Source organism: Haloprofundus salilacus (assembly GCF_020150815.1).
Classification (GTDB): domain Archaea; phylum Halobacteriota; class Halobacteria; order Halobacteriales; family Haloferacaceae; genus Haloprofundus; species Haloprofundus salilacus.
This window is the reverse complement of the sequence record NZ_CP083723.1, coordinates 1,666,964-2,113,592: the sequence shown is the minus strand read 5'-3', so window position 1 is coordinate 2,113,592 and position 446,629 is coordinate 1,666,964. Positions and strand designations below refer to the sequence as shown.

The window sequence follows — 446,629 nt, the reverse complement described above, 5'->3', positions numbered from 1 at the left end:
AGGGAAAACGGTTTTATTACTTCCCTACATGTCGGCGGATATGTCGCTCTGGACGTGTGGTGTCGCAGGCTGTGACGCGCGGTTCGAGGACGCCGAGACCGCCGTCGTCCACCAGACCAACGAACACGAACGCACCGAGTGCAAAGTCTGCGGCGCGATCGTCCCGGAAGGCTACTTCGCCATCCGCCACGCGTTCGACGAACACTCCCGCGCGGAGTACATCCGCGCGTACAACGCCGACTCCGCAGCGGTCCGCATGCGCGAAGGGATTCAGGAGGCCATCGAGCAGGAGGCGGACCTCCAGCGCATCATCGAACAGGTCGACAGCGGCGGGCAGGCTGAATCGGAGTAACTCGTCTCGACGGTGAGTCTTATCTGGTGGAGTCGCTACTGTATCGGGGGCGTGCCCTGAAAATAGAACAGCAGTCGGAGACGGGTCGCGTCAGTGCTCTTCTCGGCCTCGCGGCTACACTGCTCGGCTTTTCGAGGAACGGTTCGTTTCGCTCACCGTTCCTCGCTATCGAGCACGCGGATCTGGTCGCCGCGCACCGTCACGGGGATCGGGACCGTCGCCTCGTACAGTTCGACGGTCACCTGGTCTTTGGCCTCGTCGATTCGCTGGACGCGGGCCTTCTCGCCCTTGAACGGGCCGGCGATGAGTTCGACGATGTCGCCTTCGGCGATACCTTCGACGTCCGGCGTCGGCGAGAGGAAGTGCTCGACCTCGGCGAGGCTGGAGTTACCCGGGACGATGCTTCGAGCGTGCGGAATCTCGTCCATCAGGCGTTCGAGCACCGCCGTGTTGTCGGCTTCGACCATCACGTAACTCGTCAGCGAGTCCGGCGCGATGACGGCGTGAATCTCGGACTCCTCCTTCGAGGCGAGCATGTCGGCGACCGTCCGCTCCTGTCTCGCCGTCGTCTTCACGGCGAAGATACCCATCTCACATGCCCCCGGGGATGAAGCTCATCACTGCGAAGATGACGAAGCCGAGGAAGCCGACGAGGAAGATGCCAGCACCAGCGATTTTGGCGATCTGGCTGAACTCTTCCCACTCGGGCGTACTCGCCATCTTCAGTACCCGCACGTAACTCGCGATATCGTACTTTACGTCCATGTTGTCACCGATAGAGCGTGATGCCTTTTCTATCTATTGAATAGCCGACGCGGCCGGTAGACGGTTGGGCCGTTCGGCTACCCGCGACCCGGCATTCAGTTGCTCGGTTCGCCTACTAATCGGCTACTCGACGCTCGACTACTCGACGAAGTCGATGTCCTCGGCCTGCTGCGGCGATTGGGGCTGCTGGGCCTGCGGTTCGTCCGAGCGGCCGTAGATCTGCGGCGAGTCGACGCCGGTGACGACGATCATCGTCCGCATCTGGCCCTCGAGTTCCTCGTCGATGGAGGTCCCCCAGATGATGCGCGCGTCGGGGTCGATACGGTCGTAGATCTCCTCGACGACGCCCTCGGCCTCCTCGATGCTCATGTCCGAGCCGCCGGTGACGTTGACGAGCGCGGAGTTCGCCCCCGATATGTCTACGTCGAGAAGCGGCGAGCGTAGCGCCGACTTCACGGAGTCCTGCGCTTTCTGCTCGGAGTCGGACTCGCCGAGACCGATCATCGCGACGCCGCCTTTCTCCATGACGGTGCGAACGTCGGCGAAGTCGAGGTTGACGAGGCCGGGTTTCGTAATGAGTTCCGTGATACCCTTCACCGAGCGCATCAGCACTTCGTCAGAGACTTTGAACGCCTGCCGCACGGGCAGTTTGCCGACGGCGTCGAGCAGGCGGTCGTTCGGGACGACGATGACCGTGTCGGCGACGTCGCGGAGCCGTTCGAGACCCGCCTCGGCGTTCGTCCGTCGGACCTCGCCCTCGGCGGTGAACGGCGTGGTGACGATGGCGATGGTGAGCGCGCCGGACTCGCGGGCGGCCTTCGCGACGACGGGCGCGGAACCGGTGCCGGTGCCGCCGCCGAGACCGGCGGTGACGAACACCATGTCCGAGCCCTCGATGGCGTCGTGAATTTCCTGCTGGCTCTCGATAGCGGCCTCCTCGCCGACCTGCGGGAGCGACCCGGCACCGCGTCCTTTGGTCTTCTCCTGGCCCATCAGAATCTTCGTGTCGGCGGAGGTGTCGACGAGATGCTGCACGTCGGTGTTCGCGGCGACGAGACTCGCGCCGTGAATCCCTTCTTCTGCCATGCGGTTGACCGTGTTCCCACCGGCCCCGCCGCAGCCGACGACGGTGATGTTCGTCTGGAGGTCTTTGAGGATGTCCTGCAGTTCGTCGTCAGTCATCGTTCCCGAACGCTTCGGTTCGGCGTCGAACTGCTCGCCGCCGGTCCCACCCGACTGTTCGGCCTCGTCAATTGCGTCGTCGACGATCGAGTCCATATTTATGCGCAATGCTTGCTGAGCGGGCTTAATTATCTTTTCCCCCTCGTGTCGGACAGTCGTCTGACGATTTTTCCGAGCGGGTAACCGGCGATTTATCCGGACAGATAGCCGACCAGTAACCTCGCCGGAAACCCGTCCGGCGGTTCAGTAGGGGAACGCGACCGTCCGGTCGACGTGTACTACCTCGGGGTCGATTCGTTCGCCGTCGAGTTCGACTGCTCGTCCCGCCGCGAGTTTGCCGAACGCCGGTCCCTCCGAGATGCCGAGCGTCCTCGCGCGCTCGGGGTCGAACGCCCGTTCGCGAGCGCGGACGACCCCGTCGTCCTCGTCCCGTTCGACGTCGTCGTACTTCCGTTCGAGAACCGAAGTCAACGCATCGACTAGCGCGTGGTAGCCGGAGTCGTCCGCGACCGCCATTCTTCCGACCGCCCGCGTCCCGCTTTCCTGCGTCTCGAAGGCGACGGCAGCGTCGACGACCGCCTCTCGAACTGCCTCGGCGTCGATACCTTGCGCCTCGGCGAGCAACTGGGCGGGGAACTCGACGACCGAGAACCCGTCGGGGTCGTCGACGCGCCGGTTTCCGAACCGGAGACCGTCATCGACGGTCGACAACCGGCTTTCGAGCGCCGAGACGACCGGGAGCGGGCGGTCGCCGACCTCCCGGAGCCATGTTTCGCCGACGAGTTCGTAGCCGAGGTCCGAGAGCGCGGCTTCGAGGTCCGGTTTCTCGCCATCGACGAGTGCGAACTCGGCGACGCTCCGTTCGAACGCCCGTTCGAGCACGTCGCGGTTCGTCTCGGGTGCACCCATCGCGTCGAGTTGCCAGTCCGCGCCGACGTGGCCGATGGCCCACGCCGTCTCTCGGACGATTCGGCCGAACCGCGGCGCGTAGTGGCCGCCGCCGAAGCCGACGACGTGGCGTTTGGGTTCGCCTCCGAGGTCCGCCGAGACGCCGCGAAGGTCGAGAATCGCCCGGGCGACGGCGCGGGCGGCCGTCGCGTCCTCCCACTGCGGGTCGTCGCTGCCGAGTTCGACGAACATCGACGGCAGCGAGAGGTTGGTCGGCCCGTGGTGGGTCGCCTCGATGCCGACCTCGTAGCCGTCGGGCGCGTGCTCGGCGAGCGCGTTCACGACGGCTTTCTGAGCGCCCGGGCAGGTTCTGGCGAGTTCCCTGTCGCCGCCGCCGTACTTCTCGGGACCGAAGTTCCCGGTGAAGTGGGCGGTGAGAAGCGGTCCCGTCTCGCCGGAGTGCCGGGAGGCGAAGACGAGCAGGTCGGCGTCGTCGAACGCCTCGGCCGGGTCGTCGAGGTAGATGTGGAGGTCCTCGAACGTCCGGAGTTCGAAGCCCTCGGTCCGGTAGACGGCGCCCCCACCGTCGGCGTCCGGGCGACTCTCGTCCTCGCGTTCCTCCCAGTCGGCGAGTTCGAGCAGGTACTCGCCGATGTGTTCCGATGCGTAGTCGGCCCGACTGACGACGATGGCGATCACTGACGGGTCGTAGGCGAGGCGGTTGTAAAACGAGTCGGGATTCGACTCGGTCCGCGGTAGTCGAAGCGGAGACCGGTCAGTCGGCGCGCTCGGCCTGTGTCTGACCGCTCCCGAACGCGTCCTGAGCCGTGTGTGCGGTCCGGTCGAGGAGTTCTCGAAGCCCGTCGCGGCGCACGGCGAACAGCACTGTCCCGAGGACCAGGTAGACGACGGTGTACGTGAGAAGCACGTCGATAGCCCCGATGCCGAACGGGAGCGAGACGAGGTCGCGGACGAGGAGGAACTCGATTGCGACCTGCGAGACGAACAACACGAGCAGCGCGACGGCCTCGCGGCCGCTGATGTTGAAGTTCACGAGTATCGCGAGCGCGAAGAAGCTCTGCGCGGCCGTGATCCAGATTTCGGCCGACTGTTTGAAGTCGAACGGGAGGGTGCCGACCACGCCCGCCGCGATGCTGTAGACGACCGCGAGCGTCCCGATGAGCAGCGTCCACTGGTTGAGCTTCGAGGAGATGAGCGCGTTGAACCCGGCCGTCGACCGCGCCTTGTTGACGAGGTAGGCGACGACGATGAGTTCCGGACTCTCGCTTGCCAGCGGCGCAATCCACTGGATCATGAAGAACGGCGGGATGCCGAGCTGCGTCCCCAGCGTTTCGAGTCCGTGCGCGAACGGGTGGACGGCGGTGTAAATCATCGCGCCGGAGTACGCGAAAAGCGTGATGACGACGGCGACCCGTCCGATTCTCGGATAGCCATGGAAGTACGCGGGCACGCCGACCTGTTCCTCGTGTTCCTCCACGTCGCCGCGGATGATGACAGCGATGTAGAGCACGTAGAGACCGACGAGCACGAGGGTGTCGACGATGCCGATACCGCCGCTGAGCGGGACGAAGAAGGCGTATGCCGTCGCGGCGAGCAGGAACGCGATCTCGGTCGAGATGTCGCGGTCGAGGTTGACGACGTCCGCGAGAGGACCGGGACGAGACTCGACTGCGGGGTCCGAGGAACGTCCGACTCGGTAGAGGGTGAACAGCGCGATGCCGGACCACCCCAGACCGATGAGGATGCGGTTCGCGCCGGTCATGTTCGCGACGGCGAGGTTCGCTGCCTCAGCACCACGGTCGGTGCCGACGTTCGCCCCGGCGGTCCACGCGTAGAGGGCGTCGACGGCGTACTCGGGAGCGACGGCCAGCACTGCGAGGACCGCGATGGCGAACGCGCGGGGAACGTCCTTCTCGGCCGTCTCGGCCCCCCACGCGAGGAGAAACGACGCGCCGAGGACGGCGACGCCACTGACGGTGACGACCCACAGTGTCGGCAGCGACTCCGCCGACCTGGTCGCCCAGATGTAGACCCACGGAAGGGTGAGACCCGTTGCGGCCACGACGGCCCCGAGCGGGTGTCGAAGAACTGAACTCATCGTCGTAAATTTCCGAGGTAATGAACCTATTTCTTCTGCTTCGAAGTGCTCGACCGGAGATAACGCTCTCGAATCAGAAGCAGCGTTTCGGAGACGCCGGTCTCAACGCCCGAATCCCGATTCGCGTCGCTGCCAGTTCCGCCGCTGTCGGGGCGCTTATGCCGGTTCCGCGACCACCGCGAGGTATGCAGGTGTTCGGACTCGTCGGCAACCCCATCGGTCACTCGTTGTCGCCGCCGATGCACGAGGCAGCGTACGACTCGCTCGGAATGGACGCCCGGTACGTCACGTTCGAACCGTCTCCCGACCGGTTCGAGGCCGCCGTCACCGGCGCCGAAGCGCTCGGAATCGCCGGTCTGAACGTCACGATTCCGTTCAAACGGGACGTGCTCGAACTCGTCGACGCCGACCCGCTCGCCGAGCGAATCGGCGCGGTCAACACTATCGACTTCGCCGGCGACGCGCCGCGCGGCTACAACACCGACGCCGCCGGCGTCAGTCGGTCGTTCGCCCGCCACGACGTGTCGCTCGACGGAGCGGACGCTGTCGTCGTCGGCGCCGGCGGGGCGGGTCGCGCGGCGGCGTTCGCGCTCGCCGACGACGGCGCGGCGGTCCACGTCGCCAACCGGACGGCCTCGCGCGCGGCGGAGCTCGCTGACGAACTGAACGAAGATGGGGAAAGCAGCCGAGTCGCCACTGCAGGCGGACTCGACTCGCTCTCAACCGCGGTTCCGGAGGCGGACGTCCTCGTCAACGCGACGAGCGTCGGGATGGAGTCCGACGAGACGCCCGTCCTGGCCTCGTTGCTCCACGGCGACCTCGCAGTGTTGGACGCGGTGTACGCCCCGCCGGACACGCGGCTGCTCCGCGAGGCTCGCGACGCGGGCGCGACGACCATCGACGGGGCGTGGATGCTGCTGTATCAAGGCGTCGTCGCGTTCGAGCGGTGGACCGGCCGGGACGCGCCGGTCGACGAGATGGACGCCGCGCTCCGGTCGCGGCTGTGACCTGTCGGGGGCTTTTAAATATGGAGCCATCATACTACCGGCCAATGGCACTCTTGGACAAGCTCAAGTCGTTGCTCGGCCTTAACGGGTCGACCGACGAGCACGAGCGCGACCCGTCCGTGACGGTCGAACGCGACACTCGAACGGAGGCGAGCACGGAGACCGAAGCCGCAGTCAAAGGAACCGACGAAGCCGACGAAACTGACGACTCCACCGAAGCCGCCGCCGACAGTGCCGCCGCGGCGTCGACGGAGACGTTAGTCGCCGAAGACGAGACGGCGGCGGAACCGGCGGAGGCCGCCGGTCCCGAGAGCGAGGAGCCGGACACTGACCTCGACGCGGACCTCGACGGAGCGGACGAGGCCGACGTAACCGAGGCCGAGGCGGACGACGAAGCCGTCGTCGAGGAGGCTGAACCGGTTCCCGAGGCGGAACCGGACGAGGACGCCGGCGAACCGGTCGCCGAAAACACCGACGCGACGGCGTCGACGGAGTCAATGGTCGACGAGGACGCTGAAGAGGAGGCCGCAGCGGAACCGGCGGAGGCCGCCGGTCCCGAGAGCGAAGAGATGGACACCGACCTCGACGCCGAGAGCGAGAGCGGAGACCAACTGAACACCGAAGACCAATCGGACGCAGAAGCCGACGAAGCTGCCGCCGAAACCGACGAAGCGGAACCGTCGTCCGGCTCGGCCGATCCAGTCGACACCATCAAAGGCATCGGTCCCGCCTACGCGCAGCGCCTCGCCGACGTGGGCGTGGAGACCGTCGCCGACCTCGCCGACGCCGACGCCGCGAAACTCGGCGACCAGATAGACGTCTCCGAGAAGCGCGTCGACACGTGGATTGCGCGCGCTCGGGAGCAGTGAAGTTCGCAGAGAGCGTAGGCCGCTCGTGGCCGCCCCGACACCGATGACCGGCCGTACTGTGGCGACTTCCCGACGCGCTTTCCGAGCGACGGCGGCGGACGCACCAGCGGGCGCTCGCGTCCCCGTCGAACTCCGACTCACCGTCTCTGGCCCGTTCGAGGCGTACCGTCGGGCGCGAGACGGTCCCGGCGGATTCTTTCTGGAGACGAGCGGCGGACAGTCGGGGTGGGGCTACTTCGGCGTCGACCCGATCGAACGACTGCAGGTGAGCGACGACGCCGTCGTACGCGACGGCTTCGAGACCCATGACGACGACGCGGGTCCGGCCGCCGGGTCGCCGTCGCTGTCGGCGCTGTCGGCGCTACTCGACGGCGAGACGCTCGTCCGCGGCGACTGCGAGGTGCCGTACCCCTGCGGCGCGTTCGGGTGGATCTCGTACGACCTCGCCCGCGAACTCGAACGGCTCCCCGACTCCGCCGTCGACGACCGGCGGTTGCCGCACCTCCAACTCGGCGTCTACGACTGCGTGGCGGCGTGGCGCGAACCGCGAGGCGAGGAGACGACGCTGCGAATCACGGCCTGTCCGCGCCTCGACGACGTCGACAGCAGCGACGACTCCGTCCTCGACGCGCAGTACGACGCCGCCGTCGAGATGGCGAAGTCGCTCGCCGAGCGCGCGACGAACGGCGACCTCGACGTCGAACCACTCCCTGCCGACGTCGACCGAGGGGAGTTCGAGAGCGACTGCGGACGCGAGGCGTTCGCCGACCGCGTGCGAGCCATCAAGCGCTACATCCGCGACGGCGACACGTTTCAGGCGAACGTCTCACAGCGCCTCGTCTCCCCCGCCGCGGTCCACCCGGTGGCGGCGTACGCGGCGGTCCGGCGGGTGAACCCCGCGCCGTACTCGGGTCTGGTGGAGTTCTCCGGCGCTCGCGGTCCGAACGCCGTCGACCTCGTGAGCGCGAGTCCGGAACTGCTCGTCGAGCGCGTCGGCGACCGACTCGTCACCGAACCCATCGCCGGGACCCGAAAACGGGGGGCCACGGAAGCGGAGGACGCGGAACTGGAAGCCGACCTCAGAAGCGACGAGAAGGAGCGCGCGGAACACGCGATGCTCGTCGACTTGGAGCGCAACGACCTCGGGAAGGTCTGCGCGTACGGCAGCGTCGACGTGACCGAGTACCGCCGAGTCGACCGCTACGCGGCGGTGATGCATCTCGTCTCCGTCGTCGAGGGACGGATGCGCGAGGGGGCGACGCTCGCCGACGCCGTCGCCGCGGTGTTCCCCGGCGGCACCATTACTGGCGCGCCAAAACCGCGGACGATGGAACTCATCGACGAGGTGGAGGCGACCCGACGCGGGCCGTACACCGGCAGCATCGCCGCGTTCGGCTTCGACGACCGGGCGACCCTGAACATCGTCATCCGGACGCTGGTCCGCTACCGCGACGAGTATCACCTCCGCGTCGGCGCGGGTATCGTCCACGACTCTGACCCTGACCGCGAGTACGAGGAGACGCTGGCGAAGGGGCAGGCGCTCGTCGAGGCGATGGATGACGCCCTCGAGGAGGCGACGCTCGGCGTCGCCGACGCGGAAGGCGATGTCGAGCGACGGGATGCCGGGGGACGGAGATGAGTTCCGATACCCGACCGACCGTGCTCGTCGTCGACAACTACGACTCGTTCGTCTACAACCTCGTGCAGTACGTCGGCGAACTCGCGGACGTCGTCGTCCGCCGAAACGACGCCGTCACCGTCGAGGAGATTCGAGCGCTCGATCCCGACGCCATCGTCGTCTCACCGGGCCCCGGGACGCCCGAGGACGCGGGCGTCTCGACGGCGGTGTTCCGCGAACTCGACTATCCGACGCTCGGCGTCTGTCTCGGCCACCAGGCGCTCTGCGCGGCCGCCGGCGCGCCGGTCGGCCACGCGCCGGACGTTGTCCACGGCAAACCCTCGGCCATCGTCCACGACAGCGTTGGGCTCTTCTCGGGTCTCCCCGACCGACTCTCTGTCGGGCGGTACCACTCGCTGGCGGTCGAACGCGACGACCTCCCGGACGAACTCGTCGAGACGGCGTGGACCGACGACGAACGACGGGTTGTGATGGCGGTTCGCCACCGAACGCGCCCGCACGTCGGCGTCCAGTTCCACCCCGAGAGCATCCTCACCGAGAACGGTAAGCAGATGGTCGCGAACTTTCTTCGGGAGTACGTGGACGATGAGTGAGCGAGATTCCCTCGACGGCGGCGGCGAACGCCACGAAGACTATGGCGATCACCGCGAAGACGATAGCGAGTACATCGTGAGCGGTGACGACGACTCCGGTGGGAGAAGCGGTGACGACGGGAGGGAAATCGTCTACCACGTCGACGGCGAACTCGTCCCGGCGTCGTCGGCGACGGTGAACGTCCGCGACAGAGGGTTCATGTACGGTGACGCCGCCTTCGAGACGCTCCGCGTCTACGGTGGCCACCTGTTCGAGTGGGAGGCACACGCCGACCGACTCGCCGAGAGCTGCGAGATTCTCCGACTCGACCACGGCCTCTCCGACGAAAACCTCCGGGAACGAATCGAAGCCACCCTCGAAGCGAACGACCTCAAAGACGCGTCGGTGAAGCTCTCGATCACCCGCGGGGTCCAACCCGGAAAACTGACGCCGTCGCCCGAGATCGACCCGACGGTCGTCGTCACGCTCTCGCCGCTGGCCCGCGGCGGCGTCGACGGCGAGAAACCGTGGGACGGTCCGGCGACGCTGCAGACGGTGAAGACGCGCCGCCCGTCGGACCGGGCGCTCCCATCGAAGGCGAAGACGCACAACTACCTCAACGGCATCTTGGCGCTACTCGAACTCCGCGTCACGGGCGCTGACGAGGCGCTCGTCCTCGACGACGAGGGGTACGTCGCCGAGGGCGCGACGAGCAACGTGTTCTTCGTCAACGACGATCGCCTCTGTACGCCGAGTCTCGACGGACCGGTGCTCGCGGGCGTCACGCGAGACATAATCCTCGAACTGGCTGAGTCGGAGAAAATCCCCGTCCGGGAGGGATTCTTCACCCCCAACGACGTGCGCAGCGCCGACGAGGCGTTCGTCACTAGTTCGACCCGCGAGATTCGACCGGTCGGCACCGTCGACGGCATCAGTATCGAGACGGGACCGGTGACGCGGCTGCTTTCGCGACTGTACGAACGTCGAGTCGAGGAACTGTACCAGTTGCCGTAGCGGTTCGGTCGCGTCGCGCGGTTCCCGCCGTCGGACCCGGACGGAAAGACGTTCAAGTGCGGCGCGACGAGGATAGGTATGGACGACGACCGCCGAATCGCCGCGCTGTCGGAGGTCCCGACGGACGGCACGCTGCTGTTCACGTTCCGCGACGGGTTCGACCTCGGCGAGGCGATTCTGACGAAACTCGACGATGGGAGCGTCGTCGCCTTCCGCAACTACTGCCAGCACTGGACCGACGTGCGCCTCGACAAGGGGTCGGGCGCGCTCGTCAGAAACGGTGACATCGTCTGTCAGAAACACGGCGCGACGTTCGGCCAGGAGACCGGCTACTGCGACTTCGGCCCGTGCGAGGGAGCGACGCTCGACGAGGTCGACGTGGAAGTCGAGGACGAGGCGGTGTACCTCGCCGACGACTCGCTCGATTTCGAGCAGCTTGGACCATCCGGAGAGCACGACCTCTCGTCGGGCAGTCGCATCGACTTCACGGGGACGTAGCGTCGGAGCGGATCGTCCGTTTTCGACGGTCGTGCGACCCTCTATCGGGCGAGGAGTCTTCTTCGAGTTACTCACACGGCGTAACTGTTATCAGACTGACTCCTGATCTGTCTGTCACTGATTCTGATGGAAAACACGTCTGAGACTACCGACGTAGGACCGATTGCCGACATCGAATCACTTCACGGCCGCGACGACGTTCCGTTTCACGAGCAGACGGACCTCGTAGACGACGAGACGTTCGACGTCGTCGCGGACCTCGACGATATGGCCCCAATCGGCGTCACGACCGACGATGGTTCGATCTTGGTGATGCGAGTGACTGATACGTGTCGGTGGAAGATACCGGCCCCGTCCGTCGCACCCGGTGAGGGTTACGCGAAGGCCGCCCAACGGTGGGTCGCAGAGCAGACCGGACTCGGCGTGACACTCGACGCCGTCGAAGGTGTGTGGTCCTACACCGTCCGTTTGGAGAACGACGACCGGAAAGCGACACGCAACTTCGTCGTTTTCAGTGCGACACCCGAGACGAGTTCGACTACTCCGAACGTCGAAGCAGGTGACGCAGTCGACGCCGGGTGGTTCGACGCCCTACCGGAGAACGCAGAGCGACCTCCGGGAACGGACCTGTTCTTCGACTGAGAGTCAGAAAGCTGAGTCGTCGCTGCTGGTGTTGACGACTTCTGTTATGGGTTCGGCAGAAGGTGGCGGGAGGTAGATTCGAACCTCGCCCGCTTCGCTCTCTCCGGTCGCTCGCGGTCTGGTTCAAATCTTCTCGACGAACGGTCGCCAACTCACTCACTCACTCGGAGCCGAGACTCCTCGTTGCGTGGGTTGCGTCGGCAGAAAGTAGCGGGAGGTAGATTTGAACTACCGATCTCCGGGTTATGAGCCCGGCGGAATCTCCTGGCTATCCCATCCCGCTGTTTCTGAAAACAGGGTGCCCCCGGTTAAGGGTTATGATTCCGACGCCGTATGTCAGTTTCCGCCGTGGTATCGTCAGCCTCGACTCACTCGCTGGCCACGCGCCACGTGAGCAGACTCTCGGCCACGTAGTTGAGCAGCATCGACGCGAGAATGGCGATGGGCAGCGGTATCACCTGCCACAGGTCGAACCCGCCGACGACGACGGTCACGTTCTGCTGCCTGAGAACGCGGACGATGGCGAACTGGAGCGCGAGGCCGCCGCTGCGGACGAGATTCGACTTCAACAGCCGTCTGACCGCCGCGAACGTCCCCGACGCACCTTCGTCGGCGAACGTCCAGCGGTCGTTGACGAGAAACATGACGACGATGGCGACTTCCGCCCCGACGAGCTTTGCCACCTCCGCGAGCACGCCGAACCAGACGGTGAGGGCGGTGCTGACGGTTAAATCGAAGACTGCGCCGACCGCACCGACGGAGACGAACTGGCCGAACCGCCTGCCCGAGAGAAGCTCGTTCGCGGCGTTCGCCATCGGTTACTCCTCTACCGGGTCCGGACCGAGGCGTTCGATGAGCGACGGGGTCGGCGACCGACGGGCGTCGAGCAGCGCGTGCAGTCGGTCCTCGCGGATAAGTTTCGCGCGGTGGCGCGCCGACAGCAGACTCCGCGCGAGGTCGAAACTCGTCCGAACCGGCGAGACGGTCGATCCCGGGCGGTCCTCCCACTCGACGGGCACTTCGACGAGGGAGTGGTTCGACGCGGCGGCGACGGCGACGAGTTCGACGTCCCACGCGAACCCCGGTTCGTAGAGGTGGCCGCGGATGCCGGCCCACGTCTCGGCCGTCATCGCCTTCGCGCCGCACTGGTAGTCGTACAGTTCAGTGGCGAGCAGCCGCTTCGCGAGCCACGCGAAGCCGTCGCCGAGGCGGCGGCGAGCGAACGTCTGATGGGACGTGACCGTCGCGTCAGGGTGGCGTCGCGATCCGACGGCGAGGTCCGTCTCGTCGGCGAGCACCGGCGCGAGCACGTCCGCCAGCGACCCGACCGGCGTGCTGCCGTCCGCGTCGGCGAACGCGAGTACGTCCGTCGAGAGCGCCTCGAAGCCGGCGGTGATGGCCGCGCCCTTCCCCCGACGGACCGGCGAGACGTTCACGGTAGCGGGGAGCGACGACACCGAGTCGACGACTTCGGAGGTCGGTGCGTCGAGTTCGACCCGAATCGTCTCCGGGTCAAGTCGCTCCGTCAGGGCGTCGACGTACGCCGAGAGGCGGTCGACGTCCGGCCGATACGCGGGGACGACGACACCGACGGAGCGTGACATGGGTCGCGGTTTCTTTCAAACAATAAAAAAGTGTTTGACTCGGGATGGACGTATCGGGCTCCGAACGAGAGTCGACCGACGACCGGACTGTCGGCTGTCCCAACCGGAAACGGTTTACTCCCGCGCTCGCGTCACCTCGGTAGATGGAGTATCTGTACGTCGTCGGCTGGGTCGTCGTCTACGCCGTACTCGGCGTTCTAGGTCTCCCGCTCGCCGCGCGTCTCTTTCGATACGTCCCCGGCCGCGGGCCCGGCTTCGCGCTCCCGCTTTCGCTTCTCGTGCTGACGCTCGTCGCCCACTGGGCCGGGCAACTATACTTCGGCCGAGCGACGCTCGCCGTCGCCGTCGGCGTCCTCCTTTTACTGTCGGCGCTCGCAGCGTTCGACCGCGAGGCGCTCCGCGAACGCTGTCTCGTCCTCGCGTCCGACCTTCGCGTCGACAAGCGCGTCGTCGCCGACACGGCGGCCGTCTTCCTCGCGGCGTTCGCGTTCATGATAGCGATTCGTGCCGCCGACCCAGCCGTCCACGCCGTCGGCGGCGAGAAGTTCCTCGACTTCGGCCTGCTGAAGGCACTGTTGCGCGCCGACGCGCTCCCGCCGGAAGACTTCTGGTTCGCGGGCGAACCCGTGCAGTACTACTACGGCGGCCACCTGATGACCGTCCTCCTGGCGATGCTCACCGACACGCCCGCGAAATTCGCGTACAACCTCTCGCTGGCGGGGTTCTACGCAATGCTCGTCGCGGCGGCGTTCGACCTCGCGGGGTCGATTGCGGACAGTCGCGGCGGTGCGCGTCGTCCAGCGGGTTTGCTGGCCGCGTTCTTCGTCGGCCTCGCGAGCAACCTCGTCACCGCGGGACGACTCTCGCTGTTTCTGCTCCCCGAATCGGTGCAGCGCCCGGCGGCGGCGTACGTCGCCTCGCAGTCGACGCAGTACACCACCGAGGAGGTGTTAGCGGGCACCGATTCCTTCAGCTACTGGTCGGCCAGCCGAGTCATCGAGGGGACGATAAACGAGTTCCCCTTCTTCTCGTGGCTCAACGGCGACCTGCACGGTCACATGATGGGGACGCCGTTTCTGCTTCTCGGTGCGGCGTTCGCATTCGCGTACTTCCGGACGCCTCAGGACGACCTAAGACTCCGGCGGACGCTACTGTTCGTCGCGCTCCCGGCGCTCGGCGGCCTCCAACTCGTCCTCGACACGTGGAGTTTCCCGTCGCTGTTCGGCGTCGCGGCGCTCGCGCTCGTCTTCGCGCCCGCACACCCCGCGACACTCCTTCCCGACGGCGTCGCGACGCGTTTTCGACCCGCCGAAGACGCCTCGTTGCTCTCGGCGCAGGCGGGTCGCCTCGTCGTCACCGTCGGCGTCGTCGCCGTTGCCGGCGCACTTGGCGCTGCGCTCGGCGCCCCGTTCCTCCTCGCGGGCGCGTCCGGCCGCGAGATCGCGTTCCTCGGTCCGGCGAACCGCAGCCCCCTCGGACCGCTCCTGCTGGTCCACGGCGCGTTCGTCGCCGGGTTCGCCGCGTACCTCCTCTCGCGACTCCACGAGGGTGACACGTGGCTGCTCGGCGCGTCGGTAGCCGCCGCCGTCGTCGTCGCCTTCGGCCACGGAACGGCCGCCCTCGCGGTGATACTCCCCATCCTGGTCTTCGGGTGGGCCGCGCTCGCGTTCGACCGCGATGTGGGGTTTGAGACGGTGCTCGTCGTCGCCGGGACCGGACTCGTGCTGCTCGTGGAGTTCGTCTACGTCAACGAGCAGGCGGGGCCGCTCCGGATGAACACGGTGTTCAAGACGTACATCCAGGTGTGGGTGCTGTGGGCGACGGCGCTCGGCGCGTCGCTGACGCTGCTGCTCGCGCGGCCGCTTCCCGCCGCCGTTCGGCGCGCCGCCTCGGCGACCGACGGCGGCACCGACGCCAGTGCCGGAACCGGAGCCGACTCGAACTCCGGTGCGTCGTCGCTCGTCCGGGAGACGACGACGGCGACGGCACGGACGCTCGCGCTTGGCCTCACGCTCTGTCTGGTGGTCTCGACGAGTTTCTACGCGCCGCTGGCGCTCGGCAACCACTTCGAGGGAGCGGGCGAACCGACGCTGGACGCGACGCGGTTCGCCGAGACGCACCACCCCGTGGAGGCGAAAGCCATCGCGTGGCTCGACGAAAAACCCGGTCGTCCGACGCTGCTGTCGGCGCCGGGGACGTACTACTACCCGAACGCCGAGGAAGGAGAGTACCCGCACGCGCCGGGTCGGTACAGTTGGAACTCCAACCCGGCGTCGACGCTGACCGGTATCCCGACCGTCGCCGGGTGGGGCCACGAGATCGGCTACCGCGGCTACGACACGTACATCGAACGCGTCGAACAGGTCGACGCCGCGTTCACCGACGACGCGGCGTTAGTGGACGTACTCCGCGAATACGACGTACGCTACGTCTGGGTCGGCCCGGCCGAGCGCGACCGGTACGGCGAGACGTCGGTCGGCGACGTGCCGGGCGTCTCCGTCGCGTATCGGACCGAGACGGTGACTATCTACGAGGTGAACCACGACGAACTGCCGGGCGAGAGCGACGAGTCGTTGGCGGCGGAAAAGAGGTTCTAGAACTCAGACCGAGAGTTTATTGCGCGCCTTCACGACGTCGAGCGCCTCCGCGTCGATGGAGTCGACTTTGAGCCAGTGGGGGACGTACTCGCGTTTCTCGTAGTCCTCGCGCTCCTCCTTGGTGCCGATGGTGCACCACAACTGCACCTCGTCGGGACCATGCCAGTCACCCTGTCGCTGGATGGAGAAGCAGATCTGCTCCTTTCCGTCGTAGTTGATGATGGCGTCCTTGCGGATGCCGGGGTCTCCGTGGACGATGAGCTGTTGCATACGCGTGAGTTTGGAATGTCCGGGCTTAACGACTTCGGTAATCGAGCAGTCGCGGCGGCGAAATCGCGAAGCGAGAGTCGACGAAGGGAGGAGTGGAGAAACGAGGGGGTGGGGACGAGAACCGGCGAAACAACAAGTTCCTCGCTCCCGTACGACTGCTGTGCGACGGGTCTCTCAGCGGGAAGTTCTCGACCACTGGCTCGCCTGCGAGGGTGTCGCCCCGAGCGACCGGTCGGAAGAGCTTCGCCACCCGCGCGACTCGGACGCGCTCGACCGACTGCTCCGACTGAACCCGGGAGCTGCGGCCTTCCTCTGGCGAGACGCGCCGATACGGTGGTACCACACCGTCCTCTCGCCGGAACAGCTCTCGCGTCTCCGCGTCGTCGAAGGTCCCGAGGGAATGCTGTGGAGCGCGCTCTCGCCCGACGGCACCGTCGGCGGAGCGGCGAGACGCGTCGTCGCCGAGGGCGCGCCACGCCTCGGAGACGAGACCGGCGTCGACGTAGTTCGCATCCGACGGCTCGCGGCGCAAATCGCGGCGGCGGTGGAGGGTGAGAACGGCCTCGAGGGGTCGACAGTGGACGAGAAAATCGACGACGAGACGGCTGCCGCCCGAACCGAGAGTACGCTCGACGGGTTTCCGGACCTCGTCTGCGTGCGGCGTCGGCCGTGGCAGCGGCCGTTCGTCGCCGACGGAAACCACCGCGCAGTCGCCGCCGCCGTCGCCGGAGCGCGAGGGGCGGCGCCGCGGGTCGGCGCGTATCTCGGCGTCGGTCGAAACCGACCGGTCGAGGACGTTCGCCGCGCCGCGTCGGCGGTCCGGTGGGCGGTTCGGCGGCGACTGCTCGGCGAGTCGGAACCAAACGGGTTTTAACGGGCGACGGCAAAGAGTCGGCAAGGTAGATAGCTATGCAGATGCCACGCCGTTTCAACACGTACTGTCCGCACTGCAACGGCCACCACGAAGTGGAGGTCGAGAAGGTACGCAGCGGACGCAGCACCGGGATGAAGAAGGTCCAGCACCGACAGCGCCGACGCCAGACGTCGCACATCGGTAACGCCGGGAAGTTCTCGAAGGTGCCCGGCGGCGACAAGCCGACGAAGAAGACGAACCTCAAGTACCGCTGCTCGAACTGCGGGAAGGCGCACATGCGCAAGGGCTGGCGCGCCGGCCGACTGGAGTTCCAGGAGTAGACGATGGCTGGAAGTTTCTACCGCGTCGTCTGCCCGGACTGCGAGAACGAACAGATCGTCTTCGACCGCGCCGCGACGCCCGTCAACTGCGTCGTCTGCGGCAGCACGCTCGCGCACCCGGCGGGCGGCAAAGCGGTCTTCGAAGGCGAAGTGACCGAAACCGTCGAGGCGCGGTAAACGCCTCACTCTTCCCATGAAATTTCGCGGCTGGCCAGACAACGGCGAACTCGTCGTCGGCAAGGTGGACGAAATCGCCAACTTTGGCGTGTTCGTCGACCTCGAAGAGTACGAGGATAGACGCGGTCTCGTCCACATAAGCGAGGTCGCCAGCGGGTGGATCAAGAACGTCCGCGACCACGTCCGGGAGGGACAGACGGTCGTCGCGAAGGTACTCGACGTCAACCAGTCCTCCCAGCAGATCGACCTCTCGCTGAAGGACGTCAACGAGCACCAGCGCAAAGAGAAGATACAGGAGTGGAAGAACGAGCAGAAGGCCGACAAGTGGATGGCGCTGGCCTTCGGCGACGACGTCGACGACGAGCAGTACGAGACTGTCGCGAACGTCCTGTACAGCGAGTTCGGGAGCCTCTACGACGGCTTCGAACAGGCGGCCATTCACGGGACCGAAGCGCTCGAAGACGTCGACCTCTCCGGCGAGGAGAAGACGGCCGTCGTCGAAACGGCCCGCGAGAACGTCTCGGTCCCCTACGTCAACGTCACCGGCTACGTCGACCTCCGCTGTCCGACCGGCGACGGTGTCGACGACATCAAGGAGGCGCTGCGCGCCGCCGAGGGCGACGGCGAGCGCGGCGACGAAATCGAACTGTCGGTCTCCTACGTCGGGTCGCCGGAGTACCGCATCAAGGTGCGCGCACCCGACTACAAGACCGCCGAATCCGAACTGGAGGCGAGCGCCGAGCGCGCTCGAAACTCCATCGAAACCGCCGGTGGTACCGCGGTGTACCACCGCGAACGCGACGAAGAAACCGAATGAAGTCCGACATCCGGGTCTGTTCGGCGTGGCGCGAGCGCCACTCCCGCCCGGTGTACACCCTCTCCGAGGAGTGTCCCGACTGCGGAGCGACCGCCGAGAACAGCGCCCCCGCGCCGTTCAACCCCGAGGACCCCCACGGCGAGTACCGACGCGCTCTTAAGCGGCGAAATCAGCAATAACGCCATGGACGACATCGACATCGAGGCCGTCGCCGACCCCGAGCTCGACGACCCGGTACTCATCGAAGGGCTGCCGGGCGTCGGCCACGTCGGAAAACTCGCCGCCGAACACCTCCGCGACGAGTTCGACGGCGAACTCGTGCGCCGCGTCTACACCTCCGACTTCCCGCCGCAGGTGAGCGTCGACGACGAGGGCGTCGCCGACCTGACGTGCGCGGAACTGCACGCCGTCACCGTCGACGGGACGGACCTCCTGCTTCTGACTGGCGACCACCAGGCGCAGAGCAACGCCGGCCACTACCGACTTACCGACGCGTTTCTCGACGTCGCCGAAGAATTCGGCGTTTCCCGCGCGTTCGCGCTCGGCGGCGTGCCGACCGGCGAACTCGTCGAGGAGTACACCGTCCTCGGCGCGGTAAGCGACGCCGACGGGAAGGAGGAACTCGAAGACGCGGGCGTCGAGTTCCGCCCCGACGAACCAGCAGGCGGCATCGTCGGCGTCTCCGGGCTCATCCTCGGTCTCGGCAAGCGCCGCGGTCTCGACGCCGCCTGTTTGATGGGCGAGACGAGCGGCTACCTCGTCGACCCCAAGAGCGCGCGCGCGGTCATCGAAGTGCTCCAGCACGTCCTCGAGTTTGAGGTTGATTTCGCCTCGCTAGAGGAGCGCGCCGAGGAGATGGAGGAAGTCGTCGGCAAAATTCAGGAGATGCAGCAGCAACAGAGCCTGCCCACCGACGACGACCTGCGCTACATCGGCTGAGAACGGACGAACGAGTAGTTCGCCGGCAACGAGGCTGTCGGAACGTCCGAACCGCCAACGGATCGCGTTACGTACGTGCAGAATTGTTCACAATATATCACACATAGTGGGTACTATAACGATGGACGTTGCCCATCTGGTATGGCGACACATTACCAACAAACGGCTTACTGTCCTCGCTGCGACGAGACGCGTCGCGTCGTTGAAAACAAGCCGTGGCTCCCGGACGCCTGTTACGACTGCGGTTGCTCCGTCACGTCCGCTCGAATCTGACAGGCCTCAGGAGCCGTCGATCCGTTTTTCGATGCGTTTCACGAGCGCCCGAGCGGCGGCCACGTGCGCGTCGGCGTCGGCGCTCTCGGTCCCGTCGACGTTCTCGAGCAGTCGCTCGACGTGACCGATTCGACGGGCGACTACCTCGTCGTCTGCGTCGCCCGCCGCGAGGTCGGCGGCGACGGCTTCCGCCTCGCCGAGCCACGCGTTCGCGCGCGGCGCAATCGGCAGCGTCGCCGTCGCTTCGAGTTCGGCGTGCAGGTCGGAAAGCAGCGCGTCAAGGTCGTCGCACATCGGAATCAGCGCCCCCTTACCACAGCGGAACGGCGATCGATGCGGCGACGAACTCCCAGTCGTAGACGTGGTTTAACAGCAGGTACGTGACGACGCCGAGCGACAGCGAGAGAATCCACGACCCGGCGGCAATGCGACCGATGCGTCTGTGCGGCGTCTGCGTCCGGAGTTCAGCGGGCGTGTGGGTGAGCCCCAGTACCAGCGCGTACAGCACGACCGGCACCGAGACGATAGAGAGCACGATGTGAATCGCCAGCATCGCGAGGTACGCGTAGTACACCAGTTGCGGGCCGACGAACTCCTTGGTGCCGCCGCCGCCGATCTTCGTCAGGTAGAGGACGAGAAACAGGAGGATGAGCACAAACGAGGTGACCATCGCCGTCGCGTGCTTTCTCACCTCGTCGTTACGAATCCAGTACCACCCGGCGACGAGGACGCCCGTGTTGACGGTGTTGACGAGCGCGATGGCGTCGGCGAGGCGGTTCACTTGCTGCAGCGTGAGTTCGGGAAACACCCTCGACGGGACGAACCCGAGAAACGTCCCGACGACGAGAGCGTAGCCGACGACGCTGAGAACCACAGTGATGGCCGCGGGGTGTTCCTTCACGACCCCGCCGGCGCTGGCTGTTGCCATACCGGACGGTTAGTGTGGACCGACTATTTGCGTTCGGGTTCGGTCGTCAAACCGTCGCGGCGACGCTATCGGTCGAGACGCGTCGAACGACGTGTGTCGAGAATCAGATGACGCCGGTGACGGCGGCGACTTCCTCGGCGGCTCTCTCGTCCACACCGTTGCCAAGGATGGTGTACCGGTCGCGAATCTCGTGGGCAGTCGTCAACGCTTCGAGCACCTCGTCGGCGGTGACTCCGAGGTCCGCCGCCGTCGTCGGCGCGTCGATGCTCTCCAGCGCGTCGCGGATGTTGCGCCACTCCCCTTTCGGCCCGCTGTGGAGGTATGCGGTCATGATCGAGCCGACGCCGACCTGGTGACCGTGGAGCGCCTTGCCGGGCGCGATACGGTCGAGCTGATGCGAGAACAAGTGTTCCGCGCCCGAGGCGGGCCGCGACGACCCGGCGATGGACATCGCGACGCCCGAAGAGACGAGCGCCTTCACGACGATCCAGCAGGACTCCTCCAGTCCTGGTTTGATGGAGTCGGCGCTGTCGACGAGCATCTCGGCGGTCATCTGCGAGAGCGCCCCGGCGTACTCGGAGTACTCGACGTTCTTCAAACGATTTGCGAGCTGCCAGTCCTGCACCGCGGTGTAGTTCGAGATGATGTCCGCACAGCCCGCGGTGGTCAGTTCCCACGGAGCCTCTGCTAACAGTTCCGTGTCGGCGACGACGGCCAGCGGCGGGTCGGCGGCGACGCTGTGGCGGGTGTCGCCCTCGGGGACCGACCCCCGACCGGAGACGATGCCGTCGTGGCTCGCCGCCGTCGGAACCGAGACGAACCCTCGGCCGAGGTGGTCGCTGGCCATCTTGGCGATGTCGACGGGTTTCCCCCCGCCGAGACCGACGAGGAAGCCCGCCTCCGTCTCGCGAGCGGCGTCGATGACGCGCTCGACGGCCGCGAAGTTCGCCTCCGAGACGGTGACTGTCGCAGGGTCGTCGAACTGCGCGCAGACCCGGTCGCCGACGAGTCGCTTCGGCGTCGGACTCGTGACGACGAGCGGACTGCCCGAAAAGGGTAGTTCCGCGACCGCGTCGGCCAACTGGTCGACGACGCCGTGCCCGACGAGGACGTTGCGCGGGAGTTTAATCCACGTCGTTTTGTCGAACATACCCGAACGTCACCCTCCGCGTAGAAACCGTTTGTGCCACGCGGGCTTCGGACACACGGCCACTTTCGCCGTCTGTTTCCGGGATACGAACCACGTTCGACTCTGCATGAGTGACAACTACAACACGTTCCGCAAGAGATCACACGGTTCAAAAGTAACAGCAAAGTCGAGTCGGCAGCGACCACCCGGGGTACCGCTCGAACGGAGGGGCGCTGATGGCTCGCACGTGGTCTGAGGTGCGCCGACGCGGAGCGTTTCAGAGCAACTGCGTCGCCGCGTCGTACAGAAACGCGACGCCGAAGCCGCCGAGGACGAGGCCGCTGGCACCGGCGACGACGGGCGCGAGCGACTCGACACGGCGTTCGGCGGTGACGAGCGCCGCCGGAAAACCGGAAACCCAGAGCAAGATGCCGCCGAAGAAGCCGATTAGCAGCGCCGGACTCCCCGTCTCGACGACGAGTCGCCCGACGAGTTCGTCGCCCACGTACGGCGTCTGCGAGAGCACGTCGACGGTGCCAGGTTCGAGCAGTCCGACGCCGATGGTGAGCCAGAACAGTATCTGGTACGGATTCGTCAGCGCGAGCGCGAACGCCTTTCGGAAGCCCGCGCTGTCGTCTGCGAGCGACCCGTCGCGGAACGACTCCGAGGCGGAGCGAACCGCTCCGACGGCGAAGTAGAGCATTAGCACGCCGCCGATACCGACCATCACCGCGCGAACCGTCGGGAACCGCTCGACGAACGCGACGACGCCGACCAGCGCGAGGACGAAGAAGACGAAGTCGGCGGTGAACGCGCCGAGTCCTGCTCGAAATCCCGAGGACCACCCGTAGACGACACTCTCCTCGGCGATAACGGCGTTCATCGGTCCTGGCGGCGCAGCCAGCGCCAGTCCGAAGATGACGCCCGCGAGCGCGGTGGTCAGCGCGTCAAACACGTTGGACGGTGGGAGACAGGTCCCGAAAAACGTCGCGGTCCCGTTACGTCGTTCACGCCTCCCGTCTCCGCTCAGACGAGCGCTATCACGGCGTCGGCGACGGCGGCGACGAGCGCTTCCCACGCCGAGAAGCCGGTGGCGACCGAGAGAAGGACGTCGAGACCGAACAGCAGGAACAGCGCCGCGCCGGCGAAGTGCGCCTTCCGCATGTCGACCGCGTGCGCGAACTTGTGGAAGATGTAGGCGTTCGCGAGGCTCACGGGGACGATTGCGAGCATCTCACCGGCCCAGATAGCGCTGCTCGCGCCGTACTGTGCGGCCAGACCGATGGTCACGAGTTGGGTCTTGTCGCCGAACTCACCGGCGACCATCATCGCGAAGATGGGGAGGAAGCCGCCGAACCGACCGCTCAGGTCGTAGCCGAACAGTTTCGTGTCGAGGTCCGGCGCGAGTGAGGCGACGCTGCCGCCCACACGTTCGGTTCCCCCGTCGCTGCGCGCCGTCCGCGTCGGGTCGTCATCGCTCGCTCCCAGAGCCGACCGGAACAGAAGGACGGCGAAGGCGAGAAACAGGACGGCGGTGAACGCGTCGAGGGCGACGCCCGGCAGCGCCGCTTGCAGCGCGCTCCCGAACAGAATCTCCAGCGCGGTCCACCCGGCGAAGGCGGCGCTGGCGGCCCCGACGACCACCGCCGGTCGGTAGCGCGTCGAGAGGCCGGCAATGATGAACTGCACTTTCTCGCCGGGGAGGACGGCGAGTTGGGTAACGAAGGCGACGATCAGAATCTCCGACCAGTTCACGCACCACCCACCCCTGCGGGGGCGGACTCGGGTTCACCGACCGGTTCGACGCGGATCGAGCGGGCAACCGACTCGGGGAGGCTCTGCTCGTGGTCGTCGACGCGGACGGTGACCATTCCGAACGGTGCGATATCGACGATCTCGACCTCCACACCGGGGACGAGACCGGCCTCGGCGAGATACTCCAGTTCGTCTTCGTCACGGTCGGAGACGCGGGCGACGACGACGCGGTCACCCTCGTCGTGTTCGCTCAGGCGGGTCGTCTGGTCTTCGACCGGGTCGAGGTCGACGTTCGGAATCGGATCGCCGTGGGGGTCAAACTCCGGGTTGCCGAGCGCCTCGGCGACGCGCTGCTCGAACGCTTCGCTGATGTGGTGTTCGAGCGCATCGGCCTCGTCGTGGACCTCGCTCCACGAGTAGTCGAGGTGCTCGGTCAGGTACGCCTCCAGCAGTCGGTGGTGTCTAAGAACCTCCAGTGCCACTGTCTGGCCCTCGTCGGTCAGCTCGACGCCCTTGTACTTCTCGCGGTCGACCAACCCTCGCTCTTCGAGTTTGCCGAGCATGCTCGTCACCGTCGGCGCGGTCTTGTCAAGATGCTCGGCGATGGCGGAGGTCGAAACCGGCGGCCCATGTTCGGTCTGGAGGGTGTAGATAGCCTTCAAGTAATCCTCCATCACGTCGCTCAACATGGGCGGGATTAGACGTGGCGAACTATTATATCTGGCGTGGCGAACGAACCGGTTAACTTGTCGTCATCGATTGCTCGTCGGAAACGAAGAGCGTACTGTCGACCCGCGGTGGGTCCGGGCCGAACGCGAGTAGCCGCCGCTGTCGACGACCGAGCGACGACGTTCCGACCGTCGAGAGAGCGCCGAACGCCGCGCGCAACGCCGGAATCCGAATCGGTTCGGGAACGCGGTAGCCGTACAGCAGCAGTCCGGTGACGAGTCGTTCGATCCGGCGCTGCATCCGAACCACTCGCTCGACGGCCGGGTACCGACGCTGCTCGAACCGCCGGAGTCGATCGACGGGGAGCACGCCGTCGCTTCGGTACGTCTTCGAGAGCGCCGCCACGATGGTCCCGTGGGCGACGACGGCGTCCTGGACGGCGAGGCTGTTCCCCTGCCCGCCGAACGGCGAGGCGACGTGCGCGGCGTCGCCGAGGAGGAGCAGGCCGTCGTCGACCCACTGGTCGCAGAGTCCCGGTTCGACGCGGAGCAGGGAACAGTCACCGAACTCTGTGAGTTGCGTCTCGACTGTTCCTTCGAGGTCGGGGTCGACGGAGACGAGTTGCCGGCGGAACGCCTCGATTCCTCGCGCCCTGAGGTCGCCGTAGCTTCCCTTCGGGATGGGCCACCCGCACTGCGCGACGGAGTCGCTGAGCGGCGCGTAGACCAGCACGCCGGCTTCGCCGACGCGCAGTTGCGTCGTCACGTCGATGGCGGCGTCTTCGAGCTTGAACCAGACGATCTCTAACTCCGAGTCGAACAGCCCTGCGTCGATTCCGGCGGCCTCTCGAACCGTCGAGTAACGGCCGTCCGCGCCGACGACGAGGCGACTCTCGATTTCGAGTTCGGCGTTCGCCTCCCGGTCGCGTGCGTCGACGCCGACGACTCGCCCGTCCTCCTCTCGAACGTCGGTCACCGCCGTCGCGGACCGAAACGAGAACTTCTCGAACTCGCCGGCCCGCTCGACGAGCAGTTCCAGAAGCGCCGGCTGGTCCATCAGCAGGAGGAAGTTCTCCCGCGGCGAGACGTCCGTGAAGTCTAGCAGTTCGTAGCGCCGACCGTACACCGAGGCGTACGCCTTCTGCACGCGCTCGTGCGGTAGGTCGAGCACGTCGTCGAGGAGGCCGAGTTGGTCGAACGCTCGGGCGACGTACGGCTGGAAACCGAACCCGCGAAACTCCCGGTCGAGCGTCGCGTTGCGTTCGAGCAGCAGCGTCTCGACGCCGCTGCGGGCGAGCATGTAACTCAGGACGCATCCGGCGGGACCGGCACCGACGACGACCACGTCGGGGGTCAGTCGCCGCATCTCAGTTTCGGGAGTCACGTTCGCGGTCATACTCGCAGGCATCGTTCCGCCGTCGCGCGTCACATCCGCGATGGCCGAACTGATTCGGGCGAGGATACGGCGCTCAGCCAAATAAACGCCGGGGAGTCGGTCTCGGCCGTCGTCAAGGCGCTTCGCCGCTCAGATACCCTGTCCCATCAGGTGGCTCCGGAGCACGTCAGGGGTCTTCAGCCCCGACTCCGTGTTGACGAGGACGACAGTGTCGTCGGCGTCGAATCTTCCTTCCTCCGCGAGCGCCCACGCACCCGCCGGGGCCGCCCCACCCGCCACGCCGACCTCTATTGACTCGTGCTGCGCGGCGGCGACCGCCGAGGCCAGAATGTCGTCGTCGGAGACGGCGACGGCGTCGCCGCCGGTTTCGCGGAGCGCCGCGAGCGCGAGTTCGCCACCTGCCGGGGTCGGCACTTCGAGTTCGCCACAGATGGTGTCCGGCACCTCCCACGGTTCGATAGTCTCCGCGCCGCGCTCGAAGGCGGCGACGACGGGCGCGCAGTTCCCCGGTTGCACCGCGTACAGCGGCGGTACGTCGTCGGCGAGGCCGACCTCGACGAGTTCGCGGAACCCTTTCTCCAACCCGACGACGAGTTCGCCCGTCGATGCGGGGACGACGACGGCGTCCGGCAACTGGCCATCCAACTCGGCGACCAACTCGAAGGCGAGCGTCTTCGCGCCCTCGTGGCGGTACGGCGTTGTGAACTCCTGCAGCGAGTAGTACTCCGTCGCGAGTTGCTCGTTGACGGCGTCGAGCGCCTGCGGGTAGCGTCCGCCGACGACGCGCATCTCGCCGCCGTGGACGTTTATCATCGCCTTGTTCGAGAACGCCGACCGCGACGGGACGAACGAGTACGAGCGGAGTCCGGCACGCCCGGCGTACGCCGCCGCCGACTGCCCGGCGTTGCCCGGCGTCGCCAGCGCGAGCGGTTCCACATCCTCTGTCTCGGCGTGCTGATCAGCGGCCGTCAGCGTGAGGCTCATCCCCCGGTCGAGAAACGTCCCGGTCGGGTTTCGACCCTCGTCTTTCACGGCGACGCGTTCGACGCCGAGTTCGTCGGCGAGTCGCAGCGCGTCGACGAGCGGCGTTCTCCCTTCGGCGGCGGTCACCGCGTCGGCGGCTCGGAAGGGTAACAGCGCCTCGAACGCCCACATTCCGGACGCCTCGCCCGCGAACGACTCCCAATCGCCGTCGGCGACGACGTCGCGGTAATCGTACTGTGCGTCGAGGAATCCGCCGCAGTCGGGACAACGGCCGGAAACGTCCGCGCCGTAGACTGTCCCGCAGTCGACGCACGCCAGTCCGGAGAACGCCTCGCTAGTCTGCATACCGGCCGTTGCGACGGAACCGACTAAGCGCTTCCCGTTGGGCGGAACCGTCGACCGGGACGGGTGGTCGAAGGGCCATCCTGTTGAACCGTCAGGAGACACTTTGTATCGCGCGCCCAAACGAACGCGTATGCCAGACGATACAGCCGTAGCCGTGGTCGGTGCGGGCCTCGCGGGCCTCATCGCCGCCCGCCGTCTCGCCGACTCGGGGTTTGACGTGACGGTGTACGAGGAGCGCGAGGAAGTCGGCGGCCGCGTCCGAACCGAGCGGGAGGACGGGTACACGTTCGACCGCGGGTTCCAGGTGCTGTTCACCGCCTACCCCGCGGTTCGGCGCGAACTGGACCTCGGCGCGTTGAACCTGCGGACGTTCTCACCCGGCGCGGTCATCGCCCGCCCCGGCAAGCGCTCGGTGCTGTCGGACCCGTTCAGAGAACCCAGCGCGCTCGCCGACTCGCTCCGCAACGACGAGGTGACGCTCTGGGACAAAGCACGGACGCTCGCGCTCCGCCAGCACGTCGGGAGTCGCCGGGAATCTGACTTTTTCACCGGCCCCGAGCCGTCGATTCGCGAGTATCTCGACGAGTGGGGGTTCTCTGACGACTACGTCGAGAACTTCGTCGCGCCGTTCTACGGCGGTATCACGCTCGACCGGTCGCTCGGAACCTCGAAATCGGTGTTCGAGTACACGTTTCGGTCGCTCTCGCGGGGGAAGATTGCGGTTCCTGCGGCGGGGATGCAGGCAATCCCCGAGCAGTTGGCGGCGAAGGCGAGGGAGGCGGGCGCGGAGATTCGACTCGGCGCGTCGGTGAGCGTCGTCGACGCCGCCGACGAGGACGACAGTGCTTCAGTCACCGTCGACGGCGAGCACGTCGAAGCCGAGGCCGTCGTCGTGGCGACGGATCCGAGGACGGCGCGCGACCTCACAGGCGTTGAGTCGATTCCGACCGAGGGGACGGGTTGCGTCACCCAGTACTACGCGATTCGCGGCGGCGCGTCGCTCGGAACCGGCCGAAAGCTGCTGCTCAACGCGGGCGACGCCACTCCCAACACGGTCGTCCCCCTCTCGGAGGTTGCCCCCGAGTACGCGCCGGAGAACGCCGTCTTCCTCAACGCGACGTTCCTCGGGGAAAACGCCCAAAACGCCGACGAGGAGGCACTGTTCGAGCGGACGCTCGAGGAACTGGCTGCGTGGTACCCCGACCGGACGTTCGACGGACTTCGACTGCTGAAGACGACGCGCGTCCCGTTCGCGCAGTTCGCCCAACCGCCGGGAATCCACGAGCGCCTGCCGGACGCGGACGACCCCGACGGCTGGGTGTACCTCGCCGGCGACTACACCGAGTGGTCGTCGATTCAGGGCGCGATGGAGAGCGGGAGAAAAGCGGCGCGAGCGGTCGTCGAGGACTTGCGGTAACGAGGCGAGTCGAGCGACGAGAGCGAGGGGAGGCGAGAGAAGAGGGCGCTTACGGCGTGATGACTGCGCGGCCCTCGATCTCGCCGTGTTCGAGTTTCTCGGCGACGGTGTTCACGTCGTCGAGGTCGTAGCGCGACGTGTGGAGTTCGACGTCGCCGCGGTCGACCAGCGAGACGAGTTCCTGCAGTTCGGTGTACTTGCCGACGATGTTACCGCGGAAACTGAACTCGCCGTTTACGAGCGCCTGCGTCGGTTCGTGGATGTGCCCGCCGTAGCCGATGATGTGGTGGTCACCGCCCGCCGAGACGATGTCCGGGGCGAGTTCGGTCGTCTGGTCGGCGCCGACGAAGTCGAGTACCTGTCGCGCGCCCGCGCCGTCGGTGACGTCGTCGATCGCGTCGGCGGCGTCGACGTTCGTCGGATTCACCGTCTCGTGGGCGCCGAGGTCGGCCGCAAGGTCCAGCGCCTCGTCTTTCAGGTCGACGGCGACGATGTTCGCCGCGCTCATCGCGTTCAGACACTGCAGGCCGATGTGGCCGAGACCGCCGATGCCGATGACGACGGCGTGGTCGCCGGGGTTCAGTTCGCGGACAGCCTTCTTGGCGGCGTGGTACGCCGTGATACCGGCGTCGGCGTGCGGCGCGATGTCGGTCGTGTCGGTGCCCTCTGGAAGCGGGATGACCGACCGCTGAGAGGTGAGCAGATACTCGGCGAACCCGCCGTCGGTCGTGAGTCCGGGGAACGAGAGGTTCTCGCAGTACATGTCTTCGCCCATCCGACAGGCGCGACAGACACCACAGGTCATCACTGGGTGGCAGATGACCGAGTCGCCCTCCGAGACGGTCTCAACGCCGTCGCCGATTTCGACGACGGTTCCGGCGTTCTCGTGGCCGAGCGTCATCGGAAGCTCCTGTTCGACGTAGTCGGTCCACATCCCCTCGATGATGTGGTTGTCCGTCTGGCACCACCCCGCGCCCTCGACTTCGACGACGACTTCGCCGTGACCCGGCTCCGGTCGGTCGACCTCGTCTATCGACAGCGCATTTTCCATGTCGTCGGTGTACTCGTGTAATCTCGCGGCTTGCATCATGATACAAACTGACACGCACGACGTGATAGCTGTTTAGCAAATTAACACGGAAAATATATGATCACACAATAAATTGTCAATGAGTGATAACATCACGAACAATAATGTAGAATGTGTCCTGATATCAACCCACAATGTACCGCCAACGCGGGGAGGACGTGTTCGTCGTCGACGCACACGTCCACCACTGGGACGCGAGCGAGGAGAACATCAAGACCGACGGCGGTGAGCAGTTCATCCGCTGTTTCTACGACTATCACACCGGGTTCACGCCCGAGGACCGGCAGTGGAGCCTCGACGAGTATCGAAAGTACAGCGCCGACCGGATGGTCGAGGACCTGTTCGGCAACGGCGCGGTCGACATGGCCATCTTCCAGCCGACGCACCTCCACGAGTTCTACAAGAACGGGTTCAACACCGTCGACGACAACGCCGAACTCGTCGACCGGTATCCGGAACGGTTCATCGTCAACGGTCGGTTCGACCCGCGCGACGGCGAGGCTGGCAAGCGCGAACTGGAGCGCCAGAAGGAGGAGTACGACGTCGACGGTGTGAAGCTCTACACGGCGGAGTGGAAGGGCGACTCGAAGGGGTGGCGACTCGACGACCCCGAGACGTTCGAGTTCCTCGAAAAGTGCAGCGAGTTAGGAATCAAAAACATCCACCCCCACAAGGGACCGACGATCCGGCCGCTGAACCGCGACGCCTTCGACGTGGCCGACGTCGACGACGCCGCCACCTCCTTCCCCGAACTGAACTTCGTCGTCGAGCACGTCGGTCTCCCCCGACTCGACGACTTCTGCTGGATCGGCGCGCAAGAGCCAAACGTCTACGGCGGCCTCGCCGTCGCCGCGCCGATGGTGCAGAACCGACCCCGGAAGTTCGGCGAGATAATGGGCGAACTGCTCTACTGGCTCGGCGAGGACCGACTCCTCTTCGGCAGCGACTATGCGCTGTGGAACCCCGACTGGCTCGTCGAACTGGTAATGGAGGCCGAACTCACCCCCGAGCAGCGCGACGAGTACGGCGTCGAACTCTCGACAGAGGTGATGAGGAAGGTGATGGGCGAGAACGCTGCCCGCCTCTACGACATCGACATCGAGAAGAAGAAGAAGGAACTGCAGTCCGACGAGATATCCGAACAGTTCGGACTGGGCGACGACTACGCCGCGGACGCGGCCGCGGACTGATGGCGGGCGAATTTCCGTCGGGCGAACCTCTCACGAGCGCGGTCACGCCGCGACGCAGCGCGGTCCGAAACGCGCTCGACGGAGTCACTGACCCGGAACTCGACCGCTCTATCGTCGAACTCGACTACATAACCGGCATCGAACTCGGCGGCGGCGAGACTCCCAGTGACTGCGGCAGCGACGCCACCGACGGCGACCGCGGCAGCGGAACAGTGACGGTCCGCCTCTCGCTGCCGACGGCGTGGTGCTCGCCCGCGTTCGCGTGGCTCATGCTGGTCGACGCGTGCGCGGCGGTCGAGTCGCTCCCCGGCGTCGGCCGTGCTCGCGTCGTCCTCGAAGATCACGTCCACGAGACCGAACTCACCGAGGGGGTGAACGGAGACCGCGTGTTCGCAGAGGCGTTCGACGACGCCGACGGTGACCTCCAGGCGGTCCGACGTGAACTCAACGAGAAGGCGCGCATCGTCCGTCAGCACCGAGCGCTCGACGCCTTGCTCGACGCCGGCGCGACCCCGGAACAACTCGTCTCGCTGACGACCGACGACGTGGCGTTCGACCCCGACGGCCCCGACAGCGAGCGGGTGGTCGTCTCGGTCGCCGACGGAGCCATACGTCTCTGCGTGCCGCGCGATTCGATGGTCGACTACGTGGAAAAAGCCGAGTCAGTCGGTCTCGACCTCGACTCGGGACCGCTGTTCCGCACGCCCGAGAGAGAGCCGATTTCGGTCGACGAGTTCGAACTCGTCCGCCGCCGCGGTCGCCTGGCGTCGGTGAACATGCGGGGGCAGGGCGGCGTCTGCGCGCAACTGCACGAGGCCCGGCAGCGCTCGCGCGAAGCGGAAGGCGCCGACTGACGCCGTCACCTTCCGTTCCGTATTCAGTCCTCTCGAACCTGCCGACCCAGCGCGTCCGCCGTCGAGAGCGCGTCGCGGACCATCGACGGTTCGACCGGGAACGGTTCGTTGTGGATAGTCTCGTCCTCGACGCAGGCAGCCTCGGCCACGCGGTCGAGGTCGTCACGGCTCGGATCCTCAAGTCCGATATCTCCGAGCGTTACCGGGAGACCGACTGTCGCGGAGAACTCGAAAACATCCTGGACGAACGCATCGTTTTTCCCCTCCAAGACGAGTTGCGTCAGCGTTCCGACGTTCACCTTCTCGCCGTGCGTCGCGTCGTGCGTCGCCTCCAGTTGCGTCAACCCGTTGTGTATCGAGTGCGCCGCCGCGAGGCCGCCGCTCTCGAAGCCGAGGCCGCTTAGGAGCGTGTTCGCCTCGGTCACGGCCTCGACGCTCTCGGTGACTGCGTCGCGTTCGACGGCCTGAACCGCCGAGAGCGCGTGCTCGCGGAGCGTCTCGTAGCAGAGTTCGGCGAGGGCGTGGCCGCTCCGCGTCGGTTGCTCCCCGAAGATGGTCGTTCCGGTCGAGCGGTAGGTCGCGTCGGCTTCGAACCAGGTCGCGAGCGCGTCGCCGACGCCGGAGACGAAGAATCGCGTCGGGGCCGCTGCGACGAGCGCGGTGTCGACGAGCACGAGTTCCGGGTGCGACGAGTAGAAGCGGTATCTCTCGAACTCGCCGTGCTCGCTGTAGATTACGGAGAGGCTGCTCGTCGGCGCGTCGGTCGACGCGACGGTCGGCATCGAGACGACCGGGATGTTCGCGTCCTCCTTGACGGCCTTCGCGGTGTCGAGCGTTTTCCCGCCGCCCGCGCCGACGACGAAGTCTACCCCCTGCTCCTCGGCGGCGTCGGTGACGCGATTTATCTCCGTCTCGGAGGCCTCGCCCTCGAACGTGACGGTCGACAGGTCGATGTCGGCGTCGTCGAGGCTCGACCGAACCGTCTCTTCGGCGATGTCGAGGACGATTTCGTCGGCGAGAAGGAGCGCCGACTCTCCGAACCGCGCGGCGTGTTCGCCGAGTTGGTCGGCGACGCCCGCTCCCTGTACGTAGCTGGCCGGCGATTTGAACACTCGTGCCATGAGCGAGGGGCCAACGCAGAGTCGTAAACCAGTTCGCTCCGTCCGAAGGAACAGTCCGGTTCGAGCACCCATTCCGCCTACAACAGCCGTCGAAGCTTTCCGAGCGGCGGGAATCTGAGGGCTTCGTCGCCCGGTTCGTCGTAGACGAGCGGCCGAAGCGCGTCGGCGTCGGTGACCAGCGGCGACTGAAAGTCGCGGGTCCGCATCCCGTTGATCTCGACGCCCGGCGCTAGGCAACTGAACGCCGGGAGCATCAGCACGTCGCTGTCGCGATACGTCTTCGGACCGTAGAGGAAGCAGGGTCGGCGCTGGCCTTCGATGGTGATCGTCGGGTGGTCGTGGCCGACGACGTAGCAGTCGGCGTCGCCGTCGGGTTCCGCGTGGCCGTGACAGACGAGTATCCGGTCGCTGTCGTCGCCGTCACCTCCCGCTTTTCGGCCGAGTAGATATTCGTCGTACAGCGTTCCGTCCCATACCGAGTCGAGCATCGTGTCGTGGTTGCCGACGACGAGAACGGGCCGAACACCGCGGTCACGGCAGGCGGTAACCAACTCGTCAAGGCTCTCCGTCGTCGCCGCCGACGCGCGCGAGAACGAGTGGAGCACGTCGCCCGCGAAGACGGCTTCGGCGGGCGAAAAACGGTCGAGCAACGCGGCGAATCTCTCGCGGAGGTCTGCGCGCTCGCCGAGCGGGAACTCCACCTCGGAGGCTTCGTCGCGGCCGACGTGGAGGTCGGCGACGACGAGCGTCTTGCTCGCTGGGAGGAAGACGGCTCGGTCGGCGAGGACGAAATCGGGCACGCGTCGTGAGAAGAGCGCCGCGAGCAAATCGGTACTGCTCTCCGGTCGACGAGGCGCCGGCGCGACGGTGACTTTTTCAACCCGCCGGTCCACCCTCGCGACATGAGCGACGCCCTGCAGGACAAGCGTACGGCCACGCGGTTTCGCATCCTCGTCGAAATCGCGGACCGACAACCAGCAGTGAGTCAGGGCGAGATCGCCTCGGCGGTCGGCGTTACCAGCCAGGCCGTCTCCGAGTACATCCGCGAACTCGTCGACGAAGGGTTCGTCGACAAGGAAGGTCGCTCGCGCTACCGAGTCACCAAGGAGGGCGTCGACTGGCTCTTCCGCGAGGCGAAATCGCTGCGGCGCTACGCCGAACACGTTACCGAAGACGTCCTCGAAAGCGTCCAAGAGGACGCCGCCATTGCCACCGACGACGTCGAGGTCGGCGACCCGGTCTCGCTTTCGATTCGCGGCGGCCTCCTGCACGCGACGCCGGGTGACGCCGGGCCGGCGACGGGCGTCGCGACGACGAGCGCCGACGCGGGAACCGACGTGGGCGTCACCGGGTTCGAGGGTGTCATCGAGATGGACGCCGGGCGCGTCACCGTCGTCCAGGTCCCGGCGGTTCGGACGGGCGGCAGTCGCGCCGTCGACGCGGATGTGCTCGCGGAACTCTGCGACGACGTCGACATCGTCGTCGCCTCGGGTGTCGAAGCGACCGTCGCGCTCCGGTCGTCGGGCGTTCACCCCGAGGTCACCGTCGCCGCGGGCGACGTAGCCGCCGCCGCCGCGGCGCGCGGGCAGTCAGTTCTCGTCGTCGCGACGATGGACGCCGTCGGTCGCGTCACCGACGCGCTCCGCGACGAGGATATCTCTCACGAGGTCAGGGAACTCGACGGTCGCTGATGCGGGTTCTGGTGCCGAGTTTACGCCTCGGCGTGGTCTTTCGCCATCGTGTACGCCTCGCGGACGCGTTTGAACTCGGCCTCGTTACCGCCGTGGTCGGGGTGGGCGTGTTTTACCTCCGAGCGATACGCCGCTTTCACGTCGTCGGCACTGGCGGTCGACGGAAGGCCGAGGCGTTCGAACGCTCCGGCGATTGGGTCGTCGAGGTCGGCTAGTTCGGGTTCGAGTTCCGGCACCTCGAACGGAAGTCGCCGCCCGAGTTGCGCGCCGGGCATCTCGTGTTCGCAGAGGACAGCGTACGTGCCGGCGCGTTCGATACGGAAGTACGCCTGCGCGTCGAACGTGATGGCGACATCCCGGGAAGGGAGGTAGAACGCGACCGTCTGGCCGTGAACCGGATGGTCCTCCGCGAACGGTTCGCCGATGGCGTCGAGATACTCGCGAATCTCGGTTCGGCGTCGGTTCGTTCCGTCGATTTTCGCGGCCTCGTCGAGAGGGGCCGTCGGGAACAAGCGACCGCCGACGACGAACACGCCAGCGGCGAAAACCGAAGCTACTGCTCCGAAGAGGAGGCCGACGAGCAGCCACGGGGGGAACAGAGCGAGCCACTCCGAAAGCACGGTTGTGGTTGGGCGCGAGCCATTAAGAATCGCTCGCCGTGGGAGCTACTTCGCCCGCGGTACTACTCGACGTGTGCCTATCATCCGATTCGAGGCCGCGGATACTCCGGAGCGCACGCAGATCGGCGAAGGACTCACCCGCCCGGCCGTCGAGGCGGGGCGTCTCGAAACCGGTCGAGCCGAAGGGAAGTACTTCCTCCGTCACGACGACGGCTGTGCGGTCTGCGGACGCGCCATCGAGACCGGTGACGCGTTCTATCTCGGCTCCGAGGCGGGCGACGTGCTCTGCGAGGAACACGGCCGGGAGCGACGCGGCGACTGAGTGCGTCGCTCGAGGGAGAGAGAACGCGTAACGACGTTTCGGTATCTTAGAGCATCCCTTCGGCGCGCAGGCCTTCCATCACGTCGTCGACGAGGCTGTCGGCGTCGTCGTACGGGAAGTCCTGGTGGCTGCCGAGTTTCGCGGCTATCTCCATCGCAGTGAAGCTCACGTCACCCGCCTCGAAGCGCGTGCCCGGACCGTTCGGGAGCGCGGGTACGAGGTCCATCTGGTTGCTGACGGGGTAGTCTGCGCCCTCGAAGGCTTCCTGTAGCTGCGCGCGGAGTTCCGCTTCGACGGATTCGTCTGCCATAGCTATGCATGGTCGTATCCGGCGCAAAAACGTTCCGGAACCATGAAGAACGCGTTGTGAGTTGTTTTCCGGCGTCGACCGCCGGGAACCGTGCGCTTTTGACCCGGGTCGGTCACCACCGAGCATGGATTTCGACTTCGAACTGCTTCGGGAACTGACGGAGACGAGCGGCGTCCCCGGCTACGAGGACCGGATTCGAGAGATCGTTCGGCGCGAACTCGAAACGAGCACCGACCGCGTCAGTTCGGACGCGATGGGCAACGTCGTCGGCAGTATCGACGGCGAGAGCGACTACAGCGTCGCAATCGCGGCGCACATGGACGAGATCGGCTTCATGGTCCGCCATGTCACCGACGAGGGCTTTCTCCAACTCGACCCGCTCGGCGGATTCGACGCGCGCGTTCTCCGCGCACAGCGGGTCACCGTCCACACCGAAGACGGCGATCTCCCGGGCGTGATCGGCTCCGTCCCGCCGCACACGCTCTCAGACGAACAGCGAGAGAAGAAAGAGAAAGTCGAGGATGTGCACGTGGATCTCGGACTCGACGGCAACGCGGTCCGCGAGCGCGTCTCCCGCGGCGACCTGGTGACGATGGACCAGACGACAGTCGAACTCGGCGACCACGTGACGGGGAAGGCGCTCGACGACCGCATCTGCCTGTTCGCGATGCTGGAGGCGGCCCGACGCATCGAGAATCCTGACGTGACGATCCACTTCGCCGCGACGGTGCAGGAGGAGGTCGGCATCCGCGGCGCGACAGCGCTCGGCGGCGACGTCGACCCCGACCTGGCCGTCGCGCTCGACGTGACCGTCGCCAACGACGTTCCCGGCTTCGACGAGGGCGACTACGTCACCGAACTCGGCGAGGGGACAGCCATCAAGCTGAAGGATTCGAGCGTCATCACGAACCCGAAGGTCCACCGTCGACTCCGCTCGGTGGCCGAGGACGAGGAGATTCCGTACCAACTCGAGATTCTCCCGGCTGGCGGCACCGACACCGCCGGGTTCCAGAACACGCACGGCGCGAAGCCGGTCGGCGCGCTGTCGATTCCGACGCGGTACCTCCACACCGTCACCGAGAGCGCCCACGTCGACGACGTGTCGGCGACTATCGACCTGCTGACGGCGTTCTTGGAGACGGAGACGGGCGAGCACGACTACACGCTGTGAGAGCGTCGCTCGTCGTCAGTCCGCGAATGGTGGCTAACAGGCGGCCGCGATGGTCACGTCTTCGTATATGAATCTCCGTACGTCGGGCGGGTACGAACCAAAGTATTCACTACCGCCCGATTCTAACTCGACTTCATGAGCAAGGACGCTATCTCGCGGCGCACGTTCCTCCGGGCGACGGCCGGTGCGACCGCGACAGTGGCGGGGGCGACGACCGCAGCCGCCCAAGAGGACGGAAACGGCACGTCCGGCAACGAATCGTCGGGGAACGAAACAGCCGGAAATGAGACGGCGGGCAACGAGTCCTCCGGTAACGAGTCCTCCGGTAACGAGTCAGCCGGCGGGTCGGGCGGCGGTGGCGGCGGCACCGAAACCGTCACGGTCGGCGCCGGGAGCGACGGACTCTCGTTCGACCCCGAGGAACTCTCCATCCAACCGGGGACGACGGTCGTCTTCGAGTGGGCGTCCGACGGCCACAACGTCGTCCCCAACGAGGGCGACTGGGGCGAAGAGCAGATTCACGACGAAGGATTCTCCTTCGAGCACACCTTCGAGGAGGAGGCGACATACGAGTACGTCTGCGAACCACACGAGGACGCCGGGATGGTCGGGACGATAGAGGTCAGCGAAGACGCCGGAAGCGGCGGCGGTGGTGAAGGTGGCGGCGGATCCAGCGTGCCGTCGGTCCCCGACAGCGCCAAATCCATCGGCGTCGCGACGACGTTCTCGATGGTCGCGACGCTCGGTCTCGGCTACTTCTTCATCAAGTACGGCGGCGACTACGAGTCGTAGGCGGACGCGTCGCCGGCGGCGGTTTTTTTGTCCTCGATTTCCGACGTTCAGAACAGCCCGTAACTGTCGACGGCTCGCTCGTAGCAGTCGACGTAGCGGCCGAGCACGTCGTCGCAGTCGTACCCGTCGAACGCCTCGTCGTGTGCCCAGTGGTCGAACGCGCCTGCGGCGACGATTCGCTCGGCTATCTCCTGCGGACTGGTCGCCAGCGACCCCCGCTCGCGGCCTTCGACGAGTTCGTGGGCGCTGGACCCGACCTGGTACTCCACGACGCTGACGCAGCCGCAGGCGAGCGCCCACAGGAGGTTCCGCGCGAACGGTTCGCGCTCGGCGGTCTGGACAAACACGTGCGCGCCCTTCAGCACGGATACGAGTTCTGCGTCCGACAGCGCCCCGAGAAACGTCACGCGGTCGTCGATGCGGAGGTCGCGGGCGGTTCGCTCGACCCGTTCCCGCTCGGGACCGTCGCCGACGACGGCGGCCGACCAGTCCCTGTCGCGCAACTCAGCGAGCGAGAGCAGAAACGACTCGACGTTCGCGTGCTCGTCGAGGTGCCGCGCGTAGACGAGCTGCGCCCGTTCGTCGGTCTCCCTCTTGCGGACGAGCGCAGTGTCGATACAGCCGGGAACGACTTCGATGCGCTCTTCGGGTGCGCCGTACTCTCTGACCCACGTTTTCACCGTCTCCGACGGTGCGACGACCAAGTCGGCTCGCTTGGCGGCGCGGCGGTAGCCCGAACGGGCGTTCTCGGGGTCGTCCCACCAGTCGACGACGACGGGCGTCCGGAGAAATCGTCCGGCCGTCTTCGCGGCGGCGACGTGCTTCGGCGGACTGTTCACCGCGTGAATCACGTCCGCACCGACTTTTCGGAGCGCGAACGGGAGTTTCGAGGCGAATCCGCGCGTCGAGGGCTCGTCCGACACCCGTCGGTAGGTAATTCCCTCGTGTTCGAACTCAACGACCTCGCCGCCCCACCACTTCGCGCAGAGGACGACCGGCTCGTGGCCGCGGTCCAACAGGTATCGTACGGTTCGTCGCGTTCGCCGAGTCACCGGCGTCTCTTCGTGATGCGTCGTGAGCATCGAGACGAACGCGACACGCATACGCACCGGAATGTCGGGCGGTGATAAAAATCCATGCCATTCGAGAGATATGACGACGCTGGAGGGCGAGAAATCGCCTCAGCGGCGGTGGTAGCGCCGTAGAACCAACAGCGGAAGCGCGACCAGCATCGCCCACGGCAAGGCACTTGCAGACCATGCGACCGTCCCGACGAGTAACTCGGTAGTCGTCGCGGTGTCGTCGGAGTCCGTCTCGGTCGGAGTTTCGGTTGATGACTCAGTCGGCGTCTCGGTTTCCGTCTCAGTCTCGGTTTCCGTTGCCGTCTCGGTCGGTGTCACGGGCTCGGTCGTCGTAGTCGTCTCTGTGGGCGTCTCGGTCGGCGTTTCAGTTGGTGTTTCGGTCGGCGTTTCCGTCGGGGTTTGTGTCGGCGTTCCTGTCGGTGTCTCGGTCGTCGTCTCCGGGCACTCTTCTACCGCTATCTGGGCCGTTCTCTCACCGTTGACCTGCACCCGAGCGCTGTCCTCGCGGAACGCCGAGAAGATGACAGTCTCGCCCCCGAAGTTCGAATCCTCGATAGTTCTCGTCTCTCCCGGTTCGAGTTCGACGGAGAACACGACTTCCGAGGTACTGAGTCGGTAGTTGACGGTCGTGTTCAACTCGTTGGGATTCGTCACGGTCACCGCTTCGCAGTCGGCCGACTCGACGACGATGTCCTGTGGTTCCGGACACGGCGCGATTTCAATGTCAGCCGTCTCCCCACCGTTGACCGGAACGCGGACGCCGACTTCGTCGGAAAACGCGCTGAATCGCGTATCGGCACCTTCGGCCGCCTCGACCGTCACGGTCTCACCTGGTCCGACGATGACGGATTCGTCCGGTGGACCGTCGAGGTTGTAGACAGCAGAGACGTTGACGCTGAAGTTGTTCGGGTTCGTGATGGTGTACTGCTGACACTGCTCGGACGAGATGGTGAGCGACTGCATTTCGGGTTCCGGGCACGGCTCGGACTCGACAACCCACGACCGTCTCTCGCCGACGACGAGTCGTCGCTCTCCGCCGCTTATCGGCACTTCGGCGTCTACCTCCTCTGAGTAGGCGGAGAATCGGTACGCCTCGCCGAACTGCGAACCGTTGAGCGTCATCGTCTCACCGGGACCGACCGTCACTGACTGCGACGCCGCACCGCTGCGGTTCGGCGAGTACGTGACGTCGACGCTGAACTCGTTCGGGTTCGTGATGATGAACTCCTCGCACTGTTCTGAGGTGACGTGGACCGGTTCGAACTCGGTATCCGGGCAATCCGCGATCTCCACTGGTTCGGGACCGATTCCCCCGTTCCTTGGAACGTTTCTATCTGTCCCGTCCGCAGATCGGACCGAGAACAGCAACGTTTCGCCTCCGAACGCCGACTTTTTGACCGTAATGGTCTCACCCGGTTCGACTAACAGCGGCGGGAACGGCGGATTGTCTATCGCACCGGGGAACGACCTGAAGTCGTACGGGAATCGAGCGTACGTGTACCTGACCTCGATGGCGAAGGCGTTCGGGTTCGTGATGGTGAACTGCTCGCAGCCGGTCGAATTGATGCTTACCGACCGCACGATGTCGACGCACGCCGTGATTCGAGTCGAGTAGCTCTCGCGACCGAGTTCGCCAGTCGGGTCGTTGATGAACACAACTGCACCGTTATCGGCGCGTTGGGCGGTGACGTTGATCTCGACGAGCGTGTCGTTCTCGGTCGAGAGTTCCGCGTCAGAGACGTTTCGGGTCTCATTCGGTGCCAGCGTGACGTTCCGCGTCACGACCTCCGTGCCGTTACGACTGATGTCGTAGGTGACGTTCACCCTGTACGGGTTCGGGTTTTCGAGGGTGAACTGGTTGCAGTCGTCCTTCGTCACGTTGATGTTCGGAACGCCGCCACAGCGGACGCCGTCGAGACGCACTTCACGGTCGTCGTTCACCGGCACTTGGTCGCCGGATGAGTCTTCGCGCTCAGCGGTGACTCGTATCGTCGATTGACTGAACGAATCGGCACCGATAGCCGAGTCATTCACGACTCTGGTTCCCCCGGGCGAGAGTACGATGTTTCTCGTCGTGTTCGGGACGCTTTCTGTCTCGTAGAGAACGGTGTAGCTCACGTTCACTGCGAAATCGTTCGGGTTCTCGAATCTGAGTTGCTCGCAGTCGACCGACTCAGCAGTCACCGACTGCACTGCCGGGCCCGGAGGAGGCGTTTCAGTGGGCGTCTCTGTCGGCGGCCGTTCAGTCGGCGTGTCCTGTGGTTCTTCGGTCGGTGTTCCCGATTCGCCCGGCGTCTCAGGCGCTCCGGGTGTCTCGGGCCCACTCGGTGTGCTAGGCGTCCCCGGTTCTCCCGGCTCAGCTTGTTCTCGCGGCGGTTCCGGCACCTCACAGCGACCCTGAATCAGGTACGCCGCGCCCGCACCCGGTTCGTTGCTGTCGGCGTACGGCGCACCTACGAGGATATCCTCCCTCTCGTCGCCGCTGAGGTCGCCGGCACCGGAGACGAAGAAGCCCGCCCGGTCGTTCGGGCCCGCGCCGCTGAACGTCGCGTTCGCGTCGGCGAGGCTCTGCGGGCCGTCGAGCGTGTCACCGCCGTAGACGAGATACGCCGCACCCGCGTTGGAGCCGTTCGTGCCGTTGCGTGGCGCGCCGACAAGTACGTCGTCGAACTCGTCACAGTTCACGTCGCCCGAACCCGCACTTGAGACGGACCACCCGGCCTGGTCACCGTCGCCGACGCCGTAGAGCGTCGCGTTCGCGTCACGCAACGACTGTGTCGCTGGCGGCGAGTCGCTGCCGAAGACGACGTACCCGGCACCGGCGTTGGGTCCGTTCGTGTCGTTGCCCGGCGCGCCGACGAGGATGTCACCGAACCCGTCGGCGTTCACGTCGCCCGCCTCGGAGACGGCGAACCCGGCGTTGTCGTCCGCGCCGACTCCGGCGAGTCTCACCGACGCGTCCGAAAGCGAGCGGTCGCCGGTCTCGTTGGCGTCCAGTATCACGTACGACGCACCGACGTTCGGCGCGCTGCTGTCGTTGCCGCGAGCGCCGACGAGGAAGTCGACTCGACTGTCGTTGTCGAAGTCTCCTGCGGTTGAGACCGCCCAGCCGGCCCGGTCGTTTTCGGCCTCGCCGAGGTAGGTTGCGTTTGCGGTCGTCGCGTTTTCGAACGCGTCGCCTCCGAGCGCGACCGGGTCGAAGAGATACGCCGCACCCGAATCGTTACCGGCGGTATCGTTGTACGGTGCGCCGACGAGAACCGCCGTCGCGTTCGTCGCGTTGGCGAACTCGTCGCTGCCGTTGCCGAGAACCGCCAGCGAGTGTCCGAACTCGTCGCCGCCTCCGGTGCCCGCGACGGTAGCGTTCGCGTCGACCAACGAGACGATACCGGAGCGGTTCTCGGAGCCACGCAGGAGGTAGACGGCTCCCGTGCTTCCGTTGACGCCGGGTGCGCCGACGAGTACGTCGCTCAGACCGTCGCCGTCGACGTCACCCGCGGCGACGCTCGTCCCGGCGAGGTCGCCGGCTTCGACGCCGACGAAGGTGACGTTCGCCTCCGAGACGTTCAGACGCTCGGTGTCGACGGGGCCGTAGAAGAGGTAGACTGCACCTGCGTCGACGCCGACGTTCGGCGTTCCGTTCGTCGCGTTACCGCGGTCAGCCCGCGGCGCGCTGACGAGGACGTCACCTGCGCCATCGCCGTTCACGTCGCCGGCGGGAACGACTCGCCACCCGGCGCGGTCGGTCACGTTCTGTCCGGCGAACGTCGTGTTCGCCGTCGAGAGGTTTCGGTCGCCGTCGACGGTTCCACCAAGTGGGTCGTCGGTCTGCTGTGCGGCTGTCGGCCCTGTTACCGTCGTCTCGTGGGACTGCGACCCGAGTGCGGCGAGCGGTCCGACGCCCGCGAAAACCGTCCCGACGAGAAGAACGAGGACGACCGTTCCGACGGTGTACCCCGACACCCGTTGTTGTCGGGTTGTGCTCATTCGAAGTCGGAAGACAGACCATTGCTTTGTTATGTGCTAACAACCTCCAAGAAATTCGGTCGTGTTTCGGACAGTCCGCGCGACAGTTTGGAATCGACACCTCCCCGAACGGCGGTGTTTCTCGCACAGATTTTCGCCGCAGTCGTCGGAAACGGCCAAACTGCGACGTCTCGTACGGAAACATTCCGTTACTCCTCTCCGCGAAGCGAACCGTTTTGGTCGGAGCGGGACACACCGAGCTATATGGAGACGTACGACATCGAGCGGTACCTCAACGTTCGGAGCGCGGGCGGGGGGTCGTTCGGTCCCGACGGCGAGCGCATCGCCTTCCTGATGGATACAACCGGTACGTCGCAGGTGTGGAGCGTCGGCGCGCCCGGTGAGTGGCCCGAACAGCACACGTTCTTCGAAGAGCGCGTCACGTTCGTCTCGTGGTCGCCGGAGCGCCCCGAACTCGTCTTCGGCATGGACGAGGGGGGCAACGAGCGCCAACAACTCTACCTGCTCGACGTGACTAACGGACAGATTACGGACCTCACCGCGATGCCGGAGGCCAAGCACCGCTGGGGCGGGTGGAGCCACGACGGCGAGCGTTTCGCGTTCACCTCGAACCGCCGCGACGAGTCCGTCTTCGACGTGTACGTCCAAGGACGCGAGGAAGTCGGCGACGACGCAACGCTCGTCCACGAGGGTAGCGGCTGGCTCAACGTCGGTGGCTGGTCGCCCGACGACGACCGACTCGTCGTCCACGAGGCGTACTCGAACTTCGACATGGACGTCTCCGTACTCGACCTCGAAACCGGCGAACTGGAGCACGTCACGCCCCACGAGGGCAACGTCCGCTACCAGAGCGTCGAGTGGTCGCCCGACGGCGAGAGCCTCTATCTCACCACCGACCGCGGCACCGACACGCTCCACCTCGCTCGTCTGGACCTCGAAACGCTCGAGTTCACCGTTGTCGAGGACGGCGGCGAGTGGAACCTCGACGGCGTCGCCGTCGACGAGGACACCGGCCGAATCGTCTACTCGCGCAACGTCGACGGCTACACCGAACTCTCCGTCGGCACTCTCGACGGTCCCGACACCATCGACCCGCTCCCCGACCCCGAGCTGCCGAAGGGCGTCGCCGGCGGCGTCAGCTTCGGTCCCGACGCCGAGCGGTTCGCTATCACAGCCACGCGCAGCACCGACAACACGAACGTCCACGTCGTCGACGCGGAGACGGGCGAGACCGAGCGCTGGACCCGCGCGTCGACGGCGGGTATCCCCCGCGACACGTTCGTCGAACCCGAACTCGTCCACTACCCGACGTTCGACGGCCGCGAGATTCCGGCGTTCTTCTCGCTGCCCGAGCGCGCCGGCGAGGCGTCGAAGACGCCCGTCGTCGTCGACATCCACGGCGGTCCCGAGTCCCAACGCCGCCCCTCGTTCAACGGCGTCAAGCAGTTCCTGCTCAACCACGGCTACGCCGTCTTCGAGCCGAACGTCCGCGGGTCGGCGGGCTACGGGAAGGCCTACGGCCACCTCGACGACGTGGAGAAGCGGATGGATTCGGTGAAAGATATCGAGGCGGCCGTCGAGCGGCTCCACGACCACCCCTCCGTCGACCCGGACCGAATCGTCGCCATGGGCGGCTCCTACGGCGGGTTCATGGTACTCGCGTCGGTGACGGAGTACTCCGATCTGTGGGCCGCCGCTGTCGACATCGTCGGCATCGCGAACTTTGTCACGTTCCTCGAAAACACCGGCGAGTGGCGGCGCGAACTCCGCGAAGCCGAGTACGGCAGCCTCGAAGACGACCGGGAGTTCCTCGAATCAATCTCGCCCATCAACCAGATCGAGCGCATCGAAGCGCCGCTGTTCGTCCTCCACGGCGAGAACGATCCGCGCGTCCCCGTCGGCGAAGCCCACCAGATAGTCGAGCAGGCGCGCGAGCAGGGCGTGCCGGTGCGTGAACTCATCTTCGAGGACGAGGGGCACGGCTTCTCGAAGCTTGAAAACCGAAAGACGGCGTACGCCGCAATCGTGGAGTTCCTCGACGAACACGTCGGGTCGGGTGCCTGAGCGACTTCGGTGAAGCCGTACCCTCGGCGTCGACACCCGAATTTATCCGCCGCCGCACCGTCTCCCCGCGTGAGACGATTCGAGATGGTCGCAGTCGAAGAACTATTCGTCCGGATAGTCGGAACGAACCCTGTCGTGCAGGGTCTCGCCGGCGGCGTCGTCATCGCGGTGCTCAACACGCTCGGGGCGCTCGCCGTGCTCGTCTGGAGAAATCCGACGGAGCGGGCGCTCGACGGCGCGCTCGGTTTCGCCGCGGGCGTGATGCTGTCGGCGAGTTTCACGAGTCTCATCCTCCCCGGCATCGCCATCGGCGGCATCGTTCCGGTCGTCGTCGGCATCCTCCTCGGCGTCGCCGTTCTCGACAGAGCCGACAGTTGGGTGCCGCACGTCCACCTCGTCATCACCGGCCGCGTCCGCGAGGACCCGGGGCGGGGGAACCCGCGGACGGCCTCCGTACTCCTGTTCATAGTCGCCATCACGCTGCACAACATGCCCGAAGGCCTCGCGGTTGGCGTCTCGTTCGGCTCGGGGAACATCGGCAACGCGCTGGCGCTGACGCTCGCCATCGGCATCCAGAACATCCCCGAGGGCCTCGCCGTCTCCGTCGCGGCGCTAAACGCGGGACTCAGTCGTTACTTCTACGCGGCGCTGACGGGCATCCGCGCCGGACTGGTCGAGATTCCGCTCGCCGTCTTCGGCGCGTGGGCCGTCGGCATCGCCGAACCCATACTTCCCTACGCGATGGGCTTTGCCGCCGGCGGGATGCTGTTCGTCATCAGCGACGAAATCGTCCCGGAGACGCACGCCCGTGGTCACGAGCGAATAGCGACGCTCGGGACAATGTTGGGGGTCGTGGTGATGCTGTATCTGGACGTAACGCTCGGGTGAGTCGGCGCGCGGACGCGAACGTCCGGAGATGCTAACCTCCACGAAATGTCGAAAAGCGGCTATCGGCGGTTCCGCCTCGTCACTCCGTCTCCACGACGACTGTCTTCGCGACCATGTCGCCGACGCGCTGGGCGTCGTCGGTGAAGTAGATGAGCGCGATGCCCAGCAGGTAGAAGAACGGGAGGCTGTCGACGACCCGGAGCAGATTTCTGGCGAACGAACCGACGAAGCCAACGTCGCTGCCGTCTTTGTTGACAACGACGATGTTCGAGTACTTCTTCCCGTACGTCTGTCCGTAGGCGGCCTCCATGTAGACGAAGTAGAACGGTGGGAGGAGCAACGCGCCGACCACCACCAGAACGAGGACGTTCGTGCTGATCGCCGCGCCGACGCCGGCGAACGCGCCGGCGATAACCGCCAGCAGAACGGCGTCGATGACGAACGCTTCCAGCCGCGGTCCGAACGCTTTCTTCTGTGTTCCGAGTTGTGCTATCGGCCTTTTCATTTGCGAACAAGACTGTGTCTATACTTTATATAAATGTGGTGATGCCCTTATCGAGGGAACGCGGCGTAGTTTGTCCGGATTATCCGTTAGAGTCAAAGCGACGGATAGCGAATTCTCCCTCATGAGCGCAGACGCAGACCAGAGAGCGATTCGGTGTCTCGTGGCGAAGGTCGGTCTCGACGGCCACGACCGCGGGGCGCACGTCATCGCGCGCGCCTTCCGCGACGCCGGATTCGAGGTCATCTACTCGGGACTCCACCGCGCCCCAGACGAAATCGTCCAGGCCGCCGTGCAGGAGGACGTCGACGTACTCGGCATCTCCATCCTCTCGGGCGCGCACAACACGCTCGTCCCGAAGGTCGTCGACGGCTTGAAGGAGTACGGCGCGTTCGAGGACACGCTCATCCTCGTCGGCGGCATCGTCCCCGACGACGACAAGCAGAAACTGAAGGAGATGGGCGTCGCCGAGGTGTTCGGGCCGGGGACGCCGATGGCCGACACCATCGAGTTCGTCCGGAACAACGCCCCCGACCGCGCATGAGTCGGGCCGAACAGTCAGACCTCGTCGACCGCCTCCTCGACGGCGACCACCGTGCGCTCGCGCGGACCATCTCGAAGATAGAGAACCGTTCGCCGGGCTACAGGGAGTTGGTCTCGTCGTTACACGAGCACACCGGCGACGCGGAGGTCATCGGCGTCACGGGCAGTCCGGGCGCAGGCAAGTCGACGCTCGTCGACAAACTCGCGAAGACGTATCGTGACAGAGACGAGACCGTCGGCGTCATCGCCGTTGACCCCTCCTCGCCGTACACCGGCGGCTCCGTCCTCGGCGACCGCATCCGGATGGCGTCGAACGTCGGCGACATGGACGTGTTCTTTCGGTCGATGAGCGCCCGCGGCACGCTCGGCGGCCTCTCGACCGCCACCGGCGACGCCGTCAAAGCGCTCGACGCGTTCGGTAAGGACAAAATCATCGTCGAGACGGTCGGCGCGGGCCAGAACGAAATCGACGTGGTGCGGACCGCCGACACCGTCGTCGTCCTCGTCCAGCCAGGCAGCGGCGACGACGTGCAGATGCTCAAAGCGGGGATTTTAGAGATCGGCGACGTGTTCGTCGTCAACAAAGCGGACATGAGCGGCGCGTCGAAAACCGTCGCGGACCTCGAAGAGATGATTCACCTCCAAGGCGACCCGACGGCGAACCTCGATCTGGGTCACCACGGGGCCGGCGGCGGGTTCGAGAAACCGGAGGTCGCCGACAGCCCCGAAACGAGCGGGAAGAACGGCGAGGGTAGCGACGGCGACGGGGAGGAGGCGTGGACTGCGGACGTGGTCGAGACGGTCGCCACCTCCGGCGACGGCGTCGACGAACTCATCGAAACGCTCGCGGAACACCGCGCGTATCTAGAACGGTCGGGGCGTCTCACCGAGAAGGCGCGGACGCGCTACGCCGAAGAGATTCGGACGCTCCTGCGCGAGGACACCGGCACGCTGCTAGAGGACGAAATCGCCCGTCGCGGCGGGATGGAGTCGTTCGTCGACGCCGTGGTCGAGCGGGAGACCGACCCGTACACCGTCGCCGACGAGTTGGTCGAGCCGCTCCGCGACTGTCTGGACGGCGGCGACTGAGTCGGCGACGACTTTCCCGCCGACGACGACGTGCCGCTCGTCGACCGGCCTCTCTCGCCCACGGAGCCTCCGTCGCGATACTCGGCTTTTTGCGTCTCTTCGATGCAGGTTCAGGTGATGGCGAGTGTTATTCTCCCGACGACGACGTGGACCGACTCCTGCGAGTCGCTCGCTGCCCAACTCGGCCCCGAGGACGAACTACTCGTCGTCTGCGACCGGTCGACAGACCCGGTGGCGAGCCACGACGCGCCCGCGGGCGTCCGCATTCTCGTCGCGGGTGAACCGGTCCGCTGCTCGGCGAAAGCCAACGCGCTGGCGTACGCGCTCGAACGCATCGGGCGAGAGCAGGAGCGAATCGTCCTCACTGACGACGACGTGCCGCGCGACGACGAGTGGCTAGAGCGAATGAAGTCGCTGGGCGAGGAGCACGGCGCGGCGTCGGCGCTTCCGGCGTTCGTCGGCGACGGCTTCTGGCGACTGGTCGAGCCGTTTCTCCTGTTCGTCGTCACGCTCGCGATGTGGGTGGCGAACGCGCCCTGGGGCGGCGGCGTCACCTTCCGGCGCGACCAACTGGACATCGACGCCTATATCTCCGATTTGCGCCGCACAGTCAGCGACGACGACCTGCTCTGGGAGTACCTCGGCGACGAACTGACGACGCCCCGCTCGGAACTGACGCTCGTGCCGGTCGAAGGAGACGCGAGGGCGGTTCACGACCGGTTCGTCCGGTTCGTCAAAATCGTCACTGTCCCGAACCCGGTGGAGAGCGTCGTCCCGCTCGTATCCCTCGCACTGGTCACGCTGGGCTGCCTCCTCGCACCGTTCGTCGCCGCTTCGGCGTTGACGGCGGCGTCGTACCTCACCTACCGATTCTTCGGTATCGACCGCTCGACGTGGCTGCTGGCGTATCCGTCGGCGCTGTTCGTCCCGCTGGCGTTCTGCTACGCGGTCGTCGTGCCGACGTTCCGGTGGAACGGCCGCCGCTATCGGTGGCGCTCGACGTTCGACGTGACCGTCGTCGACTGAGTTTTCGACCGGTGACGGGCGTAGCTATCAAGTCTCTCGCGGCCGACGTTCCCATATGAAACTCCGACGAGCCGTCGGCGGTGCCGCGCTCGGTATCGGCGCAGTCGCGGTCGCGAACCGGATGCTCACGCAGGGCGCGGGCGAACTCGAACCGGCGCTCATCGGCGAGCAGCGGACGTATCGCTGGCGCGGGATGAACGTCGCCTATACCGAAGCGGGCGACCCCGACGACCCGGATCTCGTGCTGCTGCACGGCATCAACGCCGCCGGCTCCAGCGGCGAGTTTCGCGAAATCTTCTCGGAACTCGCGTCGGAGTACCACGTCGTCGCGCCCGACCTGCCCGGATTCGGCCGCTCGGACCGCCCACCGCTCCGCTACTCGGCGGCGCTGTACGAGGATTTCGCGACGGAGTTCCTTGACGAGTTCGACGAACCCGCGGTGCTCGCGTCGTCGCTCACGGCGTCGTACGTCGCCGCCGCGGCCCGCGACGCCAAGGCTTCGCAGTTGATTCTCGTCTGTCCCACGACGAAGGCCGGGCCGGAACCGAAGCAGGCGATTCGGGAACTGTTCCGTGCGCCGCTTGTCGGCACCGCGGCGTACAACGCCATCACCTCCCGGCGCTCGCTGCGGTACTTCAGCGCCGACCACGGCTACTACGACGCCTCGAACCTCTCCGACGAGTGGCTCAGCTACCAGTGGCGGACGACCCACCAGAAGAACGCCCGCTTCGCGCCCGCGTCGTTCGTCAGCGGCTACCTCAACTCGGAGATCGACCTCGGCGGGACGCTCGCGGACCTCGACGTTCCCGTGACGCTCGTCTGGGGCCGCGAGGCCGACGTGACGCCGCTTTCCGACGGGCGGGCGCTCGCCGACGAGGCCGACGCCCGACTCGTCGTCTTCGACGACGCAATGTTGCTGCCGCACGTCGAACACCCCGACTCGTTCCTCCGGACGGTGCGCGAAGAGCTCGCGGAGACGGCGTAACCGTCCGCGAACGCGCTTCGCTCCGCCTCGTTTCCGGTCACCCCGTCGTTTTTGCGCTCAGTTCCTGAGCCGGGTGGGAGCGACGGCTTACGGCCGAAACGATTTTTGTGTGGCCCACAGCCGTTCTACTGTCCGATTAGACTGACAGTGACCGCAGTTACTTGTATCTCAGAAATCATTATTCCCCCTCGATGAATCGAAACACCCGGTCGGTGGCGCTCGTCGTCCTCGCGGTTGTGGTCGCACTGGCGGCGGTTCCCGGCGTCGCCACGGCGATCACTCGGTCCGGCGACACGGTGGTCGTCGCCGAGGACGAGACGGTCGACGAACTCAACGCGTTCGGGGGCTCGGTCGTTGTGCGCGGGACAGTGAACGGGAACGTATCCGCACTCGCCGGTGACGTGTACGTCGCCGACACCGGTCGCGTCGGCGGAAACGTCGCCGGAGCGGCCGGTGCCGTCCGCATCGCCGGCAGTGTCGAGGGGGACGTCGCGGGCGCCTCCGGCAGTCTCACGCTCGAAGAGGGATCGACCGTCGGCGGCGACGTCGCCGCGGGGACCGGGAGTCTCACCGTCGCCGAGGGCGCGACCGTCCGCGGCGACCTCAGCGCCGGGGCGCAGACCGCCAGTATCAACGGCACTGTCGAGGGTGACGCCGAAATCGACGCAGACGAAATTCTCCTCGGGTCGGCAGCCGTGATCGAAGGCGACCTCACGTACGACGGGACGCTCCAACGCGCGGACGGTGCCGTCGTGAACGGCACGGTCGAACGCGAAGACGACCTCGCGACCGCCGCGCCGGTCGGCACCGACGGCCCGCTGATTCCGGGGTGGACGTTCGCCGTCTACGGTCTGCTGTTGAACCTGCTGCTGGGCGCTATCCTCCTTTTCGTCTTCCCGTCGTTCTCCCAGCGCGTGGTACTGGAGGCCGCGCGGAGCCCCGGCCTGTCGGGCGGCGTCGGTCTCCTCTCTGTCGTCGTCGTGCCGCTCGTGCTGCTACTACTCGTACTGACGCTCGTCGGCATCCCGTTGGCCCTCGTCGGGTCGGTGCTGTTCGGACTGCTCGTCTGGGTCGGCGGCGTGTACGGCCGGTTCGCCGTCGGCGCTGTGATTCTTGCCTACACCGACAGGGAAGGCGAGTGGGTCGCACTCCTGGTCGGCGTGCTCGTCGTCGGACTCGTCGTGCAGATTCCGGTCCTCGGGTGGGTAGTGAACCTCGCGGTCGGACTCGTCGGTCTCGGGGCACTCGTCTTGGCGCTCTCCTCGGGCTATCGCCGCCGTCGGGCCGAACGCACACCGACACCGGACGTCGGAGCCGTGTCGTGAAAACAAGTCTCGAAATATCGAACGTTCGACCGGTGTCGACCTACCGAGGTCGGAAGACGACCACCGGTTCGCCGGTCGTTTCGCTCTCCTCGACGCCGACGCCCACGGAAGTGCCGACTTCGAGGTCGTCGAACTCGATCCCTCGAATGACGCCGGTGAGGCGCACCGGACCGAAGTCGACGACGCCCGTCGCGTAGGGCGTGTCGTCGGCGAACGACGGGGAGGCGACGTGGACGACGCTGAACGTTTCTACCGTTCCTGACTCGGGGAGCGGTCTCTCCGCTAACTCCAGCGCGCCACAGTGCGGACAGGTGCGCCGCGGCGGCAACGATCCGTGGTCCTCGGGACAGTCGAGGTAGTAGCCCTCGCCCGCGCCGATAGCCTCGATCCATTCGTCGTAGCCGGTGTCGACCATCAGTTCACCACCTCCAGCAGGTGGACGACGGCGCTGGCGACGGTGCCGCCCGCGTTGTGCGTCAGGCCCACTTCCGCGTCGGCGACGACGTCGCTGTTCGGGTGATCGCCGCGAAGCAGTCGCGTCATCTCGACGAGTTGGCTGCCGCCCGTCGCGCCGACGGGGTGGCCTTTCGCCTTCAACCCACCAGAGAGGTTGACGGGTCTGTCGCCGTCTCGGGTGGTCTCACCGCGGCGGGCCGCGCCGATGGCCTCGCCGGGTTCGTAGAAGCCGAGCGATTCGAGCGCGAGCACCTCGGCGATGGTGAAGCAGTCGTGGACCTCCGCGACGTCGACGTCGTCGGACGTGCGGCCCGCGTCGGCGTACGCCTCGTCGGCCGCTTTCGTCGCCGCCGGGGTCTGCGCGAGGTGCTCGCGGTCCTGAAGCGCCATCTTGTCGCCGCCCTGTCCGCTGCCGGTGATGGCGACGGGGGCGTCGAGGTCGTGTTCCTCGGCGTACTCGTCGCTGACGAGGACGAGCGCGCTCGCGCCGTCGGTGATGGGGCAGGCGTCGAACAGGTGCAGCGGTTCGGCGACGGGAGGACTGTCGAGCGCCTCGTCGACCGTCACCTCGCGCTGGTACTGCGCGTACTCGTTGTTCACGGCGTTGTGGTGGTTCTTCGAGGCGATGTGCGCGAGGTCCTCGCGACTGCCGCCGAACTGCGAGAGGTACGCCCGCGCCATCAGCGCGTACGCGCCGGGGAAGGTGATGCCCGCCCGGACCTCGTACAGTTCGTCAGCGGCGATGGCGAGCGACTCCGTCACGCCTGCCGTCTCCAGATTCGTCATCCGCTCCATCCCGCCGACGAGCACCACGTCGTTCTCGCCGTTTCGGATGTCCTTGATGCCTTGCCGCGCCGCGACGCCCGCGGAGGCACACGCCTGCTCGTAGCGGGTCGCCGGACAGGAGAGTCCGGCCGCCTCGGCGACGAGCGGACCTTGGTGGGCTTGCCGCTCCGCGAGCGCGCCCATGAAGTTCCCGTAGTGGAGGGCTTCGATATCCTCGCGGGGGACGCCTGCGTCCTCCCTCGCGGCGAGTGCGGCCTCCGCGAACAGGTCCCGGCCGGTTCGGTCGGGGTGTCGGCCGAAGTGGGTGAGTCCGACTCCGGCGACTCGTACGGCAGTCATACACGAACGTAGATGATGTTCGGGTAAAGACCTGCCGAATTCCGGAGCCTGCTTCCGGTTTTGCGTACGATAGTAGTGAACGACGAAGCGACAGAACGACGAACCGGAGAGCGACCACGGGGACCACAACGGTTACCGCGCCGCCGGGTCACGCGGAAGCATGGTAGACCACCGCTGGGTCGGCGAGACGTTCATGAGCGACATCGGGTGGAACCACCTCGAAACCCTCGTCGACATCGGGAACCGGATGGCTGGGAGTCCGGGCGAACGCGAGGCGATGGAGCGCACCCGCGACGCGCTGAACGAGGTCGGCGCGCGCGACGCCCGAATCGACGAATTCGAGATGCAAGGCTGGGTACGTGGCGACAGCGCCGTCGAGGCGAGCGAAACCACCCAAGACTGCATCGCGCTGCCGCGCAGCCCGGCCGCCAGCGCGGAGGGCGAGCTTGTCGACCTCGGTTACGGCCTCCCGGAGGATTTCGAGGCTGACCTCGAAGGGAAAGTCGTGATGGTCTCCTCGACGGTGCCGGACCACTATGACCGGTTCATCCATCGCCGCGAGAAGTACTACTACGCCGTCGAAGCGGGCGCGGCCGCGTTCGTCTTCAGAAACCACGTCGAGGGCTGCCTCCCGCCGACCGGCAGCGTCGGAACGCCCGACTCACCCATCGGCGAGATCCCAGCCGTCGGCGTGAGCGCCGAAGTCGGCGCGCGACTCGCGCGTCGGTTCGAGGGCGAGAGCGTCTCGGTCAGCGTCGACTGCGAGACACCGGACGCGACGAGCGGCAACGTCCACGCCGTCGTCGGCCCAGAGACGGAGGAGGAGATACTCGTCACCAGCCACCTCGACGCCCACGACATCGCCGAGGGGGCCGCCGACAACGGGACGGGTACCGCGATGGTAGTCGAACTCGCGCGCATCCTCGCCGACCGAGAGGACGAACTCGACACCCGAATCCGGTTCGTCCCCTTCGGCGCGGAGGAGGTCGGACTCGTCGGCTCCGCCCACGAGGCCGACCAAACCGAGTTCGACGACGTGAAGGCGATAGTGAACTTCGACGGCGTTGCTAATGGGCGAACGCTCAGCTTCTACACGCACGACTTCGACGAACTCGAAGCGGCAGCCGAGGGTGTCGGCGAGAGGTTCGGCCACCCGGTGAGCGTCGTCCCCGAGCAACTACCGCACTCGGACCACTGGCCGTTCGTCCAGTGGGGCGTCCCAGGTTACATGGTCGGCAGCGAGACGCAGGGCCGCGGCCGCGGGTGGGGACACACGTACGCCGACACGCTCGACAAACTCGAGGTGCGGACGTTCCGCGAACAGGCGGTTCTCCTCGCCGAACTCGTCGTCGGCCTCGCGGACGCCGACACCGAAGTCGGGCGCAAATCACCCGAAGAGATCGCCGACCGACTCGAAGCCGAGGGTCACGCCCCCGGAATGAAGATAACTGGCGACTGGCCGTACTGAGCGGGCCCGCGCCGCCGGACGACGGTGGAGACGGCGGTGTGCACCGCGACTCGAAGCGGTCGACTCGACCGGATCCACCGCCGCCACCGACCCCACCGCTGCCACCGAACCGCGCAGACTTTTAGCCGTTGGCGAGCAACAGTCGATCAATGAGTGAAGCGCGCGAGGACTCGGCGACAGCAGTTTCGCTCCGCGGCGACGACGACGGCCGGGTCGAGCGGGCACTTCACACCAATGGCTTCTCGCTCGCCGACGAGGCGGAGGCGGCGTTCGTCGTCGCTGTCGGCGAGCGCGCACTCGTCGAAACCGCTCGCGAGCGACCGGAGCGCCCGATTCTGCCCGTCGACGTCGACGGACGGCACGCCGTTTCGCGGGCGAACGTCGACGCCGCCTTCGGCGGGCTCGTCGAGAGCGACCGACGGACCGTCGAGCACCCGCTTCTGTCGGTCACCGTCGACGGCGACCGCGTCGCCGACGCCGTCTTCGACGTGATGCTGGTCACGAGCGAACCGGCGCGCATCTCCGAGTACGCCGTCCGCGTCGGCGGCGACCCGCTCGACGCGTTCCGCGCCGACGGCGTCGTCGTCGCGACGCCGCTGGGGAGTTCCGGCTACGCGCGCGCGGCGGGCGGACCGATCGTCACCCCCGGCGCGGGCGTCGGCGTCGTCCCCGTCTCGCCGTTTTCGACGCACTCGGACGCGTGGGTCGTCGACGACCCCGTCTCGCTGTCGGTCGAACGCGACGAAGGGGCTGTCTCGCTCGTCGTCGACGGCGACCGCACGACCGCCGTCGACCCGCACGTGCCGGTGACTATAGAGCCGACTGACAGCGTGCGCCTACTCTCTCCGCCGGCGCGCGAGTGAGCGCGTCGCCTATCGCCGCACGCAAGAGGCGCTTCGGCGTCGGTTCGACAGGATTGGAGCGTCGATCCGACGAGATTTCGGCGGCGTTTTTATACTACTTCCGCTCGCGCGCCCCGAATCGGGCTGGCGGCGCGCGGGATTGGAAAAACTCTAATGAGTTACCTTCCGATATTCGGGTATGCTACCGCTGCAGTTCATCGTGCCCCTCGACGTGCTCGATGCTATCGCCCCGGCGCTACCGGCCGTGATCTTGGTGCTCGTGCTCGCGAACATGGCGACGCGCTTCCTCGGCCACCGCGCGCACGAACGCCAAGCCCGCGACGACGACGCGGAACTCAGCCGATACACGCCGCACACGCTGACGAGCGGCGCGCTCGTCGTCGCGTCGTTCCTCTTTCTCGTCGTCGAACCGCACGGCGGGATGGTGATGTCGGTGCTCGTCGTCGGCATGTTCGTCACCGACTTCTTCGAGTTCGAGGCTCGGCAGGTCGAAGCGCGCAACAAGATGACCCTCGAGCGGCCGAAAGGCGGCCTCGCGGCGTCGGTGCTGGTGCTCCTGTACGCGGCGTTCCAGAGCCTCTTCTTCCTCATCGCTGACATCTGGACGCAGATAATCTGAGACGGGCTGACCGCCCGTTGGTCGTCGGACACGGTCGAGTCGGCGGCGCGTCGGGTTCTCCTCCGTCGGCTGAATGCTCGTCGAGCGCCGGCGAGCCTGCGGAACGTCGCGGGTCGGACAGCGGACCAGAGCATGTGGTCGAAGCGAGTGCGTTCACGACGCAGTACGACTACGGGCGAAACGGACGACGAACGTTTCTGTAGAACGTGAGTACGATACCGGTGGTCTAACGTGCGCGCAGCGCGCCGATGCCACGGTCAGCGATGGAAGCGACAGCGACGAGAGAAACGATGGCGACGACGGAAGCAGCGGTGACGAGAAATCCTGCGTGAACTATCGCTCTCAGGAGCGGTCTGGATAGAAAGAGAGCTCCGGCGGGCGATGCCGGGAGAAAAGGGCGTTACTGCGACCGACGCTCGCTGTACGCCGTGCGCAGTTCGCGGCCCACCGGGATGAGCACCCAGAACGTGAGCGTGCCGAGAATCGCGAACCAGAACAGCACGTCCATCAGTGCGATGGCGAGACCGTTGAGCAGGTCCGGTCCGTCGACGGTCACTGGTTCGACCAGCTGTGCGGCGCTCTCGAAACTGCTCGTGCGGTACCATCCCGCCAGAACCATCCAGCCGAGTCCGGCGGCGGTGGCGATGGTCAGCCCCTTGATGAACTCGTCAGCCATTATCCGAAAATTCGTCGGAGTCCTCTTGAGAGTTTCCCATTCCGCGGGCACGGAACCGGGTGCCGAGGACGTACACTCCCGCGCCGAAGCCGATGATTGCGATGCCGACGAGCGCGAGCAGCGCACCGAGCAACCCCTGGTCAACGGGGACGCCGACGGCGGTCAGCGCGCCCGTAATCGCCTGCCGGAGGAAACTGAACTGGATCGTCGCCGCGTCGATCAGGACGAAGCCCAAAACCACCGAGACGACGGCAATGAGCGTCGAAAACACCGTTATCGTCTTGTACAACCGCATCGGGACGACGATGTCGCGGCGACCCGAGGCGGTCTCGTCGCTCGCCCGTTCGTCGCGGGGTTGTCCGCTGCCCGCCCGCTCGTCGCGAGACCGTCCGTCGGTCGGTTGCTCGTCGCGGGGCTGCCCGTCGGTCGTTTCGTCCCCGGTCGTCCCCTCGTCGGCCGTATCACTGTGCGAATCTGAACTCATGGAAAATAGTGCGGCGAGAGTCCGCTAGCGCGGTGGCCGAAGCCGGTAGTACCGGCGGTTGAGGTCGTACATGTACCCCTCACGCATCGTCTTGAGCACCGCGTAGGTGACGATGCCCGCGACGATGGGTAGCAGGAACGTCAGGTCGAACAGCAGGTCGATGTTCATCGGAACCAGGTTCTGGACCGCGAGCACGCTGATGGTGAACGCGAAGACGACGCCGCCGACGCCGACGGCCGCCCAGAACGGCTGTTCGACGGGACGGCGGGCGCTCCCCTTGTTGAGGAACGGTACCATGGCGATGAAGCCGACGACGACGACGTTCGCGAGCACGCCGTACGTCCGGTCGGCCATCAGCTTCTGGCCGCCGAGGATCGACAGTTCGGGGTTCACCGGGCTGAGTTTCAGCAGGCCGAACGACCAGTACAGATACCAGTCGGGCAGGATGATCGCCGGGGTAGAACTCGGGTTCGCGGGCGACCCGATGTGCGGCGGCAGCGTCGCCGAGAGGAAGAAGATCATCCCGACGAAGAAGCTCGCGATGGAGAGGTTTCGTATGGTCTCGTGGGGCCACGTCGGGAAGCCGAGCACGTCGCGTTCGACGTAGTCGGACTCCGTCCGGAGGTCTTGGTCTTCGCGGCGCGAGCGCTCGAAGTACTCGTAAGTGAGCCGAGAGAGACCGGTCTTGCGAGCCTTACGCTCGCTCCACGTCGGCGTCTCGTCGTCCGGCGCGACGATGCCGGTGCCGCCGTCCGTTTCTGCGGTCGTGTTGTCGTTATTTGTCATTGTGATTCCTCGATTAGTGCGGTTCCGCGATGCCCTGCACCCAGACGATGCCGATGTGGATGGCGATGAGCGTCGTCACGATGAACGGAAGCAGGAACACGTGGATGATGTACATGCGTTGCAGGGTCGCCTGGCTCAGCGTGAACCCGCCGAACACCAGTTGGGCGGCCCACTCGCCTATGAGCGGGACCGACAGCGCCATTTCGACGCCGATCTGACCCGCCCAGAAGGCGAGCTGGTCCCACGGGAGCAGGTAGCCGGTGTAACCGAACCCCATCGTCAGGCTGATGAGGATGATCCCGAGTATCCAGTTGAGTTCGCGCGGTTCCTTGTACGCGCCGGTGAAGTACACCCGGAGCATGTGCAGGAACACCGCCGCGACCATCACCTGTGCGGACCACCGGTGGAGACTGCGGAGGAAGAACCCGAACTGGAGTTCGGTCATGATGAACTCGATCTGGGTGTACGCCGTCGTCGGGTCGCCGCTCGTCGCTGGCGAGTAGTAGAAGCCGAGTAAGGCTCCGCTCACCGCGGCGACGATGTACGATAGCGTCGAAAACAGTCCCAGCGTGTACAGCGGGTACCAGTACCAGAACTTGTTGTCGAGGTTGTACTGTTCGGTGTGGCTCTTCGGCATCTGGAGGTTGACTCGGTAGTAGAGCGTCTCCAGAATCTCTAGATAGTCCACGATGCGGAGTCGCTTGTCCATCCAGATGAGCGCGGTGAGGAACGTCGTCTCAACGGGCGAGAGGTCTTTCTCCTTCAGCCACGCGTCGTGGTCGTAGTCGTCTTTTCGTTCTAAGCTCATTCGTTACCTCTTGTAGTAGGGGTAGACCGCGCGTTTGAGCGTGTCCCACGCGTCGGTCCCGATTGTCTCACCGTCGACTTGCTCCTCTCTAACGTAGAGGTCCTCCCACTTGCGACGGCGCTTCTTTACGATCATCACGTCCGGGAGGAACTCCTTGCGGTACAGCGCGAGGATGAACGCGAGGTCGACGAATATCACGGTGAGCACGCCGCCGAGGAACATGTTCCCGTCGTCGGTCAGTCCCCACCCGGAGACGAGACCGTACGTGAACAGGAACACGAACAGCACTTCGATGATCGTCAGGAGGACGATCGCGATGGCCGCGGCGGTGCTCTCGCGGGCCGGTTCGTACCGGTGGATGTCGCCGTAGGTGCTGCCGGAGGAGGACATCTACCGACCCCTCCCGGTGTTGGCGGACTCGCCGTACTTCAGGATGTAGAACGTGTAGATGACGGTGACGATGATGCCGAGCAGCGTCGCCGACCCGACCCAGTGCGCCTGCACCGGAACGCCGAGTTCGTGGAGTTCCTTCTCGCCGCCGCCCGCCGCGACCGTCGGAACGTCGTCGCCGACGGCGACGGCGCCCTTCATGCCGAGGCCGGCGTGCGGGTCGCAGTGGTACTCGCTGATGCCGCCCTCCTCGAAGGTGTACTCGAACGTGAAGCCCGACTCGGACGACGTCTCGGATGTGTACTCGCCGGGTCCACCCTGGTGGGAGACGTTGTGTCCACCGCCCTCACCGGTCCACTCCCACGTAACCGTCGTGCCGGAGTCGACCCAGATGCCGGCGGGTTGGAAGGCGTACGCCCCGCCGTTACCCTGTGCACCGACCTGTACGGTCACTTCGCTCTGTCCTCGCATGTCCTGCGTGCCGCCCTCGACGCCGGAGAGCCAACTCCCGAAGTCGGGTTGCTGTCCGCCCCCACCGCCTTCTTCCTGCGCGGCGGCGGCGGTTCCGGATGCGGCGGCTGCGGCGGCAGCCGAGCCACCGGCCGCTCTCAGAAAGTCCCGCCTTTTCATACACCTTGGAGTCAGGAAGGGACGCGCTTAAAGCCTCCGACTGGCCGTCGTACCGCGATACGAGGCGGTCTGCCTACTCACTCTGGGCGGGGTCGTTGGGCCGCTCGCTCCGGCCGTCGCTGCCGTCGACTTCCGGCGGGTTCGACTCGTCGCCACCCGGAAGAAACTCCGGCCGTTCGACCTGCTCGGGATCGAGCGCTCTCAATCGGTTTCGGTACTCCTCGGCGCGGAACCGGTCGGAGAGTCGCGCGTTCGCGACTGTCAGGAAGAGGAACAGCCCGATTAACAGGAAGAAGAACGCGGCAGCGGGCGGGGCGAAGTTCACGTTCCCGCCGGATTCGAACGGGAGGAGCGGGACCCACGGCGACCAGAGAACGAGCAGGGCGAGCGCGGCGACGATCTGGACGCCGGCGACGACCTGTAGCATGTTGTTGCCAAGTTGGCCCGTCCCCTCGGGAACGTCTTCGGGTTTCGGGAGCGAGGCGTCGAGGGGCGGCTCTTCAACCTCGTAGTCGTCCATCGAGCAGAGCGCGACGGTCGGTTTCACGTCTCTGAGCACCGTTCCGCGGCCTTCGACGCTACCGTCGGCGTAGATGACGGCGAACCCCTCGTCGGAGTAGGCGACGATCTGCTCCTCGCCGTCCTCGCGGACGCGTTCGACCACGGCGAACACCTCCCGGTTGGCGACGCGCGTCCGGAGTTCCATCTCGACTCTGTCGAGCAGCTCCGGTCCGGTTATCCACGAGTCGCTGTCAAAGGCGGCTTCCCACTCCTCGAGCGACATCTCCGCCATCTCCTTCGGGCCGAAGTTATCGAAATCGTACTTCGACTCGACGTCGCGGCGGAGGGCGTCCAACTCGTCGGCGTCGGTCCCGTCGGCAGTCCGGGGATCGCTCGGGTCGTCGTCGGGACCGTCGGCCGACGCTGATGACGGGTCGGACATCACTCACAGTAGTCGACACAACCGTATACGCTTTCCGACAGCGTCGTCGGAGATGGTAACGGTCACTCCGTCGTCGTCGGAGGGGGCCATCCAGCCGTTGACGGTCGACCGTTCCGTCGTCGACCGCGACGGTGACCTCCGCCGCCGGTCGCCGGGGACGAAAGTCGGGTCATTTAGGACGACGCCGAACCTAGCCGAACTAATGGTAAGCGAGACCGCCATCGCGACGCTCGCCGCGCTGATGGTGACCGCGAGTTTCCCCTTCTACCTCTACGGCGCGTGGATCATGATAGACGCTGAGACGGTGACGTGGGGCGTGCTCGTCTACCACCTGAAGTTCATCGTCACCGGGTTGGCGCTGAACACGGTTCCCGTTCTCTTCTGGATGCTGCCGCGCCTGCTCGAACAGCTCGGCGGTCTCTCGGCGCTGCACGCCATCTTGGGACTCCAGGCGTACGCGATGCTCGTCTTCGCGCTGACGGGTATCGTCCGCATCTTCCAAGCCAAGCGCAACGCCGACCTGTATCACAACCCCGACCAGGAGATAGACCTGAACGACCTCCACGAGAACATGAGCGCGTGGCGCGGTCGGCTCCGACTCGGCGTGCTCGGCTACGTGCTGTTCTGGATCGCCGCCTACCTCGTCGGCGTTGTGCGCTACGTGACGATGTACTTCTGACCAAAAGAGTACCGCAGGGTCGACCGACGCCCCGGGGACCGCCGATTAGCTGTTGAACGGCTCTTCGTCGCGGTGGTTGTCGATGTTCTCCTGCTCTTGAGCGTCGGTCTCTCGGTCGACCGACTTCTGCTCGACGTCCTTCTCCCGGTCGGCCTCTTCGGCGGCTTCCTCGGCTTCCTGCTGTTCGGCCTCCGCCTTAGCTTGCTCCTCGTCGTCGGCGTCGTCGCTCTGGACGTCGAGTTCGGTGTCCTCCTCGAGGTCGATGCCGTGTTCGTCTTTGCCCATGTTCCCCCGTACGGCAGTCAGTCAAATAGTGGTGTTGGCCGTCGCAATCGCTGACACGTCACGGAGAACGTCAGAATCGGGTCGGCTCACCACGCGTCGCCGCTGGCGAGGTCGACGTCGTGGTCGAGTTTCGAGGAGGGACAGATCTCTTCGAGTACGCAATCCGAACAGGTCGGATTGCGCGCCGTGCAGACAGCCCGACCGTGGCTGATGAGCAGGTGAGTGTACTGCTGCCAGTCCTCCTCGGGGATGACGGGCATTAGGTCATCCTCGATTCGCTCGGGGTACTCCTCCTCGGTGAGTCCGAGACGGCGACTGATGCGTCTGACGTGGGTGTCGACGACGATTCCTTCGACCACGTCATGGCCGTGCTGGAGGACGACGTTCGCCGTCTTCCGGCCAACACCCGCGAGATCGGTCAGTTCGTCCATCGTGTCCGGCACCTCACCGCCGTGCTTTTCCACGATATCGGCGGTGGCCGAACGGATGTACTTTGCCTTGTTGTTGTAATACGTGATAGACGAGAGGGCTTCGGCCATCTCCTCCTGCGGCGCGTTCGCGTACTCCTCGGGCGTGCGGTACGTCTCGAACAGGTCGGCGGTCACCTTGTTCACCCGCTCGTCGGTGCACTGCGCCGACAACATCACCGCGATGAGCAGTTCGAGGCGATTCGAGAAGTTCAGCGAAATCGTGGTGTCGGGGTACTCGTCGTACAGACGGTCGAGAACTTCCAACGCCTGCTCTTCGCGCGACGGCAGTGACTCTCCCATATCCCCTCGTGCGGGCGGGTGAAATTGAGTACTGTGGTTCGGTGTCGGCTGTGGTTTGGCGTCGACGGTTGCGGGCGGCCGCATCCCCGTGCGCGGGGTCCGAACCGTCCGACGGCCACGTTTATGTCGTCGCCCTTCCGAAGGATGCGTATGAGCTTCGATTTCGACCAATTCGACCATCCGTCGTGGCTGACCGTTGCGGGCGTCGGCGCGGGCTACGGCGTGATTCTCCTGGTGATGTTCGTCGTCCTGTTTCTCGTCCCGCTGGCCGTGTTCGGGATGTTCATCTCGCCGTAGCGTCGGCCGGTAGCGCCTCGATTCGGCATCGCCCGTGCTCGACTGATCGGCGAGTGGCGCGGCGGTTTTCTTCCGGAGCTCGAACGAGAGACGGTCGTCTGTCGCCCCGAGTAGAAGTGGAAAACCTGAGGCCGTCGTCTGTCGACCGGAGTAGATGAGCAAAAAAAGTGAGGCGGTCGGTTCAGGCGAACGCGCGCGACACGTCGGCGTCGATGTCGGCGTCTTCGGCCTGTATCTTCTCCCACGCGTCGAGGAAGTCCTGCATGAATATCTCGGTTCGGTCGTCGCGGATGGCGAACATCCCCGCCTCGGTGCAGACGGCTTTGATGTCGGCGCCGGAGGAGTCGTCGGCCAACTCGGCGAGTTTGGCGAAGTCCACGTCGTCGGAGACGTTCATGTTGCGCGTGTGGATCCGGAAGATGATCTCGCGACCCTCGTCGTTCGGTTTGGGCACTTCGATGAGTCGGTCAAAGCGACCCGGCCGGAGAATGGCGGGGTCGAGCATGTCGAAGCGGTTCGTCGCCGCGATGATGCGGACCTCGCCGCGGTCGGCGAAGCCGTCCATCTCGCTGAGCAACTGCATCATCGTCCGCTGGACCTCGGCGTCGCCTGACGTCTTCGAGTCGGTCCGCTTGGAGGCGATGGCGTCTATCTCGTCGATGAACAGCACCGCCGGTTCGTTCTCGCGAGCCACCTCGAAGAGGTCGCGAACGAGTTTCGCACCCTCGCCGATGAACTTGTGGACCAACTCGGAGCCGGCCATCTTGATGAACGTCGCGTCGGTCTGGTTGGCGACGGCCTTCGCGAGCATCGTCTTGCCGGTGCCCGGCGGGCCGTACAGCAGGACGCCCGACGGCGGGTCGATGCCGACCTCGGTGAACATCTCCGGGCGGTCGAGCGGCATCTCGACGGTCTCGCGCACCTCGTTCATCTGCTCTTCGAGGCCACCGATGTCCTCGTAGGTGACGTCGGGGCTGTGCTCAACCTGCATGACGCGCGCGCGTACGTCAGTCTCCTTTTCGAGCTTCTTGACGATGGACAGCGAGTTGTTGACGGCGACGCGGGCGTCTGGTTCCAGGTCGTCCCGCATCTCGTCGGTCACTTCGGTGAGGGCCTCTTGGTTGTTGCCGTGCTGTTTGATCACGACGCCGTCCTCGTTTATCTCTTGGACGGTGGCGACGAACAGCGGCGACTGCTTGAGCTTCTTGTTCTCGTGGGTCAGTCGCTCCAACTTCTGTTGGTACTTGTTGTTCTCGGCGTTCGCGTCGAGGAGCTTGTCACGCATCTCCTCGTTTTGAGCTTCGAGGACCTCGAGGCGTTCTTCCATCGCCTCGATTTTCTCCTGCTGTGACGCCGCCTCCTCGTCGTAGGGTAAGTCGACGTCGTCCACAGTATCGGTCATCGGACGGATTAGGACATTAGTTCATAAGAGGCTTCGGGTCGCGGGGCCACTCGCCGCCGCAAATTTCTGACAGTAATATCCTGACATAGCAAATATTATCTGGCTGTATGCCACAGCAACAGATATCATGAGTTGCACCGAGGCAGCCGCCACCGATTCGACCGACCGCTGGGAGTCAGTCCGTGATCTTCCCCCGAGTGCGAAACTCGTCGCGAAAGTCCTCGACTACAACGAGACGATGACGCAGAGCCAACTCGCCGAGGAGACGCTGTTGCCGCCGCGGACGGTCCGCTACGCGCTCACGAGGCTCGAAGAACAGAACGTCGTCGACTCCCGCTTTTCCTTCTCGGACGCGCGAAAGCGACTGTACACGCTCACCGTCTAACACTCACCGTCTAACGCTCACCGTCCGAGTTCTCTGCTGTCGGCCCATCTCTCACGGACTCTCACGAACGTTTATCACCGAGAGCGCGTCCACTCTCGCCCGTGGCATCCCCGAGAGCGGTCAAGCGCGCGCTCCGAGCGCTGGTGACGGAGAGACGGCTCGCCGAAGACAGCCCTGCGGTCGGAGACAGCACGGCCGTGAGTGACGCGCGAGAGAGTATCGAGACCGCGGGAGACGCGCTCGACGACGTCGAGTCGGCGGCGGGGTCCGCGACAAACGGCGGGTTCGAGCGCGTTCGAGACGCCGCGCCGGGGAGGCGGTACTGACGACCGTCGGGACGTACCGTCGTGCGGCCGCCGGCGACACCGAGACTGATTCCGATGCCGACGCCGACGCGGAGTCCAACTCCGAGCGAGACGCCGAAGCGGCGACGGCGCGCGTCGGTACGCATTTAGGAGCCGACGGCCAACGGGCGGACAGATGACACGGGTGATACACACCGGCGACACCCACATCGGGTATCAGCAGTACCACTCGCCGGAGCGACGACGGGACTTTCTGGCGGCGTTCGAGCAGGTGCTCGCCGACGCCGTCGACGGCGACGTGGACGCAGTCGTTCACGCGGGAGACCTCTTTCACGACCGTCGCCCCGAACTGCGGGACCTCCTCGGAACACTCTCGGCGCTCAGAACCCTCCAAGACGCCGACGTTCCGTTCTTGGCGGTCGTCGGCAACCACGAGTCGACGCGCGGCGGGCAGTGGCTCGACCTGTTCGAGCGCCTCGGTCTCGCGACGCGCCTCGGTCCCGACCCGCACGTCGTCGGCGACACGGCCTTCTACGGCTTGGACCACGTCCCCAAATCGCGACGTGACGAACTCGACTACCGGTTCGAACCGCACGACGCCGAACACGCGGCGCTCGTGAGCCACGGTCTCTTTACACCGTTCGCGCACGCCGACTGGGAGACCGAGACGGTGCTCGAACAGTCGAACGTGGCGTTCGACGCGGTGCTCCTCGGCGACAATCACGAGGCGGGAACCGCCGACGTCGGCGGAACGCCCGTCACCTACTGCGGGTCTACAGAGCGCGCAAGCACGAGCGAGCAGGAGGGTCGCGGCTACAACATCGTCAGTTTCGACGGCGACGAAATCGACATCCGCCAGCGCGCGCTCGAAACCCGCCCGTTCGTCTTCGTCTCCGTCGAACTCGCCGAAGGCGAAGGCGAGTCCCGCGTCCGCGAGCGGGTCCGCCAGCACGAACTCGAAGACGCCGTCGTCGTCGTCGAAGTGACCGGCGACGGCGAACCCGTCACGCCCGCGAGCGTCGAAGAATTCGCCGCCGAACGCGGCGCGCTCGTCGCGCGCGTCACCGACCGCCGCGAAATCGAGGTCGAATCAGACCTCTCGGTGAGTTTCGCCGACCCCGACGACGCGGTGCGCGAACGTATTTCCGAACTCGGTCTGTCGACCGCCGCCATCGACGTCGACGAGACGGTCCGCGCCAGCAAGACCGCGGACTCGAATGTCCGCCAGGAAGTGAAACAGCGCGTCGAAGCGCTCGTCGACGACGGACTCGACAACTTCGCGCGCGCAGAGGCGCGCGAAGACGACGGAAGAGAGGAGAGAGATGCCGAAACGGCGGTCGGATCGGAACGAGACACCGAGGCCGAAGCGGACGAACCGGACGACGCTGCTGACGCCGCCGAGGCCGCCGACGAGCCGGAGTCGGCGACGAACGGTGAACAGTCGCCCGGCGGCGCGGCGACCGACCCCGTCTCAGCCTCCGCGTCCGAAGCCGACGATTCGTCCGAAACGGCCGAGTCGGCGGCCACGGAGGAGTCAACGTCGACGACCGACGGACAGCTCTCCATGGAGGATTACTCGTGAGATTCGACCGTATCCGCCTCAAGAATTTCAAACCGTACGCCGACACCGACCTCGAACTCGGCGACGGCGTGACCGTCATCCACGGTCTCAACGGCAGCGGGAAGTCCTCGCTGCTGGAGGCGTGTTTCTTCGCACTCTACGGGGCGACGGCGCTCGACGGCACGCTCGAAGACGTGGTGACCAACGGCGAGGAGGAGTCCGAAATCGAACTCTGGTTCACCCACGCGGGCGAGGAGTACCGCGTCGAGCGCCGGATTCGACTCTCGGGTGACCGGGCGACGACGGCCAAGTGCGTCCTCGAAGGGTCCGCGGTGCCCGACGGCAGCGTCGACGGCGCTCGCGACGTTCGGCGGTTCGTCGTCGACCTGCTGCGGATGGACGCCGACGCGTTCGTCAACTGCGCGTACGTCCGGCAGGGCGAGGTGAACAAACTCATCAACGCGACGCCGACGGAGCGACAGGACATGATAGACGACTTGCTCCAGTTGGGCAAACTGGAGCAGTACCGCGAGCGGGCGCGAAACGCCCGCCTCGGCGTCGAGGACGTGCTCGGTGACAAGCGAGGCGGCCTCCGCGAACTCGACTCGCAGGTCGAAGAGAAGCAGGCGGCGAACCCCTACGAGCGGCTGAACGCGCTGCGGACGGAACTCAACGAAGTGACCTCGAAGATAGAGAACTACGAGGCCCAGCGCGAAAAAGCCGAGGAGAGCCGGAAAGCGGCGGTCGAGACGCTCGAAAACTACGAGGAAAAGCAGGAGGAGCTCGCCGAACTCGCCGAAGACGTCGAGTCGCTGAAGGCCGACATCGAGACGACGGAGAACGAGCGCGAGACGCTGCGCGAGAAGGCTCGGGAGACCCACGAGCGCGTCGACGAACTCGAAGCGACCGTCGAGGACGCGGTGGCCGAGAGCGATGTCGAAACCGTCGACGACAGCGCCACGTCTCCGACGCGACAAGCGGACGGCAAAGCCGTCGACGACGCCATCTCCGCCCGACTGGAGGAACTCGCCGACCGGCGCGAGGAACTCTCCGAGTCGATACAGGAGCTGAGCGTGAAATCCGAGGGGTTCGAGAACCAGTCGTCGAACCTCGCCGACAAAGCGGCAGACCTCGAATCCCGGGCCGAACAGAAGCGCACGCGCGCCGACGAACTGGAGAATGATCGCGAGAACGGCGAGTCGGAACTCGACGACCGACGCGAGAAACTGACCGAACTCGACGACCAAATCGAGGAACTCGAAGCGACGTTCGACGCTGCGCCGGTTGACCGGGGCGAGGCGTCCGCCCACCTCGCCGACCTCCGCGAGCGGAGATCCGAGTTGCGCGACGAACTCGAAACCGTCCGCACGAACCTCCGGTCGACGCGTCAGCGCGTCGAGGACGCCGAGCGACTATTGGAGGAGGGGAAATGCCCCGAGTGCGGCCAACCGGTCGACGAGTCGCCGCACGTCGACACCGTCGACGAGGACAGAAAGCGGGTCGAGGAACTGGACGCCGAGCGCGAGGAACTCGAAGCGGAGATCGCGGCGCTCGACGACGACATCGACCGCGCCGAGTCGCTCGTCGAGACGGGGAACAAACTCTCCCAGTTGCGGGAGCGGCGCGACAGCGTAACGACGCTCGTCGAGCAACGCGAGGAGACGCTCGCCGAGAAAGCCGACCAGGCGAAAGCGGCGCGGGAGGACGCGGCGGAACACGCCGAAGAGGCCGAACAACTCCGAGACGCCGTCGAGCAGACGGCGACGAGAGCCGAGGAGACCCGCGAGCGCATCGCGGAGCTGAGAGCCGAACGCGAACAGGTCGACACAAGCAGAGGACGTCTCGAACGCGTCCAGTCGCTCCGCGAGGAGATCACGGACGCCGAGGAGCGACTCGACCGTATCTCCGAGAAACGGTCGGACCTCGCGGACCGAAACGACGAGCGCCGGGAGTGGTTAGCCGAGAAGCGAAGCCGACAGCAGGCGCTCCGCGAGGAGGTCGACGAGTCCCAGATTCAGCAGGCCGAAGAGAAGAAGTCCAATGCCGAGGCGTATCTGGAGAAGGTCGACCCCGCCCTCGAATCGCTGCGAGAGCAACGGACGAAACTCGACAACGACATCGGCGGCGCGAAAAGCGACATCGAACGCCTCGAATCGTTGAAAGAGAAACGCGACCACGTCGCCGAACGGGTCGACGCGCTCGAATCGCTCCACGAGGAGACCGAGGAGTTGGAGGCGATGTACGGCGACCTGCGCGCGGAACTCCGCCAGCGCAACGTCGAGACGCTCGAACGGATGCTCAACGAGACGTTCGACCTCGTCTACGCCAACGACGCGTACGCGCGCATCCGCCTCGACGGCGACTACGAACTCACCGTCTATCAGAAGGACGGACAGGCGCTCGACCCCGAACAGCTATCCGGCGGCGAGCGCGCGCTGTTCAACCTCTCGCTGCGCTGCGCCATCTATCGTCTTCTCGCAGAGGGTATCGAGGGCGCGGCCCCGACGCCGCCGCTCATCCTCGACGAACCGACCGTCTTCCTCGATTCGGGGCACGTCGGTCGCCTCGTCGACCTGGTCGAGGAGATGCGCGGCTTCGGCGTCCGCCAGATAATAATCGTTAGCCACGACGACGAATTGGTCGGCGCGGCCGACGACCTCGTGACGGTGGAGAAAGACCCGACAAGCAACCGCTCGACGGTCCGTCACGAGGAGGTCGCCGGGCTGTCGGCCGTCGAGTCGGTGGCCGACGACTGAGTCGTTTTACGCTACTCGCCTCGAAGTTTCGCGACGCCGTCCCGAGCCAACTCCGTGGCGTCGTAGCCGCGTTCGCCGTAACTTTGGGCTTCTTCGACGAGACCGGCCGTGCGGAACTCCGTTATCTGCCCGTGGAGATCGCTCTCGCAGAGGTCGTACGAATCCAGTAGTTCGATAATCGACAGCGGGCCGCCGTCGGCGAGTTCGACGAGTAACCCGAGCGACCGGTCGCCGTGTGTTGCCGAGAGCACTCGACGAACCGACTCGGGCACGCCCGAGGCGGCGGCGACGAGCGGTGATTCGCCGTCGACGACTTCGAACGCGTCGTTTGGGAGATACCGCTCGTTGCCGGTTTCGGGGTCGCGTACGCGACTCGACTCGCTTGAACGTTTCAGTAAGAGATACTGTCGTCCTTCGTCGTCGCGGACGATCTGCATGTGTGGACCGTGGTTGTAGAATCGGTTAGCCGTTCCGGTCAGACGCTACCGCGCGTCCGCCTCGCTTCCTTCGGACGTCTCGGAGCGGTCGGGGCCGCGTTCGGATTCGTCGACGTCAACAGGTTTCTCTGATTCGCTCACCTCGTCGTCGAGTTCGTCCGACTCGCTCGACTCCTCGTCGCCGTCGTCTCGCTCGTCGCGGAACCGTCGATAGCGCTGGTACGTGCGGAGCGACACGAAGAGACCGACGACGACGAGTCCGCCGCCGAGCAACCACTGCCCGCGGAAGTAGATGAGCATCGGCCCGAGTGCGAGCGCACCGACGGCGACGTTGACGAACAGGACGCTGACCCAAAACGCCGTGGCGACTTCGGGATCGGCCTCGGTCTCGGGAACCGACGGTTCGGGAACCTCCGGGACGGTCGGCAACTCATTCTCGGGGTTTCCCCACCGGTCCCACTCGTCCTCGGGGTCGGGCTCGTCCGGTTCCTCGGGCCACACATCGAAGGGCACAGAACAGCCGAAGCGGGGGTCGAGAATAAGGGTTCGGGGTTTGAAGTTCCGTAGGGCTATGCCTGCTCTCGCAGCGTGACGGCCATCGTCGTCTCCATCCACGCGAGGGGGTTCTGCGCGTCGTAGAAGACGACACCGTCGTCTACCTCGTACGCCTCGACGTTCTCGACGCCGTCGGGGGCTTGCAGCGACTGCTGCGTAGTATCTGCGCTGTCCCACCACTCGTCTTCTATCCGGTCGGACATGCCAACCCTTGGTATGACATAACATGGTATAGGTCTTTCCGTCGTGACCGAATTTGTCGGAGCGCGGGCGACGTTCGTGTGACTGACGTGGAGATAGCGTGCCCACGAGAGCGCTCCGGCTCGCCCGCGAACGCGGCTCCCGGGGAAAAGCCGAACTTTTTAGCCGGGTGTGACCAAGCAGTCGGCATGACTCAGGCTGGGCTCTCCGACTACGGTGGCGGGGGTGGCGACGGCGACGCGACCGACGACGGCGACGGCCGACCGACGACAGAGGCGGCCGCCGTCGCGGGCGACGTGAGCCAGCGGGTGAACGAGATCGTCGACCGACACGAACTGCGCTACCCGGACGCCGACGGGACGCTCGAACTGATGGTGTCGCAGGTGAACTACACCGTCGAGGGACGGGGCCGCGACGAGTACCCAGTCGTCCACGTGTTCGGGCGTACGACCGACAACGAGCCGATGCACGTCCGCGTGCTCGGCTTCGAGCCGTACTTCTACGCGCCGACGGAGACGCTCACCGACGAACTGCTCGACCGTGACACTATCCTCCGGACCGAAGATGGCTACGAGAGTATCCGCGGGGAGGAACTGACGAAAATCGTCGGACGCACGCCCCGAGACGTGGGGCAGATGCGTGACGAGTTCGACCATTTCGAGGCGGACATCCTCTTTCCGAATCGGTTTCTCATCGACAAGGACATCAACGGCGGGATTCGCGTCCCCGACCGCCGCCTCGACGACAACGTCGTTCAGGTCGCCCACGACGAAGTCGTCCCCGCCGACGTCGACGCCGACCTCCGCGTCAACACGTTCGACATCGAGGTCGACGACAGAAACGGCTTCCCCGAGGAGGGCGAGGAGCCCATCATCTGCCTGACGAGCCACGACAACTACCGCGACGAGTACGTCGCGTGGCTGTACGACGCGCCCGTGGGCGACGGCGAGGCTCCGGACGCCCTCGGGGAGTACACGCCGTACCGCGACGACACCGAGGTTGACGTGCGCACGTTCGACGAGGAGGAAGCGATGCTCGAGGCGTTCATTTCCTACGTCGAGGAGACAGACCCCGACGTGCTCACCGGCTGGAACTTCGAGGACTTCGACGCACCGTACTTCCTCGACCGGTTGGAGAAACTCGACGCCTTCACCGACTACGACCTCCGAATCGAGCGCCTCTCGCGCGTCGACGAGGTGTGGCGGAGCGGATGGGGCGGTCCCAACGTCAAGGGCCGCGTCGTTTTCGACCTGCTGTACGCCTACAAGAAGACGCAGTTCAGCGAGTTGGAGTCGTACCGACTTGACGCCGTCGGCGAACTCGAACTCGACGTGGGTAAAGAGCGCTACGCGGGCAGCATTGGCGACCTCTGGGAGACCAACCCGACGCGACTGCTCGAGTACAACGTTCGCGACGTCGAACTCTGCGTCGAAATCGACCGCAAACAGGAGGTCATCCCCTTCTGGGACGAGGTGCGGACGTTCGTCGGCTGTCTGCTCGAAGACGCACCGACGGCGGGCGACGCGGTGGACGTGTACGTGCTCCACAAAGCTCACGGCGATTTCGTCCTCCCGACGAAGGGTCAACAGGAGTCCGAAGACTTCGAGGGCGGCGCGGTGTTCGACCCGATCACGGGTGTCAGAGAGAACGTCACTGTGCTCGACCTGAAGTCGCTGTACCCGATGTGCATGGTGACCATCAACGCTTCGCCGGAGACGAAGGTCGATCCCGACTACGACGGCGAGACGTACCGCGCGCCCAACGGGACGCGCTTCCGCCGCGAACCCGACGGGATGATGCGCGAGATGATCGACGACCTGCTGACCGAGCGCGAGGAGAAGAAGGCGCTCCGAAACGAGCACAAACCCGGCTCTCCGGCGTACGAGCAGTACGACCGCCAGCAAGCGGCCGTCAAAGTCATCATGAACTCGCTGTACGGCGTGTCGGGGTGGGACCGCTTCCGCCTCTACGACAAGGAGAACGCGGCGGCCATCACCGCGACGGGTCGAGAGGTCATCGACTTCACGCAGACGGCGGCGAACGAGATCGACTACGAAGTCGCCTACGGCGACACTGACTCCGTCATGCTCGAACTCGGCCCCGAGGTGACGAAGGAGGAGGCCATCGAGCAGTCGTTCGAGATTGAAGAGCACATCAACGGGCGCTACGACGACTTCGCGCGCGAGGAACTCGACGCGGACGAGCACCGGTTCCAGATCGAGTTCGAGAAACTCTACCGGCGGTTCTTCCAGGCGGGTCGAAAGAAGCGCTACGCCGGGCACATTGTCTGGAAGGAGGGCAAAGACGTCGACGACATCGACATCACCGGCTTCGAGTACAAGCGCTCCGACATCGCGCCCATCACGAAGCGGGTCCAGAAGCAGGTCATCGAGATGATCGTCACCGGGAGCGACACCGACGACATCAAGGAGTACGTTCGCGGCGTGATTCGCGACTTCCAGGACGAGGACGCGAACCTCGAACAGATCGGCATCCCGGGTGGCATCGGCAAGCGACTGGAGAGCTACGACACCGACACCGCGCAGGTCCGCGGCGCGAAGTACGCGAACCTCCTCTTGGGAACGAACTTCCAGCGCGGGTCGAAGCCCAAGCGCCTGTACCTGAAGAAAGTCCACCCGTCGTTCTTCCGGCGGATGGAGGAGGAGCGCGGCTTCGACGCTCGGACGGACCCGCTGTACGGTGAGTTCAAGCGCAACCCGGACGTCATCTGCTTCGAGTACGCCGACCAGGTGCCCGACGAGTTCGAGGTGGACTGGGACACGATGCTGGAGAAGACGCTCGAAGGACCAATCGCGCGCATCATCGAAGCGCTCGGTCTCTCGTGGGACGAGGTCAAGAGCGGCCAACAGCAGACCGGTCTCGGACAGTTCGGCTGAGACGGTTTCGACGGCGTTTCGGCGCGTCTCCGTCCACCGAGCGCCACCGGAACGGCCCGCCGTCGGCGGATTACTGCGGCCGAGTTTTCCGATACCGAAAACAAATTTTTCTCAGAGCGGAAGCCGTAGGGGGTGAATGCGTAAGCATTAATGGGCGGAAGCCCCCACTCCCGAACACGAGGAACACACAGCAATGGCAACACTCGAAATCAAGAACCTCCACGCAGAGGTCGCAGTCGAGGACGGAGAGAAAATTCTTCGGGGCGTCGATTTGGAAGTCAAATCGGGCGAGATTCACGCTCTCATGGGACCGAACGGGTCCGGGAAGTCGACGACGGCGAAGATCATCGCCGGCCACCCCGCCTACGAGGTCACCGACGGTGAGATTCTGCTCCACCTCGACGAGAACGAGTTCGGCGACGACTTCGAGATTCCCGACGACAAGCGCACGTGGAATCTGCTCGAACTGGAACCAAACGAACGCGCGGCGCTCGGTATCTTCCTCGGCTTCCAGTATCCCGCCGAAATCGAAGGCGTCACGATGACGAACTTCCTCCGACAGGCGCTCAACGCGAAGCTCGAAGAGCGCGAGGAGCTGTTCGAAGAAGACGAGGGCGACGACGAGGCCGAGGAGGAGGAGTCGGGTTACGACACCTCGCCGATGGAGGGCCCCGCAGACGAGGGCGAAGTCGGGGTCGCTGAGTTCCAACAGCTCCTGAAGGAGAAGATGGAACTGCTCGACATGGACGAGAAGTTCGCCCAGCGCTACCTCAACGCCGGTTTCTCCGGCGGCGAGAAGAAGCAGAACGAGGTGCTGCAAGCGGCGATTCTCGAGCCCTCTCTCGCCGTACTCGACGAGATCGACTCCGGTCTCGACATCGACCGCCTGCAGGACGTCTCCGAGGGCATCAACGCGCTCCGCGACGAGCAGGGAACTGGCATCCTGCAGATTACGCACTACCAGCGCATCCTCGACTACGTCGAACCCGACGTCGTCCACATCATGCTCGACGGCCAGGTCGTCATGGAAGGCGGCCCGGAGCTCGCCGTCAAACTCGAGGAGAAGGGGTACGACTGGGTCCGCGAGCAGACGTACGAGACAGCCTGATAAGGCTGCGCCAGCTACACCAACCTAACTAACCATGAGTTCAGAACAAGACCATCTAAAAGAGACAGACACCGAGGCCCGCTTCGAGTTCAAGAAGGAGCAGAAGTCCTCCTTCCAAGCTGACAAGGGTCTCACGGAGGAGACCATCCGGGTCATCTCCGAAGACAAAGACGAACCCGAGTGGATGCTGCAGCGCCGTCTCCGCGCGTTGAAGCATTTCCAGAAGATGCCGATGCCGACCGACTGGCCTGGCCAGCCGGACCTCTCGGAGGTCGACGTCAACCAGATCATCCCGTACATCCGCCCCGACGTGGAGACGCGCGGGAGCGTCGACGACTGGACCGATCTCCCGGACGAGATAAAGGACACGTTCGACAAACTCGGCATCCCGGAAGCCGAGAAGAACGCCCTCTCGGGCGTCGGCGCACAGTACGAGTCCGAGGTCGTCTACCAGAACATGCAGGAGCAGTGGGAGGAGAAGGGCGTCGTCTTCATGAACATGGACCAGGCGGTCCAGGAGCACGAGGACCTCGTCAAGGAGTACTTCATGACGAAGTGCGTCCCCCCGAGCGACAACAAGTTCGCGGCGCTCCACGGCGCCATCTGGTCCGGCGGGTCGTTCGTCTACGTCCCCGAGGACACGACGGTCGACATGCCCGTGCAGGCGTACTTCCGCATGAACTCCGAGGGGATGGGCCAGTTCGAGCACACGCTCATCATCGCCGAGAAGGGCTCGGAGGTCCACTACATCGAAGGCTGTTCCGCGCCGAAGTACTCGGCGTTCAACCTCCACTCCGGCGGCGTCGAAGTGTTCGTCGGCGAGGACGCTCACGTCCAGTACTCGACGGTGCAGAACTGGTCGAAGAACACGTACAACCTCAACACCAAGCGCGCCATCGTCGAGAAGGGCGGCCGCATGGAGTGGATTTCCGGCTCCATGGGCTCGAAGGCGACGATGCTCTACCCGGCGTCCATCCTGAAGGGCCGCGGCGCGTCGGACAACCACATCACCATCGCGTTCGCGGGCGAAGGGCAGAACATCGACACCGGCGCGAAGGTGTACCACAACGCTCCCGAGACGAAGTCGACCATTGAGTCCAAGAGTATCTCGAAGGACGGCGGTCGGACGAACTACCGCGGTCTCGTCCACATCGCCGACGGCGCGTACGACTCCTCGACGGCCGTCGAGTGTGACGCGCTGATGTTCGACAACGAGTCCACCTCGGACACAATGCCGTACATGGAGATCAACGAGTCGCGCGTCGACGTCGCCCACGAGGCGACCGTCGGCAAGATCGGCGACGAGGACATCTTCTACCTCCAGTCGCGCGGTCTCGACGACGACGACGCAAAACAGATGATCGTCTCGGGCTTCATCGAGCCGATCACGGAGGAACTGCCCATCGAGTACGCGGTCGAACTCAACCGCCTCGTCGAACTCGAGATGGAGGGGAGCCTCGGATAGATGAGCGTGCAGCTGCCATCCAGCCTCTCGAAGGAGACCGTCCGCGAGATCTCCGAGGAGCGAGACGAACCCGACTGGCTGCTCCAGCGCCGCCTCGACGCGTTCGAGGCGCTCGACGAGCTGCCGCTGCCGGACGTCATCCAGACGCCCGGCCGCCGGTGGACGAACCTCGAAGCGCTCGACTTCGAGACGCTCGTCGACCCGCTGAACCAGTCCGACGAGACCGAGCGCGTCGCCGAGGGTGACGCGGTCGTTCTCTCCTTTACGGAGGCCCTCGACGAGCACGAGGAACTCGTTCGCGAGCACTTCGGTACGGTACTCGACCCGCAGAAGAACTACCTCACGGCGCTCTCCGCAGCGCTCTTCACGACCGGCACGTTCGTCTACGTCCCCGAGGACGTCGACGCGGGTGACGTGAAGATCCGCGCCGAGATGAACTCCCGCTCGCTGTTCAGCCAGACGCTTGTCGTCACCGAGGAGTCGGCGTCGACGACGATTCTGGAGGGAACCGAGACGGGAACCGGAAGCGACGAGATCGAGGGCGAGCGCTACTTCAGCAACCTCGTCGAAGTCGCCGCCGGCGAGAACAGCTACGTCCAGTACGGCTCGCTGCAGAACCTCGACGAGGAGACGTACCACTTCACGCTGAAGCGCGGTCACGCCGACACGTACGCGACGATCAACTGGATCGAGGGGAACCTCGGCTCCCGACTGACGCGCTCGGACGTGGAGACGAACCTCGTCGGCGACTCCTCCGAAACGAAGATCGTCGGCGCGTTCTTCGGCCACAACGACCAGCACTTCGACGTGAACGCCCGCGTCTGGCACGAGGCCGAGCACACGACGGCCGACCTCGTCACCCGCGGCGTGCTCGACGACGAGGCGCGCTCGGTGTACGAGGGCGTCCAGGACGTCGGCGAGGACGCGTGGGACACGAGTTCCTACCAGCGCGAGAACACGCTGATGCTCTCCGACGAGTCCGAGGCCGACGCCTCGCCGAAGCTCATCATCCACAACCACGACACCGAAGCAAGTCACTCGGCGACAGTCGGCCAGGTCGACCGGGAGGATCTCTTCTACATGATGTCGCGCTCCATCGACCCGAGGACCGCGCGAAACATGCTCGTGGAGGGCTTCTTCGTGCCCGTCCTCGAGGAGATTGCGGTCGACGAGTTCCGCGAGGACCTCGACGACCTCATCGTCCAGCGGCTGCGGTAAGCCGCAGACGACAACTCGATTCGCTTTTTATTTGCTCGTCGGAGACACGGCGAATTCTATCTCGAAGACAGCCGCAGCGACCGTCTCACGCGGAGACCCGTCGCCCAGCCGACGGCTGCGAAGAGCCATGCCAACACGTATCGCACGACCGAAACATGGGCGACATCGACATCGCAATCGGCGTCGACGCGGACTGCGTGGCAGGATGGCTCGGTTCCTACGGCGGCGAAGACTCCCCCGCGGACCTCTCCCGGGGCCTCCTCGCGGGGGAGGAGGGTATCCCGCGCCTCCTCCAGGTGTTCGAGGACGAGGGCATCGACACGACGTGGTTCATCCCGGGCCACACCATCGAGACGTTCCCCGAGGAGTGCGGCGCAGTCGCCGACGCCGGCCACGAGATCGGCACGCACGGCTACAGCCACGAGAACCCAACGGACCTCTCCCGCGAGCAGGAGGAAACGATTCTGACGAAGTCGATGGATCTCATCGAGGACCTGACCGGATCGCCGCCGGTCGGCCACCGCGCGAGCTGGTGGGAGTTCAGCGAGAACACGCCCGAACTCGTGGAAAAACACGGCTTTCTCTACGACAGCAGCCTGATGCTCCGGGACTTCGAGCCGCTGCCGATGCGGACGGGAGACGCGTGGCACCGCATCGACTACGACGAGAGCGCCGACACGTGGATGAAACCGTACGAGCGCGGCGAGGAAACCGACATCGTAGAGATACCCATCAGCTGGTACCGCGACGACGTGCCACCGATGATGTTCATCAAGCAGCCGAACTACAACTACGGCTACACCAGCCCTGAGATGGTGTACGAGGAGTTGTATCTGTCACACTTCGACTACCTCTACGACCGGCGCGGGGCGGGCGTTTACACGCTCACGATCCACCCCGACGTCCACGGCCGGCCCCAGTTGATTCCCCTGTTGGAGGAGTTCATAGATTACGTCGGAACGCAAGACGGCGTCGAGTTTACGACGCTCTCGACGGTCGCCGAGAAGTACAACGAAGACCCTACCGTGTACGAGAGCGATGGCGAGTTCGTCTGAAGTCTGACAGACGGTCTCGGCCGGATACAGCGTCGTCGTCGCTGCTCTCGTCGTCGCCACCGGAGTCGGAATCGGACCCCAACTGTCCGTCGGTGAGAGGGAACCGCTTAAGTCCGTCACACGCAGACGAAGAGGTATGACCGACAGGGTATCGAACAGCAACGGAGGGTCGACCCCGTGAGCGTCGGCCACCGCGTGGGCTCGGACCACCAACTCGCACGCCTCCTGCAGATCGGAATCGTGCTCGAAGAGGTAGTCGAGGCCCGAGCGTACCACCACTACCAGTCCCTGTCCGCCGACGAGCGCGAACTCGACGCGGAGATAGAGCAACTGCTCGAACACGCCGCCGACGAGTCCGCCGACCACCGCCAGCGACTGGAAGCGATTATCGACGAACTCGACGCCGAGAGCATCCCGTTCGAGGACATCGAGACACTCGTCGAAGCGCGCTACGGGAAGACGAAACCCGACGACTTCGACGGCGTCCTCTACGACCAGCTCTGCAACGAGGAGACTGCGTACAAGTTCTACGACGACCTCATCGAGGGCATCGAGGCGAGCGACGCGTTGTTCTCCGTCAAGCGCGACCGCTTGCTCTCGGTCCTCCGCGACATCCGCGCCGAGGAGGCCCAGGGCGTCGAAGAGGTGACGAAGATCATGGAGACACGAGAATGAGCGGAGTCAACCGATGAACACGGCAGACCAGTATCTGAAAGCCATCTACCTCATCCAGGAGATGGAGGACGGGCCGGCGGCGACGGGCGCTCTCGCGAAGATGCTCGACGTGAGTCCCGCGAGCGCCAACGAGATGATCGGGAAACTCGAAGACCGCGGACTCGCCGAGCACGAGAAGTACAAAGGCGTCCGCCTCTCCGACGAGGGAATCGTCCGCGCCCGCGACGCGCTGCAGACGTACTGCATCATCGAACGCTTCCTCACGAACGTCCTCGAAGTCGAGGATTTCCGGGGCGAGGCCCGCGAACTCGAGAGCGTCATCGACGACACCGTCGCCGAGCGACTCGACACTATCATCGACCGGAGCTCGGAGTGCCCCGACTGTTTCGACCCTGAGACCGACGCGTGTCGGTATCTCGAAGTCGAGTCGGAGAATCTGGCCGATTGAACGGTTCTGTCGTCAAGCGTGAACGAGCATAGAACTAAGAACGTTCAGTGAAAGGCCGACTCATGAGTGGGACCGACAGCACACTAAGTAGACTCAAGCAGTTGGCTGGCCTCACCTCAGAGGAGAGACTTCCGTACGTCTGCTTGTCCTGCGAGACGGGGTACAACGTGCAGTATCACGTGTGCCCCAACTGCGGCAGTTACGCGGTGGAGAGGCGACGCGAGTGAGCGACCGACGGGCCGAGAGCGGAAATCACTAATAGCCGGAGGACGACCGATTTCACGTAGTCGGAATCGACCGACTCGGCCCAGTCCCGTGGTGTAGCGGCCAATCATAATGGCCTTTGGAGCCATTGACGGCGGTTCGAATCCGCCCGGGACTATGTCCATTTTGGTATGAGTCCTCTTTTTCGAGACGAGAGTCACTGATGATTGCCGCGCCGAGCGAGGGAGTCTGTACAAGATGTGGCGCGTGTTGCGTCGGGAGAGCGTGCCGTTTGAATTACCTGAATTGAGGCGCTAAGGCCCCTTCCTCACCGAGCGACCGAAGCGAGCGAGTAGGGAGGGGATACAGCGCCGCACGGTTCTCAACACGTTCGACGCTCGGCCCACAGGCCCACCGCCACCTTCATGTTGAAACACAGTGTAAACATAGATGATGGATAGACACGAAATCGAAGGCCACGAAGTCATCAACGGGACGGTCAAAGCCACCGGCAACGGCGCTCATGTTCTCGTCCCGAAGGATTGGCGTGGCGCGGACGTGAAAGTCGTCCGAACCACCGAACCCGACGAGTAGCACCAATCCATGAACTACAACTACAGGTATCGACTCCGACCGTCCGACGCTCTCGAAGAACAGTTAGCGTGGACCGTCGATACCTGTAGACAGGTCTACAACCACTTCCTCCACCGACTCAACCGCACCGACGACACATCGGCATACAGCGAACAGAAACGCTTGCCAAGCCTCAAGAAGTGGTGGAACGACCTGAAAAGCGTTCACTCGAAGGTTCTTCAGAAAGTCATACAACGGCTGTACGACAACCTCTCGACGCTTCGCGGGCGCAAAGAGAACGGCTACCGCGTGGGGACGCTCAAGTGGAAGGCACCGGACGAGTACCGCAGTTTCACCTATAGTCAATCCGGCTTCAAGCTCAAAAACACGAGCGGTCGAACGCGACTATGGTTCTCAAAACTCGGAGAAATCCCCATCACCTTCCACCGCGACATTCCCGACGACGCCGAAATCAAGACCATCACGGTTAAACGCGAACCCACCGGCAAGTGGTACGCCATCCTCGGCGTCGAAACCCCGGACGACCCGCCCGCGAAACCCGAGAATCCCGAGAAGTGCGTTGGAATCGACGTTGGCATACTCAAGTACGCCCACGACACCGACGGAACTGCGGTCGAATCGCTCGACCTGTCCGACGAGCGCGAGCGGTTGGAACGCGCACAGCGCGACCTCTCGCGGAAACAACACGGGTCGACCAACTGGGAGAAACAGCGCCGTGTCGTGGCTGAACGCCACGGCGACCTGAAGAACAAGCGTCGTGACTTCCTCCACAAGCTCTCGAACTACTACGCCCGAGAATACGACTTCGTGGCGGTCGAGGACTTGGATGCGAAGGGCTTGGTCGAACTACCGGGCAACTCGCGGAACCGAGCAGGTGCAGCGTGGGGAACGTTCCTCTCGTTGCTCGAATACAAGTGCGAACGTGAAGGAACGCACTTCGTCGCCGTGAATCCGCACGGAACGACGAAAGAGTGTGCGTCCTGCGGCGTTTCGACGGACAAGCCGCTGTGGGTGCGCGAACACTCGTATCCGGCGTGTGGGTTTGAGGCGGATAGAGATGCGAACGCGGCGTGGAACATTCTTTCTCGCGGTATCAAAAAGCGGTTAGGAGCGGGACGCTCCGAATCAACGTCCTCAGAATCGCCTTGCGATTCTGATGTGCGAACGAGAGCTTTGCTCTCGTTAACGCCTGTGGAGACTGCGCTCGCTGTGGACACCTCGGTGTCTGCAAAGCGCGTTCGCCAGATTCCGTGGAAACAGGAAGCCCCACCCTCAAGCGTGAGCCAAAAGGCGAGCGGTAGGGTGGGGTAGTTCACAATTGCACCAACGAGGGTAGATACGAGACAAGTATATCTTGGCTCCTCTGATGACTGTTAGAATGGCCGAGTTCTATCCGCAGAAAGATCCGTATGATCAAGGGGCGGTAGATGTGGGAGACGAAAATCGTGTATACTGGGAAGTTCACGGTAATCCAGATGGAAAACCTGCCCTCGTCGTTCATGGAGGCCCAGGAGCGGGATCGAGACCTCAATCGTGTCAGTACTTCGATCCAGGCCGTTACAAGATAGTTCTCTTTGATCAGCGAGGATGCGGACGAAGTACACCACCTGCGAGCGATCCAGCTACGGATATGAGGTACAATACGACCGAACATTTGCTTGCCGACATGGAACAAATTCGTCAGCATCTGGATATTGATAGTTGGTTGCTCTTCGGGGGATCGTGGGGTTCTACGTTGCTCTTAGCGTACGCTGAACGACATCCGGATCGTGTTTCCGAAATTGTCATCTCGCCAGTAACGACCACCCGGCAGTCCGAGATTAACTGGCTTTATCAGGGACTGTCTCGCTTCCTGCCGGAAGCATGGGAGCAGTTCCGAGCAGGCGTTCCCGATGCTGACAGCGATGACGATATCGTCGCCGCCTATGCGCGCCTCATGGACCATCCTGAGTCGGAGGTGCGGATTCAAGCTGCGAATAATTGGTGTGCATGGGAAGACGCGGTCGTCGCTCACGAGACGGAAGAAGATGTACGACCCTTCAGCAGCAGCTCACTGGATTGGAGATTGTCTTTCGTTCGTATCGTTTCGCACTATTTTTCGCATGCAGCATGGCTCGATGAGGAGCAACTGTTACGCGACGCCGACCGCTTGACTGGTATCCCAGGCGTCATGGTCCATGGTCGGCTCGATCTCGCTGGGCCACTCGAAACTGCATGGGAACTCGGTCGTGCGTGGTCCGATGCAGAATTGATTATCGTTGACAGCTCAGGACACACTGGCGGTGAGACGATGAGGACGCATGTTCGCGACGCGCTCGATTCGTTCGCCGAGCGATAGCTTGTTTCGAATCGAAAATCCGCCTGGAACTACTTTCTGTACGAACGAAGTGAGCACTGACATTCACGACGCGGATTCGAACCGCGGTCGCTCCGACGCCAATCCCGAGCAGTCCGGTACCGTAGGTGCTGGCTGCCAACGTTCCCTTGGCTGTTTCCGTGTGTAGAGGTACGTGCCTAGCCCTGCGGCGACGACGAGTGGCAGATATCCTAAATTCGCAATTAACTCAACTACTAGCCAGACCAGGAACGGGATGCTGACGTCCACGATTACGCGGCGGCGCTCGGTACCACGTACGTACTTGATGACGCGACCTATGGCGGCCCGGAACGGGCTCTCTCCTTGAAAATCCGTTCGTGAGGCACTGGTCACGGCCACCGCCCTCTAGTTCCCTTCTCACTACGGTCAGAGTCGAGTTTCGTCTCCATCGCGAATTTGTGCCTTGTCTTGATCTTCTCACGTTGACTACGAATAGGCTGTCGTGACACTACCTATATGCGGAAACACCGGATAAACAACTGGTTGTTCGTGCCACTTCCAAACCTGCTTAACGTGACAACCTGCGTTTCACTTCTTTTGGGGAAGACGTACAAGAGTACACCAATACTCGTCGAACGTAGCTGACAGTGAGAGGAACTCGTCCGGGTTCACCGGTTTAGTGAGATACGAATTCGTGCCGAGTTCGTAGCTCTTCAGAATGTCCTCGTCGGCTTCTGAACTCGTGAGGACAACTACTGGAATCGTTTTCAGATCCGAATCCTCTTTCATCGTCGCGAGCACCTCTTGACCGTTCAGTTTGGGTAAGTTTAGATCCAAGAGAACGATATCCGGGCGCGGCGCCGATTCGTGCTGCTTTCGCTGATAAACGAAATCAAGCGCTTCTTCACCATCCATGACGACGTGAAGGGTGTTGTTGATTTTCCCCTGTTTGAAAGCCTCTTGCGTGAGTCGAATGTCTCCGGGGTTATCTTCGACGAGTAGAATCTCGAGTGGCGCTCCTGCTCGGTGATCGATCACGAAGCCTCCTCTCGTGTACCAGTGTGACTTTCGTTACGTATTTTGCCGGTGTGATACACTGGCTGCCGGGCTTCCATGGGTCTCCTTGGCTACGGGAAGAGAAAAGGAGAAGGTTGCACCTTCACCACGTGCAGACTCGACCCAGATTTCACCGTCGTGGCGCTCAACGATCCGTTTACAGAGCGCAAGACCGATACCGGTCCCTGGATACTCTCCGGAGTTGTGCAGGCGCTGAAACACCTCGAATATATTTTCGCTATACTTTGGCTCGATCCCGATACCCTCGTCACGGACTGTAACGACCCACTTCGAATCGGCTCGATCAGCTGTGATAGACACACGAGGCGGTCCGTCGCCGCTGTATTCGATCGCGTTTTGCAAGAGGTTCTGGAAGACCTGGCGCAACTGGTTGTCGTCGCCAGTCACCGTTGGAAGCGACTCTTTCGTGATTTCAGCGTTGCTTTCCTCGATTTGGACGCGGATATCTTCGAGCACATCCTCGAGCACTGTATCGAGATCGACCTGTTCGAACGGATCGGCTTGGGTCTCGACTCGCGAATACTGGAGGAGCCCTTTCACCATCTCACGCATTCGATTCGCCCCATCGAGAGCGAACTCGATAAACTCTCGACCATCGCTATCGAGCTCGTCACCGTATCGCGACTCGATGAGTTGCAGGTATGACGAAACCATTCGCAAGGGTTCTTGAAGGTCGTGCGATGCCGCATAGGCGAACTGTTCGAGACGCTCGTTAGACGTTTCGAGGCGTTCGTTTACCGTCTGCAGTTGTTCGACCAGTTCCTCGAGTTCACGCGCTCGCGTTTTCGCCTGAGCGTTGTGAGTTCCCGCGACGAGACCGGCAACGCTCGCAAGCCCCGTCAGGATGAAGATGACTGATGGATCGTCGACGACCTCACCAGGCTGAAGACTGTAAAACGTGAGAATAGCGACCATCATCACGATTCCACCGAGACACCACCGTACGACAGTCGGATAAAACTCCTCGCGAATCTCCGACTGCGGTAACCGATACCCGACAAAGAAGAGGACCGCTCCTGGACCGGCGATCAAGCTGAACACGATCAATTCACCCACTGACGTGCTTCCCACCATCTGAGTGAGTGTCCAGCCAAAAGCAACTGCGATGTACATCCCTCCAAGAACGACGATTACGCGATGCCCGGCATTAATCGGGGAAACCCGGGAGAGAGATCCCATTACATACTCCACTACAACGGCAGGTAATTATCGTTCGCATTGCTCCCGTGGCACACTGTAAGCGTTCCGATAGGATAGAAAACACGGGTTCGCATTCAAATCGGATACTGAAAATATCTTTTCCCGCCTCAAAACTCATCAGAACTCCACGGAGATGCGTGTAAGTTGCTACTCCTTGCTGCAATCTCTATTCCGATAACGACTGGTTTGGTTGAAAACAGCCGTAAAAGATAGAAAGCCTGCATTTAGCAAGATAGCGAATCTCTATTCGTGTGGATTCTGGACGAAAGCGAGCCAGAAGTCCTCTATCGAACGAACGAACTCGACGAACTCGTCGGGTTCGACCGGTTTCTGCAGATAGTGATCTGCTTCAAGACCGTGCGATCTTACAAGATCCTCACCGAGTTCCGAACTCGTCAAGGCAGCGACTGCAATCTCGCTGACTTTCGGATCGTTATTCAACTCCGATAGCACTTCCATACCGGGTTTTCCGGGGAGTTGGAGTTCGAGTAGGATTAGATCTGGGCGTGGTACATCAGTGTACTCACCCCGTTGATAGACAAAATCGAGGGCTGCGTCACCATCTTCGACGCTGTGGAGAGTGTTCGCGAGTTTGCCTTCTTTTAATTTCTCGGTGAAAAGCCGAGTATCGCCCGGATTGGGCTCGACAAGTAGTATATCGAGAGTTTCTAGTTTCGAGTCTGTAGCCATAGTAGCAACTATCGATGACGAAATATAACGATGTTCTCACTCGTATTGGTAGATGTATTTGCGTACTACCGTTACTGTGGGGAGAGTGCTGAAATACGCTCATCCTCCCTCACTACGTGTTCGACGGACCAGCGAGGGAGGATATGGTAACTTCTCCCTCCGAGTAACGTTAGTAGCACCACTTTTAACCGTACTGCGCAAATAATTCGCTCAATGAGTCAACCGGTCAAAGAGGGTACTCAAAGCGACGCGTCGGGTGCTAAGCACGGCCTCGAAGCGTTGCGTCAGAGCCTCGCGTTCACCGGGCCGGTCGAAACCCTCGGCGACCACGAACAGACGAACGACCATCTCGCTCTCATCTACGAGAGCCGAGACGAACAGTTCACGGCGGTCGTCCCCTACATCCGCCAGGGGCTCGAGCGAGGCGAGCGATGCGTGTACATCACGAACGAAAACTCCCGAGAAACTGTCATAGAGGCGATGCAGTCCCGGGGTATCGACGTGGACGGCGCCCTCGAATCAGGAGCGTTGTCGATTCACGACGAGCAGGAGGCCTATCTCCGAAACGGATCCTTCGACCCGGAAGATACGCTCGCCTTCCTCGACGACGCCATCACCGAAGCCGCTGAAGAGTACGAAGCGCTCCGAGTGACCGGCGAGATGACATTTATCCTCGACGACGACGCTCCCGTCGGCGACCTCGTGAGATGCGAGAGCAAAGCCAATCATCTATTTCGGGACGTGGACGGGATGGCGCTTTGCCAGTACAACCGGAACCGGTTCCCGCCGGAAGTCATCCGCGACGTCATCAACACCCACCCTCACCTGATTCACGGCAACAGGGTGAGCCACAACTCCTACTACTCGCCACCGTCAGAGTTCCTCGGTCCGGATCGGCCCGCTCGCGAGGTCGAGCGAATGTTGGGAACGCTCCGTGAACAGACCGACGCGAAAGCGGAACTAGAGGGGCGCCAGCGGCTCGCACACGAGCTAAACGAGGTTATCGCCAGTTCGGACCAGACGTTCGGGGAGAAACTTCAGGCCTTGTTTGAGTTGGGCTGTGATCGATTCGATCTCGAACTCGGCGCCCTGGCTCGGGTCGATACGGACGACGACTGGTTCGAAGTCGAATACCTCAGCGGCAAACACGAACACTTTGAGCCCGGCGTTGAACTTCCGTTGTCGCAAACCTACTGTACCGCTGCCACCGAAATCAAGGCCGCCGGGAGCGTTTCGGATCCTCACGAGGAAGGGTACGACGATATCACCGTCTATCAGGAGTTCGGTATTCGGGCGTATCTCGGGACCTACGTCGAGGTTTCCGGCGATGCCGATCGAACGTTCTTCTTCGTCACTTCCGAACCGAGAGAGCACGGATTCTCGGACGACGAACACGCGTTCATCGAGTCGATGGGTCAGTGGGTGAAGTACGAACTCGAACGCCGACTGCGAGAGCAGGAGTTACGCGAGCGCACTGAGCATCTGAGTGCGCTCGTCGAAACCACGCCCGAATGCATCAAGACCGTCGCTCCCGATGGTACCCTTCTCCAGATGAATCCTGCCGGACTGGAGATGGTAGAAGCCGACTCGGAATCGGACGTAACCGGAAAGTGCGTCTACAATCTGATTGCCCCCGAACACCGTGAGAAGTTCCGCGAGTTCAACGAGGAAATCTGTCGGGGCGAGCACGGGACCTTGGAGTTCGACATCATCGGGCTGGATGGTACACGTCGCCACATGGAAACGCACGCGGCGCCGCTTCGTCGTACCGACGGTACGAACGCTCACGTTGCGCTCACGCGCGATATCACCGATCAAGTCGAGCGCGAAGCGGAACTCGAGAGGACGATCTGCCAGCTTCAACAGTCGAACAACCGGCTCCAACAGTTCGCGTACGCTGCCTCCCACGACCTTCAGGAGCCGTTGCGGATGATCTCCAGCTACCTGCAGCTGCTCGATAACAGATACGGAGACGAACTCGATGAGGATGCGAAAGACTACATCGACTTCGCGGTTGGCGGGGCCGATCGCATGCGGTTGATGGTCGACGATCTCCTCGCGTTTTCACGGATCGAACAGGCCGACGGGGCGTTCGAGTCAGTCGAGGGAGACGCGGTTATCGAACGAGTCACGACCGATCTTCAGATGCGGATCGAAGAAAACGGCGCAGAGATCGTGAGCCACTCACTCCCGACGGTGATGGGGGATCGGAAGCAACTCGATCAGTTGTTCAACAATCTCATCTCGAACGCCATCAAGTACAACGACTCCGATCCCCCGTATATCGAAATCACCGCCGAAGAAGGGACCGATCACTGGGTGTTCTCGGTCGCCGACAATGGCATTGGTATCGACCCGGATAGCACCGAGCGGATTTTCGAGGTCTTCAAGCGACTTCACCGCGACGACGAGTATCCCGGAACCGGGATTGGTCTCTCGCTGTGCCAGGAGATCGTCGAGAATCACGGCGGTAAGATCTGGGTTGATTCTACCCCCGGGGAGGGTTCGACGTTCTTCTTTACGCTTTCGAAACAACCAACGGACTGATCGGCAGAGAGAGCGCTATCGTCTATGGCGAGATTTCGGTGTGTGTCGACCTCGACAGTGTCGACGGAGTTCTAAACGCGGGGTGATCGCGTCAGGCAACAGCAATGGCGGTTTATTCCTCACTCTCGAAACAACTTACAGATGGTTACGAAGGACCGACTCCAGCAGAATCAAATCGCCCTCTACGGAGTCGCGGTCACACTTGCAATCGTCGCTGGTCTCGGAAAATCGAGCGTGAGCTCGCTTCTCGAACCGCTCATCAACCCCGTTTTGGCGGTGCTGTTGTACGTGACGTTTCTCGAAATTCCGTTCACCAGACTTCGCCACGCGTTCACCAATAGACGGTTCATGGCGGCCGCCCTCGGGATGAACTTCCTCGTCGTCCCCGCCGTCGCCTTCGGTCTCACGCGGTTCCTGCCGCAGGAGCCGGTGATTCTCGTCGGCGCGTTCATGGTACTGCTGACGCCGTGTATCGACTACGTCATCACGTTCACGGCGCTCGCAGGGGGAGACTCCGAGCAGATCACCGCCGCGACGCCGGTACTGATGCTCGTCCAACTGCTGTTGCTCCCGGCGTACCTGTGGCTGTTCGTGGGACAGCAAGTGGCGGAGTTCGTCGAGGCTGGACCGTTCATCGAGGCGTTCGTCTCGATTATTGCGGTTCCACTGGCGCTCGCGTGGCTCACGGAGTTCTGGGCCGACCGCTCCGAAACGGGCGACCGCTGGGAGGGGGCTATGGGGTGGTTACCGGTTCCGATGATGGGTGCGACACTGTTCGTTGTAATCGTATCCCAGCTTCCTCGCGTGCAGGACTCGATCGGACAGATTGCGGCCGTCGTTCCGGTGTACGTTGCGTTCCTGATCGTGATGCCACTACTCGGTCGGCTCGCGGCGGGTCTCTTCGAGATGGACATCGGCGAGAGTCGAGCGCTCGTGTTCACGTCGGTAACACGGAACTCGCTCGTCATCCTTCCGTTGGCGCTTGCGTTACCCTCGGGATACGCGCTCGCACCGGCTGTCGTCGTGACCCAGACGCTCGTCGAACTCACGGGGATGGTCGTTCTGACGAGAGTGGTTCCCGGGTGGCTCCTTCCGACCGCTCCGTCGATATCGGTCCTCGGTGAGTCGTAGACGTTCGCGCTCTTCACCCGGTCGGTGGATGCATAGAGCGGCGACTCACCAGCTACTGATCGGTGAAGCGTTCGTCGAAAAGAGAGACAACTCGCCGCTCGATTTCGTCGCGAATATCGCGGACGCGTTCGATTTCCTGCCCATGGGGGTCGTCTAGGTCCCAGTCTCGAACTTCGATGTCGGCGTCGAGTTCGAGCGCCGAACAGCCCATCGTCGCGACGACGTCGCACGCGTTGAGTTGTTCGTCGCTGACCTCCCGCGGCGCGCGGTCCGACAGGTCGATATCCAGTTCACGCATCGCTTCGACGACTTCGGGGTGAACCTCGTCGGCGGGCATCGTCCCGCCCGTGAGAATCTCGACGCGGTCTTCGAGGCCGCGTCGCTCGCGTTCTCGCTCCGCGAAGGCAGCGGACATCTGACTTCGTCCGGCGTTCTGGACACAGACGAACCCGAACGTCACGCCGTTTTGGCTCATACCACCGATTGAAAATATGCGACAATAACGCTTGCTAAGAACGCTATTGGTGAGTGGTCGGTGTAGACCCTTCAGTCCCCGATGTTACTGCTATCGTCGTTTTAGCCACCGCCTTGACCGCCACCGCTCTGGTTGCCGCCCTGACCGCCACCGCCGGTCGATGCGAGCGTAACCGAGATGACACCCTGGTCGTTGTCCTGAAAGAGTGAAAAGTCCGGCTGAAGCGTGAAGCTCTGTCCCGACTGAATCTGCGCATCCTGCGGCGTGAAGACGAGCACACGCTCGTTCGTATTATGGTACATCCCTATCCGGGTGTTGAAGTTGTTGAAAGGGGTGAAGCCGAGATTCTGTGGGGTGTAATTGATCGGATTGGAGACTATCTGCAGCCGCGCCCCCGGGCGATAGTTCTGAACGAACATCCGCGCGTCGTACTGCTGTTGCTGACCGCCGCCCTGCTGGGCGGCGGCGGTATTGGTCCCCCCGAGACCCAGCGCGAGTCCGCCCGCCGAGAGCGCGCTGGCTTTGAGGACGGTTCGACGCGTCGAGTCACTCTGCTCCGTGTCGGAAGTGTTCTGGTTGTTTGTCATAGTGTCGGAGTCTGCGATCCGCTTGGTCGGTCGTCGTCGCGTTCGGTCTCGACCACCGATCGTCGGTCCGCGGCGGCGGGTCGGCACACTACACCGTCGGCATGTCAAGTAACTGGGAGTATGTGCTAAAGCGTTGGCCTTGATATCCGAACCGCACTATTTAATGAAAAATACGCAGACAGCGACCGTCTCGTCCGTGCGGAAGTACGGATGCGCGTCACGCCGGAAAGCCAAAGTGTCGACCGCAAGACAGAGACAGTATGAGAAGCGACGTTCGGTACTTTCTCCGCCATCCGTTCTACGCCCTCCGATACGCGCTCTTCTCAGCGTACTACTTTGTCTCCCGGTTCAATCACCGCCACGAACTGTACGCGTCCCGGAAGCACGCCGGGCCGGCGAGCTTTCGCAGCTACGAACTCACCGACAAACACGTCGGCGACGTGTTGCTCGGACGGCTCCTCCGCGCCTGCGAACCCGGAGATGTCCTCTACGACGTGGGCGCGAACACCGGCGTCTACTCGCTGGCGGTCGCCGCCGCCGAACCCGCTGCGCGGGTCGTCGCTTTCGAACCGAACCCCGACGTGGCCGCGCAACTCCGGACGAACGTCGAGCGAAACGAGTTCGGAGACAGAATCGCTGTCCGCGAGGAGGGCGTCGGGGCAGCGACCGAGACCCGCCGGTTCCACCGCTCCTCGTACGACGAACTCGGGTCGTTCGACCCTCGAAACGCCGGGGCGTGGGAGGCGAGCGTCCGCGACGGGATCGACGTGTCGGTGGTCGCCCTCGACGACGTCGTCGAAGGCGTCGGCGACGACAGCGAAAACGGCGGGGGCGAACTCCCGCCGCCCGACCACGTCAAAATCGACGTGGAGGGCTACGGGTTGGAGGTGCTTCGGGGCGCGCGAGAGACGTTCGTCTCGGCGCGTCCGACGGTCTATTTCGAACCGCACGTCGAGGGCGGCGAGGATCGAACCGACGAGATCGCGTCGCTACTGCGGTCGCTCGACTACCGAATCCGGGTACGACCCGGCGCGTGGATCTGCGTTCCGGAGTCGACCTCGGATACCTCCCGAAGGGAGCGCTAGACGAGTCGGAACTTCACGCGCTCTTTCTCGCCGCCTTTCGTCTCTCGGCCCGTCATCTCGACGGTGCCGAGTTCGTCCGTGTTATCGACGTGGGTGCCCGCGCAGGCGGTCCGGTCGTACGGGTCGTCCTCGGGACCGATTTCGACCAACCGAATCTCGGTGATGGAGTCCGGGAGTAAACTGAGACGGGTCCGCTCGGGGTCGAGCGACGCTTCGGCCTCCTCGCGGTCCATCACGTACCACCGAACGTCCATCGCGTCGTCGACGAGGTCGTTCATCCTCGTTTCGATGTCGGCGAGATCCGTCTCGTCGAATCGTTCGTACGCGCAGTCGAGATACGCGCGGTTGGCGTACAGTTGGTTCCCCGTCGTCTCGGCGTCGTACTCCGAGAGGAGCAGCGCCGAGAGGAGATGTTGGGCGGTGTGGTATCGCATGTGCGAGTACCGACGCTCCCAGTCGAGTCGGCCGGTGACCGTCGCGCCTTCTTCGGGCGGCGTCCCCGATAGCGTGTGGTACACCGTATCCTTCTTCGAGACGTCGGTGACGGTCCACGTTTCGGACGCCGCGCCCGCGTCGTCCTGCGCGTCGTTACCCGCATCGACGCCGGCGAGACGGAGCGTTCCGGTGTCGTTCGGCTGCCCGCCGCCGGTCGGATAGAACGCGGTGCGGTCGAGGACGGCTCTGTCGTCGAGGACGCGTTCGACCGTCGCCTCGAACTCGCGGACGTCGGTGTCGTCGAGGTAGAGCAACTCGGTCATACGCGTTCGGAACCGTCGAGTCCACTTACGGGTTCGCTTTGCGGCGGATTCGCACGCGGGGCTCCGGTCGAGAGCGACCCGTCGGCCGCGACGGCGGTCGTCGACGCCGGAGTTTCGGAGCCGTCGGCCCTGTCGTAACGCCTAAGAGCGAAACGACCCTCTCTTTGGGCAACAATGACTGAAAGCCCTTCCCATCGGAGGTGGACTCCGTGGGGGTCGAGATAAAAGAGACGGAAGTCACGGAGGAACAGTTCGAGGAGATGAAGCGGTTCGTCTACGACTATCTCGCCGCCAGCGTGGAGAACGAGGACGACGGCGGACGGATGCGGTGGTACCCGTGGCACAGCGCCGACTACCGGTTCAACCACATCATCAACGTGGTCGCGCTCGCGACCCACATCGCCGAGCGCGAGAACGCCGACGTCGACGTCGTCGCCGTCGCGGCGCTGTTTCACGACATCGCGAAACTCGACGCCGACCAGGACGTCCACGCCGAAGAAGGCGCGCGCGTCGCCCGCGAGTATCTCACCTCGCACGGCGACTTCCCGCAGTCGTTCGTCGACGAAGTCAGCCACGCCATCGAAGACCACTCGTATCAGGGTCCGCTCTCGGACGTGTCGCTGGAGACGCAGTGTCTCATCGAGGCCGACATCCTCGACAAAGTCGGCGCGAACGGCACGGCGCTCATGCTGCTCCGGATGGGCTACGAGGCCCGCACACACATGGACGCCGCCGAGATGGTCGAACGCGTGCTCCAGCGCGGCGTCGACGCCTCCCGTCGCATCGAGAGCGACACTGCAGAGAGCGTCGCCCACCGCCGCCTGAAGCGCGTCAAGTGGTTCCGCGAGTGGCTCGAAGAGGAAGTACCCGAGATGAACCACGAGCGGTTCGGGTTCTGAGTCGGGCAGAAAACGAAACGGAGCGGTCGAACGGTTCGTTTTTATATCGTATCCAATACGCCCAGCACCCGCTCTTCGGCCTCGCGGCCGGGGTCGTGTTCGGAGCCGTCGCGGTCGCTCTCGCGGTGTTCCTCGACCGTGCGGCGCATCGCCTCGTCGACGGACGTCGACTCCCAGCCCAACCCGCTCAGCTTGTTCGTGTCGAGGACGTGCGGGTATGGTCGGTAGAGGACGAAATCCGTCGGTTCGAGCTCCGCGGCGGCGAGTTCGCGCTCGCCCGCGTGGACGACTTCTATCTCCGTGTCCGCGGTGTCGGCGATGACCTCCACCATCTCTGCGAGCGTGACGAGCCGCTGGTCGCCGACGTTGTACGCCTCGCCCGGTTCGCCCGATTCGGCGACGATTCTGAGGGCACTGGCCACGTCCTCGACGTAGGCGCGGTGCCAGATGTTGGTGCCGTCGCCCGGCACCAGCACGCGGTCGTAGTTGTCGACGCGGTCCAGCCAGTAGTCGAGTCGCTCGGTGTAGTCGTGCGGCCCGTAGACGATACACGGGCGGACGGAGGTTGCGTTGACTCCGCGCTCGGCGGCCTCGAAGATGACGCGGTCCCCCTCGGCCTTTCGCGGACCGTAGCTCTCGGCGGAGTCGTCGGTGGCTTGCTCGGGCGTGCAGTCGCAGAGTTCGGTGACGCCCTCGCGCTTCGGTATCTCCTCCGATCCGTAGGCGCCACCGCTGGAGATGTAGACGTAGCCGTCGACGTCGGCGAACACGTCGACCGCCTCCTCGACCTCGGCGGGTTTGTACGCGACGCAGTCGACGACGATGTTCGGCTCCGCTTCGTCGCGGGCGCGTTCGAGGTCCGCTCGGTTCGTCCGGTCGCCCTCGACTCGACTGACCCGGTCGTCGTCGGCGAAGGGGTTCTCGTGGTTGCCGCGGTTGAAGATGGTGACCTCGTAGCCGTTTTCGAGGAGGTCGTCGACGACGTGGCGGCCGATGAAGCGCGTCCCGCCGACGACGAGTGCTGAGTCGCTCATGTCGCTTCTCGCTCGGTGCGGCGGGATGAAAAGTGTACGAGTGTCGGTTCGATTGGCCGTCATTCGATTCGGAACGTGAGCCGTTCACACGCCACGACAACGCTCATCTATCAAGCTGCTAACCGAACCGTATGTTCCCGAGCGAAATCGAGACCGACCACCTCCGACTCGTTCAACTCTGCCGCGATAATCTCTCCGCGAGAGAACTCTATCGACACGTGGGCCGCAACGCCTCAAACGTAGACGAACTAAGTCGGTATACGATGTGGGACCCCCACCGAACGTTCAAGGAGACGCACGACTATCTGGTCGACGTCGAATACCAGTGGGACGAGAGAGAGCAAGCGACCTACGTCGTCTATTCGAGAGAAGCCGACGTCGACGACTTCGCAGGCGTCACGAACCTCCACCTCGGCTGGAAACGCCGCTCGGCAGAACTCGGTATCTGGCTGCGGAAACCGTTCTGGGGCCGCGGTTACTCCGGCGAGCGCGCGGCGGCGCTGTTCGAGTTGGCTTTCGAGCGACTGGACCTCGAACTCGTCGGTGCGGCACACCAAGATGGCAACGAGAAGTCGAAGCGAGCCATCGAACGCTACGTCGAGGAACACGGCGGCCAGTACGACGGCATCCTCCGCAACTGGATTCCGAAGGGCGACGAGGTGCGTGACCTCCACCGGTACACCGTCTCTCGCAAACAGTATCTGGAGTCGTGCCGATCGACCTGACTACGCAGACGTTTCCTCCATAGCCTCCAACACCTTCTCCTCGTCTTTCCTCGCTGGACCATTCTCCGCCCCGTCGCGGCCGTTTTCGACGTGCGCAGTCGCCGTCGCGGCGACGGCGTCGGCTTTCGGCGTCGACTCCCAGCCCAGTGAAGCGAGTTTCTCGGTCGACACGAGCATCGGTCGCGGCGTGTACAGCGGGAAATCCGCCGGTTCGAGGCCCACAGCGGCCAACTCGCGCTCGCTCGCGCCGACGACATCGACCTCTGTGTCGAGCGCGTCGGCGACCAACTCAAGCGACTCGGAAAGCGAGAACGCGTTTCTGTCGGCGACGTTGTACGCCTCGCCGGGTTCGCCCTCCTCGGCGACAATTCTGAGGGCGCGCGCCACGTCCTCGACGTACGAACGGTGGAGGAGACTGCCCCCGTCTCCGGGAACGAGGACGCGGTCGTACTCGGCGACGCGGCCGACCCAGTATGCGAAGCGTTCGGTGTAGTCGTGTGGGCCGTAGACGAGCATCGGGCGGACCGCCATCGCCTCGACGCCCTCGACCGCGGCGACGGCGACCGCCCTGTCTCCCTCGGCTTTTCTGGGGCCGTAGCTCTCGGCGGAGTCGTCGGTGGCCTGCTCGGGCGTACAGTCGTGTATCGGCGTCCCGTTCTCGCGCATCGGCACGTCGGGACGAGCGTAGGCGCTGCCGCTGGAGACGTACACGTAGCGAGCATCGACGAAAACCTCGGTCGCGGTCTTCACCTCTCGGGGGTGGTACGCGCAGAAGTCGATGACCACGCTGGGAGCGACTTCGGCCGCCGCCGACTCCAACGCGTCGCGATCGGTCCGGTCGCCGGGGATGTGCGAGACGCCCGCGCGGTCGGCGAAGGGGTCGTCGTGGATGCCGCGGGTGAACGTCGTCACGTCGTAGTCGTGTGCGAGCAGCTCCTCGACGGTGTGGCGGCCGACGAAGCGCGTTCCGCCGATACAGAGAGCGGTTTTCATATGTTCCGCTGGACGGCGAACGCGAAAAGCGTACGTCAAGCGGAACACGGCGCGGCGTCGGACTCGGCGCAGAGAGACGGAGCGCTTCGGCTGGTAGTATCGTGGCGCGGAGGAAAATGGAGAAGACGTGGCCCCCATCAGGCCGTCTCGGTGGGCGGGTGCTACCGACTCGTGAACGCCCGCCGCCCGCGAGCGTCAGTGTTTCTCGTCGTCAGCCCTCGAACGGGTCCTCGTAGTCGTTGCGGATGAAGTAGCGGATCCAGTTGCCGTACGTCCGGTCGGCGGGGTGGTCTGCGACCTGTCCGTACTGGACGACACCGTCCTCGTCGACGACGTACGCCGCCGCGATACCGGTCAGTCCGTGACTCGTCTGCTCGGTGCCGCTGTACTTCTCGGCTGCCTCGCCGTCGGGGTCGGCCAGCAGTTGCACGTCGAGGTCGTAGCGGTCGCGCATCTCGGTGACCGGTCCGATGGAGTCGACGACTATTGGGAGGATGTCGACATCCTCGTTGAACTAGAGGTCGTAGGAAACCTCGCTGAACGTCTGGAGCTGTTCGGCGCAGAAGCTACACCAGTGACCGCGGTTGACGAGCACGACCGTCGGGCCGGAGTCGAGCGTCTCCGAGAGCGAAATCGATTCGCCGGCGGTGCTCTGCAGCTCGAAATCGGGCGCGTCGTCACCTAGCTCTGGCATGGTTGGTCGAATGGACGCCACCGTTAAAACCGTGAGTCGGGCGGGCGCACTGCGTACACGCCTCCGGTAGCTTTTACTCCTCTTCCGTCTCCGCGAGCAATGAGCGAAGGCTCACCGCTTGCGCTTCGAACTCGGTGATGTCCAACTCGTCGGTGGTGATGATGACGCCGTGGCCGCCGCCGAGCACGCGGCAGAGAATTCCCTCCGAGAAGACGCGTATCGTGTACTCGTACTCGCCGATATTCGGCTGAGGGGCGGCTTCCTCGGCCAGTCTGTTATACGTCTCGTGCAAGGTGAATCCGAGGCGTTCGTTCTCGACCAGCGGTTCCTTCACTGTACGAGCGCGCGACTTGTCGCCGGCATAGAGCTCCGGGCGCAGATACAGCACCTCGAACTCGTCGGGCGTGAAGTAGATGACGCTCCGGAGCGCGTCGCCGAGCGCGGTCCGCGCGATATACACGATGCTGTCTGTGAGGTCGTCGTTGGGTCGCGGTGCCATAGGTACGGTAGGGTCGGCGTCGTATCAGTTGTTTCCCGCCCGAGCGGTTGTTGACTCGCTATCGACTCCCCGCGGTGGAGTTGTTCGACCCGTTCGACCCGCTCGACCCGTTCGAACCACCCGATCCGCTCGACGAGGCTTTCGCGAGCGAGTCGTAGAACGCGCTCCCGCCGGAGGCGAGGTAGGCGTAGAAGCCGACGCCGCCGCTGTCGTACTGCGAGTCCATCCCCGAGAATCGGGTGATCGGCGTTCCGGCGCCGTCGACAACGATGACGGTGTGCCTCCCCGACTCCTGCCACTGGACCAGCACCCGATACCAGTTGTTCTGGCCGAGCGTGAACCCCATATTCGACTGCGCGACTACCGACTTCGCTCCGTTGACTTCCTTGTAGAGGAAGGCGCTGTTCTGGGGGAGTTGCAGTTTGACGTAGTACTGGTTGTTCGGGTCGTCGACGGCGTACCCGAAGTTGAGGGTGTCCGCACCGCCCGTCGCGCGAACCCAGTACGAGAACGTGTCGCCCCGCGTCGGCGCCTCCGGCAGCGACGACGCGTACACGCCGGAGTCCACGCCGTTTATCCGCAGAGACTGCGACCCCGATTTCGAGACGCTCTGTGCCGTCGAAACGCCTTGCTGCCCGTCCAGGAACTGGTATCGGTTCCCGAGTTGCTGCGTTCCGTACTCGAACTCTTCGACCACCACGCGCTCCTGCTGCGCGGAGGCGTCGGAACTGCCGACGAAGGGGAGTCCGACGGAGAGTCCGGCGGCCGCTCCGAGCGTCTTGAGCGCGGTGCGGCGTCCAACTGTGCGTCCGGTCGAATCGGCCGAGAAGTCGTTTTTTTCCATCTCTATGGGTTCCGACAGTACGACATAGTATAAATCCAATTCAGAGTGAGCGTACATTCGTGTATAGATGTCGCTACGTATTTTGCGAAGTTCAACAAATACATCCGAAAAAGTGAGACTTACGCAACTGATAATCTATCACGAGGGAACAACGGTAATCCACCGCGTCGAAAGAAGCGACGGTACTCGACAGCGTCGAACGGAACGGTGCGTTCATCTCGCATTCGGCGCCGGAGTACGCTCGGAGGTGAGCGACGAGGTGACGCTCGGCGCCGACGCTCAGTCGTCGCTCCGCGCTATCTCCTGGTCGGCGCGGGCGTCTTCGACGGACCCCGCCGGGGCGGGCAGTTCGTCGCGCACGTCGGCGCGGCCCTCCTCGGCGATGACCTTCGCGTACGCGTCCGGCATCACCTTCGTGAAGTTGCCCACCTCGTTCGCCCACTCCGCCAAAAGCGAGGCCGCACGTTCGCTGTCGGCGTAGTCGGCGTGGTTCTCGACGAGGCGGCGCAACATCGCCTCGTCGCCCGTTTCGAGTTCCCGCGAGAGCGATACCATCTCGGTGTTGGCCCGCGCTTCGAGCGTCTCGTCGGGATCGTAGACGTAGGCGACGCCTCCGGACATCCCCGCGGCGAAGTTCCGCCCTGTCCCGCCGAGCACAGCGACGACGCCGCCGGTCATGTACTCGCAGCCGTGGTCGCCGACGCCTTCGACGACGGCTTTCACGCCCGAGTTGCGGACGGCGAAGCGTTCGCCCGCGACGCCGTTGACGTACAGCTCGCCCTGCGTCGCGCCGTACAGCGCGACGTTGCCGATGAGGACGTTCTCGTCGGGAGCGTAGTTGGCCTCCGCGGGCGTCTCGACGACCACTTTTCCGCCCGAGAGCCCCTTGCCGACGTAGTCGTTGGCTGCGCCGGTGAGGCGCATCGTCACGCCCGGGGCGAGGAACGCGCCGAAGCTCTGTCCGGCGACGCCGTCGAACTCGCAGGTGACGGTGTCGTCCGATAGGCCTTCACCGCCGTATCGCTGTGAGATGCGGTCCGAGAGCATCGCGCCGACCGCGCGGTCGACGTTCGATATCTCGTGGCGCAGTTGGACTGGGTCGCCGTCTTCGAGCACGGGTGCGGCCTCCTCGATGAGCTGGCGGTCGAGTTGCGTCTCGAGGTCCGAATGCGACTGCTCCTGCGTCTTCCGGCGCTGGTCGCCCGCCGGTTGCGCGAGGACCGCCGAGAGGTCGAGATGTTTGGCCTTCTCGTGGTCGGTCTCGCGCTGGCGGAGGTACTCGGGGCGGCCAATCATCTCGTCGACCGTCTCGAAGCCGAGTTCGGCCATCAGTTCGCGCAACTCCTGCGCGATGAACGTCATGTAGTTGATGACGTGGTCGGGTTGGCCGGGGAAGCGGTTGCGGAGGTTCTCGTTCTGGGTGGCGACGCCGACCGGACAGGTGTTCTCGTGGCACTGCCGCGCCATCACGCAGCCTGCGGTAACGAGCGACGCCGTCCCGAAGATGTACTCCTCGGCGCCCAACAACGCGGCGATGGCCACGTCGCGGCCCGTCTTCATCCCGCCGTCGGTGGAGACGTGGATGCGGTCGCGCAGCCCTGTTGCGCAGAGCATCTGGTTCGCCTCCGCGAGGCCAAGCTCCCACGGCAACCCCGCATTTTTGATGCTCGTCTTCGGCGACGCGCCGGTGCCACCGGAGTCGCCGGAGATGTGTACTACATCAGCATTGGCCTTCGCCACACCCGCCGCGATGGTGCCGATGCCCGCCTCCGAGACGAGTTTCACGTTGATGTCGGCGTCCTCGTTGGCGACCTTCAGGTCGTGGATGAGCTGTTTGAGGTCTTCGATGGAGTAGATGTCGTGCAGCGGCGGCGGCGAGATGAGGCCGACCCCCGGCGTTGAGTAGCGGACGTGCGCGATCATCTCGTTGACCTTCTTGCCGGGGAGGTGGCCGCCTTCGCCGGGTTTCGACCCCTGAGCCATCTTGATCTGTAGCTCGTCGGCCGACGAGAGGTAGTGGCTGGTGACGCCGAAGCGACCCGACGCGACCTGCTTGACGTTGCACTCTTTCTCCGTGCCGAAGCGTTCGGGCGGTTCACCGCCCTCGCCGGAGTTGGATTTGCCGCCGATGCGGTTCATCGCGATGGAGTTGTTCTCGTGGGCTTCCGGCGAGAGCGACCCGAGGCTCATCGCCGCCGTCGAGAAGCGTTTCACGATCTCCTCGACGGGTTCGACGTCTTCGATGGGGACGGAGTCGCGGTCGGAGTCGAACTCCAGCAGCCCGCGGAGGGTTTGCAGTTCCTCGCTCTGGTCGTTAACCAACTCGGCGAACTCCTGGTACGTCTCGTAGCTACCGGAGCGAACCGCGCGCTGGAGCGCGCCGACCGACTTCGGGTTCCACTGGTGGTGGATGCCTGCCGAGCGGTTCTCGTACTCGCCTTGGACTTCGAGCTTCGGGTCCTCGCCGTAGGCGACGGCGTGACGCGTGAGCAGGTCGGCCTCTATCTGCGGCAGTCCGATACCCTCCGTGCGAATCTCGGTGCCCTCGAAGTACTCGCGGACGAACGACGAGGAGAGACCGACGGCCTCGAAAATCTGGGCGCCGCGGTAGCTTTCGACCGTCGAGATGCCCATCTTCGCCATCGTCTTCAGCAGACCGTCTTCGAGCGCTTTCGTGTACGCCGCGATGGCCGCCTCCGGTTCGGCCCCGTCGGGACCGGCGACGATGTCCTCGATGGTCTGGTAGGCGAGGTACGGGTTCACCGCGCCCGCGCCGTAGCCGACGAGCGTCGCGACGTGGTGCACTTCGCGTGGGTCGCCCGACTCGATGACCAACCCGGCGCGGTTGCGCAGGCCGTTGCGGACGAGGCTGTGGTGGACTGCGCCCGTCGCAAGCAGACTCGGAATCGGTACTCTGTCGGGTCCGGCCGCGCGGTCCGAGAGGACTACGATGTCCGCGCCGCCCTCAATAGCCTCGCGGGCGTCGTCACGGAGTCGTTCGACGGCCGCCTCCAGTTCCGCTTCGCCGCGCTCGTACGTCATATCGAGCGTCTCGCTTCGCAGGCCGTCGCTGCCGTCGAGGTTCTTGATGCCTGCCGTCTGCTCGTCGGTGACGATGGGCGAGTCGAGCACGAGTTGGCGGGCGTGCTCCGGCGACTCCGCGAGCATGTTCTGCTGGTTGCCGAGGCGCGATTCGAGACTCGTCACCAGCTTCTCGCGGATGTAGTCGATGGGCGGGTTCGACACCTGCGCGAACAGCTGTTTGAAGTAGGTGAAAAGCGGCCGGTTGAAGTCGGAGAGCACCGACAGCGGCGTGTCGTCGCCCATCGACCCGACGGGGTCTTTCCCCTGTCTGGCCATCGGCTCGATGAGGTGGTTCAGCTGGTCCTGCGTGTAGCCGAACGCCACCTGTTGGGCGCGCAGCGAGTCGACCGGGTCGTGGGTGCCGAACGCCTCGGGGTCGGCGAACGCCGAGAGGTGACGCTGCTCGTCGCGAACCCACTCGCCGTACTTCTCGTCGACGAGCGAGTCGAACACCTCCTCGTCGGGGATGACGCGGCCCTCCTCGGGGTCGGCCATGAACAGTTGGCCGGGTTGGAGCCGACCCCGAGATTCGATTTCGCTCGGGTCGTGGTCGAGCGCGCCGACTTCGCTCGCCATCACGAGGCGGTTGTCGGTCGTCACGTCGTAGCGACACGGGCGCAGGCCGTTGCGGTCGAGCACCGCCGCGATTCGCTCGCCGTCGGTGGCGGCGACGAGCGCCGGGCCGTCCCACGGTTCGACGAGGCTGGCGTGGAAGTCGTACCAGTCGCGGCGGCCCTCGTCCATCGCTGGGTCGTTGCGGTACGCCTCCGGAATCAACATACGGAGGACGTGCGGCAGGTCGCGACCGCCCTGCAAGAGGAGTTCGACGACGTTGTCGACGCTGGCGGTGTCGCTCTGGTCGGCGTGCGTGACGGGTTTGATGGTCTCGATGTCGCTTCCGAACTCGGGGTGTTCGAGTTCCGTCTCGCGGGCGCGCATCCAGTTGACGTTGCCGCGGATGGTGTTTATCTCGCCGTTGTGGACGACGTTGCGGTATGGGTGCGCGAGATGCCACGCGCCGAGGGTGTTCGTCGAGAATCGGGCGTGAACCATCGCCAGCGCCGACTTCATCCGCCCGTCGCGGAGGTCCGGGTAGTACGTCGGAAGCTGTTCGGCTTTCAGCAGTCCCTTGTAGACGAGCGTCTTCCGCGAGAGCGAGCAGACGTAGAAGCGCCCGCTGCCCTCGATACCCGAGTCGTCGACGGCGTTCTCGGCGGCGCGGCGGCCGACGTACAGCGAGCGGTCGAACGCCTCGGTGTCCGTCGAATCGTCGGACGGCCGGACAAACAGTTGCCAGACGTCCGGTTCCGACTCCAGCGCCGTCGCGCCGAGGTCCGCGTTGTCGGTCGGTACGTCGCGCCAGTGGAACGCATCGAGCCCGTGTTCGGCGAGCGCCTCCTCAACGACGTCGACGACGCGTTCGCGCTGGTCGTCGTCCTGCGGGAAGAAGATCGAGCCGACCGCCCACAGGTCGGGGAGGTCGTAGTCGAGTTCTTCCTCGAAGAACTCGTCGGGGCGCTGAATCATGACGCCCGCGCCGTCGCCGGTGTTCTCCTCAGCACCGGTGGTGCCGCGGTGTTCGAGGTTTACGAGTAGTTCTAGCCCGTCGGCGAGTACGTCGTGCGACGCACCGCCGTCGAGATCCATGACGGCGCCGACGCCGCAGTTCGAGCGCTCGTCGGCCGGGTCCGCGAGGCCAACCCTGCGGGTGTCTGTGTGTGGCTTGGTCATACCCGAATCTGGCGCCAACCACTTATGAACGTACTCCTGAAAGAATAAGGGTGTATTAATCCCATATAAGGTAATTTATTCTGATTTATTGTCCGAACTACTATGACAGATACTGGACCTCCTCGCGACGGAGAGACATCTTGGACGGGGTGTCGGATGGAGTGATTCGGTCCTACGCTTATTGGGATGGACCCGGCACTAGCGCCGGATGGCATACATCTCGTACGAGACGCCGGACGGCGTGGCCGAAGAAGAGGTAGACGCCGACAACATCTCGGACTCCGGGAAGGTCGCTGGCGTCCGGGTCAAGGTCGAAGACGGAAGCTACCTGCACATCCCGTACGCTCGCGTCTACCGAATACGGATGAGCGAGGAGGAAGGGAAAGTAAGCTACAGTTCGCCGTAACCACCGACGGTGTCGACGAGGATCGCGTCGGTCTCGTAACGGCGCGGGGTTCGTATCTCGCCGACGCCACCGGGTTCGAGGAGCCGTCTCGTTCAGTACGACTTCGCGAAGTACGCCGTCTCCTCGGACGACTCGCCGCAGACCGCGCAGTCGCCGTGTTTGTCGAGGTCCAACTGCTTCTCCTCGTCGTCGGGGAAGGGGACCATCACGATTTCGGCCGAGATCTGCTCCTTTATCTCCTCCTCGCAGGCCTCCTCGCCGCACCACGGCGCGCGGACGTAGCCGCCGTGCTGGCCGATAGTGCCGAGAATCTCGTTCCGGGCGAACGCGTCGCGGACGTTCTCGTCGAGGTTCTCCTCGGCGGTGGCGTACAGTTTCGCGTACACCTCGTCGAAGTGGTCTTCGACGGTTTCGACGATTCCCTTGCGCGCTTCGACCGTCGACTCGCCGTCGGGACGGTGGACGACCGTAATTTCGTCGTCGTCGACCTCGTTGGGGCCGATTTCGAGTCGTACGGGGACGCCGTTCAGTTCGTGTTCGTTGAACTTGAAGCCGGGATTGCGCTCGTCGCGGTCGTCGAGTTCGACGCGGACTCCGGCGGCTTCGAGGTCGTCGGCGACGCTTCCGGCGTAGTCGAGCACCGCCTCCTGGTTCTCCTCCTGCCAGATTGGGACGACGACGACCTGTGTGGGCGCGACTGTCGGGGGGAGCACGAGTCCCTGGTCGTCGGAGTGGGTCATGATGAGCGCGCCGATGGAGCGCCACGAGAAGCCCCACGAGGTGGTGTGGGCGTTTCGGTCCGCCTCGTCTTCGTCGGAGTAGGTGATGTCGAACGCCTCGGCGAAACTCGTGCCGAGGTAGTGGCTCGTCGCGCCCTGCACCGACTTACCGTCGGGCATCAGCGCCTCGACGGTCGTCGTCGTGTCGGCGCCGGGGAACTTGTCATGGTCGGGTTTCTGGCCACGGAGCACGGGGATTGCCAACAGGTCCTCGTACGCCGACTCGTACTGGTCGAGGCGGAGCAGCGTCTCCTCCCACGCGTCGTCCTCGCTGGCGTGGGCCGTGTGGCCCTCCTGCCAGAGGAACTCCTTCGTGCGGAAGAACGGTTTCGTGTCGGTCGCCTCCCAGCGGACGACGGAGGCCCACTGGTTGACGCGCAGGGGGAGGTCGCGGTGGCTGCGCACCCATTGGCTCATGTAGGGAGCGATGATGCTCTCGCTGGTGGGGCGGACGGCAAGGCGTTCCTCCAGTTCCTCGTGGCCGCCGTGGGTCACCCACGCCACCTCGGGGTCGAACCCTTCGACGATTTCCTTCTCCCGTTCGAGGTAGCTCTCGGGGATGAAAAGCGGGAAGTAGGCGTTCTGAACCTCGGTCGCTTTGAACTTCTCGTCGAGATAGCTCTGGGCGGCCTCCCAGAGCGCGTACCCGCGGGGTCGAGTGATGATGAACCCGCTCATCCCCTCGGGGGCGTAGTTGGCCAGTCCGGCCTTCTGGACGACTTCGGCGTACCACTCGCCGGTGTTGTACTCCTTGGACTCGGTGATACCGAGGTCCTGTGTGTCGGTCATTGTCGGGAGGTGGCGGCACCGCGGCTTAAAACGTGCGAAGCTGTGAGACGGTGTGACAGTGGGTAACGGGGAGTCGACCACTCACACGACGAGTCGGAGCGTCACCTCGCCCCGTTCGGGAGCCGAGACGACGGATCGGTCGGTGACGGGGATGACATCGCCGGCCTCACTCGGAGCGGACCGCGAACGGACTCTCCGTCTCGGTCCACTCCCACCCTGGAAGGCGGGTCTGAAAACCCGCCGCCAGCGCGGCGTCCAAGTCGTCCACTCCGGCGACGCCGTCGGTGTGGGTCATCGTATCCGCGACGTGGAACGTCGCCTGCGCGAGCAGCGCGAGCGGTTGCCCGCCCGCGATGGTCGACGCCAGTTCTCGGCCGAGTATCTCGTCGACGACGAAGCCCGGATAGTCGCCCTGCACGTCCAGTTCCCTGAGAATCCCGGCGTACGCCGCGACGTTTACCGCCACGTCGCCGTCGGCGAAGACGGCGTCCACCTCCGCGCGGTACTGGGCTTCGGTCACCGGCGCGACGTCGACACCGAACCGATCGCCGAGCGCCTCTCGAACCTCGTTGATGAGCGAGACAGTGGTCGAGGCGCGCGTTTTCAGCGCCTCGCGTTCGGCGGCGACGGCGTCGGGCGTGAGTTCCATAGCGTCACCGAGAGCCCGTACCGTCTTTCCTTTTGCGAAGGCTTTTATAACACGAAGGTAATACTGCCGGACAAGCGGGTTTTCACTGCCTCTTCCCGCACGTAGCATACAGAGTTACTCCGTTGAGTATGTCTCTCGGGACCACCGGTCACGACGAGCGTTCGACTATCCGCGTTCGCGGCGACTCGGCGGCACCGAGGCGGCAGTACGAGGCCCGACCGGAGTGGACCGACGGGCAACACACACATGAGCTCAGTAGATAAGCAACTTGAGGAACTGAAAGCAGAGATCGACAGCGAACTTCCGGGCGACATCGTCGTCTCCGACGTGAAGTACGAGGGACCCGAACTCGTCGTCTACACGCGCAATCCCAAGGAGTTCGCGCAGAACGGCGACCTCATCCGAAAGCTCGCCAGCAAACTCCGGAAACGGATCACGGTCCGACCGGACCCCGACGTGCTCACCGACCCGGAGAAAGCGCGCGAGCAGGTCCTCGACGTGATTCCGGAGGAGGCGAGCGTGACCGACCTCGACTTCCACGCCGACACCGGCGAAGTCGTCATCGAAGCTGCCAAACCCGGGATGGTCATCGGCCGACACGGGTCGACGCTGCGCGAGATAACCCAACAGGTCGGCTGGACACCCGAGGTCGTCCGGACGCCACCCATCGAATCTTCTACCGTCTCGAACGTCCGAAACTTCCTGAAGCAGGAGCGAGAGGAGCGACGCGACATCTTGGAGAGGGTCGGCCGACAGATACACCGCGAACAGCTCAGCCGTGAGCAGTGGGTTCGTATCTCGACGCTCGGCTGCTGCCGCGAGGTCGGTCGCGCGTCATTCATCCTCTCCACAGCCGACACCCGCATCCTCATCGACTGCGGCGACAAACCCGGCGCCGAGGGCGAAGTGCCGTACCTCCAGGTGCCCGAAGCGCTCGGCTCCGGGGCGAACTCCATCGACGCGGTGGTTCTCACGCACGCTCACCTCGACCACTCGGCGCTGCTCCCCCTCCTGTTCAAATACGGCTACGACGGCCCGATTTACTGCACCGAACCGACGCGCGACCTGATGGGCCTGCTCACACTCGACTACCTCGACGTGGCGGTCAAGGAGGGCCGGACGCCGCCGTACGAGTCCGAGATGGTCCGCGAAGCCATCAAGCACTGCATCCCCCTCGAATACGGCGACGTCACCGACATCGCCCCCGACGTGAAGCTCACCTTCCACAACGCGGGCCACATCCTCGGGTCGGCGGTGACGCACTTCCACATCGGCGACGGTCTCTACAACGTCGCGTTCTCCGGCGACATCCACTACAAGGACACCCGCCTGTTCAACGGCGCCGTCAACGACTTCCCGCGCGTGGAGACGCTCGTACTGGAGTCGACGTACGGTGGGCGAAACGACTACCAGACCGATCAGGAGGACTCCGAGCAGAAACTCGTCGACGTCATCAACGAGACGGCCGACCAGGGTGGAAAAGTTCTCATCCCGGCGTTCGCCGTCGGTCGGTCACAGGAAATCATGCTCGTCCTCGAAGAGGCGATGCGAAGCGGCAAGATTCCGGAGATGCCCGTCCACCTTGACGGGATGATCTGGGAGGCGACGGCCATCCATACGACCTACCCCGAGTATCTCCGCGACGAACTCCGCGACCGCATCTTCCACGAGGACGAGAACCCGTTCCTCGCGCCGCAGTTCAACCACATCGACGGCGGCGAAGAAGAGAGACAGGAGGTCGCCGACGACGACCCCTGCATCATCCTCTCGACCTCCGGGATGGTCACCGGCGGCCCAATCATGTCGTGGCTCCGCCACATTGGGCCGGACCCGGACTCGAACCTCGTCTTCGTCGGCTACCAGGCGCAGGGGACTCTCGGTCGCCGCATCCAGAACGGCTGGGACGAGATACCGATCAACAACCGCGACAGCCGCAACTCTGGGCGGTCAGGCACGCTCTCGCTGAAGATGGGCGTCGAAACCGTCGACGGGTTCTCCGGCCACGCCGACCGCAACGGTCTGATGAACTTCGTCCGCACGATGAACCCCCGGCCGGAGAAAGTGCTCTGCGTCCACGGCGACGAGCGCTCCGTGCAGGACCTCTCGTCAGCGCTGTACCACGAGTTCAACATGCGGACGTTCGCGCCGAAGAATCTCGAAACGTTCCGGTTCAAATAGCGAATCGACAGCGTCGTCGCTCCACACTCGCGTTCTACTTCTCGTCGCGTTCGAGTTCCCAGTCGTCGTCGGTCACCGACTCGCGCGCCAGCTCCTCGCCGTCGCCGAGCAGACGGAACTCGAACCGGCCGTCGATTCGCTCGACCTGTACGTCGAGCGAGAGGGCGTCGGCGGTGACCTTCTCTGTCGCAGCCTCCGGGTTTCGGTCGTCTCCGGTCACCGCGAGACCGTAGTCGTCGTAGGCGACGTGCGTCGACGTCGCGATGACGTCGTCTCCGTCGTACACGTCGGCGGAGATGCCGCCGTGCGTTTCGGTCTCCTCGACTCGCAGCGTGTAAGTCTCCATCGACATACACGGACGTGGCACGCCGACGGCCTTGAGTCTCGGGGTCGCTGTCAGCGACGACACATGTCACAGAGTAGACCGTCGCAGGTGGATTCAACTGGCTACGGCACGGCAGAGAGAGTATGCGTCTCGCGCTCATCGCCCACGACGAGAAGAAGCCGGCACTCATCGAGTTCGCGAAGAACCGAAGCGATATCCTCTCGAAAATCGATCTCATCGCCACGGGGACGACGGGCCAACGCCTCATCGACGAGGCGGGGCTCGAGATCGAGCGAAAGCAGTCGGGACCGCTCGGCGGCGACATGCAGATCGGCGCCGAAATCGCCAACGAGACCTGCGACGGGGTCATCTTCCTACGCGACCCGCTGACCGCCCAACCGCACGAACCCGACATCACCGCGCTGCTCCGCCTCTGCGACGTCCACGAGACGCCGGTGGCGACGAACCTCGCAACCGCCGACGCAGTGGTCGACGAACTCGTCCGCGAGAAGGAAGGCGACGGGTTCGAGGACTACGAGTAGTCTCGATTTCTGCGCGGTCTTCAGTCGTCGGCGACGACTTCGGCGGGGTCGACAACCGACTCATCGACCTCGTCGACCCCGACCTTGTCACAGTAGTCGTACAGCGGACACGCCTCCGGGCCGTCGAGGCACGCCGGTTTCAACGCCTTGCAGTACTCGCGGCCGAACTGAATCATCGCGGTGTGGCCGAAGCCGCACTTCTCGGCCGGGACGTCGCGTTCGAGGTGTTCGCGCACCACCTCGTGGTCGGCGTCCGGCGGCGCGAGTCCCATACGGCGAGCGATCCGGTGGACGTGCGTGTCCACCGGGAAGACGCCGCCGCGCCCGCCCGAGAACAGCAGCACGCAGTCGGCGGTCTTCGGTCCGACGCCGCGAATCTCCAGCAGTCGGTCTCTCACGGTTTCGGGCTCCTCCTCGCGGACGCACGCGTCGAACGCCGTCTCTCCGCTGAACTCGTCGACGATCTCGGCGGCGGCGTCTATCATCATCTCCGACTTCTGGTTGTACAGACCCGCGGCGTGGATAGTTTCGGCGAGTTCTGACCGTTCGGCGTCGGCGAGCGCCTTCGCGAGGTCGCCGCCTCCGTATCTGGCCATCAACTCGTCGTGCGCCGGTTGACTCGCCACGTCGCTCGTATTCTGGCTCAGGATAGTTCGGACGAGACACTCGAAGGCGTCCTGCCCGCCGTAGGCTTTCCGCCAGTACAGCTCGCCGAGTTCATCGACGACGGCCTCGGCGCGGGTGTCGGCCTCGCCGGGCGCGAACGTCGCCTCGACGCCCCCGCCACCGACTCCGCCGCTGATGTTCTCCGCGGGTTCGTCTGCCATACCGGAACGTGGAGTCGGTCCGGCAAAAGCGGTGGGGCGGAGGGTCGGTCCGACGGCCCGCCGGCGCTCAGTCGTCGGCGCCGCCGCCGACGCGGAGCGTAAGGGTCAACTCGGCGCCGTCGGCGAGTGCGTCGACCAACTCGCGGTCGAAGCCCTCGGCGGCGAACGCCGCGCCGAGCATGATGGTTCGGTCGTCGGTGTGGTCGCTCGTCCGGCCGACCATGCTCCGGTCGCCCTCGAACGTCAAGTCCGGGTGACCGTGGCCCTCGACGCGTTCGGTGACGCCGTCGACCTCGAACGTGGCGACGATGCGCGCGTTCTCGTTCCGGCAGGCGTCGACGAACGCCGGGTCGAAATCGGCGGGCGTCCGGTCGGCATCGACGGCGAGAATGCAGTCCCCGGCCGGGGTCAGCCAGTCGTCGCTCGTCACCTCGAACGTGCTCGCGTGGCGCGCCGAGACGTTCTCGTGTCCGCGCGCGCGAACGACTTCCTCCTTCATACTGGAGATGCGAAGGGGCGACGGAAATCCGTGGCGTTTTGGCCGAACGAAGCGAAGGCGTACCACCCGAGCGAAGCGAGCGACACGACGGGGGTTTCGTTGCCTCGAAACTACTTTCTTCGTAATATGTTCTACACGAATTTCGGTCGGTCGTTTAAGTGCGTCAACGGTTGTCAACGTACGGTCGATTTGGTGCCGAATCGTGCCACAGTGCCACGCATGGTAGCCGTTTTCACTCGCGAACTCACCGAAGTATTTATATGTTCGACGCCAGTAAGTGAGAGTACCAGAACGCCTCCGGCATCTGGCGGAATCGCACGGGGAATGATCAGGAATTTCTTATCCACGGTCGGACGCACATCATCGAGCGACCGCCACTCCGCCCGGAGCGGTGATGGTATCGAGGATTGATCAAGTATGGCAGCGGAACAATTCGGAATCAAAGCATTGGACGAATCGAACAACGTAGAACTGACCGACGAGAAACTGGAGAGCGGCTCGAAAGGCCAACTCATCAAGCTCGCCGGTCAGCTTCGTGACCGACGGAACGAACTCAACCAGATGGCCTCCGAGCGCGCATCCAAGCGCGACGACCTCAACGCGAAGACGCGCGAGAAGGTCGACGAGGCTCAGGAACACCGCGAAAAGCGCGACTCGCTCAACGAGCAAGTACAGGAGCACAAGAAGTCGCGCAATGAGCTGAACGCAGAGGCCAACGAGCTGTTCGACAAGGTCGAGGAGATGAAGAGCGACCTCGAACTCGACGACGGCAAGGACCTCGAGGAGCTCGAAGACGAGATCAAACAGCTCGAATTCCGCCAGCAGACCGAGGTGCTCTCGACGGAGGACGAGCGCGAACTCATCGAGAAGATCGAGAAGAAGCGCGAGGAGTACCAGAACCGCAAGGAGAAGGTCGAAGACAGCGGTGAACTCGAAGAACTAATCGAGGAAGCCGAGGAGGTCCGCTCGGAGGCGTCGAAACACCACCAGAAGGTGACGGAGCTCGCCGACGAGGCCCAGGAACACCACAACCAGATGATCGAGGCCTACCGCGAGGCCGACGACATCCGTGACCGTGCAGACGAGATGCACGAACTGTTCGTCGAGGCCCAGGAAGCCGCGGACCGCCACCACGAGGACTTCGTCCGCGTCCAGAAGCGCCTACGCGAACTCGACAAGAAGGAGGAGCGCCAGCGCAAGGACTCCCGCGCCGAGGAACGCGAGGCTGCCAAGGAGGAAGCCGAGGAGATCTACCAGGCGTTCCAGGAGGGCGAGACCCTCGACACCGAGGACCTGATGAAGCTCCAGCGCGCTGGTCTTCTCTAAGCGCGTTTCGTTCTTTTCTCAGTTTTAAGCCGACGCGACCCTCAGCTACTGGTATGGCTGGTGAATCTCTGTGAAGTCGCGGAAAGTAACGGCTGAACGCGTCGTCATCGTCCTCCTCGGGGTCCTCGTCGCTGCCGTCGTCGGTTGGATACTGTTTCTGTCCGTACCGGAGTCGCTCGAAGACCTCCTCGGGGTGGTGCTCGTGCTCGTCACCGTTGCCCTCGGCGCGCGGTTCGCGTCGCGAATCGCCGCCTCCCGCGTCTCGGCGTACAACGTCGCCGAAGTCGCCGTCCAGGGACCCATCTCTCGGGATCGTGGCCGTGGTCCGCTCCCGACCGGGAGCGTGGGAACCCCCGCCGACGACGTCGTCGAGCAAATAGAGCGGGCGGACGACGACGGCGACGCCGAGGCGCTCCTCCTCAGGCTGAACACGCCGGGCGGCGAAGTCGTCCCGAGCGACGACATCCGAAACGCCGCCGTCGAGTTCGACGGCCCCACCGTCGCCTACGCCACTGACACCTGTGCCAGCGGCGGCTACTGGATAGCCAGCGGCTGCGACGAACTCTGGGCGCGCGAGGCGAGCATCGTCGGGAGCATCGGCGTCATCGGCTCGTCGGTGAACGTCCACGAACTCGCCGAGCAGTTGGGCATCTCCTACGAGCGCTTCGCCGCCGGGAAGTACAAGGACGCGGGGTTGGCGCTGAAGGAACCCTCCGACGACGACAGGGCGTATCTGCAAGGGATCGTCGACCGACTCTACGACCACTTCGTCGAGCGCGTCGCCGACGGGCGCGGCATGGACCCCGAGACGATTCGCGAGACGGAAGCCCGCGTCTACATCGGCACCGACGCCCACGAACTGGGACTCGTCGACGAACTCGGCGCACGCGACGACGTGGAAGCGAGACTCTCGGAACTGCTTGGCGCCGACGCGGTGGTCCAGAAGTTCGAGCCGCAGCAAGGGCTCACCGTCCGACTCCGTCGGGGTGCCGAAGGCGTCGCGTACGCGCTCGGAGCGGGACTGTCGAGTCGATTCGACGCCGAGGGCGTCGAGTTCAAGTTCTGACCCGGGAACGGCGACGGAACTCCGACGACTGGGAGGATTTTTAGCCCACCGGGTGCTCCGCTGACGTGTGACAACGCTGGTCCTCTGTGTCGACCGGGCGAACGACATCGGGCGCAAGACCGGCTTGCAGACCCCCGTCTCCGGGTGGGAAGCAGTGCAGTCGCTCGTCGTCGACGTCGGGCTCGCCGACCCCGAGGACACGAGCGTGAACTGCCTCCTCGAAGCGCTCCGCGTCGCCCGCGACCTGCGCGACGAACGCGAGGAGGCGGTCGTCGCCGTCGTCTCGGGGGCGAGCGAGTCGATAGTCGGGGCCGACCGGTCGGTCGCCGCGCAACTCGACGAACTCGTGGCGGAGTACGACCCCGAGAGCGTCGTCGTCGTCGTCGACAGCGCCGAGGACGAGCGACTCGTCCCCGTCGTCGAGAGCCGTCTCCGCGTCGACGCCGTCGACCGAATCGTCGTCCGGCAGGCCCGCGACATCGAGTCGACGTACTACCTCCTCAAGCAGTTTCTCGCCGACGAGGAACTCCGCCAGACGGTGCTCGTTCCGATGGGTATCGGTTTGCTGCTGCTGCCGCTTCTGCTGTTCCGATTCGAGTCGCCCGCGCTGGCGGTGGCGTTTCTCGCGTCGCTTCTCGGTGCAGTGTTGCTGTACAAGGGACTCGCCATCGACGAACGCCTCGCGAACGTTCCCGAGCGGGTGCGCGACGCGCTCTACTCCGGGCAGGTGTCCGTCGTCACCTACGTCGTCGCCGCGGGACTGACGCTCGTTGGCGTCTTTCTGGGCGGGTTGGAGGCCTCGGCGTTGGCGAGAGGCGACGCCGTTGTCGTCCCCGCGATTCAGTTCCTCTACAGCAGCGTCCCGTGGCTCGCGCTGGCGGCGCTGACGGCGAGTACCGGCCGCCTCGTCGACGAACTCATCCAGACCGACGAGGTGCGCTCGCCGTACTGGAACCTCCCCTTCGGCGTCGTCGCGCTCGGCCTCGTGGTTCGGGGGTTCACCGGGTGGTATCTCGAGCGCGAAGGCATCCTTCCACACGCCTTCGTGCCGGGGATAGGCAGCGAACTTCCGCCGACGTACCGACTCGCGGCGTTCATCGTCGCGGGACTCGTCGTCAGCATCGTCGGCGTCGCCGTGGCCTCGAACGTGACCGACGAGTCGCTCGACGTGCGATAGGTGAGAAACGGCAGTTTCAGCGCGCCGCGCGGTACTCGCCGTGTTTGATGCCGACGACGAGCGCGAGGACACCGAACAGCGCGATACCGACGCTGACGCCGACGCTGATTGTCGTCGGCATCGGACTCGTCACCGTTCCGCCGATAATTACCAGCAACGGGACGACGAACAGTGCAACGGTCGTCGTGAGATCGAACTGCATGTGAGAGCGTTGGACGGAGCGCGATTAAGAGTTTCTCCGAGACAGTCCCCGGAATCTGACTGTCACCGCCGCCGCGGGCGCACGATATCCGCGAGGGCGACGACGATACCGAGTAGCCAGCCGAGCGGAACCGCGACGCCGAACCACATCAGCACGTACGCGAACCCTTCGAGGGTGAACCGCTCGCGGAGGAACTGATCGAGACCGCCGATGGCGAGAACGTTGTCGAGGAGCCAGATGGCGACCGTCTGGCTGCCGGGGAAGACGATCTCCGAGAGCGTCGGCGAGTAAAGCGCCGCGACGACCGGCGGGAGGAACAGCGCGGTCATCACCGAAGGGTACGCGAAGAGGACGCTCGTCCCGCGCCCGCCGACGCGCGAGAAGACCACGGCGAGCGCCGCCGAGAGCGTCGCGACGAGGCTGGCGGCGAGCACCGCCAGAAAGCCGTTCGTCGAGAACTGGTACCGCGCGAACGCGGTAAGCGCTCCCCAGACGACCACCGAGAGGAGCACGACGCCGACGAGACCGAGACGCGCCCCGGCGCTGTCGAGTCGCTTCGCGTAGAACCGCGTCGCGAAGCCGAGTAGCAGAAGCGGATACGCGAGCGCGACGAGCGGAACGCCGAGCGCGCTCCAGACGGAGTAGGCTGCGCGCTGCGGTCCGGTCTGCGGTTTCCACTTCCCGATGACCGAGCGTCCGGCGTCTAGCTGGCGCGGGAAGACGAGCTCCATCCACGTCTCGTGTAAGCGGACGAGGTCGATGCGTATCGCGCCGACCAACCCCGGTTGCGTGGCTGATTCCATTGGAACACAGTGTCGTAGCAGGTGATGTGAATTTTGTGGGTTCGACACCGGGGCGAACCGGCGGCGTCACCCTCCCAATTCGGACGGACGAGGAGTATGGAGCGAAAACTTGGGGGCGAAAATGGAGGATAAAAAAAAACGGAGGACAAAAAACCGCGGAACGAAACGCGCTGGAGACGGAAACGAAGTCGCCGACGCGTCGGGTTTCGGCGGCGTCTACCAGGGGGCGAAACTCGGGTCGACGCGGCGGTCGGTCCGGTCAATGGCGTCGATTTCGGTGACGTCGTCGTCGTCAAGGTCAACCCCAAGCGACTCCCAGTTGTCGCGGATGTGCTCCTCGCTCGTCGCCTTGGGGATGGCGGTGACACCTTTCTCGCGAATCCAGGCGAGGCTCACCTGGAACGGGCTGGCGTCGTGTTTTTCGGCGATGGCGGCGATGGTGTCGTTCCCGGCAATTTCCCCGCGGGCAAGCGGCGAGTACGCGACGAGTTCCACGTCGCGGTCGGCGCAGTGCTCGCGCAGTTCCTCCTGCGGGAGCAGCGGATGCAGTTCGACCTGGTTCGCGAAGATGGGGGCGTCGGAGTGTTCGATGGCTTCGTCGACGTGCTCGGGTTCGAAGTTGCTGACGCCGATGCGCTCTATCAGCCCTTCGTCGTACAGTTCGTTGAACGCCGAGAGCGTCTCCTCGGGATCGTACTCGCGGGCTGGCCAGTGGACGTAGAGGAGGTCGACGTAGTCGACGCCGAGCTCATCGAGACTCCGCTTCGTCGTCTCGACGACGTCGTCGCGGGCGAGGTTGTCTATCCACACCTTCGTCGCGAGAAACACGTCCTCGCGCGGAACGTCGGCGGCGGCGATTCCCTCGCCGACTTCGGCTTCGTTGCCGTACGCCTGCGCGGTGTCGATGTGGCGGTAGCCCATCTCCAACGCCGTCTGGACCGCGTTTCGACACTCGTCGGCGTTCGTGTTCTCCCACGTGCCGAGACCGAGCATCGGCATTCCGTTCGCGGGCGGAACGTCGTCGCTGCCGAGTTCGTCTCCTTGGGTCATGTATCGAAACGAAAGGTCCTCACGCCAAAAGCGGTTGCGGCTGTCGTAGGTGCTGCCGTCAGTTTCGACGCCGCGTTCAGGGCCACGCGCCGGGCAGATGCTCGGCGTGGCCGTCGAGAACCCGAAGCAACGGCACGAGTTCGTCGAACGCCGGACCGCGCGTTATCTCGCCGGTCGATTCGTTCCATTCGACGTAACCTGTGACGACCAGTTTCGGCAAATGGACGTGGCGAAGTTGCGCCCGGACTCGATTCCGTTCGACGTCCCGCCCGGCCGCGAGTTCCTCACTCAGCGTTCGCTCTTCGCGGGGACTGCGTTCGAGAACGCCGAGCAGCACTCGCCGCCGCATACTGCTGGCCAGCGCCACGAACGCGTTGTTGAGTTCGACTGCTGGGCGAATCCGATCGGCCGTTTGCGGGTCGTCGTCCGTCAAGTGCCTCTCCCCAGTTCCTATTCATGCCAAGTAGGAATTCGTGATGTGCTTGTTCAGTACGGACGCTTAAGTGGAGTCCCGTACTCCCCTCAGACGTATGGTCGTCGTCGCCGAACTCGAAATTCCTGCGAACGCGTTCGATCTCGGCCGTCTCTCGCAGGTCACCGAGGGAATCCACATCGAACTGGAGCGCGTGGTCCCTATCGGGACCGACGGCGTGATGCCGTTTTTCTGGGCGACCGGACCTGACACCGAGTCGTTCGACGCCTTCGAGCAAGCGGTTCGAGGCGACGACGTGGTGGAGGAACTGACCGCTGTCGCGCGGGTCGACCATCGGGTGCTCTACCACGTCGTCTGGAGCGACACCGCCGCGAACCTCACGGCGGTTCTCGTCGCGAGCGAGGCGACGATTCTCGAGGCGTACGGCGACGACCCGTGGCGGTTCCGACTTCGGTTCGCCGACCACCGGGGACTCCGGGAGTTTCACAACTACTGTCTCGACCACGACGTCGCCTTCCGGGTGGAGCGCATCTACACGCTCGACGAGGAGCAGGACGCGAAGTACAACTTCGATCTCACGCCCGAACAGCGGAGCGCGCTGACGCTCGCCGTCGAACACGGCTACTTCGGCGTCCCCCGAGAGGTCTCGCTGCAGGAGATCGCCGACGAACTCGGTATCAGCCAGCAGGCCGCTTCCGAGCGGGTCCGTCGAGGCGCGGAGACGGTTTTGCAGAGCGTATTGCTCTCGCAGTCAGCGTCGGACCTCGACTAACTCGGTGACACGACTGTATTTGTCGCTGGAAAACCGACTGCGTCCATGGTCATCGTCGCACTCGGCGACCGCCTCCGGTCGGATTCGATTCACCGCCACCTCCGGCGACGCGTCGACGTCGCGGTCGACGCCTTCGAAGGAACCGGCGCCCCGTACCTGCTGTTCACCGGCGCGGCGACGAACCCGGACGTCCCGCGGGCGGAGTGCGAGGTGATGGCCGACTACGCTGTCTCGCGAGGGGTCGACCCCGGACGCATTCTGCTCGAAGACGAGGCCCACGACACCCGCGGAAACGGCTACTTCAGCAGAGTCCTCGTCGACGAGCACGCACCCGACGTTGAGACGGTGTCCGTCGTCAGTTCGCGGCTCCACCTCGAGCGAGCAGCATACATCTTCGAGCGGTGTTTCGGCGACGCGTACGAGATAGACACCGGCAACGCCGTCGACCCGGAGCCGAGTCACGACGGTTTCTCGGCGGCGGAGATCCGTCGACTCCGCCGAGCGGATCGGGCGTTCTTCGACGGCGTGACGCCCGGCGACCTTGAGGCAATTCGGCTGCGGCTCGCCGACTCCAACCCGGCGTACGCGTGGCTGGCCGAAGACGAGGGGTAAGAAGTTCAATGCTTCGCGAGACGACTCCATCGGAGTGTGGTTACCCGCCCTCTGCGGTGGCGATACGGAGCGTCGAGAGTCTCGGATCCTGACCGAGACCGAAAGGCCGAGCGAGCCGCTTTTTGGTCGAGCGTTTTACAGGCGAGAGTGCGCGGAGCGCACCCCCCGCAGTGAAAGGGTCGGTGTTAGTACTTGGGGTCCGCGCCGGTGATAGCGTACACGTCGTCCATGATCTCGTCGCGCACGTCACGCCACGTCTCGAAGCCGCCCGGTCGGGACGGGTAGCGGTCGTAGTGTTCCTTCAACTCATTCGCTTTGCTCCGTACGCGGGCCAACTCGAACAGCGTGTCCCAGTGGCCGAACGTCCGCACGAGGGTTTTCAGTTTCAACCCGAGATGCATCGAGTCGGTGCCGCCGCGGCCGACGGCGTCGGCCAACTGCTGACCGGGGACCGAAGTGACGATGCCGACGAGTTCGTCCACGTCGTGGACGCCGCCCCAGATGTTGTAGAGGTCGATAGCCGCGAATCGCTTGCCGAAGTCCGTCATCACGTCGTGGTTGTACATCCACAGCGCCTCCTCGCTCACGTCGCCGTCGCCGACGGCCGCAATGGCGCGGTTGGCCGCGCGGTGTGCGGATTTCGCCGCGCCGGGGATGCCACCACCCGTCGTCGGGTTGACGTGGCCTGCGGCGTCGCCGACGGCGACGAAGCCGTTCGCGACCGCCGAGTCGTACGGTCGTCGAGTGGGGAGCGCCGCGCCGAGTTTGTCTTTCACCGTCGCGCCCGCGAACTCCGCGCGCCCGCGAAGGTCGCGTTTGAGCGCCTCGACGAGTTTCATCGGTTCTCTGTTCATCTGGAAGCCGAGGCCGACGTTGATTTCGGTCGACGTGCGCGGGAAGTACCAGAGATATCCTAACTCCTCGGTCGGTTTGAAGACGATAGCGTCGTCCCAGTCAACGGGGTTCTTCACGTCGATGACTTCGCGGTAGGCAGAGCAGAACTGCGAGTAGTTGACGTTCGTGTCGAAGGTCGTCCCGGAGAAATCGGCCTTGTCCTGAAGAAGCGAGAGCGCGCCAGCGGCGTCGATAGTGACGTCGGCCTCGTAGTCGACGACCTCGCCGTTTCGCTTGGCGCGGACGCCGGTGACGGTGCCGTCGTCGGCTTGGGTCACGTCCTGGACGACGGTGTCGTAGTGGATGTCGACACCGGTTCGCTCGGCCTCCTCGAGGATAATCTCGCCGTATCGCTTGCGGTCGATGACCGCACCCGGTTCCGAGAGCGGGATATCGAGCGTCTCCCCGTTCGGACTCTCGAACACCGCGCGCCGGATGTTCCGGTTAGTGAACGACTCCTCCTTCAGATAGTCGAGGTCGATAACGTCCGGAAACGAACTCTTTCCTTTGATAGCGTCACCGCAGGCGATGTGACCCGCCTCCTCCGACGACTTCCGCTCGACGATGACGGTATCGAGACCCGCAGAGGCCGTCGTTGCAGCGGCGAAGGCCCCGGCAGTGCCTCCCCCGACCACGACGATATCGTACATGTCCGCTGGCATAGACATGTAGTTACCCGCCGGCTCATAAAAAACGCGTGCATCCGTCACGTAGACCGACGAGTTCGGGCGCGTCGACGCTCGAACTAGAGTAAGTGATTTCGTCACACACGTTCTTCTGACTGTATGGACCGCACACTGTTTCTCCTTCCAGCGCTCGCACTCCTCATCGTCGTCTCGGGGTGCGTCGGTTCCGACGCACTGACCCTCGAATCGAATCCGGCGTCGATATCCGACGGAGCGCTGGCGGACGCGAGCTACGAACCTGGCGAAAGCCGGTCTATCGTCGTCGAACGTCGACTCAGCATCGGCGGAACCGACACGAACGTGACTCTCGTCGGGTGGCTCTCGTCGTACGCGCGCACCGACGGCGCCGCCTCGGTCGTTCTACTCTCGACGCCGAACCCCAGCGTCGCGGGTGTCTCCGCCAATCCGCTCGCCGGGGAGACGAACGACGAACTCGTCGAACGGCTGCTCGACCTCTCGAACGGCGTCACCGGCGATTCTGTCGGTGACCTCGAACGCGTCGGCGAGACCGAGCGGACGATTCTCGGCGAGCGGGCGACGGTCGTCACCTACGAGGGTGACGTGAGAGCCGACAACGTCTCCGTCGAGGGGTCGGCGTCGCAGTCGAACGAGTCGATGTCCGTACGGTTCCACGTCGCGACGGTTACCCACGGCGACGACGTCATCGTTGCGCTGGCGATGCACCCCGCCGACGTCGACGAGCGCGACACGGTGCTGTCGCTGTTCGAGCGAGTCGAACACGAGGAGTGAGATACGGCGGAAAGTCTACAACTCCCCGCTGCGCACGGCGGGCATGGTCTCCGTCTTCATCTCCGAGACGGTGCTCTGTACGCCGGGTACAGGCCTTCCTCAGACAGCGGTCGGTGTTTTTCTGCTCGGGTTCGCTTTCGTCTGGAGCCTCGGCAATCGAGATGGCCCGTGGCTCGGGAAACCGTCCCTCTCACTCGCCGTGAGCACAGTCGTGTCGCTGTGCTGCTTTGCGGCGTTCCTCTTCGGACTACTACTGGTCGGCGCCTTCGACGACCTGCTCGGCTACGGCGGCTTCGGCTGTGGCACTCAGTGGCCGTACGTTCCTGCGACTGCCATGTCCTTGGCCGCTGGCGTACTCCTCCTCCGAACCGGACGACGAATTCAGCAGTGAACTTGCGAAGAGCGGAAGACGACGCTTGGGTGAAGAACGCACTGACAAATTTTGGCGAACAGACGGCACAGCGAATTTCGCGACTCGCGGAGCGGCGTGCCGTACACCCGCCTCAACCGACCCCGCGCGATTCGTCAACGCACGGGAGGTCTGGTCCCCTCTTCGCTGATAAACGTTCGTCGCAGTGCAGTCGCTGAGGGGGCTGCGGTCGGCGGTCAAGTAATTGTACCGCGAGCGAGGCCGTCAGGCCGAGCGAGCGGGCCGACGACTGAACAGAGCGAACGAAGTGAGCAAAGTGAAGGAGGAGTGCTTTTGACGAACCTTTTACCGAGCGAGGCCGCGGAGCGGCCGAGCGCAGCGTAAAAGGTTCTAGTAGAACTCTCGAACGAGGTCCATCGCGTCGTCGGGCGCGCCCTCGGGGATGTCGGCCATGTTCGAGTCGAGACCGTGCTGCTCCTCGTACGGCACCGAGTTCTCGTTCTGGTAGATGACGCCCTGGTACTCCTTGGAGGCGTCGAGAATCTTGTCCTTGGCCGCGTCGAAGTCGTATCGGTCGTGGTCGTCGTCGTCGCCGAGATCCACGAGGTTGTCGCGGAAGTAGTCGTACGTGTCGACGTCGTTGAACGTGACGCACGGGCTGAACACGTTAACGAAGCCGAAGCCGTCGTGTTCGATGGCCTCTTGGACAATTTCGGCGTGTCGCATCGCGTCTGAGGAGAACGACTGCGCGATGAACGTCGCGCCCGCCGCGAGTGCCAGCGCCATCGGGTTGACCGGCGGCTGTTTCGGTCCTTCCGGCGTCGTCGACGTCTGGAAGTCCTCACGCGAGGTCGGCGAGGCCTGACCTTTGGTGAGGCCGTAGATGCGGTTGTCCATCACGACGTACGTCATGTCGACGTTCCGGCGGACGGCGTGGACGAAGTGGCCCGCGCCGATGGAGTAGCCGTCGCCGTCGCCGCCGGCGACCATCACTTCGAGGTCGGGGTTCGCCATCTTCACGCCCGCGCCGACCGGGAGCGCGCGGCCGTGGACGCCGTGCATGGCGTAGCTGTGCATGTAGGTGCCGATCTTGCCGGAACAGCCGATGCCGGCGACGACGAACGTGTTGTCGGGGTCGTTGCCCGTGTTCGCCAGCGCCTTCATCATGCCGTTCATCGTGCCGAAGTCGCCGCACCCGGGGCACCACGTCGGCTGTTTGTCGGACTTGAAGTCGGTGAATCGAACGTCTGAGCTCATGCGGTAATCTCCTGTGAGAGCGTCTCTTTGATCTCTTCGGCCAGTTCGTCGGCTTTGAATCGGACGCCGTTGTACTTGTTCACGCGCTTGACACGGGTAAGGGCGTCGTGTTCGAGGATGTCAGCGAACTGTCCGGTGTTGTTACACTCGACGACGATGACATCGTCGGCGTCGTTGATGACCTCCGAGAGGTCCGGACGTGGGAAAATGTACGGCACCGAGATGAAGCGGACGTCGACGCCGTCCTCCTCGAGGAACTCGATGGCTTCGACCATCGCACCTTCGTTCGAACCCCACGAGATGACGAGGTTCCCCGAATCCGTGTCGCCGAACTCGCGGTAGGCCCACGGTTCGCGCTCCTTGGCCGTCTCGACCTTCCGGTTGCGCTTGTCGACCTGTTCGACGCGCATGTCGGTGTCCTCGGTTCGGCGCCCGAGTTCGTCGTGTTCGAGACCCGTCGACATGTGCGCGCCGCCGGTCGTACCGGGGAACGAGCGCGGACTCACGCCGTCGTCGGTGAGCGCGTGGGGTTTGAACTGTCCCTTCTCGTTCTGCCACTCGCTGATGGTGTCGTCGTCGACGACCTTGCCGCGGTCGATCTCGACGGCGTCCATGTCGAACTCTTCGGGCGCGAACGTCTGCTCGGTTACCGCCATCGCGAGGTCGGCGGCGAGGTACACCGGCGTCTGGTACTTCTCGGCGAGGTTGAACGCCTCGACGGTCTTGTGGAAGCACTCTGCGACGGTGGTCGGCGCGAGCGTGAAGCGTGGAATCTCGCCGTGACCGCCGTACACCATCTGGTTCAGGTCGCCTTGCTCCTGCTTGGTCGGCATCCCCGTCGAGGGACCCGAACGCATCACGTCGACGATGACCAGCGGCGTCTCGGAGGTGGCGATGAGACCGAACGTCTCGGTCATCAGGTCGATACCCGGGCCGGACGTCGCGGTCATCGCGCGGGCACCGGCGCGCGCGCCGCCGAGCGCGAGGTTGATAGCCGCGAGTTCGTCCTCCGCCTGTACGACGTGACCGCCGTACTGCTCAATTCGACCGGTGAGATACTCCATCACGTCCGTCGCGGGCGTGATGGGGTAGCCGGCGTAGAAGCGGCATCCGGCGGCGATGGCGCCCATACCGATTGCCTCGTCGCCGTTGAGGAGCACGTAGTCGTTGTCGGTGGTCTCGAGATCGTAGTCGAACTCGTGGTCGAAGTTCTCGTTGACGTAGTCGCGTCCGGCGCGGGCGGCCTTGCGGTTGTTGTCGACGATGGCCTGTCCCTTGCCGCCGAAGCGCTTCTCGAGCGAACTGTCGAGGTGTTCGATGGGGAAGTTGGCAACGGCGCACGCCGCACCGAGCGCGACGACGTTGCGCATGATGGCCCCGCCTTTCTCCTCGGCGATGCTCTGGAGGGGAACGTTCAGCCCGACCATTCCCTCCGGGATCTCGACGCCCTGCATCGTGGTGCGCTCACCGTCGTAGACGATGACGCTGCCCTCGCGCAGTTCGTCGAGGTTTTCGTCGATGGTTCGCGGTGTGAGCGCGATGAGTACGTCGAGTCGGTCCACGACACTCTGCACCTGGTCGACCGAGGTTCGGACCTTATACGCCGTGTATCCGCCGCGGATACGCGAGGCGAAGTCCTTCGAGGTGAACACGTGCCGGCCAGCCCGTGAGAGTGCCTGGGCGAAAATCTTCCCCGTGGAGTCGATGCCATCGCCAGCCTCTCCGCCGATGGCCCAGTTGAAGTCCGCAGGCATGCTAACCAGTGCTACCTTGGGCCGAATCAAAAGCCTTCTGAAAGGAGCGGTCCGGTATCATCTCGCGTTCGGGCGTTTTTTCGGCTCGCCGTTATCGAAACGACCGACTTTCGCCCCGACTCCGTGACGGTTTTACACCCCGACTCGGCTCGAAGTACAATCCGTCTTATCTTCCCATCTCGCAACGACTGACGCGAGTGGGAAGCGACTTTGTGGTCGCCTCCGAAACGACCGAACATGGACGCAACCGTCGCCGTCACCGACGTCACCTCGGTCGGCCCGAACACGGTCGCTATCGTGCTCGAATCGCCCGACGGGTTCGAAGCCCGTCCCGGGCAGTTCGTCAAAATCTCCGCCGCCGTCGACGGCGAGGAGTACGCGCGCTTCTACACGCTGTCCTCGCCCGACGCCCACGAGACGTTCGAGATAACCGTCGGCGTCGACCCCGAGGAGGCAGGGCCGTTCAGCCGTCACCTCCTCGACCTCGAAGCGGGCGACGAACTCGACATCTCCGGCCCGTTCGGCAACGAGTACTACGAGGACGAGTCGCACGTCGTCGTCCTCGCCGGGGGACCGGGCGTCGGCGCGGCCGTCGGTCTGGGTGAACGCGCGCTCCGCGACGGCGCGTCGGTCGCCGTCATCTACAAGGACGACGCGCCCGCGCACGAGGAGCGACTCGCGGATCTCCGCGAACGCGGCGCGACGGTCGTCGTCACCGGCGGCGACCTCGCCGACCACGTCGCCGACGTCCACGACGGCGACGCGCAGGTGTTCGTCTACGGCTTCGCCGACTTCGTCCAGGAGGCTGCCGACGCCGTCGAGAGCGCGGGCGGCGACCCGGCGGACGCGAAGGTCGAAAACTTCGGCTGAGCGCGCGCGAATCTGACGGTCGTCCAAGGTTAGATACGACCGACGCGCCCACAACGAAAAAATACCCACAGCGAGTATTATGGACGATGGAAGAGGTCAACCACGAGTCCGCCGGACGAGAAACGCCCAACGGAGGGCGCGTATCGAGCGGCATCGACGGACTCGACGACGTACTCTGCGGCGGCTTCGTCCCGAACCGAACGTACATGGTTAGGGGCGAACCCGGAGCGGGCAAGAGTATCCTCGGGATGCACTTTCTGCGCGCCGGACTCGACGCGGGCGAGTCGGTACTCTATATCAACCTCGAAGAATCGACCAAGAACGTCAAAGAGAACGCGGCGTCGCTCGGCTTGAATCTGGACGGCGTCGACTTTCTCGACCTGAGCCCCGATTCGGACTACTTCGCGCGGAACCTCTCGTACGACATCTTCAGCCCCGATGAAGTCGAAGGCGACTCCGTCACCGGGGAGATAACGACGCGCGTCGAGGAACTCAACCCCGACCGATTGTTCATCGACCCGTTAACCCAACTGCGGTATCTTGCACCCGACGACTACCAGTTTCGCAAGCAGATTCTCTCGCTGATGCGGTTTTTCAACGTGCAAGGGTCGACAGTCCTATTCACCGCGCAGGCGACGGAGACGCGCCCGGACGACGACCTGCAGTTCATCTGCGACGGGACGCTCAACCTCGAACGGACCGACGAACGGCGGACGGTGACGGCGACGAAGTTCCGCGGGTCGGATTTCCGCAGCGGTCCGCACACGCTCACCATCGACCACGGCGGAATCCGCGTTTTCCTGAACCAACTTCCGCAGACGGCCGGTCGGAAGTTCGAATCCGAGACCATCTCCTCGGGCGTCCCCGAACTCGACCAGTTGCTCAACGGCGGCATCGAGCGGGGGACCGTGACCATCATCACCGGTCCGACCGGTGTCGGGAAGACGACGACAGGCATCCAGTTCATGAAGGAGGCCGCTGGACGCGGCGAGCGGTCGGTCGTCTACCTGTTCGAGGAGAACGAGCGGACGCTCATGGAGCGAAGCGGTTCGGTCAACATCCCCGTCAAGCAGATGCTCGATCAGGAGGTGCTCTCGATCAACGAGACGAAGTCGCTCGAACTCAGCGTCGACGAGTTCAACGAGCGGGTCCGCGCGGAGGTCGAGGAGAGAGGCGCCGAAATCGTGATGATAGACGGTATCGTCGGTTACAAGTTCGCCCTGCTCGGCGAGAACGACGAACTCACGCACAACCTCCACGCGCTCTGTAAGTACCTCAAGAACATGGGGATCTCCGTCATCCTCATCAACGAGGTACAGGACATCACCGGCGAGTTTCAGGTGACAGACGATGGAGGTTTGAGCTACTTGGCTGACAATATTTTATTCCTCCAGCATCTCGAATTGAATGGAGAGATGCGAAAAGCCGTCGGCGTACTGAAGAAGCGCACGAGCGATTTCGAACGCCAGCTACGGGAGTTCCGCATCACTGAGTACGGCGTCCAGATCGGCGAACCGCTGACGAATCTCCGCGGCATCCTCAGTGGCCGACCGGAGCAACCGGACGACGACTTCGAACAATGAAACGAGAGTCAACACGGGGACGGACGAGGCGGAGTCGGTTATGACCGACCGTCTTCTCGCGGGGCGGGCCGCAAGCGATGCGTCCCGACCCGAAGGGGGACGGATTCTGCTCGCAGTCAGTCACGATGAGAACCGGTCGTTGCTCGCCGACGCGCTCGAAGTCGACCACCAGGTCGTCGAGAACAAGCCCGAAGCTATCGATTCGGACGACGTCGACCTCTGTGTGCTCGACCCGCCGACGCTCGCGAAACACGGCGACGTGTTCGAGGCGCTCAAAGACCGCGCCGAACCGCTACACTTGCCGTTCCTGCTCGTCGTTCCCGAACGAAACTTGACGGACGGCGACGTGTGGCGGCAGGTCCGCGCGCAGTTTCCGCCCGGCGTCGACGACCTGATTCGGACGCCGGTCTCGAAAGCCGAACTGCGCGGCCGCCTCCAGTCGCTCTTGCGCGCACGTCGGCAGTCTATCTCGCTCGGCGAACAGCGGGAGCGACTCGACCGACTCAACCGCGTCAACTCCGTCATCAGGGAGGTCAACGCGGCGCTGGTCGGGGCGAAGAGTCGCGACGAGGCCGAAGAACGCGTCTGCACGCGGTTGTCGGAGGCGGGACCGTACTGCTACGTCCGCATCTGCGAACCGCGGGCGACGCACGAGACGCTCACCGTCAGCACGGAGGTCGGGAGCGTGGTCGACCCGCCAGAACCCGAGACGGCGACGAACGGCGAGCGGACCTACGGGACCGCCGCGTGGCGATCGTACCGCGACCGAAGCACGGTCACCACTGCGTTAGACCCCAGCGAACTCGCCGTCCTCGACGACGAGTCGGCCTCGGCGTGGCTGCGGTGGGCCGACCGCGGCGGCGTCCGAGCGTTCGCGTGTGTGCCGATTCGCTACCGCGACACGGTGTACGGCGTTCTGGAGGCGTACACGGCCGAAGATGACGCGTTCGACGAAGAGGAGCAGTCGGTGCTCGACGAACTCGGCCAGACCATCGGCCACACTATCAACGCCGTCGAGAGCAAGCGCCTCCTGTTGACGAAGGGGGCGACGGAGGTCGAACTCCGCCTCGAAGACGGCGACGACGCGCTGCTCGAACTGGTCGCCGACGCGGGCGCGGAACTCGCGCTCGAAGGCGTCGCGGGAACCGACCCGCCAATTGAGTTCTTCACCGTCGCCGACGGCGACGCCGAGAGACTTCTCAAACGCGCCGCCGACTCGCCGGCGATTCGCCGACAGCGACTTGTCCGGGAGACGGCCGACGGCGCGCTCGTCCAGATCGTGTTCGAGGAGGAGTCTTTCGCCGAGACGCTGACAGACCTCGGCGTCACCGTCGACACGCTCGTCGTCGACGGCGGCGGGGCATCGGTCGTCGCGTTGCTCCCGCAGGACGGCGACGTGGGTGCGTGTATGCGCGGACTGCGGAGCGCGTACGACGACGTCAAACTCCGGTCACGCAGACAGGTCGAACGCCGGCCGCTGACCGACGGCGACTTCGTCTCCGCCGTCGATTCCGACCTGACGGAACGCCAGCGCAACGTACTGCAGGCGGCGTATCTCGCCGGCTACTTCGACCAACCCCGCGAGAGTTCGGGAAAGGAGGTAGCGACCTCGCTGGACATCTCTTCGGCGACGTTCCACCAACACATCCGAACCGGCGAGAAGAAACTCGTCTCGAAACTGTTCGATAAAATTACACTCGGTGGCGGGACCTGATTCTTTAGGTACTGGTGATTTATATATCCCATCCTTCGGTATGGGTATGAGTTCGCAAGAAGTCGCAGTCGATGTCGGAATTCAACAGACTGACGCGACGAAAGAGTTGCTCGAGGCGCTGTCGAGCCCTCGCCGCCGCCACCTGATTCACGCGCTCTCGGACCAACCGGGCCCGGTCACGGTCGAGGAACTGGCCGAGGAGATCTATCGCCGCGAGTCCGAGGCGGGCGAGTCGACGCACCCTCAGCAGATCGCTACCTCGCTGCACCACCTCCATCTGCCGAAGCTCGCGACGCGCGAATTCCTCGAGTACGACAGCGCGCGCAAGGAAGTGACGCCGACCCGCGAAACCGACGACGCGAGCCGTGTACTCGTCTCCGCCGGATTCCACGACTGAGCCGATACGACCGCCGTTTCTGTACAGGGAGCACGACCGACGAGCGACGCGTATCGGGCGCGCCCGCCGTCTCGGTACAAGCGAAGCGACGACGTAGCGGTGGAGCACGACGACGAGACCGTACGACGACGAGACCGTACGACGACGAAGAGACGGTGTAGTGACGAAAAGACGGGGTGGCAGTACCGACGAGAGGCGCAGAAGGGAAATGAGAGACGCAGACGGAAGAACCCAGAGACGCTAACTGGAGAACGCGGCCTCGAACGGCTAGCGGTCGTTCACTGCCCGACGGTTAACGCCATCAGCGCGAACGCGCCGCCGACGCTCGCGACGGTCACGCCGACGGCTTTCACGAGCGCGGCGTCGGACGCGAGCGACGGTCCCTCGAGGGCGGTGTGACGGTCCGGAAACAGGAGCGCGCGAAGCGAGGCGATTCGAGTCGGTGCGACACTGGCCACAGTCCCCAGACAGAGGAGCGTGAGGCCGAGCGAGATATCCATCGTGACGGGTGACATCGTCGTCTGCCGACGGGCGGGTATCGATTATAGGTCTTCTCGATTCGGTTCCCCGGGACCCGAATCCTTAATGAACAGTCCGGCAAATTCTCCTTCATGTACGACGAGGACGACCTCTCCGAGATCCGGGAAGCACACGAGGAGTGGGCCGAGGAGACCCGCGACCCCGTAGTCGACCGCTTCGGCGAGCGCAAAGACCGGTTCGCGACCGTCTCGAACCTCGAGATCGACGACATCTACACGCCCGAGGACGTCGCGGACCTCGACTACACCGAGGATTTGGGTTTCCCCGGCGAGAAACCCTACACTCGGGGCGTCTACCCGACGATGTACCGCGGGCGGACGTGGACAATGCGGCAGTTCGCCGGCTTCGGCACCGCCGAGGAGACCAACGAGCGCTTCCACTACCTCATCGAGAACGGCCAGACGGGGCTGTCGACGGCGTTCGACATGCCGTCGTTGATGGGCAAGGACTCGGACGACCCGCTGTCGGACGGCGAGGTCGGCAAGGAGGGTGTCGCCGTCGACACGCTGCGCGACATGGAGATTCTGTTCGACGGCATCGACATCGGCGAGGTCACCACCTCTTTCACCATTAACCCCTCTGCGCCCGTCGTCTACGCGATGTACGTCGCGCTGGCGGACGAGCGCGGCGTCCCCCGCGACCAGATCGGGGGAACGTTCCAGAACGACATGCTCAAGGAGTTCATCGCGCAGAAGGAGTGGGTCATCCCACCGAAGCCCTCGCTGGACCTCGTCACCGACACCGTCGAGTTCGCCGCCGAGGAGACGCCCCGAATCCGCCCCATCTCCATCTCAGGCTACCACATCCGAGAGGCCGGCTCCACGGCCGTTCAGGAACTCGCGTTCACGCTCGCCGACGGCTTCGCCTACGTCGAAGCGGCGACCGAGCGCGGTCTCGACGTGGACGAGTTCGCGCCGCAACTGTCGTTCTTCTTCAACTCGCACAACTCCATCTTCGAGGAAGTTGCGAAGTTCCGCGCCGCGCGCCGCATCTACGCCCACGTGATGGAGGAGTGGTACGACGCCGAAGACGAGAAATCCAAACAGCTGAAGTTCCACACCCAGACCGCCGGACAGTCGCTGACGGCTCAACAGCCGCTGAACAACATCGTCCGCGTGACGATTCAGGCGCTGGCGGGCGTGATGGGCGGTACCCAGAGCCTTCACACGAACAGCTTCGACGAAGCGCTGGCGCTGCCCTCCGAGGAAGCCGTCAGGGTCGCACTGCGCACCCAGCAGATAATCGCCGAGGAGTCCGGCGCCGCTGATAGTATTGACCCCCTCGCCGGGAGTTTCATGGTCGAATCGCTCACCGACGAAGTCGAAGAGAAGGCGATGGCGTACATCGAGGAGATTCGGGAGATGGGCGACGGCTCCGTCCGCGACGGCGTGCTCCGCGGCATCGACGAGGGCTACTTCCACCGCGAGATTCAGGACGCCTCCTACGAGTACCAATCACGCGTCGAGGAGGAGGAGGAGATCGTCGTCGGCGTCAACAAGTACGAGATGGACGAGGACACGACGCTCGAACTGCTGCACGTCTCCGACGAGGTCCAGGAGCGACAGCTCAGTCGACTCGAAGAAGTGAAAGCCGAACGCGACGACGACGCCGTCGAGGCGGCGCTGGCCGACCTCGAAGCCGCCGTCGAGGAAGGCGAGAACGTGATGCCCGTCCTCGTCGACGCCGTGAAGGCGTACGCGACGATGGGCGAGATAATGCAGTTGTTCGAGTCGAAGTACGGGAGCTATCAGGAGAAAGTCGGGCTAGCGTAACGACGCTCCGACGACGGCGAACGACGCCCGAGCGCCCCTCGATTCGGAGTTCGCTCCGGACCCTTCTTTTTATGCTGTAACGTCCTGCCCGAAACGAGGAAAACCGCCAGCGGTCGGCACCTTCAGCGACTGAATTCGGTGGTAAATCTTATCACGGTGCTGTGGGATGGTGACAGTGGACTATGACAGAAGACAATGTAGAACTCGAAGCGCGCCTCGCAGAGCAGGAGGAGTTCGAGCCGCCGGAGTCGTTCGTTGAGCAGGCGAACGTCTCGGACCCGGGAATCTACGAGGAGTTCGAGGAGAACTGGCCGGAGTGCTGGGAGGGCGCCGCCGACCTGCTGGAGTGGTACGAGAGCTACGACCAGGTGCTCGACGACTCGGACGGCCCGTTCTACGAGTGGTTCACCGACGGGAAGCTGAACGCCTCCTACAACTGTGTGGACCGACACGTCGAGGACGGCCGCGGCGACGAGGTCGCGCTCGAATGGGTGGGCGAACCGACCGACGAGGAGAACCGCAGCTACACGTACGAGGAACTCCAGAAAGAGGTGAACGAGTTCGCCGCGGCGCTACGCGAGCAGGGCGTCGGCGAGGACGACGTGGTCACCATCTACATGCCGATGATTCCAGAGGCGCCCATCGCGATGCTGGCGTGCGCGCGCATCGGCGCGCCGCACTCGGTCGTCTTCGCCGGGTTCTCCGCGGACGCGCTGGCAACGCGAATGAACGCCGCCGACTCGGAGTATCTCGTCACCTGCGACGGCTACTACCGCCGCGGCGACCCCCTCGACCACCTCGACAAGGCCAACGAGGGCCTCTCGGGCGTCGACCACGACACCACGACGGTCGTCGTCGAGCGCCTCCGCGACGGCGACGGCTTCGACCACGACTTCGACGAGAACCAGCACTCCTACGCCGACCTCGTAAGCGAGCAGGAGGGCGCAGAGGTCGACCCCGTCCAGCGCGATGCCGAGGACATGCTGTTCCTGATGTACACCTCCGGCACCACGGGTCAGCCGAAGGGCGTCAAGCACACCACCGGCGGTTATCTCGCGTGGGCTGCGTGGACCTCCCAGGCCGTCCTCGACATCAAGCCTGAGGACACCTACTTCTGCTCGGCGGACATCGGCTGGATTACGGGCCACTCCTACATCGTCTACGGGCCGCTCACACTCGGTACGACGTCCATGATGTACGAGGGGACGCCCGACTACCCCGAGCGGGACCGCCTCTGGGAAATTATCGAGGAGTACGAGTGCGACCAACTGTACACCGCGCCGACGGCGATTCGGGCGTTCATGAAGTGGGGCAAGCAGTTCCCCGAGAGACACGACCTCTCGTCGCTCCGCCTGCTCGGCACGGTGGGTGAACCCATCAACCCGCGCGCGTGGAAGTGGTACTACAAACACATCGGCGGCGAGGAGTGCCCCGTCGTCGACACGTGGTGGCAGACCGAGACGGGCGGCATGATGGTGACGACGCTGCCCGGCGTCAACAAGATGAAACCCGGCTCCGCGGGACCGGCGCTGCCGGGCGTCGACGTGCGCATCGTCGACGCCGAGGGCGACGAGATCGACGCCGGTAATGCGGGCTACCTCACGGTACAGAAGCCGTGGCCGGGGATGCTCCGGACGCTGTACAACAACGACGAGCGGTTCGTCAGCGAGTACTGGGAGGCGTACTCCGACCCCGACGCCGACGAGTGGGTCTACTTCCCCGAGGACGGCGCGAAGATTGACGACGACGGCTACATCACGGTTCTCGGTCGCGTCGACGACGTCATCAACGTCTCCGGCCACCGCCTCGGCACGATGGAGATCGAGTCGGCCATCGTCGGCGTCGAGGGCGTCGCCGAGGCTGCCGTCGTCGGCGGTAGCCACGACGTGAAAGGCGAGGCGGTGTACGCCTACGTCATCATCGAGGACGGCTACGAGGAGAACGACGAACTCAGAGGCCGAATCATCGAAGGCGTCGAAGACGCTATCGGCCCCATCGCGCGGCCCGAACAGGTCATCTTCACGCCGGAACTGCCGAAGACCCGCTCGGGCAAGATCATGCGTCGCCTGCTCGAAAACATCGCCAACGGCGAGGACCTCGGCGACACGTCGACGCTTCGGAACCCCGAAATCGTCGGCGACATCGAAGCGAAAGTCAGCGACGACTGACCGACGGCCGAGCGACGATTCCAGTACTCGACTGAGGAACGTCACCGGTACGCCGGCAGCACGATGGCACCACGCTGCGCGGGGTTGCGCCGTCGTTACGTCTTGCCGTCATTACGCCGAGGACGACGCAAACGAGCGCCGTAACGGGCGGTACCACCGTCGTCGCGCATCGCACAACCCGAGAAAATCACCGCCCTCCGGTCGGTCTCCTCCTCGCTACCGGTCCGTCCGCGGACAGTTTGTGGCAACGACTTCGGAAGACAAAGCAACTTTAACGAACGATAACGACAGAGTAGCCGATGGTAGAGAAAAACTCACAGGACTCGCCCGTCGAGACGGACGGTGGTGCGCTCACGCAAGCGGCGCAGAGCCACCGAGAGACGAACTATCTCGACCGGGAAGTCAACCTCTTGAGGCCGAGTACGCCGTTCATGCGCGAACACTTGCGTATCGTGTGGACCGGTTTCATCCTCTGGGCGCTCATCGTGTTCGGCCCGGTGACGCTGACTTACCTCGCACCCGGAGTCATGACCGCGGAGATGCCGGTGCTCGGCTTCCCGCTGCACTACTTCCTCGTCGCCATCGGCGCGCCGACCGGGGCGTTGCTGCTGTCGTTCTGGTACGCGCGCAAGCGTGACGCGCTGGACGAGAAGTACGGTATCGACCACGCGACGACGCAGAGTAACGCTGACGGCGACGTCGCCGTCGCCGCCGACGGAGGAACGAACGAATGACGCTCGGAGCGGTGCTCCAGAGCGGACTGCTCCCGGAGGGGCTGAACGTCTCGTTCAAACTCGCCCCGGCGATCCTCGTCGCGGCGATGCTCGCGCTGTTCTTGGGTATCGGGTACGCGTTCCGCGTCGCCGACACTGAGGGGATGTGGGTCGCCGGTCGCTCCATCGGTAACGTCGAGAACGGGATGGCCATCGGCGCGAACTGGATGTCGGCGGCGTCGTATCTCGGGATGGCCGCGCTCATCGCGCTGTCGGGCTTCTACGGGCTCGCGTTCGTCGTCGGCTGGTCGACCGGCTACTTCATCCTGCTCATCTTCCTGGCCGCGCAGATGCGGCGGTTCGGGAAGTACACGGCCCCCGACTTCGTCGGCGACCGGTTCAACTCCGACACCGCCCGCGCTATCGCGGCGGTGACGACGTTCCTCATCGGCTTCGTCTACGCCATCGGGCAGGCCCGCGGGATGGGGCTGGTCGGTCTCTACATCTTCGGCGACATCGGCATCCCCGGGATGAGCGGCTACCAGTCGATGGTTATCTTGATGATGGCAATCACCGTCGGCTACCTGACGCTGTCGGGGATGCTGGGCGCGACGAAGAACATGGCCGTCCAGTACGTCATCCTCATCGTCGCGTTCCTCGCGGGACTGTACGCCGTCGGCTTCACGCAAGGCTACTCGACGGTACTGCCGCAGATTGAGTACGGCGCGATGGTCGCCGAACTCGGCTCCGAGTTCAGCGAGCCGTTCGTCAACGAGAGCTACTACCTCTGGATCGCGACGGCGTTCTCGCTAGTCGTCGGGACCTGCGGACTGCCGCACGTGCTCGTGCGATTCTACACCGTCGAGAACGAGCGGACCGCCCGCTGGTCGACGGTGTGGGGGCTGTTTTTCATCTGCCTGCTTTACCTCTCAGCCCCGGCGTTCGCGGCGTTCGGCACCGACCTCTACTCGGAGAACATCGGAGCCGTCTACGGCGACCCCGGCATGACGAGCGCCGCCGGTGACGTCATCGTCGTGCTCGCGGCCCAGTTAGCGGAGCTACCCCAGTGGTTCGTCGGCTTCGTCGCCGCGGGCGGCATCGCCGCCGCGATCGCGACCACCGCCGGCCTGTTCATCGCGGGGTCGTCGGCCATCTCCCACGACATCTACGCGAACATCATCAACGAGGACGCGAGTCAGCGCCAGCAGGTGCTCGTCGGTCGACTGAGCATCGTCGCGCTCGGCGTCATCACGACGCTCGCCGCGCTGGACCCCGCGGCGCCCATCGCCGCGCTGGTCTCGTACGCGTTTTCGCTCGCCGGCGCGGTGCTGTTCCCGATGTTCTTCCTCGGACTCTGGTGGGAGAACACGAACCGGCAGGGCGCGCTGGCGGGGATGACGACCGGCCTCGTCATTTGGCTCATTCCGATGATAAACGAGGTGCTGCCGACGTACATCGGTACGGGCGAACCGTACTCGGCGACGCTGGCGGCAGCGGTGCCCGCCATCGGGTCGGCGCTCGTGGCCGTTCCCATCGTGTTCGTCGTCACCATCGGCGTCTCGCTCGCGACCGACGAACCCGACATGGCGACTAAAAGGCTGGTCCGGCAGTGTCACAGCCCTGAACCGATGTCGCGGATGCAGTCCGCCGAAGAGGTCGCGACGACCGACGGCGGTGAACCCGTCTCCGACGACTGAGCATGTACGAGCGAACACTCCTACCGACCGACGGAAGCGCCGTCGCTCAGGGGGTGGTGAGCCACGCGGTCGGCCTCGCCGAGCGCTACGGCGCTGGGTTACACGCGCTGTACGTCGTCGACGAACAGGGTGAGGCGTAGGCCGTGACGCGTGACTCCCCGCCGGAGCGACCGACGAACGCCGATGCCGGCGACCGAGGTCGCCGATGAGCCGACTCGAAGCCATCGGCAAACATGTCCGGGAGCATCGCCGCGGCATGTTCGTCGACCTCGTGTTTGCGATGGCGTGGGTGACCGTCGTCACCATCGTCTTCGACCTGCTGAAAGCGCCGCAGTGGGCGTACTACCTCGCCATGCTCGGCGGCGTCGTCGCGTACTACGGCTTCTTCTGGTCGCTGGAAGCTGCGAAAAACGAGCCGTAAATTCCCGGGCGACGCCCGGAGCGCTCCGCTTCTCGCGTCTCTAACTCTTGCCTACCCACTCGCGGAGACAGGATTCGTCGCAAAGATACCGGCGAGCGGCGTCGCCGAAGTCGTCTTCGACCAACGTGACGAGAACGTGTCGCTCGTGTAGCGAGAGGTCGATGCCGCAGTTGGCACACGGTTCGGAGGGTTCGCCGTCCGGTTGCCATCGGTGGTGTTTGACGGCGCGACTGATGCGGACGCTCCGGTTCGCGCCGCGCGGCCGTCGGCCGGTGTACTCTGACAGTGGCATTGTCGACAGCAAGGTCCGTACCGATAAACCACTTTTGTGGGTAGCACTACGGAGTGATATTTACTCACCCGAGACCGACCGTGCGGTCCCGAAAACACTCTCGGGCGGCCGGACGACGCAACGAGATTCGGCGACGAACCGACGGCGCTGACGGCATACCGACGCCGTTGTCGACACACCGACTATATTGGCGAGGAACCGACGAACCGCCCGACTGCGCGGGCGGCGAACGTTTCCGCGCCCGCAATGTATATCATGAATGTTCACTAACGTCGAGGCACATGGAGAAACCACTGCTGGCGACGGACTTTCTGGACCGCGCCCGGCGACACTACGGCGACAAGGAGGCTGTGGTGGCGACGACGGGCGAGCGATACACGTACGCCGAGCTGGGCGAGCGCGCGGACGGGTGGGCGGCGGCGCTGCAGTCCAGAGGCGTCGAGAAGGGCGACCGGGTAGCGGTGTTGGACCCGAACACTCACTACCACCTCGAAGCGGCCTACGGGTCGATGCAACTCGGCGCGATTCACACGCCGCTGAATTACCGCCTCGTCCCGGCGGACTTCGAGTACATCCTGAACGACGCGGGTGTGAAAGCCGTCTTCGCCGACCACGATTACGCGGAGAAGATAGAAGCGATTCGAGAGTCGGTGCCAACTGAACTGTTCGTCACCGACGACCCCGACGCCGTTGAGGGGGAGTGGGAGTCGTTCGACGACCTCGTCGCCGAATCGACGGCGTACGACCGCCCTGAGATGGACGAGAGCGATATCATCACCATCAACTACACCTCGGGGACGACGGGCGACCCGAAGGGCGTCTGCCGCACCCACCGGACCGAGACGCTGCACGCCTACCTCGTCGCGACCCACCAGGAGATTCGCGACGACGACGTGTATCTGTGGACGCTCCCGATGTTCCACGTCAACGGCTGGGGCCACATCTTCTCGGTGACCGGGATGGGCGCGAAGCACGTCTGCACGCGCGGCGTCGACGCAGCCGGAATCTTCGATGCCGTCCGCGAGGAGGGCGTCTCGTACTTCTGCGCTGCGCCGACGGTGCTGAACATGCTCCAAGAGCACTACGCGGAACACGAACCGGAGACGACCGCCGGGCGACCGGTCCGCGTGGCGACGGCGGGGGCCGCGCCGCCGGAGGCGACGATTCGGACGGTCGAAGACGAGTTCGGCTGGTACCTCAAGCACGTCTACGGCGCGACGGAGACCGGACCGCTCATCACGACCTCAGACGCCCGGCGTTTCTTCGACCAAGACGACCCCGACCGCTTCGCCGTGAAGAAGACGCAGGGAATCGGCTATCTGGGCACCGAGATCCGCGTCGTCGACGAGGACGGCGAGGACGTGCCGCAAGACGGCCAGAGCATCGGCGAGATCGTCGTCCGCGGCAACCAGGTGATGGACGGCTACTGGGAGAAACCCGAGGCGACGGAGGAGGCGTTCAACGACCGCGTGGAGGGCTACTACCATATGGGCGACCTCGCGACCGTCGACGAGAACGGCTTCGTCAGTATCCAGGATCGGAAGAAGGACATCATCATCTCCGGCGGCGAGAACATCTCCAGCATCGAGTTGGAGGACGCGCTGTTCGACCACGACGCCGTCGGCGACGTGGCCGTTATCCCCGCGCCGAGCGAGAAGTGGGGCGAGACGCCGAAAGCGTTCGTCGTCCCGGCCAACGGCGACCCTCAAAACCCCGGAACGACGAGCGACAACGTGATCTCGTTCCTCCGCGAGCGCATCGCGACGTACAAAGTGCCGAGCGAAATCGAGTTCGTCGCCGAGTTACCGACGACGGCGACCGGGAAGATCCAGAAGTACGAACTCCGCGAGCGCGAGTGGGAGGACGAAGACCGGATGGTCGGCGAGGGGTAGTCGCCCGGCACCTTAGTCCCCGCGGCGTCGGTAACGTCGCACCGATTTGCCACTACGCCGAAATACTACTTACTGGAAACTGTAGCTCTCGTATGGGAGACACGGAACCAGAATCCGTCGTACGGGAGTACTACGACCTCGTCGACGCCGGCCAGTACGACGACCTCGTCGCGCTCTTCAACGAGGACGTTCGCTACGAACGACCCGGACAGGACGCCATCGAGGGACGCGACGCACTGCTGACGTTCTACGAGGACGGTCGACCGCTGGAGAACGGGAGTCACGACGTCCACGACGTGGTCGTCGACGGCGACACCGTCGCGGTTCGGGGGACGTTCGCCGGAGAGCAGAACGGCGACGCCGTCGAGTTCGGCTTCGCCGATTTCCACGTCTTCGAGGGCGACGAAATCGCGCGACGGTACACGTTCACCGACCGCGACGAGGTGTGAACACTCCGGATTCACCCGAAAAGAGGTCGAAGGCGGCGAGCGCTCTGCCGAGAAATCGAAATACCGATCCGAGGATGTCGGCCAACCGCCTGTGAGCGTGTTCGCGGCCGAGAAACGCAAGGTCGAACGCGCGGGGGTGTCGACTCCACCAGTCGTAGACGATCGTGTCGTCGCTCTCGTTCCTCGAACCCATCGGATACTGCGTACTCGGCCGTCAACCCACCTGTCTGTTGTGGACGGACGCGGAGCGCCGACTCGAAAGACGGTTTCCGTTCCTCATTCCGGTCTTTCGGGAGCCAGACCGCTAGAAGTCAGGCATGTGGTCAAATAATCGGTTGAACTGATATTCCTTGCACTATATCACCCCCGTACGAAAAAGTCGTCAGAGGATGACGAGGGTACCGATTCGGAATCAGTCAACAATCAGCCGAAAATAAGGAACGCAGAACAGTGCCGCCGCTCAGGAGTCAGCGGACACAGAGCGGCTTAGCGTTAGTCGGGCGGGTCGAGACCGTAGTATTTCTTCGCCACCGTCAGGAACTGGTTGGCGTCCACACGCGGCGCGTACGTCGAGTTCTCCCCCTCGATAGCGAATTTCACCAACAAATCCACGAGCCGCCAGACGTTGTACAGCACGCACGCGAACACGAAATTAAAGAACCGATACGTGTGGCGTTTGCTCGTCGTGCGGACGCGAAACGTCTTGAGTTGCTTGTAGCCGTTCTCGATGCCCCAGCGGTGGCGATAGCGGCGAACCATCCGCTCAACCATGTGAATGCGCTCTACCTCGCTATCGCCCTCGTTCAGCGTCACACTCGGGTGGTTGGTCTCGAACAACGCGTACGCCTGCGTATCCGCCTCACTCCCGACAGTCGGCTCGTTTGCTTCCTCTTTTCGCAGTTCCTTCGTGAGGGCGCTGAACCCGTGCGAGGCCTCCTCCTCGCTCAATTCGATACCGAGGTCAGCGAGTTCTTCGCGCATCTCCTCGCGGATGTCTGGCCTCTCCTCATTTTCGTCTTCCTCCTCGTCCTCGGCCTCGAAGTCGCCGTCAGCACTGGACGGGAGGTACATCCGCTTGCGGGTCGGGCCATCTGCAACCGTCTCCTCCTCGATGTGAACCGTCTTCCCGGCACGGCGAAGCCGTGTACACGTCGCCTTCTCTGATTCGCGCTTCCGTGCGCCGTTCAAATAGGAGACACCGTGCTTGTCGCACGCGTCCTTCACACCCTCGCTATCGAACTCTCTGTCCATCATCACGAGTTCGATGTCGTCTACGAGGTCGAGCGCATTCTCCAGCAGGCTGTCCACGATGTCGGCTCGCTTCATCCCTCGCTTGACCGGAATCGCGTCCAGCACGAGTGGGATGTCGTAGCCGACAATTTGGATGGTGGCCCACTGATAGTACACTTCACCGTCCTTGTAGCCGAGAATCCAGTCCTCGGTGATGTTGTTATCCTCATCGCGCTCGATTTTGCCAGTCCACGGGTTGCCTTTCGTGATGTCGATGGCGGCCACGAGGTTGCCGACGAGTTCGGCGTTGTGGCGAGCGCGGGCGATGAGCATCCGATTGGTCTCGTGGAGCATCGAGCGCGTCTCCTCAGCGGAGAGTTTGCCAATCTGGTAGCGGTGATTCGATGCGCTCGGCGTGCGGTCGCGCCGAGAGTCGATATAGAAGGAGTGCTGACCGCTCTGAGCGTACATGTTCTCGCGCATTCCCATGTAGGTGTGCTGTTCCCAGAACGCGTTCTCGTGAACCACGGTGTTCTCGGCCCGCTTCAGGTAGAACGTGTCCGTGACGAACGGCTTGGCCTGTTGCCAGACCTCCTTGGTCTTCTCCGCGACGAGCCGCTGTTCGCTCCGTTTCGAGGAGATGTCGCGCTCCTCGGGACGGAACACAGGGTCGGGTGCAGGGATGCCTTGCTCGCGGGCGAAGGCAAGTGCTTCCTCGGTGGCCGTCCGCACGAACTCGCGCTGTACGTCGGTGAACTCCTTGTTCCACATCTCCCAGAGACGGGACTGGCTCGGCGCTCCACTCGCGTCACGGTCGTGCGCGACTTGGAATCCGAAATCACGGCAGATATTGGGGAACGAGTGGAGAAAGTAACGGAGGAACTCTTCGCGGCAGTCCCACGCAAGTCGGAGCATGTGGGCTTTTATCCACGCGTAAAATGACGTGGTGTTCCGATGCCAGTCGGCGCGACTGTCGCCGTAGGTCTCATCTCGGAAGAAGGTACTCCGTAGTACTTCGACGAAATCGGGTTTTCCGTCGTACTGGGTGAGGAAGTGGATGCTCCCGTTATAGGTCTCGTCGTTGACGGTGAACTCGAAGTACCTATCGTGGTCGAACGGGGATTCAGTAGGCTGAACGACTGACACTACTCAACCGCACGAGAAAGCCTATGTAAAAAGTATGCATCCTGATTGAGACCGGGCTTGAGTTGCGAAGTAAAGCGTGTGTATATAACAAAGCGGCGTTTGAGCCTACAGAAAGCGTTTATCCCCGGACTTCTTAGCGAATTGTATGAATGTTGAATCGCGCAAGATGATTCTGCTCATCGGAGGCACGATTTCAATTGCGGTCGGAGCGTACCTCCCTTGGCTGAGAACGAATCCAAACCTCCCTCCTGATGCCAAGATACCGACAGTCTACTACACCGGAATGGGTGCAGGATTTGAAGGGTTCGACTTCGCGCTACTCGGTGCAATCGGGCTTGTTCTCTTAGTCCGTGTCGTTAGCACACGAACGATGGCACGAACCGCAACAACGCTCGCTGTGGGCCTTGGAACGATTGTATTCCCGGCATACTATCTATCTATGTCTACGCTGATTGGGTTCTCAGCCACATTCGTTCCCGCACTCGGCTGGTACCTCACCGTCCTTGGCGGCGTTCTGTTCACCGTCGTCGGGGGACTTGAACTGCCGTCCATAGTTCGTCGGCCAGAGGCAATCACAAGCCGGGGAGAATAATTCTCTGTATTGAATGGCCAGTCCGCGAGAAGCGGTTGTGAAGTAAAATCCGCTGAATGAGAAATCCAAGCGATTATTTTTGACATGCCTGCCTTCTGGACCGCGGTTTCATATCGCGCATATCCGTTTACAACAGAGATCGACACGCTCCTCGTCGGTTCGAGAGACGAACCGGGAAAATGGGGAACGGCCTCCGCTGCACGACGAGAGCGCGGACGTCGGCGGCGAGGGGCGAGGAACGCCGCCGGTGCAGACGTCGATTACAGGTACGCGGCGTCCCAGCGTGCCGACTTGCTCTGATTACCGCACTCGTTGCACTCGATGCGTTCCATCGAGTCCATCGCCGTCGCAAGACTCTCACAGTTGCCGCAGAGGTAGCCGTAGCGCTCCGTCCTCTCCTCGTCGGTGTACGTGACGTAGAACGGCGCTTTCCGCGCGCGCTGGCTCTCGTCGTAGGCGACGTACAGCGTCTGGCCGTCGGGCCCGCTACGCTCTTCGACCGGGGTGAACTCCTCGGTGGACTCCGAGGCGGACTTGACGAAGGCGCGCTCGGTGAACTCCTCGTCGGCGATCTCGACCTGTCGCGTCTCTCCGGCGTCGTAACCCGCGTTCTCGTAGAAGCGCGCGCCGCCCTCGTTGACCGTGAGCACTTTACCTTCGAGGCGTGAGGCGCCGCGGTCCATCAGTTCGGTCTCGACGCGCTTGAGCAACTGTCTGCCCAGTCCCCCGCCCCGCGAGTCGGGGGCGACGTGGAGCCAGTCTATCTGGCCGACCGTCTCGTCGGCCTCGACGAGGTAGCTCTGGACGACGGCGACGACGTCGTCACCGTCGACGGCGACGGTCCACACCGCCTGCGGGTCTTCGAGGTTCGACCCGACTTCGTCGTCGGCGTACCAGCTCTTCACCGCGGTGTCGATGACGTCTTCGGAGAGGTCGGGGCTGTACGAGGCCAGAAGCGACTCGCGGGCGACGGCTCGAATCCCCTCCGCGTCTGTGGGTTCGGCGTCTCGAAGGTCCATACACTGTGCTACGCAGTACCAGCACTAAACAGTCCCGGCTACTTGCACCCGCAGAAACACTTCCCGGCGATCGAACCGGGCGCGTCGCTCGACTGCGCCGTCCGAGAGTCGGGCGGCTCTACCGGTTCGACGAAACACTCGTCGTCTCCGAGAGCTATTCGTCGACTCGCTCGCCGACATCACACCTACTGTCGGGTGAGATAATCTTATTTTCGCTGTACACCATCGGATACCTATTCCGCGCCGAGTCCTATGTTTGGTAAATATTACCATATAGAATGATTGTACGGCTTATTACAATTATTAGCATAGTCATAGGGGATACATACGTAACGATTATTAACTACCTCCCCTCGGTAACTCCATGGCACGGGATAGCACTTCCCTGAGTCGGCGTGACGTGATGAAAACAGCCGGGGCAGCGGGCGTCGCCGGTATCGTGGGATTGGCAGGATGTACGCAGGGCGGAGGCGGGGGAGGCGGGGGGAACGGGGACGGAGAGTATCCCTCGCTCGGGAACTACCCGATAGAGGGCGACAAAGCGATGTTCGGATTCAACGTCCCGCAGTCGGGACCGTACTCCTCGGAGGGCGAAGATGAGCTCCGAGCGTACGAACTGGCGGTGAAGCATCTAAACAACGGCGGCGGCTGGGTCGACGACTTCTCCGACCTCTCGGGCGACGGTGTCCTCGACTACGAGATCGACTACGTGAAAGGCGACACCGCGACGGACGCCGACACCGCCCGCGAGTCGGCTTCGCGGATGATCGAACGCGACGGCGTCGTGATGTTCTCCGGGGGGTCGTCGAGCGCGACCGCCATCGCCCAGCAGGGGCTCGCACAGGAGAAGAACGTCCTGTTCATGGCCTGTCTGACCCACTCGAACGACACGACCGGAAAAGACTGCGTACGGTACAGCTTCCGTGAGATGTTCAACGCCTACATGACCGGCCAGGCGTTGGCGCCCGTCGTGACTACCGAGTATGGCGACGACCTGAGCTTCTATCAGCTGTACGCCGACTACTCGTGGGGACAGACCCAGCAGGCATCGATGAAGCAGTTCTTCGAGGAGGCCGGCTGGTCGGAAATTGACTCCGTGGCGACGCCGCTCGGCGAAAGCGACTACTCGTCGTATCTCTCGGAGGCGCAGTCGTCGGGCGCGGATGCCCTGTTTTTGAACCACTACGGACTCGACGGCGGGAACTCGCTGAAACAGGCCGTCGAAGCCGGCATCGACCAGGAGATGGAGATCGTGATGCCGCTGTACAACCGGCCGATGGCGCAGGCCGCCGGTGGCGCTATCGAAGGCATCTACGGAACGATCGCGTGGGACTCCCAGATAGACAACGCCCCGTCGAAGAAGTTCACCGAGGTGTTCGGCGAGGAGTACAACGGGCGCGTCCCATCCGGACCGGCGCAACTTGCGTACGCGCAGACCCTGCAGTACGCGGCGGCGGTCGAGCGCGCGGGGACGTTCTACCCGCCGGAGGTCATCAGACAGCTCGAAGACTACAGCTACAGCAACATCGGGATGGGCGAGGAGACGATGCGCAAGTGCGACCACCAAGCCCAGCGAGACATCCCCGTCGTCAAGGGGCTGCCGGGGTCCGAACAGGGCGACGGACAGTTCTTCGAGATCGTCGAGATCACGCCGCAGAGCGAGGTCGGTTACGACTGCGGGTCCGGACCTGCTGCCGAGTGCGAACTCGGCGAGTACGGCGACGAGTAATCCGCAAAACCGCACTTCCCAGCATATCAATATTCGTGAAACATCCAGTACTACCCAATAGGTATATGATACCAAACAACAACGTCGACGGCATCCCGCAGGTCGATTCACGCGGAGGTGAGACACGGTGAGTCTAGCCGCGGATCTCCTCCGCGTCTTCCTCAACGGTCTGCAGACCGGCGCGATCTACATCCTCGTCGCTATCGGTCTCTCCATCATCCTCGGAACGCTCCGCTTCGTGAACTTCGCGCACGGCGCGCTGTATCTCATCGGCGCGTACGCGGGGTTACTCATCACACTTGAAGTGAACTTATCCAACGGGTTGCTCCGCGAGTGGGGGTTCGAGACTATCGGCCTCGGATGGGGATTCCTGCCGGCGCTCATCATCGTTCCGCTGTTCGTGTTCGTCATCGGACTCGCGATGGAGCGGTTCGTCGCCCGGCCGTTTTACGATCGGCCGGACACCGACCAGATTCTCGTGACGTTCGGTCTGGCGATCATCGCCCAGGAACTGTTCCGCGTGCTGTTCGGCGGACAGAGCATCAACTTCGCCCGACCCGGCTGGGCGTCGGGTCCGGTCTCGCTTCCGATTATCGGTAACTTCCCGAAGTGGCGGCTGTACGTCATTATCATCACGGGCATCCTCGTCGCCATCGTCTGGCTGCTCGTCGAGTACACCGACTTCGGCCTCATCGTCCGCGCGGGGACGCGCGACCCCGAGATGGTCGAACTGCTCGGCATCAAACTCACCCGCCCCTACATCGTGATGTTCGGTATCGGCGCGGCGCTCGCCGGCGTCGCCGGCGTCGTCGGCGCACCGCTCGAAAACGTCAACCCGAACATCGGGACCGGCGTGTTGGTTCCGGCGTTCCTCGTCGTCGTCATCGGCGGCGTCGGGAGCATCCGCGGGGCCGTCGTCGGCGGCGTCCTCCTCGGGATGGTGTTCTCGGTGCTCGTCGGCGCGCCGTTGCCGAGCATCGACATACTCGGGACGCAGATCACGTGGTCGGCGTGGGCGCAGGTCGGTATCTACGCTCTCGCGGCGGTGGTACTGCTAGTTCGTCCGGAGGGACTCTTCGGTGAGGAGGTGACGGGATGAGCGACGAAGTTCAGAACCCCGACGCGAACGACGGTGGCGACGCTCCCGAGGGAACCGCCGGCTACGTCGAGCGCTATCGACGGAGGGGAACGACGGCGAACAACGAACTCCTTGTCGCCGTTACCGCCGTCGTCGCCGTCTCGATATTCCCGTGGCTGTTCGCCGACGCCCCCGTCATCTCCGACGTGCTCGGCGGCTACCGCGGTCTGGCGACGCTGATGCTCATCTGGGCCATCTTCGCCATCGGTTTCGACCTGCTGCTGGGGTACACCGGTTTGCTGTCGTTCGGTCACGCCGCGTTCTGGGGCGGTGCCGCGTACGCCGCCGGCATCTTCAGCGCGGAGGTGTCGAGCGAGCCGCTTCTCATCGTCCTCGCCGGGACAACGTTCGCCGTATTGTTCGCGTGGGTGCTCGGGTTCCTCTCGCTGCGTCGCGGCGGGATCTACTTCTCCATCCTCACGCTCGCGTTCGCGCAGATGCTGTTCTACATGGCGTCGTCGCCGTTGGCGTTCCTGACCAACGGTGAGAACGGATTCACGAGCGTCGAAGTCGGTCCGCTGCTCGGGGTGATCCACCTCGACGAGTTGCTCGTCTACCCGTTGGACATCCTCTACGGGGAGATGCTCTACGTCTTCGTCGCCACGTTCGCCGTGCTGGCGCTGTTGACGGCGTACCGCGTCCTCAACTCGCCGTACGGGACCGTGTTCCGCGCCATCCGCGAAAACGAACAGCGCGCGGAGTTCGTCGGTCTCAACGTCTGGCGCTACAAACTGATGTCGTTCGTCCTCTCCGGCGCGTTCGCGGGCGTCGCCGGAAGTTTGTTCACCATCCACGGCCAGTACGTCCCGCTGGAGTCGCTGTTTTGGACCGAGAGCGGTGAGATCGTCATCATGACCGTCCTCGGCGGCGTCGGGTCGCTGTTCGGTCCGGTGCTCGGCGTCGTCGTCTACCTCTACGTCGAGAACGTCGTCTCCGGGTTCGAGACCATCGGTCCGTTCTGGCATCTCATCCTCGGCGTCGTGTTCGTCGTCGTCGTCGCGGTGTTCCCCCGCGGTATCTGGGGAATCATCGAGGACGGCTACGCCCGCGTGGCCGGCGGAGAGACTGCTGCGGACGACGGGGGTGAGCGCTGATGGCGTCGCTTCTCGAAACCGACGGCCTCGTCAAGAAGTTCGGCGGCCTCGTCGCCACCGACCACGTCGACATCGACATCCGAGAAGACGAGCGCGTCTCGCTCATCGGTCCCAACGGGGCCGGCAAGTCGACACTCATCAACCTCATCACGCGGCGTCTCGACCCGACGGAGGGCGATATCCGCTTCAAAGGCGAGTCTATCGTCGGCCTCAAACCTCACCAGGTGGTGCAGCGAGGCATCAGCAAGTCGTTCCAGACGGCCTCTATCTTCCCTGAGATGACCGTCGAGGAAAACGCCCAGATAGCAGCGTTCGCCGCCGAGCACGGTTCGTTCCGGTTCAACTTCCTGCGTCGACGCGACGCCTACCCCGAGATCGGCCGGCGGACGAGCCAGATGCTGTCGGCGGTCGGCCTCCACGAACAGAACGAGGTAGTCGCCCAAGACCTCCCGTACGGTGACAAGCGGCGACTCGAAATCGCCATCGCGCTGGCGAGCGAACCCGACTTGCTGCTCATGGACGAACCGACCGCGGGGATGTCGCCCGAGGAGACGCAGGCGACGGTCGACCTCATCGAAGAGGTCAAAGAGCGTCTCGGACTGACGTTCCTGCTCGTCGAACACGACATGGAGATCGTCTTCAGCGTTTCCGACCGCATCATCGTGCTCAACCGAGGGCGGGTCATCGCCGAAGGGACACCCGACGAGATTCGAGGGAACCCGGACGTTCAAGAGGCGTACCTGGGAGGTGTCGAGATATGAGCCTCTTGGAGGTTTCCGACATCGACGCCTACTACAACGAGAGTCACATCCTCAGAGGGCTCTCGCTGTCGGTCAACGAGGGCGAGATTGTCGCGCTGCTCGGACGCAACGGCGCGGGGAAGACGACGACGCTTCGGTGTATCGCCGGAGCGACGCCGCCCGACGTGCGCGCCGGCAGTATCCGGTTCAAAGGCGACGAGATTACCGGGACGGCGGCCGAAGACGTGTCGATTCGAGGCATCTCGCTCGTCCCCGAAGAGCGGCGCATCTTCCCGAACCTCACGGTGGCCGAGAACCTCCACCTCGCGGAGGTGGTCAACAACCGCTCGAACACCATCGGTCGCTCCGTCCCAATTCGGGAGGGCGGCGTGCCGACCGACGAGGTGTACGCCGACTTCCCGCGCCTCGACGAGCGCCGCGAGCAGAAAGCGGGGACGCTCTCCGGCGGCGAACAACAGATGCTCGCCATCGCGCGGGCGTTGAAGCAGAACACGGATCTGCTTCTCTTGGACGAACCGTACGAGGGACTCGCGCCGAAGATCATCGAAAACGTCGAAGCGGCCATCAAACGCATCCGCGCGGACGGAACGACGGTGCTTCTGGTCGAACAGAACGCCGCTGCGGCAATCAAAATCGCGGACAGAGCGTACGTCGTCGACCAGGGGGGCATCGTCTTCGATGGAACCGCCGATGAGCTTCGCGACGACGAGGCGACGCGTGAGCGGTATCTGGGGGTCTGACGGTGGCCGAAATGCCCGACATTGGCGACGTGATAGACCGCCTCGTCGAGGGCGACGTCATCCGCGAGAACGACGACGGATCGCTCACGACGACCGCGGCGTTCGAGGAGACTCGGTCGGTGTACGCCGACACGTACCTCAACGTCGGAGAGGAGACGTTCGTCGAGACGGTCGCGGAGCTGTTCGACCTAGAATCGGCGGCCGCCGAGACGCAGATCGAAGCCAACGGCGTGACGCGCGAGCAACTCGTCGCGTACCTCGCGGTACAGTCGTTTCTCGACGAAGCGGTAGATTCGGAGACGAAGGCGGTGATGGCGCACGTCGTCTGCGAGGTGACGCCACCGTCGCCGATACCCGAGGCGGTGACGCGGCTCGACGACGAGTCGTATACGGCGTTTCTCGACGAGCACCCGAACGCAGTGCTCACGGTCTGGAAACGACACTGTGAGCCGTGTGAGCGGCTCAAAGACGACCTCGACGAGTTACTCGACGCACTCCCCGACGACGTGGCCGTCGGCGGACTCGACGGCGAGACCGCCTCGGGGTTCCGCCTCGCGCACGCGGTGAACAGCGCGCCCGCCGTCCTGTGGTTCAGAGACGGCGAAAAGGTGGACGCACGGACCGGCTACGTCTCGCCGAGCGAGTTCGGCGACGTCGTCGCCGATACGTACTGAGATCAGGCCCGCGTCACGACGCCGGTGACCATCACGGGTCGACTCGAACTGAGAATCACCGACTGGGTGACGCTGCCGAATATCGCTTTTCCCGCCGGCGAGCGTTTTCGTCCCCCGACGACGACGAGGTCGGCGTTTAGCTCGTCGGCGGCGTCGAGAATCGATTCGGCCGGGTCGCCGCTGGACTCCAGTACTTCGTAGTCGATGCCGTGTTCGTCGAGGAAGTCGCTTGCCCGTCGAACCGACGCGATCTGCGTTGCCGACGCGCCGCCGGGGTTGTCGGTGAAACTGTGCAACAGCGTGACCGTCTTCTCGTCGGTGTCTCCGGGAAGGTTGAGCACTTCTTGGGCGCACGCGCGAGCGCGCTCTTCGTCTTCGTCGACGCCGACAAGTACGTGATACATACTCACAGGTGTCGCGGGGGGTGCTTATCTGTTCTGGGCGGCGTCGTCAAGATTTCTCGAAACGTACACGACGAGCAGCAGCGGGATGCCGAGCACCAACGCGACGGTCAACGCGCCGTAGGCGGCGAAGCCGAGCTGCGTCGGCGGGAAGGGAACGAGGAAGAGAAACTTCGGCGCGCGGAGGCCGGAGACGAACGTCGCGATCAGAAACCCGGCGAGACCCGAGATAGCGACGAGCAGTGCGTACAGAATGAGGACGAACTGCGGTCCCCGGAGACGTGTCGCGCTCACGGCCGCGGGTTCGGACGCGAGGCGATTAGCGCTTTCGACAGCGCTGCGTCCGCCGGACGCTCAGATGACGAGGATGATTCCAGTGGCGAACATCATCAGGGCGACGGCCCCGAGGATGAGTCCGAGAATGTCTTTGTCCGACATGGTTACCGCTCGGGGGGCGAGCGACAAAGGTACGTCGGTGTCGCGGCGGTAGTGCGGTAACGGTGCAGCGAAGCGGTGGCGGTTCGGCGTCGCGGTGACGGGTCAGCGTCGCGGCAGTCGTAGCCGGGACTGAAGCGGCGCGATACCCATACTTCGGGCCGTCGCACTCACCGTAGACGCGGGAGCAACGCTGTCGCTCGTCGAATCGAGAAAGCGAAAGAGAAGACCGGTTACTCGTCGGCGTTACGCTCAACCGTCGAGTCGCCGGCGACTCCACCGTCCGTCATCGCTTCTTCCTCGCCGCCGTCGGCGATCTTCGTCTGCAGTTTGCGGTCGAACCAGTCCCACTCGACGGTGCGGAGGTTCGACTCCTCGAGGTTCCACGGGTCGCCGTCTTCGACGACCGGTCCCTCGAAGTACGACTGCACCATGTTCCACACGAAGATGATGCCGCCGAGCAGCAGCAGGTACGCGCCGAGCGTCGCGATCTGGTGTAGCGACGCGAACTGCGGAAGGTACGTCGCGTAGCGTCGCGGCATGCCGCCGTAACCGAGCAGAATCATCGCGAGGAACGTGATGTTCGTTCCGATCATCCAGAGCCAGAAGTGCCACTTCGCGAGGCTCCGCTGGTACATCCGACCGGTCACGAGCGGGAACCAGTAGTAGATGCCCGCCATCCCCGCGAACGTGATGGCGCCCATCACGATGTAGTGGAAGTGACCGACGACGTAGTAGGTGTCGTGCAGCACGAGGTCGACGGGGATCGAGGCGAGGAACACGCCCGTCACGCCGCCGATGATGAAGTTCGACACGAAGCCGATGCAGTACAACATCGGGGCGGTGAGCCTGATGTTGCCGTTCCACATCGTCGTGATCCAGTTGAACGTCTTGACTGCACTGGGGATGGCGATAGCCATCGAGACGGCCATGAACGAGGCTCGAAGGCGCGGGTCCATACCGGTCGCGAACATGTGGTGCGCCCAGACGCCGAACGAGAGCACGCCAATCGCCAGCGTCGAGTAGACGACGAACTTGAAGCCGAACAGCCGACGACCCGCAAAGCGCGGGAGGATGTAGCTGACCAGTCCCATCGGCGGGAGCACGAGGATGTACACCTCGGGGTGGCCGAAGAACCAGAAGAGGTGCTGCCAGAGCATCGACCCGCCGCCCTCGCCGACGGCGAAGAACGTCGTGCCGAGGTTGCGGTCGGCGATGAGCATCAGGAGTGCGCTGCCGAGAAGCGGGAACGCGAAGAGGATGAGCCCCGACTGCGTGATGATCGTCCACGAGAAGATGTCGAGGTTCGCCCACGTCACGTCATCGCCGCGCTCTGTGAAGATGGTCGCGATGAAGTTTATCGCACCCATCGTCGCGGAGACGCCCGAGAGGTGGAGACCCAACAGCATCAGGTCGACGCCGGCGTTCGCCTGATTACCCTGTCCGACGCCCGCCGACAGCGGGGTGTACATCGTCCATCCCGTCTGCGCGGGGATGAGGTTCGGAATCGGGAAGAAGCCGGCCCAGATGAGTAGCGCCGCGGGCGGAAGGAGCCAGAAGGCGATGGCGTTGATGCGCGGGAACGCCATGTCGTCGGCGCCGATGATGAGCGGGATGAAGTAGTTCGAGAAGGCCGCGATGATGGGCGTCCCGAAGAGGAACAGCATCGTGATGCCGTGGCTCGTCAGAAGCGAGTTGTAGAACCCCGGTTCGACGAGTACCGTCTCCGGCGTCGCGAGTTCGGTTCGCATCAACACGACCATAAGGCCGCCGACGACGAACGCAAAGATGCCGTACGCGCCGTACATCAGGCCGATGTCTTTGTGGTCGACCGTCGTCAACCACCGGACGATTCCTGCGGGTTTCTCCTCGGAGGCGTACCCGGATTCTTGGCCGACTGCGCCGCCGCCGCTGCTGAGTGGGGTGTACGTGCGCCAGTTTTCCACCCGTGTCAGCCAGACGAAGACGCCCACGAGGAAGACCCCCATGAGGACCGTCAGCGCTAACTGTCCGTTCAACTGCATAGGGAGTGCTCAGAATCGCAGGGTAAAGAAAGATTCGGGTGCCGTCCGTCAGTCCGTCTGCTGGCGATCTGTCGTGTCTGTTTCGACGGTTTCTGACTCGTCGGCTTCGGTCCCTTCGGCCGCCGTCTCCTCGTCCGTCTCGAGGGTCGTTTCGGCGTCCACGTCGGCGTCCGCGTCGCCGTCCGACGCTGCATTGTCGGTCAGTTCGCCGTCGGGTTCGGTCCCCGACTCCAGCGCCTGCGCGTCTTCGTGGTCGTCTCCGTCCGCTTCGGACTCGCCATGCGTCATCTCCGCGCCCGACATCCCGGCCTGACCGGGGTAGTACACCGTCGAGGACTTCTCGGCGCCGGCGATAGCCTTCCCGGAGACGTACGTCAGTATCGCCAGGCCGACGAACGGCACGACGTGGAGTCCGACCATGATGGCGGTGGGGAACAGGTCTCCGCCCCACGGCTGGTAGAGCAGGAAGAGCACGACGAAGAACAGAATGATGAATAGCGGGATCATGTTCACCGTCAGGTCGAGCAGTGTCTCCCTGTCGAAGATTTTGTTCGTGTTCGTGTTCGCCATAGTGGACCGTAACGGACGGCGGTCAAATAGATTGTTGGTTCAGCCCGGTCAGACGGCGAACTCCTGGTCGTCGACGAACACCTCGCCGAAGAGGCCGACGAGCAGGAGGATGACGCCCGCGACGAGGACCGCGTAGCCGCGCTCTGCGAGCTGTACGGCCTCGTTTGCGACCTGTGCGTCGGCGTAGAGCAGAAATCCGCCGAGAGCGAAGACGAGCAGCGCCGAGACGACGAGCGCTCTCCACGGTCGGTCGACGTAGCCCGCCTCTTGGAGCATCCCGGCGCTACAGCCGAAGAACAGCAGCAGTCCGCCGACGGCGACCGAAAAGAGGTTGAACAGGATACCAGCCTCCGCGAGTGGGATGCTGAGTGCGATAAAGAACGGCCACGGGCTAGCCGTCCGATACTGTTCGGAGAGTCCCGGATTCTCGTCCATGTCGGCTCTTGCGGCCCGACGATAAGAAGCGCTTCGGTGGGCGCTCGGCCCCTATCGCAGTCTGATGCCGTGGCGACCAAGGAACTCGCTGGCGGCTTTGATCTCGACCGGACTCCCGATGATGCGACAGCGCGCGTTCTCCCGCGAGAAAACCGTCACCGTGAACTGCGACTCCAACTCCTCTCGGAGGCCATCGAGCGACGTACAGGGGAGGACTATTTGCGTGCTGTCTCGAAGTTTCTCCGGGTTGGGCATCGAAATCAGGCTCGTCGAACCAGTCAACTTTGCGACGTATAACGATACCGAATCGGGATTACGTGGTGAGTTGGTGCTCTCGCGTGCGCTACGCACGCGCAAGAAAAATTTGAGGACTGGAAGGACAACGGGGGGAGAGAGCAGTTCGAGGGCTAGAAGGACAACGAGGGGTGAGGGCAGAAGGAAGAACGAACTTCGAGAGCCGATGGAACGGCGGAGGGGAGACGAGAGCGTCGGCGCGGAAGGAAAGGGTTTTTCGACACACGCGGCGGAACCTACGACGATGGGACTGGAGGAGGAGATCGAAGAGATCCAAGAGGAGATCGCCACCACTCCGTACAACAAGTCGACTGAGGCGCACATCGGTCGACTGAAGGCGAAGCTCTCGGAGAAAAAGGAGAAACTCGAAAACCAGTCCTCCGCGGGCGGCGGACAGGGGTACGCCGTCGAGAAAACCGGCGACGCGACCATCGCGCTGGTCGGCTTTCCGAGCGTCGGAAAGTCGACGCTCATCAACGCGCTGACCAACGCCGACAGCGAGACGGGCGCCTACGAGTTCACGACGCTGAACGTCAACCCCGGGATGCTCCAGTACCGGGGGGCGAACATCCAGATACTCGACGTGCCGGGGCTCATCGAGGGCGCCGCCGACGGGCGCGGGGGCGGTCGGGAGGTGCTCTCGGTCGTCCGGACGGCAGATCTCGTCGTGTTCATGCTCTCGGTGTTCGAGGTCGAACAGTACGAGCGACTCCGCGAGGAGCTGTACTACAACAAGATTCGACTCGACACCGAACCGCCGAGTCTCACTATCTCCAAGCAAATCAAAGGCGGCATCAACGTCACGAGAAGCGACTCCGTCGAACTCGACGAACAGACCATCAAGGACGTGCTCCGCGAGTATGGCTACGTCAACGCCGAGGTCACCGTCCGAGGAAACCCCTCCATCGACGAACTCATCGACGGCATCATGGACAACCGGGTGTATCTGCCCTCCATCGTCTCGGTGAACAAAGCCGACCTCATCGACCGCGACTACCTGCCGACGGTGTACGAGAACCTCCGCGAGGTGGGACTCGACCCCGAGGAGGTGACGTTCATCAGTGCCGAGAAGGAGAAGGGACTCGACGGGCTGAAAGAGGAGATGTGGGAAGCGCTCGGCCTCATCCGCGTCTACATGAACAAGCCGGGCCGCGGAACCGACTACGAGGAACCGCTCGTCATCCGCCGCGGGATGACCGTCGGCGACGCCTGCCGAAAACTCGGCGCGAACCTCGAAGAGCGGTTCAAGTTCGCCCGCGTCTCCGGGCCGAGTGCCAAACACGACGAACAGCAGGTCGGCAAGGACCACGTCCTCGAAGACGAGGACGTGCTCCGCATCGTCGCTCGAAAGTAACGCCGGATGGCGTCCGCTTCCCGCGAACGCGAGTCCGGTCGGACGCCGACGACGCCGCGGACTCTCCTCGTTCTTCTGTCGCTGTGGCTGCTCCCGTGGAGCGTCCTCCTCGTCGGCGGTCGCCCCGCGACGCTCGTCTTTCCGTGGGGACTCGTCGACCCGAGTTCCGGAAGTGTCGTCTCGATCTCTTCGTATCTGTTCGAGTTCACGGGCGGGTTCGGGTCGCTCCCGGCGTACCTCCGGGCGTGGCCCGCGAGCGTCGTCGCCTTCCTGCTCGCGACGACGAGCGCGGCCGTCGGCGTGCTGTTCGACCGCGAGGACCCGCGCGTGACCGGCGGGTTGCTAGTCATCGCCGGAGTCGGCCAACTCTCTCTCGCGCTCGGCTTCGCGCAGGCGGGTGGCCGCCTCGCGCTCCCCGTCGGCACTGCCGCGCTGTGGGCGGTCGGGTGGTGGTTCTACCGCTGAGGTGGCGCGCAACGGTCGTTTCTCTCGCGAGAGAGCAGAACAGCTTTAATTGAGTGCAAAGATGTGACATAGCATGGTATCCGAATTTGGAGCAGTATCACTCATTCCACCGTTGCTGGCTATCGTACTCGCCATCATCACGCGGAAGCCGATACTGGCGCTCTTTCTGGGCGTCTGGTCGGGCGGCGTCATCTACTCCGGCGGGTTGGGAATCGTCCAGACGTTCACGTGGGTGGCCCAGTCCATCGCGCCTCCCGACGGCAGCGTCTTCCACGCTCAGATCCTGATATTCACGCTGCTGCTCGGCGCGGGCGTGACGTTCATCTGGCGGACCGGCGGCTCGCTCGCCATCACGCGGTTCGCGACGAAGCGCCTCGACAGTCAGCGAAAAGCAGGGCTCATGGCGTGGCTGCTCGGCCTCGTCTGGTTCTTCGACGACTACGCCAACACGGCCGTCGTCGGCAGTTCGATGCGCGACATCACCGACGAACTGCGCATCTCCCGGGAGAAACTCTCCTACATCGTCGACTCGACGGCCGCGCCCGTCGCGACGTTCGGTATCTCCAGTTGGGTCGCCTACCAGATTAGCATGGTGCAGGAAGGCTACCAGCAGGCGGGTATCACCGGCGGCGAAGGGGGAGTGCCGACGGCGTTCGTCGCCTTCCTCCAGAGCATCCCGTTCAACATGTACTGTCTGTTCGCCATCGCGATGGTGTTCATCATCGTCGTCACCGGGCGTGACTTCGGCGAGATGCTCGACGCCGAGCACCGCTCGTGGCAGACCGGCAACGTACTCCGCGAGGGCGCAGTTCCGCTCCAGAGCATCGAGGAGAACCTGGGCGAACCGAACGGCGACAACCCGCAGCTACGGATGTTTATCGTGCCGGTACTCGTGTTGGTTGCCGTCGCCATCACCGGTGCGGTGTGGACGGGGTACGCACCCGACCGGACGCTCATCCAGATTGCCGGAAACGCCGACTTCGCCTCGGCGCTCGTCTGGGGGTCGTTCGCCATGGTCGTCGCCGCAATGGCATTGGCGCGTATCTCGGACGTGCTCTCGCTCGATGAGTGCATGGACTCGCTCGTCGACGGCTTCTCCATCATGCTGACTGCCGTCACCATTTTGGTGCTCGCGTGGTCCATCAGCCTCACGACGAGCGCACTCGGCACCGGCGAGTTCGTCACCGGCATCGCACAAGGTATCGTGACACCGACGCTACTGCCGCTGGTCATCCTCTTTGCATCCGCGTTCATCGCCTTCTCCACCGGCACCTCGTGGGGAACGATGGCCATCGTCACGCCCGTAGCGATTCCGCTGGCGTGGGGTATCGGCGGGCAGTCGCCCGAACTCATCCCCGTCGCCGTCGGCACGGTGTTCAGCGGCGCCATCTTCGGCGACCACACCTCGCCCATCTCCGACACGACCATCCTCTCGTCGACGTTCACGGGCGCGGATCACATTGACCACGTGCGCACGCAACTATACTACGCAGTCACCGTGGTGTTCGTCGCGTCGGTGCTGCTTCTCGCCTACGGCATGACCGGTATCACGCCGCTCGCCCTGCTACCCGTCGGACTCGTGCTGTTGGTCGCGCTGGTCTACGGACTCTCGGAACTCGACGCACAACGGAAGGGTCTCTCTCCGCAGGCGGCGCGCCGGACGCGGCAGGAAAGCGACGTCGCCGACGACTGAGCGGCATTCGAGTTTCGCATCCGAGTAGCCCCTCTCGGCCGTCTCCGTCGAGTATGATCCTCGGAGGATATCGGAAGGGACCGGCCGTTTGAGGCGACTAAACCACGTCGAATCGTCAACAGATCCCCCGACCACACGTTCGGAGTGCTCGACCAGACGAGTCGACTATACGGTGAGACGACTATACGGTGAACTGACTGTATGGGGCGTCGACCATGGAGAGGATCGACTATATGGGGAGTGCCGACCGAGTCGCGAAGACGGGACGGTCATTCGAATTGCACCGGCGAGGCGGTTCCGCCTCCGGTATTCTTTTCGACGTTCCGACCCTTCCCCCAGATATGTCCGGAGTACTCGATCATACGATGATCCGCGTCGGCGACTTGGAGGAGTCGCTCGAGTGGTACAAGACGAACCTGAACTACGAGGAGAAGGACCGCTGGGAGGCCGACACGTTCACCAACGTCTACATCGGTCCCGAGGAGATGCACGAAGAGGGCGCGATGCTCGAACTGACCGAGAACCACAACACCGACGAGTACGACGTTGGCGACGCGTGGGGACACATCGCCGTGCGCGTGCCCGAGGGCGAACTCGAAGACGCCTATCAGGAACTGATGGACAACGGCGTCGAGGACTACCGCGACCCCGAGTCCTGCGGCGGACGGTACGCGTTCGTCAAAGACCCCGACGGCCACGAGATAGAGATCGTCAAGCGCGACCCGGAGCTCGGCGCGCGCTGGAGCCTCGACCACACGATGATCCGCGTCGAGGACGCCGACGAGGCGCTCGGCTTCTGGACGCGGAAGTTCGAGTACCAGCACACTGGGCGCTGGGAGTCCGACACCTTCGCGAACTACTTCGTGAAGCCCGAGGGAAGCGCGGAAGAAGCGATGGCCGTCGAACTGACGTACAACTACGACGGCCGCAGCTACGAGATGGGCGACGCGTGGGGCCACCTCGCTGTCCGCGCCGACGAACTCTCCGAGTACTGGGAGACGCTGATAGAGCGCGAGGCCGACGACTACCGCGACCCCGCCTCGTGCGACAACAAGTACGCGTTCACGACGGATCCCGACGGCCACGAGATAGAGGTACTGGAGCGCGACTTCGACGCCGACTCGCTGTTCCCAGCATAATTAACTCGCCGTTCTCGACGTGGTCGCGACCTGGCGTAGTTTCGCTCCGCCCTCTCGCAGGCGGAATCCCGATTCTTCGTGGTGCGGACCAAGTATGGTCGTCCACGCGTACACGTAGACATATACACGCAGCCGAACGCGGACCTCGATGTACACGATAATTGAGACGAACGTCCACCGAACCACACAGTTTGGTTTAGAAATTAATCCGGCACCCGCCTCGACGACCCACTTTTCGCATATTCCGGTAAACCTCCGGTTTTTCGGGTGTCAGGCGGTAAAACCTCGGATTGGAGCTATCAACAATTGAAGAAGTCAGACACAAAATACTTAACCCTGTATCTGCAGCAGAGGCGCTCTCCCTCCTGAATTCGGCCGTGTGACTGATTGACAAATCCCGTTATTTACCACAAAGCATTTATAATGAGAGGATAAGCATTTGAGCGTACCCCTACCCATGGTGGCATCGACGAGTATCCCTCGCCAAGTCCGGCACTCCGCTGGGCGTTTCGGTATCCAGGCACGGGCGAAAGTGGTTGTCGCCGACTAAGCACAAAACCATGACACAAACAACACAGAAGTTCCGTGCAGTATTCCTTGCTGCGCTGATGGTGTTCTCCGTTTTCGCGGGGACCGTCGCGTTTGCAGGAACGGCTGCTGCGGCAAATGCTGCTGACGCTGATTCAGACCTCAATTCTGGGAGTCTGTTTTACCAGGGTCAGGAGCTCTACGTTGACAGCGGTGAAAGTACAGAAGTAAGCTACCAAATTCGTACCGTTGATGACGGCTCCCTCGGTTCGACCGTCTACTCGTTCACTACGGATGCAGACGGTTCGGCCATCATCGACACCAGTTCCCTCGGAACCGGTTCCTACGCACTCGTTGAGGCTGACAACCGTGGTACGCCTCTCTCGGTGACTGACGGGACTGTTGATAGTGACCAATCTGGTACCACTCTCAGCAGCGCTTCCTTCGACGTCACGGAGCAGGACATCTCTGCCTCCTTCGAGGAGGAGACGATTGACGAGGGCAGCGAGACGGAGCTCAACGTTGACTCCGCCGTTCGATCCGAGTTCGACCTCGTCGTCGAAGCAGAGGGCCTAGACAACGACGAGATCGCCGCCCTCTTCGAGGGTAACGAAGTCGAAAGCCCTGGAGCGGAAGACTTCCAGGTCACTGAGAACGACGACGGCGACGTTGTCCTCCAGAACTTCAACAAGGGCGATGACTACACGGCTGACTTCTCTGATGTCAGCCCTGGCCAGTACAACTTCACGTTCTCGGTCGCTGATACGACCGCAGAGGACTCCACGTCCATTGAGGTTGAGGAAGTCACCCAGTCTGTCTCGCTCCCGAACAGCGTGAACGTCGAATCCGGTGACACCGCGACCTTCCAGGTCCAGATGGATGACACGACAGAAGCCGACATCCTCATCGGTAGCAACGACGACGGCTACGTCGTCAACGCTACCGTCGTCGACGAGGACGAGGACGGCGTTGCGAACGTCACCATCAACACGTACAACCCGACTGAAGCGAACAACTACGGTCTCTCGGGCGACGACGACTCGTCTGTCACCGCCTTCAACAACGAGAGCAACATCGGTGTTTCTGGCATTCTCGACACGGCCAACTACGACATCGAAGCAGGTCCGTCCGGTTTCGCTGACGACAGCGATGTCGACTCGACGGACGTTAGTACTCTCGCTGTGACGGAGAGCTCCATCCAGGATGCTCAGTCGTGGACTGCGCCCGCTGGTGCAGTTGACAGCGATAATTCGCGTGAAGACGTCCTCGAAGCTATCGAGAACGGCGAAATCACGCAGTCCGACACGGTCGCTGAAGACGACATCGCAGTCGTCCAGATTCAGGGTTCCGGCTTCTTCGGAGCTCTCGAACGTGGCGACACGGACGACCTTACCATCACCGTTGAGGAGATGAACCCCGGTGCAAACCGTGAGGCTGCATCGACTGAGCTGACCGCAGAGGACGTTGTTCTCGACGACGAGAACAACAACCTCTTCGTCGTCGTCGACACGGAATCTGAAGAGCTCACCCGCGAGAACGGTGACACCGTCACGTTCGACAGCGGTAAAGAATTCAACGTCTCGCTGACTGCAAGTGGCGACCTTGTCGAAGATGACGACGTCACTGTCGGTTCGACCTTCGAGGTTGTCGACCGTGAGGCAACGCTCAACACCAACGACAACGATGTCGTTGAGGTTGCTGCCTCCGAGAACGGTACGGTCGAGGGCGAGACCTCGATCGCGCCTGGCTCCGAGATCCGCATCCGCGCGCAGAGTGAGTCCGGTGCATCTAACACGTTCGTCGAAACGCAGACTACGACGGTCAGTCAGAACGGCACGTTCAACGCGTCCTTCGACTTCTCTGACCTCGAAGCAGGTACGAACTTCACGCTGTCGCTCAACGACCAGGACGGCTCTGGTTTCGCTGGCGACACCGAGTACGACGCGACCATCGTGAACGGCACGCAGACTGGTGGCGAGACGACGACCACCACCGAGACGACTGAGACGACGACGACGGAAACCACCACCGAGGAAACCACGGAAACGACCACCGAGGAAACCCCCGAGGAGACCACGACTGGTGGAGAGCAGACCACGGAAACTGACACCCCCGGCTTCGGTGTCATCGTCGCTCTCATCGCGCTCATCGCCGCTGCGCTCCTCGCGGTCCGCCGCGACAACTAAAGTAGACTCTAACGAGTCTGCTTTCGAGCGTTAAACGCTGAACCACCGGGACCGTTCCCGGCCCTTCTTCCTTTATCGAACTTATACCCACGAGCGACGGCTGCGTCGTCCGGTACTCGAGACACTCAGTCACCGAAACCGTTCGTGCGCCCGCCCTATCACAGACGACAAGGGATTTATCGGCGCACGCGAAGGATACGGGTATGCCCGGCGTCGTTCCCTCCGACCCCCTCGCGTGGGTCGCCATCGCGTTATTCGTCGGCGGCGCGCTGTTCGAGCGCGCCAACGTACGCCTCGCACGCTACACGATGGTGAGCGCGTGGGTCGCTTTCGCGCTGTTCTGGCTCAATCTGTTCCCGCACTTCGCGTTTGAGCACAAATCCTACATCGAGGGAGTTCTCAGCCTCGCGGCCGTCCCGCTCAGCCTCTACGCGGGGCTGTTGCTGCATCGCGGCCGCGACACGCTGTTCGTGCTCTCGCGCGCCGTCGCGGTGATGGGTGTCGTCTACCTCCCCTTCGAGACGATTCCAGCGATAACCGTCGGCGCGACAACGATCCCCTCCCCGCGCGAGGTGCTCGTCGAAATCGTCGCCGCCCAGACCGGCTACCTCATCAACCTGCTCGGCTACCACCCGACGCCCATCGTCGGCCCGGAGGGATACGACAATACGTTCCGGTTCGTCCACTCCGACGGCCACAATCTGGAGTTCTCCGTCGTCCTCGCTTGCACTGGCATCGGGAGCATGGCCATCTTCGCGGGTCTCATCGCCGCCGTCCGCGCGCCGCTGGGTCGAAAAATCCGCGCGCTCGCCATCGCCATCCCCATTATCTACGCGCTGAACCTGCTTCGGACGACGTTCATCGGCATCGTCTTCGGCAAGCAGTACATGCAGTGGTTCGTCGACGAGGTGCTGCTGCTGTTCGGCTCGTCGGACCCGTACATGGTGTCATTTTTCCTCTCGGACCGCGTCATCAGCCAATTGCTCGCCGTCGTCGCGCTCGTCGGCATCACCTACCTCGTCATCCGCGAACTCCCCGAGTTACTCACCGTCATCGAGGACGTGCTGTACATGCTGACGCGAGAAGAGTACGACCTCCACGGCGCACTCGACGTCTCGCAAAACGCCGAGACGCGGCGACAGATGCGACCCGACGGCGGGCGTGTCGATAGCGACGGTGAGTACAATGGCGGCGAGGGCGGCGATGGCAACGCCAACAAAGGTGATGGTGACCGGTAGCAAACTAACCTGAATCGACGCGTTACCGCTGTCGATCTCGTCTCGTCGTGCTTAGTACGTGTTTTCGTCGACGACTTCCGACGGCACTCCGCCGAACGACTCCAGCGCCTCAGCCTCCAGATCGTGCAGCGACGCGGGGATGACGAGCATGTGCAGCGGGTCGCCGAACTCACGCTCGGCCAGCGCCGAGAGGCGGTCGGCGGCGACGACGGGGTCGGGACTCCCCGCGCGGGCGACGACGACCCCCAGCGCGTCGCCGTCCCAGTCGCGGGCGAACTCCCCAGCGGCGAAGTCGCCGGTCATATACTCGTCCTCGGCGTCGACCCCGGCGCGCTCGTAGCCGACCTTGATGTCGAGGTAGACGAGCGTGTGGAGGCCGCGCTCGCGGTTGTCCTCGAAGGTGTCGACGACGCTCCGAGGGGTGCCGTCCGCGCCGTGGGCGTACGGAAACGGCAGCGTCGTCGCTTTTCCGAACCGGTAGTTCTGCAAGCCGGTGAGTCCGCTCGCCGCCGACTGCGCGGTGACGCCGTGGACGATTCGCGTCTCGATGCCGCGCTCGTGCGCCCGCAGGCGCAAGTCGACGTGCGTCGTCGAGATCATCGTGTCCCCGGCGGTGAGAAACGCCGCCTCGCCGTCTTCAGCGGCATCGAGAATCGCCTCGGCGTCCTGCTCGACGCCCGCCCGGTCGCGAACCTCGATGTCGACGCTGTGGTGGTCGGCGAGTTCCTCAACCGTCGTCCCGATGAGTTTGCTGGTGTAGAACTCCGCGAACGCTCGATCTGCGCGCCGAAGCGCCTCCCGTCCCTCGACGGTTATCGACTGCTCGTCGTAGAGACCGAGTCCGATGAACGTGAGCATGGTCGGAATCGGCGACACGCCCGCATAAACCGTCTGCATCGGGGGCGTCGCTCGGCCCGCGGCACAGGTCGATTCGCGACGGAGGAGCGCTGACGTTTGAGTGACCTCTTCGCGCCTCGAAGATAGTCATCAGAATTTCATTTTCGTACTGTTAAGAATTTAAGTTAGTTATTTGAAGACACGCAATGTTGATACATACCGGCGTCGAACTCACTCGTAGAGAGTCACCGAACGAAAACTCCATGGATGATCCTCAGAACCGTTTGCCCGTCCTCGACCTACTCCTGACCGCGTTGAGCGACCCAACCCGCCGTCGAGTCCTCACGTTCGTGAACCGGGTTGCGCCCGACGGAGAGGAGGTCTACACCGAGCGCCTGATTGCCGAAGTCGGCACCGAAAACGACAGAGAGCAGCTGTACCATGTCCACCTGCCGGAACTCGACCGCGCTGGGTTCGTCGACTGGGACCGAGAGAACGAGGTCGTTCGGCCGGGAGTGTTGTTCGACGAGGCGACGCCGCTGCTCGACCTCGTCGAGCGAAACCGCGACGAACTACCGTACGAGTGGCCTTGACCGGACGAAGCGGGTTCGATTCGGAATTTCGCGAGCGGGCCGACTGTAGCGTCTCTACCGAAGTACCACTGGCTCTGCCAGTGTATCGTCACGGGTCGCAGTGGATGAGATCCTCCTCCAGGCAGGCGGGTCGATGTCGAACGGGTCGAAGACCGTGCTAGCGGTGACGACAGCGTCTCCGAGGCCGAAGGCGTGCTCTATGGGACGCACGGACTCCTCAGACCTGTCGGCCGCAACGAGTACGTGTTCTCTCACGTGGTCGGTTGCGGCGATTAGCTAACTCGCCGATGCGAACCGCCGACCAGTTCTCGTCTGGGTAAGTTTTATTTTTCACTAGCTGAGTTAGAAATACATAGATGACAGCGGTTACACCTCACCGGGAGCCGAGCCGCACAAAAAGACACCCTCGGCGACCGAGCGAAGAACTCAAACTCGGCAATCCTCCACGAACCACGGTCGAAGACGGAATCAGCGAGGAACAGGTCGAGTGGCTCCAGCGATTAGTCGATGCCAGACGGAAAGACCGCAAGCCGCAACGGGAGCCGACCAACTGAACGATTTTCGAGCTGAGAGCTTATCGTATCTGTAGTCGGGTACCGAAACGTAATGGCGTTGCTACGCGGTCGGTCTCTCCGACTGCGACTCGGAAGCCTCTGGCAGCGAAATCTCACGCTCGAAAACGGCCTCGCCCGACCCGTAGAGTTGGACGTCCCATCCGTTCGTGATGAACCCCACGGACAGACTGGTCGACTGGGACTTGAACATCATGTTCAGCGAATCGGTCTCGATATCGCCAAACATCGGGTCGAGGTCGAGCGGGTCGCGTCCCTCGATGGCCGCGATCGACATGATGATAGCCGTAGACGTTTCCCCATCGGCCATCGCTTCCGTCAGGTCTATCGCGTACGTCGGGACCGAGATGCCCGGCGAGGTGATTGGTTGTGGAATTTTACCCGTAGTAGGCACATAAGACTGTAGGAAACAAGATGAGATAAATTATCCGGTGTCTACGTTAACTCCAAGCAAGCCTGCCGCAGTCGTGACAGGCCGTACAGCCACCAACCGGCATGGCGTTTTCAGAGCGTACTCGCGACGCTGCTCGGCGAACCCAGCCATCTACTGCTGTTCTCTTAGTGGGCAGAGTGGATGGGCCCTTCCACAACGTTGTGAGCGTATGCTTTCGCTCAACCGCGTGTGACCGCGCCGGTACAATTCAATTCAGCGGGAACGACTGTCCCATACTTTTTGTAAGTTCTTTCCGCATAGAGCAGTGTATGAGCCTATCATCACCCGTGTCAATCACAAAGGAAGTGATACACCGGGTGGCTGAGTGTGAGAACACCGAGCCGAAGAACCTCGACCCACCGCTGTACGAAGTCGTTGACCCGGACGCGCTGGAGACCATCTTGCTGGACGAGAGGACCGAATCCGACATCCGAGTGGAGTTCACCTACTGTGGATACGATGTGTTGGTCACCAAAAATGGGGTCGCCGACATCACCCTGAACGATTAAACCCGGTCAGACACGCCGTTCTCACCGAATTACACGTTTCCTTTTAGCGTATCCGATAAGCGCTTATAGTACGGCAGTGTCTCATCAGTGGCGACTCCGAGAAAGGGGTCTGCCCCGTAGTAGGCACACGGACAGACTTCTTTTGACGGTCGCCATTACCAATCTACATATTATCGGCGAGACTGACGACTGTCCGTTCTGTGGCGACGAAGTGAAGAAGTCAACTTCCCGACACACCTCTTCGAGTACCCGGAAACGTCGTCGCTGCGAGGTCGACCGGCGCTCTCTGGAGTGTGAGTGGATATACTTGAGAAGAGTCCACTGGAAAGCAAATTTGGACAGTGTTATATGGTCAGGAAGGACTTACTGCGTACTGGAGTAGCGGCACTCCCCCACGGGAAACGTTGGTTCTGACACACCACTGCGGGCCCCGTGGGTCTGACACACCTCTCCCTTTTGGGTGCCTCTGAAGCGAGCATCTGCTCGGTGCAACTTCACTCGCCGATAGAACATCATCCCGGGACCCTCATCAGTGGCGGCCCTAAGACTATAGGTATGTAATTTGTCAACGAGGACACTTAATCGAACATCCGGATCTCAATTGTCATCTCAACGAGCGACGACCGTGCGCATCAAGCCTCCGTGCAACCATCGCTCACCACGAGAACACGGCCTCCGGCCAAGGACAGTCTCTTGGCGACGCCTCGTATCTGAGATCGGGATGCTGGATTCGAACTGTTCACCGTGCGAAGCGGCTCTGGCGGGCTTCGCTCCTCACGAAGTTCGTCGCAGAATGGAAGCCGGTGGAGGGATTTGAACCCTCGGCCTATTCCTTACGAAGGAATCGCTCTGCCAGCTGAGCTACACCGGCGTGGTGTATTACGCATCCAAACGTACCGCCATCGGGCCAATAAGGGTTCCGAAACGAGACGCTCTGTGCGACGCCGGCGCGCGGTCACCGCGACAGCCGAACGTCCAGACAAACGTTGTACTCGTGGGGCGCATACGACCGTACGACGCGTTCGTTCAGCACGGTTACCTCGTACTCGGGTTCGGCGGCGGTGCGAATCGCCCGCTCACCGGGACCGAACGGGTCGTCCTCGTGCTGGATGTCGTAGTAGTGAACGACGCAGTCGTCGCCCGCGACGGCGACGGCGGTGTCAATGAACTCGTCGGCGCTGTGCGGGAGGTTCATCACAATTCGGTCGGCCCAGTTCTCGTACTCCCGCCCCACTTCGGTCACGTCGCCGTGAACCGCCGTCAGCCGATCCGAAACGCCGTTTCGTCGGGCGTTCTCGTGCAGGTACTCGACGGCCGCCTCATTCAGGTCGACGGCGACCACCTCAGCGCCCGCGTCGGCGAACGGAACCGCGAACGGTCCGACCCCGGCGAACATGTCGAAGACGCGCTCGCCTGCCTCGACCTGTTCGACGACGCGGTGGCGTTCCGTCGCCAGTCGCGGCGAGAAGTAGACCGTGGCGATGTCGAGGAGGAACTCGTAACCGTACTCGCGGTGGACCGTCTCGGTCGGCGGGCGAGACGGAGTCCCGCCGCTTCCCGTGGGTTCGCCGGGAGCGTCGCCGACGAGCACCTCCCAGTCGCGGACGCGGAGTTCGCCCCGAATCTTCGAGGCGCGGTTGACCACCGTCTTCGCGCGGACGTCGGACTCCATCACCGCGTCGGCGACGGCGCGGGCGCGCTCGGGGTCCTCCTCGTCGACGATGACCACGTCGCCGAGTCGCTCGTAGGAGGGTTCGAAGCCGAGCAGGTCGGCGGGAGTCTGCTGTTGTCGCCGGGCGGGGACGTCGCGGTCGACCACCTCGTAGTCGGGCGGGACCTCCTCTGCGTCGGTCACGGGGATGTAGAGCACGCCGTCGTCGGCGACGATGTCGTGACCGTGGTCGACGACGCCCGCCTCGACGAGCGCCTGTCGGGTCTCCTCGCCCGCGGAGGCGGGCACGCGTACGCAGGGCACCGTCATTATCGGAGAGGTCTTCCCGACGGCGAGTAAGGCTGACGCTTCGCGCGTCTCGTCGCCACCTATGCTCTCTCGCCCCGAGCGTCACGTGTCGGTTATATCGGTGGCGCACAAAATCCGACCGTGGCAGACGAGTTCGAGTTCCCCGAACCGCAGCCCGGTCCGTCCGCGAGACGCCTCGCCGTCCGTCTCGGTTGTACGACGCTGCTGTCGCTCCTGCTCGTCGTGCTTTTCTGGGAGTTCGTCGTGCAGTGGCTACCGCTGCTCTGGCCCCCGACCGACCCGCTCTCGCGGTGGTTGAGTATCGTCGCCGTCTTCCTCGGGTCGCTGTTTCTCCTCCCGGGTATCGTCGGCTCCGTCGTGGGCGACGCGCTCTACGACCGCTGGTCCGAGGAGCGCGATGCCGGAGACGACTCGGAAGGCGCCGACGAGTGGGACGAGCGGGACGACTGAGGGGAGCGGGACGAACCCGAAGACGCCGACGACTCGCTGACCGCGGCGGCCACCGCGCCGACGACACGACTCGGCGAGACCACCGTCGCCCGCTCCCGGAGCGCCGCGTACGTCTCGGCGGCGTCGGTCCCGGCGTAGTTGCGCTCCGCGAAGGGGCGTTCCTCGACGAGGACGAGCGACGACGCCGCGCGGACCGACTCGAGGTTCGCCCGGTTGCCCTCGCCGACTTCTACGTCGGCAACGACCGTGACGTCGGCCTCGTGGATTCGGCGCTCGACCGCCGCTCGTGCCTCGTCTTCGACGGCCGCGAACGGCGGCACAGTCACCGCGTCCAGTCCCAGACTGCGGGCCGTCTCGGTGTCGGAGTCGCCCTCGTTGAGCGCGCCTACAGACACGTCGTAGCCCGCGGCGCTGAGCAGATAGAGCAGGCGGGCGGCGCTCCCGCCGCCGCCGACGACGTGGACGCGGCCCTCCCGGTCGCCGCGGTGGTCGTCGGGCAGCGCCGTCACGTACACCGACCCCGTCACCGGGTGCCGGGAGACGACGGCGTTGGCGCCGAAGGCTGTCTCGAGGTTCGACTCCGTGAGTACCGCGTCGGGGGCGCCCGCGGCCAGCACCCGTCCGTCGCCCAAAAGGAGGAGTTCGTCGCAGTAGTGCGCGGCGAGGTTGAGGTCGTGGATGGCGGCGACGACCGTCTTCCCGCCCGCGACGAGGTCGCGGACTAGTTCGAGCGTCCGTACCTGGTGGTTGATGTCGAGGCTCGCGGTCGGTTCGTCCAAGAGGAGGACGGGCGCGTCCTGCGCCAGCGCCCGCGCGAGCAACACTCGCTGTCGCTCACCGCCGCTGACCGTCGTCACCGACCGCTCGGCGAACTGCGTCACGTCGGTTCGCGCCATTGCCTCCTCGACGGCACGCTCGTCCTCTGGACCGAACCGCTCGAACCGACCGAGATGCGGCGACCGACCCATCGCGACCGTCTCGCGCACGTCGAAGTCGAACGAGAGCGACGTGTCCTGCGGAACCGTCGCGACGAGTCGGCTGACCGCCTTCGATGAGAGGCCGTCGATGGGGACGCCGTCGACGGCGACCGACCCGCGGGCGGGGCGAACCAACCCCGACAACGAGCGCAGGAGGGTCGTCTTCCCCGCGCCGTTCGGCCCGACGAGTCCGACGAACGTGCCACGGTCGACCGTCGCGTCCACCCCGTCAAGTATCGAGACGCCGCCGAGTTCGACCGCGAGGTTCTCGACGCGAATCGCCGTGTTCGGTTCGCCGCCGTCGTCGCTCACAGCGAGCGCACCTCCTGCGTCCGGAGCAGGTAGAGGAAGAAGGGCGCGCCCAGCGCCGCGGTGACGACGCCGACCGGGAGTTCGGCAGTACCGGACCGCGCGAGCGTGTCGGTGGCGACGAGAAACGCCGCGCCCGCGAGCGCACTCGTCGGCAGCAGAATCCGGTGGTCCGGGCCGACGACGAGACGCATCACGTGCGGGACGATGAGACCGACGAAGCCGATAACCCCGGAGACGGCGACGGCCGCCGCCGTGACGAGACTAGACACCGCCAGCAGTATCCGCTTCGTCCGCTCGACTTCGATGCCGAGGCTGTGGGCGTCCTCCTCGCCCAAGAGCAGGACGTTGAGGTCGCGGCCATAGGCGAGGAGCAGGAGAAACAGCGGCGGGACGACGAGCGCGGCGACGCCCACGTCGCCCCACGAGGCGTTGTCGAGGTGGCCCATCAGCCAGTAGACGACCTGTCGGAGGCTCTCGCCGCTGTGCAGGAGCATGAACGAGATGACCGCGCCGAGAAACGTCTGGACGGCGACGCCCGCCAGGAGTAGCGTCGCGACGGGCGTCCGACCGTTCTCGCTGGCGATGAGGTAGACACCGAACGCCGTGAGAAGCGCGCCGACGAACGCCGCCCCCTGCAGGCCGAGACCGAACGGGAGCGCGAACGGCGCGACGAGGAAGGCGACGGCACCGACGGCCGCGCCGGAGGAGACGCCGATGATGGAGGGGTCGGCCATCGGGTTCCGGAAGAAGCCTTGCATCACGACGCCCGCCGTCGCCAGCGCGAACCCGACGACGGCACCCAGCAGGATGCGCGGGAGACGAATCGTCGTCACGATGACCTGGTGGGTCTCCTCGACGGGGAAGGCAAACGGGTACGAGTAGCCGACGGCGGGGGTCGGGAGGGCGACGCCCCCGACGGTCGACTGACCGAGCGAGAGCGACGAGGGGACGACGACGGCGTTGAGCGTCGCCTTCGCGACGGTCAGCGGTTCGATGGCGACCGGGCCGACGCCGGCGCTGACGAGGACGACGCCCACGAGAGCGCCGAACAGCGCGGCCGACCAGACGCCTGTGCGTATCGCGATTCGCATCTATTACGAAAGCCTGCTTGCAGTAGGCAAATACTTATTGGATTAGTGGCTCGGTTCGAGTACGATGCGACAGACAGTATCCACGATTCTCACGGTTCTCGTTGTCCTCTCGCTCGTCGCGCCCGCGACGGCGGCGGCGACGACAGCGCCAGCGGCTGCAGGAGTCGGCGCCGCGGACGCCGGTCACGGCATCTCTCCGGCGGTGCAGGCCGACTGTTCGTTCCCCTTCACCGCGACGGACGCGACGGGAACCGAAGTGACGGTAGATGAGCGCCCCGAGCGCGTGACGACGCTCACCCCGAGCGCCGCTCAGACGATGTGGGAGATCGGCGGGAAAGACCAGGTCGTCGGCGTCTCGCAGTTCGCGCTCTACCTCGACGGCGCGGAGAGTCGAACGAACGTCTCCGCTGCCGGCTTCGGCGTGAACAACGAGAAGGTCGTCGGCACGAACCCCGACCTCGTGCTCGCGCCGAACGCGACACCCGTCGAGACGGTCGACGCGCTCCGCAACTCCGGACTGACAGTGTTCTACATGCCCGAGGCGAAGACCGTCGAGGACGTCCGTGAAAAGACCACCCTCATCGGCCAACTCACCGGTAACTGCGAGGGCGCGGTCGAGACGAACGCGTGGATGACCCAGAACGTCGACGCTGCCGAGAACGCGACGGCCGACGCCGAGCGACCCACAGTGCTCTACCCGCTCGGTGGCGGCTACGTCGCCGGCGGGGACACGTTCATCAGTGCGATGATAAACGCCTCCGGCGGGTCGAACGTCGCCGCCGAGCGAGGACTGAGCGGCTATCCGCAGGTGAGCGACGAGGTTGTCGTCGAAGCGAACCCCGAGATACTGCTCGTCCAGACGGAAGCCGACGCGAAGCGGTACGTGACGACCGAACCGTACGCCAGCACCGCCGCCGGTGAGAACAACCGGACCGTTGTCGTCGACCAGAACTACCTCAACCAGCCTGCGCCGCGGAGCGTCGTTTACGCGGTGCGGAACATGACGAACGGATTCCACCCCGACGCCGACCCGGCGTTCGTCACCCGCTCGGAGGTTGAGGCGAGCGCGAATGCGAGCGCCGAGACCAGTTCCGCCGATTCGACCGACGAACCCGGGGAGTTGACCGAGCAGTCGCCCGAAACGCCCGCCGCCGCGGACGGCGGTGAGACCGACGCGGAGACGACGAACACGACCGGACCCGGCTTCGGCGTCGCCGCCTCCGTCGCGGCTCTCGTCGTCGCTGCGCTGTTGGCACGACGCTCGTAGCCGAGCGACCGCCAACTCTCGACCATCGACCGCGACCGACGACGAACCGCGAAACCCGAAACCCGAAGCGCGACCACAACCGTCTTTTTCCCGGGGCGTACACTCCGACCATGGTCGAAAACGTCATCTGGCCCGCCTATCTCGACGCGGAGAAGACTCGCTCGGAGGGGCGGCGCGTCCCGCTGAAGGCCGCCGTCGAAGACCCCACCGTGGACGAAATCGCGAAAGCCGTCCAGCAGGTCGGCTACGATGCCGTCATCGAGCGCGACAAGTCGTACTCCCGGGAGTACGAGACCCGCGGCTGCGTCCTCGTGCAGGGCGCCGACGACGCCACCAAGAACGACCTCGTCCAGGCTGTCGCCGCCTACGTCGGCATCCTCCGCGACTGATGCAACGCGTTGGCACCGTCTCCCGGACGGCACAAGGGCTCGCAATCGTCCGCTGGGAGGGCGACGACGACCCGCGAATCGGCACCAGCGTCGTCGACGAGAACCTCTCTGCGGCGGGCCGCATCGTCGACGTATTCGGCCCGGTCGACGCACCTTACGTCGCTGTGACGCCGAAGGACCGCGCGAAGCTTCCGTCGATGGTCGGCACGAAGCTCTACGCGCGGTGAGTTCGCTCTCTCGACCGGTTTTCCGCCGCGCGCCGCCAAGCGGAACCACCAAACCGTCCGCGTACTAACCGGTCGTCGATGAACCCTCGCACCCTCCGCGGCACCGCGTTCGCCGCGCTCGTCTTCCTCCTCGTCCAGTTAGGGGCGCTCGCGCTCGTCCCGACGTTCGACGCGGCGGGCTATCAGGCGGTCGAGAACCCCTCTGACCCAACGAATAGCTTCGTCTACATCGGCGCGATTCTCGTCGCCACCGCCGGGATGCTTCTGGCGTTCCGCTACGACGCCGCGTGGACCGTCCGCGCGCTCGTCCTGTTCAGCAGCGGCTTGCTCTCGTGGTACGTGTTCAGCGCCGTCGTCCCGCCGACGCTCGTCGTCCAGACAGGCGCGGGCTACCTCGACCTCTTGACGCTCGGTCTCGCCGCGGGCGTCTCGCTGGCGCTCTATTTCTATCCGGAGTGGTACGTCGTCGACACCGCTGGGGTGTTGATGGGCGCGGGCGCGGCGGGTCTCTTCGGAATCAGCTTCGGCGTCCTCCCGGCAATCGTGCTCCTCGCCGTGCTCGCTGTCTACGACGCGATCAGCGTCTACGGCACCGAACACATGCTCAGCCTCGCAGAGGGCGTTATGGACCTCCGCGTTCCCGTCGTGCTGGTCATCCCGCTGTCGCTGTCGTACTCACTTCTCGACGACGACTTCTCGGGTGCGAGCGACGTTCACGAGGGCGACGAGGAGAGGGAGAACGAGAGCGAGAACAGCGAAGGGCGGGAGAACGAGAACAGCGTTGAGAAGAGCGCCGTCGCCGACGGTGACGGAGTGAAGAAACCAGAGGAGAACGAAACCGACGCCGGACGCGACGCGTTCTTCATCGGTCTCGGCGACGCCGTGATGCCGACGGTACTCGTCGCCAGCGCGGCGTTCTTCTCGCCCGCAGCGACACTCGGATTCGGGGCGATTCCAGCGCTGAACCTCCCGGCACTCGCCGCGATGGTCGGGACGTTCCTCGGTCTCGGCGTGCTGATGTGGGCCGTCGCGAAAGGTCGCGCACACGCCGGTCTGCCCCTCCTGAACGGCGGCGCGATAGGCGGCTACCTCGTCGGGTCGCTACTCGCGGGCGTCTCGCTCGTGCAGGCGCTCGGCATCGCGCCGTACCTCTAACTGTCGCCTCGGTTCGCCTCGACTACGCCTCGCCCGCCCCGTCGCGGACTTTCACGGCCATCCCCGACTCGAAGTCGAGCATCGCCGACGCCGACAGCTCCGCGCGGCCGACGGCCAATACTGCGCCTTCTTCGTGGACGACGGCGACCTCGTCGCCCTGTCGAATCTCGTCACCGACCGCCTGCACGAACTTCGCGAAGACGTTCTTGCCGTCGCGGACGAACGGTTCGCTCTCGTCGCCGACGACGACTCTACACGCGGGCGCGTCGAGCGCCTCGGTGAGCCGTCGGCCGCCAGCGACGCCGAGACGGAACCGGCCGTCGACGCCGTAGGAGACGACTCTGTCGTCGCCGTCGTACACCTGTCGAGGGCGGCCGCTCTTGGTCCGCCGGAGCTCGAAGTCGCCCGTCTCGGGAAACAGCGCCGCGCCAGCGCCCGTACCGAACTGGTAGTCGGCCACGACGCGCAAGTCCGCCACGTCCGCAGTGTCGCTCATACTCGGGTCTGACCGGCGGGCGGCGAAAACGCTTCGACTTCGCGGAGCGGTCGCTGCTCAGAGCAGGAACGTCTCCTGTCGCTCCGAGAGGTCCAAAAACGAGTCCGCCGCCTCGATGAGTTCCTCGGCCGTCGACTGCTTGAACGCCATCACCTCGGCGCGGACGCCCTCGTGGCGCAGGTGCGAGCAGAGACGCGAGAAGTCGCCGTCGCCGGTGCAGAGAACGATGGTGTCGACGTGGCTCGCCAGCGTCACCGCGTCAAGGCTCATGCCGACGTCCCAGTCGGCCTTCTTCGACCCGTCGCCGAACGTCTTGATGTCCTTTATCTTCGTCTCGAAGCCGATGTCGGCGAGCGCCTCGAAGAAGCGTTCCTCGTCGGGTGCGTCCGCGCGGATGACGTAGGAGATGGCGCGGGTGAGTTCACGGCCCTGTACGCTCTTTTCGAGGAGCGAGGAGTAGTCGATATTTCGTGAGTAGAGACTCTGTGCCGTGTGGTAGAGGTTCTGCGCGTCGACCAGGACGGCGACGCGCTGATTCGGGTGAATCTCGGTCATGACTCCATACTCGGAGGGGTTCGGTTTAATCCCTTGTTCTCGGACGACGAACTGAGACGACCCGTGCTGACCGCCGGTGGCTCACCGGCGGACGGCAGCATTAGCACACGACGTAAGGTATAAATCGGACAGACACCGTCATGCGAACGTGACATCACCGGCCGTCGCGCTCGGGACACGCCGCCTGACAGCGACGCAGCCGACTTTTCTGAAAAAACGCGCGTCATGATTGCTCGCGGCGGGGGTGGCGACCCCGTCCCGGGCGAGCTTCGACGCGCACCGATACATCACCGTCTCTATCGACCAACCACACAGCACCAATGACAACCGACCAGTTCCGCGGGGTGTACCCGGCGATGACGACGCCGTTCACCTCCGAAGGACGCATCGACTTCGAACAACTGCAGACCGACGCCCGACGCCTCGAAGCCGCCGGGGTCTCCGGTCTCGTACCCGTCGGCTCGACGGGCGAGAGCGCGACCCTCAGCCACGACGAACACGTCGAGGTGGTCGAAGCCGTCGTCGACGCCGTCGAGATACCCGTCATCGCCGGCTCCGGCTCAAACTCGACGCGCGAGGCGCTCGAACTCTCGCGGCGTTCCGCCGACGCCGGGGCCGACGCACTGCTTCTCATCTCGCCGTACTACAACAAGCCCGAACCCGCTGGGATGGTCGAACATTACCGCACCATCGCCGACGAGGTAGACGTCCCTCAGATCGTCTACAACGTCCCCTCCAGAACCGGCCGTAACATGACCGTCGACACCGTCGCCGAACTCGCGTCTCATGAGAACATCGCGGGGTACAAGGCCGCCAGCGGCGACCTGAATCAAATTTCGGAAGTCGTCGAACGCACCCGAGACGAGGCGTTCTCGGTGCTCTCTGGCGACGACGGTCTCACTCTGCCCGTCCTCTCAGTTGGTGGCACCGGTACCATCAGCGTCGTCGCCAACGTCGAACCCGAACGGACCGTCGAACTCGTCTCGGCGGCGCTGGACGGCGACTACGCCCGCGCCCGCGAGATTCACCACGAGCTCGGGCCGCTCACTCGACAGCTGTTCGTGGAGACCAACCCCATCCCGGTGAAGGAGGCGATGGCGATGCGCGGCTACGGTCCCGCCGACCTGCGGCCGCCGCTCACCCGCCTCTCCGAGCAGCATCGCGAGCGCCTACGGGAACTGCTGGACAATCTTCAGCGCGGGGTCGAAGCGGAGGCGACCAGCGGATGAGCACAGGCGGCGACGACGGTGACGGCAGCGACGACCTAGGAGACCGAACCGCGCGAGTCGCGATTACGGGTGCGACCGGTCGGATGGGCGGCGAACTCCGAGAGCTGGCCGCCGGCCGCGACGACGTTGACCTCGTGCTCGCCGTCGCACGCAACGGTGGGGATGCCGAAGACGACGCCATCGAAGCCGCCGCCGACTTCCCGTCGCTGCTCGCAGAACGCAACCCGGACGTGCTCGTCGATTTCACCGGCCCCGAATCGAGCGTCGAGTACGTCGCCGCGTGCGCGGAGGCAGGCGTTCCCGTGGTCGTCGGCACGACCGGGTTCTCCGAGGACCAAGAAGCTGCACTCGAAGACGCCAGCCAGTCGGTTCCGCTGCTGAAGGCGGCGAACTTCTCGCGCGGCATCGCCGGACTCCGCCGGGCCGTCCGCGAGGCGGTGTCGGCGCTCCCCGGCTACGACATCGAGGTGACCGAAACCCACCACAACGGCAAGCGCGACGCCCCCAGCGGGACGGCCAACACCATCTTGGACGACATCGAGGCCGAGCGCGAGACGACGGGACGCGTCCACGGCCGTGAGGGTGACCAGCCGAGAGAGACGGGCGAAATCGGCGTCCACGCGCGCCGCGCGGGCAACGTGACCGGCGAACACGAGGTACTGCTTGCCGGCAATCACGAGGTGCTTTCTCTCACCCACCGCGCCGGCTCTCGCGGCGTCTTCGCCGCGGGAGCGCTCGACGCGGCGGCGTGGCTCGCCGGTCGCGAGGCCGGTCGGTACGACTTTTCCGACGTAATCGGAGGTTCCGACGAACGATGACGACGCTCGAATCTGACATCGACGACCTGTGGCAGCGCTACGACGACGACGAACTCGACGCCGAGACGGCGGGTAGCGACGAGTTGGACGCGCTCGACGCGTTCCTCGACGCACTCGAAGCCGGCGAGGTCCGGGCGGCCGAGAAGACTGGTTCGTCGCTCGACTCGTGGGAGGCAAACGAGTGGGTCAAGCGGGGCATCCTGCTCAACTTCGGCCTGCGCGAGACCCGACCCAGAGAGTACGGCGGCGTGACGTACCACGACGTGTTGCCGCTACGCGACACCGCCGATCTCGCCGACCGCGGTACGCGAAACACGCCGGATGGTACCGTACTGCGCCGCGGTGCGCACCTCGGCGACGACTGCATCGTCATGAGTCCGGCGTTCCTCAACATCGGCGCGCACGTCGGCGACGGCACGCTCGTCGACTCCTGCGACACCGTCGGGTCGTGCGCCCAAATCGGCGCGAACGTCAAGCTGGGCGCGAACACGCTCATCGGCGGCGTGCTCGAACCGGTCGAAGACGCACCCGTGGTCGTCGAGGACGGCGTCTCACTCGGCGCCGGCTGCCGCGTCACCTCCGGATTCGTCGTCGGCGAGAACAGCATCGTCGGCGAGAACACGCTGCTGACGCCCCGGATTCCCGTCTACGACCTCGTGGAGGAGGAGGTCGTCTACGGCCACCTGCCGCCGGAGCGCCGCGCGTTCACGCGCTTCGTCGAATCCTCTATCGGCGACCACGCCCTGTTCGCCGGCGGCGCGTTCAAGCCCGCCGTCGTCGCGCTCGACGTCGAGGACGACACCCTCGACGCGACCCGTCGCGAGGAGGCGCTCCGGGAATGAGCGACGCAGACGGCGGCGCATCGCTCGACGAAAACCGCGACGCCTGCGACCGCGGCGACAACCCCGCAGTCCGGCGACTCGCCGACTGGGACGCCGACCGCCTCGAAGCCCTGGCCGAAGAACACGGCACGCCGCTGTACGTCACCGACCTCGACCGAGTGGCGGAGAACTGCACTCGCCTGCGCGACGCGTTCCCCGACGCCGAGGTCCGCTACGCGGTGAAGGCCCACACCGGCCGGGCGGTGCTCGAAACCGTCCGCGACGCCGGGCTCCCCGCCGAATGCGCGTCGGCGGGCGAGGTACACCGGGCGCTCGGCGCGGGCTTTTCAGGTAGCGAAGTGCAGTACACCGCTGTCAACCCACCCGCCGCGGACCTCGACTACGTCGTCGACGCGTGGCGCGAGTACCCCGAACTCACGATTACGGTCGGCGCGGCGGACACCGCCGACAGACTCCGCGAGCGCGGCTTCGACGGCCGCCTCTGCGTCCGCGTCAACCCCGGCGTCGGCGCGGGCCACCACGAGAAGGTGCAAACCGGCGCGAACGCGAAGTTCGGCGTCCCGTACGACCGTGCCGTCGACCTCGTCGAATCCGCGAGCGAGGCGTTCGACCTCGTTGGCATCCACGCTCACGCGGGCAGCGGTATCTCCGGCGACGATCTGGCGAACCACCGCGAACTCGTCCGCCGGATGGGCGAACTCGCCCGCGACGTTTCGGCTGCCGGCGTCGACTTGGAGTTCGTCGACGTCGGCGGCGGCTTCGGCGTTCCATATCTAGAGACCGAACCGGCGCTCGATCTGGCCGCCGTCGCGGAGGCGACGCGCGAGGCCCTTGGCAACCTGGACGCGACGCTCGCGGTCGAGCCCGGCCGCTACGTCGTCGCCGACGCGGGCGTGCTCCTCACGCGAGTCAACACGGTGAAGGAGACGCCCGAGACGGTCGTCACCGGCGTCGACGCCGGGATGACAACGCTGCTCCGGCCCGCGATGTACGACGCGTACCACGCGATTCGGAACCTCACGTCCGAAAGCAGCGACCGCGACGACGCAGACGCTAGCGACAATGCAGATGCCCGGGGAACGGTCGGTTCGACCGTCGTCGGTCCCATCTGCGAGAGTTCGGACGTGTTCTGCGAGAACCGCCCCCTGCCGCGCCCCGAACGGGGCGACCTGCTCGCCGTCGGCAACGCGGGGGCGTACGGCTACGAGATGGCGAGCACCTACAACTCACGACCGCGACCCGCGGAGGTCGCACTCGAAGGCGGAGACGCCGCGTTGGTCCGGCGGCGCGAGACCCTGACGGACCTCACGGAGGTAGAATCACGATGAGCCCAGCACTCGACCACACCGTATCGTTCGAAAAGTACCACGGAACCGGCAACGACTTCGTCGTCGTCGACGGCACCGAACCGGTCCCCTACCGAGGCGCGTTCGCCGAAGCCCACTGCCATCGCGAGACTGGCGTCGCCGACGAGAGCGGCGCACACGACCGACGCGGCGCCGACGGCGTCCTCTTCTTGGCGCTCGAAGACCGTTTCCACCCCCCGCGCATCGTGATGACGCTCGTCCAACCCGACGGCTCCTTCGCCGCGATGTGCGGCAACGGCGCGCGCTGCGCGGCGGCGTGGGCGGCCGCTCGGACCGACGCCTCGGAGTTCATGATAGACACGCAGTCGGGGACCAAGCGCGCCGTCGTCCGCGGTAAACCGGGCGGCGACGACTCGGCCGACATCACCGTTGAGATGGGCCGTCCAACGTTCGAGCCGAGAGACGTTCCACTCGCGGCCGACCGCGACGACAAACTCGTCGCCGAGGAAGTCAAAGGCCTCGAAGTCACCGCGGTCAACACGGGCGTCCCCCACGCCGTCGCGTTCGTCGATAACGTGGACGCGGTCGACCTCGACGCCGTCGCGCCCGCGGTCCGTCACGCCGACGCGTTCCCCGAGGGAGCGAACGTGACGCTCGCGTCCCGCGACGAAGACGGCGGCTTCAGCCAGCGCACCTTCGAGCGCGGCGTCGAAGGCGAGACCCGCTCCTGCGGGACTGGCGCGGTCGCCATCGTCGCCGCCGCCAAGCGACTTGGCCTCGTCGACGGCGACGACCTGATTCGCGTCTCGCCGCCGGGCGGCGATCTCGAAATCACTGTGCCCGACGGCGGGAGCGCGACGCTCCGCGGCCCCGTGGAAGCTGAGTACGGGGGACGACTCGCCGCGCGTCCGGAGCAGTGAGCGGCGGCAGTTCGAAGACGCGGGCGTTCGACCCAGTCGCGTTCCTCGACCGGGCGGTCCGCGTCGACACCCACGAAGACGTGACGGCGATGCGCGAGTTGCTCGTCGAGACGATCGAAGCACAGGGCGTTGAGGCGACGGTCGACGATGTCGGCAACACGCTGGCCTCGCGCGGCGATGGGTCACCCCGCGTCGTGCTCAACACGCACATCGACACCGTCTCGCCGCACGTCGCGTACGAGCGCGTGGGCAGCGGCGACGACGAGGTGATTCGCGGCCGCGGGTCGTGCGACGCGAAAGGGCCGCTCGCCGCGCTGCTTGCGGGGTTCTTCGCAGTCGACGTCGGCGACTCCGACGAGTCCGACGACGCCGGAGGTAGCGTGACGCTCGCCGTCACGCCCGATGAGGAGAGCCTCTCGACCGGCGCGCACGCGCTCGACCTCGACGCCGACTACTACATCGTCGGCGAACCGACCGGCTTGGACGTCTGTACGGCCGCGAAGGGCAGATTCGAGGGCACCGTCCGACTCTCCGGCGAGAACGCCCACGCCGCCGAATCCGCGTCGGGGGTCAACGCCGTCGCGGCCGCGGAGGGGGCGCTCGAAGCGATTCGGACGTACGACGAAGCGGCGGAGGCGTCGCCGCCGACCCACGACCAACTCGGCGCGCCGTCGTTGACGCCGACGGTCATCTCCGGCGGCGAGGCGACGAACCAGGTTCCGGACGACTGTTCGATTACGGTCGACCGGCGCAGCGTCCCGCCGGAGACGGCCGATGAGTACCGGGCGGCGCTCGAAGCGCACGTTCGGGTGCACGTCCCCGACGACGTGGGCGTCGCGTTCGCGCTGGCCGACCGCGAAACGCCGTTTCTGGAGGCGTTCTCGACCGACCCCGACCACGAACTCGTGCGGACGCTCGCCGACGCCGCCGGGCGAGGCGTTCGTCCATTTACGGCCGCGACGGAGGCGTCGTACTTCTCGCCCGCGCCGACGGTCGTCTTTGGGCCCGGTGTGCTGGCCGACGACGAAGGGCCGGTCGCCCATGCCGACCGCGAGTACGTCCGGGTGAGCGAGGTTCGAGCGGCCGCGGACGCCGTGACGAAGGCGCTGCGGTCACTGGTCGGCGAGGGCAGATAGCGAGCGTTCGAGATTGCAGTTAGTTACTCCCCAGTCGTTGTCGATTCGACCTGCTCCGATCCGCACTCCGGACACTGGTCGTGATGCGTGTGGAACCGTGCATCACACGCCCGACACTGGTACGCTGTGCTCTCCTCGGCTGAGTTCTCCGCGGTTTGTTTGAAGCGCTCGACTTGTCGCCCCAACTCGTTGAAGATTCCCATGAGTTCTCTCCGCAGAGGAGGGCGAGAGAGATAAGCGTTTGTCGGGCCGCGGGTCGACACAGTCGGACGGACACCGGCCAGCGGATTCGGACGAACTGAACCCTCGGGCCGAACAGAAACGCCACGTTTGTCGCCCGATTCTCCGCCGAGTCCTGCTGATTTTCGGCGACGCTTTTGGATAACCGGACCGTACTCCGTACTATGTCGGACCAATACAATCAGCTCGGCCGGCCGCTCCACGCGTGTGAGATGTGTTCGGTCGTGTACGCACGCTATCAAGCTCCCGAAGAGTGTCGGGTCTGTGGTAACGACTCGTTTGTAGAGGTACAGGTCAAAGGACACAGTTCCTAGCGCCGTCTTCGCAGAGGCGAACTCGACGTCTTCGATGCCAGAGACCTAGACGGCGGCCCTCCGATTACGCTTTTGAGCGACTCTCCGAAACGCGCGGTAGCACCTCCTCGAATCCATCGAGAACGGTCAGCGATTAGTCGCCGCTGTGAGCGTAAAAAATCAGTATTCGTCTCGGGAGAGTCGGGGCGTCTCAACCGAGGAAGATGTCGACGACGTTGCCGCTCGACTGCCCGCGGTAGAGTTCGGAGTATCCACAGTTCGTACACGAGACGACCGTGAACTTCCTGTTCTGGATATCGAAGAACTTCGAGAGACCGCTGCCGGTCGTCGAGATCGAGTCCGTCGTCGCTTCGTCGTGGCCGCACTTCTCGCACCCGCCGTGGGTCTGTGCACTGGATGGGCTGTGGTCGGAGACCATATCCGTCAGTTTTCGTGACAGGATAAATATCTTCTCCGCGTCGCGGACGGCGACCCGGCGACGCTCCCCTTCCTCAGTCCCCGTCCAGTTCGCCGACGAGTTCGTCCGCGACGCCGGTGTATCCGGCGGGTGAGAGCGAACGCAGTTCGTCGCGAACCTGCGGAGAGACGTCGAGTTCGTCGAACAGCGCGCGGAACTCCTCGATGGTCACGTCGCGGCCGCGGGTGAGTTCCTTCACGCGCTCGTACGCCTCGGTGTCGCCCTCGCGCCGGAGGATAGTCTGGACGGCCTCGCCGATGATTTCGGGCGTCGCCTCCAGTTCCTCGCGCATCACGTGCTCGTTCGGGACGACCTTGCCGAGTCCCGTCTCCGTCTTCCGGTAGCCAATGAGACAGTGCGCGAACGCCGCGCCGATATTTCGTTTGACCGTCGAATCCGAGAGGTCGCGCTGGAGGCGCGAAGTGGTGACGTAGTCAGCGAGGAACGTCAGATCCGAGTTCGCCTTCGAGAGGTTGCCCTCGCTGTTCTCGAAGTCGATGGGGTTGACCTTGTGCGGCATCGTCGACGACCCCGTCTCGCCCTCGACGGTTCGCTGGCCGAGGTAGCGGTCCGAGACGTAGAGCCACACGTCGCGGTCCAAATCGAGCAGCACGTTGTTCGCGCCGCGGAGCGCGTCGAAAAGGGTAGAAAGGTCGTCGCACGGGTTGACCTGCGTCGTCAGCGCGGTGTGGCAGAGGCCCAGCGACTCGACGAACGACTCGGAGAACGCGCGCCAGTCAACGTCGGGGTAGGCGGCGACGTGGGCGGCGTAAGTCCCCGACGCGCCGGCCAACTTGCCCGAGAGCGCGTCGTTCGCTTCCCGGATGCGGCCCATCTGCCGACCGAGGCGGGCGGCGACGACGGCCATCTCCTTGCCGAACGTCGTCGGCGTCGCGGGTTGGCCGTGGGTCCGCGCGAGCATCGGCGTCGCGCGGTGGTCCCGCGCCAGCGCCGTGAGTTCGTCGCGAACGTCGGCGAGCGCCGGGAGCAACACGTCGTCGACGGCGGGTTTGACGAGCAGGCGCTGGGCGAGGTTGTTCACATCCTCGCTCGTCAGGCCGAAGTGAATCCACGGGTGAAGCCGTTCGGCGTCGTCGACCTTCGAGGATTCGCCGAGATGAATCCGCAGGAAGTACTCGACGGCTTTCACGTCGTGGTTCGTCGCCGCGTACTCCTCGGTTCCCTCGGTTTCGAGGCGCTTGACAAGGCACGCGTCGTCGCCGTCGAACGACTCGTAGCAGTCGCCGAGGGCGGCGCGTTCTGCGGCGTCGAGCGAGAGCGGCGTCGCGTCGAGGTCGGCGAGCGCGACGAGGTACTCGGCTTCGACGCGGACGCGGGCGCGCATCAGCGCCGACTCGCTGGCGTAGGGGACCAGCGGCGTCGTTCGGCGCGCGTACCGACCGTCGACCGGCGACACGGCCGACAGCGGGTCGTTCCGAGAGAGGTCTGTCATGCTCGGGAGTGCCCGCGGACGCGGCAAAAGCGTGTCGATGAGTGAAATCCACTTGTGTGCATACTGTGTCGGCTTGTCGCCTCAGCATTCACCTTTTCTATACAACTACTTGCATAATATCGCTCGACGGACCGCAACTGTTTTTCCCACGGCGGTGGGCGTCTCTCGTATGCTACGGATTGCGGGTTTGGCGAGTAATCGTGGACGGAACCTTCGGCATATCGCCGACGCGGCACCCGGTGGTGCGGAGTTGAGCGTCGTGCTGTCGAACCACGACGACGCGCCGGTGCTCGACGCGGCCGCCGAGCGCGGCATCCCGACCGAGAGCGTCGAACGCGAGGCAGACGAATCCCGCGAGTCTCACGAGCGGCGTATCCTCGACGCGCTCGAAGAGTACGAGTTCGACCTTGTCTGCCTCGACGGCTACATGCGCGTGCTCACGAACGAGTTTCTCGACGCCGCGCCGACGACGCTGAACGTTCATCCGTCCTTGCTGCCGTCGTTCCCCGGCAACGACGCCCACGAGCAGGTTCTAGAGTCTGATGTCCGCACGACCGGTTGCACGGTCCACGTGGTCACCGAGGAGGTCGACGCCGGTCCCATCGTCACGCAGGAGGCGGTTCCCGTCTTCGAGGACGACGACGAGGCGTCGCTGAAAGAGCGCGTGCTCTACGACGCCGAGTTCGCCGCCTACCCCCGCGCAGTTCGGTGGTTCGCCGAGGACCGTGTGACCGTCGACTCGGAGTCGGGTCGCGTCTCCATCGAGGGCGACGAGGGAGGCGACCTCCCCGCCCGGCGGGTCGTCTCCGAACGCCGCGGCGACACCTTGCGCTACGGCGAGAACCCCCACCAGGACGCCGCCGTCTACGTCGACGACGCCTGCGAGGAGGCGAACGTCGTCAGCGCGCCGCAGTTGAACGATGGCGCGAAGGCGCTATCGTACAATAACTACAACGACGCCGACGGCGCGCTCAACCTCATCAAGGAGTTCGACGAACCCGCCGCCGCGGTCATCAAGCACACGAACCCTGCCGGTTGCGCCACCGCCGACACGCTTGTGGCGGCGTACGAGAAGGCGCTGTCGACGGATCCGATGAGCGCCTTCGGGGGTATCGTCGCCCTCAACCGCGAGTGCGACGCCGAGACGGCCGAACTCGCCGTCGACTCGTTCAAGGAGGTCGTCGTCGCGCCCGGTTACACCGACGACGCGCTCTCGGTGCTGACCGAGAAGAAGAACCTCCGGGTGTTGGATGTCGGCGAACTCGGCGAGGTGACGGAGCACTTCACCGAGAAACCCATCGTCGGCGGCCGACTCGTCCAGGAGCGCGACCTCTGGTCGCCGACCGTCGACGACCTCGAAGTCGTCACCGAGCGCGAACCGACCGACGAGCAACTGGAGACGATGCTGTTCGCGTGGAAGGTGCTGAAGCACGTCAAGTCGAACGGCATCCTCTTTGCCGACGGCACAGAGACGGTCGGCGTCGGCATGGGTCAAGTGAGTCGCGTCGACGCCGTTCGGCTGGCGGCGATGAAAGCCGACGAGCACGCCGAGGGCAAATCCGCCGACGGCGCGGTGATGGCCTCCGACGCGTTCTTCCCGTTCCCCGACGGCATCGAGGAAGCAGCGAAAGCAGGTATCGACGCCGTGATTCAGCCCGGCGGCTCCGTCAACGACGACGACGTCGTTGCCGCCGCCGACGAGCACGACATGGTGATGGTGTTCACCGGGCAGCGGTGTTTCCGCCACGATTAGTGGGCGAAACTCGTGACGAGCAGCGCGAAGTCAGGGTGCTTTAGACACGACTGAGCGAAGGAGGTCTAAAGCTCGTCGTGGAGCGAAGCGGAACGACGGTGTTTCCGCCACGACCGAACGGAAGTGAGAGAACACACGAACCCATCACTCACAGAGAGAGTCTCGGGCGTAGTTTTATCACGACATCGTGCGAAATGCTACCATGCACGTTGCGTTTTTGGTCCTCGGCATCGCGTTTCTCAGCATCGGGACGTACATGGGTGTCGTCGGCGACACCGGTTCGACACCCGTCTGGGTCGCCCTCGGCAGCGCCTTCCTGACGCTCGGTCTGGTCTTGGACAGCGACCGGAGCGCGCGGCGAGAACAGGAACGACCCCAACCCGAGTAGTCGAGTTCGGGCGACCGTCGACGCTACTGGTCGTCGTTTCGCAGACTATCGTTCGGGAAACACTCGCCGAGGTCGTGGAGCAGGTTTATCGTCTCTGTTTTCGTCTCGGCGTCGATGTCGTCCAACGTCTCCACGTCGTTGAGCGCCTGTCTGAGCAGCGGGAGGCTCAATCGCTGGTCGAGGTGGACGACCGGGAGGTAGAGGTCCTCGAACGACTCCGGCGGGATGCCGGACGTCGACAACAGGTAGTGGTCGTCGAGATCGGCGAGGTCGTCGGTGGCGAAGTCCTCCTCAGAGAGCGCGCGGTTCGGCGCGTCCTTGGTTGCGCCGCGAATCGTAGGTTCGTGCAGTGTGTAATCCGTCACACAAAATACGCCACGCGGAGAATAGTATTCGTTGGGGTAGGTTTGACGCTGCCGAGTTTCACCGTCTGCATCAATTCGTCCGCTTACGTCTCGTCCGAGCCGTTCGCACCTGCGTCGCGCGAGTCGTCGACCTCGTTCTCGTCGACATCTTCGTGTCTGTCCACGTCCTCGCGTTCGGCGGCGTCGGTCTCCGCCGAGTCGTCGGCGTCTGCGTTCGCGCCACCGCTCGCCGCCTCGTCGAGAGTCGCGGCCTCGCCACCGAACTTCGATTTGAGCGACTTCTTGGCGACGTAGACGCCGCCGGCGGCGGCACCTCCGGCGACAACGGCACCGGGGACGCCGTACTTTTTGTAGCCGTACTTCGCCGCCTTGCGACCGACACTGAGGGTTCCGAGCATTTCGTGTAAATAATGACTGCGCAGACGCAACGGACGTGGGCTTGTCGATTCAGGGTGTTTTTGACCCCACGGCCGCCACGAGACTCGTTGTCGCACTCAGTCGTCGGTGTGAGCGGTGACCTCCGACGACTGTGCCGGAGAGCCGTTTCGTGGAGAGTGAACCCGCTGCGGGAACGGAATCGAGATCTCCGCCTCCTCGTAGGCTGTCTTCACCGCCTCTATGACCGACCCCTTCGCCTGCCACTTCCGACGCATCGTCGGTTCGCCGATCCAGAATCGGAGCTCGAGTACGATAGACGAGGCGCCGAACTCGTCGGGAACGGCCCGCGGCGAAGGTACGTCGCGGACGATATCTATCTCCTTCATCGCCGACTCCGCGACCTCCTGCGCCTGCGAGAGGTCGGCGTCGTAGTCGACGCCGATTTCCAGTTCGATGCGGAGACGGTCGCTGCGCGAGTAGTTCATCAACTGGTTGTTCGTGATGTGGTCGTTCGGGACGAGGAGGTGTTCGTCGCTGTACGTCCGCAGTTTCGTGTTGATGATGGTGATGTCTTCGACGATGCCGGACCGGCCGTCGACTTCCACCCAGTCGCCCGCGCGGAACGGCCGCGAGAGCAGGAGGACGAACCCCGCGATTATCGCTGCGAGCGTCTCGCGGGCGGCGAGGCCGACGACGGCGCTGGCGACGCCCGCGCCGATAAACAGGTTCCCGAGTTTGATGCCCCAGAGATACAGTAGTACGGCGATACCGAACGCGAAGATGCCGACGTTGGTGACGTGGTAGGCAACTTCGCTCTGGTGTTTCGTCAGCGCGTCCGCGCCCGCCAACCGGTCGATAGAACGGTTGACCAACCGGACGACGAGATACGCCGTCGCGAGCACCGCCACGCTCACGACCTGTCTGACCGCCGTCCACCGATCGACCAAAATCGCCTGCGCAAGCACGTCGAAGACGACGACGAGGTTCCAGACAGTCGCCAGCGCCAGCACTGCCACCGCGAGGTCGGCGACGAGAAACGTCACCATCACCATCTCGGCGATGTCCGAATCGTAGCGCTTCTCGACTATCGGCTTCAATCGATTGATGGCGAAGAACGCAACGAAGAACGCGACGGCGACGGCGAGGGTCTGCGCCGACGGCGACCAGTCGGCGAACGCCATCACCACACCGATGTCGAGCAGCGAAAACACAACGTAACTCATGAAAGTCTTGACCGGAGATACCGGGTTTGGACGGATATCTCGGCTGCTGGTATTGACAAGGTCGCTGCCGACTGCCGAGACGAAGCCGCGTTACGACTGCCGTACAGCGAATCCGGGAACCCGCAGTAGACGGTCCGATAGGCCTAAGCGGAGTCGCAAACTCGGACGATGCATGGAGTACTACGAGGCGGCGAACTTTCTCTTCGACCTCCGCCGCTTTCAGGTAAAGCCCGGGACCGAGTCGGTCCGGGCGCTGCTCGACCACCTCGGCGACCCCCACGAGGATGTCCGTTTCGTCCAGGTCGCGGGGTCGAACGGGAAAGGCAGCACCGCGCGGATGGTGGAGTCGACGCTCCGGGAGGCGGGATGCAACGTCGGTCTCTACACCTCGCCGCACTTCGACTCGCTTCGCGAACGCGTCCGCGTCGACGGACGGAAGATGACCGAGTCCGCGCTCTGCGAGTTCGTCGCCGAGGCCAAGCCGTATTTAGTCGACCGCGCGGCCGCTGGGGAACCGCTCACCTTCTTCGAGACCGTCACGGCGCTCGGCCTCTGGTACTTCGGCCGCAGCGACGTCGATATCGCGGTTCTCGAAGTCGGGATGGGCGGAGAACTCGACGCGACGAGCGTCGTCGACCCCGTCGCCAGCGCCGTCACGAACGTCACGCTCGAACACACGGCGGTGCTCGGCGACACCATCGAGGAGATCGCGACGACGAAAGCCCACGTCGCGCCCGCCGACCGACCGCTGGTCACCGCCGCGACGGGCGACGCGCTCGACGCCGTCCGCGCGCAGGCCGGCGACGTACTCACCGTCGCCGATCCGAACGACTCGGACGCGCCCGCCGATCCCGACGTTCGAGTGAGCTACGAGGGCCGCGTCAACCACACCGAGTCCGTCGTCGCCGTCTCGACGGACTGGGATTCCCTCGCAGTCGAGGCTCGAGTACCGATGCTCGGCGCGTACCAGGCGAAGAACGCGGGCGTCGCCGTCGCGCTCGCTCGACAGGCGGCCGACGAGGTCGACGTCGAACTCGACGCGGAGACGGTCGCCCGCGGCCTCCGCAACGCCCACTGGCCTGGCAGATTCGAGGTGATGCAACGAGATCCGATGGTCGTCCTCGACGGCGCGCACAACCCGGGTGCGTTCGTCGAACTCGCCGCCGTCCTCTCCGAATTCGACTACGAGAACCTCCACCTCGCCTTCGGCGCAATGCACGACAAGAACCACCGCGAGATGGCCGCCGCGCTGCCGACGCCCGACTCGGTGACGACGTGCAGGCCGGACCTTAGTCGAGCAGAGGACCCCGAAATCCTCGCGCGCGTCTTCGAGCGCGCGGGCGTCGAGACGGTCGAGAGCGTCGACGCCGTCACCGACGCGCTGTCGAGCGCGCTCGAGCGCGCCGGTCCAGACGACTGCGTGCTCCTCACCGGCTCGCTGTTCTGCGTCGCGGAGGCGCGGCGGCGCTGGACGCGACTGCAGATTCCGAAGAGAGTCGACTCGCCGACTGACGCGCGGACGACGCTGGAGCGCGCCGGTGCGACGCCCGAACGGGTCGACGCCGAACGCGACGACATCGTCCACCGCGTCGTGAAGACGCAGGTCGAAGATCGACAGGCGCGGGCGCTCGAAACCGAGATGGGTCGTCTCGGCGGCGAGTGCGTCGCCGCGGGTCTCGGAAGCGACGGCGAACTACAGGACGTAGTGCTCGCCGGAACGTTCGACCAGTTCGAGCGCCTGCTCGACGGACTCGACGACCATCCGTACGGTCTCTCGCAGGTCGCGAGGGAGCTCCGCGAGCGTCTCGAACTCGGCAGCGAGTCGTCCCGCGCCCGACACGGCTACCCGTGGGAGGAGCGCGCGTCGGTGATGGGGATTCTGAACGTGACGCCCGATTCCTTCCACGACGGCGGCGAGTTCTTCGACGCCGACGCCGCCGTCGCCCAAGCACAGGCGATGGTCAAGGCGGGCGCGGACATCGTCGACGTGGGCGGCGAGAGCACCCGCCCCGGCGCGGACCCCGTATCGGTCGAAGACGAAATCCAACGAGTCGTCCCGGTTATCGAGGCGATTTCGGACCTCGACGTGGCCATCTCCGTCGACACGCGGCGGGCGGAAGTCGGCCGGGCTGCGCTCGACGCGGGCGCGGACATCCTCAACGACGTGACCGGTCTCGAAGACCCGGAGATGCGGTTTCTCGCCGCCGAGCGAGAGGTTCCGGTCATCGTCATGCACAGCATCGACGCACCCGTCGTCCCCGACAGGAATGTGGAGTACGACGACGTGGTCGAGGACGTCGTCGAGGAACTGAACGAGCGCGTGCTGCTGGCCGAGAAGGCTGGTATCCCGAGAGAACGCGTCATCGTCGACCCGGGTCTCGGCTTCGGGAAGTCGAAGTCCGAGAACTTCGAACTCCTGTCTCGACTCTCCGAGTTCGAGGCGCTCGGCTGTCCAATTCTCGTCGGCCACTCGCACAAGTCGATGTTCGAACTCGTCGGACAGGAGGCGGGTGACAACCTCGACGCAACCGTCGCGGGAACCGCGCTGGCCGTCGAACGCAGCGCGGACATCGTCCGCGTCCACGACGTGCCCGAGAACGTCGCGGCGGTTCGGGTCGCGGAGGCGATGAAGAATCCGAGACGGTTCGAATAAAGGATATTTGCGGCGGCGCATGGCGGGAGCGCCCTCTGTGGCGTCTGCGCGAACGAAGTGAGTGCAGGCTCGAAAGGGCTTCGCCCTTCCGGTGGAGCGGCTGGCGTTTATGTCAACCGCGAGGTTGGGGAGGACCGAGGTATGGGCAGTGTGGTCTCTCGGTGCGCTCTGCAGTCGTATTTGACTCGCTCGGCAAATTCCGATTCACTCCAGAGCTCCGTAGCGGTTTGTAGCTCCCGCAGAAACTGTCTGAGCCGTGATAGAGACGACAAACAGCGTTGCAACCTCGTTACCACGATTCGCCGATTTCCTAACACTCGCTACTCGCCAGTCGTGTAGGTCACCTTCTCACCTTCCGTCCAGTGTGAGAGCGTCGCGCGCGTCGGTGGTTTGTCCTCGTACCGAACGCGGAGCAGCGCGGTGTAGACGAACGCGACGTCGCCCGGCCTCAGTTCTTCAATGCAGCTATAGATTCGAACGGTCCGGTCGGGCCTCTCTTCGACGCCCAGTATCCCCGGCTCGAAGTCCCGCACGTTGCCACCGCCGGTATGACTGAAGCCGACCAGCACCTCGGTACTGAAGTCGGTCTCGTTCACCCACTCGTCGTCCTCGTCGGTGAACTGACGGTCGTCGAGTCGGCCGACGCCGTCACGCGAGGAGACGAGAACGACTCCGTTGTCGTCGAGCACACCCACGTCACGCTGTTCGTAGGTGCGTTCGTTTTCGATGTTCAGGTCGGGACAGCCCTCTTCGGGGCCGAAGACACCATCACCGAGACAACCCGCAAGGAGCGTCGTTACGCAGACGCTGATTGCAGATAGGGCTTCGCGGCGCTTCATGTCGAACTATCATGATGTGTGTATTTCAACGCATCTCTGGTCGCTGGAAACTCACCGTCCTCCGTGTCGAAACCGACAAGCACCCACTACGACGATAACGATAACAGACGATGTACGAAGCGGTCCACGCGCACCCCGATGGCGACAGCACCCCCTCGCGGTTCGCCCGTACGGCGGCCGACTACGGCTTCGAGGGCGTCGTCGTCCGCTTTCGGGGCACACCCGACGCCGACGCCTGCGAGCGCGCGAGCGACCGCTATAACGTCGATGTCGTCGACGCCGTCGAAGTCGTTGCCGCGAGCCCCGAACAGGCCAGCGGCGCGGTCGGAAACTTCCGTCCGAAGACGACGCTCCTCATCCTTCGCGGCGGCGACGACGCGCTCAATCGCTTCGCTACCGAGCAGGAGCGAATCGACGTGCTGTCGCGGCCGATGTCCGGCGGCGACTTCAACCACGTGCTCGCAAAATCCGCGAAACGAAACGGCGTCCGCGTCGAGTTCGACTTTCGGCGGGTGCTCCGCGCCGACGGCGGCCGGCGCGTGCAGGCGCTCAAATCGCTCCGAAAACTCCGCGAACTCGTCGAGTACTACGACGTGCCGTTCGTCGTCAGCGCGAATCCCTCCTCACATCTCCAACTGCGCGCGCCGCGCGAACTCGTCGCCGTCGGCGAGCGAGTCGGGTTCTCGGCCGACCAGATAGAGACGGGACTCCGCGAGTGGGGTCGCCTCGCCGCGCGAAACCGCGACCGAACGTCCGAGTCGTTCATAGCCCCGGGGGTCGAACGGGGCAGGTATGAAGAAGACGGTTGAGGAACACGCCGCCCGCTTCTCGAAAATCGCCGCCGACTACGACGAGAGTCAGGACTCCGACGAGTACAAAGCCTGCGCGTCGCTCGTCGTCAACCACGCCGACCCCGGTCCCGACGATGTGGTGCTCGATTTGGGCACCGGAACCGGGGCGATCGCGCTGGCGCTCGCGCCAAATGCCAAGCGCGTCGTCGGCCGCGACATCAGCGAGGGGATGATGGAGCAGGCGAAACAAAAAGCCGAGAAACAGAGAATAGAAAACGTCGAGTTCGGCCGCGGGTCGTTCCGCGAACCCGACTACGACGGCGAAGTCGACGTGGTGGTCTCGAACTTCGCGATGCACCACCTCTCCGACGACGAAAAACGCGAAGCCATCGAGGTCATCTCGGGTCTCGGACCCCAGAAGTTCGTGCTCGGCGACGTGATGTTCTTCGGCGAACCCGACCCCGAGGAGCCGTTCTACAGCCCCGAAGTCGACGATCCGTCGACGGTCGGCCACCTCGTCGACTGCCTCACCGACGCCGGGTTCGCGCTGACCGCGGTCGAACGCGTCCACGACCAGGTGGGCGTGCTCGTCGCCGAGCGGTTCGGCGTCGATAGCGACGCCGACAGCGAGTCGGCGGCCTGAACCGAACGCCGATGAAGCACCTGCCGAAACACCTCCGACCGCGGTGGCGCTATCTTGCGGTCGGCATCGAGACGTGGCCCGACGCCGAGTTCGACCGCGGCGCGTTCCAGCGCGAACTCTGGTACGCCGCCCAGAACCTGCTGGGAGACGCCGGGAGCGCCGACGCCGACCTCACGGTCTACGGCTTCGAACTCGGCCTCGGGACGGGCGAGGCAGTCGTCCGCGTCCGCCGAGGTCACGTCGACGAGGCGCGCGCCGCGCTCGCCTGCGTGGACGCCGTCGACGACGACGAAATCGGGGTGCGGGTCCGGGGCGTCTCTGGGACCGTGCGCGCCTGTGAAGAAAGGTATTTACGCGGCGCGGCCGCACGTTCCGAGAAGAGACACGTCGTGTTCGAAGGCTCCGAGCGGACGGCGGTCGCACGCGACGACGCACGCTGCGTCCGCCTCCCCTCGGGCGTTCTCGGCGCGACGGAACTCGATTTCGAGTGATACTTATGCAGGGACAAGCGCAACAGCAGGCGTACGACCGCGGCATCACCATCTTCTCGCCCGACGGCCGTCTGTACCAGGTCGAGTACGCGCGCGAGGCGGTGAAGCGAGGAACGGCAAGCATCGGCGTCCGAACGGCCGACGGCGTCGTGCTGGCGGCGGACAAGCGGAGTCGCTCGCCGCTGATGGAGCCGTCGAGCGTGGAGAAACTCCACAAGGCCGACGAGCACGTCGGCATCGCCTCGGCGGGCCACGTCGCCGACGCTCGGCAACTCATCGACTTCGCGCGCCAGCGCGCGCAGGTCAACCGCCTCCGCTACGGCGAGGCCATCGGCATCGAGTCGCTGACGAAGGAGGTCACCGACCACATCCAACAGTACACGCAGGTCGGCGGCGCGCGGCCGTTCGGCGTCGCGCTCATCGTCGGCGGCATCGAGAAGGGCGAACCCCGCCTCTTCGAGACGGACCCCTCGGGGACGCCGTACGAGTGGAAGGCGCTCTCGGTCGGCGCGGACCGCGCTGACATCCGCGACTACCTCGAAGAGCACTACACCGAGGACACCGACCTCGACGGCGGCATCGGTCTCGCGCTGTCGGCGTTGGCCGAGTCGAACGACGAGGGGCTCGAACCCGAAGGCGTCGGTCTCGCGACCATCGACGTCGAGACCGAGCAGTACACCGAGCGCTCGAACGAGGAGATCGAGTCGTACCTCTCCGAACACGACCTGCTGGCGAGCGACGACGAGGAAGCCGAGTAAGCGAGTAAGTCGAGTAATCGACGTCCCGCCTCCCGCGGTGAACCGAAACCGAACTCCCCTTTCGCGGTGTTTCTCTGGCATGCACTACGACGTTCGACCGACGCTACCGTCGGTCGAGACGTATCTCTCGCTTCGCGAGGCCGCCGGCATGTCGTCACGGTCACCGGAAGGTGCCGAGCGCGGCCTGCCGAACACGCTATTCGCAGCGACCGCGTTCGCCGTGGAGACGGGCGGAACTGAGACGGCCGTCGGGATGGGGCGCGTCGTCGGAGACGGGGGCACCGTTTACCAGATAGTGGATATGGCCGTCCACCCCGACCATCAGGGTGAGGGCCTCGGAACGAAGATCATGGAGGAACTCGTCGCGTTCCTCGACGAGGACGCGCCGCCGAACGCGTACGTCAACCTCGTCGCCGACGTGGACGGCTTCTACGAGCGCTTCGGTTTCGAGGAGACCAGACCAGCGTCGAAGGCGATGTATCTCAGAACCCAGTAGCGACCGCGGCGAAAACACGAACCGAGCGAGCGTTCAGTACTCGTCGTACGCGAGGTTCATCAGCCACTGCGAGAACGCGTCGCTCTTGGGGTCTATCTCCTCCTCGCCGATATACGGCGAGAGCATGTCGCCGGCCATGAGCAGCGAGAAGTTCAGGTCGCGCGCCGCCGGTTCGAGGAAGTAGGTGTTGTGTCCATCGTAGACGGTCTCCGAGCGCTTGATGAGACCCGTTTCGGCGAGTCGCTCAGCGATGCGACTTCCCTTCCGGGAGCCGATGTCGAGTTCCTTCCAGAAGTCGCTCTGGTGGATGCCCCGAGTCTCGCGGATGAGTTCAAGTCCGCGGCGCTCGTCCGCCGTGAGGTCGGATTCGAGGTCCGTGGTGCTCACGCGGACACCTCCGTCTGGGGCGTGCTCAGGTTCATACACCATACACGTCGCGCGACCCGCTTAAATGTGGCTTTCGACCCGTACGTAGGCCGTCTCGCAGGGCGGGCCGTCCGCGAACCGATAGCTCGCGCCGCCCTCGCCGATGGCGATGAGTGACGACGAGCGGGTGCCGAACGAGTCCCCGTGAATACAGACGCCGTACTCGTGGTCGGCGAGGACGGACGCCGCTCTGTCGTGCCACGCCGCCGAAGATTCGCCAGGTTCCGGTTGGAGTGCCTCGCGGACGCGGCGGGCGTTCTCGGCCTGCTGTTCGCCGACCTCCGAGCGGAACGAGGGAATCGTAAAGGAGTCGTCGAATCCGACGTTGACGACGACGTGGACGCCGGGGTCGAACTGCGAGACGTGGAGGCGACCGTCCCACTCGAAACAAAACGCCGCCATCGCGTCGGCGACGACGAGGTTGAACCCATCGTAGCTTCGCTCGTCAAGTTCGCGTTCGACGAACCGGGCGGCCTCCTCGGCGCTTTCGTGCCGGAGCGCCTCGCGGACGAGCAGCCCGCGAGACCGGTCGGCGGCCGGGTCGGCGTCGGTCCAGCGGTTCGTGATGCCGATGAACAGGCCGTGCTCGTTGTAGCCGACCCACGTGCCGCCCGCTTCGGCGTCGCGGGGAGCGACGACGGCCGGGTCGTCCTCGATGCGCGCCGGGGGTTGGGAGGGCCGTCCGTACGCCTCGTCGCGGTTGGCCGCGACGACGACGGGGGCATCGGGGAACACCTGCCACGCGAGGGTGAGTGTGCACACGACTCTCTGTAGGGTATCGAGGAGGATAAAGTCCGTTGCGCGCGTTGAGGGAGGAGACGTAGCGTCGAGCGACGGTGAGAGACCGTCGAACAACGGGAGAGACCGGCGCTCAGCGGTGAAGAGAGGTCGGGAAAGACGCACGGGTGCGGTGAGCGCTCACGTGGCTGGCTGGCCGGCTGGATGACGTTCGCGGGTGCGAGTCACGCGACGGGGCTGAAGCGTCGCGTACGGCGCTCACCGACAGACATAGTGTTTACTCGCGAGAGAATAAATGTTTTGGTGGTCAGGCTCCTACCGCCGGGCATGAAGGCGATAGCGGTGTACGAGGGAGACGGCCGACCGAGCGTCGTCGACGTGCCGAAACCGGACCCGCCGGCGGGTGAAGCGCTCGTGCGAACGCTTCGAGTCGGCGTCGACGGAACCGACCACGAGGTGTTGAACGGGGGCCACGGCGGCTTCCCCGAGGGCGAGGAGTTCCTGGTCCTCGGCCACGAGGCCGTCGGCGTCGTCGAAGACCCCAACGGGACCGACCTCGAACGCGGCGACGTCGTCGTGCCGACGGTTCGCCGCCCGCCGAACGGGATGAACGAGTACTTCGAGCGGGGCGAACCCGACATGGCGCCGGCGGGCGAGTACCACGAACGCGGTATCGACGGCGCGCACGGCTTCATGGCCGAGTACTTCACCAGCCCCGAGGAGTATCTCGTGCCGATCCCCGACGAGCTCGCTTCGGTCGGCTTCCTCGTCGAACCTATCTCTATCTCCGAGAAAGCCATCGAGCACGCCTACGCCTCCCGGTCGGCGTTCGAGTGGAACCCCGAGTCGGCGCTCGTCCTCGGCAACGGCAGTCTAGGGCTTTTGACCCTGGCGATGCTCGGTCTCGAATACGGCTACGACGCCGACCATCTCTACTGTCTCGGCCGCCGCGACAGACCCGACCCGACCATCGACGTTATCGAGGAACTCGGGGCGACGTACGTCGACTCCCGGGAGACGCCTGTTGACGAGATTCCCGAGGTTCACGAGCCGATGGATTTCGTCTACGAGGCGACCGGCTACCCGAAGCACGTCTTCGAGACGGTTCACGCGCTCGCGCCTAACGGCGTCGCGGCGCTTCTGGGCGTCCCGAGCGACTGGGAGTTCGAAGTCGACGGCGGGGCGTTCCACAGCGAACTCGTCCTCCACAACAAGGCGCTCGTCGGGAGCGTCAACTCCCACGTCAAACATTTCGAGGCGGCGACGGAGTCGCTGGCGTCGATGCCGCAGTGGCTGCTCGACTCGCTCGTCTCCGGAATCTACGGACTGGACGAGTTCGAGCGGGCATTCGACGACGACGACACCACTATAAAAACCGCCATCCAATTCAGTACGTATGAAGAACGTCGATGACCTCATCTCCAGCGCAGCGGAGTTGGCCGAGCGCGGCCTCTCGAAGGGCGAAATCGCCGACGAACTGAACGTCTCCCGCGAGACGGCGAGTTGGCTCGTCGAGCGCAGCGGGGCGACGAGCGCCGCGCCCGAGACGACGAGCGACGCACCGTCCGGCGGCACCGGTCCCGACGACATCCACATCGACTGGAGCGCCGTCGGCCGCGACAGCGCCCGACTCAGTTACCTCGCGTGGGCGATGGCCGACCTGCTCGGCACGGAGGGCGACGACGTGGACCTCACCATCGGCATCGAGAAGGCGGGCGCACCGCTGGCGACGGTGGTCGCCCGGGAACTCGACACCGACCTCGGGACGTTCGCACCCGCGAAACACCAGTGGGAGGAGGGGGACATCGAGGATCTCGGCGGCAGTTTCTCGCGGAACTTCGCCCAGATCCGCGACCGCAGTTGCTACGTCGTCGACGACATCATCACGAGCGGCACGACGATGCGTCAGACTATCGAGGCGGTCCGCGACCACGGCGGGAAGGTGGAAGCGGCCGTCGTCATCGTCGACAAGCAAGGCATCGAGGAGATAGACGGCGTCCCCGTCCACTCGCTCATCAACGTCGTCAGCGTTGGCGAGGAGTGAGCGCGAAGCCCCCGGAAACTGTCGCTCGGCGAGGCGCTCGACGGATGTTCGAACGAGCGCGTTAGCGCCCGCTCCGGACGACGACTCGGGCGCAACCCCTATCAGGCGTGGTATCGTACCTCCTCACATGACCTTCCAACCGGGAAGCGACCTCAGCGCCGACGAGGTCCAACAGCGCGTCGACGAAACCATCGAGGAGAACGACGTCGTCCTGTTCATGAAGGGTAACCGGCTGATGCCGCAATGCGGCTACTCGATGCGAGCGGTCGAACTCATCAGCCAGCACCGAGAGGCGTTCGAGACGGTGGACGTGCTCCCCGCGCTCGACCAGTACCGCGCCGCACTGTCGGAGCACAGCGGATGGGAGACGATTCCCCAGACGTACGTCAACGGCGAGTTCGTCGGCGGCAGCGACATCCTCGCCGAACTCGACGAACGCGGCGAACTCGAGGCAACGCTCGGAAGTTCGTAATTCGTTCGAACTGGATTATTTCTGAATAGAAGGGTAGCCCCTATATGCCCACCGCACTTAGTGGACGCACGTACCGGCATTTGCGCAGTAGCGCGCAGTACCAACCCATCCCCCCATCAGAAGCACAAAAAATGTCAGGCCGCGTATATAGACTTCACTCGACGCTGGAACTGCCTCTCGAAGATGTCGAGGATTACTTCGACGGTAATCCCGACCTTCCGACAGAAATCGCCGATATCGACATCACCCGACGAAACAACACGCTCATCATCAAGGCGATCTCCGACGACGAGAGCCTGAGCAAGTACACGCCGACGGCGCAACTCAAAGCCAGCGTCACGGAGACGCGCGTATACGAGGAGGAGCCGCCGCGGGCCGGCGGCCCGCAGTGGGCGCAGGACGAAGAGGAGGAGATCCCCTCCGAACTCGTCGAGTTCGCCTGTTTCAAAGGCGACCGCGAGACGGTGTTGCAGAACACGGCGCTGCAGTTCCCGATGTTCCAGGTGTTGTGCGAGATAGCGAAACTCGCCGAAAAAGGGACGCTCACGGCGATTACGGAGGAAGACGGCGATCTCCGTGCGACCCGCATCGTCGAGGGTGACATCCGACCGGCGAGCGTCGAAGTCGTCGAGAACCCACAGCAGAACAACTCTGGCGGCAACGGCATCAACTGGCGCGACAACAAGTTCATCAACTGAGCGGCGGCGCGCGGCAGTTTCTCCGACGACACGACGACCCGAGCGGATACGCGGCCTTTCGGCGCGTTCGATGGGCCGAGCGTGTGAATAACACACAGCGTCACTCACGCGTTGCGACGAGCCATAAGACACTTTACTCCGCTAATTATATCTCATTACGAGATGCCCGAAGGCTTCCCAGAGTACCTCGACGTAGACTACTCCGACGGCGAAGGTGAATCCGCGGCCGACTATCCGAGCATCCAGCACAAGCTAGAGAAAGCTATCGAGGTGACGAAGACCGGCCTCGAACAGTACGAGAACCCCGCGGTGATGTGGACCGGCGGGAAGGACTCGACGCTGACGCTGTACTTCGTCAACGAGGTTGCGGAGCGGTTCGACCTCGAAAAGCCGCCCGCGGTGTTCATCGACCACTACCAGCACTTCGACGAATTGATGGAGTTCGTCGAGCGCTGGGCCGACGAGTGGGACCTCGAGGTCATCTACGCGCGTAACGATAACGTCGGCGAGTACGTCGACGAGAACGGTCTCGAACCGGGCGATGACATCCCAGTCGACGGACTCAACGAGCAGAACCAGCACCACATCCGCGACATCTTGGAGTACGAGGAGGACGACTTCCCGTTCCTGCTCGACACGTACGTCGGCAACCACCTGCTGAAGACCGTCGCGCTCAACAACGCGCTCGAGGAGTACGACATCGACGGCGTCATCTCCGGCATCCGCTGGGACGAGCAGGAGGCGCGCGCCGACGAGACGTTCTTCAGTCCCCGTCACGACCCCGAGATCTACCCGCCGCACGACCGCATTCAGCCGATTCTCCAGTTCGACGAGGCCGACGTCTGGGAGGCGTTCTGGCACTTCGTCGTGCCGGAGACCGTCGAGGAGTACCCCGACGAAGGCTACGTCCCGCAGGACTACGACGACCTGCCGAACGGACTCACCCACGAGGACATCCCCGTCTCGCCGAAGTACTTCGAGGGGTTCCGCTCGCTCGGCAGCGAAGTGAGCACGACGAAAGCCGACGAGGAGCCCGCATGGCTGCAGGACCTCGACAACACGACCGAACGCGCGGGCCGCGCCCAGGACAAAGAGGACCTGATGGAGCGCCTGCGCGACCTCGGCTACATGTAAAGTTCCGCAGGTAACTGCCACACCCTCTCTCGGGGCTGCCACCTCCCGGCGGACGCGTCGATTTTCCGTTATTTGCGACTCGTGGCCGAGCGACGGCGAATATCCGCGGAAACGTCACAGCGACCGTGTTCCGTGTCAACCACTCGCCGCGGAAACGTAAATATCCTCAGCGGTGGAGTGTATCGTCGATGACCGAGCAGTTTCCCGACTACCTCGACGTGGACTACGAAGCCGGAACCGCCCAGACCGCCGCCGACTACCCCTCCCTCGGCGAGAAAGTCGAGAAGGCCGCCGAACTCACCGCGCGGGCGCTTGACCAGTACCGAAACCCGGCGGTGATGTGGACCGGCGGAAAGGACTCGACGCTCGTCCTCTACGTCGTGATGGAGGTCGCCCGCGAGCACGGCCACGACGTACCGCCGGTCGTCTTCATCGACCACTTCGAGCACTTCCCCGAGGTGACCGCGTTCGTCGAGAAGTGGGCCGACGAGTGGGGCCTCGAACTCGTCGTCGCGCGAAACGAGGCGTTCGCCCGCCTCGGCGCCGAACCCGGCGACGAGTTCGCCGTGAGCGAACTCGGCGAGGCGACGCGGCGGGAACTCGCTCGACTGGAGTACGACGAGGAGACGCTCGTCCTCGACGCCGACACGTTCGTCGGCAACCACCTTCTGAAAACCATCGCGCTGAACGAGACGCTCACCCAGCGGGGGTACGACGGCATCTTCTCGGGCGTCCGCTGGGACGAACAGGAGTCGCGCGCCGACGAGACGTTCTTCAGTCCGCGTCACGACTCCGAGAAGTACCCGCCGCACGACCGCATCCACACCATCCTCCAGTTCGACGAGGCCGACGTCTGGGAGGCGTTCTGGCAGTTCGTCGTCCCCGACACCGTCGAGGGCTACCCGGCCGGACACGTCCCCGAGTCGCGCGACGACCTCCCCGGCGATTTGATCGCCGAGGATCTCCCCGTCTCGCCGAAGTACTTCGAGGGGTTCCGCTCGCTCGGCACCGAGTCGGGGTCGGCGAAGTCCGACGAGCGCCCGGCGTGGATGCAGGATCTAGACGCGACGACCGAGCGAGAGGGCCGCGCGCAGGACAAAGAGAACATCATGGGTCGCCTGCGTGATTTGGGGTACATGTGAGCGCTCGGCGGAGCAAGCCGCTTCGATAAACGCTTTTACACGATACGGAATGATGTGCTGTTCGGATCGCACACCCTCGGAAGGCGGTCTGTTCGTAGACCATCGGGTAGATATACGCTGAAACGACGGCACGCATCGTCCCCATCCTCTGAGATTGTGGAATCGCCCGTTCGGTGGGTGAATCGTCGTGATGGATCGTTCGGACCGGTTACGAACGGTCGACTAGGATCGAATAGTACAGAAACGACATTTCTGTGAGAAAATCGGATACATGGCCGGCAGATACGCTTATATAACGAACGTTCGTTTCGAATACTCGTATGAACGGGTCGATAGTCAAAGCAGCAGATGCCGAGCGAAACGAGTTTCAGGGCGTCAACTTCGACGTGCTCGCGGTCGGCGAGGAGTCGATGGTGACGAAGATGCACTTCGAGAAGGGAAACGACGTGCCGCCTCACAGTCACGAGAGCGAGCAGAGCGGCTACGTCGTCTCGGGTCGCTACCGCCTTCGGTTCGGCGACCGCGACGAGATCCTCGAAACCGGCGACAGCTACTCGATACCGGGAGGGGTTGAGCACAGCTACGAAGTTCTCGAATCCGGCACCGTCATCGACGTGTTCTCCCCGCCGCGGGAGGAGTATCGGTGAGACTCGCTCCGCGGGGGATGCGGCGGCGGCGGACAACTCCCCGGTCGACGGAAACCGTTCGATTCCGAACACTGTCCCCCTCACCTCGCTAGACCGATTTGACCCCATAGCGAGTACACCGACTTATGGACGCGAGCGACGACTCCGATTCGGTACCCGACTGCGTCTCCGAAGCGAGCATCCCGACGCGAGACATCCTCGAGGTGATTCGCTGCGCACCGCAACCGGTCGTCAACACGGGGTATCTCGCCGAGCGATTCGGGGTTCCGATTTGGGCGATGTACGCACGACTCGAATCGCTGACCGAAGCCGGCGTGCTCGAACATATGGAGGTTCGCAACCGAGGCCACCTCTGGTGGAAGTCGTTCGAAACCGAACTCGACGAGCTCTGACGGGCGGGCTGTCTCTCCGTTTGGAGTTGCGCCCCCGCTGGGAACGGACCGAACCGGTGCCTGTAAACCCCGGTCGTCAGTACATCGGTCAATGACCGACGACTGGGTGAGCCTCTTTTCGGGCGGTAAGGACTCCTCGTGGGCGCTCTACCGGGCACTCGAAGAAGGATTGAACGTGAGCAGACTGCTCACCGTCCACCCCGACGGTGACTCGTACATGTACCACGTCCCCGAGACGCGACTGGCGCGCCTCGCCGCCGAGAGCGTCGGTATCGAACTCGTCGAAGTCGAACCCGAATCCTTCGACGCCGACGACGCTGTCGACTCCGGCGAGCAGGGCGACGCCGAACTCGAACCGATGGAGGCGGCGCTCCGGGAGTTGCAGGCGGAACTCGAATTGGCGGGCGTCACTGCAGGAGCGGTAGAAAGCGAGTTCCAGACGAATCGGATTCAGCAGATGTGCGACCGACTCGGCATCGACCTGTTCGCACCGCTGTGGCAGGAAGACCCCCGAGAACTCGCCGATGCGATGCTCGACGCCGGCTTCGAGATTCGCATTATCCAAGTCGCGGCCCACGGACTCGACGAGTCGTGGCTCGGGCGAACGCTCGACGCCGACGCGCTCACGGAGTTAGAGGAACTCAACGACGAGTACGGCGTCCACATCCTCGGCGAGGGCGGCGAGTTCGAGACGCTGGTGACCGACGGGCCGCACATGTCCCGACCCATCGAGTTGGAATACGAGACAAAGTGGGAGGGGACGAGAGGGCGGATTCGGGTGACCGACGCTCGACTCGGGGAGCGCTGAGCGGCGAGGTCGTTCCGCGAGCGCCGACGGCGCGAGCGGCCGAGGACCGACTAGAGATCGCGAGGCGCCCGACGGGAGGGTCGTAGACAGTTGGTGCAAAAGAAGACGTGGAGCGACTTCTACGTCTTCCGGCTTTGTCGCGAAGACACCGTTTGCCGAGGCCTGTCGAAGCCAGCTCGCAGCGTAAACGGTGTGAAGCTACTCGTCACCGACGAGTTTCGAATGTTCGCCGATCAGCGTGTCCGTCAACTGCAACCCCTCGATGTGCGTCTGCTGGTCGGCGATGGTCTCTCGAAGCGTCGAATTTTCGACAGTCGCGTCCGAGAAGACGACGCAGCGTTCGAGCGTCGAGTTTCGAACCTCGGCGTCGGCCATCACCTGCACGTTGTCGCCGAGTTCACTGTTTTCGACCGTCGCGTCGTCGTGGACGAAGTTCTGCCCGTCGAGTTTCCACGCGACCGCTTCGAGGTAGCTTTCGGCCGTCCCGATGTCGTACCACGCGTCGTCGAAGCTGAACGCGTAGACGGAGTCACGGGACTGCAACCACTGGAGGAACCAACCGGGTTCGTCCGGATTGTTGTCGGAAGCGAGATACTCGTCGAGTTTCGGCAGCGTCTCGGCGGTGAACGCGTAGCAGGCGATAGAGACGAGCGTACTCTTGGGGTCCTTCGGCTTCTCCTGAAACTCGACGACTTGGTCGCCATCGAGTCGAACGAGACCGTACGACTTCGCCCGTTCGCGCGACCCGACGTCGTAGGCGGCCAGAATCGGCGACTCCTTCTCCTCGAAGAAGTCGACGAACTCCGCGACGTCGAAGCTGATGAGGTTGTCCCCGGCGATGACGACGAGGTCCTCCTCGACGCCCTCGCGGTCGACCAACTCGGCGAGTGCGCCGACGACGCCGAACTTCTCGTCTTCGGCTCTCGTCTCCTCGATCGACAGCGTCGGTTTCTCGAACTCGGAGTCGGCGAGGTAGCTCTCGAACTCGTCGGCGAAGTACTCGTTGGTGCTCACGAACACCTCCGAGATTCGATCGTCGGCTTCGAGGTCGGCGAATATCGTGTCGATGACCGTCGACTTCCCCACCGGAAGGAACATCTTCGGACGGTGCTTGGTAATCGGCCAAAGACGCGTGGCGTAGCCTCCGGCAAGGACGACTGCTTTCATACACGTCCCAACAATGGCAGGCGTCATGACTGTTTTGCTCAAAGTGGGGAAGAAGCGAACGAAGCAAAAGAATTTGGCCGCTCGCTCGTACTCGGTGCTATGGACGAGACGGAGACGACGCGTCAGCGAATCGCCGACGTGCTCAGAGCGGAACCGTCGACCGCGAGCGGTCTCTCGGCGACGGTCGACGCTCCCCGATCGGTCGTCTACGACCACCTTCGACACGTCGCGCAGTCGCTCGACGGCACGGACGAGCAGTTCCTCGTCGCGCCGCCGGAGTGCCGCAACTGCGGCTTCTCGAACTACGACGACCCGGTGAACTACCCCTCGCGGTGTCCCGACTGTCGCAGCGAGAGCATCGAGGAAGCCGTCTTCAAAATCGAGTGACGACGGCGGGTCTCGATCGCTGCGTCGTTTTCGCCTTTTAGGCGCTCTTCGCTTCGACACCCAACTCGTCGAGCAGCGTCGTCGCCGCCGTGTGCGAGGACTCAGGACCGCGGGCGGTGATGAGGTCGCCGTCGACGGTGACACTCGTGTCGGCGTCGAGTTCGGCGTCCCAGTTCGCGCCTGCCGCCTTCACCTCGTCTTCGACCCAGTAGGGAAGCTTCCGACCGTCGGGCATCCGGTCGTGCTCGTCGACGATCTCCTCTTCCCACTCGTTGGGGAAGCCGGTCACGTCGCGCTCGTTGACGACGTACTTCCCCTCCTCGGTGTGCGTGAAGCCGAGGATACCGACGGCGTGACAGACGACGAGCGCCTTTCCGTCGTCGCCCGCGACGGCGTCGCGCAGGAGCCGTCGCGCGTGACGGTCCTGGTTGATGTCCCACTCGGTGCCGTGACCGCCGGGGAAGACGACGACGTCGTACTCCGACGCCGACACGGCCGCGATGGGTTCGGGGTCGTTGAGTCGCTCGTCGTTCTCGTGAATCTCTCGGGCGCGTTCGGCCGTCTCCTCGCCGACCGTCTCCGGGTCGACGGAGCGCTCGTCGACCACCGGCGGCGACCCGCTCGGCGTGGCGACGGTGACGTCGACGCCCGCGTCCGAGAGCGTGGTGAGCGGTTCGGTACACTCCTCGGCCCAGTACCCCTCCTCGCTGACGATGAACAGTGCGGATACCATCGTTCGAAGCTACGTGCCTGACGCGCAAAAGCGATGGGGCGAAACGACTCTCCAGGAGAGATCGGAAACGTCCCGAATAGACGGTAGGCCGACCGACAGCGGCGACGGTACGGATACTGGGTGGATGCCGGCTCAAACAGCCAACAGGATGCTAATAAACGACACGTGCGCGAGCACGGTGGTCTTATATATGCGCGGTCGTACGGAACCGACATGCTCGATACTCGAAGTGTCTTGGCGATTCTCGCTGGTCTCACCCTCCTCGCAGGCATGATTTACTATCGCCGCGGGCGGGAGGTGGAGTCGTTCTTTCTGCTCGGCGGCGGGTTCGCGCTGTCGGCGTTCTGGGGCCTGTTGGGCATGGCGCTGTCGCGAACGGAACCGACGCAGGTTCCCGGTGACATCTACCTCGCGATGTCCGGGTCGGCCGTCGTGATGAGCATGTACTTCTTCCTCGAAGGCAACTCCATGCTTCGGGGCCGTTGAACTGTCAGTGTTAGATGAATATCTCTCGTTAAATGAGAACGAACTGTAAACTGAAGCTCGGTGAGAATACCATCAAATATAAGTATGGTATGAGTCAACGTGGTGCTGCATGTCTGACGATTCGATGAACGATAGCCGCCGGCGGTTCCTGAAAGCCTCCGGTGCAGGCGCCGTTGCCCTCACACTCGCCGGGTGCAGCGACGGCGGAAACGCCGGGAACGACGGGGACGGAAACGGGACCGAGGATACCGAGGATACGCCCCAGCAGAATACGACAGATCCGAACGAGATCACCCGCGGCGGGACGTTCACCGTCGGGATGGACCAGCAGCCGAAAGGGATCAACCCGCTTTCGACCTCTTCCGCGTACTCGTGGAGTATCCTCGACTTCGTCTACTGCTGGGGTACGACGATCGACCCTCGACTTCGTCTACTGCTGGGGTACGACGATCGACCCCGTCAACTTCGAGGTTCAGCCGAGCGCCTACACTGAGTGGACCGTCGAGAACACCGGTGGTGAGGAGCCGAAACCCGACGTCTACTTCAACGTCCGCGAGGGGCTCACCTTCAGCGACGGCGAGGAGCTGACCGTCGAGGACGTCATCTTCACCTACAACTACCTGATGGAGAAGAAGCCGGGGCGCTACGTCTCGACGGTCGACCCCATCGAGTCGGTCGAGGAGGCCGACAACGACTGGGACGTCCACATGAAGCTCACGCAGGCCATCGGCACCTACGACTCCACGCAGTTGCAGGTTCCGCTGCTGCCGAAGCACATCTGGGAGGAGGTCGACGACTACCAGGCCTACCAGCCCGAAGAGAACGGCGGTCCCATCGGCGCGGGGCCGGGCGAAGTCACGACGTACAGCCCGGACACCGCGATCGAGGTGACGTTCCGCGACGAGGCACCGCTGGAGAACCTCCAGTGGAAAAAGGACCACGAGAATCTGCTGGCCGGCGGCCCGTTCATCGACTCCGTCCGGTTCAAAATCTACGGCAGCCAGTCGGCGCTCACGCAGGCGTTCTTCAACGGCGACGTCGACACGGTGTACGAGCAGATTGACACCGCGAAGGTCCAGCAGGTTGAGGACGCCGACGGGAAATCCATCGTCACCGGCTACGACACCGGCTACGGTCACTACTCGTTCAACCTCCGTCGGACGCCGCTCGACGACCTCGCGTTCCGGCAGGTGCTCGGCTTCGCGTACGACGACATCTACTGGACGCAGGAGCTCAACCGCGGCTACGAACAGGAGGGCGACTTCGTGATGCCGCCCGGTTACTCGGCGGTACGCCCTGACGCTGGTGGCGACGGCGAACTCCTCACCGGCCCGGCGACGCAGGCGTTCACCTTCCGCGGCGTCGACGCGACCAGTTCCGAAGTCGACGTCGAGGGCATCCGTCAGTTCCTCACCGACGGCCAGGTCATCACCGGCGAGAGTGGTACGTTCATCGGCATCGACTACCCCGGCAGCCTCACCGACGTGAGCGCGGGGCAGAGCGAGGCGAAACACGACTACAGCTTCGGCGACGTTCAGTCGAGCGTGCTGCAGGACGCCGACGTCGACCAGGAGATTCGCGTCAACGGCGAGACCATCACCGACATCAACGACGGACCGCTCCAGATGCTCGTCTACCCGGCGAAGGACTCGCCGAAGACGGCCCAGATGGTCGAGCGCTACGTCGGCAACCTCCGCTCGATCGGCATCCCCATCGAGCGGAAGGTGATGACGTTCAACACGATGCTCAACAGCGTCTACGCCGACGAGGACTTCGACATCTTCCCGATGTCGTGGAGCAGCCTCTCGCCGTTCGGCGCGAGTTCGCTCTACAGCCTTTTCCACGGCGCCAACGCCGACGACCACAGCGACGAGAACACGGACACGCTGCTCAACAACCCGATGGGCTACGGCCTCTTCGACGACGCGACAGCCAACGACCTCATCACGCAGTGCCGCACCGAGATGGACACCGAGACCCGAAACGACCTCGCCAAGCAGGCGGTCGAGCAGATCTACCTCGACTTCCCGACAATGGTCCTCTCCTACGCGAAGGTGCAGTGGCCCGTCAACTCCGCCGACTGGACCGGCTTCGTCGGCAACATCCCGGGCCCCGGCGACGGCTACCTCGGGACGAACATCATGCAGATCCACCAGACGGACAACTAACGCCGACGGCCGACGCCGTCGACTTTCTTTTTCCCCCTCTAGCCGCCTCTATAGCCGGTTCTTCGACCTTTTCTTTCCGAGAAAACGTAGTAATCCAACACATTCATAACGACGCTCCCCAATCGTGCGACAGAAACGCAAACAGTACGCGTACAAAAACCCGTGACTTCGAAACAATGACCAGAATCAGTGGAAAGTACCTCGCAAAGCGGCTCGTGGTCTCCTACCTGACCCTCCTGCTCATCATGACCCTGCTGTTCGCGCTCATCCGCAGCGCTCCCGGGACGTTCATCGACAGCATGATCTCCCCGGAGATGACCAGAGAGCAGGTCGAGCGTATCCAGGAGGTCTGGGGACTCAACGAACCGCTGTGGAAACAGTATCTCAACTTCATGATCAACTACCAGACGGGTAACTTCGGCCGGTCGCCGACGTGGAACGTGCCCGTCTGGGACCTCATCCTCCGGCGGATGCCACGGACGCTCATCCTCTTCGGTGCGAGCTACATCGTCGCGTATCTCGTCGGGCCGCTCGTCGGGATGTATCTCGGCTGGTGGCGCGGCACCCAGAAGGACAAGGCTATCTTCAGCACCTCGCTGATGGTCTACTCAATGCCCGCGTTCTGGCTGGCGTGGCTATTTATCTGGTTCTTCGACTACGAGATGGAACTGCTCCCGAGCGCCTACATGCTGACGCAGTTCCCCGAATTCGAGTGGAACGCGTTCACCGTGATGGCCGACGTGCTCGTCCACATCACGCTCCCGCTCGTCAGCCTCTCGTGTATCGGCTGGGTCGGTGCGATGCTCATCATGCGCCCGTCGATGAACAACGTCGTCGACGAGGGCTACGTCTTCTTGGCCCGCGCGAAAGGACTCGACGAACGAACGGTGATGATCAAACACGCGGCGCGGAACGCGCTCATTCCCGTCGCGACCGGCGCAATCGTCGGACTGGCCTTCCTCATCGACGGCGCGGTCATCACGGAAGCCGTCTTCACGTGGCCGGGAATGGGACAAGTGCTCGTCGAGGCGGTGCTGAACAACGACTACCCGGTGACGCAGGCGGCGTTCTTCATGCTCGCCGTCCTCGTCGTCGTCATGCGTCTCATCACCGACATCGCGTACACGTACCTCGACCCGCGAATCAAGTTCGGGGAGGAGAACTAGATGGCAACCGAAGGAGAATCCACGACCGGACTCGAATCGTACCGAAAGCAGTGGGCGCCCCGCATCGAGCGCATCCGCCGCGGCTGGGACCGGTTCACCGAACACCGGATGGGCGTCATCGGACTCGTCATCCTGACGATGTTCTCGCTGTGGGCCGTCGTTCCCAGTTGGTTCGCGCCGCACACGCCCGACTGGGTTGCATACATCGGCTACGAGAACGCCCGACTGACCGGCGAACAGGTCCGATCGCTGCCGCACCCCCCCGCGTTCGGCGATCCGTTCTTCGCACCCCTCGGAACCGACTCCTACGGCCGCGATATCGCGACACTGCTGGTGTACTCGGCGTCGACGGCAATGTACATCGGTCTCGCAGCCGGGTTGCTCTCTAGTCTCGTCGGCGTCCCGCTCGGCCTCATCAGCGGGTTCTACGGCGACACGTGGATAGACGAGACCATCCAGCGTTTCGTCGACGTGATGTACGGCCTGCCGTTCCTGCCGCTTCTCATCGTCCTCGTGGCGATTCGCGGGCAGACGACGACGAACATCATCATCGGCATCGCCGTCACCTCGTGGCTCAACAACTGCATCGTCATCCGCGGCGAGACGCTCTCGCTGCGGACGCGGGCGTACGTCGAGTCGGCAAGAGTCGCCGGGGCGAGCGACCTCCGCATCGTCTTCCGGCACATCATGCCGCACGTGCTCCCGCTGTCGTTCGTCTACCTCGCACAGGACGCCGCGGCGGCCATCCTGACGCAAGCGGCGCTGGCGTATCTCGGACTGGCGGACTTCGCATCGCTCTCGTGGGGTATTATGCTTGAGAGCATCAAGTCGCAGGGGTACATCTTCACCGCGTGGTGGTGGCTGATTCCGCCCGGACTGGCCATCATGCTGCTCGCAACGGCGTTCTACTTCATCGGCTTCTCGATGGAGGACGTGACCAACCCGCAGAGATAATCAATGACGCTACTGGAAGTAAACGACCTCTCGATACGATACGCAGTCGAAGACGCCGACGTCCACGCCGTCGACGGTGCGAGCTTCACCGTCGACGCGGGCGAAACGTACGGACTCGTCGGCGAGTCCGGGTGTGGGAAGACGACGCTTGCGAAGAGCCTCCTCCACCTCCTGGACTCGAACGGCTACATCGAAAGCGGCGAAGTGTGGTTCGACGGAACGCTCCCGCAGTGGGAAGACGGGAACGGAAATCCGAGACGCGAGATAATCGACGACGAGCGCTACCCGGTCCGCGCCGACGGGATGACCGACCTCGCGCAGTTGAACGACTCCCAGATTCGGGACATCCGCTGGCGCGAGGTGGCGCTCATCCCCCAGAGCGCGATGAACGCGCTCAACCCCGTCTACAAGGTGGGCGACCAGATCGTCGAGGCCATCCTTCGCCACGAACCGCGAACGACCAAAGCTGAGGCCGACGAGCGCGCCCGCGACCTGCTCGAACGCGTCGGCATCGACCCCGAGCGTGCCGACGACTACGCCCACGAGTTCTCCGGCGGGATGAAACAGCGCGCGGTCATCGCCATGGCGATGGCGTGCAACCCGAGTCTGCTCATCGCCGACGAGCCGACGACGGCGCTCGACGTCATCATCCAGGACCGAATCCTGGAGGAACTGGAGATGATTCAGGAGGAGTTCGGCGTCTCCATCCTCGTCATCAGCCACGACATCAGCGTCATGGCCGAGATCTGCGACCGGATGGCCGTCATGTACGGCGGGAAGATCATGGAGCGCGGCACGCGCGACGACATCTTCAGAGAGACGGCGAACCCCTACACGCTCGGGCTGAAGAACTCCTTTCCGACCATCACGCAGAAACAGCAGCAGCTCGTCTCCATCCCCGGATCGCCGCCGCACCTGCGCGACCCCGACCCCGGCTGTCGGTTCCGCAAGCGATGTCCGTTCGCCGTCGACGACTGCGAGCGGAGCCACCCGCCGATGTACGACGTCGCGGCCGTCGAGGAGACCGGACGGCTGCAGGAGGCGATGGACGATCGCCGCCACGGCTCCGCCTGCTACCGGAGCGACGAACTGGACGAGATACGAACGAAGGCGATAAAGGAGGAAACATGGAAAGAGACCGCAACGCAGAGTCGCTAGTCGAAATCGAGAACGTCCACAAGTGGTTCGACATGAGCCGGGGAATCGTCGACACGATTCTCGGCCGCGAACCGCAACCGGTCCGCGCCGTCGAGGGTGTGAATCTCTCCATCGAGAAGGGCGACATCCTCGGCATCGCCGGCGAGTCCGGTTGCGGGAAGACGACGCTCGGAAAACTGCTCGTCAAGCTCTACGAACCGACCGAGGGCGAGATTCATTTCGACGGCACCGACATCTCGAACATGACGCGCGAGGAGGAGCGTGAGTTCCGACAGCGCGTCCAGATGATCTTTCAGGACCCCTTCGAGAGTCTCAACCCCCGGATGACAGTGTTCGACGCCATCGCGGAGCCGTTGCAGATAAACGGGATGGCCGACTCCTACGACGACCGACGCGAGCGCGTCAAGACGGTGCTCAACGACGTGGGTCTCGGTCCAGCCGAAGTGTATCTCGACGCGTTCCCGGACGAACTCTCCGGCGGCGAGCGCCAGCGCGTCGCCATCGCGCGAGCACTCGTTGTCGACCCCGACTTCGTCGTCGCCGACGAACCGGTGTCGATGCTCGACGTCTCCATCCGCGCCGGCGTGTTGAACCTAATGAAGGAACTGCAGGACAAGTACGACCTGACGTACGTGTTCATCAGCCACGACCTCTCGCTCATCCGCTACATGTGCGACCGGACGGCCATCATGTACCTCGGAAACGTCATCGAACACGGGCCGACCGACGACCTCATCGAGGACCCGAAACACCCATACACAGAGGCGCTGTTCGACGCCGTTCCCGACGTGGAGATCGCCGAGGAGCGACGCCGTGCCAACGCTACCGGTGAGGTGCCGAGTCCGCGCAATCCGCCGTCGGGCTGTCGGTACCACCCGCGCTGTGCGCACATCATCCCGCCGGACGACTGGCAGGGGAGTCAGGACGCCTTCCGGCGTGCCTTCCAATACAAGATACGCCTGCGCAGGGACGACTTCGAGCACGAGGAGTTCGACGCCGACGACGACGCCGTCGAACGGATGCTCAGTCAGGGACTCGCCCTCGACGTTCCCGAAGAGTACCGTCACCCCTCCGAGGTGCGTTCCACCGGTATCGGCGTCGACGTGGCGGAGATCAACCTCCCGCGAGAGACGGAGTCGTCGCTCCGGGCAGCGACGCGGGCGTATCTCGGCGGCGATCGCGAGGGTGCGCTCGCGGAGTTGGAGGCGCTCACCACCGTCTGCGAGCGCGAGGTTCCGCTCCCGCGGCCGCTCGACGAGCAACAGGTCGCCTGTCACCTCTACGAGGGAGGCAGCGACGCCGAGCGGACGCCCGCGTCGCCGCACGCGGAGTGACTTGACGTGGCCGCCCTGCGGTCCCGCCTCCGCACCATCCTGCGCTCCCCGGCCGTCGTCGTCTTCGTCGCGCTGTTTGCGCTGACGGCGGGGCTGTTCGGTGCGGCGTTTCAGACGCAGCTAGCGATCGCGCGAAGCGACTCCATCGAGGCCTCGGCGACGACGCTCGCCGTCTCCGACGACGGCGAGTCGCTCGAAATCACCGTCCGAGCGCGCAATCCGACGAGCAAGACGCTGACGCTGTCGGGCGCCCACCTGGTCGGCCGCGTCGACGGCGAGGAGCTCACCCACTACGGGACGCGGTCACTCGACGACGTCGCGCTTGCGCCGGGCGAGACAACGAAGTTCACGGTTGCCGTCGAACTCGTCGACGGCGAGACCGAAGCGGCGAGAGCGGCCGTCGAAGAGGGTCGCGTCCGCGTCGGCGGCGAACTCGTCGGACACATCGAAGACGTTCGCATCACGCTCGGAGTGTCCGACGATGGGTAACGGCACCTCGAACGCCACGTCCGGCCCCGACGGCTCCGACTCCGACGACGGCGACGTGGCGGGAACGACGCGGACGACGCGGACGACACAGACGGCGCAGACGACGCGGCACTCGACGCGCGTCCCGATGTCCGCCGATATCGTGCGCTTCGTCGGCATCGGCGTCGCCACCGGAGTCCTCGTCGCGCTGGCGGCGTACGTCACCAACCGTGCGCAGATGGTTTCGGCGGTGCCGTCGTGGCTGCCGTTCGCCGTCGGGTTTCTCGGCGGCGCGTACGTGCAGGTGTTGAGCCGCGACCTCGGCGAGAGCGTTCGCGCCTTCCTCGTTGCGCTCGTCGTCGGGACGGCGTGTTACCTCGTCGCGGCGCTGGCCCCGCTGTGGATACTCCCGTATGAACCGACGGTTCGCGACCTGCTGATCCGGTCGATCCTCCGCGAGGAGATCGCGAATCTGGTGTTCGCCAGCCTGATTCCGCAACTGTTCGTCGGCTACCTCGCCGCCGTCGTCGTCGACGGGACCTTTCGGTCGTGACCTGTCTCAGTCCTAGCCGTCGACCGCGGCGGCGAACGCCGGAGCGACGAACATTTGACCGACCGGCCGGAAGAGGCGACCATGTCGAAGGATATCCCGACTCGCGAGCGCTCGACGCGCGAACGCGGGACGTACGCGGGTCACAACGAGGACCCGACGCTGGCGAGCTACCTCTCGTCGCTGTTTTTCCTGCTGTCGGTTCCGACGTTCGTCGCCCTCGCGTACGGCGGATTCTACGCGGGCTACTACGGCGAGGCGGCCATCGTCCCAGTCTTCGGCGGCTTACTCGTCGTCGCCATCTGTATCGCCTTCGCGGCGATGCACTACAAGCGGTGAGCGGCGGAAGCGACGCGACTCACCGGCGAGGTCACTCGAAGCCGCTCTCGATGCTGCCGTAGACGAGCAGCCCCGTCGACAAGAGGACGAGCGAGATCTCGAACCGCGAGACGCCGTCGTCGGTGACGAAGAAGCTCACGAGACTGACGAGCGCCAGCGCCACCGCGAGGCCGAAGATGAGAAGGATTCGGTTGACGCCATTGGTGTACCACCGATATGCGCGGTCTTCGAGTCGGTCAAGCCTCACGCGTGGTCGGTCGGCATCAGAACCAGATGTCTTTGTATTCGCACTCGACGGGTTCGGTGACGACGTTCGTCACGAGCGCCAACGAGACGAGACCGACGCCGGCTCCCATCTCGGCGGGGTCTGTTCCGTCCGACTTCCATGCGGCGAGACCGACGCCGAGGTCGACGTGCCAGTCGTGGACGGTGACGAGCCACGACTCGGGCAGTTCCTCGGAGTCGGCGCCGACGCGGAAGAGGTATTTGAACGTCTCGTCGGTCCGGTCGCGCAAGTCGCCGCCGGCCTCGTAGCCGGGCACCTGCGGCGTTCCGAACAGTTGGACGAGGCGGTAGAGCGCCGTTCCGATGTCGCCGTACTCGCCGCCCTCGGCGCGACGGTTCAGTTCGACGTACGCGTCGACGTCGTCGCGCTCGCGGAGTTGGTCCTCCAGCAGTTCGTCTTCCTCGTCGAGGCGACGACGAATCTCGTCGTCGGGTACCGGTTCGAGCGTCAGATCGCCCAGCGTTTCAAGGTCCGGCGCGTCGGGGTGATCGCGGATATCGACAGGCATGGTCGGGAGGGTTCAGTAGGCGAACGTCATGAAGCCACGCCAGCCGGCGTAGCCGGCGACGAGGCAGACGAGACCAGTTGCGATGACGATGAACGAGTCGACCGTCGTGATGGCGTCACCGAGGTTGTTGAGTCCGAAGTACAGCGTGATGCCGAGTATCGTGAACACGTAGCCGACGACCGCCCCGACGAGCGTCAGCCCCAGCGACGCGAATCCCAGCGGTTGCTGCATCTTCGGCGGGACCCGATGTTTGAGCGACATGGTGGCTATCCGTTGATTGTAGTGGTGTCATATATATCCCGCGCTATGAGTTCACATGGCCGACACCACGAGAGCTGCGGCCGTCGGAATCTGCCGGTTTCGCTTGTCACCACTGCCGTCTGAACCCGTCAGTTTCGGTCGTCGTCACCGCCGTCGGCGCTCGTCTCGCCTCTGCCGCCGGACCGCTGCTCACCGGCGTTCTCCTCGTCGACCCGGCGCGCCTCGGCCTGGGCGTTCTCGGCGAACGACCGGTTGCGGGCGTCTGACGGCGTGTTGCCGAGCGGACTCATCCGCGGGTCATAATCGGCGTCGGCAGGCGCTCCGTCGGCGGGCGCTCCATCGACGGATGCGTCGGCGAGGGCGGCGGCGTCTGTCGCATCGGAACCGCCGTCCTTCGACCTCCTGTTTCGCAGCACTTCGGCGGGAACCCGAACGCGGTAGCCGAGCGCGATCAGCGCCGTTCCGAGCGCCAACGCGAGCAGAATCGACTGGGAGAACAGTGACACCTCGCCGGTGACGATTGACTGGTGGAGCGCCTCGCCGAAGACGAGCGCGCCGGTGACGAGAAGGACCGTACTGAGGAGGTTCCACGGGTTCGCATGCGCCATACCGCCACTCGCTGCCGCCCGGATAAAAAAGCAGTCTTCGGCCGCCGCGGCGAATGGAGGGTCGGACGCTCCGGGTTTCGCCGTTCGTCGCGGCGGTCGAACGCTTCGCGTTTCGTCGTCTCTTCGCCGTCTACCCGTCGCCGTTCTCGTCGACGATGACGACTTCGCCGTCTTCGACGGTGACGTTGATGAGCGTCTTCACGTCGTAGTCGGTGTTGTCGAGTTCGTTCGGTCCAGCCTTCTTGATGACGGCGACCACGTCAACGACGTTCGCGCCGACGTCGTTCGTGAGCGCGTCGAGAATCGCCTTCATCGTGCCGCCCGTCGACAGCACGTCGTCGAGGACGAGCACCCGGTCGCCCGCCTCCACGTCGTTGATGTACATCTCGCTCTCGGAGTAGCCCGTCTCCTGAAACAGCGGCACTTCGCCATCGAGACCGTACTGGCGCTTGCGGATGACGACGAGCGGGATGTCAGTCATCAGCGAGACGGCCGTCGAGATGTGGATGCCCATCGCCGCGGGCGTCACGATCTTGTCGACGTTCTCCAGTTCCGCCTTGCGGATGATCTTGATGACGATCTCGCGGAGAAGACTCGGTTCGAGCATCGGCACGCCGTCGCTGATTGGATGTACGAAGTACTCGTAGTCGCCTTTCTCGATTATGGGCGCGTCGCACAGCGACTGCCGCAACTGGTCCATGCCGACAGTTTCCGTGGGTGGGGATAAATGCTGGTGATTCGGCGCTCGTTCGTGGGTCGGTGGCACGGGTGGTCTCGAAAACCGAGACGCCACAGAAAGCGGTTTTAGGCCGAATTCGCCGGATTACGCGACGACGAGCAGCGCGATCCCGACCGTCGCGACGGCGGTCAGAAGCAGGATGCTCGTTCCGATACCCGCCCGAAGCGACACCGGCCACGTCGGGGTGCCGTCGTCGTCGACGGCGTCGGTCCGACCTGACGCGCGCCGGAGCGCTTCCTCGGGGTGACTGACCGTCCACGTGACGCCCGAGGCGGTGGCGACGGTCGCACGGTCGACGGCGGCGTACGTCTCGGTGACGCCACGGACCAACCCACGCGTCCCGTAGAAGGCGAGCGGATTGTAGATGGCGTCGATATCTGGGACGCGCCCGATACGGTCAAGCGGCTTTTTGAGGAGGGCGAAGCCGACGACGCCGAGGACGGCCAGAATCAGTCCTTCCTGTACGTGGCCGACCGTGTACGTCGTGTAGTCGAAGCCGCCCTCGTTGCCGGGAAGGATGGCGAACAGCGCGTCCGGGAAGAGACCGTAGACGACGCAGAGCACGGCGACGCTCACCATTCCGACCATCTGGAGTCGGTTCGCGTCGCGGACCGGACCGTCGTAGCTCCCCTCGTAGAAGGCGTAGTAGCCGAGTTTGATGAACGAGAGGAACGTTCCGACGCCACCCGCGAGCAGCAGATACCAGACGAGGTCGAGATGCTTGTAGTGCGCCTCGGCGATGATCATCCCCTTGCTGACGAAGCCGTTGAAGCCGGGGAAGCCCGCAATCGAGAGCGCAGCGATGACGAACGCCGCCGCCGTGACGGGCATCTTCCGGCCGAGTCCGCCGACGTACTTCAGGCTCTCCTCGCCGGTCCGGTAGATGATCACGCCGACGGTCATGAACAGCAGGCTCTTGTAGAGGATGTGGTTAAACACGTGGCCGAACGCGCCCGCTGTCGCCAGCGTCGTCCCGATGCCGACGCCCGCGACCATGTAGCCGACCTGCGACTGGATGTGATAGGAGAGGAGGCGGCGCATGTCCTTCTGCAGCACCGCCATCGTCGCGCCGAAGACGGCCATCGCCGCGCCCATGTAGGCCAGCCAGAGGTGGCCCTCTGGGAACGCGCGGTACATCGCGTAAACACCGGTTTTCGTCGTGTAAACGCAGAGGAAAACGCTGGCGGCGACGTGCGGACGCGGGTAGGTGTCCGGGAGCCACGCGTGCAGACCGACGAAGCCAACGTTGACGCCGATACCGATTGCGGCGAGCGCCAGAATCGCGGGTGTCCCGGCGACGATGCCCGTCGAGGCGCTGAAGAGGAACGACCCGACTTCGGCGTAGTGCCAGACGATGGCCGCGAGGACGAGACTGCCGCCGATGCCGTGCAGCACGGCGTAGCGGAAGCCCGCGCGGACGGCCTTGCCGCCGTAGTCCCAGACGAGAAGCGTGCTCGTCACGGCCATCAGCTCCCAGAAGAAGACGAGCGTGAGCCAGTCACCGGCGAACACTGCGCCGATACTGGTTCCGGCGTACGACAGCGCGTAGGCGGTCTGCTTGTTCGACGCGTCGCTCGCGTACGAGTACAGCACCGCAATCGCGCCGATAAAGCCGAAGATAATGCCCATCAGCCGGGAGAACGCGTCGATGTTGAACAGTACGACGTCGAAGCCGAACAGTTGGACCGCCCAGTAGACGCCTTCGGGTGCGAAGAACGCGATGGGAACGACGACGGCCGTCGCCACGACACCGAGGCCGTGGCCGACGCGTCGGGGGACGAACGGCAGCAGCAGCGCGGCGACGAGCACGTAGACGAACGGCGGTACCGCGGTCAGGGCGTCCATCAGAACAACACCCCCGTCGTCGCGGCGGCAGTCGCAGCCGTCGCCGCCGTGACCACCTGTTCGACGATGCGGAGGAACACCGCCCGACCGGGGACGATACCGATGACGACAGAGCCGACGGCGGCGGTCAGAATCGGGCCGAGCATGAACCACGTACTCTCGGCGCCGAGCCAACTGCGGCGCTCCCAGCCGCCGGTCGGCGGACCGCCCTCGTGGTGGTGGTCGTGGTCGGCATCGCCCTGTGCGTCGTTCTCGGCCATCTCCGCGGTTCCGTCACCGAGTGCGCCGCCCTGTTTCGTGTGGTCGCTCGGGTAGCGGTCGACCGCGTAATCACCGTTCGGGTCCGCTGGTCTCTGTACTCCGCCCGCATGGGCGCCGGCGTCGCCGCCACTCAGCGCGGAGCCCTCGCCGAGGTCGGCGCCGCTCTCGTCACGGCTGCCCCCGTCGGCGGCAACGTCCGCACGGCCGCCGTAACGGTGCTCGACGAGCGGTTTCCGGTCGTGACCGCCGGGCACCTCGCTCTCGAAGAACGCCTGGTAGACGACCGGCCAGAAGTAGCCGATGTTCAGCACTCCGGAGACCAGCAGCGCGACGGTGAACACCACCTCGCCGCCGGAGGCGGTGCCGATGAGCAGGTAGAACTTGCTGACGAACCCCGCGACGAGCGGGATTCCGGCCATCCCGGCGGCCGCGACGGCGAACGCGGCCATCGTCAGCGGCATCCGCTTGCCGATGCCGGCCATGTCGCTGATATCGTCGGTGTGGGTCTCGACGTGGATGATGCCCGCGCAGAAGAACAGCGTGAGCTTCATGAACGCGTGGGCAGGGATGTGCAGCAGTCCGCCGATGAGTGCGTATCTGGCTGCGTCACCGCCGAGCGAGGCACCGATGCCGAGGCCGAGGACGATGTACGACAGTTGGCTCACCGTCGAGTACGCGAGGCGGCGCTTGAGGTTGTCCTGTCGGAGCGCGATGACGCTCGCCATCAGGAGCGTGAACGCCGCGACGGCCGCCAGCGGGACGCCGACGCCGAGGTTCGCAACGGTGTCGGGACCGAACACTTCGAGGACGACGCGGGCGATGCCGAAGACGCCGGACTTGACGACGGCCACGGCGTGCAGCAGCCCAGAGACGGGCGTCGGTGCGACCATCGCGTCCGGGAGCCACGAGTGAACCGGCATCAGCGCCGCCTTGACGCCGAAGCCGAGCGCCAACAGTGCGAATGCCGCGCGGCCGAGCGTCGGGTCGGCGGAGGCGAGGCCCTCGATGCCGCCGGGGGCGAACGCCACCGTCCCGGCGAGCACGTAGACGAGGACCGTCCCCGCGAGAACGGCGACGCCGCCGCCGAAGGTGTAGGCGATGTACTTTCGACCAGCAGCGCGCGCCTCGGCCGTCTCGTCGTGGGTGACGAGTGGGTACGTCGCCACGGTTAGGAGTTCGTAGAAGACGAACAGCACGAGCAGGTTCGACGCGAACGCGACGCCGACGGCGGCGCTGACGCTGGCGGCGAAGGCGGCGAAGTACCGAGTCTGGGCGTGTTCGTGCAGGCCGCGCATGTAGCCGATGCTGTAGAAACTCGTGACTAGCCACAGTAGGCTCGCGAGCAGGCCGAACAGCATCCCGAGCGCGTCAGCCCGGAGGGCGAAGTCGATGCCGGGGACGAAACCGCCGAGGCTGGTGACGTAGGCGTCGCCCGCGATCGTTCGCGGCACCATGCTCGCCACGACGAGGAACGTCGTCGCGGCGGCGACGAGCGTCCACGCCTCCCTCACGTTCGGCCGGCGGTTCGACGCGTAGATGGCGACGATAGCGACCGCCGGAACGGCGACCGCCGCGAGCGGTCTGAGTGATGGGATCTCTGTCATTGCTGGAGTAGAAGTTCGAGGGTCGGTTCGAGGAGCGGTTCGAAAACGGAGACGAGTGGGCCGAGCGCGACGGCGAGCACCGCCGCGACGACGACGACGGCGACCATGCTGACGGAGTGACCGCCGAAGGCGGCGTCGTCGCCGCGTCCGAGGATGGGTCGGTCGTCGTCAGTCACGCCATTCGCCTCACCACCGTCCGCGACGGCGGCCGCGCCGGTTCCGGTCGGCGAGTCGGCGGGCGTCTCCGTCGGCGCGGCCGAGCGGAAGTACATCCGCTCGACGAGCCGCAGGAAGTACGCCAGCGTCAGGAGCGTGCTCAGGAGGATGATGACCGCGATGGGCCACGACTGGGCTTGAATCGCGCCGAGGGCGATGTACCACTTGCCGACGAAGCCGACCGCTGGCGGAACGCCCACCATCGACAGCGACAGCACCGCGAGCGCAGCGCTGAGAAGCGGCGCGCGGGCGGCGAGCCCGTCGAACTGCTCGACGTACCGCGCACCCGTTCGCGCCGCGATGGCACCCGCCGCGAGGAACAGCCCGCCCTTCATCACCGCGTGGCCGACGAGGTGGACGAGGCCGCCCGTCACCGCCGCCTCGTTGGCAACGGCGAAGGCGGCGACGACGAGGCCGAACTGCGACACCGACGAGTACGCGAGCATCCGCTTCAGTTCACTCTGCATCACCGCGAGGACGCTCCCGGCGACGATACTGACGCCCGCCAGTACGAGGACGAACTCGCGTGCGAGGGTGACGGAGGCGAGGAAGTCGACGGTGTAGACGCTGTAGACGACGCGCGCGAGCGCGTACGCCGACACCGTCGAGACGAGTGCTGAGATGAGCGCGCTGACGCTGTCGGGGGCACTCGCGTACGCCTCCGGCTGCCACGTGTGCAGCGGGTACAGCGCCGTCTTGACGGCCAATCCGGTTACGACGAACGCGAACGACGCCCGGACGAGCGTCGAGCCGTAGCCGGTCGCGGCGAGTTTCTCGGCGAGGTCGGCCATGTTGAGCGTCCCCGTCGCGACGAAGGCGTAGCCGACGCCGATGAGGAACAGCGACGCGCCGACGGTCCCTATCAGGAGGTACTTCAGCGCGCCGACTGCCGAGCGGCCGTCGTCGCCGGTCGCTACGAGCGCGTAGGCGGCGAGACCGGTGATTTCGAGGAAGACGTAGAGGTTGAACATGTCCCCCGTGACGCTCATCCCCGAGAGCCCGGCGACGAGCAGCAGGTAGCCCGTGTAGAAGGCAACCGAGTGCGGTCCGGCGCGTCGCGCGTAGACGAGCACGCCGAGCGCGACGAGCGCGACGAGCGCGACGATGGCGGCGTTGAGACCGTCGACGACGAGTTCGATGCCGAACGGTGGTCGGAAGCCGCCGACCGCGTAGCTAAGCGGATCGCCGCGCGAGTACACTTGTACGGCGACGAGAGTCGCGAGCGCGGTGTGCGCTAGCGAGGTGGCGAACGTCAGCGGCCAGGCGAGGCGGTCGAACTTGTAGCCGACCGCCAGCGCGACGAGTGCGCCCAGAATCGGCACCGCGACGAGCAGCGGTAGTAGCTCACTCATCGGCGCGGACCTCCCGGAGGTGGACCTCGTCGAGCGTGCCGTACTCGGTGTAGATGCGGACGATGAGCGCCAGCGCCACCGCCGTGAGGCTTACGCCAACGACGATGGCCGTGAGGATGAGCACGTGAGGCAGCGGGCTGACGTACGTCGCACCCTCGCCGCCAGACCCGACGAGCGGCGGCGACCCGCCCTCGCGGAACGCCGAGGTGATGAAGAACAGGAAGATACCCGTCTGGAAGATGTTCATGCCGATGACCTTCTTGACGAGGTTCCGGTTCTCTATCATCATGTACGCACCGATAGGCAGCAGCAGCGCGACGACGACGTAGTTGTAGCGTGTGAGTAGAATCTCCCAGATCATGGTTCGTCCTCCATCGGCTCTCCCGTCTCGAACCCGGCGGCGATGAGGAAGAACAGACCGGTGATGATGCCGGCGACGACCGCCCCGATGCCGAGTTCGACGAGTTCGATGCCGTACTTGCTCGCGTGGTAGACGGGGTAGGCGGAGTACTGGAGGAACTCTCCGCCGAGCAGCATCGAGCCGAGCGCGACGGCGAGGAATGTCCCGACGCCGACGACGACGAGACCCAGCACGACCGCCGGGTTCAGCCAGTCGCGAACCGGTCCGATACCGAACGCGAACGCGAGCAGCAGGACGACGGTTCCGGCGATCGCGCCGCCCTGGAAGCCGCCGCCCGCCGAGTCCGCGCCGTGGAACATCACGAACAGGCCGAGCGTGAGGATGAACGGCACGACGACCCGGACGGTCGTCATGATGATGGTGCTCTCGACGTACGGCGTCTGTTCGTCGTTGTGTACGATGCGGTCGGTGGCGTCGTCGGCGCTCATACGAACACCTCCCGGCGCAGCACGAGCAGAACCGCGACCCCGGCGGTGAACACCACCACCGCCTCGCCGAGGGTGTCGAACCCACGGTAGGCGGCCAACACGGCCGTCACCGCGTTTCCGACCTCGGTCTCCTCGTACGCGTTGTCGAGGTAGTACTGGGTGACCTCGCCGCCGGCGACGGGCGCGTCCGGCGCACCGATGGCGGGAAGCGCCGGAACCGTCGCCAGTAGTACGGCCGCGAACGCGACGAGGACGACGAGTGACCGGGGTCGGACGCGCTCGAAGCGGTTCTCGTTCTCGGTTCGGACCGTCTTCGCGATGGTCAAGAGGAGGAGAAGCGTCATCACGCCCGCGCCGACCGCGGCCTCGGTGAGCGCCACGTCGGGTGCTTGCAACACGACCCAGAGGATGGCGATACCGAGGCTGTAGGCCGCAGAGGCGATGATGGCCGCGAGCACGTCTCGAAGCAACGCCGCCGTGAGCGCACAGCCGATGACGAACACGAGCGTCGCCGCCTCGATGAGGGTGAACGTCATCGGTCACCCCCGGCGTCGGCGCCGTGGTCGGCAGACGCCGCGCCGCTCGTCTCCGAATCGGGACCGCCGTCGGTCGCCAGCGACTCGGAGCCGTCGGCGTCGTCCGGCGAACGGTCGGTTCCAGGGGCCCCGCGATCGGTCCGGTCGGTGTCTCCTTTCGTCCACGGTTCGATGTCCTGGTCGAAGGCCGCGCGCGCGATGGCGTGCGCCGCCGTCGGGTTCGTCACGAACATGAACACGAGCAGGAACACCGTCTTCACCGTGGGGAGACCCGCGCCGAAGACGATTACGACGGCTCCGAGACTCAGCACCGCGCCGAGTGTGTCGCTCTTCGAGGCGGCGTGCGCCCGCGTGTAGAGGTCGGGGAGGCGGAGCACGCCGACGGCGGCGACGAGACCGAAGAAGACGCCGCCCACGAGGAGGACGACGATGGCGATCTCGATCGGCGTCATATGACACCACCCCGCTCGACGGTGAACTTCGAGATGGCGATGCTCATCAGGAAGTTCAACAGCGCGTAGACGAGCGCTACGTCGAGAAAGCCCGGTTCGCCGAACGCCGCGGCCAAGAGCGCGAGGATGACCACCGTGTTCGAACCGATGACGTTGACGGCGATGACGCGGTCCTGCATCGTCGGTCCCTTGACGACGCGGTAGAGGACGACGATGGCGAAGACGACGAACGCCGCCGCTGCGCCGAGCATCGCGTCGGCGATGAACGGAGTAAGGTTCGCCGGGTCGGCGACGCCGCCCGAGGCGGCGAGGGGAACCGCAGTCATCGGTCGATCCCTCCGTCTGCGACCACCGAGTCGTTCGATGCCTCTGATATGTCTTCGCTCGTCGCGCCCCGTTCTTTCGGACTCGGGATTCGCGCGGCCGCCCGACCGTAGTAGACGAACCGAACGGCGCGTTCGAGCGCGCCGTCGAAGAGGTCCTCGCGGGCGGATTCCGTGAGCGAGTGGATGTAGAACTCGCGTTCGCTGACTTCGACGGTGAGCGTCCCCGGCGTGAGCGTGATGCTGTTCGCGAGCGTCGTCGCCGGAAGATCGTTCCAGACCGCAGCCTCGAACTGCACCATCTTCGGGTCGATGGGCAGTCGCGGGTGGAGGATGACGTACGCCAGCGCGACGTTCGCCTTTGCTATCTCCCAGAGGAGGTACGGCGTGTAGAGCAGCAGTCGGCCGAGTTCGCCGGGGAGTCGGCGGAGGTTGGGTTTACCTTTCAGCGCGATTTTGCCGAGGACCGCCGTGACGACGCCGGCGCTTATCGCGCCGGTCACGACGTCGAACGCGCCGCTGAACCCGCCGAGGGTGAGATAGAAGAGGTACGACGCCCCGAAGACGAGCAGATACTGCGTCAGGCTCTCGCGGCCGACGAGCATGCCGCGGCGCGTGGGCCGTTCGACCGGCGCTTCCTCAACGCTCAGTTCCGACTGCGTCAGTTCGTACTCCAGCGGCCGCAGCATCGGCGCGTTACCGCCCGGTTGGTACTCCGGGTCGACGACGACGCGGTCGAGGTCGTGTTCTCTGGCGTACGAAACAAGAACGCGGGCGAAGTCCGCCGGACTGAACAGATACTCGTCCGCGCCGACGACGGCCGTCTCGATCTCGACGGGCGGTTCCGACTCCGTTTCGTCCTCGCCGAGGTCCTCGTTGGCCCACAGTTCGACGCGGTCGAGCAGCTCTTCGGCCTGTTCGAACTTTCCCGCGCGCGTCGGTTCCACCGCTCGCCACAGCGCCGGATAGACGAAGTGGACGGTCGCGGACTCGTCACCGCCGGCGTCGACGGCGCGTTCGCGGGCGGTCCGCACTGCGTACGCGACGGTGTTGCGGAGCGTCGGCGACTCGCCGACCGGAACGAGCACTCGCGCGCCGATATCTTCCTCAGCCGCCACTGTCTCTCCACTCCGTTCGGCGACGGTCGGCAGGCCAACAGTCGCTCAAGCGTGTTCGACCCGTCATGCTAGCTAATCGTATGAAGCGAGTAGCTGTTAACGCAAAACTATTCTTATCTCATCCTCGTTTCGGAGAGCTCTCCCATCGTCGGAGACGGCGGCTAGCGTTTCGCTGAGAGAGTTCGGTTCCTCGGAGTTCCGTCAAGAGAGAGTTCAGTTCCCGCCGAGCTCTGCGGCGAGTTCGTCGGCGACCCGCCCGCCGAGATCCCTCTTGTCGCCCTCGTACTCGCTGACGACGCTGCTCTCGCGGACGAACAGCGCTCTCGTCGCGTCTTCGCCCATCACGCTCGCGTCGTTGGCGACGACGAACGACAGCGACGCCCGGTCGAGGATGCGCCTCGCCTCGGCGACCATCGCGTCGTCGTCGCCGCTCGTCTCGGCTTTGAATCCGACGATGGGGAGGTCGGGATTGACGTCGCGGACGGCGTCGACGAGCTTCGGCGTCGGCTGTAGCTCGAGCGTTCGCTTCTCGCCGGAGCGAATCTTCTCGGCGGCGGCGTCGACGGTGAAATCGGAGATGGCGGCGGCGGAGATGAGCGCGTCGGCGTCGGCGCAGGCGTCCTCGACGGCGGCGAGCATCTCGGCGGCGCTCTCGACGGGTTCGACAGTTGCGTAGGGCACGTCCGGACCGTCGTGGACGAGCGTCACGTCGGCGCCGCGAACGTAGCAGGCGCGGGTGACTTCGCGGCCGGTGCGTCCCGACGCGCGGTTGGTCAGCACGCGAATCGGGTCGATTCGTTCGCTTGTCGCGCCGCTGGTGACGACGACGTGTCTTCCAGCGAGCGACTGCCCGGTCGTCGCGCGTGCCACGTCGGTGACGATTGCCTCCTCGGTGGCGATTTTCGCCTTACCCTCCTCGATTCGCGGGTCGACGAAGGAGACGCCCCACGACTCAACGCGGTCGATGGCGTCGAGCACTCCCGGGTGGTCGTACATCGGTTCGTGCATCGCGGGCGCGACGACGACCGGGAGGCCCGCACCAAGCGCGGTGGTCGCGCAGGTCGTCACGGGTGTGTCGTCGACGGCGGCGGCGATTTTCCCGACGGTGTTGGCCGTCGCGGGCGCGACGAGCAGCACGTCTGCCCACCCCTCGCGGCCGCAGAGTTCGACGTGTTCGACGCGACCCGTGATTTCGGTGACGACGGGGTTCTCGGTGGCGAACTCGACGGCCCACGGGTGGAGGATGCCGCGGGCGCTGTCGGTCATCACGGCGCGAACGCTCGCGCCTTGCCGTCGGAGTTCGTGCGCGAGTTCGACTACTTTGACGGCGGCGATGCTGCCTGACACCCCCAGCGCGACGTTGACTCCCTCAAGCATCTCGTGTGGAGTGGGTGGCGGCGGTAAATAGTTCTGTGCGGTTTGCAACAGGTGGGCCGGTATGGCGAGAGAGGCGTTCGGTAGGGCAAGGTGGATGGTCGGCAGGGCGAGGCGGGTGGTCGGTAGCGCAAAGTGGACGATCGGTTGCGTCAGTCGAACACCGTGCGGTTCGAGAGTGGAGAAGATAGTACGCAAATGTCGTCAGCTCGTGACCTTCGAACCACACCGGTTTGCAAATGCTTTACCCCGAAGAGCGGCGTACGAACGGGAGAGACGGCTGGTTACGGAACCGCATAAAGACGTTTCGGTGGGCGAGAGACACCGGTTTGCAAATGCTCCGAGGTTTCAGGGGCTACGAACCGTGAATTCGGATATCGTGCCAGGAGCGCCCCATCGACTCGAACGCCTCGCGGACTTTCGAGCGGTCGACCTCGTCGGAGAACTCGAATTCGTAGTACTGGCCGCCTTTGATGCCCTCGTTGTTGTCGTGAGAGGTGAGAAAGCCGAGCATCGCCAGTTTTGTCAGGTGGTTGTACATCCCGCGTTGGCTCAGCGGGTCCGCGGCATAGCTCTCGGCGACGGCACGGTACGCTCGGTGAACTTCCTTCACGCGCGCGGGCGTCGCATCGGCCTTCGAGAGGTGGGCGACGGCGGCGAGCACATAGCGCTTGTGCGCGTCCTGGTCGGTAATGGAGTCGACCATGTCGCCGTACTCGAGGTCGTCTTTCGCCTCGTGGACGTCGCCCTCGAGGATGGTCGTCCGGCCGTCGTTCTCGGCGATTTCGCCCGCCCGGCGGAGCAGGTTGATGGCTTTTCGCGCGCTCCCGGAGGATTCGCGGGTCGCGAGCGCCGCACAGAGCGCGATGACGTCGTCGCCGTACGTCTCGTCGTAGAGCGCGCGGGAGGCACGGTCGCGCAGAATCTCGCGCAGTTGCATCGCGTTGTAGGCGGGGAACTTGATCTCGGTCTCGCAGAGCGTGTCTTTGACCTTCGGCGAGAGGTTTGACCGGAACGTGTAGTCGTTGGAGATGCCGATGAGACCGATGCGGGCGTTTTCCACCTTCTCGTTCGCCCGTGCGCGGGGGAGTTCGTAGAGGATGGTGTCGTCGGCGCCGATTCGGTCGACCTCGTCGAGGATGACCAACACCGTCCCGCCGAGGGCGTCCATCTCCTCGTACAGCATCGAGTAGACGGCCTGTGGGGCGTAGCCTGTCGAGGCGATCATATCCTTCGGAGGGCGGAGTTCGTTGACGAGCGCGATGGCGACCTGGTAGGAGGAGGTCCGCTCGCCGGTGGAGGTGAGGTTCTGACAGTTCACCTTGACAATGGTGAGGTCGACGGGGGCGGCTGAGCTGGTGGAGGCCGCAGCGTCAGGGTCGGCGTCGGTATCCGCAGCGTCGGCGTCGACCGACGGGTTCGCTTCGTCGACGTGGCTCTCTCCGTCGGTCTGCTCGCTTTTGCGCTCGATATCCTCGTTCTTCTGCCGGATGTCGGCCTCCAACTGGGTCGTCAGGTGGTTCGTCACGGCGGTTTTGCCGACGCCGGTGTCGCCGTAGAGGAACGCGTTTTGCGGCGGCCGACCTTTGTAGATGGGCTTGAGGACGTTGATGTACTCCGTCATCACCTCGTCGCGACAGAGGATGGTCTCGGGAGTGTAGTCCTCTTCGAGCACCTCGATGTCGCGAAACACCTCGGCCTCGTCTTCGAAAATAGAGTCGGGAGCCATAGTGTACGTGCCTGCCGTGTGCCGCCACTTAGTGCTTTTCAAATGCTTCACGTGTTTCAAGTGCTACGGTCGCGCCGGGGCGAGAGCTACGGCGGAAACGGCGGCGACGTGCGAGTTGACAGTGGTAATCTGTTTGTTGCGACGGTCGAATGACAGCGATAGTCGGTTTGTTGGGATGTAATTTGACAGCGACGGCCGGCATACAGCTGCTCTCGACTGGCGGCGAGGTCGGTCGGTGCCGGATTCTGGGAGAGCGGTTTGCAAATGTTCCGCTCGGCGTGGACGAGCGGGAGACGGGTTTCGGATTCCCGCCGTGAACCCCACCCCGCTGTTCCGTACGGTCGTCTCTCGGCAGGCCACTGTCTACTGGAGTTGAAGACGCACGGCGGCGGTACCGTCGGCAGTTCGTCACGGTCGTGGAATCGACACTCTCTCACACCAGTTTGCAAATGTTCGTCGCGAGAGGGAGGGGTTGGGAGTGGCGAAACAAGTCAATCGGGACTGTGTGCGAGACGCAGTGACGGGAAACGAAGCACCACGATATAAGTTAGCAAGCGCCACTTTCTTGTTTGCTTCTCGGAGAGCCTTTATTATGATTATAACTTTCTAAACTAGTGTAGTGTAGTGTATCGTTTCTTCTCAGAAACGGCAGACTGAGGCGACCTCTAACATTTGAAAACCGGTGTGGTGTCCGGGGAGTTATCGCCCGTTTATATACTAACGCGGGTCGGTAACTCGTCGGCCGCCGAGACCACCCCCTCGTTCGTCATCGTGAACATTTGAAAACTGGTGTGTGAGAGTCGAGGATTCGTCCCCGACTTTGTCGTTCACTCGTCGTCAACGAGGCTCGGGTGCGTCGGCTGCGGATCCGGATGCGGTTCGGTGAAGAACGAGCGCATCGTCTCCAGCGACTCCCGTTCGCGACGCTTTCGTTCGGTTTCGTCTATCTCCTCGCAGCCCGGCGGCACCTCCCGACCGCGGTCGGTGAAGTAGCCCTCCGGGGCGATCCAGTCGTTGTAGAACGGCGTCTCCGAGTCGTGGACGAGCGTGATCGCGGTCTGTGCGCCGTGTCCGGCGGCGACGACTGCCTGATGGTACCGCTCGGTCAGTCGACCAGCCGCGTAGAGCCCGTCGACGTTCGTCCGGCCGAGCCCGTCGTCGCCGACGTACGTCTTGCTTCCGGCGACTCGGAGGTCGACACCGACTCCATCGAGGTACGAGGTGTCGCTCCACGACGCGGCGACGACGTACGTCGCTTCGAGTTCCGAATCGGCGTCCACACTGTCGGCTTTGCCATCCTTACTATCGTCTCCACCGCTGCCGATTTCTGCTCGGAATCCGCCGTCGTCGACGCGTCGAAGTCCGGTCACTCGACCGTCGACGAACTCGCAGCCGCTCCGCCGTGCTTGCTCGCGCTGCATCTCGCAGAACAGGCGGGAGTTGACGCCTGCCGGGAAGCCGGGGACGTTCTCCAGATGCGCGTTCCGCTTGACGATAGAGCCGCCGTCGTCGACGACGACGGTGTCGAGTCCGGCGCGCGCGGTGAACGTCGCCGCGCACAGTCCCGCGACGCCGCCGCCGACGACGAGCACGTCGTATCGGTCGCCGCCGTTCGTCGCCGACGCGTCGACTGTTCGGCTAGCCTCGGCTGTCGTTTCCGTCTCCGATGTTTCGGTCATGTCCTCTCGTAGTTCGGTCCGCCGTGAATCGTCATCGGTTTCGATTTAGAACTTCCCGGCGACGATGTCGGCGACGCGCTGGCGGTCGAACAGCGTCTCCTCTGGCACCTCGCCGAGTCCGGGGAACTCGCCGAAGTCGTCCGGATACTGCTGTTGGGCGAGCATCTCCGTCTGGAACAGGTTGATGATCGGTCCTTGCTCGGCGGTCCCACCGGGGTAGAGGTTGCCCTCTTTCACCGCGGTCAGTTCCTTGCCGACGGTGTCGTTCTCCAGCGGGTCGACGAACCGACTGCGGAACGCCTCTGCCTCGTAGGTGATGCCCCAGTGGAAGACGATGATTTCGGGGTCGACCTCCAGCATCGTTTCGTAGTCGGTCTCGCCGTACTGACCGGTCTCGACGCCCTCGAACGCGTTTCGAATCCCGAGGTCGCGGTACTGTTTCATCTCGTATCCCTCGGCGGTGGGGTCCATCGCGTAGAACACGCCGTTCGCCGGGTCAGAGCCACCGTTAAGCAGCGCGATTGTCGGCCGCTCCTCGGCGGGCGGAAGCGCTTCCGCGACGCTCGCCTGTACCTCGTCGTGCAACGATGCGAACGCCTCGTAGCGTTCCTCACGCTGGAACACCTGCGCTACCTTCTCGAACGCTTCGTACAGTCTGTACGACTCGTACGGTTCGCCCCAACTTTCGTCGCGCGCTCGCCGGATGAAGTTCCCGAAGAACGGCGCGACGTTGTCGGAGATCTCCTGTACGTCGCCGTCGTCCCACTCGAAGTACACTCTCGGGAGGTTCGGGTCCATCAGGTGGAGGTCGGCGTCTATCTCGTAGAACACCTCTTTGTCTATCGCGTCGTCGGCCGATCGGATGTCGGTCAGCCCTTCGGTGTCGACCGAAAAGCCGGGTATCTGGCTGTACAACCGCTCTTGGAGCAACTGGAGTGACCCCTCGGGGTCGTCGATGCCGACCATCCCATCGGCGATGCCGAGCGCGAACCCCATGTCGCCGTAGCCGGACTTGTACGGGACCCACGTCTCCGGCACACTGTCGAACTCGACGGTTCCCATGGGGGCCATCGTTACCTGGTACGACCGCTCCGACGCACTCTCGTCCGTGGCTCCCTCGGTATCTCCGTCCTCCGACGTTCTGCTCGCGGCGTCTTCTGCGCCGCTGGGAGCATCGCCACTGAGACATCCGGCGAGTGCGCCGACCGTCATCGCTGCCCCTGCCTGCAGAACTGTTCGCCTTCGTCGACTCTCGTCGTTACTGTCCATATTTTTAGGCCCGCCTAATATTACGTAAGTGCACCGAATTTTAGGCGCGCCTAAAAGCACGGAGTGCAGTGAGAATCTTACACCGCCCGCTTTCGTTCGACGCTGGTGACGTTACTCGTTCATCGCCTGGTGCGGCGAGATGTGTGGTCCAGTCGGGTGGTCGGCGTCGACCGTGGCTTCGACGCGGAACACGTCGCGGAGCAGTTCCTCGGTGACGACTTTCCGTGGCGGTCCCCAGTCGTACAGTTCGCCGTCGCGCATGGCGACGAGGTTGTCCGCGAAGCGCGCCGCCTGCCCGATGTCGTGGAGGACGACGGCGACGGTGACGTCCCGCTCGCGGTTGAGCGTCCGGACGACCTCCATCACGCGCAACTGGTGGTGGAGGTCCAGGTACGTCGTCGGTTCGTCCAGCAGCAAGACGTCGGTGTCCTGAGCCAACACCATCGCGATCCACGCCAACTGCTTCTGCCCGCCGCTGAGGTTGCCGACCTGGGTGTCGCGGAGGTGATCGACGCCTGCAAGCGAGATAGCCTCGGCGACGGCGGCCTCGTCCTCCTCGTTGACCGTCTCGAAGAAGCCCCGGTGCGGATACCGGCCGTGGTAGACGAGTTCCTCGACCGTGAGGCTGCCAGGCGCTTCGTTCTCCTGCGAGAGCAAGCCGAGTTTCTGTGCAAGTTCCTTCGTTCCGAACGTCTGGAGTTCGTGGCCGTCCAGGAGGATGCTACCGCGCTCGGGTTCGAGTTGGTTCGAGAGCGACCGGAGGAGCGTGCTCTTGCCGGACCCGTTCGGGCCGACGAGCGCGGTCACCTCGCCGGCGGGGACGACGACCGACTCGCACTCGACAACCGGTTCCGGCGTCGTCGGGTAGCCGATGGCGAGGTCCTCGCCGACGAGTTCGGTCGCATCGGTCGTGCTAGCCGCGTCGGCGGCGTCGTCGGTAGCGGCGGCGTCGACCGCACCCATCCCGCTTTCCACGCTGGACGCCTCTGATCCGTTCGATCGATTCGACGTCTCCGAATCCGCCGAGATGTTCGTATCCACCATCAGATTTCACCCAACTGCTGTTTCTTGCGCATGAGGTAGAGGAAGTACGGCCCGCCGACGAGTCCGGTGACGATACCGACCGGAATCTGGGCCGGACTGAGCGCGAGGCGCGCGCCCACGTCCGCGCCGACCATCAGCGCGGGACCGGCGAATGCGCAGCCGACGACCAACCGCCGGTAGTCGCTGCCGACGATGTTGCGCACGATGTGCGGGACGACGAGGCCGACGAAGCCGACGATTCCGGCGACGGCGATGGCCGCGCTCGCGGCGAGAATCGCGACGCCCGACAGCGCGAACCGGACGCGCTCGACGGACATCCCGAGCGCCTGTGCGGTCTTCTCGCCGAGCAGAAGGACGTTCAACTGACGTGCCCCGGCGACGGCCAGCACCACCGACAGCACCGTCCACGGCAGCGCCATTCGGACCTGCTCCCAGTCGGTCCCCGTCAACGACCCCGTCGTCCACGCGATGGCGCTCTGGACGATGCCGATGTCGTTGGCGAAGAAGAAGATGGCCGTCTGCATCGACCCGAAGATGGTCGAGACGATGACGCCCGCGAGGACTAGTCTGACCGGACTCGTCCCGTTCTTCCAGGCGATACCGTAGACGATGATGAAGGCGATTGTACCCCCGAGCGCGGCGAGAATCGGGAGGTAAACGGCAAGTCCCGTGAAGAAGACGAGCGTGAGCAGAATCACTAGTCCCGCGCCCGAACTGACGCCGAGGATGTACGGGGAAGCGAGTTCGTTTCGGGTCACGGCCTGAAATATCGCCCCCGAGATGGCGAGATTCATGCCGACGAGCGCGCCGACGACGACGCGCGGCAGTCGGATGTTCCAGACGATGAGCGTCTCTCTGGACAGTTCCGGCGCGGCGGTACTCAAGCCGAACGCGCCAGCGACCGCCTCGGCGACGCCGTCGCCGAAGAAGAACTGCAAGAGCATGTAGGGGTTCGTCAACACGGCGGGGTCGAACACCGCCCGCCACGCCTGCCCGATGCTCATCGAGTACGCGCCGAAACTCACCTGTACGAGCGCGCCGAGCACGACGACGACGAGACTCCCGACCGCGAGCGTGACAAGCGACGCGTTCACCCATCCGAATCGCCTCTGCGTCGCCGTGCCAGCGTACTCGCCGCTCCGCGTGTCACTCGCCATCTGTCGAACACCCCTTCTGGTGTCCGCTGGAAACCAGCGTTCCGGGGGACATCCGTCCGCGGCCTGCCCACCGTCTCCGGTCTCGCCTACCGGTCTCTCTCGGACGTGTCATGTCTCACAGTGGCGTCTCGCCAGTTCAAAAGAACTTCGATTTTTAGGATTGCCTAAAAGGATTCACGGCGAGCACTTCGACGCCTCGTTCGGTCCGCGTTCCACGACGACGAACTGAAGCAGCGTCGAGAGTTCGGCGCTGTCGACGAGTTCGATCGTCTTTCGGTTCTCGTCGTAGTCGACGACATCGGCGTGAACAAGTTTTGGGACGTGGTTGTGATAGAGATTGAGATACGTCGTCCGGTAGCTGTCCTCCGACTGGCCTTCGACGGGCGTCCCCGTCTCCATCGCAGCGACGATCTGAGCGAGATCGGCGAGGGCGACGGGACCGTTCGACTCGGCGAGATGGTCGACCATCCGAAGACGACACTGATCGCTCAGCGCGTCAAATAGCTCGACCGCGCGTGCGTCGCGAATCCCCGACGCGATCGTCTCCTCGGTGGGTGAACCGAGGTTCTTGATCATATTATGACACTCTACGCCTTCCATCGTAAAACTATTCCCACGACTGAACAGAATGTCCGACGAATACCAGAAATACAGAAATTCGCAGAGTGCTTAAATACTACAGATAGTGAATATAGGCCTGTAGGGGAAGTTATTGCCGGTTTTTCTGACGCTCATTCTATTCAATATAAGTATCCAGAGACGTACGGACGATTCACCTGTGACACGCAGCTGCCAAGGGTCTCGACATCACTACCCTCTCGCGAGCGATCGTCTCACGGTAGGGGGCCGGAGATGAGCAACGACGGTGGCGTCAGTACAGACGGTGGCGACGGTACCGAAGCGAGACGCCCGATTTCCGCGGCCTGTCTCGACGAGTACGGAACGGCGACGGAAGCGGTAGTCACCGTCGTTTCGGCGATAGAGGGGATCGACCCCCGAGAACTCCCGCCGCTTCGGACGTTTCTCGACGCCGATGCGCTCGACAGGATACTCGCGCCGCGTCATCAGGACGAGCGGCCGACGGTTCGCATCGGATTCTCCTACCTCGATTACGATCTCGTCGTCACCGGCGACGGGGACGTCAGCGTCTTCGAACCGAGCGAAGCTGAACGCGACGGAACCACCGGAGAGAACGACGCTCCTGACGCTTCTCGGAACGTCGACACGCTCTCGGACGCGTCGTCTGACTCCGACGCATTGTCTGACTCCGACGTGTCGTCTGATGACGGCGAGTAAGGAGGACGGCGAGTGAGCGGCGTCCCCGAGAGTGTGAGCAGGCACTCCCGAGCAACGTCGCACACCGCTGAGAAACGGCGAGAACGGCGAAGACGAATCGAACGAGATAGGACAGTCTTTTCGAAATGGCTCCGTTTCGCTGCGTCTACTCGGTGACGACGTCCGACACCGCGCTCCTGTCGAACAGATTGCCCTCGAAGGTGTCGGGGAAGAAGTCCTTCGCGGCGCGTTCGAGCGTGAACAGGTGCTGGATTGGACCTTGGTAGATGGGGCCGCCGCGGAACACCATCTCGTTTTGGACGGCGGTCAGTTGGCTCGCCACGCTGTGTTGCTGCATGAACGAGAGTACCGTGTTGGCGAACTCGTCGGCGGATTTGTCCTCGTGGCCGCGCACGAGTATCGCGTCGGGGTCGACTTCGAGCATCGTCTCGTAGTCGATGGTGCCGCGGTCGCTCGTCGAGAGCCCGCCGACGCCGGTGCCATCGAGGGCGTCACCGATGCCGAGGTCGTGGAACTGCTTCTTATTCGTCCCCTGGTCGCTCAGACGGTACGGGTAGAACTCCTCAGGCTGGTCGAGGTTGCTGCCCGCCGGAAACGTCAGAAGTGCGTTCGGCCGCTCGGACTCCGCCGGAAGCTCCGACTGCAGCGACGAGACGTAGTCGTCGTGCAGCGATTTGAACTGCTGGTAGCGCTCCTCTTGTTGGAACACCTGCGCCACCTTCTCGAACGCCTCGTACAGCGTGTAGTACTGGTAATCGTGCCACGAGGTGTCCGTCCGGCGGAAGATGGTGTTACCGATAAAGGGCGCGACGTTCGTCCGAAGTTCGTCGACGTCGGACTGCTCCAAGCCGAAGCCCGAGCCGCTGACCAGCCAGTTCGGGTCGATGAGGTGCACGTCGACGTTCAATTCGTAGAACAGCTCCTTGTCTATCTGGGCGCTCTCGCCAAGCAGTTGAGTGACGGACGACATGTCGACGCTCACGCCGTCAAGTTCGTCGTAGTACCGCGTGTAGTACCGCGCTTTATTACCGACGGCGAGCAGACCGTCGGCCTGCCCGAGGGCGACGCCCATATCTGCGTAGCCCGACTCGTAGACGAGCCACGTCTGCGGCACCGAATCGAACGTCACGTCACCGACAGGGGCCATGGAGACGGTGTACGACTCGCTCTGGGCGGTTCCCGTTTCCGAGTCGGTTCCCGTCGACCCCTCCGTCTGCGAATCGTTCGACTTGCCCGACTCGTCAGACTCGCCGGACGTGTTCGAACAGCCCGCGAGCGCCGTTACGAGCGCACCTGCGCCGATCCCTAGATACTTTCGTCGTCGCATACCCGTTTAGGTTCGCCTAAATCCAATAAAACCGTCGATTGTTAGGCCCACCTAAACGTTGGGTGGTACCACGACACATAACCGGTATACACGATACACAAATCTGTCGCACGACCTGCTGATACGATACACGGACCGTAGTACGACCTGTCGACACTGCACAGGGCCATAGTACGACAACGAACGTGTGAGCGCTCGAGTCGATGCTCTAAGACGAAAGCGTCGCCGTGAGCCGTCAGGTCCGCAACGCTTACGCTCTCTGCTCTACATCTTCCGCCGTGGACGAGATTGCCGTCTCGACGGTCGTTTACCTCCCGCCCGAGGAGGTGTACGAGTTCCTCGTCGATTTCCCTCGATACGCGAACTACTCCAAGTATCTCACCGACGTGCGCGCCGACGGCGACGGGTCACCAGGAACGGAGTACGCGCTTCGGTTCGAGTGGTGGAAACTGGAGTACACCGCCCACTCGGAGGTGACGGAACTGCACCCGCCGACGCGCATCGAGTGGCGACTCACCCGAAAGCTCGACGCGAAGGGTCGGTGGGTCGTCGAACCGCTCGAGGAACTTCCCGCGGACGCGCCCCCGGACGCCGACACCGCCTGTCGCGTCGTCTTCGAGGTGGAGTTCGACGCCGACAGCGCCCACGGGGCGATCGACCTGCCGAGGTTCGTCTCCTTCGACTGGGTGATTCAGAAGATAAAACCGCTCGTCGTCAAGGAGGCCGAGCGCGTCGTCGAACGCGTCGTCGCCGACATCGAAGGCCGCGAGCGGTCGGTGACGATCACTGTCCGGGAAGGGCCGGCCGACCTGTGATTCGGCGGCCGGACACACCCGCGTCCGACCTCAGAGAGGAAAAGACAAATGTAGGCGGGCGACACCCGAAAGATATGAACAGAGGTGAGGCTGCGCCGTGCGCGTGATCATTATCGGGGCCGGTCAGGTCGGCGAGAGCATCGCCGCCGACCTTGACGGGAACCACGAAGTCGTCGTCGTCGAACGGGACGCCGACCGGGTCGAGGACCTGACGTACTCGCTGGACGTGCTCGCCATCCGGGGCGACGGTACGTCGCTCTCAGTGCTCCGGGAGGCCGGCATCGAGGAAGCGGACATGTTCATCGCGACGACCGACAACGACGAGACGAACATCGTCGCCTGCGCGACGGCGAAAGCCGTCAGCGACCCGTTCACGGTCGCTCGCGTGAAGAACACCGAACACCTCCGCACTTGGCAGCAGTCCGGCGACGCGTTCGGCATCGACTTCATGGTCTGTACGAACCTGCTGGCCGCCGAAGCCATCGTCCGAATCATCGGTCTCCCCGCCGCCCGCGACGTCGACCCGTTCGCGGAGGGTCGCGTCCAGATGGCCGAGTTCGAGGTGGGCGCCGACAGTCCGGTCGCCGACCAGACGGTCCGCGAGGCCGATCGCTTCGACTCGCTCACCTTCGCGGCCATCCTCCGAAACGGCTCCATCGTCATCCCGGGCGGCGAGTCGGTCATCAACGCCGGCGACCGCGTCGTCGTCATCGGTAGCCCCGAGAGCGTGCAGGCGTTTTCCGACGCGCTCACCCCCGCGGACTCGCCGGGTGCGCCCGAAGAAGTCGTCATCGTCGGCGGGAGCGAAATCGGCTATCACGTCGCCCGTTTGCTCGAAGAACGGGGGCTTCGCCCCCGACTCATTGAGTACGACCACGACCGGGCGCGCCGCCTCGCCGAGGAACTCCCCGGGACGATAGTGATGGAGAGCGACGCGACGAAAGCCGACTTCCTTGAGCGCGAACACGTCGGCGACGCCGACGTCGTCGTCTCCGCGCTCGACTCCGACGAGAAGAACCTCCTCGTCTCACTTCTGGCGACCCGTCTCGGCGCGAACCGGACGGTCGCGGTCATCGACACTCCCGCCTACGTCGAACTGTTTGAGGCAGTCGGCGTCGACGTTGGACTGAACCCCCGCGAAGTCGTCGCCGAGGAGATAACGCGCTTCACCCACGAGGGCGGCGCGGAGAACGTCGCGCTCATCGAGAGCGACAAGGCCGAGGTGCTGGAGGTCGAAATAGACGCCGAGAGCGCTCTCGCAGGACGGCCTATCAGGGAGTCGATAGCGGATCTCCCGGCCGGCGTCGTCGTCGGCGCTATCACCCGCGGCGGCGAATTCGTCACCCCGCGCGGCGATACCGTCGTCCAACAGGGCGACCACGTCGTCGTCTTCGTCGACATCGCAGTCGTCGACGACGTGACGCCGAAACTCTGACGCCCTCACCGTCACTTCCGATTCGCGCGTCAGCGTTCGTTCGCGTCCGTCAGTTTCGTTCTCTTGCCGGGGTTCGTTCCGTCGACGAGACACGTTTGCGTTCCACTACGTTCATACTTCCGCCGCCGAAACTGGGTGCCACTCGTGACATCTCTGCGGAACCGCTGGCGTCCGACGAACCTCCGCGTCGACTACCGCGCCAGTCTCAGCCTCGTCGGGACGGTGCTGAAGTATCTCGTCGTTCCGCTCGCGCTGCCGGTCGTCGTCGCACTCTACTACGGTGAGTCGATACTGCCGTTTCTCGTGACGATGCTCGTCACCGCGGCGGTCGGCACGTGGCTGGAGCGACTCGACCCCGAACCGGATCTCCGAGCGCGGGAAGGATTCCTGATGGTCGGAGTGACGTGGCTGGCCGTCGCCGTCTTCGGCGCGATTCCGTACCTCGTCGAAGCCCACGGTGTCCCATTTCTCGCTCCGGCGCTTCGTCCTGCGTCGACGCTCGGCAATCCCGCGAACGCGCTGTTCGAGAGCATGAGCGGCTTCACGACGACCGGGGCGACCGTCCTCGGCGACATCTCCTTCGAGGGTCACACCCGCGGCGTCATGATGTGGCGACAGCTCACCCAGTGGCTCGGCGGGATGGGTATCGTCGTCCTCGCCGTCGCCATCCTCCCGGAGCTGTCGGTTGGCGGCGCGCAGTTGATGGACGCCGAGGCCCCTGGACCGGGTATTGAGAAACTGACCCCCCGAATCGCCGAGACGGCCCGCGTGCTGTGGGGCGCGTACCTTGGCTTCACCGTCCTCGAAATTCTGCTGCTCTACGGGCTTCACCTCGGCGGGTTGGCCCCGTCGATGGATTTCTACAACGCCGTTGCCCACGGGTTGACGACGCTCCCCACGGGCGGGTTCTCGCCGGAGGCGCGGAGCATTGAGGCGTTCTCGGCTGCCGCCCAGTGGATCATCATCCCGTTCATGGTCGTCGCCGGGACGAACTTCGCACTCATCTGGCGGGGTATCAGCGGCAGTCCGGTTCGATTCATCCGCGATTCGGAGTTTCGGTTCTACGTCGGCGTTATGGCTACGTTGACCGCTGTTCTCACCGGTTTCCTCTTCACCGGAAACGGACTCGTCGCCCCCGAGACGGTTCCGGCCGGTCGCACCTACGACGCCGCGTACGTCACCGAGTACGTTGGGATACTCGTCGGCAACGTCGAACCGTCGCTCCGCCAATCGCTGTTCCAGGTCGTCTCCATCGTGACGACGACGGGATACGCGAGCATGGATTTCGACGCGTGGAGCGCGCCCGCGCAGTACGTGCTCCTGTTGGCGATGTTCATCGGGGGCAGCGCGGGGTCGACCGGCGGGGCGGTGAAAATCGTCCGCTGGTACGTCATCCTCAAATCCGTCCGCCGCGAGCTGTTTACGACGGCGCATCCCGAGGCCATTCGCCCCGTTCGACTCGGTGGACGCGCCCTCGACGAGCGTGCGATTCGCGGCATCTACGCCTTCACGCTGCTGTATCTCGTGTTATTCTTCGTCGCGACGTTCCTGCTGTTTCTCGACACCACCCGCATCGGCTTCGACATCTCGGTGTTGGAGACGATGAGTGCCGTAGCGGCGACGCTCGGCAACGTCGGTCCGGGGTTCGGTGCAGTCGGGCCGATGGGCAGCTACATCGACTTCTCGAACGTCGGCAAACTGTTCATGGTGTTTCTGATGTGGATCGGTCGATTGGAGATTCTTCCAGTCCTCGTTCTACTGACGCCGGAGTACTGGCGTCGATAGCGGACGTCGTCCGCACCCTCGTCTGTCTTCGTCCCCGCGGCGGCGTTCCGTCGTTCAGACGCCGCGCGGTTCGAGACCGTACAGCACGCTGCGCAGGAAGACGAGCACCGGGATGATTTCGAGGCGGCCGACCCACATGTTGAGCACGAACATCGATTCAGCGAGCGGATTCATCGTCGGTCCGGTGATACCCGTCGAGAGCCCAACGTTCCCCTGCGCCGAGGCGACCTCGAAGACGGCGTCGGCGAAGTCGAATCCGGGGCCGGTGAGGTTCACGAGCACGACCGAACTGGCGACGAGGACGATGAGCCACAGGAGGCTGACGATAGCTGCCTCGCTAAACTCGCGTTCCATCTCGCCGCGACTGAGTTTTCGGCCGTCGATCTTCAGGCTCACGACGGCGCTCGCCGGGAGGAAGACGCGCGAGAACTGCCACTTGATGCCACGACCGATGGTGTACCCGCGGATAATCTTGATACCGCCGACGGTCGAACCGGCCGCACCACCGAGTACCATCGCGCCGGAGACGATGAGTTTGCCGCCCGCCGCCCAGTCACCGATATCCGAGGATTGGAAGCCAGTGCAGGTGAGCGCCGAGATGAACTGGAACACCGAGTCGCGGATGGCCGTAGTCTGCGCGCCCGAGAGTCCGAGCGCCGTCAGCCCGAAGTAACCGGTCGTCCACTCGAAGGCGTCGGTGACGACGGCGGCGTTCTGGAGCGCCAGCGCCGCCGTTCCCACGAAAAAGAGGATGAAGAGCCACCGGGTCTGAAGGTCGGAGACGAGCGTCCCTAAGTCGCGGTCGTGTAGCACCGCGTAGTGGATGGGGAACGCGATGGCACCGAGTGTCATGATGGGCAGCAGCACCGTCTCGATGAGCGGCGAGTCGTACGTCGCGATGGAGTTGTCGGTGACGCTGAAACCGCCGGTCGCGAGGCCGGTCATCGCGTGGTTCAGCGCCTGCCAGGCGGCCTCCCACAGCGGGAGCTGCGAGCCGTAGTCGCTCAGACGGATGGCGGCGAAGAGCACGACGATCGAGAGCACGGTGTAGAGCAGAAAGATGCGCCAGACCGTCCGCACCGTCGAGATGATGCTTGGGTGGATGCGATCCTCGCGGGTCTCTCCCTGGTAGAGCGCGTAGCTCCCGCTGCCCGGCCGGGCGAGGATGGAGACGGTGAGAACGATGACGCCCACGCCGCCGACCCACTGGATGAGCGAGCGCCACCACTGGATAGATCGCGGCAGCGACGGTTCGTGAATCGCCATCGTCAGTCCGCTGCCGGTCCAACCGCTCATACTCTCGAACAGGGCGTGGAGCGGGCTCCGAAAGTACGCGAGGCTGGAGTAGGTACTCGCCCCGCCGACGGGAATGGCGGTCCACCCGCTTGTGTCGAGTCCGGCAACGTACGTGTCCATTACCGAAACAGGTGTCAGATACGCGGCGAGCAGAAACGGAATCGCGCCGAAGACGGCCGTGGTGAGCCATCCTCCCGCGGCGATGATCATCCCGTGTTTCATCACCGGCACCGGTGCGTCCGCGAACCGGCGGCGCGCGCCGAGACCGACGGCGGCCGTGACGCCGCCCGCGATAAAGAACGCGAGCGCCGGATAGAACTCCCGGAACCCGAGCGCGACAGCTGTCGTGAACGTCATCAGCACCGACTGCATCACGAGCAGTGAACCGATATCTCGCGCGATGGTCGCGAGGTCCGCCGGGAGACCGGCGACCGTCTGCCGCCGAGGCATCTTACGCGTCGTCCCCGTCGTGGTCTTCGAAGTGGCCGAACACGTCGGTCACGTCGGGTGTCGCACCCTTTCCGGAGTAGACGGTGAGCAAGTCACCGGCGTGTATCTCGGTGTCCCCGCGCGGTGTGATGGGGTTAATCTCGCCGTTGCGTTCGATAGCGACTAGCAGCATATCAGCATCGAGATAGCCGGCGCTCGCCGCCTCCTGAACCGCCATACCGTTGATAGGAGCGTCTTCGCCGACGCGAATTTCGAACACTTCCGCATCTTCGCCGATGCGCATGTAGTCGACGATAGTCGGGCGCTTGACCGCCCGGTAGAGGTACTCGGCGATGAGGCGCTGGGGGTTCTCCATCGTGTTGACGCCGATGCGTCGGAAGATGCTCATGTGCTCGGGATTGTGGACAACCGAGACGATGTGGGGAACTTCGAGTTCCTTGCCGAGCAGACTGACCATGATGTTGGTCGCGTCCTCGTCGGTCGTCGAGATGAGCGCGTCCGCGTGGTTGGCACCGGCATCCAGGAGCGTCTCCTTGATTGTCGCGTCGTCGTTGAGCACGAGGCAGTCGTACTCGGTGGCGGCGTGCTCGGCCTTCCGCTCGTTTCGCTCGACGACGACGACCTCGTTACCGCCCATCGTCGCGATCTCGATGAGTGGCCCGCCGATGTTGCCCGCCCCGACGATGACGATGTACATTGTTGCGGGTGGTGGTCGGCGAAATACCGAAAAACTACCGCTTTCGAGAGTAAATATCGAACCCAGTCGTCCGTATAACGCTCAACGCATCGGTGGCTGGTTACTCCGCGCGATACGGATGGCGACGTACCAGATGGCGACCACCACGAGAGTGCCGGCGAAGAACTCCACACCCGGCACAGTCCCGGATACGAACCAGATGTAGAGGTCTTCGACGAAGAGGAACGCGAAGAGCGCGACGAGCAGAATCGTCCCCACCCTCCCGATTCGTTCTCTCATACGCTACGATACGACTCCGACCAATAAGTGTCCGTCGGCAGAGGTGTCGACTACCCCGACGTTTTTGTCGTCGCTCGACGACCACCGCTACATGGCGAGTGATACCGATACGACGAAGACCGAGACCGTCTACTGTCACAACTGCGGCGAACAGATAGACGCAGCGGCCGAACTCTGTCCGCACTGCGGCGTACGTCAGCGCCCGCCGCCCTCGGCCGTCGACGACAAGCGACTGGTCGCCGCGCTGCTCGCCATCCTGCTCGGGTCGTTCGGCGCGCACAAGTTCTACCTCGGCCGGACGAAGGTGGGTATCCTCTACCTCCTATTCTTCTGGACCGGACTTCCCGGCCTCGTCGGCATCGTTGAGGGCGCGCTCTACCTCTCGAAGAGTCGCGAGGAGTTCGAGGCGAAGTACGCCGAGCGCGACCGCTGAACACCCACCTTTTTCGCCGTCGGCCCTCGCTCCGCTCGGGCGTTCGCCTCGGAAAATCCGGACTAAAAATGCCGAATTTACTCTTCGACGGCACTGGCCGCCCGGATGATCGTCTCTTCGCCGAACTTCGGGCCGATGAGTTGGAGTCCGACCGGCAGCCCCTCCGACTCGCCCGCCGGGACCGAGATGGCGGGGAGGTTCGCGAGGTTCACCGGCACCGTGTTGGCGTCGGTGAGGTAGAGTTGGAGCGGGTCGTCGAGGCTCTCACCCAGTTTCGGCGGGAGAATCGGCATCGTCGGCGACGCGAGCACGTCCACCTTCTCGAAGGCCGCGTCGAAGTCTTGTGCCACCCACGCGCGGGCGTCCTGGGCTTTCTTGTAGTACTTGTCGTGGTAGCCCGCCGACAGGGCGTAGGTGCCGAGGAGGATGCGGCGCTTGACCTCGGAGCCGAAGCCTTCCTCGCGGGCGCGGGCGAACGACTCGTTCCAGTTGCCCTCGTAGCCGCCCGACTGACCGTACCGAACCCCGTCGAACCGCGCGAGGTTCGAGGAGGCTTCCGACATCGCGATGACGTAGTACGCCTGCACCGCGTGGCCGACCGATTCGAGGCTCACTTCGGTCGTCTCCGCGCCCTGCGCCTCTAACTCTGCGAGCGCGCCCTCGAACGTCTCGACGACGCGTTCGTCCGCGCCCTCGACCAGTTCGGTGGGGACGCCGACTGTGAGACCGTCGACGTCGCCGTCGGCGGCGCCGGCGTAATCCGAATCGATGGCCTCGTCCCGGGTCGTCGCGTCCTTGGCGTCCGGTCCCGAAATCACGTCGAGCAGTTCCGCCGCCTCTTCGACGGTCTCGGCAAAGGGACCGATCTGCTCCAGCGAGTTCGCGTAGGCGACGAGCCCGTACCGCGAGACCAGCCCGTAGGTGGGTTTGATGCCGACGACGCCGCAGAACGCTGCGGGGTTGCGGACCGACCCACCGGTGTCGGTGCCGAGCGCGAGGTCGGCTTCACCCGCCGCGACCGCAGCCGCCGATCCACCCGAGGAGCCGCCGGGAGCGCGTTCGGGGTCGACGGGGTTTCTCGTCGGACCGAACGCCGACGTCTCGGTGGTCGACCCCATCCCGAACTCGTCCATGTTCGCCTTGCCGACGATGGTCGCGCCGGCGTCCTTCAGGCACTCCACGACCGTCGCGTCGTACGGCGGGACGTAGTCGTTGAGCATCGCGGAGCCGCAGGTCGTGCGCAGCCCCTCGGTGCTGATGTTGTCCTTGACGGCGACGGTTTTCCCGCTCAGCGGGCCGTCGGCGTCGGCGTCGGCGACCGACTCCTCGGTAACGAAGATGTTGAGGTCGGTGGCCATCTACGACACCTTCGGTCCTTTGAAGAAGCCGTCTTCGGTCTCGGCGGCGTTCGCGAGCGCCTCCTCCTGCGCGAGGCTCTCGCGAACCTCGTCGGGACGCATCACGTTCACCAGTTCCGTCTCCGCGTCGACTTCGGGTACCTCGTCGAGCGCGTCGAAGTAGGTGAGGATGTCGGCGAACTGCCCGGCGAACTCCTCGAATTCCTCGTCGTCGAGGTCGACTCGCGCGAGTGTCGCGACGTGACGCACTTCGTCGGCGTCGACGGACGTGTCGCTCATGTCTCGTCGGTGTCGGGGACCGGGAGTAAGGGTTTCGATGCGCCGCGAGACGCCGACTTCGAAGGGTTCGCACCGAAAGCGGCAAATATCTCCTGCCATCACGAAACCCTACCGATGCGGACGACTCGGCGAGGAGGCACCAACTGCGTCGGTCCCTCCGACGGAACGCAGTTTTCGAGGCGTCTCGCCGCTGAATTTCGCCACCAGACTTAAGTTACTCGCTTCCGAATCCCGAACTGGAGAACAGTCTACGAGAGAGGCGTCTCTCCACCACCCCACCCCACCCCAACAATGACTGATAGTGTCCGACGGTACACGGGCGAGCGCACCCGACAGAGAGACGAAGAAGAGAGTGAACAAGAGACCGACGAAACGCTGCGCTGCCCGGAGTGCGGCGGACAGTTGGCGAGCGACACCGAGCACGGCGAGACGGTCTGTCGAGACTGCGGTCTCGTCGTCGAGGAGGACGGTATCGACCGCGGTCCCGAGTGGCGCGCGTTCGACTCCAAGGAGAAAGACCAGAAGTCCCGCGTCGGCGCGCCGACGACGAACATGATGCACGACAAGGGGTTGTCGACGAACATCGGCTGGCAGAACAAAGACGCCTACGGCAACTCACTGTCCTCGCGACAGCGAGAGAAGATGCAACGGCTCCGCACATGGAACGAGCGGTTCCGCACTCGCGACTCGAAAGAGCGCAACCTCAAGCAGGCGCTCGGCGAGATCGACCGCATGGCGTCGGCGCTCGGGCTTCCCGAGAACGTCCGCGAAACCGCCTCGGTCATCTACCGCCGCGCGCTCAACGAGGACCTGCTTCCTGGCCGCTCCATCGAGGGCGTCGCCACGGCCAGCCTCTACGCCGCCGCCCGACAGGCGGGGACGCCGCGCAGCCTCGACGAGATTGCGAGCGTCTCCCGCGTCGAGAAGGACGAAATCGCGCGGACGTACCGCTACGTCGTCCGCGAACTGAAGCTCGAAATCCAGCCCGCCGACCCCGAGAGCTACGTCCCGCGGTTCGCCTCGGCGCTCGACCTCTCCGACGAGGCCGAGCGCCGCGCTCGCCAACTGCTGAAGAACGCCAAAGAACAGGGCGTCCACTCCGGTAAATCGCCGGTTGGACTCGCCGCCGCCGCCGTCTACGCCGCCTCACTGCTCACCAACGAGAAGGTGACCCAGAGCGAGGTCTCGGACGTCGCCAACATCAGCGAAGTCACCATCCGCAACCGCTACCACGAACTGCTCGAAGCCGAAGAGCAGGTCCACCTGCCGTAGTCGGCTTCAGTCTTCGACAGAGCCCGTTCGAGACTCCGACTGGATTTCGGTCGCCGCCGCCCTGAGAGCAGTAGACCCGTCTCTACCGTCGGAACCATCGCCCTCGCACCGTCTATCGAGAAGTCAAAACGGTGAAACGCGACCGAATCGACGAAGAGACATGGAGACGACGCGGCACTTCACGGCGACAGTGTACATCGTCAACGACGGAGCGACGGCGCTTCACGAGCACAAGCGTCTCGGCCTGCGGCTCCCACCTGGCGGCCACGTCGACAGGGACGAACTCCCCCACGAAGCCGCTCTCCGGGAGGCACGCGAGGAGACGGGTCTCGCACCGACGCTCCTCATCGACCAGCGCGACGTCGCCTCCGAGACGGCGCGAACGATTCCTCGCCCGCGGCATCTGCTGCTCGAAGATATCGACGTTCACGACGGCGAGGTCGGTCACCAACACATCGACCACATCTACTACGCGACGGTCGAGAGTCGCGCCATCGACCCTGACGACGGCGAAGAAGGCGCCGACGCGTGGGACTGGTACGGACCCGACGACCTCCACACGAGCGACCTCGACCTCGACGTAGTCGAACTCGGACTGGACGCCATCGAGTGCGCGACGAACCGGCGCTGAGAACGTTGAAACGAGTCGAGTTCATCCGGTGTCGCTCGTCACGAGAGTTTATCAGCGAGAACGGGACCACTCCTCCGCGGGCGTTGACCAGTCACCGAGCGGGTGCCGAGGCGGTTGCGCAGCGTTCACCCGTTCGAGCGCTCGCGCCGCCTGCTCGCCATCCGACACCGCCCGACGGTTACGTCCTCGCGGGACGGACAGTTCCTGACGACGACTACCATTCGATCACGAAGCTCTCAAATTCACGAAAATATTGAACGTGAACTGCTTCGTAACACCGAATATACACTAACAGGTTAGGCTTCATACTGATAGGAACCAACGCAAAAGTGGAATCACTTAATGACCGACCAGCAGCCCCCCACCGGGACCGGCGACGCGAGTGAACTTTCGCGAGCGCTGGCTGTCCTCTCGAACCCGTGCCGCCGTCGGATCGTCGCGCTGCTTTCGGAGCGTCGAGCGTCGATCTCGCTCTCGGAGCTCACGTCCCTCCTCGCCGCCGATGACGACCTCACAGGAGGGCCGAACGGTGCCGACGGCGAGACGGAAGCCGACACCGACTCGCTGGCGATCACACTGCACCACGTCCACCTTCCGATGCTTTCGGACGGCGGATTCGCGGAGTACGACCCCGTCCGACGGACCGTCGTTCCCGGTCCCCGCATCGACGACGAGAACGCGACCGACCTGTTAACTCTCGTCGAGACGCTCGCCGAGTCGGAGTTCCACCTGTTCTCGACCGCCCCGATGCGAGCGACGCTCGCCGTCCTCGTCGACACAAGCGGTGTAGAGCTCCCCGTCTCGACGGTCACGGCGCAACTCGTCGCTCACGTCGGCGGACCGCGGAAGACGCACGCCGCCCGACTACGCCACTACCACCTCCCGAAGCTCGACGCCGCAGGCGTCGTCGACTACGACGTGAACCGGTCGACGGTGTCGCTTCGCGCCAACTCGGCACTGCTCGACGCATCGTTCTCGCCCGCCACCTCGTAACCGGTCTCGGGGCGACGCGTGACGCGGCCTTTCGTTCTCGTTGGCTATCGACTGTCCGCCCAGGAGTACCGACTGTCCACCAACGAGCAGACGTACTGTCCGACGTGGTCGTCCATCCGCCGTTTGAACCCTGCTCGGCGAGCCAACCGGTCGAGTTCGCGCGCCGCCAGACTGCCGTACTGGACGGCCTTCTTGTCGGCGGCGGCGATGTCGTCGGGGATGACGCCCTCGGCGGCGCGCCGAAGCGCGATTTTGCGCTCCTCGCCGTCGGTCAGGAGATGTCCCGGCAGGCCGAGCGCCGCCGCGACCACGTCGTCGTGCAGCAGCGGCGCGACCGGTTCGACGCCGGCGGCCCGGAGCGTCAGCACGTCGCGTTCGAGCTGCTCGGGGAGCGTCGCGACGACTTCCCGCGTCGCACCGCGGACCGTCTCCGCGTTGACGCGGTGGTCGTCGGGCGCGTTCGCCACCTTCGCGTAGCCGCCGAACAGTTCGTCCGCGCCCTGGCCGACGGCCAGTCGCTCGTAGCCGTCGGCGGCGACGCGTTCGGCCGCGAGATACAGCGGCAGCGCGATTTGCACGTCCATCGCGTTCGTTCGTCCCGTCGCGCGGACGATTTCGGGGACCGCGCGCGTGAGATCGTCGTGGGTGAACTCGACGACCCGCAGGTCGCGGTCCATCGCCTCAGCGGCGTCGCGGGCGGCCGCGACGTCGTGCGATCCCTCGAATCCGGCGACGTAGCAGGGCGCGTCGGAGATCCCCGCCGCGACGAGTGCGGAGTCGACGCCGCCGGAGAAAGCGACGGCGGTGTTCGACGTATCGATGGTGCGAACGCTACCCAGCACTGCATCTCGCACGGCGTCGAGCGCGGCCGCGTCGTCGGCAATCGGCGGTTCGGGGAGCGTCCACGCTCGCTTACTCTCGTTTTTGTCCACGTCGAGCTCGGCCGAACTCGCGGACGCGTCGGTCGGCGTAAGTCGCCGAACATGGCCCGCCGGAAGCACCTTCGGGTCGTCGAGGTCGGTTGGGTCGAAACTCCACGTCGCCGGGTCGATTGCCGAGAAGAAAAGGGGCTGTCGGCCGAGCACGTCGCGGACGAGAAGTGAGCCGTTACCGCCGTCTCCGGGGTCGACGGCGTTGGCGTCGAGACGACCCGCGAATCCGCCGGTCCCCGGAAGCGGGTCGCCCTCGTCGAGCGCGTCGACGACGCGTTCGGGCGAGCTACCGCGAATCACAGAAAGTCGGCCACCGTGTGTTTCATGCGCCGTTTCGCGCCGCCGGCGGCCTGTCGGAAGCTAATGTGCCACGGCGTCCGGGTGCCGACGACGCCCGTCCGCCCCTCGGCGATGGCGTCGAGGATGGCATCGGCGCGTCGCTCGTTCGTCCCGACTTCGGTCACGGCTTGCCCGACCATCTCGCTGATGTGGGCGTCGCTGCCGGCGGTCATCGGGAGATCGTTCGCGAGCGCGAACTTCTCGGCTTTCCGGTTGGCGAGGCCGGTCAGGAGCCGGGAGTTGTACACCTCAACGGCGTCGGCGCTCGCCAGTTGTTCGCGCGAGATGTGCGGGGCGACGCCGTGGCGGGATTTCTGGAACGGGTGGGGGACGACGGCGAGACCGTCCTGCTCCCGGATTCGGTCGAGCGTCTCCTCGTAGGAGAGGCCGGCGGGAATTGGTTCGTCGATGTCGAACGCCAGAACGTGTCCCGCGGAACTCGTCACCTCCATGCCGACGATACCGACGAGTCCGTAGTCGGCGGCGCGTTCGGCGGCCTCGATGCTGGCGTCGAGTTCGTCGTGGTCGGTAATTGCCAGCGCGTCGAGACCGACGGCCGCGGCTTGTTCGAGCAGTAACTCTACGGGGTCGCGGCCGTCGTACGACAGCGCGGAGTGCGCGTGCAGTTCGACCGATAACACGAACAGCCTTTGGAAGGGTATCTAAAAAAACTCGCCGGTCCCGACTACGTCACCTGCTGCGGAGCATGCTCGGGCCGATGACGAGCGCGGTGAACAGCACGGCGAGGATAACCCCGACGCCGTAGAGGAACGTCAGTTCGGTGACGTGCCCTCCGGCGAGCTGGCTGAGGAACTCCGAGTCCGGATAGAACAGTACGATGGCGATGCCTCCAAGCGCGATGAGGATGCCGATTCCTCCCCAAAGGCGAGATTCGTCCATTAGTCGCCGATGTGACCACGTGTAATGATAGAACTACCGGAATCTCACGCTCGCGGTGAGAGTCGACACTGGTTTCGCCCCCCGTTCTCCCCGAGTGATACACACGTACGTGCACATGAAAAGGGATTTACCGACGCTTTCTGAACAGGGAAGTGAATGAGTCTCTCCGACGCCGACCGCGAACTCGTCGTCGCCGAACTCGGTCGCGAACCCACGACGGCCGAGGCGGCGCTGTTCGAAAACCTCTGGAGCGAACACTGCGCGTACCGTTCGTCTCGACCGTTGCTGTCGGCATTCGACAGTGAAGGCGAGGACGTGGTAGTCGGCCCCGGTGACGACGCAGCGGTCGTCGCTATCTCCGACGACACGTACGTCACGCTCGGCATCGAGAGCCACAACCACCCCTCCTACGTCGACCCCTACGACGGCGCGGCGACGGGCGTCGGCGGCATCGTCCGCGACACGCTCTCGATGGGCGCGTACCCCATTGCACTCGCCGACTCGCTGTACTTCGGCGAGTTTGACGACGAGCACTCCCGTTACCTGTTCGAGGGCGTCGTCGAGGGCATCGCCGACTACGGTAACGCCATCGGCGTGCCCACCGTCACGGGCAGCGTCGACTTCCACCCCGACTACGAGGGGAACCCGCTCGTGAACGTCGCATGCGTCGGCCTCCTCTCCGCCGACCGCCTCGTCACCGCAGAGGCCCAAAAGGCCGGAAACAAACTCGTCCTCGTCGGCAACGGCACCGGCCGCGACGGCCTCGGCGGCGCGTCGTTCGCCAGCGAGGACCTCGCCGAGGACGCCGAAACCGAGGACCGACCCGCCGTGCAGGTCGGCGACCCATATACTGAAAAACTGCTCATCGAAGCCAACGAGGAACTCGTCGACGCCGGCCTCGTCCAGTCGGCGCGTGACCTCGGCGCGGCGGGTCTCGGCGGCGCCTCTTCCGAACTCGTCGCCAAGGGCGGCTTCGGCGCGCGCATCGACCTCGACGCCGTCCACCAGCGCGAACCGAACATGAACGCGATGGAGATTCTGCTCGCAGAGTCCCAGGAGCGGATGTGCTACGAAGTCCGCCCCGAGGACGTCGCCGGCGTCGAGAGAATCGCCGAAAAGTACGACCTCGGCTGTTCGGTCATCGGCGAAGTGGCCGAGGGCAACTACGTCTGCACCTTCGGTGGGGAAGTCGCCGTCGACGTGCCTGCGGAGTACCTCGCTGACGGCGCGCCGATGAACGACCTCGACTCGGTCGCGCCCAACCAACCCGAGCGCGACCTTTCCGACGCGGACCTCACCGAAGTGTTCGAGGCGGTCGTCGGCAATCCCACGACGGCGAGCAAGCGCTGGGTCTACCGGCAGTACGATCACGAAGTCGGACTCAGGACGGCGGTTAAACCCGGAGACGACGCCGCGGTGATGGCGATACGAGAAGCAGAGACTGGGTTAGCGTTCTCCTCGGGCGCGAACCCGAAGTGGACGAGCGCCGCCCCCTACGACGGCGCGCGGGCTATCGCGCTCGAAAACGTCACCAACCTCGCCGCGAAGGGCGCGACGCCACTGGCGGCGGTCGACTGTCTCAACGGTGGCAACCCCGAGAAACCCGAGGTTTACGGCGGTTTCAAAGGGATCGTCGACGGTCTCGCCGACATGTGCCGCGAACTCTCGACGCCGGTCGTCGGCGGTAACGTCTCGCTGTACAACGACTCAGTCACGGGACCGATTCCGCCGACGCCGACGCTCGCCGTCGTCGGCACGAAGGACGGCTACGACGCGCCGTCCGCGGCGTTCGCGGGAGAGGGAACGCTGCTCCTCGTCGGCGAGGCGGGCGCGGCGCTCGGCGGGTCGGAGTACCTCGCGTACGCAGGTGGCACCGACCGTTTCCCCGAACTGCCCGAGAATCCGGGCGAGGTCGTCTCGGTGCTCGCCGCCGTCGCCAACGACGACGCGACGCTCGCGGTCCACGACGTGAGCCACGGCGGCCTCGCCGTCTCGCTGGCGGAGATGGTCACCACGGACGCGGGTGCGGACGTCGCCCTCGACGGCGCGCTCGCGCTGTTCGACGAGACGCCCGGCCGCGCCGTCGTCGAGACCACGGACCCAGAGGCCGTGTGGGAAGCGTTCGACGGCGTCGCGCCTGTCGTCGAACTCGGCGACGCCACCGACGACGGGACGCTCTCGCTCACCGCCGGCGACGACTCGCTCGACTACTCGGTCGACGAGATCCGCGAGTTGCGCGGCGTGCTCGCCCGCGAGTTGGACTGAGACCGTCGGCGGCGCGGTCGACCGTCGGGTCGCCGATGATTTAGGCTGTCCTAAAAACCGGCAGTCTTTTTAGGTTATCCTAAAAACGTGCTGGCAACGACCATGGCAGCCGACACCTGCGTCATCGTCCCGACGATACGAGCGTACGAGTGCATGCGGGCGTACTTCGAGAACGCCCGCGAACACGGGTTCGACCTCGACCGACTGCACGTCGTGCTCGTCACCGAGGATTTCTGCGACACGGCGGCGATGCGCACGATGCTCGACGAGGAGGGCGTCTCCGGCGAGGTGTTCGACGGGAGTCGGCGGGAGGCGTGGTTCGAGGCGCGTGGTCTCTCCGAGTACGCCCACCTGATTCCGGCCGCCAGTCACGCCCAGACCTCCTTCGGTCTCCTCTATCTGTGGGCCAACGAGTTCGAGTACGGCTTCTTCATCGACGACGACACGCTCCCGCATCCCGAAGCGGACTTCTTCGGTCGCCATTTCGAAAATCTGGCGTACGAAGGCGAGATAGAGTGCGTCCGCTCCGACGAGCGGTGGGTGAACGTCCTCTACCAGAACTTCGACGAACACGGACTCTACCCCCGCGGTTACCCGTACGCGGCGATGGACGAGACGGTCGAGACCGACACCCGCCACGTCGACGACGTGGTCGCCTCCCAGGGGCTGTGGACGAACGTCCCGGACCTCGACGCAGTGCGCATCCTGATGGACGGCGACCTCCGTGGACAGGCGCAGACCCGAACCGCCGCCGAGGACTTCGACGACGAGTTCGTCGCCGACCGGGGCCAGTATCTCACTGTCTGCTCGATGAATCTCGCCTTCCGCCGCGAGATAATCCCGGCGTTCTACCAACTCCCGATGGACGACAACGAGTGGGACGTCGGCCGATTCGACGACATCTGGTCGGGCGTGTTCCTCAAGCGCGCCGCCGACGTGCTCGACAAGGACGTGGTGAACGGCCGACCCCTCTGCGAACACAACAAAGCCCCGCGCCCGACGTTCGACGACCTCAACAACGAGGTTCCGGGTCTCGAACTGAACGAATACCTCTGGGAAATCGTCGACGAGGTAGGCGACGGCTGTGAGACGTACGCAGGCGTCTTCGGTTCCATCGCGGACGAACTCGCCGACGGCGACTGGGACGAATACAACAACGGTGCGTTCTTCACCTTCGTCGGCGAGCGGATGCGCGAGTGGCTCGACTGCCTGAACGCACTCGACGCCCTCAACGCGCCTCGGACCGCAGAACGACCGATACCGAGTGACGACTGAGCGTCCGAATCGGTAGCTCTATATGATTTTAGGCATACCTAAAAACACATGGAGCGAAACGACTTCGGACGGCCCACCCGTCGTCGCCTCGTCGCGACGGGCGTTACGGCCGGTATCGCAGCCCTCGCAGGCTGTAACGGTCTACTCGACGGCGAGAGCAGTGGCGGTGACAGCGAGAACGGATCGCAGGCCATCGGCCAGATCGGGTCGGGCCGGTCGCCGTTCGGCGAGCGGTCCATCGAGGGCGGCACCTCGATGACGGAGATGCCCGATCTCTCCGGTGAACTCACCGTCTACTCCGGCCGCGGCGAGGCGCTCGTCGGCGAACTCGTCCAGTTCATCGACGACCTCTACGACGATTTCTCCGTGCAGGTTCGCTACGCGGGCTCGTCGGACCTCGTCAACCAGATTCTCACCGAGGGCGACGGGAGCCCCGCGGACGTGTTCTACTCGGTCAACGCCGGGTCGCTCGGCACGCTCGCCGAAGAAGGCCGAACGGTCGCGCTCCCCGACGAGGTGCTCGAACTCGTCCGCGAGGAGTTCCGTGACCCCGACGGTCAGTGGACTGGCACCTCCGGCCGTGCCCGGACGGTTCCGTACAACACCGACCAGTGGTCCGCGTCGGACATTCCCGGAGATATCTACGCCTTCCCCGACGCCGAGCGGTTCGCCGACCAGGTCGGCTGGGCACCCACCTACGGCTCGTTCCAGGCGTTCGTCACCGCGATGCGCGTACTGAAGGGCGACCAGCGCACTCGCGAGTGGTTGCAGGGGATGCTGGACCTCGGCGTCCAGGAGTACACCGACGAGTTCCTCGTCTGTCAGGCCATCGCCGACGGCGAGATATCGGTCGGCTTCGCGAACCACTACTACATCCAGCGCGTCCTCGCGGGCCGCGGCGAGGCGCCGCTTACGACGGCGTTCACGAACGGCGACGCCGGGAGCATCTTCAACGTCGCCGGGGCCTGTACGCTCGACACTACCGACAACCGGGAACTCGCGGCGAACTTCGTCCGCCACCTGCTGTCGGCGGAGGCGCAGGACTACTTCGCCCGCGAGACGTTCGAGTACCCGCTCGTCTCCGGCGTCGACCCCGTCGGCGACCTCCCACGTATCGACGAGTTGAACCCGCCTGAGGGGGTAGACCTGACACAACTGGCCGACCTCGAAGGCACCGTCGACCTCATGCGCGACGTCGGCGTGCTCTGAGACCGGACGCTTCCGCCGACTCGTCGCCGCACACCGAACTCACAGATGGACGCCGAACACGCTCCCGGAACAGACGACGCCGCCAGCGACGCCGACGACTCGAGTTCGCCATTTGGCGGGTCGCCGCCGCCGCTCGGTCTGTCGCTCGCGTCGGCGACGGTAGCCGCTCTCGTCCTCCTCCCGCTGGTCTGGCTAGTCCGACTCGCCTTCGACGTGGGGGTAGCGGAGGCGGTGGCGCTCTCGACGCGCCCAGAGACGCTCGAAGTGTTCGCCAACAGCGCCGCGCTGGTTGTCGCTGTCACCGCGGCGTCGATTCTCGTCGGCGTCCCGCTGGCGTACCTGACCGTCCGGACCGACCTCCCGCTGCGTCAGTTCTGGACCGTCGCGGTGTCGCTGCCGCTGGTCATCCCGAGCTACATCGGCGCGTTCGCGTTCGTCACGGCGTTCGGGCCGCGGGGGGCGCTCCAGCGCTTACTCGCGCCGCTCGGCGTCGAGTCGCTGCCGCGACTGTACGGCTTCGTCGGGGCGACGCTCGTGCTCACGCTGTACACCTACCCGTACGTCTACATCACGACGCGGGCGGCGCTAAAGTCGATGGACACGACGCTCGTCGAGGCGGCGCGGACGCTCCGCCACTCCCGGTGGGAGGCGTTCCGCCGCGTGACGGTGCCGCAGATTCGCCCGGCGGTGGCCGCCGGGTCGCTGTTCGTGGCACTGTACACGCTCTCGGACTTCGGGACGCCCGCCATCATGCGCTTCGACGCGTTCACGCGGGTCATCTTCGTCGAGTTCAACTCCTTCGGCCGCGACTTCGCCGCGCTGCTGTCGCTGCAACTGGTCGCGGTGACGCTTCTGATTCTGGCCGCCGAGTCGCGCATCCGCGGCGACGAACAGGTATACGGCGGCGGCAGAGCGACAGACCGGGTTCGACTCGGTCGGTGGAAACTCCCGGCGCTCGGGTTCTGTGGCTCGGTCGCCGGGTTGGCGCTCGTCGTCCCGCTGGCGATTCTCGGAACGTGGTTCGTCCGCGGAGCGAGCAACGTGGGCAGCGAGACGCTGGCGTTCGACGTCTCGTACGTTCTCAACTCCGTCGGTGTCGCAGCCGCCACCGCCGCCGTCGCCGCGGTGTTCGCGCTCCCCGTCGCCTACGTCGCCGCTCATCACCGCGGGACGGTGGCGACGCTCGCCGAGCGCGCGACGTACGTCGGCTACGCCGTTCCCGGCGTGGTCATCGGACTGGCGCTCGTCTATCTAGGTACCTCCTACGCGCGCCCCGTCTACCAGACGCTCTACCTGCTGGTGTTCGCCTACGTTGTCCGCTTTCTCCCGCAGGCGGTCGGGTCGCTCCGGGCGTCGTTCCTCCGGGTCGACCCCAAACTGCCAGAGGCGGCGCGGACGCTCGGGCGAACCCCGAGCGGCGCGTTTCGGAGTGTCACGCTCCCGCTCGTCGCACCGGGGCTGCTTGGCGGGATGGCGCTCGTCTTTCTCACGACGATGAAGGAGCTCCCGGCGACGCTGTTTCTCGCGCCGACGGGGTTCGAGACGCTCGTCACGCGCGTCTGGTCGGCGTACAGTCAGGGTTACTTCGGCCGCGCCGCGGTGCCGGCGCTCATCCTTCTCGCCGTCTCCGGGCTCTCGATGCTCGTCATCGTCTCGCAGGAGGGGTACGATGTCAAGTGATGGACTGAACGAACACACGGAAAACGGCGACACCGATTCGAAGAACGATGATTCGAACAACGATGGCACGAACGACTGCGGTTCGACACTGGTGATAGACGATGGTCGATAACACGATGGTCAACGAGACGACGGTGCGCTCGACGGCGGAGTCGACTCGCTCGGACGAATCGGTGCTGGAACTCGACGGCGTCTCCAAGCGCTTCGGCGACGAGACGGTCATCCGGAACCTCTCGCTCTCCGTCGAAGAAGGCGAGATACTGACGCTGCTCGGTCCCTCGGGTTGCGGGAAGACGACGACGCTCAGGCTCGTTGCCGGACTGGAACGGCCGGACGCGGGCGAGATTCGCCTCGACGGCGACGTCGTCTCCGGAAACGGGTCGTTCCGCGCGCCCGAGCGGCGCGGCGTCGGCGTCGTCTTCCAGGAGTTCGCGCTGTTTCCGCACCTCACTGCGGGCGAGAACGTCGCCTTCGGGCTGAAGGAGTGGGACGAGGCCGAACGCGAGGCGCGCGTGAGCGAACTGCTGGACCTCGTCGGTCTCGACGCTCAGCGCGACTCGTATCCCGACGAACTCTCCGGAGGGCAGCAGCAACGCGTCGCACTGGCGCGCTCGCTCGCGCCCGAGCCGGCGGTGTTACTGCTCGACGAACCGTTCTCGAACCTCGACGTCGACCTCCGCGTCCGGATGCGAGAGGAGGTGCGTCGCATCCTCAAGGAGGCGGGCGTAACCGCCGTCTCGGTCACCCACGACCAGGAGGAAGCGATGTCGATGTCGGACCGCGTCGCCGTCGTCAACGCCGGACGCATCGAACAGGTCGGTCGTCCCGAGCAGGTGTTCCAGCACCCCGAGTCGCGGTTCGTCGCGAGCTTCCTCGGCCACGCGAGTTTCCTGGGCGGCACGGTCGGTCGGGACGTCGTCTCCACTGCCGTCGGCGACATCCCACGCGAGCGGATTCACGGCCTCGCGCCGGAGTACGAGGGCTCGGCGATAGAACTTCTGGTCCGCCCGGACGACCTCGAAGCGACTCCGGACTCCGACGGCGACGGCGTCGGCGTCGTCGCCTCCCGACGCTACCTCGGTCCGACGGCGCTATACGAGATCGAACTCGACTCCGGCGAGTCGGTGAGCTGCATGCACAACCACGACGTTCACCTCGAACGGGGCGAGCGCGTCGCCCTCTCGCTGGCGGCGACGCACGACCTCTCGTGGTTCCCCGAAGGGGCCGAGACCGTCGTCGACCGCTGATGTCGCCGCCGGACCGCCGCCCCGCGAACGCACCCTCTCTCGCCGCCCTCGCGTCGTCCGCCCGCAGTCGGGCGTTCGTACTCGGCGTCCTCGGCCTCTCTGCTCTCGCCGCCGTCGTCGTCGGCTGGCTGGCGACCGACCTGTTCGCCTACCACTCGGTCAACGACGACGAGGGCGTCTACCTCATGCAGGCGGCGATGCTGCTCGACGGGCAGTTGTTTCTCCGACCAGGGGCGCTCGCGGAGGTGGTCAGACCGTGGTTCTTCGTCGTCGACGTCGGCGGCGAGTCGCTCCGCATGTACGGAAAGTACACGCCGATGGTCCCCGCCGTCTTCGCGCTCTCGCGCACGCTCACCGGCGGGTACGCCGCCGCGCTCGTCGTCGTCGCCGCCGGAATCGTCGCACTCGTCGCGCTTGTCGGTCGCGCGGCGTTCGACGAGCGCGTCGGCCTGCTCGCCGGCGCGTTCGTCCTCGCGTCGCCGCTGTTTCTCTTCTCTTCCTCCGTCTATCTCGCTTACGCGCCGACGACGTTTCTGAATCTCTGTTTCGCCGTCGCCTACGTCCGGGCGGTGAGGGCGAGGAGTCGCCGCTGGGCGTTCGTCGCGGGCGTCGCCGTCGGCGCGGCCTTCTTCGCCCGGCAGTTCACGGCGGTGCAGTTCGCCGCACCGTTCATCGTCCACTCGCTCGCCGTTCTCTTTCGCGCTCTCGGCACCGACCGCTTCCGCGAGACGCTAGTTCGGACGACTGCCGTCGCCGTCCCCGGTCTTGCGTTCGTCGCGCTGACGCTCGGCTACAACGCCGCCGTCACCGGCGACCCGCTGTTGTTCCCCTACGAGGCGTTCGCCCCCCGCGACGGCCTCGGCTTCGGCGAGCGAGAGATTCAGGGCTACGTCGTCGACTACACCCCGGAACTGGCGGCTGTCGTCACCGTCGAGGCGCTCTCGCTGCTGTTCACCGAGTGGGTCGCCGCCGGGAGCGCGGGGACGCTCCTCGCCGCCGCCGGCGTCGGTGTCGCCGTCGTCCACTGGCGGCGCGCTGGCGCTCCCGTCGCACCGGACCCGACCGACCTCTCTGCTCACGGTGTGCGAGCGCTCCTGCTCGGCGTCGCCGTCTCTGTCGTCGTCGGCAACGCGTACTTCTGGGGGATACACAACGGCCTCGCGAACGGTCTCTTCGAGTTGCTCGGCCCGTTCTACTACTTCGACCTCCTCGTTCCGTTCGGCGTCTTAGCCGCCGGAGGAATCGTCGCCGTCGCCGACGCGGTGTCCCGAACGGTCGCCGTCCGCCGAAATCGCCGGACCGCTCGCCTCGTTCTCGTCGGTCTGTTGCTCGTCTCCGCGCCGGTCGTCGCCGCCGCGGAGGCGTCGGTCGTCGCCGATCCCTACGCGGAGAACCGCCAGCGGACAGACTCGCTGGCGGCGGTGTACGAACCGTTCGAGCGGACCGAGTTTGACCGCGCGCTCGTCTTTGTTCCCGGCCCCTACGGCGACTGGCAGAACCACCCGTTCCAGTCTCTCCGGAACGACCCCGGCTTCGACGGCAACGTGGTGTACACGCTCGATAGCGGCCCCGACAGGGATTTCGAAACGCTCGAAGCCGTCGATAACCGGTCGGTGTATCGGTTCACCTACCGCGGCGCGTGGGCCGGCGCGGTCGAACCGGTCGACCCCGAACTGCAGCGACTCGAACTGCTGGGAGGCGACCGCGTCGACGCCGAGACGACCGTTGGCGTCCCCGCCGGGAGTACGAGCGTCAGCGTCCGCGTCGAGACCGAACGGGGGTACGCCCGCTACTCGGTCGACGAGTTCGACGACGGCGGCACCGTCGCCGTCGAGTGGACCGTGACGCCCGACGGCGCGCGGGTGACGAACCTCGACCGCGCAGGCGGCGACGCCGACGGACCCGACGTTCCGCTCCCGCCGAACGCGAGCGAGGTCGACCTCGTCGTCACCTTCGCCGGTCCCGCAGGCGAGTCGGTGACGTACCGACAGGAACTGACGGTCGACCGTGACGACGACGAGATTCGGGCGCAGTGGCCGCCCGAGACGCGCGTCTGTCGGCTGCAGACGGAGTGCGGCCGCGAGGGGACGTGGGTCGGACCGGACGGCGACTACCTCGACGGCGTCTCGGTGGAGACGAACGCGACGGCGGCGTCGACAGCGTCGAGGTGACGGCGACCGCGTGCAGAAACGCCGACCGCGCACAGGGGCGGTGACGGCCGGACCGCTGACATCCCGTCTGTGTTCCTCGGCGGCCGACTATATCGACGAATCGTAGTTTAGAAACCTATACGGAAAGCTATCCAGATATCTTTACGGATGGCTAACTGGAGGACCAACGAACTACTCGCCCGACGTGTGCCGGATCGACTCTCGCTACCCGACTCTCCGCCCTCGGAAATCACAACCTCTTTGTTTAGGTTGACCTAAACCGAAGGCGATGGAGTTGACGAGACGGGACGCGCTGGCCGCGCTCGCGGGCGGCGGCGTCGCCGTCGGGGGCGCGGGTGCGCTCGCCTGGGACCGGTTGGATACCGGCGGAGAGGAGACGCCGGACGTTCCGACCGGCGAGACGCTCGTCGCCCTCGCGGAGGCGGTCTACCCCTCGGCGGTCGAGAACGTCGCCGAGTTCGTCGAGACGTACGTCGTCGGGCGGGCGGCGGAACGATCGACGTACGAACGCGGCGTCGTCGAGACGGCTGCGCTCGTCGAGGAGTACGCCGTCGACTGGTTCGGCGCGACGGTGCCCGAGTTGGCGCGCGAGGAGCGCGACGAACTGCTCCGGCAGCTGGGCGCGGAGACGGCCGCCCCCGACCCCGAAGGGACCGACGCCGAGCGCGTTCGGTACTTCGTCGTCAACGAACTGCAGTACGCGCTCTACACGTCGCCCGCGGGCGGCGAACTCGTCGGCATCGAGAACCCGCAGGGGTACGCTGGAGGGACCGAGAGCTACCGACGGGGGCCGGAGCGGTGAGCGCCAGCGACGCCGACGAGGGGAACGGAGACGAGGCGGACGGGGGCGAACCCGACGGGGACAAACCGGACCGAACGCCGAGCGAGCGCGTCGACGTCTGCGTCGTCGGCGCAGGACCGGCGGGCGGCCTCGTCGCCCACCGACTCGCCGACCGGGGCTACGACGTGGTCGTCCTCGAAGCGGGCCCCCGATTCGATTCGACCGACCGCCTCGAACGGATGGAGCGGACGATTCGCCCGATTCACAACGGCGACGAGGTGTGGGACATGAGCGGCCCAAGAGACGCCTTCACGACGCCCGGGGAGCGGTTCTACCCGCTGAACGTCGCCCGCGTGAAGGGCGTCGGCGGGTCGACGCTCCACTGGCAGGGGATGGTGATGCGCCTCCACGAGTCGGATTTCGAGCGGCGGAGTCGCGACGGCGTCGCCGCCGACTGGCCCGTCGACTACGACGACCTGATGCCGTACTACGCCGAGGCGGAGTCCGCACTGGGCGTCGCGGGCGCGTCGGACAATCCGTTCGCGCCGCCACGCGACGAACCCCACCCGCTCCCAGCGTTCGAGCCGTCCTACAGCGACTCGTTGTTCGCCGAGGCGTGCGAGCGCGTCGGTGTGACGACGCACTCGGTACCCAACGCGCGAAACTCCGAACCGTACGACGACCGCTCGGCGTGCGTCGGTTACGGGACGTGCAAGCCCGTCTGCCCGTCCGGCGCGAAGTACACCGCCGAGAGTCACGTCGAGAAGGCCGAGGCGGCTGGCGCGCGTGTTCTCGACCGAGTGCCGGTCCAGCGACTCGAACACGACGACGCGGGCGAACGCGTCGAAGCGGCCGTCTACGCGACGCCCGACGGCGACGAGTACCGACAGGAGGCACGGGCGTTCGTCCTCGCCTGCGGCGGCGTCGAGAACCCGCGACTGCTCCTCCTCTCCGAATCCGAGCAGTATCCCGCCGGCCTCGCGAACTCCTCGGGACTCGTCGGCCGATACTTCATGGACCACCTGTTCGCCGGGATGGGCGGGACGCTCGACCGGCGGACGCGACAGAACCACGTCGGGTTCATCACCACCGAGAGCCATCAGTTCTACGACGACCCGGGGGCTGGAGTCGAGGGGATCGACGGTTCGATTCCGCCGAGCGACGCCGACATCGGGCCCATAAAACTGGAGTTTCTCAACTACGCCGGTCCGTCGCCGGTCGAGATGGCGCTCGGAGCCGACACGTGGGGCGACGACCTGCTGCCGCAACTCCGCGAAGGATACGGAAATCACGTCGCGATGGGCGCGCTCGTCGGGCAACTCCCCCGAGCGGAGAACCGCATCGCGCTGGACCCCGAACGGACCGACGACCACGGCAACCCCATCCCGGCGATTCACTGGCGCATCGACGAGCGGACGAAACGGACACTCCGCCGGGCCAACGAGATTCAGCGGACGGTGTTAGAGGCGATGGGCGTCGACATCGAGTGGACTGTCGGACCCGACAACACCGGCCCGGCCTACCACCACATGGGGACGACGCGGATGGGAACGGACCCCGAATCGAGCGTCGTCGACCCCCTCCTCCGGACGCACGACCTCTTGAACCTCTGGATTCCGTCCTCCGGCGCCTTCGTCACGAGCGGCGCGATGAACCCGACGCTCACCATCGCCGCGCTCGCGCTTCGGACGGCCGACTACATCGACGAGTCGCTGTAACGACCGGCGTTCAGCCGCTGTCGACGAGTCGCGTCGCCGTTTCCACTCTCGCGACTTACTCTCGTCGCCGCCGCTCTTCGAGACACACCTTCACGATGGATTTCGCGATAGCGGCTCCGCCGCCGAGCGGGTCGAGTTTCGTCTCGCCGAGTCGTTCGTCGTACTCGATGGGTAGCTCCGTCACGGCGTAGCCGCGCATCAGCGAGCGGATGAGGAGTTCGGCCGACAGTCCCGTGTTCTCGGTCCACTCGATGTCGTCGACGACGCGGCGGCGGTACGCGCGCATCCCCGTCGTCGTGTCGCGGACGCGGTGTCCCATGAGCGCGCTCGCTAGCAGTGCGAACGCGACGTTGCCGAGGCGGTTGAACGCCGGCATCGCCGCCGCGCCGTGGTAGAGTCGGTCGCCGCTTACCACGTCGTAGCCGTCGTTGATGGCGTCGAGAAACTGGGGGAGCTGCTCCATCGGGTAGGTGCCGTCGCAGTCAGTCGTGACGATGACCGGCCGCGACGCCGCCGTCAGCGCCGCTTCCACGGCGACGCCGTAGCCTTGCGGTTTCTGCCGAACGACCCGCGCGCCGTGTTCGCGGGCTATCTCGGGCGTCCGGTCCGATGACCCGTCGACGCAGACGACCTCCGCTCGGCCGTCGGTCACCTCGTCGATGTCGGAGAGCACCGACTCGATGGCCGCCTCCTCGTTGTACGTCCCCATGACGACGCTCACGTCGTCGAACGTGTAGGGACGGTTCCGGCCGGTTTCGTCGACTTCGTCGCTCTCGTCGACGGCCGTCCGACGCTCGCTCTCGTCAGTTTGACCGTCCTCGCGGGTTTGACCGCGCTCCTCGTCGATCTTGCCAGTATCGCCGGCGTCGAACTTTCGCTCTCCCGCTCGTTCGGCGCCCGTCGGTCCGCTCGTGTCGCTCATCGTCCGGACGGACGGACGCCCGGTTTTTTAGGCTTGCCAAAAACATCGGCGACGGTCGTCTCGGTTCCCCCGCTCAGGCGAGAAGCAGCGGAATACCGAAGACGACGGCGAGACCGACGAGCAGGACAACGAACCCGGTGCTCACCTGGCTCATCGTGTACGCGCTCTGCGGCGCGGTCGTTCGCTCGCCCGCCGTCGTGTCCTCGGCCTCCTGGTGCGGTTCCGCCCCTTCGTCGACGTCGCGGCGCTCGCTCGGCTTGCTCTGGTCGGTCATGCCAGGGGCTACTGCACCTGCCTACTAAAACACAACTAAATGGCTTCCGCCCGTCTGTGTGGCCGTGAAGGAGACATCAGATGCGACGAGCGAGGACGCCGACCCCCCGCACGTCGACAGGGCTTGGTGGAAAGAGTCGGTCGTCTACCAGATCTACCCGCGGAGCTTCAACGACAGCGACGGCGACGGCGTCGGCGACATCCCCGGAATCGTCGAGAAACTCGACTACCTCGACGCGCTCGGCATCGACATCGTCTGGCTCAACCCGGTGTACGAGTCGCCGAACGCGGACAACGGCTACGATATCGCCGACTACCGGTCCGTCATGGACGAGTTCGGCACGATGGACGACTGGGAGGAGCTACTGGAGGGGCTCCACGACCGGAATATTCGACTTATCATGGACCTCGTCGTCAACCACACCTCCGACGAGCACGCGTGGTTCACGAAGTCGCTCGACCCCGACAGCGAGTACCGCGACTACTACATCTGGCGACACGGCCGGACCGACGTAGACGGCTTCACCGGCCACGAAGGCCCAGAACACGAGGCCCCACCGAACGAGTGGGGGTCGTTCTTCGGCGGTCCCGCGTGGGCGTACGACGAGGAGAGCGAGGAGTGGTACATGCACCTCTTCGACCGCAAACAGCCGGACCTCAACTGGGAGAACCCCGACGTTCGCGACGACGTGTTCGAGATGATGGAGTGGTGGCTCGAGAAAGGTATCGACGGCTTCCGGATGGACGTCATCAACCTCATCTCGAAACCGGACAGCGTCACCCAACACGACCCGCCGCACGTGTACGACGACTTCGGCGGCACCATCGACGGCCCGAAGGTTCACGAGTACATCAGGGAGATGCACGACCGGGTGCTCTCGAACTACGACACGTTCACCGTCGGCGAGATGATCGGCCAGGAGATGCCGATGGAGGAGGCGCTTCGGTACATCGGCGAGGACGGCGACGGACTCGACACGCTGTTTCACTTCGACCACGTGCTGTTGGACCTCGGCGAGAACATCTGGGACTACCACGACTGGAAGCTCCCGCAGTTGAAGCGCGTCTTCACCCGCTGGCAGAACGGGCTCTACCCCGACGGCTGGAACAGCCTCTATCTCAGCAACCACGACCAGCCGCGGTCGGTGTCGCGCTTCGGCAACGACGAGGAGTACCGCGTTGAGTCCGCGAAACTACTCGCGACGGTGCTCTTCACTCTCCGCGGGACGCCGTACGTCTACCAGGGCGCGGAGATCGGAATGACGAACTTTCCGTTCGACAGCATCGACGAGTTCCGCGACGTCGAGACGATCAACCCGGTCGAACACGCGATGGACATCGGCGACGTCGGGACGTTCGACGAGATTAAGGAGGGCGTGCGCGCGAACAGCCGTGACAACGCCCGGACGCCGGTGCAGTGGTCCGACGACGAGAACGCGGGCTTCACCGACGGCGAGCCGTGGATAAACGTCAACCCAAACTACGAGGAGATAAACGTCGACGCCGCCCGCGACGACCCGGCGTCGATCTGGCACTACTACCGCCGACTCATCGACGTCCGAAAGTCTGACCACGTGCTCGTCTACGGCGACTACGACATGCACTACGGCGAGCACGACCGCCTCTGGACGTACACGCGGACGCTCGGCGACGAGACCGCCCTCGTCCTGCACAACTTCGCCGACCGGAAGACGGCGTTCGAACTGCCCGACTACCTTCGGGAGTCGCTCGACGACACCACCGCCGAACTGCTGGTCGGCAACTACGAGGCCGCTGACGGCCCTCCGGTCGAACACGACGTGGACGCGCTCGCGCTCCGCCCCTGGGAGAGCCGCGTCTATCGGCTCGACTGACGGACCGTCTCGCGAAACGAACCACCTCCAGCGAATTGCCTCGGCTGGCCGCTTCACCGAAGTCGGCTCTCGTGGTCGACCCAATATACTATGGGTCGGTTTCGGCGACGGATTCGCGAACCACGTCCGCATCAGAACCCTCGGAGAACGGCTTTCGCACGGGCTGCGAGACGAACTGAGCGACGAACTGAGTCCGACGGCCGTCGAATTTTCACACCGTTCGAGGATCGGCCTATCCGTGTTGGCGACGAGTATTACCGCCGTGAGAGAGTATCCGTGAGCGTCGGAGCCATCACGGTCCGACTACTGTGAAGGTGGTGAGCGAAACGGTGTGTCAACTTTCTTCTCACCCCCCTCAGAACCGACCACACCGACATGTCGTATCGGTTCTCGTCGTCGAGAGCGCGCTCCCGTAGTCGAAACCGTGAAACCCGCCACCCGCGAAGCGTCCGATAGCGAATGCTGACGAAGCGCATCATCCCCTGTATCGACGTGGACTTGGACGACGACGGGAACCCGGCCGTCTACACCGGCGTCAACTTCGAAGATCTGCGGTACACCGGCGACCCGGTCGAGATGGCGAAGCTCTACAACGAAGCGGGCGCAGACGAGTTCGTCTTCCTCGACATCACCGCCTCCGCCGACGGCCGCGAGACGATGCTCGACACCGTCTCGCGCGTCGCCGACGAGGTGTTCATCCCACTGACCGTCGGCGGCGGCATCCGCACCCGCGAGGACATCAAGGAGACGCTCCGCGCCGGTGCCGACAAGGTCTCTATCAACACCGCGGCGCTCGAACGTCCCGAACTCATCACCGAGGGCGCGGCAGCGTTCGGCAGTCAGTGCATGGTTATCAGCGTCGACGCCCGCCGCCGGTACGACGAGGACGGCGACCACTACGCGCAGGTCGACGGCGAGTCCTGTTGGTTCGAGTGCACGGTCAAGGGCGGCCGCAAGGGAACCAGCATCGACGTGGTGTCGTGGGCGGAGGAGGCCGAATCCCGCGGCGCGGGCGAGCTGTTCGTCAACTCCATCGACACCGACGGCACCAAGGACGGCTACGACATCCCACTGACGAAAGCTGTCTGCAACGCCGTCTCGACGCCGGTCATCGCGTCGTCGGGGTGCGGCGGTCCCGAGGACATGTACGAGGTGTTCACCGAGGCGGGCGCGGACGCCGGACTCGCCGCCTCCATCTTCCACTTCGACGAGTACTCGATTCACGACGTGAAGGAGTATCTCGACGAGCGCGACGTGCCGGTTCGACTGTAATCGGTTCGCCCTCCGCTCGCTCGTCGCTTTCGCCGTGGTGCGCGCCGTCGGCACGCGCGACGAACGCTGATTTATCCGGCTCCCGTATCTACACCCATGAGCGCACCGACCGACTGGGAGGCCACCCTCGAACAGCAGCGCCGCGAGAAAGACGACTACTTCGGCGACAATCCGCAGTCGCCGATTCCGGACGCCGAGCGCCCCGACTTCGAGGGACTGCGCTACTACCCGCCGGACGAAAACTACCGCTTCGAACTCGACCTGCACGAACACGTGGAGAAGGAACGAGTCGTCGTCGCGACGACGACCGACGGGGAGCGCGAGTACCTCCGTTGGGGCGAGTTCCGCTTACAGGTCGACGGCGACGAGCAGACGCTGCAAGCGTATCGCCGCAGCGCCGACGACCCCGGCCTCTGGGTCCCGTTCCGCGACGAGACCAGCGACGAGGAGACGTACGGCGCAGGCCGGTATCTCGATCTGCACGCCGAGGAGGACCGTCTCGGCGACCGGTGGGTCGTCGACTTCAACCTCGCGTACAACCCATTCTGCGCGTACTCCGCGCGCTACGAGTGCCCGATGGTTCCGGTCGAAAACTGGCTCGACGTCGCTATCGAGGGGGGCGAGAAGACGTACGAGTCGAGCGAAGGCTACGAAACTGAGTGAAAAGAGCGACGCCGACTGCGAAAAGTAACGTCGACTACGAAAAGTGCCGCGAGTGGGCGCTTGTCGCTCCCTGACGCGAGAGAAGACGAAAACCCAGAGAAGAGAGCACCGACGGGGAAGCCCCGAGAATCGGCCAGCCTACGCGCCCGCGGCCGACTCGTACGCGTCGCGGAGGCTACCCATCTGGGTTTGGACCAGCCCGGCGGCCTCGCCGAGCGCGTCGAGGGGGTCGGTGCCGTCGGTTTTGACGGTGAGCACGGGTTCGGTCTGGCCACCCGACTGCTCGGGGTTCATGTCGTACGTCGCGGCGATGACGCTCTCTGTCTCCAGCAGTGCGCCCTTGAGCACGTTCATGAACGTGTGGTCTTCCCCGGCGACTTCGATGCGGAGTTCCTCGTCGGTCTTGTCGATGACCCGCAGTTCCATGCCCCTGCGTTCCGTTCCGGGCCGGTTTAGTGTTTCGTCTTCCGCCGCCACGCGCTCGACGGTTCTCACACTCCGCAGTATTAAGTACACAAGATCGCAATCGGGTGATATGTGGGGCCCCAAACCCGTCGACGGATTCACCGTCGTCATCTGCTGGATTCTCGGCCACGAGTGGCCCACCGAATCGGACGAGTCCGCCGTGCGTGCCGAGAGCGCCGAGAACAGCGAACGCGTCGACGCGTACCGCTGCCAGCGGTGCAACAAGAGGAAAGAGGAGAAGACAACAAGACTCGCTGGCTGATGCGCAATCACGCCCCACCACCGAGCGACCGACTACGCTCGTGGCGCTACGACCGCACGTCGACCGTCGGGAACAGATCGTCGATAGCCGGGTCGTCGTCGACCAGCGCGTAGTCGTTGCCGTCGCGTTCGGCGACGCCGCGCTGTTCGAGGTGGGCGAGGTGCGCGAACGCCTCGCCCGGACCGTGGAGCACGTGGATGTTTTTCAATTCTCCAAACAGTTCGGCGCTCACCGTCCACGGGTCGCTCGGGCCGCGCTCGCGAAGCACGCCAACGACGTTCTCGGTCCGTTCGCGGTGGTGGTCGAGGATGGTCGCCGCCCGCGCAGAGGGGTCGTTGATGACGTCGCGGTGGCCGGGCCACGCGCGGTCGAAGTCGCGGTCGATGAACCGGACGAGGCTGTCGACGTACAGTTCCAGCGGGGCGTCGAGGCGCACGTCCGCGCCGCCGACGTTGGGCGTGTATTTGGGGAGAATCGCATCGCCCACGAACGCCTCCTCGCCCGACTCGCCCTCGAAGGCGAACGCGGAGAGACCCGCCGAGTGGCCGGGGAGGTGGAACGTCTCGTACTCGCGGCCGTCGACGTCGAACGTCTCGCCGTCCTCGAACGGCGTCACGTCCGCGGGGCGACCCGCGAGACTCTCGTGGTCGCCGAGGAACTCCAGCAGTTCCTCGCGGCGGTCGTCGGGCAGTCCCCACTCGCGAAGTTTCCGTCGCGTCGTCTCGTTCTCCGCGGAGAGCGCGCTCTCATCGCCCGCAACCAGCGGCGCGTCGGCCTCGTGGACGCGGACGACGGCGTCACTCTCGGCCTGTATCTCGCCGGCGAGGCCGGCGTGGTCGTAGTGCCAGTGGGTGAGAAGAATCTCGTCGACGTCGGCGAAGGCGACGCCGTACGCCGCCAACTCGGATTCGAGTTGGTCGCGCACGGCCGCGGTGGCGACGCCCGTGTCGACGAGGGTCGTCGTCTCCCCGTCGAGGAGGTAGACGTCGTTTTTTCCCTCGAAGACGGTGTTCCCAAGTTGGATTCGCTTCACGGTCGAACCACTCGGCGAATCGGTATGAGGTTTCCCACTTTCGATTACGATCGATTCGTCTCGGTGTTCGACCACATCTTCCGTCCGCGCGTTCGATCGGTTCCCCGGCTTTCGCGTTCGGCCACCTCCACTCTTTCTTGAAAGTCACGCTCCGGTACATTCAAACCGGGGGCTTGCGTAGCGCTTCCGCAACAGGGCATGCCCGAGAACTTCTACGACCTCCTTGGCGTCTCCGACGACGCGACACAGGCGGAGCTGAAAGCCGCCTACCGGGCGAAAGCGCGGGAGTACCACCCGGACGTGAACGACGACGACCGCGCCACCGCGCAGTTCCAGACGATTCGCCGGGCGTACGACGTGCTCTCCGACGAGTCCGAGCGCGCCGACTACGAGCGACTGGGACATGCGACGTACGTCAAAAAGCGGATGAAAGGCTACCCGTCCGCGTCGCGCTGGGGCGGCGACGACGAGTCGGCGGACGCGTCGGGTTCCGCGAGTACCACGAGCGGTTCGTCCGCCGCGTCGTCGCGTTCGAGTCGCAGCACCACGTCGAAGTCGACCGCCTCCACGAACCGTTCGTCGACCGGCGCGTCGTCCTCCCAAACTGCCTCGACCGCCGGAAGCGCCCGCAGTCGCTCGACTCGTCGCCGATCGAGTAGCCGAACCAGCGGTGCGACTGCCGGCGGTCACGACCCGGACGCGGCCAACGCCCGCGCCAGAGCGCGGCAGGCCCGTCGCGCCCGCCGTCGACAACAGCGCAATAAAACCGACGCTCGGTCGCGTCGTCGCCGGACGCTCTCGTACCACTGGGCGAGCGTCCTCGGCGCGACGATACTGTACGTCGCCGGCGTCGCGCAGTTCCTGCTCGGCCAACGTCCGGCGCTCGAATCGTTCGCGACCGAACTCGCGAGCGCGCCGTCGACGGCGCTGACCGGGTCGTTCGGTCTCACCAGTCTTCTGGAGTTCGTGCTCGCGTCGGCGCAAACACCGGCGGCGACGCCCGAAGCGCTCCTGTTCCCGGTCGGTGCCGTCGCGCTCCCCCTCTCGCTCGTCGTCACTGTCTCCCGCTTCGGCAAAGGCGCGACGTGGCTGTACGCCGTCGGGTCGTTCGCCCCGCTCGCCGCACTCGGTCTGAGCGCCGCTCTCGCGACGATGGTCGCGCCGACGCTTGTTCTGGTCGTCCTGGTTCCGGTCCTCTCGGCGTCGCTGTTCCTCGGCGACGTGGGGCGCTACCTCTGGGCGACGCGGTGAGACCGTCGGGGAACGCTACCCGGACAGTCCGCGCGGACGGCGTGGAGCGCGGCCGAGTGCATTTCGGGACCGTACGGGTCAGCGTCGCCGTGGCCGCAGTGGCTCCACCAGTCGGCCTCGCGGTACTGTACCGACTCTGGTCACTCTCTGTCGCCTGATTTTTCCTTCCGGCGCTCGTACCCACCTGCATGAGTCCGCCTTCCGACACGACGTGGCGGGTACCGCTCCGCGGCGTCAACGCCTATCTCGTCGACGCCGAGGGACTGACGCTCGTCGACGCCGGGACGCCGATGGACGCCGCCCGACTCTGCGAGTACGTCGAACGCGCCGGCTACTCGCTCGCCGAAGTCGAACGCGTGCTCCTTACCCACTACGACATCGACCACGTCGGCGCGCTCGCCGGGTTGGCGGAGATGGGTCTCGACGCGCCCGTCTACGCCAGCGAACCCGACGCGAGTTTTCTGCTTGGCGAGGCGAAACCGCCGCTCGGCAACCACAAGGGTGCGCTCCAGCGCGCGCTCGGCGCGTTCGTCGACGCTCCCGACCTCTCCGTCGAACGCATCGTCGACGGCGACGCTGTCGGTCCGTTCGTCGCCTACCGGACCCCAGGCCACACGCCCGGCCACACGTCGTTCGTCCACCGCGAGTACGGACTTGCGCTGGTCGGCGACCTCGTCCGCGGCGACGACGGCCGATTCGGACGCCTCCCGTCGGCGCTCGCCTACGACGCCGACCGTAACGACGAGAGCATTCGCCAGTTGGCCGACCACCTCGACGGCGTCGAGGTGGTGGGGATGGGCCACGGCGACCCGGTTCGGTCGGACGGAGGGCGGCGGTTCCGCGAGTTCGCCGAATCGCTCTGAGCCACCAAACTTATAAAATTTCGACAATTCTATCGACTTAACCATTCCGTACCGTTATTCCTCCGGTTATCATCACGGTCGTTGATGACACAGAACAACCTAGACTCGTACGAGGAGACGTACGATTCGTTCGCGTGGGACGATATCTACGGCGAGGCCGACTGGGACGCGCCGGAGCGACTGAACATCGCGCACGAGGTGTGCGACCGCCACGCCGCCGACGGCGAGAACGTCGCGCTCCGCTACGTCGGAACGGACGGGTCGCGCCGGACGCTCTCCTTCGCCGAGTTGAAAGCGCAGTCGAACCGCTTCGCGAACGTGCTCGAATCGGTCGGCGTCGAGCGCGGCGATCGGGTGTTCTCCTACATGCCGCGGGTGCCCGAGCACTACGTCGCGCTCGTGGGGACGCTGAAAACGGGTGCCGTTTGGGGCAGCGTTAACGAGCGGTTCGGTCCCGACGGCATCGCCTACCGCCTCGACGACTGCGATGCGAAACTCGTCGTCACGACCGCCGACAACGAGGAGACGGTCGAACGCGCGCTCGACGACGCGCCCTCGGTCGAGACCGTAATCGTCCTCGGCGCGGACGACGCTCACGGCGACGAGCGCCACGATGACGTGGACTTCGAGCGCGCGATGTCGGAGGCGAGCGACGAGTACGACGTCGTCGAAACGGGCGGCGAGGACGACGCGCTGCTGTACTACACCAGCGGGACGACCGGTCTCGCGAAGGGCGTCCTCCACAAACAGCGGTGGGTCGCGGGCGTCGCGGCGACCCAGCGCTTTGCCGTCGACCTCCAACCGGACGACCTCTACTGGAGCACCGCCGACTTGGGGTGGCTCACCGGTCCCATCAACACACTCGGCGCGTGGTTCTGGGGGACGACGCTGTTTACGTACGAGGGCGAGTTCGACCCCGAGACGTGGGCGGACCTCCTCGACGAGTACCCCGTCTCCGTGCTGTTCAGCGTCCCCACCGCCTACCGGATGCTCCGGGCGAACGAGGAGGTGCTCGCGGGCGTCGACCTCGACCTCAGACACGCGCTGAGCATCGGCGAACCGCTGAGCGCTGGGGTCATCGACTGGGCCGAGGACCGACTCGACGTGACGGTGTACGACACGTACGGCCAGACGGAGACGGGCAACATGGTCATTAACAACTACCCGACGATGGAACTCCGTCCGGGGAGCATGGGCAAACCGCTGCCGGGCGTCACCTCCGACATCGTCGATCCCGAGACGGGCGAACCGCTCGGGCCGGGTGAGACGGGCGAGATCGCCCACCGCGGCGACTTCCCCTGTTTCTTCGCGGAGTACTGGAACAAGCCCGAGCAGACCGCCGACTGCTTCGTGAACGACTGGTACCTCTCGGGCGACCTCGCCCAGAAGGACGAGGACGGCTACTTCTGGTTCGAGGGCCGCGCCGACGACGTCATTCTCTCGTCCGGCTACCGAATCGGCCCGTTCGAGGTGGAGTCGTCGCTCGGCGAACACCCCGCCGTCGCCGAGTCCGCCGTCGTGCCGAAACCCGACCCCGAGCGCGGTAACATCGTGAAGGCGTACGTCGTCCTCGCCGAGGACGAGACGCCGTCGGACGACCTCGCCGAGGAGATCCAACAGCACGTCCGCGAAGAGCTCTCGGCGCACGAGTACCCGCGCGAGGTGGAGTTCGTCGACGACCTGCCGAAAACCGTGACGGGGAAGATTCGCCGGACGGAGCTGCGCGACCGGACCGCCGACCCGACGGCGTAATCGCTCGCGGTTCGCCGCCCGTATTCGCCGCTCTCGCCGCCATTATTCGTCATCCGCACTCGTCGCCTGTATTCGTCGCCTGTCTTTTCACCGACTCGTCGCTTTCGGAGTAACGCCGCTCAGAAGAGTGGGAAACGGTCCGCAGGGCGGACCGCATTTGACCAAGCCACTGCGGTGAGCACCAGTCCGCAGTCGCAAACGGCGGCATGGACATCCACGCACGCCAATCACCGATTTGATAGATATCAATAAAAATCCTTGGGTCAGTCCAATATCGGCCTGAATGCTCGGATGACGTGGTTAAAACACGCAGAAAAACGATGAATTACTGCGGTATATTCAAATATAGTAAAAACACGTCCGCTTCGCTGGACAGTCGTCCTAAATCGGCGGTAATTATAATTATTTTTCGAATCGGACTCAACGAACGAGGTACGGTTCGTCGCCGGGGAGGAACCGACCGAGGTCCGTCTCGCGGCGATAATCCGTCGACTGCAGCGTCAACAGCGCCTCAACGAGGCGCTCGGCGTCGCCGTCTTCCCACTCTGCGGGGTCTTTGACGGGGACGACAAGCCAGCCACTGCCGCGTATCTCCGTCGCGTGAAGTCTCTCCATGTCGATCTCGGTCTTCCACGCCTGTGCGGTGTACGTTTCGAGCACGTGTTTCGTCGCTCGCGCGCCCACCGGGGCGAGGACGTGCGCGGCGATGGCGCGGAGTTCGGCGTCGAAGAACCGCTCCATGTCGTCGTACTCCGTCTGCGTCGGCGTCGTCTCCGCGACGCACATGTGGAGGTACGAGAGAAACGTCCTCTCTACCTCGGGTTCGTCGCCCGAACTACGGAGTAATCCCGCGTCGACAAGCGCGTTCTGGAGTCTCCGCCCCGCCTCGTTGGTGAACGGGACGCCGGTGTCGGCGCCGCCGTGGACGCCGGGGTGGTCGCCGACGACGTGAAAATGCGCGTTGGCGTCGCCGTAGCCGGGGACGAACTCGGCGCAGGACGGCCGCATGCCGAACGGGTTGCTCGTACGGTCGGTGACGTTCTTCACGGGGACGAATACGGCGGTTGAGCGTTATAAGAGGCGTGATTCAGGCGACGTTTCCGGTGACCGGCGGCGACCGACGTTTCGGCGGAAAGGGCGGCAGACGGCGGGAGTTCGACTCGCTCGGACTCAGAGTTCGACGCCGGAGGGGATGAGACTCTGTCGGCGCAACAAGTCTCCGTCGTCGTTGTACACCAGAAACGTCGACTTCTCGTAGGTGACGAGTGGTTCGCCTTCGATGAACAGTTCGACTCGATACTGGCCGTCGTCGTCGCCGGACGCTTCGCCGTACTCGCGGGCGGCGCGGATGAACTTCAGCACGTCGTCGGCGTCCTCGTTCAGTTCGAGGACGAAGTCGCCGGTGATGCGGTTCGTGACGCTGACGACCCCCGGCGCCTCGGGGTTCTCGTCCAGCGATTCCTGGAGTCGAAACGCGACGTCGGTCTGTTTCGCGTCGAGAAGCTCACCGTCGACGTCGGAGAGACGTCTTCGGAGGAGTTCCGCCGGGCCGTAGAAGTCTATCTTGACCGTCGGCTTCTCGGGCGTTTCGCCGGTTTCGACCCAGTCGATTTGTTCGACTGCCAGTTCGAAGTAATCCCGCCTCATTCGATAGGTGGAACTTCGGCACGAGGCGGTATGAACGTAACGCCGAACCGCAGACGAGCGGGACAATTCGACCGCCCGCCGTCTCGTGTTTCGGTCCCAGTCCTCGGGCGTCTGGGTTTCCGTCTCGGGCGTCTGGGTCTCCGTCTCCGGTCTCTCGGTCCGAGTGCTCCACCCGGGGACTCGCTCGCGACGCTGATTCGTCTCTGCGCGCGATTCGTCCGCGCTGCCGATCCCATATCCGACTGTACGTTGACTCGTCCGTGCCGTCGACTTACCCGTGTTTCGACATGCCCGTATTTCGACTCACGCGCGCTCGCTCTGTCGGCCGGTTGCCGTTGTCGGCGACGCCCAGTTTTAAGACCCCCGCGCCGGAATGGTCGCTGAACTTCGAACGAACAGTATGTCTGATGATTCGACGGCTTCCGACCCCCCCACGACGCCCCTCGACGCACTTCGACAGCGCGCCGCTCGGACGCTCGAACTGCTGCGGGGGGTCGATGTAGCGGTTCGCCCACTCAGCCCGCAGACCGACGGGCCGCTTTCGACGTTCGACCCGCCCGACGGTCACGAGGAAGTCGACCGCTACTGGGTGAACGCGCCGTACGCCTACGTGGTCGTCACGTACGACGCGGCCGAGAGCGCCCACCGCTATCACACCGTCGAACCCGAGCTCGACGGGTTCGAGCGGGCGTTGCTCCGGCGGGTCGCGACGGACATCCGGGAGCCGTTGCTGTTCGGCGACGCCGCCGCGAGCGCCGCCGACAGCGCGGACGCGGCGCTCGAAGACGACCCGCTGGCCCGCGCGCTCCGAGAACTGCTCGAATCGTACGGCGTCTCGCCGGGAACCGAGAGCTTCCACGCGCTGCTGTACTACCTCCATCGCGACTTCCGCGGGTTCGGCCGCATTGACCCGCTGTTAGCCGACTCGCGCATCGAGGACATCTCCTGCGACGGCTACGGCGTCCCGCTGTTCGCCTACCACGACGACTACGCCGACATCGCGACGAACATCAGCTTCGACAAAGCCGAACTCGACAACTTCGTCGTCCGCCTCGCCCAGCAGTCGGGGCGACACATCTCCGTCGGCGACCCCATCGTCGAGACGACGCTGCCCGACGGGTCGCGCGCGGAACTGGCGCTCGGCGAGGAGGTAACCCCCCGCGGATCCGCGTTCACGATCCGCCAGTACGCCGAAGAGCCGTTCACTCCCGTCGACCTCGTCGAGTTCGGCACGTTCAGCGCCGACCAGATGGCGTACCTCTGGCTCTGCATCGAACACAACAAGTCGCTCGTCTTCGCCGGCGGCACCGCGTCGGGGAAGACCACCTCGATGAACGCCGTCTCGATGTTCATCCCGCCGCGGGCGAAAGTGCTCTCCATCGAGGACACCCGTGAACTCGCGCTACACCACGACAACTGGCTCTCGGGCGTCACGCGCGAGCGCCGCCACGAGGGCGCGGACGTCGACATGTACGACCTCCTGCGCTCGGCGCTCAGACACCGCCCCGAGTACATCCTCGTCGGCGAGGTGCGCGGTAGCGAGGCGGTGACGCTGTTCCAGGCGATGAACACCGGCCACACGACGTTCTCAACGATGCACGCCGACAGCATCGAGACGGTCATCAACCGACTCGAGAACGAGCCCATCAACGTGCCGCGCGCAATGGTGCAGTCGCTCGACATCCTCTCGATACAGACGCTCACCCGCTTCGACGGCGAACGGGTTCGGCGCACGAAAGTCATCGGCGAACTCGGGGGTATCGACCAGCGGACGGGCGAACTCGACTACTCCTCCTCCTTCTCGTGGGATCCCGGACGCGACGAGTTCACTCGCCACGACAGCGACCTGCTCGGCGAGATTCAGACCGAACGAGGGTGGAGTCGCTCGACGCTCTTGCGCGAACTCGACCGACGAAAGCGCTTTCTCGACGCGCTTCACGAACGGGGAATCTCCGACTTCCAACGCTTCACGGCGCTCGTCAACGAGTACTACGCCGACCCCGAGGCGGCGCTCTCACGCGTCGACGCCGACGGCGATGGCGACCGTCTCGCCGGTTCGACGGCCGACTCGGCGACCGACGGGGCGAGACGGTGACCCTCGTCGCAGGCGCGGTGACCCCCGATGCGGCCGCATTGACTCCCAACGCGGCCGCGGTGATTCCCAACGCGGGAGTCGCGTCCGCGGTCGCGCTCTCGATTGTACTCTGCGTTCCGCTCGCCCTCTCCGTCGTTCACCCGCCGACAAATCGCCTGCTCACCCGAGCGTCGACGCTCGTCTTCGGTGACTACGTTGCGACCGACGGTCCGCGGAAAGTCCGACAGGCCGACCGCCTCCGCGCTGCCCACGTCGCCGAGAGTCACCACACTCACGCTGCGCGGACGCTCTTTGTTTCGACCGTCCTGGCGTTTTCTGGTGCGTGCGTCGGTGCAGCGCTCGGACTGCTCGCGGTTCCGTCGCTGGAAGCCGCGGAGACGCTCGCGGGGACCGCCGTCGTCGACGATGCGGGGTCGATTCGCCACGGCGCGCGCTTTCTGCTGCTGCTGGCGACGGGGGGGAGTGTCGCGACGGTGCTCGGCGTCGGCTACTACTGGGCGCGCTGGTATCTCCACGCCACGACGGCGCGCACCCGGTCGAACAGCATCGACGCGTCGCTGCCGCGGACCGTCGCGTTCGTCTACGCGCTGTCGCGAAGCGGCACGTCGTTTCCGACGGTGCTCTCGACGCTCGCCGAGAACGACGGCGTCTACGGTGAGGCGGCGGTCGAAATCGGCGTCGCCGTTAGAGAGATGGAGGCATTCGGCACCGACGTGCTGACGGCGCTATCGCGGACCGCCCGGCGGACACCCAGCGAGGATATGGCCGAGTTCGCTGAGAACCTCGCGAGCGTCCTCGGCAGTGGGCGGAACCTCTCGGCGTTTCTCAACGACCAGTACGAGCGCTACGAGACGAAGGCCGAGTCCCAACAGCTACGGTATCTCGAACTGCTGGCGACGTTCGCGGAGGCGTACGTTTCGATTCTGGTCGTCGGGCCGCTGCTTCTCGTCACCATCCTTGTGGTCATCGGTCTCGTGCTGAGCGACACGCTCCCGATGCTCCGGTTCATCGTCTATCTGGGCGTACCGCTGGCGACGGCGGGCTTCGTCGTCTACGTCGACAGCCTCACGCAGTCGTTCCGCCCGCCGTCGAACCGCCTTGACCCCGACGTGGGAAAGGTGCCCGCCGGCGTCACCGCCGACGTCGTCGCCGACGGCGGCACCTCGATGGCTGAGGCGTCGACGAGCGCCTCGACCGACGCGACGGACGCGACGGACGCTGCGACCGGTACAGACCGCTGGCGGGCCGACCGCGAGCGGTTGGCGCTCTCCGACCGTCTCCGGCCGCTCCGGTCGACGCTCTCGGACCCCTACGGTGTGCTTCTCGACCGCCCGGTGCGGGCGCTGTTGTTCAGCGTTCCGCTGGCGCTCCTCTGGTTTGTCGTCCGCGTCGACTCGGTTCCCTACGAGTTCGTCGCGGCGGTGACGGCGCTCGACGGGCCGTTCGTCGAGGCGGCGGCCGTCGCCTTCGGCGGCGTCGCGCTTGTCCACGAACTACGCAAGCGTCGTATCCGCGCCTACGAGGCCGCTGTCCCCGATTTCCTCGACCGACTGGCGAGCGTCAACGAGGCGGGGCTGACTGTCGTCGAGAGCTTCGAGCGAGTCGCCGAGAGCGACCTGGGCGCGCTCACGCCCGAAGTGAGACGGCTCTGGCGCGACATCGAGTGGGGTGCGGACGTCGAGACGGCGCTGGCGCGGTTCGACCGCCGCGTCGGGTCGGGGATGGTGACCCGGGCGTCGGCGCTGGTCGCCAACGCCGCGCGCGCCAGCGGCGAACTCGGTCCCGTCCTCCGCATCGCCGCCGACGAGGCCGAGGCGACCCAACGGCTCCGCGAGGAGCGCCGCCAGGAGATGCTCACCTACCAGATGGTCATCTACATCTCCTTTTTCGTCTTCCTCGCTATCGTCGCTGCCGTGACGCTCGCGTTCGTCCCCGCCGTCGAGGAGGCGCAGGCCGCCGCTCCGAGCGCAGGCGTCGCCTCCGGCGGCGCGGCGGGACTCGTTGGCTTCACCGACGTCTCCGTCGGACTGTACACGCTCACGCTCTACCACATGTGCGTCGTCCACGCCGTCTGTTCCGGCGTCGTCGCGGGGCAACTCGGCGAGGGAACGCCCCTCGACGGTCTCAAACACGTCGCCGTCCTGCTCGCGTTGACGTCGCTTGGCTTCGCGTTCATCTGAGCCTGAGTGTCGAGTCGGCGATCGCCGCTGACGAAGCGGGTTCGGCGCGGGTCGTAGCAGGTTTATGCGCGCCGACGAACCGTCGTCCATGGACGGCGACCCGCGAGCGACGTACGACGCCATCGCCGAACACTTCGCGGCGACGCGCGAGTACCCCTGGCCCGAGGTGGAGTCGTTCGTCGCCGACGTGACGGGTGACGGACCGGCGACGAGAGCGCTCGACGTCGGCTGTGCGAACGGGCGTCACTGCGAGTTGCTGGCGGCGCACGCCGACGAAGTCGTTGGTCTCGACGTGAGTCGTGAACTCCTCCGTGAAGCCCGAAAGCGCGCGACCGAGCGCAGGTTCGACGTGTCGCTCGTCCACGGCGACGCGTCACGACTGCCGTTTCGCGCCGGGACGTTCGACCTCGCCGTCTACGTCGCCACCTTACACCACCTCGCGTCTCGCGAGGCTAGAGTGGCGAGCCTCGACGAACTCGCGCGAGTGCTCCGGCCCAGCGGACGCGCGCTCGTCAGCGCGTGGAGCACCGAACACAGCAAGTTCGAGGAGACCGAAGGCTTCGATACGACCGTCGACTGGACTCTTCCCGGCGGCGAGCGGCTTCCCCGGTTCTACCACATCTACGATCCCGAGGAGTTCCGCGAAGATCTCGATTCGAGCCGACTCGCGCCCGTCGACGTGTTCGTCTCCAGCGGCAACTGCTACGCCGTCGTGGAGTGAGCGGGCGTCGAGTTCGGCGATGTCGATGCAACGCCGGCGGCGGTCCGTGTCACTCCTTCCCGGGCGGGTACGACAGTCGCACGCGAGCTAAGTTCTTAAACGATGGCCGCTCCAAGAGGCAGGCGATGAGTGAGACCTCTGCGGCCGACGGACCGGCGGAGTACGACGTCGTCGTCGTCGGTGGCGGCCCCGCCGGACTCTCGACGGCACTGTACACGACCCGACTCGGCCACGACACCGCGGTCGTCGACCGGGGCGGCGGCCGCGCTGCGATGATGCTCGACACCCACAACGTCATCGGCGTCACCGAGGACGTCTCGGGCAACGAGTTTCTGGAGACCGCCCGCGAGCAAGTCAAAGAGTACGGTGCCGACTTCCACCGTGATCTGGTGACGGACGCCGAGCGCACCGACGACGGCCGGTTCCGCCTCGTTGGCAACGAGGGCGAGTTCCTCGCCCGACGCGTCGTTATCGCGACTGGCTTTTCGGACGAGCGACCCGACCCGCCGCTGCCGCGAACGGGGAAGGGGTTACACTACTGTCTGCACTGCGACGCGTACATGTTCATCGACCGACCGGTGTACGTGATGGGCAACGGCGAGAGCGCCGCCCACGTCGCGATGATCATGCTCAACTTCACCGACGAGGTCGACCTGCTGCTGCGCGGCGACGACCCCGAGTGGAGCGACGAGACCGACGAGCGACTCCGCGCGCACCCCGTCGACGTCGTCGAGGCCGAGATCACCGGCATGGAGAAGGGAGACGACGGCTGGCTGAACGGATTCGAGTTCGAAGACGGCGAGTTCCGCGAGTACCGCGGTGGCTTCCCGATGTACGGCTCGAACTACAACACCGACCTCGCCGAGCAACTCGGCTGCGACCTCAACGACGACGGGACCATCCCCGTCGACGACCACGGGCGGACGAGCGTCGAGGGCGTCGTCGCCGTCGGCGACATCGTCCCCGGACACAATCAGGTTCCGGTCGCGATGGGCGAGGGCGCGAAAGCCGGTATCGGCATCCACTACGATCTCCGGGAGTTCCCGCGGAGCCTCGAAGAGATCCGCGAGAACGGCCCCGTCGAACTCGACGAGACGCCAGCTCTGGGCGCTCGCGTCCGCGACGCCGCCCGCACCTTCGAAGGCGCGCTTGCGCCGCCCGCGGACGACGACTGAGGAGTCAGTTCTTCTGATTCGGTCCGTCTCCGCCGCTCGGACGCCGATGGAATGATTGAATAGCCCGACTCGTCGTGATACCGACCAGATGAGCGATACGGGTAGCCCTCCCTCCGCGACGAGCCTTCGTGCCCATCTCTCTACTGCCCTCGCGACCCGCTTCGGTATCGACACCCGAGCGCTTGCTGCCCTCCGCATCTCGCTCGGCCTGCTGTTGCTCGTCGATCTGCTGCTCCGCGCGCGCTCCCTCGTCGCCTTCTACACCGACGCGGGCGTCTTCCCGCGGACGCTCTTGTACGAGCAGTATCCCACACTCTCGCAAATGTCGATACACCCCCTCTCGGGGGCCGCGTGGTTTCAGGCGCTGCTGTTTCTCCTCGCCGGCCTCTGCGCGCTGTCGCTGCTGCTGGGATACCGGACGCGACTCGCAGTGCTGCTCTCGTTCGTCCTTCTCGTCTCGCTGCACGCGCGGAATCCCGACGTACTCAACGGCGGCGACTCGGTGCTTCGGCGACTTCTCTTCTGGGGGCTGTTCCTCCCGCTCGGCGAACGTTGGTCGCTCGACGCGCTCCGGCGGTCCGAAGCGCGGCGAGAGCGAATCGCAGGTATCGCGTCCGCCGCGCTGTTGGTTCAGGTCGTCCTCGTCTACTCGGTCAACGCGGTGTTCAAACTCAGAGGCGATCTCTGGCTCGACGGCGAGGCGGTCAGATATGTCCTGAATCTCCAGCAGCTCACCGTCCTGCTCGGCGACACGCTCGCGCAGTTTCCGGCGCTGCTTCGCGCGTTCGGCTGGCTCTGGTTGGCGATGGTCGTCGCGTCGCCGCTGCTGCTTCTGCTGACGGGTCGTCTCCGGACGGCGTTCGTCTCGCTGTTCGTCGGGATGCACCTCGGGATGTTTCTCACGATGCGCATCGGGCTATTTCCGCTCGTCTCGATCGCGGCGCTTCTCGTCTTTCTCCCCTCGTCGGCGTGGAACAGGGCAGCCGCACGCCTCTCGGGGCCAGCCGAATCGGCGGCGACGCGACTCGGCGTCCCCGCTGGACTCGACCGGTTACGTTCCGATGGGACGCCGCGTGTTGCCGCCTCGCAACGCGTCGCCGCGCTCCGCCGCTGGGGTGCCCGCGTCGTCCCCGCGGTCGTCGCGGTGTTGCTAGCGGCGATTCTCGTCTGGAACGCCCTCGCCGTCGGGTTCGTCTCGATGCCCGGGCGCGGAGAACCGGCGCTCGACCCGGCGGACCACACGTGGAACATGTTCGCGCCGCACCCGCCGACGAGCGACGGCTGGTACGTCGCGCCCGGCGAACTCCGGTCGGGAAAACGGGTGGACGCCTACTACCTGTCCTCGCCCGTCGGCGACGAGCGACCCGACACGCTTGAGATGTACCCGAGTTCGCGCTGGCGGAAGTATCTGGTCGATGCCTACTGGTCGGGCGACGAGGACGTTCAGCGCGAGTTCGCGGGCTACCTCTGCGACCGTTGGAACGAAAAGCGCGAGGGCGAGTTGCGGAGCGTCACCGTTTCGTACGTCGAACAGCCTACGCGGTTCGACGGTCCGGAACCGACCGAGCGCGTCGAGCTGGTGCGTTATAACTGTTCTAGCGGTGCGTGAACGGGTTTTCTCGGTGTCGGTGTTCTGTCCGCGACGACCGCGAAGAGTAACACCCTTATTCTCTCGTCCAGAACTGGGTAACTGCGCGCCGGTGGTCTAGTGGCAGGACCTGAGCCTTCCAAGCTCATGGCCCGGGTTCAAATCCCGGCCGGCGCACTTTTTCGATTCCACTATCTGAGCGGCGAGTTTCATCTCGCCGCGAGGCTCTGAAGCAGTGAACGCGTCTCAAAGGGATTTGAATCCTGCAAGTCGTAGCGCGCGAACGAAGTGAGCGCGACCGTCTTGCTCCGGTTCAAATCCCGGTCGGCGCACTCCCTTCGATCGCGAACCGCCCGACCCTCGCAGACGTTCAATCTGCTCTGTCCTGACCGACGAATTTTCCGCGCTGTTCGTTATTCCGAGCGTCTCCCCGGAGTAATTAGAGTTACTCAAGTCCCCGTCGTCCAACGCTCGACCCGTGAGTCACGGTACGATGTGCGGATTACTCATCTATTCGCAGGTCGACTTTGAATGTTTGGAAGGAGTCCGAAATAATTTAGAAGGTTTCGAATTCCGAAGAACCTTTGCATCGTCTCGTGGTACGCGTCTCGAAAGCATGGATCGACTCGACGAGATTGATCTCGGTATTCTCCATCTGCTTCAGACGGACGCACGCAAGCAGACTCCAGTTGATATGGCGGAAGAGCTCCCTGTGTCCGACCAGACGATACGGAATCGAATCCAGAAATTGGAGGACCAGGGTATCATCGATAAGTACATCCCGGTCGTCGACTACGAACGAGCCGGATTTCCGATTCGGCTCCAGTTCACCTGTACCGCACCGGTTCTAGAGCGAGAAGATCTCGCTCAGAAAGCGCTTCAGATATCGCATGTGGTAAACGTCCAGGAGATGTTGAGTGCGAACGATAACATCCGGGTTCTCGCAGTAACGAACGACTCAGAGAAAATCAACCAGGTCGCCTCCGATTTGGTCGATTTAGGGCTTACTATCGAACGAGAGCAACTCCAACGAGGCGAATACACTCGTCCGTTCAATCACTTTGGGGAAGACAAACTCTCAAAGGAATAATTAAGCATCCAATTTTGTATCTGGGTTTCAGTTTGGGAAATAAAAACAAAATTGCATCTCGGATATAATACGCCTCACCTAAGCGGTAATCTTTTTGGATATCGCTGCGTCTCCACCTCTGAGAATGGCCAGCGAAGAGCAGGAGTATCAGTTTATTGATGGAAGTTCATTATCGGTGAATATTGTAAAAGCGATTGCTGAATTCAGAGATGTGGAGAAACACGATATCGGACCTCCACTCTACGAAGCGATCGATACTACCGCTCTTGACCGGATTTCCGAGAGCGTTGAGGAGCCTGCTATAATCGAATTCGAGTACAATGGATTAAAAATCGTCGCGCAGACAGACGGCAAAATCTCCATTATGGAACGAAAAGTCGAGATCTAAGATGTATCGTCTTCTCTGTGAAACGTGCTCAGAAGACCAATTCTTCGAGGGTTTCGAAAGTGCGCAGGCGGAGTTCGTTCGTCACGCAGACGATCGACACGAAGTCGAGCTAGTCAGGCTGAAAAACGCGATAAACGTCACGAAGGAGGACCCGCTCGACGGGAAATCGACTGGTGTTTAACCTCCTTTAACTTCGAGCAGCAATACCGCACGTCCCTTCTCGTCCGGGAGATCCGTCGCAGGGACCCTCGGAACGGGCCGCAGCTGGAACTGTTTATCGACCGGATTACCGTCCTCGGCGTTATCGAAGAACTCGAGACGTAGGTTCTGTCTCCAACCCGGATTCCAAATTCCGACGAGACTGCGTCTCTCGAAGTTCAACTCGTTTCGCTCGGTGAACTCCGGCCGGCGCATCCCTCTCTCCCCTTCGAGGCTTCCGAGTCTTCACGATCCGCCAGTTCGCGTGGCCACAGACGACGGTAGTTGAACCACCGAAACCTCGTCCTCGACCACATCCGCGCCAGGAATCTTAACGAAGCTCCTGACCGTCTAGAGACGAGCGATGGAAGAGGAAATTTACGAGTACACCGGCGAAGGGATCGAGGTCAGCTACGACGTGCGGCGGTGCATCCACGCGAGAGAGTGCGTCCGCGGCCTGCCAAGTGTGTTCGATCCGGACCGACGTCCGTGGATCGAACCGGACAAAGCGGACGTCGACGACCTCGCCGAGGTGATCGAGCGGTGTCCCACCGGAGCGCTCCACTACGAACGGACGGACGACGGTCCCGAGGAAGCCGTCCCCGACGAGAACACCGTCACCGTTACTGCGGACGGGCCGCACTACGTCCACGGCGACAGCGTGATCGAGACGCCGGACGGCGAGGAACTGCTCGCAGACACTCGGGTCGCGCTGTGTCGGTGCGGTGCCTCGGGCAACAAGCCGCTCTGCGACAACTCCCACCTCGAAATCGAGTTCGAGGCGCCGGGAACCGTCGCGGACGACGCCACAGACGACGCCGGGACCGAAGCGAGGACGGGCGAAGGCCGACTCTCCGTCGTGCCGACGTCGAACGGTCCGCTCCGCGTCAGCGGGCCGTTCGAGATGAGAGGGGAGGACGACGGGTCGATGTTCCGCGGAACGGATGTCTGGCTCTGCCGGTGTGGACACTCGGAGGAGAAACCCTTCTGCGACGGGACCCACGCCCGAATCGGCTTCTCGACCGAGGGCGAGTGACGTTTTCGAGCGATCTGCTCACCGACTGACGCCCCGGAGCTGGACGAGCGCGCCGCGGACGTGGGCGAGTTCCGGATTTCGGTCCGTGACTTTGTCCGCGAGTCGGTGTAGCTCCTCCGTCGGGTCTCCGTCGAAGCGGTAGAACTCGAAGGTCGGCGCGGCGTGTTCGGCCCCGCCGTCGTCGAGGGGTTGTCGCGTCAGCCACCGAGCCAACGGCCGCATCGCCGCCATCATCACGCCGTACAGTTCGAGGACGAGGTCGTCCTTCGTCTCGGGATCGACGGGGGAGTACAGCCCGTCCAACAGGACGTAGAGGTACGAGTAGCAGGCGTTGAACAGATCCGCGGCCGGACGGAGATGCTCGGGGTACTCGGCGAAGCGGGGGTTAGTCGGCACCGGGCGCGTCTCGCCGAGCGGATGCATCCCGTCGGCGATCTGCTTGAACTTGTAGTAGTGCGTCTGCTCGTGGTGGTCGGGATCCGCGTACTCGGCGTCCCGGTACCCCTCGCCCTGGTGAACGATCGTCTCGACCGCGCGGGTGGCCGTCTCCCGGTCGACAACCGGATGGAGTCCGCCGCTCTCCTCGAAATCGTACTCCACGGGAGCGTAGTAGTCCGACTTTGTCATCTGACAGTCGGTCCGGTCTGCCTCGAACAACCCCGCCTTGGTGTCGAGGCGTTCGATGGCGTCCTCGACGGCCATGTAGAACTGCTCGATCGTCTCGTAGTCGTCGTCTTCCGGTAGCCCGCCGACCGCTCTGGGTCGCTCGATCGTCACGAACACCCGCTCGATCACCTCCGGGGAGGCCCGCTCTAAGTTGACGACGATCTCGGGCCGATGGTGAGGCAGCGCCATCGGATACGACGGGACGACGTCCTCGTCGTAGAACCGCGGCTCACCGCCGACGGCGGTGAGCACGTTCGCTGCGAGGGCCGTATGGAGCATCTCTTCGACGACGACGCTCCGGATGAGCCGATACGGGACGGCGGCGTCGTCGTCGATCGAATACATTGCGTAGAGGTACGCGGGGATAGTCGAGAGTTCGACCTGAATCGCCCACTGCAGGTGCTCTCGGAGTGATTCTGGAGTATCGATCGTCATGCTATTCTCAGAATTTCGACGGCTACGTCGATAAGTTACAGGAGGAGACGGCAAAAACGACAGTGTGTTCTCCGGACTGTATTCGTCTGTGACGAGTGGGAAACGACGCGTGCTGGACGGTGTCTGGTGCAGTAAAAAGCTCAGAGCGATTACCTGCGCCGGCGTTCAGAAAGTCGGAGACGATTCTTCGGATTATCGCTTCTGCCCGCACGTTTAGGCCGTTACGACGATTTTACCGACGTGCTCACGGTCCTGCATCGCGGCGAACGCTTCCCCCGTTTCTTCGAGCGGGTACGTCTCGTGAATTTCGGGCGAAAGCGACCCGTCCGCGACAAGATCGACCAACCGTTCGAGGTCGAGTTGTGTCCCCATCGTGCTGCCGATGAGGTGCTTGTGACCGAGGAACAGGTCGGGAACGTCGATTTCGGAGCGGCTGCCGGCGGTCCGACCGCAGACGACCATCCGGCCCCCGTGACGCAGGAGGTCCAATCCGAGTTCGGTGTACGGTCCGCCGAGGTGGTTGAGCACCGCATCCGGCGCCCCGACCTCTCGAACGGCCACCCGAATCTCCTCGATGTCGGTCCCTTCGACGATGTAGTCGAGACCCAGCTCCTCCAACTGGTCGAGTTTCGCTGCCGACGAGGACGTACCCACGGTCCGAGCGCCGAGCACGTCGACGAGTTGGACGCTCGCGACGCCGACGCCTCCGGTCGTACCTGGAACGAAGACCAGATCGCCGGGACCAACGTTCGCGCGTCGGAGCATGTGGAAGGCGGTCATGTAGGCGGTCGGGAGCGCCGCGGCGGTCGTCGCGTCGACCGAGTCGGGCAGCGAGACGAGGCGGTCGGCCGAGACGAGCGCGGATTCGGCGAGTCCGCCGTGGTACAGCGAGAAGTTCTCACAGAGGTTCTCGGGGCCCTCGCGGCAGAACCGACAGGTCCTGCAGGTCTCGTTCGGACAGAGGACGACCCGGTCGCCGGGTTCGACCGAAGTCACGTCGTCGCCGACGGACGCCACGACGCCGGCGACGTCGAGTCCGCTGACGAACGGGAGGTCCGCGGCGTCGACCATCGCGGAGTCGCCTTCGAGTATCCATAGGTCGTGTCGGTTTATCGCGCAGGCTTCGACATCGACGACCGCCTCTTTTCGACCCGGTTCTGGGGTCGGTTCGTCGACGATGCCGACGCCGTCGGGACCGACGAGTTCGGTGAATGCTGCGGTGCGCATCGGTTTCCGGTTGAGTCGCTGAGCGCATAGGCGTACCGCGAGTCCCTTCTCGATCGGAACGGGCGTCTCGATGCCTCACACCGACGGTTGCCGAACGCCGCCCGTTAGTCGTGTTCTTCGACGAACGTTTCGACGGTGTCGGCGATGTACTCCAACCGCGGTTCGTCGAGTCCGTGATGGTTGCCGACGAACAGACCATCGAAGTGGAGGTGTTCTGACCCCTCCAGCTCGCCGACCACACGATGAGGGATTCGCTCCATCACCGGTTGCCGGGTCAGGTCGCCCGCGAGGATCGGTCGCGTCTCGATCCGGTTCGCTTCGAGATGCTCTTGCAGGTCGTCCCGGCCGAACGGCGCCGACTCCTCGACGAGAAGCGGATAGGCGAACCAGGAACAGCGCGTCCCGTCGCGCTCGTGGAGCACGTCGAAGTACTCGTCGTACCGCTCCAGTCGCTCGTTGAGGTACGCCGCGTTCTCGCGACGCTTCTCGACGAACGGTTCCAGTTTCTCCAGTTGGTGGATGCCGAACGCGCCCTGGATGTCGGTGGGTCGGAGATTGTACCCCTGCGAGGCGAAGAGGAACCGCTCGTCGATGTCGGGGTGCTCCGCCGAGAACGACTCGTCGTCGAGTTCGCGAACCCACCCGTGCGCTCGGGCCATCCGCGTTCTGTCGAGGTACGACTGTTCGTCGGTGACGACCATCCCGCCCTCGATGGTCGAGATGTGGTGCGAGAAAAAGAAGCTGAACGTCCCGAGGTCGCCGAACGTCCCGACTTTCTGGCCCCGGTACTCCGCGCCGTGGGCTTCGCAGCAGTCCTCCATCACCGCCAGGTCGTGGTCCTCGGCGAGGTCGAGTATCGGGTCCATCTCGCAGGGGTTGCCGAGCAGGTGGACCGGGACGACGCCCGCCGTGTCGTCGGTTATCGCCTCGGCGAGTTCGTCGACGTCGAGCGTGTACGTCTCGGGGTCGACGTCGACGAGCACCGGTTCGGCGTCGATGTCGAGAATCGGAAAGAGGCTCGTGGACCACGACACCGCCGGGACGACGACTTCGTCGCCGGGGTCGATTCGGTCCTCGGCGAGCGTCTTCATCGCTAGCAGGTTCGCGGACGACCCGGAGTTGACCATCGTCGCGTGCTCCGCGCCGACGTAGTTGGCCCACCCGCGCTCGAACCGCTCGACTTTGTCGCCCATCGTCACCCATGTCGACAGCAGTGACTCGATGGCCTCGACGACCTCCTCGCTGCCGAACGTCGGTTCACTCAGCCGAATCGGCGTCTCGCCCGGGACAAACTCCTTGTGTCGCTCCTTGAAGTGTCGTTCGACTTCCGCCGCGATGCGTTCCATCCGCTCGTCAAGTTCACTCATGTTTCTGTGAGTCCTCCTGGGCGATCGTTTGTTCCAACCCCGATTCGAGGTCGAACTCCGGCCGCCACCCGAGACGCTTCAACCGACTGCAGTCCGCCACCATCCGCGGGATTTCGACCCGCTCGTCTCGCTTCTTTGTCGACTCTATACTGGCGTCGCTTTCCATCAGGCTCCGAAGCCGTTCGACGACCTCTCGCACCGACGTCTCCGACTCACTCCCGACGTTGTAGACGTCCGCCGTCGAATCGGCGGCCGTCGGCGAGTCGTCCGTCGTCCCCTCGTCCGCCGCCTGTCGATCGCTGTCGACGACGGTCCGAATCGCCGACGCGACGTCGCGGACGTAGACGAAGTCCCTCGTCGGCGAGAGATTCCCGAGTTCAAGCACGTCCGCACCCGATTGCAGTTGGGAGACGACGTGCGGTATCAGGTTGTCGGACCGCTGTCCGGGACCGTACGTGGTGAACGGCCGGACGACCGCCACGTCGAGTTCGTACGCGTTCGCCGTCGCTTTCGCCACCTGTTCGCCCGCGAGTTTGCTCGCTGCGTAGGGGTGCAGCGGCTCGACCGACTGCGATTCGGTTATCGGCAGTTCGTCGGGGATGCCGTAGATGGCCGCGCTACTGCCGTAGACGACGCTGCCGACGTCGTCCGCGCGCGCCCGCTCGAACACGTTCACCGTTCCGGTCGTGTTCACCTCGTAGGTGCGTCTGGGGCGTTCGAGCGAGTCGCCGACGGAGACGACGCCCGCGAGGTGGACGACGGCGTCGTACGGCTCGAACGACGGCAGCGACTCGAACCGGGTAACGTCGCCGTCGACGGCGTCGACCGCCTCGAATCCGGGGCGGTCCGGCAGCGGCGAGGCATGGGTCAACGCGGCAACACCGTACCCCGCGTCCCGGAGTTCTTCGAGCACGTGACGGCCGATGAACCCCGACCCGCCGGTGACCAGCACGGACTCAGTCATCGGACCGCACGGCCGCGAGATCTTTCTGCACCATCTCTCGAATCATCTCGTCGAACGTCGTCGTCGGCTCCCATTCCAGTTTCCGTTTTGCCCGCGAGGGGTCGGCTTGGAGCGCGTCGACTTCGGCGGCTCTGAAGAACTTCTCGTCGACCTTGACGTACTCCTCCCACTCGAGGCCGACCTCGTCGAAGGCGATCTGCGCGCACTCGCGCACGGTGTGGTGTTCGCCGGTTCCGACGACGTAGTCGTCCGGTTCGTCCTGCTGGAGCATCAGATGCATCGCTTTCACGTAGTCGCGGGCGTGCCCCCAGTCGCGCTTGGCGTTGAGGTTTCCGAGACGAAGTTCGTCCTGTTCGCCGACGGCGATGCGGGCCGCCGCTCGCGTTATCTTGCGCGTGACGAACTGCGTTCCGCGCCGCGGCGACTCGTGGTTGAACAAGATACCGTTGGTCGCGTACATCCCGTGGGCCTCCCGGTAGTTGACCGTCATCCAGTGGGCGTAGAGCTTTGAGACGCCGTAGGGGCTGCGCGGGTAGAACCCAGTGTCGATAGACTGGCGCTCGTCCGGGGCGTTCCCGAACATCTCGCTGGTTCCCGCCTGATAGAATCGAATCTCCGGGTCGTACTTTCGAATCGCTTCGAGCATTCGGGTCGTCCCCAGTCCGGTCACGTTCGAGGTGACCGTCGGTTGCGTGAAGCTCTCGGGGACGAACGAGAGCGCGCCGAGGTGGTACACTTCGTCGGGGTCGGCCGCCTCGACGGCCCGGTCGAGCGAGGGCTGGTCGGCCAAATCACCCGTCAGGAGGTTCAGGTCGTCGCGGATGTGCTCGATGCGGTCCTCGTTCGACGTGCTCGTCCACCGCGCGAGCCCGTACACCTCGTACCCTTCGCGCAGAAGATGCTCGGCCAGATAGCTTCCGTCCTGCCCGGTGATGCCCGTGATTAGCGCTCGGTCACTCATCACGAGGCGCTTCTACAGGAACCCATGAAGTTACCCGGAACTTACCAAATCGGTTCGCCTGAGAAGTACTCGCTTATCGCACCACCTCTTCGATAGTGAGCGATTAACCTCCTTTCCCAACTGTTGTCATCGCCGTCGATACTGTTCTCCCGTCGTTTTCGACGCTCGAGTCGACTCCACCGGTGAGAGGCCGACGGAAACCAGCGTAGGAGAAGTCAGCCCTCGTACTAGTAGCAGATGAACAATATCTCCTGAACCATCTTGTAATTTATTTTAACATCGGCCTCAACGAATAAGAGGGCAGCCGTGCTACTGTGCAGTAGAGTCGGTCGGAACTGAGTGTCTCCCGGACGTTCGGGTTGGACACGAGACTGAGGTACGCTCCCAAGAGCGGAGCGTCACCCTCTCGCGGACGTCGCAGCGTCGACCGGACGACAGATTCACGCCGTTTCGAGGTCGGCGGCTATCGCACGCCCGCCGAACGCAGCTCCGGTCGAACCCGCCGTTCGAGTTCGAACTCGTTCGGTCGAAACCCGTCAACACCAAATCATGGACGTGAGCATCATCACACCCGCGTACAGCGAAGAAGAGAACGTTCGAAAACTGGTTTCCGAGATCGTCGTCGCGTTCGAGGAGGACGACGCGACGCGCGAGTTCGAGATCGTTCTCGTGGTCAACGACGAGGACCCGAGTGACACCCCCGCAATCGCCGACGCCCTCGCCGACGAACTACCCGCGGTGACCCCCGTCCACCGGCAGGGCAACGGCGGGTTCGGTAACGCGATAAAAACCGGCTTAGCCGCCGCGGAGGGCGACATCCTCGTCCCTATCATGTCGGACTTCTCCGACGACCCGCGGCACGCGCTCCGTCTCGTCGAAGCGGTCGAGTCTGGCAACGACATCGCCTACGGCTCTCGGTTCGCTCCCGGGGGGTCGGTCGAGGGGTATCCGCCGCTGAAACTGGTGCTCAACAGGCTCACGAACAACACCGCGAAGGTCGCGTTCGGCATCGACTCCGAGGACGTCACGAACATCTTCACTGCCTACCGCGCGGAGGTCATCGACGACGTCGGCGTCGAGAACCTCGAATCCGAGAGCTTCGACATCACCATCGAACTCCCCATCCGCGCGCACATGAACGCCCGAACGTACACGGAGGTGCCCGTCTCCTTCCGGGGGAGAGACGAAGGTGAAAGCAGTTTCCGGATTCTGCGCGAAGGCCCGCTGTTCGCCGAGCGGTTCGCTCGACTGTTCTGGCAGTACCGCGTTCCCTCGAACGGTCGAATCGAACCCGCGAACAGAAGCAAGAACAGAACGTAAGGTCGAGACGCTACTCTGTCACGCCATGCTCGTCACGTACGCTTCAAAGACGAACCTCGGGACGATCGTCCAATACCGGCGCCGGAGTCGCGCCTGCACGCACCGCAGGGACGGAGTCGGGTCCAGCGATAGATGAGCCAGCGGTCCACGCTCCGCGAGCGTCTCGCCGCCGCGATCTCGCTCGCCCGCTTCGGTCAGTTCGTCTCCGTCGGCGCCGTTGGCGCAGTCTGCGACTTCGCGGTGCTGTTGCTCCTCTCGCAGTCAGGCATTGCAGCGACGCTCGCAGCGGCGCTGGGCGTTCCGGGTGCCGCTGCCGAACTCGCAAAACTCGGTGGTATCGAGACGGCCATCGTTGTCATGTTCCTGCTTAACGAACACTGGACGTTCGACGGCGAGGGCGTCGCCGGCACCCGCGCATCGGTTCGCCGACTGGGCAGATCACACCTCGTGCGCGCCGGCGGCGTCGGCGTCCAACTGCTCGTCTTCTCGGTCGTCTACAACGTGTTGTTCGTCGACCTGACGTTCGAGAGCGTCGACCTCTGGCTGGTAGTCGCGAGCGGAGTTGGTATCGTCGCCGGGATGGGCGTCAACTTCGTCACCGAGAGCCTGTTCACGTGGCGAGTCCAACGTCCCGGCTGAGGGACGCGGGTTTACCCGCCGTGAGAACCGCCAGAGAAGTTATTCGAACGGACGCTGACTATCACGATACCCCGAATGAAGCAGCGATTGATTCTGCTCGGCGTCGCCGCCCTCGCCGCACTGGCGCACGTCGAGGCGCTCGGCTACTGGTTCGTGGCGACGGACACGATCACCCTCACCGCGTCGAGTCGGGTATCTACGGTAGCGGGAGTCGCAGAGCTATTCACGCAACCGCTGATGGCCGGAACCCGGTTCACCAAGGTCGCGCTGTTCTACCGGCCGGTCGCGAGCCTCTCGCACGCGCTCGACTACGCGCTCTGGGGGGTCGATCCGACCGGCTACCACCTCACCAACCTCGTGATTCACGGCGTGGCGGTGGCGCTCTCCGCGCTCGTCGTGGCCGCGGTGACCGACTCGGAGACCGGGACACTCGCTGGTCTGCTCGTGGCGCTCCATCCGCTCACGGCAGAGGTCGTTCCCTCGACGGCTCGCCGCCACAGCCTGCTCATGAGCGTCTTTCTGCTCTCGGCACTCTTGTTTCTCGTCCGCGGTCGTCGACGTGACTCCCGCTGGCTGCTCGCCGGGTCCGTCGGCGCGTACGCGCTCGCGGTTCTGACGAAGGAGCTCTCGCTTCTGTTCCCCGGACTCGTCTTCGCGTGGGTCGTCCTCGACGAGTTCGCCGGTGTAGGGACCACCTCGAGCCGCGACGTCGCCCGGGCTGTTCGGACCGCGCTCCGGTCGTTCGCCCCGTTCGTCCTCGTCTCCGTCGTCTACGTGGGGGTGAGAGTCGCGGTGCTGGGCGGACTCGGTGGCTATCACAGGAGCCCGCCGCTGTCGCTCGGAATCGCCGTCGACGTCGTCGTGAAGTACGTCCTCTCGCTCACCTACACCAGAGACCTCGTCACCGCGGCGTTCGGAGGCGTCGGACGCGGCCCGTCGCTCGCAGTCGGCGCGGTGCTCGGCCTCCTCGCCGTCGCCCTCGTCAGTCTCGCCGTCCGACACCCGAGACAGCGGGCGGGCGCGATCGCGCTCGCGGTGGTCTCCGGCGGTCTCGGCAGTTTACCGTTCGTCGCCGTCCTCGCAGACCGCGCTGGTCTCGGGACGGTGCTTCTCGGCTATCCGACTCCGTACTCCGCCCTCGTCGGCGCCGCCTTCGTCGCTACCCTCGTCGGGGGTGCGCTATTCGCGCTCCGCGCGCTTCCGAGTCAGCGGACGCTCGTCGACGGGGGCGTCGGTCAACCGCTCGCGTTCTTCGCCGTCTGGCTCGCGGCACCTGTCGCGCTGTTTCTAATCAGCGCGGACTACACGATGCGCAACGGCTACCTGTTTCTCACGCCGGCGATGGGAATTGTTGCGGTCGTATTTGTGACCGGTGCTCGAAACGTCGACTTCGACGCCCGCGAACTGGACGCGAGCGCGGCGCTGACGGTTATCGCTACGGTGTTCGTTCTCTCGCTCGCGGTCACCTCGCCGCTCGTCCACAACTACGACGAGTGGAACACTGCCGGCGAGACGAATCGGTTGACGCTCACCACGCTCGAAGGGGAACTCGCGGAGGCTCCTGACGACACGACCGTGCGCATCTCGGGGATACCGCACAACGTCAGTGCGGCCTCCGGCACGTTCCCGCGAGCGCAGTCGCCTGGATACGTGCGGGAGGGGACCGTCGAATCGTGGATACAGTTACGCACCAGCAACGAGGTGACGGTGCGCATCGACAGCTACACCCAACTGCCGCGACGGCCGATCGGCGCGTCGGTCACGACGGAACGACAGAACGGAACGATAGCGGTCGAACTCCACTACTCGTACGACTGAGCCGACACGATTCGACGTTGGTGTCGGACGGCACTCATTATTTACCGGTAAGTGACATACTCTACCACGGTATGCCAAACCAATTCACACGCAACGAATCGCTCGACGCACTCCGCGCGACGGTCGAGGAGGGCCGAGCGATAATCGGCGCGGGCGCCGGAACCGGTATCTCGGCGAAGTTCGCCGAGCGCGGCGGCATCGACCTGCTCATCATCTACAACTCCGGCCGCTATCGGATGGGCGGCCGCGGGTCGCTGGCCGGACTGTTGCCGTACGGCGACGCCAACGAGATCGTCGTCGAGATGGGTCACGAAGTCCTTCCGGTCGTCGAGGAGACGCCGGTCCTCGCGGGGGTGAACGGGACGGACCCGTTCCGCCAGATGGACGTGTTCGTCGCGGACTTGAAGCGTCGCGGGTTCTCGGGCGTCCAGAACTTCCCGACGGTCGGTCTCATCGACGAGGACAGCCAGTTCCGGCGGAACCTCGAGGAGACCGGCATGGGCTACGACAAGGAGGTGGAGATGATCCGCGAGGCCAGTGAGCAGGAGATGCTCACCTGTCCGTACGTCTTCGACACCGAGCAAGCGCGCGAGATGGCCGAGGCGGGCGCCGACGTCGTCGTCGCCCACATGGGGCTGACGACCAGCGGCGACATCGGCGCCGAAACGTCGCTCGACCTCGACACCGCCGCCGAGCGCGTCCAAGCGATTCACGACGCGGCGAAGGACGTCGACGACGAGGTGATGGTCATCTGCCACGGCGGCCCGATAGCGTGGCCCGACGACGCGGCGTACGTCCTCGACAACACCGAGGGCGTCGTCGGTTTCTTCGGCGCGTCCAGCATCGAGCGCCTCCCGACCGAGGAGGCAATCGAGAACCAGGCCCGCGAGTTCAAGGAGATAGAACTGTAGCATGGCTCGAGACGACCTGTCCACGAACGACGGCGCACCGTCGGATCGAGGACTCGAATCGACCGCCGAAGCGAGGGAGACGAAACCATGAGCGTCGTCGTCGTCGGAACGCTCGACACGAAGGGCGAAGAGATCGCGTTCGCCCGCGACGTCATCGAGGCGCAGGGCGTCGACGTCCACGTCGTCGACGTGGGCGTGATGGGCGACCCGGAGTTCGCGCCGGACACCGCCGCGGAGGCGGTCGCGGAGGCCGGCGGTACGAGCCTCCAGTCGCTTCGAGAGGGCGGCGACCGCGGCGAGGCGATGGACGCGATGGGTCGCGGTGCCGCCGCCATCGCCGAGCGACTTCACGGGGAGGGCACCTTGGAGGGCATTCTAGGACTCGGCGGGTCGGGCAACACCTCCGTCGCGACGACGGCGATGCGCGCGCTCCCCGTCGGGGTTCCGAAGCTGATGGTGTCGACGATGGCGTCAGGCGACGTCGAACCGTACGTCGGCTTCAAAGACGTCACGATGATGTACTCGGTCGCCGACATTGAGGGGCTGAACCAACTCTCGCGGCGCATCATCGCGAACGCGGCGCTGGCGACGGCCGGGATGGTCGCCAGCGACGCCGACGTCGAAGTCGAGGAGAAGCCCACCATCGCTCTCACGATGTTCGGCGTCACGACGCCGTGCGTCCAGACGGCCCGCGAGTACCTCGAAGACCGCGGCTACGAGACCATCGTCTTCCACGCGACCGGCTCCGGCGGTCGAGCGATGGAGAGTTTAGTTCGGCAGGGCGTCGTCGACGGCGTGCTCGACGTGACGACGACCGAGTGGGCCGACGAACTCGTCGGCGGCGTGCTCAACGCCGGACCTGACCGACTCAACGCGCCCGGCGAGATGGGAATCCCGCACGTCGTCTCGGTAGGGGCGCTCGACATGGTAAACTTCGGCCCGCCCGATTCGGTGCCCGAGCGGTTCGAGGACCGGACGTTCCACCAACACAACCCGCAGGTGACGCTGATGCGGACGACGTCGGAGGAGACGGCTGAACTCGGCGAGATTCTTGCAACCAAACTGAACGACGCGTCGGGACCTGTCGCGGTGTATCTGCCGCTCAAAGGCGTCTCTATGCTCGACGCAGAGGGCGAGGATTTCTACGACCCCGACGCCGACGAGGCGCTGTTCGACGCCGTCCGCGACGCTCTCGATTCGAACATCGAACTCATCGAGATGGACGCCGCGGTCAACGACGAGGAGTTCGCGCTCGCGCTCGCGCGGAAGATGGACGAGTACATGAGCGAAGCGCCAGGGGAGATAGTGCCGGACGGCACGTGATCTTTGTTCGAGGTCGACGCGGACGCGGTGACGCTGCCGCTGTGACGACACCGAGTCGCCGTCGACGCGGACGCGTCGATACAACGCGTCCTCGCAGCGACACAACGCGTCCGGCACCGACACACTCGGATAGACGGACCGTTCCGTACTTTCTCGTCGCTACGCCGCATAACTCTCTCGCCTCATGAACAACAACGGCCAACCCACGTGCGACATCTGCGGCGGCGACCTCGCCGAGGAAGAACCGGTCGTCGAGCTTCGCCTCGGCGACTTCGCCGTCGAGCAGCGCCTCTTCTCGGTCTCGAACACGCTCGGCGGCGACATCTATAGCGCGTTCGTCCACCTATCCTGCATCGACGCACCCCGCGGCGCCGACCGCGGCCAGACGCTCCGGCAGATTCTGGACACTATCGGCGTCCGCGACGTCTCGGCCTCCCTCCGGAATTCGGAGCGTCCGTTGGGCGACCCCGAACTGCCCGACACCTCGGAGAACGACTGAACGCCACGTCGTACCGGCTCGACGGCGACGCTCCGCGGCGTAGTCGGTTCTCCGTGCGGCGGCGATAGCGCGAAGAAAACGCTCGGGTCGACGAACTCGACGCCGACTTACGGCGAGCGTCGGAGTCGGACCCGACCCTCGTCGTACTCGTCGATGTGTTCGGTGCGTAGTTCGTTCGAGTCGTCGTCGCCCCACCCGAGGAGGTCTTTTACCTTCTCCGTGAGGCTCGCGTCGCCGTCACGGTCGACCGTCGCGCGGTCGCCGTTCACCTCGCGTATCGTCCCGACCTCGGTACCCTCGGCGGTTACGACGCGTTTGTTCCGGTCGTCGTCGGTGAACTCTCGAACCATCGCACGAGGGAGAACGTTCCGATCGCAGAGATAGGTGGTGCTTGTATCTACAGGCTGATAGACGCCCCGCACGCGGTCACCAGCGGATTCGATAGTGCAGGTCCACACTTATGGAACCGGCTGCCGCTAGCCTCCACGGAGGCCAACAGATGAACTTCGACGAGTTCACCGGTCACGTCCAGAATCGACTCGAGCTAGCCAACACGGGCGAGTCGGTCCGCGCCGTCCGGGCGACGCTCACCACGCTCGGCGAGCGACTGCAGGAAGGCGAGGCCGAGGACCTCGCCGGCCCACTGCCGATGGAGATAGACCGGTATCTGCTCGAAGCGGACTCCGGTCAGCGCTTCGGCTTCGACGAGTTCGTCAACCGGGTCGCCGAGCGCGAGGGAATGACCGACCCCGACGACGCGGCGGACGCCGCGTTCCACGCACAGGCTATCGTCGCGCTCGTGGACGAAGTCGCTCCGGCGGGCGAGATGGAAGACGTGAGAGCGCAACTGCCCGAGGAGTACGAACGGCTGTTCGAGCTGACCGACGGACAGCCGGAGTGATCTCCTCCCCGTCGTAACCGACGGGGCTTCCCACGTCCGCACCGCTGGGTTGGGATATTTGCTGGTAGACGACCGGTCGGCATGACAGGCCGATGGCGGGGCCACACCGCCGTTACTCCTATCCCCGCCAAGGGGACTCGGAGTTATCTTGACCGAGACACCACATCGGTTCGAGAGGGTGTCTCGAACAGTCTGGGTCTCGGAGTCCCGATAGTGTGCATTTAGGTGGGCGGTGAGACCGCCTCGGTGTATGTCATGCGACGACCCGTGATTACTTGAATATCCGTATGAGCGTCAGAATGCAGTCTGTGGAGGAGGTGTCGGATTCACGCCCGCCGTTTACGGCGGGATTCTCTCCTCGAAGAAAGATGGAAACGCGAAAGCGAAGTGAAGACGAGACGAAGCACGGACGAAGCGAACGCGGCACGGACGCCGGCCCGTCGCCTCACCCGACGGTGATGTGACCCTCTTCGCGGAGCTGTTCGGCGTCCTGATTGTCGTAGCGCCAGACGATGTCGGCTTTCTCGTCCTGCCAGTCCCACGGTTCGACGAGGACGATATCGCCTTCCCGAATCCAGATGCGCTTTCGCATCCGGCCGGGGATGCGTCCCATCCGCTCTTCCCCGTCGTTGCACCGGAGTCTGACGCGACCGTACCCCTGCATGTTCGTCACGAGCGCGAACTGCTCGTCGTCCGTGGGCATCCGGAGGTTCCGCCGTCCGGATTCTTCACTCATAATTGACAGTAGACGGTGAGGCGGCTAATAGCTAGCGCCGTATCTCGGTCGTTATCGGTTCGCGCGCTCGTGGTCAAGCAGCCGCCGTTTCAGTGCGAGACCGTCGTCGCCGCCGGCGGAGAAGCCGCCGAGGGAGTCCGCGCCGACGACTCGGTGACAGGGAACGACGAGCGGGACGGGGTTGCGGCCGCAGGCGCCGCCGACGGCGACGGCGGCGGTGTCCAGCGTCGCCGCGAGTTCGCCATAGGTGCGCGTCTCGCCGTACGGTATCTGGGCCATCGCTTCCATCACGTTGCCGACGAACCCGTCGGGTCGGTGCACGTCGAGGTCGAACGTCCGCCGCGCTCCGGACTCGTAGGCGGCGAGTTGTCGACGGAGTTCGCTCGGCGACGCCGACACCGCGGTTTCGTCCAGCCTCACAGTAGTTCCGAACAGTTCTACGTTCATCGCTGCCGGTCGATGCGAGGCCTCGGGATAAAACTGTGTAGCCTGCCGCGACGAACTGTTGCGGCGAGCTCTCGCGACGAGCGCGACGACGACTCTCTCGCTCGGTTCATTCCAGCGCGTACACCGACCCGCCGAGGGCGGCGACGTAGAGTACGCCCTCGACGGCGACGGTACTGCTGAGCACGTTGCCGTCGGTTCCGAAGCGCCACTGACGCTCGCCGCTGTCGGCGTCGACGGCGTGGACGCTCGAACTGGAACTGCCGACGTAGACAGTGTCGCCGGCGACGGTCGGACTGCTCCTGACGTAGCCGCCAGTCGGGTAGCGCCATCGTTCCCGGCCGGTTCTCGCGTCGAGCGCATACATGCCGCCGTCGTCGCTGCCGATATACACCACGCCGTCGGCGACGCTCGGACTGCTCTGGACGCCGTTGCGCGTGACGTACTGCCAGCGCTGAACGCCGTTTTGGGCATCTATCGCGTATACGTTCGTGTCGTTGCTGCCGATGTAGACGACGCCGTTGGCGACGGTCGGACTGCTCCGGATGATGTCGTCGGTCGCGAACTGCCACTGCACTTCGCCGGTGTCGACGTCGAGCGCGTACACCGTTCCGGTCGAGTCGCCGACGTAGACGCTGTCGGCGTCGACGGCGGGTGTGCTGTCGACGTACCCCCCAACCCGTGCCGTCCAGCGCGGTTCACCGGTCTGGACATCAAGCGCGTACACTGCCCCGCGCTGGTCGACGAGCGACTTTTCGGCCCCTCCGACGTAGACGGTATCGTTGATAACAGTCGGACTGCTGGGCGAACGCCCCTTCGTTGCTCGGCCTGACTCGTTGATGGTCTCGAACGACCACCGCTGGCTTCCGTCGTCGGCGTCGAGCGCGTAGATCGGCTGTTTTCCCGTCGACGCGCCCGCGTAGACGACCCCATCGGCGACGGCAGGACTCCGAGCGAGCACTTGCCCCGACTCGAACCGCCACCGCCCGCCGCCGTTTTCGACGTTTCTGGCGTACAGTTGACCGTCGTTCGCTCCGAAGTAGAGCGTGTCGTCGATGACGGCCGGACTCGACAGAATTCCGCTGACCTCGCGTCCGAGAACCCGTTGCGTCCCGGGTGTGAACTTCCAGCGAACCGTCACTCCCTCCGACGGACCGACGCCGTCTATCTGGTAGCCCGTGTTGGCGGCGTCGCTTTGAAACATCGGCCACGCACCGCGAGACTGTTGCGACTGGTTCCGTCGCCCGGACTCTTCCTGACGCTGCGAGTCCGTCTGTTGGGACCCCTCGTTGGAATCGGTGCGTCGGGACCGGAAGGAGGCGAGCGGACCACCGATACCGACCGCACCACTGGCAGCGAGAAACCGGCGGCGGGATGACTGTGGGTTCGACACGATATCACGAGATAGTTCCTCTCAAACTGTAACTGTTTTTTGAGCCGAACGTGAGTGTACGAAGGGGCAGAAATTCCAGTGACGCCGACTACGGTCAGACGCTCGACAGAGGGTCAGCGGCGGAGTCGTTCCGTGACGGTCCCACAACTGAGACACGTCGTGGTTCGGCACGGTACCCGCGCGAACTTCCGGTTGTCCGGGTTCGTCTGCTGTTCGTCGCTCGTCGAGACGATACTCACCTCGACTTTGTGTTCCGTCTCGCGCTCGCAGTCGGCGCAGTACTCGGTCAGCGTGTAGTCGTCACCGTCCGGTTCTGTCGTCGCGCTGTCTCGGTCTACTTTCTCCATCGATGTAGAGTGTCTCACCGGCACAGCCACCGCTGTGCCGTCCGTATCTCATAGCACTTCTCCGAAGTGGAAGTGCCTGTACTAACAAGGCCTTTAAATACGAGAACGGCGTCGGCGCCGGCGGACGCGGCGGGTTTATCTCGGTGCACAACGTCCCTACTGCTCGAAATGACGTTCGTACTCTTCGGTGGACTACCCGGCGGTCCCGAGATGCTCATCATCCTCCTCATCATCGTCCTGCTGTTCGGCGCGAACAAGCTCCCGGAGCTCGCGCGCTCTACGGGACAGGCGATGGGCGAGTTCAGGCGGGGCCGAGACGAGATCGAACAGGAACTTCGACAGTCGTCCTCGTCGACGGTCGACGACTCGCACAGCGACGCCGTAACCGAGACGGAGACAGAGACGAACGCCGAGTCGCGTTCGACGAACTGAGCGGAATCAGTCGCTCGGAACGGGGATCGCCGCCTCTCCAGGTTTCATCCGGCGGTAGGTGAGTACGAACACACCCGTCGCGAAGACGATGAACCCCGCCGCGAACAGAAACGCCGCCGTGTTGGAGACGGTGTCTTTGACGAACCCGACCATCAGGGGTCCCGCTACCTGCCCGATTTTCCACGAGATGGAGCGAAGCGACATGCTACTGGCGACGGAGTCGAACCGCTCGCCCTCCTCGACGAACAGCGCCATGCTCGCCGGGAGGCGGAGGCTGTCGGCGACGCCCAACAGCGCGTAGGCGGCGAACAGCGAGAAGAACGCGCCGCCGAGTGTCAGCGTCCCCTCGAACGTCTCCACCCGTATCGGTTCGAACGCACCCTCGGCGACGAGCGCAAAGGGGATGAACGCCGTTCCGACGCCGTACAACAGCGCGCCCCCGGCGACGAAGTACGGCTTTCGCCCGATGCGGTCGGTCAGGTCGCCGACGTACCCCTGCGACAGCGACTTCGTGAGTTTACCGCCCGCGAGAATCCACCCGACGGCGAACGCCTCGATGCCGAACTGGCCGTACGCGAAGATGGGCAGGAAGATGATGACGGCCATTTTCCCGACGCTGAACGAGAGGCGGAAGAACACCAGCGCCCGAATCATCGGCCTGTCGAGCAGTGCCCGGAACGTCTCGACGCTCGTCGCTTCCTCGGCGTTTTTTCGACCCCCGGGGTTCGACCGAAGATTGAGAAACACGAGGACGAACGCGCCGACGGTCACCGCGCTCAACACGAGATACGTGAGATGAAAGCCGTGGGCGTACAGGAGATAGCCGCCGACGATGTCGCCGAGCAGACTGGAGAGCGCGGCGACCTGATTGTACGATCCCAGCCACCGGCCGCTCTCGTCGTCAGGGCTTATCTCACCGACGACCGTTGACCCGGTGATCCAGAGCAAACTCGCGCCAATACCCTGTAACATCCGCACCAAGACGACGTGAACCGCGCTATCGACGAGCATGAACGCCCCGAAGACGACGACGTTCAGCGCCAACCCGGCGAGCAAGTAGTGCTTGGCGTTACCCGTGTCTATCTTCCGCCCCAGCGGGAGAACGATGAGCAGCTGCGTCAGCGCGAACGCCGTGCCGAACAGTCCTTCGACCACACCCGTCGTCTGGTACAGGTCGGCGTACAGCGCCAGCGCGATGACGACCGTCGAGTACGCTTGGCTACGGGCGAACGCCGTTCCGGCGAGGGCGGCGAACTCCCGATTTTTGAGCAGCGCCAGCGACCGGCCCGGTACCGAAACCACAGTTACGATTCGAAATGGCGAGGGAACGGATAAATGACCGCATAGCGGACGCCTTAGCGGGTAGTTCACACAGGCAACGGCGGAAAACGAGTCGTCGTGGACGCGGTGTCTCCGAAGCGTCTCCGTCCCGGACCGTCGAGCGTCTCAGAGTTCGATGCGCTCGACGAGTTGGTCGTCGGCTTTGGTGTTGACCGCGATGATGCGGATGTCCTCTTCCAGTCGGGAGTTGTGCATCTTCGCCTTCAGGAGGTTGTCGACCTGGTAGACGCCCGCCGCGTTTATCATCTCTATCTCAACGAGGACGGGCACGTCGTCGCCCTCCTTCAGCGCGACGCTGTTGATCGCCTGACTGGAGAGGGTGTTGATGCCGCGGCCGCCCTTCTCGTAGGGGATGCGCGAACGCCCGCGCTCCATGTCGAGCGCGTCGGCGATGCGGATGACGCCTGCCTCGTGTGTGAGCGGGTCCTCCTCGGTGTGGTGACAGAGGATGGCGTGCAGCACCTCGGCTTTCATCCGGACGACGCCCGGCGTCTCGTAGAACTGCGGGAGGAAGCGGTCGAGGAGGTCCGCCGCGAGCGGAATCGAGTAGTAGGCGTGCTCGTCGCGGTGGACGATGTGTCCGATGTCGTGGAGCGTCGCCGCCAGCGCGACGATGACGGATTCGTCCGCCTCGCCGAGCCCCTGCTGGCGCGCGCCGTTGAACTCGACGCCGCCGCGCTTGAGCAGGTCGTACAGGCGGAGCGCGCGGTTCCGGACGATTTCGATGTGCTTCGTCCCGTGGTCGTTGTACCCCTTCCGCGTGACGGCATTGACGTTCTGCGCCTCCAGATACGTCGTCACTTCGGGGTCGTCGAGCAGTTTGGGGAGAATCTCGTTCAGTTTCTCGTCGGGGTAGGCGTGCTCGGCATCGGGATCGTACTCTCGCCCCCCGTCGCTCGGGTCTTTCGGGTCAACTGAAGCGTCACTACTCATATCCGACCCAATACTCGGGCGCGCAAAAGAACTTGCTTTCGGGGGTATTCAGTCGTCGGCGACGCTGGCCGCGGCCGTCTGCACCGCTTCGTAGTCCGGTTCGACGCCGGGGTCGTCGCTCACCCACCGGTACGTCACCGTCCCCTCATCGTCGACGACGAACACCGCGCGCTTGGCCACGTCGTAGACGCCGAGTGACGCGAAATCCATCGACACGTCGTAGCGGTCGATGAGCGTCCGGTTCGTGTCGCTCAAAAGCGGGAAGTTCAGTTCGTTCTGTCGGCGGAACTCGTTGAGCGTGAACGGCGTGTCGATGCTGACGCCGTAGACGCTGGCGTCTATGGCGTCGAAGTTCGCGATTCGGTCGCGGAACGTACACATTTCGGTCGTACACGTGCCGGTGAACGCCGCGGGGAAGAACGCGAGAACGAGCGGCGCTTCGTCGAGTCGGTTCGAGAGCGTGAACGAACCGACGTCGCCGTCGGCCAGCGGAACGGTGAAGTCGGGTGCGTTGTCTCCTACGTCGATCATACTCATCGAAAGCAGTTGAACGAAATGACACTTGCGCTTGCGGTACCGTTCTCGGGATTCGAACCGGACGACGGCGCGTCGTCGCCGTCGAATGCGCTGCTGTCGGCCGGTCGACCATGTTTGCGTCCGCCGGTTTCTGTCATCTGACGGGGTTGACTCGCTGAGCAAAAAGCCTATAACCGCTACAGAGTTAAGCAGGAGTAGAGATGTTCGACACCGCATTACCACTGTTCGGGGCGCTTCCGGGGGGGCCCGAGATGCTCATCATCCTCCTCATCATCGTCCTGCTGTTCGGCGCGAACAAGCTGCCGAAGCTCGCGCGCTCGACGGGGCAGGCGATGGGCGAGTTCAAGAAAGGACGCGAAGAGATTGAAGAGGAGCTGCAGGAAATGGAGGGCTCCTCGGACGATGCGACCGACAACGCCAGTTCGTCCACCTCGACGTCGGCTTCCACGTCGACGCAGACGAACAACGAAGCGACCGAGCAGAGCAGCAACTGATCGTTCTGCCCGACTCGTCGGGCATCATTTCTACCGCCGAAGCGCACGCTTTTTAGCGACGGCCACAAATCTGCGCCGGGGCGTGTGGCCTAGCGGATAGGGCGAGAGGTTCCTAACCTCTAGATCGTGGGTTCGAATCCCGCCACGCCCGCTCTTCGTGCCGAACGAAGCGAGACCGCAGAGCGACGCATGTGGGATTCGAACCACTCCTCGGATGACTCACGTCGACGCCTTGCTATCTGCTATCTCGAGTGTCTCTGTTCGTCGAACTACCTGTGTGCTTCACTCTCTACACCTCGCGCAACTCCCCCTCGGTAGTGTGTCGCACACGACGGATTCTAACAGTTCACGTCCAGTTTCACGCTTACAATAGCGTCATACAGTCACGAAATAGACATTATATACTCGAAAATCGAATGTAGATTGTATGACAGTTGTCGGTGCTATCGGAGACCTCCTACGCGGCACGCGAGCACACGAGTACGCGACGTTCGTTCACGACGCTGCCGTGCGTGCATACCTTCGGTCGAATCCACGGTGTCTCGTCGAATCCTGCGGAGCGCAAGCCGTCTTCACCCCCACGAACGTCGTCGAGTGGGGGAATCTGAACTATCGCATCTGGGAGGAAGACTGCATCCTCAGACATCTCCTCTCACAGATTCGACCGGACGACGTGTTCTTCGACGTCGGCGCGAACATCGGGATCTACAGCTGTCTCGTCGGTAACTTGCTCACTGACGGCTCCGTCGTCCCGTTCGAGCCGTATCCGCCGAACGCGGACCGACTGGAGGCGAATCTCGAAGCGAACGGCATCGCCGCCGAGGTGGTTCGTTCTCCTCTCTCAGACTGCCGGCGAGCGACCGAGTTCAACGTGTATGACACCCCGGACTCGGGGGCACAGCACGGGTCGCTCGACACGACCTATCCGATAGGGACCCCGCTCAAACGGATTCCGATGGAGACGACGTCGGGTGACGCGCTCGTGAAAACCGGAGTCGCGCCACCGCCGACCGTGACGAAAGTCGACGTTCAGGGTGTCGGTATCGAGGTTCTGACCGGTCTCAGTGAGTCGCTGGCGGCCGACCGATGCCGTCTCGTCTACGTCGAGACGCACGGCAACCACAAACAGATAACCGAGTTGTTGCAGCGATTGGGTTTCTCTACGCACGGGTTCAGGCTCTCCAGAGAGCAGGGACAACCCGCCGTCATCGGATACGACGACGATGCCGTCGACTGTTTCGAGTGACCGCTTTTGGGGTAATGCTCGTGCAGACGGTGACGACGAGTACCGGGTCGGGTTTGGTGCGTCGGCAGTTGGCAGTCGTGTAGCGGCTGTACGGAGTCGAAAACGAACTCCTCCCTCGGGTTTCCGATTCGAGTCGTCTCTCCTCACACTTAATTAGTCCAAAGTAATTGAGAGTTAATTTGGTGGAAGCATTTTTCAATAATGAATACAACTCACTCCCAATGGCTATCGACGACGCAGCCGACTCGGACTCCGGGCAGTTCGACGACGCCAACGACGGCACGTCGGACTCCGAGGCGCGTCGCCCGGCCGCCGTGGGGGAGTACACGTGGGCGGAGTACCTCGACGAGTACGGGCCGCCGGGGGCGGCCGACGACCTCTACCGCGGGCTTCGACCCGCGCCGGGCACCGACCGCTGGGAGGACGACGACGCACCGACGAAACCCGCCGGCGCGGACTGGGACCGCATCCCGCTTGACCCGGTGTCGTTTCTGGGCTTTCACCCCGACGACATCGACTCGCGTGTGGGTCTCGCGGGCGATAACGCCGAGACGCTGCAGGAACTATTCGAGGCGTTCTGCGACCCCGAGACGACGCCGGTCGTCAAGGACGAGTATCTCTGGGAACACTACAAACGCGAGTACTACTACGAGGACGACGGCAGTCGCCCCCGCGACGCCGATGGCGAAATCGAGCGGTTCGATCCGGTCGACGCACTGGGACACGACCCAGACGCCATCGAGAACACCATCTCGCACCTGAGCGACCGCGCCGACGAGTTGGAGGAACTCGTCGAGAAACGCACCGTCAACACGAGGGGAGATTTCGACGAGGACGAGTTCTTCTCGACCGACGCGGGGACGACGACGGTCGTCAACCGCTACGATCTGGAGAAGGCGGTGCCGATGCCGAAGAAGACGCACTTCGAGGAGGTCGAACGCTACTGGGTGAACGAGCCGTACGCGTTCGTCATCATCTTCCACTCCACGAAGGAGAACGAGGACAAGTACTACGTCGTCCAACCGTACATGAACCGGTTGGAGAGGGAGTTAGAGGAGTATCTCACCGGCAAACTCCGCACGGCTATCAAGTACGCCGACGACGACGTGGTCGGCGGCGACGGTCACCGACGCCGCGTTATCGAAGAGCAGACGTTCGAACTGTTGGAGCGATACGACCTCTACAGTCGCAAAGAGACGGAACCGTTCGCAAATGCGCTCGCCGACCGCCTCGGAATCGCCGGCGACGACGAGGGCGTCGCGGGGAAACTCGTCCGCCTCCTCGGCTACCGCCCTGCCGAGCGCGAGAGCGCCGGACTCGATGGTATCTCGGCCCGTCCCGAACCGGCGGTGCTGGCCGACGACGACGCCGACCTCACGGAGTACCAGGTCGACAAACTGCTCTACTTCCTGACGCGTGACTTCATCGGCTACGAGCGCATCGACGGCATCAAACACGACATCAACGTTGAGGACATCTCCTGCGACGGCTACAACTCGCCGGTGTTCGTCTACCACGGCGACTACGAGCAGATAATCACGAACGTCTACCACGAGGAGACGGAGTTAGACGATTTCGTCGTCAAACTCGCCCAGCGCTCCGGCAAAGGCATCTCGAAGCGCCGCCCGCAGGTTGACGCCACGCTCCCCGACGGGTCGCGCGCGCAGTTGACGCTCGGCAAGGAGGTGTCGGACCACGGGACGAACTACACCATCCGACAGTTCAAGGAAGTGCCGTTCACACCCATCGACCTCATCTGCTGGCACACGTTCTCGCTCGACGAGATGGCGTTCCTGTGGCTCTGCATCGAGAACCACAAGTCGCTCATCTTCGCCGGCGGCACTGCCTCGGGGAAGACGACCAGCCTCAACGCCGTCTCGCTTTTCATCCCTTCGAACACGAAGATCGTCTCCATTGAGGACACCCGCGAGGTCGAACTCCCGCAGCGCAACTGGATCGCCTCGGTCACCCGGCCGTCGTTCTCCGACGACGACAAAGGCGACGTCGACGAGTTCGACCTGCTGGAGGCCGCGCTCCGACAGCGCCCCGACTACATCGTGATGGGCGAGATTCGCGGCGAGGAGGGGCGGACGCTGTTTCAGGTGATGTCCACGGGACACACGACGTACACGACGTTCCACGCCGACTCCGTCGGCGAGGTGCTCAAGCGCTTCACGACCGAACCGATCAACGTCTCGAAGACGATGTTCTCGGCTCTGGACCTCGTCTCGATTCAGACTTCCACCCGAGTACAGGGTAACAAGGTTCGCCGGAACAAGTCGCTCACCGAGATAAACCACTACGACGCCGAGAACGACGAGATAAACGTTCAGGACGTCTACCAGTGGCAGGCCGAGGACGACGAGTTCCTACTGATGGGCGACTCGAACACCCTTGACGAGATCAAGTTCGACCGCGGGTGGTCCGAGGAGACGCTGCGCTCGGAGATGTTCCAGCGGCAGGTCGTCCTCGCGTACCTCATCGACTGCGGGCTGAACACCTACACCCAGGTGGCGGCGACGTTCCAGGCGTTCATCAACGACCCCGACACCATCCTGACGCTGATGGCCGACGACCAGTTGGAGCGGAGCCTCGAAGACCTCCGCGAGATGGAGTCGGTGCTCATCGACATCGACCCGGAGATGGAGGAGATGGTGCCGCGACCGGACCCCGACGCCGAGACGCTGGCAGAGGCCCGCGAGATTCTGCAGCGGGCTGAGGAGGAACTGTTCGAGCAGTACCGCGGCGAACCCGTCGGTAGCGTCGCCGACGTGCTCTCGGACGTCGAACCCGCGGCGGACGTGACGGCCACGTCGTCGACGCCAACGAGCGACGATCCAGCGCTGGACGAATCAAGCGACGATCCAGCACTCAACGAGAAAGCCGAAACGGATAAAAGCGACGTGTCCGCGCTCACGGAGGGCGAACCGGACGAAGCGGACGAATCGAACAACTTCCGCGATGCAAGCGAAGCAGCCGCCGGCGAAGAAGAGGACGCGGGCGAGGGCGACGCAACGAGCGACAGCGGCGACGATGACAGCGCTGTTGGGCGACATAACGACACCGCCTCTGAGGTCCCCGTAGACTCCGACAACGTCGAATCCGACAACTCCACCGACATGTACGGTGGAGATTCGGTCGTTGACGAGACCAGTTTTGCCCGCGGTATGGACCTCTCGGACAACGGTCCGAGCGTCGCGGACGATGAAGCCGACCCCATGGCGTTCGGCGACGAGCCGATGTTCATCGGCTCCGATCCCTCAGAAAGAATTCCATCATCTGACTCACACCCCAACGACACCTTTGAGCAAACGAGTGAGGAATCTGTACGCGGCGAGGATGCTGACAGTACCGACGATAGAGACGACAGCGACGAGTCAGACAAACCGGCCGACGCTAAAGCCGAGTCGGAACTCGACGACGACTGGAACTTTGGACAGACATCGAGTGACGACGAGGTGGCCGACGAGGGCGACGAATGAGCCTCGACACTGGGTCGAACGGGGCGAGAAGCGCCAACGCGGGAGAGATGCTCGGCGACGCGTTCTATCCGCTTTTCACGTGGTTATTCGACCCCGACGGCGACTTCGTCGGCGACGTAGAGGAGAAACTCACACAGGCTCGCGTGACAACGACAGTCGAACTGTATATCTCGCAGGCACTGGCGGTCGGCGTACTCATCGGGCTCGTACTATGGCTCATTGGGACGCTTCTCGGCTATGCGCTGTTTCAGTTCGGCGTCATCAACACGGAGATGCTGTCGCTCGGTGCGCGCATCCCAAACCCAGCGGTTGTCGACCTCCTGGAGGCGATGAAGATGCCCGCCGCCGTCGGCATCACGGGGTTGGTGTTCGGTTCTATCGGCTTCGGTCTCGGTTTCGGCACGCTGCTGGCGCTTCCATACTCGACGGCGTCGGCGCGCAAGCGCGAGATAGACATGCTGCTTTCCGACTCCATCTCGTTCATGTACGCGCTGTCAGTTGGGGGACTGAACCAACTGGAGATTCTGGAGGCGATGGCCAAGGCCGAGGACACCTACGGCGAAGTCTCCTACGAGTTCCGCAGCATTGTCCAGGAGACGGAATATTTCGGCACCGACTATCGCACCGCCATTCATAAACAGGCGATGGAGACGCCGAGCAAAGAACTCTCACAGTTTCTGACGGACATGCTCTCCATCGTCAACTCCGGCGGGAACATGGAGCAGTTCCTCGACGATAAGAAGGACAAGCACATGCGCACCGCCAAACAGCAGCAGGAGCTGACGCTCGAAACACTCGAACTGTTCGGCGAGATGTACATGACGCTCTCGCTGTTTCCACTCTTGCTCATCATCATCCTCGTCATCATGAGTATGCTCGGCAATGCCGACGACATGCTGCTGTACGGAACGGTGTACGGCCTGATCCCGATCACCGGCGTGGGCTTCCTTGTCCTCGTCTCGACGGTGAAACAGGACGAAATTGGCGACGGATATCTTGACCCGGCTGACAGCAGCGAACGACTCGCTGAGACCAACAAAGAAGGGCTGATTCACCTCGGTCTTATCGAGAGCTTCGTCGGCGAATTCAGCCTCTTCGACCGCGTGAAGAATCGCGAGGGGACATACAAGACGAAGGAATTGCTGAAACGACCGCACATCTTCTTCCGCGAGAACCCGCTTTTCACGCTGGTGTTCACCGTTCCCGTCGCTGTAGTAATCGTCGGCATCTCGGCTGCTAACGGTGCCGCCCCGTTGTCGTGGGATGAGTTGGTCGCCCAACCTGTCTGGGGGACGTTTGTATGGTGGTACATCCCGTCGTATCTCATTGCCATTCCGCTGGCGGTGTTTCACACCTGGAACGTCTACTCGCGAAACGCCGTCATCGGTAAACTCTCCGACAACCTCCGAAAACTGTCGAGCGCCAACGCCACCGGCCAAACGCTGCTTGAATCGGTAAAATCGGTCTCTGATACCTCGTCAGGTAAACTTGCAGACGAGTTTGAGGTGATGTATGCAAAGGTCCACTACGGAATGAGTCTCAGAGAGGCATTCGTCGAATTCAACAACAAGTATCATATTCCGCGATTGGCGCGGACAGTCAAACTCATCACCAAAGCACAAGAGGCGTCCAGTCAGATCACAGAAGTGCTCACGACAGCCGCACAGGCCTCCGAAAATCAGGACGACATCGACCGCGAACGGAAGTCACGAGCGCGGATGCAGGTGGTCATCATCATCATGACCTACCTCACGCTGTTGGCGGTGATGGCCATCCTGAAGACACAATTCCTTGACGTGATGTCTGGGTTGACTCAAAGCAGCGGTGGAGAGACGAATGCTGGAGGCATGAGTTTCGGCGGCGGCGTCGACACCAACGTTCTCTCGGTGCTGTTCTTCCACGCGGTCACGCTACAGGCTGTGCTATCGGCGTTCATCAGCGGCTACATCCGCGACGCCGACATCATCTCGGGCGTCAAGTACGTCGTCGTGCTGCAGACCATCGCCCTGGCGGTGTGGATGGTGGTAGGATGAGATTTTGGCGTGACTCCCGTCGCACGGAACGTCGCGACGGCAGCGGCCCAACGACCCGACGCGATGCCCGAGCACAGACGACCATCGACTTCGCCATCGGCGCAGGCGTCTTTCTCCTCGCCGTCGCGTTCGTCATCGCGTTCATCCCATCAATGCTCTCACCGTTTGCCGGCGGCGGGCAGGAGGACACCGTCGTCGCCGACCGAGTCGCCTCGAACCTCGTCGGTGGGGTACTGAGCGCCCCTGAGACGCCCTACCGTGTCGACGGCGAGTGTGCGGCAGTGTTCTTCGGCGCCTCGGTGATGGGCGACTTCGACTGCGGCTTCGACCCTGACGCGGTGACTGTGAACGAACGTGTGGGGGTCTCGAGCCGCGTCAATCTTCACATCACCATCGATGGCGACCGAAGCGGCGACGGCATTGAACGCCTCTGTTGGGACAACGCTGAACGCCGCGTCGTCGAAGCCGACGCTAGCGGTTGCGATGTTCGGTTCGAAGCCGGACAGTCACCGCCAACCGACACCGGCTCGGTCGTCGTCGCGTGGCGAGCCGTTTCGCTCGCCGGTGAGACCGGACAACTGGAGGTGCGCGTCTGGTGACTCGCGGACGCAAATCTGACCGTGGTCAAGCACACACGCTCGAAGCCGTGATGTCAGCATTGATTCTCATCACGAGCGTCATCTTCGCCCTCCAAGTAACCGCGGTAACGCCGCTATCTGCGAGTACCTCCAGCCAGCACATCGAGAATCAACAGCAGGCGACGGCCGAAGGCGTCCTCACCGCCGCGGCCGACTCAGGGGCGCTCGAACGGACGCTGCTATTTTGGGGTGATTCCGACGGTGACGGCGACGATGAGTTCCGAGGAGCGACCAATGAAGAGTACTACACCGCCGGCTATCCGCCCACCGAGTTCGGGCGGATACTCAGCTCTACGTTCGGCGACCGTAGCGTCGCAGCGAACGTCTACGTCCGCTATCACACCGACGGGGGCGGCGAACGCCGCCAGCGCCTCTTCTATCAGGGCGAACCGAGCGACAACGCGGCGACGGCGACGCAACTTGTGACATTGTACGACGACGCGGTGCTGTACGACGACGAGGACGGCGACGGCATCGCCGAACCAACGGACCCCAAGACGCAGATAAACGAAGATAACTTCTACGCCGAGGACATCGACGGGATTGACAGTGGCGTTTACACGGTCCTGCGGGTGGAGGTGGTTGTGTGGCGGATGTGAGTCGCTTCCGAGATGACCCGTGGGACGACGTTTCACGAGCACAGTTGTTCCTCGTCGGGGCGCTCTCGCTGGCGGTCGTCTTCGTCGCGCTCTCGCTCATCCTCAACTCCGCAATCTACACTGAGAACCTCGCGTCGCGGAGCACCGACGCCGCAGGCGCATCGGCGGCACTAGACACTCGCGCCGACGTGGAAGCGGGCGTCGCCGGACTCATCGCCTATGAGAACCGAAACCGTGAGTCATTCGACGAGGCGGAAGTGGAAACTGCAGTGAAAGGAGGTGTGAATGAACTCAACCGCCAAGTTGGCAATTTCAGCGTCCGCAACGGTCGCGTGGTAAACGTCTCGTACGTGTCGTTCGACTCCGGTACAGCCGCCAATCAGTCGACAGACGGGCAGTTCGTCCCCGCGGAAGATTCGACGACCGACTGGACCGTCGCCTCGAGCCACGACGGCCTCCGTGCGTTCGAACAGCGGGTCAAAATCGGGTCGCTCGCCTTGTCCGAAGACGATGCGTTCGCCACCGAGTTCACCGCAGACGATGGCGAAACCTATCAGGTTCGCCTCCTGCAAGTCAATGACGACGACCTGCGTGTCAAAGTCGTTAGACTCACGAGCGAGGGTGAAATCGAAGAATCCAATCACTGCGCGCTGTACGACGACGCGTCCGCTGATGAGTTCGTCACGGTCGATATTACATCCGCCACGGTCGGCGGAGAACCCTGTCCGGCGTTGGAATTCTTCAAGGATTCGACGACCTACGATGTGGCCTACGTGAACGGCGACCAGGTGAGCGGGACCTACCGGTTCGTTGTTGACGGATCGGTCGACGACGAAGTTCCGAAATCAAAGGAAGTCATCTATGCTGTGACCGTCAACTTCGCCTACTCATCATCGGAGCTCGACTACGAAACGACGATTCGGGTTGCACCGGGTGAACCCAATGTGTAGTCGATACTCGTCGTGGTCATCGCCGACGCGGACCGACCGCGCTGCGTCGACAACGCTATCGTACGTCCTTGCGCTCGGTATCACGGCAATACTCATTACAGGTCTACTCATCGCAGGCGGCGGAGTAGTCGAAGACCAGCGCGACCGGACAGTTGAAAACGAACTCCGTGTCGTCGGCCAGCAACTGGCTGCGGACCTCGAGACGGCGGACGCGCTAGTGCAATCTGCGCCGTCAGGGACGGTACGACTCGACAGACAGCTCCCCCCGCGTGTCGTCGGCACGAATTACGCCATCGACATGGTCGACACTGATGATGACGGCAGTGCCAACTCGATTCAACTGTCGACGTCTAACCCAGATGTGACGGTCACCGTCTCATTCACGACGCACACGACAATCGCCGACGCCTCGTTCGGTGGCGGTGACGTGAACATCCGTTATACGGGAACCAAACTGGTGATCGAAAATGCGTAATCGATCTCAACTAACAGAATCTGAGCCGAGTCGCCACTCGCGAGCAGTGAGCGAGACGGTGAGCTTCATCCTCGTCTTTGCGCTTATCACCGGGATGGTCGGTGTCGTCTACGTCTCCGGTTTCTCAGGATTACAGGACGCTCGTGACGCCGAGCGCTTCACGAACGCCGAGCGCGCCTTCGATGTGATGGCCGACAACCTCGCAGACATCCACCACGAGGACGCGCCGAGTCGGGCGACCGAACTCAAACTCGCCGAGGCGCAACTGCTTCTGGGGCAATCGCACTCCGTCGGCGTTAACATCGCCGGCCGGGATGCGACCGACGACCCGGAAAAATCCCACCAGCCAATCGTCTTCCGGACTGGATCTGGGTCCGAGCTTGTCTATGAGAACGGCGCAGTCATCCGTACAGACCCTGGCGGGGGAGCGGTGATGCTCCGAGAGCCGGACCTCGTCTACCGGGTGGTCGGTGACGAGCGGGTACTTTTGGTACCGATGATTCTCACAAATCCCGGGGGCGATCGGACGAACGTCGGCGGATCGATGACGGTGCTGGTTCGTGTCGAACACGCCTCAACCGAACGATTCCTCGAAGCGACAGACACGACGGCGACGCTCAGCCTCGACACGACGCCGGAGCGAGCGCCTGCGTGGGAACGATACCTCGAAGACGAATTGGGTCGTGAGTGCGAGTTGACCGGTGCGGCGGCGTCGACGGTCACGTGTTCGGACATCCCCGCCGACCGGATACAGGTTACCGCAACGTACCTTAGCGTCGAGTTCGACTGACTTCCCCATCGTGTAGTTTGACTGACTCGGCTCTGTCGCTGATCTTCGAATAGGTCCACCGTTTTCGACGACGATAACTGAGTCAGACGAAGACAGCGAGCGGTCCAACAGTGAACGCCTGACCGTCTCGATACCGAATTTCAAACGTGGCGACGAGATCGTCACGTGGAACGAAGTCGACGGGAGTAGGAAACCACGTCCCAACACGTCCACGCCTGAGACATTCACGAGCGGTTGTCGAGCGCTCGTACTGCGAAGAGACGGTTGCGTGGTGTGCGATGACAGTTCTTAGCTTTTTCTTGCCGACGAAGCGGTCGTGGACATCACCGCTTCCGGCCGAAATTGGCGGTATTCCAACTCATGTGGTGATCCCCCCAGCAGAATGACGCTACGCAAGTCTGGCCACGCCTATCGAACCGCCGTCTTCTCGTCACCTCAGTCGAGTTCGACTGTGATTTTACTCTCGCTGACCTGCAGATAGGTGACATAGTTCTCATCACCTTCATAGACGATTCGGCCATTGGAGGCGCTTTCGCTGATGGTGTTTGAGTTCTTGTCGTAGACAGTCAGCTCGAACGACGGCGAAAGCAGCGAGAAGTAGTGGGTGATGAGCGTTGAGAGCGGGAGTGTGTTGCGGTCATCTGGGTACGTCTTTCCAGAATCCTCGTCGTGCTCGTCGAACGTCACAGACTCCTGAAGCGTTTCCGGATCGAAGTGCATCAGTTGGCTCTTCTCGAGCTTTCCGTACGCCAAACTCGAATCACTGGCGAGGAAGTCCGCGTCCAGCAGCACCTCGTTTTCGTCGTCGCCGTCGAGGTCTTCGCAGTGGGTGGTGAACGCGTCCTCGTCATACCAGCCGTGATATGTGTTACCACCGTCGTCGGAGTAGTAGACGCTCGCAGAGACGTCGGTTTCGCACTTATTTCCGTCTCCCTTTCTGAGGTGAACCTCGAACTGCTGTCGTCCCTCCTCGACAGCGATCGACCACTGCAGGTTGTTGAAGTTAGCGCTATCGCTGTCGTCCGGACGTAGTCTGATACTGAAGTCATCTAGCTTGTGTTCGGCCATCCCACGGATGTTTATTGACCCACGCTCGGCGGGCATCCGGAAGTTACCGTTCGTCCCGAGTGTGACTAATGTGACTGTCGCCACCTCTCTCTCGTGGTCCTCCGTAACGGTGCCCTCAGTTCGGCTTCTGAAGAACGCCGCCCACGCGCGGTAATATTCACTTTTGACCTCAACGACGACACGGCCGTTCTGGACCGGGTTCAGGTACTGCTTTTCGCTCCCGTCGTACTCCGTCGATGGGTCGGGGTATACCGGTATACCACGGGATTGGGCGCTAACGCGCATGCTTGACGACCCGGCCGACGCGGACGAACCGGTCGTCCGAATGACAGGCAATGTCAAAGTGCCGTCGCGATAGTGAAACTCCGGCGGCGACACCATCGTCGCCTCGCCGTTGCTGTGTTTCGACCAGACTCCGCCGCCCTGATAGGCGACAGTACCGCCGTCTGTGTGATAAACGACCGCACCTAGCGACTCTTTGTACAGCTCCTGATCCTCCGAGGTTCCGGGGCCGGCGTGGTTCTCGTGGACGATACGGAGATAGCCACTCGATTCATCGACGGTGTATCGCCCCTTCGAGCGTCCCAGCGAGACAGTCTTAATGTCGGAGTCGCCAAGTGCAACCGTCGCGACTCTGGAGTCGAAAAGCGTCATCACCTGTTCGGCCTGGTCGAACTCCGACTGTCCTTGCGCGTCCTCGATGGCGACGCCGCCAAGCGCGACGACGGCCCCTGTCCCGGCGATGACTAACCCAAATAATAGGACGAAGCCAATAAGTTCTGACTGTCCGCGTTCCCTCCTCGTTGTTTCACGCGCGAGCTGCCCCTCTCGCGCGGGCCCGGATTCCTGCATTGGAGGCAAATTGTCCCCAACCTATAAAAATTCATGGCTGTCTGAGTCGTACTGATTTTCGAGGCTGACCATACTGTGGCGCTTGAAGGTTTTGGCGGAATCAATAGACATCGGCTTTGCGAGGGCGAATTGGCGCACGAGTCTCTGGTTCACTCTGATTTTTTCCTCTGTCCAGTTCTACTGATCAGGGTGAGTGTCTTGGGGTTCAATCCTGAGGCAGTTCACTCGACCTCGACTTCGACAGCCACCTCGTTTCGCCGCATGAACGGCGGTGTGTACGGGTCGTTGTACTGCAAGAGGAATGGCTCGCCGAGCGTCTCAACGCCGGCATCTTCGAGCCCGTCAAGGAGTTTCTGCTGTTGACGTCGAACCCGACGGTCGGTTGCGTACCACGAGAATCGGCGCACGGCGAGAGTCTGTGCAGGTTCGACGACGAGGCGAACCTGCGAATTCGTCGGCGTCGGCGCAGTTGCGGGGGTGTACTCCGAGGGAAGGTAGAACGCCATCCTCACGCGACCAGTCTCGTCGTCGGTGCGGACCGGCGCGGTCATCGAAATCTCCTCGCCCTCTTCGGTGCGGGATGGACCGGCCGTCGAACGCTCATCGCCGGCTGCCTCGGTCGTGACGGGCGCACTCATCGACACCTCCTCGTCGCCGGCGTTCGCCCCACCAATGTAACGGAAGAGGCGGCGGAACGCCATTTCCTCGTCATCGGCCGTCGTTTCGACGAGCACCGTCTGTGGGTACTGCCGTATCTCTACGTCGCCGTACTCGGCGATGGTCTCGTAGGGGACACGTTCGGCGTCATAGGTTGAGTATACGCCCCATCCTGTCCAGAGCGCAAGTGCGCCACCGGCGGCGGCTAAGAGTTGTTTTGTCGTTCGTCGCATACTTGACGTACGCCGCCTACAATGAAAAACTCAGCATAGGCGGTATCCGACACTGGTCTCCCTTTACATTCTGTGGTGAGTACGCTGAGTTGACAGTATTTGCAGAGATTCATAATCGCGGCAAACACGCAGGAGTGGCTGAGAGCCTTTCTCGATGCAGACAGGCCCACGACGTATCGTTCATAATCGGTTTTCACGCCGCAAGAGAGGCGTACAACCCTATCTGAACCTTGACTCTGAGCCAGTTGCAAGTGGCCGCACCTATATCGTCAAATATAGAAAATGAGCGCTAGACGCTATGAGGCGCCAAATTCCCCGTCCGTTACTCCTGATTTATCGCTCTCTTTTTCACCTACTCGAATCTTCATAATCGGTTTCCGTCTATCGGTTTTGCCCATTCAAGCTCGTTTGTCTTCATTACTTTCTGCTCTCGGCAGAGTATTCTTTCTACCCGTTGATTCGAGAGACTCGAGCGTACTGGTCGCTGTCGCTAATCTTTGTGAATCCGTGCTGAATGTCCTTCTTCACGATTTGTGATCTTGATAGCTCAGACTCACCTCCTGAGTGGGGTAATAGAAGGTCTCTTGCGGGGACTGAGGCCGATTATGAAACCTAAATAGGTCCCTCTGAATCCTCAAGCGACTCTCTCAAGGAACTGTCGAGGCTCTCTTTGATAATGACTCGTACCGGAAGTTGTGTGGTTTTTCGATGGGTCTGAGGGCTGATGTGAGGTTTGACAACCCTAAACTCATCCTCGAAGACTCTCAATTTTGTAAAGGAGAATGTTAGTGAGGATCATATGCTCTCATTTGTTGCTAACGCCGAAGAAATCGTAGTGGACTCGGCGGGATTTGAACCCGCGGCCTTTCCCCTGCCAAGGGAACGATCTACCACTGATCTACGAGCCCTCGTCTGCACTCTCACGTACCTCTGACCGATTAATAAGGGCTTCGACTCGTACAGGCGCGTGTGCCACACCCCCACGCGGTCGGGCGACCGTCCCGACCGCAGAAACGAACGCGTCGAGCGTCGCGAGTCGAAACGGTTTAACGTTCGACGGGGGAACCCACCTGTGGGAACAGCACGGCCGCAACTCTGACTCGCCCGGGTTCTCTCTCCGGGCTTGGGATTGCGGAAGTGCACCGACAGCTGTCGGTCACGCTTTCTGCGGTCAGTGCCGTTCCAATTTCGAACTATGGCACGAATGCACACCCGTCGCCGCGGCTCGTCCGGTTCGGACCGCCCGGTGACAGACGAATCCCCCGAGTGGAGCGACGTCGACGCCGACGACATCGAACAGCGCGTCGTCGAACTCGCAGAGCAAGGCCACGACCCGAGCGTCATCGGCCTGAAACTGCGCGACGAAGGCGTCAAAGGTACCCCGGTCCCGAACGTCAAACTCGCGACCGGCAAGAAGGTCACCGAGATTCTCGAGGAGAACGACGCGTCTGACGACCTGCCCGAGGACCTCAAGAACCTGATGCAACGCGCGGTTCGACTCCGCAGACACGTCCAGCGCAACCCGCAGGACCACCAGAACCGCCGAGCGCTGCAGAACACCGAGTCGAAGATTCGCCGCCTCGTTAACTACTACCGAGGCGACGCGCTCGACCCGTCGTTCCGTTACAGCTACGACGTCGCCGTCGAACTCCTCGAATAACGAATGTCGACCGCGCGCTCCGCCGACGCCGAGACCGCCCCCGCCGCCGTCGCCGCGGCGCTCGCCGACGCCCCGTTCGTCCGGGTCGTCGCGCGCGCCGACGGCGACTCGCTGGCCGCAAGTGGCATCCTCGCGCGTGCGCTCAGGAGCGCCGACGTTCCGTTCCACGTCCAACTCCGCGCAAATCCGGAGAGCGTCGTCGACGACGACGCCGACGACCGGGGTGACACTGTCGTTTCCGTCGGTGCGACGGCGACCCGACTCGCCGTTCCCGGCGACGAGTCGCCGGCGACGCTCGCGGCGTACCGCGTCGCGAGCGAACTCGGCGACGCGCCGGACGCGACGCTCGCACTCGCGGGCGTCGTCGCCGGCGAAGCCTCGCTCGGAGACGACGAGTACGACCCGATTCGGTCGGCCGCCGAAGCCGGAGGGGTGACGCGACGCCCCGGCGTCGGCGTCCCCGTCGCGGACCTCGCCGACGGCCTCGCCCACTCGACGCTGCTGCACGCGCCGTACTCCGGCGACGTGGAGTCAGCGCGGGCGGCGCTCGCCGAGGCGAACCTTCCGGCCGAACTCGACGCCGACGCGCACCGCCGCGTCGCCTCCCTCGCCGCGCTCGACGCGACGGAGACGGACAACGCGACGCCGCGGGCGGTCGAGTCGCTCGAGCGCCTTCTGCGTCCGTACGAGACGCCGAATGGTCCGTTCGAGACGGTCGAAGGCTACGCCGACGTGCTCTGCGCCGTCGCCCGGGAGCGCCCCGGAACCGGCGTCGCGTTCGCACTCGGTCACGCTACCGACGCGACACAGACGGCAGCGCTCGACGCCTGGCGCAACCACGCGCTCGAAGCCCACACCGTTCTGCGCGAGGCCGACACCGCTCGATTCGCCGACTGTGTCGTCGTGCGAACCGGCCTCGGGTCGGATTCGCTCGGCGTCCTCTCGACGATTGCGCGACTGGTCCGCGACTTCCGGTCGCCGGAACCGGTCGTCCTCGCCGTCGGCGACGGCGCCGCCGCCGCCGCGAGCGTCGAACCCCGAGCGTTGGGATCGACGATGGCGACGGCCGCCGCCGAGGTCGGCGGTACGGGCTACGGACGGAAAGACGCAGGCGAAGCGCGCTTCGACGCCGAGGAGACGGACGCGACGACCACGCCAGACGCATCGACGACAGACCAACACCCGTTCACCGCGGCGTTCCGGGAGGCGCTTCGCGCATGAGTTCGCGAACCGCGCGCGTCGAGACGACGCACGAGGAGGCGGCGCTCGTCGCCGCCGCGCTCGCCCCGGACGACACCGACTCGATGACGACGACGGTCGATTCGAACCGCATCGTCACCGACATCGAGCGGGAGACGACCGGCGGCTTACAGGCCACGGTCGACGACTACGTGGTGAACCTGACGGTCGCAGAGACCGTCATCGACACCGCACGTAAGCACACAACATGAGCGAACGTTCAGTATCCAAGCAGAAACGAGGTAAGCGATGGTACTCCGTGCTCGCGCCCGAGCAGTTCGACCGGGCCGAACTCGGAAAGACCGTCGCTGAGGAACCGCAGATGGTGTACGGACGCACCATCGAGACCACGCTCGGCGACATTACAGACGACGCCGGCGCGAACAACACCAAACTCACGTTCAAGATCAACGACGTGGGGTCGGACTCGGCGTACACCGAGTTCATCCAGCACGAACTGACGCGGGACTACCTGCGCAGTCTGGTTCGCCGCGGCGCCTCGAAAGTCGAGGCGAACATCACCATCCTGACGACCGACGACTACCGCGTCCAGGTCCAGCCCGTGGCGTTCACGACGAAGAAGGCCGACCGCAGTCAGGAGAAGGCGATTCGCCGGGTCATGATCGACCTCGTCCGCGATGCCGCCGACGACCGGAGCTTTGAACAGCTCATCGACAGCGTCGTCGAAGGCCGACTCTCCTCGGCGATCTACGGCGAGGCGAAGACCATCTACCCGCTTCGCCGGGTCGAGATTCAGAAGCTCTCGCTGGAGGCGCGTCCCGAAGAGGTCGAAGCCGAAGAGGAGGCCGCCGTCGACGTCGACGAGTCCGACGTGGCCGAAGACGTCGCCGACGCCGAGTAATCGACTCTCGCGGACGCGACTCGCGGACTCGATTCGTGGACTCGGTCCGCAGACCGACCTACGACCGGTCGCTCGACTGCGACTGATTTCCCGACCCCGAACTTTTTTCGACGACAATCGTCCCGACCATCCCGCCCGTCTCGTGGGGAATGCAGACGTACTCGTATCGGCCGGGCACCTCGAAGGTGTGAGAGAAGGTCTCGCCGTTCGTTATCGCGCCCTCGAACTCGTTGCGCCACGCGTCGCGGGCGGCCTGCTCGCTCTCGTAGCCGCCGCTGGCGAAGTACGCCGCCTCCTCGGGGATGGAGTTCTCGTATGCGGTGACCGTGTGGTCCCGCGTGCTCGTGTTCTGCCAAACGACTTCCTCGCCGGCAGAGACGGTAATCTCGGGGGGATCGAACGCCGTCGCCGTCATCCCGACATCGTAGCTGTCTCCTTGTCCGCTCGCACCGCCACAGCCCGCGAGCGCCGTGACTCCGGCCGCCCCGACCGCTGCGAGGAACGCTCGTCGCTTCATGGCTGGACCTCGGTCCCGGTCGGATAAAGGCGGCGTGGTACGCGCGTCGAAATCGTCGCTCGATTCTGCGCGTCCCCCGCCGCTGACTCCGGATGTAAAGACGTATACCGCACCTCTGCAACCCGGAAAATATGCACCCCCGGTTCGTCGTCGGACGGTTGGGCATCGCCGACGTGGTCACCGTCGGCAACGCCGGACTGGGATTTCTCGCCGTCGCGACCGCCAGTGCCTCTCCGGGTCTCGCCGCGAGGCTCATCCTTCTGGCGGCCATCGCCGACGGTCTCGACGGCGTGCTCGCGCGGCGCTACGGCGGCACCGACGCCGGGCCGTATCTCGATTCGCTGGCCGACGTGGCGTCGTTCGGCGTCGCCCCCGCGATGGTCGTCGTCGCCGCGGCCGTGTCGGCGTGGGGGCTCGACTCGCTCCGCGTCGGCGTCGCGTTCGCGACGTCGGCGCTGTTCGTCGTGATGGCGGTCACGCGCCTCGGAATGTACACCGCCTACGACGCCGACTCCGACCAGACTCGCGGCGTCCCGACGACCTTGGCGGCGACGATTCTCGCCGCGGGTGTACTCGTCGGCTTCACCGATCCGTTCCCGCTCGTCGGGCTGACGGTGCTGCTCGCCGTGTTGATGGTGACGACGATTCCGTACCCCGACTTGCACACCCAAGACGCGCTCGTGATGGGCGTCGTGCAGGCGCTGGCGATTCTGTTCCCGCACCGCGTCGGCGGCGGGTTCGCCTTCGGTCTGCTGTTTCTGGCCCTGGCGTACCTGTTCCTCGCGCCGCGCTTTTACTGGGGTCGGTGACGGCGTCCGTGGGGTGACGGCGTCTACGGGATGACCTGCCCTCACATCCCCATATCGCTGGCGTCGTCGGGCACCGGTAGGTCGTACGGCGAGACGCCGAGCAGTTCGGCGACGTGGTCCAGCGCCATATCGAAGCCGTAGTACCGCTCCAGTTCGTCGCCGTCGGCGGTCGGCCGAACTTTCAGCATCGCGTAGCCGTCGACGTTCTGGGCGATAGCCGCTGTCCGTCCCTCGCGCGAAAACTCCACGACGCGTTCTCCGTCCGTCTCGTAGTAGCGCGCCTCGACGTCACCGGCGCTGGCTTCGCTCATGGCTCGTCGTTGGGAACAGCCGAACCTATGGGTTCCGGAGTGAAAACCGCCGAGGAGCGGTCGGTCATCGGAGCGGCAGCGCGGTCGCTCTCGGGTAGGTAGTATGACGTATGAATGTGGACGGTCGGGGTTGCCCGGCGTTCCGGTACGGGGAATCCCGGTTGCCTCCTCCACCCCGCGATCCTACGAGCGACGCACGTCCGACGGTGGGCTGCTCGCTTCCGCGCCTGACCCAGTACCGCCGATGAATCGTGACGGTTCGCCCCTGCGGACGAGCGACACGAAGCCGCTGTCCCCGCAGGACGAGGTTTCTACGTTGGCTCCCGGGGCCCGTACCGGTCTGACCGGACGCGCCCGACGTTCGGTCCCCGCTAAAGACTCTATGGCGGGTTACGAGCAGGGCCTAACTGCCCGACCTAGTCCACCCCGAACTACTCCGGTCCGGCTTAAGGGCCTTTCGACTCTCGTCCGCGGAACACGGCGACGGCGCTGTGGTCGGACGCAACGAGAGACGCGGCCGCTCAGACGACTTCGCGCGCGTACACCGTCGCGTCCACAGCGACGACGGCCGAGAGCGCGACGACCGCCCAGCGGTGGTACTCGATCCACGCCGCCTCCGGCGGGAAGCTAAACAGGAGCGTCGAGTTGATCGCTGTCGCCCACAGCAACGAGAGCAGCACCATCGCGAGACCGAGAACGACGGCGATACCCGCGACGAGATCCGGCTCGGCGTTACCGCGCGTCCCCGAGAGGAAGACGACGGCGGCGATGGCCGCGAGGAAGCCGACGCTGTTGGCCCCGACCGACCCCGCAGTGTAGTACGCTGAAAGCGGCGCCTCTGGGTTCGTGACCACGAGGTAGGGTATCGCGACGACGACGAGGAGCACGAGACTGGCGACGGTGCCGGCGGTGGCGACAGCGTCCTTCATCTGCATAAGAGCGTCTTGCGGACGGGCTACTAAAACAGTTGAGATGTTCGCGCTTCGGTTCGCCCTCTCGGTACCGATTCGGCGTCAGGTTACGTCGTCCGCGCGCGGTCGTCCCACGGCGTTCGAACGTGGCGCCAGTAGTAATGCACTACTTCGGGAAAGCACACATATCTGACACCTGTGCTGCGGTGAGACAGACCGAATGCGAAACGTACGCCACGTCCGAGAGTCGCTCCGGCGTTTCGGCTCCGCGAAGGGAAACCGGTAAGCGGGTGGCCCGCACGCGTCCGATATGGAACGCGTAGCGATTATCGGTGCGTCGATGACCCGATTCGGGCAGCGCGACGCCTGGATCCGCGAATTGCTCGCGGAGGCCGGCCAGGCCTGCCTCGACGACGCGGGCGTCGCACCGGACGCGATAGACCACCTCTACGTCTCGAACATGGCGAGCGGCGAGTTCGAGGGCCAGACCGGCGTCCCGAACGCCCTCGCCCACGACCTCGCGGCGATGCCCGCGTACACCGCCCGCATCGACCAGACCTCCTCGTCGGGCGGCGCCGGTACGTACGCCGCGTGGCAGTCGGTCGCCTCCGGCGCGAGCGAGATGACGCTGCTCGTCGGCGGCGAGAAGATGACCCACCGGACGACGGCGGAGTCGACGGACGTCATCGCCTCTCTCACCCACCCCGTCGAGTACAAACACGGCGTCACACTCCCGAGTTTCGCCGGACTCACCGCGCGCCTCTACCTCCACGAGTACGACGCGCCGCGAGAGAGCCTCGGCAAAGTCGCGGTCAAGAACCACCGAAACGGCGTCGACAACCCCCACGCGCAGTTCCGAAAGGTGGTCGATCTCGACACCGTGTTGGAGTCGCCGGTCGTTGCCGACCCGCTCCGTCTCTACGACTTCTGTCCCATCACCGACGGGAGCGCGGCGCTGCTGTTCTGTCCCGAGTCCGTCGCGCGCGAGTATACTGACGAGTACGCCGTCGTCTCGGGCATCGGCGGCGCGACGGACACCCACGTCGTCCACGAGCGCGCGGACCCGACGACGATGGGCGGCGTCGTCAACTCCTCGGAGATCGCCTACGAGATGGCCGACCTCGGTCCCGACGATATCGACGTGGCCGAACTGCACGACATGTTCACCATCCTCGAGTTCCTCCAGTCGGAGGATCTCGGCTTCTTCGAGAAGGGCGAGGGCTGGAAAGCCGTTGAGGAGGGCGTCACCGACCGCGACGGCGAGTTGCCCATCAACACGTCCGGCGGGCTGAAATCGAAGGGTCATCCCCTGGGCGCCTCGGGCGTCGCGCAGGTGTACGAGATTTACAAACAGCTCACCCGCGACGCGGGCGACCGACAGGTCGATGCCGACACCGGTCTCGCCTGCAACGTCGGCGGGTTCGGTAACTGCGTCATCACGACGATTCTGGAGGCGAAACGATGAGCGACACCCCCGAGAAGGAGATTCCACCCATGGAAGCGGCGCGCTACGCCGACGGCAGCATCACTTACCCCCCTCACCCTATCGGTCCCGACGGGAACGAGCCGGTCGGGACGGTCGACCTGAGCGAGTACACCGCGACGGTCGTGACGTGGACGACGAGCACGGCGACGCCCCCGGGCGTCCGCGCACCGAATTCGCTGGCCATCGTCAAGTTCGACGTCGACGGCGAACCGGTGCGCGCCATCGGCCAACTCGACGTCGACGACGAGCATCCCGACGTCGAGATCGGCGACGAGGTCGAACCTGTCTACGCTGCGGAACTCCGCGACCCCGACGCCGGAATCCGCGAGGAGAAGAGCCAGGAGTGGGACGGCTACCGGTTCCGGCCGCTCGGGTAGTTCGGCAGGTCCGGCCGCTAGCTCGCTGACCGAGAACGTTTTTCAGAGAGGAGGCGGCCACCGCTTCCCCTGACTTGAAGAGTCGCGTACGGCGGCCGAAGCGGGTGTACGGTGACCCGTCGTGCGCTTTCGACCACCGTCTGTTCGCTCTTTCCGTGCCGAGTTACTACTCCTCGTCGTTTCCTTCGGGTCTCGGCTCTTCGCCGCGTTCGGCCCGCTCGACTTCGTCGCGAATCGAGTCCAGTTCCGACTCGATGTCGACCGCCGGTGCGTCGTCGCCGTCGCCCTCCGACTCCGCTGTGTCGGCGGTGTCGTCGGCATCATCGGCGGCATCGCTGACGTCCGAGTCGTCGTTCTCCTCGTCGCTGACGGCGATTCGGACCGCGCCGTCGTCGAACGCGTCGTCGCGTCCGTTCCGTCGCGTCGGTTCGTCCCACTCTCGCTCTGCCCGCGTCCGCCTCCCGGTCGAGCGGTCGCGTCGCCGTTCAGCGTCGTGCGTGCGTCGTCGGGTATCGGTGCTTCGCCGGCTGTCGGCGAGACGGTCTTCGATATCTCTTGAGAGTTGCCGCGCGTCCTCGATGATGTCGCGGGACTCGCCGTCCTCGGGCAGGTCGGCCTCCGAGAGCGCACGCTGCAGTTCGGTGAGCGCGCGCTCCAGTCCGTCGACGGCGACGCGCCCCACGTCGTCGGCGCTGCGGAGCGTCGTCTCGCTGGCGTTTTTGCTCTCTTCGCGAATCGCGCGCTCGGGGTCGGCTAGGCGCAGCAGTCGCTGGAACAGTTCGAGCGCCTGAATCGTCGCCTCCAGCGTCGAGACGACCGTCGGGATGGTGTACTCCTCGGTGAACCGGAGGATGTCTCTCGGCGTCGGCGGTTCGAAGGAACGGCGGCGGGGCGTGTGCTCCTCGCGGAGTTCGGCTCGGAGCTCCGACAGCGTCTCCTCTAACTCCCCGAGTAGCTCTTCGAGGTCGTCGTCGCGGCGGCTCATAGCTTTGCGTTGGTTGCCTGCGGTGAATAAGGCTTTGTCCGGTTCCGTGCGCGGTGAGCGTCTGCTCCGTTCCGCGACTAGGCGCGCCGGTACTGCACTGGCCAGTCGACATCGACGCCGAGTTTCTCGGCGGCGTGGAGCGTGAAGTACGGGTCGCGGAGATGCTCGCGGCCGACGATGGCGAGGTCGGCGCGTTCGTTCCGAATCAGCTGGTCGGCCTGCTCGGGTTCGGTGATTTTGCCCACGGCACCGACGGGCATCTCGCCGTCCTCGCGGATGACTTCGGCGAACCGAACCTGATAGCCCGCGCCCGTGTTCGTAATCTGCTGGTCGGGGTGGATGCCGCCCGAACTCACGTCGACGAGGTCCGCGCCCGCCTCCCGAAGCAGCGGCGCGAGACGAACCGACTGTTCGAGGTCCCACGACTCGCGGTCCGGGAGCCAGTCGGTCGCCGAGATGCGGACGAAGACAGGCTTGTCGTCGGGCCAGACGGCGCGCACCGCCGACGTGACCTCACGGACGAGTCGGGTGCGGTTCTCGAAACTACCGCCATAGTCGTCCTCGCGGGTGTTGGTGACCGGCGAGAGGAACTCGTGGAGGAGGTAGCCGTGCGCGGCGTGGACCTCGGCGATTTCGAATCCGGCGAGGTGAGCGCGCTTCGCGGCCTCCGCGAACTGGTCGACGACTACCGAGAGGTCGTCTCCGTCAAGTGCATGCGTCTTCGGGTACGATTCCTCGCGCGGCCACGCCTCGTCCGTCGGGCCGTACACTTCCCACCCGCCGTCGTCGGGCGAGACGGGACCGACGCCGTCCCACGGGCGGTTGGTGCTCGCTTTCCGCCCGGCGTGGGCCAACTGTATCGCAGGGTGGCTTCCCTGCGAGCGGATGAACGACGCGATAGGTGCGAGCGCGTCCGCCTGCTCCTGCGTCCAGATACCGAGGTCGTCCGGCGAGATACGTCCCTCCGGCGAGACCGCGGTCGCTTCGGTCATCACGATACCAGCACCGCCGACCGCTCGGCTCCCGAGGTGGACGCGGTGCCAGTCGGTGGCGACGCCGTCGGGCGAGGAGTACTGACACATCGGCGAAACCATCACTCGGTTCGGAATTTCCGTCCCGCGAAGGGTCAGCGGACTGAACAGCGAATCCGTCATTGTCACACGTAGGAGGTCATCTACAAAACGCCTACCGACTTCGCCCGGTGCCGGCACCCACAATATTTATTGTACACTCTATCGTCTCTTTTCGAAAGATGAAAACCCCCGGGCAAAATTCATTCACCGTAGCTCTCTCCGAGCTGAAACGACGGGGGTGCAACATCCTCGTCGTCGGGTCCTCCGAACCCGACGCACGGCAGTCGCTCACTCGTCGCCTCCTCGGCGACGCGACGACCGAACCGCGCAAGCGACTGTTCGTCTTCACCGATGGCGTCCACACCCACGAACGCCTCGGCAACGGTCCCCGAGACGACGACTCGCTTCGCGTCGTGACGCAGTCGTCGGTTGTTCGCGGCGCGGCGGCGACGGAGGGTCTCCCCGGCTCTACCCTCGGCGGACCGGTCGCCCACGAGTACGTCGAAGCCGGCGACCTCGGGTCGCTCTCGTGGGCTATTGGCGACGCCATCACCTCCTTCCAGTCCAACGGTCCGCTCGAAACCAGCGAGTTGCGGCTCTGTCTCGACTCACTGCAACCGCTTGTCGAGGACCACGGCGTCAAGTCGGTTCGACGCTTCGCCAGCGTCGTCGGCGGCCGAGTCAAGTCCGTCGCAGGAATGGCGCACTACCACCTGTCGGTTCCCAATGACGACCCCGTCGTCGACGAACTCGCCGACGCGTTCGATGCCGTCATCGAACTTCGGATGTGCGACGGCACGCCGGAACACCGCTGGACGTTCCCCGACCGGGCGCTCTCGAACGACTGGATGCCCATCTGAGCGTCGGAAGCGCTCTTTCGAAGGGTCTCGAAGCGGGTTCGGACCCGCTCGCGGTATCGCGCTCTCAGCCAGACCGCTTTAGGGCAACCAAAACATATTTTGCTTTAGGCTCACCTAACTCCATCCATGGCAGTCTCCGACGCCCGCGACGACGACTCCGCTCACCCAGCGGAACCAGAGTTCTCCGTTTCGGCGTGCCAAACCTCACAGAACCGAACCGTATTCACCGAAGACGGCAACAACGACGGTTGGATAGCTACCGACTACACCGTCGTCCTCCAGCAGTAGTCTACACTCCTTCGTCGAACCGCCCGAACCGGGGCCGGGACGTCGTGTCCGTCTCTTCCACGTCGGCGTTCGTACTCACCCGGTAGCGACGCCTTCTTCCTCGCGTTCGCTCGGCGTCCGCGTCGCTACCGATTCGCGATGCTCCCGTCTGCGTCGTTATCGAGTGCGAAAAATACGAGAATGGTCCGGTCTGCCGACTCGCCCTCGTCTCAGTGCGTCGCTTCTTCGAGCACCAGCGTGTCGTCTTCGAGGTAGTGCTCGATGTGGTGGGCGTCCTCTTCGACTTCGACCAGAATCTGCCGGAGGATCTCCTCGGTTGCCGGGTCGCCGAGGTTACCGGCGAGCTGGATGTGCTCGCGCAGGTCGACGATGATGTCGCCGTACATCTCCAGATCGTTCTCCAGCGACGTGCGAACGTCGTAGACGTCCTCACCTTCGAACTCGACGGTGGCGCGCTCCTCCTGGTTCGACGGGCCGGCGACCGGGACGCCGCCGAGCGCCTGCGCGCGTTCGGCGATGATGTCGGCGCCTTCCTCGATGTGCTCGTACGCCTCCTCGAGGAAGCGGTGGAGTTCGAGGAACTCGGCGCCCTCGACGTTCCAGTGGTGCTTCTTCAGTTGGTGGTAGAGCACGTACGCGTTCGCGAGGTCGGTGTTGAGCGCGTCGATAATCTGCTCGGCTTTGTCCTTCTCGATACGGAGCGCTGTCTCCTCGACTTTGTCGGCAGGCTGACGAACTGTCTTCTGGGTACTCATAACACTCCATCGTACGGACGCCACCCACTTAAACCTTGACTCTACAAAAATTCTTTTTCGGCTTTCCAAAAAATTCTTTCTCTATGTGTCGTTGATGTGTTCGTACTACACCGAAACGTCGCCGGTCGATGGAGCGGCGCCGCCGCGTCCGAACGTGACGATTTCGGGCCGCTTCACTCCTCAAAGATACCGACGAACGCCCGCTGTTCGACCAGTACGGTCGGGTCAAGGTCGGTGACGAGGCCGCGCTCGTCCCGACTCAGCGCGGCGGCGACGGTTCCGCCCGATCTCACGACGGCGGACCGTCCGGCGTACTCCGAGTTCGACGCCAACTCCGAGGCAGGTCGTCTGCGCGACCGCCACAGTCGCCATAGCACTGAAGTTCGGACAAAACCCTTGTCAGTCACTCGCCCTGATACGCCGCGATAGATGCATATAGTTGGATGTGTACTAGTATCATGCTGGTTGTTACCACAGTACGTTCGACCAGCATCGTGCGGCTGCGAACGGCGCGGGTTCGTCATGGTCCCGCGCGGGTAGGGTCGCGGCCGCAATTTCCCTCTCTCACGGGGGGCAAAGGGAAACGCTCTTTTGGCGCACGTGCGGAGATTCAGCATATGACTGACGGGGATGACGAGACGCCGACCGAGGCGACCGACGACGAGGAGTCGGCCACGGACGCATCGTCCGAGATCACGGCCGAGAGCCTCGACGAGCGCCTCGACACCGCCGAGGAGAAACTCGACGCGGCGGAGACGGAAGCCGACCTCGACGAGGCCGAGGAGACGCTCGATAGCATCGCCGCCGACCTCGAAGCCGCCGAGTTGCCGGAACCGGAGGACGAAGAGGAGGAGAGCCCGCAGGAGGAACTCGAATCACGCCTCTCCGACCTGCGCGACGAGCTCGAATCCCAGCGCGGACCGTACGCCGAGGACGTGGCCGAGAACGTCGAGGAGGCGAAGACGAAGATAGACGAGACACGCTGGACCGACCGCGGTGAGGGCGAAATCGCCGAAGCCGTCGAGTCGTTCCTCGACACCGTCGCCGAGATCTTCGAGGAGGACGACGAGAGTGGCGCCGTCGTCGACGCGGCCGTCTCCACCGGCGACAAGAGCGACCTCGTCTCCGCGCTCGACGCCGTCGTGAAGACGGTAAAATCGGCGTCACTCGATGCCGACGAGGACGAAGAGACAATCGCGGCGCTGCTCGAGGCGACCGAGACGCTCCAGTCGGACCTCGAAGACGCCCAGGAGTGGGACGACCTGGAGACGCGCGAACAGCTCGAGGCTGAAGGCTTCTACGACGTGCTCGGCCACTACAAGGACTACCCGCCGGAGTGGAGCGCGCTGAAAGAACACGAGAAGCGCGGCAACGTCGAGATGGTGCTGCTCGCACTCGACAGCCTCCAATCCGACTTCATGGAGGAGCACTGCCTCGAAGCCATCACGCGGATGAACGACGCCCGCGCGTTCGACGCGATGCACCAGCGCGCCCAGAAGCGCGACAAACCCAGCATCAGGGCGCTCGGCAAGATGGGGTCGGGCGCGCTCGACGCCGTCGAGACGCTCGTCGACTACGTCGACACCGACAAGGACCCTGCGCTGCAGAAGGTGACGTTCAAGGCGCTCGGCGAGATCGGCAGCGAGGAGGCGACGCAACCGCTGGCGGACAAACTCGTCATGGACAACGACAACGTCCGGCCGCACGCCGCCCGTGCGCTCGGCCTCATCGGCGACGCGCGCGCCGTCGACCCGCTCACCGACACGCTCGAAGACGACGCGAGCCCGAACGTCCGCGCGAGCGCGGCGTGGGCGCTCCGGCAGATCGGCACCGAGAAGGCGCTGAAAGCCGTCGCGGACCACACCGACGACAACTCGTTTATCGTCCAGCACGAGGTCGACCGGGCGAAGCAGGCGCTCGAGGCGACGACGCCGACGGCGTAAGAAGACGAACGGTTCAGTTTTTCACGCGAGGAACGTCGAGAGGAACAGCAGCGCGAACCCGAGCGCGATGGAGAAGCCGCCGACGCGGCCGAGCCACGTGTGCTCGCGGACCTCCTGCGGCGAGATGTCGATGGTGTAGCCGTTGAAATCGGGATCGTACTCAACGTACGTCGGTTCCTGAAAGAACTCCATGAAGACGAGCGCGCCGCCGAGCGCGCCCAGCGCGTAGCCTGCCAGTTCCAGACCGGTTACGATATCGACCATGACTGTCTCACCGTCTGTCGGAGCCAAAAAAACACCGAAGCGAACGTTTGTCGGCGGAGACGGGACCACTCCGTGTCGTGCGCCGAGGAATCGCGGTCGTTCTCTGTCTGCTCGCCGTCTGCGCGGGAGTGGCGTCGCCGACGCCCGTCTCGTCGACGCCTGTCCCGTCGGCATCCGTCTCGTTGACGCCTGATTCGGCCCCATCCGTCTCGCCGACGCATCCCGCGTCGACGGGCATGCCCTCGACAGCTGCCGAGGCGAGCGAGGCCTCCGGCCGCATCGTCGAACTCTACCCGAACCCCGTCCGCGACGGCGACGTCGGCGAGTTCGTCGTCGTCGAAATCGAGGGCAGGGAGAACTGGACGCTCTCGGACGGGGAGTCGACCGTCGCGGTTCCGTCACCCGGCCGCGTCGCGCTGGCGTCCGAGCCGCGGATCCTCACCGCCCCTGGCAACGCGGAGGACGCCGTCGTCGCCGAACTCGACGCTGCCGAGGAGTCGATAGACGTGCTGCCGATCGTCGTGCTGCCGATCGTCGGCGGTCCCCGACAGCCGTTCGTCTGGGCGACGGTGCGGGCCGCCGAGAAGGGCGTTCGCGTCCGCCTCCTGCTCTCCGGCCTGTGGTACGCCGAAGAGGAGAACCGCGCCGTCGCCGACCGACTGAACGAGTGGGCCGACCGCCACGACGCGCCCCTGTCGGTTCGACTCGCGGACCCGCGGGGGCGGTACGGGAAGGTCCACGCGAAGGCGTCCTCGTCGACGGCGAGACGGCGCTCGTCGGCAGTTTCTACTGGAACAATCACTCCGCCCGGGAGAACCGAGAAGTGATCGTCGCGTTAGAGGGAGACGAGGCCGCGGCGTATTACGGCGAGGTGTTCGCCGCCGACTGGCGGGCCAGTGGCGGTGACAAGAGCCGGCTGTTCCCCGTCGTCGTCGGAGTGGCCGTCGTCGCGGCGACGGCGTTGGCCCTCGTCGTCGGGGCGAGAGAAATTGAGTTCGAGTGAGCGTGCGCCGAGCTGTGAGCGAGTCGCGTCTTAGTCAAGCGCCGCCGTGCTCGACAGTTCGTCGTCGATGTCGGCTTCGGCCATCTTCTCGACGAGGCTGTCGATGACCTCCTCGCGCATCCCCTTGACGAACTTGATGGAGCCGACGACGAGGTGGCCGCCGCCGGAGACGCCGCCGCCTTCCACCTCTTCGTTGAGTTCGGCGACCATCTGCGGGATGTCGAGGCGGACGCCGTCGGAGCGCAGGACGGCGAAGTCCGGCCCGTAGCCGATGGTGATGACGGGTTCTCCCGTCTCCTGGACCTTCCGGTCGTGGAGTTCGCCCGTCGTCTTGCCGGGTGCAGGGTAGGTGAAGCGGTGCGCGAAGTTGTCGAGGTCGACCGTGTAGAGGCGGGCGTCGCTCTTGAGGCGCTCGTGCTCAACGTGGTCCTCGACGGCGTCCAGTTGGACTTCGACGTCGCGTTCGGCGCGCGCCGACAGGAACTCGACGAGTTCGCGGTGGCGCTCGTCGTCGTCGCAGCCGACGTTGAGCACGTCGTTGACGAGCGCTTTGCCCTCGCTGTAGCGCAGCCAGTGCGCGGCGTAGTCCAGCGCCTCGCCGATGTCGCCGATGTCCTCGCGGTCGTAGCCCTGCTCCTCGGCGAGGTCTACGAATTCCTCCATCACCTCGGCCTTCGAGCGGTCCGCCAGTCCGGCGACGGCGGGGACGTGGCGGAGTTCGTCGGTGATGTCGGGGTCGATCATCCGCGCGAGTTCGACGCACATCATCCCGGTGGTGATGCGGTAGTCCTCGTCGTAGAGGTACGGGTTGACGTGGGCGTCGAGCAGTGGTTCGACCGCCTCGGGGTCGGGGTGGTGGTGGTCGACGACCGCGATGGGCATGTCGTAGTGCGCGAGGTTCTGGTAGGCGGGCACGTCCTCCTCGGTGCTGCCGTTGTCGAGCATCAGGAGGAGGGGGAGCTTCTGGCCGTGGCGGGCCTGCCCTTCCAGTGCGAAGTTGAGGTCGCGCGTCACGTCCTCCATCTCGTAGAACGGCGCTTTGCTCGGCAGTCGCTTGAACAGGTGCAGCGGCGCATCTGGGTTCTCGTGTACCTCGGCGATAAAGTTCTCCAGCGCGAGCTGGACCGGAATCGACGCGCACATGCCGTCGCCGTCGGCGTGGTGGCGGACGCGAATCGGGCGGCCCTCTAGTACCGTCCGGCGGAGCAGGTGGGCGACCTCCCGGAGGTCGTCGCGGAGCTTCTCGAACGCGGGCCACTCGACGAGCGGTTCGACGGTGTTCGGCTCCGCGCGTTCTTCGAGGGCGGCGTCGAGACGGGCCGCGACGGTTTCGGCGCGCTCGCCGTCGAGCGCGCGCATCGAGGAGACCTCCAGTTGCGTCGTGCCGTCGTGGGTCTCGACCCGGCCGTCGAGGCGGACGAGGTCGTCGAGACCGAGCTCGGGGTACGCGCGGACGCCCGCCTCGTCGAAGGCGGCGCAGGAGACGATTCCGGTGTCGTCGGCGACGTGGAAGATGGTCGGGCCGCCGGTCTGTTTTATCTGCGCGATCCGACCCTCGACGGTCGCGTCGGTGCCGGTCGTCAACGACGCGACAGCGGTGATGTCGGGTTCGTGGTCGACGGCTTCGGTTCGGTAGTCGTCGGGGTCGACCTCGTCGAAGGCGAGGTCGCCGTTCTCCTTGATCTCGACGAGTTCGACGACGAGGCTGTCGCCGACGCCGTACGAACCGTCGAGGTTCGACTCGTGGACGAGTCCGGAGACGTTGTCGGAGACGTCGACGAAGACGCCGTAGTCGACGACGCCGTTGACGGCGGCGTGGTACAGTGCCCCGGTCTCCACGTCTGCGGCCGTGCAGTCGGGATCAAGGTCGTAGACGACGGGTCTCGAATCCGACCCTGCGCCGGAATCTCCGGCGGTGTCATCGGTCATGGGCGTGCTACGTGGGGGTCCCGCCTTAAGCTTTACATCCTGTCTCGACGGCTCGACGGTCCGGCGGTTCGGCCGCGAGGGACCTTCCGGAACCCTTAGAAGGCGACGGGTCGGAGTGTGTGCTATGCGGCTCTTCCGGTCGAGCGATCGCGAACTCCTCGGAATCGCCGCCGAGACGCTCGATTTCGTCCTCGAAGCGTCCGAGGAGACCCATCCGAACGAGTACATGGGGTTTCTCCGCGGCGAGGACGCCCACGACCTCGGTTTAGATCGCGACGGCACAGTCATCACCGACGTGTTGGTGATTCCGGGCACCGAATCGAACCCCGTGAGCGCGACGGTCAAGACGAGCATGGTCCCCAACGACAGAGACGCCGTCGGTTCGGTCCACTCGCACCCGAACGGCGTGCTCCGCCCGAGCGACGCCGACCTCGCGACGTTCGGCAACGGCGACGCTCACATCATCGTCGGCGCGCCGTACGGCCGAAACGACTGGCGCGCGTTCGACCGAGAGGGCAAGCGACGAAAACTCGACGTGCTCGACGTCGACCTGCCGGACGACGAAGCGTTCTTCGATTTCACGCAAGAGGACATCGACCAGGAACTCGCCGAGGACTCATGATTCACGAGGATTTCGACGCATGACGACGGTAATCGCACAAGGCACGTTCGACCTGCTCCACCCCGGCCACGTCCACTACCTCTCGGAGGCCGCCTCGATGGGCGACGAACTCCACGTCATCGTTGCTCGACGCGACAACGTCACCCACAAGAAGAAACCGGTTCTCTCCGACCGCCAGCGCCGGGACTTGGTCGCCGCGCTCGCCGTCGTCGACGAGGCGCACCTCGGCCACCGCGAGGACATCTTCGTCCCAATCGAGGAGATTCAACCCGACCTCATCGTCCTCGGCTACGACCAGCACCACGACGAGGCGGCTATCGAGTCTGCGTTGGCCGCCCGCGGCATCGACTGCGCCGTCGAGCGCGCCTCCGCGCGCGAACCGAAGTATCCCGACGAACTACTCTCGACGGGCGACATCATCGAGCGGATTCTCTCTCGGCGCGACTGCTAACTTCCGCTCGGATACGCGTCGCTCAGGGGCGTTCGACGTCGGACTCCGCGAGTATCTTCTCGACCGTCTCCCAGTGGTGTCTAACCCTGTCGGTCGGCCGATACCGCGCGCCGTATCCCTCGGTGAGCGGTTCGAGGATATCGTTTTCGACGAGAACGTCGAGGTGGTGGCGAACCGTCTTGTAATCCAACCCGAGGTCCGCGGCGAATTGGTTGGCGTTGCGGGCTTCTTCGTCGGCGGCGACGAGGAGTCTGAGGCGGTTGTCACCGCCGCGCGTGCTCGTCAGCACGTACCAGAGGATTGACTCCATCAGTGAGTGAGAGTCCACCGACCGACCTAAACACATCGCCGGAGCATACAGGCCCGGGGCGCAGGTTCCTCCTCAACGCGTTTGCTACGTCGTGAACAGTTCCGTCTCCTCGGGAATCGAGAACAGCCCCATCCGGACGCCCGCGTCCAACCAGCCGTAGCCGTACGAGAACGACGCGAGCGCGTTCACCCAGTCGTCGGTCTCCCGGAAGTGGCGGCCGTCGTCGAGATACGACTCGGCCATCTCCCGGCAGTCGTCGGCCATCGCCGACAGCGGCGTCCCGTCCGGCGGCACCGCTTCGGCTTCGTCGAGGGCGTCGGCGAGCATCCGCTCGTAACGCGTCGTCTTCTCTTCGAGGTCCGCAGACATACCTCCGGATGTGCGCCTCGTCGCCTAAGCGTTCCCCTGTCGTCGCGACGAGGGCCGCCGCGTCGTCGCGCTCGCGTCCGACTTACTGTTGCATCACCCGCGTCGAACAGCACAAATTAAATACAAACCCGCGGCCAACAGTGGTCAATGACAGACGTATCTGCGGAAGACGGATTCGTCGAACACCGGCGGCTCATCGTCGCCGGAACGGGCATCGCGGGACTCACGGCGGCCATCTACGCCGCCCGCTCGAACAACGACCCGCTGGTGTTCGAGGGGACCGAACCCGGTGGCCAGCTGACGCTCACGACGGAAGTCGACAACTTCCCAGGCTTCCCGGAGGGAATCAGCGGTCCCGAGCTCGTCAACGACATGAAGACGCAGGCGAAGCGCTTCGGCACGGAGATCAAAAACGGCGTCGTCGCCGACGTCGACGACTCCCAGCAGCCGTTCCGCGTCGAACTCACCAACGGCGACGTGTACACGACTGACGCGCTCATCGCCGCCTCCGGCGCGAGCGCCCGGACGCTTGGTATCCCCGGCGAGGACGAACTGATGGGGTACGGGCTGTCGACCTGCGCGACCTGCGACGGCGCGTTCTTCCGCGACGAGAAGATCGTCGTCGTCGGCGGCGGCGACGCCGCGATGGAGGAGGCGACGTTCCTCACCAAGTTCGCCTCGAAAGTGTACATCGTCCACCGCCGCGAGGAGTTCCGCGCCGAGGACTACTGGATCGACCGCGTGATGGAGAAGGTCGACGACGACGAGATAGATCTCGTGCTCAACACCGAAGTGACCAAACTCCACGGGTCGCCCGAAGAGGGCGTGAACACCGTGACGATGGTCCGTCACCCGGAGGGTCACCCGACCGACCGCCTCGACGACCCCGAGACCGAGGAGTTCGAGTTCGACGCGGGCGCGGTGTTCTACGCCATCGGCCACACGCCGAACACCGAGTATCTCGAAGGGACGGACGTGCAGATGGACCCCGAGGGCTACCTGAAGACGAAAGGCGGCTTCGGAGGCGGTCAGACCGAGACGGACGTTCCCGGTATCTTCGGCGCGGGCGACGTTGTCGACTTCCACTACCAGCAGGCCGTCACGGCCGGAGGAATGGGCTGTAAGGCCGCCATCGACGCCGACGACTACCTCGAAGGGCTCGAACGGACCGAAACCGGGGCGGCGGAACCCGCGGCCGCCGAGTCCGACGACTGAGAACGCGGTTTCATTCTGCAGTTCTTTTTCTCGCGTCCCGCGCGATCTCGAACGCTCGATTCACCCCGATACCACAGCCCCTTTATCTCGCACGCCCGTCGAACCCCTATGGTCGACACCGAGACGTACACCATCGAAGGACCCGACGGCGACAGCGACTCCGTCGAACTGCCCGCCGGACTCGTCGACGTGCTCTCCGAACAGGGCGAGCAACCGACGGAAGTCGTCGGCGACATCTTACTGCTCTCGTTCGTCCAGCGCGCGCACGCCATCGTCCACCACTCGGAGGGGGAGACGCCGGAGGACCTTGTCGAGATCAACGAGAAAGGCGAAGAACTGTTCGAGGAGCGCTTCGGCATGACGCTCGCCGAGGCGACGGGTCACTCGCACTGAACGGTCTAACCCGTCACGCCGACATTCTTCTGTGTGGCGACCGTCGCCAGCGTCGCAACAGTGTCACCAGCGAAGTCACTGCTGACGCCACAGAATCTGACGTCGGAAACGGAAACGTCGGGTCGACGGAGCAGCGATGGCCGCTGTTTCTGCGCAGTAGGCGGAGCTAATCTCATCTTTCGCCGAGATTTCGTCCGGGAGAACCGACAGGCGAAGGCGTAATTCGCCCATCTTCACTATTCGCGTTCGGCTAACTATCTCTCGGAGAGATTGTTCACCAAAGTACGAACTATAACTAATCGGGTCGCAGTTGCACGTGAGAGTGCGATGACCTTCACAACGACAAACGGCGGACGATGCGCGGGGTGGCACGGATGCTAGCCGAACTCGCGAACGCGACGGCGGCGGTTCCATTGCAGTCCGGCGGGTTCCTCGAACTCGCTGTGCTGTTCATCGTGCTGGCTATCGTCTCCTACGTAGTCGGTGCGCGAGGAATCGCTGGCGTCACGATGGAGATCGCCCGGATCCTCATCCTCGTGTTCATCGTACTGGCGATACTGTCGTTCTTACTGTAGCGAATCGCACTCCCATTTTTTGCCGTGCCGACGCCACCGAGCGGCGCATGGGCCGTCTGTCGAGCGAGCGCTCGCTCCGTTGCCGACGGCGTAGCTGTTTTACCTTCTTGTGCGCCATCGCCTCTCATGCATCCACGCGCACAGGCGTTCGCCGAACGCGCCGCCGACGCCTACGACCTCGACGTGACCGTTCGCGAGTTTCCCGAAGGGACGAAGACGGCCGCCGACGCCGCCGACGCTATCGGCTGTGAAGTCGGTCAGATCGCCAGCAGCCTCGTCTTCTCCGCCGCGAACGGCGGGGCGACAGGGACGGAGACGCTCGTCGTCGCCGTCACCAGCGGCGCTAACCGCGTCGACGAGGGGACGCTCGCCGGCGAACTCGGCGTCCCCGCCGACGCCGTCTCGATGGCCGACCCCGAACTGATTCGGGAGCGAATCGGCTGGGCCATTGGCGGCGTCCCGCCGTTCTGCCACGACTCGGACGTCCGAACGCTGCTGGACCCGACGCTCACCGAATACGAGACGGTGTGGGCCGCCGCCGGGACGCCCAGCGCCGTCTTCGCGCTCACGCCCGAATCGCTTCGAGAACACGCCGACGCCGACGTGGTCGACGTGACGACTAGCACGACGTGACGACTGGTACGACGTAACACGAAGCTATATGTTCTAGAGGGCTAAAGAGTGAATTAGATATGTCTAATCTACGGTGGTCGACCGATGGGTGAGTTCGTACCCGTCGCTCAGGCCGGTCTGCCGAACGAGCTGTTCGACATCTTCCTTGGATCTATACGCGACGGTTTCGTGCAGGTAAGCGCGTTCGTCGCGGTGACGGTGTTGCTGTTCAGTTACGTCCAGTATCGGACCGACGGTCGGCTCGTCGAGCGCCTTGAATCCGAGGAGAAGTACCAACCGCTCGTCGGCGCGCTGATGGGGTTGACCCCGGGGTGCGGCGGCGCTATCGTGATGATGCCGCTGTACGTCCGCGGGAGCGTCTCCTTCGGGACGGTGGTCGCGACGCTGGTTGCGACGGCCGGCGACTCCGCGTTCGTCATCATCGCGCTCGCACCCGAAGCGGGACTGTACGCCTACGGACTTGCCTTCGTCTCGGCGGTCGTCTTCGGCTATGCCATCGACCGCTTCGGGATGGGTGTGGGCCGCGTCGACAGCGCGGTAGCCCGCATGGGCCGAACGGTGACCGACGGTGGCGTCGCCGCACCCGCCGTCGGCAACCAAGTCCACCATTACGAGGACGTCCAGAGCTGCGAAGTCGACGGGACCATCCGCGACGCCCCAGTACTCCGCCGCGTGAGCCAAGCCGCCCTCGCGCTCTGGTGGGTCGCCGCCGCCGGTGGTCTCGTCGCCGGCGTCCTCTACCTGATTCGAGGCGCGCCCGAGGTGCCGATGATCGCCGACGCGAGTTTCGCGGGCGCGTTCACCGTCTTCGGTCTCGTCGGGACGACGCTCTCGTTTTACCTCTACTTCGTCGGTCGACGCTACGTCGGCCACGGCCACGTGGGACAGGCCCGCGACACGTTCAGAAACGTCTACGAGACGCTCACGCACGCGGCGATGGAGACATCGTTCGTCACCGTCTGGGTCATCGCGGCGTACCTCCTGTACGAGTACGGCATCCTCCTGACCGGCGTCGACCTGCAGGTGTTCGCCGCCGCCGCGGGCGTTCTCGCGCCCATCGGCGCGGCACTCGTCGGGTTGATTCCCGGTTGCGGCCCGCAGATCCTGCTCGCGACAGCGTACGCCGAGGGCGCGATCCCGTTCTCGGCGCTGACGGCGAACGCCATCAGCCAGGACGGCGACGCACTGTTCCCGCTCCTAGCCATCGACAAGAAGGCGGCCATCGTCGCCAGCATCTACACGACGGTTCCGGCGCTCGTCGTCGGTATCGGTCTCCACCTCGCGTTCGGCCCGATGTTCGGCTTCGGGGTGCTCTGAGCGGATGGGAGCGAAAAACGCACTTCTGACTGGGAGACGTAGTACGCATCGATGAGCGTTACTGACCCCGACGATCCCGAAGACGCCGGAGACAACGCCGTCCGGGTGTGGCTCGTCGAGCGTACCTACTCCGACGACGAGCAGAACATCATCATCCTCGTCTACGCGACGCCAGACGGGTCGCAGTACCTCAGAAAGGAGCGCGCGCTCACGAGTTTCGGCGACGTTCGCGACACCACCGCCGCGGTGGACGCGAAACCCGACAGCCTCGGCCGCGTCGACGACGACGACTCGCGGGAGGCGTACGCAACCGAGGCGACCCGAATGCGTGAGAAGCACGACCCCGACGACCTGCTCTGATTCCGCGTCCGCCTCCGTACCCGTATCCCCCGACGTTCAAATACGAAGACGGAACCATCCCGCCTCGTGACGTAACTATCGCCGCGAGTCAGACGAGGCGGGAGCGCGGTCACCCGCTCGCGGACGCCACGATTCGACGCGGCCGCCTGTTCGCCATTCGCTAATCGCGCGACCGAATTTTGAGGTTCGCCTCTCCCGTACGACGAGTATGGGACGTTTATCGCCGACGTTCGAAGGAGACACGGTCGTCGTCACCGGCGCGAGTTCCGGTATCGGGCGAGCAATCGCGCTCGCGTTCGCCGACGCCGGTGCGACGGTACTGAACGCCGACGTGCGCGAGGAGCCGAAAGACCTCGACGCAACCACGCCGACGCACGAACTCGCGCGAGAGCGCGGAGCCACCGCCGAGTTCCTCGAATGCGACGTGAGCGACCCCGCCGAACTGAAGGCTGTGGTCGAACACGCACGCGGCTACGGCGGCGTCGACGTGATGATCAACAACGCCGGAATCCACGTCAGCAAGCGGTTCCGCGAGGTTACCCCCGAGGACCTCAGGCGCGTCCACGAGGTGAACACCTACGGCGCGTTCTTCGGCACGCAACTCGCGGCCGAGGAGATGATTACGCGCGGCGAGGGCGGCGTCGTCGTCAACACCGCGTCGACGACGATGGGCGTCGCCGAGTGGGAACACTCGCACTACGCGACGACGAAGGGGGCGATTCGGATGCTCACGCGGAGCGCGGCGCTCGAACTCGCCCAGCACGGCGTGCGCGTCAACGCCGTCGCACCCGGTCCCGTCGCCACCGAGATCACCGAGGGCTGGTCCGAGCTCGCCCGCGAGGTCGGCCCGGACGAGGAGCGCGCCGACCAGCCCACGCTCCCGCTACGCGCGGCGACGCCCGACGAACTCCCGGGTGCGTACCTCTTTTTGGCTAGTGAGGACGCCTCGTTCGTCACCGGCGAGACGGTGTGGGTCGACGGCGGCGGCCACGTCTGTTGAACTCGGCTCCGCCGGTCGCAGGTCGTTCACGGTCGTCGGTGAGTGACAGTTTGGCCCACGTCACGGAGCACACACCCGAACTTATGCGCCGAGGGACGGTACACAGAGACGATGGGAGCGCTATCTGAACTGTTCGCGCCGGGACGCATCGCCGTCGTCGGCGCGACTGCGCGTGAGGGGTCCATCGGCCGCGCCATCACGCAGAACCTCGTCGACGACTACGACGGCGAGGTCGTGCCGGTGAACCCGAACTACGACGAGGTGCTCGGACTCTCGTGTGTCGACTCCGTCGGCGAGAGCGACGCCGACCTCGCGGTGGTCGTCGTCCCGCCGCAGATCGCAGTCGACGCCGTCAGAGAGGCCGGAGAGAGCGGCGTGGAGAACGTCGTGGTCATCACCGCCGGATTCGGCGAAACCGGCAGCGAGGGCGCGGCCCGCGAGCGAGAGCTCCGCGAGGTCGCCGAAGCGCACGACATCAACCTCGTCGGACCGAACAGCCTCGGAGTCATGAGTACGCCGAACGGGATGAACGCCACCTTCGGCCCAGACAACGCACTCGAAGGCGGTCTCTCCTTCATGAGCCAGTCAGGCGCGTTCATCACCGCCGTTCTCGACTGGGCCAACGACGAGGGCGTCGGCTTCAAAGACGTCGTCTCGCTGGGCAACAAGGCCGTCCTCGACGAGACGGATTTCGTCGCCGAGTGGGGCGACGACCCCGACACCGACGTGGTCATCGGTTACCTCGAAGGCATCGAGGAGGGACGAAAGTTCATCGACACCGCCCGCGAGGTGACGCAGGAGACGCCGATTCTACTCGTCAAATCGGGCAAGACCGACGCCGGGGCGCAGGCCGCGTCGTCGCACACGGGGACCATCGCCGGGTCGGACCGCGCCTACGAGGCGGGTCTCGAACAGGCGGGCGTGCTGCGCGCGTCGTCGCCGCAAGAACTGTTCGACGCGGCGCAGATGCTCGCCAACCAGCCGCTGCCGGAGTCGAAGAACATTGCCGTCATCACGAACGCGGGCGGTCCCGGCGTGATGGCGACCGACGCAGTCGGTGAGTCCGACCTCGAGATGGCGACGTTCTCCGACGAGACACTCGACGCCTTCGGCGAGAAACTGCCCGAGGAAGGAAACATCTACAACCCGGTCGACGTGGTCGGCGACGCCGACATCGACCGCTTCCGCGACGCGCTCGACATCGCGCTCGCCGACGAGAACGTCGGCTGCGCGCTCGTCCTCTCGGCGCCGACGGCAGTGCTCGACTACGGCGAACTCGCTGAAGCGACGGTCGAACTCCGCGAGAAACACGGGAAACCGGTCGCCGCCTGCTTCATGGGCGGTGAGCGCGTCGACGCCGCCGAAGGCGTGCTGCGCGAGGCAGGCATCCCGAACTACTTCGACCCCGCCCGCGCCGTCGAGAGCCTCGACGCCCTCGGCGAGTACCGCGACATCCAGCACCGCGAATACGACGATCCCATCGAGTTCGACGTCGACCGCGAGCACGTCCAGTCGATACTGGAGGAGGCGGCGGACCGCGGCGACACGCGCATCGGAGTGGAGGCGATGGACCTGCTCGACGCCTACGGCATCCCCACGCCGACGGGCGATATCGTCGACGACCCCGCCGACGCCGTCGCCGTCGCCCACGACATCGGCGGCGACGTGGTGATGAAGATCGTCAGTCCGGACATCCTCCACAAGTCCGACATCGGCGGCGTCAAAGTCGGCGTTTCGAACGAGGAGGTGTACGACGCGTACGAGGACCTCGTAACTCGGGCGCGCAACTACCAACCGGACGCGACGATTCTCGGCGTCCAGGTCCAGGAGATGGTGAACCTCGACGACGGCGTCGAGACCATCGTCGGGATGAACCGCGACCCGCAGTTCGGGCCACTGCTGATGTTCGGTCTCGGGGGCATCTTCGTCGAGATTCTGGAGGACACGACGTTCCGCGTCGCGCCCGTCTCCGAGAGCGAAGCCCGCGAGATGACCGACGAGATTCAGACCGCGCCGCTGCTCCGCGGTGCGCGCGGCCGCGACCCGGTCGACCGCGACGCCATCGTCGAGACCATCCAGCGACTCTCGCAACTCGTGTCGGACTTCCCGGCCATCCTCGAACTCGACATCAACCCGCTCGTCGCGCTCCCGAAAGAAGGCGACGGGACGGGCGTACAGGCCGTCGACGTGCGACTGACCATCGACCCGGACCAACTATAAGCGACCACACAACCCTCACACACTCATGACTGAAACCCTACTGGTGACCTCGACGCAGGACAGTACCGGAAAGACTGCGGTGACGCTCGCGCTCGGCCTGCTCGCGCAGGACCGCGGCCTCTCGGTCGGCTACATGAAGCCAAAGGGGACGCGCCTGCAGAGCAACGTCGGCAAGACGCTCGACGAGGACCCGATGCTCGCGCGCGAACTGCTCGGCACCGACGCCGAGATGCACGAGATGGAGCCTATCGTCTATTCGCCGACGTTCATGCAGGGCGCGGTTCGCGGTCAGGAGAGCGGCGAGGAACTCGCCGAAATCGTCCGCGAGTACTACGCGACCCTCGCGGCGGATACGGACCTGATGCTCGTCGAGGGCGGCGGCAAACACACCACCGGCGGCCTCGTCGACCTCACCGACCCCGAAGTCGCCGACCTGCTCGACGCGAAAGTCGTTCTCGTCGCCGAATACGCGACGCCAGCCGACCTCGACGACGTACTCGCCGCCGTCGACGACGTGCGCGACGAGGGCGAGGAGCGCCTTGCGGGCGTGCTGTTCAACCGCGTCGGCGACGCCGCTTACGACGAACTGGAGACGGAGGTCGTCTCCTTCCTCGAAAGCCGAGACGTGCCCGTCCTGGGCGTCGTTCCGCGCGAACGCGAACTCGCCGGTGTCTCGGTCGCCGACCTCGCCGACGAACTCGGCGCGGAACTCGTCACCGACGCGCCGACCGACGCCTACGTCGAACGGTTCCTCGTCGGCGCGATGGGCGCGGACGAGGCGCTTCGCTACTTCCGCCGGACGAAGGACGCCGCCGTCATCACCGGCGGCGACCGCGCGGACATCCAGACAGCCGCGCTCCAGGCGCCCGGCGTGAAGTGTCTCGTCCTCACCGGCGGACACCGGCCATCGGGCGCCGTCGTTGGCCGTGCCGAGTCTGAAGGCGTGCCGGTGCTCGTGCTCAACGCCGACACGCTGTCGGCTATCGACCGCGCCGAGGAGATCATCCGCGGCGGCCGGACGCGCGACGAACGGACCGTCGAACTGATGCGCGAGTTGCTGTTCGAACACGCCGACGTGGACGCCCTCGTCCCGAAAGCGACCGACAGCGAGAGCGACGACGAGTAACTAGTCGCCGCTGCGGGAGTTTCCCTTCGAGAGGACGAACGCTCGCCTGTGGTAACGGTTTTTGGACCGGTGACGTACGTTTGTCCGCCACGACGCACGGCTTCTCCGACCGGCTCTCTCGCCAGTGACGCTCGCGGCTCACCGATTTCGGCAGTTCATCCTTTCGCGGGTTCATTCAGGCTCGAATATAGTCTAATCCTAACCAGTTAGGCTCGCGTCTTTTATCACCTCGGTTAAAATTGCAGATCGGTCGGAGTATAATCGTAGTGTGGGGGAATGGAAACATCCGCCGCACGCGTCTCTCCGACGCCCACCCTCGAACCATGGTAGACGATTTCACCGTAGACAGACGAACTGTGCTGAAACTGACTGGCGCGGCGTCACTCGTACCGTTGGCGGGTCGCGCGCAAGCGGGGACGCTCACCTCACTCGTCGACGAGACGCTCGACACGGCGAGCGACGCGCTGCAAGAGGCCCTCGTCGTCTTTGAGTCGTCCGACGACGTGTCGCTTCTGGACTCGCTCGACCTCGTCGACGGCTACTACGAGTTCTCCGTTCTCCCGGTCGGATTCACCCGACTGACGGGGACGCAGATCGAGGCCGTCGCCGACTGGGACGAGGTGCGCTACGTCGAGGCGAACCGCGACCTCGAACTGTTCAACGACGACGGGCGCGAACTGACGCGGGCGGCGGCGGTCCAAGAGCAGTTGAACTACGCCGGCGAGAACGCCCACGTCGTCGTCATCGACAGCGGCATCGACGGCGACCACCCCGACCTAGCGGCCAACCTCGACGCCAACTACCAGTGGGCCGGCGACCCGCTGGAACTCACCGGCACCGAGACGCTGTGGCCCGAAGTCGGCGGTCTCGACACCGACGAGATCGGCCACGGGACTCACTGCTCGGGCACCGTCGCCGGCGACGGCAGCGCCAGCGACGGCCAGTATCGCGGGATGGCTCCGGAGGCGACGCTCACCTCCTACTCGACCAGCGCCGGGATTTCGGTACTGAAAGCCGCCGCGGCGTTCGACCACATGCTCGAAAACGGCGACGGCTCGACGTACCAGGTCGTCTCGAACTCCTACGGCGTGTCGAGCACCGACGACTTCGACCCGGACGCGACGCTCAACGTCGCGTCGTGGTACGCCTACCAGGCGGACATCCTCCCGGTGTTCGCCGCTAGCAACGACGGTCCCGACTACGACACACTGAACGACTACGCGAAAGCGCCGCACGTCCTCGGCGTCGCCGCGACGAACGACCAGAAGGAGATCACCGACTTCTCCTCGCGCGGCCGTAACGACGGGAGCAACTACGACCGCGCCACAGCGCTGTCGAACCTCGAGACGTACTACGAGACCGGCGAAGTCGCGGGACCGCTGGGCGTCTACCGTCCCGGCGTCGCCGCGCCCGGCAACGCCATCGTGAGCACGATGTCTCCGGACGACCCGCTGGGAGCGACGACTGTCGACGACGGCGAACTGTACTACGCGAGCATCAGCGGGACGAGCATGGCCTGCCCGCACGTTTCGGGTATCGCCGCGCTGTGTGTCGACGCACACGTCGCCGCACAGGGGAGTCGACCGACCGCACGCGAGTTGCTCGCAACGCTCGAAGCCGAGGCTGAGGACGCGCGTTCGAGTTACGAACCGGCCAGCGCTGGCGCCGGGTTCGTCGACGCCTACGACGCCGTCGAACGGGCGGAGGCTGGCGACTTTGCGACGTTCGACGAGACGACGCTCGTCTGACTCTTCGACTTTGAACGGTCAGCGCGGAATCGAGCGGTCGGGAGTGGTCGGGGGCGGCTCCCAGTGGACTCGAATCCGTTCGAACCCGCTCGAACTCGCTTCGACCACTGGAACTCGCTCGTATTCACTCGAAGTGATTCGCAGCGGCGTCTTCGTCGCTCCCCGGCGGCGTTTGGACGACGACGCCCTTCTCGCTCACCACCGTCTAGAGGTGGGGAGAACCTCAAAAACGGTCAACCTGAAAATCATTGCTCGAGCTACCTATATACTTAGGATATATTCTTTACTTATTTACTATATTCTTCCATGACGTATGCGACAGGATGACTCACGAAGTGACGAATTCGACGACACCACTGAGAGAGACGCCGACGGACTCACCCGACGGACGGTTCTGGGGACGACGGGTGCGCTGGTCGGAGCCGGACTCCTCGGCGTTGGTGCGTCCACCGCCGAAGCCGCGGGGACGACCGCGTCGGCTACGGACGAGCGCTTTCTGAACTGGCGGGTACGAGAGGCGATTCATGCCTGGCGGCGCGGCTATCGCGGCCGACTCGACCGCCCGGTCGGTCTCACTGACAGTGGCGTCGACGCGAGACATCCGGATCTCGGCCCGTGGAACGGCGTGCGAGCGGTGACACGCGACGGCGAGTTGGTACTCACGACCGACAGTTCTGACGCCGTCGATCGCGTCGAACTCGACGGTGGCGAGTCCTTCTCGGGCACCATCGGACCGGGTTCGTTCGTCACCCCCGACGTTCGACGCCACGAGTTCGTCGCGCCAGCCGACGCCGACGAGGTCGTAGCCGAACTCTCGTGGTCGGTCGCGGACGTGAACGACCTCGAATTCTACGTCGAAGACGCCTCGGGTGACCGGGTCGCCACGGCGGCGACAGCCGAGATGCCCGAGCGAATCACCGTCGACGTCAACGGCGGCGAGACGTACGCGTTCGTCGTCGAGACGTACGCCAGTCTCGTCACGGACTACGACATCGGTGCGGACTACTACCGCTACGAGGGTTCGCTCACTGAGTTCACCGGGAAGGTATTCGGCAGCAACGGGAACATCAAGCCCGGGACGATGAAGACCGTCGGCTGGTACGACGAGGGGTCGCGCTACGGCCGGTACGACCGCCCCCGCGACGAAAACGGCCACGGGACGCACGTGTCGTCCATCATGGCCGGAAGCGGTCGTGCGAGCGCCGTCGACCCCGAGCGCGTGACCGAGGAGGCCCCGCGAACGACGCTGGCGGCCGGTGACGCGCTCTCTTACGAACTCTCCGCCCGCGCCGACACGGGCGTCTTCGCGTCCGTCTACGGTAACCTCGTCGAGATACGAATCGAGGGACCGGACGGCACGGAACTCGCCGCCTCGACTCTCGGCAGCGACACGAGCGAGTGGGACAACAACCTCGTCGACGCGCCGACCGTCCACGACTCGGGCGAAGCGACGTACACAGTTCACGTCACGGCACTCGACGGCGAACTCGCGACGGCGGCGACAGTCGAAAGCCTCACCGTCGGCGCGTTCCTCCGCGCGGACGAGACGGTCGGCGACCGAACCAACGACGGTGCGACGACGGTTCACGCCGGTCTCGCGCCGAACGCGGGCATCGTCGGCTTGCAGGGGCTCGGCGGCGCGACGGCCGACCTCGCGACGTACGCCGAGCGGTTCGCGAGCGAGTTCAACCTCCGAACGGTGAACATGTCGTGGGGCTACGTCGGCGGCGCACCGCTCGGCGCGACCGGTGGCCTCCTCGCGGCCGACCCGTCGCTCATCGCCGACATTTCCGCGGCGGGCATCCTCGTCGCCGCGTCGGCGGGCAACAGCGCGACACCCGCCAACTCCGGCGGTCCGGCGCTCGCCGACGAGTCCATCTCGACGGTCGCGACGGGGCCGCTCGACGGACTCACTTCCTACAGCAGCGGGGGACTGGCCGTCTACGACGAGGACACGAACACGCTCTACCGCAAACCCGACGTCGCTGCGCCGGGCGGGACGCTGACGGACCTCGCTCGCGCGGCCGAGAACGGCGACCCGACCGTGCCTGAGAGCGACCAGCCGCCCATCCGCGACTACACCGGGAAGGCGGGAACCAGCATGGCCGCGCCGTACGTCACCGGGACAGCCAACCTCGTCGCCGAGGCGATGGAGGCCGACGCCCCCGAGAGCGTCGCGCTCCCGGAACCGGCGGATTCGACGGCCGACGACGCGCTCCGTCTCAAGCAGGTATTGCTGGCGACGGCGACGGAAACGGCGTTCACGGCCGCGCCGTACCATCGCGCACACGTCCCGACGTACGACTTCGGCGACCGAGACCCCTACGAGGGCTACGGCCGAATCAACCCGGGCGCGGCCATCGACGCCGTGACGCACGAACTTTCGGGAATCACGACGGGTTCGGTCGGACTGAGCGTCCCCGACGACGAGCGTGCGCTCGCGGGCTACCTCGACGTCGACGCGGGCACCTATGCGGTCGACCTCGCCTTCGACCACTATGCCGGCGCGAACGCGGGCGCCGCGGAGAGCGCGCCCCACCTCGACCTGTTCGTCTACGACCTCGAGAGTCCCGCCGAGAACGGCGAACCGAACGTCGTCGCGCGGGCGCAGGCGCTCTCTGGCGACGGGTCGCTCACCTTCACGACCGACGGCGGCGTCTACGCGGTCGTTGCGAAGTTGGTGAACGTCCCCGGTGCGGTCAACGGCACGGACGTACAGGCGCACGTCGACCTCTCCGTCGAAGCGCGACAGTCGTTCACGGCGTCGGGCACGCGAAGCGACGACGGCTCCGCCTTCACCGGCGGGCAGACGAACCAGGTGGACGTGACCGTCGAAGCGAGCGACAAGGTGCGGGTCCGCGACGTCGTCCCTGGCGCGTGGACGGTTCATGAACCACACTCCAACGACGTCAAACGTACCGAGGTCGACGAGTTTGACGGGAAGACATACGTCTACTTCGAGGGGAAGGCCGAGACGCTCTCGGCGACGTACTTCGCCGAGGCGCCAACGACGCTGGAGGAGAGCGGCGAGTACACCTTCGGGCCGCTACAGGTCTCCGCTGACGGCGGAAAGACGTGGGTCCAACTCGACGGGACGAGCGACACGAACGTCGTCTTCGGTCAGAGCACCTGAGCCGACCGCCGGGGCCGCTCCTCGACACACTCGGGCCCTTCTCTCCCGTCCTCGCTTCGACCTGACGACAGGTACCTCGTTGCTTATTATTCTTTGACCCGAACCACTTGGCAATGCAGCGACAAGGTGTCGACGAAGAGGCGTCGGCGTTGCTCGACAGCGCCATCGACACGCTCAACGACGTCTTCTTTCTGTTCGACCTCGACGGCCAGTTTCTCCGCTGGAACAGCCGACTCCGGGAGGTGACCGGCTACGACGACGACGAGATCGAGCAGATGGCGCCGCTGGACTTCGTCGCACCCGAGGACGAGGCGGCCATCTCGGAGGCTATCGTCCGCGTCGTCGAGACGGGGGAAGCCCAGGAGGAGGCGTCGCTTCTGACCGCCGACGGCGAGCGAATCCCCTACGAGTTCACGGGCGCGCTGCTCCACGACGACGACGGCGTCCCCGTCGGTATCTCCGGCATCGGCCGCGACATCACCGGGCGGAACCGCCGCATCGAGGCACTCCAGCGGCAGACGAGGCGCGTCGAGACGCTGAACCGCGTCAACGCGGTCATCCGGGAGGTCAACGAGGCGCTCGTTCGGGCGTCGACGCGCGAGGAGATAGAACGGGAGGTGTGCAGCCACCTCGCCAGCGAGGAGCCGTACCGCTTCGCGTGGATCGGCGAACTCGGCTACGACGGCGAGTCTGCGGTCCCGCGGACGTGGGCGAGCGGCCAGGGACTCGACGACGACGTGACGCCCGAGGAGATAGACAGCGAGGGGGCGGTCGCGCTGGACGCCGTTCGGACGCAGGAGGTCCGCGTCGCCGACGCCGCGGGCGACGACGCGTTCGACCCGCGGGTGAAAGCCGCCGAGGGCGGCCTCAGCTCCGCGGCGGCGGTCCCGATCGTCTATCGCGACGCGAACTACGGGGCGCTCTGTCTCTACGCTACTCGCTCATCGGCGTTTGACGAGGACGAACTCGACGTGCTCAGGGAACTGGGCGAGACCATCGGCTACGCCATCAACGCCGTCGAGAAGCGACGCGCGCTCGTCAGCGATGCCGTCGTCGAACTCGAACTCGACGTGACGACCCCCGGCCCGTTCTTTCTCAGGGTCGCGGCGGCGGCGGACGTCTCGCTCTCCATCGAGGGCATCGTCACGGCCGACGACGACTCTCTGTCGGAGTTCGTCGGCGTCGACGGCGGTGCGGCCGAGACAGTGGTCGCGGCCGCGCGGGAGGCGGGCGGCGACGCAGTCGTCGTCACCGAACGCGACGACGAATCCATCCTGCGACTGACGTCGCCGGACGACGCGCTCGCGTCGGTCGTCGCCGACTTGGGCGGCGTGCTCCGGAGCGCGCGCGCTGACGGTGCGGACGGCAAACTCGTCGTCGAACTCCCCGCTGTCGCCGACGTTCGCGCCGCCGTCACGGCGCTTCAGGATCGGTTCCCGAACGTCGCCGTGTGCGCCCAGCGCGAGCGCGAACGGACGAACAGTCGGGGCGTCGAGTTCCGCAACTCGCTCGACAGCGCGCTGACCGAGCGACAGCGGGAGGTACTGGAGACGGCGTTTCTCGTCGATTTCTTCGAGTGGCCGCGCGGCAGCACCGCGGAGGAAGTTGCCGAGGCGCTCGACGTGTCGCCGCCGACGTTCCACGAACATCTCCGCCGGAGTCAGCAAAAACTGCTCACCGCGTACTTCGACGGCGTCTCGCCGTCGACGGAGTGACCTAATCGGTTAGGGAAGCCGCTTTTTTCCTGACGAGACAGTGTGTTATCACGCCCGGGTTCCCCACAGACCCTGGCAGAGGTGAGACACTTGCGAAAGCGTCGGTTCGGCGGAGGCACACGTCCGCCGTATCGAAATCGGCGCGGAGCACGTCCGACCCGCGTAGCTCTGTCGCCGTCGTTCCGCTTTCGCACCGCGAATGCCGTTCCCGTTCAGCACCCCCATTCTCGCTCGACACCCCCTCTCAGTCGAACGATATCATCCCTTTCACCGTTTCTCCCGACTGCACGCGCTTGAACGCCTCGTTGACGTCGTCGAGATCCATCTCGAAGTCGATAACTCCCTCCACGTCGACCTGCTCGTTCGCCAGGAGTTCGATGGCCGTGGGGTAGGTGTGGCGGTAGCGGAACGATCCCAACAGATCGAGTTCGTTGTCGATGATGTCGTTGGTGTCGAACGGGACGACGCCGTCGGCGGCCAACCCGACCAGAACGACCGTCCCGCCGCGACGGACGACATCGAGCGTGTTCTCGATGGCCGGTTCCGCGCCCGACGCCTCGATGACCACGTCGGCGAATCGGCCGTTCGTCGCCTCCTCGACGGCTTCGACGGGGTTCTCCTCGGTCACGTTCACCGGAATCGCGCCGCGTTCGCGCGCCCGTTCGAGTTTCGAGGGCAGCACGTCGGCGGCGATAATCGGTTCCGCACCCGCGACGCGCGCGACTTCCATCGCCAGCAGGCCGATGGGTCCGCACCCAGAGATGTAGACGGCGTCGCCGAGACCGACGCCCGCGCGTCGACAGACGTGGATGCCGACAGAGAGCGGTTCGATGAGCGCCCCCGCCTGCAACGACACCGACTCGGGCAGGCGGTAGGCGTAGTCGGCGGGCCACGCGACGTAGTCGGCGAACGCGCCGTCGTCCGGCGGCGTCGCCATGAAGTGAACGTCGGGACAGAGGTTGTACTCATCAACGCGACAGTACTCGCAGTCGTCGCGGTCGCAGGGCACGCCCGGTTCGAGCGTCACCCGGTCGCCGACGGCGAAGCCGTCGACTGCCGCCCCGACGTCGACCACCTCTCCGGCGCTCTCGTGGCCGAGTACTAACGGCGAGTCGACGACGTAGTCGCCGATGCGACCGTGTTCGTAGTAGTGAACGTCCGACCCGCAGATGCCCACCGAGCGCATCCGAACCAACACCTCGTCGTCGCCGGGCTCGGGCCGTTCGCGCTCCTCGATCTGTAACTGGAGGTCATCCGAGAGTACAGCCGTGCGCATAATTGACATACTCGTGGACCACGGATAAAGTTCGCGAGTGTGCCGCGACGTTCGGGAACTTCCCGGTCCATCTCACGGAACTCTCTTACCAGGATTTCACCGGAAGCGTCCGATGTGTCTGCGACGAATTGTCCACCGCGTGAATAAAGGAGCGTTCGAATCCGGTGCGGAGGATGTCCTCCGCGATCTCCACCCGGAAACGCCAACTACCGGTCAGTGTTGTCGTCTTCGTCGTCCATCTCGTCCCCGTCAAGTGTGACGAAGCCCAGGTCGACGACGACCTGTCCGGCTTCGACGTACGGGCCGTCTTCTTCGCCTTCGCTTTCGACGAAAGTGTACTCCTCGTCGCCGTCGGTGTCGAGGTGCGGCATGGCGATAAGTCCCTGTCCGTCTGAGAGCGAGTCGTCGTCGAACTCCGCACCCTCGACGTCGAATAGCTCAACGTCTACTTCGTAGTGCGCGCCCGCTTCGAGATACTCGGAGACGCCGACGACGCTTCCGGTCACCTCTCCTTCCAACAGCGTCAGGTCGTGGAACGCGACGAACCCGCCCTCCGAGAGCACCGTCGAATCGACGGTGACCGTCTCGTCGTCGACGGTCTGATTCGTGAACTCGACGGCGGCGAACGACGTCTCGTCGTCCTCGTAGCTATCTTCGTCCTCACCGTCGACGACGGCGAACCCGACGTCGACAACCGCGTTTCCGGCCTCGACGTACGGGCCGTCTTCTTCGCCCTCACTCTCGACGAAAGTGTACTCCTCGTCGCCGTCGGTGTCGAGGTGCGGCATCGGGATGAGCGGTTGCGTCTCCGAGAGCGAGTCGTCGTCGAACTCCGCGCCCTCGACGTCGAACAGGGTCACCGAAACCTGCGTGTGCTGCCCCGCCGGGAGGTACTCGGAGACGCCGACAACGCTCCCGATGACATCGCCGTCGAGGAGTGTTCCGTCGTGAATGGCGACGAACCCGCCGTCGGAGAGCGTCACCGATTCGATGACGAGTTCGGTCCCCTCCGTCTCTTGGTTGTCGAACTCCACCAGCGCGAACGGTTCGGAATCCGTGTCGTCGTCTCCGTTCTCGCCGTCGTCGTCGTCGTCCGACTCCGCGACCGCGCTTCCGACGCCGAACGCGCCCGTTCCGGCGACGGCGCTCGCCGCGAGGAACGTCCGCCGCGAAGTTCGCGGGTCGATGTTCAGTCCGTCGTTCGCTGCTTCGTGGTCGTCACTGGATGGGATCTCGGTCATGATTCTTCGGCTACATAACTACCGTAGGATGCGAGTGACAAATAATCTCAGTAACCAAGAGAAGTAATTAGCTAATGTAAGAATATCTAAATTCAGGTCTAATCCTCGAAGCCGTATAGTACCGCCTCGCGAGCAATCGTCGAACGGAGAGTGTCATCGAAGCGGTGAATCTCTCGGACTGCGCCGAGACGTCCGAGTACAGATGCCCTCGCCATCGAAGCCGACGACTCGAAAAAGGTACGGCGACGAGACGGCCGTCGCCGCCGTGCTCGTCACGAGGGCGCTGGCGAGTCTCGTGAGTCTGGCGACGTCGCTACTGTCGCTCCCGCCGACGCTCGTCCTCGCTGCGGGTCTCGTCGCCTCCGCGCTCCTCACGGCGACGCTCGCGGTCGCCTCCGGGGCGTACGCCGCCCGAGCGTTAGAACGATACCGCCTCTAACCTGCCCGTTTCTCCGTCCATTGACCCCCTTTCGCCGTCCCCGCTCGCCGTCCCCGTTCGTCGGTCTCACAACGGTTCGAGCGGGACTGAACGCGATGTAAACGACCGTTTAAACCCCGACGGACCCGACCGCGGTTCGTCGATTTTACACCGCTTTACGCTCGGGAGGCGGACGGCTCGCCGCCGACCGCGCTTCCGGCGTCTCGCCGCTGGTGAGGCGCCGGACCCCGCCCGTCGCTCGTCACGGTGGCGTTCTTCGGTTTGGAGCGCGTGAGCACCCGTTACGGAGACTGTATCTCCGAATTCAGACATTGGCAGATAGTGACTAACACGAACACAGGCTCTCATTAACTAAGGATATTCAAGCCCATTGACTCGATATGGGATTCGAATGGGTGGCGTACTTCGAGTGTAGCGCGTGCGGAACGGCCGAACGAGCGGACGTCATCGAGTACGACTGCTTCGGATACGCAGTGTGTCCGGCTTGCGGCCACGGAACCGGACCGGTCGCTCGTGCGAACTCGAACGCGAACTCAGGTGCGAGCGCCGACGGCGACGGTCGGACAGCGCCTTAATCGTCCGCGCTCAACGGGGGGCATGGGCTGGACGGAAGCCGAGACCACGGACCGACTGACCGAGTGGGAACGAGACGACGGATGGGCGACGATACGCCTGCGAGAGAGCAGAGCGGGTAGATGGGTCGTTCGACTCGACCGACTCGAACAGGCGCCGGACGGCCAAACCTACCGCCGCGACTCCGCCGAGACGCGCGAGGCGGCGCTCGAACTCGTCGACGAGTGGCAAGCGGCGTTCGACGTGCCGGGGACGTGAGCGCCTTCGAGCGCCCCGTCAGTACTGTCCCAGCACACCGAGTCGTCGCGCCCGACGACTCGCGACGCCGAAAACGTACGCGCCGACGGCGAGATAGCCGACCGCGGTCGCCCCGAGGACGGCGAGGTCCGTCGCCGGGAACTGCCAGAGGGCGGTGCCCTGCGTCATCGCCTCGCGGAGGAGCGCACTCCCCAGCGCCAGTGGCAAGAACCGAACCGCCGGAACCGCCTCCACCGGGGCGGCGATGAGCGCGACGAACGCGAACTGGATCAGCTGAAACAGGTTCTCGATGCGCTTGTAGACGAGCGCGAGGCCCGCGAAGACGAAGCCGACGCCGAGCGCCGACGCGATGGTCAACACGCCGACGGGGACGACGGTGAGTAAATCGACGGAGAGCGACCGCCCCGTCGTCACGAGCATCGAGGCGAGAATCACCGCGCCCCACAGCAGGCTAAAGCAGACGTTCACCGCCGCCTTCGCCGCCATCACGCGGCCGAACCCGAACGGCGACATGAACAGTTGTTCGAGCGTCCCCCACTGCGCCTCGCGGGTCACGTCCCACGCCAGTCCCGAATAGGCGACGATGGTCATCGTGAACAGGAAGAAGCCGACGATGATGGCGTTGAGCGACTCGCCGAACGCCGCGCCGCCGACGGCCCGTCCGCCGAAGAAGATGAGCGCGAAGAAAACGTACAGCCCGAACACCTGCGAGACGGTGTTTATCGGATAGCGAATAATCAGCGTGAACTGCTTTCGCGCAATCGCGACGAGCAGTCGAAGCCACGGCCGGACGCCGGTCGTGACCGCCGGTTTCGTCGCACCCGACGACGGCGACTCGCTCACGCGTCGCCTCCGTCGGGTTCGGGATTTTCGACGTGCTCCGTGCCGGAGTCGCCCCCACCGCCTGCGTCGACGGCCACCGACGGCCGGTCGGGGCGGACTCTCTTCTCATTGCGGTCGGTCAGCCCCAAGAACGCGTCCGTGAGGTCCGGGTCGACGCTGTCGATGCGTCGGAGCGAGACGCCCGCTTCGCGGAGGACGCCAAGCAGTTCGTACAGCCGGTCGCCGTCGGCAACCGAGACGGTGACGCGCGTTCTGTCGGGGTCGGTGGCGTCGTCGTCGCTCTTTTCGGCGAGTCGTTCCCACTCGGAGGCGTCGTAACCCGATTCGAGTCGCTCTCGAACGCTCGGCGGCACGTCGCCGTCGAGGACGAGGCGGTACGACTGCGTCCGGAAGAGGTCGATGAGATTCTCCACTGTGTCGTCGGCGACGATTTCGCCGTCGTCGACGATGACGACGCGGTCGCAGACGTCCTCGACGACGCTCATGTCGTGGCTGCTCAGCACGATGGTCATCGCCTCGCGCTCGGCCAGTCGCCGGAGTTCCCGACGGAGTTCGAGCGAACTCTCCACGTCGAGACCGAGCGTCGGTTCGTCCAGAAACACCACGTCGGTGCCGCGCGAGAGCGTCGCCGCTAGCGATGCCTTCTGTTTCATCCCGCGCGAGAGGTCGTTGACGGCGGTATCGGCCTTCTCGGCCAGTCCGAGTTGCTTCAGGAGGCGGTCCTGTCTCCGGCGGGCGTCCGCGCGCTTCTGTCCGGCGAGACTGGAGAAGAAGTCGAGATTCTCCCTGACCGACAGTCGCCAGTAGACGTTGCGCGCGCCCTCTAGCATCGCGGCCACGCGGCGGTACGCCCGCCGCGTGTCGCTCTGAACGTCGATGCCGTGGATGCGCACTTCTCCCGCCGTCGGAACGACGAGCCCCAGCATGCATTTGATGGCCGTCGTCTTCCCCGCGCCGTTGGGACCGAGAATCCCGACGACGGTCCCCGCCTCGACGTCGAGCGAGAGGTCGGAGACGGCGCGGACGCCATCGTCCGTCTCGTCGCCGTACACTTTCGTGAGGTTCCTGACGAAGATTGCCGGCGGGGACCGTGTGCCGTCCATGCCGGAACTGGCGGCGGCGACGGCTTAACGGTTTGCCGGCGTCGTCGAGGGGCGGCGGAGCGTCCGGCGACGTCGCCCGCCACGTGTCGAAGACGGTTTACTCCCGGCGGCCGACGGTGAGACGATGAGACCGAACGAGGCGGTCGGTGTGTTCTTTCTCGCCGTGGCGCTGGTGTCGCTCGTCCTCACGGCCGTTCCTGTCGCCCCGTGGTGGCCGCTGTCGCGGCCGATTCCCATCCTCGCGTGGGCGGTCATCGGGTTGCTGATTCTCGGCTTCGAGCGGCGGAATCGGCGAAAGAGCCGGTAGCGACGGCGTCGCTCGCGCCAGTCACGAAAACCGGAGTGCGACGGCAGGTCGGCTACGAAGAGTAACAAACTGACATTACTGCCTCGATACCCCCGAACGTCGGCGCGCTACCGGACCGTTTCGGCTACTGCTGTAACCGTTTGGTCGTCTCGATGAGCGGGTGGCGCGCGTAGTCGACGATGTCGATGTCGTCGATGGAGGAGAGTCCCTCCTTCTCGGCGGTTCGCTGCATCCCGAGTTCCACCACGTCGTCGACGACGATGACGTACGCGTCCATCTCCGACATCTCGATTCGGTCGGCGGCGAGCACTCGGTGGTGGCCGTCGGCCAGGAGCATCGTCCCGTCGTTGTCGATGACGACGAGCGGTTCGGCGAGGCCGCGTTCAAGTTCGTACTTTCGACCTTCGAGTTCGTCGGCGTAAACGCGCCCCTGCGTCGGAATGAGCGAGGAGAGTGAGATCTTTCGGCGCTCCTCGTGGACCGACACGTCGTGAATCTGTTCGAGCGTCCGCATCAGTTTTCCCACCTTCTCGGGCGTCGCGCGCTCTATCTGGCTTCTGATGACATCGGTATTCGAGATAATCCCGACGAGGTTGCCCGCGTCGTCGACGACGGGCAGTTTCTGGATACCCGACCGGAGGATGACGCGGGCGGCGTCGGTCAGCTTCATTTCCGGGTGGGCGACGATGATGTCGTCGGTCATCACGGTGAAGATGGGGGCGTCGTCGTCGGCCATCAGGATGTCGCGGGCGTTGACGAACCCTTCGACCTTCCGGCCGTTACAGACGGGAAAACCGTTGTGCCCGTCGCTTTCGACGATTCGGTGGGCGACGTTGCCGACCGTGTCGTCCGGCGAGACGGTCGACACCTCCCGAGTCATGTACGCTTTCACCGTGGCGTTTCCCGACATAGGCGGCGATACGAGAGCGGAGAGCAAAAGCGTGGTGTCGGGTGTCGAACCGCAGGTTTGCCCCCCGGTTTCGTTATTCGACTTCGATCAGTGGTTTCGGTTCTTGGCTTCGCTTCTCAGGTTCGGTCCTCGAGCGGGAACTCCAGCGCCAGCGCCTCGGCGTCGCTGACCTCCGGCGCGGGCGCGGTGTCGAGCGTCTCAAAGAACCGACCGCTGACGATGCCGCGGACGACGTCGGTCAGCGACTCCTTGGCGTCGTCGCCGACGTCTTCGAGGATGCCGAGCGGGAGTTGCGCGCCCGCCATGTCGGCGTGGCCGCCCGCGCTCCCGATCTGGCCGAGCGCGTCTCTGAGCGTCTCGCCGAGGTCGATGTCGGATCCGCGTGCGCGCCCGGAGACGTAGACGGTCCCGTCCTTGTAGCCGTAGACGAGCGACACCTGCACCCCCTCCATGTCGAGCAGTCGCTCCGCGGCCTGCGCGAGCGCGTCTCGGTCGCGTATCTCACCGACGCAGGAGGCTACCGCGGTGCCGTGAGTTTCGCGGTTGCGGATGGCGCCGGCGATCGTCTCGAACACGTCGGCGCTCATGCTCGGCGTCTCGACGCGTTCGAGCACCGACACGTCGACGCGTTCGAGCAGGTACGCAGTTGCCTCGAAGTCGGTTTTCGACACCTCGCGGGTGAAATCCTTCGTATCGACGCGGATTCCGTACAGCAGCGCCGTCGCGACCGTTCTATCCAGGTCGCGGCCGAGTCGCTCTAAGTAGTCGGCCAACAGCGTGCTCGTCGCGCCCACCTCGCTTCTGAGGTCGACGAACCGGGCTTCCACGGGCGCGCGCGGCGGGTGGTGGTCGATGACGATGTCGACGAACGTCTCGGGGTCCAACCCGTCGTTGACGCCGGGTCGCGAGTGGTCGACGAGCGCGATACCGGCGTACTGCTCGAGCTCCTCCGGCGACTCGACGTTCCGCAGCGAGAGGTCCAGCAGGTTGACCAGCGCACGATTCTCCTGGTGAGATATCTCGCCGAAGTAGCAGGCGTCGGCGTCGACGCCGACGTACTCGGCGATGCGACAGAGCGCGACGGCGCTCGCGATGGCGTCGGGGTCTGGGTTGTCGTGGGTGACGACCGCGAGCGGGCCGTCCAACTCGCGGAGCACCGTGAGCAGTCGACGGAGGCGGCGAGCGGGTTCGCGGTCGACCATCTCGACGACGTGGTCGGTCAACACCGCCGTCGCGTCGACGACGCGGTCGGCGGCGGCGACGAGTTTCTCGATACAGTCGGGATCGACTTCGACCCCCGCGTACGAAAGGACCTGGGCGTTCGGATACCGACCTCTCGCGCTCTGGATGGCTTCGATGTTACACTCGGCGTCCTCGCCCACGACGAGGACGATGTCCGCCGTCGGTGGGTAGTTACTCGAGTCGGTCGGGTCGCCGTGGGTCGCCCGGATACCCTCCTCGCGGAGCGACGTCACGCGTTCTCGATCGTCGGTGACCACCCGAACGCGTCCGGAGCGCTCCGACAGCATCTCCAGTATCGCGTGGCCGACCGGACCGCAGCCGAGCAGCAGCCACCTCACCATACTCGACCGTTCGGTCGCCTCCGGGGAAAACCCTACCGTCCTCGCGGCGTCGCGCCGTGACGAACGGTGACGAGCGGTGATGTGCGATGGCCCGCAGCGTTCGATTTCCGAACTCACCGATAGCCGCCGCAGATGCGGTTACGAGAGACCGAGCCGAAACGAAGCGGAGCGAGCACGAAAAGCGGCGAAAAGCGAAACGGAACTCAGGCGAACAGCGTCGCCGCGACGGTCTGCGCCGTCTCGATGACCGGCGGGAAGCCGGGCAGGAGCAGGACGGTGGCGACGGCGGCGAGCATGACGGCGGCGTACAGCCCGACGGGCTGGCTACCGAGTTCGAACGACCCGCTCGGGTCCTCGAACCACATCGCCCGCACGACGCGGCTGTAGTAGAACAGCGACAGCACGCTGTTGAGCGCGCCGACGACGGCGAGCCACCAGAAGCCGTTCTCGATGGCCTCGAAGAACAGGAAGTACTTCGAGAAGAAGCCGCCGAACGGCGGTAGACCGGCGAGGCTGAACATGAAGACGGACATCGCGACACACGCGACGGGCGCCTTCGTCGCCAGCCCGTTGTAGTCCTCGAACGTGCGGCCGACGCCCCAATGCTCCACCATCGCGATGAAGAGGAACGCGCCGGTGTTCATGAAGCCGTAGACGAACAGGTGCGCCATGCTCGCGCCGAGCACGTTGCCGTTGGCGCTGCCGCCCGCCGAGAGCGCCGCGAGACCGATGAGCGCGTAGCCGGCGTGACCGATGCTGGAGTACGCGAGCATCCGCTTGACGTTCTCCTGGGTCGCCGCGGCGAAGTTGCCGAGCGTCATCGTGACGATGGCCAGAATCTGGAACGCGAGCACCCAGTCGATTCCCGCGGGAGTCGTCGCCAGCGGGAACGCCTCGACGAAGACCCGGAACGCGACGGCGAACCCGGCGGCCTTCGAGGCCGACGAGAGGAACGCCGACACGGGCGCGGGCGCACCCTCGTACGCCTCCGGCGCCCAGAAGTGGAACGGGACGGAGGCGGTCTTGAACGCGAAGCCGCCGGCGACCATCAGCACGCCGAGACCGGCGACGCCGACGAGTTCGCCCTCGCCGGCGAGCGCCTCGGCCACGTCTGCGAAGATGAGCGACCCGGTGGCGGCGTACACGAGGCTGATACCGAACGTGAGCACCGCCGCCGAGAGCGCGCCGATGAGGAAGTACTTCAGCCCCGCCTCGACGCTGCCGCGGTTCTTCTTGAGGTACGCGACGAGCACGTACGACGGCAGCGAGGAGAGTTCGAGGCTGACGAGCACCGTCGCGAGCGAGTTCGCCGACGCCATCAGCGCCATCCCGCTGGCGGCGAACAGCACCAACGAGTAGAACTCGCCCTGGTTCTCGTGCCCGCGCAGGTAGTCGTAGCTGGCGATGGTGACCATCGCGACGACGCTCGTGAAGATGGCCGTGAAAAACAGGCTCATCCCGTCGACGACGATAGCGTCGGCGAACAGCGTGATCTCTCCGCCGGTCTGACCGGTTCCGGCGGCCAGATACCAGGCCGTCACCGCGAGCGACGCGACGGCACCGAGCGTCGAGACGCCCGCGAGCAGCGCGCTGTCGGTCGAATCAGGGTCGATGCTGTCGATGAGTAGGAGCACAAGCCCCGTGATGGCGAGGATGAACACCGGCGCAAGCGCCGTCCACTCGGGCAGTTGTCCCGCCTGAAGCGGCGTCGCGAGCGCGGCGAGCGACGCGAGCGCCGTCATTGCAGCACACCTCCGATGACCGGGTCAACCGCGTCGGTGATCATGTTGAAGAATATCTCCGGTGCGACGCCGAGCGCGATGATGCAGACGAGCAGCACCGCGAGCGGTAGCGTGTCGTGCAGCGGCGCGGGACCGACCTCGTAGTCGGTGTCGAGGCGGAACGGCCCGAACAGCGTCCGCTGCATCGCGAACAGCAGATAGCCCGCGACGATGACGATGCCGAACATCGCCGCCGCCGTGAACAGCGCGAGGCCGTTTCCGGCGATAACTGTCGACTGGAACGCGCCCGCGAAGATGAAGAACTCCGCGGCGAAGCCGGCCATCAGCGGCAGACCCATGTAGCCGAACGCGCCCGCGATGAGGATACCCGTCGTGACGGGCATCCGGTCGGCCATCCCGGACATGTCGCCGACCATCCGAGTGTGGGTCGTGTTGTAGATGACGCCGACCGACATGAACATCAGTCCCGAGATGAGACCGTGGGCGACCATCTGGAACGTCGCGCCGCCGACACCGTAGGCGGTGTAGGCGACGAGGCCGAGGATGACGTACCCCATCGACGAGACAGAGGAGTACGCGACGATGCGCTTGAGGTCCTGCTGTGCGAGCGCGAGCATCGCGCCGTAGATGACGCTGATGACCGCGATGGCCGCGATGAGCGGCGCGTACTCGACGGCGACCTCCGGCAGCATCGTGAAGTTGAATCGAAGCAAGGCGTACGTCCCCATCTTCAGGAGGACGCCCGCCAGCATCACCGACACCGGCGTCGGCGCTTCGACGTGAGCGTCCGGCAGCCACGTGTGCACCGGGACGACCGGCACCTTCACCGCGAAGCCGAAGAACATCGCCGCGAAGGCGACGAGCTGCAGCGTGCTCGCGTCGAGGCCGTAGAACGACCCGAGTTCGCCGGCGCGCAGCGCCTGCGCGATTTCGGGCAGCGCGAACGACGACGTTGAGTCGCCGAGACCCAGCACGAGCGCCATGAAGCCGATGAACATGATGAGCGACGCCGCGTTCGTGTAGACGAAGAACTTGATAGCGGCGTACTTCCGGCGCGGACCGCCCCAGACGCCGATGAGGAAGTACATCGGCACGAGGACGGCCTCCCAGAAGATGAACCAGAGGAAGAAGTCCAGCGCCGTGAACACGCCGAGCAGGTTCGCCTCCATGAACAGCATGAGGCCGAAGAACTGCGACTGGCGGTGCTGAATCGGCGTCCACGCGCTCACGATTGCGAGCGAGGTGAGCACCGTCGTCAACACGACGAGCGGCAGACTGATGCCGTCGACGCCGACGTACCACGAGATCTCGTAGCCTGCGACCTGCAGCCACGGGATGACTGTCTCGAACGCGGTCTGGCCGCCCTGCAGCAGGGCGTTGCCGGACGCGTCGAACTGCGACCACATGTAGAGGCTCCCGAGGACGGGAACCAGACTGAGAGCGAACGCGCCGCGGCCGGCCAGTCGGTCCGGAAGGACGAACGTGACCAGTGCGGCGACGAACGTGAATGCGATGAGCGCTTCGATTATCATACGAACCAACCTCCGCTAACGCCGACGATGACGAGTAGTGCGATGAGTCCGAGCGTCAACAGCGCCGCGTAGTTGCTGACCACACCCGTCTGGATGCGGCGGACGCGACCGCCCGAGAACAGGCTGACGCTGGAGATGCCGTTGACGACGCCGTCGACGACGCCCTGGTCGAACTTGTCGGCCGCGCGTGAGACGCCGCGAGTGACGCCGTTGGCGAGCCACACCTGGTACTCGTCCTGGTAGTAGTTGTTGAACAGTACCGTCTTGATGCTCCCGAGGCGGTCGGTGTGTTCGACCGGTTCGGGGACGTTGTACAGCGAGTAGGCGAGCGCCGACCCCGCGAGCGCGAGGCCCAGCGAGAGGCCGCCTGACAGCAGCACCGTCACCAGTTCGCTGCCGATGGAGCCCGTCGAGTATCCCGCGTAGTCGTGGACGAGTTCGCCGTAGTACTCGCTCGTGAGGCCGGCGGGGCCGTGGGCAAGCCAGTCGTGCAGGAACTCGATGTGTAGCCCCGTCAGCTTCGCCACCGGCACCATGTTGATGAAGCCAGCGACGACGGCGAGCACGCCGAGGACCGCGAGCGGCCCTTTGACGTTCCAGCGGACGCCGTGCGGGTTGCGCGCCGTCTCCGTTCGCGGCTTCCCGTGGAAGGTCAGGAAGACCATTCGGAAGGTGTAGAAGCCGGTGAAGAACACCGCGAGCAGACCCATCGCCCACGCGGCGAGCAGCAGCGGACTGCCGCCGAGACCGTGTGCGAGCGCCTCGTAGAGCACCTCGTCTTTCGACCAGAAGCCCGAGAACGGGAAGATGCCCGCGAGCGCAAGCGACCCGGCGAGGAACGTGTAGTACGTCGTGGGCATGCGCTCCTTGAGGCCGCCCATGTCCCACATGTTCTCGTTGTGGTGCATCGCGATGATGACCGACCCCGCACCCAGGAACAGCAGCGCCTTGAAGAACGCGTGCGTCATCAGGTGGAAGGTTGCGGCGATGTAGCCGCCCGAACCCAGCGCGAGCATCATGTAGCCGTACTGGGAGATGGTCGAGTACGCGAGCACCTGTTTGATCTCGCGCTTGACGACGCCCATCGTCGCCGCGAATAGGGCGGTGAAGCCACCGATGAACGCGATGATGGCGAGCGTCGTCGGGGTGAGCGCGTAGAAGCCGTACATCCGGGCGACGAGGTAGACGCCGGCGGCGACCATCGTCGCAGCGTGGATGAGCGCCGACACGGGGGTCGGACCCTCCATGGCGTCGGGCAGCCACGTGTGCAGCGGGAACTGCGCGGACTTGCCCACGACGCCGCCGAGGACGAGCAGGCCGACGACGGTGAACCACGCCTGCGGGTCAAGTCCGAAGAACGTGGTCACGTCGCCGCCCTCGCCCGCGAGCGCTGCCTCCGCGAGCGCCGGGAAGCTTCCCTCACCCGCGAACGCCGCCGTGCCGAACGTGGCGAAGACGGCGACGACGCCGACGAGGAAGAAGTAGTCGCCGAAGCGCGTGACGAGGAACGCTTTCTTCGCCGCGCTCGGCGGCGCGTCCTCGCGGAACCAGAAGCCGATGAGCAGGAACGAGCAGAGCCCGACCAGCTCGAAGAACATGAACGCCATCAGCAGGTTGTCCGCGACGACGAAGCCGAGCATCGACGCCGAGAACAGGCCGAGACCGGCGTAGTACCGTGGAAGACCGGTCTCGCCCTCGTCATTCATGTAACCGAGGCTGAACACGTGGACGAGGAACGCGATGAGCGTGACGATAAGCAGCATCATCGCCGACAACGGGTCGATGAGCAGTCCGAACGTCAGCTCGAACGGGAGCTCCTCCCCGCCCGCCCACGTGTACAGTGTCTGTTGAAGCGTTGCGCCGCCCGCTACCGTCAGTACCGTCCATATCGAGAGCAGCAGCGACCCTGCGGTGGCCGTGATGCCCGCGAGCGCGCCCCCTTTGGGCATGTACTTGCCCGCGAAGAGCGCTATCAGGAACGAGAAGAACGGCAGGAGAACGATCGCCGGAACGAAGTCGAATGCACCTACCATAGTTTACCACCTCATAGACGTCGCGTCCGTCACATCTACGTCGCCGAAGTTGCGGTAGAGCGCGAGGATGATGCCGATGCCGACGGCGACCTCCGCGGCCGCCAGCGCCATCGTGAACAGGCTCAGCGTTTGGCCCGTGACGTTGCCCCAGTAGACGGAGAACGCGACGAGGTTGATGTTCGCTGCGTTCAGCATCAACTCGACCGACATCAGGAACAGCAGCGCGTTCCGGCGCGTGAGGATGCCGAACAGGCCGATGCAGAAGATGGCCGCCGAGAGCAGCAGGTAGTACTGCGGCGGAACCATCAGTGGTCACCTCCCGCGGTCGCGTCGTCGTTCGTGCTCGCCTCACCGCCGTCCGCTCGCGCGGCGGGACCGCGTCCGTCGGCCGGTTCGCTGCCGCTCGTCGGGTCGTCGCTGCGTACTTCGTCGACCAGCGCGGTCACCACTTCGCCGGCCTCCTCGCGCTTGGCGAGGTAGACGGCGGCGTCGATGGCGACGTCGAGCGCGATGGCCATGATGAGAAACGCCGCGAGGAACCCCTCGGCGCTCACGATCTGTTGCTGCAGTTGGTCGGCGGAGATGTCGAACATCGCGTAGCCGATGCTGGCGACGATGCTGACGTCGGCCGGGAACCCCTGCGGCGCTCCGAACTCCGCCTGCAGGAATACAACCGCCATCACGACGAACAGTCCCAGGGCGGCCAGCCCCGGAAGTAGGTTCGAGTCGTCGTTCAACTGCGGTTTGGTCGTCATGTGCTACTCACCTCCGGATCGGTCCGCGTGAGCATCACGGCGAACGTGATGAGGATGAGGACCCCGCCCACGTAGACGAGCACCTGCATCGCTGCGAGGAATTCCGCCTGCAGCATCACGTAGTGTACCGCGACGCTCAAGAGCGCGCCCCCGAGCAGGAGTGCGGAGTGCCAGACGTCCCGCACGAGGACGACGCCCACGCTGCAGCCCACGGTGATGAGGGCGAACAGCGCGAACGCGAGGGTTTCATAAACCATTGTGTGTGTCTCCTTGAGGTATCCGTTTGAAGGTTTCGAGAACGCGCGACGCACCCGACTTCGGGCGCGTCGGCCTCGATTACTGGTAGTCGACCTCGCCGTCTCCCTCGCCGACCCACGCGTCCCGGTCGGGGTTGCGCGAGTTGAGGGGGTCGATTCCCTTGTACCAGGGGACGTTCTTGAGCTGTTCTTTGTTGTAGACGAACTCGTTTTTCGTGTCCGCCGTGAACTCGAAGTTCTGCGTGAGCAGGATGGCGTCGACCGGGCAGACCTCCTCGCAGAGTCGGCAGTAGATACACTGGCCGATGTGGAGGTTGTACTGCTCGCCGTTGCGCTTGTCGTCCATTACGATCTGAATCGTGTCGTTCGGACAGACGTTCTCGCACTGGCGACACCAGATGCAGCGCTCCTGGCTGAACTTGTGCACGCCGCGGAACCGCGGACTCACCTCGGGGGCGACGTCCGGGTATTCGACGGTGAACGTCTGCCCGTCGAGGGCGTGTTTCATCGTCGTTGCCATCGATTTCAGGATTCCGATCATGCTATCACTCCCACGATGATGGCCGTGAGCACCAGGTTGGCGAAGGAGAGCACGAGCATCCCCTTCCAACCGATGTCGAGCAGCTGGTCGATGCGGACGCGCGGAATCGCCGAGCGCGCCCACTGCGTGAACAGGAACACCGCCCAGATCTTGATGAGGAACCAGACGAAGCCCGGAATCACGTTGAGCGCGGCGATGGGCGCCGCCGGGCCGCCGAGGAACAGCGTCGCGATGAGCGCGCCGCCCAGGAAGATGTGGAGGAACTCCCCGAGGTAGAACAGCACGAAGTAGACGCTGGAGTACTCGGTCTGGTATCCGGCGACGATCTCGGTCGGCGCCTCCGGGATGTCGAACGGGTTGCGGCCGATCTCGGCCATGTTGGCGACGAGGAACAGCACGAACGCGAACGGATTGACGAACGCGAACCACTGCGGAATCGTCAGACCGCCGCCGAGGCCGATGAGCGGCTCGCGCTGCACGGCGACGATTTCGCTCATCTGCAGCGTGCCGGTGAAGATGACCACCGACGCCGCCGTGACGATGAGCGGAATCTCGTAGGCGATGTTCTGCGCGACCGCGCGCAGACCGCCCATCAGCGAGTACTTGTTGTTCGAGGCGTAGCCGCCCATCACGAGCGACAGCGACGCGATGGAGGCGACCGCGAACGCGAACACCAGTCCCGTCTCCGGATCCGCGAGCTGGATGCCGCTACCCATCGGGATAACGGCGAAGCCGAGAAGCGCCGACGCCGGCAGGATGATGGGCGCGAGGTCCCACGCCGGGCGGTCGACCCCGTCGGGGACGATGAGCTCCTTCGAGAGCAGTCGCACCGCGTCGGCGACGATGATGAACAGGCCGAACGGCCCGATTCGGTTGACCGCGATGCGGTCGGTGAACGCCGCCGTAATCTTCCGCTTCGCCCACGGACCGGCGACGGCGGTCATCGTCAACATGATGTTCGCGATGAGGAACGCGGCGATGAGTCCGCCGACGACCTGCCCGAGCAGTCCGTCGCCGAGACCGATGAGGTTCGCGATGCGTTCCGGAAGCAGTACCGGTCCTTGCTGTAGCAGGTTCATCGGTCGACCTCACCGAGTACGATGTCGAGGCTTCCGAGCGATGCGATCATGTCCGGCACGTACTCGCCGTTCGACATCTCCGGCAGCGTCTGCAGGTTCGAGAAACACGGGCTTCGAATCTTGAAGCGGCCGGGTTTCTCGGTCCCGTCGGCGCGGATGTAGATGCCGAGTTCGCCTTTCGCGCCTTCGACGGCGCGGTAAATCTCGGTGTCGTCGTCGGGGCGGAGCGTCCGCGGTACGTTCGACTGGATGTTCCGCTCGTCTTCCGGCCAGTCTTCGAGCAGGTCGATGCACTGCTCGATGATCTTCGCCGACTCCTCGACCTCCTTCATCCGCACGAGCAGCCGCGAGTAGTTGTCGCAGCCGTCCTCGACGACGACGTCCCAGTCGAGGTTCTCGTAGTAGCCGTAGGGGTCGTCGCGGCGCAGGTCGTAGTCGACGCCCGACCCGCGAAGCACCGGCCCGGTCGCACCGTAATTCTTCGCAACCTCCGGCGGCAGCACGCCCGTGCCGATGGTGCGCGACTGCAGAATCTCGTTGCCGGTGATGAGGTCGTGGTACTCCTCGAGCGCCTCCGGCAGTTCTTCGAGGAAGTCGCGGGTCTTCTCGAAGAACTCTTCGCGCGGTTCGGGGAGGTCCCAGACGACGCCACCGAGGCGGAAGTAGTTGAACATCAGCCGCTGACCGGTGAGGTCTTCGAGGATGTTCTGGGCCTTCTCGCGGTCGCGGATGGCGTACATGAAGATGGCCGTGAAGTCGCCGTACACGTCCAGCGCGAACGTCCCGACCGCCAGCATGTGCGCGGCGATGCGGCAGAGTTCGGCACCCATCGTCCGGATGATCTGCGCGTACTCGGGAACCTCGATGTCCGCGAGATCCTCGGCCGCGCGGGCGTACGCCCACTCGTTGAGCAGCCCCGCCGAGATGTAGTCCCAGCGGTCCGGGTACGGCATGATCTGATACCGGTAGGTGCTGTTCTGGCACATCTGCTCCTCGCAGCGGTGGAGGTAGCCGATGTCGGGTTCGACGTCGGCTACCTGCTCGCCGTCGAGCGTCGCCTTCAGGTGGAGCACCCCGTGGGTCGCCGGGTGGTGCGGCCCGATGTTGAGGTACATCGTTTCCGAGTCCTGGTCGTCCCTGTGGTCCTCCTGAAGCGGGTTCGCGTGCTCGCGGAGGGAGACGACCTGCGGACGCTCCTGGTCGTAATCCTTCGCCAGCGGGTGGCCCTGCCAGGTCTCCGGCAGGAGTATGCGCCGCATGTCGGGATGACCTTCGTACTCGATGCCGACGAGGTCGTACGCCTCGCGTTCGTGCCAGTCCGCCGTCCGGAACACCGGTTCGGCCGACTGGCTCACTGGGCTATCCTTCGCCGTCGGCACGACGACGCTGACCTCCTGCGTCGGGTCGACGAACTTCTTGAGGTGATAGATGGACTCGTAGCGGTCCGTCCGTTCCTCGGCGGTGACGCAGGAGAGGTGGTCGAAGCCGGCCTCGTTCTTGAGCAGTGAAAGCGTCTCCTGGACCGCGTCCGGCGGGATGACGAACCCGGGCGCGTTGATGTGCTCTTCGCGTCCGATGACGAGGTCGCCGAGCAGGTCGGCGAGTTCGTCGGCGCTGTGGCGCTGGACGCCCGCGTTCTCGGGCTCCTGCTCTTTGGTTCGTTCCAGACTCATGGTGAATCTGCCCAGTTGTAGCGCATCACGAGGTCGTCGGTGTCGATCTCCTGTGCGAGTTTGTCCACGATCTCGTCGCGTTCGAGGTCGCCGAACTGTTCGAGTTCGTACGGCTTGACGACGACCGGCGAACTCTCACCGTTGGCGATGCGCTCCTGGAGTTTGGCGACGCCGTAGACGAGCGCCTCGGGGCGGGGCGGGCAGCCGGGGATGTGGATGTCGACGGGGATGACCTCCTCGGCGCCCTTGATGACGTTGTACCCTTCCTGGAACGGGCCGCCCGAGATCGTACACGAACCCATGCCAACGACGAACTTGGGTTCGGGCATCTGGTCGTAAACGCGTTTCATCCGCGGGGCGAACTTCGAGACGATGGTCCCGGGGACGATGATGACGTCCGCCTGTCGCGGCGAGGCGCGGGGGACGCCCGCCCCGAACCGGTCGAGGTCGTGTTTCACCGCGTACGTGTGCATCATCTCGATGCTGCAGCAGGCGATACCGAACTGCAGCATAAACATCGAGGAGCCACGGACCCAGTTCATGAACTTGTCGAACTTCGTGAGGATGAACGGCGACGAACCGAACGCCTCCCGGAGTTTCGAGTTGAACCGGTCGTCTGCGCCCGCTATGCGGGCGTCGCGGGTATCGGTCAGTACTTGTGAATCGTCTGTGACGAATGGCTGGTCGCTACTCATGATTGCCTCTCAGTCTTCCGACGAGTCGCGCGTGGGCTTTTGACCCACTCGACCGCGCCGTTGCGCCACGCCCAGAGGAGACCGACGACGAGAATTCCGATGAAGACGAGCATCGGCGTCAACACCGCTGCGAGACTGACACCCTGCTCCAGTGCGGAGCGATAGATGACGGTCCACGGGAAGATGAGGACGGTTTCGATGTCGAAGACGACGAACAGCAGCGCAACCATGTAGTACTGAATGTTGAACTGGATGCGCGCGGTCCCCGTCGGAATCTCACCGCTCTCGTAGGTGGCGCTCTTTCCTTGTTCCGGCACACTCGGGCGTAGGAGCGCCGACACCGCCATCATCCCAATCGGGATGCCGATGCCGACGACCGCCAGTGCGCCGATGGCTATCCATGGATTCATACCGGAGTTTCCAACGTCCGGCGCTTGGGTGTGCTACCCTATAAGCGTTGATTCTTGCCTCCTCGGGCGAAAACGAGGCCGTCGAGTCCCGAGAACGCGATTCGGCCCGGAGCGCCGGGCGACACGTCGGTATTAGCCCTTTCGGCCCCTGTAGCCGTCGAGTCCGAGTCGGTGGAGTTCCCGCGACGCCTCGGCGACGTCACCCTGCAGACCGTCGTGATACTCGACCAGTCGGTCGACCAGTTCGTCGTGCGCACGCGAGAGAATTTGCCCCGCAGAGAGTCCCGCGTTGAACGACTTTCCGGCGTCGACGGCGACTATCGGCGCGCCTGTCGGCATCCCGATGACCGAGTTCACGGACTTCTCCTGCACTGGAACGCCGATGACCGGGAGGGGGTAGGCGATGGAAGCGGTCATGTTGGGGAGGTCCGCGGACTTCCCGCCCGCGCCCGCGATGATAACTTCGACGCCGCGCGCGCCCGCCGTCTCTCCGTAGGCGTACATCAACTCGGGCGTCCGGTGCGCGGAGACGACGTAGCTCTCGAAGCTAAACCGCGAGCCGGGCGCGTCGTCGTACTCTGTCTGCTCTTCGAAACCCAAGGTTTCGAGCGCCTCGTACGCGCCGGCCATCACGTCGAGGTCCGAGTCCGAACCCATGATGATTCCCACGTCGGGCGTCTCCTCAGTCGGTCGCTCCTGTTCGGCTTCCGCTTCCAACTGGTCGATGAGGTCCTGTATTTCGTCGGTCATTCTGCTGTCTCCGTGGTGTTTCCGAAGGTCAGTTCGTCGGTGAGGCCACGCGCCGTCGCGAGCAGATCGTCGGTTGTCCCGCGTTCGCCGGCTGCGTCCTCGACGAGCGTCACGTGGCCCATCTTCCGCAGCGGCCGAACTTCCCGCTTGCCGTACCAGTGAAGCCCAGCGCCCGGCGTCGACAGCGCGCGCTCGACGCCCCGGAGTTCGGCCTCCCGCGTCTCGCCCACGTCGCCGAGTATATTCGCGCTGACGGTGACGCCGCGGCGCTCGGTCGAACCGAGGGGCCACCCGAGCACCGACCGGGCGTGCTGTTCGAACTGGGAGGTCAGCGCGCCCTCGATGGTCCAGTGCCCGGAGTTGTGCGGCCGCGGCGCGATCTCGTTCACCGAAACTTCGCCGTCTGACTCGAACAGTTCGATACCGAAGACGCCGCGGCCGTCGAGCAGCGACAGCACGTCGAGGGCGACCTCCTCCGCTCGTTCCCGCACCTCGTCGGTTGTCCGCGCCGGGACCACCGTCTCGCGCAGAATCTCGTCCTCGTGGACGTTCTCGCCAGCGGGGAACGTTCGTAGCTCTTCGTCGCCGCGGACGGCGATGACGGAGAGTTCGCGTTCGAACTCGACGAACGACTCGGCCATCGCGGGCGCGCCGCCGAGCTCCGCTAGCGCGTCTTCGGCCTCGTCGACCGATTTTACGGGGACGTTCCCGCGGCCGTCGTAGCCGCCGGTGCGGGCTTTCAGCATCACGGCACTGAACTCCTCGACGGCGGCTTTCAGGTCCTCGACGTCGTCGACGCGGCGAAAGGGCGGGACGGGTACGCCGGCGTCTTCGAGCGTCTGCTTCTGGACGAGTTTGTCCTGAATAGTCCGCAGCGTCTCCGGCGAGGGGTGGATGGCGACGCCGTACTCCTCGCGAACCGAGTCGAGCACGTCGGGGTCGGCCAGTTCTATCTCGAACGTCAGCACGTCGGCGCGCTCGGCGAGTTCGCGGACGCCCTCGGGGTCGTCGAACGAGCCTTCGACCTGCGTGGCGACGGCCGACGCCGGGCAGTCGGGCGTCGGGTCAAGGACGACGACGTCGACGCCGAGCGGTGCGGCCGACTCAGCGAGCATCCTGCCGAGTTGGCCGCCGCCGACGACACCGATGGTCGGACCGGGGAGCGTGAGAGTCACGGTCGCCCGGTTGTGGACGTTACTGCATAAACGTTGCTCACTCGGAAGACAAATAGACACGAACGTGTGTACGTCGTCCGCCGGTGGCGCGGGCTGGTCTCGCGCGTCGTTGGCGCTGACTCGCGCTATTTCTCGTCGTGCTACTCGTTGTGCGACTCGTCGGGCAGTTCCGACTCGTCGATGAAGACGACCACCTCGTCGCTCCAGAGGCGGAACAGGTGTCGGTGCTCCGTGTAGCCGGGCAGTTGCTCGCGAAGTTGCTCGGCTTCCCACCCGTAGGCGATGACGACCGGCGGCGGGTTCTGCAGTTTGGTGCCGTTCTCGCTCGGCGGCGTGCTCGTCACGTTGGCGTCGGCGCGTTCGAGATACCACGGGAGCGGGAGGCGGCTGTGCCACGCCGGACCGCCCGGCGGCATCCGGTCGAGGCTCTCCTCGTTCTCGACGTACAGCAGCGTCTCTTCGGTCGTCGGGTGGTAGCTGCCGTAGAACAGCACGTCGACACCGTCGTTCGTCTCGGCGATGCGCTCGACTTTCTGCATTGTCGTCTTCAGCTCGTTGTCGGGTTGCGCCCACTGTAGCACCTCTTGGTCCGCCTCGTCGGTGCTGTTCGCGTAGGCGACGTTCGCGCCGACGACGCCCGACAGCGCCGCGACGACGATGACGGCGGCCAGCACGATGCTGACCGTATCGCGGACGGCGAACGATGCCCGCGTCTCCCGGTAGAGGTACGCGATGCCGACGCTCGCGGGGAACGCCAGCGGAACGACGACGTGGACGGCGGCCCACGGCGCTTCGATGTCGGTGGCGATAGGGTAGCCGATGATACTCGCGACGCCCCAGTAGAGACCGAACGCGACGAGCCAGCGGCGGCCGCGCCGCCCGCCGTCGCTCGCGCCGAACGCGCGGCCGTCACGGCTGCTGTAGCCGTCGACGGCGAGACCCACGACGGCGAAGACGATGGTGACGCCCCCTCCGTAGACGAGCGTCTCCAGCAGCCCGTAGAGGAACGGGAGGTACGGATGCTCCTGGTGGCTCCCGGAGCCCCAACTGTCGTAGAACGACTCGGCGGCGCCGACCGTCGCCTCGTCTAGCACGCCGGGCAGCACTGCCGGGTTCCCGAGCGCCTGCCAGAGGTCCGGACGTGGCGCGTAGAAGAACGCCACGACGGCGAGAAACAGGAGGAGCGCGCCGACGACGTTGACGGCGAGAACGCCCGCGCCGTACTCGGCGTTCCCCCACCGGTTCGCCAGCCCGCGTTTCGCCCACCGCGGCCGCGAGCGGAGGTACCGGAGGACCGAGTCGCCGCGCGAGGCGACGTCGACGAGGCGGTGGTCGAACACTAACACCGCGGCTCCGAGGTAGCAGGCGAGGTACAGGAGCGCGTTCGCTTTCGTGGTGAACGCTAGTCCCATCGACGCGCCCGAGAGATAGAGGTAGCGGAGCTTCCCGGTGTCGACGGCGCGAACGAGGAACCCGAGCGCGAACACGGAGAACGCCGCGACGAGCACGTCGTTGCGCATGAACCGCGAGTAGTAGACGAGAAGCGGGTTCGCCGCGAAGACGAGCGCGAGGCCGACGACTTCGGTGTCGTCGAGGTGTTCGCGGAACAGCCACGCCGAAAGCGGGAACAGACCGCCGACGAGCGCGACGACGAGGCGAGCGGAGAAGTCCGAGACGCCGACGAGTGTGAACACCCAGTCGTTGACGACGGGAATGAACGGTCCGTGGATGATGGGGCGGTAGAAGAACTCACCGTTCTCGTGGTAGCGCAACGCCCAGTAGCCGACCCGGCCTTCGTCCCAGTGCATGATCCGTGCGCCGAGACCGACGACGCGTGCGAGGAGGGCGAGGGCGGTGACGGCGAGGACCGCGTAGAGGGTTCGAGCGCCGGTGAGGACCGGTACCGGCGTCGCCGTCTCCGACTCCGAACGGGTGGCGGCGGTCGCCGGCGACGTCGCGCCGACGCCGTCGTCGCTAGTCATATCTCGCCTCTCGCACACAGGGAATACAACTCTTGTGTTCGGAGTAGGCAGGAAGTCCTGCCCGGTTATCGGGAGACTCGCCGCAACCGCGGCAGCTAACGGTAGCTCTTTGGGTCGGCCTCTCCACCTCCCTCGTATGGTCACGCTCGGACTGGTGGCGGCGAGATTCAACTCGTCGGTCACCGAGGAGATGGAGGCGACCGCCCGCGAGGCGGCCGCGGAGCGCGGTGCGACGGTCGGCAAGACGGTCCACGTCCCGGGGGCGTACGACTCCCCGCTGGCGGCGGACCGCCTCGCCCGTCGCGACGACATCGACGCCGTCGCTGTCGTCGGCGCTATCGTCACCGGCGACACCGACCACGACCGGGTCATCGCCGACGCGACGGCGCAGGGACTCACGCGGGTGAGCCTCGATCGCGACGTCCCCGTCACCTTCGGCGTCAGCGGTCCGGGTATGAGCGGCGCCGAAGCACGCGAACGCGTCGGCAAAGGCGCGGACGCCGTCGACGCCGCACTCGACCTCTTGGAGGAACTCTCATGAGCTACGAATTCCACTTCTCCGAATGTGTCGGCCGTGTCGAACCGAGCGCGACGCTCGCCATCAGCAACCTCGCGGGCGAACTCGAAGCCGACGGCGTCGACGTCGTCGACCTCTCAGTCGGTGAACCCGACTTCCCGACGCCCGAGAACGTGATCCGCGCCGGCCAGGAGGCGATGGAGTCGGGGCACACCGGCTACACCTCCTCGAACGGCATCGCCGAACTCCGCGAGGCCATCGCCGAGAAACTCCGCGGTGACGGCATCGACGCGAACGCGAACGAGATCATCGTCACACCTGGTGGCAAGCAGGCGCTGTACGAGACTATCCAGACCGTCGTCGACGACGGCGACGAGGTGGTCCTGCTGGACCCGGCGTGGGTCTCCTACGAGGCGATGGTGAAACTCGCGGGCGGCAGCCTCTCGCGCGTTGACCTCTCGCCGCACGAGTTCCAACTCGAACCGGCGCTCGACGAACTTTCGGACACTCTCTCCGACGACACCGAGCTCCTGATTGTTAACTCGCCGAGCAACCCCACTGGCGCGGTGTACTCCGACGCGGCGCTCGAAGGCGTTCGCGACCTCGCGGTCGAACACGACTTCGCCGTCATCTCCGACGAGATTTACGAGCAGATCACTTACGGCGTCGAGCACACGAGCCTCGGCTCGCTGGAGGGGATGGAAGACCGGACCATCACCGTCAACGGTTTCTCGAAGGCGTACTCGATGACCGGCTGGCGGCTCGGCTACCTCCACGCGCCCGAGGACCTCGTCTCGGAGGCAGGCAAACTCCACAGCCACTCGGTCTCCTGCGCGGTGAACTTCGTCCAGCATGCGGGCGTCGAAGCCATCACGAACACCGAGACGGCGGTCGGCCAGATGGTCGAGGCGTTCGAGGAGCGCCGCGACATGCTCGTCGAGATGTTCGACGAGCGCGGCGTCGACGTGGCCGTCCCCGACGGCGCGTTCTACATGATGATTCCCGTCGCTGACGACGACCAGCAGTGGTGCGAGAACGCGATTCAGGACGCCCACGTCGCGACGGTTCCGGGAAGCGCCTTCGGTGCGCCCGGCTACGCCCGCATCTCCTACGCGGCGAGCAAGGAGCGCCTTCAGGAAGCCGTCGAGCGGCTGGACGACGGCGGATTGCTGTAGGGCCGCGTTCGGAATCGACGTCCGTTCCAGTGTTTCTTTTTCTTCACCGAGCAGACACACATAGAGCTTAGTCGGAACTCGACCAATCGCCGAGCGAGATGGGCCGCTATCGTACAGTCACCTTTGAACTGAAGGACAGGGATGGGGTCGAAACGCTACTCAGACATCTCGAAGCTCACGACGAGTTTGTTCGGCCGAAGATGCCCGACTCGGCCCACGTCGTTGTGCACACCGATTGGAAGTGGGACGGACTTGAGTCGTTCCTCGAAGAATTGCTTCGCACAGTCTCTGGACTCTTGCGGTGTGGGTTCGTGATAAGCGACGATACGATGGACACTGCTTGCGGGAGCGTCTACTGGCTGGACGACAGCGGATTGGTCGAATCGGCTCGATATTCGGACCGCTCGGAGGGCGATTCGGTCCGACTCTCCGAAGACGAATTCCGAAAAGAGGCGCTCGGGTTCGGGATGACGAGACGTATTCGCGACGCGCTGGACTTCGAGATATACACGTGGTGGGATTTCTCCGTGGACGGGATGGCGATGCGATACTGGAACTCTCTCGACAGTAGAGTAGCCGGAACGGATTCCGACGAGTCAGTAGAGACGGAGTGACAGCCCGGGTACCCGCCCGTTTACCACGAGCTTATTTCAGCCGCCCGAGTATTTCGACGTGTCTGTCAATCGACGGGGTGGTTTGCAACCTTTATCCCGCCGTAACGCTTCCTAAACGGCGTTTGAAAAGATGAAGACCCAATATTACACAGCAACAACCATCAACGGCTATCTCACCGACGAGGACGATTCACTCGACTGGCTCTTTCAGTTTGGAGATATCGGGGATATCGAGGGTGTACAGGACAACTACTCGCAGTTCATAGACCAGGTTGGTGCCTTGGCCATGGGTTCGACGACCTATGAGTGGATTATCGAGCACGAAAACCTAGTCGAGAACCCGGAACAGTGGCAGTACGAGGTCCCGGCTTGGGTGTTTAGCAGTCGGAAATTGCCGGTGGTCGAGGGTGCGGACATTCGCTTCGTGCAGGGGGATGTCGCGCCCGTCCATGCGGATATGGTGAAGGCCGCAGACGGTAAGAACGTCTGGCTCGTCGGTGGTGGTGACCTTGTCGGACAGTTTCACGACCACGGTCTACTCGACGAGATTATTCTCAGCGTTGCTCCCGTCACGCTCACTTCGGGTGCACCACTATTACCGCGCGCGATCACAACCCCTCCTCTGAAACTAGCTACTGTGCAAAAATATGGCGATGTATTTGCGGTTCTAACCTATGAGGTGCAGCAGTTAAGTGAAGGGTAATCAAGCGAACTCCTCTTGCCTCTATATTTCTGACAGGTAAACGGAGGATGACGCTCGAATCATATCGATGGGCGATGTACCAGTAACGACCCCACCGTTATATGACAGAGAGTGATTTAAGCTGGCTGTAGTCCCCATGGCGATGTCGCTCGACGGGTTCATCGCTGACGAAGGGTTGAGACTTTGTAGGCGGTCCACCCCAACGTCGCGTCTCTCGTATTCCACTCCGTTAACTAAGCACACCTACCTAACGGCTACTTCGTCGCTTGCGGGTTGATACGAATGAAGACAGCTTGCTGAATTCATCCTCTATATTCAGTATAACGCTCCTGTCTCGTTCTGAGGACTTCAGTAGAGCCCTTTTCCGGAAAAATCACCTCCGGTCTCGCTTCGCTTCAGCGACTTCTCCGGTTGGATTCGACGCGACAGCTCGTCTGTCGGCCAGCAGTCCGCCGACCCCTCCGAACGCCAGCGGATACATCAGACCGAGAAGCACCGACGGGAGTCCAGCGGGCGACGCGGCGGTCGGCGCCTCCGCCGCACCGACGGTGAAGACGAACGCCCCGACGAGAAACAGCGGGAAGTAGCCGGCGACGACGCTCGCCCCGGCGTTTCGCGCGCCGTTCTCGCCGGGCGTACTCGCTGTCAGGACGACGACGTAACCTGCCGCGACGAGCAGCAGCGGCGGCAACAGATACAGCGGGTACAACGGGCCGCCGAGCGTTGCCAAGAGCGAGCGGTTCGTCAGCCCGCCGAGTCCGTTCACGGCGTCGGCGATAGGGACGCTCGTGGGGACGAGATGCGCGTTGTAGAACAGCCAGCCGGAGGTGACCCACGATGCGGGGCCCGAGCCGAGAACCGCGCCGAGTGGTGCGGGGTCTGCGTACTCTCCGGCGATTTCAACGGCGGCGACGGCACTGGCGCGACCAGCGGTGACCGTGTACGTCAGAGCGTACCCGAGGGCGTAGACGACTGCGCCGACCAGCGCGGAGCGGCGCAGCGGGAGGTGTGTGAACGCCATGAATTCGACAACAGATGCGACGAACATAGGTGTTTCTCCGACGTTGACACGAACACCGGTGACAGAGGCGCGTGAACGTCGCCGCGCGCTCATTCTCACCCTTGCACTCACTCTCGCTCCGCGGCGTACCTTTTTACCCGAAGACGGAGACAGAGAGTGACAATGCGAGTCCGGGACCTGCCGCTTGCCGACGAGTTGGTCGCCCACTACGAAGCGCAGGGTATCGACGAACTCTACCCGCCGCAGGCGGCGGCCGTCGAGGCGGGCGTCTGCGACGGCGGCGGCGTCGTCGCCGCGATTCCAACTGCATCAGGAAAGACGTTCATCGCCGAACTGGCGATGCTCACCGCCGACGGCCCCGGACTGTACGTCGTTCCGCTGCGGGCGCTGGCCCGCGAGAAGTACGAGGCGTTCGCCGAGCTACCGGGAATCGAGGCAGGCATCTCGACCGGGGACTTCGACTCGCCCGGCGAGGAGCTCGCCGACTACGACGTCGTCGTCGCCACGAGCGAGAAAGTCGACTCGGCGATTCGAAACGGCGCGTCGTGGGTCGAACAACTCGCCTGCGTCGTCGTCGACGAAGTTCATCTCTTGGGCGCGGAGGGGCGCGGCCCGACGCTCGAAGTGACGCTCGCAACCCTCCAACGACGCGCTCCCGGCCTCCAGATAGTCGCACTCTCGGCGACCGTCGACAACCCCAAAGACATCGCTGACTGGCTGGACGCCGAACTCGTCCGGACGCGGTGGCGACCCATCGACCTCCGGACCGGCGTCTACTGCGAGGAGCGGGTGAATTTCGACGACGGCACCGACCTCACCGTCGACTGCGATTCCGCCGACTTGCCGCCGAGCGCCGACGCTGACACCGAGGCCACCGCGGCGCTCGTCGCCGACGCCGTCGACAGCGGCGGGCAGGCGCTCGCGTTCGTCCGGTCGCGCCGCGAGGCGGAGACGCTCGCTCAGCGACTCGCCCAGGACGGACTCGGCGCGGCCTCCGGCGTCGCCGAAACCGTCCTCGACGCGGGCGCGACGGAGACGGGCGAGCGACTCGCCGACGCGCTCGATTCCGGGGTCGCGTTCCACCACGCAGGGCTGCGGAGCGACCACCGCGTCGCCGTCGAGAACGGCTTCCGAAACCGCGAGATCTCGGTCATCTGCGCGACGCCGACCCTCGCCGCCGGGGTGAACGTCCCCGCCCGTCGCGTCGTCATCCGCGACCAGAAGCGCTACACTGGCTCCGAGATGGCGTGGCTGCCGGTGCTCGAAGTCCACCAGATGTGCGGGCGGGCGGGCCGCCCCCACCTCGACCCGTACGGCGAGGCGGTGCTCGTCGGCGACGAGAACACGCGCGACGAACTCCAGACCAGATACGTCGAGGCCGACGCCGAGGCAGTCGACTCGAAACTCGCCGACCCCGAGGCGCTCCGAACGCACGTGCTGTCGGTCGTCGCTTCCGAGTTCGCTGACTCGCGCTCGAGCATCCTCGAACTGCTGGGCGCGACGTTCTACGCGCACCAGACGCCCGACATGGACCTCTCGGGCGTCGTCGACGCGGTTATCTCGGACCTCGTGGCGATGGAGATGATTGCCGACGGCGAGACGCTTGTGGCGACGGAACTCGGCGCACAGGTGTCGCGGCAGTATCTCTCCCCCGAGACCGGCGCGCGAATCGTCTCGGGGCTTCGGACCGCTGCCGAGATGGAGTCGACGACGGAACTGACGGCGCTCGAAATCGTCTGCGACACGCCCGACATGCACGGGACGTACCTCGGCAACCGCGAGCGCGCGGCGATGTACCAGTTTGCGACGAAACACGCCGCCGAGTTCACGACGAAGATGAGCGAGACGGAGAACTTCGAGCGGTGGCTGGAGGCGGTGAAGACGGCGCGCATCCTCCACGACTGGGCCGAGGACGTGCCCGCCCGTGACATCGTCGACGCCTACCGCATCGGTCCCGGCGACCTCGAATCGCGCATCGAACGCGCTGAGTGGCTGCTCGGCGGCGCGGAGGCGCTCGCCGGCGTCGTCGGCGTCTCGATGCCCGAACTCACGTCGGTGCGCGCGCGGTTGTAGAGCGATGGGTTTCGCGTTCGTTTCGTCGGTGCCGAGATCGGTGGTCGAATCGAGCGGTTCGAGCCACCGTACCGCACGATTCCCAGATGTTGGGAACGAGATACCGGTTATATCGGAACTCCGGGCGATGGTTCAACTGTAAGGTGAACACAATGAGCCAAACAACCCAAAACACGTTCGAAAGCAGCATCGGCGGATACACCGTAACGGCGGAGGCGCACCCGCTCAGCGCCTGGTTCGTCCTCGCGCTCCGTCTCATGATGGGCGTCGCGTTCGCGTGGGCGGGCGTCGAGAAACTCGTCGCTCCCTTCGACGCAGGCGGCTACCTCACGAACGTGGCCGCGGCGAACGGCAACCCGTTAGCGGGCCTGTTCGCGTGGATGGGGAGCACAGCGTGGTTCGTCGAGTTCGTCAACGTCGCCGTCCCGTGGGGTGAACTCCTCATCGGCCTCGGACTCATCTTCGGGGTTATGACCCGCCTCGCGGCGTTCTTCGGCGCGCTCATGATGCTCATGTTCTACTTCGGCAACTGGAGTATCGAACACGGTATCATCAACGGCGACTTCGCGTACATGCTCGTGTTCCTCGCTGTCGCTGCGTTCGGCGCGGGCCGCATCCTCGGCCTCGACGCCTACATCGAGCAATACGAAGTCGATGGCCAACCGCTCATCGAGAAGTACCCGGCGCTCGACTACGTCCTCGGCTGAGCGGCTGACGGACGGCCCCCGCTTTTTCTCTCCCGTTTCGCTTCGATTACTCCGCCTCTGAGCGGTCGCTCCGCTCGTACGCGCCCTCCCTTCGCAACTCGCCTGCTCGCTGCAGCACCGACGGCGTTCGGCAGACCCCGGATTCGCCCGTCGCCTGCGGCACCGCGCAGTTGTTGCAATTCTCGCAGACGACGCGCGTCTCCGCCGAGGCTCCCAGCAACCGCGCCGGAAGCTCCGGTTCGGCGTAGAAGGGGCGCGCCATCCCGACCATGTCGCAGTCACGGCCGAGCATCTCGTCCATCTCGCGTCGCTCGCGAATCCCTCCCTCTGCGAGCACCGGCAGGTCGACGCACTCTCGGACCGCCCGACAGAGGTCTGCGTTCCACACCGGTTCGAAGTCGTACGCGAGCGACTCCACTCGGTTGCCGAGGGCGACGAGCGCCGCCCGCACCTGGCCGCCGAACGCTTCGGCGTAGCCCTTCTGATATCTGTCGTCGCGCCACGCCCGCGCCGGGAACTCGCCGCGGACGATGCTCATGTCCCAGAACACCGAGGCATTCACAGGGACGAGCGCGTCGAAGCCGACGCTTTCGAGCCGCTCGCAGATTCGTACGGCGTCCGTCGAGGTGAGGCGAGTGCGGACGAACGGCGGCGCTTCCGTTTCGGCCGGCACCTTCGTCATCAGCGGCACGTCGCCCGCTCTCGCCCGAATTTCCTCGTGGACGAGTTCGAGAAAGCGCACGCCGTCGCCGAACTCGTCGTCGCGCCGGTTGTAAAACGGCGAGAGGAACTGCTGGATGATGCCCATGTTCGCGCCGGCGAGGTGCACCGCGTCGTAGCCGGCGCCGACGGCGTACGCCGCTGACCGGCCGAAGTCGGCCGCCAACTCGTACACCTCGTCGGTCGTCAGCACGTACGCGTCGTAGCTCAGGAGTCCGATCCGGTCGAGCAGTCGAAGCGGCCACGGCGGACGGGAGGCAGCGAGCTGTTGCAATCGGGGGTTGGCGGCGCGGTAGCCTGCGTGCCACGTCTCCATGCTCCGCAGGCCGCCGTGTTCCAGTTGGATGGCGATGGTACTCCCGTGGGCGTGAACCGCGTCGGTGAGCTCCGAGAGGTCAGCGACGAAATCGGGGTCGTGGACGCGGGTCATCCCCGGCGCGGCGCACCCGCCCTCGCCGCGGACGACAGTCGCGCCTTGGCAGACGAGACCCGCACCCGACGCGGCGGTGGGTTCGAGATCGGAGACGAGCGTCTCGACGGCGTCGTCGCCGTTGCCGGCGCACTCTAAAAGCGGCGCTCGATAGAGGCGGTTCGGGACGGTAAAATCGCCGATATTCAGTGGGTCTTCGAGCCGCGGCATACCGTTCGCTCGGCTCCGAGGCGGAAAGCGATTCGGTCAGTCCCGTCGTTCGCTGATCTCTTCGGCGAGACGCTCGCCGGGCCGCCGGAGCTCCCCGGACTCCACCTCGTAGACGTAGCCGGTAACTGTGACGTCGTCGGGGACGAGTTCGTGTTGCTCGAGGAGCGCGACCTGCGCCGCGCACGCCTCGTCGATGTCGTCGGTCATCCGCACCCAATCGGCGACGTCGGCGTCGCCGATGTTCAGTTCGAGAAGCGACGGATCGAGGCTCACGCCGTCCAGCGAGCCACCCGCCTGCGCTTCGAGACCGGCGACGACGTCCTCGTCGGGCGCGCTCATCATCCCGCAGTCGGTATGGTTGACGACGATAATCTCCTCGGTGTCGAAGAAGTTCGTTGTCAGTGCGGCGCTCCGAATCACGTCATCGGTGACCTTTCCACCGGCGTTTCGGAACACCTGCGCGTCGCCGAGTTCGAGCCCCAGCGCCTCCTCGACGGGAATGCGTTCGTCCATGCAGGCGACGACTAGAAGCCGCTCGTTCGTCGGGATTCCCTTCCTCCGTCGTCGCGCCCAGTCGTCGCGCCCGTCGATGCGTTCGTTGACGCGTTTGTAGTGGTGATCGCCCTGTCGAGTCGGTTCGTTTGACATATGCTGTACCGCCACAGCCACGTACAAGATGTTTCTGCGGGAGCGAGAGGAGAAGCCTCGCAGATGGACGTCTGAGCGCGTCGGCACCAATTACGTCGACAGCGCGTCGGAGCCGATTACGTCGGATAGTGGGTAACTCTGAGAAGATTGATACTCTCGTAAGATAATACGTCTTCGTGAATACGGTCGAACCACGCACTCTCGAAGCTCCGAGACCGTTTCGGTACGGCGAGGACGGGGTCGTCGCCCCGGGCGAGAAGCGCCACTTCAAGTACGAAATCAGCGAGACGTACCACGGCGACCCGGTACGAATCCCGGTCACGATTATCAACGGCGAGCGCGCCGGACCGCGAGTCTGCCTGACAGCGGCGCTACACGGCGACGAACTCAACGGCGTGAAAGTGATTCAGGAGGTCGCCGCCCGCTACGATCCCGAAGACATCTGCGGGACGCTCGTCTGTCTGCACGTCTGCAACGTCCCCGGCTTTCTAGCCCAGCAGCGCTATATCCCCATCTATGACCAGGACCTCAACCGTTCGTTCCCTGGGAATGAACGATCGAACACGGCCGAACGCATGGCCAACGCCATCTACGGCACGTTCGTCCGCCACTGCGACCTCGGGCTCGACTTCCACACCTCGACGCGGAACCGGACGACGATGTACCACGTCCGCGCCGACATGGCTACCACCGAGGTCGCCCGCCTCGCGAAATCGTTCGGGGCGAACGTCATCCTCTCCGGCGAGGCCGACGGCGGCTCGCTCCGAACGGTAGCGACGAACGACGGCGTCCCGACTATCACCGTCGAGATGGGGCGCGCCCACCGCTTCCAACCGGAACTCGTCGACCGCGCGCTGGAGGGGACCGAGAGCGTCCTCGCCGAGTACGGCGCTCTCCCGGACACGCCGGTCCACTGGCCGGGTTGGCGGCGCGTCATCGACGCGACGACCGAGAAGACGTGGCTCCGCGCCGACCGGGGCGGGCTCGTCGACATGCTATACGGCTCCGTCCCGCTGGTCTACGAGGGCGACACCATCTGCACCATCACCGACCACTTCAAATCCTACGAGGAGCGCGTTGTTGCCCCCTTCACCGGCCTCGTCGTCGGCGTGCTTCAGAACCCGGTCGCCGCGCCGGGGCATCCGCTCTGCCACCTCGTCGGCGTTGACGACGCGACGCTCCGGGAGATTGAGCGCGAGATCGAGAACGGCGAGTTCACCGAACGGCCGTGGGCCTGAATGTTCGGCAGTCAACACTCCTCCTCCGAAGTCGCTCAAAAAGGGCAGTTTGATTCTGTTTGAACTTACGGAACGTGTATCTTCTGTTTTCGGACTTCTAAGGAGCCAATCCAGTCCTCACCTCGACTCTTGTACCATCGGAAATCGAAATCACACTTATCATCGTCACTACTAGTTTATCTGGTTCAATTTCACCAACTAGGAAACTACTTCTTTTGTTGTGATGGTGTGAGTAACAGCAGGACAAGGTGATGTTCTGAGGCCAACACATGACGAAGGAAGGTCCAAAAGCAGGGGGAGAACCGTCCGTTTTTGTCAAATGCGTCGAATGCGGGAACATCTATCCGGCGCAAGAAACGGAGAACGATAATTACCGTCCAGTCGGAACAGATGGAGGTTGTCAATGTGGTAGTGACGACTTTGATCGTGCTATCTGAAGTCTCTGTACTGAGCGATTCGATTTGCTCACATCGAGTGTCGAGCGGATGACCGATACGCGCTCCGTATTCAGCACGGTCTCGCCAGGCGATCACTGATCGAGGATTTCGACAGAGCCGGTCGTTTAGAAAACAGATGTGTTTAGACCCGACGCGCGCGGCGCGTCAGAACCGCGACGAGTACGCCCGCGACGAGTACGTGCATCCCGACGAGCGTCACGAAGATACCCGTCGAAACCTCGCTCAGGAACTGTGAGAGTGGGAGCAGCGACAGTACGAGTACCGTCGCGGCGAGCGCCGTGAAGGTCCGAATCGGGCGGTCGGTGAATCGGTCGACGAGCGCGTAGGCGACCGTCGCGCCGACCCCGGCGACGACCGTCGTCGCGACGATGGGCGTCCACTGCAACGGCAGGAACGCCGGGTCGACGGCGAACAGGAAGCCCGCGACGAGGCGGAGGAGGACGACCGACGCCAGCGCCATCGCGATTGCGAGGAGACCGGCGCGGAAGAATCGGTTTTTCGGTACCCGTTCGACGGGCGCCGCGACTGCAGGCGAAGAGACTGATTGTGTTGTCACGGCTATTCTAATGACTCCTGAGACGATAAAGACACATCAGAATTTCGGCTTCTAAGCCCCCCAGGCGGCCATATACGGTAGTCGACGGGTTGTCGACTGCTTCAGATAGCGGGCCGTTCCGACGGGGTCGGGTCCTGGCGACGGCCGTTCGAGCGCAACTCTCCCCACGAGCGCCCGAGGAGGTACGCAGCGGCGACGAGCGCGTAGAACGTGACGAACGTTGTGAGGAGGCCGCCGACGAAGGTGGTCGCGAGCAGTCCGCCGAGGACGCCGGAGGCCAGCAGCACCAGGGCCGCCGAGAGCCACGCTGTCGCGTACGCTCGGGTCGTCATGGCCTCCCAGAGCGACCGTCCCGCGAACGCCGCGCCGAATCGGCCGGTTGTCGCGTAGTTGGCGACGGCCGCCGGGCCGGCGTAGAGACCGACGAGCCAGAGACCGACCGACCCGACTACGGAGACGAGCGTCAACGCGACTCCGACGAGCGGGTCCGGGGCGGGACTCGGCTCGCCGGGGACGACGACGAACGCCACGCTGACGATGAGGAAGCCCACGAGGCCGACGAGTAGCGAGGGGACGACGAAGTAGACGAAGCCGACGACGGAGGCGAACAGGCCTTCGACGGTCATCTCGACCCGGTCGTCGAACGCCGGCGGACGGTCGTCGCCCTTCGCGGTGCCGCGGAGCACCCGAACGAGGTAGCCCGCGACCGTGAACAGCGGAACCAGCAGGAACCCGAGCAGGAGGAGAATGCCGCCGACGAGCACCGTCGCGACGGCGTCGTCACTTTCGCGGAGGTAGTTGAGCGAATCGCTAATCATTATCGATACTGATCGACTCACCGAGGAGATAAATTGTACTGTGAGACCCGTCTACTGCCAACTCACTCCGTTTCCTCCGGGACGTTTTCGGCGACGCGGCGGACCGTCTCGTACTCCTCGTCGCTGTAGGCGATGAACCGAACGTCGCGCAGCGACGACGGCTTGAACGCCCAAATCTCCTCGAAAATCAGTCTCGAACCGAAGTCGAGCGGAAAGCCCGCCACGCCGCACCCGAGCGCCGGAATCACGAGTGACTCGCAACCGCGTTCGTTGGCCACTTCGAGCGTGTTCCGCGTCGCGTCTCGGATGCTCTGTTCGGTCGCCTGTCCATCTCCGTAGTGCGGCATCGCCGCCGCGTGAATCAGGTAGTCGGCATCGAGTTCGTACGCGTCGGTGACGGCGACTTCGCCCAGTTCGACCGGTCCCTTCGACATCGCCTCCTCGTTGAGTTCCTCTCCGGCTGCGCGCCGGAGCGCGCCCGCCACGCCCGACCCCATGCGGAGGCTCGTACCCGCTGCGTTGACGAGCGCGTCCGCTGACTGCGCGGCGATGTCGCCTCGGACGACTTCGAAGTCCATACGATTCCTTCGTGCGCGGGCGAAAAATTGGTTGGGTCCGCCGTGGCGCCGGACGGGGTCGTTTCAGCTACTCCGCGAGCGCCCGATAGACGACGAGGCAGGCGTCGCCTCGCGAGAGCGGCGCCGCTCCGTCGACGGCGTCCGGGAGCGACACGTCGTCACCGAGCGCCTCCGAGAGGCGCGCGGCGAACGCGTCGCCGGTGACGGACTCCGCGGAACCGCTCGCCTCGGCCGACGGGAGTCGGTGGGCGAGCGCCGACGCGTCGACTGTTTCCTCCTCTCGAAGTTCGGCGGCGGCCGACGCCCACACCTCGGCGACGGACTCCGATAGCGACGCCGTCGGTCGGGCGTCGTAGTCGGCGAAGAAGCCCTTCGTCCCGAGATACTGGACGGCCGGTGCCCACGCCGCATCCGTCTCCGCGTCGACGTCGTTGAAAAAGGAGAGAGTGACCCCGGAGTCGACGAGTCGTCGTTGAACGTGCGACGGGTCGAGCCTCGCGGGCGCGTCGCCCGTTTCGACGGCTATCGCGGCGGCGACGCCCGCCGACTCGCCGATGTGCAGCCACGTCGGTTCGAGCCGAATCGTCCCGTAGGAGACGTGCGTCGACGACAGCGGCACGGGAACGACGAGGTTGTCGACGCCCTTCGGGAGCAGCGCGCGGTACGGCACCTGCGAAGGCCGCGTCACCTGCGAGGCGTAGAAGAATCCTTCCGGTTGGCTTCCCAGCCGTCGCTCCTCGTGGCAGGCGTGCGAGTCGAGCGGGTACTCCGCGACGGCGACGCTGTCGGCGTGGACTGGCGTCCGGTCGAGACCGGGCGCGTGGCGGGCGTCGTTCTCGGTGAACGTGTAGCGTCCCTCGATGCGCCGCGCCTCGCGGACGTACAGTTGCCACGGGAAATTGTCTGTCTCCGTGAACTCGTCTCTCGCCAGCCCCCACTCGCGGGCGTCTTCCCGAATCTCGTCGGGGACCGCCTCGTCGTTCTGCAAGAAGTAGAGCAGTCCGAGCGCATACTCGCGGTGTCTGCGCGCCTGCTCGGCGCGCTCCTCCCAGTCGGCTTCAGGGTAGTCGTGGTTCTCGCCGGGGAGGTCCGCCGAGTTCATGTCCGCCTTCTCGTTCGGCAGGTAGCGCAGCAGTAGGTACGAGCGGAGCCCCGACTCCTCTATTTCGGGGAGTTCGCGGAGGAACTCATCGCGGTCGTAGCGCTCCGGCTTCTCGGGGCGACGGCGGTTCTCCGGGTTGCGGCTCAGACAGAGGCGGTAGTTGTACGCCTGAATCGCGTCGTCCCCCTCGCCGGTGCTGCCGGGGAATATTTCAGTAAGTCCCGCGGGATGTGGGGTGATGTCGAGGTCGCCGCGCCGCTTCTCGGGGGCGACGTCGAGCGGCCCGCGGCGGTCGGCGGGCGCGCTGTCGTCCTCATTGCCGACGGCCTCGCGGGGGTAGAAGCGGTCGCCGCGGATTCCCGTGAACAGCCGTCCCGCGAACTGCTCGTCGTACTCGCTGCGGGACTCGCGCCCGATCCGGTAGGGGACGCCGACGGTCGCTGCGAGGTCGCCCTCGTACGTTGCCTCGACGAACACGTCTGCTTCGACGCGGCGCTCGTCGCCGTCGCGTCGCTCGCCGGTTTCGGGGTCGAACGGTTCGATTCGGAGCGACCGGACGGTTCGACCCGTCCGCTCCGCCGAAACAAGTCGATAGGCGCGTAGGAGCGTCAAGTTCGACTCGTCGGCGACGAGGCGGTCGAAGATGTCCTCGGCGACGTGCGGTTCGAAGATGTAGCCGCCTTCGCAGAACTCGTACTGCTCGGAGTCCTCGCCGTAGTTCTCGGCGTAGTGGTCGCGTGCGGCGTCGACGAACTCCTGCAGGATGGGCGCGCGGGGTTTCTGTATCAGCGTGTCTGTGTAGCTCAACCCGCCCGCCATCATCCCGCCGAGGTGGCAGTTGTAGCTGATCAAGAGGGTTTCAGCACCGTCTCTGGCGGCGCGGACTCCGGCGGCGATGCCGCCGGGCGTGCCGCCGAGAACGGCGACGTCGTAGGTGTCGGTTTCAGTCATTCTGAGTATCGAATCGAGGGGTCGGTCTGCGGGCAGTACGTGCGGAGTGCGTCCAGCGCTTCGCCGGTCGACTCGGGGACGAGCGTCGCGACGAACGCGTGAGCGGCGACTTCTTCGAGATCGCGCGACAGTCCGTCTCGGCGGCCCGGGAGCAACGCCGACAGCCACCGTCGACAGCCTGATTGTTCGGTCTCTCCAAACGTCGGCGGGTCGACTGCGAACGTGTGATGAGCCAGTTCGTGTGCCAGCACCAGCTCCGTTGCGAGCGACTCCGAAACGTCGACCGCCGCTGCGGCGGCCGCTATCTGTCGTGTGTAGAGCGTTACGGTTCCGTCGGCGTACGTGCCGAGGAGCGCGAGTGACGAGAGCCCGCCCCACTCGTCGGTTCGGACGGTCACTCCCGCGGCCTGTGCGATGCGTCGCGGCTCTCGGGTGCCGTAGCGGTCGACCGTGCGGGCGGCGTGCTCTCGACCGAGTGCGTCGGCGCGTTCTCGACGCGTCGCCGTTCGTGGCGTCACGGTTTCTCCGCCAACAGTACGAGCTGTTGGTCGTCCGGAACGTCGCCGAGTTCGATGTCGACGAGCGAGTGAATCTGGTCTCTGGTCGACATGCCGCTCACGTCGAGTAATTGACTGCCGTGACAAACGTAGAGGTTCGGGAGTTTCTCCGAGGAGTTCGAGAACACCGACTCGCGGTCGAGCACCTCGTCGACCGACTCTACGACCGACTCACCTGTCAGCGTGTAGACGGCGGCGTCTTCGAGTTTGAGTCGAGCGACTCCGCCGCCGTCGACGACGGCAGTCGGCTGACGCGTCTTGGTGAGCAGACCGAAGAACCGCGACGACGACCGCTCGGTCTGGAAGACGCGGAGGCTCTCGGTCTCGGCGACCGACTCCACGGCGTCGGAGTCGCTATCGAGGCTCGCCGCCGCCGTCTCGTGCCGACTCTCGTCGTCGATAGCTCCCTGCGAGAGGTCTCGGGTCTGGAGCTCGGTCGACCCCTCTGCTTCGGCGCGTAGGAGATTTCGCGAGGCGTCGTACTCAACGGTCGCTTCGACCGATTCCTGGCTCGCACCCATACCGACGACGGAGTCGATCGCCTCTCGCCGCAGGCGCTCGATGTCCGACTCCGACGGTTCCATCACGTTGCGTTCGACGACGTCGCGGACCATCGCGAGACCGACGCCGATGGTGCTGATGGTCGCGTGGTTCGTCGCGAGTCGAGCGTCGTAATCAGTCGTCTCGGCGAGATACGGCAGTAGGGCCGCGCTCCCGCCGCCACCGCCCACGAGTTCGAGTAGCCCCGCGTTGAGTCCGTACTCGTCGAGGATGTCCTCGACGACCGGAACAAGTTTCTCGACTGCGGCATCGAGCACCGCCCGCGCAGCGTCGTTGACGCTGACGCCGAGTTCGTCGGCGAGCGGTTCGAAGGCCCGCCGCGCGGCATCGGCGTTGCCGGCCGTGTAGGCGTCGTCTGAAACAAGTCCGAGCACGTTCGCCGCGCCGCTCGGCGTCAGCGCGTACCGGGTTCCGTCGGCCGTCTCGACGGCGACGTACTCGGGGTCGTCCTCCTTCGGTCGGACGCGAACGAGGCGTGGGCTCTCGATGGCGTCGGTTTCGGCGTACACCGCGTACGGTAGGTCGGCGATGTGGGCGCTCCGCGGGCCGACGCCCGACACCTCGCCGTCGTCGACGCGAATCATCGACCCGCCGGCGACGCCCTCTGTTCGGATGTCGAGCGTCCGGAGGAACGTGGTGTGACCGCCGATTTCGGCGGATTTCCACTTCGGTTTCCCTCGCTCGATGACGCTGATGTCGCTGCTCGTCCCGCCGACTTCGATGAAGATGCCGTCGGTGACGTTCTCGTACATCAGCGCGCCGGCGACGCCCGCCGCCGGTCCGGAGAGAATCGTCTGAATCGGACGGCGCTGCATCTCCGAGATCTCCATCACGCCACCGTCGGAGCGCATTATCATCAGCGGCGCGTCGACGCCCATCCCGGCGATGCTCTCGGCGGTTGACCGCGAGGTCTTCATCATCCGCGGAAGGATGCTCGCGTTGACCACCGCCGTCCGCGTCCGCACCTTGAGTCCGTAGCGCTTCGAGACGACGTGCGCGCCGATGGCGGCGAAGCCGGCCTCGCGAGCGAGTTTGCAGGCGTGTTCCTCGGTGGTCGGGTCGTCGACGCCGAACGCTTGACTGGCGACTACCGACTCCACCCCCGCCGCCTCGAACGCGTCGAGCGCCTCTTCGACGGCTTCCGTCGACGGAACGCCGTCGTCGCCAATGGTGACGAACTCGTGCTCGACGGGGATGCGCTGGTCGTCTTCGAGTTCGATGTCGCCGACGTTCGTCTCCGTTCGCCCGCGGCGGCCTTTCAGCCCCTTTCCCATACCGAGTACGCCGACGGCGGATACGTCGCCCTCCAGCAGCGCGTTCGTCGCTTGCGTCGTCCCGTGGGCGATGAAGACGACGTCTTCGGGCGTCGCGTCGACGTCTTCGAGAATCTGCGACGCCGCCTCGACGATACCGGCAGCGACGCCCGCCTCGGCGTCGTGGGTCGTCGGGACCTTCACTTGTCGCACTACTTCCAACGTGTCGCTGTCGATGGCGACGGCGTCGGTGAACGTTCCGCCTACGTCGATACCGATTCGGAGTGAATCCATATTCATCGTGTCTACTGGGTGCGATTAGAGGCCGAAGAGGACGACCGAGAAGACGATGCCGGCGGCGGCGGTGAGCCACGCGAACGGGAGGACGCTCTTCGTCAACGAGTTCACGTTGACGTCCATCTCGTCGGCCGTCCACGCGTTGTGGGTGTTCGTCGGGTCCGCCGGGGCTTGCACGCGAAGCGCGCTGACCGCCGTCGTTGTGATGAGCGCGGGGTTGATGCCGATGGCGGCGAGGACGCCGATGATACCGCTGCCGAGGCCCCAAAGGTTGAGCGGGCCGCGGTAGAGCGCCAGCGGAGCGAGGACGATGAACATCGCGGCGTACAGGACCATGTTCTCCGGGATGATGGCCGAGAGGAGTGGCTCCATCGTCTGCGCGACGGACTCGGCGAACACCGCGTTGAGAAGCCACCCAATGGCGACCATCAGCGCGATGGCCGGGGCGGCGTTCGAGATGCCCTCGTGGAAGGCACGGGTCACCTCATTGAGAGTTCGTCTTGGGTGTCGAATCCCGCGCAGTCCGGGTTTGCTCGCGACGGCCGCGAAGAATATACCGACGACGAACGCCGGGAGAACCTCTAATCCGGCGACGACGAGCACGACCGGAATGATGGGAGACAGCAGCGCGTACACCGGGACGCCCGAGTTTCGATCGTCCGACCCGCCGACCGGTTCGGCGCGTGCGGCCCACGTCGCCTGAAACTCGGATGTCCGGGTCTGAAACGTGATGTAGGCCACTCCCGCGAGCAGCGCCGCGACGCCTGTCGGTAGCGCCCACACCATCACGCTCTGGAGGTCGATTCCGGTGACGTCGGCGTAGAACACCCAGTTCGCGGGGTTGAACATCACCCCGTTGGCGTACGCGAGCAGCGTGATTCCGGCCGCAATCTTCCGGGGGAAGCCGATGCTCACCATGATCGGGAACACAATGGTGGCGATCATGATGAACGCGCCGAGTCCGGAGATGCTCGTCGAGATAACTGCGACGGCGAGGTAGAGCAGGACAGCGACGACGAACGGGTTGTCGCCGCCGAGTTCGGCAGCCGACTTGACGAGGTCCTCGGCGATGCCGGTCTGTTCGACGATAGAGCCGAGCGCCGCGCCGAAGAAGACGGCGGTGAACGCCGCCGCGAGTCGCGTCGATCCGTCGACGACTACCGAGTTGACGATCTCCGTCGGCCCGAGTCCGCCAACGATTGCGATACCGAGAGCCATCGCCGCGAGGGCGATGAACGTTGGAACGGTTTCGGTCATCATCAGCAGACCGAACACCGCGAACACTGCTAGAATTCCGACCGCTGCGAGTACTGTCATGATTTGTGATACACCAACTCAACGAGCGACAATCGAAGTTAAATAATTATCTTTAATATTCCGTCAATTACTATATCTGGCTATTGTCAATTAGATGATTTCGGAAGTCGCGACTAGTCGACGAAACTCTCTTCTTGTCTTCAGATACCGCCGATTTCGCACCTCTAGACTCCTAATACGAGAACTATAATGAATGCACACGCCAGTTATAACATCAAATTTCTACTTCTGAATAATCGGGGGTTTTTCTTATTATTCTAAATTGATAATAACGGCCTTGTTCCGTATTGCGGAACAATTCGACGATAGCTGTCAACTGCCGTTCTAGAGGTGCGGTCTGAGACGTACTATTCCGAATTACGGAACGATTTTTCCGCGATAGAGAACAAGCTTTATCATGGTCTTTTGCGTGAATTGGAGAACAGATGGCGAACGGTCCCACCGAACCGGTCAAAGCGGTCGAAACGACGCTGGAGATCCTCGAAGCGCTCGAAGCGGCCGACAGCGCCGGCGTCTCCGAGTTAGCGACGGAACTCGGTCGTTCGAAGAGCACTGTCCACAGACATCTCTCGACGCTGGAGAACCGAGGGTACGTCGCACGAAACGGATCTGCGTATCACGTCGGTCTTCGTTCGCTTCGTCTCGCGGCGAGCGCACTGGACCAGCAGCTCGTCTACCCGGTCACGAAATCGGTAGTGAACGAACTGGCCGAGGAGACCGGCGAGTCCGCCGCCGTCGCCGTCGAAGAGCAGAGCCGAGCGGTCTACCTATACTACAACCGCACCGACCAAGCAGTCCGGACGGACGCGAGTCTCGGTATCCGTCTCTACCTTCACTGCACGGGGGCGGGGAAAGCGATACTCGCGCATCTCCCGGAAGGACGTGTCGAGGAAATCTTAGACGAGCGCGGACTGCCGGAAAAGACCCAGAACACGATTACCGACCGCGAGACGCTGTTCGACGAACTCGCCGAGATACGGCGAACCGGCGTCGCCTTCGACGACGAGGAGCGACTCGACGGAATGCGCGGCGTCGCGACGCCAATTCTCAACCGCGAGACGAACGACCTGCTCGGTGCGCTGACGGTCGCCGGACCCACCCGTCGAGTCAACGGCCGCTGGTTCCGCGAGGACATTCCCGACCTGCTCCAACGCGCCTCGAAGATGGTCGAAGTGAGCGTAACGTACCAGTGACCGACTCCGGACGCTGTCTTACTTCGCCGGGTCGTGCCGTTCGTACCACTCCAGAATCTGTTCCAGTCGGTGAATCGCGCGGTCCGGGTCGCCGACGTTGTGGTGTTCGTCAGGATAGAGGACGAACTTCGCGTCGACACCCTGCTTCTTCGCGCTGACGTACAACTGCTCGGACTGCGACGGCGGGCAGCGCCAGTCCTCCTCGCCAGCCATCACCAGAAGCGGCGTCGAAAGGTCGCCGACGTCGAGAATGCTCGACGAGGCGTCCAGCACCTCGCTCGCCTCCCAGGGGACGCCGTACTCCGTCTCGGTCCAGATATGGCTGTCGTCGGTACCATAAGCGGAACGAAGGTCGTAGAGGCCGTGCTCGGGCGCGGCGGCGGTCAGGAGGTCGGTCTGCGTGACGAGGAAGCCCTGCGCGATGCCGCCGTAGGAGAAGCCGTGGCCGAAGACGCGGTCGGGGTCGGCGTAGCCGCGGTCGACCATCTCCTCGATGCCGGCGGCGATGTCCTCGACTTCGACGGTTCCCCAGCGCCCGCGGAGCGTCTCGGCGAACTGCCGGCCGTACGACGATCCGCCGCGGTAGTTCGGCCGGAAGACAACGTACCCGCGCGAGGTGAACGCCGCGTGCGTGAAGCTGAACTCCGGTTCGTCGTAGGAGACGGGACCGCCGTGAATGGCGACGACGAGCGGGTGCGCCTCCGGATTCTCGAAGTCGAACTCGGGCGGTGCGTAGACGATCCCCTCCACATCCCATCCATCCGATTCGTATGTCACGCGTCGCACCTGCGGCATCTCGTACTCCTCGGTGAACTCGCCGTTGACGTGCGAGAGTCGGACGAACGACGCCGATTCGTTTTCCGCACCGAGGTCTGGGATCTCCAGAGCGAACAGATCCTGCCCCTCGCTCGGATGCGAGAGGACGACTCCCGCTGTGTCGCCGCCGAGGTCGAACCCTTTCACCGCGCGGTCGTCGCCCTGCGCCGCGAACACTCGCTCGACGCTTCCGTCGATGCCGGCGCGAATCGGCCGCGTTTTCCCTTCGTCGCCGACGAGGACGTACAGCGTCTCGTCGTCGGCCCACTGCGGGCTCACCCCGCGACCCAACGTTCGGTCGAGTTCGGCGGTGAGCGACTCGTACGCCTCGCCGTCGTGGACGAACAGCTGGGTGGGGACGTACCAGTTCTCGGGGTCGCTGGCGACGAACGCGAGCGACTCGCCGTCGGGCGACCACGTCGGTGAGTTGACGGCGAGGTCCGAGTCGGTCCACTGTTCGAGGTCGCTCCCGTCGGGAGCGATGCTGTAGACGTCTCGAACCATCGTGTCGTCGGGGTTTTCGAGGCGGCAGGAGGTGAACGCGATTCGGTCGCTCGAACCCCACGCCGGGTTCATCCCCGAGAGCGGTTCGAACGCGCCGCCGCCGTAGGCGTCGTCAAGTCGTTCGGACTCGCCCGATTCGATATCGACGACGAACAGGTACGTGGTGACCGAGTCGAGGTACCCCACACCGTCGGCTTTGTGCTGGAGTCGCTCGGTCTCGATGGGACCACCGTCGCGCCGGCTGTCGAGGTACTCGCGCTCCTCCTCGGTCGGGTCGCGCGCGGAGACGACGAGACGGTCGCCGTCGGGCGACCAGTCGAACTCGCGGACGCCCTCGTCGAATTCGGTGACCTGTCGGGCGTCGCCGCCGAACGAGAGGTCGAACAGCCAGACCTGCGACTTCGGCTCGTCGTCGCCGTTGTCATCGTCGTCTGCTTCGTCCGCTCCGCTCTCTTCGTTTTCGTCCTCGTCGTCTGTCTTCTGCCACCCGACGCGGCGCTCGGTGTCTTTCTCGCGCGCGGCGACGAACGCGAGTCTGTCGCCGTCGGGACTCCACTTCGGCTGACTCCCGCCCGGGACGCGCGTCAGTCGGTGCGGCTCTCGACTCCCATCGGTCGGAGCGACGAACAGCGAGGTGAGCCGTTTCTCCTCGTGCTGGTCGGATTCGGCGGTGACGAACGCGACGTGCTCACCGTCGGGTGACACCGCGAACGTCTGCGAGATCTCGGTGAAGTCGTAGAAGGATTCGAGTGGTATCGGGTCGCTCATCGGTCGTACCTCTCTCGCCCCCTCGAAATACGTTGGGCAATCGGCACTTCCCGGAATCCGTATATCTGGTAATATTTCTAGATGTCTTTTTGGATAGATATCCGAGTGCCTGCTCATCTATTTATTCGGATGGATTGTCGTAGCGTCTCCCCGGACGCGTCGACGGAGGAGCCGGCAGTCGAATCGCTCATACCGCTGGCCTCGAATCGCCGACTATGGAGACCGCCGACGTAGAGGAGTTGGCCGCGGTAGCAGAGCGGGCAGTTCGCGCCGGCGGGGAGTTCCTGCGCGACGAGTTCCGAGACGGGACCGTCGACGGCGAGTACGGAACCGACGACGTGAAGGCGGCCGCCGACCGCGCCGCTGAAGAACGGGTCGTCTCCGTGATTCGCGAGTCGTTTCCGGACCACGCAATCGATGCCGAGGAAGCGGGCCGCTCCGGGTCGAGTCGCTACGAGTGGGTCGTCGACCCGCTGGACGGCACGAACAACTTCGCCGCAGGACTGCCGATGTTCGCTTCCGCCGTCGCCGTGGTCGAAGACAACTCACCCGTCGTTTCGGCCATCTACGAACCGCTCCCCGACACGCTGTATCTCGCGCGCCGAGGACACGGCGCGACGGTGAACGGCGAGCGGATTCGACCCAGCGAGAGCGCGGACCGCCTGTCGCTCGAACACGGCACCGTCTCGTTCGTCCTCGGACTACCGGCTGTCCGCGATGCCGACCGCCGGCGACAGGGCAGAGAGATGGTCGCCGCGCTCGACGGCGTCTGCAAGCGCGTTCTCGAGACGTGGTCGCCGTGCGTCGACTGGGGGCTACTCGCGACCGGGCGAATCGAGGGACTCGTCGCCTTCTATCCGGACGTGTACGAGCAGTACGCGGGATCGTTGTTGGCGGCGGAGGCGGGCGTCGAATCCGTCGAGTCCGAGAGCACGTACGTCGCCGCGGGTGACCGCGCGACGTTGGAAGCGCTCGTCGAGACGCTCCCGGCGTCGGTCCGTCCGAAACTCGACTAGTGCGACGCAGTCGGCCGCTTCGACCGGTCGAGAACGCGAACTACCGGCCGTCAGCTTTTGTCCGTCGAAGGCGTACGCGGACGCGCTATGGTCGGTTCCCGAACGATGACTGCGGCCGTCGGACTGTTCGGAAGCCTCCTCGTCAGCGCGCTTCTCTGGTGGTACTTCGACGGCTTCGTCTTCTTCTTATTCGCCGTTCGTCCCGTTTCTCTTTCGCCGGTACAGATAGTGGGGTGCTTCACCCGCGGAAGCGGCGAAAGAGGAGGACCGCCGCGCCGACTAGCGGCGTGCCGAAGACGAGTAGGTACGGCGCGGCGTAGGCAACCCCGACGACTATCGCGCGGAGCGTGACGCCGACGCCGCTGACCGATTCGAGGAACGCCGCCAGTACGCCGGTGTCGTACCACTCGGCGCGGTCGTACAGGCCTTCCGGCCGCGGTTCTTCGAGGTGGATCGTGAGCGTGGAGTAGGCAACGCGCTGTTCGAGCGACTGCAACTGGCCTTCGAGTCGCTCGATTTCGGACTGGACGTCCGACAGTTCGCGCTGGACGGCCAGCACGTCCTCCGTCTCGTTCGCCCGGTCGTAGAGTTCGCGGAGGCGGTCACGTTCGGCGCGGAGGTTCTCGAGTCGAGCCTCCAAATCGACGATCTGGTCGGTCACGTCCTCCGTCTTCGTCTCCTCGAACTGCACCGCTCCCTCGCTCTTGGCGGCGTCGAGCATCGACGTGTAGTTCTCCTGCGGGACGCGCAGGACGATGCGGCCCTGAGACCACGTCTCGTTACCTTCGCCGCGGTTCGAGACACTCGTGTCGCTGACGTAGCCGCCGCGCGCTTCGACGGCGGCGGTGAGGTTGTCGCGGGCGCGCTCGAAGTCGTCGACTCGCATCCGTAACTCGCCGATGCGGATTAGCTCGCGCTGCTGTGAGATCTGCGCGGTACTATCGACGTTCGCCGTCTCGCCCTCGGCGGCCGCGTCGGTCGCCGACGCGCCGTCGCCGCCGCCGCTGGAAGACATCTCCACGTTGTGGCCGCCGGCGTCTCCGCCGGTATTACTGCCTGCACATCCCGCGGTCACCAACAGGAACGCGAGAACTAGCGTCGCAATCGTTCGTGAACTGACACGCATGCCAGAGATATATAAACCGGATTAAAAGAACCTTCTCAAGGCACAAACGCGCGTTTGACCTTTCCAAGCGTTCTGGAATCCCGGCGACCTCCGCTCGAAGTCCACGGTCGAGTCCGCGGCCGACGCGGCTGTCGAACGTGTTTGTTCGCTAGACTATATCGGTCTATGTAGAAGTAATTATTTCAATGCAACCATTGGCCGATATTTTTATTCCGTCGGCGGTCGTTCGACGGACTAATGAAACGAGAGCGCACGAGTGACGGCGGTTCTCCTTTCGGTGCAGGGGTCCGCATCGAGCTATCGACGGAGACGGAGCGGATTCGTCTCCGCCGGCAGACCCCGCTCGGGACGTACGCGCGGGACATCGGGCGATGACGACGGAGCGACCGACCTTCGATGCGGTCGGACGGCCGGTCAGAGACGCCCGGGACGTAGTTCGTAATGAGCGCCGTCGGACCGTCGACGAGCGCGAGGCGTTCTGCGCCTTCGCGGAGCGACTACAGGGGATTCAGCCGGCCACCGCCGGGCGCACCGTTCCGGCGGCGGTCAGGGGAACGAGCGCCGGCGACGGCGGCCCGAACGCGACCAAGCGCGTCCTGAGCGCGTACCGACAGACCGTGATGGCCGTCCCGCACTACGAAAGCGAGTACGGCGACACCGTCGGCCGGAGCATCGTCGAGGAGTTCGGACCGAGCGTCGGCGGCGCGCTCGTCTCCGCGGAGGGGTTGACGCCGGAACTCCGACGCGTCGTCGTCGAAGTCACCGAAGAGTCTGCGTCCGACCGCGAGTCGTTTCTCGCGCTGCTCGACGAGGAGACGGACTCGCTGACAAGCGCGCTCGAACGCATCGACGCCGTCGCGGAGGCGCTCCGAGCGCTGGACGACCGGCCGCTCCCCGAGCGGTCGTTCGACGACCTTCTGGAACTCAGAGCGCGCGTTTCGACGCTCGAACGCCGGGCGAACGACCTCCACGCCGACCGACAGGCCAGAATCCGGAGTCACCGACAGCGACTCGGCATCACCGACACCGACTTGCCGACGTTTCTCTACCGGGAGCGGTCGTACACGTACCCGGTGCTCTCCGCGTTCGCGACGCTGGTCGACGCGATTCGACGCGCCCGTCGTCGCGTCGAACGGCAGTTGACCGCGACGGCCTGAGTCTGACCGCCTGAACGCGACGGTTCGACCGTCCTCGGGTACCGGGATTTATACCTGCTCCGTCGAAACGGACGCCGATGAGCGGGTTGCGAACGACGACAGGGGTTGCGAACCAACGACGGGCCGGCGGAACCGACGGCGTCGCTCGGCGCGGCAGAGCGAGCGGACCGTTTTGCCGACGGAGGCGGTGACGCGCCGATGATGCGACTGCACCCCCGCGTACAACTGCTCTGGTCGCTCCGTGCGCTGATCACCGCCGCCGTCGTCGGGGCGTTCGCCACCGTCCTCAACGTCTTCGTCTTCGATCGGACGATGTGGCTGCCGGTCGCCGTCTTCCTCGTCGTCCTCGCGTTCGGCGTCGGCGTCGCGATCCTCCGGTACCGCTACTGGCGCTACGAAGTCCGTAACGACTCGCTGTACCTGGAGCGCGGGGTGTTCACCCGCGTCCGCACGGTGGTTCCGTTCGTCCGCATCCAGCACGTCGACTCCTCGCGGTCGCCCGTCGAGCGCATCGCGGGGCTGGCGACCACCGTGGTGTACACCGCCGGCTCTCGGGGCGCGGACGTCACCATCCCCGGCCTCTCGGCGTCCGGCTCAGACGAACTCCAAGAGCGCATCAAGCGACTGGCCATCCGCGCCGAGGGTGACGACGCGGTATGAAACTCTCTCCGCTGTCGGTTCCGTATCGGGTCGCCCAGAAAGCGGGGAGCCTCCTGTTCTCGCTCGTCATCCTGTTTTTCACGGGCGTGACCGGTCTCCAACAGGCGCTCGGCGCCGCAGGCCTCCTCCTCGCCGTCGGTGTGCTGTTCGCTGTCGGTTTCGCTCTCGTCGGCTACGAAGTGGCCTACTACCGGCACTACGAGTACGAGCTCACCAACGACACGTTCGACATCCGCTCGGGAGTGTTCTCCCGACGGACCCGCGAGATTCCGCTCGCGCGGATTCAGAACGTCGATATCAGCCGAAACGTCGTCCAGCGCTTCCTCGACATCGCGGCGGTCGACTTCGAGACCGCCGGCGGCAGCGAGACGGAGGCGGCGATTCGCTACGTCAGTTTCGAGGAGGCAAAGCGGCTTCAGCGCGACATCGGCCGCCGGAAGCGCGGCGACTCCGAGGACGACGACGAGTCGGCGAAGGACGAAACCGAACTGCTCTTTGCGCTCTCGGACCGCGAACTGGCGCTCGTCGGTCTGCTCTCGTTCGACCTCCGGGTACCGGGCATTGTCGCATTCGTCGCCTCCAGTTCGGTGCCGATTCTCTCCTCTGTGATACCGTCGCTCTCGGAACTGACCGTCCTCGCCGTCGGCGGTGTACTGCTCGCCGTCGGCATCCTGCTGTTTTCGTGGGTTGTCGGCATCGTCGTCGCGGTGCTCAACTACTACGACTTCCGCCTCTCGCAAACGACTGGTGAACTCCGGTACGAGCGCGGTCTCGTCCAGCGCTACGACGGGTCGATTCCGTTCGACAAGGTCCAGACGCTCACTATCGAAGAGAATCCGCTCAAGCGGCGGTTCGGCTACGCGACGCTCGCCATCGAGACGGCCGGGTACGCGCCGGGACAGGGCGGCAGCTACGGGTCGGAGGCCGCAATTCCGCTGGCGAGCGTCGACCGGGTGCTGTCGTTGGCCCGTGACATCGACGGATTCGGCGAGTTCGACTTTCGACGGCCGCCGAAGCGCATCCGCCGGCGCTACGTCGGCCGGTATCTCATCGCCCTGGGCGTCGTTCTCGCCGCGTTCTACGGCGTGAACTACGCGCTCGGCGGGAGCTACCCGTGGTATGTGGCCGCCGTCGCCCTGCCCGTGATTCCGGTGGCCGCGCACTACAAGTGGAAACACCGCGGCTACTGGCTGGACGACCGCCACGTCGTCACCCGAAACGGCTTCTGGAACCGCCAGACGCGGGTCGTCCCCTACCACCGCATCCAGACCATCATCGACAGCCGAACGCTCTTCCAGCGTCGCTGGCGCGTCGCCACCGTCACCGTCGACACCGCAGGGTCGCGGTCGCTTGCCGCTCGCGACGCCGCCGCCGTCGACGTCGACCGGGAGGTGGCCGGACGGCTTCGCTCGACGCTCGAAACTCGACTCCGCGAGTCGCTCGTGGCGCGTCGACGCGAGGGAGTAGAGGACGGCGACGGCGGCGCGAGGAAGAGCGAGGGCACCGGAACGGCGGACGACAACCCAGCGCACGCCGCCGACTCGGTGCACTCGGACTCAGAGCACGCCGACGACGCGGGGTCACCGAACGACGACGACGGTCCGAGTACGATCTAACAGAATTTCGGGTCGCCCCTTCAGGCGGCCGTCGTGTCCTCCAGCGGTCGCCGACCTACAGGTCGACGGGGTGCAGAAACGTCTGGAACTCGACGGATCGGCCGTCGGGGTCGTCGGCGAAGAACTGGTAGATCTCGTACGCCTCGTTCTCGTGCGGTTCCTCGCGTGCGGCGTCGTCGACGACGACGTGCATCTCGTCGACGTCCGCCCGCGAGTCGTAGACGAACGTGAGGATGCCGCAGTCGTCGGTCCGCTCGCGGTCGCAGAACCCGAACAGCATGTTACCGTGCTTCAGCACCGTACAGTCAGTCTGTTCGAGCCACACCGCTGCGCCGACCGTCTCGACGTAGAACTCGACGACTTCGTCGTGGCGTTCCGTCGCGAAGAAAACGATTCCGGACATACCCCACGCTCTCGCCCTGAAAGTATAGCCGTACTTGTCTCCGAGGGCATCAGTTTTAGATTCGAACTGTCCATTCAGGCAGAAGGTACTTGTATCCAGTACTGAGACTCAAGATATGAATCGTCGCGGCGTCCTCATCGGTGCGGCAGCGGGAACGGCAGCGCTCCTCGGCGTCGGTGCGCTCGGTCTCCGGTCGAGCGACGACCCGGTACGAGCGCGGGAGTTCGAGCGCCGTCGCCCCGAGGGCGACGAACATGCCGCCGAACGGCCCTCGGTGACGTTCGAGCCACGAGAGAATCGAATCAGCGTCACAGGCGTGCTCGTTCTCGGGTCCGACGACTGTCTCCGCGCCGCGCTTGCGTCGGCGACGCACGACGCCGAGGCGGGGACGTTCGAGGTGGTCGTCGCCGCCGAGCCCGACGACGCGCTCGACGGCTGCGAGGACGGCACCGCGGCGGCCAACGACGCTGTCGTCACCGGAAGCACCGGCGGCGAGAACGACTCTGTCTCAGCGAACTGGTCGGCTACGTGGTCGGCGAATGACTCCGACCCCCAACCCGTGCCCGAGGGACTGACTGTCGACGGCTACGACGCCGCCTTCGAGTTCGACGGCGAGATGCCCGCGGTGGTCGTCGTCACCGAGCGCGACGATGTCTACGGCGAGCGGACGACCCGCGTCGAGTGGGCGCTCGGCTGACCTGCGCGGCGGTCTTCCTTCTCACGCCGAGTCGCCGCGCGCCTCGTCGATGACTTCGCTGAAGCGCCGCGCCTGCTCGGTGATGGCGTCGAAGTCGCCGTTGGCGACCGCGTCACCGTCGACGAGCGCCGACCCCGCGCCGACGACCATCGCGCCCGCCTCGATGAACTCGGCGGCGTTGTCCACGTCGACGCCGCCGGTCGGCATCATCGGAATCTGCCCGAGCGGGCCCTTCATGCTCTTGAGGTGGCCCGGACCGAGTGTCGACGCCGGGAACACCTTCACGAAGTCCGACCCAGCCTCCATCGCTCGCACCGCTTCGGTGGGCGTCATGATGCCTGGCGCGACGACGGCGTTGTAGCGGTTGCACGTCTCAACGACGTCCGGTTCGAAGTTGGGGCCGACGACGAACTCCGCGCCGGCCAGCAGGGTATTTCGAGCGGTTTCGCCGTCGAGGACGGTGCCTGCGCCGACGATAACCTCGTCGTCAAAGGCACTCGAAACGTCCCGAATCATCTCCATCGCGCCGGGGTTGTCGGCGGTGATCTCGATAGCGGAGACGCCGCCGCGTTCGAGCGCCTCGGCGGTTTCGATGAGCGAGTCGGCGTCCGCGCCGCGCATGACCGCGACGACGCCGCTGTCGACGATGCGTTCGAGATTTCGCTGTCGGTCGCTGGAACTCATTCGTGCGCTACTGCGCCGACGCGAGTAATAAAAACCGGCCACTGCGACGCCGTTTGCCGACGGCAACGCTCGGGGCGAGGGAAAACGGAAGAAGAGCCGCGGCGTCAGTTCGCGACTGCGGTCAGTTCGGCCGGTGCGGTGACGACGGAAGAGTTCGAGGCGTTACCCGACTCGTTGCCGGAGCCGCTCGACCCGCCGTCGGAGGACTGCTCCTGCAGCCACTGCTCGTACTCGTCCTGCGGGACGACTTCGACCTGGAAGTACATCTGCGAGTGGGCGACGCCGCAGAACTCCGCGCAGTAGCCCTGATACGTACCTTCCTCGGTCGGGACGGTCTTGATGGTCTGGTTCTGCGACGGGAACGCGTCCATCTTCAGGCCCATCTCCGGGACGTGGAACGCGTGTATCACGTCGCGTGAGGTGACCTCGAAGTAGACGCTCTGATTCATCGGGACGACGACGGGGCTGGCCTCGCTCCCGTCGACGGTGACGTTCTCACCGGGGTAGGTGAACTCCCAGCCCCACTGGTACGCCTCGGCGTGGACGAGGGCGCTGTTACCCTCGCCGGGCGTCTCGACGCCGGGCTGTTCGGCGTACGTCACGTCGGGGTTCGCGAGGACGCCGTAAGAGGCGACGCCGACGAACAGCAGAATGATAGCCGTCGCGACAGTCCACGTGATTTCGAGCCGACGGTTCTCCTTGGTCGGTTGCGGGTCGTCGTTGTTGCGGAACTTGATGACTGTGTAGATGAGGATGACCTCGACCAGGAGCGTGATCGGAATCCCGATATACAGCAGTTTCCCGTTTAGCTCGTTGATGAGCTCCACAGTCGTCGACGGCTGCGCCGCCGCCGGGACGGCGACGAACGCCAGCGCCACTGCGGAGAACAGCGAGACGAGTGCGATGCGCGTACGCTTCATTGCTACTGCGGAGTTAGGAAAGGCGACGTAAATACCTGCTGACTCCCTGTTCGCCCGACCGGACGCCGGTCGGAGGACAGATTTCCGGTTTCGACACTCGAACCACAATTTCGGCGCGTGCCGCGCCAGTTCAGCCGACTCGAAGCCCGCAAAAGCGGGGTGCCTAAGTACCGGGCTTCCCAACCTCCGGCAGTGACCTACTAGTGGAATCGACAGACACTCCCGACCGGTTCCCGGCCCTCCTCGCCGCCACCGCGATGGGCGTCTACCTGCTTCTCGCCGTCGGCGCGACGACGGCGCTCACCGACGCCGCGACGGCGTGCGCGGCGTGGCCCGCCTGCGGCGACGGCCTCTCGCTGCCGTCGTCAGCGATGGGCTACGTCGCCCTCGGCCACCGCCTCGTGGCGCTCGTCGTCGGCGTGCTCGCCGTCGCCACCGGCGCGCTCGCGTGGCAACGCAACGAGTCGACTCTCATCAAAGCGGCGCTCGGCCTCTCGCTTCTGCTCTACCCCGTTCAGGCGGGTATCGGCGCGTTTGTCGCGATGAACGGGACCACCACGACGCTGTCGGCCGTCCACCTCATCGTCGGTATGACCATCTTCGGCGGACTGGTCGCCGCGCTCGCGTGGACGCTCGAAGCGGCGACCGGCGACCCCGACGACCGACCCGACCGGATGCCCGAGCAGGACCTCCCGCCCGCGGACGACCGACGGCCCGAAATACCCGACTCGACCCTCGGTCGCGCGAAGGCAACGGCGAACGCCTACTTCCGACTGATGAAGCCCCGGCTGATGTGGCTGCTCTGTCTCGTCGCCTCCGCCGCGATGGCGCTGGCGGGCGGTTCCGGCCTGAACCCGACGACGGTCGCCGCGACGCTCGGCGGCGGCGCGCTCTCCATCGGCGCGTCGGGGACGTTCAACCACGTGCTCGAACGCGACATCGACCGCCGGATGAACCGGACGAACGACCGACCGCTCGTGACCGACCTCGTCCCCGTCCGCAACGCCGTCGCGTGGGGCCTATTCCTCTCGGTCGTCTCGCTGGCGCTGTTCGCGACCGTCAACCTGCTGGCGGCGGCGCTCGGCCTCGCGGCCATCGTCTTCTACAGCGTCGTCTACACACTCATCCTCAAGCCGAACACGGTCCAGAACACCGTCATCGGCGGCGCGGCGGGCGCGCTCCCCGCGCTCATCGGCTGGGTCGCCGTCACCGGCGAGATCGGTCTCGGCGGACTGGCGCTCGCGGCGCTCATCTTCCTGTGGACGCCCGCGCACTTCTACAACCTCGCGCTGGCGTACAAGGACGACTACGAGCGCGGCGGCTTCCCGATGATGCCGGTCGTCCGCGGCGAGACTGTCACGCGAAAGCACATCCTCTGGTACCTCGGCGCGACGCTCGTCGCCGCCGCGGCGCTGGCGGCCGCCGACACGCTCGGCTGGCTCTACGTGCTCACCGGCGTGGTCTTCGGCGGCGTGTTCCTCTGGATGGTCGTCCGCCTCCACTACGAACAGAGCGAGTCGGCGGCGTTCCGCTCGTTCCACGCCTCGAACGCCTACCTCGGTGCGCTGCTTCTGGCCCTCGTCGTCGACGCGCTGGCAATCTGACCATGAGTACTCTCGCCCGCTCACTCCCCCGACCCTCGCACGACACGCTCCTCTACGTCGGCGTGCTGTTCAACGTCGAACTCGCCGCGCTTCTCGCCTACGGACTGTTGACGCCCGGGACACTCCTACCGGCCCGCTACACCGTCTACGGGTTGCTGTGGCTCAACGCGGGCGTCCTCGCAGTGGCGAAGACCACCGTCGCTCCGTCGTCGATGCGGACGAAGCGCCGCGCCGCCGCCGTCGCCGTCGGCTACTTCGCCGCGCTCGCAGTCGCCGGCGGTCTCGTCACTCTCGCCTCGCCGCACGGCGGCGCGGGCTTCCGAATCGGCTGGCTCCCGCCGGGGTGGGGACCGGCGCTCATCTACGGCGGCGAGACGCTCAACGTGATCCTGATGCCCGGGCGCGTCGTCGGCTACGCCGCGCTGGCGTACCTCGTCTACGCGACTGTCATCGACGCCGCGGGGGCGGCCGTCTCCGGACTCTTGGGCCTGCTCTCCTGCGTCTCTTGCTCGTGGCCGATTCTCGCCTCACTGGCGACGGCGGTTCTGGGGAGCGGGTCGGCGCTGGCTGCGTCGGCGACGGCGCTGTCGTACGACCTCTCGACGGTCGTCTTTCTCGCCACCGTCGCGTTGCTGTACTGGCGGCCGTTCGGTCGGTAGCCGGGACACGTCTCCCTCTCGCCGGGGATTTAACCGCCCGCCGCTCCAATCGCCCAGTATGACATCAGTCGATATCGAGTACTGCGTCCCGTGCGGCTACCTCGACCGCGCCGAACAGATTCAGCACCAGTTGTTGGCGGAGTTCGGACAGGAACTCGACTCCGTGGCGCTCGTCACCGGCGACCACGGCGTACTCCGCGTCACCGCCGACGACGAGGTGGTGTTCGACAAGGACGAAGGCGACGAGTACGACGTCGACGCGATCACAGAGGGCGTTCGGAGCCACCTCGGCGAGGCCTGAGCCGCTATCTGAGCCACTGGCTCTCTTCGTCTGCTCGCACTACGCTCGCAGTCGCGCCAGGACGAACGGGAAGTAGCCGTCCCCGTCCTCGTCGTCGGCCAACTCGTCGTCGACTCGCCGGACGGCGACCCGCTCGAATCCGGCGGTCTCGACGAGTTCGAGCGTCTCGCTGAGTCCGGGAAAGCTCCAGCGCATCTCGACGCCGCTGTCCAACCAGTCGGGGTTCGACCCCATCCACGCCTGCTCGCCCGTCGAAAACAGCAGCCATCCGCCGGGTCGGAGCACGCGCGAAAACGCCTCGAACACGGTCCCGTGTTCGGCGGTCGGAACGTGGATGAGCGAATGGAACGCGCAGACGGCGTCGAACGCGTCGTCGGCGAACGCGAGCGCCGTCATGTCGCCTTGGACGCGTCGGGCTGTCGGTGCCACCGCGAGGTTACGGCGCAACTGCTCGCGCGAGAAGTCGAGACCGACGACCTCGAACTCGTCGGCGAGTTCTACGGCGACGGGGACTCCGTTACCGCACCCCGCGTCGAGTATCCGCGCCCCAGCGTCGAGCGAGTCGCGGATCGAGTCGAGCAACGCCGCCTCCGGCGGGTCGTCGGAACAGGCCGCCGCGTAGTCGTCGGCGATGGCGTCGTAGGCGCGGCGAACCGCATCGCGTTCGGTCGTCGGGTCGCTCACGTCTCGGTCGTCGGCGACAGGGATGAAAAGTCAGTCGGCGTCGAAGACGACACTGCTCGTCCGCGCGCTGCCGCCGTTGTCCCCGCAGACGCCGTCGGCTCAGTGCCCCCACAGGGTTCCGCTCTCGTCGTACCGGGCGTTTAGAATCCGGTCGTGCTGGTCGTCCGTGAGGCTCACGTCGACCGCGCCCAGATTCTCTTCTAACTGCTCCTCGGTCCGCGCACCGACGATAGGGATGCAGGTGAACTGCTCTATCTCCATCAGCCACCGAAGCGCGACCTGCGCGGGCGAGGCGTCGACTTCGTCGGCGACCTCTCGAATCGCGTCGAGCACCCGCCACCCGCGCTCGGAGACGTAGTAGTCGCCGAACCGGTCGTCGATGTTCGCCCGCGACCCGTCCGGTCCGCGAACCGCCTGCGGGTCGTCCTCGTCGGCGCGCTCGTACTTGCCGGTGAGAAAGCCGCCCGCCAGCGGCGAGTACGGACACACGGCGAGGCTCTGGTCCGCGCAGACGTCGAGGTACTCCTTCACGTCCTCGTAGTAGCCCGCGTGGAACAGCGGCTGGGTCACGTCGAAGCGCGCGTAGTCGTGGACGTCGGACTTCCACAGCGCCTTTGTCAACTGCCACGCCGCCATCGTCGACGCCCCGAGGTAGTTCACCTTTCCCTCATCGACTAACCGATTCAGCGTCCGCATCGTCTCCTCGATGGGCGTGTCGTCGTCCCAGCGGTGGATGTAGTAGAGGTCGAGATAGTCGGTACCGAGTCTGTCGAGCGTCCCCTCGATCTGGTCGCGGACGTGTTTCCGCGAGAGGCCGCGACCGTTGGGGTTGTCCTCGTCGAACGGGAAGTACACTTTCGAGGCGATGACGTAGTCCTCGCGGTCGCGCTCGGCGAGCCAATCGCCGATCCACTCCTCGCTGGTACCGTTGGGGTCGCCGTAGACGTTGGCGGTGTCGATGAAGTTGCCACCGCGCTCCGCGAACGCGTCCAGCAAGTCGTGCGCCTCGCTGCGCTCGGTCTCGTTCGTCCCGTCGGTCTTCCGTCCGAATCGCCACGTGCCGTAACAGAGCGACGAGACGCGCGTCCCCGTCGCCCCGAGTTGTCGGTACTCCATACGACTCGTTCAGGCGCGAAAACGAAAAGTGTGGAGTCGTCAGCATCGCGGCCCGCGGCGTCTACCGCCGTGGTCGTCTTCGAACGCTACTGTCCGTCGTCGTCTTCGAACGCTATCGCTCGTCGGCGGTACGTGCGTCGGCGATGCGGTCGTACTGCTCGTCGGAGAGAGCCACGTCGACGGCGCCGAGGTTCTCCTCCATCTGGTCGACGGTACGCGCACCGACGATGGGGATGCAGGCGAACTCCCGTTGGTCGACGAGCCATCGAAGCGCGACCTGCGCGGGCGTCGCGTCGACTTCGTCAGCGACCGACTCGATGGCGTCGAGCACCGCCCAGCCGTGGTCGGAGACGTACGCGTCCTGGAAGTAGTCGACGAGGTTCGCCCGCGACCCGTCGGGACCGACGGCGCTCCCGTCGTCGGCGCGCTCGTACTTGCCGGTGAGGAAGCCGCCCGCCAGCGGCGAGTACGGGCAGACCGCGAGATCCTGGTCCGCGCAGACGTCGAGGTAGTCGTTGACCTCCGTCTGCGCCGCGTGGAACATCGGCTGGGTCACGTCGAAGCGCGCGTAATCGTTGACGTCCGCTTTCCACAGCGCCTTCGTCAACTGCCACGCCGCCATCGTCGACGCCCCGAGGTAGTTCACCTTCCCTTCCTCAACGAGGCCGTTTAACGTCTGCAGCGTCTCCTCGATGGGCGTGTTCTCGTCCCAGCGGTGGATGTAGTAGAGGTCGAGATAGTCGGTACCGAGTCTGTCGAGCGTCCCCTCGATCTGGTTGCGGATGTGCGTCCGCGAGAGGCCGCGGCCGTTGGGATGTTCGCTGTCAAAGGGGAAGTACACTTTCGAGGCGATGACGTAGTCCTCGCGGTCGCGCTCGGCCAACCAGTCGCCGATCCACTCCTCGCTGGTGCCGTTTGGGTCACCGTAGACGTTGGCGGTGTCGATGAAGTTGCCGCCGCCCGCCTCGAAGGCGTCGAGCAGTTCGTGGGCCTCCTCGCGGTCGGTCTCGTACTCGCCGCTGCTCTTCATGCCGAATCGCCACGTGCCGTAACAGATAGACGAGACGCGTGTCCCCGTCGACCCCAGTTGTCGGAACTCCATACCGACCCCTCGGAGGCATTCGTCAAAAGGCTGTGAGTACCGGAAATGCGGTGAAGTGCACCGAACGGTACATCGGCCGGGCACGCCGACTCCGACGAATTGTTATCTGCCCGCTCGTCCATCCCGGCGTGAACGTCGTAGGAATCGGACTCGGAAGCCTCGGCCGCCTCGAACTTCGAACGCTCGCCGCCCTCGACGGAGTCGACCTCATCGCCGGGGCGGACGTCTCCGCGGACGCCCGCGAGGTGTTCGCCGAGGAACACGACGTCCCGACGTACGAGTCGTACGAGGAGATGCTCGACGTCGAGGACGCCGACGCCGCCTGTATCGTCACCCCGCACACGCTCCACTACGAACAGGCCCGCGCCTGCCTCGACCAGGGCGTCCACGTCCACCTCGAAAAACCGATGGTGACCGACCTCGACCACGCCCGCGACCTCCGGAGGCGAGCCGGTGAGACCGACCTCACGCTCGCGGTCGGCTACCAGCGCCACGTCGACTGGCGGTTCCGGAAGATACGCCGACTCATCGACGAGGGAGCGATCGGCGACCTCCACATGGCCGTCTGCTTCCTCGAACAGGTGTGGATATCGTTCGCCGAGGAGCGGTGGCGCGGCAACCCGGCGCTCTCCGGCGGCGGACAGCTGTACGACTCCGGGTCGCACCTGCTCGATGCGCTCCTGTGGACGACGCAGAGCGATCCCGTCTCCGTCGCCGCCGCCGTCGACGACCGCGGCCACGATGTGGACGTCAACAGCGCGCTCGCGGTGACACTCGACCGCGACGGCGACCGAGTTTCCGCGAGCGTCGGCGTCTCCGGCGCGGGCCGGAGCACTCCCGCACCCGGCGAGGGTCTGCACCTCTGGGGCACCGAGGGCCGAATCAGCCTCGCCGACGACACGCTCACCGTCGAGTCCGGCGGCGAGGTCGAAGCCGAGGACGCCCCCGAACCCGAGTTCGAGGAACTCACGGAGACGAAACTCCGGAACTTCGTCGACGTCGTCCGCGGCGACGCGGAGCTGGTCATCCCCGCGGCGGACGCAGTTCGCGTCACGGCGCTCACCGAAGCGGCGTACGAAGCGGCCGAGACGGGACAGACCGTCGACATAGACGCGTTCGGAGACGCCGATGGTGCCGCCGTCGACGCCGCGGAAGCCGCGGAAGCCGCCGAACCCTCGGACGCGACGACCGACTGAGCACGAGGGTACGAGGAAGGGCGCGTTCGCGCCCCCGAAAGGGAATCCTTACAGCCGGGACGCACCGAGTTCGACCATGGACGAGGTACTGGTCGCCGATGACGTGCGAAAGCAGTACGACGAGACCGTCGCGCTCGACGGCGTCTCGCTGTCGGTCGGCGCGGGGGAGGTGTTCGGTCTCATCGGCCCGAACGGCGCGGGCAAGACGACGCTCGTCCGTGCGCTCACCGGGACGACCCGCGCGGACGGGACGGTTCGTGTCTTCGGCGGCGACCCCGCCGACGCCGACGAACAGCAGCTGAGCCTCCTCCCGCAGTCGTTCTCGCCGCCTGCGAGACTCACCGCCCGAGAACTCGTCGCCTACTACGCCGGACTGTACGACGAGGCGCGGGACCCCGACGCCGTGCTCGCCGACGTCGGCCTCGTAGACGCCGCCGACACGTGGTACGAGAACCTCTCGGGCGGCCAACAGCGCCGCGTCTGCGTTGGCGTTTCGCTCGTCAACGACCCCGATCTGCTCTTTCTGGACGAACCCACGACCGGCATCGACCCCGCGGGCCGCCGGTCGCTCTGGTCGCTCCTCGAGGAGCTCGCGGCGGGGGGAACGACGGTGTTTCTGACGAGTCACTCGATGGCCGAGGTCGAACGGCTCTCCGACCGCGTCGGATTGCTCGCCGACGGTGAACTCGTCGCTGTCGGCACGCCTGACTCGCTCGTCGCCGAGTACGGCGGCGAGAGCCGACTCGTCGTCCGGCCCGAAAACTCGCCATCCGTGGCCGTCGACGCGCTGTCGGAAGGGAGTCCACAGTTCGACCTCGCCGCCGACGGCGACGAACTCGTCTTCCGGAACGTCAACCCCACGGCCATCGCACCGGCAGTCGACGCCCTCGAATCCGCGGGCGTTCGTTACGACTCGCTGACGTGGAAGCAACCGAACCTCGAAGACGTCTACCTGCGCCTCACCGGCGACGAGTTCGGCGCGCTCGGCGAACCCTCGTCGTCGCCGTCGTCAGCGACGGCCGCGACGGAGATCGCCGACGCCGAGACCGTCGACGCCGGCGCTCTCGGCGCGAAAGGGGGTGACCGATGACGGCGACCGGACGCGTCCGCGCGGAGTTCGGCGCGGCGTGGAACTCTTTCCTCCGCCGCCGAACGGCAGTGTTCTTCACGTTCTTCTTCCCGGTCATCCTCGTGCTCATCTTCGGCGCGCTGGTGCAGACCCAGCCGACCGGCGGCGGCCTGTTCGCCGAACCGCAGGCGTACTACGTGCCGGGCTATCTGGCGACCGTCGTGCTGTTCACGCCGCTGTCGCGCGTCGGCAGCGAAATCGCCCGCCACCGGGAGGGAAACCGATTCGAGAAGCTGGCGACGACGCCGCTGTCGCGCGCGGAGTGGCTGCTCGCGCAGACGCTCGTCAACGTTGTCGTCATCGGTCTCGCGGCGCTGCTCATCCTGATGCTGATGGTCGTCGCGACGGGCGCGGAGATTCCGCTCTCACTCGACCTGTTGCTCCTGATTCCGTTCGTCGTCCTCGGCGTGGCTACCTTTTGCGGGCTTGGCTCCGTGCTCGGCAGCGTCGCCGACTCCCAAGACGGCGTCATCGCCGCGAGCAACGCGGTGGCGATTCCGCTGCTGTTTCTCTCGGAGACGTTCGTCACGTCCGAGTTGCTGCCGGAGTGGTTCCAGTCGATAGTCGGCCTCTCGCCGCTGACGTACTTCTCGCGCGGCGTGCGGGCGCTGACGTTCGAAGGTGTCGGATGGGGCGACGCGACCGTTCTCCTCAACCTCGGCATCGTCACCGCCCTCGCCGTCGTCTTCTTCGCTGCCGGGGCGTACGCTATCCCGCGGACGGACTGACGACCTCAGACCCCGACTCGGCTCACGCCGAGAATTGCACCGCACTCGGAGCACTCCCAGACGTTACCGTCGCTGAACCGCAGGTCGGTATCGCTCTCGGCGAGTTCTCGCAGTTCCGATTCGCAGTGGGGACAGTGACCCATGATCGCTCGGTTTCTGCCTCGAAAACGTAGGTATTTCGACCGCTTGAACCGTCGCTCAGTCGATTGGGATGCGCTCGCCGCGCCCGCTGCGCCGCGAACGTCTGTCGCCCGGCGTCGGGCGCTCGCCGAGGACGACCTCCAACGTTACCTCGTCGCCGTCGCGGAGCACGTCTATTTCGACCGGTTCGCTCGGGCGCGTCTCGGTGATGAGGTAGTGCATCAACTGCTCGTGGGAGTTGACGGCCCGGCCGTTGATACCGACGATGACGTCGCCGCCGACAGGTACCTCCTGTCCGCGGACGGTCCGCGTGTAGCGAGACCCGCGGAGCGCGTCGCCCCCGGTCGGTCCGGCGGCCACGTCGACGACGAGGACGCCACGCGGTTCGTCGAGTCGGTTCGCCCGCGCGACGGTGGGCGTCACGTCGAGCGTCCGGGTTCTGAGGTACGAGTGGCGGTAGAAGCCGTCTTCGATGAGTCCGGGAACTACGCGCGAAACGATGGCTGGGGAGACGGCGAAACCGATGTTGTCGCCCTGTCTGGCGCGGTTTACGCCGACGACTTCGTACGACCGTCGGCGGTCGTCCGTTGCTTCGTGCTTCGCTCCATCGAAGTCGTCGCGGCCGTTCAATGCCACGAGCGGCCCGCCGCTGTTTCCGGGGTTGATGGGAGCGTCGGTCTGGACCACGTCCGGAATGGCGAACCCGCCGGAGGTGGGCATCGACCGGTTCGACCCCGAGACGATGCCGACGCTGATCGAACCGTCGAGACCCATCGGGTTACCGAGCGCCGCGACCGGACGGCCGGGTTTCGGGTTCTCCGTCGCAACCGGGAGCGCGAGCGCGGCTTCCGGAAGATTCCCGACGCGGATCACCGCGAGATCGGTGTAGGCGTCGACACCGATCACTTCGCCTTCGCGCCACTGGCTGTCGCTGAACCGGAGTTCGACGACGTCGCCGCTGCGGACGACGTGTTCGTTCGTCACGACGTGGTGGCGGTCGTAGACGAATCCCGACCCTGCGCCGCCCATCGGGCCGCGACCGGCGGTGTAGACGGAGACGACGGAGGGGATGACCTCTTCGTACAACTGTTCGTAGTCGATATCTGACTTCATGGGGTGGTGCGCCGACGCCGTCCGGCGACGCCGGCGCTTACCGGAGGTTAGGCGTCCCAGCGGATATGAGGGCGTCGAACGCTGGCATACCGCAAGGGAGATGAGTTTGTCGGTGCGCGAGACGGAGAATAGGGCTGCGGCGACTCAGTACCGGAACGTCGGCCCGTCGTCGCTGTCCTGGACTTCGACGCCGATGGCCTCCAGTCGGTCGCGGAGGTCGTCGGCACGCTCGTAGTTGCCCGCTTCGCGCTCCGATTCGCGCACCTCCAACACGAGTTCGACGAGGTCGTCCGCCAAACTGACGTCGCCGCTCGTCGCGTCGCCGAAGGAGAGACCGAACACGTCGCCGCCGAGTTCCTCGAACGTCTCGACGGCCTCGCGAAGCCCCTGATAATCGTACTCGTCGTGAGCTTCGACGTGTCTGTTGACGCCCGCGGCGAGTTCGAGTAGCGCCGCCATCGCCTCACGGACGTTGAAGTCGTCGTTCATCGCACGGCCGAACTCCTCGCGGATCTCCTCAACGGTCGCTCGGAGACCCTCGTCCTCGGCTTTCGTCCGTGCGTCCGTCGAGTCGAGGCGGCCGCTGGCCGTCTCGTAGGCGCGTTCGAGGCGCTCCCACCGCTCCTCGGCTTCGGCCATCGCCTCCTCGCTGAACGTCTGCTTCGAGCCGTAACCGGTCGAGAGGTAGAACGTCCGGACGACGTTCACGCCGAACTCCTCCAAGGCTCCGGAGACGGTGAAGTAGTTGCCGAGGCTCGAACTCATCTTCTCGCCTTTCGTCTCCAACAGGCCGGTGTGGAGCCAGTAGCGGGCAAACTGCTGGCCTGTCGCCGCCTCGCTCTGGGCGATTTCGTTCTCGTGGTGCGGGAAGACGAGGTCGTGGCCGCCGACGTGGATGTCCAGCGTCTCGCCGAGGTGCGTCATCGACATCGCTGAGCACTCGATGTGCCAGCCGGGTCGCCCTTCGCCCCACGGGGAGTCCCACGTCTCGCCGTGGTCTACTGACTCGTCCACCGGACGGTCGTCCTTTCGGTGTTCGGCGATGGCGGCGTCGCTGACGCCGTCGGCCTTCCAGAGCGCGAAGTCGGCGGGGTGGCGCTTCTCGCTGCGCTCGTCGACTTCGCCCTGCGCCTCCATCTCCTCGACGTTCTGGTTCGAGAGTTTGCCGTAGTCGGGGAACTCGGTCACGTCGAAGTATACTGATCCATTAGACTCGTAGGCGTAACCCTTCTCGACGAGCGTCTCGATGAGGTCGATTATCTCGGGGACGTGCTCCGATACTCGTGGATAAACTTCCGCGCGCAGGAGGTTCAGTCCGCGCATGTCCTCGATAACCGAGGCGATGAACCGCTCGGCGACCGCCGGTTCGGAGTCGCCGAGGCCCTCCTCGCCCGCTCGGGCGGCGATCTTCTCGTTCACGTCGGTGAAGTTCTCGACGTGGCGGACGCCGTAGCCCTCGTGAGCCAGCCAGCGGTGCATCACGTCCGAGTGGGTCCACACCCGGGCGTGACCGAGGTGGGCGTCGTCCGAGACCGTCAGCCCGCAGACGTACAACAGTACGTCGTCGGGGTCGCCCGGCTCGAACTCCTCGCGTTCGCCCGTCAGGGTGTTGGTCACGGACAGCGTCATTGCCCGGGGATTGTTTGGGATGGGATTTAGGCCTTTCAGAAGCGTGCGACGGCGCGGCACCCACCGCGTTTGACGGGGATTACTCGTCGCCCACGACCGAAATCGCTTCCAGCGCCGACTCAACGACCCGAAGCGCGTTCACGCCGTCGCGGCGTTCGACCACGACGAGTAGGGATTCGCCTGCCGTCGCCGCCGCGTCGACCGAAACCTCGGCCGCCTGCAGCCGACCGAGAACCGTCGTCAGCGCATCGGCGTCCACCTCGCCCGTCGCCAACACCGCTGTCTGCAACCCGGCGTCGGCGACGACTACCCGTCCGCCGAGCGTCAACAGCGCACCCTCGTCCGTCGCCTCCGCGGCTTCCGCTTCTTCGGCGTCGACGATACCGACCCCGCGTTTCATCGTCACGCGGGCGTCTCGTGCTTCGATTTCCGGCGGCGACAACTCCTCGGCGTAGCGGCGGAGCGCGGTGGCGATAGCGTCGGTGTCGCCGTCGAGGTCCAGTGACGACGCGGCGGCGGCATAGTTGACGACTCCCGCGCGGAGTGCATTTAGAAGAAACGGTCGCTCGCGGACCGCCTCGCGCGTGTCTGCGGCCAGTGACATGGCCGCGACTCTCGCGGAGAGGACAAAAACGTCTCGCCGATGCGGCACGTCGCCCGCCGAGTGTCCCGGCCGTTGACTCCCGGCAGGAAGATTCAAAAGCGGCGGTTGTCAACACGTGGCATGCTCCGCGCCACACTCCACATAGACCTCGACTCCGACTACGTCCTCAGCGAACTCAGCGACCTCGCCGACGGTCCGTTCGTGGTCTCGCAGTGCGAGGTGCTTGACGACGACCTCATCCGGTTCGTCATCGACGCTGGGCCGCACCGAGACGCCGTCGAGCGCCTCCTCCTCGGCTCCGACGCGGTGCTCGCGGTCGAACCCGTCGACGACTCCCAACTGCTCATCACGAAACGTTCCTCGGGTGCGCTGCCCGTCATCCGCGAGAACCACGGGATGCTCCAGCGGATGAGTCAGTTCGACGGGACGCGCCGCGTCTTCGACATCGTTGTCTTCCGCCGCGCGGACCTCAAAGCCATCGTGAACGACCTGCGGTCGCTAGGGCACGTCCGCCTAAGCCGACTCGCGCCCTTTTCCGGACCGGCGACGACGCTCTCGCGGCGACAGGCGGAGGTCGTCTCGCTCGCGCTCGAGGAGGGCTACTTCGACTGGCCGCGACGCGCCGACGCCACGACCCTCGCGGCCCGCCTCGACATCACCCACGTCACGTTTCTGGAACATCTCCGCAAAGCCGAGCAGAAACTGCTGACCGACGCGCTGACGAGCGCGTCGGCCCCGGTCCAGTCCGGCGTGGCTGGGTCGCTGTCCTCGCCGGCGGACACGACGTACGCTGCCGACCCGCCGCGGATGAACGAGACGGCGGACGAGGACCGCGCCGAAGAACTCCCGCGGACGAACTGAGCGCCCGCGCGTCGGAGCGGCAGAATATTTAAAGAGGCTACAGGTGTAGGGCAAGCGGATAACCTCCATTATTTGTAATTCGGTACCATGGCTCAAGACCAGGCCCACGGGACGAACAGCGCGAATAGCACCTGCTCGCGGACCCGACGAATTAGCCGGCGGCGCTACCTCGGCGCCGCGGGAACCGCGGCGACGCTCTGTCTCGCCGGTTGTACCACCGGTGGCTCCGGCAGCGGCGACGACTCCAACGGATCGGGGGGGTCAGGCGGAAACACGATTCGCTACCTCTCGGACCGCGGCGACTCGAAGGACGTGATGGACGCCATCATCTCTGAGTTCGAGTCGGAGTACGACTACACGGTGGAGATGATCTACACGGCGAAAGGCACCTCCTCCGACGCCGAGATGCAGAAGATGGTCGCCGCCGGGAACCCGCCGGACATCCTCTTCGACACGTCGACGGACGCCTACCGCCTCCAGCGCGACGGCGTCCTCGCGCCGGTGACGCCCGCGGTTCGGGACAACGACCTCCCCGACCCGGTGAGCGCCGACGGCGAGTCGTACTTCGCACCGGCGATGGTCGAACCGCTGATGGGGTGGTACCGAAACGACGTGTACGAGAGCCTCCCCGGGTCGTGGGAGGAGTGGCTCTCGGCGGCTGGCGGCGTCGCCGACGAGCACGACATGAAGGGCTACGTCGTTCAGTCCGGCCAGACGAACAATGCCGACACGCAGATTACGCAGTACCTCTGGCAAAACGACGTACAGATCTACGCCGGTCCCTCCGACGGCATCGAGGTGACCGTCGACCAGGGTTCGAACCGCGAGGCGGCGGTGGCGACGTTCGAGTGGCTCCAGTCGATGGCCGAGCACTCGCCGAACGGCAGCGGCTGGGAGTGGGGCGACGCCATCGGCGCGCTCCAGCAGGAGAACGCGGCGGCCATTGCCAGCGTCGGCGGCCTGCCCGTGCTGACCATCATGGGTAACCGGCCGGACCTCGTCGAGAACCTCAGTCCGATGCCGTTCCCGCTGCCAAGCGGCAAGCAACAGGACCAATGGTGGGCGTACATGGAGGGCCACCTGGTCCGCAACGACGGCGGCGCGACCGAGGGGGCACAGGAGTTCGTGAACTTCTTCAACCAGTCGGACCGCTTCTTCGACTTCGTCCTCTCGGCGCCGCTGTTCCAGTTCCCGCCGACGCGCGAGCAACTCGACAGCGAGCCGATGCGGAACAACGAGACGATTCAGCAGTTCCCGGCGGTCGTCGAGATGGTCAAGGAGAACTGGGACGCGTTCACGACCGTGCTCGCGACGGGTGACGACGGCGCGCCGAACATCGTCGCCGCCGACGCCTACAGCAATCAACTGTTCGGGCAGGCGGCCGACCAACTGCTCGTCGGCGGCCGCTCGCCCGGCGAGACGGTCGACTGGCTCGGCGAGCAACTCCGCGGACTCCAGCAATGAGCGTGAGCGCCGGACTTCGCACCCGACTGGACCGCGGCCGCGACGTCGACGGCGCGACGCTCCTGTTGCTGGCGTGCTTCGTGCCGTTGTTCGCCTTCTTTGCCGTCGTCTGGCTCGTCCCTATCCTCTACGCGCTGGGGATGAGCCTCTTCGAGTCGCCGGTCCGCAATCCGGCGTTCGTCGGCGTCGGCAACTACGTCGAACTGCTGGCGACGGCGTCGTTCTGGTCGTTCCTCTGGAACAGCGTCACCTACGCGTTCTGGACGACGGCGCTCAGCCTCGTCGTCGGACTCGGACTCGCGCTGGTGGTCAACCAGCAGATTCGCGGCGGAAGCGCGCTCCGGACGATGATGATCTTCCCGTACCTGCTGCCGACGCTCGTGGTCATCTTCATCTGGAAGTTCATCCTCGACGCCAACATCGGCATCCTGAACCAGTACCTCGTCGCGTGGGGTCTCGTCGACCAGCCCATTGCGTTCTTCTCGACGATAAAGTGGGCGATGCCCGCAGTCGTCGTCGCGAGCGTTTGGAAGTTCGGCTCCTTCTCCTTCTTCATCCTCCTCGCGCGTCTGCAGGCAATCGACACCGACCTCTACGAGCGAGCACGGGTTGAGGGCGCGACCACGTGGCAGGCGTTCCGCGACATCACGTTCCCACACCTCCGCGGGGCCATCCTCATCATCCTGCTCGTCAGGGGCATCTGGATGTTCAACAAGTTCGACATCATCTACCTTTCGACGCGGGGCGGCCCGCTGCAGGAGACGACGACGCTCCCTATCCGGGTGTACCAACTCGCGTTCAACGAGGTGAACTTCGGACTCGCGACGGCGATGGCGGGCATCATGTTCTTCCTCCTCGCGGGCGTCGCCGTCGTCTACTTCCGCGCCTTTTCGCCCGAATCGGAGGTGGCGAACTGATGGCCACCGTCGACGAACGACGAGAGGACGACGGGAGACGACAGCGAGTCGAGCGGCGGAGCGGGCGGCTCTCACACCGCACCCAACGCCGCCTCAAGTGCGTCGCGCTCTACCTGACGGCGCTGCTCGTCTCGGTGTTCACCGTCGTCCCCGTCTACATCATGGTCGTCATCGCGTTGCAGACGCCCGAGGCGACATTCGCGGGCGGCCGGGTGAACCTCCTGCCGACCGAACTCTCGTTGCGGAACTTCAGCGTGCTCCTGGCGGAGACGGACACGGTCCGGTACTTCGTCAACAGCCTCGTCGTCACCTCGAGTTCGACGCTGCTGTCGACGACGATCGCCGTCGCCGCGGGCTATGGACTTACCCGCTTCGAGTTCCGCGGCAAGTCGGTGGCGGCGCGGGCGGTGTTGTTCTCCTACATGTTCAGCCCCATCGTGCTCGCCATCCCGCTGTACGTCATCTTCTATGCGCTCGGTCTCCTGAACAGCTACTTTGCGCTCACGCTGGCGCTGACGGCCATTTCGGCGCCGTTCTGCATCTGGCTGATGTGGCAGTACTTCCAGACGGTGCCGCTGGCGCTGGAGGAGTCGGCGTGGGTTCGCGGCGCGGGTCGCTGGCGCACCGTTCGCGACGTGGTGCTGCCGGTGGCCCGGCCAGGCTACATCTCGGCGGCTATCTTCGCGTTCGCCGTCGCGTGGAACGACTTCACGATGGCCCGCGTCGTGATGAGTCAGGACGAAATGTACACGATAACGGTCGGCGCGAGCCTGTTTCTGGACCGCGTCACCATCGGCTGGGGCGAGACGATGGCCGTCTCGCTTCTCATCTCCATCCCGCCGTTCTGCATCGCGCTGTTCCTCCAACGGTACCTGCTGCAGGGGTTCAGCGTGGGAGGACTCGAATAATGGCAACAAGCATCCACCTCGAAGACATCAGAAAGGAGTTCCGCGCGCTCAACAACACCCACGTCGCCGTCGACGACCTTACGCTCGACATCCCGGAAGGCTCGTTCACGACGTTCGTCGGTCCCTCCGGCTGCGGCAAGACGACGACGCTGCGCATGCTCGCCGGACTGGAGACACCCACCAGCGGGCGGATTCTGTTCGGCGACGACGACGTGACCGACAAACCGCCGCAGGAGCGGAACGTCGCGATGGTGTTCCAGTCCATCGCGCTGTACCCGCACATGACCGTCCGCGAGAACATCGGCTACGGGTTGAAGGTTCACGGCGTCTCGAAGGCCGAGCGCGACGAGCGCATCGACGAGGCCGCCCGCACGCTACAGATAACCGAACAGTTGGAGAAAATGCCTGCGGAACTCTCGGGCGGCCAGCAGCAGCGCGTCGCCCTCGGCGGCGCGTTCGTCCAGGACCCTGACGTGCTGCTGCTCGACGAGCCGATGAGCGACCTCGACGCGAAGCTGAAAGCCGAACTCCGCGTCGAGATTCAACGGCTCCATCAGGAGCTACAGACGACCGTCGTCTACGTCACCCACGACCAGACGGAGGCGATGACGATGTCCGACCAGGTCGTGTTGCTGCGCGATGGCGAACTCGCGCAGGTCGACGCCCCGCGGACGCTGTTCGACCGCCCGCACTCGGAGTACGTCGCCCGATTCATCGGGACGCCGTCGACGAACGTGCTCGACTGCGCGGTCGAACGCGAGGAGGGGTCGGCGTACGCCGTCGGTCACGGCCTTCGCGTTCCGCTGACCGCCGCCGCAGCGGACTCGCTCGGCGACCGGGTCAAAGTCGGCGTCAGACCGCAGTATCTCGAACCCAGCGGGGGCGAACACCGCTTCGAGGTGACCGTCGAGGTCGTCGAACCGCTCGGCATCGAGTCGGTGATTCACGGCCGCACGAGCGACGGGACGCCCGTCGACGTAGTCGCGGCTGGACTGGAGGCGTACGGTCCCGACGACCGACTCACCGTCGGATTCTCGCGCGACAACGCGTTCCTCTTCGACGCCGCCGGCGAGACGCTCGTCAACGCAGAGACCGAAAGCGACCCCCAGCGGTCGACGCCATGAGCGGGACTCACTCGGACACCCACCCGTTCGCGGACGCCGAGGGCGACCGACCGCTGTCGGACGTGACGGTGCTCGAACTCGGCCACATCGTCGCGGGCCCGTTCTGTAGCCTGCTGCTGGCGGACCTCGGCGCGGAGGTCGTCAAGGTCGAGCGCCCCGGTTCGGGCGATCTCGTCCGCGACTCCAGTCCGCTCGGCAACAGCTCGTTCAACTACGTCAACCGGGACAAACTCAGCGTGACGCTCGACCTTAAGCGCGAGGAGGGCCGCGAGGTGTTCGACGAACTGCTTGGGGAAGCCGACGTAGTCGTCGAGAACTTCGCGCCCGGCGCGGCCGAGCGACTCGGCGTCGGCTACGAACAGCTTCGCGAGACCCACCCGGAGCTGGTTTACTGTAGCATCAAGGGGTTTAATCCGGGACCGTACGAGTCGTACCCCGCGCTCGACCCGGTCGCCGAGGCGCTGTCGGGGCTGATGAGCGTGACGGGCCACCCCGACGCCCCGCCGGTCCGCTGCGGGACGAGCGTCGCCGACATGGCCGCCTCGTTCTACGGGGCTGTCGGCGTGCTCGGCGCGCTCCGGCAGCGCGAACACACCGGTGAGGGCCAGAAAGTCGTCGCGTCGCTGTTCGAGAGCACCGTCTCGCTGATGGGCTACTGGCTCTCGTTCGCGCAGGCGTACGACCGAACGCCCGACCCCATCGGCGCGAGTCACCCGAACTGGGCGCCGTACGACGTGTTCCGGACGCGCGACGAGCAGTGGGTGTTCGTCGGTCCGTCGGGGGAACGTCAGTGGGTGGGTCTCTGCGAGACGCTGGCCGTCGATCTTCACGAGGACGAACGGTTCGAGACGCTCGCCGACCGCCGCGATAACGTCGAAAAACTGACCGAACTGCTGGCCGCCGCGTTCGCCGATTGCGACGCCGAGGCGGTCGTCGCTGACCTCCGGGAGGCGGGCGTCCCCGTGGCGAAAGTCACCGACGTGACCGAGGTGGTCGACGACGAACACCTCGACGCGACGGACGCGTTCACCGAGATAACCACCGCCGAGGGGGCCGAACGGCGTGTGAAGGTGCCACGGTTCCCGGTGCTCTCGTCGGCGTTCGAGCCGAGGGAGTCGCGGGACCCGCCGCACCTGGGCGAGCACACCGAGAGCGTCCTCGCCGCGCTGGGCTACGGCGACGACGACATCGAGGCGCTCCGCACCGAGGAGGTCATCTGAGATGTCGCGGTCGTCGGCTCACGAACCACCCGCGCTTGTCGACGTGACGCTCCGCGAGGGCGAACAGCGGCCCGGACGGCGCTATTCGGCCGGCCAGAAAGTCGAGGTCGCGCGACAGCTCGACGCGCTGGGCGTCGACTACGTGCAGGTCGGCTTCCCCGTTGTCGGCGAAGTGACCGCGGCAGTCTGCGCCGAACTCGACCTCGACGCGAAGACGACCGGCATCGCCCGGGCGCTCGACGGCGACGTGGAGGCCGCTATCGAGGCCGAGGTGGACGTCGTCGACCTGTTCGCGCCGACGAGCGACCGCCAGCGGACGCAACTACTCGACTGCTCGCGCGAGGAACTGCTCTCGCGGGTTCACGACGCCGTCGACGCAGCGCAGGACGCCGGATGTGAGGTCCACTTCTCGGCGATGGACGGCTTCCGGACCGATCCGGGGTTCCTCTCTCGACTCGTCGAGGAGGTCGACGCGGAGTATGTGGTCATCGCCGACACCGTGGGTTCGCGGACGCCGCGCGGCGTCGAGGAGACGCTCGCGGCGGTAGGCGAGAACGACGACCTCTCGCACGTCGGCGTCCACTTCCACGACGACCTCGGCGTCGCCACCGCGAACGCGCTCGCCGCCGCCGACTGCGGCGCCGGACGAATCGACGTGTCGGTGGCCGGCGTCGGCGAACGCGCCGGGAACACCCCACTTGAACAGTTCGTCGCCGCCTGCGTCGCGGGCGACGAACGAACCGAGGTGGGCGTTGAAACCGACCGACTCCTCCCCGCCGCCCGCGCCGTCCTCTCGACGTTGGGCGAGTCGGTGCCGTCGTCAAAACCGCTGCTCGGCGAGGGCGCGTTCGCCCACGAGTCGGGACTGCACACGGCGGCGATGCTCGACGACCCGGCGACCTTCGAACCGTTCGACCCGGCGACCTTCGGCGGCGAACGCCAGCTGTTGTTCGGCTCGGCCAGCGGTGCCGGGGCCGCCCGTGGACTCCTGCGTCGCGCCGGGACCGAACCGACCTTCGAGCGAGTATCGGCGCTGTTGGCGGTGCTCGACGACGCCGACGAGGACCTTCCGTTGGGGGCGGCGGTCGAACTCGCCGAGTCGGTCGCCAACGCCGAGCGAGAGGCGACCGAAGCGGGTGAACGGCAGTAGGTGGAGGCCGCAACTCATACCCGCGTTCCGTCTCCTCGAGAAGGCGCGCGGTGATCGAACTTCTACGCCCGAACTCCGGCGCTCAGACTGAATCAGATTTCAGTAATTCGGCGGACAGAAATATCATTCAGATTACCCTTATGCCCCCGGCGGTCCACGCTCTACCTGTGATGAGAACGCAACCGGAACCACTCCCGACGACGGTCGAATCGGTGGTACAGACGTTCGTATTCCTCCTCGTAGCGCTCGCCGCGATAGTGGTCGCCTCCTACCCGATGGTGACGCTGACGGTGCTGGCGGGTGTCGGCGTGCTGGCGCTGGCGACGATCGGCGTGCTCGCCGCGCGCCGCTCGCTGGGTCGACGCAGTCACATCTGCATCCCCCGAACCGGCGTTTGCATCGACGCCTGAACGCCCCCTCCCCGCTGACGCCTCCCCCTCGAATCGCGCGAACCGCACAAACCGCGCGAAAGCCCCCAAGTCGGATCGGGCCGAACTGCCGGACCCGAAGTCCCTAAGAGCGTCGCGCCCTCAGCGTCGGACATGCAAGCGCTGGTCATCGTGGCCCACGGGTCTCACTTGAACCCTGATTCGAGCGCTCCGACGTACGACCACGCGGACACCATCCGCGACGTCGACGCGTTCGACGAGGTGAAGACCGGTTTCTGGAAGGAAGAACCGTCGCTCAGGGAGGTCCTTCGAACGGTGGAGTCCGACGAGGTGTTCGTCGTCCCGATGTTCATCAGCGAGGGCTACTTCACCGAGCAGGTCATCCCCCGCGAACTCCGCCTCGATGGCTGGGACGTCTCCGAGTGGGACTCCGACGGTCTGAGCGCCAGCCACGCCACGCTCACAGCGAGCGATACGAACCAGCGCGTCCACTACTGCGGTCCCGTCGGCACCCACGAGTCGATGACCGACGTGCTCGTCCGCCGCGCGGAGTCGGTGACCGGTGACCCAACTGTAGGAACGGGATTCGGTCTCGCCGTCGTCGGGCACGGCACCGAACGCAACGAGAACAGCGCGAAAGCCATCGAGTACCACGCCGACCGCATCCGCGAGATGGACCGCTTCGACGAGGTGCAGGCGCTGTACATGGACGAGGAACCCGAAGTCGACGACGTGGCCGACTACTTCGAGAGCGAGGACGTGGTCGTGGTCCCGCTGTTCATCGCCGACGGCTTCCACACGCAGGAGGACATCCCCGAGGACATGGGACTCACCGACGACTACCGGACGGGCTACGACGTCCCCGCCGAGGTCGATGGCCACCGCATCTGGTACGCCGGGGCGGTCGGCACCGAGTCGCTGATGGCCGACGTGGTGCTCGAACGCGCCGCCGAGGCGGGCGCAGACGTCGGCGACGCCGTCGAAGTCGTCCGGAAGCGAACGCGGGGGTCGCCCGCGGCGGGTGACTGATGCACGCCGGACAGCTCGACGCGCTCGTCGACGCCGCGGACGGCGGTGACGGCGTCGACTTCGACGGCCTGCGCGCGGGCCGTGACGGCGACGCGTTTCAGTTCCGCACCCCGCACACGGAGCGCGCCGACCTCTCCGAAGCCGAGTTCCGCGAGGTGGCCGAGTCGAACCCGTGGTACGTCTCGAACTGGTTCTACTGGACGCGCGAAGTCGGTCCCGAGGCCGGCGCGGCGGATGACGAGGATAGACACACCGCGATCCGCGACGGCAGCAACGCACGCCGGGCGTTCCTCCGGTGGGCCGAACGCGCCGACGACCACGGCGTCCCGGAGCGCTACGAGGCGCTCGCCGACGGCGTCACCCGTGAGTGGGGCCAACTCTGCGTGACGGCGACCGTCGGCGACCACGGCGAGCGTCGCTACCACCTCCGCCACGTCGCCGACGCCGACGCCGACGCCGACCTCTCGTCGCTCGACGTGTACGCCGCCCCGCACGAGGCCCGCAGCATCGTCACGTACGACGAGAAGGGTCGCTACCGGCCGCTGAAAACCGCCCCGACGCTCCGAGACGGCTGGGCGTTTCCCGACCTCGACGGCCGATCGCTCGTCGAGACGGTCGACGTCGTCTACCCGGCGACGATTCCGAACTGGTACCGCGAGCGGGAGGGCTGCCTCGACGTGACGCACTGGGACGAGACGGCCGAGCGCCAGACCGGAATCTACGACATCGTCGACGAACTCGACGAGGAAGCCGTCGAGTGGATAGCGGAGTCCTGTTGCGTCGACTCGCAGTGTCTCAAGCGCCGGATGTGGGACGCCGATGAGGAGACGGAACTCGACACCGACCGCGGCGACGGCGTCTTCCCCTGTAGGGAGCCGTGTTCGCTCGTCGTCGCCGCCGCGCGCAAGTGGACGACGCTCGAACGCGAGGAGTCGAGGACCTACGAGTTCGAACTCACGCCGAGCGAGAAAGAGCAGGTCGAAGAGATAATCGACGCGGTCGCCGAGGGTCGGACCGACGAGATTCGCGAGGCCGACGTGTACGAGGGCGCGAACCGCTACCGAGCGCGCTTCCTCCGTGCCAAACAGTTCGACGACGAGGGCAACTTGTCGGGGACGCCGACCGGCGACGAGTAGTTCGTCGCCCGGCTTTCCGCCGATTCAGCGCAGTTCACTGGCCGCGAGGCTCAGCGCGACGCCGAGGACGACGCCGGCGGCCAGAAGCAACAGCGAGCTGTCGAGAATCAGGCCGACGCCGAGGACGGCCGTCAGTGCGACGACGCCGACGCCGACCAGCGGAACGACGCCGACGTCGCCGACGCTGTCGCGCACGTCCTCGAGCGGTCCCGGTTTCGAGGCCGTCTCCGCCGACGGGGGTCGACCGAGTCGCTCGTCGACGGCGACTTCCGGTTCCGCTCGCTTCGGTTCGACCGTCACCTCGACGGTCGTCTTCTTCGCGCCGTAGCCTGTCGATATCTCCATCGTTCCGGTTACGGTCCGGTCGAGCGACTCGTCGACGGCGATGCGAACGGGGAGCGACGCTCCCCGTTCGACGTAGTGGTTGCCGGCGTCGAGTCGGGCGACGCGCGAGAGCGCGTCGCCGAGACGCAGGTGGACGTGGACGGATTCACCGCGGTTGACGAGGTCGACGAAGAACGACCCCGCCGTCGTGAACTCGCCCGGTGCGTCCACGGCGTGGAGTCGCTCGCCGTTCACTTCGACCGGGAGCGTCTGTGACATGTCTGCCCCCACAGTACGCGTCGGGAAAAAGATACAGGACGTTACAGGTCGTCTCCGGACGATTTTTAACTCGACTCCCCGATTTCGGCCGCCCACGAGGCGTCGCCTCCGACGCGCCCGCCGCTTCGGACGGCCAGAACAGGGCGTCTACGACCGGCGTCGCGGGGAACTCACTCGTCGCGCATGTCCGGCGGCAGGAGGTTCGGGATGCCGTCCTCGATGGGGTACACCTCGCCCGTTCCCGTCCCAACGAGGCGACCTTCGAGTATCTCGTCGCCGTCGCGCTCGTCGACTTCCAGTTCGAGGTCGCTCTTGTCGAGCGGGTCGCAGAGAATGTCCATCAGGGATTCCTTCATCGTCCGGGAGGTTGGCGCGCCGGATAAAAAGCGTGCGGATTCTCCGGTACTCCCGTTCTCGCGGTCACGGACCGTCGGCGACGACGTCCGTTCATAGCTCCGCTACGACCACGGGGAGGGCGACGACGAACCCAACGAGCAGCACGCTGAGCGCGAACACCAGCGGGAACAGCGTCCCGGCGGCCTCGGTGGCGACGCGGATGCCGACGACCGCCGGAATGCCGACGAGCGCGAGCGTCGCCGCCTCCAGTCGGGTCGCCGGGTGCGCCGCCGGGTCGAGCACGTACCACGCCAGTGCGCCGCCGACGCTCGCGCCGAAGACGGTGACGGTGTTGACTGACGGTCCGGCGGCCGCATAGGCGAACGCGCCGAGACCGGCCGCGAGCGCGAACGCCCGCTGCGGCCGTCCGCGGACGAGTCGCAGCGCGACCCACAGAAACGCCGCCGCCAGCGCCGCGCCCGCGAACACGTCGCCGACGTAGTGGACACCGATGACGACCCGCGAGAGCGAGACGACGACGATCAGAATCGCGGCGCACGCGTAGCGAACGCCGCGACGACCCGCGTCGACGAGTGCGGCGAGACCACCGTACAGCACCGTCGCGATGACCGCGTGCCCGCTCGGAAATCCGTAGCCGGTCGCGACGACGAGCGCCGTCTCGACCGGCGGGCGCGGGAGCGCGAACACCCCCTTCAGTCCGACGACGAGGGCGGCCCCGCCGAGGACGAGCGCCGTCAGCGTCGCCGCCCGGTTGCGGTCGGTGAGCCAGTAGAGCAGACAGAGAAACGCGAGCGCGAAGGCGACGCCACCGAGTTCCGTCGCGGGAACGAACCACTCGGCGACGCTCGGCGGAACCGCGTCTCGAATCGTCTCCGAGAACGGGACGAGACGAAATGCGTTCATTCGCACCCCCCGAGCAGTCCGGGTGTTCCGGGTCTCCCGAGCGACGCCGACCAGTCGCTCGCGGTCGGTGAGACGAGCATAGCGGTCGGACTCGGGGAGATAGCAAGAGCGTGTCGGTTCGGAGAGGTGTCGGGCGATTCGCGCGAAAAAGTGACGGTTCGAGTTAGCGGTATCGAACGGGTACTGCGACTCGAACGGTTACCGTGACTCGAACGGGTTCGCGAGTTCGACCGACTGCTCGCGGTCCGGGCCGACGCCGACGGCGTAGACGGGCGCGTCGACCTGCTCGCTCAGGTAGTCGAGGTAGTCGCGGGCGGCCTCGGGGATGGCCTCGTTGCCCTCCTCGGACACTTCGGTCCAGTCGACCTCGGGCCACGGTTCGAACTCCTTCAGCACGGGTTCGCAGCGGGCCCACTCCTCGGTGGTCGACGGAATCGTCCGAATCTCCTCGCCGTCGAGTTCGTACGCGTGGCCGACCTTCAGTTCGTCCAGTCCGGCGAGCACGTCGACGTGGTTGACGGCGATGCCGGTGAAGCCGCTCGTGCGCGACGCGTGTCGGAGCATCGGCACGTCGAGCCATCCGATGCGGCGCGGGCGACCCGTGACGGTGCCGAACTCGCCGCCCTTCTCGCGGATGAAGTCCGCGAGTTCCTCCTCGCGCTCGTCGCCGTCGAGTTCGGTCGGGAGCGGCCCCTCGCCAACACGTGAGAGGTACGCTTTGACGATGCCGACGACTTCGCCGCGGCCGACGACGGTCGGTCCGACGCCCGACCCGGTGGCGGCGCCGCCCGCAGTCGGGTTCGAGGAGGTGACGTACGGGTAGTTGCCGTGGTCGATGTCGATGAGCGTGCCCTGCGCGCCCTCGAACATCACGTTGTCCCCTTCGGCGCGCCGGTGGTAGAGGAAGTCGCCGGCGTCAACGAGCATCCCCTCCTCGGCGAGGCGACGGCCGTACTCGCTGTACTGCTCGTGGAGGGCGTCGACGTCGAGTTCCTCGCCGGCCTCCAAGCCGTAGACGTCCTCGACGAGCGCACGCTTCTGTGGGACGACGTACTCCAGTCGGTTGCGGAGTATCTCCGGGTCGAGCAGGTCGCCAACGCGGATACCGCGGCGACCCGCCTTGTCCTCGTACGTCGGGCCGATGCCGCGGCCGGTGGTGCCGACTTTCACGCCCGACTCGGCTTTCGCCTCCTCCTCGATGCCGTCGAGTCGGCGGTGGTACGGGAGGATGACGTGTGCCCGCTTGGCGACGCGCACGTCGGGGTCGAGACCACGCTCGCGCAGCGTGTCGAGTTCGTCGAACAGCGTCTCGGGGTTGACGACGCAGCCGTTTCCGAGTACGCCGATTTTACCCCGCACCGCGCCGCTGGGGACCAGCGAGAGTTTGTACTCGGTGCCCGCCTCGACGACGGTGTGCCCGGCGTTGTCGCCGCCCTGATACCGGACGACCACGTCGGCGTCGCCGCCCCAGAGGTCGACGAGTGCGCCCTTGCCTTCGTCGCCCAACTGCGAGCCGACGATTGTGACAGTCATAGTCGCCGATTCTGCACGACTCGCTAAACCGGTTACGGTCCGCCCTTGGAAAATGAACACGGGTGCGCACAGCTGTTCACTCGCTTACAGAGTGTTGAACACGAACGTGTATCTCCCCGCTCCCCGTGGCGAATCCAAACGGTTAACAATACACGTGTTGTACAATGACAATCCCAACTGTTATTCGTCGGCTTCGACAGCAACTTTTAAAGGGACAAAAGACAAGTTAACAAATGGCATGATAGATAGACTCGAGAAAGAGGTGGACATGCTCGAACGACACCTCCAGGTGCTGAAGATGGTCATCGAGAACGAACCGATCGGCATCGTAAAGATGTCCAACGAGACCGGCTACCCCCACCACAAAGTGCGCTACTCGCTGCGCGTCCTCGAAGAGGAGAACCTCATCGAGCCGTCCAGTCAGGGAGCGATCACGACCGAACGAACGGCCGAGTTCGTCGACGAACTCGACGGTAAGCTCGACGAGATCGTCGACAAGCTCGACACGATGAAGATCGAAGACGCGGTCGAAGTCGAAGGATAGTTTCTCGCTCAGAGTTCGGGAACGTTCAGGTGGAAGTCGCCATTACGGGTTTCGACGAGACAGAGGTGGAACCCCCGCTTTCTGGAGAGTCGCACCAGGCTCTTTCGCTTGCCGCGGCTGAGTAACCCGCCGCCAGTCGCGTCGGCGGCCGTCTCCAACGCTTCCGGCTCGAAGTAACTCGTCGTCACGAGGAACGCCGCCCCCAGCGATTCGCTCGACTCCGCGACCTGCCCGGCGTTTTGGACGAGCGACGACATCATCGCCTCCGACGCCGCCGCCCGCGAGTCGTTGAGGTCGGCGACCAGAAGCGGGTTGCCCATCCGGTCGCGGAGCACCACGTCGAATGTCCGCTGCTCGCGGTGTTCCTCGCCGTTCTCGATGAACTGCACAGAGACGTCGCCGCCGAGTTCGGCGCGGTCGACCTTCGGAATCGCATCGAACAGGTCCTGCATCGCGCTCACGTTGCCCGTGTCGCGAATCTCGTACAGCAGGTTGTCGACGACCCACTTCACGAAGCCGTACTCGACAGTGCCTTCGAGGAACTCCTCGTAGGACTCCCCCTCGACGTGGAGGTCGTCGGTCTCGAATCGGGTGTGGTGTTCGAGCCGGAGGTTTTCGATGACCTCGGGGCGGTCGACCTCGCCCGCGTGAGCCTTCTCCAGCGTGCCGCCGCTCTTGGTGCCGTAACGGACGAACAGGTTCGTCCCGTCGAGCGCCTCCTTGCGCCCCATCGTCCGCTCCGGCGCCGACGCTGCGCCGTCGCTTCCGGTTTCGGCGGCGGCGAGTCGTTCTTCGAGCGACTCGACTTCGGCCTCCAACCGCTCGACCGTCTCCGCAAGGCGGTCGGCGCGTTCGCGCTGCTCGTCGCGCTCGGTTTCGACCTCAGAGAGTCGCTCGACCGCCTGCTGGCGCTCGGTCTCGGCGGTCTTCTTCGCGGCGACGGCGCGTTCGAGTCGCTGTTCGAGGTCTGCGTTCTCGGGGGTCGACTGCTGCTGGGCGGCGGTCTGCTGTTCCCGAGCCACCTGTCGGCGTCGCGACTGAGCGCCGTCGTCTTGTGACTGTTCGGCCCGCGCCACCTGCCTACGGCGCTGCATCTGTCGCCGCCGCCGCTTGGCGTCGTCGCTCGACGGGACGGCCACCTCCGTCTCCTCGGGGTCGAGCGCCGGTATCGACTTCGCGTTGCGCCACTCGGCCTCTTCGGAGAACACGTCCGGGTCTTCCGCTCCGCTCGCCGCCTTCGAGGGCTTGGCGTTCGCGGACGTCGAAGCCGGTGCGCCCGTCGTTTCGAGCGGGTCGGTCGTCGGTTCGTCGCTCGGGTCGCTCCCGCCAACTTCGGCGGCGTCGTCGGTCGCCGCGCGATCGGCCGCCGCGCTGTCGCCGGTTTCCGCGGCGTCGGGACGCTCGGCAGGTGCGCCTCCGGGCGCAGTATCCGTCGGAGCGTCGCTCGGGCGCTCCGCCTCAACGCGTGCAGCGGTATTGGTCTCGTCGGGCGCCGTCTCGTTCGCTGGTATGTCGTTCGGTCCCGTCTCGGCAGTCGATTCCGAGAGCGAGTCCGTCGCCTCCGAACCTCCCGGCGTCTCGTCGACCGCCGGTTCCGTCTCCGCCTCGGTCGCGTCAGTCGCGTCGGTCGCCTCAACCGACTCGGCTTCCGGCGCGTCCAAGTCGGCTCCGACGGCGCTGAACGTCACGTCCTCCTGCTCCGCGTCCTCGTCGTCCGTTTCAAGCTCGGGTTCCGGTTCCGGTTCCGGAATCTCGACTACGTCGACATCGACGGCTTTCACCTCGAAGATGCCGACCTCGTCGTCGGCGCGCTTGAACGCCTCCTCGCCCGTCAACAGCGTCCGACTGTTGCCTACGAACGCGACGCTCATCGACTTGCCGCCGTGGTAGACGACGTAGTAGTCGCCCGACAGCACGTGCTCGGAGAGTTCGATGTAACCCGTGAAGTTGCCCGCTTTCAGCGTGGCGTCGGCCTCCGAAATCGACGTCTCGTTCGTGTAGTAGTTCGCGCGGGTCTCGCCGCCTCGCTCCTGCATCGTAAAGAGGAGCGGCAGCGAGGGATCCGGCGCGGCGTAGGCGGTGCCGTCGGCGTTCTCGAAGGACTCTATCGCTCCTTCGAAAACGCCGACGACGCGGCCGTTGACCATGAACGCCCACGCCATGTCGGCGCTGACCGCCCCGGTGAACCCCGCATCCGCGAGTTCGGAGAGACCGGCGTAGCCGTCGCCGAACGGTCGCTCCTCCCACCCGGTAACTGTCTCGATTACGTCGCTGTTCATTTGATGCTACTTCACCACACCCGAAGCAAATAGTTTCCGGACGCGAAGACAGCTGTCAGTCGCCCGTCAGCCACCCGTCAGTCATCGGCTGCCGCCCCGTCTCGGTCGAGCCGTCTCCATCGTCAGTAGCTCTTTGCCGTCCGCCGCCGACGTACGGTCGTGTCACGTCCCGAGTCGTACTCGTTTCAGCGCTATCTCGCGGCGAAAGAGCGCGTCGACGACCGGGCGCTCCACCGTCCGACGCTCGACGAACTGACCGCCGACCTCGCCGAAATCGCCGACCGCCGCGGCGACGTTCGCGTCCTCGACGTCGGGGGCGGTCTCGGCTCGATGCTCCGCCGCCTGCTCGACTGGAACCGACTGCCCGACCGCGTCTCCTACACGCTCGTCGACCGCGACGAATCGACCCTCGGACGCGGCTACGAGAGGTGCGTCGACTGGGCGAGAGACGCGGGGTACGCCGTCGACGAGGGCAGCGGGGGCGACGAGGGCGACGCGGACGCCGACCTCCTGCTCTCGACGGGGACGGAGCGAATCGCCGTCTCCTTGGTCGCCGCCGACGCCTTCGACCTCCTCGCCGACGCCGAAGCGACGTGGGACCTCGTCGTCGCCGCCGCGTTTCTGGACATCGTCGAGTTGAACCGCGCGCTGCCGCTCGTCTTCTCGGCGCTCGCCGACGGCGGGCGCTGGTACTTCCCCGTCACGTTCGACGGCGAGACGGGCTTCGCGCCGACACCCGACCCCGAACTGGAGGCTCGAGTCGTCGACGCCTACCACGAGACGATGGACGCACCCGAGCGCCCCGGCGGGAGTCGGACGGGCAGGGAACTGCTTGCGACAGTCCCGGAGTTCGGCGGGGAGATACTCTCAGCCGGCGGCTCCGACTGGGTGGTCACGACCCCGTACGCGGGCGACGAGGCGTACTTCCTCCACCACCTGCTCTCCTTCTTCGATGACGCCGTCGGAGGGACGGGTGAGATCGACCGCTTCGACGCGTGGGTCGACGAGCGACACGCGGCCGTCGAGCGCGGCGAACTCTCGCTCGTCGCGCACCACCTCGACGTGTACGGTCGGTGCTGAACGCCGGGTTCTCGGCCGAAACGTTGGCGTCTCGGTCGGAACGCCGTCAGTCGATGGCGTGTTCGGCCGGTTTCGGCGCGGCGTCGCCGATGCGTCCTGAAACGTACAACCAGTCTCGGACGAACCCGAGCAGCAGCGTCCCCCCGAACGCCACTGCACCGACGGTTCTGGCCCGCTGACCGGGAACCGGCGACAGCGCGACGGCCAGAAACGCCATCTGCAGCCCCGCGAGCAGGCGGCGACTGACGCGCTGCGGCAGGTCGTAGACGGGTGCGCCGCGGCGGCGGCGCAGGGAGCGCGCGAGACCAAACATGTAGCGCGCGAGACCGACCGAGAGGTACCAGACCGGGAGGAGACCGGCGGCGACGCCGACCGAGCAGGCGACGAGCACGCCGAGCGCGTCGTACTCGAGGTCCAGCGACGCTCCCAGTTCGGTCACCCGGTCGGTTCGGCGCGCCAGCGCGCCGTCGACGGCGTCGAGCGCGGCGGCGGTTCCGTAGAGCACGCCGGGAATCCACAGGAGCGCGGCGATGTCGGTCCAGTCGACGACGGCGAACGCGGCGACCCACGCCAAGAGGACGCCGCGACCGAGCGTGACGAGGTTGCCGGTGCCGAAGCGGGCCAACAGCGTTTCGCCCGTCCGCCGGTTTCGGTCGAGTCGGTGAACGGCCCATCCGAGTTCGAGCGCGAGGACCGCGGCGGCGACGAGAAGCCACGCTCCGACCGTCGTCGTCGAGAGGCGAGACGCGGAGAGCGCACCGCCGATGAGCAACGTCGCGAGCACGGCGACGCCAGCGAAAGTCCCGAGACGGCGGCGGAGACTGGCGAGCGCGCTCTCGCTGCGGAGGCGATTGCTACCGGACACATCCACTCATAGGGTGCTTGAAATATAGTTCTATGGCCCCGTGAGCGACCCCGCGAGGCGGTGCGAGTCGACCTCAGACGAGCGCTCGAACCGCGATGGCTGCCGCGAGCGGGAGACCGAACGCCGCGACGGCGGTCAGCGCCCAGATGTCACCCGTCTGCAGTGCGACCGGAAGCGCTCCCTCGTACAGGAGCCACGCTGCGAAGGCGAACAGGACGACAAGTCCGAAGGTGAGACCGTTGACGACCGCGCGCGAGAGCGACGCGGCGAGCAACCCGACGAGGGCGCCGCCGACGAGGAGACCCGTCCAGTGGACCGTCGTCGCCGCAACGCCGACGACGGTGGCGAGAATCAGCGCGAGTTCGGCGTAGCGACCGGTTCGTATCGGCGTCAGCGCCGAGTCGGTGCGCGCGCTCACGTCGAACCCTCCGCGACGAAAGCGAAGACGGAGTCAGGGTCGGGGTCGCCCCCGGGCGTGTCGAACGTCATTGCTTCGTACGTTCTGTCGGGGCGCATATCAAATTGGCCGTGGAGGTGCAGCGATTCGGGGTCGTTCACCGCTCATACGCGCTCGGAGAGCGCGTCCCGGAGCACCGTCCGGTGGCACCGCTTCTTCTCGGTGTTCTCGAAGCAGACCAGCGCCACGTCCTCGCCCGCGCGGAGTCGCTCCGAAAGCGTCTCCAGCGCCGCCTGCGGCTCCTTGCTTTCGAGATACTCCCGATAGCGCGACTCGAACCCGACGTTCTCCCACGCGGCGTTGTGCGCGCCCTCGTCGCAGAGTCCGGCCATCTTCAGGTCGTCGCGCTCCCGTCCGAACTCGTCGAGGAGCGACTCCGGCGGACCGAGCGACGGGCGGTTCTCGTTGACGCTCCCGTGGAACCACCGCGTCGGGCGGCGGACGACGCCGACCAGACGCACACTCTCCGGGAGTTCGACCAATCCGTGCTGGAGCGCGGCGACGTAGGTGTCGTGCAAACTGCCGGTCGACGACGGCACCGTGTCGTCCGTGTACATACCACTACCTCGTCGCTCGCGATTGAGAACTGTTTCGGCGAACGTGGCGACGCCTAACGCCGAACCAGTCAACTCCGCAATCACTATGCCGCCGTTGCCACAACGTCCGCCGATGCAACGCGTCGAACTCGCTCGCCGACTCGGCCGCGTCGCGCCCGTCGTCACCCTCGGGTCGATTCTGGCCGCGACCGTCGTCGCGCCGTGGTTCTCGTGGTCCCGCGACGCGCTCTCGGAACTCGGCGTCGACCCGGCGACGGCGCTTCTGTTCAACGGCGGCCTGATTCTCGGCGCACTGCTGGCGCTCCCGTACGCGGTGCCGCTGTGGACGGCGGCGACGACACGCGCCGCCCACCTCGTCGCGGTCTTCTTCGCGCTCACCGGCGTCGCGATGGGTCTCGTCGGCGTCTTTCCGATGGACACGTCGCCGCACGGCGCCGTCGCGGTCTCGTTCTACCTGCTGTTGACGGCGACGCTCGCCGTCGACGGCGCCGTTCGCCGGAGAACGGCGACCGGCCGACTTTCGCTCGTTTTCGCCGTCGTCCACCTGCTCTCGTGGGCGGCGTGGGCCGACGGCTGGTTTCCGGGTTCCGGTCTCGCACTCCCGGAATTCGTCGGCGCGGTGATTCTCGCCGTCTGGGTGCTGGCGCTGAGTCCGGTCGCGACGGCTAGCCGCTAACCCAGTAACTCGTTGAACCGGTTGATATCCTCGTCGAGACCCGCGACGACGAGTTCGTCGCCGTCGCGGACGCGGAACTTCGCGCCGAGGTCCGTCAGCAACTCGCCGTTTCGTTCGACGGCGACGACGGTGCAGTTCGTCCGCGCCCGAACGTCCGCCTCCGCGAGCGTCTGTCCGGCCAACTGAGGCGCTCGCGTTCGAATCACGTCTATCTGGGTGTCCGGCGCGATGACCTCCTCGTCGAGGAGGTTCGAGGCGAGCATCCGCCCGCTCACCGTCGAGAGCGAGAGGACGTACTCTGCCCCAGCACGGTAGAGCTTGCTCACGCTCCCCGTCTCGTTCGCGCGGGCGATGATCTCCACGTCCGGGGCGACCTGTTTCACCGCGAGCGTCGCGAAGATGGTGGTCGTGTCGCTGTTCAGTGCGAGTACGACGCTTCGGGCCTCCTCGATGTTCGCCGCTTCGAGCGTCTCGCGGTCGGTGACGTCGCCGACCACGTCGACGCCGGGTTTCTCCTCCTTGTCGACGACGAGGTACGGCACGTCAGCTTTCGCCAGCGCAGACGACACCGTCGCGCCGACTGCGCCGCGGCCAACGACGAGCACCGACCCGCGCCGATGTCGCCGCGACTCAGACAGCGTGAGTTCTTTCAGAGCCGAGAGCTGGTGCTCCACACCGGCGACGAGTAACACGGTGTGTTCGTCGATGACGGCGTTGGGCGACGGCGGACTGACGAACTCGCCGCGGAACCACGCACCGATGACGTTGACGCCGGTTCGGACGCCGATTTCGCTCTCGGCGACGGTCTGGCCGACGAGTTCGGAGTCGCGCTGGACGATGAGTTCCGCCACCTCGAAATCCTCGTCGACGACGATGGCGTCGGCCATCTCCGTCGTGACGGCCGTCGTCACTTTTCCGGCGAGGCTCTCGCCGAGGACGTGCCGCGGCGAGAGAACTGCGTCCGCGCCCGCGTAGCGGTGGTAGTCGGCTACCTCGTCGTTCTCGACGACGCTCACCACCCGAACGTCGTCTCGGAGTTCCTTCGCCGAGAGGACGATGCTCGCGTTCATCTCGTCGTCGGCGTCGGCGACGAGCGCCAGCGCGTCGCCGACGGAGGCCGCCTCCAGCGTGTCGAGTTCCTCGGGGTCGCCGTGGACGACCGTGTACCCGTCCTCGTACAGCTGTTGAGAGGTCTCGCGGTCGCGGACGACGACGACGTACGGCACGCCCCGCGATCGGAGTTCGTCGACGAGCGTCTCGCCGCGCGGCGTGAACTCGCAAATGACGACGTGGCCAGACAGATCGACGTTGGTCGGTGGGGCCGTCGCCAGCGCTTCTTCGACCAACGGGACGACGAACAGCGGCAGCGTCGTAAAGAGGAGGCCGACGCCCGTCGCCTGCATCGCCATCACGAGGAGCAACACCGGCGGTGACGACCACAAAGTGGCGTGCTCACCGTATCCCGTCGTGGTGAACGTCTCGACGACGATGGCTAGCGACTGGACGTATCCCACCTGTACACCTTCGTACGTCGCCATCGCGTACTGGTAGATGAACGCGTACGTGAACATCACGGCCAGCGCGGCCGCGGTGAAAATCACCGCTCGGCGTCTCGAATCAGGCATTCACCCGCCGTTTGCGCGTCAGACCCTTAAAACAGAGGCGCGCGGAACGGCAAAGCCCTCGGCGACCGTACGTCCACCGTGAACTCCCGCTACCGCGACGCGATTCTCGCGACGTTCGTGCTGCTGTCGCTCTCGGTCGGCGTCGCCGCCGCCGGCGTGTCGCTCTCGGCGCTCCGGTCGCCGTCAGCCGCCGTCGTCGGATGTGTCGGCGCGCTCTCGCTGGAACTGGTGATGGCGGCGTTTCCCGAGCGCAGCGCCCGCCTCTGGCGACGACCCGTCGTGCGGGTGGCCTCGATACTCGCCGTCTTCGTCGCTGCCGCCGCGGGAGTCGTCCTCGACGTCGGTGAGTGGGTCGTCACCGCGCTGGTCGCCGGACTCGCGACGTACTTCGTCCTGTTAGCGCTAGTACTCTCGGAGGCGATTCCGCCGCCGGAGACATGGTTCCGGTGAGACGACGCCGAAGGGCGGGACGGAGCGAAACGCCGCGGCTGGGCGGGTGATTACCGAGAGACCGCAAAAGGAGGGCCGACTTGCCGATTACGCCCCGCCGACTTCCGCACCGGCGTACAGCACGACGACGAGGAAGATCCAGACGATGTCGACGAAGTGCCAGTACATCGAGGCGGTGCTGACCGAGACGTGGCGGTCGGCGGAGTACTGCCCGGCGAGCGCGCGGACGAGGACGATGCCCAGAAGCACCGCGCCGAGGCTGACGTGCAGTCCGTGGAGACCGGTGAGGCCGAAGAACGCGCTCGCGAAGATGCCGCTCGTGAAGGTGAACCCCTCGTTGACGATGAACTCGTAGTACTCGAGCACCTGCCCGGCGATGAACACCGCGCCGAGGACGAGCGTTACGACGAGACCGAGGATGAACTGACGGCGATTCTCGCGGCGGATGGCGACGTGCGCCCAGTGGAGCGTGAAACTCGACGCGATGAGCAGCGCTGTGTTCGCCAGCACGAGCGACCCGAGCAGGTGCGGGAGCTCCTGCGGCGGCCACGTTCCTGCGCGGATGAAGAAGTAGTACGTGAACACCGCGCCGAATGTCGCGAGTTCGGAGCCGAGGAACGCGACCATCCCCCACTTGAGCGCCATCGAGCCGTTCGCGCTCGTGTCGCGCGACCAGAAGTGGCTCACGAACGCGTGGTACACCCAGCCGTAGATGCCGACGAGGAACAGGCCGACGCTCCCGACGAAGACGGCGGGACCGGCTATCGTCGGCAGGAGGTCGGGGTTGCCCAACGCGACGATGTACAGCGCCGCGCCGACGTACAACCCCGCGCCGCCGAGTGCAGTGACGAACGGCCACCACGACGCCTCGCCGAACCCTCGCGGCCAGTCCTCGACAGCCGGGAGGTGGTGCCCGTGGTGCCCGTGGTCCTCGTGTGATTCTTGCGTACTCATGTCCGTGAGTTGCCGTTGGTTCACTAAAAAACCTCCCTACTTGCGCCGCACGGGAGGGCTGGCTTCGGTTGGTTCGACTCTCGACAGGTGACGCGAAGTCGGAACTTACTCGTGGCGAGTCGCCCTACCTTCGACGATGGCTCTACGTCCCCGGTCGCCCGGCCGTCGCGGTCGCTCGGACTCGGCGTCACCCGGCGAGCGCGACGCCGGCGCTCTCGGCGACGGTGACGCTCCTCCAACGGACGACGACCGGCGAGGCGTCTCCCGCCTCGCCGCCTCACTCGTCGCCGCTGCGCTCGCCCTCTCGACGTTCCTCGCCGCCACGGGCGTCGCCGCCGCCCACGCCGGGGCGGTTCGCAGCGCCGCGCCGGGGACGCTGGAGATTCCGACGTGGCTCTTCCTGCTCACCGGCGGCGGGGCCGTCGGCGCGTCGTTTCTGCTCGCAAGTTTCGTCACCGACCGGCAGTTCATTCGCTCGATTCACGACTGGGGCGGCACGCTCGCGTCGCCGGGGCGACTGGTTCGTCTCGTCGCTCGCACCCTCTCGGTCGCGCTGCTCCTGCTCACGATATACGTCGGCTTCGTTGGACCAGACACCCAGCTCAGAAACCTCGCGATTCTGGTCGTCTGGGTCGGCTGGTGGGGCGGCTACGTCGCCTCCGTTTACCTCGTCGGCAACACGTGGCCGACGCTCAACCCGTTCCGCGCGCTCGCCGAACTGCTCCTCTCGCTCGACCGCGAGTACCCCGAACGCCTCGGGGCGTGGCCTGCCGTCGTCGGCCTCTTGGCGCTTATCTTTCTCGAAGTCGTCGCGCCGATCGGCGACGAACCGCGGGCGCTCGCGACCGTCATCGTCGCTTACGCCGTCGCGACGCTCGCCGGAAGCGTCGTCTTCGGTCCCGACCGCTGGTTCGAGACGGTCGACCCCGTCTCGCGGACGTTCGAGTTTTACGGCCACGTCGCGCCGCTCGAACGCGGCGATGACGGCCTGCGGTTCCGACTTCCGGGCGCGGGGCTCTCCGAGGCAGGCCTCGTCGTCGGCCGCGACCAGGTGGCGTTCGTCGTCGCCGTCCTCTACGTCACCACCTACGACGGCTTCGTCGGAACGAATCTGTGGGCGTGGCTCGTCATCGAACTCGTCTCCGTCGGGATTCCGCCGCTTCTCGGCTACCTGCTCGTCTACTTCCTCGGCTATCTGGCGTTCCTCCGGGTTTACTGGTGGTCGGCGCGACTTGCACGGCGCTACGCCGAGACGTACTACACTGTCGAGTACCTCGCCGAGCGGTTCGCGCCGTCGCTTCTGGCTATCGCGGCGGGCTACCACCTCGCGCACAATTTCGGCGTGTTGCTGTCGCTGTCGCCCACGCTTGTCGACGTGGGGGTCTCGACACTCGGCGACCTCGCGACGCTCTCGCCCATCTCGCCGCCGCAGAACCCGCTCACGCTGGCGTCGCTCCCCTCGTGGTTCGGCGGTCTCGAACTGTTCTTTGTCCTCTTGGGCCACCTCGTCGCCGTCTGGGTCGCCCACGCGGCGGCGTACGAGCTCTTTCCCGACCGCCTGCAGGCGATACACAGCCAGTACGGCGTCACCGTCGTGATGGTGCTGTACACGATGATCAGCCTCTGGATAGTCAGTGAACCCCCGGCGACTCCCCCGTACATATGACCGACTCCGAACCCACCAGACGGACCGATCGCACGGACGCGCCGACCACCGAGGCTCCGGCGACCACCGAAACCCCGACGAGCGACGAGAGCGCGGACGATACCCGAGACAGCCGGCGGTCCGCCGACCTCCCCGACGACTCGGCGAGTCGTCGACGGCGCGTCGCCGACTCCGACGCCGCCTTCCGCTGCCGACACTGCGGCGACCCGTTCGTCGAGGAGCGACATCTCGCGCTCCACCGAGGCTTGAACCACGCCGCCGACCTCTCGGAGATGGAGCGCGAGGCGTATCGCAACGCCTACGAGCGCGAGGAGGCAGACCTCAAGCGGTTCCGTCTCCTCTCACTCGGCGCGCTCGTCGTGCTCTACTTCGGATTCCTGTTCGTCTACGCGGTCGTCACCTGACCTTTCCTAACGTTCACGAACGAGAGCGGACGACCCACAGCCGCGCACCGAGAACGGCCGTCGTCGGCCAAGGCGGGTGCACGGTCCACCGACGACGGGCGGACGCCGAGGTCGAGGACCGCCCGTTCGCTATCAATCCGTTGAGCGACTGCCGTGTATCACCTGAAACGCGGTGTCGCACGCCGAACAGATTGCCGTCTCCTCTTCGAGATCCGATCCACCGTCGTCGCTGCTACCTCCGCCGGTCTCGTCGGGTTCGGCGGTCACGAACCGCCGGCCATCGGAGAGCGAGACGTACACCGACGCGCCGCAAGCGGGACAACTGACGCTGACGAGAGACACGCTTCTCCGAGGCGTCGGACGCTAAAACGCCTGCCGCTACCACGCGAGCAGGTCGTCGGCGTCGCGGGTGTCATCGGACAGCGACTCGAAGTGGAACCAGTCGGCCGCTGAAATCTCGTCGTCGGGGTCGGCGACGTTCGTCTCCGTCGTCTCTGCTTCGGCGGCGAACACCGGTAGGACACCCCACGTCCGGTGGCCGTCGCAGACGACGTCGACGCGGTTCAGCATCGCGAGTCCCTCGTAGGAGGCGTCGACGCCCGCTTCCTCGGCGAGTCCGCGCTCGGCCGCCTCCAGAAACGTCTCTCCGTCGTCGACGCCGCCGCTGGGGAGCACCCACCTGCCGACGCCGTCGTGGCGGACGAGAAGCACCCGCCCCTCCGGTCGGTAGACGATGCTGTGCGCGCCGAACGGCGCACCCGTCGCGCAGATACGGGTGGCAAGCGTTCGGAACCGCGCTCGGAAGACGCGCTTTGTCTGCGGTCGTTCGAGAAACGAGTCGTAGCGGTCGTCGAGGGCGTGTACGCCCGTTCGGCGCGCCGGCGCGCTTCGTCGGCCAGAAACCAGAGGTCGTCGAGCGTCGTCATCGGGCGGTTCGTCTGAGCGGGGCGGTCTCCGCGCGATGCGAGCGAATCACTGCGAGATAGTTGGACTCGGAGAAAAATAAGGCTTCGACGGGGACTCCGCCGCGGTCACCCGACGCGCGTCGAACCATCGTCCTTTTACGCGGTCGAACGGAAACTGAGACTATGAGTTTTGAGAAAGACGACCGCGTCGTGTTCCACGACAAACACAGCGAGTTCGACGAGGAGGTCGGCACCGTCACGCAGGTGATGGAGACGATGTTCGGCGAAGCGACGTACACGGTGAGCTTCGAGGACGGTCAGGAGACGGGCGTTCCGGCCGACGCGCTAGAGGCCGCGGACGCCGACGACGAGGAGTAGGGCTTTTTTCACTCCCGCTCGCCTACCCCGTCCATGGCTAGCGTTCCGTTTCACTACATCGACGTGCGGAGTTTCTGCTACGCGACCGAAGACGAAAAGCGGGTCGAGGAGGCGTTGCGGACGTTTCTCCCCGAGGAGTGCGAGTTGGAGCGCGTCGAGAACACAGGCTACCACGGCGACCGTATTGTCATCCTGTCGGCGCGCGTCGAGAACGCCGACGACCTGCGACACGTCCTCTCACGATTGAGCGAACTGGACGAACTCGACCGCCTCCTCTCTGAACTCGACGAGCGCGTCGACGACAACTGTTCGTTCTTCGTCCGCCTCGACAAGCAGGCGGCGTTCAAAGGCGACGTGCGCCTCGGCGAGGGAATCACGCTCCGCGCGAAAGTCGAAGCCTATCCCGCGAAACGCGAAGCGGCGGTCGAGAACGCCCGCAACGCGCTCGAAGCGGTCCGAGCGTAGTCTCGAACGGCCGTTCTCGGCGTCTCGCTCTCTCTATCTACGCAGGTGGAAATACGGACAGCTATGCGGATATCTGTTGATATATATACAGAGAAATACGCGGGACATAGAGAGCCCGCCTCGCCGACTCGCTAGCCTTCCGCTCGCCGGTCGGTCACTCGACGGAGACGAGGTAGACGGCGACGACGGCGAGGGCGATTCCGGCGGCCTTCCGCGCGGTGAACGACTCGTTCAAGAAAACGATACCGAGCACCGAACTCGTCACGAGAAACATCCCGAAAACCGGCGTGACGACGCTCACCTGACCCAGCGAGAGTGCCCGGTAGTACGAGAGGATGCCGATGGAGAGACAGAGACCGGCGGCGTAGATGTACGGCGATTTCGGGTGTGCGATGTAGCTGACAGGGTTCTCGTTCGTGAACGCGACGAGTCCGAGCGTGACGAGGACGAGAATCGTGTTCGACAGCAGCGTCGCAACGTTGCTCGGTACCGCGGAGTCGCCGGTCGTCGCGAAGTTCATCAGCGGCGCGACCAGCGTGTAGGTGACGAGCGCCAGCAGCGCCCACGGGAGGTAGTTCATGTACGAGGTGGGTTTTCGACTCGGATATAACGTTTCGATGCGAACCGTCGGGCTATAATTACTTCCCGCCGTCACGTCGCTACCGTGTACACTCCTCACATCACGTATCTCACTCACGCGTGGGAGGACACCTCTCGCTGTCCGTTCTGTCTCTCGGCGCTCGACGACGGCGTCGACGCCCTCCCGACCCACCTCTCGCAGAGCCCGCACTGTTCGGTCGAGTTCGACGACTGGAAGGAAATCGTCGGCGAACTCGTCGGCGACGGCTGGGTCGCCTGATCGGCGCGCTCGGTGAAACACCAGCCGGACGACTCACTCCGCTCCGCCGTACGACGCGATACGCCCCCACGTGCCCTTCTTCCCCCACAGCCCCGAGCGCATACACTCCAACTCGACGATCTGGGAGTTGTCGACGAACAGGTTGACGTTCGGCCCGAAGTTCTTGATGTACCACTCGAAGACGGGCGGATCGGCTGCCTCGAAGACGCAGTTCTCAACGCCGACGCCCTCGGCGATGGCGAACGCGACGTCGGTGCGCCAGTCGCGGACGCGCTCGGTGATGCCCTCGGATTCGACCATCACCTTGTACGCCCCCGCGTCGAGGTGGCGGTTCGCCTCGTCGACGGCCTGTTGCGGGTCGATAGCGCCCTCCTCCTCCAGCGCCTCGATGCTTGACGCGCCGCCCGCGCCGAACTGGACGTTCACCTCGGGTTTCGCCTTCATGTCGTACTCTTGAACGCGTTCGGTCAGTGCGACCAGATCGTCGGCGTCGATGGCGAGAAAGCCCGACGAAATCTCGACGATGTCGAAGCCGTACTCCTCGGCGGCGGCGAGGTAGTCACCGACGTGGCCCTGATCGCGGACGAGCACGCGCTCGATAAAGCCGCCGGTCGACACCTGCACGTCGAACTCGTGGCAGGTGTCGATGATCTCTCGGAGCGGTTCCTCGTCCATCAGCGCGAATGACCCGCCGGAGAACTTGTAAATGTCGACGTACCGTCCGACGGTTTCGAGGATGTCGCGCAGTTCGCGTTTCCCCATCGGGTCGTAGTACGGACCGCGAATCTCGGTGATGCCTCGCTCGCGCGGTTTCTCGGGGCGCTCGTTTCGGTTCAGGAAGTCGAAAGCTCTGTCACTCATGGTCCGTGGACACGAACCAGAGACGGCGACTTAGCCGTTCAGTCGCGTCAGTGTGACTGATACTACCGTTCAGGCGGGAGTCTCCGCCTCGTCGGTTGGTTTCGACTCGGTCCTGCTGCGGGCGAGCGGTTCCGTCGGGCGCTCAGTCGAGAAGCGACACCAGTTCGGCGACGTCCGAATCGTCGAGACTCCGCACCGTTTCCACGATTCGTTCGCGATGCTCGTCGTCGTACCGGTCCCGAGTCATCGTCTCGAACTTCCCTTCGAGCTGCTCCCACGACATCGGGTCGTTCGGGTGACCGGGGAACGCGTCCTTCTCGATTCGGTACCTCTCGTCGTCAGCCTCTATCTCGACGACTGCGGGCATCTCTCCCTCCTCGAACCGATCGGTCAGTTCGGAGTCCTCCTCGACGATGACGTGTTCGAGGAGGCTCTGGACGTCCTCGCGCTGGATGCGCGCCTCCTCGTACTGGGCGGTCGAAACGTCGCGGTCGATGGCGGCGACGGCGAGCATGTACGGTAAGGAGTGGTCGGCCTGCGCCTTCGTCCGCACCTTGTACCGACTCCCCTCGCCGCCGCCGATGATGAGTTTCGCCCCGGCGAACGTGTCGAGGCGGATGAGGTCGATGTCGTCGGCGTCGATCTCCTCGGACTCGACCAGTTCGATGACCGCCTCGACAGCCGACTGCGCGTACGTCTCGGCGACGTACTTCTTGGCCATCACGTCGTGGACGCGGCCGCCGCTCGTGAACTCGGCGTCGAACTCGCCGGAGACGACCTGCATCCACCCCTTCTGCCCCTCGAAGACGTCCGTCGGTCCCTCGAGTCCGTCGCGCGCGAGCAGGACGGAGTACACCGCGTTTCGGGCGGCGTTGGCGGAGGCGACCCCCTTCCACTCGTTGATGCCGCCGGTGCGCGTCACGCGGAGCGCGTTGTGCGCGGTGGCGGCGATACCGACGGCGTTTTGGAACTGTTCGCGGTCCAGGTCCAGTATCTTTGCCGCGCCCGCCGCCGCCGAGATAACCGTGTGCGTGACGTGGTCCCAGCCTTTGTTCCGCACCGGCGCGGCGTACGCCAGTGCGCCCTGTACCTCGTAGGCGACGGCGACGGCAGTGAGCAGTTCCTCTCCGGAGGCGTCGGCGAGTTCGCCGCATGCGACGACGGCGGCGATGTTGTCGCTCGGGTGCGGCGTCTCGCCAGGGGCGAGGTACGAATCCATGTAGTCGAGATACCGAACCAGCGCCGTGTTCAGCATCGCCGCGTCCGGCGGCGACGCGCGCCGGTCGCTCCCCCAGAGGCGACACGCGCCGTCGTCGTTCATCGATTCGACCGTCGTCCGAATCTTCTCGGTGGTCTCCGAACCCATCGCGCCCACGGCAATCCCGACGGAGTCGAGCACGCGTCGTTCGAGCGCGTCTCTCGTCTCCGCGGAGAGGTCGTCGTAGTCGAGTTCGAGCGCGAAGTCGGAAATTCCACCGGTAGTTGTCATGTTTTGGGCTACCACGGGCTGTGAGAAAAGCGGTTTTCCGTGTCCCGTTGACTTCCTGCCCCCGCGACAGGTCGAACGACCTGAACCACTGTCCGAGACGTCTCCGACGAGCGAACGGTATCGAAAACTGATGCGCGTCGAACCGACCGCCCCGAACGTTCAGCGTTCAGGCCGAACTGAGAACGACGACCGGACAGGGTGCGTTTCGGATGACGTAGTCGACTCTGTGACCGAAGTACGCCCGTCCGGTCAGCGGCCTGAGATTGCTCCCGAGGACGACGAGGTCATGACCGCCCTCGGTCGCTCGCGCGACGAGTTCCTCTTCGAGGTCGTCCTCGCCGACGAAGACGTTCGTGCGAACCGTCGCACCTATCCGACGGCCGAGGTCCGCCTCGCCGTCGACGATCTCCTCGCCGAGTCGTAGCGTCGACTCCATTTCAGGTCGGTCGACGAACTGCTCGTCGACGGGCGGTGGACTGACGACGTGGACGACCTCGACGACGGCGTTTCGGTCGCGCGCGATGGCGAACGCCACCTCCGCGGCGTGGCGGTTGTACTCGGTGCCGACCGTCGGTAGGAGAATCCGTCGAATCGTAACCTCCTCTTGCGGGCGGTCTCCCTCGTCGTCGCTTCGCTTCGCGCTCGTGACCATCACCGGGCAGGGAGCGTCGCGGATTATCTCGTCTATCGTCTCGTCGAACAGCGGGGCGTCGACCCGGGTGCCGCGTTCGGAGGCGCCGATTACGAGGAGGCTATACCCCTCGCCGGCCTCTTCGAGGACCGTCGCGGTCGTACTCCCACGCGTCGGTCGAGCGATGGTCCGCGTCTGCGAACTGGGGAGGTTCAGGCGGGCTTTCATCAGCCGTTGACAGCCGGTGCGTTCCTCCCCGAACGTCTCCCCGTCTCCCAGTTCCGTCGACGAGTCGTTCGGAGACGTGCGGCCAGCCATGGTGTCGTGGTCGTCGGAGCGAGTTTCGCCGCCGTTCGTCCGTCGCCGGTCGTCGGTCTGCAGTCCGACCAGCGACTTGAGGGTCGCTCCCACCCTTGCTTTCGACTCTCGTTTCTCAGCATGCTCGAGATACATGCTCGTGACCTCAATGTCCTGGTCGCGGCTCAACGAACCGACGATCTGGGCGGCGAACTGCGAGTCGGGGCTGCACCGGGTCGGCAGCAGGATGGTCGCGATTCCGTCGACGAAGCTCCGCCGCCGCTGCGACTCCTGTTCGAGTCGCGCACGCTCCTCGTCGCTTATTTCGATTTTCGGAATCGACCACCGCATGACCGTGGGCGCCATGAGCGAGGTGACGATAGCGATCATGACGATAATGCTGTACATCTCCGTCGTCAGGATACCCAGTCCGAGGCCGATTGTTGCGACGATTATCTCCATCGCTCCGCGGGCGTTCATCCCGCCGCCGATGGTGATTCCCTCCCATCGCGAGAGCCCGGCGACCCACGAAGCCCCGATGATTCCCGCGAACTTGCCGAAGCACGCCACCGCGAGGACGACGAGGCCGACGGCGAACACTGTCGGGTCGAACAGCGCCGCCACGTTCATCCGCAGTCCGGCAATGGCGAAGAAGATGGGCGCGAAGATGCCGAGCGTCACTATCTCGAACGTGTGTCGGAGGTTGTAGTCGAAGCGCTTGACCTGGCCGACGAGGATGCCAACGACGAACGCGCCGAGAATCGCCTCCAGACCCAGAAACTGGGTGACGGCTCCCGCGGCGAGCGCCAGCGCCATCAGCGTGGTCAATAGCGCCATCTCTCCACCGACGACGTTGTCGACCCAGCGTACGAGTTCGCGCACGAAGCGCTGACCGACAGTGAACGCGACGCCGAGGAAGACGACTACCGACAGAACGGTCGTCGCCGCCGAGCTCACGTCGACGACGCCGCTGCGCGCGAGTCCGGCGACGGTCGCGAGCAGAATCCACCCCAGGGTGTCGTCGACCATTCCCGCCGCGAGGATGAGCTGTCCGACGTCGCGACGGATGACGTCGAGTTCGATGAGCACCTTGGCGATGACCGGGATGGCGGAGATGCTCATCGCCGTGGCGATAAAGAGACTGAACACGAGTCGCTGCTCGGGCGCGGCGATGAACTCCAGCGGGAGGTACCACCCCAACGCGAAACCGGTCGCGAAAGGGACGAGGATGCCCCCGAGTGAGAGGACGACCGCCGTTCGCCCCTTGCTGATGATGAGGTCGACGTCCGTCTCCAGACCAGTGACGACGAGCAGCATGATGAGCCCGAGCCACGCGACGATTTCGAGGAGATGGAACTGACTCTCCGAGACCGCGAACAGCGAATCGTAGACGCCAGGCAGCGCCAGACCGAGGACGGACGGTCCGAGAAGCACCCCGGCGAGGAGTTCGCCGACGACCGTCGGCTGTCCGATTCGACTGAACGCCTCGCCCAGTGCCCGCGCGGTGACTAACAAGACCACTAGCTGGGTAATGACGAGAAACAGCTCGTGGTGACCGAGTGGTTCGATTACTACCATCAGAACTCCCATTGGACGGCTCGCGGACCGGCTGACAGCGGCGATTCACGACACCGTACTCCGTGTCTGGTAACGTGTACTCGAACCGACTTGAACGTTGTACTAGTCACCGACGAGAGACCGTCTCCTGTTTGGGTTCGTCTCGTCGCGGGACGAGTCGCGGTGAGAACGCTGACAGTCGGGAGTCGCGGCGAATCAATATCGCGTCATGTGATTCATTGCGCGGTGCGTAAACCCTTACATCGATGGCGATAACGGAGGCGTATGGATGATAGACGGGAGATTCTGGAACTCCTCTTGTCGAACGCTCGCGAAGACACCACCGACCTCGCCCAACAGACGGGTCTCGACGAGGCGACGGTCGAGGAGTGCATCGACTCGTTGGAGGCCGACGGCGTTGTCCGCGGCTATCAGGCCATCGTGGACTGGAGCCGACTGGACGAAGAGCACGTGCAAGCGGAGATCGAGCTCAACGTCGAGCTCGACCGGGAGACGGGGTACGACGACATCTCCCGGCGCATCGCGAAGTTCCCCCAAGTCGCGTCGCTGCGACTCATCTCCGGCGACTACGACTTCGCGGTGAGCATCGAAGGCGACTCGATGCACGACGTGTCGCGCTTCGTCGCCGAACAGATCGCGCCGATTCCGGAGGTCACGCAGACGGTGACGCACTTCGTCATGGAGACGTACAAGGAACGCGGCGTCTCCTTCGGCGAAAAAGACGACGACGACCGCCTCTCGATCTCCCCATGAGAATCGCAGATCGAGTCGAACGCGTGCCGCCGTCGGGTATTCGGCGGTTCTTCGAGCTCGCCGAGGAGAAAGAGGAGGTCATCTCGCTGGGCGTCGGCGAACCCGACTTCAGCGCGCCGTGGGCCGCCAGAACGGCCGCCATCGACTCGCTCGAACGCGGTCGCACCTC

The 446,629-nt window shown here is 64.9% G+C and carries 453 protein-coding genes, 6 tRNA genes, 1 other RNA gene and 5 pseudogenes (1 of these 465 only partly in view); 250 read left to right on the top strand and 215 right to left on the bottom strand.

Features of this window, described 5'->3' with window-relative positions; translation table 11 throughout:
* The first annotated feature begins 40 nt into the window (after window positions 1-40).
* Window positions 41-352, top strand: a complete 312-nt coding sequence (locus tag LAQ58_RS10870) for a DUF7565 family protein (protein ID WP_224447486.1) — start codon at window positions 41-43, stop codon at window positions 350-352.
* A 152-nt stretch (window positions 353-504) separates the two neighbouring features.
* On the opposite strand, the gene LAQ58_RS10865 is transcribed toward LAQ58_RS10870, so the two are convergent.
* The 5 genes from LAQ58_RS10865 to LAQ58_RS10845 form a co-directional block, all read right to left on the bottom strand.
* The gene (locus LAQ58_RS10865; protein WP_224269862.1) at window positions 505-942 is read right to left on the bottom strand and encodes a transcription elongation factor Spt5; all 438 of its coding nucleotides are present in this window, start codon (window positions 940-942) and stop codon (window positions 505-507) included.
* A gap of 1 nt (window position 943) precedes the next feature.
* The gene (locus LAQ58_RS10860; protein ID WP_224447485.1) at window positions 944-1,117 is read right to left on the bottom strand and encodes a protein translocase SEC61 complex subunit gamma; all 174 of its coding nucleotides are present in this window, start codon (window positions 1,115-1,117) and stop codon (window positions 944-946) included.
* A gap of 138 nt (window positions 1,118-1,255) precedes the next feature.
* Window positions 1,256-2,395, bottom strand: coding sequence for a cell division protein FtsZ (gene ftsZ / locus LAQ58_RS10855; RefSeq protein ID WP_224447484.1), 1,140 nt, complete (start codon window positions 2,393-2,395; stop codon window positions 1,256-1,258).
* Between the two features lie 147 nt (window positions 2,396-2,542).
* Window positions 2,543-3,886, bottom strand: a complete 1,344-nt coding sequence (locus LAQ58_RS10850) for a D-aminoacyl-tRNA deacylase (protein WP_224447483.1) — start codon at window positions 3,884-3,886, stop codon at window positions 2,543-2,545.
* Between the two features lie 76 nt (window positions 3,887-3,962).
* Window positions 3,963-5,306: a sodium:calcium antiporter gene (locus LAQ58_RS10845; protein ID WP_224447482.1), complete on the bottom strand. Its 1,344-nt coding sequence runs from the start codon at window positions 5,304-5,306 to the stop codon at window positions 3,963-3,965.
* Window positions 5,307-5,491: 185 nt separating this feature from the next.
* Between LAQ58_RS10845 and LAQ58_RS10840 the strand changes: the two genes are divergently transcribed.
* From LAQ58_RS10840 to LAQ58_RS10810, 7 genes are all read left to right on the top strand, one after another.
* Window positions 5,492-6,313 (top strand): shikimate dehydrogenase, encoded by an 822-nt coding sequence (locus LAQ58_RS10840; RefSeq protein ID WP_224447481.1) that lies wholly within the window; start codon window positions 5,492-5,494, stop codon window positions 6,311-6,313.
* A 44-nt stretch (window positions 6,314-6,357) separates the two neighbouring features.
* Window positions 6,358-7,182: a helix-hairpin-helix domain-containing protein gene (locus LAQ58_RS10835; protein WP_224447480.1), complete on the top strand. Its 825-nt coding sequence runs from the start codon at window positions 6,358-6,360 to the stop codon at window positions 7,180-7,182.
* A 43-nt stretch (window positions 7,183-7,225) separates the two neighbouring features.
* Window positions 7,226-8,821, top strand: coding sequence for an anthranilate synthase component I family protein (locus tag LAQ58_RS10830; protein ID WP_224447479.1), 1,596 nt, complete (start codon window positions 7,226-7,228; stop codon window positions 8,819-8,821).
* The gene (locus tag LAQ58_RS10825) at window positions 8,818-9,414 is read left to right on the top strand and encodes an anthranilate synthase component II (protein ID WP_224447478.1); all 597 of its coding nucleotides are present in this window, start codon (window positions 8,818-8,820) and stop codon (window positions 9,412-9,414) included. The genes LAQ58_RS10830 and LAQ58_RS10825 overlap by 4 nt, the downstream gene beginning before the upstream one ends.
* 76 nt (window positions 9,415-9,490) lie before the next feature.
* On the top strand, window positions 9,491-10,408 hold the full coding sequence (locus LAQ58_RS10820; protein WP_425490709.1) for an aminotransferase class IV: 918 nt from the start codon (window positions 9,491-9,493) through the stop codon (window positions 10,406-10,408).
* Window positions 10,409-10,486: 78 nt separating this feature from the next.
* The gene (locus LAQ58_RS10815; protein WP_224447476.1) at window positions 10,487-10,906 is read left to right on the top strand and encodes a Rieske (2Fe-2S) protein; all 420 of its coding nucleotides are present in this window, start codon (window positions 10,487-10,489) and stop codon (window positions 10,904-10,906) included.
* Window positions 10,907-11,032: 126 nt separating this feature from the next.
* Window positions 11,033-11,548 (top strand): NUDIX domain-containing protein, encoded by a 516-nt coding sequence (locus LAQ58_RS10810; protein WP_224447475.1) that lies wholly within the window; start codon window positions 11,033-11,035, stop codon window positions 11,546-11,548.
* A gap of 208 nt (window positions 11,549-11,756) precedes the next feature.
* On the opposite strand, the gene LAQ58_RS10805 is transcribed toward LAQ58_RS10810, so the two are convergent.
* From LAQ58_RS10805 to LAQ58_RS10795, 3 genes are all read right to left on the bottom strand, one after another.
* Window positions 11,757-11,831: transfer RNA gene (locus LAQ58_RS10805), tRNA-Met, on the bottom strand.
* Window positions 11,832-11,916: 85 nt separating this feature from the next.
* Window positions 11,917-12,363 (bottom strand): GtrA family protein, encoded by a 447-nt coding sequence (locus LAQ58_RS10800; protein WP_224447474.1) that lies wholly within the window; start codon window positions 12,361-12,363, stop codon window positions 11,917-11,919.
* 3 nt (window positions 12,364-12,366) lie between these two features.
* Entirely contained in the window at window positions 12,367-13,152 is a 786-nt protein-coding gene (locus tag LAQ58_RS10795) for a glycosyltransferase (protein WP_224447473.1), read from the bottom strand.
* Window positions 13,153-13,295: 143 nt separating this feature from the next.
* On the opposite strand from LAQ58_RS10795, the gene LAQ58_RS10790 reads away from it, so the two are divergent.
* On the top strand, window positions 13,296-15,749 hold the full coding sequence (locus tag LAQ58_RS10790) for a DUF2298 domain-containing protein (protein ID WP_224447472.1): 2,454 nt from the start codon (window positions 13,296-13,298) through the stop codon (window positions 15,747-15,749).
* Window positions 15,750-15,752: 3 nt separating this feature from the next.
* On the opposite strand, the gene LAQ58_RS10785 is transcribed toward LAQ58_RS10790, so the two are convergent.
* Window positions 15,753-16,019, bottom strand: coding sequence for an HAH_0734 family protein (locus tag LAQ58_RS10785; protein WP_224447471.1), 267 nt, complete (start codon window positions 16,017-16,019; stop codon window positions 15,753-15,755).
* Window positions 16,020-16,179: 160 nt separating this feature from the next.
* Here LAQ58_RS10785 and LAQ58_RS10780 point away from each other — a divergent pair, with 160 nt between their 5' ends.
* The 6 genes from LAQ58_RS10780 to LAQ58_RS10755 are packed head-to-tail and all read left to right on the top strand — an operon-like array spanning window position 16,180 to window position 19,146.
* Window positions 16,180-16,893 (top strand): hypothetical protein, encoded by a 714-nt coding sequence (locus LAQ58_RS10780; protein ID WP_224447470.1) that lies wholly within the window; start codon window positions 16,180-16,182, stop codon window positions 16,891-16,893.
* Between the two features lie 35 nt (window positions 16,894-16,928).
* Window positions 16,929-17,213 carry a 50S ribosomal protein L44e gene (locus tag LAQ58_RS10775; RefSeq protein ID WP_224269842.1) on the top strand — a complete coding sequence of 95 codons (285 nt, stop codon included), beginning with the start codon at window positions 16,929-16,931 and terminating at the stop codon, window positions 17,211-17,213.
* Window positions 17,214-17,216: 3 nt separating this feature from the next.
* The gene (locus LAQ58_RS10770) at window positions 17,217-17,390 is read left to right on the top strand and encodes a 30S ribosomal protein S27e (protein WP_224447469.1); all 174 of its coding nucleotides are present in this window, start codon (window positions 17,217-17,219) and stop codon (window positions 17,388-17,390) included.
* A gap of 16 nt (window positions 17,391-17,406) precedes the next feature.
* Window positions 17,407-18,207 (top strand): translation initiation factor IF-2 subunit alpha, encoded by an 801-nt coding sequence (locus LAQ58_RS10765; RefSeq protein WP_224447468.1) that lies wholly within the window; start codon window positions 17,407-17,409, stop codon window positions 18,205-18,207.
* The gene (locus tag LAQ58_RS10760; protein ID WP_224447467.1) at window positions 18,204-18,386 is read left to right on the top strand and encodes an RNA-protein complex protein Nop10; all 183 of its coding nucleotides are present in this window, start codon (window positions 18,204-18,206) and stop codon (window positions 18,384-18,386) included. The genes LAQ58_RS10765 and LAQ58_RS10760 overlap by 4 nt, the downstream gene beginning before the upstream one ends.
* 4 nt (window positions 18,387-18,390) lie before the next feature.
* Window positions 18,391-19,146: a proteasome assembly chaperone family protein gene (locus LAQ58_RS10755; protein WP_224447466.1), complete on the top strand. Its 756-nt coding sequence runs from the start codon at window positions 18,391-18,393 to the stop codon at window positions 19,144-19,146.
* Between the two features lie 279 nt (window positions 19,147-19,425).
* Here LAQ58_RS10755 and LAQ58_RS10750 read toward each other — a convergent pair whose 3' ends face one another.
* The 8 genes from LAQ58_RS10750 to LAQ58_RS10715 form a co-directional block, all read right to left on the bottom strand.
* The gene (locus LAQ58_RS10750; protein ID WP_224447465.1) at window positions 19,426-19,713 is read right to left on the bottom strand and encodes a DUF8152 family protein; all 288 of its coding nucleotides are present in this window, start codon (window positions 19,711-19,713) and stop codon (window positions 19,426-19,428) included.
* A gap of 16 nt (window positions 19,714-19,729) precedes the next feature.
* Window positions 19,730-20,347: a DUF420 domain-containing protein gene (locus tag LAQ58_RS10745; RefSeq protein WP_224447464.1), complete on the bottom strand. Its 618-nt coding sequence runs from the start codon at window positions 20,345-20,347 to the stop codon at window positions 19,730-19,732.
* Window positions 20,348-20,450: 103 nt separating this feature from the next.
* Window positions 20,451-21,497 (bottom strand): NAD(P)-dependent glycerol-1-phosphate dehydrogenase, encoded by a 1,047-nt coding sequence (locus tag LAQ58_RS10740; RefSeq protein ID WP_224447463.1) that lies wholly within the window; start codon window positions 21,495-21,497, stop codon window positions 20,451-20,453.
* 256 nt (window positions 21,498-21,753) lie between these two features.
* Window positions 21,754-22,395: a LysE family translocator gene (locus LAQ58_RS10735; protein WP_224450158.1), complete on the bottom strand. Its 642-nt coding sequence runs from the start codon at window positions 22,393-22,395 to the stop codon at window positions 21,754-21,756.
* Between the two features lie 107 nt (window positions 22,396-22,502).
* Window positions 22,503-23,231, bottom strand: coding sequence for a TMEM165/GDT1 family protein (locus tag LAQ58_RS10730; RefSeq protein WP_224447462.1), 729 nt, complete (start codon window positions 23,229-23,231; stop codon window positions 22,503-22,505).
* Window positions 23,228-23,920, bottom strand: coding sequence for a metal-dependent transcriptional regulator (locus LAQ58_RS10725; RefSeq protein ID WP_224447461.1), 693 nt, complete (start codon window positions 23,918-23,920; stop codon window positions 23,228-23,230). The genes LAQ58_RS10730 and LAQ58_RS10725 overlap by 4 nt, the downstream gene beginning before the upstream one ends.
* A 52-nt stretch (window positions 23,921-23,972) precedes the next feature.
* Window positions 23,973-25,376: an FAD-dependent monooxygenase gene (locus LAQ58_RS10720; RefSeq protein ID WP_224447460.1), complete on the bottom strand. Its 1,404-nt coding sequence runs from the start codon at window positions 25,374-25,376 to the stop codon at window positions 23,973-23,975.
* A gap of 48 nt (window positions 25,377-25,424) precedes the next feature.
* On the bottom strand, window positions 25,425-26,624 hold the full coding sequence (locus LAQ58_RS10715; RefSeq protein WP_224447459.1) for a threonine synthase: 1,200 nt from the start codon (window positions 26,622-26,624) through the stop codon (window positions 25,425-25,427).
* 130 nt (window positions 26,625-26,754) lie between these two features.
* On the opposite strand from LAQ58_RS10715, the gene LAQ58_RS10710 reads away from it, so the two are divergent.
* Complete coding sequence (locus tag LAQ58_RS10710; RefSeq protein WP_224447458.1) at window positions 26,755-28,041, top strand: NAD(P)/FAD-dependent oxidoreductase; 1,287 nt, start codon at window positions 26,755-26,757, stop codon at window positions 28,039-28,041.
* Between the two features lie 49 nt (window positions 28,042-28,090).
* On the opposite strand, the gene LAQ58_RS10705 is transcribed toward LAQ58_RS10710, so the two are convergent.
* Window positions 28,091-29,128, bottom strand: a complete 1,038-nt coding sequence (locus tag LAQ58_RS10705) for an NAD(P)-dependent alcohol dehydrogenase (protein WP_224450157.1) — start codon at window positions 29,126-29,128, stop codon at window positions 28,091-28,093.
* 137 nt (window positions 29,129-29,265) lie between these two features.
* On the opposite strand from LAQ58_RS10705, the gene LAQ58_RS10700 reads away from it, so the two are divergent.
* Complete coding sequence (locus LAQ58_RS10700) at window positions 29,266-30,321, top strand: amidohydrolase family protein (RefSeq protein ID WP_224447457.1); 1,056 nt, start codon at window positions 29,266-29,268, stop codon at window positions 30,319-30,321.
* Window positions 30,321-31,175 (top strand): iron-sulfur cluster assembly protein, encoded by an 855-nt coding sequence (locus LAQ58_RS10695; RefSeq protein WP_224447456.1) that lies wholly within the window; start codon window positions 30,321-30,323, stop codon window positions 31,173-31,175. Before LAQ58_RS10700 ends, LAQ58_RS10695 begins: the two co-directional genes overlap by 1 nt.
* Window positions 31,176-31,198: 23 nt before the next feature.
* On the opposite strand, the gene LAQ58_RS10690 is transcribed toward LAQ58_RS10695, so the two are convergent.
* Complete coding sequence (locus tag LAQ58_RS10690) at window positions 31,199-32,296, bottom strand: glycolaldehyde reductase (protein WP_224447455.1); 1,098 nt, start codon at window positions 32,294-32,296, stop codon at window positions 31,199-31,201.
* Window positions 32,297-32,373: 77 nt separating this feature from the next.
* Window positions 32,374-33,096, bottom strand: coding sequence for a metallophosphoesterase (locus tag LAQ58_RS10685; RefSeq protein WP_224447454.1), 723 nt, complete (start codon window positions 33,094-33,096; stop codon window positions 32,374-32,376).
* Window positions 33,097-33,198: 102 nt separating this feature from the next.
* On the opposite strand from LAQ58_RS10685, the gene LAQ58_RS10680 reads away from it, so the two are divergent.
* A complete protein-coding gene (locus LAQ58_RS10680) occupies window positions 33,199-33,987 on the top strand; it encodes a DUF7839 domain-containing protein (RefSeq protein ID WP_224447453.1) in 789 nt (262 codons plus the stop codon).
* Between the two features lie 20 nt (window positions 33,988-34,007).
* Here LAQ58_RS10680 and LAQ58_RS10675 read toward each other — a convergent pair whose 3' ends face one another.
* Entirely contained in the window at window positions 34,008-34,607 is a 600-nt protein-coding gene (locus LAQ58_RS10675; RefSeq protein ID WP_224447452.1) for a J domain-containing protein, read from the bottom strand.
* Between the two features lie 73 nt (window positions 34,608-34,680).
* Here LAQ58_RS10675 and LAQ58_RS10670 point away from each other — a divergent pair, with 73 nt between their 5' ends.
* Window positions 34,681-34,929 carry a DUF8075 family protein gene (locus LAQ58_RS10670; RefSeq protein ID WP_224447451.1) on the top strand — a complete coding sequence of 83 codons (249 nt, stop codon included), beginning with the start codon at window positions 34,681-34,683 and terminating at the stop codon, window positions 34,927-34,929.
* 46 nt (window positions 34,930-34,975) lie between these two features.
* Here the strand turns inward: LAQ58_RS10670 and LAQ58_RS10665 are convergent, their stop codons facing one another.
* Window positions 34,976-35,239: an MTH865 family protein gene (locus LAQ58_RS10665; protein ID WP_224447450.1), complete on the bottom strand. Its 264-nt coding sequence runs from the start codon at window positions 35,237-35,239 to the stop codon at window positions 34,976-34,978.
* Window positions 35,240-35,363: 124 nt separating this feature from the next.
* Here LAQ58_RS10665 and LAQ58_RS10660 point away from each other — a divergent pair, with 124 nt between their 5' ends.
* Window positions 35,364-36,410, top strand: a complete 1,047-nt coding sequence (locus LAQ58_RS10660; RefSeq protein WP_224447449.1) for a M42 family metallopeptidase — start codon at window positions 35,364-35,366, stop codon at window positions 36,408-36,410.
* 135 nt (window positions 36,411-36,545) lie between these two features.
* Entirely contained in the window at window positions 36,546-37,202 is a 657-nt protein-coding gene (locus LAQ58_RS10655) for a plastocyanin/azurin family copper-binding protein (protein ID WP_224447448.1), read from the top strand.
* Between the two features lie 47 nt (window positions 37,203-37,249).
* Here LAQ58_RS10655 and LAQ58_RS10650 read toward each other — a convergent pair whose 3' ends face one another.
* Both LAQ58_RS10650 and LAQ58_RS10645 read right to left on the bottom strand, forming a co-directional pair.
* Complete coding sequence (locus LAQ58_RS10650) at window positions 37,250-38,305, bottom strand: glycosyltransferase (protein WP_224447447.1); 1,056 nt, start codon at window positions 38,303-38,305, stop codon at window positions 37,250-37,252.
* A 78-nt stretch (window positions 38,306-38,383) separates the two neighbouring features.
* Complete coding sequence (locus LAQ58_RS10645) at window positions 38,384-42,271, bottom strand: hypothetical protein (protein ID WP_224447446.1); 3,888 nt, start codon at window positions 42,269-42,271, stop codon at window positions 38,384-38,386.
* A 243-nt stretch (window positions 42,272-42,514) separates the two neighbouring features.
* Here LAQ58_RS10645 and LAQ58_RS10640 point away from each other — a divergent pair, with 243 nt between their 5' ends.
* Window positions 42,515-44,335, top strand: coding sequence for a S9 family peptidase (locus LAQ58_RS10640; protein ID WP_224447445.1), 1,821 nt, complete (start codon window positions 42,515-42,517; stop codon window positions 44,333-44,335).
* Window positions 44,336-44,419: 84 nt separating this feature from the next.
* Window positions 44,420-45,223, top strand: a complete 804-nt coding sequence (locus tag LAQ58_RS10635; protein WP_224447444.1) for a ZIP family metal transporter — start codon at window positions 44,420-44,422, stop codon at window positions 45,221-45,223.
* 79 nt (window positions 45,224-45,302) lie between these two features.
* On the opposite strand, the gene LAQ58_RS10630 is transcribed toward LAQ58_RS10635, so the two are convergent.
* Complete coding sequence (locus LAQ58_RS10630; RefSeq protein WP_224447443.1) at window positions 45,303-45,728, bottom strand: RDD family protein; 426 nt, start codon at window positions 45,726-45,728, stop codon at window positions 45,303-45,305.
* Window positions 45,729-45,849: 121 nt separating this feature from the next.
* Here LAQ58_RS10630 and LAQ58_RS10625 point away from each other — a divergent pair, with 121 nt between their 5' ends.
* The 5 genes from LAQ58_RS10625 (at window position 45,850) to LAQ58_RS10605 (ending at window position 50,693) form a co-directional block, all read left to right on the top strand.
* On the top strand, window positions 45,850-46,269 hold the full coding sequence (locus tag LAQ58_RS10625) for a cobalamin B12-binding domain-containing protein (RefSeq protein ID WP_224447442.1): 420 nt from the start codon (window positions 45,850-45,852) through the stop codon (window positions 46,267-46,269).
* Complete coding sequence (gene meaB, locus LAQ58_RS10620; RefSeq protein ID WP_224447441.1) at window positions 46,266-47,357, top strand: methylmalonyl Co-A mutase-associated GTPase MeaB; 1,092 nt, start codon at window positions 46,266-46,268, stop codon at window positions 47,355-47,357. The genes LAQ58_RS10625 and meaB overlap by 4 nt, the downstream gene beginning before the upstream one ends.
* Window positions 47,358-47,474: 117 nt before the next feature.
* Entirely contained in the window at window positions 47,475-48,383 is a 909-nt protein-coding gene (locus tag LAQ58_RS10615; protein WP_224447440.1) for a glycosyltransferase family A protein, read from the top strand.
* Window positions 48,384-48,438: 55 nt separating this feature from the next.
* On the top strand, window positions 48,439-49,368 hold the full coding sequence (locus tag LAQ58_RS10610) for an alpha/beta fold hydrolase (protein WP_224447439.1): 930 nt from the start codon (window positions 48,439-48,441) through the stop codon (window positions 49,366-49,368).
* Window positions 49,369-49,559: 191 nt separating this feature from the next.
* On the top strand, window positions 49,560-50,693 hold the full coding sequence (locus tag LAQ58_RS10605; protein ID WP_224447438.1) for a DUF8173 domain-containing protein: 1,134 nt from the start codon (window positions 49,560-49,562) through the stop codon (window positions 50,691-50,693).
* 40 nt (window positions 50,694-50,733) lie between these two features.
* Here the strand turns inward: LAQ58_RS10605 and LAQ58_RS10600 are convergent, their stop codons facing one another.
* Both LAQ58_RS10600 and LAQ58_RS10595 read right to left on the bottom strand, forming a co-directional pair.
* Window positions 50,734-51,108 (bottom strand): Zn-ribbon domain-containing OB-fold protein, encoded by a 375-nt coding sequence (locus LAQ58_RS10600; RefSeq protein WP_224447437.1) that lies wholly within the window; start codon window positions 51,106-51,108, stop codon window positions 50,734-50,736.
* Entirely contained in the window at window positions 51,108-52,274 is a 1,167-nt protein-coding gene (locus LAQ58_RS10595; protein WP_224447436.1) for a thiolase domain-containing protein, read from the bottom strand. Before LAQ58_RS10595 ends, LAQ58_RS10600 begins: the two co-directional genes overlap by 1 nt.
* 160 nt (window positions 52,275-52,434) lie before the next feature.
* Here LAQ58_RS10595 and LAQ58_RS10590 point away from each other — a divergent pair, with 160 nt between their 5' ends.
* From LAQ58_RS10590 to LAQ58_RS10580, 3 genes are all read left to right on the top strand, one after another.
* Window positions 52,435-53,742 carry a M28 family peptidase gene (locus LAQ58_RS10590; protein ID WP_224447435.1) on the top strand — a complete coding sequence of 436 codons (1,308 nt, stop codon included), beginning with the start codon at window positions 52,435-52,437 and terminating at the stop codon, window positions 53,740-53,742.
* A gap of 149 nt (window positions 53,743-53,891) precedes the next feature.
* Window positions 53,892-54,605, top strand: a complete 714-nt coding sequence (locus tag LAQ58_RS10585; protein WP_224447434.1) for an NAD(+)/NADH kinase — start codon at window positions 53,892-53,894, stop codon at window positions 54,603-54,605.
* 178 nt (window positions 54,606-54,783) lie between these two features.
* On the top strand, window positions 54,784-55,224 hold the full coding sequence (locus LAQ58_RS10580; protein WP_224447433.1) for a DUF7313 family protein: 441 nt from the start codon (window positions 54,784-54,786) through the stop codon (window positions 55,222-55,224).
* Window positions 55,225-55,624: 400 nt separating this feature from the next.
* Here LAQ58_RS10580 and LAQ58_RS10575 read toward each other — a convergent pair whose 3' ends face one another.
* From LAQ58_RS10575 to LAQ58_RS10545, 7 genes are all read right to left on the bottom strand, one after another.
* The gene (locus tag LAQ58_RS10575) at window positions 55,625-55,900 is read right to left on the bottom strand and encodes a DUF7314 family protein (RefSeq protein ID WP_224447432.1); all 276 of its coding nucleotides are present in this window, start codon (window positions 55,898-55,900) and stop codon (window positions 55,625-55,627) included.
* On the bottom strand, window positions 55,893-56,384 hold the full coding sequence (locus LAQ58_RS19005) for a DUF7315 family membrane protein (protein ID WP_317988535.1): 492 nt from the start codon (window positions 56,382-56,384) through the stop codon (window positions 55,893-55,895). The genes LAQ58_RS10575 and LAQ58_RS19005 overlap by 8 nt, the downstream gene beginning before the upstream one ends.
* Before the next feature lie 24 nt (window positions 56,385-56,408).
* On the bottom strand, window positions 56,409-57,170 hold the full coding sequence (locus tag LAQ58_RS10565) for a cytochrome b family protein (protein WP_224447431.1): 762 nt from the start codon (window positions 57,168-57,170) through the stop codon (window positions 56,409-56,411).
* A 13-nt stretch (window positions 57,171-57,183) separates the two neighbouring features.
* A complete protein-coding gene (locus tag LAQ58_RS10560; RefSeq protein ID WP_224447430.1) occupies window positions 57,184-57,978 on the bottom strand; it encodes a cytochrome b in 795 nt (264 codons plus the stop codon).
* A gap of 3 nt (window positions 57,979-57,981) precedes the next feature.
* Window positions 57,982-58,368 carry a DUF7318 family protein gene (locus LAQ58_RS10555; protein WP_224447429.1) on the bottom strand — a complete coding sequence of 129 codons (387 nt, stop codon included), beginning with the start codon at window positions 58,366-58,368 and terminating at the stop codon, window positions 57,982-57,984.
* Window positions 58,369-58,998 carry a halocyanin domain-containing protein gene (locus LAQ58_RS10550; RefSeq protein ID WP_224447428.1) on the bottom strand — a complete coding sequence of 210 codons (630 nt, stop codon included), beginning with the start codon at window positions 58,996-58,998 and terminating at the stop codon, window positions 58,369-58,371. It abuts the gene before it with no gap.
* Between the two features lie 73 nt (window positions 58,999-59,071).
* Window positions 59,072-59,941: a DUF7319 domain-containing protein gene (locus LAQ58_RS10545; protein WP_224447427.1), complete on the bottom strand. Its 870-nt coding sequence runs from the start codon at window positions 59,939-59,941 to the stop codon at window positions 59,072-59,074.
* 202 nt (window positions 59,942-60,143) lie between these two features.
* Between LAQ58_RS10545 and LAQ58_RS10540 the strand changes: the two genes are divergently transcribed.
* A complete protein-coding gene (locus tag LAQ58_RS10540) occupies window positions 60,144-60,620 on the top strand; it encodes a DUF7321 family protein (RefSeq protein WP_224450155.1) in 477 nt (158 codons plus the stop codon).
* A 45-nt stretch (window positions 60,621-60,665) separates the two neighbouring features.
* On the opposite strand, the gene LAQ58_RS10535 is transcribed toward LAQ58_RS10540, so the two are convergent.
* Together LAQ58_RS10535 and nth are read right to left on the bottom strand one after the other, a co-directional pair.
* Window positions 60,666-60,905, bottom strand: a complete 240-nt coding sequence (locus LAQ58_RS10535) for a hypothetical protein (RefSeq protein WP_224447426.1) — start codon at window positions 60,903-60,905, stop codon at window positions 60,666-60,668.
* Between the two features lie 86 nt (window positions 60,906-60,991).
* The gene (gene nth / locus LAQ58_RS10530; RefSeq protein ID WP_224447425.1) at window positions 60,992-61,675 is read right to left on the bottom strand and encodes an endonuclease III; all 684 of its coding nucleotides are present in this window, start codon (window positions 61,673-61,675) and stop codon (window positions 60,992-60,994) included.
* A 150-nt stretch (window positions 61,676-61,825) separates the two neighbouring features.
* Here nth and LAQ58_RS10525 point away from each other — a divergent pair, with 150 nt between their 5' ends.
* The gene (locus tag LAQ58_RS10525) at window positions 61,826-61,972 is read left to right on the top strand and encodes a hypothetical protein (RefSeq protein WP_224447424.1); all 147 of its coding nucleotides are present in this window, start codon (window positions 61,826-61,828) and stop codon (window positions 61,970-61,972) included.
* A 181-nt stretch (window positions 61,973-62,153) separates the two neighbouring features.
* Here the strand turns inward: LAQ58_RS10525 and pan1 are convergent, their stop codons facing one another.
* Complete coding sequence (pan1, locus tag LAQ58_RS10520) at window positions 62,154-63,374, bottom strand: proteasome-activating nucleotidase Pan1 (protein ID WP_224447423.1); 1,221 nt, start codon at window positions 63,372-63,374, stop codon at window positions 62,154-62,156.
* Window positions 63,375-63,501: 127 nt separating this feature from the next.
* Between pan1 and LAQ58_RS10515 the strand changes: the two genes are divergently transcribed.
* The 4 genes from LAQ58_RS10515 to rad50 all read left to right on the top strand — a co-directional run bounded on the left by LAQ58_RS10515 (window position 63,502) and on the right by rad50 (window position 68,381).
* The gene (locus LAQ58_RS10515) at window positions 63,502-63,759 is read left to right on the top strand and encodes a MarR family transcriptional regulator (RefSeq protein WP_224447422.1); all 258 of its coding nucleotides are present in this window, start codon (window positions 63,502-63,504) and stop codon (window positions 63,757-63,759) included.
* A 101-nt stretch (window positions 63,760-63,860) separates the two neighbouring features.
* Window positions 63,861-64,085 carry a DUF7966 family protein gene (locus LAQ58_RS10510; protein WP_224447421.1) on the top strand — a complete coding sequence of 75 codons (225 nt, stop codon included), beginning with the start codon at window positions 63,861-63,863 and terminating at the stop codon, window positions 64,083-64,085.
* A 154-nt stretch (window positions 64,086-64,239) separates the two neighbouring features.
* The gene (gene mre11 / locus LAQ58_RS10505; RefSeq protein ID WP_224447420.1) at window positions 64,240-65,646 is read left to right on the top strand and encodes a DNA double-strand break repair protein Mre11; all 1,407 of its coding nucleotides are present in this window, start codon (window positions 64,240-64,242) and stop codon (window positions 65,644-65,646) included.
* Window positions 65,643-68,381, top strand: coding sequence for a DNA double-strand break repair ATPase Rad50 (gene rad50, locus LAQ58_RS10500; RefSeq protein WP_224447419.1), 2,739 nt, complete (start codon window positions 65,643-65,645; stop codon window positions 68,379-68,381). Before mre11 ends, rad50 begins: the two co-directional genes overlap by 4 nt.
* 11 nt (window positions 68,382-68,392) lie before the next feature.
* On the opposite strand, the gene LAQ58_RS10495 is transcribed toward rad50, so the two are convergent.
* The 3 genes from LAQ58_RS10495 to LAQ58_RS10485 are packed head-to-tail and all read right to left on the bottom strand — an operon-like array spanning window position 68,393 to window position 69,576.
* Entirely contained in the window at window positions 68,393-68,818 is a 426-nt protein-coding gene (locus tag LAQ58_RS10495; protein WP_224447418.1) for a DUF7346 family protein, read from the bottom strand.
* Window positions 68,819-68,863: 45 nt separating this feature from the next.
* Window positions 68,864-69,331 carry a DUF7322 domain-containing protein gene (locus LAQ58_RS10490; RefSeq protein ID WP_224447417.1) on the bottom strand — a complete coding sequence of 156 codons (468 nt, stop codon included), beginning with the start codon at window positions 69,329-69,331 and terminating at the stop codon, window positions 68,864-68,866.
* A gap of 56 nt (window positions 69,332-69,387) precedes the next feature.
* Window positions 69,388-69,576, bottom strand: coding sequence for a DUF7331 family protein (locus tag LAQ58_RS10485; RefSeq protein ID WP_224447416.1), 189 nt, complete (start codon window positions 69,574-69,576; stop codon window positions 69,388-69,390).
* 186 nt (window positions 69,577-69,762) lie between these two features.
* On the opposite strand from LAQ58_RS10485, the gene LAQ58_RS10480 reads away from it, so the two are divergent.
* The 11 genes and pseudogenes from LAQ58_RS10480 (at window position 69,763) to pip (ending at window position 81,576) form a co-directional block, all read left to right on the top strand.
* A complete protein-coding gene (locus LAQ58_RS10480; RefSeq protein ID WP_224447415.1) occupies window positions 69,763-72,471 on the top strand; it encodes a DNA-directed DNA polymerase in 2,709 nt (902 codons plus the stop codon).
* A gap of 193 nt (window positions 72,472-72,664) precedes the next feature.
* Window positions 72,665-73,579 carry an ABC transporter ATP-binding protein gene (locus LAQ58_RS10475; protein ID WP_224447414.1) on the top strand — a complete coding sequence of 305 codons (915 nt, stop codon included), beginning with the start codon at window positions 72,665-72,667 and terminating at the stop codon, window positions 73,577-73,579.
* Between the two features lie 34 nt (window positions 73,580-73,613).
* Window positions 73,614-75,044, top strand: a complete 1,431-nt coding sequence (sufB, locus tag LAQ58_RS10470) for a Fe-S cluster assembly protein SufB (protein WP_224447413.1) — start codon at window positions 73,614-73,616, stop codon at window positions 75,042-75,044.
* Window positions 75,045-76,262, top strand: coding sequence for a Fe-S cluster assembly protein SufD (sufD, locus tag LAQ58_RS10465; RefSeq protein WP_224447412.1), 1,218 nt, complete (start codon window positions 75,045-75,047; stop codon window positions 76,260-76,262). It begins immediately after the preceding gene.
* A 155-nt stretch (window positions 76,263-76,417) separates the two neighbouring features.
* The gene (locus tag LAQ58_RS10460) at window positions 76,418-77,317 is read left to right on the top strand and encodes a polysaccharide deacetylase family protein (protein ID WP_224447411.1); all 900 of its coding nucleotides are present in this window, start codon (window positions 76,418-76,420) and stop codon (window positions 77,315-77,317) included.
* 177 nt (window positions 77,318-77,494) lie between these two features.
* On the top strand, window positions 77,495-77,992 hold the full coding sequence (locus LAQ58_RS10455; protein WP_224447410.1) for a ferritin-like domain-containing protein: 498 nt from the start codon (window positions 77,495-77,497) through the stop codon (window positions 77,990-77,992).
* Window positions 77,993-78,005: 13 nt separating this feature from the next.
* Window positions 78,006-78,440: a metal-dependent transcriptional regulator gene (locus LAQ58_RS10450; protein WP_224447409.1), complete on the top strand. Its 435-nt coding sequence runs from the start codon at window positions 78,006-78,008 to the stop codon at window positions 78,438-78,440.
* A gap of 309 nt (window positions 78,441-78,749) precedes the next feature.
* A tRNA-Gln gene (locus LAQ58_RS10445) sits at window positions 78,750-78,822 on the top strand.
* A gap of 275 nt (window positions 78,823-79,097) precedes the next feature.
* Window positions 79,098-79,238, top strand: a complete 141-nt coding sequence (locus tag LAQ58_RS10440) for a DUF2080 family transposase-associated protein (protein ID WP_224447408.1) — start codon at window positions 79,098-79,100, stop codon at window positions 79,236-79,238.
* Window positions 79,239-79,247: 9 nt separating this feature from the next.
* A pseudogene (locus LAQ58_RS10435) lies at window positions 79,248-80,539 on the top strand (RNA-guided endonuclease InsQ/TnpB family protein).
* Between the two features lie 77 nt (window positions 80,540-80,616).
* Window positions 80,617-81,576, top strand: a complete 960-nt coding sequence (pip, locus tag LAQ58_RS10430) for a prolyl aminopeptidase (protein WP_224447406.1) — start codon at window positions 80,617-80,619, stop codon at window positions 81,574-81,576.
* Between the two features lie 567 nt (window positions 81,577-82,143).
* Here pip and LAQ58_RS10425 read toward each other — a convergent pair.
* From LAQ58_RS10425 to LAQ58_RS10415, 3 genes are all read right to left on the bottom strand, one after another.
* Window positions 82,144-82,593 (bottom strand): response regulator, encoded by a 450-nt coding sequence (locus tag LAQ58_RS10425; protein WP_224447405.1) that lies wholly within the window; start codon window positions 82,591-82,593, stop codon window positions 82,144-82,146.
* A gap of 33 nt (window positions 82,594-82,626) precedes the next feature.
* Window positions 82,627-83,811 carry a sensor histidine kinase gene (locus LAQ58_RS10420; protein WP_224447404.1) on the bottom strand — a complete coding sequence of 395 codons (1,185 nt, stop codon included), beginning with the start codon at window positions 83,809-83,811 and terminating at the stop codon, window positions 82,627-82,629.
* Between the two features lie 264 nt (window positions 83,812-84,075).
* Entirely contained in the window at window positions 84,076-84,522 is a 447-nt protein-coding gene (locus tag LAQ58_RS10415; protein ID WP_224447403.1) for a response regulator, read from the bottom strand.
* 213 nt (window positions 84,523-84,735) lie between these two features.
* On the opposite strand from LAQ58_RS10415, the gene LAQ58_RS10410 reads away from it, so the two are divergent.
* Both LAQ58_RS10410 and LAQ58_RS10405 read left to right on the top strand, forming a co-directional pair.
* On the top strand, window positions 84,736-87,069 hold the full coding sequence (locus LAQ58_RS10410; protein WP_224447402.1) for an MEDS domain-containing protein: 2,334 nt from the start codon (window positions 84,736-84,738) through the stop codon (window positions 87,067-87,069).
* Window positions 87,070-87,210: 141 nt separating this feature from the next.
* A complete protein-coding gene (locus LAQ58_RS10405) occupies window positions 87,211-88,200 on the top strand; it encodes an arsenic resistance protein (protein ID WP_224447401.1) in 990 nt (329 codons plus the stop codon).
* A 52-nt stretch (window positions 88,201-88,252) separates the two neighbouring features.
* Here LAQ58_RS10405 and LAQ58_RS10400 read toward each other — a convergent pair whose 3' ends face one another.
* The gene (locus tag LAQ58_RS10400; protein ID WP_224447400.1) at window positions 88,253-88,675 is read right to left on the bottom strand and encodes an arsenate-mycothiol transferase ArsC; all 423 of its coding nucleotides are present in this window, start codon (window positions 88,673-88,675) and stop codon (window positions 88,253-88,255) included.
* 101 nt (window positions 88,676-88,776) lie between these two features.
* Window positions 88,777-89,262, bottom strand: a complete 486-nt coding sequence (locus tag LAQ58_RS10395) for a hypothetical protein (protein ID WP_224447399.1) — start codon at window positions 89,260-89,262, stop codon at window positions 88,777-88,779.
* A 260-nt stretch (window positions 89,263-89,522) separates the two neighbouring features.
* Between LAQ58_RS10395 and LAQ58_RS10390 the strand changes: the two genes are divergently transcribed.
* On the top strand, window positions 89,523-90,347 hold the full coding sequence (locus LAQ58_RS10390) for an FkbM family methyltransferase (protein ID WP_224447398.1): 825 nt from the start codon (window positions 89,523-89,525) through the stop codon (window positions 90,345-90,347).
* Here the strand turns inward: LAQ58_RS10390 and LAQ58_RS10385 are convergent.
* Window positions 90,344-91,105: an alanyl-tRNA editing protein gene (locus tag LAQ58_RS10385; RefSeq protein ID WP_224447397.1), complete on the bottom strand. Its 762-nt coding sequence runs from the start codon at window positions 91,103-91,105 to the stop codon at window positions 90,344-90,346. The genes LAQ58_RS10390 and LAQ58_RS10385 overlap by 4 nt on opposite strands.
* Window positions 91,106-91,314: 209 nt before the next feature.
* Here LAQ58_RS10385 and LAQ58_RS10380 point away from each other — a divergent pair, with 209 nt between their 5' ends.
* Entirely contained in the window at window positions 91,315-92,004 is a 690-nt protein-coding gene (locus tag LAQ58_RS10380; RefSeq protein WP_224447396.1) for an HD domain-containing protein, read from the top strand.
* Between the two features lie 41 nt (window positions 92,005-92,045).
* On the opposite strand, the gene LAQ58_RS10375 is transcribed toward LAQ58_RS10380, so the two are convergent.
* Entirely contained in the window at window positions 92,046-93,038 is a 993-nt protein-coding gene (locus LAQ58_RS10375; RefSeq protein WP_224447395.1) for an NAD-dependent epimerase/dehydratase family protein, read from the bottom strand.
* Between the two features lie 131 nt (window positions 93,039-93,169).
* On the opposite strand from LAQ58_RS10375, the gene LAQ58_RS10370 reads away from it, so the two are divergent.
* The gene (locus LAQ58_RS10370) at window positions 93,170-93,763 is read left to right on the top strand and encodes a GNAT family N-acetyltransferase (RefSeq protein ID WP_224447394.1); all 594 of its coding nucleotides are present in this window, start codon (window positions 93,170-93,172) and stop codon (window positions 93,761-93,763) included.
* On the opposite strand, the gene LAQ58_RS10365 is transcribed toward LAQ58_RS10370, so the two are convergent.
* The 5 genes and pseudogenes from LAQ58_RS10365 to gltB form a co-directional block, all read right to left on the bottom strand.
* Window positions 93,764-94,756 carry an NAD-dependent epimerase/dehydratase family protein gene (locus LAQ58_RS10365; RefSeq protein ID WP_224447393.1) on the bottom strand — a complete coding sequence of 331 codons (993 nt, stop codon included), beginning with the start codon at window positions 94,754-94,756 and terminating at the stop codon, window positions 93,764-93,766.
* A 211-nt stretch (window positions 94,757-94,967) separates the two neighbouring features.
* Window positions 94,968-95,450 (bottom strand): annotated as a pseudogene (locus LAQ58_RS10360) (peroxiredoxin family protein).
* Between the two features lie 73 nt (window positions 95,451-95,523).
* Complete coding sequence (locus tag LAQ58_RS10355; RefSeq protein WP_224447392.1) at window positions 95,524-95,949, bottom strand: DUF7522 family protein; 426 nt, start codon at window positions 95,947-95,949, stop codon at window positions 95,524-95,526.
* Between the two features lie 58 nt (window positions 95,950-96,007).
* On the bottom strand, window positions 96,008-96,793 hold the full coding sequence (locus tag LAQ58_RS10350; RefSeq protein ID WP_224447391.1) for a hypothetical protein: 786 nt from the start codon (window positions 96,791-96,793) through the stop codon (window positions 96,008-96,010).
* 279 nt (window positions 96,794-97,072) lie between these two features.
* Complete coding sequence (gene gltB / locus LAQ58_RS10345; RefSeq protein ID WP_224447390.1) at window positions 97,073-101,608, bottom strand: glutamate synthase large subunit; 4,536 nt, start codon at window positions 101,606-101,608, stop codon at window positions 97,073-97,075.
* A 208-nt stretch (window positions 101,609-101,816) separates the two neighbouring features.
* Between gltB and LAQ58_RS10340 the strand changes: the two genes are divergently transcribed.
* A complete protein-coding gene (locus tag LAQ58_RS10340; protein ID WP_224447389.1) occupies window positions 101,817-102,014 on the top strand; it encodes a hypothetical protein in 198 nt (65 codons plus the stop codon).
* A gap of 92 nt (window positions 102,015-102,106) precedes the next feature.
* On the opposite strand, the gene proS is transcribed toward LAQ58_RS10340, so the two are convergent.
* Window positions 102,107-103,582 carry a proline--tRNA ligase gene (proS, locus tag LAQ58_RS10335; protein WP_224447388.1) on the bottom strand — a complete coding sequence of 492 codons (1,476 nt, stop codon included), beginning with the start codon at window positions 103,580-103,582 and terminating at the stop codon, window positions 102,107-102,109.
* A 166-nt stretch (window positions 103,583-103,748) separates the two neighbouring features.
* The gene (locus LAQ58_RS10330; protein WP_224447387.1) at window positions 103,749-104,231 is read right to left on the bottom strand and encodes a DUF7984 family protein; all 483 of its coding nucleotides are present in this window, start codon (window positions 104,229-104,231) and stop codon (window positions 103,749-103,751) included.
* A 246-nt stretch (window positions 104,232-104,477) separates the two neighbouring features.
* Here LAQ58_RS10330 and LAQ58_RS10325 point away from each other — a divergent pair, with 246 nt between their 5' ends.
* On the top strand, window positions 104,478-106,409 hold the full coding sequence (locus LAQ58_RS10325; protein ID WP_224447386.1) for a beta-CASP ribonuclease aCPSF1: 1,932 nt from the start codon (window positions 104,478-104,480) through the stop codon (window positions 106,407-106,409).
* A gap of 34 nt (window positions 106,410-106,443) precedes the next feature.
* On the opposite strand, the gene LAQ58_RS10320 is transcribed toward LAQ58_RS10325, so the two are convergent.
* Entirely contained in the window at window positions 106,444-106,761 is a 318-nt protein-coding gene (locus LAQ58_RS10320; protein WP_224447385.1) for a hypothetical protein, read from the bottom strand.
* 116 nt (window positions 106,762-106,877) lie between these two features.
* On the opposite strand from LAQ58_RS10320, the gene LAQ58_RS10315 reads away from it, so the two are divergent.
* On the top strand, window positions 106,878-107,276 hold the full coding sequence (locus LAQ58_RS10315) for a methylglyoxal synthase (protein ID WP_224447384.1): 399 nt from the start codon (window positions 106,878-106,880) through the stop codon (window positions 107,274-107,276).
* A gap of 20 nt (window positions 107,277-107,296) precedes the next feature.
* Here the strand turns inward: LAQ58_RS10315 and LAQ58_RS10310 are convergent, their stop codons facing one another.
* Both LAQ58_RS10310 and LAQ58_RS10305 read right to left on the bottom strand, forming a co-directional pair.
* A complete protein-coding gene (locus LAQ58_RS10310; RefSeq protein WP_224447383.1) occupies window positions 107,297-108,103 on the bottom strand; it encodes an endonuclease III domain-containing protein in 807 nt (268 codons plus the stop codon).
* Between the two features lie 67 nt (window positions 108,104-108,170).
* On the bottom strand, window positions 108,171-108,602 hold the full coding sequence (locus LAQ58_RS10305; protein WP_224447382.1) for a DUF371 domain-containing protein: 432 nt from the start codon (window positions 108,600-108,602) through the stop codon (window positions 108,171-108,173).
* Window positions 108,603-109,019: 417 nt separating this feature from the next.
* Here LAQ58_RS10305 and LAQ58_RS10300 point away from each other — a divergent pair, with 417 nt between their 5' ends.
* The 3 genes from LAQ58_RS10300 (at window position 109,020) to LAQ58_RS10290 (ending at window position 112,171) form a co-directional block, all read left to right on the top strand.
* Window positions 109,020-109,928, top strand: a complete 909-nt coding sequence (locus LAQ58_RS10300) for a coiled-coil protein (RefSeq protein WP_224447381.1) — start codon at window positions 109,020-109,022, stop codon at window positions 109,926-109,928.
* A gap of 70 nt (window positions 109,929-109,998) precedes the next feature.
* Window positions 109,999-110,994, top strand: coding sequence for a signal peptide peptidase SppA (sppA, locus tag LAQ58_RS10295; protein WP_224447380.1), 996 nt, complete (start codon window positions 109,999-110,001; stop codon window positions 110,992-110,994).
* A gap of 67 nt (window positions 110,995-111,061) precedes the next feature.
* Window positions 111,062-112,171, top strand: a complete 1,110-nt coding sequence (locus tag LAQ58_RS10290) for a DUF373 family protein (RefSeq protein WP_224447379.1) — start codon at window positions 111,062-111,064, stop codon at window positions 112,169-112,171.
* Between the two features lie 16 nt (window positions 112,172-112,187).
* On the opposite strand, the gene LAQ58_RS10285 is transcribed toward LAQ58_RS10290, so the two are convergent.
* From LAQ58_RS10285 to LAQ58_RS10270, 4 genes are all read right to left on the bottom strand, one after another.
* Window positions 112,188-112,373 carry a DUF7333 family protein gene (locus LAQ58_RS10285; protein ID WP_224447378.1) on the bottom strand — a complete coding sequence of 62 codons (186 nt, stop codon included), beginning with the start codon at window positions 112,371-112,373 and terminating at the stop codon, window positions 112,188-112,190.
* A 62-nt stretch (window positions 112,374-112,435) separates the two neighbouring features.
* Window positions 112,436-113,176 carry a hypothetical protein gene (locus tag LAQ58_RS10280; protein ID WP_224447377.1) on the bottom strand — a complete coding sequence of 247 codons (741 nt, stop codon included), beginning with the start codon at window positions 113,174-113,176 and terminating at the stop codon, window positions 112,436-112,438.
* Window positions 113,177-113,392: 216 nt separating this feature from the next.
* Window positions 113,393-114,175: an aldo/keto reductase gene (locus LAQ58_RS10275; RefSeq protein WP_224450154.1), complete on the bottom strand. Its 783-nt coding sequence runs from the start codon at window positions 114,173-114,175 to the stop codon at window positions 113,393-113,395.
* A gap of 127 nt (window positions 114,176-114,302) precedes the next feature.
* The gene (locus tag LAQ58_RS10270) at window positions 114,303-114,659 is read right to left on the bottom strand and encodes a DUF7344 domain-containing protein (protein ID WP_224447376.1); all 357 of its coding nucleotides are present in this window, start codon (window positions 114,657-114,659) and stop codon (window positions 114,303-114,305) included.
* Window positions 114,660-114,756: 97 nt separating this feature from the next.
* Between LAQ58_RS10270 and LAQ58_RS10265 the strand changes: the two genes are divergently transcribed.
* Window positions 114,757-115,431 (top strand): helix-turn-helix domain-containing protein, encoded by a 675-nt coding sequence (locus LAQ58_RS10265; protein WP_224447375.1) that lies wholly within the window; start codon window positions 114,757-114,759, stop codon window positions 115,429-115,431.
* A 45-nt stretch (window positions 115,432-115,476) separates the two neighbouring features.
* Window positions 115,477-116,043, top strand: a complete 567-nt coding sequence (locus tag LAQ58_RS10260) for a YdcF family protein (RefSeq protein ID WP_224447374.1) — start codon at window positions 115,477-115,479, stop codon at window positions 116,041-116,043.
* A gap of 185 nt (window positions 116,044-116,228) precedes the next feature.
* On the opposite strand, the gene LAQ58_RS10255 is transcribed toward LAQ58_RS10260, so the two are convergent.
* Window positions 116,229-117,599 carry a geranylgeranyl reductase family protein gene (locus tag LAQ58_RS10255; RefSeq protein WP_224447373.1) on the bottom strand — a complete coding sequence of 457 codons (1,371 nt, stop codon included), beginning with the start codon at window positions 117,597-117,599 and terminating at the stop codon, window positions 116,229-116,231.
* A 123-nt stretch (window positions 117,600-117,722) separates the two neighbouring features.
* On the opposite strand from LAQ58_RS10255, the gene LAQ58_RS10250 reads away from it, so the two are divergent.
* Together LAQ58_RS10250 and LAQ58_RS10245 are read left to right on the top strand one after the other, a co-directional pair.
* Window positions 117,723-118,373, top strand: coding sequence for a DUF6517 family protein (locus LAQ58_RS10250; protein ID WP_224447372.1), 651 nt, complete (start codon window positions 117,723-117,725; stop codon window positions 118,371-118,373).
* Window positions 118,374-118,416: 43 nt separating this feature from the next.
* Window positions 118,417-118,764 (top strand): hypothetical protein, encoded by a 348-nt coding sequence (locus LAQ58_RS10245; protein WP_224447371.1) that lies wholly within the window; start codon window positions 118,417-118,419, stop codon window positions 118,762-118,764.
* Between the two features lie 369 nt (window positions 118,765-119,133).
* Here LAQ58_RS10245 and LAQ58_RS10240 read toward each other — a convergent pair whose 3' ends face one another.
* Window positions 119,134-120,000, bottom strand: a complete 867-nt coding sequence (locus tag LAQ58_RS10240) for a 2-oxoacid:ferredoxin oxidoreductase subunit beta (RefSeq protein ID WP_224447370.1) — start codon at window positions 119,998-120,000, stop codon at window positions 119,134-119,136.
* Entirely contained in the window at window positions 119,997-121,754 is a 1,758-nt protein-coding gene (locus LAQ58_RS10235; RefSeq protein ID WP_224447369.1) for a 2-oxoacid:acceptor oxidoreductase subunit alpha, read from the bottom strand. The genes LAQ58_RS10240 and LAQ58_RS10235 overlap by 4 nt, the downstream gene beginning before the upstream one ends.
* Window positions 121,755-121,991: 237 nt before the next feature.
* On the opposite strand from LAQ58_RS10235, the gene LAQ58_RS10230 reads away from it, so the two are divergent.
* The 4 genes from LAQ58_RS10230 to LAQ58_RS10215 all read left to right on the top strand — a co-directional run bounded on the left by LAQ58_RS10230 (window position 121,992) and on the right by LAQ58_RS10215 (window position 126,318).
* Window positions 121,992-122,624 carry an FAD-dependent oxidoreductase gene (locus tag LAQ58_RS10230; protein ID WP_224447368.1) on the top strand — a complete coding sequence of 211 codons (633 nt, stop codon included), beginning with the start codon at window positions 121,992-121,994 and terminating at the stop codon, window positions 122,622-122,624.
* An 86-nt stretch (window positions 122,625-122,710) separates the two neighbouring features.
* The gene (locus LAQ58_RS10225; protein ID WP_224447367.1) at window positions 122,711-124,207 is read left to right on the top strand and encodes an ATPase domain-containing protein; all 1,497 of its coding nucleotides are present in this window, start codon (window positions 122,711-122,713) and stop codon (window positions 124,205-124,207) included.
* A 40-nt stretch (window positions 124,208-124,247) separates the two neighbouring features.
* Window positions 124,248-125,921, top strand: a complete 1,674-nt coding sequence (locus LAQ58_RS10220; RefSeq protein ID WP_224447366.1) for a bacterio-opsin activator domain-containing protein — start codon at window positions 124,248-124,250, stop codon at window positions 125,919-125,921.
* A 46-nt stretch (window positions 125,922-125,967) separates the two neighbouring features.
* Window positions 125,968-126,318 carry a DUF7344 domain-containing protein gene (locus LAQ58_RS10215; protein ID WP_224447365.1) on the top strand — a complete coding sequence of 117 codons (351 nt, stop codon included), beginning with the start codon at window positions 125,968-125,970 and terminating at the stop codon, window positions 126,316-126,318.
* 278 nt (window positions 126,319-126,596) lie between these two features.
* Here the strand turns inward: LAQ58_RS10215 and LAQ58_RS10210 are convergent, their stop codons facing one another.
* Window positions 126,597-126,833 (bottom strand): hypothetical protein, encoded by a 237-nt coding sequence (locus tag LAQ58_RS10210; RefSeq protein WP_224447364.1) that lies wholly within the window; start codon window positions 126,831-126,833, stop codon window positions 126,597-126,599.
* Between the two features lie 96 nt (window positions 126,834-126,929).
* Between LAQ58_RS10210 and LAQ58_RS10205 the strand changes: the two genes are divergently transcribed.
* The 6 genes from LAQ58_RS10205 (at window position 126,930) to LAQ58_RS10180 (ending at window position 133,629) form a co-directional block, all read left to right on the top strand.
* Window positions 126,930-128,630, top strand: coding sequence for an acyl-CoA mutase large subunit family protein (locus LAQ58_RS10205; RefSeq protein WP_224447363.1), 1,701 nt, complete (start codon window positions 126,930-126,932; stop codon window positions 128,628-128,630).
* 182 nt (window positions 128,631-128,812) lie between these two features.
* Complete coding sequence (acs, locus tag LAQ58_RS10200; protein ID WP_224447362.1) at window positions 128,813-130,798, top strand: acetate--CoA ligase; 1,986 nt, start codon at window positions 128,813-128,815, stop codon at window positions 130,796-130,798.
* A gap of 299 nt (window positions 130,799-131,097) precedes the next feature.
* The gene (locus LAQ58_RS10195; protein ID WP_224447361.1) at window positions 131,098-131,532 is read left to right on the top strand and encodes a DUF4212 domain-containing protein; all 435 of its coding nucleotides are present in this window, start codon (window positions 131,098-131,100) and stop codon (window positions 131,530-131,532) included.
* Window positions 131,529-133,208: a VC_2705 family sodium/solute symporter gene (locus tag LAQ58_RS10190; RefSeq protein WP_224447360.1), complete on the top strand. Its 1,680-nt coding sequence runs from the start codon at window positions 131,529-131,531 to the stop codon at window positions 133,206-133,208. Before LAQ58_RS10195 ends, LAQ58_RS10190 begins: the two co-directional genes overlap by 4 nt.
* Before the next feature lie 2 nt (window positions 133,209-133,210).
* Entirely contained in the window at window positions 133,211-133,348 is a 138-nt protein-coding gene (locus tag LAQ58_RS10185) for a universal stress protein (protein WP_425490647.1), read from the top strand.
* 65 nt (window positions 133,349-133,413) lie between these two features.
* Window positions 133,414-133,629 (top strand): DUF8119 family protein, encoded by a 216-nt coding sequence (locus LAQ58_RS10180; protein ID WP_224447359.1) that lies wholly within the window; start codon window positions 133,414-133,416, stop codon window positions 133,627-133,629.
* Between the two features lie 40 nt (window positions 133,630-133,669).
* Here LAQ58_RS10180 and LAQ58_RS10175 read toward each other — a convergent pair whose 3' ends face one another.
* Window positions 133,670-133,921: a DUF7576 family protein gene (locus LAQ58_RS10175; RefSeq protein ID WP_224447358.1), complete on the bottom strand. Its 252-nt coding sequence runs from the start codon at window positions 133,919-133,921 to the stop codon at window positions 133,670-133,672.
* Window positions 133,922-134,202: 281 nt separating this feature from the next.
* On the opposite strand from LAQ58_RS10175, the gene LAQ58_RS10170 reads away from it, so the two are divergent.
* Window positions 134,203-135,813 carry a long-chain-fatty-acid--CoA ligase gene (locus LAQ58_RS10170; protein ID WP_224447357.1) on the top strand — a complete coding sequence of 537 codons (1,611 nt, stop codon included), beginning with the start codon at window positions 134,203-134,205 and terminating at the stop codon, window positions 135,811-135,813.
* Window positions 135,814-135,905: 92 nt separating this feature from the next.
* The gene (locus tag LAQ58_RS10165) at window positions 135,906-136,262 is read left to right on the top strand and encodes a nuclear transport factor 2 family protein (protein WP_224447356.1); all 357 of its coding nucleotides are present in this window, start codon (window positions 135,906-135,908) and stop codon (window positions 136,260-136,262) included.
* Here LAQ58_RS10165 and LAQ58_RS10160 read toward each other — a convergent pair.
* A complete protein-coding gene (locus tag LAQ58_RS10160) occupies window positions 136,240-136,455 on the bottom strand; it encodes a hypothetical protein (RefSeq protein WP_224447355.1) in 216 nt (71 codons plus the stop codon). The genes LAQ58_RS10165 and LAQ58_RS10160 overlap by 23 nt on opposite strands.
* Before the next feature lie 299 nt (window positions 136,456-136,754).
* Complete coding sequence (locus tag LAQ58_RS10155) at window positions 136,755-138,638, bottom strand: transposase (RefSeq protein ID WP_224447353.1); 1,884 nt, start codon at window positions 138,636-138,638, stop codon at window positions 136,755-136,757.
* Between the two features lie 145 nt (window positions 138,639-138,783).
* Here LAQ58_RS10155 and LAQ58_RS10150 point away from each other — a divergent pair, with 145 nt between their 5' ends.
* Window positions 138,784-139,230 carry a hypothetical protein gene (locus LAQ58_RS10150; protein WP_224447346.1) on the top strand — a complete coding sequence of 149 codons (447 nt, stop codon included), beginning with the start codon at window positions 138,784-138,786 and terminating at the stop codon, window positions 139,228-139,230.
* Between the two features lie 260 nt (window positions 139,231-139,490).
* On the opposite strand, the gene LAQ58_RS10145 is transcribed toward LAQ58_RS10150, so the two are convergent.
* On the bottom strand, window positions 139,491-140,249 hold the full coding sequence (locus LAQ58_RS10145) for a GNAT family N-acetyltransferase (protein WP_224447344.1): 759 nt from the start codon (window positions 140,247-140,249) through the stop codon (window positions 139,491-139,493).
* A gap of 364 nt (window positions 140,250-140,613) precedes the next feature.
* Between LAQ58_RS10145 and LAQ58_RS10140 the strand changes: the two genes are divergently transcribed.
* From LAQ58_RS10140 to LAQ58_RS10115, 6 genes are all read left to right on the top strand, one after another.
* A complete protein-coding gene (locus tag LAQ58_RS10140) occupies window positions 140,614-141,978 on the top strand; it encodes an ABC transporter substrate-binding protein (RefSeq protein WP_224447342.1) in 1,365 nt (454 codons plus the stop codon).
* Window positions 141,979-142,105: 127 nt separating this feature from the next.
* Window positions 142,106-143,077, top strand: coding sequence for a branched-chain amino acid ABC transporter permease (locus LAQ58_RS10135; RefSeq protein ID WP_224447340.1), 972 nt, complete (start codon window positions 142,106-142,108; stop codon window positions 143,075-143,077).
* Window positions 143,074-144,210, top strand: coding sequence for a branched-chain amino acid ABC transporter permease (locus LAQ58_RS10130; protein ID WP_224447338.1), 1,137 nt, complete (start codon window positions 143,074-143,076; stop codon window positions 144,208-144,210). Before LAQ58_RS10135 ends, LAQ58_RS10130 begins: the two co-directional genes overlap by 4 nt.
* Window positions 144,210-144,971 (top strand): ABC transporter ATP-binding protein, encoded by a 762-nt coding sequence (locus tag LAQ58_RS10125; protein WP_224447337.1) that lies wholly within the window; start codon window positions 144,210-144,212, stop codon window positions 144,969-144,971. The genes LAQ58_RS10130 and LAQ58_RS10125 overlap by 1 nt, the downstream gene beginning before the upstream one ends.
* Entirely contained in the window at window positions 144,968-145,711 is a 744-nt protein-coding gene (locus LAQ58_RS10120) for an ABC transporter ATP-binding protein (protein WP_224447334.1), read from the top strand. The genes LAQ58_RS10125 and LAQ58_RS10120 overlap by 4 nt, the downstream gene beginning before the upstream one ends.
* Before the next feature lie 11 nt (window positions 145,712-145,722).
* Window positions 145,723-146,385 (top strand): thioredoxin domain-containing protein, encoded by a 663-nt coding sequence (locus tag LAQ58_RS10115; RefSeq protein ID WP_224447333.1) that lies wholly within the window; start codon window positions 145,723-145,725, stop codon window positions 146,383-146,385.
* A 2-nt stretch (window positions 146,386-146,387) separates the two neighbouring features.
* Here the strand turns inward: LAQ58_RS10115 and LAQ58_RS10110 are convergent, their stop codons facing one another.
* The 6 genes from LAQ58_RS10110 to LAQ58_RS10085 all read right to left on the bottom strand — a co-directional run bounded on the left by LAQ58_RS10110 (window position 146,388) and on the right by LAQ58_RS10085 (window position 150,505).
* Window positions 146,388-146,789, bottom strand: coding sequence for a universal stress protein (locus LAQ58_RS10110; RefSeq protein WP_224447332.1), 402 nt, complete (start codon window positions 146,787-146,789; stop codon window positions 146,388-146,390).
* A gap of 24 nt (window positions 146,790-146,813) precedes the next feature.
* Entirely contained in the window at window positions 146,814-147,080 is a 267-nt protein-coding gene (locus LAQ58_RS10105) for a DUF7520 family protein (RefSeq protein ID WP_224447330.1), read from the bottom strand.
* Between the two features lie 374 nt (window positions 147,081-147,454).
* Window positions 147,455-149,245: a cbb3-type cytochrome c oxidase subunit I gene (locus LAQ58_RS10100; RefSeq protein ID WP_224447323.1), complete on the bottom strand. Its 1,791-nt coding sequence runs from the start codon at window positions 149,243-149,245 to the stop codon at window positions 147,455-147,457.
* 48 nt (window positions 149,246-149,293) lie between these two features.
* A complete protein-coding gene (locus LAQ58_RS10095; RefSeq protein WP_224447321.1) occupies window positions 149,294-149,815 on the bottom strand; it encodes a DUF6684 family protein in 522 nt (173 codons plus the stop codon).
* 48 nt (window positions 149,816-149,863) lie between these two features.
* Window positions 149,864-150,250, bottom strand: coding sequence for a DUF7541 family protein (locus tag LAQ58_RS10090; RefSeq protein ID WP_224447320.1), 387 nt, complete (start codon window positions 150,248-150,250; stop codon window positions 149,864-149,866).
* A gap of 51 nt (window positions 150,251-150,301) precedes the next feature.
* Window positions 150,302-150,505, bottom strand: a complete 204-nt coding sequence (locus LAQ58_RS10085) for a VNG_1110C family protein (protein WP_224447318.1) — start codon at window positions 150,503-150,505, stop codon at window positions 150,302-150,304.
* Window positions 150,506-150,788: 283 nt separating this feature from the next.
* On the opposite strand from LAQ58_RS10085, the gene LAQ58_RS10080 reads away from it, so the two are divergent.
* The 7 genes and pseudogenes from LAQ58_RS10080 to artA all read left to right on the top strand — a co-directional run bounded on the left by LAQ58_RS10080 (window position 150,789) and on the right by artA (window position 159,147).
* Window positions 150,789-151,898 (top strand): OBG GTPase family GTP-binding protein, encoded by a 1,110-nt coding sequence (locus LAQ58_RS10080; RefSeq protein ID WP_224450153.1) that lies wholly within the window; start codon window positions 150,789-150,791, stop codon window positions 151,896-151,898.
* 6 nt (window positions 151,899-151,904) lie between these two features.
* Window positions 151,905-152,363: a TIGR04206 family protein gene (locus LAQ58_RS10075; protein WP_224447317.1), complete on the top strand. Its 459-nt coding sequence runs from the start codon at window positions 151,905-151,907 to the stop codon at window positions 152,361-152,363.
* Between the two features lie 73 nt (window positions 152,364-152,436).
* Window positions 152,437-154,056 (top strand): Na+/H+ antiporter NhaC family protein, encoded by a 1,620-nt coding sequence (locus LAQ58_RS10070; RefSeq protein WP_224447316.1) that lies wholly within the window; start codon window positions 152,437-152,439, stop codon window positions 154,054-154,056.
* A 341-nt stretch (window positions 154,057-154,397) separates the two neighbouring features.
* A complete protein-coding gene (locus LAQ58_RS10065; protein ID WP_224447315.1) occupies window positions 154,398-155,195 on the top strand; it encodes a VOC family protein in 798 nt (265 codons plus the stop codon).
* A gap of 560 nt (window positions 155,196-155,755) precedes the next feature.
* Window positions 155,756-155,821: pseudogene (locus LAQ58_RS19090) on the top strand (surface glycoprotein); the annotation flags it as partial.
* 288 nt (window positions 155,822-156,109) lie between these two features.
* Window positions 156,110-157,909, top strand: a complete 1,800-nt coding sequence (locus LAQ58_RS10055) for a BGTF surface domain-containing protein (RefSeq protein WP_224450152.1) — start codon at window positions 156,110-156,112, stop codon at window positions 157,907-157,909.
* 203 nt (window positions 157,910-158,112) lie between these two features.
* Window positions 158,113-159,147 (top strand): archaeosortase A, encoded by a 1,035-nt coding sequence (artA, locus tag LAQ58_RS10050; protein WP_224447313.1) that lies wholly within the window; start codon window positions 158,113-158,115, stop codon window positions 159,145-159,147.
* Window positions 159,148-159,198: 51 nt separating this feature from the next.
* Here the strand turns inward: artA and dph5 are convergent, their stop codons facing one another.
* Entirely contained in the window at window positions 159,199-160,005 is an 807-nt protein-coding gene (gene dph5, locus LAQ58_RS10045; RefSeq protein WP_224447312.1) for a diphthine synthase, read from the bottom strand.
* Between the two features lie 242 nt (window positions 160,006-160,247).
* Between dph5 and LAQ58_RS10040 the strand changes: the two genes are divergently transcribed.
* Entirely contained in the window at window positions 160,248-160,577 is a 330-nt protein-coding gene (locus tag LAQ58_RS10040) for a DUF7344 domain-containing protein (RefSeq protein ID WP_224447311.1), read from the top strand.
* Window positions 160,578-161,192: 615 nt separating this feature from the next.
* Here the strand turns inward: LAQ58_RS10040 and LAQ58_RS10035 are convergent.
* Entirely contained in the window at window positions 161,193-161,543 is a 351-nt protein-coding gene (locus tag LAQ58_RS10035; RefSeq protein WP_224447310.1) for a HalOD1 output domain-containing protein, read from the bottom strand.
* Between the two features lie 308 nt (window positions 161,544-161,851).
* On the opposite strand from LAQ58_RS10035, the gene LAQ58_RS10030 reads away from it, so the two are divergent.
* On the top strand, window positions 161,852-162,091 hold the full coding sequence (locus LAQ58_RS10030) for a HalOD1 output domain-containing protein (RefSeq protein WP_224447308.1): 240 nt from the start codon (window positions 161,852-161,854) through the stop codon (window positions 162,089-162,091).
* Window positions 162,092-162,889: 798 nt separating this feature from the next.
* Here LAQ58_RS10030 and LAQ58_RS10025 read toward each other — a convergent pair.
* Both LAQ58_RS10025 and LAQ58_RS10020 read right to left on the bottom strand, forming a co-directional pair.
* Window positions 162,890-162,962, bottom strand: a tRNA-Thr gene (locus LAQ58_RS10025).
* Between the two features lie 84 nt (window positions 162,963-163,046).
* On the bottom strand, window positions 163,047-164,072 hold the full coding sequence (locus LAQ58_RS10020) for a class I SAM-dependent methyltransferase (RefSeq protein WP_224447307.1): 1,026 nt from the start codon (window positions 164,070-164,072) through the stop codon (window positions 163,047-163,049).
* 120 nt (window positions 164,073-164,192) lie between these two features.
* Here LAQ58_RS10020 and LAQ58_RS10015 point away from each other — a divergent pair, with 120 nt between their 5' ends.
* Window positions 164,193-164,522, top strand: a complete 330-nt coding sequence (locus LAQ58_RS10015) for a hypothetical protein (protein WP_224447306.1) — start codon at window positions 164,193-164,195, stop codon at window positions 164,520-164,522.
* Here the strand turns inward: LAQ58_RS10015 and LAQ58_RS10010 are convergent.
* Window positions 164,444-165,811 (bottom strand): heme ABC transporter ATP-binding protein, encoded by a 1,368-nt coding sequence (locus LAQ58_RS10010; protein ID WP_224447305.1) that lies wholly within the window; start codon window positions 165,809-165,811, stop codon window positions 164,444-164,446. The genes LAQ58_RS10015 and LAQ58_RS10010 overlap by 79 nt on opposite strands.
* Complete coding sequence (gene btuC / locus LAQ58_RS10005) at window positions 165,808-166,902, bottom strand: vitamin B12 ABC transporter permease BtuC (RefSeq protein WP_224447304.1); 1,095 nt, start codon at window positions 166,900-166,902, stop codon at window positions 165,808-165,810. The genes LAQ58_RS10010 and btuC overlap by 4 nt, the downstream gene beginning before the upstream one ends.
* Before the next feature lie 64 nt (window positions 166,903-166,966).
* Between btuC and LAQ58_RS10000 the strand changes: the two genes are divergently transcribed.
* The 4 genes from LAQ58_RS10000 (at window position 166,967) to LAQ58_RS09985 (ending at window position 169,940) form a co-directional block, all read left to right on the top strand.
* On the top strand, window positions 166,967-168,169 hold the full coding sequence (locus LAQ58_RS10000; RefSeq protein WP_224447302.1) for a PGF-CTERM-anchored ABC transporter substrate-binding protein: 1,203 nt from the start codon (window positions 166,967-166,969) through the stop codon (window positions 168,167-168,169).
* 110 nt (window positions 168,170-168,279) lie between these two features.
* Complete coding sequence (srp19, locus tag LAQ58_RS09995; protein WP_224447301.1) at window positions 168,280-168,558, top strand: signal recognition particle subunit SRP19; 279 nt, start codon at window positions 168,280-168,282, stop codon at window positions 168,556-168,558.
* The gene (locus LAQ58_RS09990; RefSeq protein ID WP_224447300.1) at window positions 168,558-168,785 is read left to right on the top strand and encodes an H/ACA ribonucleoprotein complex subunit GAR1; all 228 of its coding nucleotides are present in this window, start codon (window positions 168,558-168,560) and stop codon (window positions 168,783-168,785) included. Before srp19 ends, LAQ58_RS09990 begins: the two co-directional genes overlap by 1 nt.
* Window positions 168,786-168,863: 78 nt before the next feature.
* Window positions 168,864-169,940, top strand: a complete 1,077-nt coding sequence (locus LAQ58_RS09985) for a presenilin family intramembrane aspartyl protease PSH (protein ID WP_224447299.1) — start codon at window positions 168,864-168,866, stop codon at window positions 169,938-169,940.
* 22 nt (window positions 169,941-169,962) lie between these two features.
* On the opposite strand, the gene LAQ58_RS09980 is transcribed toward LAQ58_RS09985, so the two are convergent.
* Window positions 169,963-170,436 carry a PUA domain-containing protein gene (locus LAQ58_RS09980; RefSeq protein ID WP_224447297.1) on the bottom strand — a complete coding sequence of 158 codons (474 nt, stop codon included), beginning with the start codon at window positions 170,434-170,436 and terminating at the stop codon, window positions 169,963-169,965.
* Window positions 170,437-170,493: 57 nt separating this feature from the next.
* Window positions 170,494-170,991 carry a LabA-like NYN domain-containing protein gene (locus LAQ58_RS09975; RefSeq protein ID WP_224447296.1) on the bottom strand — a complete coding sequence of 166 codons (498 nt, stop codon included), beginning with the start codon at window positions 170,989-170,991 and terminating at the stop codon, window positions 170,494-170,496.
* A gap of 320 nt (window positions 170,992-171,311) precedes the next feature.
* On the opposite strand from LAQ58_RS09975, the gene dapA reads away from it, so the two are divergent.
* The 6 genes from dapA to LAQ58_RS09945 are packed head-to-tail and all read left to right on the top strand — an operon-like array spanning window position 171,312 to window position 177,243.
* The gene (gene dapA, locus LAQ58_RS09970; RefSeq protein ID WP_224447294.1) at window positions 171,312-172,220 is read left to right on the top strand and encodes a 4-hydroxy-tetrahydrodipicolinate synthase; all 909 of its coding nucleotides are present in this window, start codon (window positions 171,312-171,314) and stop codon (window positions 172,218-172,220) included.
* Entirely contained in the window at window positions 172,217-173,038 is an 822-nt protein-coding gene (gene dapB, locus LAQ58_RS09965; protein WP_224447293.1) for a 4-hydroxy-tetrahydrodipicolinate reductase, read from the top strand. Before dapA ends, dapB begins: the two co-directional genes overlap by 4 nt.
* Window positions 173,035-173,880: a 2,3,4,5-tetrahydropyridine-2,6-dicarboxylate N-succinyltransferase gene (locus LAQ58_RS09960; RefSeq protein WP_224447292.1), complete on the top strand. Its 846-nt coding sequence runs from the start codon at window positions 173,035-173,037 to the stop codon at window positions 173,878-173,880. Before dapB ends, LAQ58_RS09960 begins: the two co-directional genes overlap by 4 nt.
* Entirely contained in the window at window positions 173,877-175,208 is a 1,332-nt protein-coding gene (gene lysA / locus LAQ58_RS09955) for a diaminopimelate decarboxylase (protein ID WP_224447291.1), read from the top strand. The genes LAQ58_RS09960 and lysA overlap by 4 nt, the downstream gene beginning before the upstream one ends.
* On the top strand, window positions 175,205-176,107 hold the full coding sequence (gene dapF / locus LAQ58_RS09950) for a diaminopimelate epimerase (RefSeq protein ID WP_224447290.1): 903 nt from the start codon (window positions 175,205-175,207) through the stop codon (window positions 176,105-176,107). The genes lysA and dapF overlap by 4 nt, the downstream gene beginning before the upstream one ends.
* Window positions 176,104-177,243 (top strand): M20 family metallopeptidase, encoded by a 1,140-nt coding sequence (locus LAQ58_RS09945; RefSeq protein ID WP_224447289.1) that lies wholly within the window; start codon window positions 176,104-176,106, stop codon window positions 177,241-177,243. Before dapF ends, LAQ58_RS09945 begins: the two co-directional genes overlap by 4 nt.
* A gap of 744 nt (window positions 177,244-177,987) precedes the next feature.
* Here the strand turns inward: LAQ58_RS09945 and LAQ58_RS09940 are convergent.
* Together LAQ58_RS09940 and purB are read right to left on the bottom strand one after the other, a co-directional pair.
* A complete protein-coding gene (locus LAQ58_RS09940; RefSeq protein WP_224447288.1) occupies window positions 177,988-178,215 on the bottom strand; it encodes a zinc ribbon domain-containing protein in 228 nt (75 codons plus the stop codon).
* A gap of 73 nt (window positions 178,216-178,288) precedes the next feature.
* Window positions 178,289-179,707 (bottom strand): adenylosuccinate lyase, encoded by a 1,419-nt coding sequence (purB, locus tag LAQ58_RS09935; RefSeq protein ID WP_224447287.1) that lies wholly within the window; start codon window positions 179,705-179,707, stop codon window positions 178,289-178,291.
* Window positions 179,708-179,876: 169 nt separating this feature from the next.
* Between purB and purH the strand changes: the two genes are divergently transcribed.
* Together purH and LAQ58_RS09925 are read left to right on the top strand one after the other, a co-directional pair.
* Window positions 179,877-181,460: a bifunctional phosphoribosylaminoimidazolecarboxamide formyltransferase/IMP cyclohydrolase gene (gene purH / locus LAQ58_RS09930; RefSeq protein WP_224447286.1), complete on the top strand. Its 1,584-nt coding sequence runs from the start codon at window positions 179,877-179,879 to the stop codon at window positions 181,458-181,460.
* Window positions 181,461-181,662: 202 nt separating this feature from the next.
* Window positions 181,663-181,848, top strand: a complete 186-nt coding sequence (locus tag LAQ58_RS09925) for a hypothetical protein (RefSeq protein ID WP_224447285.1) — start codon at window positions 181,663-181,665, stop codon at window positions 181,846-181,848.
* A gap of 23 nt (window positions 181,849-181,871) precedes the next feature.
* On the opposite strand, the gene LAQ58_RS09920 is transcribed toward LAQ58_RS09925, so the two are convergent.
* From LAQ58_RS09920 to LAQ58_RS09910, 3 genes are all read right to left on the bottom strand, one after another.
* The gene (locus tag LAQ58_RS09920; protein ID WP_224447284.1) at window positions 181,872-182,213 is read right to left on the bottom strand and encodes a hypothetical protein; all 342 of its coding nucleotides are present in this window, start codon (window positions 182,211-182,213) and stop codon (window positions 181,872-181,874) included.
* Window positions 182,214-182,296: 83 nt separating this feature from the next.
* The gene (locus LAQ58_RS09915; RefSeq protein WP_224447283.1) at window positions 182,297-182,611 is read right to left on the bottom strand and encodes a hypothetical protein; all 315 of its coding nucleotides are present in this window, start codon (window positions 182,609-182,611) and stop codon (window positions 182,297-182,299) included.
* 96 nt (window positions 182,612-182,707) lie between these two features.
* Complete coding sequence (locus LAQ58_RS09910) at window positions 182,708-183,814, bottom strand: mechanosensitive ion channel family protein (protein WP_224447282.1); 1,107 nt, start codon at window positions 183,812-183,814, stop codon at window positions 182,708-182,710.
* Between the two features lie 172 nt (window positions 183,815-183,986).
* Here LAQ58_RS09910 and folP point away from each other — a divergent pair, with 172 nt between their 5' ends.
* Window positions 183,987-186,467 carry a dihydropteroate synthase gene (folP, locus tag LAQ58_RS09905; protein WP_224447281.1) on the top strand — a complete coding sequence of 827 codons (2,481 nt, stop codon included), beginning with the start codon at window positions 183,987-183,989 and terminating at the stop codon, window positions 186,465-186,467.
* 320 nt (window positions 186,468-186,787) lie between these two features.
* Here the strand turns inward: folP and LAQ58_RS09900 are convergent, their stop codons facing one another.
* Complete coding sequence (locus tag LAQ58_RS09900) at window positions 186,788-187,306, bottom strand: hypothetical protein (protein ID WP_224447280.1); 519 nt, start codon at window positions 187,304-187,306, stop codon at window positions 186,788-186,790.
* Between the two features lie 110 nt (window positions 187,307-187,416).
* Here LAQ58_RS09900 and LAQ58_RS09895 point away from each other — a divergent pair, with 110 nt between their 5' ends.
* From LAQ58_RS09895 to LAQ58_RS09875, 5 genes are all read left to right on the top strand, one after another.
* Complete coding sequence (locus LAQ58_RS09895) at window positions 187,417-188,115, top strand: RNase P subunit p30 family protein (RefSeq protein WP_224447279.1); 699 nt, start codon at window positions 187,417-187,419, stop codon at window positions 188,113-188,115.
* Window positions 188,099-188,740, top strand: coding sequence for a class I SAM-dependent methyltransferase (locus tag LAQ58_RS09890; RefSeq protein WP_224447278.1), 642 nt, complete (start codon window positions 188,099-188,101; stop codon window positions 188,738-188,740). Before LAQ58_RS09895 ends, LAQ58_RS09890 begins: the two co-directional genes overlap by 17 nt.
* A gap of 11 nt (window positions 188,741-188,751) precedes the next feature.
* Window positions 188,752-189,231: an Rpp14/Pop5 family protein gene (locus LAQ58_RS09885; RefSeq protein WP_224447277.1), complete on the top strand. Its 480-nt coding sequence runs from the start codon at window positions 188,752-188,754 to the stop codon at window positions 189,229-189,231.
* Window positions 189,232-189,236: 5 nt separating this feature from the next.
* Window positions 189,237-189,989 carry an archaeal proteasome endopeptidase complex subunit alpha gene (gene psmA / locus LAQ58_RS09880; protein ID WP_224447276.1) on the top strand — a complete coding sequence of 251 codons (753 nt, stop codon included), beginning with the start codon at window positions 189,237-189,239 and terminating at the stop codon, window positions 189,987-189,989.
* A 79-nt stretch (window positions 189,990-190,068) separates the two neighbouring features.
* Window positions 190,069-190,485 (top strand): GNAT family N-acetyltransferase, encoded by a 417-nt coding sequence (locus tag LAQ58_RS09875; RefSeq protein ID WP_224447275.1) that lies wholly within the window; start codon window positions 190,069-190,071, stop codon window positions 190,483-190,485.
* 33 nt (window positions 190,486-190,518) lie between these two features.
* On the opposite strand, the gene LAQ58_RS09870 is transcribed toward LAQ58_RS09875, so the two are convergent.
* Both LAQ58_RS09870 and LAQ58_RS09865 read right to left on the bottom strand, forming a co-directional pair.
* Window positions 190,519-190,914: a helix-turn-helix transcriptional regulator gene (locus tag LAQ58_RS09870; RefSeq protein ID WP_425490646.1), complete on the bottom strand. Its 396-nt coding sequence runs from the start codon at window positions 190,912-190,914 to the stop codon at window positions 190,519-190,521.
* Window positions 190,915-190,932: 18 nt separating this feature from the next.
* On the bottom strand, window positions 190,933-191,673 hold the full coding sequence (locus LAQ58_RS09865) for an NRDE family protein (protein ID WP_224447273.1): 741 nt from the start codon (window positions 191,671-191,673) through the stop codon (window positions 190,933-190,935).
* Between the two features lie 303 nt (window positions 191,674-191,976).
* Between LAQ58_RS09865 and LAQ58_RS09860 the strand changes: the two genes are divergently transcribed.
* The 9 genes from LAQ58_RS09860 (at window position 191,977) to LAQ58_RS09820 (ending at window position 198,986) form a co-directional block, all read left to right on the top strand.
* On the top strand, window positions 191,977-193,062 hold the full coding sequence (locus LAQ58_RS09860; RefSeq protein ID WP_224447272.1) for a glucose 1-dehydrogenase: 1,086 nt from the start codon (window positions 191,977-191,979) through the stop codon (window positions 193,060-193,062).
* Window positions 193,046-193,693, top strand: coding sequence for a transcriptional regulator GfcR (gene gfcR / locus LAQ58_RS09855; protein ID WP_224447271.1), 648 nt, complete (start codon window positions 193,046-193,048; stop codon window positions 193,691-193,693). Before LAQ58_RS09860 ends, gfcR begins: the two co-directional genes overlap by 17 nt.
* A 127-nt stretch (window positions 193,694-193,820) precedes the next feature.
* Window positions 193,821-194,165: a glutaredoxin family protein gene (locus tag LAQ58_RS09850; RefSeq protein ID WP_224447270.1), complete on the top strand. Its 345-nt coding sequence runs from the start codon at window positions 193,821-193,823 to the stop codon at window positions 194,163-194,165.
* 131 nt (window positions 194,166-194,296) lie between these two features.
* Window positions 194,297-194,863, top strand: a complete 567-nt coding sequence (locus LAQ58_RS09845; RefSeq protein ID WP_224447269.1) for a DUF7110 family protein — start codon at window positions 194,297-194,299, stop codon at window positions 194,861-194,863.
* 162 nt (window positions 194,864-195,025) lie between these two features.
* Window positions 195,026-195,997, top strand: coding sequence for a phosphoadenosine phosphosulfate reductase family protein (locus tag LAQ58_RS09840; protein WP_224447268.1), 972 nt, complete (start codon window positions 195,026-195,028; stop codon window positions 195,995-195,997).
* Between the two features lie 188 nt (window positions 195,998-196,185).
* A complete protein-coding gene (locus LAQ58_RS09835) occupies window positions 196,186-197,139 on the top strand; it encodes a phosphoadenosine phosphosulfate reductase family protein (protein ID WP_224447267.1) in 954 nt (317 codons plus the stop codon).
* Between the two features lie 320 nt (window positions 197,140-197,459).
* Window positions 197,460-197,786, top strand: coding sequence for a cupin domain-containing protein (locus tag LAQ58_RS09830; RefSeq protein ID WP_224447266.1), 327 nt, complete (start codon window positions 197,460-197,462; stop codon window positions 197,784-197,786).
* A gap of 125 nt (window positions 197,787-197,911) precedes the next feature.
* A complete protein-coding gene (locus LAQ58_RS09825) occupies window positions 197,912-198,178 on the top strand; it encodes a helix-turn-helix domain-containing protein (RefSeq protein ID WP_224447265.1) in 267 nt (88 codons plus the stop codon).
* A 91-nt stretch (window positions 198,179-198,269) separates the two neighbouring features.
* On the top strand, window positions 198,270-198,986 hold the full coding sequence (locus LAQ58_RS09820) for a diphthine--ammonia ligase (RefSeq protein ID WP_224447264.1): 717 nt from the start codon (window positions 198,270-198,272) through the stop codon (window positions 198,984-198,986).
* Window positions 198,987-199,184: 198 nt separating this feature from the next.
* On the opposite strand, the gene LAQ58_RS09815 is transcribed toward LAQ58_RS09820, so the two are convergent.
* Window positions 199,185-200,153: a nucleotidyltransferase family protein gene (locus LAQ58_RS09815; RefSeq protein ID WP_224447263.1), complete on the bottom strand. Its 969-nt coding sequence runs from the start codon at window positions 200,151-200,153 to the stop codon at window positions 199,185-199,187.
* Window positions 200,154-200,252: 99 nt separating this feature from the next.
* On the opposite strand from LAQ58_RS09815, the gene LAQ58_RS09810 reads away from it, so the two are divergent.
* Window positions 200,253-200,540 (top strand): transcriptional regulator, encoded by a 288-nt coding sequence (locus LAQ58_RS09810; protein ID WP_224447262.1) that lies wholly within the window; start codon window positions 200,253-200,255, stop codon window positions 200,538-200,540.
* A 37-nt stretch (window positions 200,541-200,577) separates the two neighbouring features.
* On the opposite strand, the gene LAQ58_RS09805 is transcribed toward LAQ58_RS09810, so the two are convergent.
* Window positions 200,578-201,273, bottom strand: coding sequence for a type 1 glutamine amidotransferase domain-containing protein (locus LAQ58_RS09805; protein ID WP_224447261.1), 696 nt, complete (start codon window positions 201,271-201,273; stop codon window positions 200,578-200,580).
* A gap of 213 nt (window positions 201,274-201,486) precedes the next feature.
* Here LAQ58_RS09805 and LAQ58_RS09800 point away from each other — a divergent pair, with 213 nt between their 5' ends.
* The 10 genes from LAQ58_RS09800 (at window position 201,487) to LAQ58_RS09755 (ending at window position 209,896) form a co-directional block, all read left to right on the top strand.
* Window positions 201,487-201,759 carry a hypothetical protein gene (locus LAQ58_RS09800; protein WP_224447260.1) on the top strand — a complete coding sequence of 91 codons (273 nt, stop codon included), beginning with the start codon at window positions 201,487-201,489 and terminating at the stop codon, window positions 201,757-201,759.
* Between the two features lie 109 nt (window positions 201,760-201,868).
* On the top strand, window positions 201,869-202,252 hold the full coding sequence (locus LAQ58_RS09795) for a twin-arginine translocation signal domain-containing protein (protein ID WP_224447259.1): 384 nt from the start codon (window positions 201,869-201,871) through the stop codon (window positions 202,250-202,252).
* Window positions 202,209-203,927, top strand: coding sequence for an ABC transporter substrate-binding protein (locus tag LAQ58_RS09790; protein ID WP_224450151.1), 1,719 nt, complete (start codon window positions 202,209-202,211; stop codon window positions 203,925-203,927). The genes LAQ58_RS09795 and LAQ58_RS09790 overlap by 44 nt, the downstream gene beginning before the upstream one ends.
* 176 nt (window positions 203,928-204,103) lie before the next feature.
* On the top strand, window positions 204,104-205,093 hold the full coding sequence (locus LAQ58_RS09785) for an ABC transporter permease (protein WP_224447258.1): 990 nt from the start codon (window positions 204,104-204,106) through the stop codon (window positions 205,091-205,093).
* Entirely contained in the window at window positions 205,094-206,047 is a 954-nt protein-coding gene (locus LAQ58_RS09780) for an ABC transporter permease (protein WP_224447257.1), read from the top strand. It abuts the gene before it with no gap.
* A 3-nt stretch (window positions 206,048-206,050) separates the two neighbouring features.
* Window positions 206,051-207,205, top strand: a complete 1,155-nt coding sequence (locus tag LAQ58_RS09775; protein WP_224447256.1) for an ABC transporter ATP-binding protein — start codon at window positions 206,051-206,053, stop codon at window positions 207,203-207,205.
* Complete coding sequence (locus LAQ58_RS09770; RefSeq protein WP_224447255.1) at window positions 207,175-208,539, top strand: ABC transporter ATP-binding protein; 1,365 nt, start codon at window positions 207,175-207,177, stop codon at window positions 208,537-208,539. Before LAQ58_RS09775 ends, LAQ58_RS09770 begins: the two co-directional genes overlap by 31 nt.
* A gap of 6 nt (window positions 208,540-208,545) precedes the next feature.
* Window positions 208,546-209,028, top strand: a complete 483-nt coding sequence (locus tag LAQ58_RS09765; protein WP_224447254.1) for a hypothetical protein — start codon at window positions 208,546-208,548, stop codon at window positions 209,026-209,028.
* On the top strand, window positions 209,021-209,560 hold the full coding sequence (locus LAQ58_RS09760; RefSeq protein WP_224447253.1) for a hypothetical protein: 540 nt from the start codon (window positions 209,021-209,023) through the stop codon (window positions 209,558-209,560). The genes LAQ58_RS09765 and LAQ58_RS09760 overlap by 8 nt, the downstream gene beginning before the upstream one ends.
* 81 nt (window positions 209,561-209,641) lie before the next feature.
* Window positions 209,642-209,896 (top strand): hypothetical protein, encoded by a 255-nt coding sequence (locus LAQ58_RS09755; RefSeq protein ID WP_224447252.1) that lies wholly within the window; start codon window positions 209,642-209,644, stop codon window positions 209,894-209,896.
* Between the two features lie 31 nt (window positions 209,897-209,927).
* Here LAQ58_RS09755 and LAQ58_RS09750 read toward each other — a convergent pair whose 3' ends face one another.
* From LAQ58_RS09750 to LAQ58_RS09650, 21 genes and pseudogenes are all read right to left on the bottom strand, one after another.
* Window positions 209,928-210,143, bottom strand: coding sequence for a hypothetical protein (locus LAQ58_RS09750; RefSeq protein ID WP_224447251.1), 216 nt, complete (start codon window positions 210,141-210,143; stop codon window positions 209,928-209,930).
* A gap of 16 nt (window positions 210,144-210,159) precedes the next feature.
* The gene (locus tag LAQ58_RS09745) at window positions 210,160-210,690 is read right to left on the bottom strand and encodes a hypothetical protein (protein WP_224447250.1); all 531 of its coding nucleotides are present in this window, start codon (window positions 210,688-210,690) and stop codon (window positions 210,160-210,162) included.
* Between the two features lie 12 nt (window positions 210,691-210,702).
* Window positions 210,703-210,951 (bottom strand): hypothetical protein, encoded by a 249-nt coding sequence (locus tag LAQ58_RS09740; protein ID WP_224447249.1) that lies wholly within the window; start codon window positions 210,949-210,951, stop codon window positions 210,703-210,705.
* 128 nt (window positions 210,952-211,079) lie between these two features.
* Window positions 211,080-211,559: a hypothetical protein gene (locus LAQ58_RS09735; RefSeq protein WP_224447248.1), complete on the bottom strand. Its 480-nt coding sequence runs from the start codon at window positions 211,557-211,559 to the stop codon at window positions 211,080-211,082.
* Between the two features lie 130 nt (window positions 211,560-211,689).
* The gene (hpt, locus tag LAQ58_RS09730; protein ID WP_224447247.1) at window positions 211,690-212,259 is read right to left on the bottom strand and encodes a hypoxanthine/guanine phosphoribosyltransferase; all 570 of its coding nucleotides are present in this window, start codon (window positions 212,257-212,259) and stop codon (window positions 211,690-211,692) included.
* 123 nt (window positions 212,260-212,382) lie between these two features.
* Window positions 212,383-214,143, bottom strand: coding sequence for a Na(+)/H(+) antiporter subunit D (locus tag LAQ58_RS09725; protein ID WP_224447246.1), 1,761 nt, complete (start codon window positions 214,141-214,143; stop codon window positions 212,383-212,385).
* Complete coding sequence (locus LAQ58_RS09720; protein ID WP_224447245.1) at window positions 214,143-216,008, bottom strand: cation:proton antiporter; 1,866 nt, start codon at window positions 216,006-216,008, stop codon at window positions 214,143-214,145. The genes LAQ58_RS09725 and LAQ58_RS09720 overlap by 1 nt, the downstream gene beginning before the upstream one ends.
* The gene (locus LAQ58_RS09715; RefSeq protein WP_224447244.1) at window positions 216,005-217,576 is read right to left on the bottom strand and encodes a monovalent cation/H+ antiporter subunit D family protein; all 1,572 of its coding nucleotides are present in this window, start codon (window positions 217,574-217,576) and stop codon (window positions 216,005-216,007) included. Before LAQ58_RS09715 ends, LAQ58_RS09720 begins: the two co-directional genes overlap by 4 nt.
* Window positions 217,569-217,934 (bottom strand): cation:proton antiporter subunit C, encoded by a 366-nt coding sequence (locus LAQ58_RS09710; RefSeq protein WP_425490708.1) that lies wholly within the window; start codon window positions 217,932-217,934, stop codon window positions 217,569-217,571. Before LAQ58_RS09710 ends, LAQ58_RS09715 begins: the two co-directional genes overlap by 8 nt.
* Window positions 217,934-218,425, bottom strand: coding sequence for an MnhB domain-containing protein (locus LAQ58_RS09705; RefSeq protein WP_224447242.1), 492 nt, complete (start codon window positions 218,423-218,425; stop codon window positions 217,934-217,936). The genes LAQ58_RS09710 and LAQ58_RS09705 overlap by 1 nt, the downstream gene beginning before the upstream one ends.
* Entirely contained in the window at window positions 218,422-218,961 is a 540-nt protein-coding gene (locus LAQ58_RS09700) for a DUF4040 domain-containing protein (RefSeq protein ID WP_224447241.1), read from the bottom strand. Before LAQ58_RS09700 ends, LAQ58_RS09705 begins: the two co-directional genes overlap by 4 nt.
* Window positions 218,962-219,104: 143 nt before the next feature.
* Window positions 219,105-219,413 (bottom strand): annotated as a pseudogene (mnhG, locus tag LAQ58_RS09695) (monovalent cation/H(+) antiporter subunit G); the annotation flags it as partial.
* On the bottom strand, window positions 219,410-219,664 hold the full coding sequence (locus LAQ58_RS09690; RefSeq protein ID WP_425490707.1) for a cation:proton antiporter: 255 nt from the start codon (window positions 219,662-219,664) through the stop codon (window positions 219,410-219,412). The gene LAQ58_RS09690 and the pseudogene mnhG, both read right to left, overlap by 4 nt.
* A 71-nt stretch (window positions 219,665-219,735) precedes the next feature.
* Window positions 219,736-220,854: a monovalent cation/H+ antiporter subunit E gene (locus tag LAQ58_RS09685; protein WP_224447239.1), complete on the bottom strand. Its 1,119-nt coding sequence runs from the start codon at window positions 220,852-220,854 to the stop codon at window positions 219,736-219,738.
* A 213-nt stretch (window positions 220,855-221,067) separates the two neighbouring features.
* Window positions 221,068-222,231 (bottom strand): bifunctional phosphopantothenoylcysteine decarboxylase/phosphopantothenate--cysteine ligase CoaBC, encoded by a 1,164-nt coding sequence (gene coaBC / locus LAQ58_RS09680; protein ID WP_224447238.1) that lies wholly within the window; start codon window positions 222,229-222,231, stop codon window positions 221,068-221,070.
* A 352-nt stretch (window positions 222,232-222,583) separates the two neighbouring features.
* On the bottom strand, window positions 222,584-223,957 hold the full coding sequence (locus tag LAQ58_RS09675; protein WP_224447237.1) for a Cdc6/Cdc18 family protein: 1,374 nt from the start codon (window positions 223,955-223,957) through the stop codon (window positions 222,584-222,586).
* Between the two features lie 827 nt (window positions 223,958-224,784).
* Window positions 224,785-225,636 (bottom strand): FAD-binding protein, encoded by an 852-nt coding sequence (locus LAQ58_RS09670; protein WP_224447236.1) that lies wholly within the window; start codon window positions 225,634-225,636, stop codon window positions 224,785-224,787.
* A 45-nt stretch (window positions 225,637-225,681) separates the two neighbouring features.
* A complete protein-coding gene (locus LAQ58_RS09665) occupies window positions 225,682-226,905 on the bottom strand; it encodes an ABC transporter substrate-binding protein (RefSeq protein ID WP_224447235.1) in 1,224 nt (407 codons plus the stop codon).
* A gap of 111 nt (window positions 226,906-227,016) precedes the next feature.
* On the bottom strand, window positions 227,017-227,868 hold the full coding sequence (locus LAQ58_RS09660; RefSeq protein ID WP_224450150.1) for an ABC transporter ATP-binding protein: 852 nt from the start codon (window positions 227,866-227,868) through the stop codon (window positions 227,017-227,019).
* An 80-nt stretch (window positions 227,869-227,948) separates the two neighbouring features.
* A complete protein-coding gene (locus LAQ58_RS09655; protein WP_224447234.1) occupies window positions 227,949-229,106 on the bottom strand; it encodes a FecCD family ABC transporter permease in 1,158 nt (385 codons plus the stop codon).
* Between the two features lie 174 nt (window positions 229,107-229,280).
* Window positions 229,281-229,682, bottom strand: coding sequence for a DUF7344 domain-containing protein (locus tag LAQ58_RS09650; RefSeq protein WP_224447233.1), 402 nt, complete (start codon window positions 229,680-229,682; stop codon window positions 229,281-229,283).
* A gap of 276 nt (window positions 229,683-229,958) precedes the next feature.
* On the opposite strand from LAQ58_RS09650, the gene LAQ58_RS09645 reads away from it, so the two are divergent.
* Window positions 229,959-230,402: a HalOD1 output domain-containing protein gene (locus LAQ58_RS09645; RefSeq protein WP_224447232.1), complete on the top strand. Its 444-nt coding sequence runs from the start codon at window positions 229,959-229,961 to the stop codon at window positions 230,400-230,402.
* Window positions 230,403-230,547: 145 nt separating this feature from the next.
* Here LAQ58_RS09645 and LAQ58_RS09640 read toward each other — a convergent pair whose 3' ends face one another.
* Entirely contained in the window at window positions 230,548-231,729 is a 1,182-nt protein-coding gene (locus tag LAQ58_RS09640) for an ABC transporter substrate-binding protein (RefSeq protein WP_224447231.1), read from the bottom strand.
* A 278-nt stretch (window positions 231,730-232,007) separates the two neighbouring features.
* Between LAQ58_RS09640 and LAQ58_RS09635 the strand changes: the two genes are divergently transcribed.
* The 3 genes from LAQ58_RS09635 to LAQ58_RS09625 all read left to right on the top strand — a co-directional run bounded on the left by LAQ58_RS09635 (window position 232,008) and on the right by LAQ58_RS09625 (window position 235,764).
* Window positions 232,008-232,544: a type II toxin-antitoxin system RatA family toxin gene (locus LAQ58_RS09635; protein WP_224447230.1), complete on the top strand. Its 537-nt coding sequence runs from the start codon at window positions 232,008-232,010 to the stop codon at window positions 232,542-232,544.
* Between the two features lie 97 nt (window positions 232,545-232,641).
* Window positions 232,642-233,979, top strand: coding sequence for a Trk system potassium transporter TrkA (gene trkA / locus LAQ58_RS09630; protein ID WP_224447229.1), 1,338 nt, complete (start codon window positions 232,642-232,644; stop codon window positions 233,977-233,979).
* 309 nt (window positions 233,980-234,288) lie between these two features.
* The gene (locus LAQ58_RS09625) at window positions 234,289-235,764 is read left to right on the top strand and encodes a TrkH family potassium uptake protein (protein WP_224450149.1); all 1,476 of its coding nucleotides are present in this window, start codon (window positions 234,289-234,291) and stop codon (window positions 235,762-235,764) included.
* A 54-nt stretch (window positions 235,765-235,818) separates the two neighbouring features.
* On the opposite strand, the gene LAQ58_RS09620 is transcribed toward LAQ58_RS09625, so the two are convergent.
* From LAQ58_RS09620 to LAQ58_RS09610, 3 genes are all read right to left on the bottom strand, one after another.
* Window positions 235,819-237,510: a TrkH family potassium uptake protein gene (locus LAQ58_RS09620; protein ID WP_224447228.1), complete on the bottom strand. Its 1,692-nt coding sequence runs from the start codon at window positions 237,508-237,510 to the stop codon at window positions 235,819-235,821.
* Window position 237,511: 1 nt separating this feature from the next.
* Window positions 237,512-238,207, bottom strand: a complete 696-nt coding sequence (locus LAQ58_RS09615) for a potassium channel family protein (RefSeq protein ID WP_224447227.1) — start codon at window positions 238,205-238,207, stop codon at window positions 237,512-237,514.
* Between the two features lie 81 nt (window positions 238,208-238,288).
* Window positions 238,289-238,486, bottom strand: a complete 198-nt coding sequence (locus LAQ58_RS09610; RefSeq protein WP_224447226.1) for a hypothetical protein — start codon at window positions 238,484-238,486, stop codon at window positions 238,289-238,291.
* 91 nt (window positions 238,487-238,577) lie between these two features.
* On the opposite strand from LAQ58_RS09610, the gene LAQ58_RS09605 reads away from it, so the two are divergent.
* Complete coding sequence (locus LAQ58_RS09605; protein WP_224447225.1) at window positions 238,578-238,919, top strand: TM2 domain-containing protein; 342 nt, start codon at window positions 238,578-238,580, stop codon at window positions 238,917-238,919.
* A 77-nt stretch (window positions 238,920-238,996) separates the two neighbouring features.
* Here the strand turns inward: LAQ58_RS09605 and gatA are convergent, their stop codons facing one another.
* A complete protein-coding gene (gene gatA, locus LAQ58_RS09600; RefSeq protein WP_224447224.1) occupies window positions 238,997-240,277 on the bottom strand; it encodes an Asp-tRNA(Asn)/Glu-tRNA(Gln) amidotransferase subunit GatA in 1,281 nt (426 codons plus the stop codon).
* On the bottom strand, window positions 240,278-240,556 hold the full coding sequence (gene gatC / locus LAQ58_RS09595; RefSeq protein ID WP_224447223.1) for an Asp-tRNA(Asn)/Glu-tRNA(Gln) amidotransferase subunit GatC: 279 nt from the start codon (window positions 240,554-240,556) through the stop codon (window positions 240,278-240,280). It lies immediately after the preceding gene.
* Window positions 240,557-240,847: 291 nt separating this feature from the next.
* Between gatC and LAQ58_RS09590 the strand changes: the two genes are divergently transcribed.
* The 3 genes from LAQ58_RS09590 (at window position 240,848) to LAQ58_RS09580 (ending at window position 243,452) form a co-directional block, all read left to right on the top strand.
* Window positions 240,848-241,828 carry a transcription initiation factor IIB gene (locus LAQ58_RS09590; RefSeq protein WP_224447222.1) on the top strand — a complete coding sequence of 327 codons (981 nt, stop codon included), beginning with the start codon at window positions 240,848-240,850 and terminating at the stop codon, window positions 241,826-241,828.
* A 160-nt stretch (window positions 241,829-241,988) separates the two neighbouring features.
* Window positions 241,989-242,459, top strand: coding sequence for an NUDIX hydrolase (locus tag LAQ58_RS09585; RefSeq protein ID WP_224447221.1), 471 nt, complete (start codon window positions 241,989-241,991; stop codon window positions 242,457-242,459).
* A gap of 342 nt (window positions 242,460-242,801) precedes the next feature.
* Window positions 242,802-243,452: a DUF7344 domain-containing protein gene (locus tag LAQ58_RS09580; RefSeq protein WP_224447220.1), complete on the top strand. Its 651-nt coding sequence runs from the start codon at window positions 242,802-242,804 to the stop codon at window positions 243,450-243,452.
* 44 nt (window positions 243,453-243,496) lie between these two features.
* Here the strand turns inward: LAQ58_RS09580 and LAQ58_RS09575 are convergent, their stop codons facing one another.
* The 3 genes from LAQ58_RS09575 to LAQ58_RS09565 are packed head-to-tail and all read right to left on the bottom strand — an operon-like array spanning window position 243,497 to window position 245,623.
* Window positions 243,497-244,681, bottom strand: coding sequence for an asparagine synthase C-terminal domain-containing protein (locus tag LAQ58_RS09575; RefSeq protein WP_224450148.1), 1,185 nt, complete (start codon window positions 244,679-244,681; stop codon window positions 243,497-243,499).
* Window positions 244,681-245,364 carry a PHP domain-containing protein gene (locus LAQ58_RS09570; protein WP_224447219.1) on the bottom strand — a complete coding sequence of 228 codons (684 nt, stop codon included), beginning with the start codon at window positions 245,362-245,364 and terminating at the stop codon, window positions 244,681-244,683. The genes LAQ58_RS09575 and LAQ58_RS09570 overlap by 1 nt, the downstream gene beginning before the upstream one ends.
* Before the next feature lie 49 nt (window positions 245,365-245,413).
* The gene (locus tag LAQ58_RS09565) at window positions 245,414-245,623 is read right to left on the bottom strand and encodes a hypothetical protein (protein ID WP_224447218.1); all 210 of its coding nucleotides are present in this window, start codon (window positions 245,621-245,623) and stop codon (window positions 245,414-245,416) included.
* Window positions 245,624-245,779: 156 nt separating this feature from the next.
* On the opposite strand from LAQ58_RS09565, the gene purL reads away from it, so the two are divergent.
* The 8 genes from purL to LAQ58_RS09525 all read left to right on the top strand — a co-directional run bounded on the left by purL (window position 245,780) and on the right by LAQ58_RS09525 (window position 257,969).
* On the top strand, window positions 245,780-247,888 hold the full coding sequence (gene purL, locus LAQ58_RS09560) for a phosphoribosylformylglycinamidine synthase subunit PurL (RefSeq protein WP_224447217.1): 2,109 nt from the start codon (window positions 245,780-245,782) through the stop codon (window positions 247,886-247,888).
* Between the two features lie 102 nt (window positions 247,889-247,990).
* Window positions 247,991-249,163: an alpha-1 4-glucan-protein synthase gene (locus LAQ58_RS09555; protein WP_224447216.1), complete on the top strand. Its 1,173-nt coding sequence runs from the start codon at window positions 247,991-247,993 to the stop codon at window positions 249,161-249,163.
* A 48-nt stretch (window positions 249,164-249,211) separates the two neighbouring features.
* Window positions 249,212-250,372: an iron ABC transporter substrate-binding protein gene (locus tag LAQ58_RS09550; protein ID WP_224447215.1), complete on the top strand. Its 1,161-nt coding sequence runs from the start codon at window positions 249,212-249,214 to the stop codon at window positions 250,370-250,372.
* A 45-nt stretch (window positions 250,373-250,417) separates the two neighbouring features.
* A complete protein-coding gene (locus LAQ58_RS09545; RefSeq protein ID WP_224447214.1) occupies window positions 250,418-252,052 on the top strand; it encodes an ABC transporter permease in 1,635 nt (544 codons plus the stop codon).
* Between the two features lie 101 nt (window positions 252,053-252,153).
* Complete coding sequence (locus LAQ58_RS09540) at window positions 252,154-253,299, top strand: ABC transporter ATP-binding protein (RefSeq protein ID WP_425490644.1); 1,146 nt, start codon at window positions 252,154-252,156, stop codon at window positions 253,297-253,299.
* The gene (locus LAQ58_RS09535; protein ID WP_224447213.1) at window positions 253,299-255,470 is read left to right on the top strand and encodes an ArnT family glycosyltransferase; all 2,172 of its coding nucleotides are present in this window, start codon (window positions 253,299-253,301) and stop codon (window positions 255,468-255,470) included. The genes LAQ58_RS09540 and LAQ58_RS09535 overlap by 1 nt, the downstream gene beginning before the upstream one ends.
* A gap of 268 nt (window positions 255,471-255,738) precedes the next feature.
* Entirely contained in the window at window positions 255,739-256,272 is a 534-nt protein-coding gene (locus LAQ58_RS09530; protein WP_224447212.1) for a gluconate 2-dehydrogenase subunit 3 family protein, read from the top strand.
* A complete protein-coding gene (locus tag LAQ58_RS09525; protein WP_224447211.1) occupies window positions 256,269-257,969 on the top strand; it encodes a GMC family oxidoreductase in 1,701 nt (566 codons plus the stop codon). Before LAQ58_RS09530 ends, LAQ58_RS09525 begins: the two co-directional genes overlap by 4 nt.
* Window positions 257,970-258,024: 55 nt before the next feature.
* On the opposite strand, the gene LAQ58_RS09520 is transcribed toward LAQ58_RS09525, so the two are convergent.
* Window positions 258,025-258,678 (bottom strand): dolichyl-phosphate hexose transferase, encoded by a 654-nt coding sequence (locus tag LAQ58_RS09520; RefSeq protein WP_224450146.1) that lies wholly within the window; start codon window positions 258,676-258,678, stop codon window positions 258,025-258,027.
* A 286-nt stretch (window positions 258,679-258,964) separates the two neighbouring features.
* Window positions 258,965-259,165, bottom strand: coding sequence for a DUF7550 family protein (locus LAQ58_RS09515; protein ID WP_224447210.1), 201 nt, complete (start codon window positions 259,163-259,165; stop codon window positions 258,965-258,967).
* 64 nt (window positions 259,166-259,229) lie between these two features.
* Between LAQ58_RS09515 and LAQ58_RS09510 the strand changes: the two genes are divergently transcribed.
* From LAQ58_RS09510 to LAQ58_RS09500, 3 genes are all read left to right on the top strand, one after another.
* Complete coding sequence (locus LAQ58_RS09510; RefSeq protein ID WP_224447209.1) at window positions 259,230-261,017, top strand: glycoside hydrolase family 13 protein; 1,788 nt, start codon at window positions 259,230-259,232, stop codon at window positions 261,015-261,017.
* A 459-nt stretch (window positions 261,018-261,476) separates the two neighbouring features.
* A complete protein-coding gene (hisF, locus tag LAQ58_RS09505; RefSeq protein WP_224447208.1) occupies window positions 261,477-262,289 on the top strand; it encodes an imidazole glycerol phosphate synthase subunit HisF in 813 nt (270 codons plus the stop codon).
* 96 nt (window positions 262,290-262,385) lie between these two features.
* Window positions 262,386-262,952 carry a DUF1684 domain-containing protein gene (locus LAQ58_RS09500; RefSeq protein ID WP_224447207.1) on the top strand — a complete coding sequence of 189 codons (567 nt, stop codon included), beginning with the start codon at window positions 262,386-262,388 and terminating at the stop codon, window positions 262,950-262,952.
* Between the two features lie 138 nt (window positions 262,953-263,090).
* Here LAQ58_RS09500 and LAQ58_RS09495 read toward each other — a convergent pair whose 3' ends face one another.
* Complete coding sequence (locus tag LAQ58_RS09495) at window positions 263,091-263,378, bottom strand: DNA-directed RNA polymerase subunit L (protein ID WP_224447206.1); 288 nt, start codon at window positions 263,376-263,378, stop codon at window positions 263,091-263,093.
* Window positions 263,379-263,487: 109 nt separating this feature from the next.
* On the opposite strand from LAQ58_RS09495, the gene LAQ58_RS09490 reads away from it, so the two are divergent.
* Window positions 263,488-263,679 carry a hypothetical protein gene (locus tag LAQ58_RS09490; protein ID WP_224447205.1) on the top strand — a complete coding sequence of 64 codons (192 nt, stop codon included), beginning with the start codon at window positions 263,488-263,490 and terminating at the stop codon, window positions 263,677-263,679.
* A gap of 46 nt (window positions 263,680-263,725) precedes the next feature.
* Here the strand turns inward: LAQ58_RS09490 and LAQ58_RS09485 are convergent, their stop codons facing one another.
* Window positions 263,726-264,712, bottom strand: coding sequence for an MBL fold metallo-hydrolase (locus LAQ58_RS09485; RefSeq protein WP_224447204.1), 987 nt, complete (start codon window positions 264,710-264,712; stop codon window positions 263,726-263,728).
* Window positions 264,713-264,910: 198 nt separating this feature from the next.
* Here LAQ58_RS09485 and LAQ58_RS09480 point away from each other — a divergent pair, with 198 nt between their 5' ends.
* The 3 genes from LAQ58_RS09480 to LAQ58_RS09470 all read left to right on the top strand — a co-directional run bounded on the left by LAQ58_RS09480 (window position 264,911) and on the right by LAQ58_RS09470 (window position 268,578).
* Entirely contained in the window at window positions 264,911-265,963 is a 1,053-nt protein-coding gene (locus LAQ58_RS09480) for a DnaJ domain-containing protein (RefSeq protein WP_224447203.1), read from the top strand.
* Between the two features lie 188 nt (window positions 265,964-266,151).
* Window positions 266,152-266,826: an MBL fold metallo-hydrolase gene (locus LAQ58_RS09475; protein ID WP_224447202.1), complete on the top strand. Its 675-nt coding sequence runs from the start codon at window positions 266,152-266,154 to the stop codon at window positions 266,824-266,826.
* Between the two features lie 84 nt (window positions 266,827-266,910).
* Window positions 266,911-268,578 carry an acetate--CoA ligase gene (locus LAQ58_RS09470; protein WP_224447201.1) on the top strand — a complete coding sequence of 556 codons (1,668 nt, stop codon included), beginning with the start codon at window positions 266,911-266,913 and terminating at the stop codon, window positions 268,576-268,578.
* 420 nt (window positions 268,579-268,998) lie between these two features.
* Here the strand turns inward: LAQ58_RS09470 and LAQ58_RS09465 are convergent, their stop codons facing one another.
* Window positions 268,999-269,625 carry a uracil-DNA glycosylase family protein gene (locus LAQ58_RS09465; protein WP_224447200.1) on the bottom strand — a complete coding sequence of 209 codons (627 nt, stop codon included), beginning with the start codon at window positions 269,623-269,625 and terminating at the stop codon, window positions 268,999-269,001.
* A 123-nt stretch (window positions 269,626-269,748) separates the two neighbouring features.
* On the bottom strand, window positions 269,749-270,225 hold the full coding sequence (locus tag LAQ58_RS09460) for a DUF5793 family protein (protein WP_224447199.1): 477 nt from the start codon (window positions 270,223-270,225) through the stop codon (window positions 269,749-269,751).
* 400 nt (window positions 270,226-270,625) lie between these two features.
* Between LAQ58_RS09460 and LAQ58_RS09455 the strand changes: the two genes are divergently transcribed.
* The 9 genes from LAQ58_RS09455 to LAQ58_RS09415 all read left to right on the top strand — a co-directional run bounded on the left by LAQ58_RS09455 (window position 270,626) and on the right by LAQ58_RS09415 (window position 280,696).
* Window positions 270,626-272,320 (top strand): type II/IV secretion system ATPase subunit, encoded by a 1,695-nt coding sequence (locus LAQ58_RS09455; protein WP_224447198.1) that lies wholly within the window; start codon window positions 270,626-270,628, stop codon window positions 272,318-272,320.
* A gap of 59 nt (window positions 272,321-272,379) precedes the next feature.
* Window positions 272,380-274,500, top strand: coding sequence for a type II secretion system F family protein (locus LAQ58_RS09450; RefSeq protein WP_224450145.1), 2,121 nt, complete (start codon window positions 272,380-272,382; stop codon window positions 274,498-274,500).
* 88 nt (window positions 274,501-274,588) lie between these two features.
* Window positions 274,589-275,221 (top strand): class I SAM-dependent methyltransferase, encoded by a 633-nt coding sequence (locus tag LAQ58_RS09445; RefSeq protein WP_425490643.1) that lies wholly within the window; start codon window positions 274,589-274,591, stop codon window positions 275,219-275,221.
* Between the two features lie 125 nt (window positions 275,222-275,346).
* Window positions 275,347-276,396 (top strand): NAD(P)/FAD-dependent oxidoreductase, encoded by a 1,050-nt coding sequence (locus tag LAQ58_RS09440; protein ID WP_224447196.1) that lies wholly within the window; start codon window positions 275,347-275,349, stop codon window positions 276,394-276,396.
* A gap of 88 nt (window positions 276,397-276,484) precedes the next feature.
* Window positions 276,485-278,005, top strand: coding sequence for an HTTM domain-containing protein (locus LAQ58_RS09435; RefSeq protein WP_224447195.1), 1,521 nt, complete (start codon window positions 276,485-276,487; stop codon window positions 278,003-278,005).
* 85 nt (window positions 278,006-278,090) lie between these two features.
* Window positions 278,091-278,161 (top strand) — tRNA-Gly (locus LAQ58_RS09430).
* Window positions 278,162-278,600: 439 nt separating this feature from the next.
* On the top strand, window positions 278,601-279,074 hold the full coding sequence (locus tag LAQ58_RS09425; protein WP_224447194.1) for an Lrp/AsnC family transcriptional regulator: 474 nt from the start codon (window positions 278,601-278,603) through the stop codon (window positions 279,072-279,074).
* Between the two features lie 124 nt (window positions 279,075-279,198).
* Window positions 279,199-279,462 (top strand): HalOD1 output domain-containing protein, encoded by a 264-nt coding sequence (locus LAQ58_RS09420; protein ID WP_224447193.1) that lies wholly within the window; start codon window positions 279,199-279,201, stop codon window positions 279,460-279,462.
* Between the two features lie 562 nt (window positions 279,463-280,024).
* Window positions 280,025-280,696 carry a CDGSH iron-sulfur domain-containing protein gene (locus LAQ58_RS09415; protein WP_224447192.1) on the top strand — a complete coding sequence of 224 codons (672 nt, stop codon included), beginning with the start codon at window positions 280,025-280,027 and terminating at the stop codon, window positions 280,694-280,696.
* 18 nt (window positions 280,697-280,714) lie between these two features.
* Here the strand turns inward: LAQ58_RS09415 and LAQ58_RS09410 are convergent, their stop codons facing one another.
* The 5 genes from LAQ58_RS09410 to gmd all read right to left on the bottom strand — a co-directional run bounded on the left by LAQ58_RS09410 (window position 280,715) and on the right by gmd (window position 286,316).
* Window positions 280,715-281,797, bottom strand: coding sequence for a ferritin-like domain-containing protein (locus LAQ58_RS09410; RefSeq protein ID WP_224447191.1), 1,083 nt, complete (start codon window positions 281,795-281,797; stop codon window positions 280,715-280,717).
* Between the two features lie 213 nt (window positions 281,798-282,010).
* Window positions 282,011-283,024, bottom strand: a complete 1,014-nt coding sequence (locus tag LAQ58_RS09405) for an alcohol dehydrogenase catalytic domain-containing protein (RefSeq protein WP_224447190.1) — start codon at window positions 283,022-283,024, stop codon at window positions 282,011-282,013.
* 104 nt (window positions 283,025-283,128) lie between these two features.
* Window positions 283,129-284,391: a DegT/DnrJ/EryC1/StrS family aminotransferase gene (locus LAQ58_RS09400; RefSeq protein ID WP_224447189.1), complete on the bottom strand. Its 1,263-nt coding sequence runs from the start codon at window positions 284,389-284,391 to the stop codon at window positions 283,129-283,131.
* A complete protein-coding gene (locus tag LAQ58_RS09395; RefSeq protein ID WP_224447188.1) occupies window positions 284,384-285,355 on the bottom strand; it encodes an NAD-dependent epimerase/dehydratase family protein in 972 nt (323 codons plus the stop codon). Before LAQ58_RS09395 ends, LAQ58_RS09400 begins: the two co-directional genes overlap by 8 nt.
* Window positions 285,348-286,316, bottom strand: coding sequence for a GDP-mannose 4,6-dehydratase (gene gmd / locus LAQ58_RS09390; protein ID WP_224447187.1), 969 nt, complete (start codon window positions 286,314-286,316; stop codon window positions 285,348-285,350). The genes LAQ58_RS09395 and gmd overlap by 8 nt, the downstream gene beginning before the upstream one ends.
* Window positions 286,317-286,865: 549 nt before the next feature.
* On the opposite strand from gmd, the gene LAQ58_RS09385 reads away from it, so the two are divergent.
* From LAQ58_RS09385 to LAQ58_RS09360, 6 genes are all read left to right on the top strand, one after another.
* Complete coding sequence (locus LAQ58_RS09385; RefSeq protein ID WP_224447186.1) at window positions 286,866-287,636, top strand: glycosyltransferase family 2 protein; 771 nt, start codon at window positions 286,866-286,868, stop codon at window positions 287,634-287,636.
* Window positions 287,637-287,768: 132 nt separating this feature from the next.
* On the top strand, window positions 287,769-288,275 hold the full coding sequence (locus LAQ58_RS09380; protein ID WP_224447185.1) for a GtrA family protein: 507 nt from the start codon (window positions 287,769-287,771) through the stop codon (window positions 288,273-288,275).
* Window positions 288,276-288,350: 75 nt separating this feature from the next.
* Window positions 288,351-290,093 (top strand): glycosyltransferase family 39 protein, encoded by a 1,743-nt coding sequence (locus LAQ58_RS09375; RefSeq protein ID WP_224447184.1) that lies wholly within the window; start codon window positions 288,351-288,353, stop codon window positions 290,091-290,093.
* Between the two features lie 71 nt (window positions 290,094-290,164).
* Complete coding sequence (locus LAQ58_RS09370) at window positions 290,165-291,004, top strand: phosphoenolpyruvate hydrolase family protein (RefSeq protein ID WP_224447183.1); 840 nt, start codon at window positions 290,165-290,167, stop codon at window positions 291,002-291,004.
* 87 nt (window positions 291,005-291,091) lie between these two features.
* Window positions 291,092-292,327 carry a Tm-1-like ATP-binding domain-containing protein gene (locus LAQ58_RS09365; RefSeq protein ID WP_224447182.1) on the top strand — a complete coding sequence of 412 codons (1,236 nt, stop codon included), beginning with the start codon at window positions 291,092-291,094 and terminating at the stop codon, window positions 292,325-292,327.
* A gap of 184 nt (window positions 292,328-292,511) precedes the next feature.
* The gene (locus tag LAQ58_RS09360; protein WP_224447181.1) at window positions 292,512-292,826 is read left to right on the top strand and encodes a hypothetical protein; all 315 of its coding nucleotides are present in this window, start codon (window positions 292,512-292,514) and stop codon (window positions 292,824-292,826) included.
* Window positions 292,827-292,933: 107 nt separating this feature from the next.
* On the opposite strand, the gene LAQ58_RS09355 is transcribed toward LAQ58_RS09360, so the two are convergent.
* On the bottom strand, window positions 292,934-293,176 hold the full coding sequence (locus LAQ58_RS09355; protein WP_224447180.1) for a hypothetical protein: 243 nt from the start codon (window positions 293,174-293,176) through the stop codon (window positions 292,934-292,936).
* Window positions 293,177-293,325: 149 nt separating this feature from the next.
* Between LAQ58_RS09355 and LAQ58_RS09350 the strand changes: the two genes are divergently transcribed.
* A complete protein-coding gene (locus LAQ58_RS09350) occupies window positions 293,326-293,727 on the top strand; it encodes a DUF2267 domain-containing protein (RefSeq protein WP_224447179.1) in 402 nt (133 codons plus the stop codon).
* Window positions 293,728-294,172: 445 nt separating this feature from the next.
* Here the strand turns inward: LAQ58_RS09350 and eif1A are convergent, their stop codons facing one another.
* From eif1A to LAQ58_RS09330, 4 genes are all read right to left on the bottom strand, one after another.
* Window positions 294,173-294,463 (bottom strand): translation initiation factor eIF-1A, encoded by a 291-nt coding sequence (gene eif1A, locus LAQ58_RS09345; RefSeq protein ID WP_224447178.1) that lies wholly within the window; start codon window positions 294,461-294,463, stop codon window positions 294,173-294,175.
* 51 nt (window positions 294,464-294,514) lie between these two features.
* Window positions 294,515-294,910, bottom strand: coding sequence for a methylated-DNA--[protein]-cysteine S-methyltransferase (locus LAQ58_RS09340; RefSeq protein WP_224447177.1), 396 nt, complete (start codon window positions 294,908-294,910; stop codon window positions 294,515-294,517).
* A 106-nt stretch (window positions 294,911-295,016) separates the two neighbouring features.
* Window positions 295,017-296,111: an outer membrane protein assembly factor BamB family protein gene (locus tag LAQ58_RS09335; protein WP_224447176.1), complete on the bottom strand. Its 1,095-nt coding sequence runs from the start codon at window positions 296,109-296,111 to the stop codon at window positions 295,017-295,019.
* A gap of 302 nt (window positions 296,112-296,413) precedes the next feature.
* Window positions 296,414-296,647, bottom strand: coding sequence for a DUF7835 family putative zinc beta-ribbon protein (locus LAQ58_RS09330; protein WP_224447175.1), 234 nt, complete (start codon window positions 296,645-296,647; stop codon window positions 296,414-296,416).
* 168 nt (window positions 296,648-296,815) lie between these two features.
* On the opposite strand from LAQ58_RS09330, the gene LAQ58_RS09325 reads away from it, so the two are divergent.
* Complete coding sequence (locus LAQ58_RS09325; RefSeq protein WP_224447174.1) at window positions 296,816-297,079, top strand: Sec-independent protein translocase subunit TatA/TatB; 264 nt, start codon at window positions 296,816-296,818, stop codon at window positions 297,077-297,079.
* A gap of 6 nt (window positions 297,080-297,085) precedes the next feature.
* Here LAQ58_RS09325 and LAQ58_RS09320 read toward each other — a convergent pair whose 3' ends face one another.
* From LAQ58_RS09320 to LAQ58_RS09310, 3 genes are all read right to left on the bottom strand, one after another.
* Window positions 297,086-298,381, bottom strand: coding sequence for an MFS transporter (locus LAQ58_RS09320; RefSeq protein WP_224447173.1), 1,296 nt, complete (start codon window positions 298,379-298,381; stop codon window positions 297,086-297,088).
* A 144-nt stretch (window positions 298,382-298,525) separates the two neighbouring features.
* Window positions 298,526-299,353 carry an HD domain-containing protein gene (locus LAQ58_RS09315; protein ID WP_224447172.1) on the bottom strand — a complete coding sequence of 276 codons (828 nt, stop codon included), beginning with the start codon at window positions 299,351-299,353 and terminating at the stop codon, window positions 298,526-298,528.
* A gap of 48 nt (window positions 299,354-299,401) precedes the next feature.
* On the bottom strand, window positions 299,402-299,884 hold the full coding sequence (locus LAQ58_RS09310) for a redoxin domain-containing protein (RefSeq protein ID WP_224447171.1): 483 nt from the start codon (window positions 299,882-299,884) through the stop codon (window positions 299,402-299,404).
* Between the two features lie 206 nt (window positions 299,885-300,090).
* Here LAQ58_RS09310 and LAQ58_RS09305 point away from each other — a divergent pair, with 206 nt between their 5' ends.
* The 10 genes from LAQ58_RS09305 (at window position 300,091) to LAQ58_RS09260 (ending at window position 310,597) form a co-directional block, all read left to right on the top strand.
* Entirely contained in the window at window positions 300,091-300,384 is a 294-nt protein-coding gene (locus LAQ58_RS09305) for a Sec-independent protein translocase subunit TatA/TatB (RefSeq protein ID WP_224447170.1), read from the top strand.
* A 78-nt stretch (window positions 300,385-300,462) separates the two neighbouring features.
* Window positions 300,463-300,535, top strand: a tRNA-Arg gene (locus LAQ58_RS09300).
* A gap of 276 nt (window positions 300,536-300,811) precedes the next feature.
* Window positions 300,812-301,630, top strand: coding sequence for an FkbM family methyltransferase (locus tag LAQ58_RS09295; RefSeq protein ID WP_224447169.1), 819 nt, complete (start codon window positions 300,812-300,814; stop codon window positions 301,628-301,630).
* A 221-nt stretch (window positions 301,631-301,851) separates the two neighbouring features.
* Window positions 301,852-305,112 carry an ATPase, T2SS/T4P/T4SS family gene (locus LAQ58_RS09290; RefSeq protein WP_224447168.1) on the top strand — a complete coding sequence of 1,087 codons (3,261 nt, stop codon included), beginning with the start codon at window positions 301,852-301,854 and terminating at the stop codon, window positions 305,110-305,112.
* A complete protein-coding gene (locus LAQ58_RS09285; protein ID WP_224447167.1) occupies window positions 305,109-307,145 on the top strand; it encodes a type II secretion system F family protein in 2,037 nt (678 codons plus the stop codon). Before LAQ58_RS09290 ends, LAQ58_RS09285 begins: the two co-directional genes overlap by 4 nt.
* The gene (locus LAQ58_RS09280; RefSeq protein WP_224447166.1) at window positions 307,142-307,744 is read left to right on the top strand and encodes a DUF7287 family protein; all 603 of its coding nucleotides are present in this window, start codon (window positions 307,142-307,144) and stop codon (window positions 307,742-307,744) included. The genes LAQ58_RS09285 and LAQ58_RS09280 overlap by 4 nt, the downstream gene beginning before the upstream one ends.
* Window positions 307,741-308,382 (top strand): DUF7288 family protein, encoded by a 642-nt coding sequence (locus tag LAQ58_RS09275; RefSeq protein WP_224447165.1) that lies wholly within the window; start codon window positions 307,741-307,743, stop codon window positions 308,380-308,382. The genes LAQ58_RS09280 and LAQ58_RS09275 overlap by 4 nt, the downstream gene beginning before the upstream one ends.
* The gene (locus LAQ58_RS09270; protein WP_224447164.1) at window positions 308,370-309,332 is read left to right on the top strand and encodes a DUF7261 family protein; all 963 of its coding nucleotides are present in this window, start codon (window positions 308,370-308,372) and stop codon (window positions 309,330-309,332) included. The genes LAQ58_RS09275 and LAQ58_RS09270 overlap by 13 nt, the downstream gene beginning before the upstream one ends.
* Window positions 309,325-309,807, top strand: a complete 483-nt coding sequence (locus LAQ58_RS09265) for a DUF7266 family protein (protein WP_224447163.1) — start codon at window positions 309,325-309,327, stop codon at window positions 309,805-309,807. Before LAQ58_RS09270 ends, LAQ58_RS09265 begins: the two co-directional genes overlap by 8 nt.
* A 46-nt stretch (window positions 309,808-309,853) precedes the next feature.
* Window positions 309,854-310,597, top strand: a complete 744-nt coding sequence (locus tag LAQ58_RS09260) for a DUF7289 family protein (protein ID WP_224447162.1) — start codon at window positions 309,854-309,856, stop codon at window positions 310,595-310,597.
* Between the two features lie 435 nt (window positions 310,598-311,032).
* Here LAQ58_RS09260 and LAQ58_RS09255 read toward each other — a convergent pair whose 3' ends face one another.
* The 3 genes from LAQ58_RS09255 to LAQ58_RS09245 all read right to left on the bottom strand — a co-directional run bounded on the left by LAQ58_RS09255 (window position 311,033) and on the right by LAQ58_RS09245 (window position 314,315).
* Window positions 311,033-312,517, bottom strand: a complete 1,485-nt coding sequence (locus tag LAQ58_RS09255) for a DUF7289 family protein (protein WP_425490642.1) — start codon at window positions 312,515-312,517, stop codon at window positions 311,033-311,035.
* A 221-nt stretch (window positions 312,518-312,738) separates the two neighbouring features.
* On the bottom strand, window positions 312,739-313,407 hold the full coding sequence (locus LAQ58_RS09250; RefSeq protein WP_224447160.1) for an SOUL family heme-binding protein: 669 nt from the start codon (window positions 313,405-313,407) through the stop codon (window positions 312,739-312,741).
* A gap of 836 nt (window positions 313,408-314,243) precedes the next feature.
* Window positions 314,244-314,315, bottom strand: a tRNA-Ala gene (locus tag LAQ58_RS09245).
* Window positions 314,316-314,602: 287 nt separating this feature from the next.
* Here LAQ58_RS09245 and LAQ58_RS09240 point away from each other — a divergent pair.
* Genes LAQ58_RS09240 through LAQ58_RS09225 form a run of 4 tightly spaced genes read left to right on the top strand, consistent with a single transcriptional unit; the run spans window position 314,603 to window position 317,168 of the window.
* Window positions 314,603-315,067: a 30S ribosomal protein S15 gene (locus tag LAQ58_RS09240; RefSeq protein ID WP_224447159.1), complete on the top strand. Its 465-nt coding sequence runs from the start codon at window positions 314,603-314,605 to the stop codon at window positions 315,065-315,067.
* Between the two features lie 3 nt (window positions 315,068-315,070).
* Window positions 315,071-316,288, top strand: a complete 1,218-nt coding sequence (locus tag LAQ58_RS09235) for an exonuclease RecJ (protein WP_224447158.1) — start codon at window positions 315,071-315,073, stop codon at window positions 316,286-316,288.
* The gene (locus LAQ58_RS09230; RefSeq protein ID WP_224447157.1) at window positions 316,285-316,518 is read left to right on the top strand and encodes a KEOPS complex subunit Pcc1; all 234 of its coding nucleotides are present in this window, start codon (window positions 316,285-316,287) and stop codon (window positions 316,516-316,518) included. The genes LAQ58_RS09235 and LAQ58_RS09230 overlap by 4 nt, the downstream gene beginning before the upstream one ends.
* Window positions 316,515-317,168 carry a 30S ribosomal protein S3ae gene (locus LAQ58_RS09225; protein WP_224447156.1) on the top strand — a complete coding sequence of 218 codons (654 nt, stop codon included), beginning with the start codon at window positions 316,515-316,517 and terminating at the stop codon, window positions 317,166-317,168. Before LAQ58_RS09230 ends, LAQ58_RS09225 begins: the two co-directional genes overlap by 4 nt.
* A 58-nt stretch (window positions 317,169-317,226) precedes the next feature.
* Here the strand turns inward: LAQ58_RS09225 and LAQ58_RS09220 are convergent, their stop codons facing one another.
* Window positions 317,227-317,685 (bottom strand): plastocyanin/azurin family copper-binding protein, encoded by a 459-nt coding sequence (locus LAQ58_RS09220; RefSeq protein ID WP_224447155.1) that lies wholly within the window; start codon window positions 317,683-317,685, stop codon window positions 317,227-317,229.
* Window positions 317,686-317,816: 131 nt separating this feature from the next.
* On the opposite strand from LAQ58_RS09220, the gene LAQ58_RS09215 reads away from it, so the two are divergent.
* On the top strand, window positions 317,817-318,494 hold the full coding sequence (locus LAQ58_RS09215) for a protein sorting system archaetidylserine synthase (RefSeq protein WP_224447154.1): 678 nt from the start codon (window positions 317,817-317,819) through the stop codon (window positions 318,492-318,494).
* A 41-nt stretch (window positions 318,495-318,535) separates the two neighbouring features.
* On the opposite strand, the gene LAQ58_RS09210 is transcribed toward LAQ58_RS09215, so the two are convergent.
* The 3 genes from LAQ58_RS09210 to LAQ58_RS09200 all read right to left on the bottom strand — a co-directional run bounded on the left by LAQ58_RS09210 (window position 318,536) and on the right by LAQ58_RS09200 (window position 319,740).
* Window positions 318,536-318,805 (bottom strand): DUF7111 family protein, encoded by a 270-nt coding sequence (locus LAQ58_RS09210; protein ID WP_224447153.1) that lies wholly within the window; start codon window positions 318,803-318,805, stop codon window positions 318,536-318,538.
* Between the two features lie 114 nt (window positions 318,806-318,919).
* Window positions 318,920-319,232: signal recognition particle sRNA (gene ffs / locus LAQ58_RS09205), an RNA gene on the bottom strand.
* Window positions 319,233-319,326: 94 nt separating this feature from the next.
* Window positions 319,327-319,740: a DUF7548 family protein gene (locus LAQ58_RS09200; RefSeq protein WP_224447152.1), complete on the bottom strand. Its 414-nt coding sequence runs from the start codon at window positions 319,738-319,740 to the stop codon at window positions 319,327-319,329.
* 286 nt (window positions 319,741-320,026) lie between these two features.
* Here LAQ58_RS09200 and LAQ58_RS09195 point away from each other — a divergent pair, with 286 nt between their 5' ends.
* Window positions 320,027-321,181, top strand: coding sequence for a thiolase family protein (locus LAQ58_RS09195; protein WP_224447151.1), 1,155 nt, complete (start codon window positions 320,027-320,029; stop codon window positions 321,179-321,181).
* Window positions 321,178-321,579 (top strand): OB-fold domain-containing protein, encoded by a 402-nt coding sequence (locus tag LAQ58_RS09190; RefSeq protein WP_224447150.1) that lies wholly within the window; start codon window positions 321,178-321,180, stop codon window positions 321,577-321,579. The genes LAQ58_RS09195 and LAQ58_RS09190 overlap by 4 nt, the downstream gene beginning before the upstream one ends.
* A 166-nt stretch (window positions 321,580-321,745) precedes the next feature.
* Here the strand turns inward: LAQ58_RS09190 and LAQ58_RS09185 are convergent, their stop codons facing one another.
* Both LAQ58_RS09185 and LAQ58_RS09180 read right to left on the bottom strand, forming a co-directional pair.
* Window positions 321,746-322,564: a DUF7547 family protein gene (locus tag LAQ58_RS09185; RefSeq protein ID WP_224447149.1), complete on the bottom strand. Its 819-nt coding sequence runs from the start codon at window positions 322,562-322,564 to the stop codon at window positions 321,746-321,748.
* Between the two features lie 77 nt (window positions 322,565-322,641).
* A complete protein-coding gene (locus LAQ58_RS09180; RefSeq protein WP_224447148.1) occupies window positions 322,642-323,718 on the bottom strand; it encodes an NADH:flavin oxidoreductase/NADH oxidase in 1,077 nt (358 codons plus the stop codon).
* 98 nt (window positions 323,719-323,816) lie between these two features.
* On the opposite strand from LAQ58_RS09180, the gene LAQ58_RS09175 reads away from it, so the two are divergent.
* Together LAQ58_RS09175 and LAQ58_RS09170 are read left to right on the top strand one after the other, a co-directional pair.
* Window positions 323,817-324,497: a DUF7504 family protein gene (locus tag LAQ58_RS09175; protein ID WP_224447147.1), complete on the top strand. Its 681-nt coding sequence runs from the start codon at window positions 323,817-323,819 to the stop codon at window positions 324,495-324,497.
* A gap of 126 nt (window positions 324,498-324,623) precedes the next feature.
* Complete coding sequence (locus LAQ58_RS09170; RefSeq protein WP_224447146.1) at window positions 324,624-324,785, top strand: hypothetical protein; 162 nt, start codon at window positions 324,624-324,626, stop codon at window positions 324,783-324,785.
* Window positions 324,786-324,994: 209 nt separating this feature from the next.
* On the opposite strand, the gene dpsA is transcribed toward LAQ58_RS09170, so the two are convergent.
* Window positions 324,995-325,540 (bottom strand): DNA starvation/stationary phase protection protein DpsA, encoded by a 546-nt coding sequence (gene dpsA, locus LAQ58_RS09165; protein WP_224447145.1) that lies wholly within the window; start codon window positions 325,538-325,540, stop codon window positions 324,995-324,997.
* A 617-nt stretch (window positions 325,541-326,157) separates the two neighbouring features.
* Here dpsA and LAQ58_RS09160 point away from each other — a divergent pair.
* Entirely contained in the window at window positions 326,158-327,483 is a 1,326-nt protein-coding gene (locus LAQ58_RS09160; protein ID WP_224447144.1) for a HEAT repeat domain-containing protein, read from the top strand.
* Window positions 327,484-327,504: 21 nt separating this feature from the next.
* On the opposite strand, the gene LAQ58_RS09155 is transcribed toward LAQ58_RS09160, so the two are convergent.
* Window positions 327,505-327,747: a hypothetical protein gene (locus LAQ58_RS09155; protein WP_224447143.1), complete on the bottom strand. Its 243-nt coding sequence runs from the start codon at window positions 327,745-327,747 to the stop codon at window positions 327,505-327,507.
* Window positions 327,748-327,754: 7 nt separating this feature from the next.
* On the bottom strand, window positions 327,755-328,027 hold the full coding sequence (locus LAQ58_RS19085) for a hypothetical protein (protein ID WP_425490641.1): 273 nt from the start codon (window positions 328,025-328,027) through the stop codon (window positions 327,755-327,757).
* Window positions 328,028-328,366: 339 nt separating this feature from the next.
* Between LAQ58_RS19085 and LAQ58_RS19080 the strand changes: the two genes are divergently transcribed.
* Entirely contained in the window at window positions 328,367-328,750 is a 384-nt protein-coding gene (locus LAQ58_RS19080; protein WP_425490640.1) for a phospholipase D-like domain-containing protein, read from the top strand.
* Between the two features lie 30 nt (window positions 328,751-328,780).
* On the opposite strand, the gene han is transcribed toward LAQ58_RS19080, so the two are convergent.
* Window positions 328,781-330,679, bottom strand: coding sequence for a Hef-associated nuclease (gene han / locus LAQ58_RS09140; RefSeq protein WP_224447140.1), 1,899 nt, complete (start codon window positions 330,677-330,679; stop codon window positions 328,781-328,783).
* Window positions 330,680-330,803: 124 nt separating this feature from the next.
* Here han and LAQ58_RS09135 point away from each other — a divergent pair, with 124 nt between their 5' ends.
* Window positions 330,804-331,301: a Mov34/MPN/PAD-1 family protein gene (locus tag LAQ58_RS09135; protein ID WP_224447139.1), complete on the top strand. Its 498-nt coding sequence runs from the start codon at window positions 330,804-330,806 to the stop codon at window positions 331,299-331,301.
* 19 nt (window positions 331,302-331,320) lie between these two features.
* Window positions 331,321-331,752, top strand: coding sequence for an FAD synthase family protein (locus LAQ58_RS09130; protein ID WP_224447138.1), 432 nt, complete (start codon window positions 331,321-331,323; stop codon window positions 331,750-331,752).
* Between the two features lie 22 nt (window positions 331,753-331,774).
* Here the strand turns inward: LAQ58_RS09130 and LAQ58_RS09125 are convergent, their stop codons facing one another.
* On the bottom strand, window positions 331,775-332,062 hold the full coding sequence (locus tag LAQ58_RS09125) for a winged helix-turn-helix domain-containing protein (protein ID WP_224447137.1): 288 nt from the start codon (window positions 332,060-332,062) through the stop codon (window positions 331,775-331,777).
* 84 nt (window positions 332,063-332,146) lie between these two features.
* The gene (locus LAQ58_RS09120) at window positions 332,147-332,431 is read right to left on the bottom strand and encodes a DUF357 domain-containing protein (RefSeq protein WP_224447136.1); all 285 of its coding nucleotides are present in this window, start codon (window positions 332,429-332,431) and stop codon (window positions 332,147-332,149) included.
* A 147-nt stretch (window positions 332,432-332,578) separates the two neighbouring features.
* Between LAQ58_RS09120 and LAQ58_RS09115 the strand changes: the two genes are divergently transcribed.
* From LAQ58_RS09115 to LAQ58_RS09060, 12 genes are all read left to right on the top strand, one after another.
* Entirely contained in the window at window positions 332,579-333,646 is a 1,068-nt protein-coding gene (locus LAQ58_RS09115) for an NAD(P)/FAD-dependent oxidoreductase (protein ID WP_224447135.1), read from the top strand.
* A gap of 108 nt (window positions 333,647-333,754) precedes the next feature.
* A complete protein-coding gene (locus LAQ58_RS09110; protein ID WP_224447134.1) occupies window positions 333,755-334,039 on the top strand; it encodes a DUF7545 family protein in 285 nt (94 codons plus the stop codon).
* A 374-nt stretch (window positions 334,040-334,413) separates the two neighbouring features.
* A complete protein-coding gene (locus LAQ58_RS09105; protein WP_224450144.1) occupies window positions 334,414-334,614 on the top strand; it encodes a DUF1328 family protein in 201 nt (66 codons plus the stop codon).
* Window positions 334,615-334,740: 126 nt separating this feature from the next.
* On the top strand, window positions 334,741-335,247 hold the full coding sequence (locus LAQ58_RS09100) for a YbaK/EbsC family protein (protein WP_224447133.1): 507 nt from the start codon (window positions 334,741-334,743) through the stop codon (window positions 335,245-335,247).
* A gap of 84 nt (window positions 335,248-335,331) precedes the next feature.
* Window positions 335,332-336,564: a putative manganese transporter gene (locus tag LAQ58_RS09095; RefSeq protein ID WP_224447132.1), complete on the top strand. Its 1,233-nt coding sequence runs from the start codon at window positions 335,332-335,334 to the stop codon at window positions 336,562-336,564.
* A gap of 51 nt (window positions 336,565-336,615) precedes the next feature.
* Window positions 336,616-336,924: a DUF7967 family protein gene (locus LAQ58_RS09090; RefSeq protein WP_224447131.1), complete on the top strand. Its 309-nt coding sequence runs from the start codon at window positions 336,616-336,618 to the stop codon at window positions 336,922-336,924.
* Window positions 336,925-337,132: 208 nt separating this feature from the next.
* Complete coding sequence (locus tag LAQ58_RS09085) at window positions 337,133-337,924, top strand: SDR family NAD(P)-dependent oxidoreductase (RefSeq protein ID WP_224447130.1); 792 nt, start codon at window positions 337,133-337,135, stop codon at window positions 337,922-337,924.
* A gap of 111 nt (window positions 337,925-338,035) precedes the next feature.
* Window positions 338,036-340,144: an acetate--CoA ligase family protein gene (locus LAQ58_RS09080; RefSeq protein ID WP_224447129.1), complete on the top strand. Its 2,109-nt coding sequence runs from the start codon at window positions 338,036-338,038 to the stop codon at window positions 340,142-340,144.
* Between the two features lie 25 nt (window positions 340,145-340,169).
* Entirely contained in the window at window positions 340,170-341,270 is a 1,101-nt protein-coding gene (locus LAQ58_RS09075) for a phosphotransacetylase family protein (RefSeq protein WP_224447128.1), read from the top strand.
* 323 nt (window positions 341,271-341,593) lie between these two features.
* Window positions 341,594-343,018 carry a S8 family serine peptidase gene (locus tag LAQ58_RS09070; protein ID WP_224447127.1) on the top strand — a complete coding sequence of 475 codons (1,425 nt, stop codon included), beginning with the start codon at window positions 341,594-341,596 and terminating at the stop codon, window positions 343,016-343,018.
* Window positions 343,019-343,331: 313 nt separating this feature from the next.
* Complete coding sequence (locus LAQ58_RS09065; protein ID WP_224447126.1) at window positions 343,332-346,151, top strand: S8 family serine peptidase; 2,820 nt, start codon at window positions 343,332-343,334, stop codon at window positions 346,149-346,151.
* 113 nt (window positions 346,152-346,264) lie between these two features.
* Window positions 346,265-347,866 carry a bacterio-opsin activator domain-containing protein gene (locus LAQ58_RS09060; RefSeq protein ID WP_224447125.1) on the top strand — a complete coding sequence of 534 codons (1,602 nt, stop codon included), beginning with the start codon at window positions 346,265-346,267 and terminating at the stop codon, window positions 347,864-347,866.
* 244 nt (window positions 347,867-348,110) lie between these two features.
* Here the strand turns inward: LAQ58_RS09060 and LAQ58_RS09055 are convergent, their stop codons facing one another.
* Both LAQ58_RS09055 and LAQ58_RS09050 read right to left on the bottom strand, forming a co-directional pair.
* Complete coding sequence (locus LAQ58_RS09055) at window positions 348,111-349,142, bottom strand: NAD(P)-dependent alcohol dehydrogenase (RefSeq protein ID WP_224447124.1); 1,032 nt, start codon at window positions 349,140-349,142, stop codon at window positions 348,111-348,113.
* 206 nt (window positions 349,143-349,348) lie between these two features.
* Window positions 349,349-350,383 (bottom strand): DUF7282 domain-containing protein, encoded by a 1,035-nt coding sequence (locus tag LAQ58_RS09050; RefSeq protein WP_224447123.1) that lies wholly within the window; start codon window positions 350,381-350,383, stop codon window positions 349,349-349,351.
* A gap of 202 nt (window positions 350,384-350,585) precedes the next feature.
* Here LAQ58_RS09050 and LAQ58_RS09045 point away from each other — a divergent pair, with 202 nt between their 5' ends.
* Window positions 350,586-350,822, top strand: a complete 237-nt coding sequence (locus LAQ58_RS09045) for a hypothetical protein (protein WP_224447122.1) — start codon at window positions 350,586-350,588, stop codon at window positions 350,820-350,822.
* Window positions 350,823-351,419: 597 nt separating this feature from the next.
* The gene (locus LAQ58_RS09040) at window positions 351,420-351,653 is read left to right on the top strand and encodes a DUF7543 family protein (RefSeq protein ID WP_224447121.1); all 234 of its coding nucleotides are present in this window, start codon (window positions 351,420-351,422) and stop codon (window positions 351,651-351,653) included.
* An 18-nt stretch (window positions 351,654-351,671) separates the two neighbouring features.
* On the opposite strand, the gene LAQ58_RS09035 is transcribed toward LAQ58_RS09040, so the two are convergent.
* Both LAQ58_RS09035 and LAQ58_RS09030 read right to left on the bottom strand, forming a co-directional pair.
* Window positions 351,672-352,496: an ABC transporter permease gene (locus tag LAQ58_RS09035; protein WP_224447120.1), complete on the bottom strand. Its 825-nt coding sequence runs from the start codon at window positions 352,494-352,496 to the stop codon at window positions 351,672-351,674.
* A complete protein-coding gene (locus LAQ58_RS09030) occupies window positions 352,493-353,599 on the bottom strand; it encodes an ABC transporter ATP-binding protein (protein WP_224447119.1) in 1,107 nt (368 codons plus the stop codon). The genes LAQ58_RS09035 and LAQ58_RS09030 overlap by 4 nt, the downstream gene beginning before the upstream one ends.
* Window positions 353,600-353,723: 124 nt before the next feature.
* Between LAQ58_RS09030 and LAQ58_RS09025 the strand changes: the two genes are divergently transcribed.
* On the top strand, window positions 353,724-353,906 hold the full coding sequence (locus LAQ58_RS09025) for a hypothetical protein (protein ID WP_224447118.1): 183 nt from the start codon (window positions 353,724-353,726) through the stop codon (window positions 353,904-353,906).
* Window positions 353,907-354,030: 124 nt separating this feature from the next.
* On the opposite strand, the gene LAQ58_RS09020 is transcribed toward LAQ58_RS09025, so the two are convergent.
* The 16 genes from LAQ58_RS09020 to LAQ58_RS08945 form a co-directional block, all read right to left on the bottom strand.
* Window positions 354,031-354,816, bottom strand: a complete 786-nt coding sequence (locus LAQ58_RS09020) for a CBS pair associated ParBc domain-containing protein (protein ID WP_224447117.1) — start codon at window positions 354,814-354,816, stop codon at window positions 354,031-354,033.
* A 116-nt stretch (window positions 354,817-354,932) separates the two neighbouring features.
* Complete coding sequence (locus LAQ58_RS09015; protein WP_224447116.1) at window positions 354,933-356,399, bottom strand: DHH family phosphoesterase; 1,467 nt, start codon at window positions 356,397-356,399, stop codon at window positions 354,933-354,935.
* Between the two features lie 203 nt (window positions 356,400-356,602).
* On the bottom strand, window positions 356,603-358,141 hold the full coding sequence (locus LAQ58_RS09010; RefSeq protein ID WP_224447115.1) for an NADH-quinone oxidoreductase subunit N: 1,539 nt from the start codon (window positions 358,139-358,141) through the stop codon (window positions 356,603-356,605).
* Window positions 358,138-359,673 (bottom strand): complex I subunit 4 family protein, encoded by a 1,536-nt coding sequence (locus tag LAQ58_RS09005; RefSeq protein WP_224447114.1) that lies wholly within the window; start codon window positions 359,671-359,673, stop codon window positions 358,138-358,140. The genes LAQ58_RS09010 and LAQ58_RS09005 overlap by 4 nt, the downstream gene beginning before the upstream one ends.
* Window positions 359,670-361,706 carry an NADH-quinone oxidoreductase subunit L gene (gene nuoL, locus LAQ58_RS09000; RefSeq protein ID WP_224447113.1) on the bottom strand — a complete coding sequence of 679 codons (2,037 nt, stop codon included), beginning with the start codon at window positions 361,704-361,706 and terminating at the stop codon, window positions 359,670-359,672. Before nuoL ends, LAQ58_RS09005 begins: the two co-directional genes overlap by 4 nt.
* A gap of 3 nt (window positions 361,707-361,709) precedes the next feature.
* Window positions 361,710-362,012 (bottom strand): NADH-quinone oxidoreductase subunit NuoK, encoded by a 303-nt coding sequence (gene nuoK / locus LAQ58_RS08995; protein WP_224337077.1) that lies wholly within the window; start codon window positions 362,010-362,012, stop codon window positions 361,710-361,712.
* On the bottom strand, window positions 362,012-362,461 hold the full coding sequence (locus LAQ58_RS08990; protein WP_425490638.1) for a proton-conducting membrane transporter: 450 nt from the start codon (window positions 362,459-362,461) through the stop codon (window positions 362,012-362,014). The genes nuoK and LAQ58_RS08990 overlap by 1 nt, the downstream gene beginning before the upstream one ends.
* Entirely contained in the window at window positions 362,458-362,718 is a 261-nt protein-coding gene (locus LAQ58_RS08985; RefSeq protein ID WP_224447112.1) for an NADH-quinone oxidoreductase subunit J, read from the bottom strand. Before LAQ58_RS08985 ends, LAQ58_RS08990 begins: the two co-directional genes overlap by 4 nt.
* 79 nt (window positions 362,719-362,797) lie before the next feature.
* Window positions 362,798-363,259, bottom strand: a complete 462-nt coding sequence (locus LAQ58_RS08980) for a NuoI/complex I 23 kDa subunit family protein (RefSeq protein ID WP_224337070.1) — start codon at window positions 363,257-363,259, stop codon at window positions 362,798-362,800.
* The gene (locus LAQ58_RS08975) at window positions 363,256-364,338 is read right to left on the bottom strand and encodes a complex I subunit 1/NuoH family protein (RefSeq protein WP_224447111.1); all 1,083 of its coding nucleotides are present in this window, start codon (window positions 364,336-364,338) and stop codon (window positions 363,256-363,258) included. Before LAQ58_RS08975 ends, LAQ58_RS08980 begins: the two co-directional genes overlap by 4 nt.
* Entirely contained in the window at window positions 364,335-366,011 is a 1,677-nt protein-coding gene (locus LAQ58_RS08970; RefSeq protein WP_224447110.1) for an NADH-quinone oxidoreductase subunit D, read from the bottom strand. Before LAQ58_RS08970 ends, LAQ58_RS08975 begins: the two co-directional genes overlap by 4 nt.
* Window positions 366,008-366,706 carry an NADH-quinone oxidoreductase subunit B gene (locus tag LAQ58_RS08965; protein WP_224447109.1) on the bottom strand — a complete coding sequence of 233 codons (699 nt, stop codon included), beginning with the start codon at window positions 366,704-366,706 and terminating at the stop codon, window positions 366,008-366,010. Before LAQ58_RS08965 ends, LAQ58_RS08970 begins: the two co-directional genes overlap by 4 nt.
* The gene (locus tag LAQ58_RS08960) at window positions 366,703-367,116 is read right to left on the bottom strand and encodes an NADH-quinone oxidoreductase subunit A (protein ID WP_224447108.1); all 414 of its coding nucleotides are present in this window, start codon (window positions 367,114-367,116) and stop codon (window positions 366,703-366,705) included. The genes LAQ58_RS08965 and LAQ58_RS08960 overlap by 4 nt, the downstream gene beginning before the upstream one ends.
* Before the next feature lie 132 nt (window positions 367,117-367,248).
* Window positions 367,249-367,866, bottom strand: coding sequence for a 5-(carboxyamino)imidazole ribonucleotide mutase (gene purE, locus LAQ58_RS08955; protein ID WP_224447107.1), 618 nt, complete (start codon window positions 367,864-367,866; stop codon window positions 367,249-367,251).
* Window positions 367,863-369,041, bottom strand: a complete 1,179-nt coding sequence (locus LAQ58_RS08950) for a 5-(carboxyamino)imidazole ribonucleotide synthase (protein WP_224447106.1) — start codon at window positions 369,039-369,041, stop codon at window positions 367,863-367,865. Before LAQ58_RS08950 ends, purE begins: the two co-directional genes overlap by 4 nt.
* 140 nt (window positions 369,042-369,181) lie before the next feature.
* Window positions 369,182-371,023, bottom strand: coding sequence for a flippase activity-associated protein Agl23 (locus LAQ58_RS08945; protein WP_224447105.1), 1,842 nt, complete (start codon window positions 371,021-371,023; stop codon window positions 369,182-369,184).
* Between the two features lie 136 nt (window positions 371,024-371,159).
* Between LAQ58_RS08945 and ribH the strand changes: the two genes are divergently transcribed.
* The 4 genes from ribH to LAQ58_RS08925 all read left to right on the top strand — a co-directional run bounded on the left by ribH (window position 371,160) and on the right by LAQ58_RS08925 (window position 374,032).
* Window positions 371,160-371,564 (top strand): 6,7-dimethyl-8-ribityllumazine synthase, encoded by a 405-nt coding sequence (gene ribH, locus LAQ58_RS08940; RefSeq protein ID WP_224447104.1) that lies wholly within the window; start codon window positions 371,160-371,162, stop codon window positions 371,562-371,564.
* Window positions 371,561-372,715, top strand: a complete 1,155-nt coding sequence (locus tag LAQ58_RS08935; RefSeq protein WP_224447103.1) for a pyridoxal phosphate-dependent aminotransferase — start codon at window positions 371,561-371,563, stop codon at window positions 372,713-372,715. Before ribH ends, LAQ58_RS08935 begins: the two co-directional genes overlap by 4 nt.
* Window positions 372,716-372,915: 200 nt before the next feature.
* Entirely contained in the window at window positions 372,916-373,329 is a 414-nt protein-coding gene (locus tag LAQ58_RS08930; protein ID WP_224447102.1) for a hypothetical protein, read from the top strand.
* 130 nt (window positions 373,330-373,459) lie between these two features.
* Window positions 373,460-374,032, top strand: coding sequence for a dihydrofolate reductase family protein (locus LAQ58_RS08925; RefSeq protein ID WP_224447101.1), 573 nt, complete (start codon window positions 373,460-373,462; stop codon window positions 374,030-374,032).
* A 373-nt stretch (window positions 374,033-374,405) separates the two neighbouring features.
* Here the strand turns inward: LAQ58_RS08925 and LAQ58_RS08920 are convergent, their stop codons facing one another.
* Window positions 374,406-375,053, bottom strand: coding sequence for a DUF7978 family protein (locus LAQ58_RS08920; protein ID WP_224447100.1), 648 nt, complete (start codon window positions 375,051-375,053; stop codon window positions 374,406-374,408).
* A 162-nt stretch (window positions 375,054-375,215) separates the two neighbouring features.
* On the opposite strand from LAQ58_RS08920, the gene LAQ58_RS08915 reads away from it, so the two are divergent.
* A complete protein-coding gene (locus LAQ58_RS08915) occupies window positions 375,216-377,126 on the top strand; it encodes a DEAD/DEAH box helicase (protein WP_224447099.1) in 1,911 nt (636 codons plus the stop codon).
* A 152-nt stretch (window positions 377,127-377,278) separates the two neighbouring features.
* Window positions 377,279-377,833: a DoxX family protein gene (locus LAQ58_RS08910; RefSeq protein ID WP_224447098.1), complete on the top strand. Its 555-nt coding sequence runs from the start codon at window positions 377,279-377,281 to the stop codon at window positions 377,831-377,833.
* A 46-nt stretch (window positions 377,834-377,879) separates the two neighbouring features.
* Here LAQ58_RS08910 and LAQ58_RS08905 read toward each other — a convergent pair whose 3' ends face one another.
* Window positions 377,880-379,193: an oxidoreductase gene (locus LAQ58_RS08905; protein WP_224447097.1), complete on the bottom strand. Its 1,314-nt coding sequence runs from the start codon at window positions 379,191-379,193 to the stop codon at window positions 377,880-377,882.
* Window positions 379,194-379,229: 36 nt separating this feature from the next.
* Entirely contained in the window at window positions 379,230-379,841 is a 612-nt protein-coding gene (locus LAQ58_RS08900; RefSeq protein ID WP_224447096.1) for a beta-class carbonic anhydrase, read from the bottom strand.
* Between the two features lie 176 nt (window positions 379,842-380,017).
* Here LAQ58_RS08900 and LAQ58_RS08895 point away from each other — a divergent pair, with 176 nt between their 5' ends.
* A complete protein-coding gene (locus LAQ58_RS08895; protein ID WP_224447095.1) occupies window positions 380,018-381,079 on the top strand; it encodes a succinylglutamate desuccinylase/aspartoacylase family protein in 1,062 nt (353 codons plus the stop codon).
* Window positions 381,080-381,658: 579 nt separating this feature from the next.
* On the opposite strand, the gene LAQ58_RS08890 is transcribed toward LAQ58_RS08895, so the two are convergent.
* The 7 genes from LAQ58_RS08890 to LAQ58_RS08860 form a co-directional block, all read right to left on the bottom strand.
* A complete protein-coding gene (locus tag LAQ58_RS08890; RefSeq protein ID WP_224447094.1) occupies window positions 381,659-382,093 on the bottom strand; it encodes a DUF6069 family protein in 435 nt (144 codons plus the stop codon).
* A 101-nt stretch (window positions 382,094-382,194) separates the two neighbouring features.
* Entirely contained in the window at window positions 382,195-382,911 is a 717-nt protein-coding gene (locus LAQ58_RS08885; protein WP_224447093.1) for a DUF4013 domain-containing protein, read from the bottom strand.
* A gap of 62 nt (window positions 382,912-382,973) precedes the next feature.
* Window positions 382,974-383,489 (bottom strand): macro domain-containing protein, encoded by a 516-nt coding sequence (locus tag LAQ58_RS08880; protein WP_224447092.1) that lies wholly within the window; start codon window positions 383,487-383,489, stop codon window positions 382,974-382,976.
* Between the two features lie 67 nt (window positions 383,490-383,556).
* Entirely contained in the window at window positions 383,557-385,542 is a 1,986-nt protein-coding gene (locus tag LAQ58_RS08875) for an FAD-dependent oxidoreductase (RefSeq protein WP_224447091.1), read from the bottom strand.
* On the bottom strand, window positions 385,539-386,060 hold the full coding sequence (locus LAQ58_RS08870) for a hypothetical protein (protein WP_224447090.1): 522 nt from the start codon (window positions 386,058-386,060) through the stop codon (window positions 385,539-385,541). The genes LAQ58_RS08875 and LAQ58_RS08870 overlap by 4 nt, the downstream gene beginning before the upstream one ends.
* The gene (locus tag LAQ58_RS08865; protein WP_224447089.1) at window positions 386,057-388,207 is read right to left on the bottom strand and encodes a hydantoinase/oxoprolinase family protein; all 2,151 of its coding nucleotides are present in this window, start codon (window positions 388,205-388,207) and stop codon (window positions 386,057-386,059) included. The genes LAQ58_RS08870 and LAQ58_RS08865 overlap by 4 nt, the downstream gene beginning before the upstream one ends.
* A gap of 24 nt (window positions 388,208-388,231) precedes the next feature.
* Window positions 388,232-389,527, bottom strand: a complete 1,296-nt coding sequence (locus tag LAQ58_RS08860; RefSeq protein ID WP_224447088.1) for a transporter permease — start codon at window positions 389,525-389,527, stop codon at window positions 388,232-388,234.
* 425 nt (window positions 389,528-389,952) lie between these two features.
* Here LAQ58_RS08860 and LAQ58_RS08855 point away from each other — a divergent pair, with 425 nt between their 5' ends.
* Window positions 389,953-390,720: an IclR family transcriptional regulator gene (locus LAQ58_RS08855; RefSeq protein ID WP_224447087.1), complete on the top strand. Its 768-nt coding sequence runs from the start codon at window positions 389,953-389,955 to the stop codon at window positions 390,718-390,720.
* Between the two features lie 18 nt (window positions 390,721-390,738).
* Here the strand turns inward: LAQ58_RS08855 and LAQ58_RS08850 are convergent, their stop codons facing one another.
* Window positions 390,739-392,808, bottom strand: coding sequence for a S9 family peptidase (locus LAQ58_RS08850; protein ID WP_224447086.1), 2,070 nt, complete (start codon window positions 392,806-392,808; stop codon window positions 390,739-390,741).
* Between the two features lie 215 nt (window positions 392,809-393,023).
* Here LAQ58_RS08850 and LAQ58_RS08845 point away from each other — a divergent pair, with 215 nt between their 5' ends.
* The gene (locus LAQ58_RS08845; RefSeq protein WP_224447085.1) at window positions 393,024-393,824 is read left to right on the top strand and encodes an inositol monophosphatase family protein; all 801 of its coding nucleotides are present in this window, start codon (window positions 393,024-393,026) and stop codon (window positions 393,822-393,824) included.
* A gap of 238 nt (window positions 393,825-394,062) precedes the next feature.
* Here the strand turns inward: LAQ58_RS08845 and LAQ58_RS08840 are convergent, their stop codons facing one another.
* Window positions 394,063-394,950: a DUF4349 domain-containing protein gene (locus tag LAQ58_RS08840; RefSeq protein WP_224447084.1), complete on the bottom strand. Its 888-nt coding sequence runs from the start codon at window positions 394,948-394,950 to the stop codon at window positions 394,063-394,065.
* Window positions 394,951-395,187: 237 nt separating this feature from the next.
* On the opposite strand from LAQ58_RS08840, the gene LAQ58_RS08835 reads away from it, so the two are divergent.
* From LAQ58_RS08835 to LAQ58_RS08820, 4 genes are all read left to right on the top strand, one after another.
* Window positions 395,188-395,325, top strand: a complete 138-nt coding sequence (locus tag LAQ58_RS08835; RefSeq protein ID WP_224447083.1) for a hypothetical protein — start codon at window positions 395,188-395,190, stop codon at window positions 395,323-395,325.
* The gene (locus LAQ58_RS08830) at window positions 395,322-396,107 is read left to right on the top strand and encodes a DUF7260 family protein (protein WP_224447082.1); all 786 of its coding nucleotides are present in this window, start codon (window positions 395,322-395,324) and stop codon (window positions 396,105-396,107) included. The genes LAQ58_RS08835 and LAQ58_RS08830 overlap by 4 nt, the downstream gene beginning before the upstream one ends.
* A 198-nt stretch (window positions 396,108-396,305) precedes the next feature.
* Entirely contained in the window at window positions 396,306-396,767 is a 462-nt protein-coding gene (locus LAQ58_RS08825) for a PH domain-containing protein (protein WP_224447081.1), read from the top strand.
* Complete coding sequence (locus LAQ58_RS08820) at window positions 396,764-398,383, top strand: PH domain-containing protein (RefSeq protein WP_224447080.1); 1,620 nt, start codon at window positions 396,764-396,766, stop codon at window positions 398,381-398,383. The genes LAQ58_RS08825 and LAQ58_RS08820 overlap by 4 nt, the downstream gene beginning before the upstream one ends.
* 55 nt (window positions 398,384-398,438) lie before the next feature.
* Here the strand turns inward: LAQ58_RS08820 and LAQ58_RS08815 are convergent, their stop codons facing one another.
* On the bottom strand, window positions 398,439-398,786 hold the full coding sequence (locus LAQ58_RS08815) for a VOC family protein (RefSeq protein ID WP_224447079.1): 348 nt from the start codon (window positions 398,784-398,786) through the stop codon (window positions 398,439-398,441).
* 115 nt (window positions 398,787-398,901) lie between these two features.
* Between LAQ58_RS08815 and LAQ58_RS08810 the strand changes: the two genes are divergently transcribed.
* Window positions 398,902-399,483 (top strand): hypothetical protein, encoded by a 582-nt coding sequence (locus LAQ58_RS08810; protein ID WP_224447078.1) that lies wholly within the window; start codon window positions 398,902-398,904, stop codon window positions 399,481-399,483.
* Window positions 399,484-399,504: 21 nt separating this feature from the next.
* On the opposite strand, the gene LAQ58_RS08805 is transcribed toward LAQ58_RS08810, so the two are convergent.
* On the bottom strand, window positions 399,505-400,167 hold the full coding sequence (locus tag LAQ58_RS08805) for a bifunctional 4-hydroxy-2-oxoglutarate aldolase/2-dehydro-3-deoxy-phosphogluconate aldolase (protein WP_224447077.1): 663 nt from the start codon (window positions 400,165-400,167) through the stop codon (window positions 399,505-399,507).
* 104 nt (window positions 400,168-400,271) lie between these two features.
* Window positions 400,272-401,087, bottom strand: a complete 816-nt coding sequence (gene coxB, locus LAQ58_RS08800) for a cytochrome c oxidase subunit II (protein WP_224447076.1) — start codon at window positions 401,085-401,087, stop codon at window positions 400,272-400,274.
* A gap of 203 nt (window positions 401,088-401,290) precedes the next feature.
* On the opposite strand from coxB, the gene LAQ58_RS08795 reads away from it, so the two are divergent.
* The 3 genes from LAQ58_RS08795 to LAQ58_RS08785 are packed head-to-tail and all read left to right on the top strand — an operon-like array spanning window position 401,291 to window position 403,651.
* Window positions 401,291-402,691, top strand: coding sequence for a heme o synthase (locus LAQ58_RS08795; RefSeq protein ID WP_425490637.1), 1,401 nt, complete (start codon window positions 401,291-401,293; stop codon window positions 402,689-402,691).
* Window positions 402,692-402,693: 2 nt separating this feature from the next.
* A complete protein-coding gene (locus tag LAQ58_RS08790) occupies window positions 402,694-403,350 on the top strand; it encodes a DUF7546 family protein (protein ID WP_224447075.1) in 657 nt (218 codons plus the stop codon).
* A gap of 58 nt (window positions 403,351-403,408) precedes the next feature.
* Window positions 403,409-403,651, top strand: coding sequence for a SelT/SelW/SelH family protein (locus LAQ58_RS08785; RefSeq protein WP_224447074.1), 243 nt, complete (start codon window positions 403,409-403,411; stop codon window positions 403,649-403,651).
* A gap of 39 nt (window positions 403,652-403,690) precedes the next feature.
* Here LAQ58_RS08785 and LAQ58_RS08780 read toward each other — a convergent pair whose 3' ends face one another.
* The 3 genes from LAQ58_RS08780 to LAQ58_RS08770 all read right to left on the bottom strand — a co-directional run bounded on the left by LAQ58_RS08780 (window position 403,691) and on the right by LAQ58_RS08770 (window position 406,553).
* Window positions 403,691-404,335 carry a class I SAM-dependent methyltransferase gene (locus tag LAQ58_RS08780; RefSeq protein WP_224447073.1) on the bottom strand — a complete coding sequence of 215 codons (645 nt, stop codon included), beginning with the start codon at window positions 404,333-404,335 and terminating at the stop codon, window positions 403,691-403,693.
* Between the two features lie 99 nt (window positions 404,336-404,434).
* Window positions 404,435-405,451 carry an aldo/keto reductase gene (locus tag LAQ58_RS08775; RefSeq protein WP_224447072.1) on the bottom strand — a complete coding sequence of 339 codons (1,017 nt, stop codon included), beginning with the start codon at window positions 405,449-405,451 and terminating at the stop codon, window positions 404,435-404,437.
* A gap of 112 nt (window positions 405,452-405,563) precedes the next feature.
* Window positions 405,564-406,553, bottom strand: coding sequence for an aldo/keto reductase (locus LAQ58_RS08770; protein WP_224447071.1), 990 nt, complete (start codon window positions 406,551-406,553; stop codon window positions 405,564-405,566).
* A gap of 128 nt (window positions 406,554-406,681) precedes the next feature.
* Between LAQ58_RS08770 and LAQ58_RS08765 the strand changes: the two genes are divergently transcribed.
* The 3 genes from LAQ58_RS08765 (at window position 406,682) to LAQ58_RS08755 (ending at window position 409,606) form a co-directional block, all read left to right on the top strand.
* Window positions 406,682-407,749, top strand: coding sequence for a Gfo/Idh/MocA family protein (locus LAQ58_RS08765; protein WP_224447070.1), 1,068 nt, complete (start codon window positions 406,682-406,684; stop codon window positions 407,747-407,749).
* A 76-nt stretch (window positions 407,750-407,825) separates the two neighbouring features.
* Window positions 407,826-408,839 carry an ABC transporter ATP-binding protein gene (locus LAQ58_RS08760; protein WP_224447069.1) on the top strand — a complete coding sequence of 338 codons (1,014 nt, stop codon included), beginning with the start codon at window positions 407,826-407,828 and terminating at the stop codon, window positions 408,837-408,839.
* Window positions 408,836-409,606: an ABC transporter permease gene (locus tag LAQ58_RS08755; RefSeq protein WP_224447068.1), complete on the top strand. Its 771-nt coding sequence runs from the start codon at window positions 408,836-408,838 to the stop codon at window positions 409,604-409,606. Before LAQ58_RS08760 ends, LAQ58_RS08755 begins: the two co-directional genes overlap by 4 nt.
* 198 nt (window positions 409,607-409,804) lie before the next feature.
* Here LAQ58_RS08755 and LAQ58_RS08750 read toward each other — a convergent pair whose 3' ends face one another.
* From LAQ58_RS08750 to LAQ58_RS08740, 3 genes are all read right to left on the bottom strand, one after another.
* The gene (locus LAQ58_RS08750) at window positions 409,805-410,860 is read right to left on the bottom strand and encodes a S1C family serine protease (protein WP_224447067.1); all 1,056 of its coding nucleotides are present in this window, start codon (window positions 410,858-410,860) and stop codon (window positions 409,805-409,807) included.
* Window positions 410,861-411,004: 144 nt separating this feature from the next.
* Complete coding sequence (gene cysS / locus LAQ58_RS08745) at window positions 411,005-412,489, bottom strand: cysteine--tRNA ligase (protein ID WP_224447066.1); 1,485 nt, start codon at window positions 412,487-412,489, stop codon at window positions 411,005-411,007.
* Between the two features lie 79 nt (window positions 412,490-412,568).
* The gene (locus LAQ58_RS08740) at window positions 412,569-413,093 is read right to left on the bottom strand and encodes a DUF7523 family protein (RefSeq protein ID WP_224447065.1); all 525 of its coding nucleotides are present in this window, start codon (window positions 413,091-413,093) and stop codon (window positions 412,569-412,571) included.
* A 120-nt stretch (window positions 413,094-413,213) separates the two neighbouring features.
* On the opposite strand from LAQ58_RS08740, the gene LAQ58_RS08735 reads away from it, so the two are divergent.
* From LAQ58_RS08735 to LAQ58_RS08690, 10 genes are all read left to right on the top strand, one after another.
* On the top strand, window positions 413,214-413,954 hold the full coding sequence (locus LAQ58_RS08735) for a helix-turn-helix domain-containing protein (protein WP_224447064.1): 741 nt from the start codon (window positions 413,214-413,216) through the stop codon (window positions 413,952-413,954).
* Between the two features lie 87 nt (window positions 413,955-414,041).
* A complete protein-coding gene (locus tag LAQ58_RS08730) occupies window positions 414,042-415,418 on the top strand; it encodes an ABC transporter substrate-binding protein (RefSeq protein ID WP_224447063.1) in 1,377 nt (458 codons plus the stop codon).
* Window positions 415,415-416,335, top strand: a complete 921-nt coding sequence (locus tag LAQ58_RS08725) for a carbohydrate ABC transporter permease (RefSeq protein ID WP_425490636.1) — start codon at window positions 415,415-415,417, stop codon at window positions 416,333-416,335. The genes LAQ58_RS08730 and LAQ58_RS08725 overlap by 4 nt, the downstream gene beginning before the upstream one ends.
* Window positions 416,335-417,243 (top strand): carbohydrate ABC transporter permease, encoded by a 909-nt coding sequence (locus tag LAQ58_RS08720; protein WP_224447062.1) that lies wholly within the window; start codon window positions 416,335-416,337, stop codon window positions 417,241-417,243. Before LAQ58_RS08725 ends, LAQ58_RS08720 begins: the two co-directional genes overlap by 1 nt.
* Entirely contained in the window at window positions 417,243-418,367 is a 1,125-nt protein-coding gene (locus LAQ58_RS08715) for an ABC transporter ATP-binding protein (RefSeq protein ID WP_224447061.1), read from the top strand. Before LAQ58_RS08720 ends, LAQ58_RS08715 begins: the two co-directional genes overlap by 1 nt.
* Window positions 418,364-419,587: a CaiB/BaiF CoA transferase family protein gene (locus tag LAQ58_RS08710; protein ID WP_224447060.1), complete on the top strand. Its 1,224-nt coding sequence runs from the start codon at window positions 418,364-418,366 to the stop codon at window positions 419,585-419,587. The genes LAQ58_RS08715 and LAQ58_RS08710 overlap by 4 nt, the downstream gene beginning before the upstream one ends.
* A 1-nt stretch (window position 419,588) precedes the next feature.
* Window positions 419,589-420,737 (top strand): LeuA family protein, encoded by a 1,149-nt coding sequence (locus LAQ58_RS08705; RefSeq protein WP_224447059.1) that lies wholly within the window; start codon window positions 419,589-419,591, stop codon window positions 420,735-420,737.
* Window positions 420,738-420,907: 170 nt separating this feature from the next.
* Window positions 420,908-421,147: a hypothetical protein gene (locus tag LAQ58_RS08700; RefSeq protein WP_224447058.1), complete on the top strand. Its 240-nt coding sequence runs from the start codon at window positions 420,908-420,910 to the stop codon at window positions 421,145-421,147.
* A 132-nt stretch (window positions 421,148-421,279) separates the two neighbouring features.
* Entirely contained in the window at window positions 421,280-422,155 is an 876-nt protein-coding gene (locus LAQ58_RS08695; RefSeq protein ID WP_224447057.1) for a CbiX/SirB N-terminal domain-containing protein, read from the top strand.
* Window positions 422,155-423,291 carry a DR2241 family protein gene (locus LAQ58_RS08690; RefSeq protein WP_224447056.1) on the top strand — a complete coding sequence of 379 codons (1,137 nt, stop codon included), beginning with the start codon at window positions 422,155-422,157 and terminating at the stop codon, window positions 423,289-423,291. Before LAQ58_RS08695 ends, LAQ58_RS08690 begins: the two co-directional genes overlap by 1 nt.
* 24 nt (window positions 423,292-423,315) lie before the next feature.
* On the opposite strand, the gene LAQ58_RS08685 is transcribed toward LAQ58_RS08690, so the two are convergent.
* The 4 genes from LAQ58_RS08685 to LAQ58_RS08670 all read right to left on the bottom strand — a co-directional run bounded on the left by LAQ58_RS08685 (window position 423,316) and on the right by LAQ58_RS08670 (window position 426,687).
* Entirely contained in the window at window positions 423,316-423,894 is a 579-nt protein-coding gene (locus LAQ58_RS08685; protein WP_224447055.1) for a DUF7524 family protein, read from the bottom strand.
* Window positions 423,895-424,064: 170 nt separating this feature from the next.
* Window positions 424,065-424,250, bottom strand: coding sequence for a methytransferase partner Trm112 (locus tag LAQ58_RS08680; RefSeq protein WP_224447054.1), 186 nt, complete (start codon window positions 424,248-424,250; stop codon window positions 424,065-424,067).
* A 91-nt stretch (window positions 424,251-424,341) separates the two neighbouring features.
* The gene (locus LAQ58_RS08675; protein ID WP_224447053.1) at window positions 424,342-425,154 is read right to left on the bottom strand and encodes a phosphatase PAP2 family protein; all 813 of its coding nucleotides are present in this window, start codon (window positions 425,152-425,154) and stop codon (window positions 424,342-424,344) included.
* Between the two features lie 198 nt (window positions 425,155-425,352).
* Complete coding sequence (locus tag LAQ58_RS08670) at window positions 425,353-426,687, bottom strand: adenylosuccinate synthase (protein ID WP_224447052.1); 1,335 nt, start codon at window positions 426,685-426,687, stop codon at window positions 425,353-425,355.
* 238 nt (window positions 426,688-426,925) lie between these two features.
* Between LAQ58_RS08670 and LAQ58_RS08665 the strand changes: the two genes are divergently transcribed.
* Window positions 426,926-427,231 carry a hypothetical protein gene (locus LAQ58_RS08665; protein ID WP_117591543.1) on the top strand — a complete coding sequence of 102 codons (306 nt, stop codon included), beginning with the start codon at window positions 426,926-426,928 and terminating at the stop codon, window positions 427,229-427,231.
* Window positions 427,232-427,239: 8 nt separating this feature from the next.
* Here LAQ58_RS08665 and LAQ58_RS08660 read toward each other — a convergent pair whose 3' ends face one another.
* Window positions 427,240-429,510 (bottom strand): DUF7527 domain-containing protein, encoded by a 2,271-nt coding sequence (locus LAQ58_RS08660; protein WP_224447051.1) that lies wholly within the window; start codon window positions 429,508-429,510, stop codon window positions 427,240-427,242.
* Window positions 429,511-429,669: 159 nt separating this feature from the next.
* Here LAQ58_RS08660 and LAQ58_RS08655 point away from each other — a divergent pair, with 159 nt between their 5' ends.
* On the top strand, window positions 429,670-430,590 hold the full coding sequence (locus tag LAQ58_RS08655; RefSeq protein WP_224447050.1) for a class I SAM-dependent methyltransferase: 921 nt from the start codon (window positions 429,670-429,672) through the stop codon (window positions 430,588-430,590).
* Between the two features lie 46 nt (window positions 430,591-430,636).
* Here LAQ58_RS08655 and LAQ58_RS08650 read toward each other — a convergent pair whose 3' ends face one another.
* The 4 genes from LAQ58_RS08650 to LAQ58_RS08635 all read right to left on the bottom strand — a co-directional run bounded on the left by LAQ58_RS08650 (window position 430,637) and on the right by LAQ58_RS08635 (window position 432,469).
* Window positions 430,637-431,455 carry a CDP-alcohol phosphatidyltransferase family protein gene (locus LAQ58_RS08650; protein WP_224447049.1) on the bottom strand — a complete coding sequence of 273 codons (819 nt, stop codon included), beginning with the start codon at window positions 431,453-431,455 and terminating at the stop codon, window positions 430,637-430,639.
* A 73-nt stretch (window positions 431,456-431,528) separates the two neighbouring features.
* A complete protein-coding gene (locus LAQ58_RS08645) occupies window positions 431,529-431,873 on the bottom strand; it encodes a hypothetical protein (protein WP_224447048.1) in 345 nt (114 codons plus the stop codon).
* Window positions 431,870-432,013 (bottom strand): hypothetical protein, encoded by a 144-nt coding sequence (locus LAQ58_RS08640; RefSeq protein WP_224447047.1) that lies wholly within the window; start codon window positions 432,011-432,013, stop codon window positions 431,870-431,872. The genes LAQ58_RS08645 and LAQ58_RS08640 overlap by 4 nt, the downstream gene beginning before the upstream one ends.
* A 3-nt stretch (window positions 432,014-432,016) precedes the next feature.
* Entirely contained in the window at window positions 432,017-432,469 is a 453-nt protein-coding gene (locus LAQ58_RS08635; protein WP_224447046.1) for a DUF488 family protein, N3 subclade, read from the bottom strand.
* Between the two features lie 112 nt (window positions 432,470-432,581).
* On the opposite strand from LAQ58_RS08635, the gene LAQ58_RS08630 reads away from it, so the two are divergent.
* Window positions 432,582-433,145, top strand: a complete 564-nt coding sequence (locus LAQ58_RS08630; RefSeq protein WP_224447045.1) for a DUF998 domain-containing protein — start codon at window positions 432,582-432,584, stop codon at window positions 433,143-433,145.
* On the opposite strand, the gene LAQ58_RS08625 is transcribed toward LAQ58_RS08630, so the two are convergent.
* A complete protein-coding gene (locus LAQ58_RS08625; protein ID WP_224447044.1) occupies window positions 433,142-434,770 on the bottom strand; it encodes a potassium channel family protein in 1,629 nt (542 codons plus the stop codon). The genes LAQ58_RS08630 and LAQ58_RS08625 overlap by 4 nt on opposite strands.
* A 78-nt stretch (window positions 434,771-434,848) precedes the next feature.
* Between LAQ58_RS08625 and LAQ58_RS08620 the strand changes: the two genes are divergently transcribed.
* Entirely contained in the window at window positions 434,849-435,220 is a 372-nt protein-coding gene (locus LAQ58_RS08620; protein WP_224447043.1) for a hypothetical protein, read from the top strand.
* 87 nt (window positions 435,221-435,307) lie between these two features.
* Here LAQ58_RS08620 and LAQ58_RS08615 read toward each other — a convergent pair whose 3' ends face one another.
* Window positions 435,308-436,174: a cytochrome c oxidase subunit 3 gene (locus tag LAQ58_RS08615; protein ID WP_224447042.1), complete on the bottom strand. Its 867-nt coding sequence runs from the start codon at window positions 436,172-436,174 to the stop codon at window positions 435,308-435,310.
* A 136-nt stretch (window positions 436,175-436,310) separates the two neighbouring features.
* Here LAQ58_RS08615 and LAQ58_RS08610 point away from each other — a divergent pair, with 136 nt between their 5' ends.
* Window positions 436,311-437,840 (top strand): hypothetical protein, encoded by a 1,530-nt coding sequence (locus LAQ58_RS08610; protein ID WP_224447041.1) that lies wholly within the window; start codon window positions 436,311-436,313, stop codon window positions 437,838-437,840.
* Complete coding sequence (locus tag LAQ58_RS08605; RefSeq protein WP_224447040.1) at window positions 437,837-438,244, top strand: hypothetical protein; 408 nt, start codon at window positions 437,837-437,839, stop codon at window positions 438,242-438,244. Before LAQ58_RS08610 ends, LAQ58_RS08605 begins: the two co-directional genes overlap by 4 nt.
* 132 nt (window positions 438,245-438,376) lie before the next feature.
* On the opposite strand, the gene LAQ58_RS08600 is transcribed toward LAQ58_RS08605, so the two are convergent.
* Window positions 438,377-438,586: a hypothetical protein gene (locus tag LAQ58_RS08600; protein WP_224447039.1), complete on the bottom strand. Its 210-nt coding sequence runs from the start codon at window positions 438,584-438,586 to the stop codon at window positions 438,377-438,379.
* Window positions 438,587-438,622: 36 nt separating this feature from the next.
* Window positions 438,623-439,170: pseudogene (locus LAQ58_RS08595) on the bottom strand (NUDIX hydrolase).
* Between the two features lie 162 nt (window positions 439,171-439,332).
* On the opposite strand from LAQ58_RS08595, the gene LAQ58_RS08590 reads away from it, so the two are divergent.
* The gene (locus LAQ58_RS08590) at window positions 439,333-439,527 is read left to right on the top strand and encodes a DUF1918 domain-containing protein (RefSeq protein WP_224447038.1); all 195 of its coding nucleotides are present in this window, start codon (window positions 439,333-439,335) and stop codon (window positions 439,525-439,527) included.
* A 33-nt stretch (window positions 439,528-439,560) separates the two neighbouring features.
* Window positions 439,561-439,992 carry an RNA-binding protein gene (locus tag LAQ58_RS08585; protein ID WP_224447037.1) on the top strand — a complete coding sequence of 144 codons (432 nt, stop codon included), beginning with the start codon at window positions 439,561-439,563 and terminating at the stop codon, window positions 439,990-439,992.
* 154 nt (window positions 439,993-440,146) lie between these two features.
* On the opposite strand, the gene LAQ58_RS08580 is transcribed toward LAQ58_RS08585, so the two are convergent.
* Entirely contained in the window at window positions 440,147-440,572 is a 426-nt protein-coding gene (locus LAQ58_RS08580; protein ID WP_224447036.1) for an EamA family transporter, read from the bottom strand.
* Between the two features lie 84 nt (window positions 440,573-440,656).
* Here LAQ58_RS08580 and LAQ58_RS08575 point away from each other — a divergent pair, with 84 nt between their 5' ends.
* Window positions 440,657-440,851, top strand: coding sequence for a DUF7501 family protein (locus LAQ58_RS08575; protein WP_224447035.1), 195 nt, complete (start codon window positions 440,657-440,659; stop codon window positions 440,849-440,851).
* 33 nt (window positions 440,852-440,884) lie between these two features.
* Here the strand turns inward: LAQ58_RS08575 and LAQ58_RS08570 are convergent, their stop codons facing one another.
* From LAQ58_RS08570 to LAQ58_RS08560, 3 genes are all read right to left on the bottom strand, one after another.
* Window positions 440,885-441,712, bottom strand: a complete 828-nt coding sequence (locus LAQ58_RS08570; protein ID WP_224447034.1) for a phosphosulfolactate synthase — start codon at window positions 441,710-441,712, stop codon at window positions 440,885-440,887.
* Window positions 441,713-441,854: 142 nt separating this feature from the next.
* Window positions 441,855-443,201 carry an MmgE/PrpD family protein gene (locus tag LAQ58_RS08565; RefSeq protein ID WP_224447033.1) on the bottom strand — a complete coding sequence of 449 codons (1,347 nt, stop codon included), beginning with the start codon at window positions 443,199-443,201 and terminating at the stop codon, window positions 441,855-441,857.
* Window positions 443,202-443,367: 166 nt separating this feature from the next.
* Window positions 443,368-445,707: a cation:proton antiporter domain-containing protein gene (locus tag LAQ58_RS08560; protein WP_224447032.1), complete on the bottom strand. Its 2,340-nt coding sequence runs from the start codon at window positions 445,705-445,707 to the stop codon at window positions 443,368-443,370.
* A gap of 264 nt (window positions 445,708-445,971) precedes the next feature.
* On the opposite strand from LAQ58_RS08560, the gene LAQ58_RS08555 reads away from it, so the two are divergent.
* Entirely contained in the window at window positions 445,972-446,460 is a 489-nt protein-coding gene (locus LAQ58_RS08555) for an Lrp/AsnC family transcriptional regulator (protein WP_224447031.1), read from the top strand.
* Window positions 446,457-446,629, top strand: partial view of a pyridoxal phosphate-dependent aminotransferase gene (locus LAQ58_RS08550; protein WP_224447030.1) — the beginning only. Its footprint extends 967 nt past the window's final position; the window shows 173 of its 1,140 coding nt (coding positions 1-173); it begins with the start codon at window positions 446,457-446,459; its stop codon lies off the right edge, out of view. Before LAQ58_RS08555 ends, LAQ58_RS08550 begins: the two co-directional genes overlap by 4 nt.

Bases quoted from the DNA above. Each gene is read 5' to 3' on its own strand.
- LAQ58_RS10870 (WP_224447486.1), top strand. From the start codon at position 41: ATGTCGCTCTGGACGTGTGGTGTCGCAGGCTGTGACGCGCGGTTCGAG.
- LAQ58_RS10865 (WP_224269862.1), bottom strand. From the start codon at position 942: ATGGGTATCTTCGCCGTGAAGACGACGGCGAGACAGGAGCGGACGGTC.
- LAQ58_RS10860 (WP_224447485.1), bottom strand. From the start codon at position 1,117: ATGGACGTAAAGTACGATATCGCGAGTTACGTGCGGGTACTGAAGATG.
- ftsZ (WP_224447484.1), bottom strand. From the start codon at position 2,395: ATGGACTCGATCGTCGACGACGCAATTGACGAGGCCGAACAGTCGGGT.
- LAQ58_RS10845 (WP_224447482.1), bottom strand. From the start codon at position 5,306: ATGAGTTCAGTTCTTCGACACCCGCTCGGGGCCGTCGTGGCCGCAACG.
- LAQ58_RS10840 (WP_224447481.1), top strand. From the start codon at position 5,492: ATGCAGGTGTTCGGACTCGTCGGCAACCCCATCGGTCACTCGTTGTCG.
- LAQ58_RS10835 (WP_224447480.1), top strand. From the start codon at position 6,358: ATGGCACTCTTGGACAAGCTCAAGTCGTTGCTCGGCCTTAACGGGTCG.
- LAQ58_RS10830 (WP_224447479.1), top strand. From the start codon at position 7,226: ATGACCGGCCGTACTGTGGCGACTTCCCGACGCGCTTTCCGAGCGACG.
- LAQ58_RS10825 (WP_224447478.1), top strand. From the start codon at position 8,818: ATGAGTTCCGATACCCGACCGACCGTGCTCGTCGTCGACAACTACGAC.
- LAQ58_RS10815 (WP_224447476.1), top strand. From the start codon at position 10,487: ATGGACGACGACCGCCGAATCGCCGCGCTGTCGGAGGTCCCGACGGAC.
- LAQ58_RS10810 (WP_224447475.1), top strand. From the start codon at position 11,033: ATGGAAAACACGTCTGAGACTACCGACGTAGGACCGATTGCCGACATC.
- LAQ58_RS10800 (WP_224447474.1), bottom strand. From the start codon at position 12,363: ATGGCGAACGCCGCGAACGAGCTTCTCTCGGGCAGGCGGTTCGGCCAG.
- LAQ58_RS10795 (WP_224447473.1), bottom strand. From the start codon at position 13,152: ATGTCACGCTCCGTCGGTGTCGTCGTCCCCGCGTATCGGCCGGACGTC.
- LAQ58_RS10790 (WP_224447472.1), top strand. From the start codon at position 13,296: ATGGAGTATCTGTACGTCGTCGGCTGGGTCGTCGTCTACGCCGTACTC.
- LAQ58_RS10785 (WP_224447471.1), bottom strand. From the start codon at position 16,019: ATGCAACAGCTCATCGTCCACGGAGACCCCGGCATCCGCAAGGACGCC.
- LAQ58_RS10775 (WP_224269842.1), top strand. From the start codon at position 16,929: ATGCAGATGCCACGCCGTTTCAACACGTACTGTCCGCACTGCAACGGC.
- LAQ58_RS10770 (WP_224447469.1), top strand. From the start codon at position 17,217: ATGGCTGGAAGTTTCTACCGCGTCGTCTGCCCGGACTGCGAGAACGAA.
- LAQ58_RS10765 (WP_224447468.1), top strand. From the start codon at position 17,407: ATGAAATTTCGCGGCTGGCCAGACAACGGCGAACTCGTCGTCGGCAAG.
- LAQ58_RS10760 (WP_224447467.1), top strand. From the start codon at position 18,204: ATGAAGTCCGACATCCGGGTCTGTTCGGCGTGGCGCGAGCGCCACTCC.
- LAQ58_RS10755 (WP_224447466.1), top strand. From the start codon at position 18,391: ATGGACGACATCGACATCGAGGCCGTCGCCGACCCCGAGCTCGACGAC.
- LAQ58_RS10750 (WP_224447465.1), bottom strand. From the start codon at position 19,713: ATGTGCGACGACCTTGACGCGCTGCTTTCCGACCTGCACGCCGAACTC.
- LAQ58_RS10745 (WP_224447464.1), bottom strand. From the start codon at position 20,347: ATGGCAACAGCCAGCGCCGGCGGGGTCGTGAAGGAACACCCCGCGGCC.
- LAQ58_RS10740 (WP_224447463.1), bottom strand. From the start codon at position 21,497: ATGTTCGACAAAACGACGTGGATTAAACTCCCGCGCAACGTCCTCGTC.
- LAQ58_RS10725 (WP_224447461.1), bottom strand. From the start codon at position 23,920: ATGTTGAGCGACGTGATGGAGGATTACTTGAAGGCTATCTACACCCTC.
- LAQ58_RS10715 (WP_224447459.1), bottom strand. From the start codon at position 26,624: ATGCAGACTAGCGAGGCGTTCTCCGGACTGGCGTGCGTCGACTGCGGG.
- LAQ58_RS10710 (WP_224447458.1), top strand. From the start codon at position 26,755: ATGCCAGACGATACAGCCGTAGCCGTGGTCGGTGCGGGCCTCGCGGGC.
- LAQ58_RS10705 (WP_224450157.1), bottom strand. From the start codon at position 29,128: ATGCAAGCCGCGAGATTACACGAGTACACCGACGACATGGAAAATGCG.
- LAQ58_RS10700 (WP_224447457.1), top strand. From the start codon at position 29,266: ATGTACCGCCAACGCGGGGAGGACGTGTTCGTCGTCGACGCACACGTC.
- LAQ58_RS10695 (WP_224447456.1), top strand. From the start codon at position 30,321: ATGGCGGGCGAATTTCCGTCGGGCGAACCTCTCACGAGCGCGGTCACG.
- LAQ58_RS10690 (WP_224447455.1), bottom strand. From the start codon at position 32,296: ATGGCACGAGTGTTCAAATCGCCGGCCAGCTACGTACAGGGAGCGGGC.
- LAQ58_RS10680 (WP_224447453.1), top strand. From the start codon at position 33,199: ATGAGCGACGCCCTGCAGGACAAGCGTACGGCCACGCGGTTTCGCATC.
- LAQ58_RS10665 (WP_224447450.1), bottom strand. From the start codon at position 35,239: ATGGCAGACGAATCCGTCGAAGCGGAACTCCGCGCGCAGCTACAGGAA.
- LAQ58_RS10660 (WP_224447449.1), top strand. From the start codon at position 35,364: ATGGATTTCGACTTCGAACTGCTTCGGGAACTGACGGAGACGAGCGGC.
- LAQ58_RS10655 (WP_224447448.1), top strand. From the start codon at position 36,546: ATGAGCAAGGACGCTATCTCGCGGCGCACGTTCCTCCGGGCGACGGCC.
- LAQ58_RS10650 (WP_224447447.1), bottom strand. From the start codon at position 38,305: ATGCGTGTCGCGTTCGTCTCGATGCTCACGACGCATCACGAAGAGACG.
- LAQ58_RS10645 (WP_224447446.1), bottom strand. From the start codon at position 42,271: ATGAGCACAACCCGACAACAACGGGTGTCGGGGTACACCGTCGGAACG.
- LAQ58_RS10640 (WP_224447445.1), top strand. From the start codon at position 42,515: ATGGAGACGTACGACATCGAGCGGTACCTCAACGTTCGGAGCGCGGGC.
- LAQ58_RS10635 (WP_224447444.1), top strand. From the start codon at position 44,420: ATGGTCGCAGTCGAAGAACTATTCGTCCGGATAGTCGGAACGAACCCT.
- LAQ58_RS10630 (WP_224447443.1), bottom strand. From the start codon at position 45,728: ATGAAAAGGCCGATAGCACAACTCGGAACACAGAAGAAAGCGTTCGGA.
- LAQ58_RS10625 (WP_224447442.1), top strand. From the start codon at position 45,850: ATGAGCGCAGACGCAGACCAGAGAGCGATTCGGTGTCTCGTGGCGAAG.
- meaB (WP_224447441.1), top strand. From the start codon at position 46,266: ATGAGTCGGGCCGAACAGTCAGACCTCGTCGACCGCCTCCTCGACGGC.
- LAQ58_RS10615 (WP_224447440.1), top strand. From the start codon at position 47,475: ATGGCGAGTGTTATTCTCCCGACGACGACGTGGACCGACTCCTGCGAG.
- LAQ58_RS10610 (WP_224447439.1), top strand. From the start codon at position 48,439: ATGAAACTCCGACGAGCCGTCGGCGGTGCCGCGCTCGGTATCGGCGCA.
- LAQ58_RS10605 (WP_224447438.1), top strand. From the start codon at position 49,560: ATGAATCGAAACACCCGGTCGGTGGCGCTCGTCGTCCTCGCGGTTGTG.
- LAQ58_RS10600 (WP_224447437.1), bottom strand. From the start codon at position 51,108: ATGGTCGACACCGGCTACGACGAATGGATCGAGGCTATCGGCGCGGGC.
- LAQ58_RS10595 (WP_224447436.1), bottom strand. From the start codon at position 52,274: ATGACTGCCGTACGAGTCGCCGGAGTCGGACTCACCCACTTCGGCCGA.
- LAQ58_RS10590 (WP_224447435.1), top strand. From the start codon at position 52,435: ATGGTAGACCACCGCTGGGTCGGCGAGACGTTCATGAGCGACATCGGG.
- LAQ58_RS10585 (WP_224447434.1), top strand. From the start codon at position 53,892: ATGAGTGAAGCGCGCGAGGACTCGGCGACAGCAGTTTCGCTCCGCGGC.
- LAQ58_RS10580 (WP_224447433.1), top strand. From the start codon at position 54,784: ATGCTACCGCTGCAGTTCATCGTGCCCCTCGACGTGCTCGATGCTATC.
- LAQ58_RS10575 (WP_224447432.1), bottom strand. From the start codon at position 55,900: ATGGCTGACGAGTTCATCAAGGGGCTGACCATCGCCACCGCCGCCGGA.
- LAQ58_RS19005 (WP_317988535.1), bottom strand. From the start codon at position 56,384: ATGAGTTCAGATTCGCACAGTGATACGGCCGACGAGGGGACGACCGGG.
- LAQ58_RS10565 (WP_224447431.1), bottom strand. From the start codon at position 57,170: ATGACAAATAACGACAACACGACCGCAGAAACGGACGGCGGCACCGGC.
- LAQ58_RS10560 (WP_224447430.1), bottom strand. From the start codon at position 57,978: ATGAGCTTAGAACGAAAAGACGACTACGACCACGACGCGTGGCTGAAG.
- LAQ58_RS10555 (WP_224447429.1), bottom strand. From the start codon at position 58,368: ATGTCCTCCTCCGGCAGCACCTACGGCGACATCCACCGGTACGAACCG.
- LAQ58_RS10550 (WP_224447428.1), bottom strand. From the start codon at position 58,998: ATGAAAAGGCGGGACTTTCTGAGAGCGGCCGGTGGCTCGGCTGCCGCC.
- LAQ58_RS10545 (WP_224447427.1), bottom strand. From the start codon at position 59,941: ATGTCCGACCCGTCATCAGCGTCGGCCGACGGTCCCGACGACGACCCG.
- LAQ58_RS10540 (WP_224450155.1), top strand. From the start codon at position 60,144: ATGGTAAGCGAGACCGCCATCGCGACGCTCGCCGCGCTGATGGTGACC.
- LAQ58_RS10535 (WP_224447426.1), bottom strand. From the start codon at position 60,905: ATGGGCAAAGACGAACACGGCATCGACCTCGAGGAGGACACCGAACTC.
- nth (WP_224447425.1), bottom strand. From the start codon at position 61,675: ATGGGAGAGTCACTGCCGTCGCGCGAAGAGCAGGCGTTGGAAGTTCTC.
- LAQ58_RS10525 (WP_224447424.1), top strand. From the start codon at position 61,826: ATGAGCTTCGATTTCGACCAATTCGACCATCCGTCGTGGCTGACCGTT.
- pan1 (WP_224447423.1), bottom strand. From the start codon at position 63,374: ATGACCGATACTGTGGACGACGTCGACTTACCCTACGACGAGGAGGCG.
- LAQ58_RS10515 (WP_224447422.1), top strand. From the start codon at position 63,502: ATGAGTTGCACCGAGGCAGCCGCCACCGATTCGACCGACCGCTGGGAG.
- mre11 (WP_224447420.1), top strand. From the start codon at position 64,240: ATGACACGGGTGATACACACCGGCGACACCCACATCGGGTATCAGCAG.
- LAQ58_RS10495 (WP_224447418.1), bottom strand. From the start codon at position 68,818: ATGCAGATCGTCCGCGACGACGAAGGACGACAGTATCTCTTACTGAAA.
- LAQ58_RS10485 (WP_224447416.1), bottom strand. From the start codon at position 69,576: ATGTCCGACCGGATAGAAGACGAGTGGTGGGACAGCGCAGATACTACG.
- LAQ58_RS10480 (WP_224447415.1), top strand. From the start codon at position 69,763: ATGACTCAGGCTGGGCTCTCCGACTACGGTGGCGGGGGTGGCGACGGC.
- LAQ58_RS10475 (WP_224447414.1), top strand. From the start codon at position 72,665: ATGGCAACACTCGAAATCAAGAACCTCCACGCAGAGGTCGCAGTCGAG.
- sufB (WP_224447413.1), top strand. From the start codon at position 73,614: ATGAGTTCAGAACAAGACCATCTAAAAGAGACAGACACCGAGGCCCGC.
- sufD (WP_224447412.1), top strand. From the start codon at position 75,045: ATGAGCGTGCAGCTGCCATCCAGCCTCTCGAAGGAGACCGTCCGCGAG.
- LAQ58_RS10460 (WP_224447411.1), top strand. From the start codon at position 76,418: ATGGGCGACATCGACATCGCAATCGGCGTCGACGCGGACTGCGTGGCA.
- LAQ58_RS10450 (WP_224447409.1), top strand. From the start codon at position 78,006: ATGAACACGGCAGACCAGTATCTGAAAGCCATCTACCTCATCCAGGAG.
- LAQ58_RS10440 (WP_224447408.1), top strand. From the start codon at position 79,098: ATGGATAGACACGAAATCGAAGGCCACGAAGTCATCAACGGGACGGTC.
- pip (WP_224447406.1), top strand. From the start codon at position 80,617: ATGGCCGAGTTCTATCCGCAGAAAGATCCGTATGATCAAGGGGCGGTA.
- LAQ58_RS10420 (WP_224447404.1), bottom strand. From the start codon at position 83,811: ATGGGATCTCTCTCCCGGGTTTCCCCGATTAATGCCGGGCATCGCGTA.
- LAQ58_RS10415 (WP_224447403.1), bottom strand. From the start codon at position 84,522: ATGGCTACAGACTCGAAACTAGAAACTCTCGATATACTACTTGTCGAG.
- LAQ58_RS10410 (WP_224447402.1), top strand. From the start codon at position 84,736: ATGAGTCAACCGGTCAAAGAGGGTACTCAAAGCGACGCGTCGGGTGCT.
- LAQ58_RS10405 (WP_224447401.1), top strand. From the start codon at position 87,211: ATGGTTACGAAGGACCGACTCCAGCAGAATCAAATCGCCCTCTACGGA.
- LAQ58_RS10400 (WP_224447400.1), bottom strand. From the start codon at position 88,675: ATGAGCCAAAACGGCGTGACGTTCGGGTTCGTCTGTGTCCAGAACGCC.
- LAQ58_RS10395 (WP_224447399.1), bottom strand. From the start codon at position 89,262: ATGACAAACAACCAGAACACTTCCGACACGGAGCAGAGTGACTCGACG.
- LAQ58_RS10390 (WP_224447398.1), top strand. From the start codon at position 89,523: ATGAGAAGCGACGTTCGGTACTTTCTCCGCCATCCGTTCTACGCCCTC.
- LAQ58_RS10385 (WP_224447397.1), bottom strand. From the start codon at position 91,105: ATGACCGAGTTGCTCTACCTCGACGACACCGACGTCCGCGAGTTCGAG.
- LAQ58_RS10375 (WP_224447395.1), bottom strand. From the start codon at position 93,038: ATGAGCGACTCAGCACTCGTCGTCGGCGGGACGCGCTTCATCGGCCGC.
- LAQ58_RS10370 (WP_224447394.1), top strand. From the start codon at position 93,170: ATGTTCCCGAGCGAAATCGAGACCGACCACCTCCGACTCGTTCAACTC.
- LAQ58_RS10365 (WP_224447393.1), bottom strand. From the start codon at position 94,756: ATGAAAACCGCTCTCTGTATCGGCGGAACGCGCTTCGTCGGCCGCCAC.
- LAQ58_RS10355 (WP_224447392.1), bottom strand. From the start codon at position 95,949: ATGGCACCGCGACCCAACGACGACCTCACAGACAGCATCGTGTATATC.
- LAQ58_RS10350 (WP_224447391.1), bottom strand. From the start codon at position 96,793: ATGGAAAAAAACGACTTCTCGGCCGATTCGACCGGACGCACAGTTGGA.
- gltB (WP_224447390.1), bottom strand. From the start codon at position 101,608: ATGACCAAGCCACACACAGACACCCGCAGGGTTGGCCTCGCGGACCCG.
- LAQ58_RS10340 (WP_224447389.1), top strand. From the start codon at position 101,817: ATGGCATACATCTCGTACGAGACGCCGGACGGCGTGGCCGAAGAAGAG.
- proS (WP_224447388.1), bottom strand. From the start codon at position 103,582: ATGACCGACACACAGGACCTCGGTATCACCGAGTCCAAGGAGTACAAC.
- LAQ58_RS10330 (WP_224447387.1), bottom strand. From the start codon at position 104,231: ATGGAACTCACGCCCGACGCCGTCGCCGCCGAACGCGAGGCGCTGAAA.
- LAQ58_RS10325 (WP_224447386.1), top strand. From the start codon at position 104,478: ATGAGCTCAGTAGATAAGCAACTTGAGGAACTGAAAGCAGAGATCGAC.
- LAQ58_RS10320 (WP_224447385.1), bottom strand. From the start codon at position 106,761: ATGTCGATGGAGACTTACACGCTGCGAGTCGAGGAGACCGAAACGCAC.
- LAQ58_RS10315 (WP_224447384.1), top strand. From the start codon at position 106,878: ATGCGTCTCGCGCTCATCGCCCACGACGAGAAGAAGCCGGCACTCATC.
- LAQ58_RS10310 (WP_224447383.1), bottom strand. From the start codon at position 108,103: ATGGCAGACGAACCCGCGGAGAACATCAGCGGCGGAGTCGGTGGCGGG.
- LAQ58_RS10305 (WP_224447382.1), bottom strand. From the start codon at position 108,602: ATGAAGGAGGAAGTCGTTCGCGCGCGCGGACACGAGAACGTCTCGGCG.
- LAQ58_RS10300 (WP_224447381.1), top strand. From the start codon at position 109,020: ATGGCAGCGGAACAATTCGGAATCAAAGCATTGGACGAATCGAACAAC.
- LAQ58_RS10285 (WP_224447378.1), bottom strand. From the start codon at position 112,373: ATGCAGTTCGATCTCACGACGACCGTTGCACTGTTCGTCGTCCCGTTG.
- LAQ58_RS10280 (WP_224447377.1), bottom strand. From the start codon at position 113,176: ATGGAATCAGCCACGCAACCGGGGTTGGTCGGCGCGATACGCATCGAC.
- LAQ58_RS10275 (WP_224450154.1), bottom strand. From the start codon at position 114,175: ATGCCGATGCTCGGTCTCGGCACGTGGGAGAACACGAACGCCGACGAG.
- LAQ58_RS10265 (WP_224447375.1), top strand. From the start codon at position 114,757: ATGGTCGTCGTCGCCGAACTCGAAATTCCTGCGAACGCGTTCGATCTC.
- LAQ58_RS10260 (WP_224447374.1), top strand. From the start codon at position 115,477: ATGGTCATCGTCGCACTCGGCGACCGCCTCCGGTCGGATTCGATTCAC.
- LAQ58_RS10255 (WP_224447373.1), bottom strand. From the start codon at position 117,599: ATGCCAGCGGACATGTACGATATCGTCGTGGTCGGGGGAGGCACTGCC.
- LAQ58_RS10250 (WP_224447372.1), top strand. From the start codon at position 117,723: ATGGACCGCACACTGTTTCTCCTTCCAGCGCTCGCACTCCTCATCGTC.
- LAQ58_RS10245 (WP_224447371.1), top strand. From the start codon at position 118,417: ATGGTCTCCGTCTTCATCTCCGAGACGGTGCTCTGTACGCCGGGTACA.
- LAQ58_RS10240 (WP_224447370.1), bottom strand. From the start codon at position 120,000: ATGAGCTCAGACGTTCGATTCACCGACTTCAAGTCCGACAAACAGCCG.
- LAQ58_RS10235 (WP_224447369.1), bottom strand. From the start codon at position 121,754: ATGCCTGCGGACTTCAACTGGGCCATCGGCGGAGAGGCTGGCGATGGC.
- LAQ58_RS10230 (WP_224447368.1), top strand. From the start codon at position 121,992: ATGGACGCAACCGTCGCCGTCACCGACGTCACCTCGGTCGGCCCGAAC.
- LAQ58_RS10225 (WP_224447367.1), top strand. From the start codon at position 122,711: ATGGAAGAGGTCAACCACGAGTCCGCCGGACGAGAAACGCCCAACGGA.
- LAQ58_RS10220 (WP_224447366.1), top strand. From the start codon at position 124,248: ATGACCGACCGTCTTCTCGCGGGGCGGGCCGCAAGCGATGCGTCCCGA.
- LAQ58_RS10215 (WP_224447365.1), top strand. From the start codon at position 125,968: ATGAGTTCGCAAGAAGTCGCAGTCGATGTCGGAATTCAACAGACTGAC.
- LAQ58_RS10210 (WP_224447364.1), bottom strand. From the start codon at position 126,833: ATGTCACCCGTCACGATGGATATCTCGCTCGGCCTCACGCTCCTCTGT.
- LAQ58_RS10205 (WP_224447363.1), top strand. From the start codon at position 126,930: ATGTACGACGAGGACGACCTCTCCGAGATCCGGGAAGCACACGAGGAG.
- acs (WP_224447362.1), top strand. From the start codon at position 128,813: ATGACAGAAGACAATGTAGAACTCGAAGCGCGCCTCGCAGAGCAGGAG.
- LAQ58_RS10195 (WP_224447361.1), top strand. From the start codon at position 131,098: ATGGTAGAGAAAAACTCACAGGACTCGCCCGTCGAGACGGACGGTGGT.
- LAQ58_RS10190 (WP_224447360.1), top strand. From the start codon at position 131,529: ATGACGCTCGGAGCGGTGCTCCAGAGCGGACTGCTCCCGGAGGGGCTG.
- LAQ58_RS10185 (WP_425490647.1), top strand. From the start codon at position 133,211: ATGTACGAGCGAACACTCCTACCGACCGACGGAAGCGCCGTCGCTCAG.
- LAQ58_RS10180 (WP_224447359.1), top strand. From the start codon at position 133,414: ATGAGCCGACTCGAAGCCATCGGCAAACATGTCCGGGAGCATCGCCGC.
- LAQ58_RS10175 (WP_224447358.1), bottom strand. From the start codon at position 133,921: ATGCCACTGTCAGAGTACACCGGCCGACGGCCGCGCGGCGCGAACCGG.
- LAQ58_RS10170 (WP_224447357.1), top strand. From the start codon at position 134,203: ATGGAGAAACCACTGCTGGCGACGGACTTTCTGGACCGCGCCCGGCGA.
- LAQ58_RS10165 (WP_224447356.1), top strand. From the start codon at position 135,906: ATGGGAGACACGGAACCAGAATCCGTCGTACGGGAGTACTACGACCTC.
- LAQ58_RS10160 (WP_224447355.1), bottom strand. From the start codon at position 136,455: ATGGGTTCGAGGAACGAGAGCGACGACACGATCGTCTACGACTGGTGG.
- LAQ58_RS10150 (WP_224447346.1), top strand. From the start codon at position 138,784: ATGAATGTTGAATCGCGCAAGATGATTCTGCTCATCGGAGGCACGATT.
- LAQ58_RS10145 (WP_224447344.1), bottom strand. From the start codon at position 140,249: ATGGACCTTCGAGACGCCGAACCCACAGACGCGGAGGGGATTCGAGCC.
- LAQ58_RS10140 (WP_224447342.1), top strand. From the start codon at position 140,614: ATGGCACGGGATAGCACTTCCCTGAGTCGGCGTGACGTGATGAAAACA.
- LAQ58_RS10130 (WP_224447338.1), top strand. From the start codon at position 143,074: ATGAGCGACGAAGTTCAGAACCCCGACGCGAACGACGGTGGCGACGCT.
- LAQ58_RS10125 (WP_224447337.1), top strand. From the start codon at position 144,210: ATGGCGTCGCTTCTCGAAACCGACGGCCTCGTCAAGAAGTTCGGCGGC.
- LAQ58_RS10120 (WP_224447334.1), top strand. From the start codon at position 144,968: ATGAGCCTCTTGGAGGTTTCCGACATCGACGCCTACTACAACGAGAGT.
- LAQ58_RS10115 (WP_224447333.1), top strand. From the start codon at position 145,723: ATGCCCGACATTGGCGACGTGATAGACCGCCTCGTCGAGGGCGACGTC.
- LAQ58_RS10110 (WP_224447332.1), bottom strand. From the start codon at position 146,789: ATGTATCACGTACTTGTCGGCGTCGACGAAGACGAAGAGCGCGCTCGC.
- LAQ58_RS10100 (WP_224447323.1), bottom strand. From the start codon at position 149,245: ATGCAGTTGAACGGACAGTTAGCGCTGACGGTCCTCATGGGGGTCTTC.
- LAQ58_RS10095 (WP_224447321.1), bottom strand. From the start codon at position 149,815: ATGGCGAACACGAACACGAACAAAATCTTCGACAGGGAGACACTGCTC.
- LAQ58_RS10090 (WP_224447320.1), bottom strand. From the start codon at position 150,250: ATGGACGAGAATCCGGGACTCTCCGAACAGTATCGGACGGCTAGCCCG.
- LAQ58_RS10085 (WP_224447318.1), bottom strand. From the start codon at position 150,505: ATGCCCAACCCGGAGAAACTTCGAGACAGCACGCAAATAGTCCTCCCC.
- LAQ58_RS10080 (WP_224450153.1), top strand. From the start codon at position 150,789: ATGGGACTGGAGGAGGAGATCGAAGAGATCCAAGAGGAGATCGCCACC.
- LAQ58_RS10075 (WP_224447317.1), top strand. From the start codon at position 151,905: ATGGCGTCCGCTTCCCGCGAACGCGAGTCCGGTCGGACGCCGACGACG.
- LAQ58_RS10070 (WP_224447316.1), top strand. From the start codon at position 152,437: ATGGTATCCGAATTTGGAGCAGTATCACTCATTCCACCGTTGCTGGCT.
- LAQ58_RS10065 (WP_224447315.1), top strand. From the start codon at position 154,398: ATGTCCGGAGTACTCGATCATACGATGATCCGCGTCGGCGACTTGGAG.
- artA (WP_224447313.1), top strand. From the start codon at position 158,113: ATGCCCGGCGTCGTTCCCTCCGACCCCCTCGCGTGGGTCGCCATCGCG.
- dph5 (WP_224447312.1), bottom strand. From the start codon at position 160,005: ATGCTCACGTTCATCGGACTCGGTCTCTACGACGAGCAGTCGATAACC.
- LAQ58_RS10040 (WP_224447311.1), top strand. From the start codon at position 160,248: ATGGATGATCCTCAGAACCGTTTGCCCGTCCTCGACCTACTCCTGACC.
- LAQ58_RS10030 (WP_224447308.1), top strand. From the start codon at position 161,852: ATGAGCCTATCATCACCCGTGTCAATCACAAAGGAAGTGATACACCGG.
- LAQ58_RS10020 (WP_224447307.1), bottom strand. From the start codon at position 164,072: ATGACGGTGCCCTGCGTACGCGTGCCCGCCTCCGCGGGCGAGGAGACC.
- btuC (WP_224447304.1), bottom strand. From the start codon at position 166,902: ATGCGAATCGCGATACGCACAGGCGTCTGGTCGGCCGCGCTGTTCGGC.
- LAQ58_RS10000 (WP_224447302.1), top strand. From the start codon at position 166,967: ATGCGACAGACAGTATCCACGATTCTCACGGTTCTCGTTGTCCTCTCG.
- srp19 (WP_224447301.1), top strand. From the start codon at position 168,280: ATGGTCGAAAACGTCATCTGGCCCGCCTATCTCGACGCGGAGAAGACT.
- LAQ58_RS09990 (WP_224447300.1), top strand. From the start codon at position 168,558: ATGCAACGCGTTGGCACCGTCTCCCGGACGGCACAAGGGCTCGCAATC.
- LAQ58_RS09985 (WP_224447299.1), top strand. From the start codon at position 168,864: ATGAACCCTCGCACCCTCCGCGGCACCGCGTTCGCCGCGCTCGTCTTC.
- LAQ58_RS09980 (WP_224447297.1), bottom strand. From the start codon at position 170,436: ATGAGCGACACTGCGGACGTGGCGGACTTGCGCGTCGTGGCCGACTAC.
- LAQ58_RS09975 (WP_224447296.1), bottom strand. From the start codon at position 170,991: ATGACCGAGATTCACCCGAATCAGCGCGTCGCCGTCCTGGTCGACGCG.
- dapA (WP_224447294.1), top strand. From the start codon at position 171,312: ATGACAACCGACCAGTTCCGCGGGGTGTACCCGGCGATGACGACGCCG.
- dapB (WP_224447293.1), top strand. From the start codon at position 172,217: ATGAGCACAGGCGGCGACGACGGTGACGGCAGCGACGACCTAGGAGAC.
- LAQ58_RS09960 (WP_224447292.1), top strand. From the start codon at position 173,035: ATGACGACGCTCGAATCTGACATCGACGACCTGTGGCAGCGCTACGAC.
- lysA (WP_224447291.1), top strand. From the start codon at position 173,877: ATGAGCGACGCAGACGGCGGCGCATCGCTCGACGAAAACCGCGACGCC.
- dapF (WP_224447290.1), top strand. From the start codon at position 175,205: ATGAGCCCAGCACTCGACCACACCGTATCGTTCGAAAAGTACCACGGA.
- LAQ58_RS09940 (WP_224447288.1), bottom strand. From the start codon at position 178,215: ATGGTCTCCGACCACAGCCCATCCAGTGCACAGACCCACGGCGGGTGC.
- purB (WP_224447287.1), bottom strand. From the start codon at position 179,707: ATGACAGACCTCTCTCGGAACGACCCGCTGTCGGCCGTGTCGCCGGTC.
- purH (WP_224447286.1), top strand. From the start codon at position 179,877: ATGCTACGGATTGCGGGTTTGGCGAGTAATCGTGGACGGAACCTTCGG.
- LAQ58_RS09925 (WP_224447285.1), top strand. From the start codon at position 181,663: ATGCACGTTGCGTTTTTGGTCCTCGGCATCGCGTTTCTCAGCATCGGG.
- LAQ58_RS09915 (WP_224447283.1), bottom strand. From the start codon at position 182,611: ATGCTCGGAACCCTCAGTGTCGGTCGCAAGGCGGCGAAGTACGGCTAC.
- LAQ58_RS09910 (WP_224447282.1), bottom strand. From the start codon at position 183,814: ATGAGTTACGTTGTGTTTTCGCTGCTCGACATCGGTGTGGTGATGGCG.
- folP (WP_224447281.1), top strand. From the start codon at position 183,987: ATGGAGTACTACGAGGCGGCGAACTTTCTCTTCGACCTCCGCCGCTTT.
- LAQ58_RS09900 (WP_224447280.1), bottom strand. From the start codon at position 187,306: ATGAAGCGCCGCGAAGCCCTATCTGCAATCAGCGTCTGCGTAACGACG.
- LAQ58_RS09895 (WP_224447279.1), top strand. From the start codon at position 187,417: ATGTACGAAGCGGTCCACGCGCACCCCGATGGCGACAGCACCCCCTCG.
- LAQ58_RS09890 (WP_224447278.1), top strand. From the start codon at position 188,099: ATGAAGAAGACGGTTGAGGAACACGCCGCCCGCTTCTCGAAAATCGCC.
- LAQ58_RS09885 (WP_224447277.1), top strand. From the start codon at position 188,752: ATGAAGCACCTGCCGAAACACCTCCGACCGCGGTGGCGCTATCTTGCG.
- psmA (WP_224447276.1), top strand. From the start codon at position 189,237: ATGCAGGGACAAGCGCAACAGCAGGCGTACGACCGCGGCATCACCATC.
- LAQ58_RS09875 (WP_224447275.1), top strand. From the start codon at position 190,069: ATGCACTACGACGTTCGACCGACGCTACCGTCGGTCGAGACGTATCTC.
- LAQ58_RS09870 (WP_425490646.1), bottom strand. From the start codon at position 190,914: ATGGTGTATGAACCTGAGCACGCCCCAGACGGAGGTGTCCGCGTGAGC.
- LAQ58_RS09860 (WP_224447272.1), top strand. From the start codon at position 191,977: ATGAAGGCGATAGCGGTGTACGAGGGAGACGGCCGACCGAGCGTCGTC.
- gfcR (WP_224447271.1), top strand. From the start codon at position 193,046: ATGAAGAACGTCGATGACCTCATCTCCAGCGCAGCGGAGTTGGCCGAG.
- LAQ58_RS09850 (WP_224447270.1), top strand. From the start codon at position 193,821: ATGACCTTCCAACCGGGAAGCGACCTCAGCGCCGACGAGGTCCAACAG.
- LAQ58_RS09845 (WP_224447269.1), top strand. From the start codon at position 194,297: ATGTCAGGCCGCGTATATAGACTTCACTCGACGCTGGAACTGCCTCTC.
- LAQ58_RS09840 (WP_224447268.1), top strand. From the start codon at position 195,026: ATGCCCGAAGGCTTCCCAGAGTACCTCGACGTAGACTACTCCGACGGC.
- LAQ58_RS09835 (WP_224447267.1), top strand. From the start codon at position 196,186: ATGACCGAGCAGTTTCCCGACTACCTCGACGTGGACTACGAAGCCGGA.
- LAQ58_RS09830 (WP_224447266.1), top strand. From the start codon at position 197,460: ATGAACGGGTCGATAGTCAAAGCAGCAGATGCCGAGCGAAACGAGTTT.
- LAQ58_RS09825 (WP_224447265.1), top strand. From the start codon at position 197,912: ATGGACGCGAGCGACGACTCCGATTCGGTACCCGACTGCGTCTCCGAA.
- LAQ58_RS09820 (WP_224447264.1), top strand. From the start codon at position 198,270: ATGACCGACGACTGGGTGAGCCTCTTTTCGGGCGGTAAGGACTCCTCG.
- LAQ58_RS09815 (WP_224447263.1), bottom strand. From the start codon at position 200,153: ATGAAAGCAGTCGTCCTTGCCGGAGGCTACGCCACGCGTCTTTGGCCG.
- LAQ58_RS09810 (WP_224447262.1), top strand. From the start codon at position 200,253: ATGGACGAGACGGAGACGACGCGTCAGCGAATCGCCGACGTGCTCAGA.
- LAQ58_RS09805 (WP_224447261.1), bottom strand. From the start codon at position 201,273: ATGGTATCCGCACTGTTCATCGTCAGCGAGGAGGGGTACTGGGCCGAG.
- LAQ58_RS09800 (WP_224447260.1), top strand. From the start codon at position 201,487: ATGCTCGATACTCGAAGTGTCTTGGCGATTCTCGCTGGTCTCACCCTC.
- LAQ58_RS09795 (WP_224447259.1), top strand. From the start codon at position 201,869: ATGTCTGACGATTCGATGAACGATAGCCGCCGGCGGTTCCTGAAAGCC.
- LAQ58_RS09785 (WP_224447258.1), top strand. From the start codon at position 204,104: ATGACCAGAATCAGTGGAAAGTACCTCGCAAAGCGGCTCGTGGTCTCC.
- LAQ58_RS09780 (WP_224447257.1), top strand. From the start codon at position 205,094: ATGGCAACCGAAGGAGAATCCACGACCGGACTCGAATCGTACCGAAAG.
- LAQ58_RS09775 (WP_224447256.1), top strand. From the start codon at position 206,051: ATGACGCTACTGGAAGTAAACGACCTCTCGATACGATACGCAGTCGAA.
- LAQ58_RS09770 (WP_224447255.1), top strand. From the start codon at position 207,175: ATGGAAAGAGACCGCAACGCAGAGTCGCTAGTCGAAATCGAGAACGTC.
- LAQ58_RS09760 (WP_224447253.1), top strand. From the start codon at position 209,021: ATGGGTAACGGCACCTCGAACGCCACGTCCGGCCCCGACGGCTCCGAC.
- LAQ58_RS09755 (WP_224447252.1), top strand. From the start codon at position 209,642: ATGTCGAAGGATATCCCGACTCGCGAGCGCTCGACGCGCGAACGCGGG.
- LAQ58_RS09745 (WP_224447250.1), bottom strand. From the start codon at position 210,690: ATGCCTGTCGATATCCGCGATCACCCCGACGCGCCGGACCTTGAAACG.
- LAQ58_RS09740 (WP_224447249.1), bottom strand. From the start codon at position 210,951: ATGTCGCTCAAACATCGGGTCCCGCCGAAGATGCAGCAACCGCTGGGA.
- LAQ58_RS09735 (WP_224447248.1), bottom strand. From the start codon at position 211,559: ATGGCGCATGCGAACCCGTGGAACCTCCTCAGTACGGTCCTTCTCGTC.
- hpt (WP_224447247.1), bottom strand. From the start codon at position 212,259: ATGGACCAGTTGCGGCAGTCGCTGTGCGACGCGCCCATAATCGAGAAA.
- LAQ58_RS09725 (WP_224447246.1), bottom strand. From the start codon at position 214,143: ATGGACGCCCTGACCGCGGTACCGCCGTTCGTCTACGTGCTCGTCGCC.
- LAQ58_RS09720 (WP_224447245.1), bottom strand. From the start codon at position 216,008: ATGACAGAGATCCCATCACTCAGACCGCTCGCGGCGGTCGCCGTTCCG.
- LAQ58_RS09715 (WP_224447244.1), bottom strand. From the start codon at position 217,576: ATGAGTGAGCTACTACCGCTGCTCGTCGCGGTGCCGATTCTGGGCGCA.
- LAQ58_RS09705 (WP_224447242.1), bottom strand. From the start codon at position 218,425: ATGAGCGCCGACGACGCCACCGACCGCATCGTACACAACGACGAACAG.
- LAQ58_RS09700 (WP_224447241.1), bottom strand. From the start codon at position 218,961: ATGACGTTCACCCTCATCGAGGCGGCGACGCTCGTGTTCGTCATCGGC.
- LAQ58_RS09690 (WP_425490707.1), bottom strand. From the start codon at position 219,664: ATGCTCGGCGCAGCGGCGGCGTTCGTCGTCTTCGCCATCGTCGTCCTC.
- coaBC (WP_224447238.1), bottom strand. From the start codon at position 222,231: ATGCTTGAGGGAGTCAACGTCGCGCTGGGGGTGTCAGGCAGCATCGCC.
- LAQ58_RS09675 (WP_224447237.1), bottom strand. From the start codon at position 223,957: ATGGCTCCCGACTCTATTTTCGAAGACGAGGCCGAGGTGTTTCGCGAC.
- LAQ58_RS09670 (WP_224447236.1), bottom strand. From the start codon at position 225,636: ATGACCGAAACATCGGAGACGGAAACGACAGCCGAGGCTAGCCGAACA.
- LAQ58_RS09665 (WP_224447235.1), bottom strand. From the start codon at position 226,905: ATGGACAGTAACGACGAGAGTCGACGAAGGCGAACAGTTCTGCAGGCA.
- LAQ58_RS09660 (WP_224450150.1), bottom strand. From the start codon at position 227,868: ATGGGTGCGGTCGACGCCGCCGCTACCGACGACGCCGCCGACGCGGCT.
- LAQ58_RS09655 (WP_224447234.1), bottom strand. From the start codon at position 229,106: ATGGCGAGTGACACGCGGAGCGGCGAGTACGCTGGCACGGCGACGCAG.
- LAQ58_RS09650 (WP_224447233.1), bottom strand. From the start codon at position 229,682: ATGATCAAGAACCTCGGTTCACCCACCGAGGAGACGATCGCGTCGGGG.
- LAQ58_RS09645 (WP_224447232.1), top strand. From the start codon at position 229,959: ATGAGCAACGACGGTGGCGTCAGTACAGACGGTGGCGACGGTACCGAA.
- LAQ58_RS09640 (WP_224447231.1), bottom strand. From the start codon at position 231,729: ATGCGACGACGAAAGTATCTAGGGATCGGCGCAGGTGCGCTCGTAACG.
- LAQ58_RS09625 (WP_224450149.1), top strand. From the start codon at position 234,289: ATGCTCGTCACCGCGGCGGTCGGCACGTGGCTGGAGCGACTCGACCCC.
- LAQ58_RS09620 (WP_224447228.1), bottom strand. From the start codon at position 237,510: ATGCCTCGGCGGCAGACGGTCGCCGGTCTCCCGGCGGACCTCGCGACC.
- LAQ58_RS09615 (WP_224447227.1), bottom strand. From the start codon at position 238,207: ATGTACATCGTCATCGTCGGGGCGGGCAACATCGGCGGGCCACTCATC.
- LAQ58_RS09610 (WP_224447226.1), bottom strand. From the start codon at position 238,486: ATGAGAGAACGAATCGGGAGGGTGGGGACGATTCTGCTCGTCGCGCTC.
- LAQ58_RS09605 (WP_224447225.1), top strand. From the start codon at position 238,578: ATGGCGAGTGATACCGATACGACGAAGACCGAGACCGTCTACTGTCAC.
- gatA (WP_224447224.1), bottom strand. From the start codon at position 240,277: ATGGCCACCGACCTCAACATCTTCGTTACCGAGGAGTCGGTCGCCGAC.
- gatC (WP_224447223.1), bottom strand. From the start codon at position 240,556: ATGAGCGACACGTCCGTCGACGCCGACGAAGTGCGTCACGTCGCGACA.
- LAQ58_RS09590 (WP_224447222.1), top strand. From the start codon at position 240,848: ATGACTGATAGTGTCCGACGGTACACGGGCGAGCGCACCCGACAGAGA.
- LAQ58_RS09585 (WP_224447221.1), top strand. From the start codon at position 241,989: ATGGAGACGACGCGGCACTTCACGGCGACAGTGTACATCGTCAACGAC.
- LAQ58_RS09580 (WP_224447220.1), top strand. From the start codon at position 242,802: ATGACCGACCAGCAGCCCCCCACCGGGACCGGCGACGCGAGTGAACTT.
- LAQ58_RS09565 (WP_224447218.1), bottom strand. From the start codon at position 245,623: ATGGACGAATCTCGCCTTTGGGGAGGAATCGGCATCCTCATCGCGCTT.
- purL (WP_224447217.1), top strand. From the start codon at position 245,780: ATGAGTCTCTCCGACGCCGACCGCGAACTCGTCGTCGCCGAACTCGGT.
- LAQ58_RS09555 (WP_224447216.1), top strand. From the start codon at position 247,991: ATGGCAGCCGACACCTGCGTCATCGTCCCGACGATACGAGCGTACGAG.
- LAQ58_RS09550 (WP_224447215.1), top strand. From the start codon at position 249,212: ATGGAGCGAAACGACTTCGGACGGCCCACCCGTCGTCGCCTCGTCGCG.
- LAQ58_RS09545 (WP_224447214.1), top strand. From the start codon at position 250,418: ATGGACGCCGAACACGCTCCCGGAACAGACGACGCCGCCAGCGACGCC.
- LAQ58_RS09540 (WP_425490644.1), top strand. From the start codon at position 252,154: ATGGTCGATAACACGATGGTCAACGAGACGACGGTGCGCTCGACGGCG.
- LAQ58_RS09535 (WP_224447213.1), top strand. From the start codon at position 253,299: ATGTCGCCGCCGGACCGCCGCCCCGCGAACGCACCCTCTCTCGCCGCC.
- LAQ58_RS09530 (WP_224447212.1), top strand. From the start codon at position 255,739: ATGGAGTTGACGAGACGGGACGCGCTGGCCGCGCTCGCGGGCGGCGGC.
- LAQ58_RS09520 (WP_224450146.1), bottom strand. From the start codon at position 258,678: ATGGGGACGTACAACGAGGAGGCGGCCATCGAGTCGGTGCTCTCCGAC.
- LAQ58_RS09515 (WP_224447210.1), bottom strand. From the start codon at position 259,165: ATGACCGACCAGAGCAAGCCGAGCGAGCGCCGCGACGTCGACGAAGGG.
- hisF (WP_224447208.1), top strand. From the start codon at position 261,477: ATGCTGACGAAGCGCATCATCCCCTGTATCGACGTGGACTTGGACGAC.
- LAQ58_RS09500 (WP_224447207.1), top strand. From the start codon at position 262,386: ATGAGCGCACCGACCGACTGGGAGGCCACCCTCGAACAGCAGCGCCGC.
- LAQ58_RS09495 (WP_224447206.1), bottom strand. From the start codon at position 263,378: ATGGAACTGCGGGTCATCGACAAGACCGACGAGGAACTCCGCATCGAA.
- LAQ58_RS09490 (WP_224447205.1), top strand. From the start codon at position 263,488: ATGTGGGGCCCCAAACCCGTCGACGGATTCACCGTCGTCATCTGCTGG.
- LAQ58_RS09480 (WP_224447203.1), top strand. From the start codon at position 264,911: ATGCCCGAGAACTTCTACGACCTCCTTGGCGTCTCCGACGACGCGACA.
- LAQ58_RS09475 (WP_224447202.1), top strand. From the start codon at position 266,152: ATGAGTCCGCCTTCCGACACGACGTGGCGGGTACCGCTCCGCGGCGTC.
- LAQ58_RS09470 (WP_224447201.1), top strand. From the start codon at position 266,911: ATGACACAGAACAACCTAGACTCGTACGAGGAGACGTACGATTCGTTC.
- LAQ58_RS09460 (WP_224447199.1), bottom strand. From the start codon at position 270,225: ATGAGGCGGGATTACTTCGAACTGGCAGTCGAACAAATCGACTGGGTC.
- LAQ58_RS09455 (WP_224447198.1), top strand. From the start codon at position 270,626: ATGTCTGATGATTCGACGGCTTCCGACCCCCCCACGACGCCCCTCGAC.
- LAQ58_RS09445 (WP_425490643.1), top strand. From the start codon at position 274,589: ATGGACGGCGACCCGCGAGCGACGTACGACGCCATCGCCGAACACTTC.
- LAQ58_RS09440 (WP_224447196.1), top strand. From the start codon at position 275,347: ATGAGTGAGACCTCTGCGGCCGACGGACCGGCGGAGTACGACGTCGTC.
- LAQ58_RS09435 (WP_224447195.1), top strand. From the start codon at position 276,485: ATGAGCGATACGGGTAGCCCTCCCTCCGCGACGAGCCTTCGTGCCCAT.
- LAQ58_RS09425 (WP_224447194.1), top strand. From the start codon at position 278,601: ATGGATCGACTCGACGAGATTGATCTCGGTATTCTCCATCTGCTTCAG.
- LAQ58_RS09420 (WP_224447193.1), top strand. From the start codon at position 279,199: ATGGCCAGCGAAGAGCAGGAGTATCAGTTTATTGATGGAAGTTCATTA.
- LAQ58_RS09415 (WP_224447192.1), top strand. From the start codon at position 280,025: ATGGAAGAGGAAATTTACGAGTACACCGGCGAAGGGATCGAGGTCAGC.
- LAQ58_RS09410 (WP_224447191.1), bottom strand. From the start codon at position 281,797: ATGACGATCGATACTCCAGAATCACTCCGAGAGCACCTGCAGTGGGCG.
- LAQ58_RS09405 (WP_224447190.1), bottom strand. From the start codon at position 283,024: ATGCGCACCGCAGCATTCACCGAACTCGTCGGTCCCGACGGCGTCGGC.
- LAQ58_RS09400 (WP_224447189.1), bottom strand. From the start codon at position 284,391: ATGAGTGAACTTGACGAGCGGATGGAACGCATCGCGGCGGAAGTCGAA.
- LAQ58_RS09395 (WP_224447188.1), bottom strand. From the start codon at position 285,355: ATGACTGAGTCCGTGCTGGTCACCGGCGGGTCGGGGTTCATCGGCCGT.
- gmd (WP_224447187.1), bottom strand. From the start codon at position 286,316: ATGAGTGACCGAGCGCTAATCACGGGCATCACCGGGCAGGACGGAAGC.
- LAQ58_RS09385 (WP_224447186.1), top strand. From the start codon at position 286,866: ATGGACGTGAGCATCATCACACCCGCGTACAGCGAAGAAGAGAACGTT.
- LAQ58_RS09380 (WP_224447185.1), top strand. From the start codon at position 287,769: ATGAGCCAGCGGTCCACGCTCCGCGAGCGTCTCGCCGCCGCGATCTCG.
- LAQ58_RS09375 (WP_224447184.1), top strand. From the start codon at position 288,351: ATGAAGCAGCGATTGATTCTGCTCGGCGTCGCCGCCCTCGCCGCACTG.
- LAQ58_RS09370 (WP_224447183.1), top strand. From the start codon at position 290,165: ATGCCAAACCAATTCACACGCAACGAATCGCTCGACGCACTCCGCGCG.
- LAQ58_RS09365 (WP_224447182.1), top strand. From the start codon at position 291,092: ATGAGCGTCGTCGTCGTCGGAACGCTCGACACGAAGGGCGAAGAGATC.
- LAQ58_RS09360 (WP_224447181.1), top strand. From the start codon at position 292,512: ATGAACAACAACGGCCAACCCACGTGCGACATCTGCGGCGGCGACCTC.
- LAQ58_RS09355 (WP_224447180.1), bottom strand. From the start codon at position 293,176: ATGGTTCGAGAGTTCACCGACGACGACCGGAACAAACGCGTCGTAACC.
- LAQ58_RS09350 (WP_224447179.1), top strand. From the start codon at position 293,326: ATGAACTTCGACGAGTTCACCGGTCACGTCCAGAATCGACTCGAGCTA.
- eif1A (WP_224447178.1), bottom strand. From the start codon at position 294,463: ATGAGTGAAGAATCCGGACGGCGGAACCTCCGGATGCCCACGGACGAC.
- LAQ58_RS09340 (WP_224447177.1), bottom strand. From the start codon at position 294,910: ATGAACGTAGAACTGTTCGGAACTACTGTGAGGCTGGACGAAACCGCG.
- LAQ58_RS09335 (WP_224447176.1), bottom strand. From the start codon at position 296,111: ATGTTTCAAAGCGACGCCGCCAACACGGGCTACCAGATAGACGGCGTC.
- LAQ58_RS09330 (WP_224447175.1), bottom strand. From the start codon at position 296,647: ATGGAGAAAGTAGACCGAGACAGCGCGACGACAGAACCGGACGGTGAC.
- LAQ58_RS09325 (WP_224447174.1), top strand. From the start codon at position 296,816: ATGACGTTCGTACTCTTCGGTGGACTACCCGGCGGTCCCGAGATGCTC.
- LAQ58_RS09315 (WP_224447172.1), bottom strand. From the start codon at position 299,353: ATGAGTAGTGACGCTTCAGTTGACCCGAAAGACCCGAGCGACGGGGGG.
- LAQ58_RS09310 (WP_224447171.1), bottom strand. From the start codon at position 299,884: ATGATCGACGTAGGAGACAACGCACCCGACTTCACCGTTCCGCTGGCC.
- LAQ58_RS09305 (WP_224447170.1), top strand. From the start codon at position 300,091: ATGTTCGACACCGCATTACCACTGTTCGGGGCGCTTCCGGGGGGGCCC.
- LAQ58_RS09295 (WP_224447169.1), top strand. From the start codon at position 300,812: ATGACAGTTGTCGGTGCTATCGGAGACCTCCTACGCGGCACGCGAGCA.
- LAQ58_RS09290 (WP_224447168.1), top strand. From the start codon at position 301,852: ATGGCTATCGACGACGCAGCCGACTCGGACTCCGGGCAGTTCGACGAC.
- LAQ58_RS09285 (WP_224447167.1), top strand. From the start codon at position 305,109: ATGAGCCTCGACACTGGGTCGAACGGGGCGAGAAGCGCCAACGCGGGA.
- LAQ58_RS09280 (WP_224447166.1), top strand. From the start codon at position 307,142: ATGAGATTTTGGCGTGACTCCCGTCGCACGGAACGTCGCGACGGCAGC.
- LAQ58_RS09265 (WP_224447163.1), top strand. From the start codon at position 309,325: ATGTGTAGTCGATACTCGTCGTGGTCATCGCCGACGCGGACCGACCGC.
- LAQ58_RS09255 (WP_425490642.1), bottom strand. From the start codon at position 312,517: ATGCAGGAATCCGGGCCCGCGCGAGAGGGGCAGCTCGCGCGTGAAACA.
- LAQ58_RS09250 (WP_224447160.1), bottom strand. From the start codon at position 313,407: ATGCGACGAACGACAAAACAACTCTTAGCCGCCGCCGGTGGCGCACTT.
- LAQ58_RS09240 (WP_224447159.1), top strand. From the start codon at position 314,603: ATGGCACGAATGCACACCCGTCGCCGCGGCTCGTCCGGTTCGGACCGC.
- LAQ58_RS09235 (WP_224447158.1), top strand. From the start codon at position 315,071: ATGTCGACCGCGCGCTCCGCCGACGCCGAGACCGCCCCCGCCGCCGTC.
- LAQ58_RS09230 (WP_224447157.1), top strand. From the start codon at position 316,285: ATGAGTTCGCGAACCGCGCGCGTCGAGACGACGCACGAGGAGGCGGCG.
- LAQ58_RS09225 (WP_224447156.1), top strand. From the start codon at position 316,515: ATGAGCGAACGTTCAGTATCCAAGCAGAAACGAGGTAAGCGATGGTAC.
- LAQ58_RS09220 (WP_224447155.1), bottom strand. From the start codon at position 317,685: ATGAAGCGACGAGCGTTCCTCGCAGCGGTCGGGGCGGCCGGAGTCACG.
- LAQ58_RS09215 (WP_224447154.1), top strand. From the start codon at position 317,817: ATGCACCCCCGGTTCGTCGTCGGACGGTTGGGCATCGCCGACGTGGTC.
- LAQ58_RS09210 (WP_224447153.1), bottom strand. From the start codon at position 318,805: ATGAGCGAAGCCAGCGCCGGTGACGTCGAGGCGCGCTACTACGAGACG.
- LAQ58_RS09200 (WP_224447152.1), bottom strand. From the start codon at position 319,740: ATGCAGATGAAGGACGCTGTCGCCACCGCCGGCACCGTCGCCAGTCTC.
- LAQ58_RS09195 (WP_224447151.1), top strand. From the start codon at position 320,027: ATGGAACGCGTAGCGATTATCGGTGCGTCGATGACCCGATTCGGGCAG.
- LAQ58_RS09190 (WP_224447150.1), top strand. From the start codon at position 321,178: ATGAGCGACACCCCCGAGAAGGAGATTCCACCCATGGAAGCGGCGCGC.
- LAQ58_RS09185 (WP_224447149.1), bottom strand. From the start codon at position 322,564: ATGAGCCGCCGCGACGACGACCTCGAAGAGCTACTCGGGGAGTTAGAG.
- LAQ58_RS09180 (WP_224447148.1), bottom strand. From the start codon at position 323,718: ATGACGGATTCGCTGTTCAGTCCGCTGACCCTTCGCGGGACGGAAATT.
- LAQ58_RS09175 (WP_224447147.1), top strand. From the start codon at position 323,817: ATGAAAACCCCCGGGCAAAATTCATTCACCGTAGCTCTCTCCGAGCTG.
- LAQ58_RS09170 (WP_224447146.1), top strand. From the start codon at position 324,624: ATGGCAGTCTCCGACGCCCGCGACGACGACTCCGCTCACCCAGCGGAA.
- dpsA (WP_224447145.1), bottom strand. From the start codon at position 325,540: ATGAGTACCCAGAAGACAGTTCGTCAGCCTGCCGACAAAGTCGAGGAG.
- LAQ58_RS09160 (WP_224447144.1), top strand. From the start codon at position 326,158: ATGACTGACGGGGATGACGAGACGCCGACCGAGGCGACCGACGACGAG.
- LAQ58_RS09155 (WP_224447143.1), bottom strand. From the start codon at position 327,747: ATGGTCGATATCGTAACCGGTCTGGAACTGGCAGGCTACGCGCTGGGC.
- LAQ58_RS19085 (WP_425490641.1), bottom strand. From the start codon at position 328,027: ATGCGGCCGGAGGCCTCGCTCGCCTCGGCAGCTGTCGAGGGCATGCCC.
- han (WP_224447140.1), bottom strand. From the start codon at position 330,679: ATGACCGATGACACCGCCGGAGATTCCGGCGCAGGGTCGGATTCGAGA.
- LAQ58_RS09135 (WP_224447139.1), top strand. From the start codon at position 330,804: ATGCGGCTCTTCCGGTCGAGCGATCGCGAACTCCTCGGAATCGCCGCC.
- LAQ58_RS09130 (WP_224447138.1), top strand. From the start codon at position 331,321: ATGACGACGGTAATCGCACAAGGCACGTTCGACCTGCTCCACCCCGGC.
- LAQ58_RS09125 (WP_224447137.1), bottom strand. From the start codon at position 332,062: ATGGAGTCAATCCTCTGGTACGTGCTGACGAGCACGCGCGGCGGTGAC.
- LAQ58_RS09120 (WP_224447136.1), bottom strand. From the start codon at position 332,431: ATGTCTGCGGACCTCGAAGAGAAGACGACGCGTTACGAGCGGATGCTC.
- LAQ58_RS09115 (WP_224447135.1), top strand. From the start codon at position 332,579: ATGACAGACGTATCTGCGGAAGACGGATTCGTCGAACACCGGCGGCTC.
- LAQ58_RS09110 (WP_224447134.1), top strand. From the start codon at position 333,755: ATGGTCGACACCGAGACGTACACCATCGAAGGACCCGACGGCGACAGC.
- LAQ58_RS09105 (WP_224450144.1), top strand. From the start codon at position 334,414: ATGCTAGCCGAACTCGCGAACGCGACGGCGGCGGTTCCATTGCAGTCC.
- LAQ58_RS09100 (WP_224447133.1), top strand. From the start codon at position 334,741: ATGCATCCACGCGCACAGGCGTTCGCCGAACGCGCCGCCGACGCCTAC.
- LAQ58_RS09095 (WP_224447132.1), top strand. From the start codon at position 335,332: ATGGGTGAGTTCGTACCCGTCGCTCAGGCCGGTCTGCCGAACGAGCTG.
- LAQ58_RS09090 (WP_224447131.1), top strand. From the start codon at position 336,616: ATGAGCGTTACTGACCCCGACGATCCCGAAGACGCCGGAGACAACGCC.
- LAQ58_RS09085 (WP_224447130.1), top strand. From the start codon at position 337,133: ATGGGACGTTTATCGCCGACGTTCGAAGGAGACACGGTCGTCGTCACC.
- LAQ58_RS09080 (WP_224447129.1), top strand. From the start codon at position 338,036: ATGGGAGCGCTATCTGAACTGTTCGCGCCGGGACGCATCGCCGTCGTC.
- LAQ58_RS09075 (WP_224447128.1), top strand. From the start codon at position 340,170: ATGACTGAAACCCTACTGGTGACCTCGACGCAGGACAGTACCGGAAAG.
- LAQ58_RS09070 (WP_224447127.1), top strand. From the start codon at position 341,594: ATGGTAGACGATTTCACCGTAGACAGACGAACTGTGCTGAAACTGACT.
- LAQ58_RS09065 (WP_224447126.1), top strand. From the start codon at position 343,332: ATGCGACAGGATGACTCACGAAGTGACGAATTCGACGACACCACTGAG.
- LAQ58_RS09060 (WP_224447125.1), top strand. From the start codon at position 346,265: ATGCAGCGACAAGGTGTCGACGAAGAGGCGTCGGCGTTGCTCGACAGC.
- LAQ58_RS09055 (WP_224447124.1), bottom strand. From the start codon at position 349,142: ATGCGCACGGCTGTACTCTCGGATGACCTCCAGTTACAGATCGAGGAG.
- LAQ58_RS09050 (WP_224447123.1), bottom strand. From the start codon at position 350,383: ATGACCGAGATCCCATCCAGTGACGACCACGAAGCAGCGAACGACGGA.
- LAQ58_RS09045 (WP_224447122.1), top strand. From the start codon at position 350,586: ATGCCCTCGCCATCGAAGCCGACGACTCGAAAAAGGTACGGCGACGAG.
- LAQ58_RS09040 (WP_224447121.1), top strand. From the start codon at position 351,420: ATGGGCTGGACGGAAGCCGAGACCACGGACCGACTGACCGAGTGGGAA.
- LAQ58_RS09030 (WP_224447119.1), bottom strand. From the start codon at position 353,599: ATGGACGGCACACGGTCCCCGCCGGCAATCTTCGTCAGGAACCTCACG.
- LAQ58_RS09025 (WP_224447118.1), top strand. From the start codon at position 353,724: ATGAGACCGAACGAGGCGGTCGGTGTGTTCTTTCTCGCCGTGGCGCTG.
- LAQ58_RS09020 (WP_224447117.1), bottom strand. From the start codon at position 354,816: ATGTCGGGAAACGCCACGGTGAAAGCGTACATGACTCGGGAGGTGTCG.
- LAQ58_RS09015 (WP_224447116.1), bottom strand. From the start codon at position 356,399: ATGGTGAGGTGGCTGCTGCTCGGCTGCGGTCCGGTCGGCCACGCGATA.
- LAQ58_RS09010 (WP_224447115.1), bottom strand. From the start codon at position 358,141: ATGACGGCGCTCGCGTCGCTCGCCGCGCTCGCGACGCCGCTTCAGGCG.
- LAQ58_RS09005 (WP_224447114.1), bottom strand. From the start codon at position 359,673: ATGATAATCGAAGCGCTCATCGCATTCACGTTCGTCGCCGCACTGGTC.
- nuoL (WP_224447113.1), bottom strand. From the start codon at position 361,706: ATGGTAGGTGCATTCGACTTCGTTCCGGCGATCGTTCTCCTGCCGTTC.
- nuoK (WP_224337077.1), bottom strand. From the start codon at position 362,012: ATGGTTCCGCCGCAGTACTACCTGCTGCTCTCGGCGGCCATCTTCTGC.
- LAQ58_RS08990 (WP_425490638.1), bottom strand. From the start codon at position 362,461: ATGACGACCAAACCGCAGTTGAACGACGACTCGAACCTACTTCCGGGG.
- LAQ58_RS08985 (WP_224447112.1), bottom strand. From the start codon at position 362,718: ATGGTTTATGAAACCCTCGCGTTCGCGCTGTTCGCCCTCATCACCGTG.
- LAQ58_RS08980 (WP_224337070.1), bottom strand. From the start codon at position 363,259: ATGATCGGAATCCTGAAATCGATGGCAACGACGATGAAACACGCCCTC.
- LAQ58_RS08975 (WP_224447111.1), bottom strand. From the start codon at position 364,338: ATGAACCTGCTACAGCAAGGACCGGTACTGCTTCCGGAACGCATCGCG.
- LAQ58_RS08970 (WP_224447110.1), bottom strand. From the start codon at position 366,011: ATGAGTCTGGAACGAACCAAAGAGCAGGAGCCCGAGAACGCGGGCGTC.
- LAQ58_RS08965 (WP_224447109.1), bottom strand. From the start codon at position 366,706: ATGAGTAGCGACCAGCCATTCGTCACAGACGATTCACAAGTACTGACC.
- LAQ58_RS08960 (WP_224447108.1), bottom strand. From the start codon at position 367,116: ATGAATCCATGGATAGCCATCGGCGCACTGGCGGTCGTCGGCATCGGC.
- purE (WP_224447107.1), bottom strand. From the start codon at position 367,866: ATGACCGACGAAATACAGGACCTCATCGACCAGTTGGAAGCGGAAGCC.
- LAQ58_RS08945 (WP_224447105.1), bottom strand. From the start codon at position 371,023: ATGACTAGCGACGACGGCGTCGGCGCGACGTCGCCGGCGACCGCCGCC.
- ribH (WP_224447104.1), top strand. From the start codon at position 371,160: ATGGTCACGCTCGGACTGGTGGCGGCGAGATTCAACTCGTCGGTCACC.
- LAQ58_RS08935 (WP_224447103.1), top strand. From the start codon at position 371,561: ATGAGCTACGAATTCCACTTCTCCGAATGTGTCGGCCGTGTCGAACCG.
- LAQ58_RS08930 (WP_224447102.1), top strand. From the start codon at position 372,916: ATGCCCGACTCGGCCCACGTCGTTGTGCACACCGATTGGAAGTGGGAC.
- LAQ58_RS08925 (WP_224447101.1), top strand. From the start codon at position 373,460: ATGAAGACCCAATATTACACAGCAACAACCATCAACGGCTATCTCACC.
- LAQ58_RS08920 (WP_224447100.1), bottom strand. From the start codon at position 375,053: ATGGCGTTCACACACCTCCCGCTGCGCCGCTCCGCGCTGGTCGGCGCA.
- LAQ58_RS08915 (WP_224447099.1), top strand. From the start codon at position 375,216: ATGCGAGTCCGGGACCTGCCGCTTGCCGACGAGTTGGTCGCCCACTAC.
- LAQ58_RS08910 (WP_224447098.1), top strand. From the start codon at position 377,279: ATGAGCCAAACAACCCAAAACACGTTCGAAAGCAGCATCGGCGGATAC.
- LAQ58_RS08905 (WP_224447097.1), bottom strand. From the start codon at position 379,193: ATGCCGCGGCTCGAAGACCCACTGAATATCGGCGATTTTACCGTCCCG.
- LAQ58_RS08900 (WP_224447096.1), bottom strand. From the start codon at position 379,841: ATGTCAAACGAACCGACTCGACAGGGCGATCACCACTACAAACGCGTC.
- LAQ58_RS08885 (WP_224447093.1), bottom strand. From the start codon at position 382,911: ATGATTAGCGATTCGCTCAACTACCTCCGCGAAAGTGACGACGCCGTC.
- LAQ58_RS08880 (WP_224447092.1), bottom strand. From the start codon at position 383,489: ATGGACTTCGAAGTCGTCCGAGGCGACATCGCCGCGCAGTCAGCGGAC.
- LAQ58_RS08875 (WP_224447091.1), bottom strand. From the start codon at position 385,542: ATGACTGAAACCGACACCTACGACGTCGCCGTTCTCGGCGGCACGCCC.
- LAQ58_RS08865 (WP_224447089.1), bottom strand. From the start codon at position 388,207: ATGGATTCACTCCGAATCGGTATCGACGTAGGCGGAACGTTCACCGAC.
- LAQ58_RS08860 (WP_224447088.1), bottom strand. From the start codon at position 389,527: ATGACAGTACTCGCAGCGGTCGGAATTCTAGCAGTGTTCGCGGTGTTC.
- LAQ58_RS08855 (WP_224447087.1), top strand. From the start codon at position 389,953: ATGGCGAACGGTCCCACCGAACCGGTCAAAGCGGTCGAAACGACGCTG.
- LAQ58_RS08850 (WP_224447086.1), bottom strand. From the start codon at position 392,808: ATGAGCGACCCGATACCACTCGAATCCTTCTACGACTTCACCGAGATC.
- LAQ58_RS08845 (WP_224447085.1), top strand. From the start codon at position 393,024: ATGGAGACCGCCGACGTAGAGGAGTTGGCCGCGGTAGCAGAGCGGGCA.
- LAQ58_RS08840 (WP_224447084.1), bottom strand. From the start codon at position 394,950: ATGCGTGTCAGTTCACGAACGATTGCGACGCTAGTTCTCGCGTTCCTG.
- LAQ58_RS08835 (WP_224447083.1), top strand. From the start codon at position 395,188: ATGAAACGAGAGCGCACGAGTGACGGCGGTTCTCCTTTCGGTGCAGGG.
- LAQ58_RS08830 (WP_224447082.1), top strand. From the start codon at position 395,322: ATGACGACGGAGCGACCGACCTTCGATGCGGTCGGACGGCCGGTCAGA.
- LAQ58_RS08825 (WP_224447081.1), top strand. From the start codon at position 396,306: ATGATGCGACTGCACCCCCGCGTACAACTGCTCTGGTCGCTCCGTGCG.
- LAQ58_RS08820 (WP_224447080.1), top strand. From the start codon at position 396,764: ATGAAACTCTCTCCGCTGTCGGTTCCGTATCGGGTCGCCCAGAAAGCG.
- LAQ58_RS08815 (WP_224447079.1), bottom strand. From the start codon at position 398,786: ATGTCCGGAATCGTTTTCTTCGCGACGGAACGCCACGACGAAGTCGTC.
- LAQ58_RS08810 (WP_224447078.1), top strand. From the start codon at position 398,902: ATGAATCGTCGCGGCGTCCTCATCGGTGCGGCAGCGGGAACGGCAGCG.
- LAQ58_RS08805 (WP_224447077.1), bottom strand. From the start codon at position 400,167: ATGAGTTCCAGCGACCGACAGCGAAATCTCGAACGCATCGTCGACAGC.
- coxB (WP_224447076.1), bottom strand. From the start codon at position 401,087: ATGAAGCGTACGCGCATCGCACTCGTCTCGCTGTTCTCCGCAGTGGCG.
- LAQ58_RS08790 (WP_224447075.1), top strand. From the start codon at position 402,694: ATGAGTACTCTCGCCCGCTCACTCCCCCGACCCTCGCACGACACGCTC.
- LAQ58_RS08785 (WP_224447074.1), top strand. From the start codon at position 403,409: ATGACATCAGTCGATATCGAGTACTGCGTCCCGTGCGGCTACCTCGAC.
- LAQ58_RS08775 (WP_224447072.1), bottom strand. From the start codon at position 405,451: ATGGAGTACCGACAACTCGGGGCGACGGGGACGCGCGTCTCGTCGCTC.
- LAQ58_RS08770 (WP_224447071.1), bottom strand. From the start codon at position 406,553: ATGGAGTTCCGACAACTGGGGTCGACGGGGACACGCGTCTCGTCTATC.
- LAQ58_RS08760 (WP_224447069.1), top strand. From the start codon at position 407,826: ATGGACGAGGTACTGGTCGCCGATGACGTGCGAAAGCAGTACGACGAG.
- LAQ58_RS08755 (WP_224447068.1), top strand. From the start codon at position 408,836: ATGACGGCGACCGGACGCGTCCGCGCGGAGTTCGGCGCGGCGTGGAAC.
- LAQ58_RS08750 (WP_224447067.1), bottom strand. From the start codon at position 410,860: ATGAAGTCAGATATCGACTACGAACAGTTGTACGAAGAGGTCATCCCC.
- cysS (WP_224447066.1), bottom strand. From the start codon at position 412,489: ATGACGCTGTCCGTGACCAACACCCTGACGGGCGAACGCGAGGAGTTC.
- LAQ58_RS08740 (WP_224447065.1), bottom strand. From the start codon at position 413,093: ATGTCACTGGCCGCAGACACGCGCGAGGCGGTCCGCGAGCGACCGTTT.
- LAQ58_RS08735 (WP_224447064.1), top strand. From the start codon at position 413,214: ATGCTCCGCGCCACACTCCACATAGACCTCGACTCCGACTACGTCCTC.
- LAQ58_RS08730 (WP_224447063.1), top strand. From the start codon at position 414,042: ATGGCTCAAGACCAGGCCCACGGGACGAACAGCGCGAATAGCACCTGC.
- LAQ58_RS08725 (WP_425490636.1), top strand. From the start codon at position 415,415: ATGAGCGTGAGCGCCGGACTTCGCACCCGACTGGACCGCGGCCGCGAC.
- LAQ58_RS08720 (WP_224447062.1), top strand. From the start codon at position 416,335: ATGGCCACCGTCGACGAACGACGAGAGGACGACGGGAGACGACAGCGA.
- LAQ58_RS08715 (WP_224447061.1), top strand. From the start codon at position 417,243: ATGGCAACAAGCATCCACCTCGAAGACATCAGAAAGGAGTTCCGCGCG.
- LAQ58_RS08710 (WP_224447060.1), top strand. From the start codon at position 418,364: ATGAGCGGGACTCACTCGGACACCCACCCGTTCGCGGACGCCGAGGGC.
- LAQ58_RS08705 (WP_224447059.1), top strand. From the start codon at position 419,589: ATGTCGCGGTCGTCGGCTCACGAACCACCCGCGCTTGTCGACGTGACG.
- LAQ58_RS08700 (WP_224447058.1), top strand. From the start codon at position 420,908: ATGAGAACGCAACCGGAACCACTCCCGACGACGGTCGAATCGGTGGTA.
- LAQ58_RS08695 (WP_224447057.1), top strand. From the start codon at position 421,280: ATGCAAGCGCTGGTCATCGTGGCCCACGGGTCTCACTTGAACCCTGAT.
- LAQ58_RS08690 (WP_224447056.1), top strand. From the start codon at position 422,155: ATGCACGCCGGACAGCTCGACGCGCTCGTCGACGCCGCGGACGGCGGT.
- LAQ58_RS08685 (WP_224447055.1), bottom strand. From the start codon at position 423,894: ATGTCACAGACGCTCCCGGTCGAAGTGAACGGCGAGCGACTCCACGCC.
- LAQ58_RS08680 (WP_224447054.1), bottom strand. From the start codon at position 424,250: ATGAAGGAATCCCTGATGGACATTCTCTGCGACCCGCTCGACAAGAGC.
- LAQ58_RS08675 (WP_224447053.1), bottom strand. From the start codon at position 425,154: ATGAACGCATTTCGTCTCGTCCCGTTCTCGGAGACGATTCGAGACGCG.
- LAQ58_RS08670 (WP_224447052.1), bottom strand. From the start codon at position 426,687: ATGACTGTCACAATCGTCGGCTCGCAGTTGGGCGACGAAGGCAAGGGC.
- LAQ58_RS08665 (WP_117591543.1), top strand. From the start codon at position 426,926: ATGATAGATAGACTCGAGAAAGAGGTGGACATGCTCGAACGACACCTC.
- LAQ58_RS08660 (WP_224447051.1), bottom strand. From the start codon at position 429,510: ATGAACAGCGACGTAATCGAGACAGTTACCGGGTGGGAGGAGCGACCG.
- LAQ58_RS08635 (WP_224447046.1), bottom strand. From the start codon at position 432,469: ATGTACACGGACGACACGGTGCCGTCGTCGACCGGCAGTTTGCACGAC.
- LAQ58_RS08630 (WP_224447045.1), top strand. From the start codon at position 432,582: ATGCAACGCGTCGAACTCGCTCGCCGACTCGGCCGCGTCGCGCCCGTC.
- LAQ58_RS08625 (WP_224447044.1), bottom strand. From the start codon at position 434,770: ATGCCTGATTCGAGACGCCGAGCGGTGATTTTCACCGCGGCCGCGCTG.
- LAQ58_RS08615 (WP_224447042.1), bottom strand. From the start codon at position 436,174: ATGAGTACGCAAGAATCACACGAGGACCACGGGCACCACGGGCACCAC.
- LAQ58_RS08610 (WP_224447041.1), top strand. From the start codon at position 436,311: ATGGCTCTACGTCCCCGGTCGCCCGGCCGTCGCGGTCGCTCGGACTCG.
- LAQ58_RS08605 (WP_224447040.1), top strand. From the start codon at position 437,837: ATGACCGACTCCGAACCCACCAGACGGACCGATCGCACGGACGCGCCG.
- LAQ58_RS08590 (WP_224447038.1), top strand. From the start codon at position 439,333: ATGAGTTTTGAGAAAGACGACCGCGTCGTGTTCCACGACAAACACAGC.
- LAQ58_RS08585 (WP_224447037.1), top strand. From the start codon at position 439,561: ATGGCTAGCGTTCCGTTTCACTACATCGACGTGCGGAGTTTCTGCTAC.
- LAQ58_RS08580 (WP_224447036.1), bottom strand. From the start codon at position 440,572: ATGAACTACCTCCCGTGGGCGCTGCTGGCGCTCGTCACCTACACGCTG.
- LAQ58_RS08570 (WP_224447034.1), bottom strand. From the start codon at position 441,712: ATGAGTGACAGAGCTTTCGACTTCCTGAACCGAAACGAGCGCCCCGAG.
- LAQ58_RS08565 (WP_224447033.1), bottom strand. From the start codon at position 443,201: ATGACAACTACCGGTGGAATTTCCGACTTCGCGCTCGAACTCGACTAC.
- LAQ58_RS08560 (WP_224447032.1), bottom strand. From the start codon at position 445,707: ATGGTAGTAATCGAACCACTCGGTCACCACGAGCTGTTTCTCGTCATT.
- LAQ58_RS08555 (WP_224447031.1), top strand. From the start codon at position 445,972: ATGGATGATAGACGGGAGATTCTGGAACTCCTCTTGTCGAACGCTCGC.